General features: G+C 34.4%; 392 protein-coding genes, 8 tRNA genes, 2 rRNA genes, 1 other RNA gene, 11 pseudogenes and 1 CRISPR repeat array (2 of these 415 running past the window's edge). Of the genes and pseudogenes, 180 read left to right on the top strand and 234 right to left on the bottom strand.

What is annotated here, in order from left to right:
* From mtaB to HCW_RS05665, 11 genes are all read left to right on the top strand, one after another.
* Positions 1-130, top strand: partial view of a tRNA (N(6)-L-threonylcarbamoyladenosine(37)-C(2))-methylthiotransferase MtaB gene (gene mtaB / locus HCW_RS05615; protein ID WP_014661257.1) — the final stretch only. The gene continues 1127 nt to the left of window position 1, outside the view; the window shows 130 of its 1257 coding nt (coding positions 1128-1257); its start codon lies off the left edge, out of view; its stop codon occupies positions 128-130.
* Positions 117-1778 (top strand): AAA family ATPase, encoded by a 1662-nt coding sequence (locus tag HCW_RS05620; RefSeq protein WP_014661258.1) that lies wholly within the window; start codon positions 117-119, stop codon positions 1776-1778. Before mtaB ends, HCW_RS05620 begins: the two co-directional genes overlap by 14 nt.
* 2 nt (positions 1779-1780) lie before the next feature.
* Complete coding sequence (gene bioV, locus HCW_RS05625) at positions 1781-2311, top strand: pimelyl-ACP methyl ester esterase BioV (protein ID WP_014661259.1); 531 nt, start codon at positions 1781-1783, stop codon at positions 2309-2311.
* Between the two features lie 11 nt (positions 2312-2322).
* Positions 2323-2793 carry a DUF4149 domain-containing protein gene (locus HCW_RS05630; protein WP_043902804.1) on the top strand — a complete coding sequence of 157 codons (471 nt, stop codon included), beginning with the start codon at positions 2323-2325 and terminating at the stop codon, positions 2791-2793.
* 8 nt (positions 2794-2801) lie between these two features.
* The gene (locus HCW_RS05635) at positions 2802-3743 is read left to right on the top strand and encodes a glycosyltransferase family 25 protein (protein WP_014661261.1); all 942 of its coding nucleotides are present in this window, start codon (positions 2802-2804) and stop codon (positions 3741-3743) included.
* A 132-nt stretch (positions 3744-3875) separates the two neighbouring features.
* Positions 3876-12755, top strand: a complete 8880-nt coding sequence (locus HCW_RS05640) for a vacuolating cytotoxin domain-containing protein (RefSeq protein ID WP_043902805.1) — start codon at positions 3876-3878, stop codon at positions 12753-12755.
* Between the two features lie 46 nt (positions 12756-12801).
* Entirely contained in the window at positions 12802-14019 is a 1218-nt protein-coding gene (lysA, locus tag HCW_RS05645; RefSeq protein ID WP_014661263.1) for a diaminopimelate decarboxylase, read from the top strand.
* Complete coding sequence (locus HCW_RS05650; protein ID WP_014661264.1) at positions 14012-14293, top strand: chorismate mutase; 282 nt, start codon at positions 14012-14014, stop codon at positions 14291-14293. The genes lysA and HCW_RS05650 overlap by 8 nt, the downstream gene beginning before the upstream one ends.
* Before the next feature lie 36 nt (positions 14294-14329).
* Positions 14330-15202, top strand: coding sequence for a DUF2156 domain-containing protein (locus tag HCW_RS05655; protein ID WP_014661265.1), 873 nt, complete (start codon positions 14330-14332; stop codon positions 15200-15202).
* Positions 15203-16888: a bifunctional chorismate-binding protein/class IV aminotransferase gene (locus tag HCW_RS05660; protein WP_014661266.1), complete on the top strand. Its 1686-nt coding sequence runs from the start codon at positions 15203-15205 to the stop codon at positions 16886-16888. It begins immediately after the preceding gene.
* A 471-nt stretch (positions 16889-17359) separates the two neighbouring features.
* Complete coding sequence (locus HCW_RS05665) at positions 17360-18055, top strand: outer membrane beta-barrel protein (protein WP_014661267.1); 696 nt, start codon at positions 17360-17362, stop codon at positions 18053-18055.
* 266 nt (positions 18056-18321) lie between these two features.
* On the opposite strand, the gene xerH is transcribed toward HCW_RS05665, so the two are convergent.
* From xerH to HCW_RS05780, 23 genes are all read right to left on the bottom strand, one after another.
* Positions 18322-19389 carry a tyrosine recombinase XerH gene (gene xerH, locus HCW_RS05670; protein ID WP_014661268.1) on the bottom strand — a complete coding sequence of 356 codons (1068 nt, stop codon included), beginning with the start codon at positions 19387-19389 and terminating at the stop codon, positions 18322-18324.
* Positions 19390-19467: 78 nt separating this feature from the next.
* Positions 19468-20016: a hypothetical protein gene (locus HCW_RS05675; RefSeq protein ID WP_014661269.1), complete on the bottom strand. Its 549-nt coding sequence runs from the start codon at positions 20014-20016 to the stop codon at positions 19468-19470.
* 115 nt (positions 20017-20131) lie between these two features.
* Entirely contained in the window at positions 20132-21301 is a 1170-nt protein-coding gene (locus HCW_RS05680) for a pyridoxal phosphate-dependent aminotransferase (protein WP_014661270.1), read from the bottom strand.
* 174 nt (positions 21302-21475) lie between these two features.
* Complete coding sequence (locus HCW_RS05685; protein WP_014661271.1) at positions 21476-22333, bottom strand: outer membrane protein; 858 nt, start codon at positions 22331-22333, stop codon at positions 21476-21478.
* Positions 22334-22428: 95 nt separating this feature from the next.
* The gene (locus tag HCW_RS05690) at positions 22429-23739 is read right to left on the bottom strand and encodes a (Fe-S)-binding protein (protein WP_014661272.1); all 1311 of its coding nucleotides are present in this window, start codon (positions 23737-23739) and stop codon (positions 22429-22431) included.
* Complete coding sequence (gene hemN / locus HCW_RS05695; RefSeq protein ID WP_014661273.1) at positions 23736-25127, bottom strand: oxygen-independent coproporphyrinogen III oxidase; 1392 nt, start codon at positions 25125-25127, stop codon at positions 23736-23738. Before hemN ends, HCW_RS05690 begins: the two co-directional genes overlap by 4 nt.
* Positions 25127-25639: a DUF2603 domain-containing protein gene (locus HCW_RS05700; protein WP_014661274.1), complete on the bottom strand. Its 513-nt coding sequence runs from the start codon at positions 25637-25639 to the stop codon at positions 25127-25129. Before HCW_RS05700 ends, hemN begins: the two co-directional genes overlap by 1 nt.
* Before the next feature lie 47 nt (positions 25640-25686).
* Positions 25687-26784, bottom strand: a complete 1098-nt coding sequence (gene aroC / locus HCW_RS05705; protein WP_014661275.1) for a chorismate synthase — start codon at positions 26782-26784, stop codon at positions 25687-25689.
* On the bottom strand, positions 26781-27485 hold the full coding sequence (gene rnc, locus HCW_RS05710) for a ribonuclease III (RefSeq protein ID WP_014661276.1): 705 nt from the start codon (positions 27483-27485) through the stop codon (positions 26781-26783). The genes aroC and rnc overlap by 4 nt, the downstream gene beginning before the upstream one ends.
* 20 nt (positions 27486-27505) lie before the next feature.
* Entirely contained in the window at positions 27506-27940 is a 435-nt protein-coding gene (gene rnhA / locus HCW_RS05715) for a ribonuclease HI (protein ID WP_014661277.1), read from the bottom strand.
* On the bottom strand, positions 27937-28947 hold the full coding sequence (locus HCW_RS05720) for a tetratricopeptide repeat protein (protein WP_043902806.1): 1011 nt from the start codon (positions 28945-28947) through the stop codon (positions 27937-27939). Before HCW_RS05720 ends, rnhA begins: the two co-directional genes overlap by 4 nt.
* Positions 28948-28961: 14 nt before the next feature.
* Positions 28962-30131: a hypothetical protein gene (locus tag HCW_RS05725; protein WP_014661279.1), complete on the bottom strand. Its 1170-nt coding sequence runs from the start codon at positions 30129-30131 to the stop codon at positions 28962-28964.
* Positions 30128-31555, bottom strand: coding sequence for an Asp-tRNA(Asn)/Glu-tRNA(Gln) amidotransferase subunit GatB (gatB, locus tag HCW_RS05730; protein WP_014661280.1), 1428 nt, complete (start codon positions 31553-31555; stop codon positions 30128-30130). Before gatB ends, HCW_RS05725 begins: the two co-directional genes overlap by 4 nt.
* A gap of 9 nt (positions 31556-31564) precedes the next feature.
* Entirely contained in the window at positions 31565-32881 is a 1317-nt protein-coding gene (locus HCW_RS05735) for a M16 family metallopeptidase (RefSeq protein WP_014661281.1), read from the bottom strand.
* Entirely contained in the window at positions 32878-33975 is a 1098-nt protein-coding gene (locus HCW_RS05740) for a dehypoxanthine futalosine cyclase (protein WP_043902647.1), read from the bottom strand. Before HCW_RS05740 ends, HCW_RS05735 begins: the two co-directional genes overlap by 4 nt.
* Positions 33947-36577, bottom strand: a complete 2631-nt coding sequence (bamA, locus tag HCW_RS05745; protein WP_043902807.1) for an outer membrane protein assembly factor BamA — start codon at positions 36575-36577, stop codon at positions 33947-33949. Before bamA ends, HCW_RS05740 begins: the two co-directional genes overlap by 29 nt.
* Positions 36578-36741: 164 nt before the next feature.
* Positions 36742-37824, bottom strand: coding sequence for an aminofutalosine synthase MqnE (mqnE, locus tag HCW_RS05750; protein ID WP_014661284.1), 1083 nt, complete (start codon positions 37822-37824; stop codon positions 36742-36744).
* Positions 37825-37901: 77 nt separating this feature from the next.
* Positions 37902-38810, bottom strand: a complete 909-nt coding sequence (locus tag HCW_RS05755) for a hypothetical protein (RefSeq protein WP_014661285.1) — start codon at positions 38808-38810, stop codon at positions 37902-37904.
* Positions 38800-39411, bottom strand: coding sequence for a hypothetical protein (locus tag HCW_RS05760; RefSeq protein ID WP_014661286.1), 612 nt, complete (start codon positions 39409-39411; stop codon positions 38800-38802). The genes HCW_RS05755 and HCW_RS05760 overlap by 11 nt, the downstream gene beginning before the upstream one ends.
* A gap of 93 nt (positions 39412-39504) precedes the next feature.
* The gene (locus HCW_RS05765) at positions 39505-39936 is read right to left on the bottom strand and encodes a hypothetical protein (protein WP_014661287.1); all 432 of its coding nucleotides are present in this window, start codon (positions 39934-39936) and stop codon (positions 39505-39507) included.
* Between the two features lies 1 nt (position 39937).
* Positions 39938-43192, bottom strand: coding sequence for a carbamoyl-phosphate synthase large subunit (carB, locus tag HCW_RS05770; RefSeq protein ID WP_014661288.1), 3255 nt, complete (start codon positions 43190-43192; stop codon positions 39938-39940).
* 16 nt (positions 43193-43208) lie between these two features.
* Positions 43209-43616, bottom strand: a complete 408-nt coding sequence (locus tag HCW_RS05775) for a hypothetical protein (RefSeq protein WP_014661289.1) — start codon at positions 43614-43616, stop codon at positions 43209-43211.
* A gap of 2 nt (positions 43617-43618) precedes the next feature.
* Positions 43619-44320, bottom strand: coding sequence for a Bax inhibitor-1/YccA family protein (locus HCW_RS05780; protein ID WP_014661290.1), 702 nt, complete (start codon positions 44318-44320; stop codon positions 43619-43621).
* Positions 44321-44468: 148 nt separating this feature from the next.
* Between HCW_RS05780 and gap the strand changes: the two genes are divergently transcribed.
* A complete protein-coding gene (gap, locus tag HCW_RS05785; RefSeq protein WP_014661291.1) occupies positions 44469-45500 on the top strand; it encodes a type I glyceraldehyde-3-phosphate dehydrogenase in 1032 nt (343 codons plus the stop codon).
* A gap of 103 nt (positions 45501-45603) precedes the next feature.
* Here gap and HCW_RS05790 read toward each other — a convergent pair whose 3' ends face one another.
* From HCW_RS05790 to selD, 6 genes and pseudogenes are all read right to left on the bottom strand, one after another.
* Complete coding sequence (locus HCW_RS05790) at positions 45604-46089, bottom strand: methylated-DNA--[protein]-cysteine S-methyltransferase (RefSeq protein WP_043902650.1); 486 nt, start codon at positions 46087-46089, stop codon at positions 45604-45606.
* Between the two features lie 71 nt (positions 46090-46160).
* Complete coding sequence (gene glcD, locus HCW_RS05795; protein WP_014661293.1) at positions 46161-47540, bottom strand: glycolate oxidase subunit GlcD; 1380 nt, start codon at positions 47538-47540, stop codon at positions 46161-46163.
* An 11-nt stretch (positions 47541-47551) separates the two neighbouring features.
* Positions 47552-48547, bottom strand: a pseudogene (locus tag HCW_RS05800) (plasminogen-binding N-terminal domain-containing protein); the annotation flags it as partial.
* Position 48548: 1 nt separating this feature from the next.
* On the bottom strand, positions 48549-49187 hold the full coding sequence (locus HCW_RS05805) for a hypothetical protein (protein ID WP_014661295.1): 639 nt from the start codon (positions 49185-49187) through the stop codon (positions 48549-48551).
* Entirely contained in the window at positions 49187-50443 is a 1257-nt protein-coding gene (locus HCW_RS05810; protein ID WP_014661296.1) for a peptidoglycan DD-metalloendopeptidase family protein, read from the bottom strand. Before HCW_RS05810 ends, HCW_RS05805 begins: the two co-directional genes overlap by 1 nt.
* A gap of 113 nt (positions 50444-50556) precedes the next feature.
* Positions 50557-51525, bottom strand: a pseudogene (selD, locus tag HCW_RS05815) (selenide, water dikinase SelD); the annotation flags it as partial.
* A gap of 225 nt (positions 51526-51750) precedes the next feature.
* Between selD and HCW_RS05820 the strand changes: the two are divergent.
* From HCW_RS05820 to HCW_RS05830, 3 genes are all read left to right on the top strand, one after another.
* A complete protein-coding gene (locus tag HCW_RS05820) occupies positions 51751-53025 on the top strand; it encodes a DDE transposase (protein ID WP_052306441.1) in 1275 nt (424 codons plus the stop codon).
* 104 nt (positions 53026-53129) lie between these two features.
* Positions 53130-54497 (top strand): outer membrane family protein, encoded by a 1368-nt coding sequence (locus HCW_RS05825; protein ID WP_014661299.1) that lies wholly within the window; start codon positions 53130-53132, stop codon positions 54495-54497.
* A gap of 157 nt (positions 54498-54654) precedes the next feature.
* Entirely contained in the window at positions 54655-56019 is a 1365-nt protein-coding gene (locus tag HCW_RS05830) for an outer membrane family protein (RefSeq protein WP_043902651.1), read from the top strand.
* Positions 56020-56083: 64 nt separating this feature from the next.
* On the opposite strand, the gene HCW_RS05835 is transcribed toward HCW_RS05830, so the two are convergent.
* The 19 genes from HCW_RS05835 to HCW_RS05925 form a co-directional block, all read right to left on the bottom strand.
* Positions 56084-58153, bottom strand: a complete 2070-nt coding sequence (locus HCW_RS05835) for a heavy metal translocating P-type ATPase (protein ID WP_014661301.1) — start codon at positions 58151-58153, stop codon at positions 56084-56086.
* A 60-nt stretch (positions 58154-58213) separates the two neighbouring features.
* Complete coding sequence (locus HCW_RS05840; RefSeq protein WP_014661302.1) at positions 58214-59737, bottom strand: YifB family Mg chelatase-like AAA ATPase; 1524 nt, start codon at positions 59735-59737, stop codon at positions 58214-58216.
* Positions 59734-60255: a peptide deformylase gene (gene def / locus HCW_RS05845; RefSeq protein WP_014661303.1), complete on the bottom strand. Its 522-nt coding sequence runs from the start codon at positions 60253-60255 to the stop codon at positions 59734-59736. Before def ends, HCW_RS05840 begins: the two co-directional genes overlap by 4 nt.
* 4 nt (positions 60256-60259) lie before the next feature.
* A complete protein-coding gene (clpP, locus tag HCW_RS05850) occupies positions 60260-60850 on the bottom strand; it encodes an ATP-dependent Clp endopeptidase proteolytic subunit ClpP (RefSeq protein ID WP_014661304.1) in 591 nt (196 codons plus the stop codon).
* Between the two features lie 25 nt (positions 60851-60875).
* Positions 60876-62225 (bottom strand): trigger factor, encoded by a 1350-nt coding sequence (gene tig / locus HCW_RS05855; RefSeq protein WP_014661305.1) that lies wholly within the window; start codon positions 62223-62225, stop codon positions 60876-60878.
* Between the two features lie 86 nt (positions 62226-62311).
* Positions 62312-62644 carry a chaperone NapD gene (locus tag HCW_RS05860; protein ID WP_014661306.1) on the bottom strand — a complete coding sequence of 111 codons (333 nt, stop codon included), beginning with the start codon at positions 62642-62644 and terminating at the stop codon, positions 62312-62314.
* Positions 62644-63423, bottom strand: coding sequence for a quinol dehydrogenase ferredoxin subunit NapH (napH, locus tag HCW_RS05865; RefSeq protein WP_014661307.1), 780 nt, complete (start codon positions 63421-63423; stop codon positions 62644-62646). Before napH ends, HCW_RS05860 begins: the two co-directional genes overlap by 1 nt.
* Positions 63423-64187 carry a ferredoxin-type protein NapG gene (napG, locus tag HCW_RS05870; RefSeq protein ID WP_014661308.1) on the bottom strand — a complete coding sequence of 255 codons (765 nt, stop codon included), beginning with the start codon at positions 64185-64187 and terminating at the stop codon, positions 63423-63425. The genes napH and napG overlap by 1 nt, the downstream gene beginning before the upstream one ends.
* Positions 64188-64205: 18 nt before the next feature.
* The gene (gene napA, locus HCW_RS05875; protein WP_014661309.1) at positions 64206-67058 is read right to left on the bottom strand and encodes a periplasmic nitrate reductase subunit alpha; all 2853 of its coding nucleotides are present in this window, start codon (positions 67056-67058) and stop codon (positions 64206-64208) included.
* Between the two features lie 118 nt (positions 67059-67176).
* A complete protein-coding gene (locus HCW_RS05880; RefSeq protein ID WP_014661310.1) occupies positions 67177-68019 on the bottom strand; it encodes an outer membrane protein in 843 nt (280 codons plus the stop codon).
* Between the two features lie 7 nt (positions 68020-68026).
* Positions 68027-68809 (bottom strand): HpaA family protein, encoded by a 783-nt coding sequence (locus tag HCW_RS05885; protein ID WP_014661311.1) that lies wholly within the window; start codon positions 68807-68809, stop codon positions 68027-68029.
* A 143-nt stretch (positions 68810-68952) separates the two neighbouring features.
* Positions 68953-69420, bottom strand: a complete 468-nt coding sequence (gene moaC, locus HCW_RS05890) for a cyclic pyranopterin monophosphate synthase MoaC (RefSeq protein ID WP_014661312.1) — start codon at positions 69418-69420, stop codon at positions 68953-68955.
* Between the two features lie 11 nt (positions 69421-69431).
* Positions 69432-69965, bottom strand: coding sequence for a molybdopterin adenylyltransferase (gene mog, locus HCW_RS05895; protein ID WP_014661313.1), 534 nt, complete (start codon positions 69963-69965; stop codon positions 69432-69434).
* A gap of 15 nt (positions 69966-69980) precedes the next feature.
* Complete coding sequence (locus tag HCW_RS05900) at positions 69981-70418, bottom strand: molybdopterin synthase catalytic subunit (protein ID WP_014661314.1); 438 nt, start codon at positions 70416-70418, stop codon at positions 69981-69983.
* A gap of 1 nt (position 70419) precedes the next feature.
* Positions 70420-70641: a MoaD/ThiS family protein gene (locus HCW_RS05905; RefSeq protein WP_014661315.1), complete on the bottom strand. Its 222-nt coding sequence runs from the start codon at positions 70639-70641 to the stop codon at positions 70420-70422.
* 18 nt (positions 70642-70659) lie between these two features.
* Positions 70660-71901 carry a molybdopterin molybdotransferase MoeA gene (locus HCW_RS05910; protein WP_014661316.1) on the bottom strand — a complete coding sequence of 414 codons (1242 nt, stop codon included), beginning with the start codon at positions 71899-71901 and terminating at the stop codon, positions 70660-70662.
* Entirely contained in the window at positions 71898-72482 is a 585-nt protein-coding gene (gene ribA, locus HCW_RS05915; RefSeq protein WP_014661317.1) for a GTP cyclohydrolase II, read from the bottom strand. Before ribA ends, HCW_RS05910 begins: the two co-directional genes overlap by 4 nt.
* Positions 72483-72614: 132 nt before the next feature.
* Complete coding sequence (locus tag HCW_RS05920) at positions 72615-73394, bottom strand: DUF3943 domain-containing protein (protein WP_014661318.1); 780 nt, start codon at positions 73392-73394, stop codon at positions 72615-72617.
* A 91-nt stretch (positions 73395-73485) separates the two neighbouring features.
* The gene (locus tag HCW_RS05925) at positions 73486-74520 is read right to left on the bottom strand and encodes a bifunctional 3,4-dihydroxy-2-butanone 4-phosphate synthase/GTP cyclohydrolase II (RefSeq protein ID WP_014661319.1); all 1035 of its coding nucleotides are present in this window, start codon (positions 74518-74520) and stop codon (positions 73486-73488) included.
* Between the two features lie 147 nt (positions 74521-74667).
* Between HCW_RS05925 and modA the strand changes: the two genes are divergently transcribed.
* Genes modA through HCW_RS05940 form a run of 3 tightly spaced genes read left to right on the top strand, consistent with a single transcriptional unit; the run spans position 74668 to position 76884 of the window.
* Positions 74668-75402: a molybdate ABC transporter substrate-binding protein gene (gene modA / locus HCW_RS05930; RefSeq protein ID WP_014661320.1), complete on the top strand. Its 735-nt coding sequence runs from the start codon at positions 74668-74670 to the stop codon at positions 75400-75402.
* A 28-nt stretch (positions 75403-75430) separates the two neighbouring features.
* Entirely contained in the window at positions 75431-76105 is a 675-nt protein-coding gene (gene modB, locus HCW_RS05935) for a molybdate ABC transporter permease subunit (RefSeq protein ID WP_014661321.1), read from the top strand.
* Complete coding sequence (locus tag HCW_RS05940) at positions 76102-76884, top strand: ATP-binding cassette domain-containing protein (protein WP_014661322.1); 783 nt, start codon at positions 76102-76104, stop codon at positions 76882-76884. The genes modB and HCW_RS05940 overlap by 4 nt, the downstream gene beginning before the upstream one ends.
* Before the next feature lie 4 nt (positions 76885-76888).
* Here HCW_RS05940 and HCW_RS05945 read toward each other — a convergent pair whose 3' ends face one another.
* A complete protein-coding gene (locus HCW_RS05945; RefSeq protein WP_014661323.1) occupies positions 76889-77737 on the bottom strand; it encodes a glycosyltransferase family 25 protein in 849 nt (282 codons plus the stop codon).
* 168 nt (positions 77738-77905) lie between these two features.
* Between HCW_RS05945 and HCW_RS09470 the strand changes: the two genes are divergently transcribed.
* The 4 genes from HCW_RS09470 to HCW_RS05955 all read left to right on the top strand — a co-directional run bounded on the left by HCW_RS09470 (position 77906) and on the right by HCW_RS05955 (position 80626).
* Positions 77906-78070, top strand: coding sequence for a hypothetical protein (locus tag HCW_RS09470; protein WP_014661324.1), 165 nt, complete (start codon positions 77906-77908; stop codon positions 78068-78070).
* A 10-nt stretch (positions 78071-78080) separates the two neighbouring features.
* Positions 78081-79562, top strand: coding sequence for a disulfide bond formation protein B (locus HCW_RS05950; protein WP_014661325.1), 1482 nt, complete (start codon positions 78081-78083; stop codon positions 79560-79562).
* Between the two features lie 45 nt (positions 79563-79607).
* Positions 79608-79927, top strand: an RNA gene (gene rnpB / locus HCW_RS09185) — RNase P RNA component class A.
* A 114-nt stretch (positions 79928-80041) separates the two neighbouring features.
* Positions 80042-80626 (top strand): tumor necrosis factor alpha-inducing protein, encoded by a 585-nt coding sequence (locus HCW_RS05955; RefSeq protein ID WP_014661326.1) that lies wholly within the window; start codon positions 80042-80044, stop codon positions 80624-80626.
* A 670-nt stretch (positions 80627-81296) separates the two neighbouring features.
* Here HCW_RS05955 and HCW_RS05960 read toward each other — a convergent pair.
* The 4 genes and pseudogenes from HCW_RS05960 to HCW_RS05975 form a co-directional block, all read right to left on the bottom strand.
* Positions 81297-81517: pseudogene (locus tag HCW_RS05960) on the bottom strand (type II toxin-antitoxin system YafQ family toxin).
* Positions 81518-81559: 42 nt separating this feature from the next.
* Positions 81560-81907, bottom strand: a complete 348-nt coding sequence (locus tag HCW_RS05965) for a hypothetical protein (protein WP_014661027.1) — start codon at positions 81905-81907, stop codon at positions 81560-81562.
* A gap of 400 nt (positions 81908-82307) precedes the next feature.
* A complete protein-coding gene (locus HCW_RS05970) occupies positions 82308-83936 on the bottom strand; it encodes an outer membrane protein (protein WP_014661327.1) in 1629 nt (542 codons plus the stop codon).
* A 17-nt stretch (positions 83937-83953) separates the two neighbouring features.
* Positions 83954-85447 (bottom strand): outer membrane protein, encoded by a 1494-nt coding sequence (locus tag HCW_RS05975; RefSeq protein ID WP_014661328.1) that lies wholly within the window; start codon positions 85445-85447, stop codon positions 83954-83956.
* A gap of 484 nt (positions 85448-85931) precedes the next feature.
* Here HCW_RS05975 and HCW_RS05980 point away from each other — a divergent pair, with 484 nt between their 5' ends.
* Both HCW_RS05980 and HCW_RS05985 read left to right on the top strand, forming a co-directional pair.
* A complete protein-coding gene (locus HCW_RS05980) occupies positions 85932-87437 on the top strand; it encodes an outer membrane protein (RefSeq protein WP_014661329.1) in 1506 nt (501 codons plus the stop codon).
* A 17-nt stretch (positions 87438-87454) separates the two neighbouring features.
* Complete coding sequence (locus HCW_RS05985) at positions 87455-88915, top strand: outer membrane protein (RefSeq protein ID WP_014661330.1); 1461 nt, start codon at positions 87455-87457, stop codon at positions 88913-88915.
* A gap of 1716 nt (positions 88916-90631) precedes the next feature.
* On the opposite strand, the gene HCW_RS09115 is transcribed toward HCW_RS05985, so the two are convergent.
* The 4 genes from HCW_RS09115 to HCW_RS06015 form a co-directional block, all read right to left on the bottom strand.
* Positions 90632-91312: an NYN domain-containing protein gene (locus HCW_RS09115; protein ID WP_014661332.1), complete on the bottom strand. Its 681-nt coding sequence runs from the start codon at positions 91310-91312 to the stop codon at positions 90632-90634.
* Between the two features lie 70 nt (positions 91313-91382).
* Positions 91383-91946, bottom strand: coding sequence for an elongation factor P (efp, locus tag HCW_RS06005; protein WP_014661333.1), 564 nt, complete (start codon positions 91944-91946; stop codon positions 91383-91385).
* Positions 91947-91964: 18 nt separating this feature from the next.
* The gene (locus HCW_RS06010) at positions 91965-92888 is read right to left on the bottom strand and encodes a class II fructose-bisphosphate aldolase (RefSeq protein ID WP_014661334.1); all 924 of its coding nucleotides are present in this window, start codon (positions 92886-92888) and stop codon (positions 91965-91967) included.
* Between the two features lie 15 nt (positions 92889-92903).
* On the bottom strand, positions 92904-93788 hold the full coding sequence (locus HCW_RS06015) for a peptidylprolyl isomerase (RefSeq protein ID WP_014661335.1): 885 nt from the start codon (positions 93786-93788) through the stop codon (positions 92904-92906).
* Positions 93789-93970: 182 nt separating this feature from the next.
* Here HCW_RS06015 and HCW_RS06020 point away from each other — a divergent pair, with 182 nt between their 5' ends.
* The 3 genes from HCW_RS06020 to HCW_RS06030 are packed head-to-tail and all read left to right on the top strand — an operon-like array spanning position 93971 to position 96652.
* The gene (locus tag HCW_RS06020) at positions 93971-94696 is read left to right on the top strand and encodes an EI24 domain-containing protein (RefSeq protein ID WP_014661336.1); all 726 of its coding nucleotides are present in this window, start codon (positions 93971-93973) and stop codon (positions 94694-94696) included.
* Positions 94697-95464, top strand: a complete 768-nt coding sequence (gene fliR, locus HCW_RS06025) for a flagellar biosynthetic protein FliR (RefSeq protein WP_014661337.1) — start codon at positions 94697-94699, stop codon at positions 95462-95464.
* A gap of 12 nt (positions 95465-95476) precedes the next feature.
* On the top strand, positions 95477-96652 hold the full coding sequence (locus HCW_RS06030; protein ID WP_014661338.1) for a molybdopterin molybdotransferase MoeA: 1176 nt from the start codon (positions 95477-95479) through the stop codon (positions 96650-96652).
* Positions 96653-96793: 141 nt separating this feature from the next.
* Here the strand turns inward: HCW_RS06030 and gltX are convergent, their stop codons facing one another.
* Entirely contained in the window at positions 96794-98188 is a 1395-nt protein-coding gene (gene gltX, locus HCW_RS06035) for a glutamate--tRNA ligase (RefSeq protein ID WP_014661339.1), read from the bottom strand.
* 227 nt (positions 98189-98415) lie between these two features.
* On the opposite strand from gltX, the gene HCW_RS06040 reads away from it, so the two are divergent.
* From HCW_RS06040 to HCW_RS06050, 3 genes and pseudogenes are all read left to right on the top strand, one after another.
* Entirely contained in the window at positions 98416-99504 is a 1089-nt protein-coding gene (locus tag HCW_RS06040) for an outer membrane protein (RefSeq protein WP_014661340.1), read from the top strand.
* 8 nt (positions 99505-99512) lie between these two features.
* Positions 99513-101170 (top strand): annotated as a pseudogene (locus tag HCW_RS06045) (TaqI-like C-terminal specificity domain-containing protein).
* Positions 101136-101992, top strand: a pseudogene (locus tag HCW_RS06050) (glycosyltransferase family 9 protein). Before HCW_RS06045 ends, HCW_RS06050 begins: the two co-directional pseudogenes overlap by 35 nt.
* Before the next feature lie 161 nt (positions 101993-102153).
* Here the strand turns inward: HCW_RS06050 and HCW_RS06055 are convergent.
* A tRNA-Arg gene (locus tag HCW_RS06055) sits at positions 102154-102230 on the bottom strand.
* A gap of 82 nt (positions 102231-102312) precedes the next feature.
* Between HCW_RS06055 and HCW_RS06060 the strand changes: the two genes are divergently transcribed.
* Complete coding sequence (locus HCW_RS06060) at positions 102313-103086, top strand: NAD+ synthase (protein ID WP_014661342.1); 774 nt, start codon at positions 102313-102315, stop codon at positions 103084-103086.
* Positions 103087-103094: 8 nt separating this feature from the next.
* A complete protein-coding gene (locus HCW_RS06065; RefSeq protein WP_014661343.1) occupies positions 103095-104030 on the top strand; it encodes a tetraacyldisaccharide 4'-kinase in 936 nt (311 codons plus the stop codon).
* On the opposite strand, the gene pseH is transcribed toward HCW_RS06065, so the two are convergent.
* Genes pseH through flgH form a run of 4 tightly spaced genes read right to left on the bottom strand, consistent with a single transcriptional unit; the run spans position 103978 to position 106774 of the window.
* Entirely contained in the window at positions 103978-104505 is a 528-nt protein-coding gene (gene pseH / locus HCW_RS06070; RefSeq protein ID WP_043902656.1) for a UDP-4-amino-4,6-dideoxy-N-acetyl-beta-L-altrosamine N-acetyltransferase, read from the bottom strand. The two genes, HCW_RS06065 and pseH, sit on opposite strands and share 53 nt — an antisense overlap.
* On the bottom strand, positions 104502-105386 hold the full coding sequence (locus HCW_RS06075) for a lipid-A-disaccharide synthase (protein ID WP_014661345.1): 885 nt from the start codon (positions 105384-105386) through the stop codon (positions 104502-104504). Before HCW_RS06075 ends, pseH begins: the two co-directional genes overlap by 4 nt.
* Positions 105377-106060, bottom strand: coding sequence for a pseudaminic acid cytidylyltransferase (gene pseF, locus HCW_RS06080; protein WP_014661346.1), 684 nt, complete (start codon positions 106058-106060; stop codon positions 105377-105379). Before pseF ends, HCW_RS06075 begins: the two co-directional genes overlap by 10 nt.
* Positions 106061-106075: 15 nt before the next feature.
* Complete coding sequence (gene flgH, locus HCW_RS06085; protein ID WP_014661347.1) at positions 106076-106774, bottom strand: flagellar basal body L-ring protein FlgH; 699 nt, start codon at positions 106772-106774, stop codon at positions 106076-106078.
* A 140-nt stretch (positions 106775-106914) separates the two neighbouring features.
* On the opposite strand from flgH, the gene HCW_RS06090 reads away from it, so the two are divergent.
* Positions 106915-107595, top strand: a complete 681-nt coding sequence (locus HCW_RS06090) for an outer membrane protein (RefSeq protein WP_014661348.1) — start codon at positions 106915-106917, stop codon at positions 107593-107595.
* 19 nt (positions 107596-107614) lie between these two features.
* On the opposite strand, the gene HCW_RS06095 is transcribed toward HCW_RS06090, so the two are convergent.
* Positions 107615-108160: a phospholipase D-like domain-containing protein gene (locus HCW_RS06095; protein ID WP_014661349.1), complete on the bottom strand. Its 546-nt coding sequence runs from the start codon at positions 108158-108160 to the stop codon at positions 107615-107617.
* Between the two features lie 152 nt (positions 108161-108312).
* On the opposite strand from HCW_RS06095, the gene HCW_RS06100 reads away from it, so the two are divergent.
* From HCW_RS06100 to HCW_RS06155, 12 genes are all read left to right on the top strand, one after another.
* A complete protein-coding gene (locus tag HCW_RS06100) occupies positions 108313-110172 on the top strand; it encodes a hypothetical protein (RefSeq protein WP_014661350.1) in 1860 nt (619 codons plus the stop codon).
* A gap of 5 nt (positions 110173-110177) precedes the next feature.
* Complete coding sequence (gene gmk / locus HCW_RS06105) at positions 110178-110792, top strand: guanylate kinase (protein WP_014661351.1); 615 nt, start codon at positions 110178-110180, stop codon at positions 110790-110792.
* 81 nt (positions 110793-110873) lie between these two features.
* Positions 110874-111113: a twin-arginine translocase TatA/TatE family subunit gene (gene tatA, locus HCW_RS06110; RefSeq protein ID WP_014661352.1), complete on the top strand. Its 240-nt coding sequence runs from the start codon at positions 110874-110876 to the stop codon at positions 111111-111113.
* A 2-nt stretch (positions 111114-111115) separates the two neighbouring features.
* A complete protein-coding gene (argS, locus tag HCW_RS06115) occupies positions 111116-112735 on the top strand; it encodes an arginine--tRNA ligase (RefSeq protein ID WP_014661353.1) in 1620 nt (539 codons plus the stop codon).
* 64 nt (positions 112736-112799) lie between these two features.
* Positions 112800-113555, top strand: a complete 756-nt coding sequence (locus HCW_RS06120; RefSeq protein ID WP_014661354.1) for a HugZ family heme oxygenase — start codon at positions 112800-112802, stop codon at positions 113553-113555.
* A gap of 716 nt (positions 113556-114271) precedes the next feature.
* The gene (locus tag HCW_RS06125; protein WP_014661355.1) at positions 114272-115855 is read left to right on the top strand and encodes an outer membrane protein; all 1584 of its coding nucleotides are present in this window, start codon (positions 114272-114274) and stop codon (positions 115853-115855) included.
* Positions 115856-115872: 17 nt separating this feature from the next.
* Positions 115873-117591 (top strand): outer membrane protein, encoded by a 1719-nt coding sequence (locus HCW_RS06130; protein WP_014661356.1) that lies wholly within the window; start codon positions 115873-115875, stop codon positions 117589-117591.
* 300 nt (positions 117592-117891) lie between these two features.
* On the top strand, positions 117892-119052 hold the full coding sequence (locus HCW_RS06135) for a hydrogenase 1 small subunit (protein WP_014661357.1): 1161 nt from the start codon (positions 117892-117894) through the stop codon (positions 119050-119052).
* 11 nt (positions 119053-119063) lie between these two features.
* The gene (locus HCW_RS06140; protein WP_014661358.1) at positions 119064-120800 is read left to right on the top strand and encodes a nickel-dependent hydrogenase large subunit; all 1737 of its coding nucleotides are present in this window, start codon (positions 119064-119066) and stop codon (positions 120798-120800) included.
* Positions 120801-120822: 22 nt separating this feature from the next.
* Positions 120823-121497, top strand: a complete 675-nt coding sequence (gene cybH / locus HCW_RS06145) for a Ni/Fe-hydrogenase, b-type cytochrome subunit (RefSeq protein ID WP_014661359.1) — start codon at positions 120823-120825, stop codon at positions 121495-121497.
* Positions 121494-122027, top strand: a complete 534-nt coding sequence (locus tag HCW_RS06150; protein ID WP_014661360.1) for a HyaD/HybD family hydrogenase maturation endopeptidase — start codon at positions 121494-121496, stop codon at positions 122025-122027. Before cybH ends, HCW_RS06150 begins: the two co-directional genes overlap by 4 nt.
* Positions 122028-123566 carry a hypothetical protein gene (locus HCW_RS06155; protein ID WP_014661361.1) on the top strand — a complete coding sequence of 513 codons (1539 nt, stop codon included), beginning with the start codon at positions 122028-122030 and terminating at the stop codon, positions 123564-123566.
* Between the two features lie 324 nt (positions 123567-123890).
* On the opposite strand, the gene HCW_RS06165 is transcribed toward HCW_RS06155, so the two are convergent.
* From HCW_RS06165 to mltG, 5 genes are all read right to left on the bottom strand, one after another.
* Positions 123891-124451 carry a 2-oxoacid:acceptor oxidoreductase family protein gene (locus HCW_RS06165; protein WP_014661363.1) on the bottom strand — a complete coding sequence of 187 codons (561 nt, stop codon included), beginning with the start codon at positions 124449-124451 and terminating at the stop codon, positions 123891-123893.
* On the bottom strand, positions 124451-125272 hold the full coding sequence (locus tag HCW_RS06170) for a 2-oxoglutarate ferredoxin oxidoreductase subunit beta (RefSeq protein ID WP_014661364.1): 822 nt from the start codon (positions 125270-125272) through the stop codon (positions 124451-124453). Before HCW_RS06170 ends, HCW_RS06165 begins: the two co-directional genes overlap by 1 nt.
* A 1-nt stretch (position 125273) precedes the next feature.
* Positions 125274-126401: a 2-oxoglutarate synthase subunit alpha gene (locus tag HCW_RS06175; protein WP_014661365.1), complete on the bottom strand. Its 1128-nt coding sequence runs from the start codon at positions 126399-126401 to the stop codon at positions 125274-125276.
* Positions 126401-126742, bottom strand: coding sequence for a 4Fe-4S dicluster domain-containing protein (locus HCW_RS06180; RefSeq protein ID WP_014661366.1), 342 nt, complete (start codon positions 126740-126742; stop codon positions 126401-126403). The genes HCW_RS06175 and HCW_RS06180 overlap by 1 nt, the downstream gene beginning before the upstream one ends.
* Before the next feature lie 191 nt (positions 126743-126933).
* Complete coding sequence (gene mltG, locus HCW_RS06185; protein WP_014661367.1) at positions 126934-127923, bottom strand: endolytic transglycosylase MltG; 990 nt, start codon at positions 127921-127923, stop codon at positions 126934-126936.
* Here mltG and HCW_RS06190 point away from each other — a divergent pair.
* From HCW_RS06190 to HCW_RS06290, 20 genes are all read left to right on the top strand, one after another.
* The gene (locus HCW_RS06190) at positions 127841-130777 is read left to right on the top strand and encodes an AsmA-like C-terminal domain-containing protein (protein ID WP_014661368.1); all 2937 of its coding nucleotides are present in this window, start codon (positions 127841-127843) and stop codon (positions 130775-130777) included. The genes mltG and HCW_RS06190 overlap by 83 nt on opposite strands.
* A 2-nt stretch (positions 130778-130779) precedes the next feature.
* On the top strand, positions 130780-131007 hold the full coding sequence (locus tag HCW_RS06195; RefSeq protein ID WP_014661369.1) for a FeoA family protein: 228 nt from the start codon (positions 130780-130782) through the stop codon (positions 131005-131007).
* A gap of 13 nt (positions 131008-131020) precedes the next feature.
* A complete protein-coding gene (gene nth, locus HCW_RS06200) occupies positions 131021-131671 on the top strand; it encodes an endonuclease III (RefSeq protein WP_014661370.1) in 651 nt (216 codons plus the stop codon).
* 85 nt (positions 131672-131756) lie between these two features.
* Positions 131757-132125 (top strand): flagellar motor switch protein FliN, encoded by a 369-nt coding sequence (gene fliN, locus HCW_RS06205; protein ID WP_014661371.1) that lies wholly within the window; start codon positions 131757-131759, stop codon positions 132123-132125.
* On the top strand, positions 132122-133087 hold the full coding sequence (locus tag HCW_RS06210; RefSeq protein WP_043902664.1) for a hypothetical protein: 966 nt from the start codon (positions 132122-132124) through the stop codon (positions 133085-133087). The genes fliN and HCW_RS06210 overlap by 4 nt, the downstream gene beginning before the upstream one ends.
* Positions 133071-134033, top strand: a complete 963-nt coding sequence (locus HCW_RS06215; RefSeq protein WP_014661373.1) for an energy transducer TonB — start codon at positions 133071-133073, stop codon at positions 134031-134033. The genes HCW_RS06210 and HCW_RS06215 overlap by 17 nt, the downstream gene beginning before the upstream one ends.
* Before the next feature lie 11 nt (positions 134034-134044).
* Complete coding sequence (gene pyrC / locus HCW_RS06220) at positions 134045-135064, top strand: dihydroorotase (RefSeq protein ID WP_014661374.1); 1020 nt, start codon at positions 134045-134047, stop codon at positions 135062-135064.
* Positions 135040-136173: an exo-alpha-sialidase gene (locus tag HCW_RS06225; protein ID WP_014661375.1), complete on the top strand. Its 1134-nt coding sequence runs from the start codon at positions 135040-135042 to the stop codon at positions 136171-136173. Before pyrC ends, HCW_RS06225 begins: the two co-directional genes overlap by 25 nt.
* Positions 136174-136726: 553 nt before the next feature.
* A complete protein-coding gene (locus tag HCW_RS06235) occupies positions 136727-138775 on the top strand; it encodes an LTA synthase family protein (RefSeq protein WP_014661377.1) in 2049 nt (682 codons plus the stop codon).
* Between the two features lie 5 nt (positions 138776-138780).
* Positions 138781-139800, top strand: coding sequence for a tRNA 2-selenouridine(34) synthase MnmH (gene mnmH, locus HCW_RS06240; RefSeq protein ID WP_014661378.1), 1020 nt, complete (start codon positions 138781-138783; stop codon positions 139798-139800).
* A 73-nt stretch (positions 139801-139873) separates the two neighbouring features.
* On the top strand, positions 139874-140740 hold the full coding sequence (gene folD / locus HCW_RS06245; RefSeq protein ID WP_014661379.1) for a bifunctional methylenetetrahydrofolate dehydrogenase/methenyltetrahydrofolate cyclohydrolase FolD: 867 nt from the start codon (positions 139874-139876) through the stop codon (positions 140738-140740).
* Between the two features lie 8 nt (positions 140741-140748).
* Complete coding sequence (gene lepB, locus HCW_RS06250) at positions 140749-141639, top strand: signal peptidase I (protein WP_043902814.1); 891 nt, start codon at positions 140749-140751, stop codon at positions 141637-141639.
* Positions 141640-141647: 8 nt separating this feature from the next.
* On the top strand, positions 141648-142349 hold the full coding sequence (locus HCW_RS06255) for a site-2 protease family protein (RefSeq protein ID WP_014661381.1): 702 nt from the start codon (positions 141648-141650) through the stop codon (positions 142347-142349).
* 42 nt (positions 142350-142391) lie between these two features.
* Positions 142392-142847 (top strand): ribose 5-phosphate isomerase B, encoded by a 456-nt coding sequence (gene rpiB / locus HCW_RS06260; RefSeq protein ID WP_014661382.1) that lies wholly within the window; start codon positions 142392-142394, stop codon positions 142845-142847.
* Positions 142848-142909: 62 nt separating this feature from the next.
* Complete coding sequence (locus HCW_RS06265; RefSeq protein ID WP_014661383.1) at positions 142910-143242, top strand: membrane protein; 333 nt, start codon at positions 142910-142912, stop codon at positions 143240-143242.
* A 47-nt stretch (positions 143243-143289) separates the two neighbouring features.
* On the top strand, positions 143290-143829 hold the full coding sequence (apt, locus tag HCW_RS06270) for an adenine phosphoribosyltransferase (RefSeq protein ID WP_014661384.1): 540 nt from the start codon (positions 143290-143292) through the stop codon (positions 143827-143829).
* Between the two features lie 7 nt (positions 143830-143836).
* Complete coding sequence (locus HCW_RS06275; protein ID WP_014661385.1) at positions 143837-144415, top strand: DedA family protein; 579 nt, start codon at positions 143837-143839, stop codon at positions 144413-144415.
* Positions 144416-144459: 44 nt separating this feature from the next.
* Positions 144460-145953, top strand: coding sequence for a leucyl aminopeptidase (locus HCW_RS06280; RefSeq protein WP_014661386.1), 1494 nt, complete (start codon positions 144460-144462; stop codon positions 145951-145953).
* A 1-nt stretch (position 145954) separates the two neighbouring features.
* A complete protein-coding gene (gene ychF / locus HCW_RS06285; protein ID WP_014661387.1) occupies positions 145955-147055 on the top strand; it encodes a redox-regulated ATPase YchF in 1101 nt (366 codons plus the stop codon).
* 12 nt (positions 147056-147067) lie between these two features.
* Positions 147068-147937 (top strand): radical SAM/SPASM domain-containing protein, encoded by an 870-nt coding sequence (locus HCW_RS06290; protein WP_231283057.1) that lies wholly within the window; start codon positions 147068-147070, stop codon positions 147935-147937.
* On the opposite strand, the gene HCW_RS06295 is transcribed toward HCW_RS06290, so the two are convergent.
* Positions 147934-148980, bottom strand: a complete 1047-nt coding sequence (locus HCW_RS06295) for an AI-2E family transporter (protein ID WP_014661389.1) — start codon at positions 148978-148980, stop codon at positions 147934-147936. The genes HCW_RS06290 and HCW_RS06295 overlap by 4 nt on opposite strands.
* A gap of 95 nt (positions 148981-149075) precedes the next feature.
* Here HCW_RS06295 and dapF point away from each other — a divergent pair, with 95 nt between their 5' ends.
* Positions 149076-149888 carry a diaminopimelate epimerase gene (dapF, locus tag HCW_RS06300; RefSeq protein ID WP_043902666.1) on the top strand — a complete coding sequence of 271 codons (813 nt, stop codon included), beginning with the start codon at positions 149076-149078 and terminating at the stop codon, positions 149886-149888.
* Positions 149889-149980: 92 nt separating this feature from the next.
* Positions 149981-150631, top strand: coding sequence for a YkgB family protein (locus tag HCW_RS06305; RefSeq protein ID WP_014661391.1), 651 nt, complete (start codon positions 149981-149983; stop codon positions 150629-150631).
* 47 nt (positions 150632-150678) lie between these two features.
* Here the strand turns inward: HCW_RS06305 and HCW_RS06310 are convergent, their stop codons facing one another.
* Positions 150679-150879, bottom strand: a complete 201-nt coding sequence (locus HCW_RS06310) for a ribbon-helix-helix domain-containing protein (RefSeq protein WP_014661392.1) — start codon at positions 150877-150879, stop codon at positions 150679-150681.
* 176 nt (positions 150880-151055) lie between these two features.
* Between HCW_RS06310 and HCW_RS06315 the strand changes: the two genes are divergently transcribed.
* The 9 genes from HCW_RS06315 to HCW_RS06355 all read left to right on the top strand — a co-directional run bounded on the left by HCW_RS06315 (position 151056) and on the right by HCW_RS06355 (position 159076).
* Complete coding sequence (locus HCW_RS06315) at positions 151056-152306, top strand: hypothetical protein (RefSeq protein ID WP_014661393.1); 1251 nt, start codon at positions 151056-151058, stop codon at positions 152304-152306.
* A 146-nt stretch (positions 152307-152452) separates the two neighbouring features.
* The gene (gene rpsU, locus HCW_RS06320) at positions 152453-152665 is read left to right on the top strand and encodes a 30S ribosomal protein S21 (RefSeq protein WP_014661394.1); all 213 of its coding nucleotides are present in this window, start codon (positions 152453-152455) and stop codon (positions 152663-152665) included.
* Positions 152666-152733: 68 nt separating this feature from the next.
* Positions 152734-153477, top strand: a complete 744-nt coding sequence (fabG, locus tag HCW_RS06325; protein ID WP_014661395.1) for a 3-oxoacyl-ACP reductase FabG — start codon at positions 152734-152736, stop codon at positions 153475-153477.
* Positions 153478-153751: 274 nt separating this feature from the next.
* A complete protein-coding gene (gene acpP, locus HCW_RS06330; RefSeq protein WP_014661396.1) occupies positions 153752-153988 on the top strand; it encodes an acyl carrier protein in 237 nt (78 codons plus the stop codon).
* A gap of 97 nt (positions 153989-154085) precedes the next feature.
* Positions 154086-155324, top strand: coding sequence for a beta-ketoacyl-ACP synthase II (locus HCW_RS06335; RefSeq protein WP_014661397.1), 1239 nt, complete (start codon positions 154086-154088; stop codon positions 155322-155324).
* Positions 155325-155355: 31 nt separating this feature from the next.
* Positions 155356-156285 carry an acetyl-CoA carboxylase carboxyl transferase subunit alpha gene (accA, locus tag HCW_RS06340; RefSeq protein WP_014661398.1) on the top strand — a complete coding sequence of 310 codons (930 nt, stop codon included), beginning with the start codon at positions 155356-155358 and terminating at the stop codon, positions 156283-156285.
* A 459-nt stretch (positions 156286-156744) separates the two neighbouring features.
* Positions 156745-157899, top strand: a complete 1155-nt coding sequence (locus HCW_RS06345; protein ID WP_014661399.1) for a SulP family inorganic anion transporter — start codon at positions 156745-156747, stop codon at positions 157897-157899.
* Positions 157900-158093: 194 nt separating this feature from the next.
* Positions 158094-158528 (top strand): DUF1104 domain-containing protein, encoded by a 435-nt coding sequence (locus tag HCW_RS06350; RefSeq protein WP_014661400.1) that lies wholly within the window; start codon positions 158094-158096, stop codon positions 158526-158528.
* A gap of 47 nt (positions 158529-158575) precedes the next feature.
* Positions 158576-159076, top strand: a complete 501-nt coding sequence (locus tag HCW_RS06355) for a DUF1104 domain-containing protein (protein ID WP_014661401.1) — start codon at positions 158576-158578, stop codon at positions 159074-159076.
* 657 nt (positions 159077-159733) lie between these two features.
* On the opposite strand, the gene HCW_RS06360 is transcribed toward HCW_RS06355, so the two are convergent.
* Entirely contained in the window at positions 159734-160177 is a 444-nt protein-coding gene (locus HCW_RS06360) for a DUF1104 domain-containing protein (RefSeq protein ID WP_014661402.1), read from the bottom strand.
* Positions 160178-160440: 263 nt separating this feature from the next.
* Between HCW_RS06360 and HCW_RS06365 the strand changes: the two genes are divergently transcribed.
* A complete protein-coding gene (locus HCW_RS06365) occupies positions 160441-161475 on the top strand; it encodes a YeiH family protein (RefSeq protein WP_043902817.1) in 1035 nt (344 codons plus the stop codon).
* A 1-nt stretch (position 161476) separates the two neighbouring features.
* The gene (locus HCW_RS06370; protein ID WP_014661404.1) at positions 161477-162106 is read left to right on the top strand and encodes a LysE/ArgO family amino acid transporter; all 630 of its coding nucleotides are present in this window, start codon (positions 161477-161479) and stop codon (positions 162104-162106) included.
* Position 162107: 1 nt separating this feature from the next.
* Here the strand turns inward: HCW_RS06370 and HCW_RS06375 are convergent, their stop codons facing one another.
* From HCW_RS06375 to HCW_RS06390, 4 genes are all read right to left on the bottom strand, one after another.
* On the bottom strand, positions 162108-163037 hold the full coding sequence (locus HCW_RS06375; protein ID WP_014661405.1) for an outer membrane beta-barrel protein: 930 nt from the start codon (positions 163035-163037) through the stop codon (positions 162108-162110).
* Entirely contained in the window at positions 163007-163999 is a 993-nt protein-coding gene (locus tag HCW_RS06380; protein WP_014661406.1) for a tRNA dihydrouridine synthase, read from the bottom strand. The genes HCW_RS06375 and HCW_RS06380 overlap by 31 nt, the downstream gene beginning before the upstream one ends.
* Positions 164000-164148: 149 nt before the next feature.
* Complete coding sequence (locus HCW_RS06385) at positions 164149-164358, bottom strand: hypothetical protein (RefSeq protein WP_014661407.1); 210 nt, start codon at positions 164356-164358, stop codon at positions 164149-164151.
* A gap of 57 nt (positions 164359-164415) precedes the next feature.
* Positions 164416-165579 carry a CCA tRNA nucleotidyltransferase gene (locus HCW_RS06390; RefSeq protein ID WP_043902818.1) on the bottom strand — a complete coding sequence of 388 codons (1164 nt, stop codon included), beginning with the start codon at positions 165577-165579 and terminating at the stop codon, positions 164416-164418.
* 62 nt (positions 165580-165641) lie between these two features.
* Here HCW_RS06390 and queC point away from each other — a divergent pair, with 62 nt between their 5' ends.
* Both queC and HCW_RS06400 read left to right on the top strand, forming a co-directional pair.
* Positions 165642-166319: a 7-cyano-7-deazaguanine synthase QueC gene (queC, locus tag HCW_RS06395; RefSeq protein WP_014661409.1), complete on the top strand. Its 678-nt coding sequence runs from the start codon at positions 165642-165644 to the stop codon at positions 166317-166319.
* A gap of 76 nt (positions 166320-166395) precedes the next feature.
* Positions 166396-166830 carry a hypothetical protein gene (locus HCW_RS06400; protein ID WP_014661410.1) on the top strand — a complete coding sequence of 145 codons (435 nt, stop codon included), beginning with the start codon at positions 166396-166398 and terminating at the stop codon, positions 166828-166830.
* Between the two features lie 99 nt (positions 166831-166929).
* On the opposite strand, the gene HCW_RS06405 is transcribed toward HCW_RS06400, so the two are convergent.
* From HCW_RS06405 to accD, 3 genes are read right to left on the bottom strand one after another with little or no spacing between them, the layout of a single operon-like run.
* Positions 166930-167943, bottom strand: coding sequence for a hypothetical protein (locus HCW_RS06405; protein WP_014661411.1), 1014 nt, complete (start codon positions 167941-167943; stop codon positions 166930-166932).
* Between the two features lie 11 nt (positions 167944-167954).
* Positions 167955-168407, bottom strand: a complete 453-nt coding sequence (gene rlmH, locus HCW_RS06410; protein ID WP_014661412.1) for a 23S rRNA (pseudouridine(1915)-N(3))-methyltransferase RlmH — start codon at positions 168405-168407, stop codon at positions 167955-167957.
* 11 nt (positions 168408-168418) lie between these two features.
* Positions 168419-169288 (bottom strand): acetyl-CoA carboxylase, carboxyltransferase subunit beta, encoded by an 870-nt coding sequence (accD, locus tag HCW_RS06415; protein WP_014661413.1) that lies wholly within the window; start codon positions 169286-169288, stop codon positions 168419-168421.
* 82 nt (positions 169289-169370) lie between these two features.
* On the opposite strand from accD, the gene recO reads away from it, so the two are divergent.
* Both recO and HCW_RS06425 read left to right on the top strand, forming a co-directional pair.
* On the top strand, positions 169371-169985 hold the full coding sequence (recO, locus tag HCW_RS06420; protein WP_014661414.1) for a recombination protein RecO: 615 nt from the start codon (positions 169371-169373) through the stop codon (positions 169983-169985).
* A gap of 12 nt (positions 169986-169997) precedes the next feature.
* Positions 169998-170654: a nicotinamide-nucleotide amidohydrolase family protein gene (locus HCW_RS06425; protein WP_014661415.1), complete on the top strand. Its 657-nt coding sequence runs from the start codon at positions 169998-170000 to the stop codon at positions 170652-170654.
* Positions 170655-170933: 279 nt separating this feature from the next.
* Here HCW_RS06425 and HCW_RS06430 read toward each other — a convergent pair whose 3' ends face one another.
* Positions 170934-171146 (bottom strand): 2-hydroxymuconate tautomerase family protein, encoded by a 213-nt coding sequence (locus tag HCW_RS06430; RefSeq protein WP_014661416.1) that lies wholly within the window; start codon positions 171144-171146, stop codon positions 170934-170936.
* Between the two features lie 309 nt (positions 171147-171455).
* Between HCW_RS06430 and HCW_RS06435 the strand changes: the two genes are divergently transcribed.
* Positions 171456-173618, top strand: coding sequence for an HsdM family class I SAM-dependent methyltransferase (locus tag HCW_RS06435; RefSeq protein ID WP_014661417.1), 2163 nt, complete (start codon positions 171456-171458; stop codon positions 173616-173618).
* 3 nt (positions 173619-173621) lie between these two features.
* Positions 173622-175127, top strand: coding sequence for a hypothetical protein (locus HCW_RS06440; RefSeq protein ID WP_155802253.1), 1506 nt, complete (start codon positions 173622-173624; stop codon positions 175125-175127).
* A gap of 179 nt (positions 175128-175306) precedes the next feature.
* Here HCW_RS06440 and HCW_RS06445 read toward each other — a convergent pair whose 3' ends face one another.
* Complete coding sequence (locus HCW_RS06445) at positions 175307-176908, bottom strand: ABC-F family ATP-binding cassette domain-containing protein (RefSeq protein ID WP_014661419.1); 1602 nt, start codon at positions 176906-176908, stop codon at positions 175307-175309.
* A 164-nt stretch (positions 176909-177072) separates the two neighbouring features.
* On the opposite strand from HCW_RS06445, the gene HCW_RS06450 reads away from it, so the two are divergent.
* The 4 genes from HCW_RS06450 (at position 177073) to HCW_RS06465 (ending at position 183709) form a co-directional block, all read left to right on the top strand.
* A complete protein-coding gene (locus tag HCW_RS06450; RefSeq protein ID WP_014661420.1) occupies positions 177073-178374 on the top strand; it encodes a methyl-accepting chemotaxis protein in 1302 nt (433 codons plus the stop codon).
* A 28-nt stretch (positions 178375-178402) separates the two neighbouring features.
* On the top strand, positions 178403-179509 hold the full coding sequence (locus HCW_RS06455) for an aminotransferase class I/II-fold pyridoxal phosphate-dependent enzyme (RefSeq protein WP_014661421.1): 1107 nt from the start codon (positions 178403-178405) through the stop codon (positions 179507-179509).
* Between the two features lie 42 nt (positions 179510-179551).
* The gene (locus HCW_RS06460) at positions 179552-181543 is read left to right on the top strand and encodes a transglycosylase domain-containing protein (RefSeq protein ID WP_014661422.1); all 1992 of its coding nucleotides are present in this window, start codon (positions 179552-179554) and stop codon (positions 181541-181543) included.
* Positions 181544-182215: 672 nt separating this feature from the next.
* Positions 182216-183709, top strand: a complete 1494-nt coding sequence (locus HCW_RS06465; RefSeq protein ID WP_014661423.1) for an outer membrane family protein — start codon at positions 182216-182218, stop codon at positions 183707-183709.
* 847 nt (positions 183710-184556) lie between these two features.
* Here HCW_RS06465 and HCW_RS06470 read toward each other — a convergent pair.
* The 3 genes from HCW_RS06470 to HCW_RS06480 all read right to left on the bottom strand — a co-directional run bounded on the left by HCW_RS06470 (position 184557) and on the right by HCW_RS06480 (position 187423).
* Positions 184557-185537, bottom strand: a complete 981-nt coding sequence (locus tag HCW_RS06470; RefSeq protein WP_014661424.1) for an iron-sulfur cluster assembly scaffold protein NifU — start codon at positions 185535-185537, stop codon at positions 184557-184559.
* A 25-nt stretch (positions 185538-185562) separates the two neighbouring features.
* Positions 185563-186729, bottom strand: coding sequence for a NifS family cysteine desulfurase (locus HCW_RS06475; protein WP_014661425.1), 1167 nt, complete (start codon positions 186727-186729; stop codon positions 185563-185565).
* Between the two features lie 181 nt (positions 186730-186910).
* A complete protein-coding gene (locus HCW_RS06480) occupies positions 186911-187423 on the bottom strand; it encodes a helix-turn-helix domain-containing protein (protein ID WP_043902669.1) in 513 nt (170 codons plus the stop codon).
* Between the two features lie 179 nt (positions 187424-187602).
* Between HCW_RS06480 and HCW_RS06485 the strand changes: the two genes are divergently transcribed.
* Positions 187603-188151, top strand: coding sequence for a YbhB/YbcL family Raf kinase inhibitor-like protein (locus tag HCW_RS06485; protein ID WP_014661427.1), 549 nt, complete (start codon positions 187603-187605; stop codon positions 188149-188151).
* A 162-nt stretch (positions 188152-188313) separates the two neighbouring features.
* Here the strand turns inward: HCW_RS06485 and HCW_RS06490 are convergent.
* From HCW_RS06490 to HCW_RS10030, 8 genes and pseudogenes are all read right to left on the bottom strand, one after another.
* Positions 188314-189137: pseudogene (locus HCW_RS06490) on the bottom strand (glycosyltransferase family 25 protein).
* 512 nt (positions 189138-189649) lie between these two features.
* A complete protein-coding gene (gene trxB / locus HCW_RS06495) occupies positions 189650-190585 on the bottom strand; it encodes a thioredoxin-disulfide reductase (protein ID WP_014661428.1) in 936 nt (311 codons plus the stop codon).
* Positions 190586-190590: 5 nt separating this feature from the next.
* Entirely contained in the window at positions 190591-190911 is a 321-nt protein-coding gene (gene trxA / locus HCW_RS06500; RefSeq protein ID WP_014661429.1) for a thioredoxin, read from the bottom strand.
* An 86-nt stretch (positions 190912-190997) separates the two neighbouring features.
* On the bottom strand, positions 190998-191342 hold the full coding sequence (locus HCW_RS06505; RefSeq protein WP_014661430.1) for a YraN family protein: 345 nt from the start codon (positions 191340-191342) through the stop codon (positions 190998-191000).
* Positions 191339-192607 carry a homoserine dehydrogenase gene (locus HCW_RS06510; RefSeq protein WP_014661431.1) on the bottom strand — a complete coding sequence of 423 codons (1269 nt, stop codon included), beginning with the start codon at positions 192605-192607 and terminating at the stop codon, positions 191339-191341. Before HCW_RS06510 ends, HCW_RS06505 begins: the two co-directional genes overlap by 4 nt.
* Before the next feature lie 10 nt (positions 192608-192617).
* On the bottom strand, positions 192618-194411 hold the full coding sequence (gene uvrC / locus HCW_RS06515) for an excinuclease ABC subunit UvrC (RefSeq protein WP_014661432.1): 1794 nt from the start codon (positions 194409-194411) through the stop codon (positions 192618-192620).
* 2 nt (positions 194412-194413) lie between these two features.
* A pseudogene (locus tag HCW_RS10025) lies at positions 194414-194614 on the bottom strand (hypothetical protein); the annotation flags it as partial.
* A 59-nt stretch (positions 194615-194673) separates the two neighbouring features.
* Positions 194674-194875: pseudogene (locus HCW_RS10030) on the bottom strand (hypothetical protein); the annotation flags it as partial.
* Between HCW_RS10030 and HCW_RS06525 the strand changes: the two are divergent.
* Positions 194867-195046 carry a hypothetical protein gene (locus tag HCW_RS06525; protein WP_014661434.1) on the top strand — a complete coding sequence of 60 codons (180 nt, stop codon included), beginning with the start codon at positions 194867-194869 and terminating at the stop codon, positions 195044-195046. The pseudogene HCW_RS10030 and the gene HCW_RS06525 overlap by 9 nt on opposite strands.
* 18 nt (positions 195047-195064) lie before the next feature.
* On the opposite strand, the gene HCW_RS06530 is transcribed toward HCW_RS06525, so the two are convergent.
* Both HCW_RS06530 and HCW_RS06535 read right to left on the bottom strand, forming a co-directional pair.
* The gene (locus tag HCW_RS06530; protein WP_014661435.1) at positions 195065-195700 is read right to left on the bottom strand and encodes an ATP-binding cassette domain-containing protein; all 636 of its coding nucleotides are present in this window, start codon (positions 195698-195700) and stop codon (positions 195065-195067) included.
* A 3-nt stretch (positions 195701-195703) separates the two neighbouring features.
* Positions 195704-197263 (bottom strand): ABC transporter permease/substrate-binding protein, encoded by a 1560-nt coding sequence (locus HCW_RS06535; RefSeq protein WP_043902673.1) that lies wholly within the window; start codon positions 197261-197263, stop codon positions 195704-195706.
* 83 nt (positions 197264-197346) lie between these two features.
* On the opposite strand from HCW_RS06535, the gene HCW_RS06540 reads away from it, so the two are divergent.
* Genes HCW_RS06540 through HCW_RS06575 form a run of 7 tightly spaced genes read left to right on the top strand, consistent with a single transcriptional unit; the run spans position 197347 to position 204270 of the window.
* Entirely contained in the window at positions 197347-198777 is a 1431-nt protein-coding gene (locus tag HCW_RS06540) for a 4Fe-4S dicluster domain-containing protein (protein ID WP_043902675.1), read from the top strand.
* A gap of 5 nt (positions 198778-198782) precedes the next feature.
* A complete protein-coding gene (locus HCW_RS06545; RefSeq protein ID WP_014661438.1) occupies positions 198783-199388 on the top strand; it encodes a hypothetical protein in 606 nt (201 codons plus the stop codon).
* 11 nt (positions 199389-199399) lie between these two features.
* Positions 199400-199609 carry a hypothetical protein gene (locus HCW_RS06550; protein WP_014661439.1) on the top strand — a complete coding sequence of 70 codons (210 nt, stop codon included), beginning with the start codon at positions 199400-199402 and terminating at the stop codon, positions 199607-199609.
* A complete protein-coding gene (locus HCW_RS06560) occupies positions 199609-202437 on the top strand; it encodes a formate dehydrogenase subunit alpha (protein WP_419470986.1) in 2829 nt (942 codons plus the stop codon). The genes HCW_RS06550 and HCW_RS06560 overlap by 1 nt, the downstream gene beginning before the upstream one ends.
* A gap of 43 nt (positions 202438-202480) precedes the next feature.
* On the top strand, positions 202481-202699 hold the full coding sequence (locus HCW_RS06565) for a DUF2798 domain-containing protein (RefSeq protein WP_014661442.1): 219 nt from the start codon (positions 202481-202483) through the stop codon (positions 202697-202699).
* Positions 202700-202708: 9 nt separating this feature from the next.
* Positions 202709-203368: a formate dehydrogenase FDH3 subunit beta gene (gene fdh3B / locus HCW_RS06570; protein ID WP_014661443.1), complete on the top strand. Its 660-nt coding sequence runs from the start codon at positions 202709-202711 to the stop codon at positions 203366-203368.
* A 20-nt stretch (positions 203369-203388) separates the two neighbouring features.
* Positions 203389-204270, top strand: coding sequence for a formate dehydrogenase subunit gamma (locus tag HCW_RS06575; protein ID WP_014661444.1), 882 nt, complete (start codon positions 203389-203391; stop codon positions 204268-204270).
* A 36-nt stretch (positions 204271-204306) separates the two neighbouring features.
* On the opposite strand, the gene HCW_RS06580 is transcribed toward HCW_RS06575, so the two are convergent.
* The 16 genes from HCW_RS06580 to HCW_RS06650 all read right to left on the bottom strand — a co-directional run bounded on the left by HCW_RS06580 (position 204307) and on the right by HCW_RS06650 (position 220957).
* A complete protein-coding gene (locus HCW_RS06580) occupies positions 204307-204936 on the bottom strand; it encodes an adenylate/guanylate cyclase domain-containing protein (protein WP_014661445.1) in 630 nt (209 codons plus the stop codon).
* Between the two features lie 27 nt (positions 204937-204963).
* Complete coding sequence (locus tag HCW_RS06585) at positions 204964-205398, bottom strand: Pycsar system effector family protein (protein ID WP_014661446.1); 435 nt, start codon at positions 205396-205398, stop codon at positions 204964-204966.
* 4 nt (positions 205399-205402) lie between these two features.
* Positions 205403-205528 carry a hypothetical protein gene (locus tag HCW_RS09885; protein ID WP_269208192.1) on the bottom strand — a complete coding sequence of 42 codons (126 nt, stop codon included), beginning with the start codon at positions 205526-205528 and terminating at the stop codon, positions 205403-205405.
* Between the two features lie 48 nt (positions 205529-205576).
* Positions 205577-210403: a type ISP restriction/modification enzyme gene (locus tag HCW_RS06590; protein WP_014661447.1), complete on the bottom strand. Its 4827-nt coding sequence runs from the start codon at positions 210401-210403 to the stop codon at positions 205577-205579.
* 338 nt (positions 210404-210741) lie between these two features.
* The gene (locus HCW_RS06595; protein ID WP_014661448.1) at positions 210742-211809 is read right to left on the bottom strand and encodes a tetratricopeptide repeat protein; all 1068 of its coding nucleotides are present in this window, start codon (positions 211807-211809) and stop codon (positions 210742-210744) included.
* Positions 211810-211972: 163 nt separating this feature from the next.
* On the bottom strand, positions 211973-212308 hold the full coding sequence (locus HCW_RS06600; RefSeq protein ID WP_014661449.1) for a c-type cytochrome: 336 nt from the start codon (positions 212306-212308) through the stop codon (positions 211973-211975).
* On the bottom strand, positions 212308-213228 hold the full coding sequence (gene hemC, locus HCW_RS06605) for a hydroxymethylbilane synthase (protein WP_014661450.1): 921 nt from the start codon (positions 213226-213228) through the stop codon (positions 212308-212310). Before hemC ends, HCW_RS06600 begins: the two co-directional genes overlap by 1 nt.
* 13 nt (positions 213229-213241) lie before the next feature.
* Complete coding sequence (gene proS / locus HCW_RS06610; protein WP_014661451.1) at positions 213242-214975, bottom strand: proline--tRNA ligase; 1734 nt, start codon at positions 214973-214975, stop codon at positions 213242-213244.
* Between the two features lie 2 nt (positions 214976-214977).
* Complete coding sequence (gene hemA, locus HCW_RS06615) at positions 214978-216324, bottom strand: glutamyl-tRNA reductase (RefSeq protein ID WP_014661452.1); 1347 nt, start codon at positions 216322-216324, stop codon at positions 214978-214980.
* Complete coding sequence (locus tag HCW_RS06620) at positions 216325-217254, bottom strand: polyprenyl synthetase family protein (protein ID WP_014661453.1); 930 nt, start codon at positions 217252-217254, stop codon at positions 216325-216327.
* Positions 217255-217267: 13 nt separating this feature from the next.
* Positions 217268-217663 carry a hypothetical protein gene (locus tag HCW_RS06625; protein WP_014661454.1) on the bottom strand — a complete coding sequence of 132 codons (396 nt, stop codon included), beginning with the start codon at positions 217661-217663 and terminating at the stop codon, positions 217268-217270.
* On the bottom strand, positions 217656-217940 hold the full coding sequence (locus HCW_RS06630; RefSeq protein ID WP_014661455.1) for a DUF2018 family protein: 285 nt from the start codon (positions 217938-217940) through the stop codon (positions 217656-217658). Before HCW_RS06630 ends, HCW_RS06625 begins: the two co-directional genes overlap by 8 nt.
* A gap of 19 nt (positions 217941-217959) precedes the next feature.
* Entirely contained in the window at positions 217960-218394 is a 435-nt protein-coding gene (gene dps, locus HCW_RS06635) for a DNA starvation/stationary phase protection protein (protein WP_014661456.1), read from the bottom strand.
* A gap of 117 nt (positions 218395-218511) precedes the next feature.
* Positions 218512-219633, bottom strand: a complete 1122-nt coding sequence (locus tag HCW_RS06640; protein WP_014661457.1) for a sensor histidine kinase — start codon at positions 219631-219633, stop codon at positions 218512-218514.
* A complete protein-coding gene (locus HCW_RS06645; RefSeq protein WP_014661458.1) occupies positions 219630-219953 on the bottom strand; it encodes a hypothetical protein in 324 nt (107 codons plus the stop codon). The genes HCW_RS06640 and HCW_RS06645 overlap by 4 nt, the downstream gene beginning before the upstream one ends.
* On the bottom strand, positions 219950-220957 hold the full coding sequence (locus HCW_RS06650) for a flagellar basal body P-ring protein FlgI (RefSeq protein ID WP_155802315.1): 1008 nt from the start codon (positions 220955-220957) through the stop codon (positions 219950-219952). Before HCW_RS06650 ends, HCW_RS06645 begins: the two co-directional genes overlap by 4 nt.
* Positions 220958-221280: 323 nt before the next feature.
* Between HCW_RS06650 and HCW_RS06655 the strand changes: the two genes are divergently transcribed.
* The 3 genes from HCW_RS06655 to HCW_RS06665 are packed head-to-tail and all read left to right on the top strand — an operon-like array spanning position 221281 to position 224540.
* Positions 221281-222822: a DEAD/DEAH box helicase gene (locus tag HCW_RS06655; protein WP_014661460.1), complete on the top strand. Its 1542-nt coding sequence runs from the start codon at positions 221281-221283 to the stop codon at positions 222820-222822.
* 59 nt (positions 222823-222881) lie between these two features.
* Positions 222882-223976 carry a prohibitin family protein gene (locus tag HCW_RS06660; protein WP_014661461.1) on the top strand — a complete coding sequence of 365 codons (1095 nt, stop codon included), beginning with the start codon at positions 222882-222884 and terminating at the stop codon, positions 223974-223976.
* Positions 223977-223991: 15 nt separating this feature from the next.
* Positions 223992-224540 carry a DUF2393 family protein gene (locus HCW_RS06665; RefSeq protein ID WP_014661462.1) on the top strand — a complete coding sequence of 183 codons (549 nt, stop codon included), beginning with the start codon at positions 223992-223994 and terminating at the stop codon, positions 224538-224540.
* Positions 224541-225027: 487 nt separating this feature from the next.
* Here the strand turns inward: HCW_RS06665 and HCW_RS06670 are convergent, their stop codons facing one another.
* From HCW_RS06670 to HCW_RS06710, 9 genes are all read right to left on the bottom strand, one after another.
* Complete coding sequence (locus HCW_RS06670) at positions 225028-225867, bottom strand: sulfite exporter TauE/SafE family protein (RefSeq protein ID WP_014661463.1); 840 nt, start codon at positions 225865-225867, stop codon at positions 225028-225030.
* A 205-nt stretch (positions 225868-226072) separates the two neighbouring features.
* Complete coding sequence (locus HCW_RS06675; protein WP_014661464.1) at positions 226073-226852, bottom strand: sulfite exporter TauE/SafE family protein; 780 nt, start codon at positions 226850-226852, stop codon at positions 226073-226075.
* Between the two features lie 300 nt (positions 226853-227152).
* Positions 227153-227674, bottom strand: a complete 522-nt coding sequence (ppa, locus tag HCW_RS06680) for an inorganic diphosphatase (protein WP_014661465.1) — start codon at positions 227672-227674, stop codon at positions 227153-227155.
* A 109-nt stretch (positions 227675-227783) separates the two neighbouring features.
* Positions 227784-233300, bottom strand: a complete 5517-nt coding sequence (locus HCW_RS06685; RefSeq protein ID WP_014661466.1) for an outer membrane beta-barrel protein — start codon at positions 233298-233300, stop codon at positions 227784-227786.
* A 535-nt stretch (positions 233301-233835) separates the two neighbouring features.
* Positions 233836-235512 carry a methyl-accepting chemotaxis protein gene (locus HCW_RS09890; RefSeq protein ID WP_014661467.1) on the bottom strand — a complete coding sequence of 559 codons (1677 nt, stop codon included), beginning with the start codon at positions 235510-235512 and terminating at the stop codon, positions 233836-233838.
* A gap of 387 nt (positions 235513-235899) precedes the next feature.
* Complete coding sequence (locus HCW_RS06695; RefSeq protein ID WP_014661468.1) at positions 235900-236955, bottom strand: glycosyltransferase family 25 protein; 1056 nt, start codon at positions 236953-236955, stop codon at positions 235900-235902.
* The gene (locus tag HCW_RS06700) at positions 236955-237527 is read right to left on the bottom strand and encodes an adenylate kinase (protein WP_014661469.1); all 573 of its coding nucleotides are present in this window, start codon (positions 237525-237527) and stop codon (positions 236955-236957) included. Before HCW_RS06700 ends, HCW_RS06695 begins: the two co-directional genes overlap by 1 nt.
* A gap of 20 nt (positions 237528-237547) precedes the next feature.
* Complete coding sequence (gene aspS, locus HCW_RS06705) at positions 237548-239287, bottom strand: aspartate--tRNA ligase (RefSeq protein ID WP_014661470.1); 1740 nt, start codon at positions 239285-239287, stop codon at positions 237548-237550.
* 41 nt (positions 239288-239328) lie between these two features.
* Positions 239329-240264 carry a chemotaxis protein gene (locus HCW_RS06710; RefSeq protein WP_014661471.1) on the bottom strand — a complete coding sequence of 312 codons (936 nt, stop codon included), beginning with the start codon at positions 240262-240264 and terminating at the stop codon, positions 239329-239331.
* A gap of 213 nt (positions 240265-240477) precedes the next feature.
* On the opposite strand from HCW_RS06710, the gene HCW_RS06715 reads away from it, so the two are divergent.
* Positions 240478-242907, top strand: a complete 2430-nt coding sequence (locus HCW_RS06715; protein WP_014661472.1) for a TonB-dependent receptor domain-containing protein — start codon at positions 240478-240480, stop codon at positions 242905-242907.
* 45 nt (positions 242908-242952) lie between these two features.
* On the top strand, positions 242953-244920 hold the full coding sequence (gene ligA / locus HCW_RS06720) for an NAD-dependent DNA ligase LigA (protein WP_014661473.1): 1968 nt from the start codon (positions 242953-242955) through the stop codon (positions 244918-244920).
* Between the two features lie 758 nt (positions 244921-245678).
* Here the strand turns inward: ligA and HCW_RS06725 are convergent.
* The 8 genes from HCW_RS06725 to HCW_RS06760 form a co-directional block, all read right to left on the bottom strand.
* Positions 245679-246641 (bottom strand): LPP20 family lipoprotein, encoded by a 963-nt coding sequence (locus HCW_RS06725; protein ID WP_014661474.1) that lies wholly within the window; start codon positions 246639-246641, stop codon positions 245679-245681.
* Positions 246638-246970 carry a hypothetical protein gene (locus HCW_RS06730; RefSeq protein WP_014661475.1) on the bottom strand — a complete coding sequence of 111 codons (333 nt, stop codon included), beginning with the start codon at positions 246968-246970 and terminating at the stop codon, positions 246638-246640. Before HCW_RS06730 ends, HCW_RS06725 begins: the two co-directional genes overlap by 4 nt.
* Before the next feature lie 25 nt (positions 246971-246995).
* A complete protein-coding gene (locus HCW_RS06735; RefSeq protein WP_014661476.1) occupies positions 246996-247520 on the bottom strand; it encodes an LPP20 family lipoprotein in 525 nt (174 codons plus the stop codon).
* Between the two features lie 19 nt (positions 247521-247539).
* The gene (gene lpoB, locus HCW_RS06740; RefSeq protein ID WP_014661477.1) at positions 247540-248169 is read right to left on the bottom strand and encodes a penicillin-binding protein activator LpoB; all 630 of its coding nucleotides are present in this window, start codon (positions 248167-248169) and stop codon (positions 247540-247542) included.
* A gap of 106 nt (positions 248170-248275) precedes the next feature.
* The gene (locus HCW_RS06745) at positions 248276-248794 is read right to left on the bottom strand and encodes a membrane protein (protein WP_014661478.1); all 519 of its coding nucleotides are present in this window, start codon (positions 248792-248794) and stop codon (positions 248276-248278) included.
* Entirely contained in the window at positions 248794-249966 is a 1173-nt protein-coding gene (locus HCW_RS06750; protein ID WP_014661479.1) for a glutathionylspermidine synthase family protein, read from the bottom strand. Before HCW_RS06750 ends, HCW_RS06745 begins: the two co-directional genes overlap by 1 nt.
* Before the next feature lie 68 nt (positions 249967-250034).
* Positions 250035-250682, bottom strand: coding sequence for a UPF0323 family lipoprotein (locus tag HCW_RS06755; RefSeq protein WP_014661480.1), 648 nt, complete (start codon positions 250680-250682; stop codon positions 250035-250037).
* On the bottom strand, positions 250679-251479 hold the full coding sequence (locus HCW_RS06760; RefSeq protein ID WP_014661481.1) for a thiol:disulfide interchange protein DsbC: 801 nt from the start codon (positions 251477-251479) through the stop codon (positions 250679-250681). Before HCW_RS06760 ends, HCW_RS06755 begins: the two co-directional genes overlap by 4 nt.
* Before the next feature lie 118 nt (positions 251480-251597).
* Here HCW_RS06760 and kdsB point away from each other — a divergent pair, with 118 nt between their 5' ends.
* The 3 genes from kdsB to thiC all read left to right on the top strand — a co-directional run bounded on the left by kdsB (position 251598) and on the right by thiC (position 255302).
* On the top strand, positions 251598-252314 hold the full coding sequence (gene kdsB, locus HCW_RS06765; RefSeq protein WP_014661482.1) for a 3-deoxy-manno-octulosonate cytidylyltransferase: 717 nt from the start codon (positions 251598-251600) through the stop codon (positions 252312-252314).
* Positions 252315-252521: 207 nt separating this feature from the next.
* A complete protein-coding gene (glnA, locus tag HCW_RS06770) occupies positions 252522-253961 on the top strand; it encodes a type I glutamate--ammonia ligase (protein WP_014661483.1) in 1440 nt (479 codons plus the stop codon).
* Between the two features lie 9 nt (positions 253962-253970).
* The gene (gene thiC, locus HCW_RS06775) at positions 253971-255302 is read left to right on the top strand and encodes a phosphomethylpyrimidine synthase ThiC (protein WP_014661484.1); all 1332 of its coding nucleotides are present in this window, start codon (positions 253971-253973) and stop codon (positions 255300-255302) included.
* 479 nt (positions 255303-255781) lie between these two features.
* On the opposite strand, the gene HCW_RS06780 is transcribed toward thiC, so the two are convergent.
* From HCW_RS06780 to pyrB, 4 genes are all read right to left on the bottom strand, one after another.
* Entirely contained in the window at positions 255782-258181 is a 2400-nt protein-coding gene (locus tag HCW_RS06780) for an outer membrane protein (protein ID WP_014661485.1), read from the bottom strand.
* Entirely contained in the window at positions 258162-258374 is a 213-nt protein-coding gene (locus tag HCW_RS06785) for a hypothetical protein (RefSeq protein WP_014661120.1), read from the bottom strand. Before HCW_RS06785 ends, HCW_RS06780 begins: the two co-directional genes overlap by 20 nt.
* A gap of 148 nt (positions 258375-258522) precedes the next feature.
* The gene (locus tag HCW_RS06790) at positions 258523-259980 is read right to left on the bottom strand and encodes an outer membrane family protein (protein ID WP_014661486.1); all 1458 of its coding nucleotides are present in this window, start codon (positions 259978-259980) and stop codon (positions 258523-258525) included.
* 297 nt (positions 259981-260277) lie between these two features.
* Entirely contained in the window at positions 260278-261210 is a 933-nt protein-coding gene (gene pyrB / locus HCW_RS06795; RefSeq protein WP_014661487.1) for an aspartate carbamoyltransferase, read from the bottom strand.
* 102 nt (positions 261211-261312) lie between these two features.
* On the opposite strand from pyrB, the gene HCW_RS06800 reads away from it, so the two are divergent.
* From HCW_RS06800 to HCW_RS06860, 14 genes are all read left to right on the top strand, one after another.
* On the top strand, positions 261313-261828 hold the full coding sequence (locus tag HCW_RS06800; protein WP_196794380.1) for a hypothetical protein: 516 nt from the start codon (positions 261313-261315) through the stop codon (positions 261826-261828).
* A 3-nt stretch (positions 261829-261831) separates the two neighbouring features.
* A complete protein-coding gene (locus tag HCW_RS06805; protein WP_014661489.1) occupies positions 261832-262539 on the top strand; it encodes a TlyA family RNA methyltransferase in 708 nt (235 codons plus the stop codon).
* Complete coding sequence (locus HCW_RS06810) at positions 262505-263353, top strand: bifunctional riboflavin kinase/FAD synthetase (protein WP_014661490.1); 849 nt, start codon at positions 262505-262507, stop codon at positions 263351-263353. Before HCW_RS06805 ends, HCW_RS06810 begins: the two co-directional genes overlap by 35 nt.
* 36 nt (positions 263354-263389) lie before the next feature.
* Positions 263390-265315, top strand: a complete 1926-nt coding sequence (gene tkt, locus HCW_RS06815) for a transketolase (RefSeq protein ID WP_014661491.1) — start codon at positions 263390-263392, stop codon at positions 265313-265315.
* Positions 265312-267630, top strand: coding sequence for a PD-(D/E)XK nuclease family protein (locus HCW_RS06820; RefSeq protein WP_014661492.1), 2319 nt, complete (start codon positions 265312-265314; stop codon positions 267628-267630). The genes tkt and HCW_RS06820 overlap by 4 nt, the downstream gene beginning before the upstream one ends.
* Positions 267627-270284 carry a DNA translocase FtsK gene (locus HCW_RS06825; protein ID WP_014661493.1) on the top strand — a complete coding sequence of 886 codons (2658 nt, stop codon included), beginning with the start codon at positions 267627-267629 and terminating at the stop codon, positions 270282-270284. The genes HCW_RS06820 and HCW_RS06825 overlap by 4 nt, the downstream gene beginning before the upstream one ends.
* Positions 270285-270643: 359 nt before the next feature.
* Positions 270644-271495, top strand: coding sequence for a coiled-coil domain-containing protein (locus tag HCW_RS06830; protein ID WP_014661494.1), 852 nt, complete (start codon positions 270644-270646; stop codon positions 271493-271495).
* 9 nt (positions 271496-271504) lie between these two features.
* The gene (locus tag HCW_RS06835; protein ID WP_014661495.1) at positions 271505-272815 is read left to right on the top strand and encodes a hypothetical protein; all 1311 of its coding nucleotides are present in this window, start codon (positions 271505-271507) and stop codon (positions 272813-272815) included.
* A gap of 74 nt (positions 272816-272889) precedes the next feature.
* A complete protein-coding gene (locus tag HCW_RS06840) occupies positions 272890-275166 on the top strand; it encodes a hypothetical protein (RefSeq protein WP_155802255.1) in 2277 nt (758 codons plus the stop codon).
* 1 nt (position 275167) lies between these two features.
* Positions 275168-275326, top strand: a complete 159-nt coding sequence (locus tag HCW_RS09475; RefSeq protein WP_155802257.1) for a hypothetical protein — start codon at positions 275168-275170, stop codon at positions 275324-275326.
* Positions 275327-275339: 13 nt separating this feature from the next.
* Positions 275340-276059 (top strand): vWA domain-containing protein, encoded by a 720-nt coding sequence (locus HCW_RS06845; RefSeq protein WP_014661497.1) that lies wholly within the window; start codon positions 275340-275342, stop codon positions 276057-276059.
* A 10-nt stretch (positions 276060-276069) separates the two neighbouring features.
* Positions 276070-277137 (top strand): PP2C family serine/threonine-protein phosphatase, encoded by a 1068-nt coding sequence (locus HCW_RS06850; protein ID WP_014661498.1) that lies wholly within the window; start codon positions 276070-276072, stop codon positions 277135-277137.
* The gene (locus HCW_RS06855) at positions 277130-278443 is read left to right on the top strand and encodes a protein kinase (RefSeq protein ID WP_014661499.1); all 1314 of its coding nucleotides are present in this window, start codon (positions 277130-277132) and stop codon (positions 278441-278443) included. Before HCW_RS06850 ends, HCW_RS06855 begins: the two co-directional genes overlap by 8 nt.
* 30 nt (positions 278444-278473) lie before the next feature.
* Entirely contained in the window at positions 278474-279700 is a 1227-nt protein-coding gene (locus tag HCW_RS06860) for a phospholipase D-like domain-containing protein (RefSeq protein ID WP_014661500.1), read from the top strand.
* A 379-nt stretch (positions 279701-280079) separates the two neighbouring features.
* Here HCW_RS06860 and HCW_RS09770 read toward each other — a convergent pair whose 3' ends face one another.
* Positions 280080-283178, bottom strand: coding sequence for an AAA family ATPase (locus tag HCW_RS09770; protein WP_014661501.1), 3099 nt, complete (start codon positions 283176-283178; stop codon positions 280080-280082).
* A 14-nt stretch (positions 283179-283192) separates the two neighbouring features.
* On the bottom strand, positions 283193-284158 hold the full coding sequence (moaA, locus tag HCW_RS06870; RefSeq protein ID WP_014661502.1) for a GTP 3',8-cyclase MoaA: 966 nt from the start codon (positions 284156-284158) through the stop codon (positions 283193-283195).
* 96 nt (positions 284159-284254) lie between these two features.
* On the opposite strand from moaA, the gene mobA reads away from it, so the two are divergent.
* On the top strand, positions 284255-284860 hold the full coding sequence (gene mobA / locus HCW_RS06875; protein ID WP_014661503.1) for a molybdenum cofactor guanylyltransferase MobA: 606 nt from the start codon (positions 284255-284257) through the stop codon (positions 284858-284860).
* The gene (gene flhB / locus HCW_RS06880; protein WP_014661504.1) at positions 284853-285929 is read left to right on the top strand and encodes a flagellar biosynthesis protein FlhB; all 1077 of its coding nucleotides are present in this window, start codon (positions 284853-284855) and stop codon (positions 285927-285929) included. The genes mobA and flhB overlap by 8 nt, the downstream gene beginning before the upstream one ends.
* A 78-nt stretch (positions 285930-286007) precedes the next feature.
* On the opposite strand, the gene acnB is transcribed toward flhB, so the two are convergent.
* Entirely contained in the window at positions 286008-288569 is a 2562-nt protein-coding gene (gene acnB / locus HCW_RS06885) for a bifunctional aconitate hydratase 2/2-methylisocitrate dehydratase (RefSeq protein ID WP_014661505.1), read from the bottom strand.
* A gap of 133 nt (positions 288570-288702) precedes the next feature.
* Here acnB and HCW_RS06890 point away from each other — a divergent pair, with 133 nt between their 5' ends.
* Positions 288703-289392 carry an MqnA/MqnD/SBP family protein gene (locus HCW_RS06890; protein ID WP_014661506.1) on the top strand — a complete coding sequence of 230 codons (690 nt, stop codon included), beginning with the start codon at positions 288703-288705 and terminating at the stop codon, positions 289390-289392.
* Positions 289393-289437: 45 nt separating this feature from the next.
* On the opposite strand, the gene HCW_RS06895 is transcribed toward HCW_RS06890, so the two are convergent.
* The 10 genes from HCW_RS06895 to HCW_RS06940 form a co-directional block, all read right to left on the bottom strand.
* Complete coding sequence (locus HCW_RS06895; RefSeq protein ID WP_231283026.1) at positions 289438-291606, bottom strand: outer membrane protein; 2169 nt, start codon at positions 291604-291606, stop codon at positions 289438-289440.
* A 304-nt stretch (positions 291607-291910) separates the two neighbouring features.
* Entirely contained in the window at positions 291911-292117 is a 207-nt protein-coding gene (locus HCW_RS06900) for a hypothetical protein (RefSeq protein WP_014661508.1), read from the bottom strand.
* Between the two features lie 108 nt (positions 292118-292225).
* Positions 292226-292960: a hypothetical protein gene (locus HCW_RS06905; RefSeq protein WP_014661509.1), complete on the bottom strand. Its 735-nt coding sequence runs from the start codon at positions 292958-292960 to the stop codon at positions 292226-292228.
* A gap of 5 nt (positions 292961-292965) precedes the next feature.
* On the bottom strand, positions 292966-294345 hold the full coding sequence (locus HCW_RS06910; RefSeq protein ID WP_014661510.1) for an N-acetylmuramoyl-L-alanine amidase: 1380 nt from the start codon (positions 294343-294345) through the stop codon (positions 292966-292968).
* A gap of 6 nt (positions 294346-294351) precedes the next feature.
* Positions 294352-295443: a nitronate monooxygenase gene (locus HCW_RS06915; RefSeq protein WP_014661511.1), complete on the bottom strand. Its 1092-nt coding sequence runs from the start codon at positions 295441-295443 to the stop codon at positions 294352-294354.
* 6 nt (positions 295444-295449) lie between these two features.
* Positions 295450-296664 (bottom strand): tyrosine--tRNA ligase, encoded by a 1215-nt coding sequence (gene tyrS / locus HCW_RS06920; protein WP_014661512.1) that lies wholly within the window; start codon positions 296662-296664, stop codon positions 295450-295452.
* Positions 296665-296704: 40 nt separating this feature from the next.
* The gene (locus HCW_RS06925) at positions 296705-299023 is read right to left on the bottom strand and encodes a RelA/SpoT family protein (protein ID WP_014661513.1); all 2319 of its coding nucleotides are present in this window, start codon (positions 299021-299023) and stop codon (positions 296705-296707) included.
* On the bottom strand, positions 299010-299234 hold the full coding sequence (locus HCW_RS06930) for a DNA-directed RNA polymerase subunit omega (protein WP_014661514.1): 225 nt from the start codon (positions 299232-299234) through the stop codon (positions 299010-299012). The genes HCW_RS06925 and HCW_RS06930 overlap by 14 nt, the downstream gene beginning before the upstream one ends.
* A gap of 47 nt (positions 299235-299281) precedes the next feature.
* On the bottom strand, positions 299282-300007 hold the full coding sequence (gene pyrH, locus HCW_RS06935) for a UMP kinase (RefSeq protein WP_014661515.1): 726 nt from the start codon (positions 300005-300007) through the stop codon (positions 299282-299284).
* A gap of 64 nt (positions 300008-300071) precedes the next feature.
* A complete protein-coding gene (locus HCW_RS06940; RefSeq protein ID WP_014661516.1) occupies positions 300072-301379 on the bottom strand; it encodes an adenosylmethionine--8-amino-7-oxononanoate transaminase in 1308 nt (435 codons plus the stop codon).
* Positions 301380-301523: 144 nt separating this feature from the next.
* Between HCW_RS06940 and HCW_RS06945 the strand changes: the two genes are divergently transcribed.
* The 3 genes from HCW_RS06945 (at position 301524) to ftsZ (ending at position 306101) form a co-directional block, all read left to right on the top strand.
* Positions 301524-302987: a peptidylprolyl isomerase gene (locus tag HCW_RS06945; protein WP_014661517.1), complete on the top strand. Its 1464-nt coding sequence runs from the start codon at positions 301524-301526 to the stop codon at positions 302985-302987.
* A gap of 30 nt (positions 302988-303017) precedes the next feature.
* Positions 303018-304487 (top strand): cell division protein FtsA, encoded by a 1470-nt coding sequence (ftsA, locus tag HCW_RS06950; RefSeq protein WP_014661518.1) that lies wholly within the window; start codon positions 303018-303020, stop codon positions 304485-304487.
* 456 nt (positions 304488-304943) lie between these two features.
* Positions 304944-306101, top strand: a complete 1158-nt coding sequence (ftsZ, locus tag HCW_RS06955) for a cell division protein FtsZ (RefSeq protein WP_014661519.1) — start codon at positions 304944-304946, stop codon at positions 306099-306101.
* A 1220-nt stretch (positions 306102-307321) separates the two neighbouring features.
* Here ftsZ and HCW_RS06960 read toward each other — a convergent pair.
* The 6 genes and pseudogenes from HCW_RS06960 to HCW_RS06985 all read right to left on the bottom strand — a co-directional run bounded on the left by HCW_RS06960 (position 307322) and on the right by HCW_RS06985 (position 315140).
* On the bottom strand, positions 307322-307792 hold the full coding sequence (locus HCW_RS06960) for a hypothetical protein (RefSeq protein ID WP_014661520.1): 471 nt from the start codon (positions 307790-307792) through the stop codon (positions 307322-307324).
* A 50-nt stretch (positions 307793-307842) separates the two neighbouring features.
* Positions 307843-308094: pseudogene (locus HCW_RS06965) on the bottom strand (SMI1/KNR4 family protein); the annotation flags it as partial.
* Between the two features lie 139 nt (positions 308095-308233).
* Positions 308234-309007, bottom strand: a complete 774-nt coding sequence (locus tag HCW_RS06970) for a tetratricopeptide repeat protein (RefSeq protein WP_014661522.1) — start codon at positions 309005-309007, stop codon at positions 308234-308236.
* A gap of 255 nt (positions 309008-309262) precedes the next feature.
* Entirely contained in the window at positions 309263-310960 is a 1698-nt protein-coding gene (gene ggt / locus HCW_RS06975; protein WP_014661523.1) for a gamma-glutamyltransferase, read from the bottom strand.
* A gap of 210 nt (positions 310961-311170) precedes the next feature.
* Positions 311171-312025, bottom strand: a complete 855-nt coding sequence (locus HCW_RS06980; protein WP_014661524.1) for an AAA domain-containing protein — start codon at positions 312023-312025, stop codon at positions 311171-311173.
* 28 nt (positions 312026-312053) lie between these two features.
* Entirely contained in the window at positions 312054-315140 is a 3087-nt protein-coding gene (locus HCW_RS06985) for an AAA domain-containing protein (protein ID WP_014661525.1), read from the bottom strand.
* 176 nt (positions 315141-315316) lie between these two features.
* On the opposite strand from HCW_RS06985, the gene HCW_RS06990 reads away from it, so the two are divergent.
* From HCW_RS06990 to HCW_RS07015, 6 genes are all read left to right on the top strand, one after another.
* Positions 315317-315562: a ribbon-helix-helix domain-containing protein gene (locus HCW_RS06990; protein WP_014661526.1), complete on the top strand. Its 246-nt coding sequence runs from the start codon at positions 315317-315319 to the stop codon at positions 315560-315562.
* A 127-nt stretch (positions 315563-315689) separates the two neighbouring features.
* Positions 315690-317036 carry a DNA repair protein RadA gene (radA, locus tag HCW_RS06995; RefSeq protein ID WP_014661527.1) on the top strand — a complete coding sequence of 449 codons (1347 nt, stop codon included), beginning with the start codon at positions 315690-315692 and terminating at the stop codon, positions 317034-317036.
* Between the two features lie 70 nt (positions 317037-317106).
* On the top strand, positions 317107-317964 hold the full coding sequence (locus tag HCW_RS07000) for a UDP-glucose dehydrogenase (protein ID WP_014661528.1): 858 nt from the start codon (positions 317107-317109) through the stop codon (positions 317962-317964).
* A gap of 2 nt (positions 317965-317966) precedes the next feature.
* A complete protein-coding gene (locus tag HCW_RS09125; protein ID WP_014661529.1) occupies positions 317967-319190 on the top strand; it encodes an LOG family protein in 1224 nt (407 codons plus the stop codon).
* The gene (locus HCW_RS07010) at positions 319187-322315 is read left to right on the top strand and encodes a hypothetical protein (RefSeq protein WP_014661530.1); all 3129 of its coding nucleotides are present in this window, start codon (positions 319187-319189) and stop codon (positions 322313-322315) included. Before HCW_RS09125 ends, HCW_RS07010 begins: the two co-directional genes overlap by 4 nt.
* Positions 322316-322329: 14 nt before the next feature.
* Positions 322330-323184, top strand: a complete 855-nt coding sequence (locus HCW_RS07015; protein WP_014661531.1) for a glycosyltransferase — start codon at positions 322330-322332, stop codon at positions 323182-323184.
* Here HCW_RS07015 and HCW_RS07020 read toward each other — a convergent pair.
* The 4 genes from HCW_RS07020 to HCW_RS07035 form a co-directional block, all read right to left on the bottom strand.
* Entirely contained in the window at positions 323174-323962 is a 789-nt protein-coding gene (locus HCW_RS07020; RefSeq protein ID WP_014661532.1) for a glycosyltransferase family 25 protein, read from the bottom strand. The two genes, HCW_RS07015 and HCW_RS07020, sit on opposite strands and share 11 nt — an antisense overlap.
* A 326-nt stretch (positions 323963-324288) precedes the next feature.
* On the bottom strand, positions 324289-325635 hold the full coding sequence (gene gdhA, locus HCW_RS07025) for an NADP-specific glutamate dehydrogenase (protein WP_014661533.1): 1347 nt from the start codon (positions 325633-325635) through the stop codon (positions 324289-324291).
* A gap of 107 nt (positions 325636-325742) precedes the next feature.
* On the bottom strand, positions 325743-326567 hold the full coding sequence (gene prmC / locus HCW_RS07030) for a peptide chain release factor N(5)-glutamine methyltransferase (RefSeq protein ID WP_014661534.1): 825 nt from the start codon (positions 326565-326567) through the stop codon (positions 325743-325745).
* Positions 326564-327787 (bottom strand): M48 family metallopeptidase, encoded by a 1224-nt coding sequence (locus tag HCW_RS07035; RefSeq protein WP_043902829.1) that lies wholly within the window; start codon positions 327785-327787, stop codon positions 326564-326566. The genes prmC and HCW_RS07035 overlap by 4 nt, the downstream gene beginning before the upstream one ends.
* A 238-nt stretch (positions 327788-328025) precedes the next feature.
* On the opposite strand from HCW_RS07035, the gene HCW_RS07040 reads away from it, so the two are divergent.
* Positions 328026-328550: a hypothetical protein gene (locus HCW_RS07040; RefSeq protein WP_014661536.1), complete on the top strand. Its 525-nt coding sequence runs from the start codon at positions 328026-328028 to the stop codon at positions 328548-328550.
* A 12-nt stretch (positions 328551-328562) separates the two neighbouring features.
* On the opposite strand, the gene HCW_RS07045 is transcribed toward HCW_RS07040, so the two are convergent.
* The 7 genes from HCW_RS07045 to HCW_RS07075 all read right to left on the bottom strand — a co-directional run bounded on the left by HCW_RS07045 (position 328563) and on the right by HCW_RS07075 (position 336063).
* Positions 328563-328886: a hypothetical protein gene (locus HCW_RS07045; RefSeq protein ID WP_014661537.1), complete on the bottom strand. Its 324-nt coding sequence runs from the start codon at positions 328884-328886 to the stop codon at positions 328563-328565.
* A 9-nt stretch (positions 328887-328895) separates the two neighbouring features.
* On the bottom strand, positions 328896-330155 hold the full coding sequence (locus HCW_RS07050; RefSeq protein ID WP_014661538.1) for an outer membrane protein: 1260 nt from the start codon (positions 330153-330155) through the stop codon (positions 328896-328898).
* 222 nt (positions 330156-330377) lie between these two features.
* Positions 330378-331250 carry a lysozyme inhibitor LprI family protein gene (locus HCW_RS07055; RefSeq protein ID WP_231283027.1) on the bottom strand — a complete coding sequence of 291 codons (873 nt, stop codon included), beginning with the start codon at positions 331248-331250 and terminating at the stop codon, positions 330378-330380.
* Positions 331251-331488: 238 nt separating this feature from the next.
* On the bottom strand, positions 331489-332421 hold the full coding sequence (locus tag HCW_RS07060) for an outer membrane protein (RefSeq protein WP_014661540.1): 933 nt from the start codon (positions 332419-332421) through the stop codon (positions 331489-331491).
* 68 nt (positions 332422-332489) lie between these two features.
* Positions 332490-333590, bottom strand: coding sequence for a 1-deoxy-D-xylulose-5-phosphate reductoisomerase (gene dxr, locus HCW_RS07065; RefSeq protein ID WP_014661541.1), 1101 nt, complete (start codon positions 333588-333590; stop codon positions 332490-332492).
* A gap of 7 nt (positions 333591-333597) precedes the next feature.
* A complete protein-coding gene (locus HCW_RS07070; protein ID WP_014661542.1) occupies positions 333598-334398 on the bottom strand; it encodes a phosphatidate cytidylyltransferase in 801 nt (266 codons plus the stop codon).
* 24 nt (positions 334399-334422) lie between these two features.
* Complete coding sequence (locus HCW_RS07075; protein ID WP_014661543.1) at positions 334423-336063, bottom strand: SLC13 family permease; 1641 nt, start codon at positions 336061-336063, stop codon at positions 334423-334425.
* A gap of 119 nt (positions 336064-336182) precedes the next feature.
* On the opposite strand from HCW_RS07075, the gene mnmG reads away from it, so the two are divergent.
* Both mnmG and dapE read left to right on the top strand, forming a co-directional pair.
* Positions 336183-338048 carry a tRNA uridine-5-carboxymethylaminomethyl(34) synthesis enzyme MnmG gene (mnmG, locus tag HCW_RS07080; RefSeq protein WP_014661544.1) on the top strand — a complete coding sequence of 622 codons (1866 nt, stop codon included), beginning with the start codon at positions 336183-336185 and terminating at the stop codon, positions 338046-338048.
* Between the two features lie 9 nt (positions 338049-338057).
* Positions 338058-339176, top strand: coding sequence for a succinyl-diaminopimelate desuccinylase (gene dapE / locus HCW_RS07085; protein WP_014661545.1), 1119 nt, complete (start codon positions 338058-338060; stop codon positions 339174-339176).
* Positions 339177-339188: 12 nt separating this feature from the next.
* Here dapE and HCW_RS07090 read toward each other — a convergent pair whose 3' ends face one another.
* Together HCW_RS07090 and HCW_RS07095 are read right to left on the bottom strand one after the other, a co-directional pair.
* Positions 339189-340313: an outer membrane beta-barrel protein gene (locus tag HCW_RS07090; protein ID WP_014661546.1), complete on the bottom strand. Its 1125-nt coding sequence runs from the start codon at positions 340311-340313 to the stop codon at positions 339189-339191.
* Between the two features lie 241 nt (positions 340314-340554).
* Positions 340555-341529, bottom strand: a complete 975-nt coding sequence (locus tag HCW_RS07095; protein WP_014661547.1) for an outer membrane protein — start codon at positions 341527-341529, stop codon at positions 340555-340557.
* Positions 341530-341737: 208 nt separating this feature from the next.
* On the opposite strand from HCW_RS07095, the gene HCW_RS07100 reads away from it, so the two are divergent.
* The 9 genes from HCW_RS07100 to HCW_RS07140 all read left to right on the top strand — a co-directional run bounded on the left by HCW_RS07100 (position 341738) and on the right by HCW_RS07140 (position 350901).
* Complete coding sequence (locus HCW_RS07100) at positions 341738-342613, top strand: outer membrane protein (RefSeq protein WP_014661548.1); 876 nt, start codon at positions 341738-341740, stop codon at positions 342611-342613.
* Positions 342614-342717: 104 nt separating this feature from the next.
* The gene (gene csx20, locus HCW_RS07105) at positions 342718-343104 is read left to right on the top strand and encodes a CRISPR-associated protein Csx20 (protein ID WP_014661549.1); all 387 of its coding nucleotides are present in this window, start codon (positions 342718-342720) and stop codon (positions 343102-343104) included.
* On the top strand, positions 343101-343925 hold the full coding sequence (gene cas6, locus HCW_RS07110; RefSeq protein ID WP_014661550.1) for a CRISPR system precrRNA processing endoribonuclease RAMP protein Cas6: 825 nt from the start codon (positions 343101-343103) through the stop codon (positions 343923-343925). The genes csx20 and cas6 overlap by 4 nt, the downstream gene beginning before the upstream one ends.
* A complete protein-coding gene (cas10, locus tag HCW_RS07115; RefSeq protein ID WP_014661551.1) occupies positions 343922-345574 on the top strand; it encodes a type III-A CRISPR-associated protein Cas10/Csm1 in 1653 nt (550 codons plus the stop codon). The genes cas6 and cas10 overlap by 4 nt, the downstream gene beginning before the upstream one ends.
* A complete protein-coding gene (gene csm2 / locus HCW_RS07120; RefSeq protein ID WP_014661552.1) occupies positions 345567-346223 on the top strand; it encodes a type III-A CRISPR-associated protein Csm2 in 657 nt (218 codons plus the stop codon). The genes cas10 and csm2 overlap by 8 nt, the downstream gene beginning before the upstream one ends.
* A 25-nt stretch (positions 346224-346248) precedes the next feature.
* Complete coding sequence (gene csm3 / locus HCW_RS07125; protein ID WP_014661553.1) at positions 346249-347289, top strand: type III-A CRISPR-associated RAMP protein Csm3; 1041 nt, start codon at positions 346249-346251, stop codon at positions 347287-347289.
* A gap of 1 nt (position 347290) precedes the next feature.
* The gene (csm4, locus tag HCW_RS07130; RefSeq protein WP_014661554.1) at positions 347291-348196 is read left to right on the top strand and encodes a type III-A CRISPR-associated RAMP protein Csm4; all 906 of its coding nucleotides are present in this window, start codon (positions 347291-347293) and stop codon (positions 348194-348196) included.
* 2 nt (positions 348197-348198) lie between these two features.
* Positions 348199-349386, top strand: a complete 1188-nt coding sequence (csm5, locus tag HCW_RS07135; RefSeq protein ID WP_014661555.1) for a type III-A CRISPR-associated RAMP protein Csm5 — start codon at positions 348199-348201, stop codon at positions 349384-349386.
* A gap of 12 nt (positions 349387-349398) precedes the next feature.
* Entirely contained in the window at positions 349399-350901 is a 1503-nt protein-coding gene (locus HCW_RS07140) for a TM1812 family CRISPR-associated protein (RefSeq protein WP_014661556.1), read from the top strand.
* 187 nt (positions 350902-351088) lie between these two features.
* Here the strand turns inward: HCW_RS07140 and HCW_RS07145 are convergent, their stop codons facing one another.
* The 15 genes from HCW_RS07145 to HCW_RS07215 all read right to left on the bottom strand — a co-directional run bounded on the left by HCW_RS07145 (position 351089) and on the right by HCW_RS07215 (position 365512).
* The gene (locus tag HCW_RS07145; protein WP_014661557.1) at positions 351089-351301 is read right to left on the bottom strand and encodes a hypothetical protein; all 213 of its coding nucleotides are present in this window, start codon (positions 351299-351301) and stop codon (positions 351089-351091) included.
* A 328-nt stretch (positions 351302-351629) separates the two neighbouring features.
* Positions 351630-352079 (bottom strand): hypothetical protein, encoded by a 450-nt coding sequence (locus HCW_RS07150; RefSeq protein ID WP_014661558.1) that lies wholly within the window; start codon positions 352077-352079, stop codon positions 351630-351632.
* A gap of 9 nt (positions 352080-352088) precedes the next feature.
* Positions 352089-352523 carry a hypothetical protein gene (locus tag HCW_RS07155; protein WP_014661559.1) on the bottom strand — a complete coding sequence of 145 codons (435 nt, stop codon included), beginning with the start codon at positions 352521-352523 and terminating at the stop codon, positions 352089-352091.
* 353 nt (positions 352524-352876) lie between these two features.
* Positions 352877-353152 carry a hypothetical protein gene (locus HCW_RS07160; RefSeq protein ID WP_014661560.1) on the bottom strand — a complete coding sequence of 92 codons (276 nt, stop codon included), beginning with the start codon at positions 353150-353152 and terminating at the stop codon, positions 352877-352879.
* Positions 353153-353167: 15 nt separating this feature from the next.
* On the bottom strand, positions 353168-353536 hold the full coding sequence (locus HCW_RS07165; RefSeq protein WP_014661561.1) for a hypothetical protein: 369 nt from the start codon (positions 353534-353536) through the stop codon (positions 353168-353170).
* 236 nt (positions 353537-353772) lie between these two features.
* Entirely contained in the window at positions 353773-354069 is a 297-nt protein-coding gene (locus tag HCW_RS07170) for a hypothetical protein (protein ID WP_014661562.1), read from the bottom strand.
* Between the two features lie 308 nt (positions 354070-354377).
* Positions 354378-356984: a CRISPR direct-repeat array (repeat unit 37 nt; unit sequence GTTTCAATCCCCTTGAACGGGTCAATCTGTAATAAAT).
* A 443-nt stretch (positions 356985-357427) separates the two neighbouring features.
* A complete protein-coding gene (cas2, locus tag HCW_RS07175; RefSeq protein WP_014661564.1) occupies positions 357428-357703 on the bottom strand; it encodes a CRISPR-associated endonuclease Cas2 in 276 nt (91 codons plus the stop codon).
* On the bottom strand, positions 357704-358660 hold the full coding sequence (gene cas1, locus HCW_RS07180) for a CRISPR-associated endonuclease Cas1 (RefSeq protein ID WP_014661565.1): 957 nt from the start codon (positions 358658-358660) through the stop codon (positions 357704-357706).
* Between the two features lie 88 nt (positions 358661-358748).
* Positions 358749-359336 carry a thiamine phosphate synthase gene (locus HCW_RS09130; RefSeq protein WP_014661566.1) on the bottom strand — a complete coding sequence of 196 codons (588 nt, stop codon included), beginning with the start codon at positions 359334-359336 and terminating at the stop codon, positions 358749-358751.
* Positions 359337-359346: 10 nt separating this feature from the next.
* Positions 359347-360027, bottom strand: a complete 681-nt coding sequence (locus HCW_RS07190; protein ID WP_014661567.1) for a F0F1 ATP synthase subunit A — start codon at positions 360025-360027, stop codon at positions 359347-359349.
* Positions 360028-360155: 128 nt separating this feature from the next.
* On the bottom strand, positions 360156-361601 hold the full coding sequence (gene guaB / locus HCW_RS07195) for an IMP dehydrogenase (RefSeq protein WP_014661568.1): 1446 nt from the start codon (positions 361599-361601) through the stop codon (positions 360156-360158).
* A 13-nt stretch (positions 361602-361614) separates the two neighbouring features.
* Entirely contained in the window at positions 361615-362976 is a 1362-nt protein-coding gene (gene gatA / locus HCW_RS07200; protein ID WP_014661569.1) for an Asp-tRNA(Asn)/Glu-tRNA(Gln) amidotransferase subunit GatA, read from the bottom strand.
* Between the two features lie 71 nt (positions 362977-363047).
* Positions 363048-363641, bottom strand: coding sequence for a dephospho-CoA kinase (coaE, locus tag HCW_RS07205; protein WP_014661570.1), 594 nt, complete (start codon positions 363639-363641; stop codon positions 363048-363050).
* Between the two features lie 18 nt (positions 363642-363659).
* A complete protein-coding gene (locus tag HCW_RS07210) occupies positions 363660-364448 on the bottom strand; it encodes a spermidine synthase (protein ID WP_014661571.1) in 789 nt (262 codons plus the stop codon).
* A gap of 218 nt (positions 364449-364666) precedes the next feature.
* The gene (locus HCW_RS07215; protein ID WP_014661572.1) at positions 364667-365512 is read right to left on the bottom strand and encodes a hypothetical protein; all 846 of its coding nucleotides are present in this window, start codon (positions 365510-365512) and stop codon (positions 364667-364669) included.
* Between the two features lie 75 nt (positions 365513-365587).
* Between HCW_RS07215 and der the strand changes: the two genes are divergently transcribed.
* The 10 genes from der to HCW_RS07265 all read left to right on the top strand — a co-directional run bounded on the left by der (position 365588) and on the right by HCW_RS07265 (position 377031).
* A complete protein-coding gene (gene der / locus HCW_RS07220; RefSeq protein ID WP_014661573.1) occupies positions 365588-367009 on the top strand; it encodes a ribosome biogenesis GTPase Der in 1422 nt (473 codons plus the stop codon).
* Between the two features lie 167 nt (positions 367010-367176).
* The gene (locus tag HCW_RS07225; protein ID WP_014661574.1) at positions 367177-367458 is read left to right on the top strand and encodes an HU family DNA-binding protein; all 282 of its coding nucleotides are present in this window, start codon (positions 367177-367179) and stop codon (positions 367456-367458) included.
* A gap of 49 nt (positions 367459-367507) precedes the next feature.
* Positions 367508-367584 (top strand) — tRNA-Arg (locus HCW_RS07230).
* A 490-nt stretch (positions 367585-368074) separates the two neighbouring features.
* A complete protein-coding gene (locus HCW_RS07235) occupies positions 368075-368677 on the top strand; it encodes an LPP20 family lipoprotein (protein WP_014661575.1) in 603 nt (200 codons plus the stop codon).
* Positions 368678-368695: 18 nt separating this feature from the next.
* A complete protein-coding gene (locus HCW_RS07240) occupies positions 368696-369307 on the top strand; it encodes a hypothetical protein (protein WP_014661576.1) in 612 nt (203 codons plus the stop codon).
* On the top strand, positions 369304-371082 hold the full coding sequence (locus tag HCW_RS07245; RefSeq protein ID WP_014661577.1) for an OmpP1/FadL family transporter: 1779 nt from the start codon (positions 369304-369306) through the stop codon (positions 371080-371082). The genes HCW_RS07240 and HCW_RS07245 overlap by 4 nt, the downstream gene beginning before the upstream one ends.
* A 12-nt stretch (positions 371083-371094) precedes the next feature.
* Complete coding sequence (gene pseB / locus HCW_RS07250; protein WP_014661578.1) at positions 371095-372078, top strand: UDP-N-acetylglucosamine 4,6-dehydratase (inverting); 984 nt, start codon at positions 371095-371097, stop codon at positions 372076-372078.
* The gene (gene coaBC / locus HCW_RS07255; protein WP_014661579.1) at positions 372075-373352 is read left to right on the top strand and encodes a bifunctional phosphopantothenoylcysteine decarboxylase/phosphopantothenate--cysteine ligase CoaBC; all 1278 of its coding nucleotides are present in this window, start codon (positions 372075-372077) and stop codon (positions 373350-373352) included. The genes pseB and coaBC overlap by 4 nt, the downstream gene beginning before the upstream one ends.
* A complete protein-coding gene (locus HCW_RS07260) occupies positions 373352-374089 on the top strand; it encodes a hypothetical protein (RefSeq protein ID WP_014661580.1) in 738 nt (245 codons plus the stop codon). The genes coaBC and HCW_RS07260 overlap by 1 nt, the downstream gene beginning before the upstream one ends.
* Positions 374090-374622: 533 nt before the next feature.
* Positions 374623-377031: a hypothetical protein gene (locus HCW_RS07265; RefSeq protein ID WP_014661581.1), complete on the top strand. Its 2409-nt coding sequence runs from the start codon at positions 374623-374625 to the stop codon at positions 377029-377031.
* Positions 377032-377048: 17 nt separating this feature from the next.
* Here HCW_RS07265 and HCW_RS07270 read toward each other — a convergent pair whose 3' ends face one another.
* The 13 genes from HCW_RS07270 to HCW_RS10035 all read right to left on the bottom strand — a co-directional run bounded on the left by HCW_RS07270 (position 377049) and on the right by HCW_RS10035 (position 388963).
* Positions 377049-377984, bottom strand: a complete 936-nt coding sequence (locus HCW_RS07270; RefSeq protein ID WP_014661582.1) for an alpha-2,3-sialyltransferase — start codon at positions 377982-377984, stop codon at positions 377049-377051.
* Positions 377981-378925 (bottom strand): alpha-2,3-sialyltransferase, encoded by a 945-nt coding sequence (locus tag HCW_RS07275; protein WP_014661583.1) that lies wholly within the window; start codon positions 378923-378925, stop codon positions 377981-377983. The genes HCW_RS07270 and HCW_RS07275 overlap by 4 nt, the downstream gene beginning before the upstream one ends.
* Positions 378918-379571 (bottom strand): cytidylyltransferase domain-containing protein, encoded by a 654-nt coding sequence (locus tag HCW_RS07280; RefSeq protein WP_014661584.1) that lies wholly within the window; start codon positions 379569-379571, stop codon positions 378918-378920. The genes HCW_RS07275 and HCW_RS07280 overlap by 8 nt, the downstream gene beginning before the upstream one ends.
* Complete coding sequence (gene neuC, locus HCW_RS07285; RefSeq protein ID WP_014661585.1) at positions 379568-380734, bottom strand: UDP-N-acetylglucosamine 2-epimerase; 1167 nt, start codon at positions 380732-380734, stop codon at positions 379568-379570. The genes HCW_RS07280 and neuC overlap by 4 nt, the downstream gene beginning before the upstream one ends.
* A gap of 64 nt (positions 380735-380798) precedes the next feature.
* On the bottom strand, positions 380799-381836 hold the full coding sequence (gene neuB, locus HCW_RS07290) for an N-acetylneuraminate synthase (RefSeq protein WP_014661586.1): 1038 nt from the start codon (positions 381834-381836) through the stop codon (positions 380799-380801).
* Positions 381837-381844: 8 nt separating this feature from the next.
* Positions 381845-382567, bottom strand: a complete 723-nt coding sequence (locus HCW_RS07295) for a YebC/PmpR family DNA-binding transcriptional regulator (protein WP_014661587.1) — start codon at positions 382565-382567, stop codon at positions 381845-381847.
* Positions 382551-383537, bottom strand: a complete 987-nt coding sequence (gene hemB, locus HCW_RS07300; protein ID WP_043902835.1) for a porphobilinogen synthase — start codon at positions 383535-383537, stop codon at positions 382551-382553. Before hemB ends, HCW_RS07295 begins: the two co-directional genes overlap by 17 nt.
* A 20-nt stretch (positions 383538-383557) precedes the next feature.
* Positions 383558-384523 carry a TIGR01212 family radical SAM protein gene (locus tag HCW_RS07305; RefSeq protein WP_014661589.1) on the bottom strand — a complete coding sequence of 322 codons (966 nt, stop codon included), beginning with the start codon at positions 384521-384523 and terminating at the stop codon, positions 383558-383560.
* Entirely contained in the window at positions 384520-385914 is a 1395-nt protein-coding gene (gene purF, locus HCW_RS07310) for an amidophosphoribosyltransferase (RefSeq protein WP_014661590.1), read from the bottom strand. Before purF ends, HCW_RS07305 begins: the two co-directional genes overlap by 4 nt.
* A 16-nt stretch (positions 385915-385930) precedes the next feature.
* Positions 385931-387217 (bottom strand): acid-sensing histidine kinase ArsS, encoded by a 1287-nt coding sequence (gene arsS / locus HCW_RS07315; RefSeq protein ID WP_014661591.1) that lies wholly within the window; start codon positions 387215-387217, stop codon positions 385931-385933.
* Positions 387218-387256: 39 nt separating this feature from the next.
* Entirely contained in the window at positions 387257-387934 is a 678-nt protein-coding gene (locus tag HCW_RS07320) for a response regulator transcription factor (protein ID WP_014661592.1), read from the bottom strand.
* A gap of 136 nt (positions 387935-388070) precedes the next feature.
* The gene (locus HCW_RS07325; RefSeq protein ID WP_014661593.1) at positions 388071-388643 is read right to left on the bottom strand and encodes a CiaD-like domain-containing protein; all 573 of its coding nucleotides are present in this window, start codon (positions 388641-388643) and stop codon (positions 388071-388073) included.
* Positions 388634-388963: a tetratricopeptide repeat protein gene (locus HCW_RS10035; protein WP_014661594.1), complete on the bottom strand. Its 330-nt coding sequence runs from the start codon at positions 388961-388963 to the stop codon at positions 388634-388636. Before HCW_RS10035 ends, HCW_RS07325 begins: the two co-directional genes overlap by 10 nt.
* 271 nt (positions 388964-389234) lie before the next feature.
* Here HCW_RS10035 and HCW_RS07335 point away from each other — a divergent pair, with 271 nt between their 5' ends.
* The 7 genes from HCW_RS07335 (at position 389235) to HCW_RS07365 (ending at position 396294) form a co-directional block, all read left to right on the top strand.
* Positions 389235-389801, top strand: coding sequence for an outer membrane protein (locus HCW_RS07335; RefSeq protein WP_014661595.1), 567 nt, complete (start codon positions 389235-389237; stop codon positions 389799-389801).
* 372 nt (positions 389802-390173) lie between these two features.
* Positions 390174-391427, top strand: coding sequence for a cation:proton antiporter (locus HCW_RS07340; RefSeq protein ID WP_014661596.1), 1254 nt, complete (start codon positions 390174-390176; stop codon positions 391425-391427).
* Positions 391428-391521: 94 nt separating this feature from the next.
* Positions 391522-393246: a M3 family oligoendopeptidase gene (locus HCW_RS07345; RefSeq protein ID WP_014661597.1), complete on the top strand. Its 1725-nt coding sequence runs from the start codon at positions 391522-391524 to the stop codon at positions 393244-393246.
* Positions 393243-393704 carry a hypothetical protein gene (locus HCW_RS07350; RefSeq protein ID WP_014661598.1) on the top strand — a complete coding sequence of 154 codons (462 nt, stop codon included), beginning with the start codon at positions 393243-393245 and terminating at the stop codon, positions 393702-393704. Before HCW_RS07345 ends, HCW_RS07350 begins: the two co-directional genes overlap by 4 nt.
* A 23-nt stretch (positions 393705-393727) precedes the next feature.
* Entirely contained in the window at positions 393728-395221 is a 1494-nt protein-coding gene (locus HCW_RS07355; RefSeq protein ID WP_014661599.1) for a DUF5644 domain-containing protein, read from the top strand.
* Positions 395218-395532 carry a hypothetical protein gene (locus tag HCW_RS07360; RefSeq protein WP_014661600.1) on the top strand — a complete coding sequence of 105 codons (315 nt, stop codon included), beginning with the start codon at positions 395218-395220 and terminating at the stop codon, positions 395530-395532. The genes HCW_RS07355 and HCW_RS07360 overlap by 4 nt, the downstream gene beginning before the upstream one ends.
* 9 nt (positions 395533-395541) lie before the next feature.
* Entirely contained in the window at positions 395542-396294 is a 753-nt protein-coding gene (locus HCW_RS07365) for a TerB family tellurite resistance protein (protein WP_014661601.1), read from the top strand.
* 6 nt (positions 396295-396300) lie between these two features.
* Here the strand turns inward: HCW_RS07365 and HCW_RS07370 are convergent, their stop codons facing one another.
* From HCW_RS07370 to HCW_RS07390, 5 genes are all read right to left on the bottom strand, one after another.
* Positions 396301-397440 carry a YbfB/YjiJ family MFS transporter gene (locus tag HCW_RS07370; protein WP_014661602.1) on the bottom strand — a complete coding sequence of 380 codons (1140 nt, stop codon included), beginning with the start codon at positions 397438-397440 and terminating at the stop codon, positions 396301-396303.
* 397 nt (positions 397441-397837) lie between these two features.
* Positions 397838-397978: a hypothetical protein gene (locus tag HCW_RS07375; protein ID WP_196794364.1), complete on the bottom strand. Its 141-nt coding sequence runs from the start codon at positions 397976-397978 to the stop codon at positions 397838-397840.
* A gap of 92 nt (positions 397979-398070) precedes the next feature.
* A complete protein-coding gene (locus HCW_RS07380; RefSeq protein WP_014661603.1) occupies positions 398071-398295 on the bottom strand; it encodes a hypothetical protein in 225 nt (74 codons plus the stop codon).
* A 326-nt stretch (positions 398296-398621) separates the two neighbouring features.
* A tRNA-Met gene (locus HCW_RS07385) sits at positions 398622-398698 on the bottom strand.
* A gap of 23 nt (positions 398699-398721) precedes the next feature.
* A tRNA-Gln gene (locus tag HCW_RS07390) sits at positions 398722-398796 on the bottom strand.
* 82 nt (positions 398797-398878) lie between these two features.
* On the opposite strand from HCW_RS07390, the gene HCW_RS07395 reads away from it, so the two are divergent.
* Complete coding sequence (locus HCW_RS07395; RefSeq protein WP_014661604.1) at positions 398879-399409, top strand: hypothetical protein; 531 nt, start codon at positions 398879-398881, stop codon at positions 399407-399409.
* A gap of 132 nt (positions 399410-399541) precedes the next feature.
* The gene (locus HCW_RS07400) at positions 399542-400708 is read left to right on the top strand and encodes a glycosyltransferase (protein ID WP_014661605.1); all 1167 of its coding nucleotides are present in this window, start codon (positions 399542-399544) and stop codon (positions 400706-400708) included.
* Positions 400709-400722: 14 nt separating this feature from the next.
* On the opposite strand, the gene hypD is transcribed toward HCW_RS07400, so the two are convergent.
* The 6 genes from hypD to pta form a co-directional block, all read right to left on the bottom strand.
* Positions 400723-401835, bottom strand: a complete 1113-nt coding sequence (hypD, locus tag HCW_RS07405; protein ID WP_014661606.1) for a hydrogenase formation protein HypD — start codon at positions 401833-401835, stop codon at positions 400723-400725.
* Complete coding sequence (locus HCW_RS07410) at positions 401825-402061, bottom strand: HypC/HybG/HupF family hydrogenase formation chaperone (RefSeq protein ID WP_014661607.1); 237 nt, start codon at positions 402059-402061, stop codon at positions 401825-401827. Before HCW_RS07410 ends, hypD begins: the two co-directional genes overlap by 11 nt.
* Positions 402061-402789 carry a hydrogenase nickel incorporation protein HypB gene (gene hypB, locus HCW_RS07415; protein WP_014661608.1) on the bottom strand — a complete coding sequence of 243 codons (729 nt, stop codon included), beginning with the start codon at positions 402787-402789 and terminating at the stop codon, positions 402061-402063. Before hypB ends, HCW_RS07410 begins: the two co-directional genes overlap by 1 nt.
* A 91-nt stretch (positions 402790-402880) precedes the next feature.
* Positions 402881-403231, bottom strand: coding sequence for a hypothetical protein (locus HCW_RS07420; RefSeq protein ID WP_014661609.1), 351 nt, complete (start codon positions 403229-403231; stop codon positions 402881-402883).
* Between the two features lie 99 nt (positions 403232-403330).
* Positions 403331-404536 carry an acetate kinase gene (locus HCW_RS07425; protein ID WP_014661610.1) on the bottom strand — a complete coding sequence of 402 codons (1206 nt, stop codon included), beginning with the start codon at positions 404534-404536 and terminating at the stop codon, positions 403331-403333.
* Between the two features lie 24 nt (positions 404537-404560).
* Entirely contained in the window at positions 404561-406120 is a 1560-nt protein-coding gene (pta, locus tag HCW_RS07430) for a phosphate acetyltransferase (RefSeq protein ID WP_014661611.1), read from the bottom strand.
* Positions 406121-406395: 275 nt separating this feature from the next.
* Here pta and HCW_RS07435 point away from each other — a divergent pair, with 275 nt between their 5' ends.
* The 5 genes and pseudogenes from HCW_RS07435 to HCW_RS07455 all read left to right on the top strand — a co-directional run bounded on the left by HCW_RS07435 (position 406396) and on the right by HCW_RS07455 (position 414214).
* Positions 406396-408135, top strand: coding sequence for a flagellar hook-length control protein FliK (locus HCW_RS07435; RefSeq protein ID WP_014661612.1), 1740 nt, complete (start codon positions 406396-406398; stop codon positions 408133-408135).
* A gap of 52 nt (positions 408136-408187) precedes the next feature.
* Positions 408188-409000, top strand: a pseudogene (gene flgD, locus HCW_RS07440) (flagellar hook assembly protein FlgD); the annotation flags it as partial.
* A 33-nt stretch (positions 409001-409033) separates the two neighbouring features.
* Entirely contained in the window at positions 409034-410854 is a 1821-nt protein-coding gene (locus HCW_RS07445) for a flagellar hook protein FlgE (protein WP_014661614.1), read from the top strand.
* Between the two features lie 180 nt (positions 410855-411034).
* Positions 411035-412186 carry an Eco57I restriction-modification methylase domain-containing protein gene (locus HCW_RS07450; protein ID WP_014661615.1) on the top strand — a complete coding sequence of 384 codons (1152 nt, stop codon included), beginning with the start codon at positions 411035-411037 and terminating at the stop codon, positions 412184-412186.
* Between the two features lie 3 nt (positions 412187-412189).
* Positions 412190-414214, top strand: coding sequence for an ATP-dependent helicase (locus HCW_RS07455; protein ID WP_014661616.1), 2025 nt, complete (start codon positions 412190-412192; stop codon positions 414212-414214).
* Here the strand turns inward: HCW_RS07455 and HCW_RS07460 are convergent.
* The 6 genes from HCW_RS07460 to HCW_RS07485 all read right to left on the bottom strand — a co-directional run bounded on the left by HCW_RS07460 (position 414211) and on the right by HCW_RS07485 (position 417492).
* Positions 414211-415215, bottom strand: coding sequence for a hypothetical protein (locus tag HCW_RS07460; protein ID WP_014661617.1), 1005 nt, complete (start codon positions 415213-415215; stop codon positions 414211-414213). The genes HCW_RS07455 and HCW_RS07460 overlap by 4 nt on opposite strands.
* A 158-nt stretch (positions 415216-415373) precedes the next feature.
* On the bottom strand, positions 415374-416867 hold the full coding sequence (locus tag HCW_RS07465; RefSeq protein ID WP_014661618.1) for a Na+/H+ antiporter NhaC family protein: 1494 nt from the start codon (positions 416865-416867) through the stop codon (positions 415374-415376).
* Between the two features lie 153 nt (positions 416868-417020).
* A tRNA-Ser gene (locus HCW_RS07470) sits at positions 417021-417108 on the bottom strand.
* A gap of 46 nt (positions 417109-417154) precedes the next feature.
* Positions 417155-417229 (bottom strand) — tRNA-Cys (locus HCW_RS07475).
* Positions 417230-417281: 52 nt separating this feature from the next.
* Positions 417282-417368: transfer RNA gene (locus tag HCW_RS07480), tRNA-Leu, on the bottom strand.
* Positions 417369-417417: 49 nt separating this feature from the next.
* Positions 417418-417492, bottom strand: a tRNA-Gly gene (locus HCW_RS07485).
* Positions 417493-417826: 334 nt separating this feature from the next.
* On the opposite strand from HCW_RS07485, the gene HCW_RS07490 reads away from it, so the two are divergent.
* From HCW_RS07490 to alr, 4 genes are read left to right on the top strand one after another with little or no spacing between them, the layout of a single operon-like run.
* Positions 417827-418204 (top strand): RidA family protein, encoded by a 378-nt coding sequence (locus HCW_RS07490; protein ID WP_014661619.1) that lies wholly within the window; start codon positions 417827-417829, stop codon positions 418202-418204.
* Between the two features lie 35 nt (positions 418205-418239).
* Positions 418240-419472: an NAD(P)/FAD-dependent oxidoreductase gene (locus HCW_RS07495; RefSeq protein WP_014661620.1), complete on the top strand. Its 1233-nt coding sequence runs from the start codon at positions 418240-418242 to the stop codon at positions 419470-419472.
* A gap of 48 nt (positions 419473-419520) precedes the next feature.
* Positions 419521-420876: an alanine/glycine:cation symporter family protein gene (locus tag HCW_RS07500; RefSeq protein WP_014661621.1), complete on the top strand. Its 1356-nt coding sequence runs from the start codon at positions 419521-419523 to the stop codon at positions 420874-420876.
* A 7-nt stretch (positions 420877-420883) separates the two neighbouring features.
* On the top strand, positions 420884-422077 hold the full coding sequence (alr, locus tag HCW_RS07505; RefSeq protein WP_014661622.1) for an alanine racemase: 1194 nt from the start codon (positions 420884-420886) through the stop codon (positions 422075-422077).
* A gap of 14 nt (positions 422078-422091) precedes the next feature.
* Here alr and HCW_RS09480 read toward each other — a convergent pair whose 3' ends face one another.
* On the bottom strand, positions 422092-422241 hold the full coding sequence (locus HCW_RS09480) for a hypothetical protein (protein WP_155802259.1): 150 nt from the start codon (positions 422239-422241) through the stop codon (positions 422092-422094).
* 21 nt (positions 422242-422262) lie between these two features.
* A complete protein-coding gene (locus HCW_RS07510) occupies positions 422263-422442 on the bottom strand; it encodes a hypothetical protein (protein ID WP_043902686.1) in 180 nt (59 codons plus the stop codon).
* Between the two features lie 1117 nt (positions 422443-423559).
* On the opposite strand from HCW_RS07510, the pseudogene HCW_RS07515 reads away from it, so the two are divergent.
* Positions 423560-424524: pseudogene (locus tag HCW_RS07515) on the top strand (IS1595 family transposase).
* Between the two features lie 89 nt (positions 424525-424613).
* Positions 424614-427778: an Eco57I restriction-modification methylase domain-containing protein gene (locus HCW_RS07520; protein WP_014661624.1), complete on the top strand. Its 3165-nt coding sequence runs from the start codon at positions 424614-424616 to the stop codon at positions 427776-427778.
* Between the two features lie 47 nt (positions 427779-427825).
* Here HCW_RS07520 and rrf read toward each other — a convergent pair.
* The 11 genes from rrf to metG all read right to left on the bottom strand — a co-directional run bounded on the left by rrf (position 427826) and on the right by metG (position 443748).
* Positions 427826-427943: ribosomal RNA gene (rrf, locus tag HCW_RS07525) — 5S ribosomal RNA — on the bottom strand.
* A 184-nt stretch (positions 427944-428127) separates the two neighbouring features.
* Positions 428128-431014, bottom strand: a 23S ribosomal RNA gene (locus HCW_RS07530).
* A gap of 875 nt (positions 431015-431889) precedes the next feature.
* Positions 431890-433365, bottom strand: a complete 1476-nt coding sequence (locus tag HCW_RS07535; protein ID WP_014661625.1) for a PD-(D/E)XK nuclease family protein — start codon at positions 433363-433365, stop codon at positions 431890-431892.
* 42 nt (positions 433366-433407) lie between these two features.
* Positions 433408-435126, bottom strand: a complete 1719-nt coding sequence (locus tag HCW_RS07540; protein ID WP_014661626.1) for a hypothetical protein — start codon at positions 435124-435126, stop codon at positions 433408-433410.
* Between the two features lie 63 nt (positions 435127-435189).
* On the bottom strand, positions 435190-435822 hold the full coding sequence (locus HCW_RS07545; RefSeq protein ID WP_014661627.1) for a hypothetical protein: 633 nt from the start codon (positions 435820-435822) through the stop codon (positions 435190-435192).
* A 637-nt stretch (positions 435823-436459) separates the two neighbouring features.
* On the bottom strand, positions 436460-438307 hold the full coding sequence (gene speA / locus HCW_RS07550; RefSeq protein ID WP_014661628.1) for an arginine decarboxylase: 1848 nt from the start codon (positions 438305-438307) through the stop codon (positions 436460-436462).
* A 25-nt stretch (positions 438308-438332) separates the two neighbouring features.
* Entirely contained in the window at positions 438333-439508 is a 1176-nt protein-coding gene (locus HCW_RS07555; protein ID WP_014661629.1) for a glycosyltransferase, read from the bottom strand.
* Positions 439509-439513: 5 nt separating this feature from the next.
* On the bottom strand, positions 439514-439948 hold the full coding sequence (locus tag HCW_RS07560) for a PaaI family thioesterase (RefSeq protein WP_014661630.1): 435 nt from the start codon (positions 439946-439948) through the stop codon (positions 439514-439516).
* Between the two features lie 92 nt (positions 439949-440040).
* Positions 440041-440817: a tRNA 5-methoxyuridine(34)/uridine 5-oxyacetic acid(34) synthase CmoB gene (gene cmoB / locus HCW_RS07565; RefSeq protein WP_014661631.1), complete on the bottom strand. Its 777-nt coding sequence runs from the start codon at positions 440815-440817 to the stop codon at positions 440041-440043.
* Between the two features lie 3 nt (positions 440818-440820).
* Positions 440821-441822 (bottom strand): hypothetical protein, encoded by a 1002-nt coding sequence (locus HCW_RS07570; RefSeq protein ID WP_014661632.1) that lies wholly within the window; start codon positions 441820-441822, stop codon positions 440821-440823.
* Complete coding sequence (gene metG, locus HCW_RS07575) at positions 441823-443748, bottom strand: methionine--tRNA ligase (RefSeq protein ID WP_014661633.1); 1926 nt, start codon at positions 443746-443748, stop codon at positions 441823-441825.
* Between the two features lie 203 nt (positions 443749-443951).
* Between metG and cfaS the strand changes: the two genes are divergently transcribed.
* A complete protein-coding gene (gene cfaS / locus HCW_RS07580) occupies positions 443952-445121 on the top strand; it encodes a cyclopropane fatty acid synthase (protein WP_014661634.1) in 1170 nt (389 codons plus the stop codon).
* On the opposite strand, the gene HCW_RS07585 is transcribed toward cfaS, so the two are convergent.
* The 4 genes from HCW_RS07585 to HCW_RS07600 all read right to left on the bottom strand — a co-directional run bounded on the left by HCW_RS07585 (position 445115) and on the right by HCW_RS07600 (position 450296).
* Entirely contained in the window at positions 445115-446998 is a 1884-nt protein-coding gene (locus HCW_RS07585) for a mechanosensitive ion channel family protein (RefSeq protein ID WP_043902688.1), read from the bottom strand. The two genes, cfaS and HCW_RS07585, sit on opposite strands and share 7 nt — an antisense overlap.
* Positions 446999-447181: 183 nt before the next feature.
* The gene (locus HCW_RS07590) at positions 447182-448330 is read right to left on the bottom strand and encodes a cation:proton antiporter (protein WP_014661636.1); all 1149 of its coding nucleotides are present in this window, start codon (positions 448328-448330) and stop codon (positions 447182-447184) included.
* Positions 448330-448917 carry a phosphoribosylglycinamide formyltransferase gene (gene purN / locus HCW_RS07595; protein ID WP_014661637.1) on the bottom strand — a complete coding sequence of 196 codons (588 nt, stop codon included), beginning with the start codon at positions 448915-448917 and terminating at the stop codon, positions 448330-448332. Before purN ends, HCW_RS07590 begins: the two co-directional genes overlap by 1 nt.
* Positions 448914-450296, bottom strand: coding sequence for an MATE family efflux transporter (locus tag HCW_RS07600; protein WP_014661638.1), 1383 nt, complete (start codon positions 450294-450296; stop codon positions 448914-448916). The genes purN and HCW_RS07600 overlap by 4 nt, the downstream gene beginning before the upstream one ends.
* 356 nt (positions 450297-450652) lie before the next feature.
* Between HCW_RS07600 and HCW_RS07605 the strand changes: the two genes are divergently transcribed.
* Positions 450653-451414 (top strand): carbonic anhydrase family protein, encoded by a 762-nt coding sequence (locus HCW_RS07605; RefSeq protein ID WP_014661639.1) that lies wholly within the window; start codon positions 450653-450655, stop codon positions 451412-451414.
* Positions 451415-452144: 730 nt separating this feature from the next.
* Here the strand turns inward: HCW_RS07605 and HCW_RS10040 are convergent.
* The 6 genes from HCW_RS10040 to hisS are packed head-to-tail and all read right to left on the bottom strand — an operon-like array spanning position 452145 to position 456507.
* Entirely contained in the window at positions 452145-452288 is a 144-nt protein-coding gene (locus tag HCW_RS10040; protein WP_196794365.1) for a restriction endonuclease subunit S, read from the bottom strand.
* Positions 452233-452568: a restriction endonuclease S subunit gene (locus HCW_RS09600; RefSeq protein ID WP_014661641.1), complete on the bottom strand. Its 336-nt coding sequence runs from the start codon at positions 452566-452568 to the stop codon at positions 452233-452235. Before HCW_RS09600 ends, HCW_RS10040 begins: the two co-directional genes overlap by 56 nt.
* Positions 452540-452854, bottom strand: a complete 315-nt coding sequence (locus HCW_RS07620; RefSeq protein WP_014661642.1) for a hypothetical protein — start codon at positions 452852-452854, stop codon at positions 452540-452542. The genes HCW_RS09600 and HCW_RS07620 overlap by 29 nt, the downstream gene beginning before the upstream one ends.
* 37 nt (positions 452855-452891) lie before the next feature.
* On the bottom strand, positions 452892-454133 hold the full coding sequence (locus HCW_RS07625; protein WP_014661643.1) for a rhodanese-like domain-containing protein: 1242 nt from the start codon (positions 454131-454133) through the stop codon (positions 452892-452894).
* 9 nt (positions 454134-454142) lie between these two features.
* The gene (gene asd, locus HCW_RS07630) at positions 454143-455183 is read right to left on the bottom strand and encodes an aspartate-semialdehyde dehydrogenase (RefSeq protein ID WP_014661644.1); all 1041 of its coding nucleotides are present in this window, start codon (positions 455181-455183) and stop codon (positions 454143-454145) included.
* Positions 455170-456507, bottom strand: coding sequence for a histidine--tRNA ligase (gene hisS / locus HCW_RS07635; RefSeq protein ID WP_014661645.1), 1338 nt, complete (start codon positions 456505-456507; stop codon positions 455170-455172). Before hisS ends, asd begins: the two co-directional genes overlap by 14 nt.
* A 91-nt stretch (positions 456508-456598) precedes the next feature.
* On the opposite strand from hisS, the gene waaF reads away from it, so the two are divergent.
* Positions 456599-457639, top strand: coding sequence for a lipopolysaccharide heptosyltransferase II (gene waaF / locus HCW_RS07640; protein WP_014661646.1), 1041 nt, complete (start codon positions 456599-456601; stop codon positions 457637-457639).
* 8 nt (positions 457640-457647) lie between these two features.
* On the top strand, positions 457648-458232 hold the full coding sequence (locus HCW_RS07645) for a flavin reductase family protein (protein WP_014661647.1): 585 nt from the start codon (positions 457648-457650) through the stop codon (positions 458230-458232).
* Between the two features lie 147 nt (positions 458233-458379).
* Here the strand turns inward: HCW_RS07645 and HCW_RS09605 are convergent, their stop codons facing one another.
* The gene (locus HCW_RS09605) at positions 458380-458553 is read right to left on the bottom strand and encodes a hypothetical protein (protein ID WP_014661648.1); all 174 of its coding nucleotides are present in this window, start codon (positions 458551-458553) and stop codon (positions 458380-458382) included.
* Positions 458554-458914: 361 nt separating this feature from the next.
* Here HCW_RS09605 and HCW_RS07655 point away from each other — a divergent pair, with 361 nt between their 5' ends.
* A complete protein-coding gene (locus HCW_RS07655) occupies positions 458915-459454 on the top strand; it encodes a hypothetical protein (RefSeq protein WP_014661649.1) in 540 nt (179 codons plus the stop codon).
* A gap of 162 nt (positions 459455-459616) precedes the next feature.
* Positions 459617-460159, top strand: a complete 543-nt coding sequence (locus HCW_RS07660; RefSeq protein ID WP_014661650.1) for a hypothetical protein — start codon at positions 459617-459619, stop codon at positions 460157-460159.
* 66 nt (positions 460160-460225) lie between these two features.
* On the opposite strand, the gene HCW_RS07665 is transcribed toward HCW_RS07660, so the two are convergent.
* Together HCW_RS07665 and HCW_RS07670 are read right to left on the bottom strand one after the other, a co-directional pair.
* Positions 460226-460519, bottom strand: coding sequence for a hypothetical protein (locus HCW_RS07665; RefSeq protein WP_014661651.1), 294 nt, complete (start codon positions 460517-460519; stop codon positions 460226-460228).
* Positions 460520-460741: 222 nt separating this feature from the next.
* The gene (locus HCW_RS07670; protein WP_014661652.1) at positions 460742-461011 is read right to left on the bottom strand and encodes an SEL1-like repeat protein; all 270 of its coding nucleotides are present in this window, start codon (positions 461009-461011) and stop codon (positions 460742-460744) included.
* Between the two features lie 180 nt (positions 461012-461191).
* Between HCW_RS07670 and msrB the strand changes: the two genes are divergently transcribed.
* A protein-coding gene (gene msrB / locus HCW_RS07675) for a peptide-methionine (R)-S-oxide reductase MsrB (protein WP_014661653.1) crosses the window boundary here: on the top strand, positions 461192-461373 show its 5' portion. 898 nt of this gene lie beyond the right edge of the window; 182 of the gene's 1080 nt are visible here — the first part of the coding sequence; the start codon lies at positions 461192-461194; its stop codon lies off the right edge, out of view.

Raw genomic sequence — 461373 nt, forward strand, 5'->3', positions numbered from 1 at the left:
TGGCGAATTTAAAGCCTTAGACCAATTTTTTAACCCCCTTAAAATCAAGAGCGATAAGCCTTTAAAAGCGAGTTTTTTAGAAATTACAGATTATGTTGTAGGCGAGAGAGAGAACTATGCTAAATTCTAAAATTTTAGATTATCTTATTGCTCCCTTTAAACGCATAAAAAACCGCTCACTTATCTCAGCGCTATGCTTTTTAATCTTAACCTTTGTTTTACTAGCATGGCTTGTTTTTAGCGATTCTTCTAGGCTTTTAGGCAGTAAGGACTTTTTCTATGTAATTCAGTCTAACCCTAAGCAAACTTTATTAGAAGATGAGCGCTATTTTTATGCAAAGGGTAATCAAGGTTTTTACAAGACCAATAAGGAGGCGCTTTTAAGAGCTTATAAAATTCCAGAAAACATGCCTATAGAAAAGCAAGAGAGTTTGAGTAAGGTTGCTAAAATCACGCTTGCCTTACTCTTTTTTATTGCAAGCATGTTATTTGGGATTTTTTGGAGATTAAGACAGCAACCAAGTCTCAAATCAAATTTTGAAAGCTTTTCTAAAAATGAAACACAGAGTGCTTTTAAGCGTTATGATACTTTGGGTATTAGTTTTGAAGATATTGCAGGGGTTAATGAGGCTAAAGAAGAATTATTGGAAATAGTAGATTACCTCAAAGAGCCTAAGAAGTATCAAGATTTAGGGATTTTCTTGCCTAAAGGCGTGTTGTTAGTAGGTCCTCCAGGTGTTGGAAAAACTATGATTGCTAAAGCTTTGGCAAGTGAGGCTAAAGTGCCGTTTTTTTATGAAAGCGGGAGTGCGTTTTCTCAAATTTATGTAGGGGCTGGAGCTAAAAAGGTGCATGAACTTTTTATGCATGCTAAAACTTGTGCGCCTTGTATTATCTTTATTGATGAAATTGATGCACTAGGTAAGGCTAGAGGGGGGCATAGAAACGATGAGAGAGAGGCAACGCTTAATCAGCTATTAACCGAAATGGACGGATTTTTGAAAAATGCTGAAGTGATTGTAGTGGGTGCGACTAATAATATGGAAGTGATGGATGAGGCATTATTAAGAAGTGGGCGTTTTGATAGGCGTATTTTTATTGGACTGCCTGATAATTTGGAGCGTCAAAGCATTTTAGAAAAGCTCTTAAAAGACAAAAAGCATGCGCTTGATTACGCTCAAGTGGCTAAAACTTGCATAGGATTTAGTGGGGCAATGTTGGCATCACTAATCAATGAAAGCGCTTTGAGTGCCTTAAGAAATAAGCGTTCTTTAATTACTTATGAAGATATTATGAGCGTGAAAGATAAAATCGCTTATGGGAAGAAAAAACCTCAAAGCCTAAATGAAAAAGAAAAAGAATTAGTCGCATTATATCAAAGCGCTAAAGCATTAAGTGCGTATTGGCTAGATATTGAATTTGATAAAGCACCTTTAATAGGGGAATTTATAGCGTTTAATGAGATGAAGATTAATAGTGAAAGTGAGATTAAAAACTATATTAAAGTCTATTTGAGTGGGACAATTATTTTAGAATTGCTCTATAAAGAGCGCTTTTCTTTGTCTAAAGAAGATTTAAAAAAAGCACAGAATTTAAGTGAGCGATTAATGAGTGAGCTTGCTCTAACACTACCCAAAAATTGGTTTCAAACACTCTATGAAGAACAACTGGAGTTTTTAAAACCAGCTATAGCCACTTGCAAGCATTTATCAGCAATTTTATTAGAAAAAGAGCATTTGGAATATGAAGTTATCAATGCCTTACTCCATGAGTCATAAAAATGCGTTATTTCAGTGGTTTTGGTTTTAAAGATGAAAGCGTTTTGTTTGAAGAATGGCTTTTAAAGGGGGCTTATGATGTGGCAGGCTTTTCTATGGGCGCTCAATTAGCGTTTGAATACGCTTTTAATGAAGTGTTAGAAAAAAGGCGCATTAATTCGTTATTGCTTTTTTCGCCTTGCATGCTTAATCATAAAAGTGAGTCATTTAAGCGCTTGCAATTAAGCGCTTTCAAAAAAAATCAAAAGGCTTATATGGATAATTTCTACCAAATTGCAGGCTTTAATGAAAAGCTAGAAAAGACTTGTCCTAATATAAAACAAGAAAGCAGTTTAAAAGAATTGGAATTTTTATTGCATTATGCGTTTGATAACGATAAAATTAAATTTCTGTTAAACAAGGGCGTTCGCATTGAGGTATTTGTAGGTTTAGCTGATAAAATTACTGACACACAAGCTATTTTAGATTTGTTTGTTCCCTTAGTTATGGTGTGGCAGTTTAAGGGATACAATCATTTGTTGCAAGAATTTTAAGGAGTAAAATGTTGAAAAAAATCTGTTTAGGGGCGTATTTATTGATTTTGGGCATGCTATGTGGCGCTTTATTGATTTTAGGGGCAGTAGTAGCACCGGTAGTTTTTAAGGCACAAGCGATTTTACCTGAACTTTCAATCAGTTCTTTTGAGGCAGGAAAGATTATGGCGCATGTTTTTGCTCGTTTCAATAGGATTTTAGAATTTGTAGGCATTATGGTTTTAGGGTATGAAATCGTGTCTTTTATATGGGGGAAGAGATTTTGGGTGCATTTAGTGCTTGGACTCATTATTGGTGGCTTGTCATTGTTGTTTGTATTTTATTACACTCCCTATATTTTACATGCTCAAGAGTTGGGCGAAGTAGCTATAAAAAGCGCTGATTTTGTCTCTATGCACTCTCAGAGTGAATGGCTTTTTAAGGAATTGTTCGTTTTAATTTGCGTTTTGTTTTTTGTGCGTTTGTGGAGCTATAAGAATTAGGGTTTTTAATGGAAGTTAGGATTATTTCGCTTAAAAGTAGCCCTAGATATGAAAAAATGCAAGAATTATGCAAAAATCCCCCACATAATTTAGCTAAAGATTTTCAATTTAGTATTTTTGATGCCATTAGTCCTAGCTCGCCTTGTTTTGAAGGCTTAAAATCAAAGCATTATCATAAAAACTATCTTAAAGAAAGCGATTGGGTCTATTGCAAAAGGGGGGCTGAGCTAGAACCCAATGAATTGGGTTGTTATATGAGCCATTTTTTATTGTGGCAAGAATGCGTGAATAAAAATACTCCTATCATTATTTGTGAAGATGACATTATTTTTGAAGAATCTTTTAAGCAAGCAATAAGAGAGTGCGTTCAAAGCCCCTTTGATTTAGTGCGTTTGCATGCAGAGTATTGGGGCTATAGGGGAGGGACTTTTCAAAAAGTCTTACCAAGAATTGAAAATGAACCCCTTTATATGACCTCTAAAGAAAGCTTGAGTATAGTTGATTCTATCAAGCGTTTTTTGAGAAAAGATTGTTTCAACCTCTATCAAATCTTAAGGCGTTGCTACTACCCTTTAAGCATGTTTGAAAAAGAAATTTTTTTGAGCGAACATTTTTATATGAGTAGTTTATATTTTAATTCTAGTGCTTGTTATTATTTAACTCCAAAGGGCGCAAAAACTTTAATAGAAAAAGCCGTTATTTTTTGCGAACCATTAGATATATTTTTATCCAATACTTTTAAACATAAATTACCAAATGTGGTTTATGTGCCTTTATGTGTAAGATTTAATGAAATGAGTTTAGTAACTACAATTGTTTTATCTAAAAAAATTAAAAAAGTCTTTTCTTATGCACCCAAGCGTTTGATAATGCCAATTATCAATCTTATGCATCGTTTGCAAGCTTATCGCCAATCTAAAAAGGCTTTTGAGAAATATAGAAAGAAATAAAAGCTTTAAGACAATAATACGCCCTAGATTGAGTAACAAACAATGGATTTTTTGTTACAATACGCTTATTTATTATAAAAATAATTTAAGGGTGAGATAACCTTGAGGGCAAAAAAAGCAAGTCTTAAAAGAATGTTGCATCAGCAACGAATCAAGCAGTCAAATTTTAAATCAGTTAAGACTGCCGTGCTTAAAAAGCCTTCTTTATGGCTTATGCCCTTATTGTTGAGTGGGTTTGTCAAGGGATTATACGCAAACGGGCAAGATATTTTGGGGTTGCAATGGGGTTCAAGAACTCAAGAGGTATGTGTTCATCACCCATGGTATGCGTTGTGGAGTTGTGATAAGTGGGAAAAAAAGGTTACTAATCTTAAAGGAAATCAACTTATCACACAAACTTGGGCTGGGGGTAATGCGGATAATTACTACCACACTCAAAATAATGAAAATATTGTAGCAAATTTAAAGAACGATAATGGAACTTATTATTTAAGTGGTCTGTATAATTATACAGGGGGCAATGATAATGGGGGGAATTTAACGATTGAGTTAGGGAATAACGCCACTTTTAATTTGGGACAAAGTAGTGGGAATAGCTTTACTTCTTGGTATCCCAATGGGCATACTATTATTACCTTTGATGCTGGAACTATCAATGTGAATAACAGCATAGAAGTAGGTAATCGTGTAGGCACGGGGGCTGGCACTCATACAGGCACTGCAACCTTAAATCTAAATGCTAATAAGGTCAATATTAATTCTAATATCAGTGCATATAAGACCTCACAAGTGAATGTAGGCAATACTAACAGCACCATTACAATCGGTTCAATTTCTTTAAATGGCAATGTGTGTAGCTCTTCGGTGAATTGGGGTGTGGGAGCGAATTGCTCTAGCACAGGACCCACTTACACATTCAAAGGGACTAGCACTTCTACAAACACGACCTTTAATAATGAGAGCGGTAGTTTTAACTTTGAAAATAACGCTCATTTTAGTGGGGTGAAATTTAATGGGGGAAAATTTACTTTTAGTAAAGAGTTCACGGCTACAAACAACACTGCTTTTAATAGCGGTAGTTTCACCTTTCAAGGCACAAGTTCTTTTAATAACGCTACTTTTGGCAATCTCACATATACTTTCAACAATCAAGCCACATTTCAAAACAGCACCTTTAATGGGGGAACTTACAACTTTAGCAATAGTGAAAATCAAAATCTAATTTTTAGCAATAGCGCATTTAGCAACCATAGCCCAATGACTATTCAAGGGAATGCCACTTTTAAAGAGAGCTTTAATAACCAAAACAATGATTTAAAAGTCCAAAGCGCTACCTTTGAAAACGCTACTTTCAACAATGGCGGTAAGCTCACTATAGAAAATAATGCAACCTTCAATAACACTTCGTTTAACACTTCTATTAATACTCAAAATACAGATATTAAAGGCAGTGTAACTCTTAGTGGTAGTAATAAATTAGAAAATAGTGCGACGCTTGATTTTGGAAACGCACAAGTTACCCTCAATCAAGGGACAAGCTTTAATATTACCAATTTAGGGAGTGGAAAAACTACGATTTTAAGCTCTAGTAAGGACATTAATTATAATAGTCTTTTAAGCCATCTTCTTAATAGTTATACTAACACTTTAAAAGAGAGTGCCTCTTCTCAAAATACCAAAACTTCTACCCAAGAAAGCTATGCTAAAGGTTTATGGGATATTATCACTTATGATAACACCCAAGGACATGTTACAAAAGTTACTAAAGATAACACAGATAGTGCCAATAATGGCTTAGGAACTTATCAAGTCGCCTATAAAGTTGGGGATAAGATTTATGGACTAGAAGAAACTTTTGGTAAAAATTCTATTACCATTCAAGCTATAGCAAGTGGCGATTACACACCACCTCCTAGCAATCCTTTAAGTAGCTCCAACTCTTTTGATTTGGCTAATTCAGCTCATATTAACGCTGATATGCCTTGGTATAATCATCAATACTATCTTCCAAAATCCAAAGATTTTACAGAAAGTGGGACTTACTACTTACCTAGCATTCAAATTTGGGGGAGCTATAATAATACTTTCAAACAAACTTTTAGTGCGAGTAATAGTAATTTAGTTATTGGGTATAACGCAATTTGGAGCAATCATAATGTTAGCTCTAATGATGTAGTGTCCTTTGGAGACACTTCCGGGAGCGCTCTTAGTGGGCATTGTGGGACTTGGCCCTATTACCAATGCGCTGGCACAACTAATGGCACTTATAGTGCGCACAATGTCTATATTACAGCGAATTTACGCTCTGGAAATCGTGTAGGCACGGGCGGAGCAGCTAATCTTACTTTTAATGGAATTGATAATATCAAAATTGATAACGCTAAGATTACGCAAAATAATGCCGGTATTTATTCAAGTTCTATGACTTTCTCTACACAAAGTATGAATAGTCAAAATGATTTAAATGGCTTAAATGAGCAAGGCAAGCTTTCAGTTTATGGCACGACTTTCACTAATGAGGCTAAAGATGGGACATTCACTTTTAATGCGGGGCAAGCCACATTTGAAAACACCAATTTTAATGGAGGCACTTATAATTTTCAAGGCAATAGCCTAGACTTTGAAAATAACAACCAATTCAATCGTGGCACATTTAATATTAGCGCTCATAACACGACCTTTAATAACGCTAATTTCAATAATGACACTTCGTTTGATTTTAATAACTCTAGTGCAACCACTTCGTTTAAAGGAGACTTCACTAACACTAACAAAAACATTCAAATTGCCGGAAATGCCGTTTTTGGAAATCCTATAACTAATAATAACTCTAAGATTGAAATACAAGATAACACACAAGCTACCTTTAATAATACCGGCTCTATCAATATTCAAGGGGATGCAACTTTTAATCATGTTACTTTTGATAGTCCTACTAATATTGATGTAAAAAATAATGTTGCTTTAGGCAATATCACTTTAAAGAATTTGGATAATCCTTTAACATTTGGCGAAGGCACGATTACTTTTAGTGGGGATACAAAGATTAATATTAATCAAGCGATTTCTAATGGCAACCCTATTGTGATTGTTAGTTCATCTAAAGCGATTAATTATGACACCAAAGATTGGGCTAAAGATTTATGGAAAATCATTAATTATCAAGGGGCAAGTAGTGAAAAGATAGTTTCTAACTCTAGCTTAAATAATGGCTTAGGGGTTTATGATGTTACCTATACTATCGGTGATGAAACCTACAAAATGCAAGAAACTTTTTCACAAAATAGTATTTCTATCAAGCGCTTGGGCGTGCCTATGCAATTTAGCAGTGTTAATATGGAAGACCCCTCTAATTTATATTATAAAAATATTTTAGGCTTTCAAACCTACATTCCTAAAAGTTATGATAATAATTTAGCAAGCAATCAAAACAATGTTATTTATTACTATCAAGATACCATTGATTTTTACGCCTCTAGTGCGGAATCGTTTTCTCAAAAATTCACAGGGCAAAATACTGCCATTGTTTTTGGGGCTAAAGATATATGGACTAATGCAAGCGATGCGCCTCAATCTAACACGATTATTTCTTTTGGGGATAATAAGGGAGCGGGGAGTAATGATGCGAGTGGGCATTGCTGGAATTTACAATGTTTAGGTTTTATCACAGCGCATTATGAGGCTCAAAAAATCTACATTACAGGCACTATTGAAAGTGGGAATCGTGTCTCTAGTGGTGGGGGAGCAAATCTTAATTTTAATGGTTTGCAAGGGATTGTTTTAACGAATGCGACCTTGAATAACCGCTCTGCTGGGACAAATGTTTTGGGTGTTTCGCAGATGAATTTTTCTAGTAATGCTAATATCCAAGCTCAAAATTCGCATTTTATAGATAATACTGCGCAAAATAATGGTAAGCCTAATTTTAGTTTCAATGCGCTTAATATGGATTTTTCTAATAGCTCCTTTAGGGGCTATGTGGGAGAGACGCAATCCATTTTTAAATTTCAAGCTAAGAATGCAATAAACTTTTCTAATAGCACTAATCTAAGTCAAGGCCTATATCAAATTCAAGCTACTAATCAAGTGGTATTTAATAATTCCAATTTGAGTTTGAGTGTTAATGCGAATAAGGGGGTAAGCACGATTGAGGCTAATCAAATTATTTTTAATCAAAATGCCTCTATCAATGCAAACAATAATGCTAGGCTTAATATTCATGGAAATTTAAGCATGGGCGACACTAGCTCATTAAATCTCAATCAAAAGAGTGTTGTTGAAATCAGCGATAGTGCAACGCTTAATGATAAGGTAAGCTTAATTTTGGATAATGGCTCTCAAATTAACTTTAATGGGGCAACCAATTTTGATTCAGACAATATCAATGTTGATTTAAACAATGATTCTTCTATCGTGTTTAAGGGGGCGACTTCTTTAGGGGGGCAATTTAATTTTAGCAACAACTCTTCTTTAAATTTTCAAAATTCTAGCACGATAGCCAATAACACGGCGTTTAATTTTTATAATAATGCGTTTTCTAACTCTCAAAGCCCTATTACCTTTCATCAAGCCCTTAATGTTAAGGCACGATTGAGCTTAGGAGGCAATCTCTTAAACTCTAATAATCATAGTGTGCTTAATTTAAATGGTAATCATTTCACTTTCAGTCAACAAGGAAGTTTGAATATTGCAAACATTGATTTATTAAGCAATCTTAGCGACAATGAAAATCGTGTTTATAATATTATTCAAGCTAATATGAGCGATAATAATAATTGGTATAAGCATATTAATTTCTTTGGCATGGACATTACGCATGGGGTTTATGACCCAAAAACACAGAGCTATAGCTTTATAGACCCGCTTAATAGCTCGTTGCGTATTACAGAGAGTTTAAAAGATAATCAATTAAGTATCACACTCTCTCAAATTCTAGGTGTAAAAAACACGCTCTATAACATTGCTCCAGAGATTTTTAACTACCATAAAGTCTATCAACAAGAAAATGGCACTTATTCTTATAGTGATAACGCACAAGGCACATTCTATTTAACGAGTAATATTAAGGGCTATTACCACCCTAATTCCACCTACCAAGCTAGTGGTAATGGTAATACCGCTACCAATAATGATACAAATTCTAAAAACTCTCAAAGCGCTGTTGTCCCCCAAATCTATAACGCTCAAGGTAATCCCATTAATGCGTTGCATATTTTTAATAAGGGCTATGACTTCAACAACCTTAAAAGTTTAGGGCAAATGGCATTTAGGCTATACCCTGAAATTAAAAAGATTTTAGGAGGCAATCTTTCGCTTTCAAGTTTGAGTCATTTGCAAGCTAACAAGCTCAATGAGCTTGAAAAACTTATTACTCCAGATGATTGGAAAAGTATTAGTAATTTTTTGAATAACGCTAGTAATTCTGTGGTGCAAAATTTTGATAATGGCTCTTTAGTGATTGGGGCAACCAAAATAGGGCAAACCAACACCAATAGTGCGATTTATTTTGGGGGGCAAGGCTATGAAAAACCTTGTGAAAACACTGATGTGGTGTGTCAACAATTTAGAAATACTTATTTAGGACAGCTTTTAGAATCTAGTTCGGCAGACTTAGGTTATATAAATACCACTTTTAATGCGAAAGAAATTTATCTTACCGGCACCTTAGGGAGTGGGAATGCGTGGGGGACTGGGGGAAGTGCGAGCGTAACCTTTAATAGTGCGACTTCATTAATTCTCAATAAGGCTAATATTGTAAGCTCTCAAACTGATGGTATTTTTAGCATGTTAGGTCAAGAAGGCATTAATAAAGTCTTTAATCAAGCCGGGCTTTCTCAAGTCTTAGGTGAAGTGGCTATGCAATCTATCAAAAAGGCTGGGGGCTTGGGGAGTTTGGTTGCTGATATGCTAGGGAATGATAGCGTTATTGGCAAAACCTTGACTGCTGAACAAAAAAATGAAACTTTTGACCAACTCTTAGGCAAACAGAATTTTGATAATTTAATGAATAGTAGCGGATTAAATCAAGTGATTAAGGATTTAATCAAACAAAAACTAGGCTTTTTTACAGGCTTAGTAGGGGGATTAGCTGGAATTGGGGGTATAGATTTACAAAATCCTGAAAAAATGATAGGCAATATGTCTATCAATGAATTACTAGGCAAACAAGATTTGCTTAATAAAATTACCGGCTATATTTCAGCTAATGATATAGGGCAAGTGATGAATGTCATGCTTAAAGATATTGTTAATCCTAGTAGCGCTCTAAAAAGTGATGTTGAAACTTTAGGTAAAGAAATGATAGGGAAGTTTTTGGGGCAAAACACTCTGCAATCCATAGAAGATTTATTACAAAATCAGCAAATTAAAGAAGTGCTAGATAAAATTCTTGATGCTAAGGGCTTAGGTTCAATTTATGAAAAAGGTTTGGGGAGCTTAATACCAAGTTTAGGCGATAAGGGACTTCTTGCACCCTATGGATTAAGTCAAGTATGGCAACAAGGCAATTTTGATTTTAACGCTAAGGGCAATGTTTTTGTGCAAAATTCTAGTTTTTCTAATGCTAATGGAGGAACGCTAGGCTTTAATGCGGGGGGCTTATTGATTTTTGCCGGAGATAATAGCATTAATTTTAGTAAGCATACCGGCACGCTTAATTTGTTATCCAATCAAGTTTCTAATATTGATATTACTACGCTTAATGCGAGTAATGGGCTTAATATAAATGCTACCAATAATAATGTATCTGTATCTCAAGGAAATATTTATGTGAATGCAAGCTGTGTGAGTGAAACTCCAACAAATACTACTACTTCAAACACAACTAATTCTACAAATATTTGTAAGCCTATTAATATGGCTAATTCTAGCAAAAATACTAAAAATACTTCTTCAAATAATAACGCACAAATTGTTTTAAATAATAATGATGAGAGCTTGAGCGTTACGGCAAATAATTTTAATTTTTCAGGCAATATTTATGCGAATGGGGTTGTTAATCTCTCAAGCGTTAAGGGCTTTTCTAATATTAAGAATTTATACCTTTATGACAAGGCGCAGTTTCAAGGTAATAATCTCATTATCTCTAAAAATGCCTCTTTAGAGCAAAATGCCTCTTTTAACACTAATAATCTTATTGTTCAAGGCATCTTCAATAATGGCACTCTACATGGCAATGTAAAAGTGAATAAAAATTTAGATATTATGCAAAATGGCTCTCTAAGCACTGGTGTTTATGGCATGCAAGTTGGGGGGAATTTCAATAATTTTGGGACAATAAACTTTGATTTAATAGGCTCTCAAACGCCCACAACACCCCTTATTCAAGTAGGGGGTGTGGTCAATCTCAATACTGCAGATAAACCTTTTATCAATATTACTAATAGTGTAGCTAATAATGCGACCTACACCTTATTAAAAAGCAGTCGTTACATTAACTATAATATCAACCCAAATAGCTTGCAATCTTATTTGAAACTCTATACTTTAATTGATATTAACGGACATCATATTAAAGATGATAATGGCGTGCTAACCTATTTAGGACAGAAAGTAAAATTGCAAGATAAAGGGCTATTATTAAGCGTAAGCGTTGATTCCACTACTCAAAACACTTCTAACACCACTGATAAAAATGATAGCTCAAGCCAAGCACTTACAAAAGAAAGCGCTCTAAAAGCGCCTACAAAGGATAATATTTTAAGCCTTTCTATTTTGTATAATCAAATTAAAATGTCTTATGGCAATAAAGTTATGGCGTTTAACGCTCCCACTTTGCAAGAATATATTACAAGCATTCAAGGTAAGAATGCTTTGGATAAAATCTATGCTATAGGCGGAAATAGAGTGATTAATTGGTTTTCAAAACTCATGATAGATTCTCAAGAAAACCCGCTTTTTGCACCGATTTATTTAGAACAACACAACTTAAGCGAATTGTTAAATGTGGCTGAGGATATTAAAAATACCATGAGCTTAATTTCTAACCCTAATTTTAGAAATAGTGCCTCAAGGCTTTTGGAAGTTGCAAGTTATACCCAACAAACTAGCCGTTTAACCAAACTTTCTAATTTTAGAGCTGAGGCTGAACCAAGTTTTCATGAGCGTTTGCTAGAGCTTAAAAACAAGCGCTTTAGTGATTCTAACCCTAATGCGCTAGATTTTATTCTTAAATATACAGAGCGAGATAAATATAAAAACAATGTTTGGGTGCAAGGAGTAGGGGGAGCAAGCTTTGTAGCTGGAGGCACTGGCACACTTTATGGCTTGAATGTAGGCTATGATAGATTTATTAAAAATGTGATTCTTGGGGGTTATGTAGCTTATGGGTATAGCGGGTTTAATGGGCGCATTCTTAATTCTGGCTCTAATAATGTGAATGCAGGATTTTACACTAGAGCATTTGTCAAGAAAAGCGAAATTACTTTTAGTGCGAGTGAGACTTGGGGAGGTAATAAAACCTCTATTACTTCTAATAATTCATTGCTTTCTGTAGTCAATCAGCGCTATAACTACAACACTTGGACAACCAATCTTAATGGCAATTATGGCTATGACTTTATTTTTAGGCATAAGAGCGTGGTGTTAAAGCCTCAAGTGGGTTTAAGTTATTATTATATGGGATTAAGTGGTATGAAAGGCAAGATGAATAATCCCTCTTATCAGCAATTTGCTACTAATGCCAACCCCTCTAATAAATCTATTTTAATGGTTGATGTGGGGGTTGAAAGCCGTCAGTATTTTGGTAAAAATTCCTATTATTTTGTAACTGCAAGACTTGGAAAAGATATTTTTGTAAGTTCTTCTGGCGATAAAATGGTGCGCTTTATGGGCGAAGATACCTTATTGTATCGCAAAGGAGGAGCGTATAATACCTTTGCAAGCATTACCACAGGGGGCGAAATGCGCTTATGGCATGCTATTTATGTGAATGCGGGTATTGGAGCTAGATTTGGTTTGCAATATCAAGATATTAATTTAACCGGAAATGTGGGTATGAGAGTAGTGTTTTAGCTTTTTTGCTATAATTCTAGCCAAATCTCTTAATTTTAGGTCATACATGCCAAACTATGAAAAGTTATTAAAAACTTATGAAACCCCTTTTTATCTCTATGATTTTAACCAAATCAAACAAGCTTTTTTAAACTACAAAGAGGCTTTTAGAGGGCGTAAATCTTTGATTTGCTACGCTTTAAAGGCTAATTCTAATTTAAGCATTCTTTCTTTATTGGCGAGTTTAGAAAGTGGGGCAGATTGTGTTTCAATAGGCGAGATAAAAAGGGCTTTAGAGGCTGGTATTAAGCCCTATAGAATCGTGTTTAGTGGGGTAGGCAAAAGCGAGTTTGAAATAGAACAAGCCTTAAAACTCAATATTTTATTTTTAAATGTTGAGAGTTTTATGGAATTAAAAACGATTGAAAAAATCGCTCAAACTCTAGGGATTAAGGCTAGAATTTCTATAAGAATTAATCCCAATATTGACGCTAAAACGCACCCCTATATTTCTACCGGTTTGAAAGAAAATAAGTTTGGCGTAGAAGAAAAAGAGGCCTTAGAAATGTTTGTCTTTGCCAAAAAAAGCGCCTTTTTAGAGCCTATTAGCGTGCATTTTCATATTGGTTCGCAACTCTTAGATTTAGAGCCTATTTTAGAGGCGAGCGCTAAGGTTGTAAAAATCGCTAAATCTTTAATAGCCCTTGGGATAGATTTACGCTTTTTTGATGTGGGGGGTGGCATTGGCGTGAGTTATGAAAATGAAGAAACGATTAAACTCTATGATTACGCACAAGGGATTTTAGATTCACTTAAAGGCCTAGATTTAACCATAATCTGTGAGCCAGGCCGTTCTATCGTGGCTGAGAGTGGGGAATTAGTTACGCAAGTTTTGTATGAGAAAGTGGCTCAAAACAAGCGTTTTGTAGTTGTTGATGCTGGGATGAATGATTTTTTACGCCCAAGTCTTTATGGCGCTAAACATGAAATTGAGGTTATTTCTAGTGCGAATAAAGGGGGCGAAACTTCGCTTTGTGATGTGGTAGGGCCTGTGTGTGAATCTAGCGATACTTTTTTAAAAAATATCCATTTACCACCATTAGAACAAGGCGATATTTTAGCTTTAAAAAAAGTAGGGGCATATGGCTCTAGCATGGCTAGTAATTATAATTCACGCCCCAAACTCTTAGAATTAGCCCTAGAAAATGAGAATGTAAGAGTGATTAGAAAAAAAGAGAGTTTAGAAGACTTGTGGCGTTTAGAAAAGGAATGTTTAAATGGTTGAAAATAGCAATTTAAGTATTTTAAGAGCTAGAATTGATGAGATTGATAACAAAATTATAGAATTGTTAGAAACACGCTTAGAAATGTCTGTAAAAATCGCACACAATAAGGATAAAAATTCTATTTATTGCCCTAAAAGAGAAGAAGAAATTATCAATCGTTTGAATCATAAGCTTTTAAAATACCTAGATAAAGCAACGCTTATAAAGATTTATCAAGAAATTTTTAGCAGGTCTAAAGACTTGCAAGAAGATGCTTTAAAGAATAAAAAATAATTTAATAGCTATTAAATATAAGGAAAATAGATAATAATGTTTGAAAAAATCACTTTAGAGCATAAAGATTTGTTTTCAAGGTTTTTAAACGCTCAAAGGATTGTTGTATCTGATGTGAGTTTTGTGAATTGCTTTTTATGGCAACATGCACGACTCATTAAAGTGGCTGTGATTAAGGATTGTTTAGTGATTCAAACCACTTATAAAAATCAAAAGCCCTTTTATTTCTATCCTATCGGTAAGAATGTTAATGAATGCGTTAAAGAGCTTTTGACATTAGAAAAAAATTTGGAATTTCACTCTCTTAGTTTAGAGCAAATGGAAAGTTTAAAAGAAAATTTTGTAGGGGTTTTTGAATTTGTTTATAATAGGGATAGGAGTGATTATGTTTACTCTATTGAAGAATTAATCGCTCTAAAAGGGAAAAAATACCATAAGAAAAAAAACCACTTAAACCAGTTTTTAAAAAATTATCCTGATTTTGTTTATGAAAAAATTTCTTCTAAAAATAACAAAGAAGTTTTAGAAATCTCTCAAGAGTGGTTTTTAAAAAGTGCAACTAATGACTTAGGGCTAATCCATGAAAATAAGGGGATTAAAAGTGTCTTAGAAAATTATGAAAGCTTGGATTTAAAGGGGGGGCTTGTTAGGGTTGATAAAGAGATGGTAGCGTTTAGCTTTGGAGAAATTTTGAATGAAAATAGTGCACTCATTCATATTGAAAAAGCTCGTTTGGATATTGTGGGAGCGTATCAAATTATTAACCAGCAATTACTATTAAACGAATTTAGCCATTTAACTTATGCTAATAGAGAAGAAGACTTAGGATTAGAAGGCTTGAGAAGGGCTAAAATGAGTTATAACCCTGTCTTTTTTATAGATAAATACGAGGCCATTGCTAAAAATTAAATGATTTTTGGGGATTTTAAATATCAAAAATGCGTTAAGAAACTTGTTGCCACTAATTCTAACGAGCTTAAAAATGCCCTAGATTTTATCTCTCAAAATAGGGGAAAGGGGTATTTTGTAGGGTATCTTACTTATGAAACACGCCTTGCTTTTTTAGATGAAACTTTTAAAAGCCAAACCCCTTTTTTATATTTTGAACAATTTTTAGAAAGAAAAAAATACGCTTTAAAGCCTTTAAAAGAACACACTTTTTACCCTAATATTCATAGCCCTTTAAATAAAGAGAGCTATTTTAGGCAATTTAAAAGCATTAAAGAGCATTTAAAAAAGGGCGATACCTATCAAGTCAATCTCACTATGGATTTAATTTTAAACACTCAAGCCAAGCTAGAAAAAATTTTTGAAGAAGTGTTACATAACCAAAACACGCCCTTTAAGGCTTTTATAGAAAATGAGTTTAGTAGCATTTTAAGCTTTTCGCCGGAATTATTTTTTGAATTAGAATTTTTAGATAATGCGATTAAAATCATCACAAAACCTATGAAAGGCACGATAGCTCGCTCGCCTGACCCCTTAATAGATGAGAAAAACAAATTGTTTTTACAAAATGATAGTAAGAATAGAAGTGAAAATGTGATGATTGTGGATTTGTTGCGTAATGATTTGAGTCAAATTGCTCTAAAAAATAGCCTAAAAGTCAATCAATTATTTGAAATCATAGCCTTATCTAGTGTGTATCAAATGGTGAGTGAAATTGAAGCCAAATTATCTTTAGAGACAAGCTTATTTGAGATTTTTAAGGCGTTGTTTCCTTGTGGCTCTATTACAGGGTGTCCTAAGATAAAAACCATGCAAATCATTGAAAACTTAGAAAGGCGTGATAGGGGGGTGTATTGCGGAGCCATAGGACTTATTGAAGAAAAAAGAGCTCTTTTTAGCGTGCCCATTCGCACGATTGAAAAGAAAAAAGGCGAAAATTTTTTGCATTTAGGGGTAGGGAGTGGGGTTACTTATGAAAGTAAGAACGAAGATGAGTATGAAGAGAGTTTTTTGAAATCCTTTTTTGTCATGCCTAAAATTGAATTTGAGCTTATAGAGACGATGCGAGTGATAAAGGTAGCTCAAAAATTAGAGATTAGAAATAAAAACGCCCATAAAGAACGCCTTATGAGTAGTGCTAAATATTTTAATTTCAAATATGATGAAAATCTTTTAGACTTTGAGCTAGAAAAAGAAGGGGTTTTAAGAATTTTATTGCAAAAAAATGGCACACTCATTAAAGAATATAAAGCCTTAGAACCTTTAAAAAGCCTAGAAGTGCGTTTAAGTAAGACCCCCATAAATAAACACAATGATTTTTTATACCATAAGACGACTTACGCCCCTTTTTATCAAAAGACTAGAGAACTCATTAAAAAAGGCGTTATTTTTGATGAAATCTTTTATAACCAAGATTTTGAACTTACTGAAGGGGCTAGAAGTAATCTTATTTTAGAAATCAATAATGAGCTACTAACCCCTTATTTTAGTGCGGGTGCGTTAAAGGGAACAAGTGTTGTGGAGCTGTTAAAAAAGGGTCTTGTTAAATATGCCCCTTTGAATTTGCAAGATTTGCAAAGAGCAACAAAAATCTATTGTGTGAATGCGTTGCATGGCTTGGTAGAAGTAAAATGGATTATGTCGTGATTTTATATAGGTCTTGTTATTCATAAGAAACTAATTCTTATAAAATGTTTTATTAAAACGAGAAATATAACCTACAAATCTAATCTATAAGACTGATTGGGTTTTATCAAAAAGGATTTTTTAGAATTACTATAGATTGTTATTATTCTTGTAGTTTTAATATTTTCTAATTGATTTTCAAAAAAAAAAAAAAAAGAAAATAAAGCGATGATAAAAAGCATAATGCGCTTTAGGTTATAAAATATATCTTAATTTTTAGACTAATATTAACCATTATTAAACAAAAATAAATTCTATTATCCAAAATAATTGGTTGAAAATCATAGATTACACTATTAAAACAAGCTTAATTCTTAGTAATACAAAGCATAATTGATTCTAAAGAAATCGCTCTCATTAAAATTTGTTAACCCTAGAAAATTACCATTCGCACAACAAGTCATCTTGTTAAAAAACATAAAAGGATTGAAAATGAAAAAAATCGTTGTAAGTGGAATTTTAGCCTCTTTGTTAGCTACAGCTCTTATGGCAGAGGATACTAATTCTGATGAGAAATATGATAAAGCGTTGAATAATAGTGTTTATGGCATTGTGGGTTTCCAATATGGTCAAATGAGTCATGCCATATGGAATAGACATTCTCAAGGTGATCCGGGTTATGGTCAAACTAATATTGGTAATGGCTATGGTGTGAATGTGAGCTTAGGTTGGCAAGGGTATTTTGGCAAGACTAAGAGATGGGGCTTTAGGATTGCGGGCGTGTATGAATACATGTATTCTAATCCTGCTTTTGGTGGTGGTCAAATGAATATTGATACCTATGGTGCGTATTCAGATATTTTGCTTAAATTTGCTAAATTTGGCAAGCACTATGTTTCTGCCTACTTAGGAACAGCGCTTTTGGGTCAGTCCTTTGGTGTAAAAGGTGCTTCTTATATGGACGCATCAATGAATCATGATAACAATAAGATTCATCAAACTTATTTCCAAATCCCTATTCGTGTGGGTGTTATTGTAAGTTTAGCCAAACATTTAGATGCGCAATTTGGCTTTGAGATTCCTTTGGCTCGTGGCACTGCCTATAATTTTAATAATGCCAATGGTGATATGAAAGTAACCTATACTCAAATGTGGAATGTAAATTATAGTTTGATTTTTAGATTCTAAGTTTGCATTTTGACTCAACACTTCCTTTTTTTAGGGGGGGGTGTTTGAGTGGTTATAAGTAGGGGGGGCAAATAACGCCTATAATCTAACAAGTTTTTACTATCTCTTGTTTTTTAGTGCTTGAAATTTTAGGGAGTTTCAAACAAGCTTTTTTTAAGAAGTTTTTATTTTTCAAAAAATTGTAATGGTTTAAAAACTCATTAAAGCACTCATTGATTTAATCCTATAAAGTTTATAAAAAGATTTTGTAACAATAGGGGGTAAGGCTAACTCTCTTCCCAAATACTCGCCGCCTCTTCTAAACGCTCTTTATCAAAATGCGTATAAATCCTACTCGTATTCAAGCTTGCATGCCCTAGAGCTTCTTGAACTAAAATCAAATCATGGCGTTTTTGATAGAGTAAGGTTGCAAAAGAATGGCGTAACATATGAGCCCCATTTTTCTCTCTTCTAAGTCCTGCAAAACTTATAATGCGTTCTACTTGTTTATACAAATAAGCTTGCGTTAAGGCTGTGCCTTTTTGGTTACAAAACAACAAGTCATCTTTTATAGGGTATAACTCTCTTTCTATGAGCCATTCTTTTAAAAGGCTTTCAATGTGAAAAGCTTTTAGCATGACCGCTCTGTATTTATCGCCTTTACCCTTAATAGAAATGGTATAACAACCATTTTCTAAAGCAAAATCTTTGATTTTTAGTTGCAAAGCCTCACTAGAACGCATGCCTGTAAAGACAATGATTTTAATGAGTAGGCGATTTCTAGCTCTCACTTTTGCTGACATCTCTATTTTGTCAATACTCTCTATAAATTTGTCTAATTCTTCGTTATTTAAATGAGTAGGGAGCTTATTGCCTGAGCTTTGATTTATGCCGCTGATATTTTTAAGCGTGATATTGTAGATGTAAGATTGCTCGTTTTTATCTTGATTTTGCTTGTCTATGTAGCTAAAAAGTCCTAATAGGGCAATCCTATAATTCTTTTTAGTGGCTAAACTTAAACCCCCTGTATAAATACTTAAAAATTCAGCTAACATCACTTCATCAATGCTCTTAAGCGATTTTAAAGAAAGTTTTGCAATATATTCATAGAATTTGAATAGGGGTCTAGCATAGGTATTGATACCTAATAATCCCGCATTGCGAGCTTTTTTACAAATTTTTTCTAAGCATTCTACACTACACACTTGGTTAAATGCATTCAAACATTCAAAAACCTTATTTTGGTCTTTAACTTGAGAATTAGACAAGCTTGTGCATTTGTAACGCAAAAAGCGACTAATCCACAGCAATAGATTTTCTAAAGGGTCTTTTAGTTCTTCTAGGGGGTGTTTCATTTTGCTCCTTTTTGTCTTTTAAAAAGATAGATTTTCATATAGTTAGCAAGAATGCTATGAGCCATTTTTTAGAATTTATTATGCTTTTTTTATTAGATTTTGTTTTAGATATTTTAGTATTTTATTTCTTATTTTTTCTACACTAAATTCTAAAGAAAGATAATGTAAATTCAAAGCATTTCTAAGTTCGCATTTTTTAGCAAAAGTGTGTCTGTTGAGACTTAAATAGTGGCAGTTGTTTAAATGTGTGCTTAAATCCATATTGGTATAAATGAAATGTAGGGAGTTCTTTTTTTCTAGTATATGTTTTAAGATACAAAAGCGTTCATTTTCGCCATAGTTACTGCATTTGTTGTGTGGGCTAGGTAAATTATTGGCTATATCAGTATAAAAATGTATAGAATATTCTTGTATCCATTTTCCCAATGAGAGCATAAGCTCTAATGCAAGATTGATAGTTTTTATTTCAGCATAATGAGCATTTTTATTGCATTTGTATTTGTCGACATAATAAGGAAATTCCTTATTGTTGAAAATCGCAACAAACGCACCCGTCGCACTCTGTGGATTAGTATGGCTTAAAAAACTTCCATCGCTAATAATTTTAATTTGCTTTAGTTCTGTCATTATTGTATTAGTGATTTATTTAGTTATGAAAACTGCACTTTTCAAACTTTTATACAAGATATACAAAACACCACACAACAAGGAAAGCCCCCTTTGTTTGTTGTGTTTTATCTTCTTATAGATTTTTTACAAAGCGAGCGAGTCGCTCAATACCTTGTTTGATTTGTTCTTCTGAACATGCAAAGGATAAGCGCACATAGCCTTCTAAACCAAAGGCTTTTCCAGGCACTAGAGCCACGCCCTCTTTTTCTAGTAACTCATGGCAAAATTGCATAGAGTCCCCCTTACAAAGATTGCCAATATTGATAAAGAGATAAAACGCACCATCAGGTTTTAAAACTTGTAATCCCTCAATGGCATTGATTTGAGCATGAGCTAAATCACAACGCTTTTGAAAAGCTATGCGCATCATTTCAATTTCTTTATCTACCATACCATTAAGAGCTACAATAGAGGCTTTTTGCGTGATAGAGTTGATATTAGAAGTGCATTGACTTTGCAAATTATTCATCAATTTAATCAACTTTTTATCCTTGCTCGCCACATAGCCAATGCGCCAGCCTGTCATGGCCACAGACTTGCTTAAGCCATTAATGGTAATGGTGCGCTTTTTCATATCTTCATTGATTGAGGCACAAGAAACAAAAGAGCCATTATAAACAAGCTTTTCATAAATCTCATCGCTAAGCACCCATACCTTTGTGTCCTTCAAAACTTCGCTCAAAGCCTCTAACTCGGCCTTGCTATAGAGCATGCCGGTAGGATTTGATGGGGTGGTTAGAATAAGCATTTTGGTTTTAGGGCTTAGGGCATCTTGAAGTTGTTTAGGAGTGATTTTAAAATGGTTTTTTTCATCAGTTTGGATAAATTTGCTCACTCCCCCACTATATTTTACAAGCTCAGGGTAAGTTACCCAAAAAGGCACAGGGATAATCACTTCATCGCCCTCTTCTACTAAGGCTTGAATGGCATTAAACAAGCTTTGTTTAGCCCCATTACTCACTAAAATTTCGTTTGGCTCATAATCTAGGTTATTTTCTCGTTTCAATTTATCGGTAATAGCTTTTAATAATTCTGTTATTCCAGCTACAGGAGTGTATTTAGTAAAGCCCTCATTTAAAGCCTTAATCGCCTCATCTTTAATGGCTTGTGGGGTATCAAAATCTGGCTCACCGGCTGAAAAACTTAAAATATCTTTTCCTTGTGCTTTTAGCTCTTTTGCAAGGGTGCTAATAGCGATAGTGGCTGATTCAGAAAGTGATTGTATTTTAGAAGAGTAAGTCATTAATAATCCTTTGGCATTTCTAGGTATCATAGCATATTCAAAAGAATTTTATCCCTATAAAGAGCTAAAAATTTTTTAAAAAAGCAAAATGATTAGAAACTAAACGCCAAAATCTTTTATGAAACTTATAGAATGAAAGTAAGAAGAGTCTCTTAAAATTAGAGACTCTTAAAATTAGAAATTATAGCGATAACCTACATAAATGCTGTATTGACGGCGGTATTTGACATTCAAACCACCTTCGTTAAAATAATAAACATTAATGGTAGGAATTTTCACACCAAAATCAAAACCTTGATGTTTGCCGATATGGGTGCGCATACCCAAGTTGAATAAAAATTGGAAAATCGCAGGGTCAATACTCGCTGATTGGTGTTTATAGCGAGTATCTTTCGCCTCTACCAAGCTCCCCAAAGTATTCCCCCAAGAGTTACCCGCAATCTGCGCACCAAAGAAAAAGCCAAAGCTTGCATTTTCTCTATTGATAACATTATAGAGGGTATCAATACCCACACCATAAGTGAACATATCAGAGATATTGTTAAAGCGTGTGCTATTGCTAGGAACATTGCCGTCTTTGGGGTTATTGATACCACATGGCGTGCCGGCTTGAACGGATTGTGGGTCGCACACATTATTATCCCAACCTGTTAAAGCACCACCACCAAAGTTAGAATGACCATAGTCCATAAAGCCATAATAACGCATACCAAACCAACGCTTAGCACCATAGAACTGCTTATAACCCACAGTAAGCCCAATACCTTGCATAACGGCTAAATAATCGGTCTTGCCTACAGGAAATTGCCTAATATTGTAGTGATTTCCTCTCTCTGGGTTTCTCACGCTCTCTGAGGCTTGACCCACTTGATAGCTAATCCCTACATACCATGCATCTTTTTCGCCTTTTACTTTTTTCTTATGATCTTCTGGCTTATCAAGGTGTTTTTCTATATTACTTTCTGCTGCCACTAGGTTATTTAATAATGCCACTGACAGACAAAGCGCTCCAAACACTACAAACTTTTTCATACAACATTTTCCTTCTAAAAGTCTATTTCGTGTAATAATAGCATAATAATCTATAAAAAACCTAAATTCTCTAAAAAAACCGCTTTAAAAACCTATTAAATCTCTTTTAAGGCTTTAGCGATTAATTCTAGGGGGTGTAAAAATTGTGGGCTTTTATTTTTATCTAAAGTTTTTAGGGCATTATTAAGTTGCATATGGCATGCCCCACATTCTGCACTCACAATTTTTGCTTGAGTGTCTGTAATATCTTTAGCCCTAAGAAGTCCTGCTTTTGAAGAAAATTCTGCTTTGTCTGTTTGCATCGTAATCCCCCCAAAGCCACAGCATTTTTCATTGTCTTGCATTTCTTTGATTTCATAATGAGTGCTTAATAGATTTCTCACTTCTTGATAGGCTTTTAGGGTTTTTCTTGCATGGCATGGGTCATGGTAGGTAATAGTCTCTTGCTCTTCCCCTTGTTTTTTTTGGGGGATTTTTTCTAAAAGATTTTTTAATTGCGTGCATTTATCTAAAAACACGCTTGCAAGATAAATTTTAGGCGTGATTTTTTCTAAACGCTTTAAAAACTCCTTTTCATTTTTTTCGCCTAAAAAGACTTTATAATAATCCTTTATTAACATGCTTGCGCATGTAGCCTCAGGCACAATAATCGCATTAGCTTCTTCTAAATAGCTTTCAAACAATTCAATGTTTTTCTTAGCTAAAAAAAGCGTGGTATCTTTATCGCCGGTAAAATACGCTGGTGCAGAGCAACATTCTTGTTTAGGAATAATGGCTTGAATATTGAGTTTTTCTAAAATATATAGCAAACTCTCCCCTACTTGTTGGTAATGGTAATTACTCAAACAACCAATAAAAATCGCCACTTTTTGAATAGGATTTTCTAAAGGCTTAATATTATTTGCATGCATTTGTAAGAAACTTTTTTTATTTAAGGGGGGAAGAGAAGTTTTTTTAAAGCGTTTGAATAAGCCTTTAAAGATTATTCTAGGTTCTAAGCTATCCTCCCCTATTTGCTTAAACACACAAGGGGCTAAAAAATGCATTGTAGAAAACACTTTATCCATTTTTTGCCTGTTTTTTAAGAGTGAAAAATAGGATTTTTTATACCAAGCAATGCCATATTTTTGAGCGATTTTTTCTCTAGCTTTTTCTATTAAAGTGTCTATAGGTAGATGAAAGGGGCAAGTTTCCACACAAGTGGTGCATAAAAAACAAGTTTCTAAAATATGTTTTAAATTAGTGTCTAATTTGAGCTTATTTTGAGCGTTTAATCGCATTAAATCCAAAAATCCCCTAGGCGAAGTGCTCTCATCTTTATGAATGCGATAAATGGTGCAAGTTGGCACACACTTAGCGCATTTAACGCAAGTCTCCCCTACTTTTTCAAAAATATTCTCGCTCATAGGGTTTTGCTGAATTGTTTTTCGCCCCCACGCAAATAGGCATCAAACTCCATGGCAATATTTCTTACAAGCATACTACCGGTTCTTGTCATCTCAAACCCTTTAGAATTAAAACAGAGTAAGCCCACTTCTTCATAAGGCTTTAATTTTTCTAATTCTTTTTTAAAATGCGTTTTAAAATCAATATGAAATTTCTCTTCAATCTTAGAATAATCTAATTTTAAATTACTCATCATTTGCATAATCACTTCTTTTCTTAACACATCTTCTTTGGTGAGTGCCACGCCCCTTTCTACCGGTAAGTGCCCTAAATCAAGGGCTTTTTCATAATCTTGCATGTCTTTATAGTTTTGCGTGTAATAATCGCCCCCTTCACCAATGCTCGTAAGACCAATGCCAATGGTCTGAGTGAATTTCTTAGTGGTATAGCCTTGAAAATTACGGCGTAACTCTGATTTTTGCAAAGATTTATACAATTCGTTATCGCTTTTTGCAAAGTGGTCCATGCCTATCATTTTGTAATTCGCCTTTTCTAAAAACCTAATTAAAGCTTCCAAAATCTCTAGCTTAGTTTTAGGGCTTGGCAATAAGGTTTCATCAATTTTACGCATAGTCTTTTTAACCCAAGGCACATGAGCGTAGTTAAACACCGCTAATCTATCGGGGTTTAACTCTAAAACTAATTCTAAAGTTTTTAAAAAGCTCTCTTTAGTTTGATTGGGTAATCCATAAATCAAATCAAAATTGATAGACTTAATGCCATAGTCTCTAGCGAGTTTCACAGCGTTTTTAACCATCTCAAATGGTTGGATACGATGGATTGCTTTTTGGACTTCAAATTCAAAATCTTGCACCCCAAAGCTTAGGCGATTAAACCCTTTTTGAGATAAAGTTTGCATATGTTCTTTAGTAAAATGCCTAGGGTCAATCTCACAGCTCATTTCAATATCTTTGCTAAAGTTGGGGAAAACTTCTTGAATGCTTTGTGTAATCTCATCTAGCTGAGTGGGTGAGAAAAAGGTCGGCGTGCCACCGCCATAATGAAATTGTGCGACTTCCCTATTCGTATTCATAGCATTTTTTAAAAGGCTTAATTCTTTTTTAAGATAGCTAATATAACGAGTTTTCTTATCTTCTAAGCTTGTATAAATGACTGAACATGCACAAAAATAACATGCACTCCTACAAAAGGGTAAATGTGTATAAAGCGATAGTGGCATGGGATTTTTGAGATTGTCATGGCAAAAAAACGCCGTTTTTAAACTCTCTTCGTTAAAACCTTCTTTAAACTCCACAGCGGTAGGATAGCTTGTATATCTGGGACCTGGCTTTGAGTATTTAGAAAATTTTTCAAAATCAATGTTTTGTGTTGTTTCTATTGCTTGCATTAAAAACTTTCCTCATCGCTATCCATAAAGGCATCTTCAGTGAAATTGGGGCGTTGTTTGAACATGTTATCAAAGTTAAAAAATAAATTAGGATGCTCTTTTTTAATCTGCTTGACAAAATTCAAAGTATTGATATTAGGCAAATTCCCATCTTTTTGGCGTAAATTTTCTAATAAATGTAACGAAACTTCACGCACATCTTCAAAATCAATCGGCCCTTGAGTGATAATATCTCTTTCTAATTCTGCTCTAAGCCTTGCCTCAAATGCCTTTCTAGCATTATCTGCCATAACACTAATCACATTATCTGGCACTACCACATAGCTTTTGCCCTCTTCATCAGTAAGAAACCAAGCCTCATTATTTTTGAAAGCTCCATTTTGTAATTCTAAAACAACTTCATCAGAGCCAATTCTTTTAAGTAAAGCTCTATTTTTTTGTGATTTTAGACTGCCTATGATACGCTGTGCCTTAAGCTTGGACATCGCTCTTTTTTTAGATAGTTTTTCCAACTTAATCTCCTTTTCTAAAATCCTTGTAAGATTGTAGCAAAATTCATTTAATTCCCTTTATAAATCGCTTGCAAATGCTCTATTTTTGAGCCTAAATTTAATAACGCCATATCCGCTAATACCAAAGCAAGCAAGCTCTCACACACCACACTACCCCTAATAGCAATACAAGGGTCATGCCTACCTTCTAAAAGGCATTCGCATTCATTATTGTGAATATCTATAGTCTTTTGGGGTTTAAAAATGCTTGGTGTGGGTTTAAAATACACTTTGATAATAATTTCTTCGCCATTACTCATTCCTCCTAAAATCCCCCCACTATGATTACTCAAAAAACCCTTTTTATTAATTAAATCATTATATTCTGAACCTTTTAATTGAGAGCTTTCTATACCTTTGCCAATTTCAACCGCCTTAACCCCATTAAGCCCCATCATCACTCTAGCGATTTCAGCGTCTAATTTAGCGTATAGTCCTTCGCCAAGACCTATAGGAAGTTTGTAATCTTTTTTCAAACTTCTAGCCCTAATTAAAGCCACTCCCCCTATGCTATCGTGATTTTTTTTAGCGTTTTGAATGATTTCTTTTTGAGCTATCTCTTGATTTTTATCTAGGGCAAAAATTTCACTTTTTAAGGCGTAGTTAAAATCATAATCTTTTGCTTTAATGCCCCCTATTTCAATAATCCCATTTTCACAAACAATGCCAATTTCTTTTAAAAGCATTTTAGCAAACGCCCCACCAGCCACTCTTATAGCACTCTCTCTAGCTGAACTTCTTCCCCCACCCCTAAAATCCCTTATGCCATATTTGTGAAAATAAGTAAAATCTGCATGGCTAGGTCTAAAAAGGTTTTTAATGTTCTCATAATCCTTGCTTCTAGGTCTTTTATTATGGATTAAAAACCCTATAGGTGTGCCGGTGCTAAAATTTTCAAAAACCCCGCTTACTATCTCTACTTTATCATCTTCTTTTCGTGGTGTAGTGAAAATATTACGCCCCCCTTGACGGCGTTTCATTTCATTTTCTAATAACTCATAATCAATCTTAATCCCACTAGGCATGCCATCTAATACTCCCCCTATCATATCCCCATGCGATTCTCCAAAGGTAGTGAGCCTTAAATAATGCCCTAAGGTATTCACTCTTGTTCCTTGAGTTGATTAAAGGCAATAAGGGCGCATTGTTGTTGGGCATCTTTTTTGCTCTTGCCTTTGGCTTTAGCATAGATAGTATCATTGATAAGTAGTGCTATTTCAAATTCTTTGTGGTGGTCTGGCCCATTCTCTGAAATCAATTCATATTTAGGAATAATTCCAAATTTTGCTTGCGTAAGCTCTTGTAAGGCAGTCTTATAGTCTGCAAATAGATATTCTAAATCTAGGCGCTTATACGCACGATTAAGTAGTTTTTCTGTGATTTTGCGCACTTTATCTAATCCTGCCTCTAAATACACTCCAGCCATTAGAGCCTCAAAAGCGCTTGATAAAATGGAGGGCTTTTCTCTACCTTTAGAACTTTCTTCAGAAAAAGACACTCTCAAGTAATCTTGCAAGGAAATCACTTTAGCCAATGTGGTAAAACCTTGTTCGCTCACTATAGAGGCTCTTAGTTTAGAGAGCTTTCCTTCATTGTATTGATAGAATTTATGATATAGCAATTCGCCTATAATCAAATCTAGCACCGCATCACCTAAAAATTCTAAGCGTTCATTATTTAAAGCTTGACGATAAGATTTGTGTGTTAAGGCTTGTTCTAATAGGCGCTTATCTTTAAAAAAATACCCTAAGTCCTTTTCTAGTTTTTGGTAAGGATAAGTTTGATGTTTAGGGTGTTTTTCTTTCATAATTACTTCCTTATACAATTTTACTTTTTAAATTTCTGTGCCTCTAATTTAGCCAAACTATCACAGCGTTCATTTTCAGCATGTCCATTATGCCCTTTAACCCAAATCGCAATGATAGAGTGTGTTTTTGACACTTCTAAAAATTCTTTCCATAAATCTACATTTTTTACTTTAGCAAAATTTCTCTTTTTCCAACTATCCAGCCAAGCATTAATCGCTTGGCATACATACTGCGAATCGCTATAAAGAGTGATTTTGCAAGGGGACTTTAAAACCTTTAAAGCCTCGTTTAATGCTCTTAATTCCATGCGATTATTTGTAGTTAGGCTCTCGCCCCCACTCACAATTCTTTCTTTATCTTTATAGCGTAAAATCGCTGCATAACCTCCCGGACCGGGATTTCCTAAAGAAGAGCCATCGCAAAAAATTTCAATGTCTTTTAAATTGCTTTTCATGCATATGCCTCTTTATAAGTTTCTTTAGAAATTTTACACACAACTTCCATAAAAGCTAATTTATAGCATGTGGGACAACGATAGTTTTCAAAAGGAAAAATTTGTTTGCAAGCCTTACAGCGGTATTCAAAAGTGAGCTTGGCTTGTGTGGGTGCTGTTTTTAAAGAGCGCATAATTTCTAGCTCAAAATTTTGACAATGACAATTATCCTCTAATAGTCCTTTAGCTCGTGCAATGTCTTTTAAAAGGGGGTGTTTTTCTACAATAAGGGGGGGGTAATAAGAAATATCCCACAATACATCTAATAATGGCTCTAGGTATTGCATTTTGTCAATTTCTTGCCAAAATAAGTCAATATTATGGGTTTTTAGGTAATTGAGAGCAATTTTTTTAAGCCCCTCTTGTGTGGCTAAATGCAGGATTTTGGTATCATTTTCTTGATGTTCTATTAGATACATCATATAAAGATAGTTTTTTGTGGTCTCAATCTCTGGGACTTGCAATTCCTCTAGGCATTCCAAAGTTTCTAAGGCTTTTTGGTATTGTTTTTCTAGCTCATACACATGCATAAGTTTTAAAAGTGCCTCAGCGTTTCTAGGTGCAAAGCGCAAAATCTCTTTGAGAGCATTTTGGGATTTTTGCAAATAACCCACGCTAAAATAATTTTTAGCTAATAGGTCTAATACGGCGATTTTTTCTTCAGTGTTTAGGGGGCGCTCTAATAAGCCTTTTAAAATCCTTACACTAATTTCTACATCAGCGCTTTTAAAATACGCTCTAGCTAAAAACATTAAGCTAGAAAATTTTGCATGTCTTAAAAGCTCTTCTAGCCCTTGATTATCCATAGGGGCGTTTTGGGTTTTAATGAATTTTTCTAAAAAATGGCGGTTTTTCCTTTGGGTATAGTAAGCCCTCATTTGCTCTAATAAAATGACTAAAGCAATAACAAAGGTTAAAAGAGCGATAGAAAAAAGCGAATCTTTGTAGAGAAAAGCAAAGTGTTCCACAATAAACAAACTCGCTATTCTCTAATAATGACAATTTTGGCTTTAACACGCAATTTTTCAAAATGCTCTTCTAAAATTTTATCCTTAGATTCTTCTACTAATTTTTGCGCAATAAATTGCTTGGCTTGGCTAAAACTCACTTCATTTTTACCTAACTTTTCTTTGATATAAAAGGTAATGAATTGCCCTCCACCACCATTCATAATGGGTGTAAAAGAACCTTTTGGGTGCGTGATGAAAACTTGAGCGATTTGGGGGTTTAGGGTTTTCATATCTATTTTTTCATCAGTTTTGCTAACACCCGGAATTTGCAAATTTGGGTCTGCCATAGCCTTTTCTAAATCTTCTTGATGTTCGGAAGTGTAGCGAATTGTCTCTACTTCGCTAGGAACACTAAATTGTTCTCTGTGCTTGTTATAATATTCACGCATTTTGGTTTCAGAGCTAGTATCTACATTGGTAAGCAAGATATTGCGTAATAAATCTTGCATTTCTAAATGCTCTTTCATTTGCTCTCTATAATTAGCGTATTGCCCCTCACTCATAAGCATTTGCTTAAAGCGCTCCAAATCCATGCCTTGCTGTCTGGCTATCATATCCATTTCTTGGTCTAATCTGTCATCATCTACATGGATTTTTAAGCGCTCAATCTCTTGGTTTTTAATGCGTTCTGCAATGAGATGGTCTCGTGCTTGTTGTTTAGAGACTTTAGAGCGCTCTTGTTCTTCTTGGATTTGATAGAGAGTGATAGGTGAGCCATTGACTAAGAGTGAAATCCCCCCTACTACCTTATCTTCAGGTGTTTTAGGTTTTGTGTTATTAGAATTACCAAAAATAGAATTAAATTGAGAATTAGAGTTTTCTTGCTTGTCTTCTTTAAAATTATTTGCTTTGTCTTTACCACTAGATTCTTTAGATTCTTTTGTATTGTTACTAGCGCCTTTCTTAGTATCCTTTTTAGCATTAGAAGAAGTGCTATCTTTAGTATTGGCATCCTTTTTAGCGCCAATTTCAACATGATGGACTTCAACTCTTGCTTTATTTTTCATCTCTTGGCGGATTTTTTTATCCAAGTTGCGCTCTGGTTTTCTACCCTCAATCGCCTCAACTTCATGACTAGGTGTTGCATAAATAATCTCAAAAAACACCAAGAACCAAGAAAAATAAGAAAGGATTTTTATCATGTGTTTAATTTCTCTTTCAAAATGGCATTCACAACACTAGGATTAGCCCCTTTGAGATTTTTCATCGCTTGTCCTACAAAAAATCCAAAGAGCTTGTCCTTGCCACTTTTGTATTCCATAACTTTATCAGCATTGAGTTGCAAAACTTCTTCTACCACCTTTAAAATAGCGCTTTCATCGCCCACTTGTGCCAAGCCTAAATCAGCGATTAAAGTATCTACATCACCACCCTTAAGTTCCATAAGCTTATCTAGCAATTCTTTAGCGCTTTTTCCAGAAATCTTGCCCTCATCAATGCGTTTAGCTAAAGTGCCTAGCATTAAAGAAGTAATCCCACAATTTTCTAAAGTAGTCTCAGCCTTCAAGCGCCCTAATAATTCCACACATAACCATGTTACGCTTGTTTTGACTTTAGCTCCAAGTTTTAGCATATCTTCAAAATACTCTGCTAATAGAGGTTCGCTTGTAAGCAAGTTTGCGTCATCTTCTTTAATAGCAAAATCTTTTACATAGCGAGCTTTTTTAGCGCTTGGTAATTCATTGATTTTTTGCCCCTCTTTTAAAAGGGTCTCATCAATAAACACAGGATATAAATCAGGGTCAGGGAAGTAGCGATAATCAGCAGATTCTTCCTTATCACGCATAGAAATTGTAATGCCCTTTGTGGTGTCAAAAAGGCGTGTTTCTTGAACTACTTCTTCATTATAACGCCCATTTTCCCACGCCTCGCTTTGGCGCTCTACTTCATATTCAATCGCTTTTTGAATAAATCTAAAACTATTAAGGTTTTTAATCTCTACTCTAGTATAAAGCTTTTCATCGCCCTTGGGTCTAATAGACACATTCGCATCGCATCTAAAATTCCCCTCTTGCATGTTCGCATCAGAAATACCAATAAAACGCACAATTGCATGGAGCTTTTTAAGATAGGCAACTGCCTCTGTAGCACTAGACATATCAGGCTTACTCACAATTTCTAATAGTGGGGTGCAAGCACGATTCAAATCCACTAAAGAATAATTCCCCTCATGGATATTTTTACCCGCATCTTCTTCCATATGCGCTCTTTCAATACGCACTATTTTATTGCCATGCTCTGTTTCAATCTCTAATTTTCCTTCACTTACGATAGGGATTTCAAATTGTGAGATTTGATAAGCTTTAGGCAAATCGGGGTAAAAATAGTTTTTTCGTGCAAAAACAGAATTTTGATTAATCTTAGCCTCAATGGCTGTGCCTAATTGGATAGCCTTTTTCACCACTTCTTTATTTAATACCGGTAAAGCTCCGGGTAAGCCTAAACATACCGGACAAGTATTATTATTAGGAGACTCCCCAAAGCTTGTAGAGCAAGCACAAAAAATCTTAGTATTAGTGTTTAATTGCACATGGACTTCTAATCCAATCACGGTTTCAAATTGCATTAATTATCCTTAATGATTAGCATGTGAAGATTTTTGAGAATTTTTATTGCTAATAATGGCAAAGCTCAAATCATTCACCTCAGTATGAGACTTAATAAACTGATTGATTTCATCTAAATTTAAGGCTCTAATTTGCTCTAACATCGTTTTATCAAAATCTAAAGGTAGCCCCAAATAGAAATTGTGGAATTTTGTGCGTAAGCGACTTGATAAAGTCTCATTATGCAAAGGCTCAGAGCCTAATAAAAACTTCTTAGCATCATCTAGTTCTTGCTTAGTCATACCTTTTTCTATAAATTCTTTAACAAGTTTTTTAACAAGTGCTATGCTTTTAGCTTGTGTGCTTAACTTCGTTTGCAAGTAGCCCCCAGCAAAATGCGCTGTTTTAGAAAGATTAGCACGCATATACACACTATAAGCCAAGCCCTCTTTAACTCTAATTTCTTCCATAAGCCTTGAGCCAAAGCCCCCCCCAAGCACAAACATCATCACTTTAGCCTTAGCTAAATCTTGTTTAAAATCTTTCACTTTAAAAGGTGCGCCAAAATACACATAGGCTTGCTGAGTATCTTTGTAAAGGATTTTTTCTTGCTTTTTGTCGCTTGTTTGAAAATAAGGCTCATCATAAGCCTTGCCTTTGGGTAAGAAATTAAGCGCATTGTCTAGGTGCTTAAGGGTTTGCTCTATGTTTAAATCCCCTCCTAACACAATAACAAGCTTATCTAATTCAAAGACCTTAGCAAATTGTGCTTTTAAATCATCTAGCTTAATGCTTTGAAGGCTTTTTTTTGTGCCTAAAGTAGGGTTAGCTAAGGGGGTGTTAAAAAAAAGCTCTTGTTTTAGGGCAATCTTAGCCATGTAATCAAAATCGCTTTCTTTTTGTAAAAGGGCGGCTAACATTCTAGTTTGCACCTTTTCTAAAGCATTTTGGGTGAAATTAGGCGATTTCAAAAGCTCGTTCAAACGCTTGATAGCCTCTTGTTCATATTCTTTCAAAAATTCTAAAGTGATTTGCAAATCTTGCTCACTAGAATCTATGCTTAAATTAATGGCCTTTTGCTCTAAAAGTTGAGCGAACTTCACTGAGCCAAGCTCTTTAGTCCCCTCATTAAGCACTTGAGAAAATAACTTAGCTAAACCTAGCTTTTCTTTATCTCCTAGGCTACCGCCCCCCCTAAATACCAAATGCACAAATCCCATAGGTAATAAATGGTTTTCTTCATAAATCACAGGGACTTTAGTGTGATTAATTTCTTTATGTGTCAAAGCGCTTGCTTGCAATCCCATGACAGCTCCTAACAATAAAATAATAAAAAGTTTTTTCATGCGTGTGCCTTTTCTTTAATAGGGTAGCGCTTTAAGATTTCATAGGCCGTATTGCGCTTAGCTGGAATGCTCCCTATATCTCTAATGAGATTGACCATTTCTAGTTCGTCCATGCAAAAGCTTGTTCCAGCAGCTTTAACGACATTTTCTTCCATCATCACACTGCCTAAATCATTGGCTCCAAACAATAAGGCTAATTGACCCACCATAGAACCTTGCGTAACCCAAGAACTTTGAATATTTATAATATTGTCTAAAAAGATTCTACTACAAGCTAACAAACGCAAATAGCGATTAGAACTAGCCTTTCTTAAACTAGGGATTTCTGCTTTTAAAGGGGTGTTATTGGGCTGAAAACTCCATAAAATAAACGCCCTAAACCCCCCTGTTTCATCTTGAAGATTACGCACCCTTGTTAAATGCTCCGCTACATCTTCATCATTATCCACGCTTCCAAACATCATTGTAGCCGTGCTTTTAATCCCGCAAAGATGCGCTGTTTTATGCACTTCAATCCACCTATCACTACTAAGCTTTTTAGGAGCAATCACATCACGCACCCTATCGCTTAGTATTTCTGCTCCTGCTCCGGGAATTGAGCTTAAGCCCGCATTTTTTAATCTTTCTAAAACTTCTTTTAAAGACAATTTAGAGATTTTAGAAATATAATCAATTTCAATCGCACTAAAACCATGAATGGTAATGCTAGGGAATTTTTGTGAAATATGGCTGACTAAATTTTCATAATAATCAATCTTTAGCTGTGGATGCACCCCCCCTTGAAAGAGAATTTGCGTGCCTCCAATAGCGATTAATTCTTCAATCTTTTTATCAATTTCTTCATAGCTTAATACATAAGCATCTTTTTCTTTCAAAGTGCGTTTGAACGCACAAAACTTACAATCTACAAAACAAATATTCGTGTAATTGATATTTCTATCCACAATAAAGGTGGTTAAGTTTTCAGGGTGTAAGCGCTCTTTGATTTTTAGCGCTCTTTGACCTAGCTCTTTTAAGGGAGCGTTTTGCATTAAATCCAACAAATCTTCTCTACTCACTCGCATGTTAAAACCTCGTTCCCATAGAAAATTCAAAGCGTTGGGTGTAATCTTCCATGCCCGGATTAAAGCAAAGACCTTTACAAGGCTTACCATCGCTTTTTGTGCCACCAAATTGGTTAAAGAATGCAATAGGGAAAATCAACACCAAAGGTCCCATAGGCGAAATCCATTCAATCTGTAAGCCTGTAGAGGCTCTCCAAGTCGCATGCTCATATCCAGCCCCTACAACACCATAATCTGTAAAGTTTGCTGTAGTTCTAGGAGCGTTTTGCCAAAAACCAAATCTTTGGAGTTGCCCACTAGCATTATAGAGTTCATTATATCTCTTATCGGTTTTAAAAGTTAGGAAACCAAAGTCAAAAAACCATGCCAAACGCATTTTGGCTGCTTTTAAAACGCCATAGCTTAATTCTGTGGAGGCGGTGAAAATTCCATCACCACCAAGCCATAAGCCATAAGGGTCTTTAGGAGTAACTGAGCCATTCCTAAAGCCTCTAACCGTGGTTACACCCCCCATGTAGAATGTGGAGTTCATAGGCAAGTAATCTTGTGTGTTGTATCTAAAGATATAGCCCCCTTGGGTTTTAAAGCGAGCAATCAAGTCTATGAGCAAGTATTTTTGCAAATGATGATACGCAGAGAATTTGCCATAAACTTTGGTGTTACGCACATTCCCCCCTAGCCCATTCCAAGAATTAATGCCACCAGCACTTGGTAAGCCTGCCATAGTTACATAGGAATTGAAAATCACACCATTTTTAGGGAAATAGTAATCATCGGTATTATCATAGCCCAAATCAAAAGTGAAAGAGCTTGTAATAGGCGTATGGTAATCTCTATCCCAAATTCCTGTTATGGGTTGAGTATGTTCTTTATTATATCCTTTGGGGCATTCTCCATCTTTTCCAACACCAGTATTAATAATGCCAGCAAAGCTACAATATGGTCGTGAGGGGACAATAACCTCACTTTTAGAAGAATAATATCTGTTATACAAAGGGCTACTAAAGCCAATAAGCTTGGTAACATTCAAGTTATACCCTAAGCTTACATGGGTTCTATTACCTAGCATTCGCCCTATAGTTACACCAAAACCCCCGCCTTGTTGGACATACTGATAGCTTACTCTATAGTTTGCATATACATTAATAGTAGAGCTATACCAACTATCAAAGATTCTTGGATTTCTTAAGCTTACATTTGCTGAAAGCATGCGCCCCGCACCCTTTGGCATGCCCGGATAGCGATACCCCCCACCGGTAGCGATATTCGCATACAAGCTTACAGACTGACCGGTTCCAAAGAGATTTCTTTCACTCACTGAGCCATTAAGCATAAGACCTCCATAAGAGCCATAGCCTAGACCAAATTGTAGTTGTCCGGTGCGCCCCTCTTCCACACTCACTAATAAATCCATAAGTGAGCTATTGACCCTTTTTTCCTCAATCTTAACTTTAGAGAAAAACCCTAAACGCCTTAAAGAATTTTCTGAATTTCTAAGCTTGCTTAGACTATATTTGTCCTTAGGGCCTAGTAAAAGCTCTCTTCTGATAATTCTATCGCTTGTGCGTTGATTGCCTGAAATAATCACATCGTTGATATAAACCATATCGCCCACTTGGATGCGATAAATGACTTTTACCAAACCATTTTTTTCATCTTTATCTAAATCGGGCTTAACGACTGCAAACGCATAACCCTTATCCGCTATTTCGGTTTTTAAAATTTGCGCATCTGCTCTTAAGTGCTCAATGTTAAACACATCTTTTCGCTTAATTTTAAGCACTTTTTCAAGTTTAGCTAGTGGCACAACAGGATTATCAATCTCTATGAGAATATCTGAAACTCTGTATTGAATCCCTTCTTTTACCTTGTAATGTAATTGAGCGTTACGAGTTGCAAAATCAGTTTTTAAGAAAGGCGAAGAAATGTTAGCGTCCAAAAAGCCCCTACGCATATAGACATCTTGAATACGCATAGAATCATACTCTAGCTGGTCAAGGCGTAATTTTCCGTCATTTAAGCCCCATAGCCAACCTAGTGGGTCTCGTTGCTTGTTTGCGCTTAGAGATTCAATCACACGATGTTTTAATTTAGCACTACCCTCATAAATAGATTGTTTAATATGAATACTCCCTCCTTTATTCACATCAAATACCACTAAAAACGCTCCCTCACTGACCTTTTCTTTTCTAGCCTCTACCACACTCCCATAGTAGCCTTGAGATTCTAAGGCGGCTTTTAGGGTTGCTTTAGCATGCTCTAATTTTTGGTCATCAAAGGTATCGCCCTTTTTAATTCCCATTTGTGATTTAATCGTTTCTTTTTCTTTTTCGCTCCCATAGCCCTTGATTTCTACACCAGCAATTCTTGGCTTTTCATCAAAATGAAACTCTAGCATGCCATTCTCAAAAGTGGCATAAACATCTTTAAAATACCCTTGATTAAACAAAGCTAGGACGGCGGTATCTATCTTTTTGGAATCTAAAATATCGCCTACACGAATCTTTACAATTTCATTGGCGAGCATATCAGACATATAGGAGAGTCCCACATAAGAGATAGATTTGACTCTTTCTTCTTTAGGGATTGGAGCGCTTGAACTATCGCCCTGCAATAAAGAATTAGCGCTGATTGGGCTTGGTTGAGACTCTATTGCTTTAGCACTAACACTTCCATACACAAAGATAAGAGATGTCAGAATGATTTTTTTAATTGTGATTTCCTTAAATAGGTTTGACTTAAATTGTTACTCTTATGCTATTATAGCCGACCTAGTCTTAAACAATCTAAAAAATTCTAAAATTTCTGTATAAAATTATACAGACTATCCCTTTCTACCGCAATAAACCCCGCATCCTTGATTTGATGGATTAAATCTTCTTTTTCTAAACCATGCCTACTTTTAGCTCCAGCGGCACTTTGGATACTCTCTATTTCTATCGTGCCATCTAAATCATTAGCGCCAAATTCTTGAGCCACTAAAGCTAAGTTTAAGCCCAAGGTCGCCCAATAAGCCTTAATGTGGGGGATATTATTTAAAAGAATGCGAGATATGGCTATTGTTTTTAAGATTTCTATCGCACTAGGAGATTTTTCTACTTTCAAATAGTTGTTTTCTCTTTGATAAAGTAAGGGGATAAACGCATTAAAACCCCCTTCTTTATTCTCTACTTTTACTTTGGGGCTTTGAATGTTTTTTAATCTTAGCATATGGTCTATGCGATGAACTTTATCTTCAATATGCCCAAAAAGCATGGTTGCATTACTCATTTTGCCTAGTTTGTGCCAATAGGCATGGATTTCTAACCACCTAGTAGAGCTGACTTTTCCATTACAAATTTTTCGCCTAACTTCTTCATCAAAAATTTCAGCTCCCCCTCCAGGCATTGAATCCACCCCAGCCTTTAGCATATCTTCTAAAACTAATTCAAAAGGCTTATTAAATTTAGTGCTTAAAAAATTCACTTCAGCCGCTGTCATTGCCTTTAAATGTAAATGTGGCATTTCTTGTTTAATGGTTTCAAAAACCTTTAAATACCATTCATAAGAGTAGTTAGGGTTATGAGCGCTTACAATATGAACTTCTTTAATCCCCTTAGCATAGGAACTTTTAACCTTTTCTACAATTTCTTCTAAGCTCATTTCATAGGGGTTAGGGTTCTTTCTATGAGCTGAAAACGCACAGAATTTGCAAGCGTCTGCACAAATATTGCTAGGATTTAAATGCCTATTAACATTAAAATACACGATTTTTTGATGCAAATTTTGTCGCAAATTATCAGCCACTTCGCCTAGTGTGTATAAATCATAGTCATAAAGCTTAACCAATTCTTTAGGGTCAGTTACTTGATTGTCTAATACTTTTTCTAAAAAGTTCATTGTTAATATTGCCCTTTCATTTCAAAACAAGCATTGTAGCATAATTAAGAATGCTGTTAATGTATTTATTATATTACTTAAATAGCAACGCTAGAATTAGTCGCACGCTTTTTCTTAGTAATATAGGTCATATAATAATCTTCATTGAGTATTTTTAATAGCTCCGTAATATCTTTATTTTCTTTTAAGGGTTTAAATTGTTCATTTGCATACAGGGGGCTTTTAAAATTCCTAGCATAATTTTTAAAATCATCATAAAAATCACAAAAAATATCTAATTTGCTCTTATTGCTGTTCTTTTCATCTTTTTTCAGCAAAAGATTGATTTTTTTAAGATTTAATGGCTTAATATCTTTATAATCCATAGTTATTTCAAAACCTAAGGTTTTAATTTCCTTAGTGAATGTATTTAGCTCGTCCTCTGTGGCTTCTTTGTAATACTCTATAAAATCCTTATCTAATGCTGTTAGAATTTCAAATTTTTTAAAATAAATCGCATTTTCCCTTAAATCAATAATTGCATCAACAGAATTTCCTAGCTCAATACCATTTTCATACAGATTACATTGATATTGTACTTTGTCCCCATTGAAATCAAGCCATGCAAACCAACGCTTTTCAATTTTATACTTGGGGGTTATTTTTTGAATGTTTAATATAGACTTATTATAAACAAAGGCTAAAAAACTTAAATCCTTAAAATTAGGTTTAGCATTATCGCATTGTTTTAAACACTCTTTAATGCGTTTAAAAAAAGATAAACTGCTATCTTTCAAATCACTATCTTTAATCACAAGCCATTCATGGCTTTCTTTAGGAAAAAAGTCTTCATTCCCTTTAAACTCAATTGCTGTAATAGTATTCAAATCAATTTCTGTAAAGAACGCATTTTCTTTTAAATTTTCTGAATCTTTAATGCCTATTTTGTAAGCGACTTTGATTTTATCCTTTTGTTTCACAAATGCTCTTAAACCATTATCTAACATGATGATTTTCCTTTTTTTCTTTGATTTCTAAAATAAACCAAGTGTGTTTGTCTAATCCCACACGAAAAATTACAAATTCTTTATTTTCTTCATCAAATTCTTTATTTTCTTCATCAAATTCTTTATTTTCTTCATCATATAGCCCTTTTAACTCTTTGTATATAATGTCATATATGTTTTTATGCATAATAAAAATATAATTTGTTCTTAAACTCTCAACTCTATACACACGATAAGAAAGGCAATACCATATGGGGTTAAGATAACTCACATTATGCAACATAAATAAGAGAAAAAGAAAGAGAGTGATACCAAGAAACACCCAACCATTATAACTTTCATAAGATTTCATGCTAAAAGCAACCACACAAATAGCAAAAAATGCCGGTATTTGTTCGCTATGGATAGGATAAATCTTTTGTATTACATTGCGTATTGCAATAGGGTTTTGTTCATGTTCAGGGTCTTTAGTGGCTTTTTTAATCCAAAATAGCAACAATAAAAAACTCACTAAAACAGCTACAATAAGCACGATAACAGCGTAATAATAAGGAAATCCATTGCTATTATTAATACTTTCTGTATTATTTAATACATACACCAAAACAACCCATATAAAAGTTGAAAAGTTAAGCCATAGCCTAGGAAACATGATTAACTTTCTAATAAAAAATAATGTTTTATCATTAAGCTTTTATCTCACTCTCACTTTTTTATGCTTATAGATTTTAAATATCTTAGAACTAGTGCTTTCAAATAAGCCCCTTTCATCGCTTATGACTACATCAGCAAGTTTGAAAGCAATCTTTTTATCATAAGCGCATTGAGTGAGATTAGCCGAAGTGCTATAGAGCGTTTTAAAACGCTTTAAAAAATCCCTATGCCTACCACTAACCACACGAACAGCCTTAAAATTAGGGTAAATAAAAGTCGTTTTTGCACTTCTTCTAATAAAATTTTTAAACTTATTAGGCACACGCACCAAGCTTTTTAAGGTGCTAAAATCATAGCTTTCTATTAAAACGCTTTTATCTTTAGGGCGTTTTTTTAGAACATTAAGCCTTATACTATCTTTAGAAAGCAATCCGATAGTTGTATCGCTTTGGGCTAAATACACTAATGCCATATTACCCTAAATAATCTTGTAAGGCTAGTAATTTATCTTCTTTAGAACCTTTTTCTAACGCTAAGAGTAAGACTTCTACAGCGCTTAAAGTCGTGAAATAACTCACATGATTTTTAAGCACAGAAGTGCGGATAAGTTTGGCGTCGCCTTGAGATTTATTATCGCTCGTATTAATCGCCATACTGATTTCTCCATTCATCATTAAGTCTATAATATTAGGGCGGCCTTCTGAGATTTTAAGCACTTTTAAAGACTTTACTCCGGCTTTTTCTAAGGCTTTATGCGTGCCTTCTGTAGCGCATAATTCAAAGCCTAATTCAACTAAGCGTTTCAATAAATCGCATGCTTTTTCTTTGTCTTTATCTTTTATGGAAACAAAAATCAGCCCCTTGTTTTTAATAGGGTTAAAACAAGCCATTTGAGCCTTAAAAAATGCCTGCCCTAAAGAACTCGCAATTCCCATAACTTCGCCCGTGCTTTTCATCTCAGGCCCTAGAATTAAATCTGCTCCATAGAGTTTGTTAAAAGGAAAAACCGCCTCTTTTAAAGCCACAAAATTTGGCATTTTAGGTTTATAAACTCCCTTAGAATACTCCACAATACCCTTTTTATCATAAAATTTAAGAGCCTCTTGTAAGTCTTCTAACACCATAACCCTAGTAGCCACTTTAGCTAAAGGAATGCCTAAAGCCTTGCTCAAAAATGGCACCGTCCTACTTGCCCTAGGATTAACTTCAATCAAATAAAGCGAATCATTATAAACAGCAAACTGAATATTTAATAGCCCCACTACACCTAAATGAAGGGCGATTTTTGCAGTGGTTTGTTCAATCTCATCTAAAATCTTAGAACTTAGGGTTGAAGGAATGAAGCACGCCGAATCGCCTGAATGAATGCCTGCTTCTTCAATATGCTGTAAAATGCCCGCAATATAGACATCTTTTTTATCACAAATGGCATCTACATCTAACTCAATCGCCTTTTCTAGAAACTTATCAATTAAAAGCGGATTTTTAGGGCTAATCTCTAAAGAATGCGTAACATTTTCTAAATAATGGCGTAACTCTTCAATGTTTTCTAAAGTTCGCATATATTGCCCCCCTAGCACATAGCTAGGACGCACAATGATAGGAAAACCAATCAAATTAGCAATACTATAAGCTTCATCAATACTCTTTGCCATGCCATTTTCAGGCTGTTTGATATTAAGCTCTTTTAAAAAGAGTGAAAATTTTTCTCTATCTTCTGCAATATCAATCACTTTAAAAGGCGTGCCAATAATAGGGGCTTGCATTTTAGCTAAATCTTTAGCGAGTTTTAGGGGCGTTTGTCCCCCAAAATGCACGATAATACCTTCTACATGCTCTCTTTCTATAATCGCTTTCACGCACTCAAAGTGAATGGGTTCAAAATAAAGTGTATCGCTTGTATCATAATCAGTGCTTACGGTTTCTGGATTACAATTAAGCATAACACTTTGAATGTTTAAATCTTTTAAAGCAAAGCTTGCATGCACGCAACAATAATCAAACTCAATGCCTTGACCAATGCGATTAGGTCCAGAACCTATGATGAGAATTTTCTTTTCTCTATTTTTTTGAATGGGGGCTTGTTTTAAAACATTAGGGGTATAGGTAGAATATAAATAAGGCGTGAGCGATAAAAACTCCGCTGCACAAGTATCCACTTCTTCAAAATTAGGCGTAATTTGTAAAGTCTTTCTAGCTAATTCCACTTCAAACGCACTTATTTCTAAATTTTCATTCTCTCTAATTTTGGTTGCAATTCTAGCGTCGCTAAAACCTAAGTTTTTAAGCTCTCTTAATTTTAAAGCGTTAGTTAAAACGCTAGAATTAATGCTTTCTTCTACTTCTACTAGCTTTTGAATTTGGTGTAAAAACCACTTATCAATCTGACACAATTCAAAAACTTCATCAACAGAAACTTTCAATCTAAACGCATCAGCGATATAAAGTAATCGCTTGAAATTTGGTCGGCGGATTTCTTTTTTAATGCTCTCTAAATCTTTGCTTAAAGATTCAAACCCTAGCCAATTATTTTCTAAAGAGCATAACGCCTTTTGTAAGGCTTCTAAAAAATTCCCCCCTATTCCCATCACTTCGCCAATGCTTTTCATAGAAGTTCCTAGAGTGCTTGAAACGCCGGCAAATTTTTCAAACGCAAAGCGGGGGATTTTAACCACAATGTAATCCAAACTAGGCTCAAAACTCGCTGGAGTGTTGGTAATATCATTTTTGATTTCATCTAAGCTAAAGCCCACTGCAAGCATGGTTGCGACTTTTGCGATAGGAAAACCGGTCGCTTTTGATGCTAAGGCAGAGCTTCGGCTTACTCGTGGGTTCATTTCAATCACAACCATTCTTAAAGTTTCTGGATGGATAGCAAATTGCACATTGCTTCCGCCGGTATCTACGCCAATCTCTCTTAAAATCGCAAAGCTTGCATCTCGCATGCGTTGGTATTCTTTATCAGTTAGAGTGAGACTAGGAGCAATCGTTATGCTATCGCCGGTATGCACGCCCATGGGGTCAATATTTTCAATACAGCACACAATAATACAATTATCCTTGCTGTCTCGTATGACTTCCATTTCATATTCTTTCCACCCTAGCAAGGACTCTTCAATCAAAATTTCACTAATGGGCGATGCTTCTAAGGCACTCTTAGCTAATTCTTGAAACTCTTCAATATTATAAGCTACCCCACTCCCTCCGCCAGCTAGAGTGAAACTCGCTCTAATAATGGCTGGAAAGCCAATTTCTTTAATCGCTTCTAAGGCTTCTAATTCTGTGTAGGCATAACGCCCCCTAGGTAAGTCCATGCCAATTTTTAGCATAGCCTCTTTAAAAGCCTGTCTGTCTTCGCCTTTCTTAATCGCATCAATCTTAGCCCCTAAAAGCTCTATGCCTTCTAACATGCCCCTTTTGTGCATTTCTAAGACCACATTTAAAGCGGTTTGTCCACCCATTGTGGGTAAAATGGCATCAATTTTTTCATTCTTAATGATTTCTGCAATGTTTTCTGGGGTAATAGGCTGAATGTAAGTTCTATGCGAAAATTCAGGGTCAGTCATCACGGTGGCGGGATTAGAATTGATTAAGATAACTCTATAACCCAAGGATTTTAAGGTCTTACAACTTTGAGTCCCTGAGTAGTCAAACTCACAAGCTTGTCCAATAACTATAGGACCTGAACCTATAAGTAGAATATTAGAAATATCGGTGCGTTTAGGCATAATCAATCCTTAGAATTTATTTATTTTCAATAAGAGCGAGAAAAACTTCCTTTTCTAAAATATAGAGCTCATAGCGTATTTGTTTAAAAGTTTCACTATTGCCATAAGATTTAATTTCTTCAAGTTTCAAACATTCTTCTAAAACTCTAGCACTCTCTTGGGCTCTCTTAAAATTAGATACTAGCATGCTTTGGATATTTTCTCTCTCAAGCTCTATGGTCATGGTGGTTTTTAGGGGGTCATTATTAACATCTCGTGCCTCTAAGCACAAAGAATAATTGTTTAATAAAGCTTGGTGGCGCAAAATTTTTAAGCGCTTGGAAAGATTCTCGTTATTTAAGATGTAACGAGCTAAATCTTCTATAACACGAACCCCCTCCTTAAGGCGATTGATATTAGCGTCTAATAAGCGAGCTAATTTCAAGGCTATCTATCTCTATCTGAACCAAAAATACCAATAATTTGTAAGATAGAGATAAAAACATTTAAAAAATCTAAATACAAGCTTACAGCCGCATCAATAGGGCTATCATACATACCCCTAACAATGTTTTGAGTGTCATAAGCAATATAAAGGCTAAATAAAATTGCACTCGCTCCAGCAATAACAACTTGAAACATAGAATTACCCAAGAACAAGTTAATGAGCGAACATACCACAACTACAATAAGCGCAATAAAGAGCATTTTGCCCATGTTGGCTAAGTCGTTTTTGGTTTTTAAGGCATAGACACTCATTAGGGCAAATACGATTGTAGTCATGCCTAGTGCTTGCCAAATTGCCCCTAGACCTGCTTTTGCAATGACCATACCTAGTAGTGGCACTAGAGTAACCCCAGAAAGTGAAGTGAAAGCAAAAAGCATGAATAAATTTAATCCGGGCTTAGATTTAGAAAACATCAAGCCAAAGAATGCCACAATTTCAGCGATAAAAAACGCCCATTTATACTGCACTACTGCTTGAAAATTCATTAACCCTAGCAACGCTCCAATAGTCGCTAGTAACAAACTACCAGCAAAAAACTTATAAGTAGTTTTAACAAAATTTACTAATTCGCTTTCATGTGTTGCGCCTAATAAACTCTCTTCATACATATTATGAGAGTTTGCTCTATCATATAACGCCATAATAAGCTCCTCATTTTTCAATTTAAAAATCAGTTTGGACTAATCCCTATTAAAAAGGTCAAATATAATAACACAAAATGTAGTAAAATACCAATAAAACGCCCTCAAATTAAGAAAAAATTTGATGAGATTAGGATATTAATTACACATGAAAATATTTATCAACGGATTTGGTCGCATTGGAAGATGTGTATTGCGTGCTATTATAGAGCGCTATTATAATTTTCATAATACGCCTTTAATAGCCCCTCAAATTGAAATTGCGGGTATCAATGACCCTGCTAATTGGGAAATCCTCTCTTATCTCTTAGAACATGACAGCACCCATCAATTATTTTTTCAAGAGGTGAGCCATAGCAACAATAAGCTTAAAATAGGCTCTTTGGAAATTCCTACCTACAATTCTATAGAAAACTTAGACTTAAAGGATGTAGATGTTTTAATAGAATGTTCAGGGAAATTTTTAGAGCCAAAGCTTTTAGAGCATTATTTAGAGCTTGGAGCTAAAAAAGTTGTGCTTTCAGCACCCTTTATCAATGAATATGATGAAAATAAATACCCTACTCTAGTCTATGGCATAAACCATACTATTTATAAAAATCAATCTATTTTTTCTAATGCCTCATGCACCACTAATGCTATTGCGCCTATTTGTGGGCTTATTGATGAGGTATTTGGCATTCAAGAAGGCATGCTAACCACCATTCATAGCTATACAAGCGACCAGCATTTAATGGATAGTGCGCACAAAAAAGATAAACGCCGCTCTCGTGCCGCTGCAAATAATATTATCCCAACTACCACAAAAGCTGCTCTAGCCCTACATAAGGTTTTACCCAATCTTAAGAACAAAATGCATGGACATAGCGTGAGAGTTCCAACAATTGATGTTTCCATGATAGATTTGAGTTTGCAACTTCAAAAAGTAGCCTCCAAAGAGCAGATTAATACTCTTTTTATTGAGGCATCTAAAGGTCATTTAAAAAATATCTTAGATATAGATTTGAAAGAAAGAGTGAGTTCTGATTTTATCTCCAACCCCCATAGCGTAGTTGTTGCCCTAGATTTAACCTTTACACTAAAAAATATGGTAAAAATTATGGCTTGGTATGATAATGAGTGGGGTTATTCTAACCGCCTAATTGACATCGCTTTTTTTGCATACCAATACCAACAATAAATTTTGTGAGAGATTAGATTGAAAAGAATGATGTTATTTTTTAGTTGTTTGCGTTAAAAATCTTTATTTTTGCAATAGTTAGGATTTAATCTTTTTGGTTTGGTTATTGCATTTTAAGATTCTTTTTTTCAAAATCTAATAGCCATTTTTTAATTTCTACTCCTCCACCATATCCGCCTAAACTACCATTTTTACGCACCACTCTATGACAAGGCACAATCAACGAAATAGGGTTATTATGATTAGCATTACCAATAGCCCTGCAAGATTTAGGATTATCAATGAGCTTTGCGATTTCATCATAACTTCTTGTCTCACCATATGGAATCGTTAATAACGCATTCCAAACTTGCTTTTGAAAAGAAGTTCCTACAAAATCTAAAGGCAAATTGAATTCAAAAAGTTGTCCTAAAAAATAACGCTCCAAAGCTTGAATGCTTAGTTTTAGTGGGGTATTAATGGTAGTGTTGTGAGAGAAATTTGTTATATCAAAATCTAATCTCAATAAGTGGCTATCATTAGCACACAAATGCAAATACGCTAAAGGAAAGCTCTTTGGGGTTTTGAAGTAATAGTGAGATAGCATAATATTCCCTTTATTTTTTAAACTAAGGTTTTATTAAAAGTATAAAAAAATTCCTTTTAAAATTGAATATTCTCTCACAACCCCATTTTAAAAGGATTTAAAATATTGTTTGGGTCAAGGGCTTTTTTAATCGTTCTAAAAAATTGCATTTCTTGCTCATTAAAAGCTAGGGGCATAAATTTAGCCTTAGACAATCCTATACCATGCTCCCCACTTAAAGTCCCTTCCAAACTGACAGCTACTTGAAAAATTTCTTCCATAGCTTGATGGCCTTTTTCTAAATCTCTCTCAGGATTTTCTACCATAACATTCACATGCACATTGCCATCGCCTGTATGACCAAAGCAAGGGATTTTAAAGCCATATTTTTCACTAATCTTTGCAACTTCTTTTAATAAACTTGGTAAGCTAGCCCTTGGAACGGTTACATCTTCATTCAACTTCTTTTTGCCATAAATACTAATACTTTGAGATGCATTACGCCTCGCAAACCACAAATCTTGCTCTTCTTGTTCATTTTGAGCGGTTTTAAAATTTATACAACCATTGGCTTTAAAATGCTTTTCTATTTCATTGAGTTGCCATAGAATTTGCTCTTTAACCACACCATCAACTTGAGTAATGAGTATCGCCCCTGCGTCTTTGGGTAAACCTTTAGAAAACCTTTCTTCAACAGCCCTGATACTCAAATTATCCAAAAATTCCATAGCTACAGGTGTAACACCACTACTCATAGTCTTATAGACCGCATTCATAGCATCATCAATATGATTAAAAACTCCCATTGCACTTTGTTTTAAGGGCGGTTTAGCTAAAAGTTTTAAAGTAATTTCACTAATCACGCCTAAACACCCCTCACTTGCAATCATCAAGCCTGTTGTGTTAAAGCCTGCAACATCTTTAATCGTTTTTTTACCCGCTCGAATAATATCACCATTAGCTAACACCACTCTTAAGGCCATGACATAATCCTTTGTAATGCCATATTTTGCTGCACGCATGCCACCGGCATTTTCTGCGACATTCCCCCCTAAGGTGCTTTGATTTTCGCTCGCTGGGTCTGGGGGGTAAAACAAATTTAATTTTTCCACTTCGTTTTGAAAATGCTTGTTAATCACACCGGGTTCTACTCGTGCGATTAAATTTTTAGTGTCAATCTCCAAGATTTTATCCAAATGCTTTTCTACACTTAAAATGAGTCCCCCACTCACGCTTAATGCCCCACCTGTAAAACCACTCCCAGCCCCTCTTGGCACAACAATAATTCTATGCTCGTTACAATATTTTAAAATGTGGCTAATTTCTTGCTCATTTTTAGGAAAAATCACGCCATCTGGTAAATAACGCTCTTTGGTAGCGTCATAAGCATAAGCGTTTAAATGGGCATCATCAGTAAAAAAATCCTCTTCCCCCACTAAATTTTTAAAATATTTAAGATGTTGTTTGGCTAACATTATTGTTGCCTTTTACTTGCCTCTAGGGCTTTTCTTCTTTCTTCAAGCTCTCTTTCATCTTGCTCTTCTTGTTCTTTTTCTCTCTCTTCAAGCTCTTTGGCTCTTTTTTCAGCTTTAGCTTTGCGCTTTTCTTCTCTTAAAAGATGTTTATCTTCTTTCTTTTGGAGTGTTTGTTCTTTTGAAGTGGCTTTTTCTTGTATTTTTAAAGCCCCTTGATTATCTTCACGCTTTTTTTCTTGGCTATCAATTTTTATTTCTTTGTATCCCATTCTTGTTTCTTTGCGTTTTTCCTTTTTTAAGAGCATGTCATAATAGACAAAATAATGCTTGGCTTGACTTCCAGAAAAGAGCTTTCCTAAAGTCCCTACATCAACCCCCTCAACCCTAGAAAAGAAAGGCACAGCAGTTTTGCCAACCCTAGAAGTGTCAAAAGGTCTTTTTTCTAAAAATTCAAAACTTTGGCAATCTAAAATATTAAGCGTATTGGTAGTTACAATGTATAAAACTCCTACACTATAAGCATTGCAAGCCTTTTTCAAAGAGGCAGCTTTTGGGTCAAACCCATTAAGATGAATAACTAATAAATCAGGGCTAATAAAATTAGTATCAGGATTTTCTGCTTTGATTTGTTCATAAATCTCATCATTAGGAGCGATTAAAAACGCTTGGTTATTAAATTGTCTAAAATAAATCAAATCACCCTTTTTGGCAACCATTCTTGGGGTAGGCAAGTGGCGTTGTTTCATAGAATCAAAAGTCTTAAAGCGTGCTGTAGCTACGCCATTTTCAACAGCAACTACTAATACTTCAGAAGTAACAATCTCATAATCAGATAGCTTGGTTACTACAAAACCAAACTCCCCCACTTGCAAATCATACGCAGGAAAACGCACGATTTTTTTAGGCACATCTACAAAATCAATACTAACCTTTAACGGCTCTTGCCAAGAGGCTGAAAATAAATAACTAAAACTTAAAAAAAATAATCCAAATAAACGACTTATCATTTTAAAAATCCTTTGACTTGCAAGTCATATCAAATTGTTTTAAATGCCATAAAATTGCATAGCTTAATCCGGTAGTCTTAGGGTATTGAAAATCCATAATAAAATCAAGGGCTTTGACTCTTTTAAGGTGCAATATTTCAATACGCTCCATATCAATCCCCCCTCCATTAGAGACTTTCAAATCTTGCGAAACCTTGGCATAATAGATTTTTTGCAAGCTCCCACTCACGCCTGTAGCACTATAGAAATTACCTATATTTTCTAAATTTTTAGGCTCAATTTTATAACCGCATTCTTCTAGCACTTCTTCGCAAGCGATTTCTTCTAAACTCTTATTGGGTTTATCTACGAGTCCTGCACACAATTCATAAGTGTAACCATCTAGTTCTTGCTGATGATTAAGATTGCGTGCATAAATAGCTGGGCGAAATTGACGCACGATTATATAACAATCAGTTTGCAACTCATAAAGCAAAATAGCCACACTATCTAAAGAGTTAATAATATCCCAAGTCTTTTTTATGCCTTCTTCATTATAGTGCATGCGTTTTTGTTGGATATACAAAGAATCTAAACAAGGCTCTAAATGCACGCCACTAATAGCTGAAACTTGAGAGAGAGAGTCTTTAAAATATGACATTAAAATCCCTCCAAGAGATAATAAGACTGCTTATCAAATGAATGGTCTTTAAACACTTTTTCTAAGGTTTGTTTAGAGAGTTTAGTTTTTTCTAAAAAAGCCTCTTTTTGTTTGCCATGCAATTTGCTCTTAGTGGTGCGAATATGCCCTAAAGGATTGATAGGTAAAGAATTTTTATACACTCCAAAATGCAGATGAGGTCCTGTGCTCATACCAGTGCTTCCAACCCTACCTATGACTTGCCCCTTTCTTACATATGAGCCCTTTTTTAACCCCTTAGCAAAAGCACTCATATGAGCATAGACTAATCGCAACTCACCCATATAATTGATTTCAATCATTTTTCCATAACCCCCTCTATCGCCTATGAAACCTATGCGCCCCTCAGAAGCTGAGTGCACTAAAGTGCTTTTTTTAGCCGCATAATCCACGCCATAATGGGGTCGTTTAACTTTTAAAATAGGGTGAAACCTACCATAAGAAAATGATGATGAAATGCGAGTGTATTTCACAGGAGTTTCTAGTAAAAATCCAGCTACTTCCTCTGCCTTTGAATCATAGTAACGACCATTTGAATGAGAAAAAACATAATAATTATGATAGCGAGTGCCAACCATTGCCATTTTGATAGCTGGCTGTCCAAATGCTTGACCTACACGATAATCTCTTGTATAGACAATTGCAATTTTGTCATTCCTTGCTAGGCGCTTAAATGGCACGCTTTTTTTATACACATTGATGAGTTGATGAGCTAAAAGGGGGTCATTAGTCGCTTTGACAATATCTTGGTAAGGAGAATTTTGCAACGAAAGAATCAAAGTTTTTTCCTTACGAGTATAGACAATAGGAATAAAATCTAAAAAATACTGCTCCCCTTTTTTATATAAATGGATTTGCAAATCTTGGCTAATAGGAATGAGCGCTTGAATAAGCGTGTTGTTTTCATCTCTCAAGGTATAGTAAGTAACATTGCTTTGAATATCAGCACTCAATTCCTTATCTTGAGAGCTCAGATTATAATATAGCTTTTGGGGTATTTTATTGCGCTCCAAAAAACCTAAAAGCGTGAGTTTATTCCCCCATAAAAGTTGCTCACCCACCAAACTTGGAAAAGAATTTGAAAGACTTGATTGGGATTGATTGATAATATCTTCTGTAGAGGTAGCATTTAATATTACATTTAAAGATAACGCAACCCATAATAATTTCACTCTAAAATACTTGAGTGTCAGTAATTTCTTCAAAAAAGCTTTCATTGCTCTAATTTAATACCTTAAATTTAATTCTTTACTCTAGGAGGTTTATTTTAGAAAGTATAGCATAAAGCACCCTAAGAACCTAAGTTTAAGTGTGCTTATACTCTATTATTTTATAAAAGCTTTAGAGGGATATCTTGTTTTTTAACACATTGTGCGATAATGCTTGCTTGAATGTCATTATCTACAAGTTGTTTGAGCAATTCTTTAGCATCTTTTTCATTTAAGGCAATGAGTAAGCCTCCTGAAGTTTGAGCGTCATAAAAAATCAAATCATTCCCCTTAAAATGAGATTTAACAAAAGGGCTTAAAAATTCCTTATTTTTCCTACTTCCCATAGGAACTACTTCTTGCTCTAAAAATTCTATAGCCCTATCAAATACAAGCACTTCCTTAGCCATCACTTCAATAGAGATGTGGCTATTTAGCATTTCTTTTAAATGCCCTAAAAGCCCAAACCCTGTTACATCGGTGCAAGCTCTCACTTCAAATTTTTGAGCAATTTCCTTAGCTCTTAAATTCAAACTCGCCATAGATTGCACCACTTCTAAAGAGCTAGAATACTCCATTAAGCCCCTTTTTAATGCGGTGGTAAGTATCCCACTTCCTATAGGTTTAGTTAAAATAATGCTATCGCCTACTACAGCACCATTATTGCGCCAAAAAATCCCATCTTCTATAATGCCTGTTACACTCAGTCCGTATTTTTGCTCTTTATCCACTATGCTATGCCCCCCTACTAAAGCACACTTAGCCTCATCTAGCTTAGCTTGAGCCCCTTCTAAAATGGCTTGAATATCTATGGCTTCTAAATGCTCTTTATCCCACATAAGCAAGCTCATAGCCGTTATTGCTTTAGCTCTTTTAGCAAAAACATCACTCAGTGCATTCGCACCCGCAATTTGTCCATACATAAAAGCATCATCTACAACAGGTGTGATAAAATCCACGCTTTGCACTAAAAGCGTATTATCTCTTAAGCGATAAATCCCACAATCATCGCTTTCTTTAAAGCCCACCAATAAATTTTTGTCATCAGTTTGTTTGAGATTAGCCATTAAATGTGCTAGGTCTTCCAGACCTACTTTGGCCGCTCAACCCGCACAGCTAACAAAATGCGTCAATTTCTTAGAACTCAAAGTTTTTCCTATAAGTTTTTAAATATTATAACTAAAAATAAAATTGTTATTCTAAAATAGGGTAAAATCACAGCTTTTAAAAGTAATGGTGCATGGAAATTAAAGGCAATTTAGCCTATAATTTCTACTGCCTATAGATTAGGAATTTAATTTCAATTAGAGAGAAAAATGCCATTGATGTTTAAAACCTTATTTTCAAAACACTTTTTTAGTGCTTGCTTAGCATTCTTAGTAGCAACACCTTTGAGTGCAAAAAGCTATTTATTCTCCCCCTTGCCCCCAGCACACCAACAAGTTTTTAGAGCACACCCTTGCTCTTTAGAATGCTTAAGAACTCTTATGCGACAAAATAAGGTTTTTTCTTTTGTGTCTAAGTATGATTATCGCACCCAAGATAAAGCCCTAAAGGCTTATTACCTTGAAATTATCAATAAGCTCAATCCCCCCTATGTCATATCTAATGCCTCACACAAAGATAAATGGGAGCTTAAAGCTGATATTGCTGTGCTTTTACCAAAGGCTGTTGTGGGGCGTTATGCGATTTCAGTCCTTAATAGCATTCTAGCATACCTAAATACCAAAGAAGGGGATTTTAGAGTGCAAGTCTTTGATAGCGACCAAGAAGACCCAGACCAATTATTTAGAGCTTATCAAGAAATTGAAAAAGCAAAATATCCTTTTGTGATTGCCCTACTTACTAAAAATGGGGTGGAGAATTTACTTAAAAAAACTAGCATTAGTATCCCTACTTATGTGCCAAGTGTGCATAAAACACAATTAGAAATAACACAAGCCAACCAAGCACTTCCAGAGCGCTTATATTTTGGAGGGATTGACTATAAAGAGCAATTAAAAATGTTACTCCCTTATATCAATCTTAATGCCCCCATTATTGAATATGATGATGATGGAATTATGGGAGAGCATTTAAGGCAGGTAGTAGAGAGTCTAAAAATTCATGTAAAATATCAAGAAAATATTTCTTATAGGCGTGCGACAAGCTTTTCTAAGGGCTTTAAAAAAGATGAAGATTTTTTTAAAGATTCTATGTTAATTTTAAATACCCCTACCATAAAAAGCGGACTCATTCTCTCTCAAATTGGACTTTTAGATGATAAGCCATCAAGAGTATTTTCTACGCAAATCAATTTTAACCCTTCTTTGTTGCTCCTAGTCCAACCTAAAGACAGAAGAAATCTACTCATAGTTAACGCTTTGCAAGAAAGCAATGACAAATTAGTAGAATACGCTTCATTATTAGAGAGTGATTTAGTCTATGATTGGGTTAATTACTCTAGTGCAATTGGTGTGGAAATGTTTTTAGGTATCTTAGACCCAAAACTTGAGAAATACTTCCATGAAATTTTAGAAGATAATCAAGTGCAGTATGTTAATCAAATCTATCAGGCTTTAGGGCATTCTTTTGAACCTATGAAAAAATAAAAACATATTGGGTCTTTTAGAGTTTCTAAGAAGTTGCCCTTAAGATGTTTTTAGAAAACTTGTAATACAATACGCCCTAGCTTGATTGGCTTAGAGGGATTTTTATGTTGCGTTTTCAAAAAGCGTGTTTGATTGCCTATTTGCATTCTTATGCCTTGTTGCAAGCCTTTGATTATAAATTTATTGGTATAGCTGAATCTTACTCAAAAATAGGCTTTAATCATACACCCATTAATTCTAAAAAGGGCATATTCCCTACAGAAACCTATTCAACCATTACCACTAAACTTCAAGTAGATGCTAATTTACTCCCTAAAAGAATAGAAAATCATAGCTTAAAAGTTGGCATTGGGGGTATGATAGGCGCTTTTGCTTATGATTCTACCAAAACTCTTATAGACCAAGCTACAGGGCAAATTTATGGTTCAGAGCTTTATTTTTATTTGGGGCGCTGGTGGGGCTTTTTAGGTAATGCTCCTTGGAAACATTCAAGGGTTTTATCTAATTTACATGCTCGTGATTATGTGCTATATAACGCTTATTTATCCTATGACTATAAGGATAAATTCCATTTGAAAATGGGGCGTTATCTATCTAAAATGCACTTAATGAGTGGCTATACACAAGGCTTTGAATTAGAATATAAGATTTCACCTATAATGAGCCTAAAGTGGTTTAGCTCCTTTGGTAGAGCCTTAGCTTTTGGGGCATATATTCGTGATTTTTATGCCCCTATTACATATGATAATCATAATAAAGTAGCTTTTTATGGCATTCATTCTTTAAATTTCAAAATCTCTACTAAATATTTCAGCATGACTCCTTTTTTATATTTTTCGCCAAAAGTCTATAATACACCGGGTTTAGAGGCTCACATAGATAGTAATCCAAAATTTAAGGGACTAGGTTTTAGGTCGCTTACTCAAGTAGTAATATTTTTCCCTATTTATGCCTCCTACTTAGCTAATACTTATTGGCGTAACGCTAAATTGGGGCATTTTGGGACTTCTTTATCCTTGCACCAACGCTTTGATTATAATGAATATAATTTTGGCTTTGGGTATTATGAAAACTTTGGCAATGCTAATGCAAAAATTGGCTGGTATGGTAGCTCTACGCCGATTTTATTTAGGGATAGTAGCATTTATGATGGTTTTATTGATAATTTAGTCTCACCTAATGCAATCACAGGTTATGTCTTTGGCGGTGGGGCGCATAAGAAATTTTTATGGGGAATTATGGGTAAATATATTTATGCTCCAAGGGCTGATGAATGGACAACAGATTTTCATGTTGGATATAAATGGAGTCGTTTTGTTAGTATTGATGTTTTACTTCAGTATCACACTCTTAACATGCATAAAGGCTATAAAACTAATCCTAGTGATTGGTATCAGCCCTATAATAAAAATTTCAAAGCCACTTCCCAAGATAGAAGTGCGATGTATATATCTATGAAATTTATTTTTTAGTCTTATTCTTCCTTTATTAACATTAAAATCATTAAGACTTTGTTTATAAACTTAACATTACCATTTTAATGCCTTTTTAATAAAGTTTGCACTAATATACAAAAAGTTTTTAACCAAAAGAAAATAAAAGGTTTTTCTCGTGTTAGTCTCTCAGAGAATGTTGGCATTAATCGCTCCATTTTGTTGCATGCAAGCGTATTTGCAAGCCTTTGATTATAAGTTTAGTGGTATAGCTGAATCTTTTTCTAAAGTAGGCTTTAATCATTCTAAGCTTAATTCCAAAGAAGGGATTTTTCCTACTGAAACTTTTGTAACAACCACTATCAAACTTCAAGCTGACGCTAATTTACTCCCCAAAAAAATAGAAAACCATAGTATAAAGATAGGCATTGGAGGAATTTTAGGTGGAGTGGCTTATGATTCTACAAAAACTCTTATAGACCAATCTAATGGCAAGGTTTATGGCTCTGAAATCTATGTTTATATGGGGCGTTGGTATGGTTACTTAGGCAATGCTCCTTGGAAACATTCAAGAATTGAGGCAAACGCACATGCACGCAATTATGTGCTTTATAATGCTTATTTATTTTATACCTACAAAGATAAATTTACAATGAAGTTGGGGCGCTATCTCTCAAAAGCGATGTTTATGAGCGGATACACTCAAGGTTTTGAATTTAATTATAAAATCAATTCTAAAGTTGCCTTAAACTGGTTTAGTTCGTTTGGAAGAGCGTTAGCAGTGGGTGAATGGATACGAGATTGGTATGCACCTATTGTTACAGAGTATGGTGATAAGGTCAGCAATACTGGTATTCATGCTGCACAAATTAATTTTTATAGTAAATATGTCAAAGTAACGCCTTTTATTTATTTTTCACCTAAAACCTATGAGGCACCGGGTATTAACTTTCATTTTGATAGCAATCCTAAATTTAAGGGTTTGGGACTACGCTCTCAAACTACCATTAATGTGATTTTTCCTCTCTGTGCATCCAATTTAAGCGATATATATTGGCGCAACGCTAAGATTGGTAAATGGTCCTCTTCGTTGCTTATTCACCAACGCTTTGACTACAACGAATATAATTTTGGCTTTGGGTATTATCAAAACTTTGGCAATGCTAATGCAAAAATTGGCTGGTATGGTAGCCCTATTCCTATTGGTTTTAGAAATAATAGTGTTTATGGCGGTGTTTTAAACAACATGATTTCTCCTAATGCTATTACAGGCTACCTATTTGGGGGTGGTGTGCATAAGAAATTCTTGTGGGGTATCTTAAGCAAATATACTTACTCCCCACGAGCGAGCGAATGGGGAGTAAACCTTAATTTGGGCTATAACTGGAGCGCTACTTTTACTACCGATATTAAGCTTACCTATCATGTTGTTGATACTCATGAGGGCTATAGAGTAGGCTATGATGGCAATCCTAGCCTATGTAACCATAATGGCTATAGTTGTAAAGCTAATATACAAGATAGAAGCCATTTAATGACTTCTATGAAGTTTTTCTTTTAATTTATCTTTGAGTAGCCAAGAGCTAAAAAAGGCTTTTGTAGCTTAAACAATGAGGCTTAAACTTTTAAGCTCTCAAAGCACGCATAGAGTTTGCTAAAGCTAGTAAGGCTACACCCACATCACCAAAAACTGCCTCCCATAAAGTTGCAAATCCCATAAGTCCTAATACAATAAACACTGCTTTAACCCCTAAGGCAAACAAGATATTTTGCCAAATAATGCTCTTAGTTTTTTTAGCAATAGCCAAAACTTTAATTAAAGAAGATAAAGAATCGTTGGTAATGATAATATCAGCGCTTTGTTTGCTTAATTCTGAGCCATGCCCCATACTAATGCCTACATCAGCGCTTGCTAAAGTCGGAGCATCATTAATGCCATCGCCTACAAAAATAGCTGGGGTTTTATAGCGCTCTTTAAATTCCTTAAACGCCATAGTTTTTTCTTCTGGTAATAAACTAGCATGGTATTCGCAATGAAGTGTTTGAGCAATTTTTTGAGTTGCGCTTTTTCTATCTCCGCTAAGAATACAAAAATGCTCTATGCCATGCATTTTTAGAGTTTCTAAAGTTTCTAAAGCATCTTCTTTAATCTCATCACTAATAACAATATGTCCAACACACACTCCATTAAAAGAAACATAAACTACCGTTCCTCTATCTATAGGGCAATAATCATGGCAAATATTAAATTTTTCTAACATCTTTTCATTCCCAGCAATAATCAAATCTGCATGGCATCTTGCCTTAACCCCAAGACCACTGATTTCTTCATAATCTTCTATGCAATGCTTGTGCGTATTATTATCCTTTAAAAGCTCTTGACAAGCTTTATTGATAGATACTGCAATAGGGTGTGTGGATAAGAGTTGCGAACAGCTTGCATAACGCAAAACATCTTCCTTGCTATAGCCCTCTTTAGGAGAAATCTCTACCACTTTAAACACCCCTTTAGTCAAGGTGCCGGTTTTATCAAAGGCAATGCTTTTAGCTTGAGTTAGCACTTCTAATACATGTACACCTTTCATCAAAATCCCCTTTCTGCTTGCTGCTCCCACACCTCCAAAATAGCCTAATGGCACAGAAATGACAAACGCACAAGGGCAACTCACCATTAAAGCAACAAGCCCTCTATAAATCCATTCATCAAAACTCCCCATATTTAATAATGGCGGAATAGTTGCAATTAAAAATGCAATAAAAAGCACACTTGGAGTGTAATAGCGTGAAAACTTAGTGATAAATTTTTCTGTCTCACTTCTTTCATTAGCGGCACTTTGAACCAAATCTACCATTTTAGCAATAGAAGAATCTTGATAGGTTTTTTTCACTTCTACTTCAATGACTGCCTTTAGATTCAAGCTACCCCCAAGCACCTCTGAAGTTTCTTTAACATTAATAGGCATAGATTCCCCCGTTAAAGCTCGTTGATCTAATAAGGTCTCGCCCTTAAGAATTGTGCCATCTACAGGAATTTTTTCACCCACTTTAACCACCACTACATCACCAACTTTTAACTCCTCTGGTGCTATAACGATTAATTCTTCACCTCTTTTTAAACAAGCTGAATGGGGTGCAACATCTAAAAGAGCCTTGATAGATTTCTTAGAGCGTGCAATAGCAAGCTTTTGTAAAAATTCGCCCGCTGAATAAAACACCATAATAGAAACACTCTCTTCATAAGCTCCTACACAAAAGGCTGCTATAGTAGCAATAAGCATTAAAGCGTTTTCATCAAAAAAATGCGCCTTTTTAAAACTATAAAACGCCCCTAAAAACACATCTTTACCCGCATATAAATACACTAAGCCAAGCAAGACATACATGCTTTTTTCTATTAAGCCCTGTGGCTCAAAATGCAAGACTAATAATGCCCCTAAAAATACAATAATCGTTGAAATAAGCGGCACAAAACTTAATGGCTTTTCCTTCGTTTCTTCTACGAATGAAAGACTTAAATGCGGTTCTCTTTTTTTAATAAAGCTTTTGACTTGCTCAAAGTCATCAGTTTCTAGCAATAATTTATTGGTGCTAAAAATAATTTGAGCCTTTTTGACATAATCTAGCTTATTTAAAGCATTCTCTAACTTAGCCGCACAATCAGGGCAATCTAAATTATGAATATAATACTCTTGCATTACTTTTCCTTACACTTTTATGAGTTTTTAAGGAAGTATTGTAGGATATATTTTCTATTTTTAAGAAATTTTTCTAAAACTTAATGCTTTAAGCATGTGTGTTTTATTAATGTTTTCACAATCATTCAAATCTGCTATTGTTCTAGCAACCTTTTTAATCTTATTGATAGAACGCATAGACAAACCAAAACGCTCAATGGCTTGCTCTAACAGACTTTGACTCTCGCTATTTAAAGGGCAAAATTGTGTAATTTCTGCTTCGTTTAACTTCCCATTAAAGGTGGTTTGCTGGCGCTGTTTTTGATGTTTGAATGCTTGCATAACTTTTTGGTGCATAATCTTAGAAGTCCAAATATTTTGATTTGGATTTTCTTTTGTGGAAGTTTCTTCCATTTGCACAAACAAATCTATCCTGTCTAAAAATGGCTCAGATAAGCGGTTTTTATATTGTGTGATTTCTCTATCTTGGCAACGACATGCCTTAAATTGACTTAACAAATTCCCGCATAAACAAGGGTTTAAAGCTCCAACAAATAAAAATGAAGTGTCGTATTCAATCTTGCTATGCACCCTTGAAATCACTAATTTATTATTTTCTAAAGGCTCTCTTAAAGCCTCTAAAATATCTTTTTTAAAATGAGGCAGTTCATCAAAAAATAGTATGCCATTGTGCGCTAATGCGATTTCACCGGGTTTTGGCTCTTTTAAAGAGCTTGAGCCTAAAATGCTAGATTTAGATGCGCTTTGATGAGGGTTTCTAAAACTTCTTAAAGGGCTATAGGCGCTATCTTGTTGGCTTAGAATGCGTAATTTAATAGATTCTAACATTTCATTGAGACTTAGTGGTGGCAAGATATAACGCATGCGACTAGCTATCATACTTTTTCCACAGCCCGGACTTCCCTCTAAAAGCAAGTTATGAAATCCAGCACTCGCTATTAAAGCGGCCTCTTTGGCAATCATTTGCCCTTTTACTTCCTTAAAATCCAATTCATAATCATTGGAAAAATAATAGTTTTTATCATCAATTTCTAAAGATTGGAACGGCAAATCCTTAACATAAGAATCTGCTTTAGCCTCTGGGTTTTGCACAATTTCAAGCGCCTCTTTAAAATGCTCTACAAAAAAGCATTGCAAATTAGGGATTAGAGAAACTAATTCTTGACTTGCTTTAGGAAGAATTACTTGAGCATTAGGGTATTTAATGGCAATATCTAAAAGCATGGGAAAAATATTTTGATTATATTTTATCTTGCCATCTAAGCCTAACTCTCCAAACGCAAACCATTTTTTAAAACTTAACTCTTGTTTTTGCAAGGCTACTAAAAGTGCAATGGGTAAGTCAAAATGACTCCCAGATTTTGGTAAATCAGAGGGGGAAAGATTGATAGTAATTTTTAAAGGCGGAAAGGTAAAATGATTGTTCTGTAAAGCGGATTGGACTCTTTGCTTTGCCTCTTGAATAGAATTATTTGCTAAACCCGAAATCACAAATGCCGGTAAAGCACGACTAAATGTTGCCTCTACAGCCACGACTTCTGTCAAACCTCGTTGCATGGTTGAACAAAATATCGTATTAATCATGACTTATTTTTGTGTTTTTGCTTTTTCTTTAATTCTTTTTCAAACTTATTGCGTTTGACAATAGAAAGCTTATCAACAAATAGCACACCATTTAAATGGTCCATTTCATGCTGAATGGCTATTGCCAATAAATCCTTTGCCTCTAAAACTTTTAATTCACCATAGCGATTTTGGTATTCTATGGTAATTTTTTCAAAACGCTCCACTTCTTCATAAAAATCAGGCACTGACAAGCAACCCTCATTCCATTTTACAATTCCCTTAGTATCTATGAGTTTTGGGTTAATAATTTCTAAACAATCTTCTTTGTATTGCTTATCGTCATCTCTAGGAATATTGATAAGTAGCATTCTTAAAGCCAAATTCACTTGAATGCCAGCTAATCCTATCCCCTTGCCCGCAATCATTGTTTCATACATATTGTCTAAATGTTGATGAAGTTCTTTATCAAAAGAGACCACTTCCTTAGAAATGGTTCTTAAGATTTTAGAAGGATAATGCACAATTTCTAATAACATGCATTTATTTCTTTAGCTTTTTTTGCAATACTTGGTCAATGAGACCATATTCTTTCGCCTCTAAGGGACTCATATAAAAATCTCTTTCGGTATCTTTTTGGATTTTCTCTAAGTTTTGGTTGGTATTTTCTGCCAAAATAGAGTTGAGCAATCCTTTAAGTCTTAAAATTTCTTTAGTGGTGATTTCAATATCAGTAGCTTGTCCTTGTGCACCACCTAAAGGTTGATGAATCATAATGCGTGCATGAGGCAAAGAAAAACGCTTGCCTTTAGCCCCAGAACTAAGTAAAAATGCTCCCATTGAAGAGGCTTGCCCCATAGAGATAGTGCAAACATCAGGGCGAATAAAATTCATGGTGTCATAAATACTAAACCCACTTGTAATAACACCACCCGGTGAATTGATATACAAACTAATATCTTTTTCGGGATCTTCAGCCTCCAAAAACAAAAGTTGTGCCACAATAGAAGAGGCTACTTCATCATTAATTTCGCCACTCAAAACAACAATGCGGTCTTTTAAAAGGCGTGAATAAATGTCATAACTACGCTCTCCACGCCCTGTTTTCTCTATTACAAAAGGAACATAACTCATATAATCCTTACCTACCTTTTAAAGTTTATTTAGTATTCTTTGAAGTTGGTTTTAGACTTTGAATCATCTCTTGTTCTTCTTTAGATAATTGTTGGTCTAGGAAATGGGTAAGCACCCTATCTTCAATCATTGCCATTTTTACCGCTGGTAACATATTGTTTTGGCGGTATTGCCCAATTAGAGCTTGAGGATTTTGACCTGTCATCATAGCCTCGTAATATAAGGTTTGAAATACCTCATTATCATGCACAAAAATCTCTTCTTGTTTGGCTAGAGCATCTACAATGAAAGTAACTTTCACACTCTTTGTGGCATCTTTTCTAAAAGATTCACGCTTTTCTTTGGCTTTTTCTTGGTCTTCTTGAAGAGCTTTCACTTCCTCTTCTTCCATAGAATAAAGCGCATTTCTAAATAATAAATCCATTTCTTGCTCTACAATCGTTTTAGGCAAATCAAATGAAATTTTCTCATCTAGGCTTTCAATAAACTTCTCTTTTAATTCCTCATTATAGAGCTTGGCTTTGTTTTCTACAAAAAGTTGTCCTTTCACTCTGTCTTGTAAAGTAGCAAGAGTGGCATTTTCTTCTTGGGCAAGCACATTTTTAGCAAACTCATCATTAATTTCAGGAATATCACGCACTTGAATTTTATGCAACTTCACTTTAAAGCGAGCCTCTTTGCCAGCTAAATGATTAGCATGATAATCGGTTGGGAAATTTAAAGGAAACTCTTTTTCTTCGCCCACTTTCATATTCAAAACGGCTTTTTCAAATTCTTCAAGCATTTGCTTGCTACCTAGAGTGAAACTAAAATTCTCAGCTTTACCACCTTCAAAAGGCTCATTATCAATAAAGCCCTCAAAATCAATCGTTACCACATCATCATGTTGAGCCTCTTTGTTTTCTTTAGCATCTATAAGTTTAGCATAGTCTTTGGCAAGTTTTTTCAAACGCTCTTGCACCATTTCTTCAGCTACAGCCTCTACTTTAAAACTAGGCGCACAATCTTTAATCTTATCCAAAACAATTGTAGGCTTTAGTCCTACGCTCATTTCTACTTCAAAACAATCATCTTTTTTTTCAAACTTAGTAATATGGGGGCTACCAATCAAGTCTTTAGACTCAACGCCTAATTCTTTAAGAGCATCTTTTAAGATTTCTTGCACCATTTCTTCTTGAGCATCTTGCTCAATATTAGCTTGATAACGAGATTTAATGAGACTAAGAGGGACTTTACCTCTTCTAAAACCATCTATCTTAGCGTTTTTGGCAACTTTTTGAGCGAACTTCTCATAGCGCTTTTGCATATCTTGCGTAGAGGGTTTAGCGCTCACTTGAGCGTTTGCGGTATCAAGTTTTTTGACTTCAAGGTTCATGCGTTTCCTTAATCATTAAAAAATAAAATGTTATAAGTTAGTTATTATAGCCGAATTTATTTTAATCAGAGTTTAGAAAAATTGTTTTAATAGCGCCTATAGATGTCCCCATAATAACAAAAATCTTGCGCCTCTTGTGTTTTTTCAATACGCTCTAACGCCTTAGAATCTGAAGCTTTATCAAAATCTTTATCCAAGTTTTGATAGCTAAAAGCCATATAGATTTGTTTCACCTCCTCTAATGCCTCTAAAGTCTTATAAACCTTTAATTCTGTTTCTAAATCTTCACATTCAATAACAATAACTAATTTATTGGATTCCTCTAATTCAATACTACAATGCTGTATTAAGGCGATTTTTTCTTTCAAGCTTGTTAAATTTTTAGTCTCATATTCCACAATCACACTACTAATATTCATCATTTTCCCTTTTTTAACAAATCTATTAAATTAAAATTCAAAGCATCATCATCGCACACTTCAATACAGCGAGCGCATTCTATGCACTCTGTATTTTTGACCCATTCACTTCTTTTGCCTATCATTGTTAGCACTTGACTTTCAGGGCATACCATTAAACAGCGATCACACCTTGTGCATTTGTGGGCTTGGTGTGAAATTCTTAATAAAGAAAAGCGTGAAATAAGAGCATAAAACGCCCCTAAAGGGCAAAGCTTAGAGCAAATCAAGCGCTCAGCTAAAAACAAATCTATGCAAAAAATCACAAACGCCACCATAATCCATGAAAATGAACCAAAAATAATTCCCCTATGCACCACCCCAATATAAGAAATCCCCTCAAATGCAGGAAATCCTAAAATAAAGGATAAAATCAAGCATAAAACTAGTGCGTAATAACGGGTATTTCTATGGATATTTAAGGCTTGCGAATGTTTAAAAATCGTTTTTTCTCGCACATAATGAGCTAAATCAGTAATTATGTTAATAGGGCAAACCCAAGCACAAAATGCCCTACCCGCAATAAGAGCGTAAAAACCTAGCATAACTACAGCGCCTAGAAGAGCCTTAATGCCTATACTAAAACCTGCCAAATATAATTGTAAAATGGCAAATGGGTCGCTTAGTGGAACTTTAGAAAAAATAACTGAAGAGCTTAAATTCCCTTTAAATCCTATCCCTAGAACAAATAAGACTAAAATACCTATTTGCACCACACGCCTAGCTATTAAATAACGCATTATAACCCCTCATTGAGATAATCTATAGCTTTTTGCTCATTTTTTGGCAAGATTGCACCTTGAGCCTTTTTAACACGCTCTTGGTCTTTAATATCCCAACCTTTCACATAATGATTGCCTACTTCACCCAATACAAACTCTCTAGGCAACACCCTAATAGCAGGCTCTTTGGTAATACAAGCTCTCTCACAAAGCCCACACCCCACGCATTTATCATTTTTAACCACAGGCAATAAGAGTGCGTGCCTATTAGTGCGCTCATTATGCTTTTTTTCTAAAACAAGTGCCTCATCTATTAAGGGGCAAGCCCTATAACACACATCACATTGTATCCCCCAAAACGCCACGCATGATAGAGAATCTACAATAGCAATTCCCATTTGAACTGAGCGAATACCTTTATTTGGCTCTAAATGGCTTTTTAAAAGTGCATCCGTAGGGCATGCTCTTATGCATGGCAAATCAGAGCATAGATAACAAGGGATATTCCTTGCCTCAAAATAAGGTGTGCCATTGTTGGCTAGGTCTAATAGGCTTGCTAATTTTAAAGTATCATAAGGGCAAGCTTTCACACATAGTCCACAACGAACACAAGCGCTTAAAAAACGCTTTTCATCTTCAGCGCCTGGCGGGCGTAAAAAATACCCTTCTTTACTCTTTAAAAAAAATGCCCCCACAAAGCTCACGCTCGCACAAAGGCTCGCACCCTTTAAAAAGGTGCTTAAAAATTCACGCCTAGAAGAATTTTTTGGCTCTTTTTGCATGTTCTATTCTTTAGTTTTTTAAACATTATGAGCCTTAGTGATTTTAACGGCGCATTTTTTATAATCCGTTTGTTTTGAGATAGGGCATGTTGCATCTAAACAAACCTTATTGATGAAAACTTTCTCATCAAACCAAGGCACATACACTAACCCCATGGGCGGTTTATTACGCCCTCTTAAATCCACCCTAGCCTTAACCTTACCACGGCGTGATTCAATCCAAACTAACTCGCCATTTTCTACACCCAAATTTTTAGCATCTTCTTCATGCATATAGCACCTAGCCTCTGGCACTGCACGATATAATTCTGGCACTCTCATAGTCATCGTTCCACTATGCCAATGCTCTAGCACACGCCCGGTGGCTAACCAAAAAGGATATTCTTTATTAGGGCGTTCAGGGGCTTTCATAAAAGGTCTAAAGAAAATTTTAGCTTTATTATCCAATTTGACTTTAGTTCCCTCTTTAGGGGCTTTTAAATCGCCTTGTGGGATTTCTTTCATAGCCTTTCCATAAAAGGCAAAATCACCATTAGGATTAGCTTTTTTTGCATAAGGGTCAAATTTAGTGTTAAAGCGCCATAAAGTTTCCTTGCCATTCACTACAGGCCATCTCAAGCCCCTAACTTTATGATAATCATCAAAATACGCCAAGTCATGCCCATGTCCAAAGCCAAATTTACGATACTCTTCCCATAAATATTTTTGAATAAAAAAGCCATAGCCCTTAAAGACTTTATCATCGCTCCCTACTACATTACGACTATCGCCAAACACTTCGCTATTTTTAGCTCCCTTTCCCACTACATCATTAGCTAAAAATTTCTTAGCCTCTTGGTTAGCAAACAAGACTTCATATAGAGTGGTGTTTTCATGGTAGCCCATTTTCTTAGCCTCTTCTAAAACATTGGGTAGAGTGAGCTTATCATCAATTTTATGCTCTTTCCAAACTTCTTTGAGCTTAAAGCGCTTAGAAAACTCCATAATTTGCCAAGTATCACTCATAGCACTTCCTATGGGTAAAACTTGTTGTTTCCAATGTTGGGTGCGTCTTTCTGCATTTCCATAAGCCCCCCATTTTTCATAAATCATAGCTGTAGGTAAAATCAAATCCGCCACCTTAGCGCTAATGCCCGGATAACAATCACTTACCACAATAAAATTATCCATTTCTCTTGCGGCTTTTATCCAATGGTTTGCATTAGCGCTATTTTGCCATGGGTTATTGACCGCTACCCAAATAAATTTAACCTTACCATCTTCTAAGGCTCTCATCATAGAGACAAAATGGTGTCCTGGTTTAGGATTTATGGTATTACTTGGAAGTTTCCAAATTTTTTCAGCAATTTCTCTGTGTTTAGGATTAGTTACAACCATATCTGCTGGTAAGCGAGCATTAAAAGTGCCTACTTCTCTAGCTGTCCCACAAGCACTAGGCTGACCGGTTAAAGAAAACGCTCCATTTCCGGGTTTAGCTTGCTTGCCTAGTAAAAAATGCACCATGTAAGCTTGCTCATTTACCCAAGTTCCCCTAGTATGCTGATTAAAGCCCATAGTCCAAAAGCTCACCACTTTTCTATTTTTTTCAATATAGAGTTTGGCAAGATTTTTTAATTTTTCTTTAAAGCTCTCTAAAGGCTCATTTTTATCTCCCTTAGCCACTTTTGCAACATATTCTAAGGTATAAGGCTCTAAAGCCTTTTTAAACTCTTCAAAAGAAATTTCCCAATGTTTTCCAGCCTCTTTTGAATGTTTCATTTCAAACTTATCACCCTTTTTAACCCCTAAATGCTTTAGAGCGATAGCCTCTTCTTCGTCTAAAATGATTTCATTTTGCTTTCTCATCGTCTCTTTTTCTTTGTTGCTATATTTTGGGTGGTTAGGATTATCTCGCATGCCATAGCCAATATCAGCATAGCCGGTTGCAAAAATAATGTGTTTTTTCAAAAATTCTTTATCCATAACTTCGGGGTGGTTATAGACAATTTCTCTAGCGATGTAATTCCAAATCGCTAAATCCGTGCTAGGCTTAAAGATAATTTCTATATCTGCAATTCCGGAAGTGCGGTTAGAAAAAGTGGTAAGATTGACTACCTTAACTCTATCTGGATTACTCAATCTTCTATCGCTTGCCCTAGACCATAAAATAGGGTGCATTTCTGCCATGTTTGCCCCCCAAGTGATGATAGTATCAGTTAATTCAATATCATCATAGCATCCTGCTGGCTCATCAATTCCAAAGGTTTGCATAAACCCCCCTGCCGCACTTGCCATGCAATGTCTCGCATTTGGGTCAATATTGTTACTACGCCACCCAGCCTTTAATAACTTAACTGCTGCATAACCTTCCAAAATAGTGTATTGCCCAGAGCCAAAAATACCTACGCCACTTGGTCCCATTTCGTTATAGGTTTTTTTGAATTGCTTTTCCATTTCATCAAAAGCCCTTTTCCATGATACAGGTTTGAATTTGCCTTTTTTATCAAACTCGCCCTTTTCATTCACCCTTAATAATGGTTCAGTCAGTCTGTCCTCGCCATACATAATTTTAGCGTTAAAATAACCCTTAATACAATTCAAACCTTTATTTACAGGAGCGATAGGATCACCTTTCACAGCTACAATCTTATCGTTTTTAGTGGCTATCATAATGCCACAGCCTGTGCCACAAAATCTGCAAGGGGCTTTATCCCATTTCCAATTCTCTTGATTATTATCCATCTTAGCCTCTAAGCTACTAGGCAAGAGCATTCCAGCACTACTTGCCGCACTAGCAATAGCAACAGATTTAATAAAATCCCTACGAGAAAATAAAGAATGATTTAAAGAGTTATTGTTGTTAGGAAAGTCTTTTTCTAGTTTTTGTCCCATGTTTTTACTCCTAGCTTTTAAGGTTAATAAGACAATCTTTGGTTGATAACCTAATTATTATAACCTAAGAAAATTAAAACTTTTCTAATGATTAGAAATTTTACAAAAACAAAAGACTTTAAAAATCGTAAGTTGAAGTGAGATAGATTGAAAGATTACGCCTAAAAGTAAGTTCATAAGTAGGACTTTTAAAGTAATGATTATTCAATATGGGAATGCGTGTGCCAAATTCTATCGCCCAATTTTTATGCCTAGAAAAGCGGTAGCGATACCCCATATTAAACATCAATTGAAACATATTGGGTTTATAGGTGGTATGCGGAGTTTTTGCCCATTCTTTAAAAATCTTAGTTTCATAAAACCAGCTTTCGCCTACTAAGTTTATCCCTAAAAACAATGTCCCAAACGCACGCCTATATAAGACATCTAATCCCATCCCATAAATAAGGGCGTTAATAAAAGTTTCTTTTTTTTGTAGTTTGTTTTGATAAGCCTTAGGAATGCTTGTGCTTTTTATAAAATAAGCATTATTAGCAAGTTCACCTTTAGGGATAAACCCATACGCATAGTCTAAAAACGCATAATAGCGCAACCCATAGCGCCCTTTTTTATCAAAAAAATGCTTATAGCCAAGAATTAAGCTAATTTCAGCAAAAGGAATACTTTGAGATTCTAAGGGGGCTTTTTTAAAGCGCTGAGTGCTTTGTAGCCATGACATCTGCACCACGCTTGTGCCATAATAACGAGAGCTTTTATCTAAATTAAAAGGCTTTTTAATGGGGGGTTTAGATTTGGTAAAGCAAGGGGGTTTTAAAGGGTTTCGTAAGCATTTCTTCTTTAAAAATTTGCGATGCCCCAATTCTTCTTTTTTAGGAATAGAGTAAGTAAAATCCTCTGCATCTAAAATACATAAAGAGCTTAAAAAAACTCCTAAATAACCCCCTCCAAACGCTTTATTCAAGCAATTTCTATCTATTTTTCTTATTTTTTAACTCTTGGGCATCCTTTTTATAAGCCTCTAAATTGCTTTGAGTGAGCTTTTTATCAATCCTATCCATAATGTCTTTAAAAATCTTATTCAAGGCATTCTTAATCGCATCATTAGAATTATCTAAGCCCTTAACCATAGTGCTAACTAGCCCTCCACTATGACTAGAATGAGTGGTGCGCAAAAACTTCTCTTGAATATCTAATTCGCTCAAATCAATCATAAAGGAATCCAATGCCTCTCCACTCATAGGCTCAATTAACATCACCTTAATAAAGCCTGCTGAAACTAAAACTCCCTCCATTTTGTCCAATCCGGTAGAAAACAATAATCCCGGCTCTGACTTTTTTTGCGTAGTTCTTTTGGGGTCAGGGCGTAAAACTATTTCTCCATTCATAGAGATTGCCAAATACCCCTCTTTCTTTTGCGCAAAAGATAAATCACTTTTTTCACTGCTTTCAACATTAACAACCCTATAACCTTGATTCTTTAAAATATCTTCAGTTTTAAGCACAACTTGGTTTTTGAATTTATTTTCATACTCTTTAGCAATATTATCGCTATACTGAAGTGAGGGTCTTAAAAGTAAAATACTTTTATCTAATGCTTGAGCGCTATGTGTGGTTGGCTGATAAACTAATTTTAATGCCACATTATCTGTTTCTATAATCTTAGGACTACAACCAACCAAGAGAGCTAATACACTCGTCCCTAAAACACATTGTCCAAACAAACCTCTAATAGAACCTTTAATATCCTGCATGTCTATCCTTAAATTCAAAATCTTTTGTATTCTTTGACAACCAAATTGTCATTTATATAAACCATTCTAAAACTTTATTTTATCTTAATATTTCTAAGCTTTAAAGAGAAAATGATAATTTAAACCATATTTCTTGCTAAAACTCAATGATAAATCCCACTCTTTCCCCCACTCTTATACTCTAGCATAATTTCACTTATAACCATGCTTTTATCTATCGCTTTTACCATATCATAAATAGTTAAAAGCCCAGTGCTTACACTCATTAAGGCCTCCATTTCTACACCCGTTTTGGCTTGAGTTTTCACTCTTGCATAGAGTTTGAAACTACAAGTTTCTTTCTCTTCTAAGATATCAATATCTACCCCACTAAGCATTAGAGAATGACACATAGGAATGAGCTCACTTGTCTTTTTAGCCCCCATAATACTTGCAATAATAGCGGTTTGTAATACAGGACCCTTTTTGACAGAATGATTGACAATCGCCTCATAAGCCTCTTTACTCATGCTAATTCTTCCGCTTGCTAAAGCAATGCGTTCAGTAATTTCCTTATCTCCTACATCTACCATTTTAGGCTGATTTTCTTCATTCAAATGAGTGAGTTCCATATTTTTACCTTTTAAGATTGTTTGGGACGAAAGGCTTGAATATTTTTTTCATTCACTTCCATATAACGCCCTAAAATCAAATCCACACAATAAGGAATAGCTGGGAAAACCGCCTCTAAGCACTCTCTAATGCTTTTTGGCTTACCGGGTAAATTCACTATTAAGCTTTTATTTCTAATGCCAGCACTTTGGCGTGATAAAATCGCTGTAGGCACATATTTTAAACTTGCTGTGCGCATAAGCTCTCCAAATCCGGGGAGCATTTTTTGACACACTTTTTCTGTAGCCTCTGGGGTTACATCTCTTAAGGCAGGACCTGTGCCACCGGTTGTAACAACCAAATCGCATTGATATTCATCACACATTTTAATGAGTGCTTTTTCAATCAAATCTTGCTCATCAGCTAAGACTTCATAATGAAATTCTAAGGGATTGAGCAAATATTCGCTCAACACTTCTTGTATTGCTTTACCGCTAATATCTTCATAAATCCCTTTTGATGCCCTATCGCTCGCACTTAAAACGCCTATATGAATAATTTGCATACTAACTCCTTTTTTTTAAGCTAAAAGCCCACTTCCTTTTAAGGGAAAACTTCTTTCTTTGGCATAAATGCGTTCATTATTGATTAAATCGTATTTCCAAATGGGGGCGTTATGCTTAAAATCTTCAATAAAATTTTCGTATAATTCTAAGGCATTTTTTCTATTTTTCCCCATTAAAACGCATAAAAACGAGCTTTGCCCTACTAAAACATCGCCATTGCTATGTGCCATTTTTAGCATTACGCCTAAATTTTTGGCTTTAATTTGCCAATTTTCAAACCACGCTTTTAAAAGCGCCTCGTAAATATCAAAGCTCAAGCCTTGAATGTTATTCTCCTCTCTTACAATACCAACAAACACGCAAAATGCTCCAAAGTTTTTTAAATTTGCCTCTTGTTGGTATTGATTCAAAAGCTTAGAAGTATCTAATGCTCCTTGAAAAATTTCTAGCATTCTAGCCCCCACAAACCGGCGGTAACAAGCTAATGACATCGCCATCTTTTAAGGGCGTGTCTAAATCATCTATCAATTTATCATTAAGCGCTATAGCACACACGCTTAGCCACTCTTTCACGCTCTCTTTTTCTTGTAAAATCGCTCTTAATTCCTTTAAATTGCTCGCTTGGACTAAAAAATTTTCTTCTTTTATAGGCCCAAAAAATCGCACTTCTATCATAACTCTAACCTTAAACTTTTAGACTAAATCTGCTAGACGCATTACTTTAACAACACTTCCTTTTTGAAAATGCAATACTTCTTCATCTAATAAAATGACGCCATGTTCTTTAGGATTTCTATAAACTACAGGCTCTAAACTTGCATGCCATGCGCCTTCTTTAAGTTTTAAAGAGCAGAAACGAAATTCTAAACGAGTGTCTTTACGCATAATTTCATCTTCTAAAATGGCTTGCATTATGGGTAAATCTTCTTGATTGCCCCTATTAAGCAAGTGATTGAAAAGGATTTTTCCAAATAAATAAAAAGTCATTAAAGAGGCATCAGGGTTTCCGGGCAAAGCCAAAATAGGCTTAGTGATATTGTAGTGCTTATATAGAGCAAAGGCTATGGGCTTTCCGGGTTTAATGCGTGCTTTTTTAAACTGCATTTCACACATTTCTTCTAAAGCCACTTGCACAAAATCATAATCCCCCATGCTCATACCTCCTGTAGTAATAAGCATGTCATTTTCTAGCAATGCCTCTTGCATACTTTTTTTGATAGCGCTTAAATCATCGCCCATAAGCTCATATAACACACCAATACCCCCCATGCTCTCTACAAGAGCTTTTAAAAGATGATTATTTGAACTTCTTATAGCATTTGGATTTTGTGTTTCAGCCCCTACTTCAACAAGCTCATTTCCGGTGCTTAAAATTGCCACTCGTGGTTTTTTCATCACTTCAACAAACACTTGATTAAGGCTTGCTAAAAGCCCTATGCCATAGGCTGAAATTTCTTGCCCTTTAGCAAATAATTTATCGTTTTGAAAATAATTTTGCCCCATTTTACGCACAAAATCATTGGGCTTTGGCAAGTTTATGCCCTCTTTTAAAAAAAGCTTGTTATCTCTTATTTCAGCATGCTCTACAATTAAAAGCGAATCGCTATTTTTTGGCATTCTTGCCCCAGTAAAAGTCTTAATGGCACAGCCCTTTTTTAGCGCCAATTCTGTAGAGTTTTCTACCGGATTATCACTAGGAAATAATTCTAAGCCCTCTGTGATTAAAATCTGAGTGTCTTTGCTAGAAAACGCATAAGCGTCCATGCTTGAAACATCATATTTAGGGTTATCAAATGGCGCTACAATATCTGTAGCTAAGGTTCTATTAAGGGCTTGAGAAAAAACAACTTTTTCTTTCCCTAAGGGCGTAATATGCGCTTGCCTAACAATCCTTAAAGCCTCTTCAAAACCAATTAAAGTGGGGTAAGTTTTCATAATAAATGCCCCATTTTTAGCTTTTTAACTTCTAAATATTTTTTGTTGTGTTCGTTAGCACATATAATCAAACTTTCTCTTTCAATCTCAGCGTATTTTTCTAGGGCTATGATTTTTTTAGGGTTATTGGTTAATAAGCGCATTTTTTTAATGTGATAGTATTCTAAAATCTCCCCTACAATGCTATAATCCCTCTCATCATCTCTAAACCCCATCATCTCGTTAGCTTGAATTGTATCATAGCCCTTATCTTGCAAGGCGTAGGCATTAACCTTATTGAAAAGCCCTATACCACGACCCTCTTGACGCAGATAAATCACTAGCCCCCCCTCTTTAGAACTAATAATCCTTTCCATTGCCATTTGCAATTCCCCCCCACAATCGCATTTTTGCGAACCTAAAGCATCGCCGGTTAAGCATTCTGAATGTAATCGCACCAAAGGAATATCTGAAAACTCAGGTGTAAAAATTACTAAATGGTCTTTAGTGCCATTAGAATCTTTTTCCCTAAAAGATTGCATGTAAAATTCCCCAAATTGCGTGGGTAATTTAGCCTTGTTAGAAACTTCTAAATGTTGCAAAAGAAATGCTCCTCTAAATGTAATAGAATTAAGCTCTTTTTCAAATACTCCAACTATAGCGTTAAAAAGTAATTTTTCAAACTATTCTTATCTTTTTATTTTTATTTTTTCAAAAAACCCAATCTCAAAATATCAAAATTTATAAGTTATATTCAAACCACTTGGCGAAAGACTTGAATGCCATTCATTTTTATTATAAATCCCTAAAGCCTCTCCTAAGCCTAAATCCCTAATAATAAAACCTATAGGGTCCATTAAAGCAATCACTAAACGCCCCAAAAATAATGAGCCAAACAACTTCCCACCATTATTTTGAATACGGCGTGTGAGCTGATAAAACCCCTCTCCAAGCAATGAACCCAATAATGGTGTAATGATTAAATCCTGCCAACTAGGAATTTCTACAAATGCCTCTAAGCCATACTCCCAAAATGCCGTTGACATCACAAAAGAAAACAATGCCGAAGCCATCCAACTAAAGCCTGCCATGCGGGGTTGCATATAATACATAGCGCCAAAATAAGGGTGTAAAACTTCATTAAAAATAAAACTATCATTATCTAATCTAGGCCCCATACGCACATCTTCAAACCAACTTTTCACGCCAAAATGTTGCTTATCCCAATTAGTTACACTCTCTGGCATAAGGTATAACCCAACAATACCTATAACCAACGAGATTCCTAAAATTCCAGCGCTTGTGCCTAGATACTTCCAACGACTACTAGGGGTATAATAAAGCGTGTTACTCTTCTTAAACCTTTCTTTAAAATGTTGCCAAGCAAGATTTTTGGAATGGTGCTTGAGTGATTCTTCAAGTTTTGTGCTTTTTGCCTCTACATTAAGGCTTAAAAGCAAAAAAATAATATAAATTATCCATAATCTTTGCAACATTTTAAGCAAATCTGACATACACCTTAATTGACTGATATTATTCTCTTGTTTAGATGAGTTAAAAAGAATGTATTATATCCAAACTAGAGACTTTTAAAACTCCTAAAACTTAAAAATTAATCGTTTCTACAAGCTTAAGCCCAAAACCACTTAAAGCTTTATATTCCTTATCTTCAGAAGAACTAAGCAATCTAAAACTCTCTATCTTAAGGCTTTTTAGGATTAAAGCCCCAATACCAAAATCTTTAATCACACTGCTTTCTTTAGTTTGTGCATGCATAAAAATCAAATACCCCCCCTCTAATTTTAACCTCTCTAAAACCCTAAGAAAGGATTCGTAAGCATTTGAACTTAAAAACTCATAATCTTCTTTGATAAGATGAAAGCGCACTAAAGGCGCTAAATCATTAGGCTTTGAGCCTTCAAATTTAAACGCATAATGACTCTTTTTTTGATGGTCTAAAAAGGCATAATACTTAGTTTTATGATTTAAAAATTCCTTTTCTTTACTTTCAAGTATTTGAAGTAAGTTTTCATTTTGCAAGCGATAACTAATCAAATCAGAGACATAAAGGGTTTTTAGATTATGCTTAGAGGCAAAATCGCCTAAGAACTTATCGCCCCTTCTAGCCATAGAGCCATCTTCTTTCATAATTTCACAAATCACACTTACAGGTTTTAACCCACTAAGTTTACACAAATCCACGCTTGCCTCTGTATGACCTGTGCGTGCTAAGACCCCACCATCTTTAGCAATCAAAGGAAAGATATGCCCCGGGCGCACAAAATCGCTAGGCTTTGTGGTGTCTTTACATAATAAATCAATCGTTAAATGCCTTTCAAAAGCAGAAATCCCCGTTTTTGCAACTTTAGCATCAATAGAAACCGTGAAAGCGGTCTCATGATTAGAATCATTCACGCTAACCATAGGGGGTAATTCAAATTTTTGTGCGATTTCTTTGGTTAAAGACACACAGATTAGCCCCCTTGCATGCGTAGCCATAAAATTAATTTTTTCTGGAGTAGAGAAAATCCCAGCTAGAACTAAATCGCCCTCATTTTCCCTATCTTCATCGTCCATTACAATTATCATTTCGCCATTTTTAAAGGCCTCTAAAGCCTCTTGAACTCGTTTTAAAAACATATAACTCCTAAAAATTCAAAACTTTGATTATAAAAACAAGAAATATAGCATGTTTTAATAAGGCTTATGGTTTTAGGCTAAAATTCGCTTTTTTAAAGTAAAATCAACTAGAACTAAAAAATCAGATTTTAAACAAGGATTTTTCTTATGCTAAAAAAAATTATAGCCCTTATATTATTTTGTTTTATAAACACACTCTTAGCACAAGATTTAAAAATCGCCGCCGCCGCTAATCTTACGCATGCTTTAAAAGCCCTTATTAAAGAGTTTCAAAAAGAACACCCAAGCACAAATATCAGCACTAGCTTTGGCTCTTCAGGAAAGCTTTACACTCAAATTGCTCAAAACGCCCCTTTTGATTTATTTATCTCAGCAGATGTTGCTAGACCTAAAAAGCTTTATGATGAAAAATTAACTCCCTTTAAAGCCGAAGTTTATGCTAAAGGGGTATTAGTGTTATGGAGCAAGAATCTTAAAATTAATTCTTTAGAGATTCTTAAAGACCCTAAGATTAAGCATATTGCTATGGCTAATCCTAATTTAGCCCCCTATGGAAAAGCGAGCCTAGAAGTCTTAGAGCATTTAAAACTCACAACAAGCCTTCAATCTAAAATCATTTATGGCACTTCTGTTTCACAAGCGCATCAATTTGTTCTCACTAATAACACTCAAATAGGCTTTGGAGCGCTATCTTTAATAGATAAAAAGGATAAAAATCTCTCTTATTTCATTATTGATAAAGCCCTTTATACCCCTATTGAACAAGCCCTAATCATTACCAAGCATGGGGTTAATAACCCTTTAGCCAAAGTTTTTAAAGACTTCTTATTTAGCCCTAAGGCTCAAGCTATCTTTAAAGAATACGGCTACATTGTAGATTAAAACAAACAAAGAAAGGGTTTTATAAAGAGTGGATAATGAATTTTTAATTACCATGCGTTTGAGCTTTTCTTTAGCTTTGATTACCACTCTTATTTTACTTCCTATAGGCATTTTCTTAGGCTATTTTTTAAGTCTTAAACGCAATCTTTTAACTAGTTTAGTAGAAACGCTTGTGTATATGCCTTTAGTCTTGCCCCCAAGCGTTTTGGGATTTTATCTTCTTTTAGCCTTCTCGCCCAACTCGTTCTTAGGGGCGTTTTTACAAGATACTTTGAATTTAAAACTAGCTTTTAGCTTTCAAGGGCTTGTTATAGGAAGCGTGATTTTTTCCTTACCCTTTATGGTAAGCCCTATTAAAAGTGCGTTAATTTCCTTACCCCCTTCTTTAAAAGAAGCGAGTTATAGCTTGGGTAAAGGGGAGTGTTACACCCTTTTTTTTGTCCTACTTCCTAATATCAAGCCTAGTCTATTGATTGCTATTATTACAACTTTCACGCACACCATAGGGGAATTTGGCGTAGTAATGATGCTTGGGGGTGATATACTAGGTGAGACAAGAGTGGCTAGCATTGCGATTTTTAATGAAGCAGAAGCTCTTAATTATGCTAAAGCCCATCAATACGCCTTAACGCTTACGCTTATAAGTTTTAGCTTGTTATTTATCACTCTATTTTTGAATAAAAAACAAAGCTCGTTTTTATGATAAAAGCACGATTTAAAAAACCCCTTTTAGGGGCTAGGGGTAAATTTGTTTTAGATATAGACCTAGAAATTGAAGAAAAAGAGATTGTAGCTTTATGTGGGGAATCAGGGGCAGGTAAAAGCACGATTTTAAGGGTGTTAGCCGGGCTTGAAAGGGTAGATGAAGGCTATATTGAAGTCAATCATTCCATATGGTTAGACACTCAAAAAAAGATTTTTTTAAAACCACAGAATAGAAAAATCGGCTTTGTGTTTCAAGATTACGCCCTATTCCCACATTTAAATGTCTATCAAAACATCGCCTTTGCTAATCCTAAAGACAAAAACAAAATCAATGAAGTATTGCACTTAATGCGTTTAGAAAATCTAAGCAAACAAAAAATTTCCCAACTCTCTGGCGGACAAGCCCAACGAGTCGCTTTAGCAAGAGCTTTAATAGGTGCGAAAAATTTACTACTTTTAGATGAGCCTTTGAATGCCCTAGACAATGCCCTAAAAACCGAAATAGAACTTGGATTGCTTGAATTTATTAAGCGTGAAAATTTAAGCGTGATTTTAGTAAGTCATAATTTGAGCGAAATAACTAAGCTTGCACAAACCTTTCTCTTTTTAAACAAGGGGATTCTCAATGCCAATCAAAAAAGTTTACCCTTTTCAAATCGTTTGCTTGCCAAACCTCTCTTTGAAGATGAAAATTGTTACCATTATAAGATTCTTTCTCAAACGATTACCTTACCAAAAGATTGTTTAAATCCAACCTTTAAACTTGAATTCAAATAGACGATTAATTTCTAAAGATAATACTAACAATCTTATTAAACACCTTTATCACAGCTTTATGTAAGAATTTTCCTATTCTAATTTCCACAGACAATTTTTTAGGGATTATTTTTTGTTGCACATTAGAATATTCGCTCAATGTTTCATCTTCACTAATGGCAAAAGGCTCTAACACATAGTTTTTTACCCCATGCAAGTAATACCTATCCATAATATTATCCACAGGCATGACCCATTTTTTAGCGCTATATTTCAATAGCTTTTGAGCCATTTTGGGGCTAATCACATAGCCTTGAGTGCCAATGCCATCTTTAAAATGTAAGATTTTAGATATTCCTTTTATAGAAGTAGCACGCTTTAAAACCGGCTCAAATTCTAAATGCATTAAGCGAATATAACCTAATTTATTTATATGTTTTTGACAAAAATCTAATTTTTCTTTAAAGCACCCCCCCCCTATTTTCACATCATCTTCTAACACACAAATAGGCTCATTAAGCTCCACACATTTTTGCCATAACAAATAATGGCTCGCATAGCACCCAAGCTCGCCTAAATTCATTCTCTTCCCACAATGCATTAATGCATAAAAAAAATCTTTTAACACATTTTTAGAATAAGCTCTATCTTTTAAATACAGCTCTAGCACATTATCAAGGACAAAAGAGGGGTGCGTATGCTCTAAGATTAAAGGATTTAATTTATTTTGCAGAGTTTTAGAATAAATGGCTTGAAAAACTTCATAAGAAATTTTTTGAGTTTCTAAGCTTGTTTTTAAAGGCTCAATGTTAGTTTCTTGCAAATGAAAATCTATACAAGTTTGTTCGCTTAGATGGATAATAAAAACACGCATATTAAACCTTAAGTAAATTAAATGGAGTATTAGCTATGCATTGTAACACATTTTATCAAGCCATTATCTTAAAGATAATTTTATAATTTTAAACGATTTTAGGTATGATTGCGTCTCACTTAAGCGCCTTTTTAAAAGGTTAGTGATAAATATCAATCAAGGAATTATATGGAATTTTTAGGACTACTTTTAACGCTTATTGCGATTTTTTGGGCTTATAAGAACCCTAAAAGAGAAAATTTTGCCTTTGGGATTTTAATTGTTGTATGGCTTGTAGAATTAACTATCTTTATCGCTCATAGCTCTAGTGTATTACCCAACATTAATTTATAAGGAAATAATAATGCAAGAAAATCATTCAAATAAATTTTACACCCTTTTTTCTTTAGCCATTTTAGGGATTTTGATTTTTCCTGTGGGTTTAGCGAATTTCTATTTTGGCTATGTTTTAAAAGATTCGCCCTGTATTTTTTGCTGGGCACAACGCATGAACATGATTTTTATAGGGGCTGTAGCGCTTTTAGTGGTGCGTTTTGGGTTTAAGCCTAAATACATCGCCTTGCTACTACTCATTGCTAGCAGTGGGCTATATGAGAGTTTTTATCATACCGGTAGTCATGCTTTAGAAGATGTGGGGCAAGGCTTTGCGTTAGCGATTTTTGGCTTACACACACAATTTTGGGCGTTTTTTGTCTTTTTTAGCGTAGTAGTGCTTTTGAGTCTCATGCTCTTTTTTGCCCCTAGCATTCAAAATTTTAAAGAACGCTCCTTAAATACGCTCAATAAAAGCGCTTTTTGGGTTTTCTTTGTAGTCGTAGGCTCTAATGTAATTCAAGCGTTTTTTTCTACAGGACCTTTTCCTTATATAGGGCAAAGTGACCCGGTGCGTTTTTCTTGGAATTTAAAAGAGGCTGTTTGGTCTATGGAGAATTGGGGCGATTTGAAATTCCCACGAAGTGTTTTAGGCAGAAGAGATGTGGGCAAGCCTACTAAGTTAAGTGCCTTACCTAAAGACAATGATTATCAACATTCGCCTTTAGAAATCACCAAAACTTTAGAGACTGAAAAAAAAGAAGTGCTTTCTTTGAAGCTTAATGGAGCGATTACTGATTTAAATTTTAACGAAGAAAATGCAATCCTTATTACAGAAAACCAAGGTCTCTATCTTGTGAGTAACGATTTGAAAACCATTCATAGCCATATGGTTTTGGATAGTTATTATAGTGCTACGGTGGGTTCGTTTGTGGGAGCGGATTTTAACGAAGATGAAAATATTGTGATTATGGGCAATAATAAAACGAGCGTAGAAATCACGCCTAATAAAAACGCTAACGCCCTTAAAAATTACCCTTATTTTTTAGAGGGGGCTAACTCTTTTGATGAAGTGGAACGCAATCGCTTAAAAACTTCTAGGGCAAAAAATTATTATATTGGCAGTGCGAGGCGTGGGGATAAGGATACTTATTTAGTTACCATACCTAACAAGCGTTATAATGATTTAGTTATTATCTCTATGCTTAATAGCGATAAACAGGTGCATGCGGAGTTTGTCCCTGAACTTGGCGATATAAAACTAAAAGAAAAGAGAAAATTAGGCGAGTTGCATATAAGTGCGTTAGCTTTAAAAGATAATAAGCTTTATGCTATCAGTAAGGAATTTAACACTCTTTTAATCATAGACCCAAAAACAGAAGAAATCATTGAAGTTTATGGCTTACCAAAAGAGATTAAAAACATTACTTCAGCAAGCTTTAGAGATAACACTCTTGTTGTAACAAGCTATGAAGAGAATCAAAACATGCTCTATGAATTATCAAATTTTTAAGGCATTAAACTCTTTTAAAGCCATTTTAATCTAAGATAATAAAGCTAGGTATAGAAGATGGTCGCTATTTTTTAATAGAGGAAAGTCCGGGCTACATTAGACAGGATTCCATTTAACTAATGGCTAGCGTAAGCTAAGGGAAAGTGCCACAGAAAGCAAACCGCCTTTTTAAGGTAAGGGTGAAAGGGTGGGGTAAGAGCCCACCAAAGCTAAAGCAATTTAGCTTGTATGGTAAACCCAATTCGTAGCAAGAAGTGCATGGTAAGTCTAAGATTAGTGCGTGCTTCGCTTGAGAAATATTGCAAAATATCTCCTAGATAAATGACCATCCATTGACAGAACCCGGCTTACTCTATGCCTAGTGTGTGAATACCCACCCACCCCAATCCTAAAAATCCCCATTTCACACTTCTAGCTACTCAAATACTTAAACATTATGTTACACTAGATAAATATTTTCAAATTAAAAGGTGGCAATAATGAGAAACTATCTTAAAAATAAGTCATATGTCAAACAAGCGCTTTTATGTGGGGTTGGATTATTAGTATTGCAAGCTTGCACATGCCCTAACACTTCGCAAAAAAATTCATTTTTAGAAAATGTGCCTTATTGGATGCTACAAAATCGTAGCCAGTATGTTACACAAGGGGTGGATAGCTCGCATATTGTAGATGGCAAAAAAACCGAAGAAATAGAAAAGATTGCCACCAAGCGTGCTACTATTAGAGTGGCTCAAAACATCGTGCATAAGCTCAAGCAGTCCTATATTTCTAAAGATAACAAGATTAAGCAAAAGCTTACCAATGAGCTTTTTGACAAAATGATACAGCCCATATATGATAGCTTAACCAATGTCAATCGCTTAGGAATTTATATTAACCCTAATAATGAAGAGGTTTTTGCGCTTGTTAGAGCCCAATCATTTGATAAGGATATTTTAACCCAAGGGTTACATAAATTACCCTTAGAAGACCAAAGTATTAAAATCCTTATTTCTAAGATTGATAACATTTTCAAAGAGTCTGTCAATTATGGCGATATTAAAATCCCTGTAGGCATGTAAAACACTCTTAAAAAATAAGTTAGAGTAATAACCCCAGTCATTTTGGGTTATTACGATTTTAGGATTTTTAGATTATTGCAAATTTTTCACTTTAGATGATTGCAAATTTATATTTTCTTAGATTACGAATTTAGGATTTTTAGATTGTTACAAAAATTTGGAATTTTTTGAGTTGTTAAAAATTTAGATTTCTTAAATGACAAGTTTAGATTTCTTATAAGCCTATCAAGCGAGTATAACCCCCCCCTACCTTAAAAGATTTTTAACCCCACAAGCACAATTCCAAAAATATTAAACAATCAAACTTGGTTAAAAAACAAAGGATTGATAACGCTCGCTTAAAAAATGCTACAAAAAACTTATTTTTAGTTCATGCTCTCACACTTCTTAGCGTGTCCCATTAAAGTAGATAATTGAGAATGATATTTAAAACTTTTTTAAAATTTTGAAATATTGATTTCTTGGCGTATTCTATTAAAATAGATATTTTAGAGTGATAGTTAAACTTTCTAAATTTTGAAACATTGATTTTTAGTATTTATTTTAAGGGATAGTTATTCTTAGATAAGTTTTTTTCTCAATTCTAGTAAACTCTAGTTTCAGCTAAATATTCAAGCGTTAGCTCATCAGTCTTAATTTTTAGGCTTTTTAAGGCTTGTTTTTAAGCTTTTTAAGATAATTCACTATGGCTACCAAGCCTTACTAAAATAAGCTCATCATCTTTCACTAGATAGACAAGTAAAATGTCAGTTTTTATATGACACTCTCTAAAAGGTTTCCATGCCCCTTTTAATTCGTGGTCTTTAAATTGTGGTTTTTTAGTGGTTCTTTCTTTCTTAAAGTAGTAATAACTTCATTCAAAACGCTATCATCAAAACCATTTTTAATCAACTTTTTTAAATCCTTTTTATAAAAGCTGTGGTGCTTAATTTTTTAGTATTCACTTCCTTTTTTTACTTCATCGCTAAATTGGGAGTAATTTTCAATGATTTCTACATTTTTACCCATTAAAATATCTCTCATAGCTTGCTGTGTTTTAAGGTTTGGGTTTTCATGCCCCTTGCAACAATCGGTAGCCTTTTTTTGATTAAGAGTAAGGTTGATTTCTTGTAAAAGTTTGGTGAGTTCATCTAGTTTGTCATTCAAGCTAGGGTCTTTTGTTCTAATTCTATGGAGACCATTTTTTTTAAAATCCATAAGGTTATTTTGTATCTTTTGGAGTTCTTGCTCTGTCTTATCAATCAAATGAGAAAGTCGCTTAGGTAATCTTGTATTTGGCATGGTTAAACCCTTTCTTTATTCTTTAAAGATAAATTTTATACTAAGGTTTTATGATGGCAAAATTTAAATTACTTTATTGGCAGAAAAACCAACAATAGAGATTTAATAGTAAAAATATAAAAGAGCTTGACTTTAGTCAAGCGATAACTTTATAAGCCTTGCGGGTGTTTGGGGGTTGTTAAGGGGGATAAGGACACAATGAAGAGTGTCCTAAGTCCCCCTTAAATAAGCGCTTTTAGCGCTTATAAAATTGATATAGTCTTAACAAGCAAGGCGTAAGCCTTTTAAAAAACAAGTTTTTGCAATCAAAAGAGATTTAACGATACACAGAGTAATTATAGTCTCCCCCAAAGAAAAAAGAATTTTTTTGGGGTTTTTAGAAAGCAATAGCTAGAGTTAATTAGAACGCATACCCATAAACCCAATATACAGAATAAGGGCGATAGTATTTCACTTCTGTGCCACCACTACTATAATAGGTGTTATAGATAGTAGGGATTTGAACCCCAATTTCAATAGAGTGTTGGTTATGCTTTTTCATATCTTTTTTTAAAATACCAAAATTCATACGCATGCCCACATCAAAGAGGAATTGAAACTTAGTCGCAGTAACCTTTTTAGTATCTACTTGGACACTCTTAGCTAAAGAGGTGATATAACTATCTCCAGCTAATTGAATCCCTGTAAAGAATCCCGCATCAATACTTCTAGAACCAAATGAACGAGAGAACACATTATAGAGTGCGTCTGTTCCTACACCATAAGTGAGTAGATTAACTGTGTTATAGTTGGCACCATTACCTACACCTGCTCCATTATAAGAAAAGAATCCATAGTATCTTAGACCAAAGGCTTTTTTCTTACCAAAGAATTGTTTGTAACCAATCTTAGTGTAAAATCCGCTCATCGCATTAGTTTGCTTGCTATTGCCAGCAGCAAATTGCCCTAGCCATGGGTGGGCTTTGAGGTTATCGTTGGCTTGAACGACAGCATTAAGGGTGTTTTGAGTGTTGGTAATGAGCGCTTTCATTTGCCCTAAAGAGCCGTCATTAAACCTACCTGTTCCTACTGCTTGGGCATTAGTGGGGTTAAACCCTATTTTACCATTAGTAATTGACGCAATTTCTAGGTTTTTTAACGCTTGACTAGAAGTAGAGATAATGCCATCTACAAGACCTGTAAATTCTGCTGTGCTAAGCGTTCCGCTTGCATTAGCAGCGTTGAAGTTGTTTAATTGCAAGGTGGCATTAGTAATATTATCAATTGCTAATACGGCATTAGAATAGGCTTTGTCTAAAACTCCTCCTAGTGTCAAATTACCAGTGCCATAATAACCAAGCTCTTTTAAGGCTTGCAGATTAGGTTCTTGTAAGGCGGCATATTTATCTGGGTATTCCTTTAGCCATTCTGCCATGTAGGCAAAGTAGGATTTAACAATACCAGAGACATTAAGCTCTTGAACTAGACCATTACCCCCACAGCTATTAGGCCCCATAGTAGTCCAACCAAAGCAGTATTGGTTACGAAAGGCTTGGTTGTATTCTTGGTCTGTTTGGCTTCCTATACCTTCTAATGCTTGGGAAATTTTTTTATACGCATTAAATAGATGTGAGCCACTTGGGCTAGTTAAAATGATAGTTGGAGATATTAAATTGCCCCTATCTAAAGCAACCATTAGGGCATTGCCTAAATTCCCTACGACATTTAATCCTTGTTGAGGATAAATGTCATCACCATTACCAACCCCAAATGAATTTTCGTATTTTTGAACATCAACAGAGCTATTGATAGTGAGGGTGCTATTCAACTCCTTAGCCACTTGCATAGCTTGGTATTTATTAGGATTCTTCACACTCTGCACCACTTGACCTAATTCATAACCAAAGGTCATAAAGCCTCCATCTTCTTCAGCACTTAAGGGGCTTAGAGATAAAGAAAGCACTAGGCTTAAAGGGGCTAAAAATTTGATATTGTTTTTAAAATGTTTCACAGAATTTTCCTTGTTAAACTTTGTTGTTGTTATTTTCATCTTTCTTTTCCCCTTTCTTAGAATGAATACCCATAAGACCAATACACGCTATAAGGACGGAAGTATCTCACTGTAGTTCCAGCAGACTTATAATAGGTGTTATAGATAGTAGGCACTTGCACACCAATTTCTACAGTGTGTTGTCTATGGCGCTTAGTCTTTTGACCTAATTTACCAAAGTTCATACGAAAGCCTAAATCAAAGAGGAATTGAAAATGTGTGCTTTGAATATCTTTCTTATTGACATATTGGCTATTTTTCAAAGAAGAGTTAAAGGTCTCTCCTGCTAATTGAATCCCACCAAAGACACCAAAATTCACTGACTTGTTTTGATAAGAGCGTTCAAAGATGTTATAAAGCACATCAGTGCCTACCCCATAAGTGTATAGACCTACAGAATTAGAAGTCTCTCTAAAGCCTACACTAGCTCCATTATAAGAGAAGAATCCATAGTATCTTAGACCAATATTACGCTTTTTACCAAAGAATTGTTTGTATCCCCATTTGGTATAAAAACCATTCATAATATTAGTTTGTCGGCTATTACCCGCTCTAAATTGGGGGAGATAGGGGGTGGATTCTACTTTTCTGATTAAGCCTTGAAGTGTGCTTAAAGTATTGAGTGCGTTAGGGAGCATGGTGGTTTGTAAAGAAGCACTTCTAGCTTGAATAACTGAAGTTACGCCCGCTATTTGACTAGCAGCTGAACTACCTGAAACTAATTTTTGAGCATTATCAGATAAAGTCTCTAGGGTTTTTTCGCTTGCGCTTATAACTTGATTAGCATTTTGAGCAATTTGTTGGTTGGTAAGCTCTTGGGTATTATTGGCAGTATTGTAATCACCTAATGCTAGAATAGCACCCATTAGAGTGTTTGCTGCATTATAGAGGTCTTGATTCTGCGCTTTAAGGAAATCAACATATTGAGTATAGAAGACTGAGCTAGGATTTTTTGGGTCATTATTTGGAGCACCTTGATAGCTACTACTTTGTGTGCTAAGAACATTATTCATAGCTTGTAGGAAATATTCTACACTACTAAGATAGCTGAGTTCTTGGAACACATGCTCATAAGAGGTGTTGTATTGATTATTTCCGGTGCTTGTCTGATTGATTTGATAAGGAATGGTTCCAGGAGTAGTGCCACTACCCAAAATATTATTGATAAATTTAGGGTCAGATGTATTATTGAGACCGCCAACATTAGACAAAATTTGTTTGGCTGGATACGCCCCTAAGAGTGAATACAAATACTGCGTAAAGGTATTACTAAGCACACCAACGATATTTGCCCCTTGATTGGCACTAACATTATTAGTATAGGCAGCATTCATCTCATTGGTCAAGGTATCTGCTTGACTTTTCCCCGGGTTTTTAACATCTTGCATGACTTGCCCTAATTCATAACCAACGGTGAAAAAGCCTCCATCATCTTCTGCATGGCTGATAGTTAAGCAAGTGATTGCCACTAAGCTTAAGCGACCTACAAACGATTTGGTTCGTTTAATCATGTGTTCTCCTTAATAAATCGTCTAATTAAAAACTATAGTGCAATCTACATTATTTTCATTACCTCATTTAACAATGATTTACATTATTTAACTTGCATGTAAATGTAAATGTAAATGTAAATGTAAATGTAAATGTAAATGTAAATGTAAATGTAAATGTAAATGTAAATGTAAATGTAAATGTAAATGTAAATGGACTAACGCCTTGCATTTTACCCTTACTGATATTAAACCAAACTTAAATAAGTGGTATTAAAGATAATATTTTGTATAGGTATTCAAGAAACCATATTTAAGAAATGAGTGAAAAAATTTTAAAGTGATTTTAAACCCACTCTTACACTTTTATTAACTAAAATAATAAGTATTAATATAAACATAATTAAAAATACTCTATAATTGTAATTTGTTTAATCAAACACATACGCTCGTATGTTATGTTTTTGTATTTTTGTTATATAAATCTTATGTTAAAAGAAGTGGCATGCTATTTAAGAGCAAAGCGCTATTTTTAAGTCTTGTTTGCTGTATTGGCTTATATGCAGAAGATAATGGGGGCTTTTTCACACTTGGGTATGAGCTAGGGCAAGTCATGCAAGATGTCAAGAATCCGGGCAAGGCTCAGGCTGATAATCTTGCTAGAGAGCTGAATAATAATGTAACGAATAATGTCTATATGAATCAAGCAAGCTTAAGTGTGGGAGGTAATATCGTGGGAGCTTTGAGCAATGCCTTTACGAAATATTTGTATGCGTTTTTAGGGGCTTATAATGCGAATGAGCTAGGACTTTCTGCTCCTATTGATACCACTTCTCAAACACAACAGAGCTTGCTAGATGAGAGTGCGAAACTTATCATTAATACTATGGTTGGCTCTGGCTATTGCACGAACTTGACTTCAACAAATAGAATTAATTGCATAAATAGTGGCTATACTTGGCAACCAAGCCTATCAGCACGCCTTGAAAGCAATCTCTCTAATGGCTATGAAGGCACTTCGTATCCTAATTTGTCTCATCAGCTCTCTTATTTGACTTCGGCTAATGTCTTTTTTGAAACCATAGATGATTATTTAAAGGGTAAAACGAGCTATACGAAGTATTTAAACTTCATTCAAAATCAACAAAAGATTTTGCAAGAAGTCGCACCACAAATCCAAGAAGATGCGAAAAAGCTAGCGGAGTTTAACTCCCAAGCTAATGGCAATAACTTAAGCGCACAAAGATTTAGCTCTCTAGTTCAAGGTATCATTGATACTTCTAAGAATATTGTAACTGAGCTTGATAAAGGTCATCTTATGACTAACGCTGAGTTAAACACAACTATACAAACAAGCTTGCAAATGGCACAAAGGGCTAATGGGCTTGATAACTACCTAGCTAATGCCAAAAACACTTTGCAAAAAATCATCAATCTAAATTCAGAAGTTAAAAGCACCCCCTATCTCCCAGAGTTTCGTGCTGGCAATAGCAGACAAACTAACATTATGAATGGCTTTTATACCAAATGGGGATACAAACAATTCTTTGGTAAAAAGCGTAATATTGGTCTAAGATACTATGGATTCTTCTCTTATAATGGAGCTAATATTGGCTTTAAATCTACTTATAATACCGTAGGTCTATACACTTATGGGGTAGGCACTGATGTGCTTTATAACATCTTTGAAAGGCTTTATCAAAATAAGATTGTTAATATGGGGGTGTTTGGTGGGATTCAATTAGCTGGCGAGACCTTTAACTCTTCATTAAGGCATGACCCCAATTTAGTCGCTAAGGTGCATAACACGCATTTTCAATTCCTCTTTGACTTAGGCTTTCGTATGAACTTTGGAAAAATGGGGTTAAAGACTAAGCGCCATAGACAACACACTGTAGAAATTGGTGTGCAAGTGCCTACTATCTATAACACCTATTATAAGTCTGCTGGAACTACAGTGAGATACTTCCGTCCTTATAGCGTGTATTGGTCTTATGGGTATTCATTCTAAGAAAGGGGAAAAGAAAGATGAAAATAACAACAACAAAGTTTAACAAGGAAAATTCTGTGAAACATTTTAAAAACAATATCAAATTTTTAGCCCCTTTAAGCCTAGTGCTTTCTTTATCTCTAAGCCCCTTAAGTGCTGAAGAAGATGGAGGCTTTATGACCTTTGGTTATGAATTAGGTCAAGTAGTGCAGAGTGTGAAGAATCCTAATAAATACAAGGAAATAGAACTTGCCAATGAGATTAATGCCACAAAAACTATCAATATCAATAATGAGCATATGGGTGCTAATATCGTGGGGAATTTGGGCAATTTGCTTATGGTGCAATTACAAAATCTTGGCAATCTCTATCCGCAACCAAAAAGTGATATAAAACAAGACTTTGCAAACACTAATGGCTACCAACTCTATGAAGCGATGTATCAAAACGCCCAACAAGCTATCAAAAAGCTTGCTGATATTACTCAATTTGGGAATACCACCCAATCATTGCTCTTTCAACAACGCTATAGTCTCAATAATCTATACTCTTACTTTGACTATATGAATATAAATGTTATCATTAATAATATGCCTAGTGGAGATTTAAAGCTTGCTGATAGCAATCAAGCTTTTTATGCGACATACCAATCTAATCTTACCAAAATAGCTACTCGTAATTTTATTGACGCCTTGATTGCTATGCAAACCTTTAACGCTAGTAATGCGGGCAACGACTTGAGTGCTAAGGCTTTTACTAATCTTGTTCAAGATATGATTGAGCAATCCAAAACAACTCTTAATGACCTCAATAAAGCCAATATTGGCATAGTAACAGGCTATCAAAAAGGATGGGGCAAACAACCTATAAGCACTGAAAAATACTTTGATAATACTCAAGCCACTTTGACTAAGCTTATTCAAGCGAATAATCAGCTTAAAGCCAACCCTTGGTTAGCGCAATTTGTTGCTGGTAACAGCAAGCAGACTAACTCAATGAGCGGATTTTACACTAAAATCGGTTACAAGCAATTCTTTGGTAAGAAAAAAGCCTTTGGCTTGAGATATTATGGCTTTTTCTCTTATAATGGAGCAGGTGTTGGTAATGGCTCTACGCACAATCAAGTGAATTTACTCACTTATGGCGTGGGAACAGACGCACTCTATAATGTGTTCTCTCGTTCTTTTGGTTCTAGGAGTATTGATGCAGGATTCTTTACGGGGATTCAGCTTGCTGGAGATAGCTATATCACAAGCCTAGCTAACAACCCTCAATTAATCAAGCAACCCACCACGACAAAATTCCAATTTCTCTTTGATGTGGGCATGCGCATGAATTTTGGTATCTTAAAAAAACATCAAAAAAAGCATGAACAACACTCTATTGAAATTGGGGTTCAAATCCCTACTATTTATAACACTTATTATAAGGCCGGTAGCACAGAAGTGAAATACTATCGCCCCTACTCGGTGTATTGGGTCTATGGGTATGCGTTCTAATTAAGCCCACTCCCCTGTGTTTGGGTCTGTGCATTTTAACCACTCGGTAATTTTTGGGGGGCTATATTGGTGGTGTTCTAATAATCCTAATTATTCTTTGGGAGCTACAATTACTTTGCGTATTGTATTATAAATATAGCCTTTTAACAATCCCCAAATTTTTTTTGGGGTTATAGTATTAACAATCCCAACAATTCTTAAATGTATATTTTAACAAGTCCAACAATTCTATTTTTTGGTATTTTAATTACTCTTGTGTGTTTTGGTTCTACGCATTTTAACCGCCCAATAGCTTAGATACACATTTACAATCCCAAAATTCTTTTTTTGGGACATAGCATTCCAACAATCCCAACAGTCCTAATCATTCTTGAGAGGATATTTCTTGGGTTTATAGACATGACATTCTAATAACACCAACAATTCTTTGCTGTAGTGGTGGTTCTAATTACTTCTATAATTCTTTTTTTGTATTATATGTTTTTGGTCTATGTTTTCTTAAAAATTAAAACCTTTTCTTGACCTCCTATACACCTTAAACCATTTAAGGCGCATGGGCTTATTACAAAATCCCTAAAAGCAATCTTGATTGATTCTAGTTTTTGATTGCAAAAACTCATTTTCTTAAAAAGACATTTTTAATGCTTGCGCCTTATGCGCTGTTTTTAAAGGTTTATTGAACTAAAAACTCTCGCCTTACTATTTGTTTGTTAAAAATGTGTTTAGCGCTTTTTAAACTAGGCGCTATTAGAGATTTTAAAGATAATAAAAGCACTAGATGTGTTTTTGAGATTTTAAAAACTTAAGAAATGCCCCCACTCAAGCACTTATAAAGCTATCGCTTAACACTTTTAATATTAAGCTCTTTTGTATTTTTATCATTAGCACCCAACAAGAATAGGGCTTTCCTTTATTCTTTGAGTGTATAAGGGTTATAATCTTTTCCTTAGGCATGAGCAAATAATACTTCATAGCTTTTTTAATGGCATAGGATTTTATTCTCAAATCTTAACAAGCCATTTTCTCACTTCTCTATAATCCTTATTGTATATTATGTATGTGAGATTTATGGGCTTTTATTTTTGAGATTTAGCGAGCAAGTTTTAATAACTTCATCAGTTGGATTTATATGGGTGCATGGCATTTGCGATTATTATTTTCCCTAATTTTTTAAAACCCTAGGGCTAACCCTAGTTTAAAAACACATTGCTTATTGTTCCAAATATCTTATACTTGTTTGTAGTCTCTTATCAAAGATATTATTTGGTATTATTTTATATTTTTGTAAATTTTATTTTTAAAAATAATGTTTTAAAATCTAAATTTTATTATTATTTTTAATAAGATACTTCTTTTAGCAGAGAGTCAACAAGCTAAATCCCTTTGTTTGGCACTAAGGGGGTTAATAACATTTTTATAAAAAGGGGCATGATTTTTAATCCTTATAAAAAAACCAAAGAAGTTTAACTCAGTTTTTATTGCCTTAAGGAGTTTTAAAAAACCCTTAAGTTTTTTAATGCAAAAGTTCAATTTTAAGCTAAAAGGCTGAAGTGTTATCATTAGTTTTTATCATCTTAAAATCCATATATACAATAATCTTTGATAGCATTTAGAGTATAAAAATATTGATGATATATTTTTAAACATTGATTTTAAAGGTTCACTTATGCTCTAATGATAAAAAACCCTAAAATAAAAAGCTTGCTTAATACAAGCTTAATTACCGCCAAATTTAATGCGTAATTGGCTAAGCTTATCATCATAGCTAGTTATGAAAAATCGTTTATTGCTTTGCGTATAGCTAAGTTCATTATGCAAACTTGTCTCAGCGATTAACACATTAGAAGTTTTTTCTGTCCTATCAAAAGTGATAAGCTCTACTTGCTTGTTTAAGGCTTTCACTTCTTTAATTGCCTCTAAAAAATCGCAATCTCCGGCAATAAGAATCGCCACATCATACAAATCCTTATAAGCATTCAATACCAAATCAAGCGCTATTTTCACATCAACACCTTTTTGAATATAAGTCCAAGGCTTATTTCTAATGCTTGATGAAGATTGTTGCTCATTCCAAGTGGATTTTGTTTTTAAGGGAACTTTCTGTAATTGTGAAAGGCGCAAATCTATACAAGAGATTTCTTCTTGAAGTTTTTTAAAATATCGTTGCTGACTATGATAGGTTAATGGATTTTCTCTCTCATCTAACTCACATGAATAATAAAAAACCTTTTTCAACAAGCGATTTGCTAGGATATATTCTATGAGATTTCCCCATAAAATATTGTTTATGAGTATTCTATGCTCTCTAGGTTTATTTCTTAGAGTTCTCAAACTTTGGATAACATATTCAGCATCTATAAATACAAAAACTCTTTTTTCTAGCTCACCCTTTTGCATTATTTCATAAATATATAATTAGAGACTAACCTTAATTTATTGGCAAGTCTCTTAATTTTTAACAAAAACCTTATTTAACCTTTTCTAGGTATTCTTCGGTCTCAGTATTAACCTTAATGGTTTCACCCTCTAGCACATGAAAGGGCACTTGCACCACAGCACCGGTTTCTAAAGTGGCTGGTTTTTTACTCGCACTTGAAGTATCACCTTTAAAGTTTGGGGCAGTTTCTACAATTTTTAACGCTACAACTTGAGGCACATCTACAGAAATTGCTTTATCATTGTGTAATAAAACTTGCACTTGCATGCCCTCTAGCATCCATTTTGACGCATCGGCAACTTGAGAGTCATTTAAGGCAATTTGCTCATAACTCTCTACATCCATAAACTGATACGCATCACCATCATGATAGAGATATTGCATAGTCTTTTCCATTAAATTTGGCTCTTCGCATTTATCTCCAGCATGGAAAGTCTTTTCAATCACTTTGCCATCTAGGAATGATTTAATTTTTGCTCGCACAAAAGCAGCGCCTTTACCGGGCTTGACATGTTGGTATTCCACAATTCTATAGGGAACACCGCCCAATTCAATTTTCAAGCCTTTTTTAAGCTCGCTCATACCAATTGCCATTATTATTTCCTTGTAATATTAAATTTTATTAGAACTACCTAAGAGTCTCATGCGCTCTTTAACTACATTTTTGAGCGCTAATTGAGCGGGCGCAAAGAATTTTCTCAAATCAAACTGACTCTTATCTTCATTAGCAATTCTGCGCACTTCTGCCATAAAGGCAATTCTTAAATCTGTATCGGTATTAACCTTATTGATACCACCTTTTACAGACTCTTGCAAAAACTCAAAAGGCACGCCTTTAGAGCCTTTCAAATCGCCTCCGGCATCTAAATAGGCTTTCCTTACATTATCAGGAATCGCACTTGCTCCATGCAAAACTAAGGGGATATTTGTCAAGCGCTTAACTTCTTCTAGGCGCTCAAAATCCAATTTTGGCTCACCCTTAAACTTAAAGGCTCCATGGCTTGTGCCAATAGCTGGGGCTAGATAATCCACTTTAGATTTTTTAACAAACTCTTCAGCCTCTTTGGGATTAACCAATACGGCGTCCTTTTCATCTACAGAGATATTATCTTCAATACCCATTAAACGACCCAATTCCGCCTCTACACTCACGCCGGCATTGTGTGCCATTGTTACCACTTGAGAGGTTAATTCTAAGTTTTCCTCAAAAGCATAATGAGAGGCATCAATCATTACAGAAGTAAAACCTGCTTTTACAGCGTTTTGACAGCTCTCAAAAGTCGTGCCATGGTCTAAATGTAAGGCTACTGGGATATGAGGATAGCGAGCACTCATTGTTTTGACCATGCCAACTACCATATCAATCCCTAAGTATTTAATCGCTCCCTCACTTGCTTGCACAAATATAGGGGAATTTTCTTCAAACCCTGCCTCAAAAATAGCGTTTAGCATTTCAAAATTAACGAAGTTAAACGCCCCTACTCCATAACCCTCTTTATGGGCTTTTAATAAAATCTCATTGCCATTAACTAGCATAAGAAATCCTTATTATTACTTATTGATAACGATTTTAGCTTGCTTTTTAAGCTCCTCAATCTTCTTATTCATAAGCTCTTGGAATCTTCTTTCTTGGAGCATTCCTTGAATGGTAGGTTTAGCTTGCTCATAAGTGTAAGTAACAGGCTTATCTTTAGAAATCAAATAAATAATATGATAACCAAACTCTGTTTTTACAGGAGTTTTAGTATAAGTGCCGGGCATTAGAGCAAAAGCCGCTTTAGAAAAATCAGGAGTCATTTGGTTTTTTTGGAATTTTCCTAAATCACCACCATTTTGAGCGTTTTTGCTATTAGGGTCAATCGTATCACGATTAGCTAATTCAATAAACTTTTCTTGCACTTTGGTTTTAGGCTGTTTGTTAAGCTCAGAAATAATTCTTTTAGCCTCATCTTCACTCTTTACTAAAATATGTCTTGCATGCGCTTCTTGCTTGACAAACATTTGGTCTTTATTAGCGTTATAAAAATCTTGCATTTCTTTTTCAGGAATTTGGATTTTCTTTACTGCTTCAGCTTGACGCTTTGCCCAAAACTCTACTAAAGCTTGTTTTTTTACCGCATCAATCATTGCTTTAAATTCTGGCGTGTTATCTAATTTTTCTTTTTTAGCCTCTTTTTCTACTAAAAGTGTGCGAATGGCTTGGTCAATCAAAGCCGCTTTTTGGTCATCTTTAAGCTTGTCAAAATCAAAATTAGGGTTGCGTTGCTTAATCATGTCAAAATCACTTTTAGTGATTGGTGCGCCATCTACGGTTGCTAATACTCCAGCTGTAGGAGCGCTCTTTTTAGCTGTTGTTGCTGTGTTAGCAGGCTTGGCTACTAATAAGGTTGTGCTTAATGCACTCACTAATGCTAAACTTAAGATACTCTTTTTCATCGTGTATACCCCACTTAATCAAAAATTTGGAATTAAACTTTGCATTATAGCAAGTTTAAGCTGATTTTTATACTATTTTTCTTTAATATATAAAATTCATTAAAAATCAAGTTTTTAAGCTATTTTATGCTTAAATTCAATGTCTAATTTGCAAGAAATTCATGCTATTTCTAGGGGTTGTTATGGTTTCATTTTTATCGCTTTTGTCTAAAGGTTGGAAGGACTTTTTTAGTTTTAGAATGCTTGTTATTAACCTTGCTCCTGTAATGCTTGGGGTGCTATTTTGGAGTATGGCTTTTTACTATTTTAGCGATAATATCCTTTCATATTGCGAGCGCTTTTTGCCTCATTCTTGGAGTGCATTGGCGCATAGTGAAGGCTTTTTAGCAAGCTTATGGGCGTTTGTGTTTAAAGGCTTAGTTTATATGCTAATAATTTGGTTTGTTATCCTTTTGACCCTAATAGGCAATGTGTTTATGTCTATCTTTTATACCCCTTTGGTAATCTCTTATTTGCATAAAAAATATTATTTCCAAGTAGAGCGAGAAGAGTTTGGGAGCGTTACTTTTTCTATCAAATACTTTTTAAAATCTTTAATAATCATGTTAGTGATTATGGCGTTGCTAACCCCCCTATACTTTATCCCTATCATAGGGGTATTTCTCTCTTTAATCCCCCATTTTTTATTTTTTAAAAATACGATGAGTTTAGATGTGGGGAGTGCTATTTTCAAAGATTATGAAAAATATCAAACCTTGCTTAAACAATACAAAATGTCTCATTATCGCTTTTGTGCGTGTTGTTATCTATTTTCTTTAATCCCTTTTTTTAACTTTTTTGCGACTTTATTGCAAACGATTTTATTAGCGCATTATTTTTTCACTCTCAAAGAGAATAAAGATAATTAAATGCTAGATTTTTTACAAGAGTTAAACAGCACGCATGTGGGGGATTTTTTCTTATTGTTTTTGCGTGTTACGGGGGTATTGTCCTTTTTTCCCTTTTTTGAAAATAATTTAGTGCCTATTTCAGTGCGTGGGGCATTAAGCTTGTATGTTAGCGCTATTTTTTACCCTATAATCACGCACTATGATTTTACCTATACACCAGAAAGCTTTATTATCGCTTGCTTGTCAGAGTTATTTTTAGGGATTTGCGCCTCTATTTTTTTACAAATCGTGTTTGCAAGCCTAGTGTTTGCCACTGATAGCATTAGCTTTTCTATGGGGCTAACTATGGCAAGCGCTTATGACCCCATTTCTGGCTCACAAAAGCCCATTGTTGGGCAAGCTCTCTTATTATTAGCGATTTTAATCTTATTGGATTTATCCTTTCATCATCAAATTATTTTATTTGTAGAGCATAGTTTAAAAGCTGTGCCTTTAGGGCATTTTATTTTTGAGCCCTCATTAGCTAAATCTATTGTAAAGGCATTCGCACATTTATTTGTGATAGGCTTTTCTATGGCATTCCCTATTTTGTGCTTGGTGCTACTAAGTGATGTTATCTTTGGCATGATTATGAAAACACACCCCCAATTCAACCTGCTTGCTATTGGTTTTCCAATAAAAATTGCCATTGCTTTTGTGGGGATTATTTTAATCATTTCTGCTATTATGGAGCGTTTTAAAAATGAAGTGAGTTTGACTTTTAGCGCTATTAGCAAACTATTTTAAAAGGAAGTAAAAATGATTAGTTTTAAAAAGGCTCAAGAGATTAATGCAAATATTGCTACTAAAACTTTAGAAACAGAGATAGTCTCATTATTTGAAAGTGTGGGGCGTGTTATAGCTAGTGATATTATTTGTTCTAGCCCCCTACCCAAGTTTGACCAAAGCGCTATGGATGGCTATGGGTTTAAAATGCAAGATTTAGGCAAAAAAACTAAAGTAGTTAAAAATATTTTTGCCGGAGAAAATACCCATGCGTTAGAAATCAAAGAAAATGAATGCGTGAAAATTATGACAGGGGCTATGGTGCCAGAAGGGATAGATACCATTATTCCCATAGAGCTTATGCTAGAGAGTGATGAGAATTTTGCCCTAGCGCCTAAAGATTTTAAAAATAACGCTAATATTCGCAAACAAGGCAAAAACGCAAAGCTAAATAGCATTCTTATTGCAAAAGGCACACGACTAAATTATGGGCATATTGCTTTAATCGCCTCTCAAGGTCTTAAAGAAATTGAGGTGTATAGAAAGCTTAAAATTGCTATATTTAGTAGTGGTGATGAGCTTGTGGCTTTAGGAAAGAATGCTTTAGAATATCAAATTTATGATGTCAATTCCGTAGCTATAAAATCTATGCTTAAAGACTATTCTACGCAGTTTTTAGGGGTATTAAAAGATGATAAAGATTTACAGCTAGAGCAACTTGAATTAGAAGGCTATGATGTAATCATTTCAAGTGCGGGAGTAAGTGTTGGCGATAAGGACTTTTTTAAAAATACTTTGAGAGCTAAAAACGCAACATTCTATTATGAAAAAGTCAATTTAAAACCCGGAAAACCCATAACTCTAGCCAAACTTAAAGAAAGTTTAGTGATAGGTTTGCCCGGAAACCCCCTAAGCGCTCTTTTAGTTTTACGCACGCTTATTTTACCTCTTTTAGAACGCCTTTCATTAAATAAAGACTTCGCATTAAAAACTTTCAAAACTAAAATCAATGCCCCCTTAAAGCTCAAAGGCAAACGCACGCATTTAATTTTAGGCAATCATTCAAACAATGAATTTATCCCCTATAACAATAACCGCTATGAAGCTGGGGCTATCCAAGCTTTAGCACAAGTTAATGCTATCGCCTTAGTTGATGAGGGGATAGAATTAGTTGAAAATGAAATTGAAATTTTAAATTTTGAAAAATAAAAAATAGCAACACCTTAACATAATAAAGGTTCTGTTTTAATATTGATGTTTAATGCAATTAATCTAAGCTATGAAAAAATAGTTTATCAATGTCATATAACAGAGCCAAACCAAAATTAAGCACATTAAGTGCTTAATAGTTTAAAATTGCTTTAAAAACCTTTCTATTCTTTTTAAACTTTCTGTTTTACCTAAGATAAAAAGCGTTTCTTTTAACCCTATTCCGCCCCCTTTTGCTAATAAGGCTAATCTTAAGGGTTGCATAAAATGGCCTGCTTTAATCTGTTCTTTTTCAATGATATTGTGCATGGCATTTTCTAAAGTGCTCTCATCATCAAAATTAGCATTGTCTAACTCTAACTTAAATTTTTCCAATAATGGCACAACTATTGTCTTATCAAGCTTTTTAAAAATCTTTTCTTCATATTCTTTGGGAGCGTTTAAAACCTCATCAATTTTAAGGGCTAGTTCTTGTAAGGTTTGAGACCTTTCTTTAAGAGCGTCAAACAAACAATCTAATTGCATAGGATTTAAATGAGAAAGGCTACTGAAACTAAAATCTTTTAATAATTCTAGTAACTCTTTGGTGCTTTTATTTTTTAGATAATGGGCATTAAGCCATAACAATTTTTGTGTGTTAAACGCACTAGGTGAAGAGTTTAAATCTTTAGGGTCAAATAATTTTAATAATTCTTGCATGCTAAAAATTTCTTGGTCTTTGCAACTCCAGCCTAAACGCACTAAAAAGTTTAATAACGCCTCTTTTAAATACCCCATTTTAGGATAATCCATAACACTTGTTGCGCCATCTCGCTTGCTTAATTTATGCCCTTTTTCATTTAAAATCATAGGCACATGGAAAAAATTAGGAATTTTAAAATTCAAGGCCTCATAAAGCACAATTTGTTTAGGGGTATTAGAAAGGTGGTCATCACCTCTAATAACATCTGTTATCCCCATTAAAGCATCATCAATAGTAACGACAAAATTATAGGTAGGTGTGCCATCGCTTCGTGCAATGATAAAATCATCTAACTCGCTTGTATTCACACTCACTAAGCCCTTAACGCCGTCATTAAAGCTAATCGTTTTATTTTCTGGCACTTTAATTCTTACTACAGGCTCTATGTCTTTAGGGGGTGTGCCTTTAAAATCACGATAGCGATTATCATAACGAGGGGTTTCTTTTCTAGCTTTTTGCTCTTCTCTTAAAGTATCTAGCTCTTCCTTACTCATATAGCAATAATAGGCTTTATCTTCATCTAAGAGCTTTTGGATATATTCTTTATAGAGCTCAAAACGCTTAGATTGATAAAGTATTTCTCCGTCATGTTCTAAGCCTACCCATTCAAACGCCTTTAAAATAGCCTCTGTAGCCTCTATAGAATTACGGCTCAAATCCGTATCTTCAATGCGTAAATAAAACTTCCCTTGATTAGCTCGTGCAAAAAGATAATTAAATAAAGCTGTTCTTAACCCCCCTATATGCAAATGCCCTGTAGGAGAGGGTGCAAAGCGTGTAACAATACCACTCATCATTTTAACCTTAAAATATAAAATAGAAATGCTTGTATTGTATTCAAAAAGTCTTAAAAAATGGTTGCAAGAAAGCTTGGGAAAGAAAAATCTTTTTACATGACTTCAACAAAATATTGCCTATATTATAAGGATTATGTAGTAACCCAACTAGAAAAACGCCCATTTTTTTGATTTTTGTTGTAAAGTTAGTGTTTGATTTTAAAATAAGTTTTAAGGCTAATTATATGCGTGTTAAAAAAGTGATTTTATATTTGTCTCTAATTGGTGCTTGCTTTGGGGAGGAAAATGGAGCGTATGCAAGCGTAGGCTTTCAATATTCTCTTATGCATGCAGTGCAAAAAAATGATCCTTTTTCAAACCAACAACGCATTGCAACCATTATAAACGCTCAAAATAATATCGCTCAGCTTAAAAAGATTGAAAATCAAGTCAAGCAAATGCCAAAGACCTTTCAATATATCAATAGTCAGTTAAAAAAACCAACAACCCCACAAGAACAACAAGAGAGTTTAGAATATATTCAGTCTTTAGCCAAAAATATTGAAAAAGTTTTAGTCATAAGCCATAGCTCAAACCCTGCTTTAATCACAGAACTTCAAGCTATCTCACAAGCTAAAAACCTCCAAGAATTAGAACCATATTTATCACATTTGCCTAAACTAGAACAGCAATTCACACAAGCCCAAAATGCTATCCTCTCTAATCTATCTAATCAAATTGCTGAAATCTCTAATTCTATTAATGCTATGCCAACAAGTCCTTCAAGTGCAACTATCTCTAATATGTTTGGGGTAAGCTTGAACGTAGGCTATAAACACTTTTTTGGTAAAACTAAGCGTCATGGATTTCGCTACTATCTCTTTTATGACTATGGCTATTCTAACCCTAGTTTCATAGGTAATGGCATAACAAGTTTAGGAAAAATGAATAATAATGTCTATGGGCTTGGTATAGATTATCTTTTCAATTTCATAGACAATAACAAGACACATTTTACAACCGGTTTTTATTTTGGTTTTGCAATTTCTGGGAGCTCTTGGGTAGGAAAAGGTGCGAGCGCATGGATTAGTCAAATGGATTTTATTAATAATTATTTGCCTAATTATAGCGCTAATATGCACACAAGCTATTTTCAAATCCCTTTAGAATGGGGTATTCGCACCAATATAGACAGACACAATGGCTTTGAAATAGGCATTAAAATCCCCTTAGCGATTAATTCTTATTTTGAATCGCATGGCAAGGGGCTTAATTCAGCGCTTTTTTTCAAGCGCTCTGTTGTGTTTAATGTCAATTATGTCTATAATTTCTAACATATAAGATGTTTTCAAACGCTACTTCTATTGAAACCATCGCTCACTCGCTCAATATCTCTCATAGTAGCGTGCATAATTGGATAAAAACTAATCTCTTAGAGACCATAGAAATTGATAATAAAATTTATGTCAAAACAAGCTCTTTTTTGGATTTTTGTCATAATCATTTAGGAAAAAATAAGCTTAACAAATACGCTAACAAATCCTTAAAAGATACACACAATCATAAAGAACTCACTTTAAAATATCTCAAAAAATTAGAAAATGGCTCTCTTTTAGAAAATTTAGGTTCTTATTATGAAGAAGAACTTTCTAATGCAACCAGAAATTTGGAAGGCATTTACTACACCCCAAATACAATAGTGGAGCAACTTTTTACACTTCCTGAAGGTTTTGATGTGTCTAAGGCGACATTTTGCGACCCGTGCTGTGGGAGTGGGAATTTTATTATGCATGCCTTAAAACTAGGTTTCAAGGTTGAAAATATCTATGGCTATGATACAGATGCCTTTGCTATCGCCTTGACTAAACAACGCATTAAAGAGCGTTATCATTTAGATTGCCCTAATATTTTGCAAAAAGATTTTTTACATTTAGAACATACCCCACAATTTGATTGTATTTTCACTAATCCACCATGGGGTAAGAAATACCCTAAAAACCAAAAAGAAATTTTTAAACGGCGTTTTAATCTCTCTCAAAGCCTAGATAGTGCGTCGTTATTTTTTATGGCGGGTTTAAATTGCTTGAAAGAAAATGCACATTTAGGACTATTATTGCCAGAAAGTTGTTTGAATATTGATGTGTTTAGTGAAATGCGAGAAATCGCTCTCACTTTTCAAATCAAAAAATTAATTGATTTTAACAAACCTTTTAAAACCCTAATGACTAGGGCTGTGGGTTTAGTGCTTAAAAAAGCCCATAATAATGCCCCTAATAATGATGAAAAAATCTCTTGCTTTTATCAAAATAATGAATTTGAACGCTCGCCTTATTCTTTTTTCAATAACCCTAAAAAGATTTTTAATATCCATTGCTCTAGCAAAGAAAATGAAGTTTTAGACCACCTTTTTTCCATTCCCCATATAACTTTAAAAGATAACGCTCATTTTGCTTTGGGGATTGTTACAGGTAACAATAAAGAAAAATTATATTCTAAGCAAGAAAAAAATACCATTGCTATTTTTAGTGGTTCAGATATTTTAAAGGATAGCTTAAAACCCCCTAGTAAATTTATTAATACTGATTTATCTAAATGCCAGCAAGTCGCTCCCTTAAGTCTTTACAAGGCTAGAGAAAAAATCGTGTATAAATTCATTTCTTCAAAACTTGTCTTTTTTTGTGATACCAAGCAACGCCTTTTTTTAAATAGTGCAAACATGTTTGTTTTAAAAGAAAATTTTCCTATTCAATCTTACGCATTAAAAGAATTATTAAACAGCGATTTAATGCAATTTATTTTTGAAAAACTTTTTAGAACGCATAAGATTTTAAGAAAAGATTTAGAATGCTTACCCCTATTTACGCAGTTTATTAACGATACGTTTGATGAAAAAACTTATTTAAAATGCTTAGGAATCAAAAAATTAGATTCTAAACATTTTGCAATCAAACAATAAGGAAAAATCATGCATTTTGCTTGTCTTCTAGCCCTAGGGGATAATCTCATTACGCTTAGTCTTTTAAAAGAAATAGCCAATAAACAACAAAAACCTATTAAAATTTTAGGCACGCATTTAACCTTAAAAATTGCCAAGCTTTTGGAATGCGAAAAACATTTTGAAATCACGCCTATTTTTGAAAATGTGCCAGCTTTTTATGACATCAAAAAACAAGGTGTGTTTTTAGCTATGCGAGATTTTTATTCATTATTAAAAGCAATTAAAAAACACCACATCAAGCATTTGATTTTAGAAAAACAAGATTTTAGAAGCTCCCTTTTAACTAAGATTGGTAGCATTCAAATTTCTACCCCCCCCCCCAAGAAATTAAGAATATTTATCAAAACCGCCAAGAGTTATTTTCACAAATTTATAACCATGTTTTTGACAGCACTCAATATTCCATTAGCTTAGAAAACCCCAAAAAGATTTTGATTAACCCCTTTACTAGAGAAAATTATAGAAATATTTCTTTAGGGCATTTGCAAATTGTTTTAAAACTTTTAAAGCCCTTTTCTATCACGCTTTTAGATTTTGAAGAACGCTATCTTTTTTTAAAAGATGAAGTAACTCATTACTACACCAAAACAAGTTTAGAAGAAGTTAAAAATCTTATTTTAGAAAGTGATTTGTATATTGGGGGGGATTCGTTTTTAATCCATTTAGCTTACTACTTAAAGAAAAATTATTTTATCTTTTTCTATAGGGATAATGATGATTTTATGCCACCTAATTGCAAAAATGAATGTTTTTTAAAAGCGCATAAAAGCCATTTTATAGAAAAAGATTTAGTTAAAAAATTCCAGCATCTGGGGTTGCTATGAGCTTATATTGCATTATTTTTAGCTTTATTTAATTTATCTCAGTTTTTTAGAAAACTAAATAAGGTCTTAATTAAGATAAAAATTGAGAAACACAGCACGCTTTATTTGCTTTAAAAACCTTAAATTTTAATAAAAAACTTAAATAAGATGAGTGAGTTAAATGGTGTGCTCGGAGGGATTCAAACCCCCGACCTACAGGACCGCAACCTGTTGCTCTATTCAGCTGAGCTACGAGCACTCAATTAAAGTAGAGAGAAATTATAGCAAAAAAAAATAACTTTTAACTTAAATTATGATTATTTTCTATTATAATTCAAAGCATGCAAAAGTATTACCAAGATTTAATTGAGTATTTATGCGATTTTTTAGCCACAGAAGTAGGCTCTCGTGGTTTTAAAAAAATCGTTTATGGGTTAAGCGGAGGCTTAGATAGCGCTGTAGTAGGCGTGCTATGCCAAAAAGTTTTTAAGCATAATGCTCATGCACTCTTAATGCCCTCTTTAGTTTCTATGCCTAGTAGCAAGCAAGATGCCTTAGAATTATGCGAGCTTTTTAACATTATTTATACAGAATATTCTATCGCCCCTTATGATGAGACTTTTTCTAATACTTTTAAAAATGCCAACTCTACAAGAAAAGGGAATTTCTGCTCTCGTTTGCGCATGGCTTTTTTATACGATTATTCTTTAGAGCATAATGCCTTAGTGATTGGCACAAGCAATAAATCTGAAAGAATGCTTGGCTATGGCACTTTGCATGGGGATTTTGCATGTGCGATTAATCCTATTGGCGAACTTTTTAAAACAGAGATTCAGGCTTTAGCTAAAACACTCAATATCCCAAAACATATTATTTCTAAACCTCCAAGTGCGGATTTATTTGTAGGACAAAGCGATGAATTAGACTTAGGTTATCCTTATAGTGTGATTGACCCTTTATTAAAAGAAATTGAAAATTCTAAAAAACCTATCAATTCTAATGAACTCATAGCCTTAGGATATGATAAAACTCTTGTAGAAAGTATAGTTAAACGCATCCAAAAAAATGCCTTTAAATTAGAATTACCCACTATCGCACCTAGGTTTAAACCCTAAAAAATAGTATGAAAAAGCATTCTTTTTTAGAGCGTTATTTTTATACGCCAAATTTAGCACAAAAAGCTCTTATTTTTGCACTTTTGCCCTTTTCATTTATCTATCAAACTATCGCTACTTTGAAGCGTAAATTTTCTAAAAAACACCATTTTAATGTCCCCATTGTTAGCATAGGTAATATTATTGCTGGAGGGAGTGGGAAAACGCCCTTTATTTTAGAAGTAGCCAAGCAATATTCTAATGTGATGATTGTCTCTAGAGGTTATAAGCGCCATTCTAAAGGCTTAATTGTTGTAAGCTATCAAGGAAAATTTTTAGTCCCAGAGTATATTGCTGGAGATGAGGCTTATCTTATTGCATTAAGTTTAAAAAATGCAAGCGTGATTGTGAGTGAAAAACGAGACTTAGGGATTAAAAAGGCTATAGATATGGGGGCTAGTTGTGTGTTCTTAGATGATGGCTTTAGATTTAATTTCAATCAATTCAATGTGCTTTTAAAGCCAAAAAATCCCCCCTACTATCCTTTTTGCTTTCCTAGTGGGCTTTATAGAGAAAGTTTTTCTAGCTATAAAGAGGCGCATTTAATTGTAACAGAGGGCAAGGACTATTTAAGAAAAACCAATATCACAAACCCTACTAAACGCATGCTTTTAGTAACAGCGATTGCTAATCCTAGCAGACTAGATGAATTTTTACCCTCTAATATTGTAGGAAAATTGTATTTTAAAGACCATGCGAATTTCAATCTCAAGCTTTTAGAAAAGGAATTTCATAAACATAACGCCACTTCATTATTAGTTACCACTAAAGACTTGGTTAAGCTCAATGATTGTGTTTTGCCCTTAAGTATTTTAAATTTAAAATTAGAAATTTGTCCTTATATCTTAGAGTCTATTGAGAATTATATACGCTCTTATTCTTATAATACAACAACACATCTATAAAAGCCCCATTTCTAAAAATATACTCTTTCAAGCACCCCTCTAGCTGGTAAAAATGACGCTCATAAAAAGCAATGGCTTTTTGATTACTTTGCATAACTTCTAAATGCAAAGTAAAAAGCCCTAATTCTTCAAAAGCTATAAACTCTAAAGCTTTTAAGATTTCACTCCCTTTGTTTTTTAAAAAAGGGTTTTTATATATCCCTAAATATCCATGTTTATGCGTAAGGTTTAAGCGAGTAAGAGAGCCTACGCCCAAATAAATGTCATCTTGCTTGAATAAAAAATAGCGTTGGTTAGAAGACTTTTTAAGCTGTTCAATAAAATCAAGATGTGTTTTTAAAGAAATGCAAGAACTATACATCCATAGAGAAGTTTGCTCGTGATTGCGAAATTCCAAAACAAGCAATTTTTCTATATCACTCATTTGAGTGAAATTGATTATTTGGATATTTTGATAATACATATTTTTATTCAACGCTCTAAAAACTCCTTTAATGCTCGCTCTAAATGCTCTCCAAAATTTAGAGTTTTAAAAATATCAACTTGTCTTTTACGCTCTTTTAAAGGGATTAAATTTTCAAAATCTCTTTCTAAGGTCTCTAAACTTGTTATTTTAAAAGCCCCTAATTTTTCAAACTCTAGGCTTTGGGCTAGTTGGTTAGTGGCTATGGGTAAAATTAAGCTAGGCGTTTGGCTAAGCACAAGCTCATAAAGTGTCATGCCTCCCGCACTAATAGCCACATCACAAGATTTCATTAAATGGCTAAATTCTAAAAGGCTTAAATGGTTGTAGTAATGGATATTTTTAACTTCTTTTATAATATCTTGGCTAATTACATGCAAAATAACATTTTTATTTTCTAAAATTTCTACAATATCTTTGAGTATATCTTGCTTGCTCCCTCCTAAAGTAATCAATACATGCTCAACTTGTGAAACAATAGAGCGTTTATAACAAAAATCAAAAGATATAGGTAAAAACTCTGCCCCCAAATAATAAAAATAATCTTGGCTTAAATTTTTATAATAATTCTTTGCACCTAAAGTGCCATTGATAATGCTTGTATGTTTAGGATAAAAGCCCTCTTTATGCTCGCTATCTTCTATAACCATTAAAGCCTTAGCCTTTTTTCTAAAAGTATAAAAATCTTTTGAAACTAATTGATAACTATCTGTAATAATAAAATCTGTAGAGCCAATATTGTTTAAAAAAGAAAGGCAATCTTTTTGTTGTTTGTATGTATGAATACTTGATTTTATGCCTATTTTTTTTAAATACACCAATAGCTTTTCACAACGCCTCAAATGTCCTAAACCACTTTCTTTGAAAGCATCACAAAAGATTTTTACTTGCATGCTTTTAATAATCGTTCGTATTTAAGTTTAGCTAGTTCTAAATCTTCTAAAGTATCAATATCTTGGACTTCTAAGGGCGATAACACTAAAACACCAGATTGCTTATCAAAAATAGGGTATTGCTTTTTAAAAGCATAGGCTCGCCCCATATAAAATAATCCAGCATCATAATAGAGCTTAGGCAAATCTTGAGAGCGAGTGTTAAGATATTTTTTAAAAGGCATTTTCAATTCTAAGCTAAAAGAGCGAAAAGGCGAAGTGCTAAAGGGTGTACAAGCAAACACATAGTTCTTGCTATTATCTTGCATAAGCATTTCAAAAGCTTGCTTTAAATGATTAACTTGCAATAAGATAGAAGTGCCATACAAGCAACATACAATATCATCATCTTTTAAATTCAATTCTTGTGTGTGATAGGCTAAAACTTCTAAAGTTGTAGCAGTGTCATTAGCTAAAGATTTAGGGCGTAATTTTAAAAAGCTCGCTCCATAACTTTGAGCTATTAAAGCAAACTCTAAACTATCTGTGGAAATATACACATTTTCAAATAAGGCGCTTTGAAGAGCTATCTCAATAGGATAAGCTAACATAGGCTTATTAAAAAATGTATAAATATTTTTTTGCTTAATGCGCTTACTACCACTTCTAGCTAGAACAAATGCTACAACTCGCATTCAATCCCCCTAATTTTAATAAGGCATTTGAGTTTCCATTGCATCTGCAGCAAATTTCTTTTTATTGGAATTACTTAAATTCCCTAAATTAGTGTATTCAATTTTAGCATCAGCAAGGAATTTAGATTGGATAGTGTTGTTGCGTTCAATATCATAAGGTCTAATCACCCCACTCACTTTTAAAATCTGCTTTTCTCCATCTACAAGCACTTCTTTATTCCCATAAATGAAATAATTTCCATTTTCTAACACCTTAATAATGCGTGCACTCAATACCACATTCAAATCTTCGCTCTTTTTTTGCGAACCTCCCCCTTTAAAATTGGTATTGTTGCTAGATTTAGTGAAGTTGTAATTATTCTTATCATCTAAAAATTCAGCCTCTTTTTTCTTTCTCTCATTTTGTCCGTTATAAGTCAATCTTGGAGGCGTGGAATTACCTCCAGAGGCACTTTTATAATCTTTAGAGCTAGAATAAGATGCGCTTGATTTTTCTGAAATAATCACCGTGATTAAATCATTGGGTTTCATAGCCCTTCTATCAGCAAATAAGGGGCGCTCACCTTGTCCAAACAAACTCCCTAATTTATTAAGTTCAGGGATAAATTCTTTTGCTGGAGTCTCTTCTACATAATCAGGAGGGTTAAAATTAATCCCCGGCTCATTAGCCATTAATAAAACGCTAAATCCTAAACCTAGCAATACCTTATTCATCATCACACCCTAATTTAAAGCAAAATTAGCTTTTAGTATACTCTAATTATTAGCTATAAGCGTCTTGTTTTTTAGTTAAGTTATTGTAGAATTAACTAAATAAAATAAAATGCTTGATTGTTATTTAGGGAGATAAACGATTGAAAACACCACGCCTAATCAAAACGCTTGCAAGTATAGGCTTGCTATTAAGCACTCTATATGCAGATGAAATAACACCTTCGCCCTCTTGGACAAAGAACATGTATATGGGAGTGAATTACCAAACCGGCTCTATTAATCTTATGACCAACATTAATGGCACAAAGAAACTTACTAATATGGGCTCAAATGGTATTGGACTAATTATAGGTTATAATCATTTTTTTAATGCTGACCGTATTTTAGGCTTGCGCTATTTTGCTTTCTTAGATTGGGAGGGCTATGGCATGAAATATCCTAAAGGGTATTATGGTGGAAACAACATGATTACTTATGGTGTGGGCCTTGATGCAGTGTGGAACTTCTTCCAAGGGAGCTTTTATCAAGATGATATTAGTGTAGAGATTGGGGCTTTTGGGGGCATTGCTATTGCAGGTAATAGTTGGTATATTGGCAATAAGGGGCAAGAACTCTTAGGTATTACCAATCAAGGAGTAAGTGATACAAGTTTTCAATTTCTCTTTAATTTTGGTGTGAAAGCCTTATTTGTAGATGAGCATGAATTTGAAATCGGTTTTAAATTCCCCACTATCAACAATAAATACTATATTAGTGATGAGATTAAGGTTCAAATGCGTAGGGTTTTTGCCTTTTATGTAGGCTATAACTACCACTTTTAACTTTTAAAATTAAGGGGTTTTAAAACCCCACGCATTTTTCTAGCATTTTTCTAAAATAACTTCTAGCTTTTAATGCCACATTAGAATCATCAGTTTTTAACAACACTTCATAATTGTTTTCAAAGGCATTTTTGCTCCAATTAGCCGAACCTAAAAACACCACTTTATCATCTATGATAGCCATTTTTTGATGCATAATTCCATAGTAGTTATTACCTCTTTGAGCCATACGCCCCCTTAATAAACATGCTTTGATATTAGGATACTTTGCTAAATAGCCACTTGTAGAATTCCTACTATTATGATTGCTTTCATAATCATAAATGATTTGCACTTTTACCCCCCTACTTGCCACGCTTTTAATCACCTTGGCAATATCTTTATGCGTAAAGCTATAAATAGAAATCTTAATATTATTTTTAGCGCCATTGATACCAGAAATAAGTGCGTTTAATGCCTCTCTTTGCTCATAAGGTAAAAAGAACACGCTATTTTTAGCGTTTGCAAACCCTAAACAGCCTAAAACCATACTGATTGCTACAGCTTTTTTCAATCTATTTTTCATCAAAAACCTCCTTGATTAACTTGCATAAATGCTTGTAATGATTGAAATATTAAACAAACAAAATAGATTTTTGATTATAATAAAAGATTTAAAACAAGCATAATCATAAACTTGATGCGATGTTTCTTAAATTAAAAGGAGTCTAAATAATCATGAAAATTCTTTTATTCAACCAAAATACCATGATTAAAAAGCTGTTTGAAAGCGTTTCTAAGAAATTGGAGCTACCTATAGAGTATATAGAAAATAGTGCTGAAGTGTTAGCCCTCCTTAAAGAAAGTCATGAATGGCTCTTTTTTGCCGATGATGAATCTTTAGAAAAGCTAGACCAAGTTGATTGGACAGACTTAAGAGAAACTATCTCTCAAAATGTTTTAAGTGTGTGTATGCACAAACGCAATAATGAAAACCAACAAGCCTTTTTAGAAGGGTTTGATATTGGGGTTAAAAAGCCTTTTTTGCCTACTGAGATTCTAAAGTTAATCCAAAAAAAGCTCTCTTCTAACCCAGATGAACAAGCCAAAAATTCCAATTCCTCTCAAGAATTAGATGATGAGGTATTTGAAGAAATTCCCAAAGATTTAGACACTAATTGGGACGAATTAAAAGATTTAGGCAATTTAAAACCTATTGAACAAGAAGAAGAGAGCAAAGAAGAACAACTACTCCCTACTCCAAATGCAGATGAAACATTAGAGCAATTAGAACAAGTTGAAACGCAAGCAGAAGAGACCCAAGAACAAAGTGCTGAAATGCAAGCAGAAGAAGAAATGCAAGAAGTGGCTAAAGAACCTAAAGAAGAGCCACAAACAGAAGAAACAGAAAAAGAACCGCAAGAAGAGGTTGCCGAGCCACAACAAACAGAAGAAGTAGCTACAGAAGACACGCCAACAAAAGAGCCTACAATAGAGGAAGAACTACAAACAGAAGAAACAGCAGAACAAACCCAAGAAGAAAGCGTTGATGAGTCGGTTTCTTTGGGTGAAAAAGCCCCCACTTTAGAAGAACTAGCTGAAATGAAACAACTTGTGCAAGAGATTCAAGAATCACCACCTACAGAAGAGCCAAAAGAACAAAGTGCTGAAATGCAAGCAGAAGAAATGCAAGAAGTGGCAGAAGAAACCCAAGAAATAGCGAAAGACCCACAAGAAGTGGTGGAGGAAACAAAAGAGCTACAAATAGAAGAAACAGAAAAAGAGCCTACAATAGAGGAAGAACCACAAGAAGAAATTGCCAAGCCACAACAAACAGATGAAGTAGAAGAAGAACCACAAACAGAAGAAGTGGCTACAGAAGACACGCCGATAGAAGAGCCACAAGAAGTAGCAGATGAAGTGGTAGATGAAACCCAAGAAATAGAAGAAGACCCACAAACAGATGAAGTAGAAGAAGAACCACAAACAGAAGAAGTGGCTACAGAAGACACGCCGATAGAAGAGCCACAAGAAGTAGCAGATGAAACCCAAGAAATAGAAGAAGACCCACAAACAGAAGAGTTGACTGAAGAAATTCAAGAAGAAAATATTGAACCACAACAAACAGAAGAGGTAGCAGAAGAAAAAGTGGTAAAAGAAGAGCTACAAGAAGTAGCAGAAGAAACAGAAAAAGAGTCTGCGCTAGAAGAAACAAAAGAGCTACAAGAAGAGATTATCAAGCCACAACAAGCAGATGAAGTAGAAGAAGAAACACCGGCTACAGAAGAAAATACCACTCAAAACTACGAGCATATTGAAGATATTCCTGAACCTCTTATGGCTAAAGCTTTGGGCGAAGAATTAAAGGCTAATGAGGCAGAATCAATAGAAAGTTTAGAGCCACAACAAGATTCAAATGAAATCCCAAATACAGAAGAAATGCCCCTAGAAACCCCCAATATTGATTCTTCAGAGGCACTTGAATTACACATCAAGCAAAACTTGCAAGACTTATTTAAAAATTTAAATAATGAGTCTTTAGAAAGCCTTTTAAAAGGCAAGACATTAAGTATTAAAATTGCTTTAGAGGATAAATAATCTGCATGAATAATCACACCAATTTGCTGATTCTCTCAGGGCCTAGTGGCTCTGGGAAAAGCACCCTTACAAAACATTTACAAGAAAATATCCCACACATGTATTTTTCTATCTCCACCACAACACGCCAAAAGCGAGAGGGCGAAATAGAAAATTTACACTATTATTTTGTAAGCGAAGAAGAGTTTAAGCTTGGCATAGAGCAAGGACAATTTTTAGAATGGGCAATTGTGCATAATAATTACTATGGCACTTCTAAAGCCCCCGTAGAACAAGCTCTTAAAGAGGGTAAAATCGTTATTTTTGATATTGATGTGCAAGGGCATAGAGATATTAAAAAGCACTACCCTAACGCTTGTTCAGTCTTTATCAATACCAAAGACCAAGAGACCTTAAAACAACGCTTAATTTCAAGAGGCACAGACTCAAAAGAGATTATTCAAAAACGCTTAGTGCATGCTTATAATGAAATGCAATGCCTTAAAAGTTTTGATTATCTTATCATCAATGAAAATTTAGAAAAGTCCAAAGAGGCGATTTTAAGCATTGCAAAAACCTTAGCATACCGCCAAAAAGCGTTTAATTTTGAAAAGGTATGCCAAGAATGGAAAGCACATTAAAAATTAAAGCTTATTAGTTACCCTTAAAAAGGCTATAATAAGACTTTAAATTAAAAGAATATATCAAAGGAGATTTTTAATATGGGCGGATTTACAAGTATATGGCATTGGGTCATCGTCTTATTAGTGATTATTTTGTTATTTGGAGCTAAGAAAATTCCTGAACTTGCTAAAGGCTTAGGCAGTGGGATTAAGAATTTCAAAAAGGCTGTAAAAGATGATGAGGAAGATTTAAATTCTTCTAATGCTACTCAAAAGAGCCTTGATGAAAAAGCAAGCGCTACTCAAAACATCAATGCTACTCAAAAGCAAGAAAGTTAAGCATGCATACTCTTATTAAGAGCGTTTTAGAAGAAATTTTAGAAACAGAAGTTGTTATTGAATACCCCAAAAATAGAGAGCATGGGCATTATGCAACCCCGGTGGCTTTTAGTCTAGCAAAAGCTTTAAGAAAGCCCCCTTTAGCCATTGCTGAAGAATTAGCTAAACAAATTAGTGAGCATAAAAAATGCGAGGGCTTTTTTGATAGCGTTATTGCTTGCAAGGGATACATTAATTTCACGCTTTCTATAGATTTTATTGCAAATTTTGCTAACAAAGCTTTAGAATTAAAAGAAAATTTTGGCTCTAAGATAAACAACCCTAGAGCGCAAAAAATCTTTTTAGAATATGTAAGCGCTAATCCTACAGGACCTTTGCATATTGGGCATGCAAGAGGGGCAGTATTTGGCGATAGTCTAGCAAGAATCGCACGCTTTTTAGGGCATGAAGTCCTAACTGAATATTATGTGAATGATATGGGCGCACAAATTCGCTTATTAGGGGTGTCTGTATGGCTTGCTTATCAAGAGCATATTTTAAAACGCCAAGTAACTTACCCTGAAGTTTTTTACAAAGGCGAATACATTATAGAGGTTGCTAAAAGCGCTCAAAACGATTTAGAGCCAAGCCTTTTTGAGCAAGAGGAAGAGACTATTATTGAAGTTTTAAGCGATTATGCTAAAGATTTAATGCTTTTAGAGATTAAGAGCAATTTAGATGATTTAGGCATTAGCTTTGATTCCTTTGTGAGTGAAAAAGAAACCTTTAAGGATAAAGACGAAGTTTTTGAACGCCTTATAAAAGCTAACGCTCTCTATGAGCAAGATTCTAAAACTTGGCTTAAATCTTCTCAATATGGCGATGAAAGCGATAGAGTATTAATTAAAGAAGATAAGAGTTACACCTATCTAGCTGGCGATATTGTCTATCATGATAAGAAATTCAAGCAAGATTACACTAAATACATCAATATTTGGGGGGCTGACCACCATGGCTATATAGCAAGAGTGAAAGCTAGTCTTTCCTTTCTAGGCTATGAGGCTAACAAACTAGAAGTATTGCTCGCTCAAATGGTTCGCTTATTGCAAAATGGCGAACCTTATAAAATGAGTAAAAGAGCGGGTAACTTTATCCTAGTTAAAGATGTCATAGAAGATATTGGCAAAGACACTCTACGATTTATCTTTTTATCCAAGCGACTAGACACGCATTTAGAATTTGATGTTAATACTCTCAAAGCTCAAGATAGCTCAAACCCTGTCTATTATATCCATTATGCCAACACTCGCATTCACACCATGCTAGAAAAATCTCATTTTTCTAAAGAAGAGATTTTAAAAACCCCCTTAAACAATCTTAATACAGAAGAAAAATACCTACTTTTTAGCGCATTAAGCTTTTCTAAAATTGTGGAATCTTGTTTTGAAGAATACGGCTTGCAAAAAATGTGCGAATACTTAAAGACTCTAGCCCAAGAGTTTCATAGTTTTTATAATGCGTATAAAATTTTAGATACCCCTAAAGAAAAAGAACTTTTAAAAATTTGTCTTGTTGTAAGCTTAAGTTTAACCAACGCTTTCAAACTTTTAGGCATTGAGGCTAAGACTAAATTCTCAAATTAAGCTTTAATTAACTCTTTTATTATAATATTCCCCTTATTATTAATAATCAAGGAGAATATTCACTATGCTAACACGCATTATAGAGCATATGAACGCCCACCATGTGGAGGATATGAAAGGTTTATTAAAAAAGTTTGGTCAAGTAGAGCATGCCAACAATGTTAAGTTTTCAAGTGTGGATTCCCAAGGCATTGTTATTAGCTACAATGATGATAAAAATTTGCGCATTGAATTTACTAAAGAAATCAAAGACCCTAGAGAATACAAAGACGCTATTATTGAGCTTTGCCAAAGCGTGCCAAAAACCTATGATTTTGAGGCTATAGAGCAAGAAATCAAAGATTTTAAAAACAGCTTTGATTCTATTTGTTTAGCTACACTCCACCCAAATGGTCATGTAGTATGCTCTTATGCAAGCTTGATGAGCGATGGCGAGCAATATTATATCTATGTGAGTGAGGTTGCAGAGCATTTTGAAAGCTTAAAGCATAATCCTAATAATGTAGAAGTGATGTTTTTAGAAGATGAGAGCAAAGCCAAATCAGCCATTTTAAGAAAGCGTTTGCGCTACAAAACTAAAGTGCGCTTTATTGAAAGAGGGGCAGAATTTGATAAAGCCTTTGACGCTTTTATCGCTAAGACCGGAGGAGCTGGCGGGATTAAAACTATTCGCACCATGCAAGATTTCCATCTCATAGCATTAGATTTTGAAACAGGGCGCTATGTTAAAGGCTTTGGTCAAGCGTATGATATTGTAAATGGTAAAATTAGTTATGCAGGTGAAAAGGGCAACCCACACACTTTCGCTCATAAAAAGTAGTTTTTTAAAAGGCTCTTTTTTGGGTGTTATATAACATAAAAAATGCCAAAGGCATTTTTTAAATTAAATTATAAACATGCTTAAGCAAGTCTAGCTAAAATTTTTATTTAGCTCTATTGTGTATGGATAGCTAAAAATAAAAACGCTTTTAAGCGTTTTTATTTTAAATGGTAAAAAGCGCTTGATATAAATCATTTAACAGCATTTTAACTTGAATGCTTGCAGAAAAATAAAATTAATGTTTATCAAATACTTTTAAAATCAATTTTTAATTAAAAACAGAGTTTTTTATTTTTTAAAAAAGCTTGCTTTTTACTCTTTATTTTGATGATAAATTTTTTAAGAGAGATTTTTTAAAAAACGCCCTTATTACTTACAAAACTTGCGAAAAATTATCGCTTGAATAAAAATCAGTAACCCCCCCTTTATTCCCTATCTACACAACCCTAAAACAAATAAGGAATTTACAAGCATTTAAGTTTGGTTTAATATCAGTAAGGGTAAAATGCAAGGCGTTAGTCCATTTACATTTACATTTACATTTACATTTACATTTACATTTACATTTACATTTACATTTACATTTACATTTACATTTACATTTACATTTACATTTACATGCAAGTTAAATAATGTAAATCATTGTTAAATGAGGTAATGAAAATAATGTAGATTGCACTATAGTTTTTAATTAGACGATTTATTAAGGAGAACACATGATTAAACGAACCAAATCGTTTGTAGGTCGCTTAAGCTTAGTGGCAATCACTTGCTTAACTATCAGCCATGCAGAAGATGATGGAGGCTTTTTCACCGTTGGTTATGAATTAGGGCAAGTCATGCAAGATGTTAAAAACCCGGGGAAAAGTCAAGCAGACTATTTAACCGCACAAATGAATGCCAACTACACCAATAACTTCAGCTCTAATCAAGGCGCTAATATTGTAGGCTCATTGGGCAATACTTTCACCCAATATTTGTATTCACTCTTAGGGGCGTATTCTTTTCAAGGTATCACAGCTCAAGTAGGAGGAATGGGTTCTAGTGATGCTGATTATCAATTTGTCAATAGCATGTTAAATACAAACCAAAAAAACTCTGTCGTATCCATTCTTACTAACTTAGCCTCTGGTAAAGATACATTTAACACCACTTATGAGCATATGTTCCAAGAATTAAGTTACTTAAATAGTATCAACACTTTCTTAAGTGCTATGAATAACATTCTTAGCACTCCACACACTACATGGAATGGCGCTCCATATAGCGAAAAAGATAGCAAAGGAGTATCTCAAGGTAGCACAACTGCCCCTCAATCTGTTTATAACACCAATTATGTAAACTTCCTAAAAGAGCAAACCAAACTTCTTGGTAACGCCACACAAGGTATTATGGACGCTATTGAGGCATTAGGAAACTATAATACCACCAACAACACTGAGACGCTTACTAACGCTCAAGTGGTCTCTTTAGCTAATCAAGTCGTTAGCACAGCCCAAAATGCTTTAGATACCTTACAAAGTAATGCCAACGCCCTAAAACAAGCAAGCGAACCCACTAATGGAAGCCCTACTGCCATTCAAACAGCTCTTCAACAAGTAGGATGCCAAGGGAATTCAACCGCTTGTGGAGGTGTTACTTCAACGATTAAAAACAATAGCGCCTCCTTACAAGGCACTCTACTTCCCAATGCGCAATATACTATGGATAAGCTCATTGGTCTCATTCAAAAAGTAGAATCCACCCCCTATCTCCCAGAGTTTCGTGCTGGCAATAGCAGACAAACTAACATTATGAATGGCTTTTATACCAAATGGGGATACAAACAATTCTTTGGTAAAAAGCGTAATATTGGTCTAAGATACTATGGATTCTTCTCTTATAATGGAGCTAATATTGGCTTTAAATCTACTTATAATACCGTAGGTCTATACACTTATGGGGTAGGCACTGATGTGCTTTATAACATCTTTGAACGCTCTTATCAAAACAAGTCAGTGAATTTTGGTGTCTTTGGTGGGATTCAATTAGCAGGAGAGACCTTTAACTCTTCTTTGAAAAATAGCCAATATGTCAATAAGAAAGATATTCAAAGCACACATTTTCAATTCCTCTTTGATTTAGGCTTTCGTATGAACTTTGGTAAATTAGGTCAAAAGACTAAGCGCCATAGACAACACACTGTAGAAATTGGTGTGCAAGTGCCTACTATCTATAACACCTATTATAAGTCTGCTGGAACTACAGTGAGATACTTCCGTCCTTATAGCGTGTATTGGTCTTATGGGTATTCATTCTAAGAAAGGGGAAAAGAAAGATGAAAATAACAACAACAAAGTTTAACAAGGAAAATTCTGTGAAACATTTTAAAAACAATATCAAATTTTTAGCCCCTTTAAGCCTAGTGCTTTCTTTATCTCTAAGCCCCTTAAGTGCTGAAGAAGATGGAGGCTTTATGACCTTTGGTTATGAATTAGGTCAAGTGGTGCAGAGTGTGAAGAATCCTAATAAATACCAAGCTATGCAAGTGGCTAAGGAGTTGAATAGCGCTGTTACCGTGCATTTAGATGGTGGATACACACAAGTTGACCTTAAGGGCAATGGCGACTATCAAACCATTCCTCAACAAGGCTTAAATATTGTTGGACTTTTAGGTAACACCCTAATGACTACTTTAATCAAAGTCGCTGTTTTATCACCTGCTACGCTATTGCCAAACCCTAATGGTTCGCCTCTTTTTAACGCATATCAAGGGATTTCTAAAGCTTTAGGAGGGATTAATTACCCCTCTAGACATGGTGGTCCTAATCCTTCACAACAAGAAATGGAGCATAATTTTGGTAATTTTGTATGCTCAGGGATTACCACAATGGGTCCAAGCCCACTTTGTAAAAAGGATGGCAAAGAAGTGGGCGGTTTGGTTGAGCAACTTACACAAGCTGGCATTGTTCAATCTTACTTCCAATACATGGTATATTGGATGCAAAAAAATCCAGATGCGTATCAAAAAGCTGGCATTACTATGGGTTCTGGTGAGGGGTATAATCATCAAAATAATACAACCGTTGTAGAGGCACTTTCAAAAGAATTTGGTGGCATTTATAATGGAAAAGATGGTCAAGTTACTATGCAAAGCATGGTTGAGGGCGCTTATGTTGGGGCGATTGATGCTATTGAGGGCATCACTAAGGCTGCCTTGCAATTAAATAACTTCAATGCTGCTAATGCAAGCGGAACGCTAAGCACACAAGAATTTACAAGTCTTGTAGATGGCATTATCTCTACTTCTAGTCAAGCGTTAAAAAACCTAGAAATTGCGTCAATTACTAATGGTAAAATAGGGTTTAACCCCACTAATGCCCAAGCAGTAGGAACAGGTAGGTTTAATGACGGCTCTTTAGGGCAAATGAAAGCGCTCATTACCAACACTCAAAACACCCTTAATGCTGTCGTTCAAGCCAACGATAACCTCAAAGCCCACCCATGGCTAGGGCAATTTGCTGCTGGCAATAGCAAGCAAACTAATGCGATGAGCGGATTTTACACTAAGATTGGTTACAAACAATTCTTTGGTAAGAAAAAAGCCTTTGGTCTAAGATACTATGGATTCTTTTCTTATAATGGAGCAGGTGTAGGTAATGGTGCCAACTATAACACAGTTAATCTACTCACTTATGGTGTAGGAACAGACGCACTCTATAATGTGTTCTCTCGTTCATTTGGTTCTAGAAGTATTGATGCGGGATTCTTTACAGGGATTCAACTAGCTGGAGATAGCTATATCACCTCTTTAGCTAAGAGTGTTCAAGTAGATACTAAAAAGGTTACTGCGACTAAGTTTCAATTCCTCTTTGATGTGGGCATGCGTATGAACTTTGGTATCTTAAAAAAAGATATGAAAAAGCATAACCAACACTCTATTGAAATTGGGGTTCAAATCCCTACTATCTATAACACCTATTATAGTAGTGGTGGCACAGAAGTGAAATACTATCGCCCTTATTCTGTATATTGGGTTTATGGGTATGCGTTTTAAAATCTTAAACGCTTTTATTTACGCCTTTTAAGCTATCTTTTCTATCTAAAGCCCAGCTTTAGATAGAGTCTTACTTCTCTTATTTGGTTAAATATGCTAGTATTTTTAATATTTTATCAAACCTTACTATTCTAATCATATATACCTAGAATATTCATCATTAATTAGTGTTAAAAAATGTTTTTTCATAATATTATCCAAATAAAGACTTTTCTTATTTTTGTTAATTTTTGCTAATTGTATTTATGTTAAAATGTAGCATGGTTTTTTAGAGTAGTAGAAATTTTTTAAGGATAGTCTATGGTTATAGAGAATGAGAAACAACACTATCAAGCAATTGAAGAGCGCCTTAATTTAATTAGCTCATTTAACGCCCATAATGAGTATAAAGACTTGCAACAAGAATTTAAAAACGCCGGTATTTCTAGGCGTGATTTATTAAAATGGGCTGGCACTATGACTGCCACTTTGGCCTTGCCGGCTAGTTTTGCTCCCTTGACTTTAAAAGCTGTAGAAGTAGCTAACAGACTACCTGTGATTTGGCTACATATGGCAGAATGCACCGGCTGTAGCGAGAGCTTATTAAGAAGTGCTGACCCAACCATTGATAGTATTATCTTTGATTACATCAGTTTAGAATACCATGAGACTATTATGGTAGCAAGCGGTTTTCAAGCTGAAAAAAGCTTGCATGAGGCTATAGAAAAGCACAAAGATAATTATATTTTAATGGTAGAAGGGGGTATCCCACAAGGCAGTGAATACTTCCTCACTCAAGGCGCACAAGCTACTACAGGAGCACAGGAGTGCAGAAAAACAGCTAAGCATGCTGCCGCTATTTTTGCCATAGGCACATGCTCAAGCTTTGGAGGTGTGCAAGCGGCCTATCCTAATCCCTCTAACGCACAACCTTTACACAAAATTATTGATAAGCCCGTTATTAATGTGCCGGGTTGCCCGCCTAGTGAAAAAAATATCGTGGGTAATGTGCTTTATTACTTGATGTTTGGGACTCTTCCTAAGCTTGATGCCTATAATCGCCCCGCTTGGGCTTATGGCAATAGAATCCATGATTTATGCGAGAGAAGAGGGCATTTTGATGCGGGCGAGTTTGTAGAGCATTTTGGCGATGAAAATGCAGAAAAAGGCTTTTGCTTGTATAAGGTAGGCTGTAAAGGACCTTATACTTTCAATAATTGCTCCAAACTGCGCTTTAACTCGCACACTTCTTGGCCTATAGGGGCAGGGCATGGTTGCATAGGGTGTTCTGAGCCAAATTTTTGGGATACAATGAGTCCTTTTGAAGAGCCTTTGGCTAATCGCTCTATAAAGAGTGCTTTTAATGGCTTGGGGGCCGATAAAGTTGCTGATGAAGTTGGCACGACTTTACTTAGTGCAACCGCTATTGGCATTACTGCGCATGCACTTCTATCTAAAGTAATCAAAAATAAAGAGCAATAAAGGAAACCAACATGTCAAAAAGAATTATAGTAGACCCTATCACTAGGATTGAGGGGCATTTAAGAATTGAAGTCATAGTAGATGACAATAATGTCATTACGGATGCGTTTTCTTCTTCTACGCTTTTTAGAGGGCTAGAAACTATCATTAAAGGCAGAGACCCACGAGATGCGGGCTTTATTGCTCAAAGGATTTGTGGGGTATGCACTTATTCGCATTATAAAGCCGGCATTACTGCAGTAGAAGACGCTCTAGGCATAACACCCCCATTAAACGCACAATTAGTGCGCTCTTTAATGAATATAGGTCTTATCTTACATGACCATGTGGTGCATTTCTATACTTTGCATGGGCTTGATTGGTGCGATATACTAAGTGCTTTAAAAGCTGACCCCTCAAAAGCCTCAAAACTTTCTTTTAAATACACCCCTTATCCTATCAATACCGGTGAGGGCGAATTAAAGGCGGTTCAAAAACGCTTGAGTGATTTTGCTAAAAGTGGCTCTTTGGGGCCTTTTAATAATGGCTATTATGGGCATAAAACCTATCATTTAAGCCCTGAGCAAAACTTAATTGTGTTAAGCCACTATCTTAAACTTTTAGAAATCCAAAGAGAGGCGGCTAAGATGACCGCTATTTTTGGGGCTAAACAGCCCCACCCACAAAGCCTAACGGTTGGGGGTGTAACAAGTGTTATGGATATACTAGACCCTACAAGATTAGCTGAATGGAAGAGCAAGTTTGAAAAAGTAGCGCATTTTATCAATCATGCCTATTATGCTGATTTGATTATGGCAGGCGAAATGTTTGCTAAAGAGCCATCTGTTTTAAAGGGCTGTGGCTTGAGAGATTTTATCGCTTATGAAGAAGTGCTACTTGGAAGAGATAAATACCTTTTGAGTAGCGGAATTGTGCGTGATGGCGATATTTCTAAATTACACCCTATTGATGAAAATTTAATTAAAGAAGAAGTTACGCATTCTTGGTATCAATATGAAAACACTAAAGAGGCACAGCTCCACCCCTATGACGGACAAACTAATCCGCATTATACCGGCTTTAAAGACGGCGAGAGTATTGGCATTCATGGTAAGGAAATCCCCACTAAAGTGCTTAATACCAAAGATAAATATTCTTGGATAAAATCCCCTAGATATGATAGTAAGCCTATGGAAGTAGGCCCTTTAAGTGCGGTGGTGGTAGGACTAGCAGCAAAAAATCCTTATATTAGCGAAGTGGCAACCAAATTTTTAAAAGACAGCAAACTGCCTTTAGAGGCACTATTCTCTACGCTTGGCAGAACGGCGGCAAGGTGTATTGAGGCTAAAACGATTGCTGATAATGGTCTTTTAGCTTTTAAAGCTTTAATAGAAAATCTAAAGAGCGATAAAAGCACTTGTGCGCCCTATAAAATTGATAAAGATAAAGAATATAAAGGGCGTTATATTGGTCAAGTGCCACGAGGCATGCTGAGCCATTGGGTGCGTATTAAAAATGGTGTAGTAGAAAATTATCAAGCCGTAGTGCCCTCTACTTGGAATGCAGGGCCAAGGGATTCTAAAGGGCAAAGAGGAGCTTATGAAATGAGCTTGATTGGCACTAAAATTGATGATTTGACTCAACCTTTAGAAATCATTAGAACGATACATTCATTTGATCCTTGCATTGCATGTTCGGTGCATGTAATGGATTTTAAGGGGCAGTCTTTAGGCGAGTTTAAAGTAGAGCCTAATTTTGCTAGAATCTAAAATGCTTTAAAAGGAGCAAGCTATGACAAACCAAGAAGTGCTTTTACATAAAGAATTTTCGGGCTTTGTGCGCTTTTTTCATTGGGTTAGAGCCATAAGCATTTTTATTTTGATTGCTACGGGGTTTTATATTGCTTACCCTTTTTTGCAACCTAAATCTAGTTTTTATAAAGAGATGTATTTTTTACAAGCTTATATCCGCTCTTTTCATATTATGTTTGGATTTTTGCTCATTAGTGCGTTATGTTTTAGGATTTATCTTTTCTTTTTTGATAAAGGGAGCTTGTTGGAGCGTGCGAGCTTGGCGCAAGTTTTTAGCTTAAAAACATGGCTTAATCAAATTAAAGCGTATTTTTTTCTTAGCAATTCCCCCGCTCATCATGGAGCATACAATCCGGTGCAGTTTGTAGCGTATCTATTCTTAATAGCATTGATGATTTTAGTTAGCTTAAGTGGCGTAGTGCTGTATTCTCATGTATATCATTCAGGCTTAGGGGTTATTCTAGGCGATATATTTGGGTGGTTTGAAGTGCTTTGTGGGGGGTTAGCTAATGTGCGTTTTATCCACCACTTAGCGACTTGGGGATTTATCTTGTTTGTTCCGGTGCATGTTTATATGGTGTTTTTCCATTCTATTAGATATAAAGGCTCTGGGGTTGATGCAATGGTTAATGGCTACACTTATACCAAAGAATGAGCAAAATCCTAATTCTAGGCATTGGCAATATCCTTTTTGGCGATGAGGGTATTGGGGTGCACTTAGCCCACTATCTCAAAAGAAATTTTTCTTTTTCGCCTTCTATAGATATTGTAGATGGGGGGACTATGGCTCAACAACTCATTCCTTTAATCACTTCGTATGAAAAGGTTTTGATTTTAGATTGTGTGAGTGCAAAAGATGTTGAGATAGGCTCAGTCTATGCTTTTGATTTTAATCACGCTCCTAGAGAAATCACATGGGCTGGGAGTGCACATGAAGTAGAAATGCTACACACTCTAAGGCTTACGGAGTTTTTAGGGGATTTGCCTAAGACTTTTATTGTGGGGCTTGTGCCTTTTGTGATAGGAAGTGAAACGACTTTCAAGCTTTCAAAAGAAATTTTAAACGCTTTAAACACAGCCTTAAAAGCCATAGAAACACAATTAAAAACATGGGGAGTAACAATGCAACGCATTGATAATATTGCCTTAGAGAATATTGCTGAACTTTCTTACAAGGGCTTTTGAATGGGTTTTGTCTTTCTTTTTAAATGTGTTGATGAAGCAACGAACTTAGTTTTTATGCCCCTTTTAGAGCAAATGGCATTGAATTTACAAGCGAGTTTTTATAGCACCTATAAAGATAAAATAACTTCTTTTTATCTTCAAGCAAGTGCTGAGACTACCTTAGAATTTGCTCAAAAACTGAGTGAAGTCTTGCCCTTTTCTTTAGATTTTAGCTTTTTGTCTTTAAATGAAAATACAGAAACTTTAGATGAAAATCTTTTTAAAAATACTAGCCTTTCAAAGCCCTTATTTATGAACGCTAAAGAGCATAAAGATTTTTTAGATAGGAACTCATCTTTTTATGCTTCTACTCTAGACTTGGTTAAAAACATCACTTTTAATCAAAATGCCATTCATAGTCCTAAAGAGCTTGTAGAAAGTTTGACACAATTAAAAGAAGAGCTTAAAACACAAAATATTATCCCTATTCACACTTCTAGGGGAGAGCTATGCCTTTCTTTAAAAAAGCCCTCTCAAAAGGTAATTTTTAATTCTCTTTCTAGCGTTTTAACCTGCACCAAATTACTTTTAGAAGACGCTAAATATTTAGCAAGCTTAGAAAAACCTTGTATCAAAGCCTCCTTAAAAAGCGTGTTTAAAGATACTTTTAAAAATAATGAAGTGATGATTCAACTACCCTATGACCCTATATTAAATTTATTGTGTCAAATTTTACAAGATGAAAATATAGATTTTGTCTTTGTGCATGAACACTATTTTAAAGAAGTGCTTTTAGATTACAAAACGCTTTTTAACACCCCTAATCGCTTAATCACTCCCACTAAAAACTTTGTGCTAGAAAATAACCTAACAACCACCCATTTTAAAAACGAAATAGAGTTTTTAAGCACGACTTCACATTCTATTGTCCTATATCTTAGTTTCAAACACCCTACAAGATTATTATTAAATGCTAATAACTCTTTAAAAACGCTTTTAAATATTAATTTTGATTTAAATGGAATTTTTAATCTTCTCAAACAAGATGAAAAAGCGTCTAAAATGCTACAAAACTACGCCATTAAATTCCCTAATCTTTATGAGCGTTTAATAGAGCTTTCTAATCATCAGCTAGTGGGTGTGAATTTATTAGAGTTTTTTCAAATTTTAGGGTTTGTTTTAGGCTATAGCGATAGTTTTAAAACGCACAGCATTGTATCTTTGGCTAAAGAATTTTTACGCCCTAAAGGCCCTAGGATTGATTATAAAATTATTAATGATAACTCTTTTAAAATGGCTTTAAACTTTTCAAAGATTATTCATAGTGCGATGAGTTTTAGGTTAGCTGGCGTGGATAATGAAACTTTGAGTTTTGGTATTTTAGATTCTTTAGCGGAGTTTTTAGGAAACTTCATTTGGGATAACGCACAGAATTTTAGTATAGAAGAAGTAACTATTGCTGGAGATTTCTTTGGCGAAAAAGTGTTTTTGGATTTGTTTGTGCAATACTTTCCTAAAACCCTTAGTCTCAAAAATCCTCCTTTCTTAGATTTTGAATGATTTAGCATTGAGTTTGCCATTTTATATAAAGCTTAATTTACCATTAAGTATTAAAAAACAAGCTTATTTTTTAATGGGCTAATTTCTTAGTATTAAAGTTTGCAATCTATAACCCACCCCCATAAAAGCTCTATGAAAGCCATTAAGATTTTATTAAAATGTTTTACCAAAATACCATTAAATAAGCAAAAAATTAAGGATATTAGAATTATATTATATGTAATTAAAAGCTATGTATTTTTAAGCAAGAATGATATAAAAAACTCATTAAAAGAGAGCTAGAGCAAAGATTGCTCTAGCTAAAAACAAGAAAAATAAAATCCCTTAGCCTCTTGCTTTTAATGCCTCTAAAGCATGTTTTTTACCAATTTCAAAGGCTTTTTTATTGGTTTCGGCGACTTTTGCGGGAACTTTTTTAAGCATGGTATCTAACACAATATTTTCTTCCACACACTTTGTAAGCTCCACGGTAATGGCTAACGCCACTACAGATTGTGTGATAATATTACCCACTTCATCTTTGGCGATACTAATAATGGGGATTTTATAAATTTGATATTTTTCCTCATCTTCTTTAGTAGGCGTTACCAAATTAGGGTCAATAACAACAATGCCCCCCTCTTTAATATCGCTTTTAAACTGATTATAACTCACTTGTGCGACTGAAAGCATGAAATCAATCTCGCCCTCTTTAGCATAAGGAAAAATGATTTCATCTTTATCTAGCAAAATATCTACCTTAGTAGGCCCTCCACGCACTTGGGAAGTGTAAGTAGAAGTCTTAGTTCCATAGCCACCACTTACGATTTTAGCCTCTGCTAAGATTTCTCCAGCTAATAATACGCCTTGCCCCCCAACGCCTGTAAATCTTAATTGTGCTTCCATTATTTCTTTCCTTGTGCTTTTTCAATAATCTCTTGATACGCCTCACAATATTCTTTCCTGTTAGCGTCATGTTTTAAGACACCAGTAGGGAATTTACCCTCTCTTTCTTCAGGGCTCATTTCTTCAAATTTGCGCTTGCTAACTAATCGGCTTTCAATCCACTTTAGCATATCAGCGGCCTCGCCCATTTTATTCTTACGCCCTAAGTTAATATGGCAATTGCTATGAATATCAAAGAAACTAAAGCCCTTGTGCGAAAAGCCCTCTTTTAAAGTTTTTTCCAATCTTTGAGGGTCTAACACACTCTCTCTAGCTACAAAACTAGCTCCCGCAGCTGTGGTTAAAGCGCATGGGTCAAACTGATTATCAATATTTCCCCATTGAGCCGTAACCGTCCACATGCCATTTGGAGTGGTGGGCGAAGTTTGAGAATTAGTCAAACCATAAATGAAATTATCCACTAAGATAAAATTCAAATCAATGTTTCTTCTGCATGCATGCATGGTGTGATTACCCCCAATCGCAAAGCCATCGCCATCACCAGAAACCACAATCACATGCTTATTAGGGTTTGCTAATTTAATCCCTGTCGCATACGCTACAGCTCTACCATGTGTAGTATGAACAGTGTTGCAATTTACATACGAACTCATGCGGCCACTACAACCAATCCCACTCACCAAGCACACATCATCCATTTTCCAACCTAGTGCGTCAATAGTGCGGATAATGGATTTTAAAATCACGCCATCACCACAGCCCCAGCACCACAAAGTGGGCATTTTATCCACACGCAAGTATTCATCATAATTAAACGCCATTTTAAAGCTCCTTCAACTTTGCGATGATTTGTTTAGGCGAAATAGTGCGCCCATTTGCCTGACCAAAGAAATGCACTTTTCTTTGCATAACTCTTTCAATTTCTTCTAAATATTGCCCTTTATTCAATTCAATCACAAGGATTTTTTCGTATTTGTCCCCTATTTCTTTCAAGCGTTTGTTAGGGCTTGGCCATAAGGTCTTGGGTCTAAAGAAACCAACCTTTTGATTACTCTCTTTTTTATAATCTTTTAAAGCCTCTTTAACCGCTAAAGAAACAGAACCATAGGCAATAATGACAATTTCAGCACCCTCTAAGTCCATTTCTTCATTTTCATTGATAACATCTTGCTTGGATTCAATTTTATTAAACAATCTATCCATTAAATCCCCACCTATCTTAGCATCTTCAGTAGGAAAGCCAATAGGTCCATGGTGTAAGCCTGAAACATGGTAGCGATAGCCCTTAAAGAAAGGATTTAAAACGGCTGGCTCATCTTGATTTACTCCATAAGGCTTATAGTCTTTTTTATCGCCCATAAATTCCTTACGATTAATAGTCATTTTTTGCACTTCTTCTAAAGTAGGGATTTGCACCTTACCATACATATGCCCAACGGTTTCATCCATAAGCAAGAATACTGGAGTCATAAGCATTTCAGCTAGATTAAACGCACGAATTGTCTCTGTATAAGCCTCTTGTAAACTAGCAGGAGCGAGTGCAACTGATTTAAAATCCCCATGGATTGGGTGCTTTAAGAAATTCACATCACCTTGTGCCACTCGTGTTGGCATTCCAGTTGATGGGCCTGAACGCATAACATCAACAATCACTAATGGGATTTCTGCCATAAAGCCATAGCCAATTTGCTCCACCTTTAATGAAATGCCCGGACCAGAACTTGCAGTCATAGACTTAGTTCCGCTCATACTTGCCCCTAAAGACACGCTAATCCCACTAATCTCATCTTCCATTTGGATAAAATGTCCGCCATTTTTAGGCAACGCAACACTCATCGCATGCATAATATCCGAACTAGGCGTAATAGGATAACCCCCAAAAAATCTACACCCCACTTCAATAGCAGCCTTGGCTACCAACTCATTTCCATCAGATATGATTTCACGCATTACTTACCTCTCCCTTCTAAAATAGTCTCTTCTAAAAGCATGTAGTGATTTTCTTTAACTCTATCACGGCGTACCTCTGCCTCTTTTGAAACCTTAGCAAATTTGAAATCTTTCCTATCTGCCACATAAATCGCAAAATCAGGGCAGTGCAACTCGCATTGCGTGCAACCTATACAGCTCTCTGGATAAGCAACTTTTGCTACTTTTCCAAGGACTCTTTCTTTTTCAATACCCATACCAAGAACCCCAGCAGGACATACTGAAACACAAATATCGCAACCCTTACAGCGGTCTTCATTCACCCAAACAGGAACCCCATCAGGCGCACTCATTTTAGCCATTCAATCTCCTTCATGCTAAAAACCCTAAATTTAAAAAGGTTCTAACAATCAAAATTTTGCTTAAGATTGTAGCAAGGCTTGTTAAATAAATTCTAAAATTAGCCAACAATAAGAACAGAAAATTAAAATGAGAAAATACTTAACACTTTTTTACCATTTCTATACAAGAAAAGATATTTTTAATCTTAATTTTAAAAATGATTATTAGAAATCTTAATATTATTCAAATGCTCCTTATAGGTCGCACTGAAAGCATGTTTTTTATTTTTCATTTTAACAAAGTATAAAAAATTGGTTTCTTTGGGAAAAATAACCGCTTTGATAGCCTCTATACTCACACTTCCTACAGGATTTTTAGGCAAGCCTTTGAATTTATAAGTGTTATATGAAGTGTTATCTTCTCTCACACGCTCTTTGGTAATTTTGGTATGCGAAAATTCTTGATAATTCAAAGACCCATCCATTTGCAAGGGCATGTTCTTTTTTAAACGATTAAAAATCACACTTGCAACAACAGGCATTTCTTCAATATTGGCCGCCTCTTTTTGCACAATGGAGGCTATGATAATTTTTTCAAACCATTCTTCTTTGTGATAATATCCAAGCCATTCTTTGCTTAAAGTCTCATGCCTCTTCATAGATTGTTTGACTAGAGTTTGCATAATCCTATTAGCATCTTGACCTAAGAGCAAACTATAGGTATCTGGGAAAATAACGCCATCAGCTAGAACTTGCCCATTTAATCGTGGCGCAACGCTTTCATAGGCTAAATTTAAAAGCTCTACTTCTATATTATAAGTTGCACTCAAAGCTTGAGTAAAAAAATAGCGTGTCTCGCCCGGAATTAAGGTAATGCTTTTGCTTGCCATTTTTCCTTCTACTAAATGCGCTAAAAAGTCTCCCTTTCTTAAAACACTAGCCCCCATATCAATGTAGCCCTTTTTAGGCAAGCCAAAAAGTTTCAATAAAATTTTATCTAATTGATTAATATCTATACCATCATCTTGTAAAGATTTAAGCACTTTATTTAAAGAACCAGATGGCACAACAATGATTTTCTTAGAAGAAATTGGTATACTTAGATAAAAAAGAATGGAAATGAAAGCAAGAAAACACGCATCTAAGAAAGTATTTAATGTTGTTATTCTTTTTGTTGTAGTGCTTACTCTCTTATGTGCCATACACAAAACCCTTTCTAATGGTCTTCATATACAAAATTTAAAAATTGGAAAACTTAATATATCTGAATTATACCTAAAGCTTGACAATAAACTTTCTTTAAATATTGATAGTATTGACCTTTCTTCACTCCTAAAGAAACGACCTAATAGCAATAAACATTTAGATGTTAGCGATTTAATCAAGGGTATTCGCTATGGTATTTGGGCGGTCTCATATTTTGAAAAGTTTAAAATTAAAGAAATCGTGCTTGATGCCCAAAATAAAGCTCGTGTTTTTTTTGACGGGCATAAATATGAGCTAGAATTTCCCGGAATTAAAGGCGAATTTTCTTTAGAAGATAATAAGAATATCAAACTTAAGATTATCAACTTGCTTTTTAAGGATATGAAAGTTCAAGTAGATGGCAACGCCCATTATTCTCCCAAAGCTAAAAAAATGGCGTTTAATTTTATGATTAAGCCTTTAGATGAGCCAAGTGCTACGCTTTATTTACAAGGGTTAACTGATTTAAAAACCATAGAATTAAAAGCTAACACCTCTAAGATGAAAAGCATTGCTTTTTTAAAACCCCTTTTTCAAAAACAATCCCAAAAAAAACTAAAAACATGGATTTTTGATAAAATCCAATTTGCGGGCTTAAAAATTGATAGCGCTTTGATTAGGGCTAATTTAGCCAAGGGCAAATTACTCCCCTCGCTCTTAGAAAATTCTCGCATTAAAGCCACTCTTACTGATACTTCTGTGGTCTTTAACGACGGACTATCGCCTATTAAAATTAATAAAACCGAACTTTTACTTCAAAATAAGCAACTCCTTATAGAGCCCCAAAAAATCACTTACGAAACTATGGATTTATCCGGCTCTAGTGCTGTTCTATCCAACATGCTAGAGGCATCAAGATTGGAGATTTTTTTAAGAAATACGCCCAATTATTATGGTGATACCATTAAAGATTTGTTGAGTGCGTATAAGATTGCTCTGCCTTTAGATAAGATTAGCACCCCATCAAGCGCAAATTTAAAGCTTACTTTGCAATTTTTGAAAAATACAGCCCCCTTATTTAGCATTCAAGGCAATATAGAATTACAAGAGGGGGGGTTTATGCTCTATCATGTCCCTCTTTATACTCAAAGCGCTAATATTGATTTAGATATTACACCAGAATATCAATATATCTATATAGATACTATCCATACTCGCTACGAAAACATGTTGGATTTAGATACAAAAATCGCTTTAGATATTCACAAAAAAAAGCTTGCCTTAGACTCTAAAGTGCATAAAATCCAACTCAATACCAACAATAATATTAATATGCGCTCTTATAGCTTGAGTAATGCCGAAGATGAAATTTTGCCTAGCTTTGCTTTAGATTTAAAAAGCTTGCATACCATTATCCAAGCGGGCGAACACTCTGAAGTTTTTAGAAGAAAAATCATAGACACCATTAAGGCTCAAAGCGAGGATAAATTCAGCAAAAATGTCTTTTATGCCACACAAGATTCTCTTAAAAGCCTCTCTTTTAATTTTGATTTCTCTAATCCAAACCACATACAATGGAGTGTTCCTGAGCTTTTATTAGAAGGCGAACTAAAAAATAGCGTTTATTTTTTTAGAATTAAGGATTTGAAAAAAATTAAGCCTTACTCCCCCATTATGAACTATTTCACTTTAGAAGATGGCTCTTTAGAAGTTTCTACAAGCAATTTTTTAAATATAGACTTTTTGGCTAAAGATTTAAAGGTTAATTTACCCGCCTATTATGCAGACGGAACACATATTAATACCCTTTCTTTGCTTGGCTCTATCAATAAAGATGAAATCCATGTCTATACCCCTGATAAAAATGTTTCTGTAGTTATTAAGGGTGATAACAAAAATATTGCCATTAATAATATTGATTTTAATATTGACGAATTTTTAGATAGCAAAATGCCAGCCATTGTTAAAATGCTTTCAAAAGAGCGTAGAGAAAAACCCACTCAAAAAGAAATTCATGATGAAGATATCTTTATTGCCGCTAAACAACGCTATGAAAAAGCACGCAAAATCATTCCTATTGCCACACACATTCAAGCTAAAGATGTAGTTTTAGTGTATAAAAAAATGCCTATCCCCTTAGAAAACCTTGATATTGTCGCTCAAGACAATAGAGTGAAAGTAGATGGCAACTATAAAAATGGCATGATTTTTGCAGATTTAGTGCATGGAGCTTTATATCTTAAGGCGCATAATTTCAGTGGGGATTTTATTAACTCGGTTTTGCAAAAAGATTTTGTTGATGGCGGATTATACACGCTCATTGGGGCTTTCAAAGACCAAGTTTTTAATGGCGAACTAAAAGTCCAAAACACTAGCTTGAAAAACTTTGCCCTTATGCAAAACATGGTTAATCTCATCAATACTATTCCCTCACTTATCGTTTTTAAAAACCCTCATTGGGGTGCTAATGGCTATGATATTAAAAAGGGTTCTATTGTTTTTGGGGTTACTAAACAATACTTAGGATTAGAACAAATTAATATCATTGGAAAAACACTAGATATTGCAGGCAATGGTATTATAGAATTAGATAGAAATAAGCTAGATTTAAGCCTAGAAATCTCCACCATCAAAGCCTTGAGTAATGTCATTAGCAATATTCCTATTGTAGGCTATCTCATTTTAGGTAAAAATGGAAAGATTTCTACCAATGTAAGCGTGAAAGGCACACTAGATAACCCCACCACTAAAATTACTCTAGCTAAAGATATTGCGCAAGCCCCCTTAAAAATCTTACGCCGAATCTTTACACCTATTGATGTGATTGTGGGCGAAATCAAAAAGAATATTAGAGAAAAAGAAAGGAAATAATAATGACACTTAATGAAGCTCAAAAAAACCAAAAATATGAAATTACAGAAATTACTCATTGTGATGAGGCACTTAAAAAGCGTTTTCTATCCTTTGGCATTTTTAAAGGAGTAAAATGCACTCTTCTACACCATTCTATGCAAAAAGCTACCCTTTCTATTGCTATCAATTACACTCAAATTGCCCTAAGAGTGCATGAGGCTCAATGCTTGATAGTCAAACCCCTATAATGAGATAAAATCTATGAGTTTAAAAAAAACCAAACGCTATCAAAAAGCCCTAAAAATCAAAGCACTACTGCTAGAACATTATCCCAATCTTACCACAGAGCTAGTTCATAAAAACCCCTATGAACTACTCGTAGCTACAATCTTAAGCGCACAATGCACTGATGCTAGAGTAAATCTTGTAACCCCAAAACTCTTTGAGATTTATCCCACCATATATGATTTAGCTCAAGCACACTTAGAAGGGTTAAAAGAATTGCTTAAATCTATCTCTTATTACAACACTAAGAGTCAAAACCTTATTAAAATGGCTCAAAAAGTGGTGAAAGATTTTAATGGCAATATTCCCTCTACCCAAAATGAACTTATTACTCTAAATGGTGTAGGGCAAAAAACCGCCAATGTAGTGCTATCAGTATGTTTTAATGCCAATTGTATGGCGGTAGATACTCATGTATTTCGCACAACTCATCGTTTAGGCTTGAGCCAAGCCAATACACCCACAAAAACAGAAAATGATTTAAGCACACTTTTTGAAACCGAACTAGGCAAACTTCATCATGCCCTTATTTTATTTGGACGCTATACTTGCAAAGCTAAAAATCCGCTATGTGAAAAATGTTTTTTACAAGAATTTTGTATCTCTAAAGAAAGTTTTAAGGCTTAATAACTTTATTTATTGCAAGAATTATAGTATTATTAAGCTTTAGAGTCAGAGCAAAACTTAATTTTCTTGAAAGAAGTAAATTTCCATGCCAGAAACACCAGAGTCTAATAAGTTAGAAAACATCAATAAAGAGAAAGCACACAAAGAAAAAGAACTTGAACTTTCAACTTATTTAGAAGAACTTATTGATGACTACAAGGGGTTATTGGATATGGAAGTGGTATTTAGTGCGGAGTTGGGTTCTACACAAATCCCTTTATTGCAAATTTTGCGCTTTGAAAAAGGCTCAGTGATTGATTTGCAAAAACCAGCAGGAGAGAGTGTAGATACCTTTGTAAATGGGCGTGTTATAGGCAAGGGCGAAGTCATGGTATTTGAGCGTAATTTAGCAATTCGTTTAAACGAAATTCTTGATTCTAATGCCATTGTGTATTATCTAGCTAAAAATTCATGAGATTTTTATCTTTGTTGTTGAGTGCAATATTGATGTTATTAGCTAATGACACAGAGCCATTATCATTGAAAGATAACACCCCTATTAAGCTTGTTGATTGGCGAAATACCCTTATAGATATTTTGCCTAATCCAACTACACAAACGCCCACACCCACTCTTCTCTTAAAAGCTGTGCAAACCACACTTATCTTTGAAAAACCCTTAGATACAACTCCAAAAATTATGGAGGCTGAGGGGCAAAAAGTCATTGTATTAAAAGGTGTTGGTATGGATTCTAAAAAAACAATGGATTTTTCTCTTGCCTCTTTGAAATCTTTAGAGGCTTTTTCTTATCAAAACGATTTGTATCTTTTATCACAAAAAACAACAACTCCCCTAGATTTAGAAATCCAAGCATCAAGGAGTAAGGATTCTAAACAAGTGCGCTTTTTGTTTATTCCTAAAGGATTTAGCCTTATTTCTCAAACACCTCAAAAAAAACCTCAAATAGAGCTTAAAGAACCCATAGCACCAAAGGAGTCTATCCCTACACTTTCTGCGGTTTCTACAACACCCAAAGCACACCAAGTATTAGAAACACCTAAAGTGCATGTAGAAAGCCCTCTAAGTTCGCTTGGTTTGAAAGCCCCCTTAGATTTAAGCCATGCCTATAAGGCATTAGGAGTTATTCTCGCCCTACTAGGTGTTTTATATTTTGTTAAGAAAAAGTTTACCCCTAAAGAATCCTCTCTAGCTAAAAATTCTAAACTAGAGATAAATACCCTAAAACAAATTGATGCACGCCATAAAATTATTTCTATAGATATAGAATGGGAGCGTTATTTAGTGTTGCTTAGTGATAAACACAGTTTGCTTTTGGGAAAAACTAATATTAAACCCTCTAAAGAAGCTCTTATTAAAGAAGCTGAACTTAATGTTAAGAATTCAAAATTAGGAAATTTATATGCTAGATACTTCTAAAACACAGACTGAATTAGAACATGATTTTGATTCTAATAAAAATAATTCTCTTGATAATGCCTCTAATCAACCTAAATTAGGGCGTAATTTTGACCCCGTTGACTATTCTAATAGGAATTTTTTCCTCTCTTTTATTTTATCTGTGTTGCTCCATGCACTGATTTATTTCTTGTTCCAATATGTCTCACAAGCTCAAAGCAAACCAAAATTAGTAAAAGTTGACCCTAGCAATTTGCTTGTGTTAAAAAGAGGGCATTCACAAGACCCTACCAAGAACCAACCCGGTGCACCTAAGCCAACTCTATCTGGTCCAAAGCAACCCCCTACACCACCAACCCCACCCACACCTCCTACACCACCTAAGCCTCAACCAAAGCCTAAGCCTAAGCCCAAACCAAAGCCTAAGCCTAAGCCCACTCACCACAAAGCGCTTAAAAAAGTGGAAAAAGTAGAAGAGAAAAAAATTGAAAAAGTAGAAAAAAAGGTTGAGAAAAAACCTGTTGAGAAGAAGTTTGACCCCAACAAACTCTCTTTCTTGCCTACAGAAACTACACCTCCACAACAAGCAAGAAATGACAATAACAAAGGGTTAGACCAACAAACTAGAAAAGATATTGATGATTTATATGGGGAAGAATTTGGTGATTTAGGCACTGCTGAAAAAGACTTCATCAAAAGCAATTTGCGTGAAATTGGGCGTATCACACAAAAATATTTAGAATACCCCTCAGCTGCAGCTTATTTAGGACAAGATGGATTAAATGCAGTAGAATTTTACTTGCATCCTAATGGTGATATTAGCGGTCTTAAAATCATTATTGGCTCTGAATATAAAATGCTAGATGATAATACCCTTAAGACCATTCAAATTGCTTATAAAGATTATCCACGCCCTAAAACGACTACTCTAATTCGTATTAAAGTGCGTTATTTTATGTATCGCTAGGGAGGTATATCTTGCGCTTGACTTTACATGACCCAATAGACGCACACTTACATGTGCGTGAGGGGGAAATTCTAAAATCGGTTCTTCCCTACTCTTCTATACCTTTTAGTTCAGCAGTGATTATGCCTAATCTCAGTAAGCCTCTAATTAATACGCAAATCACGCTTGATTATAAAAAAGAGATTTTAAAAAATTCTTCCAATTTCAAGCCCTTAATGAGCCTATATTTTAATGATGATTTGACCTTAGAAGAATTACAACTAGCCAAAAAACAAGGTATTAAACTTTTAAAACTCTATCCTAAAGGCATGACTACAAACGCTCAAAATGGCACTTCTAATTTATTGAGTGAAAAAACCTTAGAGATTTTAGAAAACGCTCAAAAATTAGGCTTTATTCTATGTATCCATGCAGAACAAGAAGGCTTTTGCTTGGATAAAGAATTTTTGTGCCATAAGGCTATAGAGATTTTTGCAACAACTTTTCCACAGCTTAAAATTATTTTAGAACATTTAAGTGATAGGCGCAGTATTTCTTTGCTTGAAAAATACAATAATCTCTATGCCACTCTAACTTTGCACCACATTAGCATGACCTTAGATGATTTATTATCTCAAGCACTCAACCCGCATTGTTTTTGTAAGCCTTTAATTAAAACCAAAGAAGACCAAGACGCTTTATTATCCCTTGCCTTAAAAGCTCATAAAAAAGTTTCTTTTGGCTCAGATAGTGCTCCGCATTTTGTTTCTAAAAAACATAGCGATAACATTCCAGCTGGAATTTTCTCAGCCCCTATTTTACTACCTGCATTATGCGAGCTTTTTGAAAAACATAACGCTTTAGAAAAATTGCAAGCCTTTGTAAGTGATAACGCTAAAGCTATCTATAATTTAGAAAATTTACCTAAAAAGCAAGTCATTCTTTCTAAAAAATCTTTTGAAGTGCCAACACACACCAATTGCCATAAAGAACAAATTGCTATCTTAAGAGGGGGCGAAACGCTTTCTTGGAACATTCAAGAAATCTTTTAACACTTAAAAATCTGGCGTTTTTATTAGCGCTTTTAAGTGTTCTAACTTTTATTATCAATAAACACCAACACCCTAACTATACCTTTAATCCTAATAAACCCCTACTTACTCATAATAAGCCCTTTTTTTCAAAACTTGATATACCAAAGCCTAAAAATGCGCCTATGGTGCATGCAAGCTCTCTTATTAGCTTGCCTAATAAAACACTCTTAGTAGCATATTTTAGTGGGACTAGAGAGGGGGCTAAAGATGTGCAAATCAACGCTAATATCTATAACCCTAACACTAAAAAATGGAGCGAGGCTTTTATTCTTTTGACTAGAGAAACTCTTTCAAAAAGCGCTCATGAATACATTAAGAAACTAGGAAATCCCCTACTTTTTTGGCATCAAAATAAAATCTTGCTCTTTGTAGTGGGAGTTAGCATGGGTGGATGGGCAACTTCAAAAATCTATCAGCTTGAAAGCCCTTCTATTCACAAGCCCTTTAAATTAGTTAGAAGCCTTCATTTAAGCCCTTTTTTAAATTTAAGTCATTTGGTGCGCACCAAACCTTTAAATACTGATGATGGCGGTTTTATCTTACCCTTATACCATGAATTAGCTAGTCAATATCCCTTATTGCTCAAATTTGATTTTCAAGCTAATCCCACAGAGCTTTTTCGCCCAAACCTACTTCATGCCCAACTTCAGCCCTCAATCACGCCTTATAAAAAGTGTGCCATTATGGCTTTTAGGAATCATCATTTTTCAAATGCTTTAATGCTACAAACTTGTCTATCCCCCACCAAATGGCAATCTCTTTTGCCAACCAATCTCAAAAATTTAGATGATTCCTTAAATTTACTCAATCTCAATAACACGCTTTATTTGATTCATAATCCCGATAACCTTTCTTTGCGCCGTCAAAAATTGCTTATCTCGCAATTAAAAAATGATAACACCTTTCATACTTTAAGCGTTTTAGACAAAGCAGATGAAGTAAGCTACCCAAGCTCACTGATTGATAATAATTTTATTGATATTACTTATACTTATAACCGCCAAACAATTCGCCACATTCGTTTTAACTTAGCCTATCTCAATTCCCTTTTAAGTTTACAACCATGATTTTTGCGTTTTCTTTTTCATTGCTATGGCTTGCTGGCTTGCTTTTTATATTTAAAAACAAATCTTTTATAGTTAAAATCATTTGTTCTCTTTTAATTCTTTTAATAACTAATATCCCTATTATTTATCATTTATCACTTAATCAATGGATATTAAGCTTTACATCTTCTTTAAGTATATTAAGCATTCTTTTAGCCCTTTCCTACATAGCTTTTTCTTTGAATCTTTTAAAAACCCCTCCCCTAAAAGACTTTTATTCTAATCTTATAATGATTATTTTTAGCCTTTTGCTATTGGTTGATATTTTAGGTTTCTTGCCTTTTTCCATTTATCATCACTTCTACATGTCAATAGTATTTGCAGGGATTTTTTGTATTTGTTTATTTTTAAATAATGCTTTTCTAGGATTTTTAAGCTTACTCTCTCTTGCTAGTGCCTTATTGCCCTATCTTAATTATTTTCAAATCTTAGATACTTTATTTGATTTACCCTTATTTATTTTTACAAGCTTTAATGCTTTATATAATTTTAGAAAAAGGCTATAATAGCGCTTATGAAAACTTTACTACAGCCACTATCCAAACTCTTTTTAAAAGGTTTTTATTTTACCTTTTTTATGAGTTTGTTATTTGTTCTTAATCGCATTGTTTTTATCCTCTATACAGGTTATTATAAGCAAGCCATAGAAAATGCCACTTTAAGTGATATTATCAAAGTAGTGCTAGATGGGGGCAAATACGATAATCGTGTGGTAGCAGCTATGGCAATTATCTTTATGATAGTAGGACTTTTTGGACTATTAAACGCTAAACTTCAAAACAAAATGCTTAACTTTTTTGCTTGTTTTTGTGTTGCTGTTATTTTATTCTTTAACATTGCTAATGTTGTTTATTATGGCATTTATGGCAATGTCTTTGATGAAAATTTGCTAGAAGTATTGTTTGAAGATAAACTCACGCTTTTAAGCATGGGATTAAGCGGCGAGTATCCTATTATCTCTAGTTTTATTATTTTTATAATACTTTCAATTCTCATTTCACTAACCTATCTTAGACTTCAAAAAACCCTTTTTGTCAAACCGATTTCTTGGTATTCTTCTTTAAGCTGTAATCAAACCAAACCTCTTAAAACCTTTATTCTATTCATTCTTTTTTCACTCACGCAGATGTTATACATTAACGCACAATTTAGTTTTGTGGGAGCGAGCTTAGATTTTCACTTAGAGCCTGTTAGAGACCCATTCTTACGCAAAATTACACCCGGAGCCTTTCGCAGTTTTTATCTAGTGGTGCGTAATTATAGGCGTAGTCATAATCTTAAATTAAGTAATTTTACTAAAACCCCCTTAATAGAAGTGGTGCAAAAATATTTTAATATCCAAAAAGCCCCTCCCTATAATCTCTATGATTTGCTTGCTCAAACAAGCCACAACACATCTAATCAAAAAATTGAACATGTTTTTTATATTATTTCAGAATCTCTAAGCTCATGGCATTTTGATAAGAAATTTGATAGTCTAGGTTTAACAAGTGCCTTACAAAATTTAGCTAAAAGTGAGCATGGGTTTTTGCTCCCTACTTTTATTGAGAGCGCCCCTAGAACCGTTAAAAGCCTGGATGCGCAAATTACGGGCTTACCCTATATTAATGATAATAATCTAGTAAACTCTGGGGTTGCTATACCTAGCTTCCCTATGGCTATTGGCAATCAAATGAAAGCTTTAGGCTTTAAAAACAATTTTTATTATGCGGGTAGTGGGATTTGGAATAAGCTAGATAGTTTTACCAAAAAACAAGGTTTTGATGCGCTCTATTTTAACACGCATCTTTTAGAATATGCTAAAAATAAGCCCTATCCAAAACCTATAGAAAGTAATTGGGGTGTGCATGATAATATACTATTTGATTATATTATAGACAATACAAACTCTAATGAAAAAACCTTTAGCATGATAATGACCTTAAGCAACCATGTAACAAGAAATGTGAATCTTAAAGCCTTTAATGTGCCAACAGAAAAAATAGAAAATTTTGTAAAACAAACCCCTAAAACTGATAACTTGCCTGATGCTAATTTCTTAGGGCATATCTATTGGTATGATAAGGTGGTGGTAGATTTCATTAAAAAAGCTAGTCAAAAATTCCCTAACTCGCTTTTTATTATCACAGGAGACCATTTTGATAGAAGTTATGAATATGCTAAAAACGACCTTTATATGACTAAATCAGTGCCACTTATTCTCTATGCCCCTACTCTAAAACCTAAAATGATTAGTGAAGTGGGTTCGCATTTAGATATTGCCCCAACCATTATGGAATTAGTCGCCCCTAAAGATTTTAAGTTTGTGAGTTTTGGAAAGCCCTTGTTTTCTAATAACATTACAACTCCACCAAACCACCCTAATTACGCCCTAGGCTTTGAAGCCATTGCAACAAATCGTTACTTTTACAACCCAACTTTTGGCTTTCGCTATCTAAATAATTCTAAAGCATTAGAAGAGGATAAAATAACAGCCCCCAAACTCTATCAACAGCTAGAGTATCTAACAGCTCTTAGCTGGTATTTACTCTATGAGCAACCACTTATCCCTAAAAAGCCATAATAATTATGCAAACCACACAGAATTTAGAAAATTTTGATGTTTTTTTAGACGCAAGAACCCCAAAGGAATTTGAAGAATCTCATATCCCTAATGCTCTAAATTTTGCTGTTTTTAATGATGAAGAGCATGCGCTTATTGGCACAATTTACAAACAAGAATCCCCCTTAAAAGCAAAAATTTTAGGCTCAAGCCTAGCATGCCAAAATATCGCACACTATTTACAAAATAGTCTCAATGACAAAAACACTCCCCTAAAGCACAAAAACAAAATTTTAGTTTATTGTGCTAGAGGGGGTAAGCGAAGTTCTGCTCTTGGCATTATTCTAAAAGAGATTGGCTTTCAAGTCCAAAAGCTTGAAGGGGGCTATAAAACCTACCGCAACTTAGTTTTAAATGAGCTAAAAAAGCCATTCAACAAGCCATTAATTGTATTAGATGGCTTAACAGGTTGTGGCAAAACAGAGCTTATTGAATATTTTTCTTCTTTTAGCATTGATTTAGAAAATCTAGCCAAACACTATGGCTCTAGCTTTGGTAACCCCACAAACGCTAAACGCCCCACTCAAAAGATGTTTGAAAATCTCTTGTATAATGAAATCAAATTAAAAAAAGATGAGCCTCTTTTAATGATAGAAAAAGAGCCAAAAGCCCTTGGAGGTCTAGTTATCCCTAGTCCCCTTTTTAATGCGTATCAAAATTCCCCTTATACCATTTTTGTTAACGCTCCCTTAGAATCACGCATTAAGCGCTTGGTTAGCATGTACTCTCAGTTAAGAGATGATGTTTTTAATAAAGCGCTAAACACCATTAAACCCTATACCACTAGGGCTATTTTTCAAGATTTAAAAAACCTTTGGGAGCATAGAGATTTAGAAAAAATTGCTGAAATCCTAACGACAAAATATTATGATTTAGTTTATAAAAAATCTCCTAGTTCCTATAGCATTTCATTTAATACCTTAGAGCAAAGTGCTGAAGAAATCCTAGCCATTAGGGCTGAAATCTTGCATAATGCTTGCAAGTAAATTTTGGCTAATAGAATAATTTTTGCTAAAATAAGGCGATTTTAATTTTAATTGTATTTAAAGGATAGCCAATATGGCAGACAAGGGCTGTGTTTTGCTAGATGGACAAGCATTAGCTTGCTCTATAGAAGAAAACCTAAAACATGAAATCCATAGTATTGTTTCAAATTCTAATAAACGCCCTAAATTAGCCGTTATTTTAGTGGGCAAAGACCCAGCAAGCGTTACTTATGTCAATATGAAAGTCAAAGCATGTCAAAGAGTTGGCATAGATTTTGATTTGCAAAATTTAAAAGATACTATCACTCAAGAAGAGCTTTTAAATCTTATTGCAAACTTTAATGCTAATAAAGATATTTCAGGGATTTTGGTTCAATTACCCTTACCCAAACATATTGATTCTAAAAAAATTTTAGAGGCTATTGACCCCAAAAAAGATGTTGATGGCTTTCACCCTCTTAATGTGGGCAAGGTTTGTGTGCAAAAAGAGGCTTTTTTGAGCGCAACACCTATGGGAGTTATGCGCCTTTTAGAGCATTATCATATTGATGTTAAAGGCAAAGATGTCGCTATTATTGGTGCGAGCAATATTATAGGCAAACCCTTAAGCATGCTCATGCTTAATGCTGGAGCAACTATTAGCGTGTGTCATATCTTAACCAAAGATATTTCTTTTTATACTAAAAATGCTGATATTGTATGTGTGGGCGTAGGTAAGCCTAATCTCATCACAGCAGACATGCTCAAAAGTGGAGTGATAGTTATAGATATAGGCATCAATCGCTTAGATAATGGAAAAATTGTAGGCGATGTGGATTTTGAAAATGTCAAGCAAAAGGCAAGCTTTATCACACCTGTTCCTAAAGGTGTAGGTCCTATGACCATTATTTCTCTTTTAGAAAATACTCTTTTAGCTTTTCAAAAACAACAAAAGGATTAATGACTATTATGAAGTTTTTACGCTCTTTTTATCAATTTTGCTCTAGTTGGGTTGGCACGATTGTTATTGTATTATTAGTGGTATTCTTTATTGCACAAGCCTTTATTATCCCCTCTCGCTCTATGGTTGGCACTCTTTATGAGGGTGATATGCTTTTTGTTAAAAAATTTGCTTATGGAATCCCCATTCCAAAAATCCCATGGATTGAGCTCCCCATAATGCCTGATTTTAAGAATAATGGGCATTTAATTGAGGGCAAACACCCTAAGCGTGGCGAAATTGTTGTCTTTATCCCCCCTCATGAAAAAAAGTCTTATTATGTTAAAAGAAATTTTGCTATTGGGGGCGATGAAGTGCTTTTCACACAAGAGGGACTTTACTTACACCCTTTTGAAAGTGATAATGATACAAATTATATCGCCAAGCATTTTCCTAATGCTAAGACTAAAGAGTTTATGGGAAAAACCTTTGTATTAAACCCCTATGCCATTAAACATTTAGGCATTCATTACCAAAAGAACAATGAAACCTTTGAAGTTATGGCACAGCTTGCCAATCAAGGTGGAGGTGCTAATTTAAGCATGCAACTTATACAGATAGAGGGCGAAAGCGTTTTCTATAAAAAAATCAATCCTAACGAATTTTTTATGATAGGTGATAATAGGGACAATTCTAGCGATTCACGCTTTTGGGGAAGTATCCCTTATAAGAATGTTGTCGGCTCACCATGGCTGATTTATTTTAGCCTTAATCTAAAAAATAGCTTAGAAGTTGATGCCGAAAACAATCCTAAAAAGCGCTACTTGGTGCGTTGGGAGCGTATGTTTAAAACAATAGATGACATAGAAAAAGCTCTTAAAGAAAAACAACAAAAACCATCAACAACACCACTTCATTAAGATTTTTTATGCCATTAGGGGACTTTTCAATAGAAAGCATTATTTTAACTATAGTTAAAATCCTTGCTTTACTTCTTGCAATTATTGGACATGAAATCATGCATGGCTATAGCGCCTTATTATTTGGCGATACTACTGCCAAAAATGCCAAACGCCTAAGTTTAAACCCTATTAGGCACTTGGATATGATGGGTTCAGTGCTCTTGCCTGCTATTTTATTGATTTTTCAAGCACCTTTTTTATTTGGTTGGGCAAAGCCTGTTCCTATAGATATACGCTACATCATTGCAAGAAAGGGTGCTCTAGCTTGCGTAATCGTGAGTTTAGCTGGTGTGGCATACAATTTTCTTTTGGCTATTATCTTTGCCATAATAGCTCATTTTGTTTTTCAAAGTTTTGGTATTACTGATTTAAGGCTTGAAAATTTAGAGCTTTGGCAATTGATTCTAACAACTTTTTTGATTCAGTCAATACTATATAATATTGTCTTAGGAATTTTTAATAGTATCCCTATCCCACCCTTAGATGGCTCAAAAGCGCTTGGTTTTCTAGCTCTACATTTTAAAATTCCAAGCTTATTAGAATGGTTTTCTAAAATGGAGCGCTACTCTATGTTAATTGTTTTCTTATTTTTATTTATCCCACCTTTATCAGAATTTTTTATCCATGCACCCACACGATTTTTATTCTCTTTATTATTATCTTTATAAAAGGTTTAATAATACACTCTAATTTTATCAACAAGGATTTTTATGAATACCCTAGCTACCCCTCTAAATATCAATGAAATTTTTATTGGAAGCGACCATGCAGGTTATCAGCTTGCAAATTTTATTAAGCAATTCCTAGAAAAGAGAGGTTTTAAAGTGCATGCTTTTTTAGCTAAAGAGCGGGCTGATTATCCTGATTATGCCAAAATAGTTTGTGAAAAAACTCTCTATAATGAGCATAATTTTGGTATCTTAGTGTGTGCTACAGGAATAGGCATGAGCATGACAGCCAATCGTTTTAAAGGCATTAGAGCAGCCCTTTGCACTGATATGTATATGGCTAAAATGACTCGCTTACATAATAATGCTAATGTGTTGTGTTTGGGCGAAAGAATTAGTGGTTTAGGCGTTATAGAAAGCATTTTAGAAACTTTCTTTTCTACTGAATTTGAAGGCGGACGCCACTTAGGACGCATTCAAAAAATAGACCAAAATTAAAAAGAATAAAAGAATTGTGCTAAAATCTCTCAATAATATCTTCTAAGGAATAGCAATTAAAGATGTTTTCTGAATGGCTTTTATTTACTATTGCAATTGTTTTAGTCATTTATATGGGAGTGCGCACTTTCTTTTTCAAAACCGTTGCTAAGCGCCAAGAACGCACCACTGCCTCTATGAAACTCACTTTACAAGAAGCAGAAATTTTAATCCAAAAACACCAATTACAACTTCAAAGAGCATTAGGCAACATTGATATTCTTACTCAAGAAATGAGCTCCTTAAAAACAGAGTTAAAAACACTCAAACAGCGTAACACTCAATATAAGAGTGAATCAGATAAATACAAAAACCGCATTAAGGAGCTAGAGCAAAAAATAGAAGCCCTTCTTTAAAAAACGCTATAATGCAATAAAAAAGATATTAGAGGATAGGATTTACCATGAATGAAGCATTTAAAAAAGAACTTTTACAACACATTAGAGAGATAAAAGATTATCCTAAAAAAGGCATCTTATTTAAAGATATAACCACTCTTATCAACCACCATAAGTTATTTAAAGAGCTTATTGATAAGCTTAAAAAACGCTATGAAAACATGCCTATTGATTTTGTAGTAGGCATTGAGGCAAGAGGCTTTATTCTAGGCTCTGCTCTAGCCTATGCGCTTGGTGTAGGATTTGTCCCTATTAGAAAAAAGGGTAAATTGCCTAGCAAAATCATTTCTCAAACCTATGCTCTTGAATATGGCACAGATAGCATGGAAATTCATACAGACGCTTTTAGGGGTATTAAAGGGGCTAGAGTGTTACTTATAGATGATTTGATTGCAACAGGAGGCACCGCCCTAGCAAGCCTTAAGCTTATCAAATCTTTGCAAGCCATATGTGCTGAGGCTTGTTTTTTAATAGGGCTTAAAGAATTATCTGGTATTAAACTCATAGATGAGCAAGTCAAAACTTTTTGCGTGTTAGAGTGTTAGGGAAAACATGGAAGAATATATTATTAGCTTATGGAATCAGCATGCATCTACTTGGGGCTATCTCATCTTATTTGGTTGGAGTATTTTAGAGGGTGAAATTGGACTTATTCTAGCTGGCATTGCAAGCTATACAGGGCATATGCACTTAGGATTGGCTATTCTAGTTGCAGGGCTTGGAGGTTTTGTGGGAGACCAAATCTATTTTTATATTGGACGCACCAATAAAACCTATATCCAAAAAAAGCTAGAAAAACAACGGCGCAAATTAGCCTTGGCGCATTTATTATTGCAAAAATATGGGTGGTTTATCATCTTTATCCAACGCTACATGTATGGCATGCGCACAATTATTCCTATTAGTATAGGGCTAACACGCTATAGTGCTTTAAGATTTGCTATCATCAACTTAATCAGTGCCATGATATGGGCATCAATTACCATTGTTCTAGCTTGGCATTTAGGAGAGGCATTATTACAATCTTTAGGTTGGCTAAAAGAGCACCCTTATATGCTATTATTGCTCTTAGCGTCTTTTTTGGGCTTAGTAGCATGGTATTTTCAATACTACAGCAAAAAAGACAAGTAAAATGTTTTATAATATTTGTTTAAAATTTAAAGAAAGGTTATTCAATGTTACACATTAAATTAGAATCCACAACATTTGAGCAAGCACACGCCGATGTGAGCTTAGTTTTTATTTTCAATAAAGACCTTGAGCATGCTTGGGTAAAAAATAAGGAAGTCTTAAAAGCTTTTGATTATGAGGGTGAAGGCACATTCTTAGACCAACAAAATAAAATTTTATATGTAGGCGTTAAAGAGAATGATACCCATTTGTTACGAGAGGCTAGTTTTCAAGCCATTAGAGCCCTTAAAAAACTCCCTTTTAAAAACGCAAAAGTAGGTGTTTATAATTGTCATAAACCCTATACTGAAGACAAGGCTCTTCTAGAAAATCTCAAAGCACTTTTCTTGGGTTTAAAACTAGGTATGTATGAATATGATACCTATAAATCTAAGAAAAAAGAAGTGGCACTCAAAGAAGTTGTTGTTGCCCTAGATTTGCATACTCCTTGTGAAAAAGCATGTTCTAAAACCTTGCACGAAGTTGCTAAGAGTGCTTTAGACTATGCTAATATCTTAACTGAGAGCATGAATTTAGCTAAGGATTTAATCAATACACCCCCTATGATTGCTACTCCCATTTATATGGCTGAAGTGGCAGAAAAAGTTGCTAAAGAAAACCATTTAGAATTTCATGCTCACGATGAGAAATTTTTAGAAGAAAAGAAAATGAATGCTTTTCTAGCCGTTAATAAAGCATCTCTTTCTAGCAACCCACCACGCTTAATTCATTTAGCCTATAAGCCTAAAAATGCTACAAAAAAAATCGTGCTTGTTGGCAAGGGTCTAACCTATGATTGCGGTGGTTTGAGTTTAAAGCCAGCTGATTATATGGTTACTATGAAGGCTGATAAGAGTGGCGGTTGTGCGGTTATTGGTATTTTAAACGCTCTAGCTAAGCTTAAAGTAGATGCAGAAGTGCATGGCATTATTGGTGCTACGGAAAATATGATTGGCAAAGATGCCTATAAACCCGATGATATTCTAGTTTCTAAAGAGGGTAAAAGCATTGAAGTGCGTAATACCGATGCTGAAGGGCGCTTAGTTTTAGCTGATTGTTTGAGCTATGCACAAGATTTAAACCCTGATGTGTTGGTAGATTTTGCTACTCTAACAGGAGCTTGTGTGGTAGGGCTTGGCGAATTTACTTCTGCAGTTATGGGACATGATGAGGCATTAAAAAGTGCGTTTGAAACAGCCGGATTAGAATCAGGCGAACTCTTAGCCAAACTCCCCTTTAATCGCCATTTAGCTAAGCTTATTGAGAGTAAGATTGCTGATGTGTGCAATATTTCTACTTCACGCTATGGTGGTGCATTAACGGCTGGATTATTCTTAAGCGAATTTGTGCGTGAGGAATACAAGGATAAATGGTTACACATTGATATTGCAGGGCCTGCTTATGTAGAAAAAGAATGGGATATTAATAGCTTTGGGGCTAGTGGAGCTGGCATTAGAGCATGTGTAGCGTTCGTGCAAGATTTGTTAAAAAAGGCATAGAATGGGGCTTTCTGTAGGAATTGTAGGCTTACCTAATGTAGGTAAGTCTAGCGCTTTTAACGCACTCACAAAAACGCAAAACGCTCAGAGTGCGAACTATCCTTTTTGCACTATTGAGCCTAATAAAGCGATAGTCAATGTTCCTGACCCTCGCTTAGATGAGCTTGCTAAAATTATTAATCCTGAGCGTATTTTATATTCAGTTGTAGAATTTGTGGATATTGCAGGACTCATTAAGGGAGCTAGTAAAGGTGAGGGCTTAGGCAATCAATTTTTAGCTAACATTAAAGAATGCGAAGTGATTTTACATGTGGTGCGTTGCTTTGAAGATGGCAATATTACCCATGTCAATGATAAGATTGACCCTCTAAATGATATAGAAACCATTGAATTAGAGCTGATTTTAGCAGATATTGCCACTTTGGATAAAAGGATTGAGCGCTTACAAAAATCTCTTAAAAGCTCCAAAGACGCTAAGAATATTTTAGAATGTGCGCTTGCTTTAAAAACACATTTAGAAGAATTAAAGCCTGCCAAAAGCTTTGCCAAGAAAGATAGTGAAATCTTTTTGGATTTAGATAAAGAGTTACGCTTTTTATCCAATAAAAAAATGATTTATGTTGCCAATGTCAATGAAGAAAATCTAAGCACTCTAAATGAACATGCCCTTAAGGTAGAATCTCATGCGAAAGCTCAAAATTGCGAGTTTGTTGCCCTTTGTGCCAAATTAGAAGAAGAAATGGTCTCAATGGACGAAATGGAAGTTAAAGAATTTTTGCAAAGTTTAGGCGTTAATGAAAGCGGATTAGAAAAAACTATTCGTTTAAGCTTTAAAGAGCTAGGCTTAATTAGCTATTTTACAGCTGGTGTTAAAGAAGTGCGCTCTTGGACGATTAAAAAGGGTTCTAGCGCACCAAGTGCTGCTGGAGTGATTCATAAAGATTTTGAAAAAGGCTTTATTAGAGCCGAAACTATCGCTTATGAAGATTTTATCACCTATAAGGGTGAATTAGGTGCTAAAGAAAAGGGTGCGTTACGCATTGAAGGTAAGGATTATATCGTGCAAGATGGCGATGTATTACATTTTCGCTTTAATGTCTAAAAGGAATTTTCAATTCGTTTTAAAAAAGTCTATATAGAATTAAGCGATATTTGTGCCTTAAAGTGCAGTTTTTGTCCTAACCCCAAAAACCAACGAGGGATAATGAGCTTGGAGCTATTTCAAAACGCTTGCAAGCAAGTTTCTCCCCTAACCAATAAAATCACTTTACATGTTTTAGGAGACCCTTGCAAGCTAAAAGATTTAAAGCTTTATTTAGACATTGCTAAAAACTTCAATCTCAAAGTAGATTTGGTTACAAGTGGTGTGTATTTAAATGATTTTTCCTTGCTCTTGCACGAAATAATTTGGCAAATCTCAATTTCTTTAGATGCAGGGCTAGATTCACAAAACAAGCTCAATAAAGAGTGCTATATTAAGCGTATTTTAGAATTTTGTCATTATAAATTTGAAAAGAATAGTGAAGTTTTTTTGAATTTACGCATTCAAAGCGCTACTTTAAAAGAACACTTTAGTTTTATTGAGCCCTTTTTAAAGGCTTTTAATCCTATGTCTTTTGAATATTTGCAAACACATAAAAGAGTGCGCTTGTTTAAAAAAAGTTTTTTAAATATCCAACAAACTTTTGAATGGCCAAATCTTCAAACCACTCCCATAGCTAGTAGCCAACAACAATCTAATGCCCCTTATTGCTATGGCTTAATAGAACAAATCGCTATTTTAGCCAATGGAATTGTAGTGCCATGTTGCATGGACACTAATGCGAGTATTAATCTTGGCAACATTCATATAACCCCTCTACAAGCAATTTTAGAGAGTAAAAAAGCCCTAGCCATTAAAACACATTTTCTAAAAAATCAAGCCATTGAGCCACTATGTAAGCATTGCACTTATGCTAAGATACGCCAACAACAGCATTCTTAGCACTCGCATAACTCCCTATTTTTAGAAAAATAGCTTTCATACAATCGCAACAAAGCGATAAAAAATGCTGTAATTGTAGGCCCTACAGCAATACCCCAAAAGCCAAATTGCGAAATACCAGCAATCATAGAGAAAAAAATTAGCATTTCATTAATTTTAAGCGTGGTCTTAAACAACCTTTGTTTGATAAAAACAATTAAAATAGGTTTAATCACACTATCAATTAACCCCCCAATAAGAACTATAGAATACAACGCAATAAAAATAGCGCCATTAGTATGCCCATGATAGAGTTCAAACACCACCACCGGCACCCAAATTAACGCCCCCCCTACAACAGGCACTAAAGATGCCAAGCCATATAAAATTCCTAAAAATAATCCATCATGCCCAAACCAAACAATCATAGCGCCAAAAGCAAGCCCCTCTAAAAATACCGTAATCATAGAAGTTAAAAGCACAATACGCAAAATTCCAGCCACTTCTTGAAAAATCCCTTCACTTTGTTTAGATTCAAAAGGCAATACCCCCAAGAAATAATGATAAAAACGCTCGCTATAGTAAAAAAAGAAAAATAGTAACCCTAACACAAATGCTGTATCGCTAATAAGTTTTAAGCTGTATTTTCCAATATAGCTACTTACCTTTAGCAAAGAGCCTGTAATAGAAGAGGCGCTAATATTTTCTAAAAGTTTTCTAACCCCCTCACTAAGCGTGGGAAAATTTGATAGCTTTTCTGGCACTGCCACTTTAAACCAACTCACCAAATCTGAAAGATTATTAAAATTGATTTCAAAAATAAAGTTTGAACTTCTATAAGCAATAAAATATAATGGGACAACTAACACGCTTGCTAAAGTCAGCACACAAATAAGCGAGCTTAAAGCATTGGAAAAACGGCGATTCAAAAATACCTTAACTTGAAAAAGCCCCACGCACAAAAGCCCAGCAATCAAGGCATCCATCAAAAAATCTTGATACAGATATACCATCCAATAAAATCCGGTTCCAAAAAGAATCCAGAAAAAATACTGCGCTTTCAAAATTCACCCCTATATCTTAAACTTAAATTAGTAAAATGTTAGCTAAAAACCTTTGTTTTTAGATAATAATTTAATCAAAAGAGGTCTTATTGCACATGGTGTTTTATAAATATTCAGGTAGCGGAAATGATTTTTTAATCACGCACGCTTTTAAAGAACAAGATTTTTCACTCTTGGCTAAGCAAATATGCCATAGACATGAAGGGTTTGGTGCTGATGGATTAGTGGTGTTATTACCCCATACTCATTACCCTTATGCATGGGATTTTTATAATTCTGATGGTTCTAGGGCTAGTATGTGTGGGAATGCGAGTCGTTGCGTAGGATTACATGCTTATAAGTATCAATTAGCACCAAAAAACCATACCTTTTTAGCTGGAAAAAGAGAAATTTCTATCAGTATAGAAGAGCCAAACATTGTAGAAAGCAATTTAGGGCATTTTCAAATCTTAGAGAATATATCCCAACTACAAATAGCTAAACAAGCCACTTTGAAAAGTTTCTTAAAAGAAATCGCTACTTGGCATTTAATTGATACAGGTGTGCCTCATTTAGTGGGATTTGTCAAAGAAAAAACTTATTTAGATTCTTTAGATTTAAATGATTTAAAAGCCTTACGCCATTTATTTAATGCTAATGTAAATATTGCTTATATAAAAGATGAAAAAACTATTTTTCTACACACTTATGAACGAGGGGTTGAAAATATTACTTTAGCTTGTGGGACAGGCATGGGGGCTGTTTTTGTTATAGCGCATTTGAATTATCACCTAAATTCTAGTGCCACCTTAATCCCAACAAGTCAAGAACGCTTAAATTTATCCTTAAAAGATAAGCAGATTTTTTACAAAGGAAAGGTGTGTTATATTGGCATGAGTGTTACAGAGCCCAACCTCTTGTTGCCATAATGAAAAAACTTGTTTTCAATTTGGTATTAGACATGCTATCATTTAATCGCTATCTTTAGCGATTAAAAATATTTTTAAAGGATTTTTGATACATGCAAATACTCAAAACATTTTTAGAGGCGCTTGTAAAGCTTCAAAATTTAGGTGGCTATTTAATGCACATAGCTATTTTTATTATTTTTGTTTGGATTGGTGGGCTTAAATTTGTCGCCTATGAGGCTGAAGGAATCGCACCTTTTGTGGCTAACTCCCCTTTCTTTTCTTTTATGTATAAATTTGACAAACCCGAATACAAAGAACATAAAATGTCTGAAAGCCAATCTATGAAAGAAGAATTACAAGATGATTCCAAAATTATTGAAAATAAAGAATGGCATAAAGAAAATCGCACTTATTTGGTTTCTGAAATACTTGGCATTACAATTATCACTTTAGGCGTTTTAGTATTTTTAGGACTTTGGATGCCTTTAGCTGGAGTAATTGGGGGACTGCTAGTTGCTGGAATGACTATCACGACCTTATCTTTTTTATTCACTACGCCTGAAGTCTTTGTTAATCAACATTTCCCATGGTTATCTGGAGCTGGAAGATTGGTTGTCAAAGATTTAGCATTGTTTGCTGGAGGATTGATTGTAGCGGGATTTGATGCCAAACGCTACTTAGAGGGTAAGGGATTTTGCTTAATGAATCGTTCGTCTTTAGGAATTAAGGATAAAAATTGTTCTAGTAGATGTTGTTCTTAAATAATAAAACTCGCAAGACAATAAAAGCTTGCGAGTTTTGAGCTAAATTAGCTCTTCTTATAAATAATAGTCTTTAAAATATGGCGCTTAACAAATGAGTTAACGCTCTCTGCCTCTTCAGTAGCTAATTCTTTTAAAATATTATGCTCTTCCCTAGATAAATAGAAAGTAACCGAAAAGTTTCTTTTTAACTCATCTATAGAAACACGCTTACGACCCGGTCTCATGTTTTTATTTGTAGAATCCATATTATCTCCTTGTTTAAGTTATATAGTAACAATTATTCTAACATAAATTAAACACAATTTTTCACCAAAACTAAAACAACTTATTTTTTAATTTATATTCAAAGCATAACTATGGTAAAATATTCCCATTCACCCCACATTTAATCTTTTAATCTCAAAAATAACGGTGGTAATCCATGCTAAAAACAGCTTTGTTTAAAAAAATATCTTTATTGTCCTTGCTTGTAGCAAATGTCTATGCGTTTGATTGGAGTATTTTTAAATATAATTTAGGGTTCAATATGTTTATTATGGACCATGAGGGCATGACACCTTATTGGGTCAATACTAATACCACTCTAAAAAGTCGCCTCACGCCTGAATTTGGCATACAATTCAACACCAAATATGGCGAGCAAAGCCTCATTGTAGGAGCGTATTTTTTTCAAAACTTCCATAATTACAGCACCAATTTCCCTTCTTCTTGGGGGCCAACAATGTATTATAAAGCTAGGGGCAAGCACTTTAGCTTTTATGCAGGGATTTTTCCTAGAAAAAATCAATTAGGAAGTTATGGTTTAAACATCTTCTCCCCCTACTATTGGTTTATAGACCCAAATGCTAGAGGGTTTTTATTGCAATATCAAGACCACTATTCCCCCTTAAAGTCTTATTATGGGCATGCGGAATTTATGCTAGATTGGTTTGGGGGTAATTGCTATACAAATTGTAAATTTGGAAGAAACCCTTATGGCAACGCTATGGATAGATTTCAAATGAATGGTTCTGTAGATTATCATTTCTTCAAAGGCTATCTTGGACTTGGAGGGAATTTTGTATTGTTTCATAACGAAGATAAATACCTTTTAAATGGGGCTGATGGCTCTACTTTCAACACCCAAAAAGCCATTAATAGTAGCGCTATATATCTTTTAGATAGATTTTATTATAATGCTTATGTAGAGAGCAATTTGCTTGAGCTTGCACCCTTTATGGATAAACTCAACGCTCGTTTTGGCATGGTCTCTGAGGCCTCTAGATTACGCAATAAAGAAAAAAATGTGCCATTCACTAATAGTGTGGGCGGACAAGTAGATGTAGAAATGCAATTTAAGGGTTTTGGAGTGCATAATCTATTCTATTTTGCTCAAACACCAGAAATGCCCTACTATAACCAATACAAAGATATTGATTTATATTGCACACCATCTTATTGCCCTACCCCAATTTATCGTGGTGTGCCATTCTTTCAAGCTAACATGTATAATCGTTTTGATTTATACTATAATTGGAAAAATAGCTTTGCCTCAGTTAAAGTCAATTTTGTGCTTAATTCTATGCATGAGGGCTTTAGAAGCAATACGCCTTGGACACAATCTTATCAAGTCTATATGACTGTGGCTTTAGACCCCTATAACCTTATTAATATCATTGCTAGAAAAAAATGAGTTTTTCAGTATGTTTTCCAACAAAATAAATATTAAAAATTATTGTTTTATTGACAATATCCCCCTTAGTCTTATATAATGCCACTTCGTTTGTGGCGATTGTAGAATACACAATAACTTAAGCCATAGAAAAGAGGTGATATTAAGTGCCCGGAATTAAAGTAAGAGATGCTGATGCTTTTGATGAGGCTTACAGAAGATTCAAAAAGCAAACTGACCGCAACTTGGTTGTAACTGAGTGTCGTGCAAGAAGATTCTTTGAATCTAAAACTGAAAAGCGCAAAAAGCAAAAAATCAGTGCTAAGAAAAAAATCTTAAAGCGCCTTTATATGTTAAGACGCTATGAGTCAAGACTATAAGTTTGACAAGCCTAATGCTCCTTGTTTAATCAAGGGCTAGGGATTAAATTTTGAAGGATTATTGAGTAATGCAATTCACAGGAAAAAATGTTCTCATTACCGGAGCCTCCAAAGGCATTGGAGCAGAGATTGCTAGGACACTCGCCTCTATGGGGCTAAAAGTATGGATAAACTATCGCAGTAATGCTGAAGTAGCAGACGCTTTAAAAGCTGAGATTGAATCTCAAGGGTATCAAGCAGCTGTTATTAAGTTTGACGCAACTTCTGAAACTGATTTTGCTGAAGCGATACACACTATTATTGAAAGCGATGGAGCTTTATCTTACTTAGTCAATAATGCGGGTATTGTAAGAGACAAATTAGCTATCAAAATGAAGACAGAAGATTTTCATCATGTGATTGAAAATAACTTGACTTCAGCCTTTATTGGTTGTAGAGAGGCCTTAAAAGCTATGAGCAAGAGCCGTTTTGGAAGTGTGGTCAATATCGCTTCTATTATTGGCGAAAGAGGCAACATGGGACAAACCAACTACTCTGCAAGTAAGGGCGGTATGATTGCTATGAGTAAATCTTTTGCCTATGAAGGGGCTTTGAGAAATATTCGTTTCAATTGTGTAACACCGGGCTTTATAGAAACCGATATGAATGCCAATTTAAAAGATGACCTTAAAGCGGATTATGTTAAAAATATTCCCCTCAATAGACTAGGGTCTGCTAAAGAAGTGGCAGGAGCAGTAGCGTTTCTTTTAAGTGATTTATCTAGTTATATTACCGGAGAGACACTTAAGGTTAATGGTGGGCTTTATATGTAGTCCTTTGGGACAGCTTTTTAATGATATTGTTTGGTAAGTAACAAAAACCATGCTATCATTATGTTGTTTATTATTATTCTGAAATACAAAGAGGTTTCGTCAAATGGGGATTATTTACTTAATACTTTTTCTCATCGTGATTTATTTGTTATACAGGATTTTAGATGTTTTAGAGCATAAATAATAGCCCTAAAACATCTAATCGTATAGTTTTTTGCTTAGGCAAATATAAGTTTTTATTTAAGATAATATTTTTTAATTGAGGAGTTTTAAAATGGCTTTATTTGAAGATATTCAAGCAGTAATTACTGAGCAATTGAATGTAGATGCAGCGCAAGTTACTGAAGAGGCAGAGTTTGTTAAGGATTTAGGTGCAGATTCTTTAGATGTTGTAGAATTGATTATGGCTCTAGAAGAAAAATTTGGCATTGAAATTCCTGATGAGCAAGCAGAAAAAATCGTTAATGTTGGCGATGTTGTGAAGTATATTGAGAGCAATAAACTAGCATAACATACTTTAGTTGCGCTTGGAGATTTTAAATCTCCAAGCCTTGTTTATTAAAAATCTAGTTTTTTTATAATTTAAGTTTTGAAGTGAGGAGCTATTTGTGCGTCGGATTGTAGTAACTGGAATGGGAATGATCAATTCGCTAGGATTAAACAAGGAAGATTCGTTTTCAGCCATTATCAAGGGAGAATGCGGTATTAAAACTATAGAAAGCTTTGATGCGAGTGCATTTCCCGTGTGTATTGCTGGAGAAATCACTAACTTTGACCCTACAGAGGTGATGAATCCTAGAGATGTGAAGAAAGCAGGGCGTTTCATACAATTAGCCTTGAAAGCTACAAGAGAAGCTATGAAAGATAGTGGTATTTTAGACGCTCAAAATAAATGCCCCGAAGAATTAGCTAATCGCATGGGCGTAAGCTCTGGCTCTGGTATTGGTGGGTTAGGCAATATTGAGGCTAACTCTATCTATTGTTTTGAAAAGGGTCCTAGAAAGGTTAATCCTTTCTTCATTACTTCTGCGTTAGTGAATATGATTGGTGGTTTTACTTCTATTGAATTTGGCATTAAAGGACCCAATCTTTCTAGTGTAACTGCTTGTGCAGCCGGAACTCATGCCATTATTGAGGCTGTAAAAACCATTCTACTTGGTGGGGCTGACAGAATGCTTGTAGTAGGCGCAGAATCTACTATCTGTCCTGTTGGTATTGGTGGATTTGCTAGTATTAGAGCTCTTTCTACACGAAATGAAGAGCCTACTAGAGCCTCAAGACCTTTTGATAAAGAGCGTAACGGATTTGTTATGGGTGAGGGTGCTGGAGCATTAGTGCTTGAAGAATATGAGAGCGCTAAAAAACGAGGCGCTAAAATTTATGCCGAGTTTGCCGGATATGGTGAAAGTGGCGATGCTAATCATATCACTGCGCCAGCACCAGAGGGCGAAGGCGCTTTCAGAGCTATGAAAATGGCATTAGAAATGGCTCAAGTAGAAGTAGGCTATGTGAATGCGCATGGAACTAGCACTTATTATAACGACCTATACGAAACTATTGCTCTACGCAATGTCTTTGGTGGCAAAGATAAAGTTCCGCCGGTTAGCTCCACAAAAGGACAAATTGGACATTGCTTAGGTGCAGCGGGTGCTTTAGAGGCTGTTATTGCTATTATGGCAATGAATAAAGGGATTTTACCCCCTACAATCAATCAAGAGACTCCAGACCCAGAGTGCGACCTAGATTATATTCCAAATGTGGCTAGAGAAAAGCAAGTATCAGCAGTTATGAGTAACTCATTTGGTTTTGGTGGCACCAACGGTGTTGTGATTTTCAAAAAAGCCTAACACCAAACGCTTATAGATTAGGATTTTATAAATGGCAGTTTATTTAGACTTTGAAAATCATATCAAAGAAATTCAAAACGAGATTGAACTAGCGCTCATTAGGGGCGATGAGGATGCTAAGGAAATCTTGGAGGCACGACTAGATAAAGAAGTTAAAGCCATTTACTCTAATCTTAGCGATTTTCAAAAACTCCAACTCGCAAGACACCCCGATAGACCCTATGCCATGGATTATATTGACCTAATCTTAAAAGATAAATATGAAATCTTTGGCGATAGGCATTATGCTGATGATAAGGCTATTGTTTGCTTTATTGGTAAAATTGATAATATTCCAGCCGTAGTTATTGGCGAAGAAAAAGGGCGAGGCACTAAAAACAAGCTTTCAAGAAATTTTGGCATGCCAAACCCTGAGGGCTATCGTAAAGCTTTGAAAATGGCAAAATTTGCTGAAAAGTTTAACCTACCTATTCTTATGCTTGTAGACACTGCGGGTGCATATCCCGGACTTGGCGCAGAAGAAAGAGGACAGAGCGAGGCTATTGCAAAAAACTTACAAGAATTTTCTAATTTAAAAGTCCCTACGATTTCTGTAATTATTGGCGAGGGTGGCAGTGGTGGTGCACTAGCCATTGCAGTGGCTGACAGACTAGCCATGATGCAATATTCAATTTTTAGCGTGATTTCTCCTGAGGGTTGTGCGGCAATTTTATGGAATGACCCTAGTAAAACCGAAGTGGCTATCAAAGCAATGAAAATTACCCCCACTGATTTAAAAGAGGCAGGGCTAATTGATGATGTGATTTTAGAGCCTAGCAAGGGAGCTCATAGAGATAAACTTCTAGCTGCCAACACCATTAAAGAATATTTCTTAGATAGCTTACACTCCATTCAGCAAGACCCTCATTTTCTTGAAAAGCGCTATCAAAAACTCATGTCTTTTGGCTCATTTGTAGAATAGAGTCAATAAATCTTACAATCAAAATTAGCCTTTCAATTACTCAAAAACCAAATAAGCTACTTGCTAAACCTAGCGCATCAAGGAGCTTTTAAATCTCTATTCTCCCCTAATTTTACTTGCTTTTTATTTTTTCAACAATGAAATGTTTTTTACAAAAACACAAAGCTATATCACATGAAAGCCTATATCAAAAAATATTTTCTCAATAATCTATCTTATATTAATTAAAAAGTAATTTTTAACTATTTTTTAAATGGCTAGTTATTTTTCACATCTCGTTATGGCATTATTTTACAAACACCAAAACTAAGCCTCACAAAATAAATTTTTTCAATAACATTCCCCTATTACTTTAAAAAATCAATCTATAAAATAAAATTCTCTAAATAATTAAGACTGAGTTAAGGAAAATCCGCTTAAATTATCCTTTGGATTAATATTTGTCTTAGAAAGGGTGTGATGATAAAAAAAATAAAAGACGAATGGCTTTCAAACATTCATAAGGATTTGCTTTCTAGCTTTGTAGTGGGGCTTTCTATGATACCAGAGACTGCCGGATTTGCTATTATGGTTGGGTTAAGCCCTAGCATTGCCTTTTTTACAACCTTTTATATGGCGCTTATTTTGTCTCTATTTGGCGCTAGAAAGGCTATGATTAGTGCAGCAGCTGGCTCAGTAGCTTTAGTTTTAGTTGGAGTTTGCAAAGACTATGGGATAGAATATGTTGGTATTGCGACCATTATGGCAGGAATTATCCAAATCCTTTTTGGGATTTTTAAAATAGGAAAATTATTAAAATATATTCCCCAATCTGTAATGTTTGGCTTTGTGAACGCACTAGCTATCTTACTATTAAAAGAGCAATTCAAATTTTTTGAAAACCAATCTTATCCCATGTATATGCTAGTTCTTATAGGCATTCTTATCATTTATTTATTCCCACTAATCACTAAAAAAGTCCCCTCAAATCTAATTTGTATTATTGCAGTTAGTGCAATAGCTATTATTTTTGATATTCAAGTCCCAACTTTAGGCACTATAGAACAAGGCAAAATGGAATTTGAATTTATGGCATTACCTCATTTAGATATGCCTATTTTTCTAGGCTTGCTACCTTATGCCCTATCTTTAGCCCTTGTTGGGACTATAGAGAGCTTGCTTACGGCTAAGACTTTAGACAACATCATTGGAGATTCTAGCGACAAAAACAAAGAATCTCAAGCGCAAGGTCTAGGCAATATCACCTCAGGAATCTTAGGAGGCATGACAGGCTGTGCTTTAGTAGGTCAATCTATCATTAATGCCAAATCAGGTGCTACCACAAGGCTTTCTACATTCTTTGCAGGATTTTCTCTCATTATCCTAGTGCTTGTCTTTAACGAATATGTAACCAAAATCCCCATAGCAGCAGTTGTTGCTGTAATGATTATGATTTCTATAACAACCTTTAATCTCAAGTCTATTACCGAGATTACAAAAATTAGAATCCAAGATACGATTAACATGCTTATTGTGGTAGCTGTTGTATTAGCTACAGATAATCTAGCAATAGGTGTAGGCGTTGGGGTAGTAACCAATTCATTGCTAAACAAAATGACCTTTAAGAAATATTAGCTTTGATTACAATATTAAGGGGGAGGATAAAAATTCTAATCTATGAAAAATTTTTCCATTTTTGTCCAAACTATTTAAAAATAATCTTACTGCTTTTAAAAACAAAATATCAAATTTACAGACTTTTGCTAGTATTTGACTCTAAGCATTATGATTTTTCAATATGGTGCTTAAGATTTTTACTAAGAGAAAAAATGAAAGACATTAAAAAAACCCTTATTTTTATTTTTATGGTTGCACTAGGTTTTCAAGCTATTCAAGCTAGAGATTTTTCTAAGCTTAATGATAAAGAGCTTTTAAAACTAGCTGGAAGTCTTCCTTCTAGTGAGGCGATTGATTATCGTATGGAAGTGTCTAAACGCCTTAAAGCCTTGAATACTGAAGATGCTAAGAAGTTTCGTGCGAGTTTCAGTAGAATGGCTAAAAAAAATCTTTCAAAGATGAGTGAAGAAGATTTTAAAAAAATGCGTGAAGAAGTGCGTAAAGAATTAGAAAAGAAGACTAAAGGCTTAAGTGCTGAAGAAATCAAGTCTAAGGGGCTTGATGTGAGTGTGTGTAGCGGTGATGTGAGAAAAGTTTGGTGCAAGGCTAAAAAGATTGAAGATGAGGGGCATTGTGCGCCTAAGTGAGTTTATTAACTCTAGTAAAAATTTAATTTTAACAAAAAGGAATAAAAATGGTAAAAAAATGTGTTTTAGCGTTCTCTTTAGCAACGCTTATGTTGGCTCCTTTGGGTGCTATGGATTTTAGCAAAAAGAGTGATTTGGAACTAGCTAAAATGGCTGGTGTTGTAGCTCCAAAGGATATTGTGGATTATAAAAAAGAGCTTAGAAAGCGCTTGAAAGATATGAGCCAAGAAAAGCGTGCGAAGTTTCATAAACAATTGCACGAATACGCCATCAAGAACACTGATGATATGAGCGTAGAAGAGTTTGAAACGCATAGAAAGGCAGTGCAAGAGGAGCTTAGTAAGCATAATATGAAAGACTTAGATAAGGAGCTTGGGTTAAAGTCATGTGATTGTGGCAAGAAAAAAGATAAGAAAAAGAACGAACTTGGTGCGAAGTCTTGTGATTGTAATAAAAAACATGCTCATGAGCATAGCAAAGGCAAAGAACATAAAGAACACGAAAAGCACCAACAGCATGAAAAGGAAGAAAAAGCGGATAAAAAATAAGCTTTTTAAGCCAACTCTTTGTTGGCTCTTATTCTAATCTAATCCACTTTTGTGTTTATCTTTTAGTATTGGTTTTTAGGAATTAAGGCAATATTTTTGTGATAGATTTTTGTTTGATATGGTTATAGTTTTTTGAAAAAATTTGGCGTTTATTACCTAAAAAATACTAGCAAAAATGATGTCTTATTAGTTAGGGTGTTTTCGTAATCTCATTTATAATTTATAAAATCCTTTTAAAGTAATTATTGTCTTTTGTTTTTATTGGTTTTTAATAGGTTGTTAGGGCTTAGTAGATTCAATCAAGTTTTTATGTGCGTGAATGTTTAAGGTTTTACTTAAAAAAAGAACCCCACATACACACCAATAAACCAATTTTTGGGGGGCTGAATTTTTTAAATTAATGCGTTTGCCAACAACTGCAAAAATCAAAAAAAATGAGCTAAAAAAGTTTGTTTGGTCTTCTTATGCTTATATTCATGTTTTTGATGTTTTTCAAACAATCATAACCTTTATAACAATCACTTGATTTTAAGCCCAACTTTTTTATATTTAGCAACATCAACAAACAAGAAATTATAAAGAATATCTAAAGTGTTTTATTCATGGTATATCCTTTTTAAGAAAGCGTGTCATCTCATTTTGTCTTAGCACAAAAAACTAACACCCTTTAGTAGGCGCACAATGCCCCTCATCTTCAATCTTTTTAGCCTTGCACCAAACTTTTCTCACATCACCGCTACACACACTCACATCAAGCCCCTTAGACTTGATTTCTTCAGCACTTAAGCCTTTAGTCTTCTTTTCTAATTCTTTACGCACTTCTTCACGCATTTTTTTAAAATCTTCTTCACTCATCTTTGAAAGATTTTTTTTAGCCATTCTACTGAAACTCGCACGAAACTTCTTAGCATCTTCAGTATTCAAGGCTTTAAGGCGTTTAGACACTTCCATACGATAATCAATCGCCTCACTAGAAGGAAGACTTCCAGCTAGTTTTAAAAGCTCTTTATCATTAAGCTTAGAAAAATCTCTAGCTTGAATAGCTTGAAAACCTAGTGCAACCATAAAAATAAAAATAAGGGTTTTTTTAATGTCTTTCATTTTAATTTAATCCCCTTTTAAAAACAACTAATAGCTATCTTGAAATTTCAAAATAACCTTTAGGTGTTTTATAATAGCGTAAAAACTAAATTTTAGGGTTATGTTAACATAATATTGAAAACAAAATCAAAACCAATAAAAAATATTTTTCCTTTAATAAAAACTAAAAAACTAATCTTGATTATTAGTAATATTATGCTATTTTCGCTATAACTTTTGGTTTTTAGGCAAAATACTTGATTTTATGGAGTTTGGAGTGGCTTATGGGTTCAACTAATTATAAAAGTTATTTCTTAGGGCTTGGTGTTGTTGGAATTATTGTAGCACTCGCCCTTTATATCGCACAATTTGCGTTTTTTAAAAATAATCATATTTCTGCACTTTTAGTGGGGGTGTTGCTTGGACTTTTGGGGTCTTTTATCTATCCTAAATATTCTCATCATCTAAATAGTGGGGTGCAATTAAGTGCGAAAAAACTCTTGCGTTTAGGTGTAGTTCTCTATGGCTTTAAGGTAAGCATAACAGAAATTTTAAGCTATGGTTTTTCACCCCTACTAATTGCCCTAATTGTCGTTATTGTTATATTCTTTATAGGGGTGCTTTTAGGCAATAAGCTAGGACTTGATAAAGAAACCTCTATGCTTGTTTCTATAGGGAGTGCAGTTTGTGGGGCAGCAGCCGTGCTTGCCTTAGAAGGGGTGCTAAAATCCAAGCCTTTTAAAAGCGTTATAGCGGTTGGAACGGTTATTGTCTTTGGACTACTTTCTATGTTTCTATACCCTTTTGTCTATAATTTAGGCATTATCCCTTTAAACCCTATGCAAGAAGGCGTATATATCGGTGCGACCTTACATGAAGTAGCCAATGTTGTTGGGGCTAGTAGCTCTATTAACCTAGAAGCTGAAAAAGTAGCCATTACCATTAAAATGGTGCGTGTGATTTTACTTATCCCCCTATTACTTGGAGTTTCTTTTTACTTTTCAAAAAATAATAGCACTACAGAAAAAACCAAACTACAAATCCCATGGTTTGCATTCGCCTTTTTAGGTATGGTAGTGGTGCATTCTTATTTGCCCTTGCTTACAAAAGATGTCTTAAACCCTCAAACCTTAGAAAATAGTTTTGCTCTTTTGCGCCAAATTTCAGAAATTTTTCTTATTTTTGCAATGAGTGCCTTAGGACTTCAAGTAGATGTGAAAAACTTTGCCTCTAGTGGAGGTAAGGCTTTTTTACTAGCCTTGATTCTTTTAATCTTGTTGATTGGTGGGGGACTCTTTTTGGTTAAATGGTTAGTGTAAAATGCTAGTTTTTTTAAAGGGTTTTAGTTTAGCCCTTTCTTTGAATGCCGCCATAGGAGCACAAACTCTTTTTATTATAGAGCAAGGTATCGCTAAAAATCATGTGTTTTTAATCTGTTTGATATGCTTTGTTTGTGATATTTTTTTGATGAGTGCTGGAGTTTTTGGCGTGGGCTCGTTTTTAGCCAAGAACCCCTATGTAGCCCTAATTTTAAGCTTATGTGGAGCGCTCTTTACGGGCTATTATGCCCTTATGGCACTTCTAGGACTTTTAAAAACCTTTCAAGCTAAAAAGACTCAAACTTTTAGAACCCTATCATTAAGGAAAACTTTATTATTCACTTTAGCGGTTAGCTTGCTTAACCCTCAAATCTACTTAGAAATGGTATTTCTTATTGGTGCGAGTGCACTCCCATTTGATAATACCAACAAACTTATCTTTTTAATTGGCGCACTCTGTTCTTCCTTAGTATGGCTTGTTTTACTTGGGAATTTATCCTTTCGCTATGGCTCCATTTTACTCAATAATAAAAAGGCGTTTATAGGCATGAATGTTTTAATCCTAATAGTTATGGGGGCTATTTGCGCTACTTTAATGAGAGATTTTTTAATCGCCCTAGAAAGGCTATAATCTAAAACAAATACGCATAGCTCACAAAGATTTCTTGATTTCTAAAGGTTTTAAAATGTTGGCGCATGGTTTGTTGTTGCCACACATTACTAGAACCAAAATTTTTCCAACTTTGTGCATTCAAACTATAATAAGGGATTTTTAACCCTACATTCAAGCGATTATGTCTCCCCACATACAAAGAACCCCCAAAATTCACAAAAAACCCTCCACCAGCTGAAAAAAACTTATCGTTTTGCTGTGTATTTTGATTTTCCCATTTAGGACTCCATAATATTGCGTATTCTACTCCACCCCCAGCAAAAATACCCATTTTTAAAAACAACATTTTTTTAAGCTTTAAAGATTGTTTTAAAATCACATCAATAGGAATATTCACAAACACATTGAGATTAAGCCCAAACGCCATGAAATGCCCATTATTAAAAAGGAAGTTTTGGGGGCTTTTGGTCTCTTGCAAAATTAAAGCGCCTTGTTGCCCCGTATTAGGGTCATACGCCCTTAAATCACTAGGGTTATAATTTTTGTTAGCAAGTTTAGTGTTGCCCCCCACTTTTTTCCCTAATTGAGCGTTAGCATATTGTATATCCCCCCACACTCTTAATCCTAAAATGTGATATTTGTCTATGGATATTTCATCGCCAACTTGAAAACTATAGGATAGGTCTTGATTCCCCTTATAATGAGCCTGTAATTTTTCGCCATAACAAGCATCATTAGGACAAGTAGGATTATTTTTGTAGGCTTGCTGCCACATTGTAGTGCGTGTGCCAGCCCCTGTGCCTAATTTAAAGCCTAAATAAATATGATTTTTAGTTTTAAAAAAAGGCATTTTTTCTAGGGTATTATCGGTGTTTGCCAAAAGAACCCCTGCAAAACTAGCTAAAAAAATAACCGCTTTCAAACGCTTTTTTGATTCAATTCTACCCATAATGGCACTTCACTTTGCAACATCTCTTGACTAAAAAATTCTTCTATGCTCTCTCGCATGCTTTTTATCTCTGTAAGGGTATTGACACAATTACGAAAAGCACTCGCCCCCATTTCACCCTTAGCATAAGCATGCAAATTCTTCCTAAACATCACCACCCCCCTTTCTCCATAAAACTCCACCATTTTATCAAAATGCTCCAAAACCAAGTCTTTTTTCACTACGGCTGGTAACTCGGTGGTATTATTTCTAATTTGCCAAAATATCCAAGGGGCTCTTAAAGCTGCTCGCCCTATCATCAGCCCATTAGCATTAGTCTTTTTTAACACTTCAAAAGCTTTTTTAACGCTGTCAATTTCGCCATTTGCCATAACAGGCACTTTTAAAATTTCTTTCATTAAAGCAATGCTTTCATAATCAATCTTATCTTTTTGATACCTATCACTTCGTGTTCTTCCATGCACGACTACATAATCAATCGGAGCATCATTTAAAGCCTGAGCGATTTCTGTAGGGATTTTTTTATCAAAGCCTAAACGCACTTTCACGCTTGTGATTTTTTTAGTCGTGTTTTCTCTAATAATTTTTAAGAGTTTTACAAGATGATTCAAATCTTTTAATAACCCGCTACCATTACCATGATTAGCCACTTTAGGTGCTGGACAACCGCAATTAAAATCAATCCCACTTACATGTCCTAAGGCATTGATTTTTTCAACCGCTTCTTTAACAACACTTTCTTTAGAGCCTGAAATTTGTGCCATAAAGTTGTCTTCTAGGCTAGATTTTTCTAACATCTTAGAAGTCTTATCAAACGCATACACGAGCGAATGCGAACTAACCATTTCACTTGTCGTAACATCTACGCCAAATTTTTTCACCACACTTCTAAAAGGCAAGTCTGTATAACCAGCCAAGGGGGCTAAAAAAAGCCATTTTTTAGGATTATTCTTAAAGTCCATAAATTCTCGTATTAAAGTTTTTTGTTATATTGACACAATCAAGGTTAAAAGTGCTTTAAAAAAATTATAGCCATTTAAAAGCATTGCCTAAAAAGAAAGATAAGTTTTGGGCTTTAGCCCACTTCAAAACAACAATTCAAAGCGATAAGTTATTTTGAAGAAACTTTTTTATCAAAAATGAGAAGTGCCACTTCCACCATTCTCCATTCATACATATAATTAACAAACTTTATATCTCTAAGATGATAGCCACGCTGTTCTGCAATTCCTATCGTTGTATTAATTTTACTCTCAATACTGCTCCCTTCCATAAACTCTGTACGACACTCTATACGCTCAATATAAGTTTCATTATTCATTATTAATCTCCTATTTTTTATCAAATCAAGCTTGATTATAACACAACAGCATTTAAATCAATATCTACTTTTAACCCACTCAATAAGAAATTCCAAAGAATTACTTTTAGGGCTAATTATCACTAGGTCTAAGCATTTTTCTAAAATTTCGCCTATTTTTTTATTTTGATAGCCTAAACTTTTGAGTGTATCGCCCTTAAGAACTAGGTGTTCTTTTTTAAAAGGCTCGTTTAAATTTAACACTTCATTAAACAAGTATTTGATTTTTAAGGCATGTTTGTAGTTTTCTAAAAAATAAAATTCTAAGGCTAGATTAAAAGACTCTAAATCATAGTCTTTTAATAAAAATTTTAACTCTGTTTTATTATGGATATTTAAAAAGGCTTTGTGGCATTCTTTAGCTTTAGCAAATAAAGTGCAAGTTTTCTTAGGGTAGCGTAAATTTTCTAAACTCTGTTGGTGCTTAAAAAACCCTAGCAACCTTAACTCTAAATTTAAATTAGCTCCTTTTAAAAACTCTAAATTTTCTATTTTCTCTTCAATCACTAATTCAAAAATCTCTTTAAACTCTTTTATAACTTCATAGGCATTTTTCCCCATAAGAAGTTTGTTTAATTCGCTTTGCAAGCGTTCTTTTGAAAGGTGTTTTAACAAATCCTTACACTCAAAAATGGCTATTTGAGTGTTTTTCTCTATTTTAAATCCTAAGCTCGCACTAAATCTTAACGCCCTTAAAATCCTTAAAGCGTCTTCATAAAAACGCTTTTTAGCTTCACCCACACACTTAATCTCTTGATTTTTAATTGCAATTTGTCCCTTAAAAGGGTCAATAAACCCTTTTGTAGGGCTATAAGCTATGGCATTCATACTAAAATCACGCCGTTTTAAATCTTCTATCAAGCTATTGCTAAAAGCTAATTTTTTAGGCTTTCTGTGCTTGATATGCCCCTTTTCAATTCTAAAAGTCGTGATTTCATAGCCTTTATTGTTTTTAAAGGCTGTAAGTGTGCCGTGTTTGATACCGGTTTCTAGCACTTTAAAATGGTGTTTCAATAAGATTTCTTTACTTTCACTAGGCTTGGCATTTGTAGTTAGGTCATAATCTTTAGGCATAATTCCCATTAAATTATCACGCACACACCCCCCTACCAAATAAAGCTCGTAAGGGGATTTTTCATAAAGATTAAACAGCTCTTTTATTTCCTTGTCTAACTCAAACACGCTTATCACTCTTCAATTTTCTTTGTGTTATTATATCTCTTTAGTTTTTTTAAGGAATTTTTATGAAACAAGAAATTTGCGTTTTAAGCTTTAGTGGCGGACAAGATAGCACTACTCTAGCTGTATGGGCAACAAAGCACTTCAAAAAAGTCTATTTAGTAGGATTTGATTATGCACAAAAACACTCTATAGAATTAGAATGTGCTACAAAAATCGCTTCTCTTTTACAACTTCCCTATGAAATCATCAAATTAGATTTTTTAGAAAGTATCACACACTCCGCCCTTTTTAAAAGCTCTAAGGATTTAATAAAAAATTCACACACCCAGCATAAAGACTTACCCAGCTCTTTTGTGCCTAATCGTAATGCGATTTTTATCACACTTTTACATTCTTACGCTCAAAAACTAGGGGCTAGTAACATTGCCTTAGGGGTTTCACAAGCGGATTTTAGTGGCTACCCTGATTGTAAAGAAGATTTTATTAAAAGTATAGAAAATTCACTTAATCTAGGCTCAAATACCCATATCACTATTCATACCCCCCTAATGTTTTTGACTAAAGCACAAGAATTTCAAATGGCTAAAGATTTAGGAATCTTAGATTTAATCATTAAAGAAACGCACACTTGCTATCATGGCGAGCGAAAGACTTTGCATGCTTATGGTTATGGTTGCAATGAATGCCCCGCATGCAAATTAAGAAAAAAAGGCTATGAAGAGTTTCAATCAAACTTATAATTAAAGATTAATTAAAATTAAATCAAGCCAAAATGTGCTACATTTATTTAAATTTTTAATACCATTAGGAAATGTTATGTTGCACACAAATGATAACCATAAAAAAGTGTTTTTTAATCGCACAAACTCTAAAGATTTAAGATTGCAAGAATGGCTAGTTAAAGGAGGACTTACGCTAAGCACTTGGTGTTTAGCATATGCCCTAAGTGCTTGTGGGGCGAATGTGCCTGTAGAAGAAGTGGTAATCAAAGACCCCAAAGAGACTAAAGCCCAAGAAGTCGCTAGAGAAGAAAAAGCCATAGCCCAAGAAAATGCCACTATTGATGCACACACCACTCCTACCATTAATCATTTTAATAATTATGGCTCTTTAAATGGCTTTTACAATTCCCAAGACAATCTTAATTCCCCCATGCAAAATGGAATGTATGGGGGCTATTACATGCCCTATGGCATGATGCCTTATGGCTATGGCATGATGCCCGGATATTTCCCCTATTCTTTCTATTGATACTTAATGCCCCCATACTTCTTTGGCGAAGTTTGGGCAACTATTTTTGTTTAATAGATTAATAAAGTTCTATCAAAAAGAATAAGCTTATAAGGCTTTTTATAAAAATGCCTCAAGTTTATAAGCTTTATGGTGATTTTTTAAGTCCATGTAAGCATTTAATAGAGCGTATTCTTCAAAAGGTAAAGTAGCTAAACGCTCTTTGGCTAGGTCATTCATCTCTAGTTCTAACAACACAAATAAAAACGCCTTTTGGGCTTGTTCATCTTCATCGCTTAAAAATTCAAAAAATTTGAACCACTTATCAGGAATCAAAAAGCTCTGTGCCATTTGAGCAAGACGCAAGTAATCGTTTTTATCATAATGCACTTCAAGACATAATTGTGATATTTTTGAAACATCTAACGCAAGATTTTTTTCAAAAAAAGCCTTTAAAAAATGGCGCACACATTCCTTATCCAAAAATCCTTGCATTAAATTTAAAGCTTTTAAAATTTCTTTTTCACTCCCCTTTTGAGTGATTTCTATAAAAGCATAACGGCGTAAATCTAAGGGAATTTGCTCGTTTTTAAGGGTCTCTAGTGCGTTTTTGAGGTCATGCTGAATAAGAGCAACTAGGCGTTTAGGAAAATACGCATGCTCATAAGAAAGGGTGTGTTTGGCATGTTCTTTAGGCTCTTTTAACTCGCCATTTTCAATATTTTGATAATGCGAAAAAAGGTTATCCACCTTTTCACATCCGCTTGTAGGCGTATTTAAATCCGCCTTTAAATCATAACGAGCTAGAATTTGAGAAAGATTTTCCATATACTTATTAGCAAACTTGGTTTTTAAAAAAGTTTTTTGAGTGTCTTGTGCCATAATTTGGTTAAGCAATTTTTCAAAATCTTGTTTTTCACGCCAAGAGCGGATTTTATTACTTGCATTATGCTTGAATAAAAACACCCATGACAAAAATGCAAATGCCCCTAAAACCCCCATAAGCCATATAGCAATAGGCAAATTAATGCTCTTAGTCCCCATATTAAAGGTAAAAGAATGCGAATCTATGCTATAGACAAACACTCCAAAACCTACGATAAATAAAAACGCAAATACAATATAATAGCGCATTACAACGCCTCCTATTTATGATATGGGTGCTGATAAATGATACTTAAAGCCCGATAGATTTGTTCACATAACACAACTTTAGCCACTTCATGGCTAAAAGTCATCTCACTCAAGCTCCAAGTCTCGCAACGCCTTAAAAAATTCTCTTCAAACCCGTATGCTCCAGCAATAAAAAAATTAATATTAAGTGTATCTTGCAAAATTTTGCTAAACACATGGCTACTACCCCTTTTACCTCTAGGGTGTAAGGCAATATTTTTTGCTTTAGGGTTAAGATATGGCTCAAAAACTAAAGAATAAGAATTTTGAGCTAACTCTTTAGAAACCTTTTGTGCGTTTAGCACTGATTTGGGAAGTAAATCTATCAATTCTAATTCGCAAGAAAATTGCTTACATTGTTTTTTATAAGTTTCAAGCAACTCTATAGATGAACCTTTGGTAATAGAATACACCACGCAACGCATTAAAAAATCCCCTAAAAACCCTTTATATTCGCATGTGTAGTCATTGCAATCAAATCGCTTATGGTTTTACGCAAATCTTTTCTATGCACAATCATATCAATTAAGCCATGCTCTAATAAAAACTCAGCCGTTTGAAAGCCCTCTGGTAAATCTGCTCCAATGGTTTGCTTAATCACTCTAGCTCCAGCAAAGCCAATCATTGCTCCAGGTTCTGCAATAATCAAATCCCCTAAAAATGCAAAAGACGCACTAACTCCCCCAAAAGTAGGGTCGCTCAATAACGAAATAAAAGGCAATTTAGCCTCACTAAGTCTATTTAGAGCCGCACTTGTTTTTGCCATTTGCATTAAAGAATAAGTGGATTCTTGCATTCTAGCACCCCCACTTGCTGAAACAATTAAGAGTGCTTCTCTTTTAGCAACCGCCCTATTGATAGCTCGCACGATTTTTTCCCCCTCAACTGAGCCTAAACTCCCCCCCATAAAGCTAAAATCAAACACCACAATTTGCAAAGGCATGCGATTGATTGTAGCCTCACCACTAATAACTGAGCTAGGACGACCCGTCTTAGTCTCATACTTTTTAACTCGTTGCTTATAACTCTCTTTATCTACGAAATTAAGAGGGTCATTAGGACGCAATTCCTTATCAAACTCTTCAAAGCTCCCTGCATCGCACAAAAACTCCAAACGCTCCATAGCATTCATACGAAAATGATAATGGCATTTCAAGCACACATGATTTTTAGAAAACACTTCCTTATAATACATCAAAGCATAACACTTAGGGCATTTAATCCAATGCGTTGGTTGCTCATTTTTACTTGGTGCTTTTCGCAATTTATCTATTTTAAAATTCTTAAAGAAGTCTGCAAAGCCCATTCTCTTCCTTATTTTGCAGTTTTTATCAAATTGTATCTAAGTTTTGCTTATAATTAGGGTAAAAATAGCTTTAAGAGTGGATATGCAAGGATTTCTTTTAGAAACAAGAAGTATAAAAGATGAAGATTTAATCGTTTCTGTTATCACAGAGAGCGAATTAAAAACCCTATATCGTTTCTATGGCAAACGCCATAGTATTCTAAATGTTGGGCGCAAAATTGATTTTGAAGAAGAAAATGATGATAAATTTTTGCCTAAATTAAGAAATGTCTTACATTTAGGCTACTTATGGGAAAGAGAAATGGAGCGCTTGTATTATTGGCAACGCTTTTGTGTGCTACTTAAAAAGCACTTAGAAGGCGTGCATAACCTAGATAGAATCTATTTTGATACTTTAGATAAAGGCGCTATTAAGCTTTCTAAACAGCATCCCTTAAGAGTTATGTTAGAAATGCATGCGATTCTTTTAGATTTTGAGGGGCGTGCACAAATAGAGGGGACATGTTTTTTATGCGAAGAGCAACTTAAAGAAGATGTAGCTTTAGCGCAAGGATTTGTTCTAGCACACCCACATTGTCTTAAGTCTAAAAGTTTTAAACTAGAAAAAATAGAACGCTTATTTCGCACTCAAAGTAGCATTCATTTAGAAATACATGAGTTAGAAGAATTATGGCGCACACTTAATCTAGGGTTTTAAAAAGGATAAAAAATGAAATTTAAATTTTTAAATATGGATAATGAAAGCGGTTTTATTTTGATTCAAAATGAATTAAAAAAACTTAATATTCAAGCTGAAGTGAGCAAAAATTTTATTGAACTTAAGGGTGAAAATATTCCTATAGCTAAAAACTACCTTCAAACGCTTTTTGGCGATAATATTTTAGAATTAGATTCTCAAAATAAAGGCGTAAGCTGTTTATTAGAACGATTAAAAAATTTAGATTCAAAAGTAGCTGTCGCAGAGAGTTGCACAGGTGGGCTACTATCTTATGCTTTTAGCTCAGTTAGTGGGGCATCAGCGGTGTTTATGGGGGGTATTGTATGCTATGATGAAGAAGTTAAGCAAAATTTATTAAAGGTTAATGCCACTACCCTAAAGGCCTTTAGTGTTTATAGTGAAGAATGCGTTAAGGAAATGCTTATAGGCGTATTTTTAAATTTTAAAGTTCATTACGCCCTAGCTATTAGTGGGGTAGCTGGCCCTAATGGAGGCAATAGTGCTAATCCGGTTGGCACGGTGTATATTGGGGCTCAAAAAATTAATACTCCCCCACTCATTGAGCGTTGCTTTTTTCAAGGCAATAGAGAAGAAATCCAAAAAGAAAGCGTAGAGCATGCCTTAAACATGCTTGCTAGGATTTTATGATTATTAAATAGAATTTCTTAACATGATTAACAATAAGATATAAAATTACTCAAATTTTATTAAAAACTCTTTTTGTTTTTGATTGGCTAATATCTTAGAAAATCAAGATAGTTTATCAACACAATATCTAAAAATGTTTTATGATAATAAAAACTGAAATCTATTTAGGGGTATTCTTATTAAAACTATAAGGGGATACTTTTTAGCTACTTTAGACTTAAGCTTATCTTTAGTCTAAAGTAAAATTTTTGATAATCGGTATCTACAAAAAGAATATTTTTAAGACTTTGCTTTCTGTCTTAAATTATGAATGCTCTCACCCCCAAGCCCATAATTATTCGCATCAACTTCATCTATAAGCACAACAATAGAGGCTCTGTTTTTATTCAACACTTTCACCATTAAATCCGTTGCCCCTTCAATAAGTTGCTTTTTTTGCTCTGTTGTAGGCTGTCCATCTTCTGGCACAAGTTTGATATTGATAAATGGCATAAAATCTCCTTGTATTTAAAATATTTAAACTATAGCAACTTTATTTTAACCCCCCTAAAAATCAAAAGAAAATTTCTAATAACCCAAAAAAATTTGTTACCTTTACATCATTTGAGATTTTGTAATAGAAGTTTCTAATTTTTTTGGATTTTAATATTTATCTTGTTAAAATGAGTTGTTTTACTTTTAATTAAAAAGTCATTTTCGTATAGAATGATAAAAGCAAATCCCAAACAAAAAGTAAAAAATGTATGCATTAATTTTTTATAAAATATTAATGGTTCTTTTAAAATTTATAAAAGGTCTTCAATGAGTAGTCTATCCACTCTATTAGCAGAGTTTGATAAAAAATTTTCTAACCTAACCATCATTGACAAAGAATGGTATCAAAACAATATTGGCGTTAAATCTTTCTGCAAAAAAGCAAGCAAAAAGGATAGTAAGGGTAAATTCAGCGAAGAATATGTTCGAGCAAGGTTTATATACGCACTAGTTTATAGTGGTATGTATCAAAAAGAATACATCTGCGTAGAATTTGGATTTCCAAAGGGCAATGGTGGAAAAAGTTTAAATCCTGATATTATTGTTTTTAAAAATAAAAATTGGGAAAAAGACTACGAAGATGCCAAGGCTAATAAAAATTTTTCAAAAATTCGTCAAAATGTTTTGGTTATTTTTGAGGCAAAGAAGAATGGCAAGTCGGTAGCTGATGCTATAGAGAATCAATTACGTTGCGCAATGGAACTCAATACTTCTAAGGATAGAATTTTTGGCGTTTATTTTGATGACCAACCAGACATTCTTATTTTTAAAAAAATTGGCAATTCAGAAATACGTCGTTTTAACGAAAGTAGCGAATTGCAACAAGATGGTATTTATGGTTGGAATTTAGACAAGCGTGATTTGCTTATTGATTTGCCTAGCCAAAAAGATTTTATTGAAAACAATAAGAGTATTTCTGATTTAAGCAAATTAAAACTTGATAGTTTAGATGCCATTGACGAAGTCAATTTTACAGAACTTATGAACAGACTAAAACGAGCTAATGATAGCATTCAGCCAACAAGCCCAGAGCGAGATTTGATTGTTGAATTTTTAACACTAAAAGTTTTTGATGAAAAACGCTCAAAACGAGATAATCGCTATTTAGACTTCTATATCAAAGATGATGAAAAGCGTCAAGAAGGTCTAGCAGAAAAATCATTTAGAGAGCGTATCAATAATCTTTATACTTCAGCACAAAAAGAATATCCAAAAGTTTTAGATCCACAAAAACGCATTTTTTCTTATGATAGCCAATTGCGCCCCAACAAAGGAGGCAATGATGAACGCTTTTTAATAGCTTTGGTTGAAATATTTCAAAAACGAGCTATTTTAAAAGCTAAAAACGAGAGCTTTAATCAAATTATTTTTAATAATTTTGGTAGCGAAAAACAAAAAGCTGATAAGGGACAATTTTTTACTCCAATCCCCGTAGTAAAAAATATTATTAAAATGCTAAATCCTATTAGAGGTGAAGAATTGTGCGACCCCTGTTGTGGTATTTGTGATTTTCCCGCTATGGCCTTTAGGCATTCTCACAGAAAAGAGGCAGATTTCCCACCCAATGCCTCAAATTTCTATGGTTTTGATTTAGAAAGCGGTAATCTCAAGTTGGCTGAACTTAATCTTGTGTTAAATGGTGATGGTGGGGCAATCTTAGAGCAAATGGACTCACTCGCACAAAAACTACTTATTAATGACAAAGTTATGAAAAAAGGCGATTTTACAACTAGCAACTATGACATGAAAACTTGGGAAAACTTGCATGACAAAGACAAAGATATAAAAAGGTTTAAGATAATTGCCACTAACCCACCTTTTGGAAAAGGGCGAGATTTGAAAACGGGGGCAAATGGAACATGGGATTTACCGAAAGAAACAATCAAGCTTTATGAAACATTTCATAATAAACTTGACCTTGATGCTAGTGGAAATCAATGCTATCCAAATTCTATGGATATGGGAGCTTTATTTCTTGAAAATGCGTATAAATGTTTGGAATATGGCGGAAGAATGGCAATCGTTCTATCCAATTCTATTGCAAGCATAAAAGAATGGCAGAATGTTCGCAAGTGGTTTATTGAGCGCATGAGAATTGTAGGGATTTTTGATTTGCCAAGCAATACTTTTGGTGAAACAGGCGTAGCCACTACAGTAATTATTGCCTATAAGCCTAAACTAGATGAGCAATTTTTGCTTACACAAGACTACCAAGTTTTTATCAAAGAAATAGTCAATATTGGATATGAAGTCAAAACCAAGCAGAGAGCCGTGCATTTTGAACCTCAATATATTATTGATGAAGAAACTTTTGAAAAAACAAGCATACTGCATGAGGACTTTTCTAGTTTGCAAAAAGAGTGGAAAAGCTTTTTGCAATACCAAGAAGAAGAGATTAAACAAGCATTTCATTTGGATATGATGGAGTAGTTTGTGAGAAGTTATATAAAATCCACAAAAACAATAAGAAATTTTTCCATTAAAGATTTTTGTATGCACTCTTTTTCCGCAAGAGATTATCGGATACTATCAATTAAAAATAATAATATTGTTGAGCTTGTTGACTTGTTAGAAAGAAAAGTAAAAGTTGGAAAAGAAATAGGGTCTGAGTCTTATATGAAAAAATCATTGCATAGATTTTTAAAAACAGCAAACCTATCAAATAATTTTTTGCTTGATGAAAGCTCTATTGAATTTTGCAAACCTGAAAATAAAGTTTTTCCAAAAAAAAATGAAATTCTTATTGCAAAAGATGGTGGTGGTGGTGGATTAGGCGAGGTAGCTCTATACCCTTATTGTAACAAGGATAATAGAGATAGTCTATCTGCCGGAATAATTGCTATTAAGGTTAAAACTGAAAAACATTACTATGTTCTAGGTTTTTTAAAATCTCAACATTTTAAAGATTATATTGATTTAAATACAGCTCAAGGTTCTACTATAAGACATTCAAAGTTAATTGCCTTGCAATATAAAATCCCATTTCCAACTATCAACAACAATCAAAAACCACAAGATGTTGAGACCTTGGTTTCTTTGATTGTCCAAAACATTATTGACAAAGAACAACAAATTAAAAACAAAAATACCCTTATAGATGACTTGATAGAAGAAGAATTACAAACTAATCAACAACAAAATTCTTTTTCTTATTCTTATCCTACCATTAATGAAATCAAAGAAGAAACTCGCCTTGATACAGGATTATATGAAAAAGAATTTAAAAAAATGGATTTTTTAATTAGGAATTATGAAAATGGATTTTTTAAATTATTGTCAAAATATGAAGCAAATAGAGGAAATAATTTGGCAATAAGCATAATTGGAGAGAGTATTTACTCAGAGACCCAAAAGGATAACTTCTATAGATTGTTTACTAATGTTGAATTGAGTAATGATAGAACTATCTCAAATTATCGTTGGCTAGGTAATAAAAATAAATTAAAACTTATCCCTCCTAAAACTATCTTTCTAAGTGCAGATGGAACAGTTGGAAGATGCATTTATCTCAATGATATGGGATATACAATTACAAATTATCATCCTTGGAATATCAATAGAATAAGAAAAACAGAAAGTGAATTTGAGGATGTTTTCGTTGCTATGTTTTTAGGATTCTTATATAAAAAGAATTTCTATGAAAAAATTAAAGATAAGGCAAATGGTGGAGGCATAAAATTAAACCATTTAGAAAGATATATAAAAATCCCAAACTTCCCAAAATATAAACAGCAAGAAATTGCCAAAGAATACTACAACCCTCTAGGTAAAAATAACATTCTGACCTTGCAAAATTATCTTGAAAAAGAAAAAGAGCGCAATAAAAATATAGGAATTTTCCAACTTAATATGGAAGTTTTTGAATTAAAAGAGAGGTTATCGGACTTAATCCACAAAATTATTACAGAAGAAAAAATAGAGATTGTCCTAGACTATTAGTGTAATGCTATTTTAATAGCCACGGGCAAACCCTTTCTATCTTACTTCATAAGTAAACTTTCCAAATTCTTATTATAAAGCTTTTCTCAAGCTTTATAATAGATATAATTAAGGACTAATAGGCTCTTTGATAATCTCTAAAACGCTTTGAATAATTTCAATATCTAGCTTTTTCATCTTTATTTTTTACTCGCTAGATACTCTTCATAACTCCCTTTAAAATCAATAATTTTAGCTCCCTTGCTACTTGGCACTAATTCAATAATCCTATTCGCATACGCATCAATGAGTTCTCTGTCATGGCTGACACAAATTACTGCCCCATCAAATTTAAAGAGTGCTTCACCTAAGGCAATAATAGCTTCTAAATCTAAGTGATTGGTTGGCTCATCTAAGATTAAAAAATTCCCCCCTTCTAGCATAAGCTTAGACAACACCATTCTGTGCTTTTCTCCCCCACTTAACGCATTCACGCATTTTTCTTGTTCTTCGCCATTAAAGAGCATTCTTCCTAATGCGTTTCTCACTTCGGAACTTTCAATCTTTTTGTTGAAATTAAAGAGCCATTGATACAAGGTTTCTTCTCCGCTAATTTCTTCGCTCACATTTTGTGGGAAGTAGCCTTTTTGAACGGTTGCCCCCCATTTCACTACGCCATTATCGGGCTTTAATTCTTCTACTAGAATTTTACAAAGCGTAGATTTACCCACGCCATTTGGCCCTATCAAAGCGATTTTATCCTTAGGCATGATTTTTAAACTCACTTTATCTAAAATGATTTGCCCATCATAACTTTTAGAAATGTTTTCACATTCTAAGGCCTCATTACCAATGGTGCGTTTAGGCTTAAAAATAATACTAGGGTCTCTTCTACAAGATACTGCCAAGCTTTGAATATCTAATTTATCTAATTGTTTTTGGCGGCTTGTGGCTTGCTTAGCCTTGCTCGCATTAGCACTAAAACGAGCGATAAATTTTTCTAATTCTTCTTTTTCTTTGAGTTTTTTATTGCGTTCAGCCTCTTGCTGTTTAGCAATTAGAGTAGATGCGATATACCAATCATCATAATTCCCGCTAAACTCACGCACCGTGTGGAAATCCAAGTCTAAAATATGCGTGCATACCGCATTCAAAAAATGCCTGTCATGGCTAATAACCACCATAGTGCCATCATGGCGTTTGAGATTGTCTTCTAACCAATCAATGGCGTTTAAATCTAGGTTGTTAGTAGGCTCATCTAAGAGCAAAATATCTGGTTTAGGAAAGAGCACTTGGGCTAAGAGTATCTTAAATTTATCGCTACTTGGCAAGGTTCTCATCAAATCATTGTGCTTAGAGCTAGGAATGCCTAAATCTTCTAGGATTTTTTCAATCACCACTTCGCATTCATACATAGGGTCTTCTTCTACACAAATGGTCTCTAACTCCCCTAGTCTCATATTCACTTTATCATCGCTCAAATCCCCCTCTGTATATAAGCGCTCTTTTTCTTTAATAGCCTCATACAAACGCTTATTACCAATCATTACCGCATCTTTAAGGCTTAATTCTTCAAAAGCGTATTGGTCTTGCCCTAAAACCCCCATTTTCATGCCACTTGTAATGATTACTTCCCCACTACTACTTTCAATGCTCTTGCTTAAAATTTTTAAAAAAGTGGATTTTCCTGCCCCATTAGCCCCAATAAGTCCGTAGCGTTTGTTTCTGTCTAGTTTGATATTCACATTTTCAAACAATTTTTTAGTCGCATAGCGTTGCGTTAAATTTATGGTTTGTAACATTTTGCCATTTCCTTGTCGTTTTTATTATATTTTTTACAAAAAGGTTATTGTAGCACAGCTTGTATTTTTTGATATAATCACACTAAAATTGAGTGAAGTCCTTTAGAGCTTAAAGGGCATAACAAAATGATATTTTGTTTCAAATTTAAAACAAGGGAATTATTATGTTTGGGAATAAGCAACTCCAAGTTAAAATCAACGAAAAAAATGCTGAAATTGCCAATTTAAGAAAAGAGCTCAATCTCTGCCAAAGTCTCTTAGATATGTGCTTGCATGAGGGATTTATTGGTATCAAAAACAATAAAATAGTGTTTAAAAGTGGGCATTTAGCAGACTTAAGAGATTTAGATAACCAAATTTCTCACTTCAAAGCTAATGCTGAAGATATTCAACTTGAAAATACCACCTATTCCTCAAAAAGCCAAAATATTGATGGGGTGCAGTATTTTTCTCTTGCCAAAAAGAGTGATTGCGTAGGGCAATACCACCAAAATGATTTATTTAAGACTTTTTTTGCAAGTCTTAAAGAGGGCTTGGAGGGTGCGCAATCAAGCTTACAAAATATCCACCAAGAAACTAGCGAACTTGTAAGTGCGAGTGAAACTAGCGAAAAGCATTCTAATGAAGGGTTAGAGGCTGTTGGTCAAGCTAGTCAAAACCTTGAATCACTTTATGAAAAAATGCAAAATGCCACTTCGTTAGCCGACTCGCTTAATCAGCGCAGTAATGAAATCACTCAAGTTATTTCTCTTATTGATGATATTGCAGAACAAACCAACCTCTTAGCCTTAAATGCTGCCATTGAGGCTGCAAGAGCGGGCGAGCATGGTAGAGGCTTTGCGGTGGTGGCTGATGAAGTAAGAAAATTAGCTGAAAAAACCCAAAAAGCTACTAAAGAAATTGCTGTAGTGGTTAAAAGCATGCAACAAGAGGCTAGTGATATTCAAACCAATACCCATGATGTTAATTCTATTGTAGGTTCTATCAAAAATGATGTGGAAGTCATTCAAGACAAGGTTCAAAGCAATCAAATTACAGCAAAAGCAGCTAAATATACTATTTACAATATCAACAATCGTGTATTCTGCGGACTAGCTAAAATTGACCATGTGGTATTCAAAAACAATCTCTATGGCATGGTCTTTGGCTTAAATTCCTTTAATATTACAAGTCATAAAGGCTGTCGTTTAGGTAAATGGTATTATGAGGGTGCTGGTAAAGAGACTTTCTCTAACACTTCAGGTTATAGGGCGCTTGAAAGCTATCATGCTAATGTGCATACTGAGGCTAACGAATTAGTAAAAGCTGTTCAAGAAGAACACACCACAGACTTGAAATACTTAGAAGACAAAGTGCATGTGATAGAAGAAAATGCCAAGCATGTAAAAGACAACATTGACAAAATGTTTGTTGAAAAGCAAGATGAATTGCATAAAATCATTGAAGAAATTCAAAAAGGCAACTAAAATTGGTTAAAAAAGGGCGCTAAGACTTATGTTTTCTAAAGAGTTGCGTGCCTTGCATCGTTTCAAGCGCTATCGCAAAAGAGAGTTATTTGACTTTTCTTTAAAAGATTATGCCTCTAATGACTACTTGGGTTTAAGCACTCAAAAAGGCTTGCTTGAAGATGTTTTTAAGCAACTTCAAACCTTTGATACTCACTCCCCAAAAGCCTCCATGCTTGTGAATGGTTACCACCCCTTGCATGCTAGTTTGGAAGAAAAACTAGCCAATCTCTTTAACTTTGAAAGTGCTCTTTTAGTAGGGAGTGGTTTTTTAGGCAATTTAGCCTTAATAGATACTCTCATAGTTAAAAATGCCCTATTATTTATGGACGAGCATTACCATGCAAGCGGAGTTTTTAGCACCAAAAACAAACTTAAGCAAAGCACTTTTTTTCAACATAATAATGCTAAAGATTTAGAAAATAAACTCGCTAATGCCTCTAAAGATAAGCTAAAATTTGTCGCTATTGAAGGCGTGTATTCTATGGATGCAAGTATTGCTCCTTTAAGCATTTATGAAATCGTAAAAAAAACTCCCAACACTTTCTTAATAATAGATGAGGCTCATAGCTTTGGTGCGATTGGCAAAAGTCTATTAGGATTTTTAGAACACCACAACATTACAGAGCGAAAAAATATTATCAAACTTAGCACTTTTTCTAAAGCGCTTGCAAGCTATGGAGCTTGTATCTTAGCCTCAAAAGAGGTGATAGAATTTCTAATCAATCGGGCTAAAAGCGTGATTTACACTACCGCATTAAGCTTGCTAGATACCGCTTTAAGTTTAGCGCATTTAGAATACTTCCTAACACACCAACAAGAGTTAAAAACCGCCCTTAAAGAGCACCAACAAGTCATTTTTGACACTTTAGGCATCACTATGCTTGCTGGGTTTTTCACTCTACCCTTTAAGAATAATGATGATTTATTAAAAGCCCATGCCCATTTAAAAGAAAAAGGGTTTTTAGCAGGAGCGATTCGCCCCCCTACGACTTCTAAACCCCTTTTGCGTATCTCTTTGTCTCTCAAAAATAGCTTAGAAGATACTTTAAGGCTAGGCACTATTCTTCAAAACTTACCCCATTATCAACATTAATAAGGAGTCTTTTAAAATGATTTTTTGGTTAAAGAATCTCTCATGTTAAAAAAAATTTTTTATACCTTTATGGCAATCATTTTCATTGCTCTTGGTGCATCTATTATTCTTATTATGCAAGTTTGGGTTAGCACTGATAAAGATATTGCTAAAATTAAGGACTACCACCCTAGTATTGCCTCACAGATTTTAGATAGAAAAGGGCGTTTAGTTGCTAATGTTTATGATAAAGAGTTTCGTTTCTATGCCCATTTTAATGAAATCCCTGCTAGATTAGTTGAAAGCTTGCTGGCTGTAGAAGACACGCTCTTTTTTGAGCATGGAGGGATTAATTTGGATGCGATTATGCGTGCTGTAATTAAGAATGCCAAAAGCGGGCGCTATACTGAGGGAGGTAGCACTCTAACCCAACAATTAGTTAAAAACATGGTGCTTACACGAGAAAAGACCCTTACTAGAAAACTCAAAGAGGCGATTATATCCTTGCGTATTGAAAAGGTTTTAAGCAAGGAAGAAATTTTGGAGCGCTATTTGAATCAAACTTTCTTTGGGCATGGATATTATGGGGTAAAAACGGCAAGCTTAGGGTATTTTAAAAAGCCACTTGATAAACTCAGCCTTAAAGAAATTGCTATGCTAGTATCCCTACCTCGTGCCCCAAGCTTTTATGACCCCACAAAAAATTTAGATTTTTCACTCGCACGAGCTAATGACATTATAAGACGCTTGTATTCTTTAGGCTGGATTTCTTCTACAGAATTAAAACATGCATTAGGCGAAGTGCCTATTGTATATAATGAAAGCACTACACAAAATAGCGCCCCTTATGTCGTAGATGAAGTGCTTAAGCAACTAGACCATTTAGATGGTCTAAGAACCAAAGGTTATACCATTAAGCTTACTTTAGATTTAGATTACCAACGCTTAGCTTTAGAATCTTTGCGCTTTGGACATCAAAGAATGCTAGAAAAAATTGCCCAAGAGCGCTCTAAGGACAAAAAAAAAGATAATGACCCCCAAGAAGAATTAGAAGACAATCTCAACGCTAGTATGGTTGTTACTGACACTCAAAGTGGTAAAATCCTTGCTCTAGTAGGCGGAATTGATTACAAAAAAAGCGCTTTTAATCGTGCCACTCAAGCCAAGCGACAATTTGGAAGTGCTATCAAGCCTTTCATTTATCAAATCGCTTTTGATAATGGCTATTCTACCACTTCTAAAATTCCTGATGTAGCTAGAAACTTTGAGAACGCTAATCGCACCACCGATAGCACCCAAAACCATGCATGGCATCCTAGCAATTATTCACGCAATTTCTTAGGGCTTGTAACTTTACAAGAGGCTTTAAGCCACTCTTTAAATCTAGCAACCATAAATTTAAGCGACCAACTTGGCTTTGAAAAAGTCTATAATTCTTTAAGTGATATGGGTTTTAAAAATCTTCCAAAAGATTTGTCTATTGTATTAGGAAGTTTTGTCATTTCGCCCCTTGATGCCGCACAACAATATTCGCTTTTTTCTAATTATGGTTTAATGCTTAAGCCCATGCTTATTGAAAGCATTACAAATTCTAGTGGCGAAACTAAAACTTTCACACCCCTTGAAATCAAGCGCACGACTTCTAAAGAACAAGCCTTTTTGACCCTTTCAGCACTAATCAACACGGTGGAAAATGGCACCGGCAAACAAGCTCGTTTGCATAATATTGAAGTGGCAGGAAAAACAGGAACTTCCAACAATAATATAGATGCTTGGTTTATTGGCTTTACCCCAACTATACAAAGCGTGATTTGGTTTGGCAGAGATAATAACACACCTATTGGTAAAAAGGCTACAGGTGGGGTAGTGAGCACACCGGTATATGCGCATTTTATGCGTAATATCCTAGCTATTGAGCCATCATTAAAAAGGAAGTTTGATGTCCCTTTGAATGTGCGTAAAGAAATTATAGACAAAATCCCCTACTACTCTACTTCCCCTATTATCTCCACACCAAAAGAAGAAAATAACACCGATGAGCGCCTGCTCTTCTAAAGGTGTGCTTAAATCAACTCCATAGCACCTTTAAAGAGTATTTTTAAAAGCTATCTTTAAAAATTATCTATAAATCTTGCCTATCATTGAATATTTTTAAACCCTAAAAGTATTCTTTATTAAAAACACTACTATCAATACAAATATCTAAACTTAAATTACAAAATATTTTTAACATCTTATAAGTCTATTAATTGATATTGAAAAATTTCTTTTTGGGTATTTTTGTAATGCCTTATTTTTATCAATTCATTTATCATATATTTAATAATAACCATATTTTTATAGAAAAACATTACTTAACGAGACACCAAAAAACATAAAGTCGCATTAATTTTTATTACAAAATCCCTCAATATTCTTTAAAAAAGTATGACAATTCTTAAAAATTCTTTAATAAAAAACTAATATTGCTTAAAATTATCTCAGTTTTACCACTATTACAAGCCTAATTATAAGAAAAAGCTAAAAATCAACAAAATATTATGCTAATATAAACAAAACTTGGTTATTTTATCAACCTTGAAAATTACACTTCTTGTATAAAGGAACAAAAATGAAAAGACTAGCTAGAAACCATCACAACAAAAGATGTTTAAGAAAATCATCAATTCTTATTTGCACTGGCTTGCTCTACAAATTGAAAATTTTTAACTTTAGTGAAGGGTAATAATGAAAAATAATGTTACATCTGTTAAAAATATAGCAACACTAATTATATTATTCTCTCAAATGGAAGCTTTTGATTTAGGCAAGATTGCCAAAGTCAAAGCTGGTGCTGAATCCTTTTCTAAAATCGGTTTCAATAACAAACCTATCAATACCAACAAGGGGCTTTACCCTACTGAAACTTTTATGACTATCATGGCTTACATGCAATTAGATTTTAACGAGTTATTGCCTAAAAACGCTACAGCCAATGGGCACCATTTAGAAGGGAGCTTAGGGGGTTGGGGTGGAGCCATTATCTATGATAGCACTAAAGACTTTATCAACGAAGTAACCGGCAAGCCCTATGGAGCTATGGGGTGGAACTATGTGGGTATGTGGGCAGGACTTGTAGGGCAAAAATCTTGGAACTGCGGTTTAGCCACAGGGAATTTAACGCAAGGTGCATATAATAATATGACACAAGCTCAGATGACCCAAATGTCTGATAAAGAGGCCTTACAAGCCTCTAGTTGTGCGCAAACTATGGCTAATCACACTAGAAACTATGTGATTTATAACGCTTACTTGCATTATAAATATAAAGATATTTTTGAATTTAGGGGCGGAAGATACGAATCTCCTGCAGATTATATGTCTGGCTATACACAAGGATTTGATATGACCCTAAATTTAGGACGCTTTAAGTTTTGGTGGTTTAGCTCTTTTGGGCGTGGCTTTGCTTACAACGAATGGCTCTATAATTTCTATTCGCCCAAAACCTACACCTTAGCTAATGGTAAAGTTATCAATCCCGGGGTGCATGCCTTTTATGCTACTTGGAGTTATAAGGGTTTTATGATTCAACCCTTTTTCTATTTTTCCCCTGCTAATGAATATAGCCCAAACTTTACCATTACTTATGATAGCAACCCCCACTTTCATGGCTTGGGGTTTCGCTCACAAACTGACATTACCTTGCTAAATCCTATCTATCCTAAGCGCTATTGGGACACTTATCAATTCGGCATGTTAGCAGGAACGCATGGTAATAGCTTGATGATTAAGCAAAAGTTTGAGTGGAATGAATACAACTTTGGCGCAGGTATTTATAAGGCTTGGGGGAATGCCAACTGGATGATAGGCTATCATGGTAACCGCTTAGGCTTTGACTTTTGGACTAATAGCGTGTATGCAAATACCATTAACTCACTTTCTTACATGATGGATGCAGATGCTTTTACCGTATTTGCCTTTGGTGGTGGCGTGCATAGAAGACTTGTTTGGGGGTTGCTAGGGCGTTTAACCTATGGGCCAAGAGCCAATGAGCAAAGTTTAGCGCTCAACTTGGGGTATAAATTCTCCAAAAACTTCTCTGCTGATATTAAATTTGAATATTATAATGTATTAATGCATCAAGGGTATAAAATGGGTTGGAATGGGCCAAAGCTAGATAGCCAACCCGCCACAGACCAAGATAGAAGTCATATCTTTACTGAATTAGTATGGAAACTCTAAGATAACTCTATTTGCGTAAAATTTTTACGCAAATAGGTGGTTTAATTTTTTTATACAGCCTTAAAACTAAAAATAAAATTTAAGCTCTGTATGGAGCAAACATTATCTTATAAAAAGTCTTGCTATATATAACAAACATATGGCATAAAGTTTTTACAATCAAACAAAAACCTTTGGAAAAAATAACCTTTTTAGCTATTAGCACCCAATTAAAAATAATTTACAATCTTAATACTTAAAAACAAAAATATTAAAAACAACTTTCAGCCAAGATTATCAAAAAACAAGCAATAATTCTTGCTTAAAAAATCCCAACAACCTTAGCTACAATTATGCTATCTAGCATTACAATTAAAAATAGTTATATAAAATTTTTATTTTATTTTATTTCTAATATTTAGAATTTATACACTTTTAATATATAATAAAAATATAAAAATCAATACTATTACTAAGAATTATTTACAGAAATTTAAGATAAGAAAAGTCTCACAAGGTTCTATTCCGCTTAAATATTGATACTTAAAAATATTCTTAATAAATAAGGTTTAATTTATTATTCTTGTAACTCCCTTTTTATCATTCTTTTTTAAAGAAGTTTATCTTTAAACTTCACTCTCATAGCTTAGATTTTTTGATTTAGCTCTAAATTTCATCTAGTCTTTTTAAAATTCTAAGAAACACCTAGCCCAAGCACTTACAAAGCTATCGCTTAACGCTTTTAGTATTAAGCCATTTTATGCTTTATTGTCAATGCTCAATTAAGAACAAAGCCTTTCAAAAATAAAGAGCTATAAGCACTCTTTGAATCAAAAGAATCCTTATAGCAATAAAGAATAAAGGGACTTTAGATTGGCAACACTCTAATGTTTCTATCTAATAGCTCTTGCAAAGCGTTTTCAATAGCAAATAAAGTTCCTGTAGTAGCACTCATGCACCCATCGCATGCGCCTATGTAGCGGATATACACATCAATGTAGTCATCGCTTTCTTTAATGTCTAAAATCTCCATATCTCCCCCATCCATCATTAGCATGGGGCGGATATTTTCATCAATGACTTTATCCACTGCCTTAATCTTTTGCACCATAGTCATTTCTCTAAAAGCCAATTCTCCATTTTGAGATTTATTAGCTGTAGCCTTAAGTTTTTCAGCCTCCATTTCTTCACGCACTTCTTTGAGAATATCTACCAAGTAATAATCTCTAGCCTCATGCCCACCGGGTCTAATACAGCTCCCACAAAAGCCACCAGCTTTTGTGTAGTTGGTAATTTCTTCAATCGTTTTTAAGTCATTGAGCTTGATTACTTCTCTTAGAGTGCTTAAGCTTACTCTAGCACACTCACACACAATGATTTCTTCTTCAAAATCCTCGGCATTTTTGCCCAAGTATAAACCCGCAGCTTGCTTAATCACATCATAAGCCATAACTGAGCAGTGCATTTTTTGCCCCGGAACTGCTGGGGTATCTGGGTTATCTCTTAAGCCTTTTTCTACATCTAAATTAGTGATTTTTACTGCCTCTTGGACTTTCTTACCCAAACATAATTCAACCATCATATCAGAGCTTGCAATCGCTGTCCCACAACCAAAGCTCTTAAACTTCGCATCAATAATCGTGTCTGTATTTTCATCTACAAGCCAATACAATCTCACTGCGTCTCCACAAGCCTCTGCACCATAATCTGCCACAATAAGCTTTGCGTTTTTTTCCTTAGCTTGCTCCTCTGTTAAAACTCCTAAATGCGTAGGGTTATCCATACGCCTTTGCACTTCTTTAGAATACGCATCCCATAATGCCCCACCAACTAAATCGTGTTTTGCCATTATTTTAAATTTCCTTTATTTATTTTTAATAAGAACTTGAAATATTTCTTAATCTTGTTGTTGCTTTAGAAAAGACTTCAATGGTTTTATCAATTTCAGCCTCAGTTGTAAAACGACTCAATGATAATCTAATTGCCGTATGAGCTAATTCTTTACTAGCCCCAATGGCTACCATTACCGGATTTGCCTCTAAATCCTCGCTCGCACACGCACTTCCGGTTGAGGCAGCGATATTGGCACGATTTAAATCCCACAGCATAGCCTCTCCTTCAATCCCTCTTACGCTAACTAAAGTTGTATTAGGCACACGATGAATCCTATCGCCCACAACCATAACATCAGGAATTTGTAAAAGAGCGTCTTCTAATTTATCACGCAATTTTCCTACCACTTCTCTTTCATAGTCCAAATGCTCTATGGCTAGTTTCATAGCCTCCCCCATGCCCACAATATAAGGCACATTCAAAGTCCCACTGCGTCTGCCTCGCATATGTTCTCCGCCATGAAAAAGAGGGGTTAATTCTACCCCACTTCTAATATATAGCCCTCCAATACCTTTTGGCCCATGGAATTTGTGAGCGCTAAAAGAGAGAAAATCCACATTAGCTTTCACTACATCTACCGGAATTTTGCCAATGGCTTGCACAGCGTCAGTATGAAATAACACGCCTTTTTCTTTACAAATAGCCCCAATTTCTTCAATAGGAAAAATAAGACCCGTTTCATTATTAGCCCACATCACGCTCACTAAAGCAGTTTTAGGTGTTATTGCCTCTTTGACCCGCTCTGCAGAAACTCTCCCATGCTCATTGATAGGCAAGTAAGTAACTTCTACTCCCAAACTTTCTAAAAAACTACAAGTCGCCCTAACAGCCGGATGCTCTGCAACGGTTGTAATAATATGATTCTTGCCTTTTTTTAAGCATTCATCAAAATACACGCCCTTTAAAACCCAATTATTACTTTCTGTCGCACAAGAAGTGATAACTACATCATCTACATCTCTAGCATTAATGCCTGCATAAAGCTTGTCTAAAGCCTCAGCTATCACGGGGTGAGTTTCAGTGCCAAATTTATGCAAAGAGCTAGGATTTCCATAATGCTCTGTTAAAAATGGCTCCATAATTTCTTTGACTTTGGGGTCAATTTTGGTCGTAGCGTTGTTATCTAAATATATTCGTTGTTGTAACACTGCGGTATTTTCTCCTTAAATTTTTTAAGCGATTGTTCCCATTTAGGTTTAATACTTGATAAATACAAAAAACTTTCTTAATTTCAACTTAAAAATACAACAACCTTTATTAAAAATACGCTGATTTTAAAAAATACCCCCATAGCAAGCCCTATACTAGAAAGTAAGGCAAGAAATAATGCTAAGAATTAAGGGGTCTTCCTCGCCTATCTTTTAGGGCATCTATCCCACCTTTTTGATAACGCTTTTCCCATACATAGAGTTTTTGCAACTGCCTAGAAACTTCTTTTTTAGTCGGTTTAATCCCCTTAACATTATAAAGAACGGTAACAATAAGGGGCTTAGGAATATTATATTGTTGGATAAACTCCAAGCAATCTTTTTTGGAGTTTGGGTCTTGCTTATTCCTAGTAATATCCACATGCCCTAAATGCTCTAAAATAAAAAGACGCTTTTCTTCATCTTCTTTGGATAACTCTGGCGCTAACTCTATCTCTTCACTAACGCCTCTTAAAAACCTATGACTAGCCCCCAAAGAGGTCTCACTAGGTTTGATTAAACTAGTAAATAATGCCTCTTGTGGTGCAAGCCACATACGAGTGCTTAAAGTATTTTCTAGCAATACAAACACTTTCCTTTGCTGTTCCAATAGCGCATCTATTTTGGCGCATAAATTATCTATTCTCTTTTCCATTCGCAAATAATAGCAAGAAACAAGAAACCAATAATTAATTAAATGTCAAAAAATTATAGTCATTTCTTTATAATTCTTATTTTGTATTGCTATATTTATTTGTTTCATACCCCTATTTCTTGGACTTTGTATGCTAAAATACCCTTAAAATTCGTTATTAAACCAAGGAGACAAAATTTATGCAATTTTTTAGCGTATGTATAGAAACTGACCCTAAAGGCTATTTAGATGCCAAGTTTGGTGGGAATGCCCCTAAAGAATTTTTAAATGAAAATGGCTTACCCACTTATTCGCCTAAAATTTCATGGCAAAAGATAGAAAATGCTAAAAGCTATGCTTTAGAGCTTATAGACCATGATGCCCAACAAGTGTGTGGCATGACTTTTATTCATTGGGTTGTAGGCAATATTTCTAACAATGTTTTAGAAGAAAACGCTTCAATAATGAATAAAGAAATCATTCAAGGGGTCAATTCGCTCACTCAAGGCTTTGTGCGTTCAACTCTTAATGAAAGTGAAAAACAACATTCTAATGCAAATAATAGTGTCTATATTGGTCCTATGCCCCCTAATGGCGATCATCATTACCTTATCCAAGTGTATGCTCTAGACATTCCTAAACTTGAATTACAACCCTTTTTTTTCTTAGGCGATTTGCATGACAAAATGCGTGGTCATATTATTGCTATGGGAAGAACAGAATTTTTATATAAACAATGTATTAGATAAATATGCAGAGCTTATAGCTCTGTGGTATCAAATAAAATCAAAATAGCTCATATTAAAAATTTTTAAATGCGAATGTTTTAATTGTCTTTTATGGCAAAATTGGTTTTATTAGTCAAAGATGCTTTTTATGTTTATCAAATCACTTCATTCAGCTAAAAGCAATCATAAAAAACGCCATAATTTTAAGCCCTTATAATGCCAATGTCTCATTAGCGCAATTTTAGGACTATAGGGCTCTTCTATGCGCTCTATAGTAGAAATCTGCTCATTATCAGCAATAGCAAACGATTTCAACACTAAATTTCTTACTCCATGAATAAAAGTAGCGTCCATTAAAGTATCCACAGGAGTAATCCATTTTTGACTATGCCCTAAAAAGATTTGAGCTACTTTGGGTGTGATAACATACCCTTGAGTGCCTACCCCATAACTATAGGCATTAATAATTCCTATGTGTTTTTGTATTTCTTGATTTTCATTGATTAGGGGCTCACTTCTTATATTTGGGTCATACAATAAATGCATTAAGCGCACATATCCCAATTCTTGAATATACTTTTCTAAAAAATCTAAGCTCTCGTTAAAATTTTCTTTTAAAAAAATATCATCTTCTAAAATACAAATAGGCTCGTTGAGTTCTATACATTTTTTCCATAGCATATAATGGCTTGCATAACACCCAAGCTCGCCTAAATCCATAAACTTTGCATGGTATTTTAAGGCATAATAAAATTTAGAAATCTCACTCACTAAATCTGTCTTAATCCCTATACTTCTCACATTTTGCGTAATGAAATAAGGGTGCAAGTGCTCTTTAACTAATGAATGTAACCCCCCCCCCCCGAATTTTTAGAATAAATAGCATCAAAAATTTCTACAGAATGATTACTCGTTTTAAGGGCATTGATGATAGCATTAGTATCCCTAAAAGCTAAATGAAACTCATCGCATACTTTCTTACTCAAAGAAATGATAAAAATACGCATCCTTAGAATCCTTATAATAGCAATTTTATAAAATTCTATAATCTTATTTAAACAATGACTCCAAACACAGATAATATAGCAAAATTCCATGAACTGATGTTTCTAAAATAAGCAACAAATAGAGCCAAAAACAATATATTTGAAATGCTTAAAATTCTTAAAATTCTATTTAAATTGGAGTATTAGTTAGCAATAATAATTGCCTATACAATCAAAATTATTTAAAAACTAAAAAATTCTTTAAAGGAGTTATGTCTATTATTCATCTCTTCTAAAATATCTTGCAAAAAAAGTTTCATTGCATTGTTAAAAAAATAAAACAAAAACATCATAAAGCTATTTGATTAGATAAGATTTATTTATGATTTTTTAGCTATTAACCCAATAAACTACTGCCAATAATTCAGCTATTATCAACACTACTCTCTAGACTTATCTAATAAAAACTAATTTCAAAAAAATAGAAACAAAAACCCTAAGAAGAAGATTCTTAGGATTGAAATGAAGAAATCTTAATGATTTTCCAAATAAGAAATAACACCCAATGCTGCAGTCGCACCATCACTTGCCGCACAAACCACTTGCTTAGGCGCAAAAATACGAATATCCCCTGCTGCAAATAAACCTTGAACATCTGTTTTCATGGATAAATCTACAATTACAGAGCCATATTCATCACACTTACATAGCATTGAGCCATCAACTTGTTTTAATACAGCGTTATTCACATCATAACCCACAAAAACAAAGATACCCGGCACAACCAATTCCCTTGTTTCGTTAGTAGCGGTATTTTTAATACTTAAAGAAGATACGCCAGCACTATCGCCCTTGATTTCTTCTACCACATAAGGGGTTAGAAATTCAATTTTATCATTCTTTTTGGCATGCTCTAAAGTGATAGGCGCACATCTAAAGCCATCTCTTCTGTGAATGAGATAAACTTTTTTGCAGATATTAGCCAAGTAAATCGCCTCTTCTACAGCAGTATCTCCACCGCCAAGCACGGCTACTTCTTTATTCTTGTAAAAAAAGCCATCGCATGTGGCACAAGTGCTTACGCCTTTACCCCAAAATTCTGACTCTCCTTTAATGCCGGTGCGCTTAGGGCTACCACCAGTAGCAATAATCACACTCTTAGCCTCAAAAGTCTTACCATCTTCTGCATGAATAACAAAATGAGAATCTTTTTTAGAAACTCTTTGAATGGCTGTCATTTCATGCTTTAAGCCAAAGCGAAAGCATTGCTCTTGCCATGGTTGCATAAAATCTAGTCCGCTCAAAACTTCCTTAACACCCGGATAGTTCTCAATCTCGCTACTGCCTGTGATTTGCCCACCGGGCATGCCCTTTTCAAACAGCACGACATTTTTAACCCCACCTCTAGTCGCATAAAGTCCCGCACTCAATCCTGCAGGACCACCTCCAATAATAGCGCAATCTAACATAACGCTTAACCTAAAAGTTTATCTAGTTGCTCTTTTAGGGCAACCTTAGTTTGTGCGCCAATAAGTTGATGAACCACCTCACCATTTTTCATAAATAAAATAGTAGGGATACTTCTAATGCCAAACTTAGCTGAAAGCTCTTCTTCTTCATCGGTATTGACTTTGCAAATTTTAGCTTTATTTTCATACTCACTAGCTAATTCATCAATCACAGGGGATAACATCTTACAAGGTCCACACCATGGAGCCCAAAAATCTACCAACGCAACACCCTCTTTAATAGTGCTTTCAAAATTTTCTTGAGTTAATTCAATATAATGACTCATAATTACTCCTAAATTACTTTAATTTGATTAACGAACTAATCATAGCTTAAAAATACTAATGTAATAAGATTTATTTTTAAATAAGTCTAAAAAGTGATATTTTCTACCAACTCAAAATTACCATTTTTCACAATAAGAGCGTCAATACAAAAATCACTATTGGGGTCTTTTTGAGACAAATAATAACGAATAGTTTTGATTATTTTTTTCATTTTTTTAGGTGTAATCGCATAAATAGGCTCAAAGTTTTTCCCACTTTTAACCTCAACAAAATGTAAAACCCCTCTTTTAAAAGCAATAATATCAATCTCACCAAATCTTGAGAAGAAATTTCTCTCTATGATTTCAAATCCTAGTGTTTTTAAAAAATCACAAGCCTCTTCTTCAGCTTTTAAGCCTTTTTCTCTATGTTTGTTATTTAAAAATCTCATTCTGTTATTAAGCGAATCATTTTAGGGGTATCTAGCACGCTAGATAGATTTTCAAGCTCTTTGAGAGCGTTTAAAATTGTCTTTTCATTAGTTAAATGCGTAGAGAGCAAGATTTTTGCCCTATTAGCTTGTGAGATTTCCTTTTGCAAGACATTGTTAAGCGAAATATCATTTTGTGCTAAAATTGCACTAATTTGAGATAAAACGCCTTTTTCATCATTGACTAACAAACGCACATAATAAGCACTCTCTATGCTTTCTTGTGGTTTTAATGGTAGGCTTTGGGGGCATTCAAATCCTAGCATCAAAGAGCTTTTTTCTCTTGCAATTTCTATAATATCACTAATAACCGCACTCGCTGTTGCCTCTCCCCCAGCTCCAGCTCCATAATACAAAGTCTCGCCCACTTTATCACCCACAATACTTATGGCATTCATTACGCCATCTACTTTAGAGAGCATGCGCTCATTTTTTATCATGCTTGGATGCACTCTTAATTCAATACAATCTTTATGTTTTTTGGCAACACCTAATAGCTTAATGTTATAGCCAAACTCTTTAGCAAAATCTATGTCATCTTGCTCTATTTTTTCAATACCCTCAATTAAAATTTCTTCTAATCTAGCATCAATACCATAGGCTAAAGAGGCTAAAATCAATAGTTTATGGGCCGCATCAATACCCTTAATATCAAATTCAGGATTCATTTCAGCATAGCCTAAATCTTGAGCGTCTTTTAAGGCGTCTTTGAAACTTCTATTGTGGTTAAACATTTGTGTGAGAATGTAGTTGCTTGTACCATTTAAAATCCCTTTTAAAGAAAGAATGTGATTAGCACTCAAACCATCTTTTAAAGCCTTGATTACAGGAATACCCCCACACACGCTTGCTTCAAACCCTATAGGGGTGTTTTGAGCAATTTGTTCTAATTCATAGCGGTGATACGCAAGCATGGCTTTATTGGCTGTAACAAAGGCTTTTTGTTTAACTAAAGTTTTTTTAGCTAATTCATAAGGCACTTCAACCCCACCCATAAGCTCTATTACAATATCTATCTCTGTATCTTCTACTAAACTTTCCAAATCATTACTGATTTCAAAAGGGTAGCCTTGATATTTTTCTACATCACGCACAATAGCTTTTTTAATAACAATTTCTACCCCAGCCCTATCTCTAATAATTTCTTTATTATCTTCTAAAATTTTAACAACCGCACTCCCTACGCACCCTAATCCAACTATTCCTACACACAATCTTTTTTTCATCTCATTTTCCTTATATTCGTTTTCTTAAAACAGCGTTTTTTTCTTGCTCGCTTGCTTTTTCAATCGCCTCAAAACTTCCAAAATAATCTAGTAATTTTTTCACACTTGCTTTTCCTATGCCTTTTTCTTCTAAAAGAGCGATTTTTTTAACGCTTGCTTGTTTTTGGGCTCTATGAAAGCTTATGGCATATCTATGGCTTTCATCACGCAATTTTTGCACCCATTGCAAACGCTTATCGCTTGGTAATAAGGCTAGAGTTTGTGAGCTTGTATGAATCATATCTTTAGCCCCCCCTTTAGAGCGATAGGCCTTAAAATCTCTTTTTTCCTTAGAAATAGCTATCACTTCTACAGAACTCCCACTGCTTGCAATCACTTCTAAAGCAATCTTTAGTTGCGCTTTACCGCCATCTATTACCCATAAATCTGGTGGGGGATTTTTATCAAAACTCAAAGCCCTTCTAGTGAGTAATTCAGTCATTTGAGCGTATTCATTCTCGCCCTCTAAATGATAGCGTCTGTAAGAATCTTTTTGAAATTCCTTATTTTCATACACAATCATTCCCCCCACACAATGCTTATTAGCATGATGACTTGTATCAAAAACTTCCACCCTATAAGGCAATAAGCGTAATGAAAATAATTCTTGAATATTTAACAAAAGCTCTTCTTCGTCTAAAAATTCCAAAGCCTTAGCATTAAAAATTTCTTTAGCGTTTGTCATAGCAATTTGAATTAAAGCAAATTTATCGCCCCTTTTAGGCACCACTAAAGAAACTTTTTTATGATACCTATTATTTAAAAAAGTCTCTAATTCTAATAAGGTTTCATCATTACAGCTTTGGGCTAAAAGAATTTGCTCTGGCACAAAGGGCAAATGAGCTTGATAATGATTTAAAATCGCTTGCTTGATAACTTCTTCAATATCAAAATCATTTTGAGAGTGCAATCTTTCAAAGGCTGAAGAAATGATTTTCCCCTCTCGCATAAACATCTTCACTAATACCGCATTATGCCCTTCACTATAAAACGCAAAAATATCTAAATCATAAAGCTTAGCCAAATCCATGCGCAAATTGGGAGCAATTTTTTTAATCCTAGTAATTCTATCTCTATAAATAAGCGCCTCTTCAAAACGCAAATGATTAGATAAACGCTCCATTTTTAATGCTAGTTCTTTAACCAACAAATCTTTATTTTCAATCATCTCTAAGGCTCTTTGAGCGATTTTCAAATATTCCTCTTTAGTGATTTTATTTTCGCATGGGGCTTTGCAACGCTCTATTTGATAAAATAAGCATGCTTTTTTGTCTTTAATACAATTTTTCTTTTGAACCAAAGGAAGCAATTCATACAAGCTATCTAAAATATCCTTTGCTCCGCTAGTAAAAGGGCCAAAAACCTTTATGTTAGATTGTTTTAGGACTTTTCGTGTGATTAAAGGGATAGGAAAATCAACTGAAAAATCCATATAAATATAAGGGTAAGTTTTATCATCTCTTAAAAGGATATTGTATTTAGGTTTAAGTTGCTTAATCAAAGAATTTTCTAAAATTAAAGCGTCTTGTTCATGCTCTACTAAAATGGTTTGCAAACTTCTAATTTGATGTGCCATAATTTGAATACGAGGGCTATTACGCTTATTTACAAACACTTCATCATCTTGAATAGAAAAATAACTTCTCACACGCTTTTTTAAATTCTTAGCCTTGCCAATATAAAGTAGTTGGTTGTCTTTGTCAAAATATTGATACACCCCACTACATTCAGGCAAGTTCTTTAAACTAGCAAGCAAACTAGACATTATTAATTCTCAAAGAGTCTGCGCTGATACCCAATCAGCGAGCGAGCCTTTTCAAACAAGGCATGTAAAGTCTCATCTTGAATAGAATTATGAAAATTACCTAAAGCACTAGGGCAATAAAATTGGTTCAAATTTTTAATGGGAGCATTAAAATCGGCTTTTTCTAATGAGTCTTTAGGCACATAACCTATAATCTCTAAATCTGTTCTTAATTCCAACATTTGAACATTTTCTTTTAAAAATCTCCCCACTCTCTTAGAATGTTCTTTATTAAACTCCTTGCATGCCCAAATGCTTTCAAAAGCAAACAACAATTTATCATCTTTAATAGCAACAACTTTGAGATTTTCTTGTAAACTTAAGGGTAACAAAACCTTAAGGCGCTTGAGTTTGGAAAATTCCTCAAGCTTTTTAAGGCGACAAGACTTTTTTTTAACCAATAAGGAGAAAATATTTTGTTCCATAAACTTATCTTAGCATGCTTTTATGCGCTCGTAGTAACAACCTTTTATGGCTGTGGGTATAAAGCGCCACCATTTTATAAAAAACCAACTCCAAAAACACAAAGCAATACCAACTCTTCTATGCAAACCCCAACCGATAACACCACACCAGAATTTTTAAAAGAGCCTTAAAATTTAAGGCTCAACTTATCAATCAAACCTTAATATCTCTGTAGAAAGCTTTTTAGCTTCGCTCTCATCATGCGTTACCATAATAAAGGTAGCTTGAGAGTGCGTGTGCATGTCTTTAATTAAATCTTGCAAATTCTTACGATTAGAACTATCCAAGGCACTAAAAGGCTCATCTAGTAAAATAAGCTCTGGCTTATGGATAATCCCCCTAACAATGCCCACCCTTTGAGCTTGACCCCCGCTTAATTCATTAGGAAACTTGTCTAAAATACTCTCATCTAAGCCCACTTTTAACGCTAAATTTACAGCTTCTTTTTGAGCCACCTGTTTGTCTATGCCCTGTAAATTCAAGCAAAAAGTCATGTTTTGCAACACATTTAAATGGGGAAACAAGGAATTACCTTGAGCGATATAGCCGATTTTTTGTCTTAAATGAGTATTCTTTAAATCAAGAGTCTCATTAAAGACTTTAACACTCCCTAAACTTGGTTTCAATAGCCCCAAAATCAAAGCTAAAAGCGTGCTTTTACCACTCCCACTCTCCCCTAAAACGCATAAAAAATCCCTTTCTTTAATGCTTAGATTAAACTCTTTAAAGATAACACGATTTTGATAGCTAAAAGACACATTTTCTATTTTAACCACTTCTTCCATCTGTTATAACCCAATACTTTCTAAAAAACTCTCAGCCACAGCCTTGGGGCTTTTTTTCAACACTTCTACTTGGTAATTTAAATCTTGCATTCTCTCATCAGTAATCTTTGAATTTAATTTTTCTAAAATTTCTAAAACCTTAGGATACTTTTTGACAACTTCTTTTCTTATAACAATGCCAGCTTTATAGTTAGGAAAGAATCCCTTGTCATCTGTAAGCACTTTTAAATGCAATTCTTTGATTTGAGCGTCCGTAGTAAACACATCTAGGGCGTTGATTTTTTGAGACACAAAGCTTTTATAACGCAAATTAATATCCATTTCATGCAAGCTCTTAAACTTAAAGCCATAGGCTTTCATTAAGCCCTTAAACGCATCATCTCTTTCAAAAAAGTCAAATTCCGCCCCAAAGTCAAAATGCTCGCTATAAAGGGCTAAATCGCTAAAAGTTTGAATAGAGTATTTTTGAGCATTTTCCTTAGAAATGGCTAAGGAATAAGTGTTATTAAAGCCCAAAAGCCCCACCCATAAAAGATTAAATTCTTTCTCATAACGCCTTTTAATTTCTTTAAAATCTACTTTTTCTTTCAACGGATTTTTGAGTGTATTCACCCATGCGGTGCCGGTATATTCCACATACATATCAAAATCGCCCTTAAGCAATGCCGGATGAATATTGATAGTCCCCCCACCAATGCCAAAGGCTCGCTTAATAGGCAAATGAGCGTGCTTTTCTAACAAAGTGCTTAAAATCTCCCCCAAAATATATTGCTCGCTACTGAGTTTGGTTGCTACGACTAAAGGCTTTTGCTCTGTCGTGTTCTTAGGCACTAGCCATAACACACTCGCTATGAGCAAGAATACAAATAACGCCAAATTAGTATAGACCTTTATCTTTTGTTTTTTAGTAGCGTTTTGAGAACACAAGCGTTGCAAAGCGTTTTCGTGCTGAAATACACTCACAAACTTATCCGCTAACACACTAAATAACGCAATGATGAAACTACCCACAACTAAGAGCATGGTATTTTGAGTGTTTAGCCCCCTAAAAATCGCTTGTCCCAATCCCCCAGCCCCAATCAATGCTCCAATTCCAGCCATAGCCACTAGCATTACCACCGCAATTCTTAAGCCCACTAAAATTTGTGGGATAGCCAATAAAAAACGCACTCTAAAAAACAACTCTTTTTGATTGCACCCTAGCCCAATAGAAGCCTTAATCACTTCTTCTCTCACATCTTTTAAGGCGTTATAGGTGCTATGAACAATCGGTAATAAGCCATATAAGACCAATACCACAAGAGCGTTTTTTAACCCCACACCAATTAAAGGAATGAATAATGCAAACAACGCAAGCGAAGGAATGGTATAGAGAAAATTCACTATAGGGAGCAAGAATATTCTAGCCTTTGAGCTATAGAACACAAAAACCCCAATCAAAACCCCAAAAACCAGCACCATTAGGCTAGAAAGCGAGACAATCACAAAATGCTGTGCGATTAAATCTATAAAGTAAAACAACCGCTCATAAAATTCTTGTATAAAATGTTTTAAAGCACTCATACCTATCATTATAACCAAACTCATTAAAATTGGATTTGTTATTGGTTTATTTTTTATTTTACCAATCACCATATAATAAGAAAATGACTGAGTTTATTTATATAAAAGACCCTAAAAATCCTAATGTAATCTTGCATGACCATATTCAAGTTACAACAACGCCTAATATAGAGTGCATAGTGTGTAATGTAGAAAATCCTAAAGCTAAAGTGATTGCCAAAGAAGTGAATTTTTTTGTTCAAAATTCTGCACAAGGCGTTTTAGAATTAGCTCAAAGTTTAAGTCTCTTATACGAAGTGAATGCTTTAAAATTTGATTTTGACAACACTAAAATTAGCTTTATAGAAAAGCAAGAGCAAGAGTTGCAAGAAGTAAGTGAGCATTTTAGCTATAACGCAAGCATTTGCCAGTATCACCAACGACAAGTTGAATGCTGTGCTAAATGCACTGAAGTATGCCCTAGTCTAGCTATCACTAAAATGGATAAAGAAATCGCTCTTAAAAATAATCTAACATGCGAAGATAACCGCCATTTAATCATCAATCATAGTGCATGCATAGATTGTGCTAAATGCGTGAGCGTGTGTCCTAGTGGGGCGTTAGTGGATAATAAGATGAATTTAGAAGGCTTTGAAGAAATCTCTAAATTATACAAAGGCACTATTCCCCTACTCTTAGATAGAGATTTAGAAAATTTAAAAGTCAATCTTAAAAAAGAAGTTTTGCCCCTATGCTTAAATCTTAATGTATTGGAACAAACCTATTTGCTCACGCTTTTACAAGAAAGTGGCTCTCAAATCGTGCTTTTTGCTCCAAAACTCAATGACTTAAGCATAGGCACATTAGAGAGCATTCAGCTTTTAAATGAAATTTATCAAACTATCTATAAAATAGACGCTATTTTAGTAGCAAGCAATTTAGAAAACTTACAAGCTCATTTAAATAACGCTCAACTTCTTTTGCAAACTCATTTCACGCCCCCTAAGATTATACAACATACTAAAAGAGATAGCCTTTCTGAAAGACTTAGTTTTATGGTAGGTCAAACACATTATAAAGAAAAAACAAGTTGTGGGGAGTTTATCCGCTACGGACATATTGAAATCAAAGATAATTGCACCTTGTGTTTGTCATGTGTAGGGGCGTGTAATACGAATGCCTTAAGTATTGATGGTAATAACTACACTTTAAGTTTTCAAGCAAGTTTATGCACCACTTGTGGGTATTGCGAGAATATTTGTCCTGAAAAAGATTGCTTGAAATTATTTAGAGATGGTATCAGTTTAGAGCCTAATTATTTTAAACCTATAGTTCTAGCTAAAGATGAAATTTTTAAATGCAAGATGTGTTCTAAGCCTATTGGCACCCAAAAAAGTGTGCTAAAAATCGCTAACATGATGACCCCCATTTTTAAAGATGATAAGAGAAAAATCGCTTCACTTTATGCATGCGCTGATTGTAAAATCAAAATTATGCTAGAAGATTTTTTAGATATTAATTCCATTCTAAAGTAGTAATAATGCAAGTAGATGAAAATGTATTTAAAGCCAGAGCGTTGTATTATAGGCTTTGGCATTATTTAGTGAGTTTCATAGAAGAAGAAAAAGATTTTTTAATCTTGCAAGAATTAGTTAATCACTTATCATCATTTGCTTTTGATGAAACTTCACAAAACGCATGGCAAAACTTAAAAACGACTTTAAATTTTGAAAGTTTTAAAAACGAGCAAAATTTAGTGCTATTCTCCCCTACCTATAATCTTGTGCCATTAAGCGCGTCCTTTTATATAGATAAGCAAGAAAACGCCCTTTCACGCTTAAAGGCGATTGAAATTTTAAAGCTCTCAGAGCTAGAAATCACTAGCCCCTTAATCAAACAAAAAATCAGTGAAGATGATTTGAGTTTTTTAACGCTTTTAATGAACGCTTTATTGTTTGAATGTATCAACAAGGATAAAAAGGCTTATGTTTTGCATGAGAGATTGTTTAAAGAATTGTTTCATTTGTTCTGTGATGACTTTTTACACAGATTGCAAACGCACCCAAAGAGCGTTTGTTATCTTAATTTTGCTAGTATTTTGAGAGCCTTTATAAAACATGAAAGATTATTTTTTAATCTTCATTGAAAGGATAGAGTATGCAAAGACGAAGCGCACTCAAAAAAGCAATCCTTGCTTTAGGTGGCATTGCTTTGGCAAGTGAGAGCTTAAAGGCGGTTATGCCAGAAAAGAAATTCACTAACACTACAAGTGATAGTGATGGCGTGGTTATAGGCAAGAGCAACAAAAAAGAAATTCTTTATCGCAAAACCCAAGCGTGGGAAGATTTCTATAAAGTTGCTTGGTAATGAAAGGAAGTAGTATGGAACAAAGACCAATGAGTAGACGCTCCTTTTTAAAAATGGGAGCTATTGGAGCAGGTGCGAGTGTAAGCCTTGCTTTTGGGGAAAATCAAGTCAAAAAGACTGATAAGATACTAGACCCAAATGCTGGGGTTAAGAGAGTCAAAACCATTTGTAGCATTTGCTCTGCAGGCTGTGGGATTATTGCTGAGGTTAAAGATGGGGTTTGGATACGCCAAGATGTCGCACAAGATCATCCTATTAGTGCAGGAAGTCATTGCTGTAAAGGGGTAGATCAAATAGATTTAGTTAAATCTAAAATGCGTCTTAAATACCCTTTGAAAAAAGAAAATGGCGAATACAAACGCATTAGCTATGAGCAAGCTATTAATGAAATTAGCGAAAAAATGCTTAAAATGAGACAAGAGCATGGCCCAGATAGCATGATGTTTTTAGGAAGTGCCAAATTTAATTCTCAACAAGCCTATTACTTTAGGAAATTTGCGGCCTTTTATGGGACTAATAATATTGACCATGTAGCAAGGATTTGACACAGCACAACAGTCGCCGGTGTGGCGAATACTTGGGGGTATGGTGCGATGACAAATCACTTTGGAGATATTGTAGGGCATTCTAAAGCAATCTTGATGATAGGCTTAAATTCTGCGGTAAGTAATCCTATAGGCTTTAAGCATATTTTACAAGCTAAGGATAGGAATAACGCCAAGCTTATTGTGATTGACCCGGTTTTTACCAAATCTGCGGCTAAGGCAGACATTTATGTGCGTATTCGCTCTGGCACAGATATTGCCTTTATTTATGGCATGTTGCATTTAATCTTTAAGCATGGCTGGGAAGATAAAGAAGTCATTAGAACTCGTGCCTATGGCATAGATGCAATTAAAAAAGAGGCTATGTGCTATAATCCAGAAGTCGTAGAAGATATTACGGGTGTTAAAAAAGAATTGCTCTATCAAGTAACCGAGCTATTTGCTAGAACTAAACCCGCCACGCTTTTATGGGCATTAGGCATTACCCAACATAGCGTAGGTAGCTCTAACACACGCATTTTATCTATTTTGCAACTTGTCCTAGGCAACATGGGCAAAAAAGGTGGGGGTTGTAATATTGTTAGAGGGCATGATAATGTGCAAGGCTCCACGGATATGTGCTGTTTGGCTGATAGTTTGCCCGCTTATTATGGCTTAAGTGAGGCTAGTTGGAAATACTTTGCAAAATGTTGGGGTGTGAGTTATGAATTTTTGCAAAAACGCTTTTTTTCGCCTGAGTGGATGCATAAAAAAGGTTTTTCACTCTCTATGTTTTATCAAGGAATTTTACAAGAGGAAAAAACCTACTCCACTAGCCCTATTAAAGGCTTATGGGTGCAGGGTAATGGCATCTCTAGCCTAGCGCATAACACCGAAATTGCACGAGCGATTGACAAATTAGATTTAATGGTGATTGCTGAACCCTTTTTAAATGAGGCAGCCATTCTAAGTGATAAAAAGGACAATATTTATATTTTACCTATAGCTACTCAGTTTGAAAATGAGGGCATTGTCGTAGCAACTAATCGTTCTGCTCAATGGCGCTCTCAAGTAGTCAAACCCTTATATGAAAGTAAACTTGACCATGAACTCATGTTTTTAATGGCAAAAAAGTTTGGGTTCTATGAAGAATATACTAAAGCTTTGATGTGTGATTTTGATAGTAATGGCGAATTAGTTAAAACTAGAGATTCCTTTGATTTTGCTATAGATGCTTGCAAAGAAATGGCAAGAACGCTTAAAGTGATTGGTTTAGGGGGTTGGACGCCAGAGAGATTAAAAGCCCAACAAGAAAATTGGCACATGTTTGATTACTTGACTTTAGAGGGCAAAGGGTCTATGAAAGGGCAATTCTATGGCTTGCCATGGCCAGCATGGACATCTAAACACCCCGGAACCCCTATTTTATATGATGTGAGTGTGCCAACTAAAGAAGGGGGCATGGGCTTTAGAAACCGCTTTGGACTTGAGCATAATGGGCATGATTTATTAGCAGATAAAAGCGTGAGTATCAAAGGCTCTCATATTAAGGGGGGCTATCCAGAGCTTACTAAGGCCAATATTGAAAAAGTGCTAGGCATTAAGCTAAGCGAGCATGAGAAAAAAATCATGGGGGAAAATTGGAAAGTGGATACGAGCGGGCTGATTCAAAAATATGCTGATGAAAAAGGTGTGTGTGTCTATGGAAATGCTAGAGCTAGAGCGATTGTGTGGCAATTTGATGATAAAATCCCTAAGCATAGAGAACCCTTGCACTCTCCACGCCCTGATTTAGCCAAGAAATACCCCACTTTTAAAGACCAAAAAAATAATTTTAGGGTAGATGTGCGTTATATTAGCGAACAGACCAAGCAAGAGTGGGTAAAAGATTTTCCTATTATTGTTGCTAGTATGCGTTTGGTTAATTTAAGTGGGGCTGGCATGCTAGAGAGAACAAGCAAGTATCTCTCACATATTACACCTGAAATGTTTTGTCATATCCACCCTGATTTAGCCTTAAATCATAGTATTAAAGATGGGGATATGATGTGGATACACTCCCCCCAAGGCACTAAAATTAAAGTTAAAGCCATTCATAGCTATTCAGTAACCGCTGATAGGATTTGTATGCCCTATAGCTTTGCTGGGATTTTACAAGGGGTGGATTTATCTCATCGCTATCCTAAAGGCACGAAGCCTTACACCATTGGTGAAAGCTCAAATACTATTACTAACTATGGCTTTGACCCAGTTACGCAAATTCCGGAATTTAATGCCGGATTATGCAGAATTGAAAAGGCTTAATTTTGGTATTAAAGAATATGTTAGCATTCAAAAGGATTGAAAAATGATACCCACTAAATATAAAGGACTGACTTTTTCCTTTTTGATGTCGTTTTTGATGTGCTTTGTAATGAGTGGGGTTATTACTTTTTTAAATCTTGGCGTTAATGATTTTTTAAGCCATTGGGCTAAAAGCTTTGCAAGTGCCTTTATTGTGGCATTCCCTACAGTTCTTATTGTATTACCTATGGTGCGTAAAATCGTAGATAAAATCGTTAAATAAGGAAGAATTATGGCAAATCTTGTGTATAAAGACGCTCCAAAAACTGAGATAAACTCAAATCGCATGAAATTTTATTGCGATGATAATCGTTGCATTAGTTGCTATGCATGCAGTGTGGCTTGTAGCCATTCTAATGCATTAGAGGTGGGCTTAAATCGCCGTAAAGTCGTTACGCTTTATGAAGGCATTGAGGGCAAGGAAAAATCTATTTCTATTGCATGCCAGCATTGCACAGACGCCCCTTGCGCTCAAGTATGTCCGGTGGATTGCTTTTATATAAGAGTTGATGGCATTGTGTTGCATAATAAAGAAACCTGTATAGGTTGTGGGTATTGCCTATATGCATGCCCTTTTGGTGCGCCGCAATTCCCACGAGATGGAGCGTTTAGTATTAGAGGGGTTATGGATAAATGCACCATGTGTGCGGGAGGCCCAGCAGAAACCAACTCTGAAAAAGAAATGAAACTTTATGGAGTTAATCGCATTGCTAATGGGCAAGTGCCTATGTGTGCAGCCACTTGTGCGACTAACGCTCTTTTGGTTGGTGATGCAAATAGCGTGGCAGAAGTCTATAGAAAAAGAGTGATGACTAAATATGCCAACGCACAAGATTTTAAAACTAAGCTCAAGCACCAACTTGAAGACGCAACTTCATCTACTCGCCCCTAAACCACCAAAAAAGGATTAGCATGAAAAAGATTAAAGCCGCTCTTTTGTTTTTAGGGGGGTTATGCCCCTTTTTAAGTGCTACGCCCCTAGATTCAGAAAGGGTTCTAGGGATTTTAAACTATGGACAAACTCAAACACAACAATTAGGCACAATATGGACTCTTTTGCAAGGGCAATATTTTACATGGCTATATGTAGCGGTATTTTTTGGCGTGATTTTAGGCTTTGTGGCTCATTATTTAGCTATTGGAGCAAAAACCTTTAATCATAACGAAACAAAAATCACTTTTTTTAATCTTTTTAATCGCATTATCCATTGGATTAGCGCTATAGGCTTTATTTTATTAGTGCCAACTGGACTGATTATGATTTGGGGCGATTTTTTTGGCGGTGGGGCGTTTGTTAGGGTGTGTAGAATTTTACACTCTATTGGGTGCGTGATTTTTACCATAGCAGTGTTGCCTATGTTTTTAATGTGGGTTAAGGACATGTTTTTTAAAGTAGCGGATTTACAATGGCTACTCATTATGGGAGGCTATCTCTCTAAAGAAAAGAGAGAGGTGCCGGCTTATAAATTTAATGCCGGACAGAAAATGTGGTTTTGGGTAGCGACCTTAGGGGGCTTAGTAATGATTGCTAGTGGGGCGATTTTGTATTTTAATAACCTTAACTTAAGCTTTCTAGCCTCTAGTTTAGGTATTTATCAAATTTCACTTTTAAGATTAGTGGCACTCATTCATAATTTCTTAGGTTTAGTCATTATAGGGCTATTCATCACGCATTTATACATGTCTCTTTTTGCCATTAAAGGCTCTTTGCATTCTATGATAAATGGCAAAAAAGAAATAGAAGAAGTTAAGATTTTGCATAGTTTGTATTATAAGGAAAAGATTAAGGGGTAGTGAGTGTAATACAACTCTTTTTAAGGTTGTGATACCTTAAATAGATTTGTTTTCCCAATGAATGCCACCATGATAAAAATTGCTTGTTTTTTTAAAAAAACTCTTTTCATATTTACTCAGATTTTCATAAAACCTACTTGAAATTCTCATGTTCCTAAGATTCCCACTCTTCTCGTTACAAAGTTTTGAGGCTATGCTTACAGGACCAAGCCATATTTCCTTATTATCACCACGAACCCCTACTTTTTTAGTATAAATTGTCCCTATGTCAATACCAATGCGAACTTTTATCTCATGCTTATAGTTAAAAAAATGATTGATTGTTACAGCACAATCAAAAGCATCTTTTAAACTATTCTTGCTATCAAAAAGGGCAAATCCCCCATCGCCTTGAAAATCCGTATATTTGGTTTCGTAACGATGAAAAATCCTAATTAAAGTATCCCCATACCAAGCAAAAAATTCCTTTTCTTTTTGAGTAGGATTGATGGCAAATCTAGTGGAATTTTCTAAATCCACAAACACACAAGCCACATTATCAGCCTCTATCCATTCATCTGTTTCTAATCTTATCTTGCTGAGCGGAATTGACTCACAAAACAACATTTTCGGCTTATTACAATATTCTTCAAAACTTTGTAATGTTTCTATAAATTCTAATCCCATTTTTAAACTAACTCCAATAATATAGTCTTAAAATAATGCAAGAATTGTAAAAGACATCACAACAAAAATCAAGAAAAATATAAAACTATATTCAAAATTATTGTGTTTGCAATTGGTAATATTAGATAACACTTGAATTTGATTGGCTAAATCTTTAAGTTGCTTGTCATTGGTTGTTTTGGTGCAATGAGCCTTTTTTTTAATAAGTTCCACTATCTTATCACCACTAATCGTTGCAAGATATTTATAAAAATAAATATTCTCTGAAACTTGATTTTTTACAACAACTTCACGATTATCAGTCTTTGGAAACAATGCCAAAAGAATAAAAACAACCGAAAAAAATAAAAATATCAATGGAATAAAAATCAATATATATTGACAAGTATTTATAATTTTTTCAGAATTTCCCATTAAAAAACGCGCTAATAATCCAAGAACAACCAAGTTGATACTCAACAAAATATTAACTTTTGTTTCTATAAAACTTTAACTGCTCAAAAATATGCTTGTGTATATCCAACATAGAATCATAAGCTACCTTATTATCCTTATCACTTAAATCTTTATCATCTAAACTTTCTTCACCCATTTATTGCCTTATGATTATTTTTAAACCAAATATATCATAAAAAAGTTTTTACTCATAACTCAAACCGCTAATTTTTTCTATTAACTCCACACTTTTAATGCTTAAGGCTATCACTCTTAAAAAAGTTTCAAAAATGTATTTGCCCCCTTTAAAATCATTAGGATTGTCTGTAATAAAATCGCCCTCTTTATTTTTGGCTTTTTTAGAGATTTTAATACTCATATTTTTCATGTAACTTTCTACAACACTATTGCCACAGAGCTTGTATTCAAAAGCCACACTAGGAATATCAGTGATAGTGATATGATTGTTATAAATAACGCACTCTTTAGTGGTTTTATCTATAAATTTCATCTTTTCTACTTCATAAGTTTTAGGGTCATTAACATCGCCTATAATTTCAAAGCTCTCATGCTTTAAAGGGCTTGTTTCGTAGTTTAGGTGCAAGTTGGCTAATTCTTTCCCTAATTCACTAATAATTTTAAAATCTTTGCTTAAGGGGATTTTGGGGTCTTCTTTTTGCAAATAGATTTTATAGGTCTCTTTAAAACCTTTGTGGTGTAAAATGCCATAAGTGTAGTAAAAAATGTCTTCATAGCTGATTGTATTATCATTGTAATGCTCTCTAAACTTATTGAGATAGTCTTTACTAATAGCGTATTCTTGTGTGCCGTTTTCATAAGTATAAAGGGGGTAGGCGGTCATACCACCTGAAATTCCAGATAAATTCATATCTATTATATTATTTAACATAAGAACACTAAATTTAAGTTGAGAGATACAAATAATCTTATTTTCACTTTCTTGTGTAGGAAAAATATTAGAAAATTCTCGTGGTCTATCTATCCATTCTTTTTTAAAATATAAGTAAGTTTTAACAAAAGGGCGGTAAGTTGCCACTCGCACATGTTTATTGTCGTAATTTTCTAATATTTCTTGCCTTACAAAACGCTTTTTTAAATCATCACCCCAACGAACAATACCATTTATAGTAATTTCACTATCTAAAAACTTGTAGTAATCCGCTTTTTTAATGTTGCTAGGGATTTTAGATTTAAAGTTTTCGTAATCAAATCTCGCTAAATCGTTACGATAAGTTTCTAGGCTTGTTTCTATAGTGTTTTGCAAGGTTTTTTGTGAAAAGTTATAAGCCCATTCATCTCGGCTCGTTGCTACTCCCAAAGAATTAAGGGTAAAAAGAGCGTTGGTTGTGTCAGCTGACTTTTTTAAGCACATAAGTGAAGAGTATACCCCCCCCCCCCCCGAATTTCGTTGGTTGAGCCAGTCGTATTGTGCGTTAGGCACAATTTCTGTAAATTCAAGGTTAAAAAGGCTTTTATTTTCTGTTAAAAAGCGTAATTTGTCCTTTTTCTTCAAATTATCGCCGATGTCATAATAATAGAGTTTGTGGGTATTTAGGCTAGGGTTTTTCATGCCTAAAAATAAGCACACTCCGGCTTTAATATCAAAGACATTTTCGCCCTCATTTTGCTTTAAATTTTGCTGTTGGCTTTGTAAATCCCCCCTTAAATCTAGGATATAAAGCTCGTTAAAATCTTCTAAAAGGCGTTTTCTAAAGCCTACCCCTGCCTTACTATCTAAGAAACTGCTATTGACCACAAAACTCACAATGCCCTTATCGCCTATTTTTTGCGTTGCCATAAAAATCGCTTGAATATAGGTGTCTCGTGTGGTATGCCCCTCGTTTTTATTGAACCCACCGGTATAAGCTTTTTTAATCGCTTTTTCTAAATTAGGGTGCTTTAAATTAGCGTTATTTTCATTAACATCGCCTTGTTTAGAACTATAAGGCGGGTTAGAACAAACTATGGTGATATAGTTTTGTGCGACTTTGTCTTTAAGCTTTTTGTTTTCGCTTAGTGGGGTTGGCTCATCTTTAAAATCGGGTAATAAGGTTTTTTGATTTTTCAAATACGCCTCTTCTTCTAAATAATCCAAACTATCGCATAAAATCACATTTTTAAATAAGGGGGCATTTTTATCGTATTCTTGTAAGGTTTGAGTGATTTTTAAAATCGCTGTGTGATAGCTTAAGAGCATGATTTCTTGAGCGTAAAAATCGTTTGCTTTTTCAAAAACGATTTCTTTTTTAAAAAAGGCGTTTTCTTGGCTTAAAAGCCTGCTGATAAACGCTCCAGTGCCTGTGAATGGGTCTAAAATCTTCACTTCTTTGTTTTCAAAACTCAAATTAAAATGCTTTGAGAGTAAAAAGTTTGTGGAATGCAATAAAAAGTCTATGATTTCTAAGGGCGTGAGATTGATGCCATGCTTTTGCTTTTCTTTCTTATAAACGCCATCTATAAAAGCCTCATGCAAAGCATTGAGTAATTTAAGCTTGTTGCTATCACTTTTAGCACTTTTTGCTTGGCGTTCTACTTCTCTATAGTAGTCTTTTAAATCTTTTGTTTCGCCCTCATTAAGACCCTCTTTTTTAAGTTTAGCAATTTGTTCTTCTAAGGCCTTAGAAATAGGCTCATCAAAATGACCTAAAATGCTTTTATAAATGGGGTTTAGGATTAAATGGCTTGCGAGCATATCAAGACTCTCTTTTTTATCAATGTTATGATGAATGTTTTTTCTTAATACTTTTAAAAAGTCTGTGATAATAATGCCATTAGTTTTTCTATCAATATCTCTTAAGCGTTCTTTAATAGGTTCAATTTTAGTGGCTGCCTTTTTGCCAAAGTTTTCCCAATAGAGACTATCGCCGATTTTTTCAGCAATAACTGAATGGAGCTTTTGGGCTAGTCTAAAGCCCTCTTCAAAATTGATTTTTGGTGGCTTAGTTTTAGTTTTTTCGCCACTGCTTGAGCGCTCACTCATTGGTGGGGCGATATAAATGTTATCAGCGATGAACCTGTCATCTATACTTCTTAAGGCTCCTAAAACTTCCCATACCACTCTAAAGCTCGTGCTTTTAACATATTCGTTCAAACTTCTGTTATACTCATTAGAGTAAGCGACCGGTAAAATGATGTAACCATGCGTTTTATTAGGGTTATTCTTATCTAGTCTAATAGCCCTACCAATACTTTGAGCGATGTCAATCTTACTCTCTTTGCTATCAAAAAAGATGACACTATCAAGGCTAGGCACATCTACGCCCTCAGATAGACACCTAGCGTTGCTTAAAATTTTGCAAGTGGTGTTACTATCTGCTTTGTGCGATAACCATTCTAATTTGTGTGCTCTTAAAGTGGCGTTCATCTCGCCATCAATATGGTCTATTTCTAAATCAAAGGGGGCTAAATTAGGGGCATAAAGTTGCTTGTAATATTCTATGAGCTTGCAAGCGTGATTGGTAATCTTTTTGCTGGTGCTTTTAAAAGTGCTAAAGCTTATGGCTTGTTTGCTAGTAGTAGTATCGCCTAAATCAACTAAAGTTGAATTTTGATTGTTAGTAGTGTCTAGAACTTGGATATTGAACCGACTAAGTGCTTTATACATGCCTAGAATTTTAGCCACAAACTCATAATCTATCTCATCTTCAGCTTGGACTTTTTTGTGCGCCTCTTCTTTTAAGTGGTGTTTTTTATTATAAATATTCACTATATCAGCGATTTCTTTGGTGTCTGTCATTAAAACAAGCACTTTATAATCGCACAATCTTTTTTCAGCAATGGCTTGTCCAAACCCATAATAAAAAATCTCTTTGCCAAAGATTTCTTCATTGTCCATGCTTAAAAATTCTATTTCTTGGGGGTCTTTATTCTTTTTGATTTTTGGCACTTTAGGAGTGGCTGTCATATAAAGGCGTTTGTTAGCTTTTAAGAAATCATTATCATGGCATTTGGCAAACACATTATCTTTAGCTTGTTTTTTATCCACGCTTGGCACACTTTTATGCGCCTCATCACATATCATTAATTCAAATGTTAAGCTAGGCTCTAAATTTTGGGCTTTAGAGATGACTTCAATAGATTGATAAGTGCTAAAGACAATCAAACGCTCATTAGGTTTTTTATGTTTAAAAGCTTTGATTAAATCTTGTGGGTTTGTGCTAGCTTTATTTAAAATGTAGCCATCAAGCATTTCATCAGCATCTTTTTTATCCTTGCTTACTTTACCCACATCTTCATCACTACAAATAAGCGCATAGGAACAAGAAGTGTTTTTAGCCCTATTGGCTCTAAACTCTCTAAAAGTTTGCCCTACTAGCATAATACTTGGGGCTAGAAAAAGAATGTTGGAATTATTTGGGGTTAATTGCTCTATGATTTGCAAGCTTGTATAAGTCTTGCCTGTCCCGCATGCCATAATAAGCTTGCCCCTTGTCTCATTATGAATATAATAATGCTCTTTAACTTTGTTAATTGCCTCTATTTGATAAGGGTGCAAGGTTTTTGAATTTTCTTTAATGGCATGGTTTTTGACTAAATATTGATAATCAATATCTAATTTTTTGATTTGGTCTCTATCAATCACTTCTATAGGAATATGATTCATCTTTTGAATATTATTGAGCTGTTGTTGCACGGGTTCTGTAATACCATTTGTGGCGATTAATATCCCCTCTTTAAAACGGATTTTTTTATTGCTAGGGCTTTCAAAACCACTTTGTAAAAGCGTGAAAAAATTAGTAATATTGCTCTCTAATTTAATAGGGTTTTTGTGGTATTTGCACTGCACGCCTATATATTCGTTATTTTTGGTTGTAATGACTATATCTATGCCACAATCTTTGCCATTCTTTTCTTTAAAATTATCCCATAAATCAATGCTTACAAAATCTCTACTATCTTTGCTAGATAATTTAGTCAAAAAATATTTAGATAAAATCTCAAATAAAGTGCCTTTGATGACATTATCGGTTTGTGGTTTTAAAAATTGCTCTTCAAATTCTAAGAAAGTCATTAGCTATTTCCCTTAATCTATGATAATAGTAAATTATACCATTCAAAATCTTTCTAGCAAATAATTGCCTTTATATCAAAATTATCTTATTTCATGTATAAATTTTAATAAAAAATTATTTACCATAAAAAATTAAAATAATTCATATAGAAAGTCTTAAACTTTTAACAAGATATAAAGTTATAGAAATGGATACATTTTTTAAAAAATTTAATAGACATCATTCCAAATAAAAAGATTTTTGAGGCTTTTTGAAAATTGCTTAAAAAAAATTAATAAAAATCCTACCAAAAATACCAACCCCAAAAAGGGCAGAAAAAAGTTTTATCTAAAAGGTTTTAAAAACCTTTAAGTCTTGAGGCATTATCACATGCTTGTTTCATACCAAGCCTGCAACCTTTATCATAGATTCTTATAGCGTTATCGTTGTCCTTATTGTTATAATAGATTCCAGCTAGAGCAAAGCACCCTCTATCATCGCCCATATCACAACCCCTCTCGTAATTGTCCAAAGCTTTTCTCATATCCTTGCCTACCGCATCACCTTGAGCATACATATAACCTACCCTAGAACAACTGACTCCACTTCCCATTTCGCAAGCTTTTTGAAAATATTCTAAAGCAGTATGGTAGTTTTTCTTAATATATTCGCCTTGCATATACATAACCCCCAAGCTTGCACAACCCTCACGACTATTCAATTCGCAAGCCCTTTTTAAATATTCATGCGCTTGCTCTAAATCTTGGAATACCCCCTCGCCGTATTTAAACATAATGCCTATTGAATGGCAAGCATCGCCACTTTTCAAATCGCATGCTTTTCTATAGAAAATCACTGATTGCAAATAACTCTTTTTAACTTTTAGCCCCTCTTCATAAATAGTGCCTAAGATATAGCACCCTTCGCCCACTCCCATAATACAGCTTTTTCTATAAAAGACAATCGCCTCGTTGTAATTCCCAAGCACTCTTCTATCATAGATAATCCCTATATTAAAGCATGCTCTAGGGTCTTTTAAGGTGCAAGCCTTACGATAAAAATTGATAGCTTTTTGATAATCTTGCTTGACTCCAAGCCCCTCATCATAGAGTCCGCCTAAACCAGAGCAACCCTCCTTGCTATTCATCTCACATGCTTTTTCATAAAAATTGAATGCTTTTTTATAATCTGGTCTAGTGCCTTGACCATTTTCATAGATAACCCCCAAGTGCGCACAAGCATCACTTACGCCATCATTACAAGCTTTTTTAAAATTAGTCGTAGCTTTCCAATAATCGCCATTCTCATAGGCTTTATTGCCTTTTTCTAAATTGCTATTTTCAACAGCCATGGCAAAATGCACCCAAAGGCTACTTAACAGCAATGCTTTAGCTACTGCCTTTAAAACTCTAAGATTCCATTTCATTTTTAACCTTTTTTGATAAAACCTATTTAGCCCTAATTCTAATCCCTTATCTTAGAAAATAAAGCAATCTAACTTGGTATTCTAACATATAAATTTAAATATTAACCGCAACATCTAGGGCAATATTTTAAAATAAAAAACATTAAGAATATTATTTTATTATCTAATGGGTTTTAGAAGTGATGTAAAGATAAATCGCTTGCACTTCTTCTAAATTGAGATTGTATTTAGGCATCATACCCTTACCCAAACTCAAAGCGTCTTTAAAAGTTTTAAAATCCAAGTCATTGATTTTAGGGGCATAGAGGGCTTTCTCGCTATCTTTTTCATAATAAGAAGTGATTTTTTGCCCCTCCCCCTTAATGCCATGACATTTTACACAAGTAATACCCCTAGGGTTTTTATAAAGGGCTAATCCGTATTCAAAATCTGAGATAAAGTCGTTCTCTTTAGCATTTAAGCTTAACAGAGTTATTGCTAACATGATAACAAAACGCATTAAAATAATTGAGCCTTGTCTAAAATCTCTCTAGCCCCACTAGCTATAAACTCTTCTAAAAGCTCTTCAACCAATAAAAACGCTCTAACTTTTTTCCCTTGTTTTTCTTTAGAAATGACTTGCTCTCCATTAGGTAAGCCCAAAATCGCTTGGATTTTGACTTCATCATTAATGATGCTTGCATGCACACCTATAGGAATTTGACACCCCCCATCAAGGGCTTTGACAAACTCTCTTTCTAAATTACAGCAAAACGCACTTTCTTCATCATTGAGTTTTTGAAGGGTTGAAAAATGCTTGTGGCTTTTTAGCATTTCTACCCCTAACGCCCCCTGTCCCATGCTAGGAATCATTTCATCAACGCTAAAAGCTTTGCGATATTTTGCTCCTTTAATTTCTAAGCGTTGCAACCCTGCCTCAGCTAAAATGATAGCATCAAACGCACCTAGTTCAAGCTTTTTTAAACGGGTTTGGACATTCCCCCTTAAGCTCTCTGTGTCTAAATCTTTGCGTTTAAATTTGAGTTGCATGGAGCGTCTTAAAGAAGTGGTGCCAACTTTTGCCCCCTTAGGCAAGCTCATTAAATCAGAGTATTTAATACTTAAAAAAGTGTCTCTCACATCAGCTCTTTTAGTGATACACGCCAAGTCTAATTCGTTTTCAAACACTACCGGCACATCTTTTAAAGAATGCACGGCTAAATCAATTTCCCCACTTAATAGCAATTCTTCTAATTCCTTAGTAAATAACCCCTTACCCCCAATCTTATTCAAAGGCGTGTCTAAAATCTTATCACCCTTAGTTTTGATTATTTTAATCTCGCTTTCTATAGAGCATTCTGTTTTTAGGCGTTGTTTAATGTAATTCGCTTGCCATAAAGCAAGTTCGCTCCCCCTAGAGCCAATCAATAATTTTTCCATTTTATTAACCCCCCTACTCACTCTCTAGCATTTCTAAAATTCTAACTTCTAATTCAGTGTCTTTAAGCATTTGTTTTTCTAAATTAGAGCGTTTGATACACTCAAATTCTTTACTCTCTAAAGTTTGCTTCCCAATAATAAGAGCGAATCGCTCCCCAATAAGCTCAAAATCTCTCATTTTTGCCCCAAAACGCACATCTCTATCGTCTAATAAAACATCAACACCTTTTTTAAGCAATCTTTCATATACTTCAAAAGCGAGCTGTTGTTGAGACTCATCTTTCACATTAGAAACCACGATAACCACATCAAAGGGGGCGGTATTTTTTGTCCATACACAACCTAAATTATCGCTCTTTTGCTCTAAAATCGCACTAAGCAACCTACTAATGCCTATCCCATAACAACCCATTTCAAAAAATTGCTCTTTGCCATTTTTATCCAAGAAACTTGCTTTCAAGCTTTTAGCATAGCCTTGCCCAAGTTTGAAAATATGCCCCACTTCCAAACTCTTATGATACTTCAATGCCCCCTTACAACAAGGGCAATTATCACTCTCTTTGACTTGGATAATATCTCTATAAACAAGGTTTTCAAACTCTTCTAAATTCACACCCACTACATGAAAATCTTTTTCATTAGCCCCAGCAATTAAGCAATCACAATCTTTTAAATCTTCATCAAAAACAATATAAGAAACATGCTTTTTCAAACCATAAGGCCCTACAAAGCCAGCTACTAGCCCAGCTTTTTCTAAATCATCCTTACTCGCATCGACTAATTCTAAAGCATTTGCTCCTAAAGCATTCAAAGCGTTTAGGGCTTTTGTCTCTTCTAAATTGTCATCGCCCCTAGTAAAAAAACACGCTAAAGTTTCTTTGTCTTTATGAATGACCTTTTTAACAACCGCTTTTAACACAAAATAAGGCTCTATTTTAAAGAACTCTGCAACACTTTGAATGCTTGTAACATTAGGGGTAGGAAACTTAGCGAAATTTGCTTTTGGCACATTCAAAGGCTCTAATCTTTTGGAGCGTTTAGCGATTTCAATATTAGCTGCATAATCGCAATTTTGACACACCACAATCGTGTCTTCCCCACATTCTGTAAGAACAACAAATTCCCTACTTTTATTCCCCCCAATCGCCCCACTATCAGCTTCTACAATGCGAAAATCTAACCCCAAATCACTTAAAATTTCTTTATAAGCACTTTCTGTGTTTAAAAACTCTTTATCCAAGCTCTCAATATTTTCATGAAAGCTATAGCCGTCTTTCATAATAAATTCTCTCGCTCTCACAAGCCCAAAGCGTGGGCGGATTTCATCACGAAATTTAGTGTGGATTTGATAGAGATGGATAGGTAATTGCTTGTAGCTTTTTAAATAAGTGCCAGCAATTTGGGTGATATTCTCTTCTAAAGTAGGGCTTAAAACAAAATCATTGTCTTTTCTGTCTTTAAAAATTAGTAGTTCTTTACCATATTTATCCAAACGCCCTGATTTTTCCCATAAACTCGCCGGAACCACAAAACTCATCAATAATTCTTGCGCCCCATGCTCTTGCATGCGCTTATGCGTGATTTTTTCTATTTTATTGATAACCTTTTTAGCTAAAGGCAAAAGATTATAAACACCACTTCCAATTTGATGGATATACCCTGCTTGGGCTAAGTGCTTATGGCTTTTTAACACAGCGTCTTTAGGGGGTTCTTTGAGGGTTGGAGCAAATAATTTTGAAAATAACATTCTTATTCCTTATAGTAATCGCATTTGTAAAGATTTAAATTTTTGGCACTTTCTGCTTTATCTAAGTTAAACAAGCTTTTAATCGTGCCTACAAGCACATCAGATTCTTCTTTGTGAGCGTTCTTTTTTAAAGTGATTGTAGGATTATGCAAAAAAGTATTGAAAGCATTATGCAAAATCTTTTCAATATTATTCTCATATTCTTTAGGCACATAGCGTTTTTTAATGGCTTTTTGCAATTCCTTTTGAGCTGAAATTCTAGCTAACTCTCTTAATTCTTTGATTAAAGGTTCTACTTCAAGACTTTGAATCCATTGATAAAATTCCATAGTAGAAAGCCCTATGATTTCATAAGCCTTGTAGCTACTCTCACGCCTATTTTCTACATTTTCTCTAACCATTGGTTCTAAATCATCTACGCTATACAAAAAGATATTATCCAATATAGGTTTTTCAATATCTCTTGGCACAGCCAAATCAAACCAAAAACGCCTAAAAGGCGTTTCTTCTAGCATTGAATTTTGCACCACATAAGTAGGCGAAGAAGTCGCCGAAAATAGAAGGGCATATTCGTTGATACAAGTTTTTAAATGTTCTATTGTTTTAAATTCTACTTTACTAGGCTCTTCTAGCTCTTCTAAAAAATGCTTGAATTTATCAATATTGCGCCCTAAAACTAAAATTTCAAACTTCTTGGCTAAAAGGTGCTTAATAACTAACTTAGAAGTCTCTCCAAGCCCTATAACAAGAGCTTTTTTAGGTATGATTTGCTCTTTTTCAAAAATAGTGTTTGCCTCTTTTACAGCGATTGAAGAAACAGAAATACTTTGCTTAGAAATACAAGTTGCATTCCTTACTTTAGCCGCACATTTAAAGGCAAAATGCAATAATCGTGTGAGATTCTTAGCACAAAACCCCTCTTCAAAGGCGAATTTATAGGCATTTTTCATTTGCCCTGTAATTTGGGTTTCTCCAACAACCATACTATCCAAACTACTACACACACAAAATACATGATGAACGGCACTTTCATTCACATGAAATAAAGCGCACTTATCCAAACTAGCAACACTTAAACCCTTAAGACTTGATAATATTTTTAAAAGAGCTATTTTTAACTCATTAGTGCTTTGGTGATTAAAAGCGCTTGCATAAATTTCAAAGCGATTGCAAGTAGATAACACCATGCATTCTTTAATACTTGGACAAGTGTCTTTAATGCTTTGTAAAAAATCTTTTAAGGCTTTTGGCGAGCTAAAGGCTAATTTTTCACGCATTTCTATACTCATGTTTTTATGCGTAAAAGCTAGAACAAGATAACAAAAAGAATGCGTTACTGAATCTAGCATTTAAAAAACCCTTTGAGTAACATTGTGTGCCAATTCTTCTAAAATCGCATTATTCTCGCCTTCAATAGCTTTTAGGGCTTTTTTAGAATAAGTTTTAGCCACTTCAAGAGTTTGTTCTACAATCTTATATTGTGCAAACTTTTTTTTAGTCCATTCTATGACTTCTTGTTTATCGCTTTTAAAATACGAAATCAAAAGTTTGCGTTCATTTTCTGCTAATTTATCATATAAAAGCAAGTAAGGTAGCGTGGTTTTCCCCTCTTTAAAATCATTAAAATTGGGCTTACCTAAGGTTTGAGCGTCTTGGGTTACATCTAACAAATCATCTATAATTTGAAATGCCATGCCAAAATTTAGCCCAAAGCTCGCATAAACCTCTCTATTCTTACCAAGTAGAATAGCCACACTCTCTAGGCTTGCTTGCATAAAAGAGGCGGTTTTATCCTCTAAAATACGCCAATATTTTTCTTTTTCTGTATTAAAACTCTCACTTATAACCACATCTTCAATTTCGCCTCTTGAGAGTCTCAAAACCGCATTTGAAAGGATTTGCGCAATAACTTCGCCCATTTTAGATAATTCAAAAAAGGCTTTAGAATAAAACACATCGCCAAGCATAATGGCGTTTTTATTGCCAAAAAGAGCGTTAATGCTAGGGAGCTTTCGGCGTGTTGTTGCCTCATCAATCACATCATCATGCAATAAAGAGGCGGTTTGTATCATCTCTACAATAGCGCATAAATTAAGCGTTTTTTCCCATTTTTCAGCACTTATCTTTTCATCTAATAAAGCCAACATGAGCTTTGAGCGCAACATTTTCCCAAAACCAATTTTAGAAAATAGTTCTTCAATGGGCGGACTTTTTAAATCTTTAACCCAACAAGCAACTTTTTCTTGGACTACATTTAACGCCCTTTCTTTATCTAGCATATATAATTTTTCCTTATTGAGCAGTTTCAAGGGAAAGATTTTTAGACGCTAAAAGCCTTAAAGTAGCTTTATTGTCTTTAAAGTCTTTAAATACGACTGACAAATGGCTATTATGCGCAAAGCTCTCTTGAGAGACTGCAATATTATAAGTATTTCTTGAATAATCCGCATATAAAATAAATTGATGAGGAAAATTATTAAAACGCATGGTTACTACTAAACCCTTATTTTCATATAAAGTCCAATATAATGCTAACTTTTTTGAGGGTGCTTGAGCAGAGGTATCTTGGATAGCCCCAATAAAAACTTCATCTTTTTTCAATTCCAAAGTTTGATCTATCCCATAGTCAAGCGCAAATGCCCTTAGGGCAAAAACAAGCACAAAAATACAGCCAATAATTTTATTCATTCTCGCTAAGAATGTTTGCCATAGACTGGATAGCAATATCATTTTGCTTGGTTTCTACTTTTTGTTGAATGCCCTCATTACTTGTCAAAGTATTAGCAAAAAATCTAAATTTCTCTTCTAAATTCTCTTCTTCTATAAAAGTCTCTAAAAGAGCTAAAAGCTCTAAAAGCCTCTCTAGCTCTTTTTTAGAAAGTTTTTTACTAGCGTTAAAAAGAATATCATTCCATTTGTCTAAAGGACTTCCTTCAAAAATTTCAAGGTTAGAATAATCTTTCATCGCTTTATTACCCACTCTTTTAGCCTAAATGCGCCTTAAGCATCCAAATAGACTTTTCTAATTTAGCCAATTTTTCATCAGCATAAGCAATAGTTACTTTATCATTCTCTTTTTCAGCTACTTCTGAAAGTTTTTTAAACTCTTTTAATAAATGCTCGTAGTCTTTTAAAATATCTTCAAAAATTTCTTTAGAATGAAAACTTGTTTTAGTCTCTTCTTTCACATGCGCTAATTTAAGAGCTTCAGTTAGAGTAACTACAGGGTGATGCCCTAGTTGCACAATTCTTTCAGCTACATCATCAAACATTTCGGCAAATTCCTCATAAATCTCTTCAGTAGCCTTATGCACATGGAAAAAATCATGCCCTTTAACATTCCAATGAAAGTTATGCACTTTCATAAATAATACAATAGAGTCTGCTTGTAAGTGTTTCAAAATTTCAATTGTTTTCATTTGGTAATCCTTTTATAATCTATTAAATCTCTTATACATGTCGCATAAAAGACCTTAAGCATTATCCTACAAAAAAAGAGTTAATAGAATGTTTTTTATTGTTATAAACTCTCAAAATTAAAAAGAATTGGCAATTTTAATCTCAAAAGTTTTACTAGCACTCTCTAAAAGCGTGATACTTCCCTCATGGGCTTTAACCACTTGCAAAGAAAGGGCTAATCCCAATCCATTCCCTTTAAGCTTAGTTGTTTCAAAAGGCTCAAACAAGGCGTTTTTATTCTCTACTTCCTTGCCATCATCAGTGATTCTAAACACTATAAAATCATTTTGAATAGATGCTGTGATTTTAACTTCCCCTTGTTCGCTCTCTTCTAAAGCCTCAATCGCATCAATAGCGTTGTATAGGAAATTTTGTAACACAATCCCCATTAAATCCGTGTCAAAAACCCCCTCTTCTTCGCTAAAGTCCAAGATAAAATCAATTTCTTTAGAATAGGTATAGCAACTTAAAGCCTCTTTTAAATCATTTTCAAGCACTTTTAAACTTTGCTTGGTGCGATTAGCTTGAATACCTTTAGAAAAAAGTAAGGTTGCTTTAATAATCCTTTCTACACGCCATAAAGCTTTTTGTAATTCTAAAACAATGGGCTTAGTTTTTTCATTAGCATGTTTTAATAACACTGAGGCTAAAAGCGAGATAGAACCTACAGGGTTTCTAATTTCATGGGCTAAATGAGCAGAGATTTTTCCCATAGATGCGAGACGCTCTTGGCGTTTTTGCATAGTAATATCAGTAGCAGTAATAATTTGCTTGCTTTGAATGCTATTTTGCTGGAACAAATAGCTTTTAGTCTCATGCTCTACTTCAGTATTAAACCCCTCTAATTTAGCTTTATTAAAAATTTCATCGTTTTGACTTGCCAAAGAGTTTTTATAAAAAAAGCTCCCATTTTCATTCACTACCCAAATAGCTTGGGGCAAAATCTCTATGACCCACTCATAAAGAGCTTTGTAATCTTTAAACTCTTTTTCTACTTTATAGCTTTGCAAGATAAATTCATTTAAAAGCGCTAGTAACTCTTGCATATCCTTTTTACCCGAAAAGCTTTCTAGCAAGTTTTCTTCATTATCCTTGCTTTTAAAGCTCTCCAAAAAGATAGCATTATCCTCTAATTTATTAGGCAATAAGCTTTTTAATGAAGGTTTTAAATGGCGCTTAAAGCGCTTAGGTTTTTTCATGATTTTTGTTTTTCTTGCTCTTTTAAGAAATTAAATAACATTTCACTATAACCAAAATTACCACTCAATTCTTTAGCTAATGAATCCTTATACATGGAAGTGTAAATGTCTGCACCCGGTGCTTTAGGATATAAAGGATTATCCATTTTCATAGCTGTATCAAGCATAAATTTTAATAATAATGCCTCAAAAGAATCCGTTTGCTCTTTCAATAACTTGTCATCTTTAGCGCCATTTTTTGCTAAAGCATTTAATTTTTCTTGACTGGCTAATTTTCCTATTGCATATTGTTCTAACATCGCTTTGTTATTATTTATCACATAACCTCCATTTCCACACTGATTGCACCACTTTTTTTCATAGCCTCTAAGATTGAAATGATTCCCTTAGAACTCACGCCAATTTTTTGCAATGCCTTAACCACGCTTGCAATCGTAATTTTCCCCCCATTAGAACTAAGGGTGTTTTTCTTGGTATCTAAGGACATATTATTATCTAAATCTTGTGTATTTTTAGAATCTTCTAGGGGGTCTTTGGTGATTTTAAGCGTAATATCATTGCTTGTAACTACTATAGGATGCACCACAACATCTACCCCAGAAACAATAGTTCCAGACTTTTCATCTACAATAATCTTATTATTAGAGCTATAAGAAATAGGTGTTTCTTGCACCAAGGCTAAAAACTCCACCATAGAAAAACGCTCAGGGCGCACAAGTTTAATGGTTTTTGGGTCTAATGCTTTGGCTACACCCTTACCAAACACTTGATTTAAGGTATTTTGCACTTGAATAGCATTTTTAAAATTAGGGCTTTTTAAACTCAATGTCATAGCATTTTTATGGTATAAGTCATAAGAAACTTCTCTTTCAATAGTAGCTCCATTGATAATGGTTGCCGAAAGCAAATTATTAGAATTTCCTAAAGTAATAGCCCCTTGGGCGAGAGCATAAATATTTCCATCTACTGCATTTAAAGGGGTCATCACTAAAGTCCCCCCTTGAATAGACTTCGCATCTCCAATAGAAGAAATCTTAATATCAATCTTATCACCTTGTCTTGCAAAGGGAGGTAAAGATGCTGTAATCATCACCGCAGCGACATTCTTAGACTTAATATCATCAGCAGAAATTTTGACATTCACGCTTTCTAGCATGTTTGAAACCGATTGCATGGTGAATTTTGAGCCTGACTTATCCCCTGTGCCATTTAAGCCAATCACAAGCCCATAGCCAATAAGCTGGTTATCTCTAATCCCAACAATACTAGCTATATCGCCAATTTTTTCGGCTAATAGCCCTTGTAATGCCAATAGCCCTATCATTAAAATTTTATTGCAACGCTTCAAAAAAAGCACCCTATAACACCTTAAATATCTCTAATTTTTGATAGTGATTTTAACACAACTTGACTTAAAGCTAAGAATAATCATTTAATCCCTAAGCTAGAGAGCCTTTAGCATAATAACTCTGTAATTTTATGTTATACTTTCAAGCATTAGAACTAGATGAAAATTTGATATTTTCTAAATATTCAACAAATAGATAATATCCATTAAATATTTAAGTCTTAAAAACGCATTCTTACCAAAATGCCATAACCTAGTTTTATTAAGATTAACAACATATACGAGGTAATAAACCCCCCATGACACATAACACTAATACAACTAAGCACACTCAAGACTATTCCAAAGAAACTGAGTTGTTTGATGAGCTCCCCACCGAATTAGATGATGACAACGACAATAACAAAAAACCAAGTTTTAATGATTTAGGCTTAAAAGCCCAAGTATTAAAATCAATTCAAGAGGCAGGTTTTACTTCTCCAAGTCCCATTCAAGAAAAGGCCATTCCAGCTGTCTTGCAAGGTAGAGATGTAGTTGCACAAGCCCAAACCGGCACGGGAAAAACCGCTGCTTTTGCTCTCCCCATCATCAATAACCTTAAAAACAATCACACCATAGAGGCCTTAATCATCACACCTACTAGAGAACTAGCTATGCAAATTAGTGATGAGATTTTTAAATTAGGCAAGCACACTCGCACCAAAACCGTGTGCGTCTATGGCGGTCAAAGCATTAAAAGACAATGCGAATTTATTGAAAAAAACCCTCAAGTGATGATTGCAACCCCCGGAAGATTATTAGACCATTTAAAAAATGAGCGCATTTCACGCTTTGTGCCAAGAGTGGTTGTCTTAGATGAAAGCGATGAAATGCTAGATATGGGCTTTTTAGATGATATTGAAGAAATTTTTGACTATCTTCCCAGCGAGGCTCAAATTTTGCTCTTTTCAGCTACTATGCCAGAGCCGATTAAAAAACTCGCTGATAAGATTTTAGAAAATCCTATTAAAATCCATATTGCCCCCTCAAATATCACTAACACAGATATTTCGCAACGCTTTTATGTGATTAATGAGCATGAGAGATCTGAGGCTATCATGCGCCTTTTAGACACGCAATCTCTAGCTAAAAGCATTATTTTCACACGCACCAAAAAAGAGGCTAATGAACTCAATCAAATCCTTAATGCCAAAAATTATAAATGCACCGCTTTACATGGGGATATGGAGCAAAGAGAACGCCGAGCCTCTATTATGGCATTCAAAAAGAATGAAGTAGATGTTTTAGTGGCCACTGATGTAGCAAGTCGTGGGTTAGATATTAGTGATGTAAGCCATGTGTTTAACTACCATTTGCCCCTTAATACTGAAAGCTATATCCATCGCATTGGAAGAACCGGAAGAGCAGGGAAAAAGGGGGTTGCTATCACTCTAGTAACCCCCCTAGAGTATAAAGAGCTTTTACGCATGCAAAAAGATATTGGCTCAAAAATTGAGCTTTTTGAAATCCCCTCAATGGACGAAAACCAGATTGTCAAAACCTTGCAAAACGCTAAAGTTTCTGAAGGAATTGTAAGCCTTTATGAGCAACTTAAAGAAGAGTTTGAACCCTCTCAACTCATTTTAAAGCTTTTAAGCTTACAATTTGAAACTAACAAAATTGGGCTTAACCAACAAGAACTCCATGCCATTCAAAATCCTAAAGAATCAAGAGAGAGAAAAGAAAATAAACAGCATAATAAGCACCGCTCTAAAGGGCATAGCCCAAAAAGAGGCTATTCTAAGGATAAGCACCATAAAAAGTCTAATCGTAACCACTCTAAAAACCATAGGCGCCCCTAGCCTATGGAATTTAGCAAGTTGCAATTAGCATTAAAATATTTTAAAATTAAGGAACATTCATGCCAATTGATTTGAACGAACATTTAAAAAAGAAAAGCTCTCAAAAACCCTCTAATCATTCTAATTCCACGCCTCCTAATGAGCCAAGAGAGCGCTTTAGCCCCCCTAATAATTTTTTTAGCTCTAAAAAATTTTCAGCTCTAATTATCATTTCTATACTAGGAATTTTAGCCTATATTGCCAAACCCTTTGAAGTCATTAGCTCAGGAGAAATTGGCATTAAAATCACGGCTGGAAAATATGAATCTACCCCCTTACAGCCGGGAATCCATTTTTTTGTGCCAATCATTCAAGACATTTTAATTGTAGATACTAGAATCAGAAACATTAATTTTTCACGCACAGAAGACATGGGCGTAGCCGGTAAAAATCAAGGCATTTTTAGAAACGACGCCATTAATGTTATGGATAGTAGGGGCTTGACCGTTTCTATTGAGCTTACCGTGCAATATCGCCTAAACCCCCAAACCACCCCCCAAACTATCGCTACTTATGGCTTATCTTGGGAGCAAAAAATCATCAATCCCGTGGTGCGTGATGTGGTGCGTTCTGTCGTAGGGCGCTATCCGGCTGAAGATTTACCCATTAAACGCAATGAAATTGCTGCTCTTATCAATAGCGGTATTAACAAAGAAGTCTCCAAACTTCCTAACACCCCTGTAGAGTTAAGCTCCATTCAATTAAGAGAAATTGTCTTACCCGCTAAGATTAAAGAGCAAATTGAAAAGGTGCAAATCGCACGCCAAGAATCTGAGCGTGTGAAATACGAAGTGGAACGCTCCAAACAAGAGGCTCAAAAACAAGCTGCTTTAGCTAAGGGTGAGGCAGATGCTAACAGAATTAAAGCTCAAGGTGTAGCGGATGCGATTGTGATTGAGGCTAAGGCAAAATCTCAAGCCAATTTAAGTATTTCACAAAGTTTGAGTGATAAGCTTTTAAAATTACGCCAAATTGAAGTGCAAGGCAAATTTAATGAGGCTTTAAAAACTAATAATAACGCTCAAATCATGCTAACTCCGGGTGGAGCAGTGCCTAATATTTGGATTGACACTAAGAGCAAGGTTAAATCTAGTATCGCTAATACTAAAGAATAATAAGATTATTGCCCAATGCTAAATAATGCCCATATCCAAGCCGTGCAAGCGTTCTTGGAGACTTTCAAAGACTTTTTGAGTAACACTACTTTAGTGAGTGCTCTAATCTTTGGGGTATTGGCATTATTTTGCGCCCTTTTATTGCTTGTAACTTTACTTTCAAGAAATCGTGTTATATCCATTGTGAGTGTGCTATTATTTTTTGGTGCGTTTTTAAGCATGCCCTTTATGCTTAAGCAAATCCTAACTAAATATCTCTATCCTATAGAAACACAATTAGTGCAGGCTAACCCCCTTTCTTACACAAACGCCTTTTCCTTGCAAGTAGAAGTTAAAAATACCGGCAAATTTATTTTGCAAAAATGTTTTTTACGCTTAGAAATCCTTAAAACACCGCATAATTTTGTTGAAGAATACGCTTTTAAATGGTTTGTTAAAAAGACTTATGAAAAAACTTTTGAAGGAAAAATCTTTCCTAAAGAGTCCAAATCATTCTCACTTTTTATTGATGATTACCCCTATGCAAAAACAAGCCCCTATCAAGTCTCATTATCGTGTTTATAATTTATTCTACAATCTCAAAATAACTTTAAGCAAAATTTAAAATTTAACAAACAAAAACACTATAAGATATAATAAAATGATTACTACACATCAATATTTTATTGATAATAAGTAAAAATAACAAACATTTGATTTCATGCACAGGCTCTTTATATCTGTTTTATGTTAAGGGTCTTTAAGCTAATTTTAGTCTGTTTGTATGGTTTTATAAGCGTTATAGAACTTGCTAAAATCCCAAAAAAATCTTTCTAAAAAACAAGCTTAAAGAATATTTTATGCGCTATAAAAACATAGAAAATAAACACCAAAATGATTTGTTTAAACAACAATCAAAACATGGCTCTATTAAAAGCGTTTTACATCAATAGCTTATTTAAGTAGAGCCTTTTAATTTTTTGTAACTCTGTAGAATCAAAAATAAAAATATTCAAAGAATAAGATAAAGAATGCCAAAAACCCAAAGGATTTTAGCTCTCTTTCTCTTACTTTAGCCTACGATAAGCTTATGCAAAGTAGCGATGATACTTAGCGCATAAATTAATAGCAATAATACTTTATGCACCTTTTCATTAGCCAACATAATGAGCCTAATCCCAATCCCCACACCTAAAAACGCTCCAATACCCGTAATAACTCCCGCTTGAATAGTTATGTTATTCAACACCCCTCCATTATAGAGCGAAACAACTCCAGATAATGAGGCAAACACCACAAAGAACAAGCCCAAAGGCACAATTTTCTTAGAATCGTATTTTAAAAAATAGCCTAGAAATGGCACCATTAAAATCCCTCCACCCATACCTAATGGAATAGAAAAAATCCCCGTAACAAACCCAGCAAGCATTAAAATCCCATGCGTTTTATCAATATGTAAAATAGGCAAGGTGCTTTTAGGTGCTTTTATCATGCTTTCTTTAGAGTGCATAGCAAAATGCGCCTCTTCAAAATGCTTAGGCTCTTTTTTGTCGCTAGAAAAGGCGTATTTAACAAAGGTATAGCATACCACCACCACAAACACCCCCATTAAAATCCTATCATCAATCACTTTTAATACAAAGCTCCCCAAAATCGCACCCATTAACCCTCCAAGCGCTGCAAAAGAGCCCTCTTTCAAATCCAATAAGCCCTTTTTATAATTGATAATAGAGCCAACAACTGATGAAAAGAGCATTTGCATTAAAGAAATTCCTACCGCATGGCTGTAGCTAAAGTGCGCAAAAATAGCGCTAGGCACGACAATTTCGCCCCCACCAATACCAAAAAATCCCGCTGTAATTCCCGTAAACAAACCCACGAGAGCTAAAATAAAAGCCGTTGTTTCTTCCATAACACTTCCTAAGATGTTAATTTTTTTATTAAAGTATTATTATACGAATAATTAGCCAAATTTATGCTAAATTTTAACAAGAGCTTGCATTATAGCAAACTTCCCATAAACAAATCCTTTTTAAAATATTCATTTAATTTTTAATTATCTAGTTATTTTTAAGCCTAGTATATAAAAGAGTTTTGACCCCCCAATAAAATCCCCTTTAATTTGAAAAAATCTTCAATAAAGTCGCCATAAAAGACAAGCTATAAACCCCTAAAAGCAAGATTTTATGAGTTTGCTTGCTTAACATTCCCACAAGCTTAATCCCCACACTTACCCCAATAAGCGAACCAATGCCCACCATAATACCCACTAAAAAAACTTCATGATTTATCACTTGATGATGAGCTAAAGATAAAGTCCCAGAAACAGAAGAAAATAATACAAAAAATAGCCCCAAAGCCACGCATTTTTTAGAATCATACCCTAAAAAGCGATGCATCAATGGCACCATAAGCATACCCCCTCCAATTCCTAGAGTAATCGCAAAAACTCCAGTAATAGCGCCAATAAGCACTAATTTCAGGTGTTGGTTTTTATGATTATTGATTTTAAAGGTTGTTTGAGCTTGCAATGAAGAATTTTCTTTTTTAAAGGCAAATTGCACGATAGAATACAGCACCAAAAACGCAAAAATAATCATTAAGATTTTAGAAGATACCATATTCAAAATCAATCCGCTAAAGCTCGCCCCTATTAACCCCCCTACTCCTACATATAAGCCCAAAGAAAAGTCTAAAGCCTTTTTTTTGAAATTCAAATACGAGCCAAAGAGAGAGGAAAACACCATTTGCAAGATAGAAACCCCAATCGCCTCTTCAAAGGTATGCCCCATTGTTAGCATAATCGGCACTACGACCATTCCCCCTCCAATACCAAAAACCCCTGATAACACCCCAGTAATAAGCCCAATAACAACATACAGCAAGTAAATATCCATAAAAAACCCCTTAAAATAAAAGACCTCTTATAACTATACTCTAAGTTTAATAGCTTTCAATGAAAATGTTTTGATTTTAAAAATAACTGATTGAATAATTTAAACAAGCTATAAAAGCTATAAAATTACTTTTTTAAACTAATTAGACAAACTAAGGGTTTAAATAATCAAGTAATTTAGGGGGGTCTGTAATAAAAGCCAATATTTGCTTATTTTGTTTTTAAAATATATTATAAAAAGTAAAATATAAAGGGTTTTTATAAACCCCTCTATCTCCCCCTCCTTTTAAAAAAACTAGGATTATTTTTGATAGGCTTTGATAGCGCTCTCTAAAACTTTAATCGCACTTTCTTTATTCTCAAAGCCTTTGACCTTAACCCATTTGTTAGGCTCTAAGTCCTTGTAGGTCTCAAAAAAATGCTTGATTTTATCCAAAATGTGTTTAGAAACTCCATCAATATCTTTAATATTCGCATAAGTAGGGTCAATCTTATCTATAGGTAGAGCAAGCAATTTTTCGTCCATTCCGCTTTCATCTTCCATGTTCAACACCCCAATCAAGCGAGTCTTGACTACACTTCCAGCTTGAAAAGCCACATCGCTTAATACAAGCACATCTACCGGGTCGCCATCTGCTCCTAAAGTGTTAGGCACAAAGCCATAGTTTGCTGGATAGTTTTGCGCCCCATAAAGCACTCTATCTACCATTAAAACCCCACTATCTTTGTCTAGCTCATACTTGATATTAGAATGCTTGGATATTTCAATCACTACATGCAAGCTGTTAGCATCATGACTTACTTCTAATTTGTCTAAATTCATTTTAATCTCCTCAAAAATATGCCTTTTTAAATGGCATTAAATCAAGCTTGGATTTTATCATAAAATGCCCCTTTAGGCTCACAACTCAAATAATAATCATACCCATTAATTAAAAATTCACCACATAGTTAAAATACAAATTAACATTATCTCTATAGATAATAGTCTCTTTATAATCTTTTAGATTACTTGTAAAATAATCATTAGTAATTAAAGGAATCTTAAACCCTAATTCAATCCCACTATGCTTAGAGAAATTACTTCTAAAGCCTATAACTAGAGGAAGTTGAAAGACACTAGTATTTATATGTGCTTTTCCCCCTAAAGCTTTAATATCTTTTGCATAATCATTTAATAGAGCATAGTTTGAATTATCCCAAGTAGAACCTAGCAATTCTATTCCTAATAGAATACCTGTAGTATAGAGACTATTCTTACTCTCATAGAAGTTATATAAGAAATCAAAACCTGCTCCATAAGTATGGTGATTAGTTTTTATTAGATTATTGTTGTTATTGTTGTTATTGCTATTGTTAGAATACATATAAGAGTAAGTAGCATAACCTCTAATACCAAAATGCTTTTTCTTACCAAAGAAGTATTTATAACCTATTTGGATATCTAGTCCATAAGCTGAGCTATTAGTTCTTTGGGTTTGAGTAGTAGGCTGTGTATAGGTAATAGAGCTTGTGGCTACTTGGGAGATATTAGTTTGTGCTTGATGAACTACTTTACTAGCGTTTTGAATAACACTAAGAGTATTAGCTAATAGCTTTAAGTTCTCTTTATTGTCATTGCCATTAGACACACTACTATCTATAGAATTTTGTATTTGTGTAGCTAATGTGTTTAAAACCTCATTAGCATTAGACATTTGGTTGTTTAAAGAAGTAAGGCTTACTTTAGAGTTGTTGTTTAATGTATCACTAACTTGTTTAATAAGACTAAAGGCATTATTCAAGTCTTTAGTAATCTCCTTGTAAGCTTTTGTATTCTCATATGAATTAAGCATAGGGTTTTGATTTGTTTCTAATGCTGTTTTTAACTCACTAAGGTTATTTTGTAATTGCAAGAGAGAAGTGGTGGTTTGATTTATTTTAAAGGAATTTGGAGCTAGAGTGATAGGTGTTCCATTGATAGCTATTTTAGTTGGGGTTGTTGGGTTAGGGTTAGAGCCACTATTGGGAATTGTGGTTGAGTGAGTGGTTTTAGGTTGTGGGGATTGGTTGTTATGTGGGGTTGGAATGCTTGGTGTTGAGTGAGTGGCTTGTTGGTGAGGGTTATTTGCTATATGCGGATTATTGTTATTTGTTTCCTTGTTGGAGCTATCGCTATGATGAGCTATAACCTTATTATGCTTATTATGATTTTCTTGATTACCATTACCACTTATTACATGTGGATTATTAGTGTTTTGATTTTGCTTTGCTTGTGCTATCTTTACATCATTTTGTAGTGTGGTTTGTTCATTAGCAAATGCTTGTTCGGCATTAGCTAGAGAGCTTTCATCGCCTGCAATCTTATTGTGGTATGTATCAAAGTTGCTTGTACCTATTGCTTGTTGCTCGTTACTTAAGTCTTGTTGTAAGGCTTGTTGAGCTTTAGTAATGTTTTGAGAGTCTGTGTTAAGTTGTTTTAAATCTTTGGCAACACTAGAGCTATTTTGGGCAATACTCTCATCGTTAGCTTGTGCTGTAGTGTTAGCTTGTGTATCAGTGTTTGCTGTGTTTAAGTCTTGTTGAGCGCTAGAATTATCTTTGTTGTAAGTTTGAGTGTTGGCTTGTTTAAGGGCTTGTTCTTTTTCTTTAGCCTTTTGTTCCTCTTGTGCTATCTTTACATCATTTTGTAGTGTGGTTTGTTCATTAGTAAATGCTTGTTCAGCATTGGCTAGATTTTGTTCATCGCTTGCAATATTATTGTGGTATGTATCAAAGTTGCTTGTACCTATTGCTTGTTGCTCGTTACTTAAGTCTTGTTGTAGGGTGTTTTGAGCACTAGCTACTGCTTTAGCGTCTTTGGCTAGTTGTGTTAAATCATTACCTACTGTTGTAGGGTTAGAGGTAGCAAGAGTTTTATCACTAGCTTGTGCTGTAGTGTTGGCTTGTGTATCAGTGTTTGCTGTATTTAAGTCTTTTTGAGCGCTAGAGTAGTCTTGGTTATAAGTTTCAGTGTTGGCTTGCTTGGGGCTAAGTTTAGTGATTTTTTCAACACTAACACTAATGGAGTTATTAGTAAAAGTTTCTTGCAAGGTAATGTCTTTACCATTAACATTATCATAAGTTACATCATAGGTTTCATCAATAGAATTAGCTTGAGCTAGTGTAGCGTTGTTATTAAGAGTGTTAGAGACAATCTTATCTAAACTGCCTTTAATGCCATCAATTTCTATAAGCTTGTATAAATCACTTAGGTTGCCATAATTAATAGTCCCGCTTGTATCAATAATGCTATAAATGTTATTTATATCCAAAGAATAGTTTAGATTTAAAGCACTATTGCTAGCAAAGTCAATATTATCGCCATTAGAGTTATGCCCTCCATAATTATCAAAAGGTGAATTGCTAGAATTTAGAGTATCAATGCCTTGAAAGGTTATAGTGCCATTATTAAAACTAAAGTTTCCACTACCACTCAAGGTGGCACTATCGAATATAACATTGCCACTAAAAGTTGAACTACCACCATTAAATGTAACCCCATTAGTAAAAGTATTATTACCATTGAAAGTTAGGGTGTTTTTGCAAGGAATAGTGTTACCACTAGAGTTGTAGCAATTATTACCGCTACTAGCATTATTAAAAGTAACATTATTAAAAGTGTTTTGACTCTTTGAAGTGCCAAAGGTAATGCTGTTGTTGTGATAACCATTCTGTTTGCCATTATTAAAGGTAACATTATCAAATTGGTTATTAGCACCCTTGAAAGTTAGAGTGGAGCCATTATAAGTATTGATGGCATTTTGTATAACATTATTAAATGTTACATTGCCATTAAAAGTAGAACTACCACCATTAAAAGTAACGCCATTAGTGAAAGTGTTAGTGCCATTGAAAGTAGAACTACCACCATTAAAAGTAACGCCATTAGTGAAAGTGTTAGTGCCATTGAAAGTTAGGGTGGTGCAAGGAATATAGTTGCCATTATCGTCTTGGCAATTATTTCCACCAGCATTATTAAAAGTAACATCATTGAAAGTATTATGACTATTACCATTTGAAGTACCAAAGGTGATACTGTTGTTATAACCATTTTGCTGACCATTATTAAAGGCAACATTATTAAATTGGTTGTTATTGCCACTGAAAGTTAGAGTAGAGCCACCATAATTATTGATAGTGTTTTTGGCAGAGCCATTGAAAGTGATTGAACTATTAAAAATTGAACTACTATCATTAAATGTAACGCCATTAGTAAAAGTGTTAGCACCATTAAAAGTTAGAGTATTATTACTATAAAAATTATTAAATGTAACACCATTAGTGAAAGTGTTATTACCATTGAAAGTTAGGGTGTTGTTGCAAGCAATACTAACACCACTAGAATTTTGGCAACTATAAGCATTACTATTAAAAGTAACATCATTGAAGGTATTTTGACTATTTGAAATACCAAAGGTAATGCTGTTATTAGAGCTACCATTTTGCTGACCATTATTAAAGGTAGTATTCTTAAATTGGTTAGCTCCCCTAAAAATTATGGTAGAACCATTAGAATTATCAATGGTAATTCCATTAAGAGTAACATTGGTGTCAAAAATACCTCTACCGCCATTAAAGGTTGCACTACCATTACTAAAACTAACCCCATCAGTAAAAGTGTTAGTACCATTGAAAGTTAGGGTATTGTTGCAAGTAATAGTGCCTCCATCAAAGTCTTGACAATTATTACTATTAGCATTGTTAAAAATAACATCATTAAAAGTATTTTGACCCTTTGAAGCGCCAAAGGTAATACTGTTATTAGAGCTACCATTTTGTTTTCCATTGTAAAAAGTAGTGTTCTTAAATTGGTTGTTGGCTCCATTGAAAGTTAGAGCAGAGCCACCATAGTTATTGATAGTGTTTTGTTTAGAACCATTAAAAGTGATTGAATTATTAAAAGTAGAACGACCACCATTAAAAGTAACTCCATTAGTGAAAGTGTTAGTGCCATTGAAAGTTAGGGTGGTGCAAGGAATATAGTTGCCATTATCGTCATAGCACGTATCACCACTACTAGCATTATTAAAAATAACATCATTAAAAGTGTTATTATCATTGAAAGTTAGGGTTGTGCCTAGGGTTGTGCAAGGAATATTGCCACTATCGTCTTGGCAATTATTACCACTACTAGCATTATTAAAAATAACATCATTAAAAGTGTTATTACCATTGAAAGTTAGGGTGGCGCAAGGAATATAGTTGCCATTATCGTCTTGGCAATTATTACCACTACTAGCATTATTAAAAATAACATCATTAAAAGTATTTTGACTATTTGAAATACCAAAGGTAATGCTGTTACCAGAATAACCATAATAACCATTTTGCTGACTATTATTAAAAGTAGTATTGTTAAATTGATTGTTGGCACCTTTGAAAGTTAGATTAGAGCGACCATAGTTATTGATAGTGTTTTTGGCAGAGCCATTAAAGATTGCATTGCCATTGAAAGTAGAACTACCACCATTAAATGTAACGCCATTAGTGAAAGTGTTGGTTCCATTAAATGTATTGATACCGCTATTAAATGTAACTCCATTAGTGAAAGTGTTATTACCATTGAAAGTTAGAGTTCTATAATAATTATTATTATTAAAAGTAACATCATTAAAAGCATTTTGACTATTTGAAGTGCCAAAGGTAATTCTGTTGCTGTCATAATTTGTTTGTTTGCCATTGTTAAAAATAGAATTATTAAATTGATTGTTAGCACCATTGAAAGTTAGGCTAGAACCACCATAGTTATTGATAGTATTTTTTGCAGAGCCATTGAAAGTGATTGAGTTATTAAAAGTTGAACTACCGCCATTAAATATGACACCATTAGCGAAAGTGTTGGTGCCATTAAACACATTGCTACCACCATTAAATGCAACTCCATTAGTGAAAATATTAGTTCCATTGAAAGTTAGGGTGTCGTTACAAGCAATAGCGTTACCATAAGAAATTTGGCAATTATTGCCATTAGCATTGTTAAAAGTAACATCATTAAAAGTATTTTTACTATTTGAAACGCCAAAGGTAATGCTGTTGTTGTAGCTACCATTTTGCTGACCATTATTAAAGGTAGTATTCTTAAATTGGTTATTAATCCCATTAAAAACTAGTGTAGAACTATGATTGCCATTGTAGTTATCAATAGTCCCATTATACAAATTAACCGAGTTGCTAAAAGTTTTACCAGCATAATTAACGCTTTGTCCTTTAAGATTATCAAGGGGAACGCTAGTAGCAAACTGATTGTTACTATCAAACATTAAAAAAGATTTTGGTTTAAGCAAGATAGATTTTGTATTTTTACTTGCTTTATCACAAAAGATTGTGGAGCAATCTTTTGCCAACACTTCCTTTCCACCTAAAAACACGCTTAAGACTAATGAGGCTTTTAAGAATTTCTTATTAAATATCATTGCTTGAACTTTCATTTTTATAATATTCCTTTTTCTTTTATTTAGAAATTTAATCAATGGCTTTTATTTAAAAAAAGCCTCTAGTTATATATGACTACTAAGCCTAAAAAACAAAATTGATAAAAACTATTTTTTATTTATGTGTATGTGTGTGGATAATATTTTGTGCGTTTAGCACAAAAAGAAGTTATATAAGTCTATGTAGGTAATTGGAATAAATAGAGTGTTAGTTTCTTCTTAAGAGAGAGAGAGAGAGACGGAATTTTTGAGATTAATAATCATTTCTTGTTTTACCTTGCATTCATTTTGTTGCACACTATTGCCTTTTTTTGATTTTATAAAAGCTATTGTAACCAAAAAAACACTAATGCTAAAAAAGAAAATTAAAAAATAAAGCTCTATTTGTAAATCATGTTGATTGAAAAAAATTTTATATTCTAAAAACTTGAAAGATAAAAAAAATAGAGTTGGTGTAATTTTTTATAAAAAGAATCAATTCAATTTATAAGCCCCAATAAGAAAGCCTAAGCTCGCTTATTAAAGCCTTATTTTAGGATTTAAATTGATTGATAGTGGCATCTAATTCATTAGTAGCATTACCAAGATTAGTAGCAACTTCTGTCATTGTAGCAGTCTCTTCTGAAGTTTTAATGTTGATTTTTTCAATATCTACAATTTCTCTTGCAATTTCAGAGAGGTTATGCCCGGTTTCTACAAACGCATCAATAGTGATATTAGCATCTTGAACCACTACGCCTAAGTCTCTTCCCATTTGGTCAAATTGCTCTTGAACCCCTAAGCTTACTTCGCTTAATTCCTCCATTTTTTGCGAATTAAGATTCATTTGTGAGCTTACATCACTAATTTCTTGCACAATTAAGCCTATAGTAGAGTTAATTTCACTTAAGGATTTTTGTGTTCTTTGAGCTAGGTTTCTCACTTCATCAGCCACTACTGCAAAGCCTCTTCCATGCTCACCTGCTCTTGCAGCCTCAATAGCGGCATTTAAGGCTAATAAATTGGTTTGGTCAGCAATATCATTGATAATATGCAAGACTGATTTCACATCATCAGCATTCTTGCTTAATTGCTCTACTTTATTGGCTAACTCTTCTTCAGTATGAGCCGCATCGCTAATTTGTTGGAATAAATCCGTAATAGAGGCATTAGTCCCATGAATAATGTTTTGAGTATTAGTGAGATTCTTTTGGCTATCTTTGGCTTTTTGCACCGAAGTATCCATGCGCTCATTAATGGCTTGAGTCTTTTCTTTAATCGCACTTATCATGACATTTCTTTCATTCATGCCTTCTGCTGTCGCACTAATATTGGTGCTTAGAACTTTTGCCATTTCCTTATTAGAATCACTATTTTTCTTAATCACATTCACAAAGGATTGGATATTTTCTACAAAAGCATTGATTTGGATATTTGCTTTTCCAATCTCATCATTAGGATTAATGATTTCAATGCGCTTGGTTAAGTCCTTATCTCCTTGACTAAATTCAGAAATATTTAGAGACATTTTAGATAGGCGTTTAATTATTGTATAAAACACCACAAAAGCTGATAAAACAACTGCAATAATTACAATCCCTACAATCAACAAGGATACGCTTTCAGCGCTTTTCATAATATCTTTTTTTGCCATAAGCTCTAAAGCACCGGTTTGCTTTTCAATATCAGAAAAATAAGCCGTAACAACAATAATCATATCGCTTATGGGGTCATATTTACTATAAGCAATTTTAGGCTCTGGCACGCCACCCTCAGATTTAGGCATTTTATAGTAGGTATAGCCCCCACCTTTATTAGCCTCTTCTACATAGCCACGCACATAATAGACATTATCTTGGCTTTTTGCTTGCAAACCACTTTTACCCACAGTATCTGGGTTAACTGGGTCAAAAAGCACCACACCCTTTTTATCCACAGCTACCATATAAACCATGCCTTTGGCATTGTTGATTTGCTTATAATAATTAAGCGTAAGCTCTAAGGCCTTTTTCTTATCATAACTCGTATAATAGTTATTAATCGCATGCTCAATGAGCCATTCAGTATAGGCGAGACTATTTTTCCTATTTTTGACATTTTGACTATCTACAAGCTCAATAAAATCTCTTGACAAATTATGTTGCTTGTAATTAGTAATGAAAATAACAAATGTTCCTAATAATGTCAAAGCTAAGAACACAATCCCAATAATCTTAATTCCTAAGCGCACGCTTCCTTCCTTTTATCAATTTTAGGATTTTTATCATACTAAAATCCTAAAATATAAGTTTTACAACAATTTTTTTAAAAAAATGTATCTCTATTCTAGCATAAAAAAACTATTTTAATACAACAACAATGATTATTATTTGTATTTGTATTTGTATTTGTATTTGTATTTGTATTTGTATTTGTATTTGTATTTGTATTTGTATTTGTATTTGTATTTGTATTTGTATTTTACAATATATAATTATATAAAAAGTAAAAATAACAATTTTTATACAAAAATTACAAAATATTCTTAAACTACGCCTTAATTAAAAAGCGTAGTTTTGATTTGAAAAGGTATGAAAAGATTTAGGAGGTTAATTGATATAAAAAAAGTCAAAAGTCTCTAAAAATCTTTGCAAGATTTCAAATAAGCATATTTTTCATAAAATTTTTTAAAAGCCTTTTGGCGCTTTCTTGCATTAAGCGCATAATAAAAAAGATTTTTAAAATACGACTTTTTAGGTGCTTTAGGCAAAGCATAAGACTTTAAAAGCTCAGGTTTTTGATTTGCAATAGTGCTATTTAAAGAATGCTCATTTAATGATAAGGCACAAGGAATATAAGTTATACTAGCTATATCTGTGTAAGCAGGATTATCCATAAACATATCTACTGGCTCTATCATTTTAAAATTCCTAGTGGCATCTACAAAAGCTTTTGCTCCCTTAGGTGTAAGATAATAACCTGCAGTTTTTCCAACATATACACTTGTGAGATAAAAACGCTCTAAAAAGAAAGTCTCTTTTTCATGCTTTTTATAATGGCTTCTTTGTAAGTTTTTAATTATTCTTGAAAAACGATAAACAATTGAATATAAAGATAAATGAAATATTCTATTAAAAATTTTATATATTATAAAGTATAAAACCCTATGCACCATATGAGCCAAGAAACTTCCTTGAATAGGTTGTGATTCTTCATTGGGTGGGGGGGGGGGGGTAATCCCATTATCATAAATAGGCAAAGCATTTAAATATGTATGATGATAGCCCCAATAATCCCCACAAAATCTCACAAATTCAAAAGGACTCTTCAAGCAATCTTTTAAAGCTTGAATAAAATTAGGTTCTAGCGCTACATCATCTTCCAAAATAATGATAGGTTCGTTCAATTCTAGGCATTTTTTCCATAAAAAATAATGGCTTAGAAAACACCCCAATTCTTGAGGCAATAATCCTCCATCGCAACAATCAGAATGGAACCAATCAGACTTTAATAAACTTTTAGGCTCATAAAACTCTCTAACTAATTCTTCAAAATCCTTATGTTTAGGACTAATGGCATCAAAGATATGAAAAGCACAATGTCCCTCAAAATCAATATTGGCTTGAGAAACTAATTCCTCAGTATCCAAACGCCTTTTGCTATCTTTTAAGGAAATAATATAAACCTGTGTCATTAGCTATGCTTTAAAATATACTCTTGCATTTCACTCACAATTTCTTCAATACTTCTTTCGCCATTGATAGTTTTATGCAAATTCTTAGCCTTGTAGAAGTTTTGAATACTAGCTAATGGGTCTAAAAACACTCGCATACGATTATTAAACACCACTTCGTTATCATCAGCCCCTCTTGAGCGCCCTAAAACTCTCTCTTTAGCAACACTTTCGCTTACCTCTACTTCAATCACGCTTTTTAAAATAACCTCATCTTGAGCGTTTAATTCCTTATCTAAAGCGTTCATTTGCTCCACACTTCTAGGATAACCATCAATTAAAATCATCTCTTTATCAGAACTTTTAATCGCTGAAAGAATCGTTTCTACTACGATATTTAAAGGCACTAATTCACCTTTAGAAGTAAAACTCTCAATGAGTAAGCCTCTCTCTGTTTTTTTAGCGCTCTCAGCTCTCAATAAATCCCCCGTGGAAAAATGAGCGATTTTTTCGCTATTATTTTTAGCAATCATCTCTGCATCAGTGGTTTTACCGCTACCGGGGGCTCCAATAATTAAAAATAGTTGTTTCAAATGTTGTCCTTTTTTAAAATTTATTTAGGGTTTCTTAAGCGAATGTGTAATTCTCTTAGTTGCTCTTCACTTACAGAACTTGGCGCATCAGTCAATAGACATGAGGCTTTTTGCGTTTTAGGGAATGCTATCACATCTCTAATGCTACTAGATTTAGTCATAAGCATAATCAATCTATCAAAGCCTATCGCAAAACCCCCATGTGGGGGTGCACCAAATTTTAATGCCTCTAGTAAAAAGCCAAATTTATTTTGTGCCTCAACCTCACTAATATTAAGTTTCTCAAAGACTTTCTTTTGAATCTCTTCTTTATGAATCCTAATACTTCCCCCACCAAGCTCCACACCATTAAGCACCACATCATAAGCGATAGAATTGATTTCTTCTAAATCTTGGCACTCTAAATTTTTAGGCATAGTAAAGGGATGGTGTAAAGCATGATAGCCATTATCAATCTTTTCAAACATAGGAAAATCCACTACCCATAAGAAATTTAAGGCATCTTTATCAATGAGATTAAGCATTTCAGCCACTTTCAAGCGCAAACGCCCCATGTAATCTAATACGATTTTCTTATCCCCTGCTCCAAAAAAGACAATATCCCCAACTTGTGCGTTAGTTCTCTCTAAAATAGTCTTAAGCCCAAGTTCACTTAAAAATTTAGCTAAAGGCCCCTTAATCTCATTGTCTTTAATTTGCAAATACGCTAACCCTTGCGCTCCGAATTTACGCACAAATTCTTCTAATTCTTTCAAAGTGCTACGACTAAATTTCTCATCAGCCCCCTTGACATTCAAAGCTTTAATGCGTTTATTTTTAGAATCTTGTGCGATATTAGAAAAAATAGGGCTTGAGCTATCCATAAAACAATCCCCTACTTCTACTAAGGGCAACTCAAAACGCAAATCCGGTTTATCGCTCCCATAATTTTCCATAGCCTCGCTATAAGGCATGCGTTTAAAAGGCGTAGAGATAGCATGCCCTGCTACTTTAAAAATCTCTTGTAATAAATCTTCTACCACGCCCATCACATCATTTTCATCACAAAAACTCATTTCGGCATCAATTTGCGTAAATTCTGGCTGTCTATCAGCTCTCAAATCTTCATCTCTAAAGCAACGAGCGATTTGAAAATACCTATCCATTCCCCCTACCATTAAAAGTTGCTTGAATAATTGCGGGCTTTGTGGGAGAGCAAAAAATGCGCCATCATGCACTCTGCTAGGCACTAAATAATCTCTTGCGCCCTCTGGAGTAGTCTTAGATAAAATAGGTGTTTCAATTTCTAAAAAGCCTTTTTTAGCCAAAACATTACGAGTAGCTAGAGCTACATCACTGCGTAATTTAAAGACTTCATAAGACTCTTTGGAGCGTAAATCTAAGTAGCGATATTTCAAGCGTAAGTCTTCATTCACGCTTTTATCGCCAATTTCAATAGGTGGGGTAGCGCTCTTATTTTCAATCACTAAATCTTCTAAAACGACTTCAATTTTCCCACTCCTTAATTTAGGGTTTTCTAACCCCTCCCCTCTTAAACGCACCTTTCCTTTGGCTACTAGCACAAATTCATTGCGCACTTCCAAAGCTTTCTCATAAGCTAAAGAGCTAGGGTCGCACACTAATTGCACCAAACCACTTTTATCTCTTAAATCAATAAAAATTACGCCCCCATGGTCTCTATAAGTATTGCACCACCCAGCAACCTTGACACTTTTTTCAACATCTTTTTCGCAAATTTCTGCACATAAATGACTTCGCATTTATTTATAACTCCTTGTTTTATTTAATATTCATTTAAATATTATGAAAGCGCTCTTTTGAGCATTTCATGGATTTCAAGAACATTGGATTTTACCACAAAACCATCAGCCTCCAAAGATTGAGCTAATTGGCGATTAGCATCGCTACTCATGGAGGAATTAACAATTACAGGAAGTTGCTCTGTTTTTTCGTTTTTCTTAATGGTCTTTAAGACTTCAAAGCCAGAAATTACAGGCATTTCTAAATCCGTAATCACTACCCCTACTTTTTTATAATTCTCATTTTCATAGAGATAATCTAATAATTCTTGTCCGTTTGCAAAAGCTAGATAGCTTAAATTTAATGCTTGCACAATTTTTTCTAAAGCCTTAAGAGCTGTTAGGGAATCTTCAGCAATTAAAATCATCTTTTGACTTTTTATGGCCTCCATACAACGCAAGGTTAATTCATCTAAATCTTTCATGGTGGGGAAAACATCACAAATCATTTTTTCTACATCTAAGATTTGTATCACTCTCTCACTATCAAAGCGTGTGATAGCGCTCACTTTGCTTTCAACATTAATGCCTTGTTTATCCCCTGTGCTAATTTCTTGCCAACTCTTATGCACAATGCTTTTAATCTCTAATACTTTTAATGCAATCAAATGGTTAGAAAAATAACACACTATTACAAGATTTTTATTATCAACAATGCCATGCTCTTTAAGAGAGCTTTCTGAAGAGTTGATATCATAATGAAGCCATCTTCTTACATCAATTAAAGGGATAGATTCTCCCCTAACCGTAAGAAAACCAAGCATCATACCATCAGTGCCTCCAATGGTCTCTGTAATGTCCTCATCATAATGAATAATTTCTCTTACCTTAAAAATATTCATACCATAGAGTTGGGCATCTTCACCCTTATCTAACTTGAAACACAAAAACTGAGCCTCATTATTTAAATGCAATGAAGTTGTTTTTTGGACATCCATTCAATTCCCTTAGTCATCACAAATATTTGACTGCAATTCTACAATGTAATACCTTATATTTTGCATATAAATATGAAAACTTTATATCAAATTATTTTATTAACTATTCATTATCTTAATAAATCAATAGACGATTAGTTTAATCCAAAATTAATATTTTATTGATTACGATAATAAATTATTTTTTAATTTTATTTTTTTTGGAGATTGATTATGCAATATATACCAACACGATTAAATAAAACCACAAACTTATCATTATCCTTTCTTTTGGCTTTCTTTGGAACTTTTGATTTAGCAGAGGCTAAAGAAGATAGCGAAAATAGCAAGAATAAAAAATCACACACTTTAGGTAAGGTTACCACACAAGCCCAAAGAATCTTTAACTACAACAATCAAACTCATGTATCCATTAAAGAATTAGAACGAAGACAAGCTAATCAAATTAGTGATATGTTTAGAAGAAACCCTAATATCAATGTAGGTGGCGGAAGCTTAATGGCGCAAAAAATCTATGTGCGTGGCATTGAAGATAGGCTTGCTAGAGTTACTGTAGATGGTGCAGCTCAAATGGGGGCAAGCTATGGGCATCAAGGTAATACTATAATTGACCCGGGCATGCTAAAAGAAGTGATTGTTACTAAAGGAGCTGCCCAAGCAAGTGCAGGCCCCATGGCTTTAATTGGTGCGATTAAAATGGAAACTAAAAGTGCGAGAGATTTTATTCCTAAGGGTAAAAATTACGCCATTAGTGGGGCAACAAGCTTTTATACCAACTTTGGAGATAGAGAAAACATAACAGGTGCTTATCAAAATGAGCATTTTGATATATTACTATATTATACTCATCAAAATATATTCTATTATAGAGATGGCAATAATGCTATGAAAAATCTTTTTAATCCCACAGAAAACGATAAAGTCTCAGGCTCTCCAAGCGAACAAAATAATGTCCTAGTCAAAGCGAATGCTTACTTGAGTGAAAGAGATACGCTCACTTTAAGTTACAACCTAACAAGAGATAACGCTAAAAGACCTTTGAGGGCGAATTTTACAGGAACTTTCTTGCCTTATAGTTGCGATGATTTTAACGATTATAATAAAAGAGGCGAGGTAGGTAAGTGTTTGTTTGAAAATGATGCGAGGTTATTTAAAACTGATAGTGTTAATATGGTCAATAACATTAGTCTAGCTTATGAAAGAGAGGGAGGGACAAACTTTAATGACCCTAAATTAAAAATTGATGCGTATGGAAGTGTTAGAAATGTCAAAATCAACCCTCTTTTTTCGCCAAATGATATTGCTAAAACCATTAGCTACACAGCACCAAATGCACAAAATGATGATTCAAATCTATGTGTTGCACAAGGGGGTATTTATAATGCTACAACTCAAACCTGCTCTATTAGTTTTAGAAACCTTGGAGGAGGTTCTGTAGTAGCTAAAAAAGACTTAAACATTATTAATGCGGGTGCGAATGTTAATGTCGCTCATACTCTCAATCATAATAGTGAAAATCTTTTTGAATATGGCTTGAATTACCAAAATTTAACCACTTTTGACAAGGCTATTCCTAAAAGCGAATTGGTTAAACCCGGAGATAGCCCTAATGCTTGTAAGCAAGTAACAGGGCCTAATGACCCTAATTTGACCAATGGACATTGTCAAAGAAATGGCGAAACAGCTAATGTTATAGGTGTGTATGCTCAAGCTAACTACACTTTTCACCCTATGGTAACTTGGGGTGCTGGAACACGCTATGATGTCTATACTTTCGTAGATAAAGATTGGCAATTGCATGTAACTCAAGGTTTTAGCCCTAGCACAGCTTTGATTATCTCGCCTTTAAAAAATTTAAATTTTAGACTTTCTTATGCGTATGTTACTAGAGGTCCTTTGCCTGTTGGCTTAGTATGGATGCGTCAAGACAATTTACGCTATGATAAGCATCTAAAACCAGAAATTGGTCAAAACTTTGAATTTAACATTGAATACAACAGCGAATATTTTGATTTTAGAGCTGCAGGCTTTACGCAATTGATTTCAAACTACATTAATAAATTCACTTCTACTCTCTATGTTACCAACATTAAAGATATTATTTATATTCCCGGATATGAAGTCTCTGGCACAGGTAAGTATAAGGGCTTTTCTCTAGGACTAAGTGTGGGGCGTTCTTGGCCTAGCTTAAAAGGGCATATGATAGCAGATGCTTATGAATTAGCTGCAACTACCGGCAATACTTTTATTCTCACAGCTAGTTATAATATCTCTCGCATAGGACTAAGTTTCACTTGGCTTTCAAGATTTGTTACTACCTTAGATTATTGTGCGTATAATATGTATCGTAATGGCCCCACAGATATTGACAGACAGCCTAGTAATTGCGCTAAAAAACCCGGCATTTTCCATGTGCATAAACCCGGCTATGGAATTAGCAGTTTCTTTGTAACCTATAAACCCACACAAAAGAAATATCAAGGCTTGAGTGTCAATTTAGTGTTTAATAACATTTTCAATAAACAATACATCAACCAAGCAAGCCCCGTGATGAGTCCTGATGAGCCTAATCAAGACAAATATGCAAGAGGTATGGCAGAACCCGGATTTAATGCACGCTTTGAAGTAGCCTATAAGTTTTAAACCACTATAATAACGCCCTATTTTAGTTATAAGGGCGTTATTAACATGATAAAAAATCAAGAAGAATATTTAGAAAGAATTGCATATTTAAATGAATTATCTCACCATTACTATGTGCTAGATGAGCCCTTAGTAAGCGATGCTACTTATGATGAACTCTATAAAGAATTAAAAGATTATGAAGAAAAAAATCCTAGCCAAGTTCAGGCTAATTCCCCTACTCAAAAAGTTGGAGCTACTACATTAAATCAGTTTAATAAAAACCCCCATTTGGTGCGGATGTGGAGCTTAGATGATGTGTTTAATAATAGCGAATTACAAACTTGGCTTAATCGCATTTTAAAAATCTATCCTAACACTAAGTTTGTGTGTTCGCCTAAACTTGATGGGGTTTCGCTCAATCTTTTATACAATAAGGGCAAATTAGTGAGTGCGACTACTAGGGGCAATGGCTTAGAAGGGGAGTTAGTTACAATGAATGCAAAAAATATCGCTAACATTCCCCACACTATTTCTTATGATGAAGAAATAGAAATTAGGGGCGAAGTGATTATCTTTAAAGATGATTTTGAAACTTTAAATAAAGAACGCTTAGAGTCTAATGAACCCCTATTTGCTAACCCTAGAAACGCTGCTGCGGGGAGTTTGAGACAGCTTGATAGTAGTATCACAAAAAAGCGTAAATTGCAATTTATTCCCTGGGGTGTGGGCAAGCATTCTTTAAATTTTCTAAGCTTTAAGGAATGTTTGGATTTTATTGTCTCTTTGGGTTTTAGTGCGATTGAATATCTAAGTTTAAATAAAAACCACGAAGAGATAGAGCAAAGCTATCACACGCTTATTAAAGAAAGAGATAAGTTTAAAGCCCTTTTAGATGGCATGGTAATAGTCGTTGATGCATTAAGCACACAAAATGAGCTAGGCTATACCCAAAAATCCCCTAAATTTGCCTGTGCTTATAAATTTCCAGCCTTAGAAAAACACACGAGGATTTTAGAAGTGATTAACCAAGTGGGGCGTAGTGGGGCTGTAACTCCTGTAGCTCTTTTAGAGCCTGTAGAAATTGCTGGGGCACTGATTACTAAAGCGACTTTACACAATTATTCTGAAATTGAAAAAAAGAATATTATGCTTAATGATATGGTTGTAGTTATTAGAAGTGGTGATGTGATTCCTAAAATCATTAAACCTTTAGAACATTATAGAGATGGCTCACAACACCCCATTATTCGTCCTACACATTGCCCTATATGTTCGCATGAGCTTTTATGTGAAGAGATTTTTACTTATTGTCAAAACATCAATTGTTCCGCAAGACTTAAAGAAAGCTTGATTCATTTTGCTTCTAAGGACGCCCTAAATATTCAAGGCTTAGGCGATAAAGTCATAGAGCAACTTTTTGAAGAAAAGCTTATTCTTAATGCCCTAGACTTATATACTTTAAAATTAGACGATTTAATGCAACTAGACAAATTCAAAATCAAAAAGGCTCAAAACCTATTAGATGCTATCAATAAGAGTAAGAACCCCCCTTTGTGGCGACTCATTAATGCTTTAGGGATTGAGCATATCGGTAAGGGAGCGAGTAAAACTCTAGCAAAATATGGTTTGAATGTATTAGAAAAAAGCGAAGAAGAGTTTTTAAAGATAGAAGGTTTTGGGGTTGAAATGGCACATTCTTTGGCGAATTTTTATGTGAGCAATAAAGAATTTATTAAAGCTTTATTTGACTTATTGAAACCTATTGCTGAAGAAAAACAAGAGATTTTAAACCACTCTATTTTTAACCATAAAACCATTGTTCTAACTGGAACGCTTTCTAAACCAAGGCAAGAATACGCTCAAATGCTAGAAAACTTAGGGGCAAAAATTGCTTCAAGCGTGAGCGCTAAAACGGATTTTCTCATCGCTGGAGAAAACGCTGGCTCAAAACTTACTCTAGCACAAAAACATGGCGTTACTATTTTGAATGAAGAAGAATTATTGGAAAAACTCAACGAGCAAGCAAGCTAAAAGACTATAAAGACCTTAGCCTTATTTACAGACATTGTTCCTTTTTAATGGTGGTAATCAAGGGGTTTTAAGAATATTTGATATTTTTATATACCCTGTGATTTTAGCTTTTCTGCTACACTAACCCATATCAAACAATTACTTTATTCTAATTAAATATTGATACCCAAAAAAATATTCTTAATAAAATGGTTTAATTTCTTTTTCTTATAGTTCTTTTATTAGTCCTTTATCTTTAAGAAAGCTTAAAATCTTATCCTGTAGTTGAGATTTCTCTTGATTGCAAAAATTCATTTTCTTAAGGGGGATTTTTTAAGGGCTTATGCCTTGCTTTTTGCTGATTAAATTTATCCTTATCTTCTTATAGTTTTTAAAAATAACAAAAAGCATTAGAGATGCTTTTGAGATTTTAAAAACTTAAAAATACCTAGTTTAAGCGCTTACAAGATTATTGTTTAACAATTTTAGTATTAGGCTCTTTTTGTTCGCTTTATCATCAATGCTTAGTTAAAAACAAAAACAATTATCCCAATCATCAACACAAAAAATACACCACCAACAAAAATTTTTATCTTTTAGTATTTTTCAAATGCTCCATATCATGCTGTAGCTATTTAAAATGAATTAAGAGTCATTTTCCTATAGAAAGATATTTTTGACATGCCTTAAGTTGTTTTCAAAGTTGTCCCTATGGATAAGGGGGTGCTAAAAGCTCGTTCTTTCAACTACTTTGACGCCCCTTGATTAGAAAATTAAGCTTAAAATTCTATGGCATTATCCTTAGAATCAATATCGCTATTGCCTTGCCCATCTGAATTCCTATAATCTCTTAGAGACTTAAACACTTCAGCTTTTATCGCCTCTATCGCATCGCCCCTATTGTCTTGCTCTACTTGCAAATTCTTAGTCAAAATGACTTTATCTTGACAATCTTTCACTACAAGATTGACTCCAATATAATCGCCTCCATTTTGAGTATAAATAGTTGTTTGCAAACTATAGAGATGAGGCTCGTTGCTTTCTTGCATTAAACGCATATAAGAGCTATAGATAGCCTCCTTGATTTCCTCATCAACTCCATTAGAAAAGCTCAAACGCACCTTAGGCTTAGGCGTATTGTCCAAATACACTTTTTGATAGCGCTCTAAGGGACTAACTGCTTTATCAAAAGCGCTTAAAATGCTTTGCATAGGCTCTAGCTTTTCAAAAATCTTTTGCATCTTAGACGCCTCTTTTAGAAAAACGCCTTGACAAGACTTGGGCAAAAGAGGGGCTAATTGCGCCCTTAGAGCTAAATAACGCCTTTCTAAATCATTTAAAAATTTTTGCTTATTAAGCTTAAGAATAGTGTAATACAAGCCATTTTTACTCATTCCTTGTCGCACAACTTCTGCATTAAAAAGCGCTAAAGAATCCGTATTTAGTTCAATATTTTGTGCATTCTTAGTAGTAATATGATTATTTTCAAGCTTGGTTGAAAGCGTAGTTTTAGACTTCACATGCACCAAGATAGAACTTGCCAAATCATTTAGCGCCTTTTGTTTAGAGCTTTCTCTATCTCTACCCTCCCCATTGCCATAGAAATAAGCGTTGTCTTGCTTATAGTGCATATACCATTTAGGTGCTTTATCATATTCTTTGGCTTGCATAGCACTTAAAAGAATAGCCCCCAATAAACAAGTAGCACAAGTTCTACTCAACATCAACATAGCTGTTTTCAAGGCTCTTCTCCTTTGACATTTTTTATAAAACTCTTTTTAATCTCAAGTAGCACATAAACCTCTTTGGAACCAATATAGCGTGCTTTGATATTTTTAGCGCTCATTTCTATTGTTGCGGAAGTATCGCTATGCAAGAATGAGAGAATTTTCTCTGTTGCTTGAGTTTTAGCTAAATCTAGCGCATATTCTGTATTACTAGATGTTATAAGACCTTTTCCACAAGCTAAAACACTCTCTTTTTGGACTACAACAATGCACTTTTGAGCCCATTTAGGTAGGCTCTTGGCGCATAGAACTCCCAACAATAATAAAAAGACTAAAAACCGCATAGCTACCCATTAAGTGCTTGCTAGACTATTTTTTCTTTTTATTCATGCCAAGCTCATCACGAACTTTTTGCATAATCTCTCTATCTAAACCAACTAGCACAAATACTCTATCCTTACCCACATATCTTGCTAACATTTTGGTTGCAACTAATTCTTTATCAACTGCTTGCTCAATATGTCTAGTGGTAGTTTGCGATAAATGAGATTCATTAGCGCTAATGTCTTCTTTGAGCTCTTTTTTGAGCTGAGATTTTAAATTTTCAGCTAAATCAGCTTTAGCCTTAGTTTTAGCCGTATCAGTTGCAAACTCTACATTGCCATCAATAATTTTTTCTTCAGCCCTACCTAAGAACACACCTGAATATTCTTTGCCTTGGCTTTTAGCAATCTTATTCAAATCGCCATAAACCCAATCAGGCGCTCCCTTAATGGCTTGTCTGTATTCTTGATTACTCTTGCTTACACCAGACTTAGGAGTAATAGAGCAACCCGCAATTGCTAAAATCGCTGTAGCACTCAAACCTAAAACCAACTTCAAATTCATTTTCATAAAAACTCCTTAATTAAAATTAAAATGAAACATTTCTGTTGCTTGTAATTTTGGCAATATCATAGGTATCACTCCATACTTGCAAGCCACTTTTTAAATCCACCAATTCCAGCGAAAAAACAAATACAACCTTTTGTTTAGTGGCTGAGACACGAGCATTCCTTTGGGTAACCTTACCCATTAAGGATAATTCGGGCGCTTTCAAATGCCCCTTAGAAATTGTGGTATCTTGGTCAAAATCCGCATTATTTCTTAAAGCTCGTGATTTTTCAATCATACTATCAGTCATGCCCCCTGTCCCCGAAACAGAACGAGTAACATAAAAGCGGTTATTAGAACCCTTTTTTAAATCTTGTAAGACTAAATTCGTGAGTTGTTGCACATCAAAATGCTCTGTAGTATCATTAATCACATCAGATACCGCAACAATCCTTTTTCCCTTAGCCATAAGCGCTTTTACGCTCTCATCTGCCAACATGGAATTAACAGCTCTTTTAGCTGAATCTTGAACATCTTCAAAATCCAATCCACCTGTTACATAGCGCTTGGTCTTTTTATCATTTTGACTCACATAAGTTGCAGTCTCTGAGCAACCCACCCAAACTAAGGCACTTGCCAACATTAAAGCCTTGATTTTAAACCTTATCAAACCTATCTTCCTTAAAAATTAACTGAATGGTTACTTCAAAACTATTCTAGTATAAAATAGACATTTTATAGTAACATTTCAAGCAAATTGCTCCCAAATTGCTCTCTCACAATGAAAAAAAGAGTGCCAATGCCATTATGACACTCCCTAAAAAAACGCTTAAAAGCATTTTTTTGGCATTCTTGGTAGCTATCATTAAAAAAGCACTTAGATAAAACAAAAGCAAAAACACACAAAAAATTCCCAAAAGCACCTTAAAAATAATGCCAACTTTAGCTTTGTGGAGCATAACAAGTGCGCCTATAAAACCTCTTTTTATCGTTTTAATAGTAATCTTGCTATCCTTATTTTCCAAACTAACTTCATGCAAGGGCGTGCCTATAATAAGCATTCCTCTATACTCTCTAGGTTCTATTTTTTTAGGTAAAGTTAAATGATTTTCTTTTAAGAAGTTAAGTAAAAATTCTAGGCGTTCGCTCTTAGCTATAGACTTTTCTACAATCCATTCTTGAATACTAGCGTTAGTGTTTTGACGCACTCCAAAGAGCATCAAAAAGCCACTTAGAGCAAAGAGCAACACCAAAGGGAAGAAAAAGGTTGTTGCATAAATATGAAACAATCGCATTACTGAATGATATGACTCACAAATTTAGAAAAATTATCTAAGATTAAGCCCCCTTTTCTAAAACCTAACGCACAAGGCTCATAAGCAAAAAACACATTAGGTTGGTAATACACACCATTATGCGCATTCAATTCATAAAACTCTTGATAGATTGGCTTATGATTAGAATAAATGCCCTCTGTCTTAAACACTGATTGCATAGAAGTATCAAAAATTTCACTATTAGCCCCTTCTCTACCAAAGGCTACCTTTTTAATCTGCTTTTTATTTTTTAAAGGTTCATAGCTTGTTTCTAGTAATAATGGGTGGTTAGGGTATTTATCCCATAAAAGCTTTAAAAAACGCTTAGATTGAAAGAGGATTGTGTAGGCTGGATTTAAAAAAATGGTGTTTTTGTTTTCCATCATGCTTTGCATTAAAAGGGCTAGTTCAGGCTCATCAATGGCAATATTCTCCCAAGGCAAAAGCTTGAATAAAAATTCATAGTTCACACCATTTTTGAATACGCCCTCTTTGGCATTAAATTCCACTTCATCAATATAGGAAAACTCTGTTTCAAACCCCACACTTTGTGCAATGTCTTGCAAAAAGCGCACAGTGCGTTCTTCTTCGGCGTTATCCTTAATGCTTGAAAAAAGGATTTTCCACCCCTCATACATTTCATCAAAACTACTTGTATCTTCGCCTAAAGTAATCATGCGCTTAAAATTTTCACCAATAGCCTCATAGAGATTATTAAATTGTGCGTTCTCATCATAGCCATTAGCTTTGAGTAACGCCCATTGCACTACAGCACTTTCATAAAGCATGGTTGGAGTATCAGCATTAAATTCTAATAATTTAATTGGCTTTCCATCTAATCCCCCCGCTAAATCAAAACGCCCATAAATATGCCAATGCACCTCTTCTTCAAAACTTTGTTTAATCATAGGAATCAGCGCATTAGGAATATCTAGTTCAAAAAAACGCTCATTAGCGATAACATCTTCAGCAGTCTCTACGAACATATCATAAAGCTCATTACAAGCATCATAGTAGACATCAGCCTCTTTTTGGGAAATAGCCACCATTTCATCAGCAATATAAGGCGAATTATCATTATCGGTATGCCATTCTAAACCGATTTCTTCTAAAGTCTCATTATCTAAAGGATTTAAAGGAATTACTTGCATAAACCATCCTTGAATTTAAGTTAAAATTTAAAAAACCTTTTTAAACCAAATCCAACACTACCAAGGGCTTACCCCCCAAAACCACCCCTTGAGTTTGAAGTTGAGCTAAAAGAATTTGATGGCTTACTAGAGCCAAAAAATCCGCTTTTACCCCTACTTGTCGTAGCACTAGGTGCGCTTGTAGAAGTCCCTTTATTGAAAGAATTTTGCGAGCGCTGATAAGCTTGGGGGGATTTATAGTTGCGTTGTGTATTTTGCTGATAATTAGGGTTATTAAATAGCTTATTGCCAATATAACTTCCTAAAATCGCTCCTGCAGCACTACCTAAAATCGCACTCCCTAATCCAAAACCACTGCTCTCGCTCCCATTATTAGGCTGAGTGAGCTTGCTTGTGCCATTATCAATTTTAGCCTCTTCTTCTTTGATGAGTTTTTGAATTTCTTCATCGCTTAAAACCCTTTCATTGCCTTGTAAGTCTCGCACCACAATATGTGTTTTTGCGCTTGGGTATTCTTCGGCAACTTTATAGGTTTTATCTGGTTGCTCTTCTAAAATAACAAAAGCACCTTTTTTAACACTCTCTGTAAGGTTTTTAGTTTGTTGTTGGCTTTCATCATTAGCATTGCCTTTACACCCTACAATACTTACCATAACTAGCGCACTTAAACCCCCAACAATCGCATAGTCAGAGATTTTTCTATAAGGCTTTTTCATTTTTTAGCCTTATATTCATATAAGAAAGGCACATATTTAATCACGCCAGAATCAAAAATCTTCTTAGTGATTGTTTCTACTTTAGTGCGCATACCTGCTGGCTCTTTTTGTGCGTTAATATCATATTGAGTGGAATATACTTTCTCAATGATAGAAATTTTATCTTCTATATTTGCCCCTCTAGCTCTTGCTTGTGTCATTTCCTCTTGAATGATAGCAGCCTTTTTAGCCGAATTAGCTCCAAGCCAACCCACAATAACCATTCTTATAGTATTTTCTTTTAAATGCTCTCTTAGCTTAGTGAGCTCTTTTTGACAATGCGGACACATAGGGTCTGATACAATATAAAGAATTTTATCTCTATTCTTCACATCACTTGATGGAAACTCTATCACATAATCGCTAGGAATCTCTTCAAAAATGGCATTTAATTTACCACTATTTTGTTGCGCTACATTAAAAGATTGGATTTTTTGATTTAGCTCATTAACCATTTGCACATCAGAATCTTTACTGCTAAAAAATAAATTGCTAAGCCCTACAACCAAATTACCATCTTTACTAACTAAAAGGGGAATATGATATTTCGTATCAGGGTCTTCTACAACAGCAATTTTAAATTCGCTTGTAGATTTTAATGTTTTTAGCTCTAAAACATTGATTTTTTTACCCGTTTGTTTCTCAACAACTTTCTTTAAATTGCTTTGCATTAGCTTTTCTTGGGGGTTACTTTTTGTTGGGGTTGCATTCGCTCCTATTGCAAGTAATGCGCTTAACATAACAGCTCTTAATATCATTTAAACAAACTCCTCAATAATAAAAATCTTGAATCATCATTTTCCTAAAAATCTTAGAAATGACAAGTTAAAAATGTGAGTATAATACCACAAAAAAGCCCATTTTAAAGGTTTAAAGATGATTATAATTCCCGCTCGCTTAAAATCTAGTCGTTTTGAAAATAAAGTATTAGCTGATATTTATGGGCTACCTATGATAGTCCGCTCAGCTAAAAATGCCTTATTGGTAGATGACTGCATAGTGGCTTGTGATGATGAAAGTATTTTAGAAATTTGCCAACAACACCACATTAAAGCTGTGCTTACTTCAAAACACCATAATAGTGGGACAGAACGCTGTTTAGAGGCGGCTCAAATTCTAGGGCTTAACAATAATGAAATTATTTTAAATTTACAAGGCGATGAGCCTTTTTTAGAGACTTCTATCATACAAACCTTACTTGAGATTACTAAAAAAGCTCCATTTATGGCAACTTGTGCCAAAGTAATTAATGAAGAAGAGGCCAAAAGCCCTAATTTAGTCAAAGTGGTGCTAGATAGCAATAATTATGCTTTATATTTTTCACGCTCTATTATCCCTTATTTGCGCAATGATTCTAAACGCCAAACCCCTCTTTTAGGGCATATTGGTGTTTATGGTTTTTTTAAAGAAAGCCTAGAAGAATTATGTTCTTTCAAACCTTGTGCGTTAGAAAATATAGAAAAATTGGAGCAATTAAGGGCTTTATATTATCAAAAAAGTATTGCAGTTAGCATAGTTGAAAGCCAAAGCATAGGAATTGACACTAAAGAAGATTTAAAAAAAGCTCTTAATTTCTTTAAAAATAAATCTTAGATAGCTTATGGGGCTATGCCAATTTTAAGCGCTTTTACTCCCACTTGAGATTGTCAAATCAATTTAAATCAAAATTAGTTTGACAACTCATAGATATTTGCCTTGAATAATAGAGGTTATTTTTCAACTCTATGTTATCTGTGTTATAATCGCTACTATTTTAGAAAACTTGTTCTACATGAACAATTTGATTAAAAGGCACTTATAATGAAAATTTGTAATGATGAAAGCAGTATTAAAAAATTTTGGGATTTTTGCAAAGATAACGAAGTAGAATTTGTAGATTTTAGATTCACTGACATTAAAGGCACATGGAATCATATGACTTATTCTTTCAATGCCTTAAATGACGACATGCTTAAAGAAGGGATTCCTTTTGATGCAAGCTCTTTTAAGGCTTGGCAAAGTATAGAGCAATCAGACATGCTCTTGATTCCAGATTTGGTGCGTTATTTTATTGACCCTTTTAGCGCTGATGTAAGTGCGGTTGTTTTTTGTGATATCTATGATGTGTATAAAAATCAGCCTTATGAAAAATGCCCTAGAAGTATCGCTAAAAAAGCCTTACAGCACTTAAAGGATTCTAATTTAGGCGATGTGGCATATTTTGGCGCAGAAAATGAATTTTTTATCTTTGATTCTATTAAGATTAAAGATGCCTCAAACTGCCAATATTATGAAGTAGATAGCGAAGAGGGCGAATGGAACAGAGATAAAAGCTTTGAGGGTGGTGTGAATTATGGTCATAGACCAGGTAAGCAAGGGGGTTATCTACCTGTGCCACCAATGGATTCTATGATGGATATTCGCACTGAAATTGTTAAGGTTTTAAATCAAGTTGGCTTAGAAACCTTTGTAGTCCATCATGAAGTAGCTCAAGGACAAGGCGAAGTGGGCGTAAAATTTGGGGATTTAGTAGAGGCGGCTGATAATGTGCAAAAACTCAAATATGTAGTTAAAATGGTCGCTCATTTAAATGGCAAAACTGCAACTTTTATGCCAAAACCCCTTTATGGTGATAGCGGAAGTGGCATGCATACCCATGTAAGCATTTGGAAAAATAACGAAAACCTTTTTAGCGGTGATACCTACAAAGGTTTAAGCGAATTTGCTTTGCACTTTTTAGGTGGAGTTTTATACCATGCTAGAGGTTTAGCTGCTTTTACCAATGCCTCAACCAACTCTTATAAACGCTTAATTCCGGGATTTGAAGCCCCCTCTATCTTAACTTATTCCGCACAAAATAGAAGCGCAAGCGTGCGTATTCCCTATGGAATTTCAAATAAGAGCGCACGATTAGAATTTAGATTCCCAGATAGCTCTTCAAACCCCTACTTAGCCTTTTCAGCCATTCTTATGGCGGGCATTGATGGGTTTTTGAAAAAGCAAAATCCGGGCGAACCTATGGATATCAATCTTTTCAAGCTAACCTTAGATGAAATTAGAGAAAAAGGCATCAAGCAAATGCCCCACACTCTAAGAAGTGCGTTAGAAGAAATGCTTGCAGACAAAGATTATTTAAAAGAGGGACAAATCTTTAGCGAAGAATTTATCCAAGCTTATCAGTCCCTTAAATTTCATACTGAAGTATTTCCTTGGGAAAGCAAGCCTCACCCCTTTGAATTTATCACAACCTATTCTTGTTAAGGAGTTATAATGCGAACAGAATATTTAAAAAACAGAAAAAACCCACAAACTCAGCTCTACTATGCTAAAAATGGGATTATTACCGAAGAAATGGCTTATATTGCCAATATTGAAAGCATAGAGGCAGAAGTTGTTAGAAAAGAAATTGCTAAAGGGCGCTTGATTGTCCCAGCTAATATCAATCATACCAACTTAAACCCTATGGGTATAGGCATAGCCTTACGCACCAAAATCAATGCTAATATTGGAAGTTCAGCCATTATTCATAGCATTGATGAAGAAGTAGAAAAGCTAAATATATCCATTAAATATGGTGCTGATACGGTTATGGATTTATCCACAGGTGGAGATTTAGACGAAATCAGAAAGGCTATCATTGCTCATTCTAGTGTGCCTATTGGAACCGTGCCTATGTATCAAATCTTACATGATGTCAATAACGATGTGATGAAACTTGATATTCCCACCATGCTAAAAACTTTAGAAAAGCAAGCCAAACAAGGGGTAAGCTACTTTACTATCCATTGTGGGTTTTTACTAGAGCATATGCCCTATGTAAGTAAGCGAAAAATGGGAATTGTGAGTCGTGGAGGGAGCTTAATGGCATCTTGGATGATGCACTATCATAAAGAAAATCCTTTCTACACTGCTTTTGATGATATTTTGGCTATTTGCAAGGAATATGATGTCAGTTTGAGCTTGGGTGATTCTTTGCGTCCGGGTTGTCTAGCCGATGCAAGCGATACAGCGCAATTTGCAGAATTAAAAGTCTTAGGAGAACTTGCTAAAAGAGCTTATGAAAAAGATGTGCAAGTGATGATTGAAGGCCCCGGTCATGTGCCTTTAAATCAAATTGAAAGAAATGTAAGATTACAAAGAGAATATTGTAATGATGCGCCTTTTTATGTTTTAGGGCCATTGGTTACTGATATTGCAGCTGGATATGACCATATCGCTAGTGCTATTGGCGCATGCTTAGCGGCTTATAAAGGAGTGGCTATGCTATGCTATGTAACCCCTAAAGAGCACTTGGGCTTACCTAATGCCAAAGATGTAAGAGAGGGCATTATTGCGTATAAAATCGCTGCTCATGCTGCTGATATTGCTAGAGGAAGAGTGGGTGCGAGAGTGAGAGATGACTTGATGAGTGATGCAAGATATGCGTTTGAATGGAACAAGCAATTTGAACTAGCCTTAGACCCAGAAAGAGCTAAAGAATATCACGATGAAGCATTACCAGAAGAAGTCTTTAAGGGAGCAGAATTTTGCTCTATGTGTGGTCCTAAGTTCTGTAGCTACAAAGTAAGCCAAGATATTTTCAAAAACTATCAAGCAGGATAAATAACCATAAAACCATGTGCTAAAGCACATGGTTTTATCATAGTCTAATGCAAAAACTTGTATCAATCTTTTTATCTTACCCTCTCACAGCTTTTTATAATCAATATCTTAAAAAAACAAAAAGTTTAATAACCCTTAAGCTCTCTTATCAATAATTTATTTTTATTAAAACTCCCCCTAGAAAAACACTTAACACACCTTGACATTCATATGAGCGCATTAAGTTTGTGTATTGACAAAAGCTAAGCAAAAAATGATTAGAGTTTGGGCATTATTTTAAAAAATGTTGTATTTTAAGACAAAACAAAAGAATTAAGATTTTGTGTTTGTATAGATATATAGGGTTTGCTTAGGGGGTTTATTAAATACCCCAAACATAAGAGTTTTTAAAATATTGGTTTATGTGTTCTTATTTTTCAAAAATCTAAAAAGCCATAAAGCTTTTTAAACTATTAGCCTTATTGCTTGTTCCCTTAATCCTAAAACCCCCACACATACCCAACATAATAAACATACTCTCTTTTATAATTCACTTTATAATTAGCTACATCAATATATCTTTGACTAAGCATAGGAATCTTTACTCCTAATTCAATACCATGATGACTAAGAATATTAGTTCTTAATCCAAAATCAAACAAACATTGAAAATGAGTCGCTCTAATTTTATCTTTCATACTACTAGAATAATTTCTAGTAGCTAACCATGAATTACCAGCAATTTGAAAACCACCAAAGATTCCATAACTAGCTAGTTTATTTTCAAAGATATTCACTAGAATATCTAAACCTACACCATAAGTAAGCATGTTCATATTAACTTGATTAGTGTTTCTTTGACTTAAGACTCCATAGTTATAATCTAAGAAAGCATAATATCTTAATCCAAATTGTCCGTATTTCTTTTTACTTTCTCTATTGCCTTTAATATAATGATTAAACATTTGTTTATAGCCACCCTTGATTCCAAAGCCTAGCATATAACCTTGTTGTTTGCTTTCTATAACTTTATCATTGTTAGTGAATGTAGTCGTAGGTGAGCTTAAGTAGTTCATGTTATTAAACATACTCGCTAAAGTGCTCAGACTTGCTAAGGCTATGGGTTTAGAAACTTGTAGAGTATTGTAGGTAGCTTGGTGTTGTTGAGAGAGAGTATTAGTAGAGTTGGTGGGTAGAGCCATAAAAGTAAAATGCAAGGTTTGTTGGTCAGCTTTGGGTAGAGATGTGTTGATATTGTTAAGGATTTGCTTGATTTGGTTTTTATTAAGGTAACTTCCACCTTGTTGGTAATGTGGGTTATTTTTCCATTGCTCGTTATAGAAATTACCAAAGCTTTGAATTGCCACACCTATTTCTTTAGGATTATGAGAGTTAAGGGCGTTAGCTATGTTGCCCATATTGTTCCACCAATCTGAAACAGCATGATAGAGTTGTTGTGGGGTTTTTATTTTAGGCGTATATTGGTATTCACTGCAGTTGCCACTGCAACCATCAGCAGGCACAAATGAACCACTAATAACAACGCTTGAATTTTCCTTAACACCATTTTTTGTTTGACCACTAAGAACAGTAATATGCACTGTAGTTGGGCTATTCATAACAATACCCCACATCCATGCACTTAGTTGCATGTTAAAATTAGAGCTTTGGGCATCATAAATAGGAATATCTGTAAGCATTTTATCAATAATATTAAGGGCTTGTTGCTTATCATTTGAATTGGCTAAAGCACTAATCTTATTTTTTAATGTTGTCATGGCTGAAGTAAAAGCACTTGCACTACCTATAGCGTCGGCAGTCTCCATAGTTTTTTGAAATTCATTGCTGGCTTTATTAAGGAGTTGCTTATAGGTTGGAATAAGTTTGGGGTCTATCTTTTCTATTAAATTTTGCAAAGTAGGAGGTGATACAAGTTTGCCACAATCATTAGACTTAAAAGCACAACCATTATAAACTTCATTACTAAAGAAATTGACATATTGTTTTCTAAAGTGTTGGAACGCATAGCTTAGTGCGTAAGCGTAATTCACATCTTTTTGATTTTTAGCTATGCCTTGTAGCATTTGAAAGAGCATAAGAGAGTTGATACCAAAGTTAGGGGTCAAATAGGCATGTGGAGTTATTTTTGCACCTTCATTTTCGCTCCACCCTATAAGCCCATTTTGTAAAATCTCTTTATCTGTAATGGTGTCATTCCTACCGATAGTGTTTGCATTCAAATCATCAATGATTGTTTTTAAACTTTCAGTTATGCTTGAGCTATTGAATGCTTGATTAGAGTTTAAAGCACTTAAAATACTTTGAACCTTTGTTTTTATGGTATTTAGAGTTATGTTATGCTGAAATCCTTGTTGATAATATTGACCATTCATCATGCCATTTAACTCTTCTAAATAACCCTCCAAATACCCCTTAATAGATGAAAGTCTTAAACTATCAAGGCTTTTAAGCACTTCTGTAGTAGAGGTAGGGCTAGAATGAGTGGCGTAGTTATTTGTTATAAGTGTTGGTTGTTCTTTAGAATGTGTTTGAATAAGATTAGTAGTTGGATTATTTTTTATAAGTTGCAATAATTCATTGGTTTGAATCATCACTAAACCTAAGCTCATAATGCCCACACCATTTTGAGTGATTCCTGCATTTAATTGCAAGCTTTTAGCTAGATTTTCTATTTGAGGGTTTTTAAACAAGCTAGGGTCTTGTTGTAAAGCTTGTAAAACATTGATAGCTTGTTTTTGAATGTTTAGTTGAGCGAGTTGTGTTTTTTGCTCTGCTGTAGCACTACTACCTAAAGTGTTTATTTGGTTTTGTAAATTTGTGATTTGACTAGAGACACCATTAGAAAGCGTGTCTAATTGATTAGAGTTTAGTAAAGGCACCTTTAGGGGAGAATATATACCCCCCCCCCAAAGAATCGTTGGGGTTGTAGTTAGGATTAGTCATAGAAGAGTTTTCTTTCATTTGTGCCATTTGATAGTTAGCTCCAAGAAAGAAAGAGCTTTCTTCAGCCATTAAAGAACTAGCTAGACTTAAACTTAAGGCACTAAAAAGTTTTATGGTGTGATGAGACATAAGAATTTCCTTTTTTAAAATGATTTTACGAATGAAAATAAGCTTGAATTGTAGCAGAAAATGGAGATAAGGGGAGAAAAAATTGAAAATTTTAAAAAATTAGGAAGAGGGTTAAACTCCAAATAGGTTTATACCCTTCCAAATAAACTTAAAATTTGGCGCTTAAAGTAGTCATTAAATGGCTTCTATCTGAATAAAGGGCTTTAGAGCCGGGTGTTGGCATATAGCTACCCACCATATAACCTGAATGAGTCATCACTCCAAAATATTCTAATTTTAAATTTGCGGATAAATTCTTAGTGATTTTATAACCCACATTCACTGCTACGCTCGCCTCATTAGCAATCGTGCTACTTGTCCAGCGCCATAATGTGCCCCATAAAAACTTCTTATGCACGCCTCCGCCAAAGACCCACCCTGAAATCGCATCTTCTGTAACCACATGGCTCATAGACTGACCAATATCATAAACGCTATTAGCCCAAAAATCTATGCCTAAAGGATTTCCTGTAGTTCCAATGTAGGCATTAGCGTTCTTCCAAACCTTATAAAATGCCCCACCAAAATTAAACTCGTTATAATCAAATCGCTGTCTAATAAGCAAACTTTGCCCAGCTGTTCCCGCTCTAGCCGCATAGCGATAATTGCCACGCACTAAAGGCGCATGCACAGGAAGTAAAATTATCGCTTTAGTTTCAGACCTAAAGCCCACGCCATCAAAATTAGGGTTTGTATCATAGCCTAAGATAACACCCGGGCTATAGTAAGTCCCCGGAGAAAATTGGAAAAAAGGATTAATGCTAATACCTTTTCTTTCATAAGTGTAGCTTAAAAGATGAATACCATAATTCACGGTTCTTCGCACACTACCATCGGCATATTTTAATTGAACGGTTCTTGGAGAATAGAAATCATAGAGATATTGCCCATAAGCAAATGCCCTTCCCCATGAGCTAAACCACCACATTTTGTGTGTTCCTTCACTCTTATCTTTGAATTTAGTGCTAATCTCAAAGCCTTGTGTATAGCCACTCATATAAGGCGCACTAGATTCATAACGACCGCCTTTAATCTTTAAAATATCTTTATAGCGATATTCCAAATACGCATTATTAAAGACATAGTTACGGCGAATTTTATTCATTTTGGCATTCCCACATGCCTCTGAATCAATCACTTTACCATCACTTCCTAAAGCACATTGATGGATACTGCCCCCATCTAATTGAGCTGATTTACCCCCTAGATAACCATTCCAATAACCAATATAGTTGTAAATGACAGAGCCACCTTGATTAAACTTCGTGCTATCATAAGCCACCCCACCAATTGTGCCCCCTACTTTAGCCTCTAAAGAATGCCCTGAATTTTTAAGATGATTAGAGAGCATGTCTAAAAAAATATTTCCTTGACCTACAGTTGTTACAAAAGTTTCTGTAGGATAAATTCCTTTCTCTACATTAATTTTATTATTATTAAAACCCACTTTAGAAAAAGACTCAGCCTGAATACTAATCTTATAATCATACGCTCCTAAACTTGAAAGCAAGCCTAAAGAGCACAACCCATAAAAAACTTTATTCCTCAAAAGCGCACTATTTTTCATGTTTAAATTCCTTATCATTATCAAGTAGCACCTATTCTTTAAGAAAGGCAACAAAAACACAATTCCCATTAACAACAGCTTTTAAATGACTAATTTTTAAATTAAAGAACAATAGCTAAGTTATCCGTTGATTTACTTTCCAAGAAACTTAACTACACTAAAGATTATAATTGAAAATTTTTAAATTTGCATTAAAAATGAGATAAACAAAGAGAGATTAAAAAGAATTTATGATAATTTTTCACACATTAGCTTAAGAAAGCTTAAGTTTTTCAAACCTAATTTCTTAAGGCAATTTTATTTTGAAGATGCGAGTAAAAATTCCAATACCGCCATGCGTATTGCTACGCCATTTTTAACTTGCTCTAAGACCTTACAGCGCTCATCTTCTAGCATGGCACTTTCTATGTCAATATCCCTATGCACTGGGCCTGGGTGCAAGATTATCACTTCTTTATTCTTGGCATATTTTTCTAGCCTTTCTTTAGTAATACAATAAGTGTTGCCATAATCTTGTAAGCTTGCAAAAATGGGTGTATTATGGCGCTCAGTCTGGGTTCTTAGACTCATAATAATATCTGCAAATTCAAGCGCCTCTTCAATCTTATGCGTAGTTCTTAAAGAAGTTGTAGGGAGCATAGAGCTTGGAGCACACAACATCATCTCAAGCCCAAATCTTTGAAGTAACTTAATGTTACTATTTGCTACTCTTGAATTTTTTACATCACCTATAAAAGCGATTTTCTTTCCTTTCAAATTTTCTAATTTATTACCAAAATGCTTATAAATGGTGAGTAAATCTAATAATGCTTGAGTAGGATGAGCGCTCACACCACTTCCGGCATTTATAAGTGGACATTGAGAAAACTCTACTAATTTAAAAGGTGCACTTGAAAAAGCATGGCGCATAATCATCGCACTTGGTTGCATAGCATGAATATTTTTAAAAGTATCTATTAAGGTCTCCCCCTTTGAAGTAGAGCTAGTTTGCATGTTTAGTTTGACAAATTTTGCCCCTAATCTTAAGCTTGCAATCTCAAAGCTAGACACTGTTCTAGTGGAATTTTCAAAAAACAAAGCCACGATAATTTTATCTTGCATTTTTTCTTTTGTCTCTAAAGACACCGCATTAAAATCATCGCTATATCTGCTTGCTTTTTCTAATAAGAACTTAATTTCATCAACGCTTAAATCGCTTGTTTGGAGCAAATGACGGCATTTTTTTGGCATAAAACCCCCTTTTGGCTATAATAATGACTTATTTTAGCTAAATTTAGTGGTGTTTTTAAGGGCTATAAGCCTTAAAAATTGCTCTTCATCTTAACAAGGGATTTGATTTTGCAAAACTTCTTGAAAACTTGCTTTTTTTTGCTCTTTTTTTGTGGGTGTGTGAGTAATTTTAGCGAAGACACTTACACGCTAGATTTTGTGCAAGAAAAAAAGATTCAAGCAAGCAGAAAAGGCGAAATTACTCAAGACAATGTCCCTATCATCACTGCTATTGCTACGCATTTAAATGATGTGGATAATGGCACTTATCACTACCATGAGTATTTTTTAGTGGAAATTTTCACGCAAAATCAAGAATGGCTTAATAATGATTATATCTCTTATAAGCTTTTTGGCAGAAAGCCTATTGGTGTTGAACCTTTATGGGAGCGTGAAGTCAATAAGGAAGAATTTGATGGCATTTTAGAGACTACAAACAAATGGAGCAGAGCCTTTTTGCTTGCCTTTCCTAAATTAGATTATTTAGCAGTCAAAGAGGCTAAATTAGAACTAGATGCTTATAATCTAGGCACGATTATTTTTAATTTTGCCTATCAAGTTCCTTTGCCACAATTCTAAAAAATGCGATTAGATTACACCTTATTTAACAAAAAATTAGTGAGTAGCAGAGAAAAGGCTAAGGCTTTAATTTTAAAAAAACAAGTTTTAGTCAATAAGGTAGTAATCTCTAAACCATCTTTTATCATTAAAGATAGCGATGAAGTTGAGTTAATCGCTAAAAATCTGTTTGTCAGTAGAGCTGGGGAAAAATTAGGGGCTTTTTTAGAAACCCATAACATAGATTTTAAGAATAAGATTATTTTAGATGTAGGAGCGAGTAAGGGGGGCTTTAGCGAAGTCTCTCTTTTAAAAGGAGCTCAAAAAGTGCTGTGCGTTGATGTGGGGAAAATGCAATTAGATGAGAGTTTGAAAAATAACAAGCGCATAGAGTGTTATGAAGAATGCGATATTAGAGCCTTTAAAACACTAGAAAAAATTGATTTATTGCTTTGTGATGTGAGCTTTATTTCATTATATTGTATTTTAGAAGCGATTTTAGCTTTAAGCGGTGAGTTTTTGGTGCTTTTCAAACCACAATTTGAAGTGGGTAGAGAGATTAAACGCAATAAAAAGGGGGTTGTTATGGATACAAAAGCCATTTTTAACGCCTTAGAAAACTTTAAAAACTATTTAAAAACACAGAATATGCAAGTCTTAAATATTCAAGAAAGCTTAGTGAAAGGTAAAAACGGGAATGTTGAATTTTTTATCCATTTCAAGCGAACCTAAGATTAAAAGCCTAGCTATCGGTAAATTTGATGGCTTGCATTTAGGGCATAAGGCTCTTTTTAGAGAATTAAAAGAACCAAAAGCGCTTTTAATCATAGAAAAAGAAAATTACACTAGACCATATTTAACCCCCCTAAACTATCGCTCTAAACTCATTGATATGCCCTTATTTTTTGTGTTTTTGGAAAAAATTTCGCATTTGAGTGCTTTAGAATTTTTAGAGCTTTTAAAAAACAAGTTTCCACATTTAGAACGCCTAGTGGTAGGCTATGATTTTAGGTTTGGATACAAACGAGAAAATGATGCCTTATTTTTAAAAGAGCATTTCAAAGAGACTATTATTGTGCCTGAAGTGAAGATTGAAAATGTTAGCGTGCATTCTAAAATGATAAAACTAGCCTTAAATAATGGGGACTTGCTTTTAGCTAACAAACTCTTAGGTAGGCATTATGAAGTGCTTGGAGAAGTCATTAAGGGACAAGGCTTAGGGCATAAAGAATTAGTGCCTACTTTAAATTTGAAAACAAAAGATTTTATTCTTCCTAGCTTTGGAGTGTATGCAAGCTTAGCTAAGATTGAGAATCAAATTGATAAAAGCGTGAGTTTTTTGGGCAATCGCTTGAGCACGGATAAAAACTTCGCCATAGAATGCCATGTGCTTGATAGGACAATAGAAAACCCACCTAAAGAACTCACTCTGCAATTTGTAGAAAAGATAAGAGATAACATGCCCTTTAATTCCTTAAAAGAGCTTAAAAACCAAATTCAAAAAGACATTTTAATTGCCAAAGAGATTTTAGGTAATTTGTGTTAAAATGAACCCTAAAAAACTTTAAAAATGGAAAAATTTATGCAATTTAGTAACGCTGATTTAGAACAATTAAAAAACATGGCTACCACACTACGCTTTTTGTGTGCAGACATGGTGGATAAGGCTAATAGTGGGCATCCTGGCGTGTGCTTGGGGTTAGCTGATATAATGGTAGTTTTAGGCTTGCATTTAAATCTTAATCCTACTAACCCTAAATGGCTTAATAGAGATAGATTAGTTTTTAGTGGGGGGCATGCAAGTGCGTTAGCTTATAGCCTACTGCATTTATGGGGTTTTAATTTAAGCCTAGAAGATTTAAAGAATTTTAGGCAATTAGATTCTATTACTCCGGGACACCCCGAATTACACCACACAGAAGGCATTGAAATCACTACAGGTCCTTTAGGGCAAGGCTTTGCTAATGCTGTGGGCTTTAGCATGGCTAGTAAATACGCTCAAAACCTTTTGAATAAAGAAGTCATTTCTCATAAGATTTATTGTTTGTGCGGGGATGGGGATTTGCAAGAAGGCATTAGCTATGAGAGTGCGTCTCTAGCGGGACATCATAACCTTAATAATCTTATTGTAATTTATGATAGCAACCAAATTAGTATTGAAGGCTCTACTCAAATCAGCTTTAGCGAAGATGTCAAAAAGCGTTTTTTAGCCCAAAATTGGGAAGTGCTAGAATGCGATGGGCATAACTATCAAGCCATTAATGACGCCTTGAAAGAGGCTAAAAAAGCCACTAAACCCACTCTTTTAATCGCCCACACAATTATTGGCAAGGGGGCTATTGGCTTAGAAGGAAGTGAAAAAACGCATGGTTCACCCTTAAATAAAGAAGTTTTAAAACAATCCAAAGAAAACGCTCATTTCAATCCTAATGAAAGTTTTGTCATTGATTCAAAAGTTAGAATGCATTTTGAAGATGTAAAGGTTAGGGGCATTAGCTTAGAAGCTTTATGGGAAAAATCCTTAAGCCCTAGCCTAAAAGAAAAAATTCATGCTTTAAAGAATTTTGATTTTAATACTATCAACTACCCCACTTTTAAAGAAGGCGAGAGCCTAGCCACTAGAGTGAGTAATGGAATGATTTTAAACGCTATTGCTAAAGAATATGAAGGCTTTTTAGGGGGGAGTGCGGATTTAGCCCCTTCTAATAACACGCATTTAAAACATTCTAGTGATTTTCCATTAGGACAAAACTTGCATTTTGGAATTAGAGAGCATGCCATGGGGGCTATTACTAATGCTCTAGCTACTTATGGCTTATTTGTGCCATTTTGTGCGACCTTTTTTGTATTTAGCGATTATTTAATGCCAAGCATGCGTTTAAGCGCTTTGATGAAGTTAAAAGCCCTTTTTATTTTTACGCATGATAGTATCGGTGTGGGTGAAGATGGAGCTACACACCAGCCTATAGAGCAACTAAGCCATTTACGCTCTTTAGTTAATTTCTATGCTTTTAGACCAAGCGATGCTTTTGAAAATACCGCTTGCATGCAGGTGGCATTAAGCCTAAATGCCCCTAGTGGCTTTATTTTATCTCGCCAAAACTTGCCTGTGCTTAATGAAGTGTCTAAGGAGCAAGTTTTAAAAGGGGCGTATGTTAAACGCCACGCTAAAAACCCTGTAATCACGCTTGTTGCAAGTGGGAGCGAAGTATCTCTCGCTCTAGAGAGTGCTAAAAAATTAGAACAAGTTAATATCCAAGCTCAAGTAGTGAGTGTGCCATGCTTTGACTTACTCATAGAACAAGATGAAAGCTATTTTAAAGAGCTTTTTAAGGGTAAAGTCTTAGTCGTTGAGGCAAGTCGTGGTTTAGAATGGTATCGTTTTGCTGATAAAGTCATTAGCATGGATTGTTTTGGAAGTTCAGGTAAGGGCGATAAGCTCTTTGAAAAATTTGGCTTTAATATTGAAAATATTATTACTCAAACTAAAGAATTACTCAACGCATGAATTTAGAAAAACTTTTTTCACAAAAAGCCCCCCTATTTGTTTTTAGCTCTACAAGGCGTTTAAAAAACTTCTATTTAGAGCAAGGCGAAGGGTTTTTGCCAAATGCCATGAGTATGGGGGGCTTTTTTGAACAAGCTTTTTATGTGCCTAATAAAAAGAAAATTCCTCAAAGCGTGCGTCAAATTTTAATGATAGACACCATTAAAGAAATTGCTAGAGAAAAAAGTGCTATGCTTGAAGGGCTTTTGCTTTTTGAAAACAGCTTTTTGGGATACTTAGAAAGCACTTCTTTTTTATTTGATTTGTTTGATGAATTAAGCTCAGCTTGCATTAAACTTAATGAAATTTCTCTTAAAGACACTTACTTAGACTACGAACAGCATTTAGAAGTCTTAGAAATGATTTATCAACGCTATGTCAAAAAGCTAGAAAAACTAGGGCTTTATGACAAGATTATGCAAGAAAAACCAAAGCTTTTAGAAGAATTTTTCACCCATTTTTCATCTATTGAATGGCATTTAGACGGCTTTATGAGCGTTTTTGAAAGACAATGTTTGCTAGAAGTCGCCCACTTAGTGCCTATTACTCTACACATCACTTGCGATAAATACAATCAAAAATTTTTAGAATTTTTAAATTTGAAATTAGAAGTAGATTGTGATTATTCTATAGATTTTAAAAGTCAAAAAATCCTTTCTGCAACTCCTAATACCAAAAAAATAGAACCACGCCTTTATGCAAACTCTAGCCCCTTAAAACAAAGTGCCTTGATTTTACAAACCATAGAAGAGTATTTGCAAAAAAATAACGACCCTAATAAAATGGCGATTATCACTCCAGATGCTGATTTTTTGCCTTTTTTAAAACTCTTAGACAAGCATAATAATTTGAATTTTGCTATGGGCTTGGGGGCTAAAAATTGCCCTTATTACACAGAGCTTAAGAATGAATTAGAAAAATTAGAAGAGAATGATTTTAATAATAACTTGACCCCCTTAGTTCATTTAGAAAATCTCACGCTTTCACTTTTAGAAAAGCAAAGCTCCAAAGAACGCACCCTTTTAAAAGAAACACATTCTAAAATCATGCACCACTATCATTTATTACAAGATACGCTTAAAAACTATAGTTTTAAGGATTTATTGCGTTTGTATTTGCAAGAGTTTGAAGAGAATTATCGCCTAGATGATTCTAGTGGAGGTAAGGTGCGTGTTATGGATACCCTAGAAACAAGGGGCATGCATTTTGAAAAAATCGTTATTGCTAATTTTAATGAAGCTAATGTGCCTAATCTTAAAGATTGCGACTTGTTTTTAAACTCTAATTTGAGAAAATTACTTGGCTTGCCCACTTTATTAGATAAGAAAAACTTACAAAAACACTACTATTACCAGCTCTTTAAAAACTCTAAAGAAATTGTGCTTTCTTATATAGAGAGCGAAACTTCAAAAGTCTCTAGCATGCTTTTGGAATTAGAACTAGACTTAGAGCCTATAAGAGACGCTTACACGCTTTTTGCAAAAAGCACTCTTAAAGCCTATCAAGAAGAAGAAATCATTGACACTATTTCTAAAGATTTTTGTTTTAGTGCTAGTTCACTAAACACTTTTTTAACTTGTAAGCGTCAATTCTATTATTACTATATCAAGCAATTTAGAGAAAGCCCCAAAGAAGAAACTAATAGTGCTGTGGGTAGTTTGCTCCATGAATTGTTAAAAATGGCGTATGAAAACAACAAAAACCCCCATTTATTAGAAGAAAGGCTTACTCAGCTCTTGGAAAAAAAAGAAAATATCACCCAAAAAGAGCGTTTAGACACTCTTGTAGCCATTAAAAAAATCCAAGCCTTTTATGCTAACGAGCAACAACGCTTTAACCAACAAATCAATATCCTTGAGCTTGAAAAAGGCTTTGAAACAACCATTAATGGCATTACTTTCAAAGGACGCATAGATAGAATTGATGAAGATAATCATCATAGCACCCTTTTACTAGACTATAAATTCAAATCCAAAGTAGAACCAAGCGTAATTAAAACTTCTATAGATGAAATGCTTGAAACTTGCACGGATTATCAAATGGCTATTTATGCGTTTGCTCTTAAAAATCTAGGTTATAAAGAGCCTATAAAAGCGTTCTTTTATGATTTAAGAAGGGGTGAGTTAGTGGAAGAAGAGGAGCTTATCTTAAGGGCTAAAATGAATTATTTAGAGCATACTCTTATCCCCCTACTCAAGCAAGAAATTGATTTTTCTAAGACTTTAGAAACTAAAGCTTGTGATTTTTGCTCTTTTAAAGATATGTGTAATAGATGAAATCTAAAAAACTTTACTTAGCTTTAATTTTGGGGGCGATTTTAGTGTTTCTAACCCTGTCTTCATGGCTAGGCAATAGCGGATTAGTGGGGCGTTTTGGGGTGTGGTTTGCTACGCTTAATAAAGAATATTTTGGGTATTTAGCGCTTTTTAATTTGCCTTATTTAATCTATTTTTTAGTCTTTTTATACAAAAGCGCCCCCCCTATTTCTACCATAGAAAAAACACTTGAAAAAACTTTGGGGCATTTATTAGGGGTTTTATCCCTATTGCTCTTACAATCTAACCTTTTTGATAAAGGCGAAATTGGTAATAGCGTGTGCTTGTTCTTACGCCCTTTTATAGGGAATTTTGGCATTGATATACTCATTTTTTTAATGGCATTAATTTCTTATCTCATTTTGTTTAAATTGCCTTCAAAGAGTATTTTTACCCCCTATATTCTAAAATTACAATCCTTTTTAAAACAAGTTTATGAGCAATGTTTGCAAGCTTTTATCCCTAAAAGAGATTCACATTTGCCTCATAGTTTAGATGAATTAGAATTACCCCCTATTGAAAAAACAAAACCACAAATCACAAAAGAAGATTTGCAAGAATCAAACGAGCCTAAAGAACCCTTAAATAACGACCCCCTTATTGCTATTCCTACTCCCTATAATAGCACCCTAAACAACCTAGAATCCCCCAAAGGCTCAGTTCAAATCTCTTCTAATGTGCCTACTGATTTTGTGATTTATCCTAATAGAAATAAGCTCATTGATAAAGATTACAACCAAGCAGAAAGTCAAGCCAAGCAAGTTACCCCGCCACAAGTTAGCCCAAAGGCTCAAATTAGCCCAACAACGCACACCCAAAAAGAGATTACAACAGAAGTTAAAAAAGAAAAAGCGCCTATTAAAAAAGAAGAAACAAGCCCTAAAGAAGACATGACATTACTTGAAACTTCTTTTGAAAAAGAAAATCATCAAAAAACACATGATAATGAAAATATAAACGACACCATTACAAACACCTTAGAAGAAAGCCCTAAAACCCCTAAAGAAAAAGAACTCTTAGAACAACCCAATTTAATGCAAACCCAAAAAGAAGAAAGCAAAATACAAGATGAGAGAAACCAAGAAAACCCAAACATCATAAATAAGCAAGAGCCAACCACAGAAAGCACCAACACCCCTAAAAAACATGTTTTAATCAAAGAGTTAAGCGAAAATAGAGAAATGCTAGATGCCCTAGACTATAATGAAAAGATAGAAAAACCCAAAGATTACGAACTTCCCTCTATAACCTTACTAAATACAATCCCCACACAATCTATCTCACTAGATGAAAACGAAATTGACCAAAAAATCCAAGATTTATTAAGCAAACTCCGCACCTTTAAAATTGATGGCGATATTGTGCGCACCTATTCAGGCCCTATTGTTACAACCTTTGAGTTTCGCCCAGCCCCTAATGTGAAAGTGAGCCGTATTTCTGGCTTAAGCGATGATTTAGCCATGACTTTATGTGCGGAATCTATTCGTATCCAAGCCCCTATTAAGGGCAAAGATGTAGTCGGCATTGAGATTCCTAATTCTCAAAGCCAAATCATTTATCTAAGAGAGATTTTAGAGAGCGAATTGTTTCAAAAATCTAGCTCGCCCTTAACTCTAGCTCTAGGCAAGGACATTGTGGGTAACCCTTTCATCACGGATTTAAAAAAGCTCCCCCACCTACTTATTGCTGGCACTACAGGAAGTGGTAAAAGCGTGGGGGTGAATGCGATGATTTTATCCTTGCTCTATAAAAACCCCCCTGAGCAATTAAAGCTTGTGATGATAGACCCCAAAATGGTAGAATTTAGCATTTATGCAGATATTCCGCATTTACTCACCCCTATTATTACTGACCCCAAAAAAGCTATAGGAGCCTTGCAAAGCGTAGCTAAAGAAATGGAAAGAAGATACTCTTTAATGAGTGAATACAAGGTTAAAACCATAGATTCTTATAACGAACAAGCCAAAAATAATGGCGTTGAGCCATTCCCCTATTTGGTTGTGGTGATTGATGAATTAGCGGATTTAATGATGACAGGGGGCAAAGAGGCAGAATTTCCTATCGCACGAATTGCGCAAATGGGGCGAGCGAGTGGCCTGCATTTAATTGTAGCGACCCAACGCCCAAGCGTAGATGTCGTAACCGGTTTGATTAAAACCAACTTACCCTCAAGAGTGAGCTTTAGAGTAGGCACTAAAATTGATTCTAAAGTGATTTTAGATACTGATGGGGCTCAGAGTTTGTTAGGAAGAGGTGATATGCTCTTTACCCCACCTGGGAGTGTAGGGCTTGTAAGATTGCATGCGCCTTTTGCTAGTGAAGAAGAGATTAAAAACATTGTAGACTTCATTAAAGCCCAAAGAGAAGTAGAATACGATAAAAATTTCTTATTAGAAGAATCTCGCATGCCTTTAAGTGCCTCTAGCAATCAAAATGGGGATATTATGGAGAGAGCTAAAGCCGTGATTTTAGAAGAAAAAAACACTTCCACAAGCTTTTTGCAACGAAAGCTAAAAATCGGCTACAACCAAGCTGCCACCATTACTGATGAATTAGAGGCCCAAGGCTTTTTATCCCCAAGGAACGCTAAAGGGAATAGAGAGATTTTAGGCTGACTTTTGACTTTTTAATCGTTTGCTTACTTTTTTATATCATAATGGAGTGTTCGTATTTTATGGTTGTTTGTCCCATATTGATAAAATTGGTAGCTCTAGGGAAAATAAAATACAAAAATAGAAACCAAGAATCATTGCATTAAAACTCCATATTAAATAAATATTATAGAATAAATAAAAATAATAACCATAAAAACATTTTTTGTTACTCTTTGTTTAGAAAAATATATTACTATCACTTTCTTAAGCAGAAATTCAAGGGTAAAATATTTAATGATTGTTATAAACAAAAGCATTTTTCCACTAATCACCCCCCCCCCCAAGAGAAAACTAGACACACGCCATTTATTGGGTGATTTATGGCTTTAAAGTCTATCACTCAAAGTTTAAACAAACAAGAGCTAAAAACACTCTTAGAATTTGTAGAAGAAAATGCAAGCTTTTTTGCTCATATCTTGCATGAATTGGATAAGAACTTCACTCAAAATAGCGCTCTTTTAAAATTTGAGCTTGATGCTAAAGGGGATTTGAAGGTCTCTAATGCCAATAGCGTTATCAAAAAATATGAAGATTCGTATAAAAAATTAGAACAAGAGTTTGAAGATTTCAAATCAAAAGGCAAAGAGCTTAACAAAGAATATAAAAAACTTAAACAACAACTCCAATCTCAAGAAAATATTAAAAAGAATTTAGAAAAAGAGCTTGAAAACATAAAGGCTAAAAACAAAAGCCTAAATTCAAGACATAAAAGAGAGCAAGCCCATTTAAAAAAACAAAACACACAAGATTTATCAAGCCAACTACAGCTTGAAAAACATAACTATGAAAAATTACAAGAAGAATACTCTCAATTAGAACAAGATTATAAAGAGCTAAAAGAAATCAAATTTATGCTTGAAAAAACCCACCATAATCAAAAAGAACAAGGAATAAAAGTGCATGAAAAATACGAAGTAAAAATAGAGGCATTGGAAAGAAAAATTGACTTTTTAAAAACAATGAACGCTAATTTGGAGTCTAAAAATCAAGCGTTACAACAAGAACTTAACGCCTTGAAAAAGTCTCTTGATAACCAAATATGCCAAACATCTCTAGCAAATGAAATAAGCACTCAAAATAATGAGTCAAGTTTCATCGCTAAGAGCATAGATATTGCAGAAAAACCAACTACAGAGTTACAACCCAAAAGAAAGCCTAAATGGCGCAGATAAGGAGAAAAAATGAAAGTTAATGAACATGTAGCAAAATGCTATGGAATGAATGCAGAGCAAAAAGAAGAAAAAAATGGAGAAAGAGAAATGAAAAACAATCTGCCAGATAATGCAAACCTCAAGAAAAAAGAGAGTGAAACAAATAATAATAATGCCCTAGCCTCTCAAGAAACAGCCCCAAACCAACACGCACCAACAATGCCAAAAATAGAGATAGAAATAGGAAAGAGTATTGAAAAATATTTGCCTAGTCTTATATCTAATCTTGAAGAAAAAATCAAAAGCTACCTACACCATGAACTAAGCGAGATTGAAGCAAGAGTTAACACAAAGTTGGAAAATCAAAATAACAAGATTAATGATTTCTTTAACAATGTTCAGCAAGAAGGTTTTTTAGACAAATTTCTAGCACCTTTTTCTAAAAAAGACCCAAAAAGACTAGAGCAAAAATATGATGAGCTAAAGCACGAGTATAAAAAGCTAGAAAAAGAACATGATAAATGTAAAACAATGGGGAATAAGCTTAACAAAGAATATAATCAGTTTAAAAAAGATTATGAAAGTTTGGAAAAAGAAATCAACAAGCTTGAGAGCCAAACCAAAGACCTTGCACGAGAGCTAAAAGATAAAGAGAACAAACTACACCAAGAGAAAATTCGCGCAACAAGTTTAGAAAATGACAAAGAGCATTTAAAAAAGACTCTCAATCAACAAGAAAATGAGATTAAAAGGCTTGATAGTGATTTGAACTATACAAAGAGTGAATTAAAAGCTACGCAAAACGATTTGCAGACTACTAAAGACAATTTAAAAGACACGCAACAAGAGTTGCAAGACACTACAGAGACACTAAAAAACACAACAAGCTTACTCAAAAATACCGAGCAAAATTTATTCGCCTTAGAACAACAGCACGAAAACTTAAGAAAAGAATTTTTTGTCAATTTGTATGAGGGCTACAAACAACTAGATAGTGATTTTAAAAAATGCTTTTTAACTATCAAGGACAATAACGCTATCAATTTCTTTAAAACGCTCTATGCCCCTAATGTTTTAGGGAATTTTTATGAACAAATCAAAGCCAGAGCCAAAAAGAACGAAGACATCACACCCTTAAAAGCTTATTTTGAAAAACTTTTTGAAGTCTTCACACAAGATTTTAATCTTGAAAGACTTATTACACAACAAGGAGATAGATATGAATCTAGCAAGCATGTTAGCATAGGAGCAAGCGGAATGAGTGGCAATCCTATAAAAGAAGTGCTTTTATTAGGGTTTAAAGATAGCACAAAAACTTATCAAAGCCTTGTAAAGATTTAAAAAGGCTTTTTGTGAAAGCTTTTTGTGAGCGTTTAATAGCTTATGTCATTAATTTTATTAAAAGGAAAGTAAGAATGCAAGAATATGAAGATATTATCAAAGCTGAAGAGCTTGTTTTAGAACTATTAGAAGATGAAGACGAACCGCTTTATCAAGAGCTCAAAACATTAGCTAATAATTCAGAAAATGAGAGCTCTAAGACTCGTAAAGATTGGAACAAAAAAGATACAGAAGAAATTCATAATATTGAAGCCAATGAATCTTTTATGGATTTATTTTTAGAGATTGATACAAGGGCGATTAGAACCCCTAAATACCCCAAATCCACTTTAGAAGATTTTAATGTGGGGCATTGGGATTTATACCCTTATAAAGGCAGTGATAACGCTGAAAAAAGAGTGAAGTTTCTTTTAGACAACTCTAATAAGATTATTTATGCTAGAAATGCTTGTAAAGATGTGCAGAAAAATGCCTATGTTGCTATTGACTTTGGCACTAAAAGCACGGTGGTGGGCATTTGGCAAAATGGCGAAAAACGCCTTCTAAAATTAGGGAGCGATATCCAAACCAACCCTAAAGATTATGAAAACCCCACGATTTTAGAATTTTGCGATATTGATAGCTTTCTAAACGCCTATTACAATAAAGAGCATAGACCCTACACAAACTATGAAGATTTAATCATCGCTCATGATGCTTATCATAACTTCAAAGAATCTAGTAGCGATGAGCCTAATGAATTTTATCGTTTCTTTTCTAAGCTCAAACAATGGGCAGGGAGCAATCAAAGCATTAGTATTGTAGATAAGATATTGCGTGAAAGCGAAGAGCGCTATGAGATTAAAAGCATTTTTGATGAAGACAGCTATATTAACCCCATTGAATTATACGCTTATTATATAGGGCGCTTTATCAACCAAATGAATACGGGCGTGTATATCAACTATCTTTTGAGCTATCCGGTCAAATACGAAAAGAAAAATAGAGAAAAGATTTTAGAAAGCTTTGAAAAAGGACTTAAAAAGTCTTTGCCCCATGGCGTGCTAGACAAACACCAATTAAGCGTAGAATTTGTGGCTACTGAGCCTGCGGCTTATGCGATTTCTGCGTTAGACAAATACGGCTTTTATAGTGAAAAATACGCAGAAAGCAAAACCTTTTATGGCGTGTTTGACTTTGGCGGTGGCACGACAGACTTTGACTTTGGCGTGTGGCTAGAGAGCGATAAAAAAGGCAAGGAATTTAAACTCGTGCATTTTGCTCAAGGGGGCAATGAAAAACTAGGGGGCGAAAACCTTTTAGAACTCTTAGCTTATAATATTTTTATCGCTCATATTGATATAATGCAACAAAATAATATTTGTATTTGCATGCCTAATTTTGATGTGAAGACTCCCGGTGGCTTAGAAAATAGCATTTTACGAAACGCCCCTACTATGCAAGCTAGAAAAAACTTAGCTTTGATTGCAGAATGCTTAAGACCTTTAGTAGAAGAGTATTTTAACATAGACAATATTAAAAAATTAGAGCAAGGCTTAGACATAGGCTTAGACCCAGCTAGTTTTAGCGTAACCTTAGAAAATAACGAGGGGCAATCTTTAAGTATCCCGCTAGATAGAATTGACTTTAACAAGTGCTATAAAACCTTGCAAAAACGAATCCATCAAGGCGTTATGGGCTTTTTTGAGGCTTTTAGAAAAGCAAGTGATTATATGCAAGGCTTAGATAAATTGCATATCTTTTTAGGGGGCAATGCGAGTAGGTCGCCTATTGTTGTGAGAGAATTTTTAGCCATTATTAAAGAAAAAGAGCAAGAGAGCAAAGAAAAGCTAGATTTCACGCTCTATCCACCCTTAGGCACTAAAGAGGCTATCAGTGTGCAAAAAAAGCTTGGGGTTTATGAGCATGAAGGGCATTTCACTAGAGTGGTTACTTGCAAAAGTGGTGTAGCCTTTGGATTATTAGAATGCAGAAAATCTAGCAAGATTGAGATTATCTCTGAGATTAAAGAAGATGATGAGGCAGGGTTTAAATTCTATATTGGCACTGATAGAATGAAAAAATTCTCTAAAATTATTGATAAAGGCGTGTTTGAGAGCAAGTATATAGACTTCTTGGATTATATGAGCGATAACAACATTGACATTTATTATACAAGCGATGATTTTGGGGCGTCTAACCAACTAGCCATTAAAGATGAGAGGGTTAAAAACATCACTTATACAGCACAAGATTTTGAAGAAGACTATCAAGTGAAAATTAAAATCATCAATGCTAATAGTATTGTGGTGGGTATCTTTGATAGCAGTGATAAATTAGTTGAAGAAAGCGAAGTGCTAGAGCTAAATTAAGATGCAAGAGCTAGATATTTTGCTCAAAGAGCTAAAGAGCAAGGAATTTATAGAGCTTTTAGAAAGCTTGGAGGGGGTTAAAAAAGAAAGTTTTAAAGAATCTGTGCATAGAATGCTAAAGAGTGAAAAAAGCCCTATGCAACAATATTTAAACCAATAATAAGGAGAATAAAATGAGCGATAGCGTTTTTGATGATTATTTTGGAGATAATGAAGAAAAGAAACAAGAAGTCTTTAGCGAGGGCGATGAAGAGGCACTAAATCCTAATACAAGAGTGCCGGTGTGCTTGTGTTTGGATATTAGTAGTTCTATGAGTGGAGCTCCTATTGATGAGTTAAACAAAGGGGTGCAAGAATTTTATAAAGCAATCAATGATGATGATGACGCTAAAGATAGTGCGGAAGTGTGCATTGTAACTTTTAATAGCAGCACTCAAGTTTTAGAGCCTTTTAGCTCTATTAAAGGCAATTTCACGCCCCCTACCCTTTATGCAAGTGGTATGACTGCTATGGGAGCTGGCGTAGAATTAGCCTTAAATGAGTTAGAAAAAAGAAAGGCTTACTACAAATCTAATGGCATAGATTATTATCAGCCCTTTATGGTGCTAATGACTGATGGCGAACCTACGGATTACATCAACCAAGCTACGCAAAAAACTTGTGATTTAGAGGCTCAAAAAAAGCTTACTATCTTACCTATTGGCATAGGTGGGGCTAATATGCAAATTCTAGGACAATTTAGCCAATTAAGACAACCTATGAAATTGCATGGGCTTGACTTTAAAGCCTTTTTCCAATGGCTCTCAAAAAGTGTGAGTGTTGTGTCTAGTTCTACGGCTGGAAATGCTGTAAATTTACCTAATCCTAGTGGTTGGGGAAGTGTCGTGCCATAAAGGATTAAAAATGAAATGCGATAATTTTAGCGTTGCTATTCAAGGCAAGGGGCATATCAAAACTAACACCCCTTGTCAAGATAAAGTCTATTTTTTAACTAAAAATAATGTGAGTGCAATAGCTTTAAGTGATGGGGCAGGAAGTGCTAAATTATCGCATTTTGGAGCTAAGTGCGTTACACAAAATATTTGTGCGTATTTATGCGAACATTTTAATGAGCTTTATGGTAATGAAAATGGTCTCAAAATCAAGCAAGATTTATTAGATTTTTTATTAGAGAAATTAAGTTTTTTACAAGAAGAACTAAATTGTGAAAAAAAAGATTTATCCTGCACCTTGCTTTTTGTGGCTATTTGTGATAACAAATATATCATAGGACATATTGGCGATGGCGTGATTAGCTATGTTAATAAAAATAAAGAATTTAAGGCTATTTCTTGCGAAGAAAAGGAAAGCGAGGCAAATTTAACGATATTTGTAACTTCAAAATACGCCCTAAATGACATGCGTTTGTTTAAGGGGGAGTTAAATAATATCTTAGGTTTTGTGCTATTTAGTGATGGGTCTCAAGTAAGTTTGTATAATAGGCATAAAAATATTTTTGCGAAGTCTTTAGACAATATTTTTAAGTTTTATAAAACATACGGCTCTTATAAAAAGGGCAGAAAAAAATTAAGAGAGCTTTTAGAAAATTATTGTCTCAACACTTTAAGGAAAAACACCACTGATGATTGCTCACTTAATTTTTTGTTTGTTAGGCAAGTCCAAGAAAATACAATAGAACTATCTTTAAAGAAACGCTTAGAGATTTTTAAAAAGTGTAAAAAATTAGAACCCACTTTAAAACGCATGCATAAGGCTATCAAAAATAATAGCCCCTTTTATTATCAAAAGCTTTTAAAAGAAATCAATGAAACTAACGCTACTCATTTGTCTAAACAACAAATGTTAGAAATAAACAAGCCAAATAAAAGACTAGAGCTAATCTCAAAACGCATGCAAAAAGTTGCTAAAAGTAATTGCCCACATTGTGCTTTAAAATTTTTAAAAGAAATGGCTAACAATTCTAATGAATAGCTATTTCACAACAAAAAATCAAAAAATAGAGCTTTCTAAAAAACTTAATAAAGGTGGTGAGGGAGAAGTTTATGAAATAATCAATAGTGCGAGTAGCTTAGGCTTTTCTTTTAATGCGCATCAAATTCATCAAAACACGCCTTTAGAGTTAAAAAATTTTAAGACTAAGATTAAAGAGAAAGCCTTGCAACAATCCATTACGCACTATGCGAATAAATCCAAGAATTTTAACAAAGAAAATTTAGATTTTTTTAGCGCTAAACTTTTAAAAGCCCCTACGCAGAAAACTTTTAGTTCGCCTAAAATAAAAGCTTTAGAGCAAATTTTACATAAAATTGGGTCATCTCAAACTAGCACACAAACTATTGAGCTAGTGGCTAAAATCTTTACCTTTAATGATGACAATAAAACTCCACAAGAAAAAGAACAAAAATTACAAGAATTAGAACAAAAACTAAATTTTATGCTCCAAAACCCTATAAACGACACAGCGATTTACTACCCCCTAAAATTGCTTTATGACGGGCAAAGAAGATTTAAGGGCTACTTAATGCTAAAAGCAAATGGCATGATGTTTAAAGATGTGTTTGCAGGGAATAAAATCAAAACAGCTTTTCCTAATATCACCAAAAGAGATTTAATTATTATCGCTCTTAATTGGCTTAAAAAAATAGAGATTTTACATGCTAAAAACATCTTAGTGGGCGATATTAACCCTAAAAATATCATGATGAATGAAAACTACGAAGTCTTTTTGATAGACACTGACAGCTATCAAATGGGCTCGTTTTTATGTAAAGTTGGTTTTGGGGCTTTTGTTTCTAAAGAACTTTTAGAGAGTGGAGCGAAGAGTAAGAATGGTAAGGAGCATTATACAAAAACTAGAGATTTAAGCGATGAATATTATGCCATAGCTGTGATGATATTTTATATTTTAATGCTAGGTTTTAGCCCCTATTCACATAAAAATGAAGATAAAGAAAGAGAAAATAAGCCCGAAGAAAACACTTTAAAAGGTTATTTCCCTTATTCAGTGCAAAAGATAAATGGTGGTTATGGCGATAAAATCCCTGCTATAAAAGGCAAAAAATTTTTAGAACATTGCTGGTCGCATTTGCACGATGACATTAAGCTTGCTTTTTATGAAAGCTTTAACCCACAAGGGCGTTATTATGCCCCAAACAATAGATTAAGCCCCAAAGCTTGGATAAATCTTTTAGAAATCTATCAAAGAGATTTGAACAACTTAATCCAAAAAGATAGCTTAGCTAATAGCGTCATTCCTTCTAGATTAAGGAATTATTAGGCTTAAATTCTAAAAGAAAGGTTTTAAAAAATGCAAAGTATCAATATAAAAGAAAATAGAATCTCTGGATACAAAATCTTGCATAATTGGCACACAAACAAAACTTTTATCGCTAGAAAAATGGGCGTGCATTATGTCATCAAACATGTGCCTTATTCTTTAAACCATGATGTCCTAATGGGTAAGATTAGAAGTTTGCAACAAATCACACATCAAAATTTGAATAATATTGTGGATTATTTCCCCTTAGAAGAAGAAATTATTCTAGGCACTGCAACCCTATCCAAAGGGCTTTTTATCGTTCATAAATACCAAGATACAGAATTGTTTCACAATTATTTTGAAAAGCATATTGATAATGGGGTTTTAAACAGAAATGTTAGTGTAATCTTCTTAAAATCTTTAATCAAACTTTGTGAAGTCTTAAAATATATCCATAAACATAACCATGCGCATGGCAATATTAAGGCAGAAAATGTGTGTTTTAACAAACAAAATCAAGAAATATTTTTGCTAGACTTTGGATTAACCCATTTAAAAGATGATAAAACCCTAGATTTTAAACAAGATTTTTATCAAATGGCTTTAATGGTCTTAAAACTTTTTAGCTCTTCATTAGACATTAAAAAAGCTCGTTTATTTAAATTTGAAAATCTTTTGCAAGACATCTTATCAAAAATGATAGCTAGAGACTATCAAAATACTGATGCAATCATAGATGATTTAAAAAATTTGTCTAAGAAATTAAATCAAACTCTAAGCTCTGCTAAAAAGCCAAAGAGTTGTAAAGAATTAGAAAATCTTAAAACGGGTTATGTTACCAATAAAGATGAGAACTTGCTTTTCTTGGATTATTTGTTTAATTATGCCAAACAAGAAATCATCATCGCCTCTCCATGGATTAATACAAGTGTGATTAAAAGACGAGAAAAACAAATCAAAAATGCTTTAAATAGAGGGGTGCATATCACTATTCATTATGGCATGAAAAATCAAGTGAAAGAGGATATTAAAGATGAGGCGAAACAAATTTTAGACAAACTTCAAAAACAATATAGCACCTTACAAATTTATAAAAATGAAATCGGCGACCACTCTAAAGTCATCATTTGTGATAAAAAATGGATGGTTGTAGGCAGTTATAATTGGCTCTCTTTCTTAGGTAAGGACAAGAGAGGAGAAACTGGCACTTTCAATAAAGAAAAAGACCAAATTTTAAAAATGATTGATGAATTAAACATGAAAAAACACCAATAATCACTCTATTAGCTATAATTGGTTGTCAAATTGCAATCCGTATTGATAGGCATTTGAAAGCCCTTTTGCCAATTATCTTTAAAATAAATCTCTGTCTTGCCTTTCTTATATCTACAGGTATTGATGAGTGTTTTTGAAGGCTCTTTTTTTAATAGATTAGATTATCTCTAAAAATTTTCATCAAAAAGCAAGCCCTACACACGCTAAAACGCTTGTTTATAGGCATTATCCTTATATAAACATAGCTTGAATTATGAGAGAATATAAATAATGTTTTAATTTTTCAAGTTAAGCAAAGAGCCATAGATTTTCTTGCTCTCTTTTTTTAATTCTTTATTCTTTTAAGCCATTCTTTCTAATTTTTAATCAAGTTTGTAGCTCAAATTATCCATTCAAATAGTTTTAAAAAATTGCTTTCTGTTTGCTTGCTCACCACATCTTGCCCACCATATAAGAGCTTGGTTTTGAATGCCATGGCTAATTCCATACGCTTATTTTTGGCGTATTTTTCTTTGTCGCTTGTGCTAAATAAATCTTCAATTTGTTTGAAATTTTCATTGCATTGTGAGAGTTGTAAAATTTTGATAGGACTACCTAAATCTTTATTCTTTTCTTTAAATTTTTCACTATTTACTTTTTGCGGGTCAACACCACTTTTCCTATCATCATCTATCAAAACAACAGGATTTCTATCTAATTTTTGAAGTGCCTTAATAGTTGTTTCCATATCTTGTGCGTTATCTTTAAGCCCAGAAATTGGCAAGAAAGTAAAATTAATGGGGTCTTTTTTAAACTTATCAATATGTTTATTAAAATATAATTTAAAGGCAGTGAGATAGCAATAATCTGTAATCCCCTCTACAAAGACAATTTGATGTTCCATAGGGTTATGAAAAACATGTTGACCTACCCCCAAAGAGCGTTTGATTTTATCTAGAGCATCAGAGTCTTTGCTCACATCATTTAGGGGATAGTTAAAGTCATTGTGAATCACTGAGCCTTGTTTTGTTTTTTCTACAATTCTTATTTCATCTAAATGGTCAGTATCCACCAAAAAGGGGTCATGAGTAGCTAGAACAAAGGTAACCCCATGCCTATAGGCATAATCTTTTAAAAATTCCCTAAATTGTTTTCTAGCTGGCACGCTTAAATTAGTGGCTGGTTCATCTATAACATAGATGTTATTTTTGCTAAAAATGGGTGGTATCCCAGCGCTATAGAGAAAACCAAATACAAAGTTAAACGCCCACTTGAAACCCATGCTCTGTTGCTCTAAAATAGCAGGTTTTTTCTCTTTTGATTTTCTGCGGTCATAGATTTTAAACTCAAACTCATATCTTAAATCTTGTTGATACTGAACGCCAATTTCAAAACGATAACCACTACCTAGTGCTTTTTCATCTTGACTGATGGCGCAAAGTTTATTGAAATCTTGAGTAGCTAAAGAATCAATTCTTGATTGTATATCATGCTGCAATATTTCTCTAAAAGTCCCCTCAAAAGAACCAATACTCCTATCTTTTGAATATAAATCAAGCTTTATATTATCATTATGAAAACTACTCTTAATACTACATTCAATCCTATTACAAATATCGGTAAAAAGGCACGGATTATCTGTTAATAAAATGGTATCAAAATTAGATAAGCTTTTAAAAATTCCATGTAATTTAATGCGCTTTTTAGGAACACCTAAGCAGTATGCCATTTTTCCTAACTCACTTTCTCGTTTATCTCTTTTTTCTCTGCCACTTTCCTTTAGCTTGCTGATAAATTCTTTATACCTAATAAAATAAATAAAATATTCTTGACAATCAACTTCTTTTTTCCATGACTTCAAAAGTTTGGCATAATAGTCTTTACCAAGACATATCTCCATAAATAACGAACTCTCAAAAAACCAACTTGGTTTATCTAATTCTTTAATAGAAATTTTTGGTTCATTTAAGTCAAGCTGGGCTCCAAGATTTTCGCTAACAATTTGAATATCTTTATACTCTCTTATGCTTGGAAAAGAATCATCTATTTTAGATGTAAAAATGCCGTTATTTGGAACCCTTCTTAATTGTCTACTAAACATATCACAAAGTTTTATAAATTCTTTACGGCTTTTTGCTTGTAGTAGTTTTTCTTTTGTCTTTCGCCACCCTTTTTGCATATAGTTAATGCTTTCTGTAATGCTTTCTGCACTTCCCTTAAGAGAAAAACTTGGATTGCGCATCGAATGTAGCACATAATATGTTTGCACCACATTGTTGCCAGATGACCCAAATATTCTCTTTTCTATTTCTTCTCCAAATTTATTGATTTCTTGTTTTAGTTCTTCTTGAGATAGATTTTTTAAAGAATGAGAATCATAAATTTTTTTATATATGTTCATGTTATCTAATATATAACATATATTTTTATATCCTTGTTTTATAGACACAAAATCTTCATCTGCTAAAACCATTTCTTCTTTGAGTTGCGTATAGTTTGGCTTAAGAACATGTTCATGTAAAAATCTTATGAGCCATATGGGCAACTCATTTTTTTGGATATAGTAGTTAGCATCTAAATTTATTAACCCTTTTTCAGCATGTCCAACAAAATCTTTTTCTTCTCTCTTTTCTTTTTCTCTTAATAAACTTTGCTGAATACTGCTTGACCTTTTCTTACCAACAATCTCTTCAAGCTCCTTGAGTTTCTCTCTTAATTTGTTTATATTCTTCTCAAAGTCAGCAAGAATCTTATGTATTTTTTTATCATTATTTCCTTTACTTTTTTTATATTTTTCATGTTCTTCAATAAAATAGATACACAAAGATTTATCTTGTTCCTCTAGCTTATTTTTAATTGTTTGACAATTTTCTTTGTCTAATTCACTAAGAAGCAAATCTTGAATGTCTTCTTTGATTGTAGGTATTTTTTGCTCTATTTCTTGATGATAGGAGCTTAATTTCTCAATAATCTCTTTTATGACATCAACTACCTTTTCATAATTCCTATTCAATACACAACAAATATTATATTTATTTTTATAGAAAACATCAGAAATTTCTTTAAGTTTTTCATGCACATCATAACCATTAGGAAGTTGTTTTTGGGGTAATAATTCAAAAATATCAATAAAAAGTTTATCATAAGTAGTATCAATCTGAAATTCCCAATCATTTGAAGTTTTAGCCAAGACTATTTGTCGCCCAATGGCATTATTCACCAACCTTAATATACCTCTTTTCGGACATTCACACTCATTAGTCCCTATCTCTTTATAATCCCTATAATCATTGCTTATCTTCTTGCTATCAAATAGTTTCAAAGCTTCCAAAACCCTGCTCTTGCCTACATTATTTTCTCCCACCAAAATCACTAGTCCGCCTTGCTTATCGCCACTAAAATGTGCGTTTAAGAGTAGTTTGGTAGGCGAGTTTTCGCCTAAAGGTTCAAAATTGCAAAGTTGTAAAAACCGCGTTTTTAATTCCAAGTTATGCTCCATATTTTCAACGCCCCTTATCCCCCCGTATAATAAAACGCCCTTGTAGAAGTTTCGCTATTTTCATCACTCCACATGTTTTTTTCGGGTTTATTGATTACGGATTGTTTTAAAAGCTTTTTCATGCCCACTATATCCTTACTCATAATCGCATCTCTAACATCTACAGCATCTTGGTAATATAGGCATGGACAAATCTTGCCATCAGAAGCCAAGCGGATACGATTACAAGATTTGCAAAAATCATCGCCATGCGGAGCGATAATGCCAAATTGATAGCCATTTTCTAGCGTGTAGATTTTAGAAGGTCCTTTAGGGTTTTTTTCCATACCAACAATTTTGTATTTTTGACTAATCAAATCTAAAATTTCTTGCTCTTTCAAGCCTTTAACAAAGCTTTTAGCATGCGAATTTTCCATAAATTCAATATAGCGGATTTGTATATTTCTATTCTTTGCATACTCTAAAAGCTCTAAAATCTCATCATCATTAACGCCTTTCATAGCCACAGCATTAAGCTTGAGTTTTAAACCCACTTTCAAGGACTCTTCAATGCCTTCTAACACATTTTTAAGAGCGTCTTTTTTAGAGATTTTAATAATCCTATCGCTTTTTAAAGAATCTAGCGAAACATTCACTCGTGATAATCCGGCATTTTTCAAGTCCTTAGCCATTTTTTTGAGTAAAAAGCCATTAGTCGTTAAAACTAATGCCACTTCCTTGTTGTAGGCATGCAATTGAGCGATAAATTCATCTAAGCCCTTGCGTAATAGTGGCTCTCCACCAGTAATTCTAATCTTTCTAATGCCTTCATCAATCGCAATTTTAAGAAATTCTAAAACATTATCTAAGGGCAATAATTCTTCATCATCAAAAAAATCTAATGGCGTAGTAGGCATACAATACTGACACCTAAAATTACATTGTTTGGTTACAGACACTCTAATATAGTCAATAACCCTATCAAAACTATCTATTAACATTCACTCCCTTTATCCCCCTATCAATTCTCATATTTAAGCTTTTAGTGTAACATAATAAACAACAACTTAATCAAGCTTTAAAAATGGATAAACTATTTGAAACTACCTTTTATCAATGATATTCCTTGTGTCCTACTTGCTGGGGGTAAAAGCTCTCGTTTTATTGTGAATAACGCCCAAACAAACAAAGCTCTTATGCCCTTTAAGTCTTATTCTAGCCTTTTAGAATACCAATACACACGCCTTTTAACGCATTTTAAAGAAGTATTTATTAGTGTTAAAAAGCCTTTCAAACTAAACGCCCCCTATCTTTTAGAAACAGAGAATGAAATTTTTTCACCCCTTTTTGGCATTCATAACGCTTTTTTAACATTGCAAACCCCCTATATTTTTTTTATCACCATAGACACGCCTTTAGTATCCTTTGATAGTATTAACGTTCTTTGTGAAATCCAAAACTTTAGCGTAGTGTATGCTAAAAGCCCCATTAAAGAGCATTATTTAATTTCCTTGTGGCATAAAAATGTTCTTGATACTCTTAATAACGCTATTAAAAATAAAAATTATCGCCTTAGCACTCTTATAAAAAGTATGCCAACAAAGAGTATAGATTTTGATAGCGAAGAAGAATTTCTAAATCTCAACACCCTAAAAGACTATGAATTAGCCTTAAAAATTTTAAAAGAGAAAAAACATGGCTGAAGAAGAAAAAACCGAACTCCCTAGTGCGAAAAAAATCCAAAAAGCTAGAGAAGAAGGCAATGTGCCTAAGAGCATGGAAGTGGTGGGGTTTTTAGGACTATTAGCGGGGTTATTAAGTATTTTTATATTCTTTATGTGGTGGGTAGATGGCTTTAGCGAAATATATCGCCAAATTTTAAAGGATTTTTCTTTAGATTTTAGCAAAGAAGATGCTTACAAGCTTTTTTATCAGCTTGCCAAAGACGCTTTTTTATTGCTCTTACCCCTTTTAGTCATTTTAGTTGTTGTGGCGTTTTTAGCTAATACTTTGCAATTTGGTTTGCTCTTTGCTCCCAAAACCATACAGCCCAAATTTTCTAAAATCAATCCTATTAATGGCGTTAAAAACCTTTTTTCTTTAAAAAAGCTCATTGATGGAAGTTTGATTACTCTAAAAGTTTTTTTAGCTTTTTTTCTAGGATTTTTTATTTTTTCTTTATTTTTAGGGGAATTAAACCATACAGCCCTTTTAAATTTAAACAGCCAATTATTATGGTTTAGGAATAAGGCGTTATTACTCATTGCTTCGCTTTTATTTTTATTTTTTGTCATGGCTTTTATAGATTTAATCATCAAACGCCGTCAATACACTAACTCTTTAAAAATGACTAAACAAGAAGTCAAAGACGAATACAAACAGCAAGAAGGAAACCCTGAAATCAAAGCCAAAATCCGCCAAATGATGATGAAAAATGCCACCAATAAAATGATGAAAGAAATTCCTAAGGCTAATGTTGTTGTAACTAACCCCACCCACTATGCCATTGCTCTAAAATTTGATGAAGAACACCCCGTGCCCGTAGTTGTGGCTAAGGGAACTGACCATTTAGCTATCAGGATTAAGGGTATTGCTAGAGAGCATGGCATAGAAATTATAGAAAATAAAAAACTCGCTAGAGAGCTTTTTAGAGATGTGAAATTAAACGCTACGATACCAGAAGAATTATTTGAGGCTGTAGCAATTGTGTTTGCTCAAGTAGCCAAACTAGAAGAAGAGCGCAAAAAACAAAGGATTATCAAATCCTTTTAAAAGCGCAAATATTTTTCTTATAAATTTTCTTACTAAAAAAGAGAGCAAGCTCGCCTTTTTAGCCCCCTCCTATCCAAACTAGAGCTTAAAATTCTCCATTAGGTTAAAGTTCATATAGCGATAAACTTTATCTTTCTGATTCTCTAGTTTTTCATTCACTAAATTAGCGTATTCTTCCTTAGTAGGGATTTTTCCTAGTAATGCACACACAGCCCCAAGCTCTGCACTACCTAAATACACTCTAGCCCCCTTACCCATACGATTATCAAAATTTCGTGTAGAAGTAGAAAAGACTACCGCATTATCTCTCACTCTTGCTTGATTACCCATACATAAACTACAGCCAGGAACCTCAGTCCTAGCTCCTGCAGCTCCAAAAATCGCATAATAACCCTCATTAATAAGCTCTTTTTCATCCATTTTAGTCGGTGGCACTACCCAAAGGCGTGCTTGACTAGCCGGAGCGTTTTTAACAATTTCGCCAAAGGCTCTAAAATGCCCAATATTAGTCATACAAGAGCCAATAAACACTTCATCAATTTTGTGCGGTCTTTTACCGGTTGTATCAGCTAAAATCTCACTCAAAGTGGCTACATCATCAGGGTCATTAGGACAAGCTAAAATAGGCTCTGTAATTTCAGCCATATCAATTTCAATGATAGCAGCATATTTTGCATCACTATCTGGCTCTAATAACACCGGATTAGTTATCCAAGCTTGCATAGCGTCCTTACGCTTTCTTAAAGTCTCTTTATCTTCATAATCACTTGCAATCATTTCTTCAATAAGTTTAATATTAGATTGTAAGTATTCAATCATAGGCTCTTTATTCAGGCGCACCACACAAGCTGCAGCACTTCTTTCTGCGCTCGCATCGCTTAATTCAAAGGCTTGCTCCATTTTAATGTCAGGCAAACCTTCAATCTCTAAGATACGCCCATTAAAGATATTGATTTTACCCTTTTTCTCAACCGTGAGTAACCCTTGTTTAATCGCATAGTAAGGAATCGCATTAACCAAGTCTCTTAAGGTAATTTCAGGTCTTCTCTCGCCCTTAAAACGCACTAATACTGATTCTGGCATGTTTAATGGCATCGTGCCTGTAACAGCTGCAAAAGCGACTAGACCACTCCCTGCAGGAAAACTAATGCCTAAAGGAAAACGAGTGTGGCTATCTCCCCCTGTGCCTAAAGTATCGGGTAATCCCATGCGATTTAGCCATGTATGAATCACGCCATCGCCCGGATGTAATGCCACACCACCCCTTTCAGTGATAAAGCTAGGTAAAGTCGCATGCAAACTCACATCGCTAGGTTTTGGATAAGCGGCGGTATGGCAAAAACTCTGCAACACAAAAGGAGCGTCAAACTTCAAACTCGCTAATTCTTTAATCTCATCTCTTGTCATTGCCCCTGTAGTGTCTTGACTGCCCACAGTAGTAACCTTTGGCTCACAATAGGTGCCGGGCAATACCCCCTCTAGCCCACAAGCACGACCGACAATTTTTTGTGCCAAGGTGTAGCCTTTAGCATTACTTTTTGGAGTAGCTGGTTTTTTAAACACTTCTGATTCATCTAATCCCAAGAATTTGCGCGCTTTATTGGTCAAACCCCTACCGATAATTAAAGGAATGCGCCCTCCTGCTCTCACTTCATCTAACAAAGTTTCAGGCTCTAATTTAAAGGTGCTAATTACCTTATCATCAAGCGTGATTTCACCCTTATAAGGATAGATTTTAATAATGTCGCCTTCTTTCATTTCTTTGACATCAGCAATAATGGGTAACGCCCCACTATCTTCACAAGTTGCAAAGAAAATCGGAGCGATTACACCCCCAATCACTAACCCTCCACTCTTTTTATTAGGCACAAAAGGAATATCTTTTCCAAAATGCCACATAATAGAATTAGTCGCACTTTTCCTAGAGCTTCCTGTGCCAACCACATCGCCAACATACGCCACAGGAACGCCCTTAGCCTTAATAGCCTCTAAGCGTTCTTCATAATCTTTAATCCTATTTTTTAACATCGCTTTTGCATGCAAAGGAATATCACTTCTAGTAAAGGCATCACTAGCAGGGCTTAAATCATCAGTATTGGTTTCACCATCAATTTTAAACACGCACGCCTCAATACATTCACTTAATGGCTCTTTATTCAAAAACCACTCCGCATTCGCCCAAGACTCTAACACTTCTTTAGCTAGAGCATTAGTCTTACTCAAATCAGTAATTTTATCAAACGCTCCATAAACTAAAAGGGTAGATTTTAAAGCTTTAGCACTTTCTTTAGCGATGTTTTCATCTTGACTTTCTAAGCCTACAATTAAAGGCTCTACATTATAACCCCCAAGCATTGTGCCTAAAAGAGTAATTGCCTCTAAAGCACTAATATATGCACACTCTAGCTCTTTCTTGGATAGTTTTGCTAAAAACTCCGCCTTAACTTTCGCTCCCTCATCTACACCGGGACTTACCCTATGAACCAACAAATCTTTAGCAAAAAGCGCCTCTTCTTCGTTATTGGACATTAGAATCTGAACCACACTCTCTACTTGTTTAGCATTCAAGGGTAATGCAGGAATCCCCTCTTGCTCTCTTTGCAAAGCTGCCTGTTTATATTCTTCTAAAAAGTCTTTCATTATCTCTCCTAATTTTAGATAACACCACTATAATTGATGTGCCATAAACCAACCCATGATAACAAAACTATTTTTACTTTTAGTTAAGTTATAAGAAACTTTAGCTACCATGTGATACAAAAAAGGATTTTAAGTGCGTTTTGGTAAGATTGATTATTTGAATATGCTCCCTTTTGATGTGTTTATCAAAGCCTATCCTACCCCTTGTTGTTTCAAACAATTTTTACGGCTTAAAAAAACTTACCCCTCAAAACTCAATACAAGCTTGTTGTTTAGGCGTATTGATGCAGGCTTTATTTCTTCTATTGCTGGCTTTAAATTCGCCCTTAATTCTTATTCTCTAGGCATAGTCGCTCACAAGGAAGTTTTAAGCGTGCTACTCTTAGCTAAAGAAAATGCCTTTGATAAAGAGTCCGCATCTTCAAACGCCTTAGCTAAAGTGCTAGGATTACAAGGCGAAGTGCTTATTGGCGATAAAGCGTTACAATTTTATTATCAAAACAAACACCAAGATAATGCTTTCATAGATTTAGCGTCTAAGTGGTATGAAAAAAAACGCTTGCCTTTTGTTTTTGGGCGTTTGTGTTATCATAAAGATAAAGCTTTTTATGAGCGATTGTCTTTAGCCTTTAAACACAAAAAAGTTAAAATCCCCTACTATCTTCTTAATGAAGCGAGTTTAAAAACTAAGCTAAAACGACAAGAAATTCTAAACTACTTGCAAAAAATTTACTACTCTTTAGGCAAAAAAGAGCGACTGAGTTTGAAAGCATTCTATCGTGAGTTATTGTTTAAACACATTCAAAAACCCAAGCGTTTTTAAATGCTCTAAAGAATTACAAAACATCTATATTTTTAATCAACCCCCCTAAAACCCCCACACATACCCAACATAATAAACGAACTCTCTTTTATAATTCACTTTATAATTAGCTGTATCAATATATCTTTGAGAAAGCATAGGAATCTTTACTCCTAATTCAATACCATGATGACTAAGAATATTAGTTCTTAATCCAAAATCAAACAAACATTGAAAATGAGTCGCTCTAATTTTATCTTTCATATTACTAGAATACTTTCTAGTAGCCAACCATGAATTACCTGCTACTTGAAATCCTCCAAAGATTCCATAACTAGCTAGTTTGTTTTCAAAGACATTCACTAGAATATCTAAACCTACTCCATAAGTAAGCATATTCATATTTTCTTTGTTAGTGTTTCTTTGATTTAAGACTCCATAGTTATAATCTAAGAAAGCATAATATCTTAATCCTAATTGTCCGTATTTCTTTTTACTTTCTCTATTACCTTTAATATAGTAGTTAAACATTTGTTTATAGCCACCCTTTATTCCAAAGCCTAGCATATAACCTTGTTGAGTGCTTTCTATATCTTTGTCATTGTTAGTAAGCTTAGTTGTAGGTGAGCTTAAGTAGTTCATGTTGTTAAACATACTCGCTAAGGTGCTTAGACTTGCTAAGGCTATGGGTTTAGAAGATTGTAAAGTGTTATAGGTAGCTTGGTGTTGTTGGGAGTTGGTGGGTAAAGCTAAGAAGTTTAAAATAATTGTATTTTGACTAACCTTATTTGAATTAAGAGAATTATTAATATCATTTAAGATATTTTGAAGTTGGGCTTTTGTAGGGTAAGCATCTGAATTGGCTGTATTTTGCTGATAGTGTGGGTATTTGCTATACATCTCATTATAAAATTGACTAAAGCTTTGAATGGCTGTGCCTATTTGTTGGTTATTGTGCGAAGTTAAAGCGTTAGCTACATTACCTACATTATCCCACCAAGACATAATAGTATTATAAAGGTCTTGAGTGCTCATCTCTGTAAGCTTAGGACAACCATTATGGTTTTGACCACAATAGCCTTGATTTCCTTGTATAATAAGCTTTTCATTTTGTATGGTAAGACTTACTGGTAAAACACTATCACTGCCACTACCAATAACGCTACTAATCCAATTGCCAAACTGCACACTAGGGTTTTTTACTTGCTCATCATAGAGATAAACATCTGCTAAAGATTGTCTAATAATGTCAAGTGCTTTAGTTTTATTTTGCATATTTGCTTGTGAAACCTTTAAATCCTGCACTTCATTTTCAAGCTGAGTTAATAGAGAATAGAGATTAGCCCCACTTACTAATAACCCTCCATTATCCGTATTACCTAAAAAATACTTGGGTTGCCCCATTTTATTATAAGTATCTATAAGACTTTTTGGGACATTCATTTGTTCTAATAAAACTTCTAATTGTGCCTTACCACCTGTATAATAACAATTGCCATTATCTGTTTGACAATTCGTATAAAGCTTTGAACTCATATAAGCAAGGATTGAATTTTCAAAATCTGTTGCATTGTAAAGAGCGTAAGCATAATTCACATCTTTTTTGTTTTCGGCTATGCCTTGTAACATTTGAAAAAACATCAAATTTTGAATGCCAAGCTCAGGGGATAAATACGCATGGTTTTGTTGTTTGCTTGATGAGTTATTGCCATTAATAGGGTGCAAAATACCATTTTTTGCAATATCTTTTTCAATTTCTTGCTCTGTTTTATTTTTCATATCTTGTGCTGTTAAATATGTTTTTGTTGTTGGGTCGTATAGTTTGAAGTTTGGATTACCAATTGTATTTTCTTGCACAAGTGTAACAATAGCATTCAAATCAGTTGTGATTGTTGAAACATTGAGTGTAGAATGAGATGATTTGAGATTAGCTAGGATATTTTCAATTTTTGATTCAATTGTTTGCATAATAACGCTATTTTTCATAAGGGGGCTATAAGCACCACCATCACTACCGGGTAAAATATAGCCTTTAATCATTGTAGCTTTAAGATTTTGCAAATAGTTATTCAAGTATCTTTCAAAAGATTGCTTTCTCAAACTCTCAAGATTTTTTATAACTTCGCTATTAGCATTATTCTCTAAAGCGTAATGACTAGCTATGAGCGTGTTACTAAATTGATTAGGACTAATAAGTTGCAATAAGGCATTAGATTGAGTCATTACAGCACCCATATTGATAGCACCTGCACCTTTTGAAGTTAGACCCGCATTTAATTGTAAGCTTTTGGCTAATTTATCTATTTCTGGTTTTTTAAGTAAGCTAGGGTCATTTTGTAAAGTTTGTAGAGTATTGATAGCTCTTTCTTGAACTTCTAAGTTATTGAGTCTAATTTGCTCTAGTTTTAAATTATTGAGTTGGGCTTGTTGTTCGCTTGTGGGTGTTTTACTACCTATTTGACTTTCTAAATCTTGAATTTGTTTATTAATATCCTTGTCATTTAAACTAGCAATTTGACTAGAAACATTATTGTAGAGACTATCTAATTGTTGGGTAGTGAGTAACCCCCCCCCCGAAAATATCAGAATTATTGTAATAAGGGTTAGTCATAGAAGAGTTTTCTTTCATTTGTGCCATTTGATAGTTAGCTCCAAGAAAGAAAGAGCTTTCTTCAGCTATTAGAGAATTAACTAGAGAGAAACTTAAACTTAAAGCACTAAAAAGTTTTATGGTGTGATGAGACATAAGAATTTCCTTTTTTAATGATTTTACGAATGAAAATAAGCTTGAATTATAGCAGAAAAAATGATTAAAATACAAAAATAAAAATATAAAGTCCTAAAAAATCCTTATTTAACGCATTCCAAAGCGTTTCAAGCTAATATGCACATACTCTAAAAGCCATCCTAATAACCCCAAAAGATAAAAGCTAAAGCGCACACTATAGTATTCTCTAGTTTGCATAAGTGTTGTAGAACAAAGCAATATCACACACAATCCACCTATTAAAACAAGTGTATTAGCGTATTCATATAATCCAAAAAGGCGCTTATAGCGCATAAAAACCAAAATAAATAAAATAAGCGCCACAACAAACAATAAAAAATCAACATAATCAGTTATGTCTAAAAATCTAAAACTTTGCAATGATGAGCCAAATAACCAAATGGCGCAAATATTAATAGATGGCAAGAAAGATTGCTTGGTAGTAGCCCCTAAAAAACGCCACAACAAAGTCCCCAAAAGCACAAAATAGAACCCATAGAGCGCTACTAAAGAATTTTGAATGGGGAAATTTGAAGCATAAATGGTCAATATCAATATCCCTATGCAAGCGCATTTTTGGCGTGATAGCGTAAAGGGCTTAGCAATAAGAATTAAGAGATAAATCAATGAAACCCCCACTAAGCCCAAATAATCTAATCCAATAATAAAATCATAAACATGATTTTCAAACAAGAAAAATAACTGCGAAAAATTATCGCTAAAATGCGAGAGCAATAAAGTTTCCGCATTAAACAAGAAGAGCAAAAAAAACAAAGAAGAAAAAACAATTTTATGCTTGTAAATTTTTTTATAAGAATTCATGTTACCTAGTCGTTCTTGCTAAAAAAGCTATCAACCCCATTGGCGATACCTCTAGCTAAGATTTTTTGATATGATTTGCTTTGAATGCGTTTAGATTCTAAAACATGAGAATTATAACCAATTTCTATTAAAACTGAGGGCATTAACGCTCCAGCTAATACCCAAAAAGGACCTTCTCTAACCCCTCCATCTACTACATCGGGATAATCCTTTCTAATTTCTTTAAGCATGCCATATTGCACATCAATAGCTAATTTGTTAGACACAATCAAGCGTTGCGTATTTAATGAATTTAAAAATAAGCTTTTAGAAAACAAATCCATTGAATTAACATCATCTTGATTTTCTTGCTCAGCTACTTTTCTAGCCCTCTCACTTCTAGCGGTTGAAAGAAAATAAGTCTCAATGCCATGCGCTTTAGAGGTGGAATGCTTAGGGATAGAATTAGCATGCACTGAGATGAAAAGATTTGCCCCTTTTTTATTGGCAAATTCTGTGCGCCCTACTAAATCAATATAAACATCTTTATCCCTTGTTAACAAAATGCTATAGCCACGCTTTTTAAGCTCTTTACTCAAAAACTTCACCACTTCCAAAACAATGTCTTTTTCACAAACTAAATTAGCGCTCATTGCCCCACAATCTTTTCCTCCATGCCCTGCATCTAAGACAATCTTTTTAGTTTTTTTAGAGTGTTTAGCATTTAATAATGTGTGGGTTTCTTTTCCTATAAATTCTTGTTGTTGGTTATTATTATCATTTTGAACTTCTTTTTTAGCTACTTCTTTTTTAGCTACTTCTTTTTTAGCTACTTCTTTTTTAGCTACTTCTTTTTTAGCTACTTCTTTTTTAGCTACTTCTTTTTTAGCTACTTCTTTTTTAGCTACTTCTTTTTTAGCTACTTCTTTTTTAGCTACTTCTTTTTTAGCTACTACATGGGACTTTTGAGTGCCTTTTGTATAATTAGTCTTATTTAAAGATTTTTTAGAATTAGCTTGAATAATTGGTTGTCTAGCAGTTTTTTGAGATATTTGCTTAGGGATAATAGAAACATATAGTTTATTGCCGACTATTTTTGTTTGATAAGTTGTCTTAGCGTTATAATCTAGCACCACACGCACAAATTTTGGAGTGTTTTGTGCAATAGTAATTGTGCTATGATTAAAAAATTGATAGCGTTTTTTAGGAATTACTAAGATAGCCTCAACCTCCAAATAACTTCTAAATCCCTTAAGTCCAACCTCTTTAAAACGCTTAATCTCTTGATTAAAATCAATCCTTACACTGCTTGTTCCAAAAGGAATAATTTCTTGGATTTTAAGGGCTGAGGCACACACTATTTGCAAATAAATAGCACATAACAAAACCCCTAAACGCACAAGCAAAATAAATCAGCCTTCCGTAAGCTCTTTAATCAATTCATGCACGCTAATAATTTTATCTACTCTATAACCATTAGCCCCGGTAAAATATAGCCCTTCTTCTCTATTGCCCAAGTAACTACGCCCCAAACCATCAGCAATACAATAGCCTACCTTTTTGGCCTCTTCTCCTCTATTACAAGGGCTTACGCAATTACTCACGCATGCGATTTTGGGAGCATTGCCTTCTTCAATGCGCTTTAAAACTCCGGTATTTATGGCTCTTGCTGGATAGCCTACAGGAGATTTAATCAATAAGATATTTTCCTGTGTGAGTGTGGGTAGAATATCCGCATACACTTTAGCATCGCATTCATAAGTGCCTAAAAAGCGTGTTGCCATTTGCACCCCACTTGCCCCAAGACTTAACATCTTATCTATATCTTTTCTATCCCAAATTCCCCCTGCTGCAATAATGGGAATATTCCCCCATTCTTTAGCTGCCTCTACAATGCTAGGCACTAAATTTTCTAATTGGAACTCTTCTTTAAAACAATCTTCATATTTAAAGCCTTGATGTCCCCCACTTAAAGGTCCTTCTACAATCAACGCATCAGGCACTCTTTTGTATCTATCACTCCATCTTTTACAAATAATCCTTAATGCTTTAGCTGAAGAAATAATAGGCACTAAAGCCACATCACTAAAATCCTTAGCAAATTCAGGCATATTAGTAGGCAAACCAGCCCCCGTAACAATAATATTAGCACCTGCCTCGCATGCATCTCTTAGAACACGACCATAATCATTAATGGCATGCAAAATATTAGCACCAAGGGGGCTATTCCCACAAATTTTTCTAGCATTAGCAAAAATCTCATTTAAAGCTTGTTTGGAGTAAAAATTCAATGCCTCAAAAGGCTTTTTAGCAATAATTTTTTCTACAAAACGCATGTTTTTATAGTAGCCCGTTCCTACTGCTGAAATTATCCCTAAAGCCCCTTCTTTGGCAACATTTCCAGCTAGTTCATCCCAGCTAATTCCCACACCCATTCCTCCTTGGAAAATAGGGAATTTTATGGTGTGTTTGCCGATTTTTAGTGGTTTGAGTGTGGATGCCATCGCTCTTTATCCTTTAGAAATAATTAATTTTATAAATTTTCGCTTACCTAATTGCATAATGTAAGTGCCTTGCGTGAAATGATAATGCTCATCTTTAATGACTTCTTGGTTGATTCTTACACCCCCTCCTTGCATATCACGCCTTGCTTGTGAAGTAGAAGGGCAAAAACCAACATTTTTTAATGCCTCTAAAATACCAATCCCCTCGCTAAACTCTTTTTGTTTTATATCTTCTGGCAAAAGATTAGCGCTAAAAACTTTAGCAAATTGCTCTTTAGCCATATTAGCAACCTGCTTATCATAATAGCGAGTTACAATCTCTAAAGCTAAATTTTCCTTAGCTATCTTAGGGTGCAAAGAGGCATTTTTTACTTTTTCTTGTAAGTCTTCAATCTCGCTTAAAGAATGAGCGCTTAATAGAGTGTAATATTTCCACATTAAATCGTCGCTAATGCTCATAATCTTACCAAACATGGCATTGGGTTCTTCGGTAATTCCCACATAATTACCCAAGCTCTTACTCATTTTTTGCACCCCATCAAGCCCTTCTAATAAGGGCATAGTAATTACAGATTGCTCTTTATTTAAGCCATAAGCTCGTTGCAAAAACCGCCCTACAAGCAAATTAAACTTTTGGTCATTTCCTCCAAGTTCAATATCTGCTTGCATAGCTACAGAATCATAACCTTGCAATAAGGGATAGAGAAATTCCACCATACTAATGGGGCGCTTTTCTTTATAGCGCTTTTCAAAGTCATCTCTTTCTAACATTCTAGCAACCGAAAATTTAGCGCTCAATTCTACCATACCTTTTGTGCCTAGCGCATTAAGCCATGTGGAATTAAAGCATACTTCAGTATGCTCTTTGTCTAAAATCTTATAAATTTGCTCTTCATAGGTTCTAGCGTTTTCTAAAACCTGCTCTTGGCTTAGGGGTTTTCTAGTCTCACTTTTACCGGTCGGATCGCCTATTGTTGCGGTAAAATCCCCAATCAAAAACTTTACTTTAGCCCCATATTGTTGCAATAACGCAAGCTTTTGAATTAATACCGTATGACCTAAGTGTAAGTCTGGGGCTGTAGGGTCAAACCCCGCTTTCACAATAAAGCGCTCTTTTTTTTCATAGTAAGTTCTCACGAGCTTTTCTATATATTCTAGCCCAATGATTTCATTAGTGCCTCTAGCAATTTCTCTTAAGGCTATACTAATTTTTTGCTCCATTCTTATATCCCTCATTTCATTTTAGCTTTATTATCATAGCTTATAATTCATAAGCATCGCCTAAACTAGAAAATTCTACGATTCTATCTTGATATTTTCTACTTAATAAAGTTCTCATAGCATCTGCTCTATCTGTTGTTATCTCAAAGCACACCTCACAATGTGGGGAGTAGCTATCTTTATAACCCGAATAAGAAACCCCTACAACATTACATTCATTTTTTGCTAAAAAGGCTAACAGATGGGCTAAAACACCCTTTTTTTCTCCCAAATAAAACATCATTTTATAAATTGTCTTATCTCGTTTATGCCATTCTATATAAATCATGGGCTGTCCTGCATCAATATCTACAATAGCCTCTTTGCAAAATTTGTGATGCACAACAGCCTTTGGCTCTTTAGAGTCCATAACAATAGCAATGATTTCATCACCATATTTAGGATGACAACAATCATTCAATAGCACTTGCTTAACATCTAGCGCATTGCTTGTATAGATAGTAAAATTTTCTAACTCATTACACTGCCATTGGCGATTATTAGGTGTTAAAAAACTCAGAATACTTGTCTTAAAACCCAAGTATCTAAGCCCTCTAGCCCATAAACTCGCCTCTTTATATTCCAAAATAGCACTTTCTTTCAAAAGCATGACTTTTTCTTCTATTTCTTCGCTTAGCTTAGATAAAAGTTCAAAATTTTTCATAGCCTCTAAGGGCGTGGTCTCTACCCCACAACTTAAAAGCTTTTCTTCAAATAGTTTATAATCCTTTAAGCCTAAATCTTCAAATAAAGGATGTCCAAAAAAAGTGGTTAAAATATTCATCATGCTCTTAACATCAATTTCTCTTAAGCGATTTTTTCTTTGGATTCTTAAATGATTTTTAGCCTTAGAAGTTTTGAGTTGGTCTATCCAAACAAAACGAGGGGTTATTTTATCGCCATTAATAATTTTAACCACATCACCACTTCTCAATTCCTGATTTAACAAGGCTTTTTTATTATTGATATAAGCGTTCGTGGCTCTATCGCCCAAATCACTATGCACCATGTAAGCAAAATCTAAAGCAATCGCTCCCACCGGCAAAGTATAAGTGTCTCCATTAGGCGAAAAAACGACAATATCTTCACGATATAAATCATTCTTAGCAAGCTCATAAAATTCTTTGGGATTAGTCTTAAAGTCGCTGTCATGGTATTTAAAATTCTGTAGCCAACGCATGCATTCTGTATCTACGCCACCAGACTTGTATTTCCAATGAGCCGAATTACCATATTCTGCCCCTACATGCATATCAAAAGTGCGAATCTGCACTTCATAAATGGAGGATTCATCAAAAATAGTCGTATGGATTGTCTTATAGCCATTTTCCTTAGGTAAAGCAATATAATCTTTGAAACGAGAGACTATGGGTTTAAAATTCAAATGAATAATTCCTAGCACCTTGTAGCAATCAATAGGATTTTTTAATAAAATCCTAATGGCTAATAAGTCTAAAATTTCATCAATATTGACCGCCCCTTTTCGTTGCATTTTAAGATAAATAGAATAAGGGCGCTTGACTCTTGCTACTAGCTTAAAATCAGAATTAACAAATCCACTATCCAAAAGCATTTTTTCTAGCTTGCTTGCAAAATCATTGAGTTTTAGCATTAGAGATTGTTTGTTTTTGTGCAAGTAGTCTTTAATATTTTTATATTCTTCAGGATAAATATAGTAAAAACTCTTGTCCTCTAACTCATTTTTGATTGATGACATTCCTAGTCGGCTTGCTATGGGGGCATACACCGCTAAAGTCTCTTTAGAAATACGCACTTGCTTATCATTTGGCAAGGCATCTAAAGTGAGCATGTTATGCAATCTATCACTAATTTTAACAATCAAAGCCCTTGGGTCTTCTATGGCACTAATGAGAATTTTTCTAAAAGTGAGTGCAGAGACCACTATTCTAGGATTTTGCTTATCTACAACCAACTCTTCTTTTCTAATCTCAGTAATTTTAGTGAGCGCATCTACTAAGTTGGCAATGTCATGCCCAAACTCTTGTCTAACATATTCAATACTGCAATCAGTATCTTCTACCACATCATGTAAGAGCGCTGAACATATCATAGCCTCATCGCCACCACAAAAGGCTACAATGCTTGCCACACAAATAGAATGAACAATATAAGGCTCGCCACTCTTTCTTTGTTGACCCTTATGACATTTCATAGCCAAAGCTAGAGCGCTCTCAACCTTTGGTGTAAAATCAGTTAGGGTTCTTAGAATTTCAATCCCACTCTTAGGGGTTTTTACCTTTTTTATAACATCAAGAATGCGTAAAAAGCCGATATCAACGGACTTATCAATTTCGTTCATCTATCCTATCTATATCAATTTTGCCTTCAGCAATCTCACGAATTGCAATATCTACCAATTTATGGCGCTTAGGGTCCATATTTACCAAAGTTTTTGCCCCAGCATTTAATTGCTTCACACGAGCAAATACCAAATTATCTAATACATAGCGGTCGTTTCCAATATTTTTCAATGCTTGAGCTACCAAGCTTTCAGTTCTTTCTTTTTTCAATATCTCAGTCCTTTATTTTGTGATGGGGTTTAGTCTCAACAAAGGCGTTATTTTACCATAGAAAATACGCCTTGTTGGTGCTTAATCACTTGCAATAAATTATCTTTTTTAAACATGTTGCACACAACGATAGGAAGTTTATTGTCTTTAGCTAAAGAAATCGCTGTATCGTCCATAACTTCAATATTGCCAAGTAAGGCATCATTGTAGCTCAAAGTATCTAATTTTTTGGCATCTTCAAATTTATTAGGGTCTTTATCATAGATGCCATCTACTTTGGTGGCTTTAATAATTAAATCAGCCCCAATTTCAATTGCTCTTAAAGTAGCGGCAGTATCAGTGGTGAAGAAAGGATTCCCTGTGCCAGCTCCAAAAATCACAATCCTACCCTTTTCTAAATGCCTGATAGCCTTTCTATAGATGTAGCTTTCACAAATCTCTTTAATCTCAATCGCACTTTGCACTCTTGTATCTAAGCCAATATGCTCTAAGGCTTCTTGCATAGCCACCGCATTAATCACGGTAGCGAGCATTCCCATATAATCCCCACTGGTGCGTCTAATAATCCCCCCTTGAGCCGCACTAACCCCCCTAATAATATTGCCCCCGCCTATCACAATACCCACTTCAATATCATTTTCAACTAATGATTTAATTTCTTTGGCAATATAATCTAAAATATGAATATCAATTCCAAAATTATTATCCCCAGCTAAGGCTTCGCCAGAAAATTTCACTAATACACGCTTATTTGTTGATGTTTTTACTTTCATGCTATCCCTTTAATTTCAATCATTTTATCCCTTATTGTAACCTAAACTTGCTTAAAAACACTTGCTAGGTTTTCAATTCATTAATAATTTCTACTAAACTACTAATTGCTTTTTCAATTTCTCTGTGCGTGATGATGTAAGGGGGCATAAGATAAATCGTATTATTCAAGGGGCGTAATAACAAGCCTTTGGTTAATGCTTTTTTAAAAATGCTCAAACTCAAACGCTCTGTAGTTTGAAGGGATACTTCAAAGGCAAAAACCATACCCAAATGCCTTAAATTATACACCACTTGTTGCTTTATCAAATCCTTTAATGCCTCTTCTAGAGTGCTGAAAATAAATGCGCTTAAAGCTTGGTTTTTTTCAATAATATTTTCTTTTTCAAAAATATCTAGTGTAGCATTTGCACACGCACACGCTAGGGCATTTCCTGTATAACTATGCGAATGCAAAAACGCTTTATTTTCTTCATAGGGAGCATAAAATTTATTATAAATTTCATCATGAGTTAGTAGCACACTTAAAGGCAAATACCCCCCACTAATCCCCTTAGACAAACATAAAAAATCAGGTTTAATTTTACATTGCTCATAAGCAAACATGGTCCCTGTGCGTCCAAATCCTGTGGCGATTTCATCAAAAATAATATGAATCTTTTTTTCCTTACACAATAAAACGGCTTGCTCCAAATACTTTGTGCTATAAATATGCATATTTCCTGCACATTGTAAAAGTGGCTCTACAATAAAAGCACAAATTTCTTTAGCATGCCCATCTAATAAATGCTTTAAAGCATTCAAGCAATCTTGTATCTCGTTGTCATTTTTAGGCACGGGTGTGATGAGATTATTGAGCAATAAAGGGGTGTAAGTATCTTTATAAAGTTTCACATCACCCACGCTCAATGCTCCCAAAGTCTCGCCATGATAGGAATTAGAGAGCGATAAAAAAAGCTTTTTTTGATGCGTTTTATTCTCTAAAAAATGAGCGTGGTAGCTCATTTTTAAAGCGATTTCAATACAAGATGAGCCATTATCTGCATAAAAACATTTATCCAATTGCGTGAGTTTGCATAATCTTTGAGAAAGTGTAATGATAGGCTTGTGGCTAAAAGATGCAAGCAAAACATGCTCTAAGCTATCAATTTGATTTTTAAGTTGCTCGCTAATATAAGCGTTATTGTGTCCAAAGAGATTCACCCACCATGAGCTGATTAAATCCATATAGGCGTTATTGTTAAAATCATAGAGATAAATTCCTTTAGCCTTTTTAATAGGGATAATAGGAAAATTTTGATGCTCTTGCATTTGTGAACAAGGATGCCAAATATGTTTTAAATCTAAAGTGGCTAGATTTTCTTGAAAATTCATGTTAAAAACTCTTTGTAATAAGGATAATTTTAATAACCTTTGGTTAAAATAAGGCTATTTGATTTTACACAAGGTTTATTAAGCCTAACATTAAATACCGAAATTAAAAAATTAATCTTTGATTTTAAAGGAATTAGGGTTCTTATGATTGAATGGATGCAAAAGCATAAAAAATATTTAGTAATTACTATATGGATAAGCACGATTGCTTTCATCTCAGCAGGTATGATAGGTTGGGGGCAGTATAGTTTTTCTTTTCATGGCAGTAGTGTGGCTAAAGTAGGCGATATTGAAATTTCACAAATTGAGTTAGCCCAAGAATACCGCCGTCTTAAAGATGCTTATGCAGAGTCTATCCCTAATTTTAAAGAGCTAACAGAAGAGCAGATTAAGGCTATGCACTTAGAAAATAGCGCATTGAATATGCTTATCAATCAAGCGTTATTAAGGAATTTTGCCCTAGATTTAGGGCTTAGTGTTAGTAAAAGAGAAATTGCTGAAGAAATCAAAAAAACAAGTGTTTTTCAAAAAGATGGTGTCTTTGATGAAAAGCTTTATAAAGAAGTTTTGCAAGCAAATAATTATCGCCCTAAACTCTTTGAAGAAAGTGTAAAAAAATCCCTAATCTTGCAAAAAATTGGCGCCCTATTCCCTAAAACCACTACTCCCTTAGAGCAATCTAGCTTATCACTTTGGGCAAAACTACAAGATAAAGTAGAAATTCTTATCTTGCACCCCAAAGATGTCAAAATCTCTCTTAGTGAAGATGAGATGAAACAATATTACGAAAAACACAAAAAGGATTTTAAAAAACCCACTAGCTTTGAAGTGCGCTCTTTATATATAGATTCTAGCCTAGAAAACCCTAGTTTAAAAGAACTAGAAGAGTATTACAATAAAAATAAGGCATCTTATTTGGACAAAGAGGGAAAACTAGAAGGTTTTAAAAAGATTCAAGAACAAGTTAAGCATGATTTGAGCCTACAAATTGCTAACGAAAAAGCCTTAAAGAGCTACATTGCCCTAAAAAAAGGGCATCAAGAAAATTACACCACACAAAAATTTGAGGAAAATAACTCCCCTTTTACAACAGAGACCACTCACAAGCTAGACAAACTCAAGCCTCTTGAAATTTTAAAACCTGAACCCTTTAAAGATGGCTTTGTGGTTGTGCAACTTATCTCCAAAACCAAAGATGAGCTACAGAATTTTGACGAAGCTAAAAAGACTTTGATTGCTCGCTTAAGCCAAGAAAAAACTCTAAACGCATTGCAAGCTTTAGCCAAAGAAAAATTAAAAACCTTTAAAGGTAAAGATATTGGTTATATTAGTTCAGGTTTTAAGGGCACTATTCTTGAGCTTAATACAGAGGAAAGCTCCAAATTTGTTGAATCCCTACTAAATCGCCAAGAAAAAAGTGGTTTTATAAACATTAATAACAAAGTTGTTTTGTATAAAATCACTCAGCAAAATTTTAATCACGCTCTTAGTGCTGAAGAAAATCAGTTTTTGGAGCGCTTTATTGGCAACATGAAAACCAATTCATTTGATAATGCCTTAATAGAAGCGCTTAAAAAGCGTTATAAAATTGTCAAATACATTCAATAAATTATGAAAAATCTATACAAGGAAGTCTAAATGGAACATAAAGAAATCATTTTAGGGGTTGATATTGGTTCTAGAAAGGTTTGTGCTATAGTTGCAGAGCTTAGAGATGGGACTTTACGCATTATTGGCACTGCTCATCAAGACTCTAAGGGTATTAAACGAGGGCGCATTAATAGCCTTTCGCATGCCTCTAGTGTTATCAAAGAGGTTATTGATAATGCTAAAAAAATGGCTGGGTTAAGCACTTATGATGCTCCCAATCATTCTTCCTTATCTTTTGAAGAATCCCCTTATAGCTCTATTAGAAAAACTAAAGCTATTGTCTCATTTTCTGGGGCTTATGCAGAAAACACTAATAGTGCTGGAGCAGCAAGCACCAAAGATAATGTTGTTACCATAGATGACATTAATCGTGCTATTAAGAATGCTTGTGCTAAGGCTAGTTTGGATACTAATAAGCGTATTTTGCACGCTCTCCCCTATCGCTTTACCTTGGATAGACAAGATGTCAATGACCCCTTAGGCATGAGTGGGACTCGCCTAGAAGTCTTTGTGCATATTGTTTATACAGACAACAACAATGTTGAAAACTTAGAAAAAATTATGATTCAACCGGATGTGGAAGTTGAAAATATGGTGCTTAATTCCTATGCTGCCTCTATTGCCACACTATCTAATGATGAAAAAGAATTTGGTGTAGCTTGTATTGATATGGGCGGAGAGACTTGTAATCTTATGATATATAGTGGCGATTCTATGCGTTATAATCAGTATATTCCTGTTGGCTCACACCACTTAACCACTGATTTATCCCATATGCTTAACACTCCTTTTCCTCACGCTGAAGAGTTAAAAATCAAGTATGGCGATTTATCTGAAAGTGAAGAAGAATCTACCCAAGGAATCCAAATCCCTACAACCGGCTCAGATGGCAAAGAAAGTCATGTAGTGCCTCTTAATGAAGTGCAACGCATTATGAAAGAAAGAGCCTTAGAAACTTTTAGAATCATTCATATGGCGATTCAAGATAGCGGACTACAAGAGCATTTGGGCGGAGGCGTTGTCTTAACAGGTGGAATGACTATGATGAAAGGCATTAAAGAATTGGCTAAAGCTTATTTTGACGGCTTTCCTAAAACTTGTCCTGTGCGCTTAGCTACTCCCTCAGAACAATATAACATTATGGGTATGTTTGAAGATTTAAAAGACCCTCGTTTTTCAGTGGCTGTTGGTTTGATTTTATATAAAGCAGGGGGGCATACCAACTATGAGCAAGACTCAAAGGGTATTATTCGCTACCATGAAAACAGCGATTGCATTAAAAAACCTAACACAAATCCATTCCCAACCCCTCAAGAAGAGCCATCATTCATAGGAAGAGATTTAAGCGATTTGCAAGCGCCTATAACACCCAAAGACAACAAACCATTTCTCGCAAATCCCACTCAAAAAAAGGGGCTTTTTAAGACTTTTCTTGATAAATTCTCTACCATGTTTTAACCAAAATAAAATCCCTTTAATCCTAAGGGGTTTTTATGTATTACAAAATTTTAATTGATTAAATGTCTCTTGATTTTCTAAAAAATAAATCATCTTTTAATTAAAACGATTTTTGTAATTTTTAAACAATATTTTGCAATAACAAGAGATTAATCGCTAACCTAAGTAATTATTTTTAAAAAGACAATTAACAATGACATTCCAATTACAAAATGGAGTATCTTAAAGAAGCAGATGAAATCTCGGTAAAATTTTAGCATAGATATATTAGAAAATAAATTAAATAATTTTTATAGTTATAATATACATTATTTGATTTAAATGATAAACAAAAATAACAAGGTCAAAAGACCTAATTTTCAATATCAAAATACCATGAAAGATGTTATAATATTCACAACACTCAATTGCCAATAGCAAATAAAACTTTTGGCAAATTATTTAAAGGGAATGGCTATGATTCATGAGGTAGGAGTCGAAGAAAAAAATATCGGTCAAGCAGAAATTCAAGAAATAAACGACTCTCATCATAAAGGGGCTAAAATTGTCGTGTTTGGTGTAGGGGGTGGTGGCTCTAACATGATTAAACATCTCATTGAAACTAACATGCACCAAAGCGTTATCCCCATTGCAACCAACACTGATGAGCAACACCTTAAAAACAACCCTGCATCTATTAAAATCCGCTTAGGTAAAGAAACAACAGGTGGTTTGGGCGCAGGCACAAATTCTGAAGTGGGTAAAGCTGCTGCTGAAGAGAGTGCTGAGGAGATTAGAGAATTGGTTAAGGGGGCTAATTTAGTCATTGTTTCTACTGGACTTGGTGGAGGCACAGGAACAGGAGCTGCTCCTGTAATTGCTAGAATTGCCAAAGAGGCTGAGGCGCTTACTGTTGCTGTAGTTACTAAACCTTTTAAGCATGAGGGAAGTAAAAGAAAAAAGAGAGCCGAAGAGGGATTAGAGGAATTAAAGAAAGTCAGTGATTCTATTGTAGTCATTCCTAATGAAAATCTACGCTCTACAATGAAAAGAACTGCCGGTTTTAATGAGTGCCTTAGAGAAGTAGATGAAGTGCTAGTAAGGGCTGTTAGCGGGATTTCTGGTGTCATTACTCAAGAGGGCAATATCAATGTAGATTTTGCTGACTTAAAAACCATTTTTGGTTTTAAAGGATTTGCCCTTATGGGAATTGGCGAGGCTACAGGAGAAAATTCTGCTGCTACTGCAGTAGAGAATGCTATCCAGTCCCCCCTACTTGATGATGTGTCTATTGATGGAGCTATGGGTGTTATTGCTTGTTTTGAGCACCATGAAAATTATCCTGCATCTATGCTTTGGGAGGCTATTGATATTATTTCTGAGCGTGTTCATCCTGATGCAGAAACTAAGTTTGGCGACCTTACTAGAAATGATATTCCCGTGGATCAAGTGCGTGTAACTATTATTGCTACAGGTTCTGAAAATTCTAAAGATGAAGTGGATATAGGGGAGATTGCTACCGCTTCTCAAACCATTTTAAAACAATTAAGAAAAGTGGGTAATGGAGAATATATCCACATTCCTACTGAAGAAGAGTTGGAGAAACCTACTTGCATAAGAATCCAGCAAGATTGATTTAAGAAGGTTTTCTTCTTTTTTAGCTCAATTTTACCCCATCAAGATTGCCATTCTTTTACGAAATAGCACCAAGTAACTTTCTATAAAATTTAAGAACTAGATTGTTTTTATTCCATTAAATGTCAACCATTAAATGTCAATAAGCTTTATTTGATTATTTTAGAGAGAGTTATTTCTTCAAATAAGCAAGATTAAGTTAACAATCTTATCTCTTAATTATATTAGAGACATTTTTCACAATCAATGCCATACGCCAATCAAACACCAACCAACGCTACCAAAAGAATATGCTTAAAATTTCTACTCTAAAAACTATCAAATTTTTTATGCGAAAAATATCACTCCTTATAGTAAAAAGTCTATTCTTGTTAGATATTGACATTTTTTAATCATATAAAAAATCTATTTTTATAGGCTAAAAAGACTATCTTCCACAATAACTAAAGACTTAGTTCTAATTAAATATCCATATTCAATAATATTCTTAATAAAAAGATTTAATTTATTTTCCTTATGGTTCTTTTATTGACCTTTTATTTTTAAAAAAGATTAAAAGTTGAGATTTCTTTTGATTACAAAACTCATTTTCTTAAGGGGGATTTTTTAATAGCTTATGCCTTGCTTTTTTCTGAATAAAAGTGTGTTTAGCATTTTTAAAAGTTAAGTGTTAGCCTATTTATTTTTATCCTTATCTTCTTATAGTTCTTAAGGATAGCAAAAAGCATTAGATATGCTTTTGAGATTTTAAAAACTTAAAAATACCTACCTCAAATGCTACAAGGTTTATTGTTTAACACCTTAGAATATTAGGTTATTTTTGTTGGTTTTATCATCAGCGCTTAATCAAAACAAAGTCTAACCCTTCATATTTTTTAATATATTTTTTATTTAAGATTTATATCAACAAATCATTTATTGTATATTTTTAAAAAATTAAATATTATTATTGCTATACAATAAAACTAAAAAAACAATTATAAAACATTTAATATTTTTACACAATCTATATAAATAAGCATAAACACCAATAATACAGCCAAGCAATCTGCTTTTACAAAAATCAAAGATTGAGCGAGTAATCAAACACTTTTTCTAAAGCTTTCATTAAAGACATCATATCAAAAAATTAAGAATAAACTATCAAAGGTAATAAAAAATATCCTAAAATCTATTCAATAGCTATAATAAACCTTTTGCTTATTTTAATAGGGTTAAAATCACTCTATAATGGGGTTTCTTGCTATCCATTTATCTAAATTCTCTCTTTCTAAATCATTCAATTTGGGGCGCATAATCTCTAATAATTCATACACACTCTTCTTATCTTCTATGCCAGGAAACCATTCATCTAGCATAACTCTACCTAGTGAGCCCGTCTTTAATACTGCCATATAGAGATAATCCACACAAGCTCTTGGGTGGTCTGCAATATAAGTGGGGGAGTTTTTAGGGTAATAACCCATTTTATTTAATCTCTCTGTGCCATCTATAATGCCTAGATTGCCTAGTAGTTTATTGGTGTTATGAGCTTGCTTTTCACCATAGATATAAACCCCCATATCATCAAACGCATTATCTCTTAAAACATAGCTACTATGCCAATCTCCTGTGCCTTGTGGGGAGTGGATATTTAAAGCCACAATAGAGCTAACATAGACTTCTTTAGAAGTGGGTGGAATATAGAGCATGCTAAACTCCCTAATCAAATTTAATTAGGTTCTAGTTTAGCAAAATTTACTTACTTCTTACTATGCTTAGCGATAAAGTCCGCACACACTTTAATATTACTTTGATAGTCTTTAGGGAGCTTGATATTGTGCTTTTTAGCCAAGCTCTCAGCAAAGCTAATTTGCTTAGGTGTAGCAGGTCTAGTCTCATCATTGTTGGAGCTACTAGCCTTTTTGTTATTTTTCTTAAAGAACTCATGCTCTTTAATATATCTATCCAAAAATGCCTTAACTACTTTATTGTCTTCTTTGTAGTTCTTCAATTTTGGGGTATTTAGCAACGAAAGGCTTTAAAGATTGCTTGCCTATATTTTGCCTAACTAGAAATTTTTAAAATCAAAAAGGATACTTTTTGGGGGGGTAAAGTTTAGGTAAAAGAAAGGAATATCGCATACCCCAAGCTTAATTACTTGAGATATTCATTTTTTTCATGCAATCCTTATCGTTACTCAATTCACATGCACGCTTTTTGTATTCTTCAGCTTTTTTGCCATCTTTTGGAACACCCAATCCATATTGATAGGACTTAGCTAAACCCTCATACGCTTGAGATGAACCCATATCAGCTGCCATTCTATAATACATGATAGCCTTGTCTTGGTCTTCTTCTATGCCAAGTTGTTCATTACCATAATAATAAATATCGCCCAAGAGAATATAAGCCTCAGCACTTCCTTTTGAAATAGCTCTTCCAAAGTATTCTGTCGCTCTAGCATAATCACTCTTAACGCCCATGCCATCCATATACATGATACCTAAATTGATATATGCGTTAGTGTAGCCTTTTTCTGCGGCCGTTCTAAAAAGCTCCACAGCTTTTTGCTCATCTTTAGGCACACCCCTACCCTCTTTATACATCACACCCAAATTATTATACCCTCTAGGCACATCATTCTCTACTGCCTTTTTGAAGTATTCTACTGCTTTTGCATCGCTCTTTACTACACCTCTACCATTTTTATACATAATGCCTAAAAGGACATAGGCAAGCGGTTCATTATGTTCAATAGCCTCTTCATAGTAGCGGACTGCTTGGATATACTCTCGGTTATCATAAGCCTCTTCCCCTCTATAAACAAAAGTTCCTTTTTCTGCAAGGTGCTTTGCGCTAAGAGTGCCAAACAACAACGCCCCAACCAAGCAACTTTTTAATACTACCTTGCATACATTTCTCATTTACTCTCCTTAATCGTATGACCATTGGTTATCTTTGAAAAATCTTAAAGTTTAAAGATATAACCTAAACATTCTCCATGTAATTCAATATCGTCTTGTTACAAGAATTTTATAATAATTTCATTAACAATTCAGTTTAATTTGCCAAAAACACAAGAAATTTTTTAAAAATATCCGAATTATACTAAATAATTACTAACCTCAATCAAATAATGAGGTTAGCATCTTGTTTAAGACTAAGAATTATTAATTTTCTTAAAATTCTTTTCTTGGGTCAGTAGCCCCATAAAATACACGACCTTTTGGCTTGATAAGAATCGCATTCACATCGCCCATAACAGGCTTTGTAACAATTTGATAGCCCATTTTTGTAAGATTATCTTTTACATCAGAGGGCATGCCATATTTTTCAATCCTTAACTCATCAGGGAGCCATTGCATATGAAATCTTGGTGCAGAAACTGCTTCAGAAATATTCATATTATAGTCAATCACATTAGAAATCACTTGCAATACCGTAGTAATAATTCTAGCTCCTCCTGGACTTCCTACCACCATAAAGACCTTATTGTTTTTCAAAACAATAGTAGGCGACATAGAGCTTAAGGGGCGTTTATTAGCCTCAATCGCATTAGCATCGCCCCCTACTAAGCCATAGAGATTAGGATTGCCGGGCTTGATAGAAAAATCGTCCATTTCGTTATTCAACAAAAATCCTGCCCCATCAATAGCTGCTGCACTCCCATAAGATGCGTTAATGGTATAAGTAACACTCACTGCATTACCCCATTTATCCACCACTGAATAATGTGTGGTGTTATTGCCCTCATGTAGTTGATTAAAACCGGGCTTAATCTTAGCGCTAGGAGTTACGGTATCTGGCTGAATGCTCTCAAAAATCTTCTTTGCATAAGCTTTGCTAGTAAGTTTTTCTACAGGCACTTGCACAAAATCAGGGTCGCCCATATAAACTGACCTATCTGCGTAAGCTTGGCGCATAGCCTCTGCTGCAATATGGATATTTTTAGAAGAGCCAAAGCCTTGAGTAGATAAATCCGCATTTTCCATAACATTTAAAATTTCAATTAAATGCGTTCCTCCAGAGCTTGGGGGCGACATAGAAATAATCTTATACCCCCTATAAGTCCCTACTACAGGTTTGCGCCATTTAACTTTATAATTAGCTAAATCTTCTTTGGTGATAATGCCACCATTTTTTTTCATATCCTTTTCAATGAGCTCTGCTGTATGCCCACGATAAAAGCCCTTAGCACCTTGCAACTTGATTTGAGTTAGAGTTTTTGCTAAATCTCTTTGAATAAATAAATCACCCTCTTGATAATCATGATGACCTTTTTTGAAAAAATATTTCTTGCTTGAAGCATATTTATTAAAGCGTTCATGAGCTTCTTTTAAAGTCTCTGCTTGTCTTTGAGAGATGGTATAACCATGCTCAGCAAGTTTAATAGCTGGGTCAATGAGCCTAGATAATTTTTTGGTGCCATATTTTTTTAACATAGCCTCCATTCCTGCCACAGTTCCGGGAACTCCAGCAGCTAAATAACCATCTTCGCTAAGTTTAGGAATTACATTGCCTTGCTTATCTAAAAACATATCTCTTGTAGCTTTTAGAGGTGCTTTTTCTCTAAAATCTAAAGTAATATTCTCTCCATTTGCCAAATGAATGACCGCAAAGCCTCCACCACCAATATTGCCTGCTGCAGGATGCACTACCGCTAGAGCAAAACCTACAGCCACGGCTGCATCAATAGCATTACCCCCCTCTTCTAATACTTTCTGTCCTACTTGACTTGCCAAGGGATGACTAGAAAGCGCTAAACCTACTTTAGTATTTTTAATGGGAGGATAGCTTGCTGAACTTAGAGGATTTAACAAACCAAGAGAGAGTGCTATTGCACCCAAGCTAATCGTCTTTAAAAAACTCCGTCTCATTTAAATTTCTCCTTTTTAAAATTTAGAAATTATCAAAAACCAACAATTTCATTTTTATGAAAACTATGGCTTGTTTTGATTTGCCAATAAATTATTGTAGCATAAGCCATAGGTAAAGCACTATTAACACCAAACCTTTTGTAAGTAATTATTCTAATCACTAAACCCTAAACTACCCATAAATTCACAATTATCCCCTTTCAATATCTTTTAGAAATATATAATTTTATCCACATCTAAATTTAATTTTACACTTTCATCTTTTAATTTCTCTTCTGAAAAAACTAAAATTTTTTGACAATTAGCGGATTTTTTAACAGAGGCAAAACGCTCCAATTCTTCTTTCTTATACGATAAATTTGTAGTAGCGTTCCAATCCTTACATTGAATCAATAACACCTCTTCATCTTTTTGGCATATTAAGTCTATGGCACTTTGAGAGTTTTTTGGAATATCTTTAAAATGGTCAGAAAAATTGCAAACCATCTCAAATAAATCTGAAAAATTTTCTTTTACAAAATCATATTTTTCGTTCTCTTTGCCTTTATAACTATCTTCATTGATAAAAATTTCATAACCCCTTTCTTGATAGTATTTAGCCACTTGGCATTCATATTTCCATCCCTGATATTTCCATTCCTTATGATAATTTGAAGTTTTTATCCTTTTTTTGGCATGATTTGCTTCATCTAGAATATGCTCAGTTGGCACACCCATATATGTCTCATCTATATGCTCTATATGCTTAGTTAGCGTAAACATATGTGTCTCATCTACATGCAAAGTTTCCTTATTCCCAAATAAAACAAACACTTCTTTAGCTCTTGTGATAGCGACATTTATCATGCTTGCATCAGTAGAATTAAAAAAGAAATTTTTAGCATCAATATCATTAGTGTTATAAACAGATGAAAATAAAATAATCTTTTTTTCAGACCCTTGAAATTTATGCACAGTGCCTATTTCTAAATCCGAGTATTCTTTAAATCTCTCTTTTATGGCTATTTCTTGGTTAACAAAAGGCGTGATAATCCCTATATTTTGATAGTATTCATCTTCATTCAAACCAAGCTTTTTTATATACTCCCCTCTCTTATTTTCTATAAAAATTAATCATTTCTTCAATTTCGCCCTCATTGACATTATGACTATCTTTTTGGTGGTTGTGTTCAATAAATTCTAAAGGGCAGACATTAGAAATAGATTCTTGTTTGCAATTAATCATTTCATTGTGATAAACAAGCTCATTGGCAACATCCATAATCCATTTATTACATCTAAAATGCTCTTTAAGCCAAATATCCCCTTGCATTTCGTGGTGTTCATAAGGAAAAATGTGCTTGCTACAGCGATTGGCAATCGCAGTTGCATTATTAAACGCTCTGTCATTAGCGCATGAAAAATGCTCTATTATCCTAGAGTCTCCAACAATAGAATTAACCAAAGCATCTTCGCTCTTTTCTCTATAGAGCAAAACCGGTTTGAGCTGCAAAGAATCCCCAAATAATACAGCCTTTTTTGCGCTTTGTAAAATAGCCATTTTAGAGGCATCAATAGTTCCAGCCTCATCAATCAACAAGAGCTTAAATTTGTCTTCTTCAAAAGGATAAACAGCGTTATAAAAACTCGCATTAGTGCAACACACCATAGGGAAAATAGCAATTATTTGTCTAAAGTCTATGTTTTGTTTTTTACTTACATTCACATTAAAGTATCTCTTATCATTTTGAACATTTTCACTAACGATATAATCTGGATTTTTCAAGCAAGAAAGAATAAAACCCTTATACTCATTTTCTTTTAAATGAAAATTATGAAATTTATTAAAATTTTTACACTGCGTTTCAATAACGCAACAACCATGACATTGAGGACATTCTAAAGCTTTTTGATTATCTGAAAGCTTCAATTGGACTTGACATTTTGGACATAAAGGCATTATGGAAGTATCCAAGTGATAAATCAAAAACAAAGCCTCCAATAAATGCAAGGCATAATAAAAGTTATCGTTTCGCTCTTTAATATCTAAGTTTTTATTACGCTCTTCAAAAAAATCCAAAGACTGATTAAAAACTTCATTTGAAATTTCAATAAAATTAAACCATTCTTCTTTGCCTAATATGTCCTCTAAAATTTTCAATTTTGAATAATTTTTAAAGTTAGCCTCTAGTTGCTTACATTTCTCTTTTTTAATATCAATTGTCCCTTGAAGTTTGCTAACTTTTAAGTTATATTGCTCTATCTTTTCTTGTTGAATGTTTTTAATCCTTAGAGCAATCGCACCTCTTTTAAAAATCTTATAAATTATTTTTTCAAAAAAGGAGGCTTGTATAATAACCTTTTGAATTTCTTCGCCACTTATTTTTATATCAAAAAACTTTTCTAATTTCTTAATCTCTTGTATATCCTTACTTATTTTTTGATTGGTTTTTATTATCTCACAGATATTTTCTCTGTCTTTTTTAGAAGTCAATATTTTTAAAGCTTGTTTTATTTCCCCTAAAGATTGTCTTTCTTGAGCTTTATTGATAATTTTTTCTTCTAAAAAATGTAATCTTTCTAATAAATCCCCTAGCTCAAAAGAGCTTTCAATCTTTTTTTGATTATCCTTAATAAGACCATAAAAAAGTTTAGCACTCTCTTTTAAAAGCTCTAATTCATCTTTATTTTCATCATAGAAAAAATCATTATTAGTTAAAGCCTCTTGCATGCTAGGCTCTTTAATCAATAAACGCATGCATTCTAAATAATAAGCCAAACCTTGCTCAATAATATTTCTATGAATACCATTAATTTCTTGTTTGGACAGATTAAAGATTGAATATTTTTCATTATCATAATTATTTTGACTTTTAATTGAGGGGATAAAAATATTTTTAGAAAAATCTATTTTATCTCTAATGGCTATTTTTTGACCTAAAAACCTCCTATATAACAAAGAATTATTTTCGCCATTTTCTGAAAAAACTTTTAACATGCTCTCTGAAATATTTTTTAAAGCTTGGTTATTTGTAGAGGCACACACAATTGGTGGTGCAAAAACAACAGAATTTTCTTTTTGATATTTTTCGTAAGTTTGCAAACTCTCATGCACTACATAATCAGCAAATATTGTTTGTAAAAGCGCGCTTTTACCTGTCCCTGGTGCCCCATTAACAGAAACAATATTATTACCTTTCAAATAAGCACTCAAAGCATTGCGCTGGGACTTTTTCAAACTAAAATGCTTACTAAAACTTCCTAAATGACTTTGATAAGATTCTAAAATAACTTTAGTGGTCATTTTTTTCGTAGGCAGTATTTGCTCTAAAGAGAAAAAGGAGCTTAAAAGCTCATTATGATTATGTTCTTCTTCTAATAAATGTCTATCATAAATTTTCATAAGTCCGCTAGTATAAAGTGGAGGGATAGCAATAAGATAGGCTTGAAATTCATTGTCAAGTAAGTAATGTGAGACATCTTTTATATTTGTTCTTAAAAGTATTTCAAGCTTTTCTTTAAGAGTATTAAAATCAAATTCCAATAAATGCTTAGCTATTTCATCTACCTCATCTAGCATACAACTCTTAAAAGTATAAGTCTCTAAAATTTTAGGGTTACACAAAATAACGCCTTGTTTAATAGGATTTTTATTATTGATAACATTTTCTATACAATCAAAAATTTCTTTTATACAACTCCCTTCAAATACAACTACAAATGTTGGGATAAAATCCTTTTTTTTACAAGGGATAGAAGAAATGAGATTAAATGCAATCGCATATCTAAAGTAAGGTTTAAAGCTACCCAATTCATCTTCTTTAGAATTTAAATCCCATTTTTTAATCTGCATTTTTTGTTCTATGTCTAGCATAATCTTTTTAAATGGTAAAAAATTATCCAAATTATCCAAAGAAACAAAAGGTTTTAAAGAAATATTTTTCTCTTGTGATTGATACTGACAAATAATTTTTTCAATATCATTAGGTGTAGTCCATTTGGTCTCAATGGACTCTTTCTTAGAAGAACTATTGCAAATTTCTTGACAATATTTTTGCTTTTCTTTTTCTAAAGCATCTAAGATTGGTAAAGCTAAAAAAGTTTCTTCATCTTCTTTAGAGTATTTAAGATTTAAAACAAAATCTACCCCTAAATAAAACCTATAGTAAGCAAACAACTTTTTTCTCAAATTTATATCCATAAAACCACTCCAAAGAACTAAAATATACTAATTAAAAGCCCCTATCTTAAGGATTTTACAACATTTTAACTACTATTTCTAATATTGTTTAATATTTTTTGATAATCTAACACCAAACAAACCATTATTAGTTTTTTGGCCTTTAATAAGAAATTTGATTTTGAAAGGATTATGATATGAAAATGCCTTACTATGAAGACAATTTGTCTCAAGAACAAGAAACAAAAACCAAGAGTAAGCTAGGGCGCAAACCTAAAAGCGATGCGAGCAAAAAAACTCGTGCTGTGAGCTTGTATTTCTCTGATGAGCAATATGTCAAATTAGAGAAAATTGCTAATGATGAGGAGGAAAGCGTAGGCTCTTATATCAAGCGCTACATTTTAAAAGCCTTGCGAAAAATAGAACAAGACGCTCGCTCTTAGTCTTTTAATAAGCCAAGTTCTTGCTTGGCTTATGCCCTTATTTTAAAATCTTAATTTATTCTAAAATCCAAGCAAAAACTTTAATTGTATAATTCTTATAAAGATTAAAAGCACTTAAGGAATTATTATGGCTAAAAAAACTTCTTTATTTGAGTGCCAGCATTGTGGTTTTACTAGCCCTAAATGGCTAGGCAAATGCATTCAGTGCAACTCATGGGAGAGCTTTGTAGAATTAAACCAAACTCAAAAGGAAGTTTTAAAGACTATTCAATCTCCGCTTTCAAAAACACAAAAAAGCATTTCTATTGTTGAAATTGAGCATGAAGAAGTCATTAAATTTCCATCCACTCAAAGCGAACTAGATATTGTTCTAGGTGGGGGGATTGCTAAGGGGGGATTGTATTTAGTTGGGGGAAGCCCAGGGGTGGGGAAATCCACTTTGCTTTTAAAAGTTGCTTCTGGGTTGGCTAGAAATAAGCAAAAGGTTTTGTATGTGAGTGGCGAAGAGAGCTTGAGTCAAATTAAAATGCGAGCCACTAGGCTAGATTGCATAGAAAAAGAGTTGTTTTTGCTCAATGAAATCAATTGGCCTGTAATTAAGGCTAATATTGAAAGCGAAAATTACTTTGCTTGCGTGATTGATTCTATCCAAACGCTCTATTCGCCAGAGATTTCTTCAGCACCCGGTTCTATTTCGCAAGTGAGAGAAATCACTTTTGAACTTATGCGTTTAGCCAAGACTAGAGACATTGCTATTTTTATTATCGGTCATATTACTAAAGAAGGCTCAATTGCTGGCCCTAGGGTGCTAGAGCATATGGTAGATAGCGTGTTATACTTTGAAGGTGATCCTAGTAGAGAATTACGGATTTTAAGGAGCTTTAAAAACCGCTTTGGTCCTACAAGTGAAATCGGACTCTTTGAGATGAAAGAGCAAGGCTTAGTGAGTGCCAAAGAAACTTCAAGCTTGTTTTTTTCTAAAGAAGAACCCATGGAAGGGAGTGCAATTACCATTACCTTGGAAGGCTCAAGAGCATTAATCTTAGAAATCCAAGCGTTAGTGAGTGAATGTGCGTTTGGAATGCCAAAAAGACTAGCTAATGGATTTGATACTAATAGGCTTAACATGCTCATAGCTCTGTTAGAAAAAAAGCTAGAAATCCCACTCAATCGCCATGATGTGTTTATTAATGTGAGTGGGGGCATTAAGATTAGTGAACCAGCTTGTGATTTAGCCGTAATTGCAAGCATTCTCTCAAGCTTTAGAAACAGAAAAATTGACAATAAAACCGCCTTTTTAGGTGAGGTTAGTTTAAATGGTAGGATTTTAGAAGCCCCTAATTTGAATGCAAGGTTAAAAGAAATGGAGAATTATGGTTTTTTAAAAGCCATTTTGCCTAAAAAACCCAGTCAAAAAACTTCTATCAAATGCTATGAGGCAAATGTGGTAGGCAAGATTATTGAATGGATGTAGTTTCTTGACTTTGCGTTTTTTTTTTTTTTTGATAATATAGTTCCTTTGTAATTAGATTAAAAGGAATTGAATGCTAGAAATTATCATTGTAGGTTTTGGTGTGGTAGGAAAAAACATGACCAAGTTTTTTACCCACAAATCTTTAGAAGAGCTAGAAAAGCTTAAAACATTAACACAAAAAGCAAAGACTTCATTAGTTTTAGACACTTTAAGCCCTAAGGTTAAACTTAAGATTTATGACCCTAAACTAGGCTTTAAACTAGAAAATAGCCCTAATAACTCTCTAAAATATGCTTTTATTTGTGTCCCTACCGACAATGACTCTAAGCAAGAATGTAATTTAAAAAATGTCAAAGAAGTATTAAGCACTTTAAAAGCTGACATTTATATCATTAAATCCACTATTCCCCCTAATACCACAGATGCATTCATTAAAGAGACTAATAAAAAGATTATTTTTAGCCCTGAATATTTTGGTAGCACTCTCAATAATCAAAACTTTAATAATCATTTTGTAATTTTAGGGGGCAAGACACATTTAACACACAAAGTTGCTAATCTCTATCAATTTTTTGTGCCATCAAATTTCATCATCCGCACCACCACTGCTCTAAACGCTGAAATTACAAAATACATGGAAAACAGCTTTATAGCCACTAAAGTAACCTTTATGAATGAGTTTTATCGCATCGCCAAAACTTTGGAAGCTGATTTTTTTGAAATAAGAGAATTGTTTTTGTTAGATGAGAGAATGAGTCGCTTTTTTAGTTTTGTGTTTGAAGAAAGCCCTTTTTATGACAGCCATTGTTTAAACAAGGACATTCCAGCCCTAATCACACATTTAGAAAAGAATCACAACTATAAAGCTTTAGTTTTACAAAAAATAATGCAGATAAATGAAATCTACAAACAAGAATTAAAGGCTTAATGATGAAAACTATTGCGGTAATAGGCGATGCTTCTTTAAGTCCTAATGACATTAAAAATACCATAGCTTTAGAATTAGGCGAATTATTAATAGATAATGGCTATAGGGTGGCTAATGGGGGTTTGGGGGGCGTGATGGAATCAGTCAGTAAGGGGGCTAGAAATTCCAAACATTATACCAAAGGTTGCGTTATAGGGGTGTTGCCTAACTACGATACAGGTATGCAAAATCCTTATATAGATGTGAGTATCCCTACAGGGTTAGGGCTAAGTCAAGCTAATGTCCTCATTTCTTTAGCCCAAGCGGTCATTATTGTGGGTGGGAAAGCTGGCACTTTAGCAGAAATCGCTTTTGCATGGCAAATGCAAAAACTTATGATTGCTTTAGATGTAGAAGGCATCGCTCAAAATTTTTTAGACAAACCCTTAGATTCACGCCGTAAAGACAAAATCTATAAGGCCCATAGCGTTAAGCATGCTTTAGAGTTGTTGAATGCTAAAATCAAAGAGTATGACCCCTATGTTTTTAAGGGGATTGAGAAAGCTAGAATGGACACACAAAAAGTGCAACATTTTTTATCACAACATTGCAAACTTAAAGATTTAACTTTTTTAGCTGAGAGACCTGAAGGCTTTGTTTTTAGAGATAACCAAAATGTTTATAAATGGTTAGATTTTTATAAGCACTCTAAATGGCAAGATGAGTTTATAACAAAGAATGCCTTGTGCTACCAACTCTGTGCCTTACAAGAAAGTTTAGCAAACTTAAAACAAGAGCATTTGCCTAACTTTAATATCCAAAAATTCAAAGATGGGATTTTATTGAGTTATCCTTTTGTAGAAAGCGAGAGTTTTGAAAAATTTACTTCTAAGACCCCATTAAAATTACAAGCTTTTATTGATTTAATGCTCTTTTTCAAAAAACTACAATGGGTATTGAGCGATTTAAAACCGAGCAATTTACGCCTTAGTCATCAAAAAGTTTTAATGGTGTGCGATATAGGTCATAGCATTTTTCCTTATTCCAAAGTTTTGTTTATGGGTATGCTTAGGCGTGCTTTTGTGTGCTTTGTTTTGCAAGATAAAACTTTACAACAAGACATCAAGCCTTATCTGAGCCTAGCAAACAATAGTGATGACTTTTCTTTGATAATTAAAGATTTTAATTTAGATAGCACAAAAATCAAGCAAGATTTTAAGATTTTTTGTGAAAGTGTGTCTTTATGAAAGAACTTTCATTGATTGTTGTTATCTCTACAAGTCTTTCGCGTTTAGAATCTTTGCTCAAGGCTCTAAAATCTGTCTATAGCCAAGATTTAGAACCTACAAGAATTTATATTATTAGCGATTATAGTATTGAAAAAGAGCATGCACTTTTAGTTGAAAAAGTGCAAAGCTTGAGAGAAAGTTTGGGTCTAAAAGAAAGTTTTAAAACCTTTATCCACCCAAATGCTAGGACCAAACACCACTCTAACACCGGAAGCAATAACACTGCCATTTTTAAAATTCTTGCTCAAATGCTTTTTAAACAAAATTTAGAGATTTTAAAAAACACTTTTATCGCCTTTTTAGATGATGATGATACTTGGGAAAAGAGCTATTTAAAGACCATTAAAGAAAACATTCTCACAAACCCTATGCAAATCATCGCTACGGCGTGCGCTTTCAAACGCATTGAAGAAAAGCAACTAATGATAATGACGCCCAAAGCAAAAGATTTGAGTTTGGAGCGAGCATTTATCAAAAACATTAACATGCAAACAAGCAATCTTTGCGTGAATCTAGAAGTGTTACTCAACATCGGGTGCTTTGATGAGAGTCTAAAAAGTGGGGCAGACAGAGATTTGTGCATGCGTTTGATTAACTATGCAAGTTTATATCATAAAGAAGTCAAATGCATTGATACATGCCTAGTCAATCATTACGCCTTAAAACACGAGCGAGTGAGTAACAACAAACAAGCCAAACAAGAAGGCTTAGAGGTGTTTTATAGAAAGTATTTTGATTTGTTTTCTCCTGATGCACAAGAAAAATCCTTGCAAAGGGCTAAAAAACTTTTTGATTACACCCATGATAAACCCCAATTATTACACACTCCTTTTTTAGAACTGAAGGAATTTAAACCCACCCCTAAAAAATTAGAGCTTGTGATAGGCACTATCAGTAGGAGTAAAAAGAATTTAACAGCCCTTTTGCAATCGTTTGAAAATTTACTCAAGCTTTATAAAGATGATTTAAAAGAGTATCATTTTTATATTTTAGACAATGCTAAAAAAGGCTTTTTAGATGAGGTGTTTGCAAACTTTAAACATTTAAACTTAGTGCGTTTAAGATATGTAGAGCATGGTTATATTGCACAAAATCGCACTTTTTTGCAACAGCATTTATATCAAAAATTTAAAGATAGCCCTAATAAAATTTTTTGGCTCATAGATGATGACCACCTTTTTTGCGTCCAATCTAAAAAAGGCGATTTTACCCCAAACTATTTTTACCATATCGCTAAAAGTAAGTCTCTAGGCTATGACGCTTTATTTTGCCTCAATTCTCATATCCCCCCTTTGCCTTTTTCTAGCGCTCTTAGGGTGCAATTACTGGACTTTTATTATCATTTGCTCCATTTAAAAGCTCATAAATTCACCCCTAAATCAAACAGCCCTATGCAAGATTTTTACTACGATTATTCAAACAGCCATTTTGAACACTTAGAATACCCTTATTTTATTGATGTGGATTTAAAAACCTTGTTGGAACAAACCCTTTTGTTAAAAGAGGGTGTTAGTGTGTTTAGACACATCACATTTGAGCCTAAAGATTTGGGGCAAATCACACAAAAGTATTCTGTTTACAGAGGGGGCAACACGCTTGTTTTTAACGCTCAATTACTCAATACGCCTAATTATGTTTTGGATAGCACACGATATAATCGCAGGAGTGATTTTAACTGGGCAATCATCAATGCTAATTTGTTCCGTTATCAATTGGGTGAAATGATTTTACCCTTAAAACATGACAGGACACTAGACACTACCCCTTTCAAGCAAGATGGAGAAAAATTTTACAGCGACTTGCAATCTTTAGTGTTTTATCGCTTTTTTAATGATTTAACCAAAAATTTAAACGCTAACGATGAAATTTTAAACGCCTTGTTAGACAAAACAAACGCTTTTATAAAAGATTTGATGAGTAGAGTGTATGCAAATTTATTAAGAGTGTTGCACTTGATAGATTTAATCCTTGATGTATTGAATCCTTTTAAAGAGATTGATAAAAATCTCATCTCAGACAATATAGAGATGTTACTCAATTTTAAAATGCATGTGCAAAATCAAAAAGAAAATTTCAAAACCTTAAATCCCTACACCCTAGATTTTGCTAAAAAAGTGCGTAAGGATTTAAGGCATAAGCTTAATCAAAGTTATTCTAAGGAAAACATTCATGACCTTACAATTATTAACTTAGCTGAAAAATATAGCCCTAAAACCATTTTGGATTATGGAGCTGGAAAATGTAACATCATCAATACTTTATCTCAAAACACTAACGCTAGCGCTTATGATATCGATAAAGAAACTCTTAAAAAACATGCCAAAAAAGAGATTTGCTTAGTTGATGATATTTTTTCGCACCATCAATCATATGATTTAATTTTATGCAACTTGGTTTTGTGTTTTGTAGATAATGCAATAAATGAATATATTATGTCTCAAATCAATCAAAAGTTGATAGATGATGGTATAGCCATCATCAGTGTTTGCTCCCCTTTTTATGATGAAATCGCACACACTAGTTCCAGACATCAAGGCAGAAATCCTAAAAAACCTTATACTGATACTTTTTTGTATGAAAAATACACTGTTTATAATAACTACCGAACGGACTACCACAGACCTTTTAGCTACTATGAAAAATTATTCATTTCTAATGGGTTCAAAATCTTAAAAGTAGTAGAAAGTGTAGGGATAAACACTGAAACTTATCAAAATATCGCAGAGCATAATATTTTCGTTTTGCAAAAAACTTTGCCCACTAAGCCTTTAATTTTAACCCCCATTCCTTTATGTGCTTTAAGAGTCCCTAGAGATACAAAAAATCTTATTGTTTGTGGTTTGCCAAAAAACGCTCAAATAACAGATTTATGGTATTTTTTTAAGCGATTAAATACAGATGATAAAATTATAATTTATACCGATTGTTTTAACTCTAAAATTTTAGAATATCTAAACATGTATAATAACTATGTAGAAAAACATAAAAATACAATCATTGCGCTCATAAAAACAGAGCAAGGACAGCAAACCTTAGAAAATTTTTTGACTAAAAATACCGATGCAAAGCTCCATTTTATATAAAAATACCCAAAAATATGACTATTCCTATTATTTTTGCTTTTGATGATAATTATGCGATAGCCGCTAGCGTTGCCTTTTATTCTTTGTTGAAAAACGCTCAGTGCGGCGTTTATTACAAGCTTTATGCTTTACACAAAAATCTTTCTTCAATCCATCAAGCAAAACTGCAAGCCACGATAAAACCTTTTAAAGCATATTCTTCTTTAGAATTTATTGATGTGTCTTCTTATAACCCGTGGGGAGAAAACTACATTTTCCACGCTCATTCAAAGGCTCAAAAAAGATTTGGAGATATGTATCTTTATAAATATTTGAGTGCAAGTATTTTTTTAAATTATGACAAGATTATTTTTAGTGATGTAGATGTTGTGTTTTGTAAGGATATTACAGAAAGTTTTATCAATTTTAATGAAAATAAAGTGTTTGCTGGAGTCATAAGACTAGATAGGCACAAAAAAGTGTGTTTGAAAGAACACTATCTAATTATTAATTTAGCCTTAATACGCAAACTTTTTTTAGAAGAAAAATTTTTAAAGATGATTAAAAAATATTGCAACACTACCATGTATTATGAGTCTAAAATTAGTGCATTAGTCTTTGATAAAATAGAATATCTCCCCTTAAAATATGAGATTTTATCTTCTCAATACAAAAATTTATCTTTAAATCAATGCTATGAGGGATTGCACCCACACTATTATAAATCCATTAAAGAGAGCTTAGAGCAATGTGTTATTTTACATTTTTATGGCGAAAATAAAGAGTTTGGCATAAATTATAAGCCTTGGATAAACAAAAATGCCCCAAAAGCGGGTATTTGGTTTGAGATTTTAAAAAACACCGCTTATAAAGACGACCTTAAGTTTTGAATGTATCATAAAATAATTTATAAAATTTTTTATACAGCTTGTGTAAAAAATAAATCATTTTTGGCAATGTTTTAATGTCTTTGATTCTAGTAATGGTGCTAACTTCCTCTTTGTCTTGAATTAAAAAGGGTTCATACACGATATTAGGCACTTGGTGGTAAAAATACGCATCCATCAAAAAATCCACCGGCACAACAAAAATCTTACTCGCTTTAATAAATCTTGACGCCGCTTTTGGGGTGATGAAATAGCCTTGCGCTCCTAAACCATAAGTGTCTTGCAGAAGTTGCTTGAAATAGGGTTTTAAGCTTTTAGTCTTGGCTTGTGATTTTAATTTGGCGTTTTTTAAATGCATAAGCCTTACATAGTCAAATCCACTCGTTTGTATCGCTTTCAACCCTTCATAAAAATTAGAATGCAAACTCACATCATCTTCTAAAACAACTATAGGTTTTTGCAACTCTATACATTTTTGCCACAATAAATAATGCGAGTAATAACAAGCTATTTCACTATGACTTAATTCTTTGCCATGCCATTTAATACTTAATAGATAGTCCAAACAATTAGCTTGTTTTGTGGATTGCATTTGTAAGAAAAAATCTCTTGTATGCTCTTTTAAAAACATATCATTTTTAAAATCTAAGCCTTTAGCATCTATAGCATCAAAAATATGCCAAGAGTATTTATTGTTAGCATTTTCTTGTTTGACTAAGTTTGTAGCATAAGAATATCTTTTTACAAAGCATTTAAGTGAAATAATAAAAATATTTAACATCGTATTCTATCGTGTGTATATTAAGTTTTAATAACCCCCTCCACACCAAAACAGCTTGTTAGCTAAAAGCTACCAAGCTTAACGCTTTACTTACCTTTAGGAGCGTTATTCCCACGACCACCACCACTAGGATTACCGGTAGTTGAAGGAAATCCTGCACCATTAGGGTTAGAACTAGGTTGACCTTTTCCCATGTTATCTCCTTTTATTAAAAATACCTAGCTCTTAAGTCTTAAACCCAAAAGCTAGAATCCCATGAAATCAAAAAAAAAAAAAAAACAAACAGCAAACCATTCTAAGTTTAACCCCTCCAATAAAACAGCTCCTTAAACCCCTTGGGCTATCATAGCTTGTGCGACCTTTCTAAAGCCGGCAATATTAGCCCCTAGAACAAAATTCGTAGGGTCTTTAAACTCCTTAGCGGTTTCTGAGACATTTTTATAAATCTCTTTCATAATATGGCGCAACTTCGCATCAACGACTTCAAAAGTCCAAGGATGCATACTCGCATTTTGCGACATTTCTAAGCCACTCACACTCACGCCCCCCGCATTTGCTGCCTTACCTAGTCCATAAGAAATCTTAGCCTGCAAAAACAACTCTATTGCCTCATTAGTTGAGGGCATATTCGCTCCCTCAGCCACACATTTGCACCCATTAGCTAAAAGCATTTTGGCATCAATAGCACTCAATTCATTTTGTGTAGCACTAGGAAAAGCCGCAAAACAAGGCACATGCCATACGGCATTACCCCCTTTAGGATAATTTTCTACAGGCGTGTATTTAGCGCTTGTTTTTTCTGAAGCATATTCTTTAATTCTTCCACGACGCACTTCTTTAATCTCTTTTAAAAGTGCCAAATCAATGCCATCTTTATCATAAATCATGCCATTAGAATCACTTGCAGTAACGGGCTTTGCTCCCATTTGAAGTAATTTTTCAATCGTATAAATGGCTACATTACCACTCCCAGAAATAGTGCAAATCTTGCCCTCTAAAGAGCTGTTTCTCTCTTGCAACATTTCTTCAGCAAAATACACGCACCCATAGCCTGTAGCCTCTTTTCTAGCTAAACTCCCCCCATAAGTTAGCCCTTTACCGGTCAATACTCCCTCAAAGCGATTAACCAACTTCTTATATTGCCCAAACAAATAGCCAATTTCTCTTTCACCAACTCCTGTATCTCCCGCTGGGACATCAGTGGTCGCTCCAATATGGCGGTATAATTCATTCATAAAGGCTTGACAAAAGCGCATAATCTCATGTTCGCTCTTATTTTTAGGGTCAAAATCACTCCCCCCCTTAGCACCCCCCATAGCTAAAGTAGTGAGTGAATTTTTTAATACTTGCTCAAAACCTAAAAATTTAATCACGCTTTCATTCACACTTGGGTGAAATCTCAAGCCCCCCTTATAAGGGCCAATAGCGGAATTAAACTCAATCCTACACCCACGATTAACTTGGATTTGGTTATTATCATCTAGCCAAGAAACTCTAAAAAAGATTTCTCTCTCAGGCTCAACCAAACGCTCTAAAATCGCATGTTTTTCAAAACTTTTATCGCTATCTAAAAGAGGTTTTAAAGAACTCAATGCCTCATGCACAGCTTGATGAAACTCTTTTTGATGAGGGTATTTATTAGTCAAATGATTAAGAATTTTTTCTGCATACATAGTAATGCGCTCCTTTCTCAATAAGATTTTGAATAAATTTATTGTAATACAAAAACACCAACTAATAACCCCAAATGCTTAAATCAATAACTCTTAAAATCTTATTTTTAAGAATCTAAAATCCCTATAAACCCCCTATCAAAACCACTCCAATCTTTATAAAACTCCGCCTTATAACCACAAGCTTTTAGGCATTCTTGCATGCTCATTTGCTGATTATAGCCCATTTCACAAATTAAAAACCTAATGTGTAAATCAGAGGCTTGAATAATGATTTCTTTTAAAATCTCATCACCCTTAATACCTCCAAAAAGAGCGTTATGCGGTTCTTTTAAAACACTCTTATCCAAAGGATAGCCCCTAGCAATATAAGGGGGATTAGAAATAAGTAATTCAGGAATTCTAGGCATATTATCCCATAAATTTGTCTCTACTAACTTAATACGCTCTGATAAATGATAAGAATCAATATTTTTTTGCGCTACCTCTAAAGCACCTTTTGAAATATCGCTTGCCAAAAGAGAAATACTAGGATTTTCCAAAGCCAAGCTAATTGAAATGCACCCACTACCTATGCCTATTTCGCCTATATCTTGCAAATGATATTGATTGATGAGATGAAGAGCTTTTTCTACCAAAATCTCTGTTTCTGGGCGTGGGATTAACACATTTTTATTGACATAAAAATCACGCCCATAAAAACTGCAACGCTTTAATAAATACTCTAAAGGCTCATAAGCCCTACGCTTTCTTACTAGGGCAAAAAAACGCTCTTTTTCTTTTTCGTCTAAAAGCATTTGAGAGTTAGCATGCAAAAACACACGCTCTTTATTTAGCACAAAACTCAAAATCTTTTCAGATTCTAATGCCCCCCTAAAACCCTCTTTAGCTAATTCCTCTCTAGCATGACCTAATGCCTTAGAAATAGTCATTCAATCTCGTAATCTAAGGCTTTCAAACGCTCTACTAAAGGCGGGTGCGTATAATGTAAGAAGATATAAAAAGGGTGTGAATATGGGAAAGCCTTATTTTCATTAACAATACACACCAAAGCCTCTGCTAAGGTTTCTTTAGAGCTTAAGCTCGCCCCAAATCTATCCGCAGCATATTCATTCTTACGGCTAAAAAATCCAATAATAGGCATCGCATAAAAGGAAAATACCGGTAAAAGCAATAATAAAATTGCAATCAAGCTTGCTGGTGTTTCTGAGACATTAAACCCCTCAAACACTGCTGATGGCAAATTAGAGATTAAAGCAAAAATGATTGCTAATAACGCTCCCATAAGAGCTAAACTCTTTAATAAATCCTTATGTTTAAAATGCCCTAATTCATGCCCTAAAATAGCCAAAAGTCCTTTAGTTTCAACCTTAGACAACAAAGTATCAAATAATACCACTCGCTTATTTTTTCCCAAGCCTCCAAAATACGCATTCAAGCGCCCATCTCGCTTGCTTGCATCCATAACAAATATCCCCTCACTTCTAAAACCTGCTTGATTCATCATGCTTTTAATTTTGCCTTCTAGCTCTTTATTTTCTAAAGGCGTGAATTGATTAAAAATTTGTGAAATTTTAGGATAAAAAAGATTCATTAAAACCATAAACGCAAAAACAATAAAGAATCCGCCAATCTCCCAATGCTCCACATATTGCATGACCATAATGAGTAGATAAATCACTACTAAGCCCATAACTAGAGTGATAATGAGACTCTTTAAAAAATCTTTAAAAAAAAGTTGCGGTGTGGTTTTTGAAAAACCAAATTGTTTATCCAAGCACATCGTAGTATAGTAGCTTAAGGGCAATGAAAGCACACTTTGACAGCTCAAAAATAGTAATGCAAATACCAAATAACCCATAATTTCTGGCAACTCTAAATAATGAATGCAATTTTCTAGCATACTAAGCCCAAAAAATACCCACCACGCAAAAACCAAACCATCTAATACTTGCGTAAACACTGATAATTGTAATTTTTTAATCGCATAATTTCCCGCTTCTTCATAATCATTTTGGGATAACAAAATTGGCTTTTGATGAAGTTTTTGACGCACAAAGTTGAGCTGAAGCCCATCGCCTACTATATGAGGGATAGTATAAAACAGCCAATAAGCCACACAAACTACCATATCCATCCATAAATCCTCCAACATTATTCTAGTGCTCCTTAAATCATTGCATTCAAGTATTAAAATGCCAAAAGAATTTGAGTTAATAGCTTGCAAACTAAACCCAAAATATAAAAAGTTCCTTGAATTTTTCTCATAAGATTATAACAACTTTTAACACTTTTTTAATCATTTAAGACAAAAGACATTCTTTTTGTAATACTTAAAACGCATAATAACCTTTTTTAGATATGATAAAAATTTCTATAAAGGTTATCAAATGCCATCTCAAAAATATTCTTTAAAACGCTTTTTAAGCGTCTATATTGTTTCTACTTTGTTGTTAGCATTGGTGTTATTAGGCTTGTTTGCCTCTTATGAAAAAACCATTCTTTTAGAAAACACCAAAATCCGTATGCAATATACTGCCAATCGCATTGCTCAAGAAATCATAGAATTAGATGCTAATCACACCCCAAATGCCTTGCAAAATTTAGAAGAGACTTTTAAAGACACGCCCTTTGTTTTGATAGACACACAAAACCATATCAAATTTTCTAATGTAGGAGCGTTTGTGATGACTTCTTCTTCTAAAGACCCTATTCAAGCGCCACAATTTATTACTAAAAAACATGGCCTTTATTTTATAGACAGCATGCCAAAGGGACGCTTAGGTATTTCAAGCGTGATGATTGTAGAAAATGAGCCAAATCTTAATGCGCTTTATAAAATGATTGGCTTGATTTTCTTTAGCACATGCTTATTTGTGGCTCTTATAGCTCGTTGGTTGTATAAAATGAGATAAGTTTTATAAAAATTATCTAATAATATTACCTTTAACAATAATACAATATTGCATGGCAAAGGGGTTATACTTTTGCTCTTTTAAAACAGACACATTAGCCAACCCCTTGCCACCACCACCATTATTAATCGCATTTATAACAGCTCTGCTTAAAATATTTTCTTCATTATCTTGGTTCATAGTTTGATAATAACACGCCTTACCCTCAGCAAACTGAAAGACTTGCTTATTCTCATCGTTAACTAACATGATTTGACCTAGATTTCCCCACGAAACCGTTCCGCAACCTACAAATAAGACGCTCAAAAGACCTATTGTTGCTAATTTTTTAAACATTCTAACTCCTTAAAAACTGAAAATATAATTAAAATAAAGGGCAAAATTTCTTTGAAAAGTTACACTATAGGGTAATTTCGCATTCAAGCTACCCATACCATAGAGCAAACTAAGAATTTTATGCTTATTGGTATTAGCTTGCATATAAGTATCACTGATAGTGGGGATTTTGACACCAAATTCAAAATGATTGTGCCTACCCCCTAAACGCACCCCTAAATTCACTAAAAATTGGAAAGTGCCATAGGTGAGATTGCCACCGACATATTGCTTTAAATAGCTTTGATAGACATTTGTATCACTTACGCTGTAGTTTGCCCCACCAAAAGCCACGCCTAGTCTAAAACCGGCAAAAAATTTATCGCCATTATACGCATTGATAAGCCAATCTAAATAAGTGCCATAAGTGATAATTTTAATATCCCCATTTTTTTGATAAATCTGTTCGCTAGAATTAGTAGCACTGATTGTATTATTATAAAAATAGCTCCCTCGCTGATAAGTAGAGGCTGTTAAATCGCCAAAAAGCCCCCACCTAAAACCACTCCATTTGGTGTGCTTATGCTTGCCTACCCATTTATAGCCTAACACAATCCCCACACCATTAGATATACTAGAGCTACTAGAAGAATGCTGTTCTTGATTAAGACTAATGGTTGAATCTAAATCTAAAAACCCTTGTTTTTGAACCTGAATAGCATAATTTGTTGTAGTGAGTGTCTTACCCACATTGCCTAATTGATACCCTAGCCCTAAATAAAAAGCGCTTTTATCAGCATAGCGCTTAGTGTCTTGGTTATCATTATTACTGAATCTAAAAGACCTTATCTTTTTACTTTGCGAATTACTAGAGTTAGCTTGAGGATTCCAATTAATATGCAAATTTTCGTGTTTAATAGCTCGCTCGGTTCTTTCAATTTTTTTGCGTCTCTCTTGTTCTAAAAAGCTCTCTTGTTTTTCTGGGGTTGTTTGTGAGCTTGTAGTAGCAGGCGTTTTATCTTGTTGTTGAGCCTTTTTCAACTCTTCTTCATAAACTTCTTTTTTTAATTCTTCTTGCATAATTTCATCATGCAAGGCTTTTTCTTTAGCCTTTTCTTGGGCTTTCTTTTGAGCGATTTCTTGTTTTACTTCTTTAGTAAGGCGTTCTTTCATTTCTTCATAAGTTTCTGCATGAAGTATATGAACACTTGATAGTATCAGTGAAACTAAAAAAGGGAAATAGGATAACTTTAATTTATTGGGGGGGGGGGTAATTGAATGACAACGCATTTCTTGTTCCTTAGTGTGATTTTACAAAAAGAGATTATTTTAATATTTAAAAGCTTTGATTTTGATAAAAAAATATTTTTTTAGATGAAAAAATTTTTAATATCAAACAAAATTTTAAAGATAAAAGAAAAATTAGAAAAAGCGTTTAGTAATCTTTATAACCATAGAGTTATAGAAAAATTTCAAACAATAAAAATCGTTTAAAAGATATTAACCCCCTATTTAATGCGATTCCACAACAATGGGCGCATTTTCAAACTTTTTGGCAATATAGTTGACATGCTCTAATGCCTCTTCTTTGCTTTTATAAGGGCCAATGAGATAGTGCGTCAAAACATCTCTTTTTTCAAGTTTATAAGAAAAAGTTTTTAGTGTTTGCAAAAACGCTTTATTAGGCGTATTCATAAATGCCCCTACTTGCAAATAATATTTGCTCGCACTATCTAAACTAGCCTGTTTCATCTGATTGTTTGGGGGTGGCGTTTGGGGCAATAGTGCTTGAGTAGGCTTAGGTGAAGCTGATTTTTGAGATGATATTTTTATCTCTTGTTGCTCTTGTTTGCTCTCTTTTTTATTGGATTGTAACTCTAGCTTTTTCTCATCATGCTTATTCTTTGAAGAAGATTTTTTTGAAATTTTTTCATTCTTTGAATTTTGCTGTGATTTTTCCTCTTGGAGCATTGCTTTTTTGGTTCTCTTGCTCTCTTGATAAAAATCATTGAGGGTTTGAATGCGCTGTTGGGCATAATTCTCATAGCAAGTGTGATAGATAGGGCTTTCCTTATAGGTAATATTTGGACTCACAAGCATGTTAAGTGCCATGCACTCTTGATTAGTAAATTTTACCCACTCTTTTTGGCTTTGCTCTAACATTCTTTTGATTTCTTGAGGCCTATATTTATCAAAGTCATGCATGCTTGCCAATTCATCTATAAGGTTCTTATGGGTTTCATCAAGTAGCAATTCAATGCGATTGTCTTCTTTATTGTCTTGGTGGGCACATTTAGGAAGTAGTTGGTTTTTGGGTTTGTTGCAATCTAGGGCAGACACATTTAAAGCCAATAACACAACCAATAATACAGCTCTTTTTATCAAAATTTTCTCTTTTTTAAAACCAAAACACACTTATCATCATAGCCATAGCACAAACCCTATCATTATACCTTTATTTCTCTTGCAACTTTCATTAGTCAAAAATCTATTATAATAAAAAATACTAAATATTTATACTTGATTACTTAGCTCTTATGAAGATTAGCTATAAAAAGCATTTGATATAAATTAGCCATTCAAAAAGCTCTCCAAATAAGAGAGCTTAAAAAAACAAGAATTTTTAGAAACTATAGATATAGTTGAAGTAAATGGAATAATTACGCCTAAAGACTTCTCTATAAGGCAAACTTACGATATTGCCACCCTTAAGCAGAGCTGTTGTTTTTAAGATGTCTTTCTCATCATTATGGGGGTTATTCATAGCCATGTAATTATTGAGATAGTAAGTAGGGATTTTAATCCCAAAGCCAAATTGGTTGTGTTTGCCCCCTAAACGCACCCCTAAATTCACTAAAAATTGGAAAGCATTGTCATTAATCTTGCCTCCAAAAGCACTCTTTAAATAATTCTTATAAGTCTTTTTGTCGCTTAAATCATAATTCACTCCAGCAAAAGCAACCCCTACACTAAATCCGGCAAAAAATTTATCGCCATTATACGCATTGAGTAATAAATCCATGTAAGTGCCATAAGTAGAAATCACTATAGATTCTGTTTTTTGATAAGCAAAAGGGTTGGCAGTAAAAGTATTATAGCCATTATAAGAAAGGTTTCCCCTACCATAAACAGACGCACTCATATCATAGAATAACCCCCATCTAAAGCCAAACCACTTGGTCTCTTTATGCTTACCCACCCATTTATAACCAAGCATTAACCCAAAGCCATTAGAAACATACGAGCGTTTATAAGTAGGACTTAGTGCAGAATTTAATAGTGTGTAGGACTTATCCTTAATAGCAACTTGTGCTGAAGTAAGATTGATGTTAGTATTATTATGCTGGATACTCCCTAATTGATAACCTAGCCCCATATAGAACGCACTCTTATCAGCATAGCGCTTTGTGGGCGATTCTACTTTATTGCCCGCAAAAATAAAATCGCCTTTTGTAAAAGCATCTTTAAAGCTATCCGCACTCAAAGTATTGCAAGACAAAGCCAAAGCAAGTAAAAATTTTCTCTTGACAGAATGTTTATTCTTAGTTTTTAACATTTTATGTCAGTCCTTTTTAAATCAAAGTCAAATGGCTGACATTATAATTAAAATTTAGCCATTTGCATTTAAAACCACTCGCTAGAACGCTTTCTTACCTCAGCATCTAATCTTAGCACTTCTTCTAAGCTAGAGAGTTTGAGAGACTTTTTAGCATACAATTCTAGGGTTTGAGAGATGATTTTAATAAGACCTCCAAATGCAATTTCTTTATTCAAAAATTTTTCTATCGCTTTTTCATTGCTCGCATTAAGCACCACACCAAGCTTTGGGTTTTCTAGCAACAAATCCTTATAACGCCATAAAGCATAACGCTCTGTATGGATAGGCTCAAATTTAATGGCGTTTAAAGTGCTTAAATCCAAAGGCTTGATAGAAGCGTTCAAACAGGCTAGTTTGGGGTTGATTGCATAGCTAATAGGCAGTTTCATATCCGCACTTGCCAAATGCGAAATCACAGAATTATCTTCACATTCCACCAAGGCATGCACGATAGAACTTCTCTCAATTAGCGCATCAATTTTTAAAGAAGCCCCAAAAAGCCAATAGGTTTCTAAGATTTCAAAAAGCTTATTGACCATGCTTGCTGAATCAATCGTAATTTTTGCCCCCATGCTCCAATTAGGGTGTTTAAGAGCGTTCTCTACATTTTGGGTGGGAATGAGTTCTAATGGAGTGTCTCTAAAAGCCCCCCCACTAGCGGTAATGATTAAGGATTTGGGCTTTAAAACCTTGTTTTGCAACAACGCCCACAAGCCAAAATGCTCGCTATCAATGGGCGTGATTTTACTAACATCTAGTAAATGCCCCGCACTCACTAAGCTTTCTTTATTCGCTAGGGCTAGTCTTTTATGAGTTTGTAAGCTTTTAAAACTTGCTTTTAATCCTGCCACACCTACAATAGCATTAATTACCAAGCTAGAAGAACATTCTTCTATCATCTCATCAATGCCATCTAGCCCTACAAACACTTTAGCCTTCAAAGGCTCTAAGTGGCTTAAATCTTTAGCGTCTAAAATCGCTACTTTCTTAGGCTTGAAAATCCTAATTTGTTCATTTAAAAGAGCGATATTTCTCCCACAGCTTAACGCCTCTATTTTTATATCAAATTGCGTTGCGATTTTTAGGGCGTTTTTTCCAATAGAGCCAGTGCTACCAAGAATAATCATATTCTTTTTAGGCCTCTAATAACACTGAAATTTCTTTCCATACTTCCAAGAAATACAACAATACATGCAAACTGAGTGCGCCAAACAACATTGCATCAACCCTATCTAATACCCCTCCATGTCCGGGTAGAATCTTACCGCTATCTTTAACATTGGCTTGCCTTTTCAAATAGCTCTCATATAAATCCCCAACTACTGCACAAAGGGAGATTAAAAAGCTAAAGAAAAGCGCTGTGAAAAAACCCCCGCTTAATTTCCCCATGCCAACAAATGCCCCTATTATGCTAGCTAGAGCCACACCAATAAACGCCCCCTCTAAAGTCTTGTTAGGTGAAGTGGGCGTAAAAGGGGTTTTTCCAAAGAGTTTGCCTCCAAAATACGCCCCTACATCACTAATAATTACCACTACGAGCAACCAAACAATCGCTAATGTGCCAAAGTCTTTATAGATTCCTAAAAGTGCAAAAAAGCCAACCCCCGGATATAAAAAGGGTAAAATAGCATTTGTATTAGGAGCTTTCTTGTATGCCATAATTCCAGCTACTATCATCGCACTTATTAGGGCGCATTCAATAGGTCTTCCATTAAAATACCCCATAATCCAAGACAAAATAACCAGTAAATAAAGAGAAAAACTAGACTGGACTTTAAACAATTTTAAAGCCTCTGAAAATCCCACTAAATAGGCTATTCCCAAGATTGCCCAAAACAGCAATAAGCTATCTGCATACAATATTAGTGTTGCTACAACAACTAAAATAATTCCCGTAACATAACGAGCCTTTTCTTTAAATAACTTTTCTTTCACTCTTAATTTTTCCTACTTTTAACTTTAATTCACAAATACAAGCGAAACAAGCGCATAGGTAAATGCACTAATTAAAATAACCCCTATTACATTAAGCCATAGTCCCGCTTTAATCATGTCTGTTATTTTAACATACCCCGAGCCATAAGCAATTGCATTAGGCGGAGTGGCTACAGGGAGCATGAACGCACAAGTCGCACTTAAGGCTACAGGAATAGTAAATAATAAACTTGATTGACCTTCATAGCCCATACCCATTGCAACCCCTCCAATTACGGGTAAAAAGGCAGCAGCTGTAGCGGTATTAGAAGTGATTTCAGTTAAGAAAATCACCATAGTTGCCACAGCTACAATAATGAGTAAAATTGGCAAGTTTGCAAAGCTAGAAACTTGATGACCAATCCACAAACTCAAGCCGGTTTTAGAAAATTGAGCGCTTAAGGCAAGTCCCCCACCAAATAAGAGCAACACATCCCAAGGAAGTTTTTTAGTCGTATCCCAATCAATAAGTCTTTCGCCCTTATTATTTGCTGGCAAAATAAACAAAAGAACAGAAACCCCCATAGCAATCACAGAATCAATCTTATCTATTTTAATACCATAACTTTTTAAAAGAGTGCCTAAAAAAATCCACCCTAAAGACGCTAAAATAAAAATAATACCTACTGAAATTTCAGCTTGACTCAAACGCCCTAGTTTATGCAATTCTTGCCTAACAACTTCCTTGCCACCCGGAATTTCTTTAATTTTCAAAGGGAAAATCACATAAGTGAGTAAAAGCCATGAAATAATAAGCATAATAAAGGCTAAAGGCGTGCCAAAAAGCATCCATTTTCCAAAATCTATCTCAACATTAAAGGCTGTTTTCATATAGCCGGCTAGTAAAGCATTAGGTGGAGTGCCAATAAGAGTGCCTAAAGAGCCAATAGAGGCTGAATAGGCAATGCCAAGCATTAAACAAATGCTGAAATTCGTGCGATAAATCATTGTCTTTTCTTGCACTTTTTGAGCAATATCCTTACCCTTATGCACTACATGACTAAGCATTCCCCCATGCGCTTTAGTGATTTCTTCTTTATGCAATTTGTTAGTTTTTTTTTCATTTTCTGTGCCTACTAGCTTTGCTACTAAATGCAGCACGCTCATGCCAACTGGGAGCATCATCACAGCTGTTGCAGTATTGCTCACCCACATGGATAGAAAGCCTGTAGCTATCATAAAACCCAAAATCAATCTTCTAGGGCTTGTGCCAACAAGTAAGATTATGCCTAAAGCTATACGAGTGTGTAAATTCCATTTTTGCATGCTTAGCGCTAAAATAAACCCCCCCATAAACAAAAAGATAATCGGCGATGCATAAGACGCACTAACACTAGCAAATTTATCCACGCCAAAAACACTAAATAATACTAAGGGTAAAAGAGCCGTTGCGGGTAAGTCAATAGCTTCAGTCATCCACCACACACCCATTAAAATAGATACTGATGCCACAATAGGCATGGCTGTATAATTTAAGGAACTCAGTTTGGGGATTTGCTCTATTGCATAGGGCATTTGTGCGTGTAGAGCGTAATAGACAATGAGTGCTAAAAGCACCCCACCTATTAAACCAACAACACGCACTATTTTTGTGCTTTTATCATCTGTATACGAGTTATCTTCCATTTTGTTTACCCTTTAAAATTACTGCCCTACATGCTACAATAAAACTTTCTCAAATTCGCTTACTCGCTTCTCTTAGTGGTTGAGCGTCTGGAAGAAATAATATCAAAATAGGAAAAAAAGTGATAAAAGAAAGTGATATTTTAGTGGTTGGTGGGGGGCATGCAGGCATTGAAGCAAGCCTAATTGCAGCAAAAATGGGAGCTAAAACGCATTTAATCACCATGCTTATAGATAGTATAGGTCTAGCGAGTTGTAATCCAGCCATTGGGGGCTTGGGTAAAGGGCATTTAACTAAAGAAGTAGATGTTTTAGGGGGGGCTATGGGGATAATTACCGATAATAGTGGCTTACAATATCGTGTGTTAAACGCCTCTAAAGGCCCAGCGGTTAGGGGAACTAGAGCTCAAATTGATATGGATACTTACCGCATTTTTGCAAGAAATCTAGTCTTAAACACTAAAAATTTGAGCGTGTCTCAAGAAATGACTGAGAGCTTAATCATTGAGAACGATGAAGTCATAGGCGTAACAACCAATATCGGTAATACCTACAAGGCTAAAAAAGTGATTATCACTACAGGCACTTTTTTAAAAGGGGTGGTGCATATTGGCGAACATAAAAATGAAAACGGACGCTTTGGAGAAAACGCTTCTAATTCACTCGCTTTAAATTTAAGAGAGCTTGGCTTTAAAGTAGATAGATTAAAAACAGGGACTTGCCCTAGAGTGGCTGGAAATAGCATCAATTTTGAAGGCTTAGAAGAGCATTTTGGAGATGAGACTCCCCCCCATTTTAGCTACAAAACCACAGATTTTAACCCCACCCAACTCTCTTGCTTTATCACTTACACTAATCCCACTACCCATAAGCTTATTAGAGACAATTTTCACAGAGCCCCCCTATTTACCGGTCAAATTGAAGGCGTAGGCCCAAGGTATTGCCCAAGCATTGAAGATAAAGTCAATCGCTTTAGCGAAAAAGAACGCCACCAGCTGTTTTTAGAACCCCAAACTATCCATAAAAGCGAATACTATGTGAATGGCTTAAGCACTTCTTTACCCCTAGATGTGCAAGAAAAAGTCATTCATTCTATCAAAGGTTTAGAAAATGCCCTTATCACTCGCTATGGCTATGCGATAGAATATGATTTCATCCAACCTACAGAATTAACCCACACTTTAGAAACCAAAAAAATTAAGGGGCTCTATCTAGCCGGACAAATCAATGGGACTACCGGCTATGAAGAAGCCGCTGCTCAAGGGCTTATGGCAGGAATTAACGCCGTATTAGCTCTCAAACATCAAGCCCCTTTTGTTTTAAAGCGTAACGAAGCATATATTGGTGTGCTAATTGATGATTTAGTTACTAAAGGCACAAATGAGCCTTATAGAATGTTTACAAGTAGAGCAGAATATCGCTTGCTTTTAAGAGAAGATAACACGCTCTTTAGACTAGGCGAATACGCCTATAACTTAGGGCTTATGCAAAAAGATTTCTATAATGAATTGATTAAGGATAAGAAAGAGATACAAGAGAATCTAAAACGCCTTAAAGAATGCGTTTTCACCCCTAATAAAGAAATTTTAAAACGCTTAAATGAACTAGATGAAAATCCTATCAATGACAAAATTAATGGCATTAGCCTATTAGGGCGTGATAGTTTTAGTTTGGAAAAAATGCGTGCGTTTTTTGATTTCTTAGCCCCCTTAAATGAGCGGGTTTTAGAGCAAATTAAAATTGAATGCAAATATAATATTTATATTGAAAAGCAACACGAAAACATCGCTAAAATGGATAGCATGCTCAAAGTCTCTATTCCTAAAGATTTTGTGTTTAAAGGCATTCCTGGGCTTAGTTTAGAAGCTATAGAAAAGTTAGAAAAATTTCGCCCTAAAAGTCTTTTTGAGGCTTCAGAAATTAGTGGGATTACTCCGGCCAATTTAGATGTCTTGCATTTATACATTTATTTGAGAAAAAACTCTTAAAGGATTTGAATGAACGCTTTAGAAATCACTCAAAAGCTCATCAGCTACCCTAGTATCACACCTAAAGAATGTGGCATTTTTGAATACATCAAATCTCTTTTTCCCACTTTTAAAGTCCTAGAGTGTGAAAGAGATGGCGTGAAAAATCTTTTTTTATACCAAGTTTTTAACCCTAAAGCTGGAATTAAACCCTTACATTTTTGCTTTGCGGGTCATATTGATGTCGTGCCAGCTGGAAATAATTGGCAAAGTGAGCCTTTCACACCCACGATTAAAGAAGATTTTTTATACGGGCGTGGAGCACAAGATATGAAAGGGGGCGTGGGGGCGTTTCTAGGTGCGAGTTTGAAATTTAACCCTAAAACCCCTTTTATGCTCTCCATTTTACTCACTAGCGATGAAGAAGGGCCAGGGATTTTTGGCACCAAACTTATGCTAGAGCAACTAAAAGAAAAAGATTTGTTGCCTGATATGGTCATTGTGGCTGAACCCACTTGCGAGAAAATCTTAGGCGATAGTATTAAAATTGGCAGAAGGGGTTCAATAAACGGCAAGCTGATTTTAAAGGGCATTCAAGGGCATGCAGCCTATCCTGAAAAATGCAAAAATCCTATTGATTCTCTTGCTTCTGTCTTACCTTTAATTTCGGGCGTAAATTTAGATAATGGCGATGAGAATTTTGCCCCTTCAAAACTTGTCATCACTAACTTGCATGCTGGACTTGGAGCTAATAATGTAACTCCAGCAAGTGTAGAGATTTTATTTAATGTGCGCCATTCTTTAAAAACCACCAAAGAGAGCTTAAAGGAGTATTTAGAAAAGGTTTTAAAAGATTTGTCTTATTTTTTAGAATTAGAACAAAGCTCTCTGGCTTTTATCACTTCTTCTCATTCAAAGCTTATAAATGTGTTAAAAGAAAATATTTTAAAAATATGCAACATTACTCCAAGCCTAAACACTAAGGGTGGCACGAGCGATGCACGATTTTTTAGTGCTTATGGCATAGAAGTGGTGGAATTTGGTGTCATCAATGATAGAATCCATGCCATTGATGAGAGAGTGAGCTTAAAAGAATTAGAATTTTTAGAAAAGGTGTTTTTGGGGGTTTTAGAGAGTTTAAGCCAATAAGGCTTAAGCTATTTATTTAAAACTATAGACATAGTTGAAACCAAACAAATAATTTTGTGGAATCTTAAGTTTGGTATATCCGCCTTGTTCTATATCAAACTTATTAGTAACCGTAGGTAATTTAGCCACAAACTCAAAAGCATGGCGACTAAATCCCATGCGTAATCCTAAATTAACAAAGAATTGGAAGAAATTCCCCATAACACCACCACCTTGAGATGTAAAAAAGTAAGTAGAACCAGCTAAAGCCCCTCCAAGCATAAGTCCAGCAAAAAATCTGTCCCCATTATACGCATTGATAAGCCAATCTGAATACACGCCATAATTACTAAAACCAACATTCATGTCTTGTAAGGCTTGGTTAACCTTATCGCTTGTGCTAATGGAACAAGGATTAAAAGGGTCAATACAATTAAGATTAGGCGTCGCAAATATATTTGGCATATAAATAGACCCACTAGCAAAGACCCCCACTCTAGCCCCGCTCCATTTAGTCTCTTCTCTATCGCCTACCCATTTATATCCTAGAACAATATCACCCCCATTTGTAGTAGCAGAGCCATATTCATAGCCTATACCAAGATAAAATGAATCTTTATCTGCATAATCATATCTATCTTCATATCTGTATCTGACAGCACTATACGAAAGCGGTTTTTCTGTTTGTGGTTTTGCTGTTTTTTGTGGCGTTAGTTCGCTAGGTTTTGGTGCTATTTGCTGTTGTTTTGGTTGTGTGTCCTTATTAAGCTCCTCTTTTTTTAGAGCTACATTTTCATGAGTTACCTCTTGATGACTAAAGATTTTTTCATATTGCGAATGACTAGAACTTGGTTTAGCTTGAGTATCAGTGATAGCAGGCGTTTTATCTTGTTGTTGAGCCTTTTTCAACTCTTCTTCATAAACTTCTTTTTTTAATTCTTCTTGCATAATTTCATCATGCAAGGCTTTTTCTTTAGCCTTTTCTTGGGCTTTCTTTTGAGCGATTTCTTGTTTTACTTCTTTAGTAAGGCGTTCTTTCATTTCTTCATAAGTTTCTGCATGAAGTATATGAACACTTGATAGTATCAGTGAAACTAAAAAAGGGAAATAGGATAACTTTAATTTATTGGGGGGGGGGGTAATTGAATGACAACGCATTTCTTGTTCCTTAGTGTGATTTTACAAAAAGAGATTATTTTAATATTTAAAAGCTTTGATTTTGATAAAAGAATATTTTTAGATGAAATAAGATTATAAATACTTAAATAATCATTAGGGATTAAGAAGGGATTATTTAAGAAAGGGTTGGTAAAAGAATTTGAGCTTATTTAAGCGGTTTAACTAAGCTCATTTTAGGATAAAAAGCTATTTAAAATTACAAAGAAGTTTTTAAGATACCTTAAAAACTATAAATATAATTGAAATATAGAGCAAAATCACGCTTAAAGGCTATGTTATAAGGAATATTGGAATAGCCACTATAAAATAAATTTTGTATTTTCTTATTATTGCGCACATTGTTGGTATTAGCTTGCATATAAGTATTACTAATAGTGGGAATCTTGATACCAAACTCAAAATGATTGTGTTTGCCTCCTAAACGCACTCCTAAATTCACTAAAAATTGAAAAGAACTTGTTGTGGTGTTGCCTCCAAAATATTCATTAAGATATGCTTGATATATTTTACTATCTTTTAAGCTATAGCTTGCACCAGCAAATGCTATGCCAAGTCTAAAACCAGCAAAAAATTTCTCACCATTATAAGCATTGATGAGCCAATCAAGATATGCCCCATAAGTGGAAATCATTATAGGGTTAGTTTTTTGCATGGTTAGATTAGAGAAGTAATTCCCTCTTTTGTAAGTAGAGGCACTAAAATCATAAAATATTCCAAACCTTACTCCAGCCCATTTTGTATGTTTATGTTTACCAATGATTTTATACCCCAAAGTTAGTCCAAAGCCATTAGAAATAGCCGTGCTAGATTTTGGCTCTCCTTTTTGATAATTCAGAAAAACAGAACCAATAGCAGGACTTGGATTAACTAGGGGGGGAAATAAGGGGATAGAAGGCGTTTGATTTACTCGACTTACATCTTGAGAAAGAGTGGCATAACCAAACCCTAACATTGAAAATTGTTGCATAAGGGCCAAATTGATTTGGCTCTTACTCACTGCACCCAACTGATAGCCACCCCCAATATAAAAGGCACTTTTATCAGCGTATGTTGAAGTCTCTTTTATGTTTGACTTTGATAAGTTAGGCTCTATAGCAAGTCCTAGCGATGAGCCTAAAGCCAATAAGAAACCATGCTTTAAAAAAGCGAATGTTCGCAAAAAAAGGCTCAAATTTTTAGTAATTTTCATAATCATTATAATGATACCCTTAATTTAAATATTAAGCATTCTAACTTATACTATCTTTGTTTTACATTAAATAATTATTATCACACCATAGCGCTAAATCCCCAAAAAACTTATCTTTAACAAGAGGTAGCACTCATTTTTAACTTTAATCATCATCTTAAAATATTAATCACATGTGATATAATGCGCCACTAATATTTAGTAAAGGAAGTTTATGAAACCTATGCCTTTTAATACAAAATATTTACTCCAATCTACTGCAAGCACTCTAGCAATTATCTTTAGTTTAAATACCTTACAAGCACAAGATTCTTTAAATTCCTCCAACTTACCAACCACCCCACAAACCCAATCTCTTAACACAGAGTCTAACATAAATAATAATGCTCCTAATCCTAGCACCCCTACTAATGAAATTCCTAGTCAAGCAAACACTCCTAGTAGCACCCAAGCTCTTGCTACCCCTCCTATGTCCCCCACTAAAGCACACCAACTAGCTGATAAAAGCGCATGGTATGCGGGAATTGGATTCCAATTAGGGGGAGTGAGTGGCACAAAAGATAACTTGCCTGTAGCGACCAAACAAGGCGCACCCTATAATGTGCATGTTTCTACAGGTTGGGGTATTCAAATAGGTTACAAAGCAAGAGAAAGCAAGTTAAATGCTTTTAGGTATGGCATTTTTTATGATTTTACAAGCTCGCTCTATAATACTTATGCCAAAAACAGCTTTCTTTTCTTAAGCACTTATGGCATTTATGGGGATTGGATTCCTAATGTAGTTAATAATGAGCGTTTTTTCTTTGGCTTTAGAATGGGTGTGGCTATCGCTGGGTCAAGCTATGGCATGCAAATGAAACACTTTGATGTGCCTAAGCATGTGTGTTATGGCTCTAGTGGGAGTATGTTAGCGCAATGCACTTATACGACTTTTCAATTTCTAGTTAATCTTGGGGTGCGTATGGGTGGTAAACACAATCAATTTGAATTAGGAGTTAAAATCCCTACTGTAACCCAATATGGCGATGTTGCACAAGATTTTAGAAGAAGAATATTTGCCGTATATTGGGACTATATCTATAGCTTTTAATAATTTTTAACTAAAAAAACCTAATTCTTTAGGTTTTGCTTAATACCTATTTTTTTAACTATAATAAGAACTTCTTTTTTAATAAGATTTTAAAGGGGTAGGATTTGAAAGCATTCTTACTTTTTTCCCACAAACTTAGCCAAGAGCAACAACAAGATTTAAAACTTCACTACAGCGTAAGTGAGTTTGTGTCTTTACCTAAAGAGTTGCAAATTTTATGGTCTCAAGTGCCTAGTCAATTAGAAAGCTTAAAAGACTATTTAAATCCCATTAAAGAATTTATAGAAAATAACGCTGCAAAAAATGATATCGCTTTAATTAGTGGGGATTTTGGAGCGACATTTCATATGGTAAATTTTTGTCAAAACTTGGGCTTACTTTGTGTGTATGCCACCACAAAAAGAGATAGTTTTGAGAGCATGAATGAAAAAGGCGAGCTAGTTAAAACTTCAACTTTTAAGCATGTAAGATTTAGGGAGTATGAAAAATGAACTACATCAAAATCACTATAAAAATCAAGGATAAGCCACCCTTTTTTATGGGTAGTCAAATTAGGGGTGCCTTTGGCGTAGCGCTTAAAAAAATCGTGTGTTTGAATCCGCCTAACAAGCATGGCGTGTGCATTCTTAAAGAAAATTGCTTGTATTGTGCGTTTTTTGAAATCAAAAACACCATTTCAACTTATCGCTTGGATTTTAAACTAGGTGCTAGAGAATATGACTTCAATATGTATTTATTTAATCGTGCCACTAAAGAACTTCCTTATGCACTAAGTGCGTTATTAGAAATGCTTAAAAACATCGGCTTAGGTAAAGAGAAAAAGACTTATGAAGATTTTAGTATGCTCATTAATGATGAGAATTGCTTGAATGGCGAAGAAATCAGTTTGCCAAAAAATAGCCAACAAATCTTTAGCATTAAAGAGCGTTTTGAAAACATCATCTTGGAATTTGTTACGCCCTTAAGAATTAAAAAGGATAATCGCTTTCTAAGAGATGCCAAAAATTTGGAGCTAAAAGACTTAATCAATTCCATTTATCAACGACAGATGAAACTTCTAAACAGAGATTTTAAGAAATTTCCTTATGAAATTAAAGGTGAAATCATTGAGAGAAATTTAAAATACTTAGAACTGACTCGCTCAAGCAACAGACAAAAAACAACCATGCAATTTGGGGGGTTGGTAGGAAAAATGAAAATTAAAGGCTTGAATAAAGAAAGTTTTGAAGTGCTAAAATTAGGTGAGCTTATAGGCGTGGGCAAGAGTTGCGTGTTTGGATTAGGAAAAATTGAAGTTAAGGGGTTAGAATGAGTGAGAAAATACAAAGTATCAATAAAGAGTATATAGAATTTTTTAACAAGAAATTCTATAGATATGTTAAAGAAGATTATAACTTGGAAGAGATTTTAAATCGCTATAAAAATAAAGATTTACTTTTTATTGGAGGGGATTTTTATGGAAAACAAAATTTTATATTTGATAATGTAGTTAATAAACACGCCTTTAAAATGCTACGAGCACGCTCAGCCTTCATACAACTTTTTACACAATATGTTGCCAATTATATCTGTCATTGTTTGCAAATAGATAAAGAATGCATTATCTTTTTACAAGCGGGTAAATTTACAATCATATCTGATAGACTAGAAGTAGATATTAAAAAAATTCAAGAAGAAATCAATAAGTATTTTTTAAAAAACTTTTTTGGATTAAGTGGTATGTTACTTTTTACCTATAAGAGAGAGAATTTTAAAAATATAATGGGTGATTATTTTAGTATCATTAAGGAATTAGAGGATGAAAAAGAAAGAAAAAAGCTACAAAAGTTTAATTTTTTAGAAAAGAAGAATGAAACAGATTTTATTCTGTCTTTAGAAAGTATTCCAAATGAAAAAATCTGTAAGATTTGCAACATGCGAAAAATTCAAGAACAAGAGGATAGTAAACGCAATAAAAATAGTGATAAAGAAACATATTGTAAAATTTGTAATATATTTATTGAATTAGGACGACAATTAGCGAATATTGCAAACAAAAACTCCTTTGTTTGTTCTAGGGAGTTAGGATTAAATTTTAGTGATTTTCCTTGCAATTTGTTATTAGATACAAAAATCAAATCTTATGTCGCTATAAAACAAGGCAAAAACCAACAAAATCAAGTTTGCACTTTTGAAGAGTTAGCCAAAAGTAGTTGTCAAGGTAAAGACAAGGGGCTAAAGTCTCTAGGTGTCCTAAAGGCAGATGTGGATGGCATGGGAGAATTTATTAAAAATAAAATAAGCAATTTTAAAGAGTATGATGTTTTTTCAAAAAGTATCAATAACTTCTTTTCTTCTTATGTGCCTAAAGTTCTTATGGAAAAAAATTTAAAAAATACTTATGTGATTTTTGGTGGCGGCGATGACTTATTCTTGCTTGGAACATGGGATGAAGTCTTAAATTTAGCTAGGAAAATCTATAAGTTTTTTAGAATTTTTACAAAGTTTACAAAGAAAGAATTAAACATTTCTTTTGGCGTTGCTGTTGCCAAACCAAATGTTCCTATGAGCTACTTAGCTAACATTACAGAAATGTTATTAAATAATGCAAAGGACAAAAAAATTGGAAATAAGGAATCTATTAGTGTGTTTGGAGAAACAGCCAAGTTAGATAAATACATTGAGATTAATAAGGAGCTGAAAAAAATCATTGACATAAATGATGAAAATCTCAATACAAATTTTTACTATAATATATTAGAATTTTGCAATATGAGACAAAGACTAGAAAAAGATTTTAGCCCAAAAGATGCCTTATGGAAATCTAAGCTCAATTATAGTTTTCGTAAATATAACACTCAGAAAGAATTAGAAGATGAAAAACTAGATAAATTAATAAAATATATTGATGATTTTTATAAGGCTAAGGTAGTTAAAATGGTATTTAGTGAACTAATTTATTTAAGGAGAAAAGATGCCTAACAAAAACCAAAATAACAATCGCCACCACCATAACAACAACAATAACAACAAAGGGCATAATCAAGATAAAAGCCCTAAACAAGAACTTGATAAAGAAAAGTTTAGCAAGAGTGAACATTTTAAATTTGACCTTACAGCAGAAAAGCTTAAACCAACCATATTTAGCGATATAGCCAAAAATTGGTCTTTGATGATTGCTAATTATGATAAGGGAGTTAAAAGCTCTCAGTTAAGGCTTTTTTATAATGAAGCGCTAAAGCTAGAACAAGAAATTATCAAAAACGAAGATAATTTTGAAAAAGTATTACCCTTTATCAATGCCCTTAAATTTAAAGTATTTTATGCAAAAAGAAGAGGGCTTGTGAATGAAGCATTAGTGATTTTTATTGAACAGTCTTTATCACAAATAAATCACAACCAAAACGAAGGTAGCCAAAACAAAGATGAGAATACATGCAAGGATAACAAAGAAGTTTTTAAGAATTTTCTATATCTTTTTGAGGCTATCATAGGGTTTTATGATGATAGTAATGAGGCAAAAAATGAAACAGAAAATTTAAAAGAATCATGCTTAAAAGCATTTAAAGAAGCTTCAAATACAAAAGACCCATCACAAAATTACCAAGATAAAAACCTTTTAATGGAATAAATTTTAAAAACAGTAAAGGAAAGCGATGACACAAAAAACAATAAAAACCACCATAAAACTTCTCTCAGGCTTACATATAGGTGGTAGTGATGATACGATGAAAATTGGCGGAATAGATAATTCTGTGATTAAACGAGAAATTTTAAGCGATGATGATGGGAATATTGTCTATACAGGTGGTAAGAAAATTACTGAGCCTTATATCCCAGGGAGTAGCTTAAAAGGAAAAATGCGTAGTTTATTAGAATATGCGTTTGGATTGATTAAGGAGCAATCAGAAATTTTCAAGGGTGAGGATAAAAAAGATATTGGTAAGCCCATAGACAGCAAATTTGTTGCAAAATGCAGAGATAGAGTTAGAGATAGAGATGATGAAAACTTGCAAAAATTGCAAAAAAAGGCTCAACTCATTATTGCCCTATTTGGCGAAAGTGCGGATAATAAAAATGATGGTAGTAGTAGTAGTAATAAAGTAGATGATAATGCTACCAAAAATAAGACTACAAAAATAACAAGAGCGATTTTTAGAGATAGTTTTTTAACAAACACAATGAGAAAGCTTTATATAGAAGATAAAATCAAACTCACTGAACCTAAGGCAGAAAATACGATTGACAGAATTGATTCTAGCGCTAATCCTAGATTTATGGAAAGAGTGCCTAGTGGTTTAGAGTTTGATTGTGAAATTGTTTTGAGAGATTTTGGATTTGATGATGATTTTCTTCAATTGCTTTTCAAAAATACTCTTCATCTAGGGCTTTTATTATTACAAAATGATTATCTTGGAGGCGGAGGCAGTCGTGGGAGTGGGAGAGTGGAATTTTTCTGTGAAGAAAAATTGAAAAAGATAATCCATAACGCTAGCGATGCTATTAAAAAATTAGAAGATCAGAAAAACAAAAATGGAACAATAAACGACGCTGAGCATAAAGATTCAGACAACCAAAAAACAGAGCTTACCACCTTGCAACAAGCCATACAGAAACAGCAAATTCTCATTGGTTGTCAGCTGGAATTATTAAATAGCGATTTAAGTTTAAAGAAGAATTGTAAGGTTGAGCATTAACATGTTAGAACTATTTGCTTATGAAATCACGCCCTTAAGCAGTTTTGCCACATCTCCTAAGGGAGACACGCTTTTTGGACAAATCCTTAGTTATTTGTATTTGGAAGATAAGCATTTTTTTAAATCATATTTTGGAGATTATTGTGGCGAGAATAAGAAACCCCCCAAACTCATTGTCTCAGATATGATGCCCTTAGGTTATGTCTATAAGCCATCCTTACCTTTTTACTGTTTTGATGAAAACGACAAAAAAGAATTCAAGAAAAAAGAATTTATTTTATTAAAACATTTGCAAAGAGGAGAGTTAGATGGAATCAAAGAAATTAAATATAAAACAGAACCTGTCATTAAAAACCAAATCAACAGACTAACTTTCAGCACACAAGAAAGGTTTGACCCTTATTCTAGCATAGAAATAACTTACACCACAAAGCTATGGCTTTTTGTGTTAGTGGAAGTAAGCATAAAAGAAAAAATTGAAAAAATCCTAGAAAAAATAGGCGAATATGGTTTTGGAAAAGGTAGTAGCACAGGTAAGGGCAGATTCAAACTTGGCATGTGTTGCCCAATACCCATAAATAAAAAAAGAAATACTGAAGACAAACAACTCTTTTATATGAGCCTTTCACCCACGATTTTAATAGATGACAACATTCAAAACGCTTGGTATGAGCCTTTCACACGATTTGGAAAATTTGGGCTTGAAAACGCACACGATAATTTTATGAAAAAACCAGTTCTAATGGCAGATAGCGGAGCAGTTATTCAAACAAAAGAGCCTTTAAAAGAGCTTTATTATTTTGGAACTTGCCTTGATAATGGCTATGAGAATAAGCATTCATTTTTGCAAGGCTACTCTATCGCTGTGCCTTTTATATTAGAAAATGAAGCATGTTTAAAAGGATAAAAATGCCCAACAAAGCTCATAAAACAATCTATAAATACAAAGTGAGTGTGCTAAGCCCCATTCATATTGGCAGCGGAAATTCATTTGAATTAAACTATAACATGTTCTATAAAAATAATTCCCTTTATCTTTGTGATGAATTTAAACTTATGGATTATTTTCTAACCAAAAACCCTAAACTAGAATATTTTGAAAAAGAAAAAATGCTTTTGAAGTTCACAGAGTTTATTAAAAATAGCAAAGAAATACCTTTTATTAGAAAAATAGAAAATAATTTTATTTTAAGAAATAAGCCCTTATTGGAACACATTTCTTCACAAGTTATTAAAGATAATCAAATATTATCTTTGCCATACATTCCTGGAAGTAGTATCAAAGGAGGTCTAAGAACAGCCATTTTAAATGGCATTGTTCCTGGAAAAGAAAACAATAAAATCATTTTCAATCAAACACGCAATAGTGATTGCCAAAAAATCTTTAACGCATTAGATAATAAAAAATTTTTTAAAAATAATTCTTTAAATAAAGATAGGTTTAAGCCTAATGATGAAGATTTTATTAATGTTTTTAAAGACTTATATATCTCTGATAGTCAAAGCTTAAAAACTAAAGTCTATCAATCTATCAATATGAAAAAGCTAAAAGACCACCAAGATAAAAGAAAAAATGGAAATATAGAAAGATGTAAAAATTTTCTTGAGTGTATCATACCAGAGCAAACTTTTGAAATTACTATCACAGATAAAAACTCAAACAAAATTTTTGAAAACTTGGACAATATCTGCACTGATTTTTACAAAAAATGGTTTGAGGAAGAAGATTACTATTTTTTAGACAAAGATAACAAAAAAGAAAAAGACAGCAAAGAAGAAAAAGATGAGAATAAAAAAAACGAATATTATAATTTTCTAAATAAAGAGCAATGGAGCATAATCAAAGAAAAAGTGGAAAAAACAAAAAATGGCTTTTTGCTTAATGTAGGTAGATTTTCAGGGGCAGAAAGAAAAACGCTAAATGATTATAGGCGAATTCAAAATTCTAAGGCATTCAACAAAGATAACAAAAAAGACACAAGCACCACAAGTGCTAGAACTTATGTTTTAAGTTCTCCAAAAGAAGTAACTAACGAAAAATTTTATACAAATAAACTTTTGCCTTTTGGATGGCTCTTATTTGAAAAAATCAATTAGAAAGGATTAGCAATGAACGATAACAACAATATCTCAAAAGGTAGAAAAGCAATTATAACTATTCTAAGGCCAAAAATAGATAGACCAATTACTTATAAGATCAAAACAGAAAGTGGAAAATACAGCGAATATGAAGAATTGTATAATATGTTCGGGTACTTTTTAGAAACCAAAGAGACATTTTATAAAGATTATGACCTTATTCCGTTATATACAAAACAAGCTCTAACCACATGTAAAAGACAAATAGGTGAAAAAGAAATTCAATACAACGATGATGAAACACAAAGACTCATCATAACAAGCGAAAGCCATAATTTCATTAAAGAGGGCTATTACATAGAAGACGAAGAAGACGAGAAAGGCTTTGCCAAAATATTTTCTTTTATCAATAAAATATTGTCTTCAAATAAGTATAATCAAGTCATCGTTGATGTAACACATGGCTTTAGGCATTTACCTATGCTAATACTCGTAGATTTAATTATACAAAATTTTCAAAATACTTCTAAAGTTGAAAAAATTCTATACGCAAAGACTATAGGAGATGAAAAAGAGAACAAATACGAAATCATTGATTTAAAAGACTACTTAGATATTGCAAATATCATGTTTGTTGTGAGTTCCTTTAAGCATAATTTTACAACAAGTAATATAGAAGTTTCTTCTAAATATAGTGGTTTCATAAACTCTCTATGCGAAGTCTCTAACGACCTTTTATCCTTAAATATCAACCACTTGACAAAACAAGATGGACAAGGCAGTGCAAATAAATTGCTAAAAGACATACAAAAATTACAAGAAGAATTAGAAAAAGAAACACAAAATAAAGAACATTTTTTAATCAATCCATTAAAAGACCTCGCTGAGTTTGTAAAAGGACTGATTAACTTTGAAGGAAAAAAATACTATCAAACATATCTTGAATTAAGCGAAATATTTTATGAAAGAGACTATCTTATTAATAGCATCGCTCTTTTGTGTGAGAGTGCAAGATATTTTATTAAAACACAATTAAAAAGAGAATGCTCAGAAGATTTAACAAATAAGATTGAAAGTATAGAAGATAACTTAGATACATACGAAACACTTAGATTTTTTAGTGGGTTAAGTAGGATTGCAAAAAATAGAGATGGTAACTACATAGAAGACCCAAGAGACCCCAATTCATCGCAATATTTGTCAAAATTTGCATGGTCTGAGGAAAGAGTAATAATACGAGGAAAAGAAAGACGAATCGAAGCTAATGAAAAAGTTAAAAATAGGGTAATCAAAAACACTTTTCAAAATAGAGATAGCCAAAACTCTGATGATTATAATGTGCTACGAGAAAAATGTATGGCTATCAATGGCACTCTATCTAAAGTATCTATGCTATCAGATGAAATTGATGACTTAAGAAATAAGCTAGTCCATATTAATCCAAACAATGATTTTGATGAGATTAAAAAACAAATCAATGAAAAAATAGAGAGATATAAAGAAATAATTAATGAAGACACCCCAACAAATTAATCAAACAATATCATTAAGCATTTAAGAAATTATTGCAACGGATTAAAAGCCCCAAAAAGACTTTGTTTCTTAGGGCTAGTAATTTTTAGCCTAGTAAAAACACTTGAATACAACAAAGTATATTTTTATTCCTTATAAAGCATTTAATTATAAAATGCTTTATTTAAAAGAACCCCCACCATACAAATTACCCCCTAAAACGAGTAATCCCATGGGTTATGCCTTTAGCAACACCACTAGCAACTGCTACCCCACCAGTAGCTCCTGCCAACACAAACCCTACATAAACACAGCCTACTGCCACTACAGCTCCAGCAACAAATATAGCCGTATTGCCTACAAAGCTCATGCTAATTTTTCCATTGTCATAGTCCAAACTTGCACCATCTTTTTGTTGCATATTTAACTCCTTAAAATTACAACTTTATAGCAAACTCGCTACACACAACTAAAAGTCTAAAAGCTCATTCAATAATCAACTCTTAGTTACAAAAAAGAAATTCTAGAGCCCCCTCAAGCTCAACAAGTAGGTGGTGTCGGATTTTACCCTCCAACAAGAAAAGGGCGGAACTTAATTCCTAATAAGGAGCATATTTTATCAAAATATCTTCATCTTGTCAAGATTTCACTTATTTTTAAGACCTTTAATTACAAAACCAACAATACTTACTACTCCCACAAATAACACAGCAACAAGGATTAATTCTGCAAACAATACCAATATCACATTAACTCCTTTGATGAGACCTTAAAGTTCTTAGTTTTGCATGCAATTTATCACGAGCAAGAAAAATCTCATCTCTCCTAGCAAATAATATTTTACGCTCTTCCCCAAGCTTATGAATTTTTTGAAAGATTTTAGAGCGTTGTGCTTTATCCCTAGTTTTATCTAATTCCTTAAACAACATGTTCCTTTCATTTTTATAAATAAAAAGAGTATTGTTGTATTCGTCTAACCATTTTTTAATTTTATCAAGCTCTACCTTGATTAATTGCTCCATTCTTTGCTTTTTATATTGTTTATTTTTCACAATAGCATTTTTAACTTTTTTGCTTGTCTTTTTCTTTGCATTTTGAGTTTTAGTTCTTTCTTTTTCTATATTGCTTTTTTCATGTTCTAAGATTAAAGCTGCAATACCCGCTATAATAACCCCTCCAATAGCAATTAATCTCCACATGTTAAACCCCTACTTAGAAAGCAATTTCTTGGCATCGCTTAATGCAACAGGTGCGCTTTTAGAGGCTTTTAGCAACTCATCTAGAGCTTTAGACTCAACATTAGAAAGAGCCATACACTGAAGATTAAAAACCATTTCCATGATTTTAGAACGCTCTTCTATTGAAGAACTCTTCTTAAGTTGCCCCTTCCAAAAAGCTAGATTGCTAAGATGTTCTTGCTTTCTATCCTTGCTATGCTTTTCAAAGGCATGGCATTGCTTACTAAATCTCTTTGTATCCTCCTTAAGAGATGCAAGCATGATTTTAGCTTGCTTATCAACCTTGTGGCGCTCTAGTTTGATATTTTTACTTTCAGTGCGATACTTCAAGTATTGCCCTACAAACCCTACGCCACTCTCAATAACCATAGGTGCTACCGCTGAAACTACTTTTGCATAACTCATGTTAAACTCCTTTTAAAAAATAACACTCTTCTTTTTTGACTATTAGCGATAACCCAAGAAGTCATAAAGACCCAATGGTCTCTAAACTCCAAATGAAGAACAAGGGCATAACGCCAAAACCAACAACAAAAAAAACAAAACGGATTTAACAGATAAAAAGAATAAGCCCCATCTGTCAAGGGGATTGTAGCTATTCTAGGTTAGCTAGGACATCGGATTTGCAAGGGGAATAATAGTAGGAAATTTTTCATTTGTCAAGTATTTTTGAAAAAAATTTTTTGACTTTGATTTAAAATTCCTAGTATTATCCAAAACAAAAATCAACAAAAAGCCTAGTCAAGCTAGGCTGATTTCTAAAATTCTTTATTTAAAAACATTACCCACAAAGCATAGGTATTCCCCTTATTTTTACCCATTTCTAAGACCATTTTTGCCATTTTCAAGCAAGTTCTAGTATCATGCGCTTTCAAACAAGTTTGATAGCCTTTCCAAAACAAGTAGTTTTCACCGCCCAAATCTGAATTTGTCCATTTTTGAATATTCACATCTTTTTGAGAAAGCTCATTCTTTGTGCTAGGACTAGCCAACAAACCACCAACTAATACCAAAAGAACAAAAATTTTTTGCATAAAAACCCCTTAAACCTACCAATGATATTCGGTCGTAATATAGCCATTTTCATTAAACAATCCTATAAAAGCCTTATCAATCGTGGAAAAATTGTTGATTAAATAAGTGTCTGCGCTAACCATAAGACTGATAGTTAATTTCTCAGAATGATAAAGATTATAACTTAGGCTACTAGAATCATCAATATCAATATTTAGCTGAACATGCCTACTAATTTGAGTTACAATAGCATTTAGCTTGCTCTTAGCCTTAAATAGCCCCACGATTTCCAAAGTAATCGTATTAGTTTTATAATCAAAAGTAAGACCCTTACCATTTAAACGATTAGATAGTATCAACATAACCACCCACATCAAAAACCAATACTTATAGCACTCTCCCACTTTTCATGATATTCTCCTTATTAAGTGTTAAAAACACTTTTTATCACAATAATCAAAGGTTAAACCTTTTCAAATCGCATGCTAATAGCTTTTTAATATTGCTAGCGATTTTCTTAGGCGCTATCCTAGCATTATAAATTTAAAAAATACCCAACATATTTGATTAAAACTCTAATTCTCTTATAAATAAGCAATCCACAATAACTATAACCAATAGAGAACTTAATCCCTACTAGCTACCAACTATAACTTACCATAACTGAGCAATTAGTATTAAATAACCCTCTAATTCCAGCTAAACTATCGTAATTCAACAATAAATAATTTTGAGCATTAGCAGAAAAGTCAAAATTAACTTTCCCCTTGCTATAGATATTGAAATCCAAAGTGCTCTCATATTCATCAATATTTAATGCCAACCTACTAAGTAACTTATTAGCGATTTTATCATAAAGACCATCTTCATGAAAATCTTTTATAATCTCTAAAACAATAGTATTAGTATTCACATTAACACTGAAACCATCGGCCATTAAACTATTTCCAAATAAGTTCAATAATAGAACTACTAACCAAATCTTCCCGAAATTCCCATAGGATCTCCTTAACAATAAAAGATAAAATTAGTAAATAGAAGTCATACAACTCCTACTATATTACAATATTCTATAATCATTTTTATCTAGTTGATTTAACAACTAAACCAACTATAAGTAAGGCTTTATTTAACATTATGCATAGTTGATTATACCAATGAATAAAACCTAGCCTCATCAACACAAAAAAATCTTTAGCCGTGATTAAAATGTAATTTTCCTTAAAAATTGCTTAAATATTTCATGTTTAAATCCCCTTGAACGGGTCAATCTGTAATAAATTCATCTTAGGGGTTCGCTAGTAAGAAGTCTAAATAATTAATTTCAATCCCCTTGAACGGGTCAATCTGTAATAAATTCAGTATGAATATCCTTATGATGATAAATAATCTACTCTGTTTCAATCCCCTTGAACGGGTCAATCTGTAATAAATTTCAAATAGAATAGGCTCTTCTGGCTCATACTTAATGCCTTGATGTTTCAATCCCCTTGAACGGGTCAATCTGTAATAAATTTAAAATATCAAATGCAATCTTCTCCAGAAAGCGATTATATTAAGGTTTCAATCCCCTTGAACGGGTCAATCTGTAATAAATAAATATTCTAAACAGCCTCAAAGAACAACCCATCAAGTTAATGTTTCAATCCCCTTGAACGGGTCAATCTGTAATAAATATTACTATAATTCTCAAGAGAAAGAGAATGAGGAAATCGCGTTTCAATCCCCTTGAACGGGTCAATCTGTAATAAATCTAAAAAAGTCGCCACACAATGCGAATAATCCCTGCATGTTTCAATCCCCTTGAACGGGTCAATCTGTAATAAATTTCTATAGAGGAAATTGCTAATAATATTTTGAGTTATTCTGTTTCAATCCCCTTGAACGGGTCAATCTGTAATAAATGGTAGCTGGATTAGAATTGATTAAGATAACTCTATAACCCAGTTTCAATCCCCTTGAACGGGTCAATCTGTAATAAATGAGTTCAATGAGAAGTTATCAGAATTTGATTTCTCATTAGGTTTCAATCCCCTTGAACGGGTCAATCTGTAATAAATTTTAAAAGCATCAAGCACTTAAATCCACCAAAAAATAGTTTCAATCCCCTTGAACGGGTCAATCTGTAATAAATTAAAGAAAGAAGAGCTGCTTTAGCTAATATCCAAAATTGCGTTTCAATCCCCTTGAACGGGTCAATCTGTAATAAATCCTTCTTTATCTTTACCAATAATAACGTGAGCTTGGCAAGTTTCAATCCCCTTGAACGGGTCAATCTGTAATAAATCCTTCTTTATCTTTACCAATAATAACGTGAGCTTGGCAAGTTTCAATCCCCTTGAACGGGTCAATCTGTAATAAATGATAGTTCAATGAAGATTTACGTTAGTAGAGCTGAAATTAAGTTTCAATCCCCTTGAACGGGTCAATCTGTAATAAATTCCTCATATTTACATTCACATTGACCTTCATAAAAGCACAGTTTCAATCCCCTTGAACGGGTCAATCTGTAATAAATTTGCTTTAATGGCTGATCATAATTATCCTATGGAGAAGGGGTTTCAATCCCCTTGAACGGGTCAATCTGTAATAAATTACTATAAGAGATAGGTTCTTATAGAGATTTGACTTAAATTGCGTTTCAATCCCCTTGAACGGGTCAATCTGTAATAAATAGAGCTTATAAGTTCTTCACTAAAGATAAAGGTAAAGAGGTTTCAATCCCCTTGAACGGGTCAATCTGTAATAAATAAATTACTTAAGAGAGGTTTTGCCTATTAGAAAAATAAATTATGTTTCAATCCCCTTGAACGGGTCAATCTGTAATAAATATCTCATACTTATCATGCAGAGAGCTAATAGGGAAATAGTGTTTCAATCCCCTTGAACGGGTCAATCTGTAATAAATGCAATATAATAACATGCTGAAAAGATTAAGTGTCTTAAAAGTTTCAATCCCCTTGAACGGGTCAATCTGTAATAAATTCTTACCCACTAAAATCATGCCCGCACTCACATAAGTGCCGTTTCAATCCCCTTGAACGGGTCAATCTGTAATAAATAATGGGTTACCTTGATGGTTAAAATTATAAGTAGGTGTTCGTTTCAATCCCCTTGAACGGGTCAATCTGTAATAAATGACCAACCACTAAACTTTGCAAAATGCAGTAATCAACAAAAAGCGTTTCAATCCCCTTGAACGGGTCAATCTGTAATAAATGACCAACCACTAAACTTTGCAAAATGCAGTAATCAACAAAAAGCGTTTCAATCCCCTTGAACGGGTCAATCTGTAATAAATTTATATTAAATTCAATGTTGGAAAATACAAAGATGAAGAGTAGTTTCAATCCCCTTGAACGGGTCAATCTGTAATAAATTGGAGTTTATATTAAAAACGTAGAGAAAAGTAATTATCTTCGTTTCAATCCCCTTGAACGGGTCAATCTGTAATAAATTTGCTAAAAAGCCTTCACTATGCGCCAATGCACTCCAAGGTTTCAATCCCCTTGAACGGGTCAATCTGTAATAAATTTATTATGAGTAATGTTTTTGTTAGAACGGATTATAAAACGTTTCAATCCCCTTGAACGGGTCAATCTGTAATAAATTCACAAATTTTATTTTGTAGCTCTTGGCATTGAGACATTGTTGTGTTTCAATCCCCTTGAACGGGTCAATCTGTAATAAATTCTAAAGGCGTGAATTGATTAAAAATTTGTGAAATTTTAGGATAAGTTTCAATCCCCTTGAACGGGTCAATCTGTAATAAATTTCGCTTAAAAGCATTTGATAAATGCGTATTGCATAATAGCGTTTCAATCCCCTTGAACGGGTCAATCTGTAATAAATAGCCTTTATCACAGAGTTTAAAGACTTTTGATTCTATTCAAAAATCCCTTAAATCCTCCTAAAATACGAGCTTTTTAGAAAAAGTTCGCAAATCCCCCTATTTAAGATAAAAGTTTTGCCAATTAATCAACAACAAACTTTCAAAGACCCCCTAAAATACGAAAGTTTTAAGCCTCTTAATGCGAAGCTTAAAGGCATAAAAAGCTTATTTTGCAATGATTTGAGAAATTTAAGCCTATTTTAAAGTTCATAAACCCCTAAAGAGCGCCTTTTAAAACTTAATCAAAACTAAAAGTTCGCAAAAGCCTATCATTCTAAATCATAAAATATAATACTTTAGGTTAAAATGCTCTTATTTTACACCACAAGCTTGCAAACAAAGCTTAAAAAGTTCGCAAAAACCCTTTGTCATTTTGCAAATCATTTTGGCAATCATTAAGTGTTTAAATGAAATCATCATAGGGTTTAAAAATACCTCGTTTTTCGCCAATCTCAAAGCTTTTATCCTCACAATTAGAACACAAACGATAAAATCTCACATTGCCATTTTTAGAACGAATCATTTTTTTAATTTTAAAAACTAATTGCTTGAATTTTGTTTCTGTAAGCTCGCATTCAAAAACAGATAGATTCACCCTTGTGCCATGCTTTTCTAGTTCTTCAGCAAGAAGTTTGCGCTTTTTATTATGAATAATGTCATAAGTGATTAAAAATTTCATTTAATACTTTCCTATAAATGGCTTATAGCTTTTAGAATCTTCTTGAATGAATTTAGCTAAAGCATTGCATTCTAGCTCAATGATTTTTTCACAAGTTAAAGGTTGCTTTTTATAAGTGCTAAGAGATTGGAATTTTTGGCGCATGTTTTGTGAAATACGCTTTCTTGATTCAAGGCTTAAACGCTTGTTGTCATCTAGTCTTAAAGACTCTTTTTTATTTATCATTGAGACAATCACCCTATCTACCATAAAAGTTCTAAACTCCTCAATCACATCAAAGACCAAAGTGGGTTTTAAAGAATTAATGGCGTGCAAAAAAGAAATATGCAAGCTCAAGCCCGCTTGCAACAAATAGACTTGCACTTTAGAATACAAAATCGCATACGCATAATTGAACGCTGAGTTATAAGCATCATTAGCCCCCTTTTTGACACGCTTAAAAGGGAGTTTAATCACTTGGCTAATGCCCTGCCAATAATTTGCGCTTATTATCCCCTCAATACCAAAAAGCTCGCTCACTTCCTTAGCCTTTGAAACTTTAGGGGTTAAAGATTGCATTTTAAATATTATCTCATCTAGGTTTTTATGATATTTATTCAAATATTTTAAGAAATTTAATTGGTTGAGGCTCTTAGAACGAATGAATTGCTTGGCTAAGTAGAGATGTTTTGAAGTGTGTAATAAAAGCGATTGTTTGTGAATGATTTGTGTGTTGCTTGCTTGATAGGTAAATATGGTAGCAAGGGGCTTTAAATCTTCAATGAAAATAATGGGGATTTTTCTCTTAGCACATGCATAAATAACTAAACTAGATAGATTTGTGCTAGGATTTTCTATGATGATTTGCTCAAGCTTGTTTAAGGGGGTTTGTTGGATTATTTTACCTTGCTTTTTGGCTATTAATTTATCTTTAGAAAGGCTTAAATTCACCCCAAAAGTTGCAATACACAAGCTCATTAAGGCTCCTCAATATAAAATTTGAGTATTTTACAACGCCATGTTTGATAGATTTAAAATTTTTAAGTCAAAGTCTTTTTCCAAAACACTATTGTAAAAAGTAGCGTATTGCTGAAAAACCTCCAATGCCTTGCCCTCTTAAGCAATCTATTTGTCCTTGAGTGATAATCCCCCCTAGAGCAAAAAGGCGTGATTTTTCCATATCATTAAAATGTTTAAACACTTCTAAACCTAGAGGCTTTCCTTTATTTGGGGTTAAAAAAATGGGGCTTAGAGTTACATAATCAATCTTATTTTTAAGCATATATCTAGCGCATTCAATGCTATGTGCGCTATAAAAACAACGTTTATTATGAGCTTTAAGCGTATTTAAAAGTCTTTTTAATGGCTCAAAATTAGGATAAAACCTATCCTTAAAATGCACGCCCTCAAACGAATAATCTAGTGCAATTTTTACACTTAAAAACGCCTCTTCACAATTGATATAACTCTCTACTTCATAAGTTTTGCAAATTTCTACAAATGGCTTAAGGTAATTTTGAATAAGGTTACAATCATTACGCAAACATGCTTTATTGATAACATGTGTGCTAAAAATTTTTTCTAAGGTTTTGATAAAAATTTTTGTTGGATTAGAAGAATAAAGCAAGGGAGGGACAATAAAATACCCTTGCATTCAATGCCCTTTAATGCTCCTCATCTACTAAAACGGCTCCTGCTAAATACACATAAGTAAGAATCATAAAAACAAAAGCTTGCAAGATTCCCATAAAAAAGAGAACCATAAAAGGCGCTACAGGAACAACCCAAGGCACAAGCAAAAGCATAATAAGCAAGAACATATCATCGCCTTTAATATTTCCAAACAAACGAAATGATAAAGACACAATCCTAGAAAAATGTGAAATAATCTCAATAGGGAACATAAAGGGGGCAAGCCATTTTACAGGTCCCATAAAATGTGCGAAATATTTCAAAACTCCATGCTGTCTAATGCCCTCAAAATGGTAGTAGAAAAACACGATAAGCGCTAAAACAAGCGTAAAACTCCAACTAGCCGTAGGAGCCTCAAAACCCGGAATAATACCTAGTATGTTGCAGAAAAATACATATAGTGCAATCGTGCCAGCTAGGGGGAAGTATTTGCGAGCCAATTTCTCGCCTATTATGTCCTTAGCTACGCCTAAAATAGCGCTGATAATAGTCTCATACACATTCTGCAAACCTATAGGCACCATTTGCATTTTATGGGTTGCCAAAACAGAAATAAAGAGTGTAATCAACGCACACACTATTACATAAAATCCGGTAATAAAATCATGATTTGAGCTAAAAAGATTAGCAAAAGTAAATAATCTGTGTTCCATAAATTCTCTTATGCCTTGTCAAAATAAAATTCCCTAATTGTAGCAACTAAGTGTTAAAAAACCCATTAAATTAAGCTTTTTAACGAGTTTTTATAACTTTTGTCTAGTTTATTATCTATCTTAAAATTTCACCCATAGTAATTAGGGGCTTCTTTAGTAATATCCACATCATGCACATGGCTTTCTTTTAAGCCAGCAGTGGTGATTTCTACAAATTCAGCATTCTCATAAAGCTCTTGGATATTTTTCGCACCCTGATAACCCATAGATGAACGCACACCCCCTACTAATTGAAAAATCATATCAGAGACTTTACCACGATAAGGCACACGCCCCTCAATGCCCTCTGGCACTAATTTTTCACTCGCTACACCTTCTTGAAAATACCTATCACTGCTCCCCTTAGTCATAGCTCCAATACTTCCCATACCCCTATAGCTTTTATATTGTCTGCCTTGATAAATCATAAAATCACCCGGAGATTCTTCTGTGCCAGCTAATAGTGAGCCTATCATCACACTTGATGCGCCTAAAGCTAGAGCCTTAGCCACATCACCTGAATATCTAATCCCTCCATCTGCAATAATGGGAATATCAAATTTAGACGCCACTTCTACGCAATTATCAATCGCACTCACTTGTGGCATTCCAACCCCTGCTACAATTCTAGTGGTGCAAATACTTCCTGGCCCAATACCCACTTTCACTGCATCTGCCCCTGCACTGATTAAATCATTTGTGGCCTCTTTGGTTACCACATTACCCACAATCACATCTACAACTAAGCTCTTTTTAATCTCTTCTAAAGTGTGTAAAATATTCATTGAATGTCCATGTGCACTATCTAAAACAAGCACATCAACTCCAGCTTTAACCAACATTTCAGCTCTATCTAATTGCCCCGCACCAATAGCAGCCCCCACTCTTAATCTTCCAAAATCATCTTTATTAGCATCGGGGTATTCAATGCGTTTATGAATGTCTTTAATCGTGATTAAGCCTTTTAAAACATTATTTTTATCCACGATAGGCAATTTTTCAATCTTGTGTTGGTGCATTAAAATTCTTGCCTCTTCTAAACTAATGCCTACATGAGCGGTAACTAAAGGCATTTTTGTCATCACATCGCCTACTTTTTTACTCAAATCGTTTTCAAAGCGCACATCTCTATTGGTTAAAATTCCAATTAGCAAACCATTTTCATCTACCACAGGCACACCTGAAATTTTATAGTTATCTGTAATCGCCTTAGCATCAGCCAAAGTTCTATTAGCTTGAATGAATATAGGGTCATTAATGACTCCACTCTCACTTTTTTTAACCTTAGCAATTTCTTTTACTTGCGTGTCAATATCCATGTTCTTATGCACAATACCAATGCCTCCAAGCCTTGCCATAGCAATGGCAGTTTTATGCTCAGTAACCGTATCCATAGCCGCACTAATAAAAGGGATATTCAAACTAATATTTTTGGTTAAGCGAGATTTTAGACTCACATCTTTAGGCAATACACTAGATTTTCTGGGCACCATTAACACATCTTCAAAAGTCAAAGCTTTTTGTAAAATTCTCATTTTTTATCCTTGTTTAGTCAAATTTTAAACTTAATTCTTGCTCTAGGGCATAGGAAACATCTAAGAGACTTTGCTCATCAAAAGCCTTAGCAACAAACTGCATACCAATAGGTAATCCCATAGAATCCTTAGCTATTGGTAATGAAAGAGCGGGCAAGCCACTTAGATTTGCTCCAATAGTGTAAATATCGCTTAAATACATGTCTAATGGGCTTGCATGGTGGTTAAATAATGGCGCTGTTGTAGGAGCAACAGGCGTAAAAATCAAATCCACATCTTCAAAAATCTTATTGTATTGCTCTTTTATCATAGAGCGCACTTGTTGGGCTTTCACATAATAAGCGTCATAATAACCACTGCTTAATACAAAATTCCCTAGCATGATACGGCGCTTTACCTCATCTCCAAAGCCCTCACTTCGGCTTTTAATGTAAAGCTCTTTCAAATCTTTAACATTTTCAGCCCTTTTTCCATAACGCACCCCATCAAACCTAGCTAAGTTTGAACAAGCCTCAGCCGTGCTAATGATGTAATAAATAGAGATTTGATAATGCGAATCTAGCATGTCTTTTTCTACAATTTCATGCCCCATTTCTTTTAAAACTTTAAGGGTGTTTTCATAGGCAAGTTGCACTTCTTTACTAGCGTCTTTAATATGGTCTTTTAACACAGCGATTTTAAAGCGCTTGTCTTTATCTAAATTTTTAAAAGTTTGAGTAGGTTTTAGATTTGCGCTTGTAGAATCCTTATTGTCATGCCCACTAATAGCATCAAGCAAAATAGAGGCATCTTCTACATTTTGCGTGATAGGCCCAATTTGGTCAAAGCTAGAGCAATACGCTATAAGTCCATAACGGCTCACTCTCCCATAAGTAGGTTTCAACCCCACACACCCACAATAGCTTGCTGGCTGTCTAATAGACCCCCCTGTATCACTTCCTAAGGCTGCAATGGCTAAGCCCCCTGCAACTGCTGCCGCACTTCCTCCGCTACTACCTCCGGGAACTCTATTTTTATCTCGTGGGTTTTTAGTAATCCCATAGCAACTTGATTCAGTGGTGCTTCCCATAGCAAATTCGTCCATATTAGAAAGACCAAATCCTGCCATATTATTAGCATGCAGATTTTCAATCACACTAGCATCATAAGGAGCTACATAGCCTTCTAAAATCTTGCTTGAGCAAGTGATTTCCCACCCTTTAACATTAATATTATCTTTAATAAGGATAGGAACACCACTACTACTAGCACCATTAATGCTTGGGGCTTTAATATAGGCATTCAAATCAGAGGCTTTTACTTTAGTATCAATCTCAGATTTTAGGGTTTCTAATTCTTGCTTGGATAAAGAAAGAGCTTGTTTTAGGGTAATCATTTATTATGACCTTAAAGAAAAATTTAACGCATAGTCTAACATGCTTAAAATCAAAGCGAGCTTATAAGAATTCAAAGCGTTTCTAAAAAGCGCTCTAAATAATATTGCAATTCTTTTAAAGTAGCACTATTATCTATAACATAATCACTCAAAGAACGCTTTTTTTCAATATCCATTTGACATTCAAGGCGTTGTAGTATTTCTACTTCTTTGAGTTTATCTCGCTCTAAAACACGCTTGATTTGCAAAGCTCTAGGCGCATAGACCAATAACACGCTTTTTATTGGATAGCTACTTTTGCCCCCCACTTCAAAAAATAAGGGAATATCTAAAAAATAGGGCTTATTAAGCGCATCTAATAAAAGCGCCTCTTTTAACATCATCTCACGAATTAAGGGGTGTAAGAATTTCTCTAGCCATTCTAGTTTTGTCTTATCATTAAAAACAATAGCCCCAAGTTTTTTTCTATTAAGCGTATTGTTTTCTAGGATTTCTTCGCCAAAATACTTAGCGATTTCTAGTTGGTTTTCCCCTAAAAGCTTATGAGCGATTTTATCCGCATCCAACACTTTATAGCCATGCAATTCTAATAACCTAGCAGTTGTGCTTTTGCCTGTGCCTATACCCCCGGTTAGAGCAATAGCATTTTTTAGAGCAAATTCCATAAATATTCTCTAAAAATATTAATTTTTAGAAATCCCTCTAAAAGTCTCTTCTAAATTCTTAGGTAGTGCAAAAGAGGCTCTATGAATATCTTCATTATAATACTTAACACCCTCTAGCATATCTACCTTTTGCAACCACAAATCCGCTAAAGGATGCACGCTAGAAGAGGCATAAATATAACCTTTATTGCTTAAGATTCTCAAAGGCGCTACAAAAGGCATAGCAATAGAGAAAAACTCGCCTGCATTTCTTAAGGCTTGCTCCATGCCCTCATGCCCTAATAAGGGGTGTTTAGCTACAGCGATTAACACGCCATCTTTTTCAAGCATTCTTGATAGAGCATCTAATTGGTGCTTGTTTGGCTCTTCTAAGCAAAAAATCACATCATATTTTTTAATCTCTAAATCTAAAAGTTTTTTAGCATGTGTGAAACGCTCATTATTTTTTACCGCATGAAAGTGTGGGAAAAAGCTAATAAAACTATCTAAAATTTTTTCATCTTCTTGAACAAAATCTATATTAGTGCCGTGTTTAAAGAGTTGGTGTGCTAATTCTAAATCAAACCCTCCAACAATAAGAGTGTTTTTAACTTCTTGCTTGGTGCAACCACCAATATGAGCAAGCAACTCGCTTTCAATATGCAAAAAGTTCTTAAATAACAACTGATGATTAAGCATAGCAATTTCGCCAAAATCTTTAGATTTAAAAATTTCTAAAATATTATGCTCACTTCTTACATCAAGCAGTTTGGCTTCTATTGTATATTCCTTACGCAAATATGGCGTAATTTCTTGAGTTATCCACATATAGGGTTTCCTTCCTTAAAAACAAAATTCCATAAAATCAACAACCCTTAAATAATTTAGGCATAAGTTAGCATAAAAAATGCTAAAATACCATTGTTTTAACACTAAAGCCACTATTTATGGGTGATTTTTCAGTTGAAGTCTAGCATATTAAGCGAAATTATACAAATTTAATTACAATTACAAGCACTAAAACCTAATTAACACTAAAACCTAGATTATTTGTAACATTCCAAAAACAATTCTGCGTAAGTTTTAAATCCTACTCTTTGTCTAAAGTCTAAATCAATGCTAATTTCTTTATGCTGATTATCAAATTTATCAGAGGCTTTCTTTTTGAAAACAAATTGGCATTTTTGCAAGTTTGAAAAGCTAAGCGCTTTCTTGGTTTTAATCATATAAAAATTAGTGCTTGTTTTTTCTAGTCTAAATTCATTGTATTGAGCTTTTGAATTAAGATTATTTTTATTCTTTGTATGGATATAAGAGGCAATCTTACCCTTAAAATGTGTGATTTGAGTAGCGGTATTATCAAAAGCAAAGGTTTGGATTTGGCGCTCTCTATAGCCCCTATTCCCCTCTTTTAAAAATCTTTTTAAAGCTTTAGATTTAACTTCTATTAAAAACTGATTATGAGCGTTTTTTAACAACCGCACTTCTTTAAGATTTAAGGGATAAAAGCTTTGTTGGGAATATTCAATCTTTGTGGCATTTTTATGAGTTTTAGGAAAATTAGTTACTTCTTCGCTAGGCTTTTTTTGCGTTTCATTCAATAATGGGTATGACACCAATGAAACATTAGAGTTTTCTTCATTAAAAGAGCTAGAATTGTATCCATAATTCAAATTGACATAATGAGCCATTTTATAAGGCATTGCTCCCCTTAAATAAAGAGTTTCGCTAAAAACTTCATAATCAGACCCCACATAATCAGGGCGCTTAGAGCCGTCATACTCATGCGCATGCATGCGTTTTTGCATATTCAAAAACCCCTCTTGCGAACAAGACAAAAAGCACCCCATAAAAACCACTATCACGCTCAAATTTTTTAATCCCAAAAACACAAGAACCCTTACTTTTAAGCTTTAATAACTATAATATTGTAATCTAATTTTTGTTAAAGTGAAACTACAATACCTATGAAAAAACACAATAAAACCTTAAAAACTATCGCTATTTTAGGCCAGCCAAATGTTGGTAAAAGCTCTTTGTTTAACCGCTTGGCAAAAGAAAGAATCGCTATCACTTCTGATTTTGCTGGCACAACAAGAGATATTAATAAGCGTAAAATCCTCCTTAATGAAAAAGAAGTAGAGATACTAGATACAGGTGGGATTCATAAAGACGCTATTTTGTCTAAAGAAATTAAAGCGATTAATTTAAAAGCCGCTCAAATGAGTGATTTAATTTTGTATGTCGTAGATGGCAAAACTATTCCTGAAGATAGCGATATTAAACTTTTTAGAGAGATTTTTAAAATCAATCCTAATTGCTTTTTAGTTATCAATAAAATTGATAATGACAAAGAAAAGGAAAAAGCCTATGCGTTCGCCTCTTTTGGCGTATCAAGTCATAGAAGTTTTAATATCTCTGTTTCGCACAATAGGGGCATTAACGCACTCATTAATGCTATATTGCTTGAATTAAATCTCTTAGTAAACTTAGAAGAAGATGATGATTTAGACATTTTAGAAAGCTTAGAAGTCCCTACTATCAATGAAAATCTTGAAAATGAAGAATTGGAAGATGAAAATGAAGAAGAAATCATTCAAGTAGGCATCATTGGGCGGGTGAATGTGGGCAAAAGCTCATTATTAAACGCTCTCACACAAAAAGAAAGAAGCATTGTTTCTAATCTAGCTGGCACCACCATTGACCCTATAGATGAAACCATTCTAGTGAATAATCAAAAAATTTGTTTTGTAGACACTGCAGGCATTAGGCATAGAGGCAAGATTGAAGGCATTGAGAAATACGCCCTAGAGCGCACCAAAAAAGCTTTAGAAAAATCTCACATCGTACTATTAGTTTTAGATGTGAGCGCGCCTTTTGTAGAATTAGATGAAAAGATTAGCTCTTTAGCCGATAAACATTCTTTAGGCATAATTCTCATTCTAAATAAATGGGATATCCGCTATGCACCCTATGAAGAAATCATAGCCACTTTAAAAAGAAAATTCCGCTTTTTAGAATACGCCCCCATTATTACTACAAGTTGCCTAGAATCACGCCATATTAATGAAATCAAAACTAAAATTTTAGAAGTGTATGAGCAATTTTCTAAACGCATTCCTACAAGTTTATTAAACCAAACTATCTTAAAGGCTACGCAAAGACACCCTTTACCAAGCGATCATGGAAAGCTTGTTAAAATCTATTATGCCACGCAATTTGCCACCAAACCCCCACAATTTTCTATTGTGATGAACCGCCCTAAGTCTTTACATTTTAGCTATAAGCGTTATTTAATTAATACCTTAAGAAAGGAATTTAATTTTCTAGGCACACCCCTAATTATCAATGCTAAAGACAAAAAAGGCGCTAATAAAGAGCAAAATTGATAAAAAAATTAAATTAACTCTATAGAATGGGTACTTCAAGCTTGATTTATGCTTGAAATTTTGGCTATAATTGCCCCTTGTAAGTCAAAGCTTAAGAGCGCTTGTTTTTAAAAATTTAATTTCAAGTTAGCATTAGTTTTTGATATTTTTTAAAAGGGGTTTTTATAATGAATAAAGCGGAATTTATTGATTTGGTTAAGGAATCAGGTGAATTTAGCAGTAAGAAAGACGCAGAAAATGCTATCAATGCTTTCACTCTAGCAGTAGAGACAGCTCTAAGCAAAGGTGAGAGCGTAGAATTAATTGGTTTTGGTAAGTTTGAGAGCGTTGAGCAAAAAGGTAAAGAGGGTAAGGTTCCCGGGACTGATAAAACTTACAAAACAGAAGATAAGCGTGTGCCTAAGTTCAAACCCGGCAAGATTCTTAAGCAAAAGGTTGAGGGCAAGTAAAACAGCTCCTAGCTTTTCTAAAAAGCTAGAGCTTTTTGCGCAATAAGTTGTCTTTGTAGCTCAGCTGGATAGAGCGTACGATTCCTAATCGTAAGGTCGTGGGTTCGAATCCCGCCAAGGACACCACTACAAAACACTCTTCCACCGGTATGTTTTAAATTTAAAAACTCCATTCAATCTGCTTTAATCAAGTATTATAAAATAAGAATTGGTATTTAACAATTTCTATTTAAAATTTATTTCAAGTTTAAAAGCTCCATTCAATCCATTTTAATTAAATAGATGATTAAATAAACATGCGCCATTCATTAAGGGCGAGTTTAGCATTTAGCTTGAATGAAATTAATATTACCAATTATTCAATAGCATTCATCTATAAATAATATTTTATCTATACGCACTCATTATATTTTAAAAATATACACAATCACCCCCTACCTTAGCCTCCCCTTATCCAAGTTTTTCTAATCAATATAAATCAATCATAAAAACAACCAATAAATTAGTTTAATGAGTTTTATAACAAGCTTAAAACACTCCTTATAAAATCACAAAACACAAATCCTTACAGAAAAATGATATAATACCCCCATTGAACTCACACAAGGAAAAATTCATGCGTCTAAATCCTACCTTAATTGGTATTAATTCGTTACTTGTAGCAACTCTTTTGATGAGTGGTTGTAGTTTGTTTAAAAAGCGTAGTTCTAACGCTCAATTAATCCCCCCCTCAGCTACAGGCTTGCAAGCCCCCATTTATCCTCCTACCAATTTCACTCCAAGAAGAGTCCAGCCATTACCTAGCCCTCGCTTTGAAAATAATAATCAGCCAATAGTGAGAAATAACCCCACTAACGCCATTCCTAATACCCCTATGCTAACACCCAATAACACCATAGAATTAAGCGCCGTAGGTATGGGTGTGGCTCCAGAATCTACTATTTCGCCCTCTCAAGCTCTAGCTCTAGCTAAAAGAGCGGCCATTGTAGATGGCTATCGCCAATTAGGCGAAAAAATGTATGGTATTAGAGTGAACGCTCAAGACACCGTCAAAGATATGATTTTACAAAATTCTGTGATTAAGACTAAAGTGAACGCTCTCATTCGCAACGCTGAAATCACTGAGACCATCTATAAAGACGGCTTATGCCAAGTGAGCATGGAGCTTAAACTAGATGGCAGAATTTGGTATCGCATTTTGAGTGGAGCAAGAGGTTAAATCTATTTTTATTAAGCTATGCGACTTCTAAAAACTTGCTTATTAGTCTTGGCGCTTTTGATAACTTCTTGTGCCAAGCACCCTTTCTCTAAGCAAACCCCAAAAACTAGGGAGCAAATCAAAGCAGATGAAGAGCGCAAAAAAAGGCAAGAGACTTTAGAGGCTTTACGCCAATTCAAGCTTATTTATATCAACACACCGGTTTTTCGCTTTTATGATTATGGCACAATCAAAAAGGATAAAAGCCACAATATTGAAGTAACCCTCTATAAATTCAGTCAAAAAGTAGGCGATATTTTTATGACTAAACACGACATCTGTTTTTCAGGCAGATGTTCGGCTAAGTGGTTAGCCGCAAGGGATTTGTTTGGCAAAGTGAGTTATGCCAATTTATTTGATGAAATCGTTTTAGGAAGAGATATTTTTAAGGGCTTAGGCAAACGCTACTTAACCCCTGATGATGTGATTCAGCGCTTTCAAAAAAGCGGCGACATCATTCTTTATGAGCGTAAAAAAGGGCTGATTTCTTTTCAAAATTTAACTAAGCGTATTGCCATTAGGATTGAGCAATACGAACCATCACTGCAAGATATAGAAGACAATGAAAATGTTGATAAAGAACTCCCATGAAAAAAATAAAAAACCATTCTTTTAAAACTTTAACCCAAAAATCTTTTTCCCCTCCTTTAAAACTAGGCTCTTTTCTACTATCCTTATTGCCCACCCTCTCCTATGCTAATGGTTTTAAAGTTCAAGAACAAAGTCTTAATGGCACCGCTCTAGGCTCTGCATATGTTGCCGGAGCTAGGGGTGCTGATGCCGTGTTTTACAATCCGGCTAACATGGGCTTTGCCAATGATTTAGGCGAAAATAAAAGCGAATTTGAAATCACCACCACCGTGATTAATATCCCAGCTTTTACCTTTAAGGTCCCTACCACTAATCAAGGTTTGTATTCGGTTACGAGTTTGCAAGTGGATAAAAGTCAGCAAGATGTTATGAAAATTATTGGCATCATTGGATTAGGCAATATTTTACACGCACTTGGCAACGCCGGTGGCTTACCAGAAGCCATAAATCGCATTCAAGGACTGATGAATTTAACCAACCAAAAAGTCGTAACGCTTTCTTCTGCACCGGACACTCAAATTGTGAATGGCTGGACAGGCACGACTAATTTTGTATTACCCAAATTCTTTTATAAGACTCGCACGCATAATGGCTTTACTTTTGGAGGGAGTTTCACTGCTCCTAGTGGCTTAGGCATGAAATGGAATGGTAAGGGCGGAGAGTTTTTGCAAAATGTCTTCATTATGATGGTAGAGCTTGCCCCTAGCATGAGCTATACGATAAACAACCGCTTTTCCGTAGGCATTGGCTTAAGAGGGCTTTATGCAACCGGAAAGTTTGATAACACCGTTTATGTGCCTTTAGAGGGCGATTCTATTCTTACAGCACAGCAAATCCTAAACTTACCCAATGATGTTTTTGCCAATCAAGTGCCAAAAAACATGATGTCATTACTAGGCAATATTGGCTATCAACCCGCCCTTGAATGCCAAAAAGCCGGTGGAGATATTAACACCCAAAGCTGTCAAAACTTCTACAATGGTTTGAAACAAATCATGGGCTATAGCGGATTGCAAAAAGCTGTAGCAAGCCTTTATGGCACGACCAAAGTCGTGCAACAATCTAATGGCAATGGCATGTCAGGGGGATACAGACTAGCTGGAAGTTTGCGGGTGTTTGAAAATGGCATGTTTTCTGCGGTATATAATTCTTCAGTTACTTTTAATATGAAAGGCGATTTAGTCGCTATCACACAGCTTGGCCCCTCTTTAGGAAATGTTCTTACTAAAGGGAGCTTAAACATCAATGTTTCACTCCCCCAAACTCTCAGTCTAGCTTATGCGCATGAGTTTTTTAAAAAGCGCTTGAGAATTGAGGGCGTGTTTGAGCGCACCTTTTGGAGTCAAGGGAATAAATTCTTAGTAACCCCTGATTTTGCTAACGCCACTTACAAGGGCTTGAGCGGAACGGTTGCCTCGCTCAATTCCGAAACGCTTAAAAAAATGGTCGGCTTAGCGAATTTTAAAAGCGTAATGAATATGGGGAATGGCTGGAGAGACACTAATACCTTTAGATTAGGCGTAACTTACATGGGGAGGAGCTTACGCTTAATGGGAGCACTTGATTATGACCAAGCCCCAAGCCCTCAAGACGCTATTGGTATTCCAGATTCCAATGGTTATACCATAGCTTTTGGGGCTAAATACCATTTTAGGGGCTTTGATTTAGGTTGGGGGGGAAGTTTTACTTTTAAGAGCAATCGCTCTAGCTTGTATCAATCCCCAACGATTGGACAATTAAGAATTTTTAGTGCCTCTTTGGGGTATCGTTGGTAAAGGAAAAGTTGTATGCTAGATAACAAAACTATATTAATCACAGGTGGCACAGGAAGTTTTGGCAAGTGCTTTGTGCGTAAGGTTTTAGACACTTCAAAAGCTAAAAAAATCATTGTCTATAGCCGAGATGAGTTAAAGCAAAGCGAAATGGCAATGGAATTTAATGATAATAGAATGCGCTTTTTTATCGGCGATGTGAGAGATTTAGAACGCTTAGAATGTGCTTTAGAAGGCGTGGATATTTGTATCCATGCTGCAGCTCTTAAACATGTGCCTATTGCAGAATATAATCCCTTAGAGTGTATCAAAACTAACATCATAGGCGCAAGCAATGTCATTAATGCATGCCTAAAAAATGAAGTCTCTCAAGTCATTGCTCTAAGCACCGATAAAGCAGCTAATCCTATTAATCTCTATGGGGCTACTAAATTATGTAGCGATAAGCTCTTTGTGAGTGCGAATAATTTTAAAGGCACTTCAAAAACACAATTTAGCGTGGTGCGTTATGGTAATGTGGTGGGGAGTCGGGGAAGTGTGGTGCCGTTTTTTAAAAAATTAGTTCAAAATAAGGCGAGTGAAATTCCTATTACAGATATTCGCATGACAAGATTTTGGATAACCTTAGATGAGGGGGTTAATTTTGTGCTAAAAAACTTAGAGCGCATGCATGGGGGCGAAATTTTTGTGCCAAAAATTCCTAGCATGAAAATGACTGATTTAGCCAAAGCCCTAGCTCCTAATATTCCTATCAAAATCATAGGCATTCGCCCAGGCGAAAAACTCCATGAAGTAATGATTCCTAAAGATGAAAGCCATTTAGCCCTAGAATTTGAAAGCTTTTTTATCATTCAGCCAACTATAAGCTTTCAAACACCTAAAAATTACGCCCTTACCAAGCTTAATGAGAAAGGGCAAAAAGTCGCCACTGACTTTGAATATAGTAGTAACCACAATAACACATGGCTAGAGCCTAAGGATTTATTAAAATTACTATGAATTTTTTAGATGATTTATTTTACCCCTTAAGATTATTAGAAAACAAACGCATTTTATTGTTAGTGAGTGGCTCAATCGCTGTATATAAATCCCTAGAATTAGTGCGATTATTGTTTAAAAGTGGGGCAAATATTCAAGTAGCAATGAGCGAAGATGCCAAAAAGTTTGTAACCCCCTTAAGCTTTGAAGCCCTAAGTCATAACAAAGTCTTGCATGCACAGAATGAAAAATGGTATTACAACCACAACAATACCTTACATCATAATCATATCGCTTGTGCTACAAACTCTGATTTACTCATCTTTGCTCCCTTAAGCGCTAATAGTTTGGCAAAAATTGCTTATGGAATAGCTGATAATGTAGTAAGCGCGACTTTTTTAGCTTGTAACAGCCCTAAAATCCTAGCCCCTAGCATGAACACTAACATGTTATTAGCTAAAGCAACCCAAAGCAACTTAAAACGCTTAGAAGAGTTTGGTTATATTATTTTAGAAACACAAAACGCCCTTTTAGCCTGTGATACTAAAGGCAATGGAGCGATGGCTGAAGTTTTAGAAATCCTTTTTAAAGCCACCCAAACACTCTTAAAAGACACTTATTTTGAAAATAGAGAAGTTATAGTAATAGGCGGAGCGAGTATAGAAAAGATTGATAGCGTTCGCACTATCAGTAACCTTTCTAGTGGCATTCAAGCAAGCACTCTTGCTTTGGCTTTGTATTTTAAGGGGGCAAAAGTAACTTTCATTTCATCTTGCTTTCCTACTCCTTTGCCTAAAGAAATCACAAGCATTCAAGTTAGCGATACCAAATCCTATGAAAACGCTTTGAATAATACTACCACAAACCTACGCCCCCATTCTCAAAAGCCCCTACTTTTTAATCTCGCTGCCATTAGTGATTATGTGCCAAAAACAACCTTTAATCATAAGCTTAAAAAAAGCGAGCTAGGTGAGTGCTTGAATATTGAATGCATTCAAAATAAAGATTTGCTCGCATCTATAGACGCTAAGAAATTTGTCAAAATCGGTTTTAAAGCCGAAGATAAAGAAGATAAGGCCATAGAAAACGCTAAAAATCTTTTAAACTCATCTCAAAATCATGGTAAAGACTGCTCAATGGTCGCTTTAAATCTCATTAAAGATAATCGCCCCTTTGGTTCATTAGAAAACGAATTAATGCTCTTTACGCACCATAAAACCCAAAACATTTCTTCCACAAACAAATTAGAAGCCAGCTTTAAAATCCTTGACTTTATCAAAGACAACGCCCTTTAATGCTAGAAGCCCTAAACGCCCTTAATCAGCTTAACACTCTTAGTTCTAAAAATACCACGCACAATTTCAACGCCACTTTACCCATACTCTTAAAAGTGCTAGAAAAACAAGATAAAAATCTTTTTCTCTTGCAAGTGGGTAATAGAATCATACCCACTCAAAGCGAGCAAGAATTACAAATCAATCAGCCTTATTTTGCAACTATGCAAAGAAATCAGCTTGGCGATATCGTGCTTAAAAACCTAGTCATAGCCCCCAAAATTTTAGAAGAACTAGATGACTTACCAGCCCTTGAGATTAAGCATTTAAAAGAAATATTGACTAAAGATTCAAGCACGCCTTTAAAAGAATACAAAGAGCTTTTGAGCGAAAAATTAATCCATGCTAAGAACTCTCAAGAATTTTTGAACCTAGCTAACATGCTTTTAAGCTTGCAATCACAAGTCTTAAGTTTTGTCATTCAAAACGAACATAAAAAAGCCTTTTTGCAAATGAAAGCTAAAAAACAGAGTGTTGATTTTTACGCCCTTTACCCCAACTTAGGCGAAATAAATGGCAATATTTATCTCAAAGAAAAAGAAAAGCAACTTTTTTTAAAAACCACACACCAAAGAACCAAAGAAGTTTTAGAAGAACAAATCCATTCGCTTTTTGGCTTTGCTAGGGTTGAAATTGTGTGCGAAAAAGTGAGTATGCTCTTTAAATTTGAAGAGAGACTATTAGACACGCTGGGCTAGAAAAATCAGCCTAAAACCTTAAAATTGTTTCTTAAAAATACACTTACCCCCTTAGAAAAACATTTGATAATTAATGCTGATTGTTTTAAGTTATTTTTAGAACTTTATTAGATAACATACGCAAAGGTAAAGATGCGCCTAGTATTTCTTAATATATTTCTTAATATATTTCTTAATATATTTCTTAATATATTTCTTAATTAGGTCTGTTACTTATAGATAAAAGGACAAATCTAAAATGAGAAACTCTTTTAACAGCTTTTTAAAAGTAATGTCTGCAATCCCTATACCCCTATCTATACCCAAAAAAATTCGTTTTTTTTTTTTTCTTAAATAGTATTTTTTATCTTGTTTGTTTAGGAAACTTATTAGCTCACCCAAAAGACGGCTTTTTTGTAGAGGGAGGCTTACAAACAGGAACTTTACAGACTGAGACCTACGAGCAATCCTACATTACTTTAGACAACAAGCCCAATAAAGAACCTAATAGCCAAATTATCCAATCTAGCATTTTAAACAAAAACGCCCATTCAGTGTGGTGCAATCCTAGCGACCCCTCGTGCTATTTTAAAACCAATAATAGTTTAAACACTTGTGCCATTGGCGATAAAGCATGTAATAATGCTTGCAATGGTGCGAAAAATTGCATGGACAATAATTCACTTGTCTCTCAAAGTGTCTTAGATAGTATCAAGGTCAATACCGATGCGCTTGTTAGTGCGAGCTTAGATAAGGGGGATTTAAAAATCAGTAATTTCTTGCCCTATAATTTAAGTAATGTAACTTTAATGGCTCACATCAATGGCAAGGAAATCCCCCTAGCTCTCTTAGAAAATATCTCAGCGTATGAAGACTACACTCTAAATGCCAATACGATTACCAAGCTTAAAGAACTCCTAAAAACTGATTCTAATATCACCTTTAGCTTTCAAGCCTCTAATTTTTCCAATACTCAAACCACTAGAGTGCTAGAGCAAATGAACTCTATGAAAGAAAATCTATGGCTTAAATTTAGCGATAACCCCTATGGAAGTGCGAATAATTGGATTAAAATGAGCGTGCAAGATGTGGAAAACTACATCAATATCTATGAAAACCTAAGCGCTCTTTTAAACTCTCAAAGCTTTAAAAACGCTGTTTTAAACGCTCCCTTTCAATTTTCTAACGACCAATCCCCTTTTCAACAGGCTTTGACCGAAGTAGTGGATATTAATGGCACAATGTATAGGATAGGCGCTATGACTAAAGCCTTTGAAGAAGAAAACCACCTAGACCCACAAAAAGATAAAATCATAGGGGCAATCTACACTATGGGAAAAGACCCCCAAATTAAAGGCTATATCACACAAAACACTGCTTATAATCAAGGGCAATACTTCATTCATTTTGCAAGTAAAGGGCAAAACTATAAAGAAGTGCAAGGCAAAATCTATTTTGAACCCGAATATAATGGCGATGTGCCTTATGCCATGATAAATGGCAAAAAAGAATATGGCGCATGCATTAGCACTTCCAACAATAGCTCGCAATATGTGCCTACAAGCGAATGCTTAAATAGCAATCAAATCAGAGACCCCTACACAACAAAAAATGGTGCTACCATTCAATGGGTTTCTTACAATGTTATCTCTAAGCAAAAGATTTATGATACTTATACCAAAAGCTATGGCGTTACTCTAGGGCTTTTAAGTAAAGGGGCATGGGGTGATGAGGGGGCAACCTTTCCTAATAAACAAATTATGGGGTTGCAACAAGGCTTGATTTCCCCCACTAATAACCAAGCCCTACTCAACTATCAAAAATTCTATGGCTATAATGACAACTATAACACCCCTAGCCGTGTTGAATATCTCCCCCCAAAAATCTGTGGTGCAAAGTGCTACCAAACCGTTCAAGATAATGGCATGAGTGCTCGTAGCTCTATCAATGTATTGTTCCATGAATTTGGGCATCTTATCGGTTATAATTGGGGTAATAATCCAAATGAACTTAAATTTAAATATGAAGTTAAAACAAACAATAAAATAGAAATCAAATACAAATACAATGGCAATTTATATATAGGGCATTGTGGGGATTTGACCTTTCCGGGCGGAGAACTAAGCGGAGATTATGGACACGATGGTTTTCATTGTAACCTAATAGGTCCAGTAGGCTCTGGGGACTACCCCCTAACCTATCCCCTCTACATTCCTAATAAAGCTGGGCCAAACACCAACAACCCTGTCATCTTTGCTGGAATGACCGGGCTTATGTTAAGCGTGTATATGAATTTAGAAAAAAACAACCAACTCACCATTAATTACAACACCATTGGCAAAAACACTCAAAGAGCCAAAGAAGAAGTGTTAGTGAGTAAAATGCGCTACAGCCTCGCACAAAAAGCCACCATAAGGCATATTCTAAGTGCTTTTTCCAAAAGGACTACCAATGCGATGATAGGATTTGATATTTTAGGGGGGTATCAAAAATATTATAATGATTATGTAGGGATTTCTTACTATGGGTTTTTAAATTACAACTATTCCAAACAACGCAATTTCTTAAATCAAGTCAATCAAATTGGCTTTGGTATCGGCTCAAACTTATTGCTAGATTTTTTCACAACTTATAAAAACACTATCATAAGAAATCAAAAAGATAAAACAAACCTCATTAAACAAAAGCTTTTTCAAAGCTCATTAGGGAGCTTTCTAGGCTTAAGAGCCGTATATAATGGCTATGCTTTTGCTAATTCCTACACCAACTATGGTAATTTAAATTTTATAGGTGGGTTTAGTTATAGAATCAAGCATTCTAAATATTCTATTGGTATTTCTATCCCCCTTATTCAAGACACTATCAAAAAGGCTCAACATAATCCATTAAGCTCTAACTATGCAAGCTTAAATCTTGGAGCAAGCCATTTCAATGTGTTTTTTAACTATGGGTGGGTATTTTAAAATATAAATAAGACTTATTAATCTTTTTTAGTCTTTAAAAATGCCCTTAGGGTTTCCAAAATTAAAGATAAAAAGCCTTTTAAAAAATAGTAGCTATCTTTAAGCAACAAGAAAATGAAGTTGCTCTCATTAATACCCTTTTTTCTCAAAGCCCCTATAAAAGTGCTTTTTAAAGTGCTTTTTGGCGCTACTTGCTCTTCTTGGTTAGGAATATTTTTAAAATAATCTGTTGTTTGAGTTTTTTCTTTCCCTAAATCTAGGCGTTCTTTGACCTCATTAGAAACACCCTTTTGTGAAGATAAGGGCAAAATTTGTGCTAATGCGCTATTAGGCACTAAAGCATAGATTTTTGCGTAGTTCTTAGCTAATTCAATGGCTTGAAAATCCAAACTTTTAGAATGCTGGCAATCTGCATGAACGGGAAATAAAGCGCTTTTCTCCTCATAAAAATGCCCTAAACTATTTTCATAAAAATCAATCCCACACAAATAGATTTCTTTATAGCCTAGAGCAATCGCTACAATTAACATCATAATTCCACTTGTAAAATGCTGATTATAAAAATTGCGGTATTTTGAATGCAAGGCAAAAAATGGCTCTAAATCCTTTAAATACGAATAAGTAGAACGAATCCCAACATAATTTCTATCTAGGTATTCTTGCGTCAATTGCTGATGATTATTAAAATAGTCATACAATCCCACATGTGTGCAATAAATTTGCTCCAAATGATACTCGGAGTTTTTAACTATGGATTGAGCTACTTTCATTTGCAAATCAAACACACAAGCGTTAAAAAACACCCCCTTAACTTCTTTTCCCAAATAATACTTGTCTTCAAAATAGAATTGATTACATCTAAAAACATCAAAGTCTTTAGGAAAAAGCGAATAGTCTAAATCTTTGATGCTAGGGCCATTGCCGGCAATAATAAGGGGCTTTCTTAAATTCATGCAAATTTCCCTTTAAATATTACTCTTGGGATAGTTATTACCCCCCCCCCCCGAAAAATCATCTGCAAAAACTTATCCTTTAATCTTTGTAAATAATTTTTAAAAGACTTATTTTGAGAAAATCTTTCATCAATATTCTTAGATTCCAATAGTTTTTCTTCTAGTGGCGAAGAAACAATCAAATCACTTGTATATCCTATGGGTTTATCTAGCAACTCAAAAACATGGTTAGCTTGTAAATTCAAAGGTAAAAGATGATTTAAAGGGCTATTTGGAACTAATGCGTAAAGTTTAGCATACTTTTGACAAAGATAAATGGTAAGCATATCGTAATAAATATTATGACAGTCCGCCATATGGTTTATAAAATGTTGGCTTTGATTATCATCATAAAAATGCCCCCAAGAATTTGCTCCAAAATCAACTCCTACTAAGTAAATCTCTTTATATCCTAAAACAATTGCACTCAAAAGCATTAAGACTCCCGCACTTAATTCTTTAGAATAAGTTTTTAAGTGGTATTTAACATGATTTAATATTTCTTCATGTTCTCCAAATAAGCTAAAAGTATCACGAACAAAAGGATAATTTGCCCTTAAATACTCATCAACAGACAAAATAGTTTGATAGTCCCCATTAAAATCATGTTGCTCTTTGCTTACAGAGCAAAAAAATTGCTCAATATAGTATTCATTATTATCAATTAGATGTTTTGCTGTATTCATTTGGTTATGAAATACACAAGGATTAAAAAACACCCCCTTAACTTCTTTTCCCAAATAATATTTGTCTTCAAAATAGAATTGATTACACCTAAATACATCAAAGTCTTTAGGGAATAAGGAATAATCTAAATCTTTAATACTAGGGCCATTGCCAGCGATGATTAGGGGTTTCTTTTGATTTTTTTCATCAACTTGAGAAAATATTTTTTCACTCATTAAAATCCTTTAAATTATCTATATCTAGAGCATGCGAAATAGCTATTTCATAACCTATCAAGCTGTCATTCAAACTCGTTTTTTCATCTAACTCACTTGTTTGAGAAAGATAAATCGCCCCATTGACTTGATAAAAATGTGGAATATCTTGACGCCTAATGGTGCTATTAGCCCTTAGCAACGAAGAGAGTTGGTCATCTTTAAGAGTGCGTAACAAAAAGGGGTTAATCTCTACTTTATGCACGCTTGCTAGACTTTGAAAATGATTTTTAGCATAGCATTCCCACGCACCTAGAATATCCTTAGTATCTCTTAAGGGCGAAGTAGGTTGTAAAATCATCACATGATTAAAATGCATGTTTATTTTAGAATAATTTTCTAAAGTCTCTAACAAGCCTAAAATCGTAGGGGCGGTGTCGCTTGAATTTTCTTGACTTCTTAAAAACGGCACACTAGCCCCATATTTTAAGGCAATTTCTTTATAGACTTCGTTATCCGTGCTTACCATAACCTCATCAAAAAGCTTTGAATTTAACGCACTCAGTATCGTATGTGCCATTAAGGGCAAACCTCTAAATGCCTTAATATTCTTATCTTTCACGCCCTTAGAACCACTTCTAGCAGGAATATAGGCTAAAACTTTCACTCACTCACCTTTCTTACTATAAAGCTTTTTTGCGTAGGCGTGTCAAACAACTCTAAATTCAAACTCGCCAAAAACTGCTTAACGCTATTACCTTCGCCAAAATGAGAGTTCTTTTTTAAAGTATTTTTTAATGTTAGAGCCTTGTCTATGGCACATAAAATTTCATCTCTTTTTTCTCTAGCGTTGATGATATGACTAGCTTGACCTCTATTATTTTGTCTTGTGCCAAGATTGACACAAGGCACACCATAAACCCCAGCCTCTCGTATCCCGCAACTTGAATTACCGATAATAAACTCTGCGTTTTTTAAAAGCGTTAAAAAATATTCAAAACGCATACTAGGAAAACTAACAAAACGCTCTTTATTATCACTTAAAGTCTCTAAAGCTTTTAAGATAATGTTTGAACCTAAATCATTATTAGGGTAAATCACCACAAAATTTTTCTTACTCGCTTTGATAGCCTCTAAGACTTCAAAAATGTGTTTAGGCAAACTAGGCACTTCGCTCACTACAGGGTGATAAATCAAAATCGCATAGTTATTTTTAAAACGCTTTATTTGATAATAATATTCTAAAACTTCTTCTAAGCTAGGTAAATTCCCTAACATCACATCAATATCGCTAGAGCCGATATTAAAAATACGCTCTTTTTTCTCCCCTAGCTGAATAAGATTTAATTTAGCGTCTTCATTGCAAACATAATGAATATGCGCGAGTTTTGACACACTATGGCGGATACTTTCATCTATGGTGCCCGAAACTTCACCCCCCTCAATATGCGCGCATAAAATATTATTGAAACTTGCCACAATCGCACATGCCAAGCTCTCTGTCCTATCTCCATGCACCACGATTAAACTAGGCTTTTCTTGGGCTATAAATGATGAAAATTGCGTGATAGTAGTAGCTAAGGCTAAATCCATAGCAATTTCATCTTCATAGGGCTTACTTAAAAAAACATGCTCAAAACCATCTTTTAAAATTTCTACATAGGTGTTGCCGTATTTTTCTAGTAAGTGCATACCGCACACAAAAATCCGATAAGTGATTTGATGATTTAAAGGGTGTTTGGAGTTTTTTAAATCTTTTATCGCTTTAATTAAAGGCTTGAGCTTACCATAATCTGCTCGGCTATTAGTTACAAAGACAATCTTTTTCATATGATTGCCTTGTTGTTTAGCTTTACAAGTCCCCCCCCCCAAAGAGTGCTATTAAAAACCATTTTTATGACCTACTTTCTAGCATATCATCACAGATATGCTCATCTATGTTGATGTCAATTTTAGCCACTCTACCTAAAGTTTTTTCATAATCTTTAGCTAAAATCCCTTTAACACCTGGGCGTTTTACCCATGCGTTACTTTGAGTGATTTTCTCACCCTTTTTAATGTCTTTTATAGCAACCATAGTCGCAAAGGCAAAATCCCTTGTAACTTGCTCTTCATCAATTTTAGTTTTAGCACCACCACGCATTAAAAAAATCTCTTTAGCGCTTGTTACTAAATCTTTGGCCTCATTTTTGTCCATAGAGCAAATAATATCAGGGCCTTCTCTATCTTTGGTGTCTGTAAAGTGCCGTTCTACTATACTAGCCCCTAGTGCTATAGCACATTTACAAGCATTATTATTCAAGGTATGGTCGCTCAAACCTACCGGCACATCAAAAGCATTTTTTAAATCTAGCATAGCATTTAATCGCACGAGTTCAAAGGGTGTGGGGTAAAGGTTAGTGGTGTGCAAAAGCGCTAAAGGCACTTTGTCTATAATAGGGCTTACACACTCTTTTACACTTTCTAAATCATGCATTCCAGTAGATATAATCATAGGTTTGTTAAAACTAGCAATATGTTTTAAAAGTGGGATATTATTCATTTCGCCTGAGCCAATTTTATAGCCCACTACGCCCAAATCTTCTAAAAAATTCGCTGCCGCTCTGCTAAAAGGCGTGGAAAGAAAGATAAGTCCTTGCTTTTCAACATATTCTTTTAACTCCCTTTCATCACTTTTACTTAAAGCACATTTTTTCATAATCTCATAAATGCTAGATTTACTATTGCCTGGAATTACCTTTAAAGCGCTTAAGCTCATTTCATCTTCAATGATGTGTGTTTGGTGTTTTATGACTTCAATGCCAGCATTTTTAGCTGCATCTACCATAAGTTTGGCAATTTCTAAGCTACCATTATGATTAATCCCAATTTCTGCCACCACTAAGGGTAGCTCATTAGTGCCAATTCTTCTACTGCCTAGCTTAAAATCCATAAAATCCCCTATTCAATATTGGTATAGAGTGCCACCACATCATCATCATCTTCAATTTTATCTAGCAATTTCTCGGTAAGCTCCATTTGCTCATCGCTCAATTCAATAGGGCTTGTAGCGATGCGTTGTAAGCTTGCCTTTAGAATAGGTAGATTCAAGCTTTCAAACCCTTCATTTAAGTGTTTAAAACTATTGTAATCCCCCCTAACAATAATCTTATCTTCTATTTCTTCTAATTCTTCTAAACCATAATCAATTAAAGCAAGTTCTAAATATTCAAGGCTTAAATTGAGCTTTTCTACTTCGCTCTTTAAACATTCAAACACGCTTTTTCTGTTAAACATAAACTCCAAAGAGCCATTAGGCACGATACTTGCTCCTTGAGTTTTGTTAAAATAACTTTTGAGATTAGCAATGGTTCTAGTAGGATTATCTGTCATGCACTCCATAACAATTAGCACGCCAAAATTCGCCTTGCCTTCATAAGTGATTTCAGATAAATTTCCCTCTTTACTCGTGGCTCTTTTAATGGCTGCATCAATATTATCTTTAGGCATGTTTTGTGCCTTAGCATTCAAAATGGCTGTGCGAAGCTTTGCGTTAGTAGTTGGGTCGCTCCCACCTTCTTTTGCTGCTAGAGTAATGGCTTTAGCAAGCTTAGGAAAGACCTTGCTCATCTTATCCCAGCGTTTTTCTTTAGCGGCTCGTCTGTATTCAAATGCTCTTCCCATTTAATTCCTTTCTTAATAAAATTGCCACTTCTTTGGCATGATAGCTGATAATAATATCTGCACCCGCTCTTTTAAAGCAAGTCATCGTTTCTAATAGGGTGTTTTCATAATGGATTAAGTTGTGCTTTTGAGCAAGTTTTAACATCGCATATTCCCCACTCACATTATACACCGCTAAGGGTAGTAAAGTATGATTTCTAATCTCTCTAACAATATCTAAATACGCTAAAGCGGGCTTTACCATTAAAATATCCGCCCCTTGCTTTTCATCTTCTAAGCTTTCTAAAAGGGCTTCTTTTCTGTTGGCATAATCCATTTGATAGCTCTTTCTATCCCCAAAACTTGGAGCGGAGTTGGCCACATCTCTAAAAGGCCCATAATAGCTACTAGCAAACTTAGTAGAATAGCTCATAATAGGCATATGCGAAAAACCTGCACCATCTAGGGCTTTTCTTAAACTTAGCACATTCCCATCCATCATGTTGCTTGGAGCAAGCAAATCTATTCCACTTTCTGCTAAGATTAGTCCTTGAGCGTTTAAAATCTCTAGTGTTTTATCATTAGCTACACAGCCATTTTCTAAAATCCCACAATGCCCATGCTCAGTGTATTCGCAAAAGCACAAATCCGCCACAATAGTTAGATTAGGAAATCGTTTTTTAATTTCTCTAGTTGCTTTGGCTACAATATGATTTTCATTTAAGGCATGGCTACCTAGTGTGTCTTTTTCTTTAGGTATGCCAAAAAGCAAGATTGTATTTATGCCTAAACTTTGTAATTCTTCGCACTCTTTTAAAACATGCTCAATACTCATTTGATACACTCCAGGCATGGAGCTAATCTCATTTTTAATGTTATTGCCTTCTATGACAAACAAGGGGGCGATAAAATCTTGTGTTCTTAAATATGTTTCAGCCACTAAAGAGCGTAAATTAGCACTAGCTCGTAATCGTCTCAGTCTTTTAAACATCATCTCTCTTTTGAAATTTTTTAATATTGTATCTTTACTTCTCTTAAACAATCCCTTAAATAGCGCATTTGCACATTTTTATCCAAGCACCATTTAGGCGCAATCAAGGTTTCATCACAAATTCCTGCACTTACTCGTTGCACCACCACTTCATGTGGAATGATTTTAAGCGACTTGGCAATAAGCTTGGCATAAGTCTCTAAACTAATGGGTGTATAATGTCCCCTTTTATGCATTATTTCTAAAGCAGTGTCTTTAACCACATATAAAGGGTGTATTTTAATCCCATCAATCCCCCATTCTAAAACGCTTTTTAAAGAATGTAACATCATTTCTTCATTCTCTTTAGGGAGTCCATAGATTAAGTGCGCACAAACTTTAATGCCCCTTTTTCTAACTTCTTCAAACAATTCTTTAATACCCCCACTCAAATGCCCCCTATTAGTGCGTTTTAGGGTTTCATCAAAGACTGATTGCACGCCAAATTCAAGCCAAATTTCTTTATTTTTAGCCAGTTGCTCTAAATAATCTAAAAGCTCTTTTTGAATGCAATCAGTGCGTGTGCCAATGCTCAAACCCACAACTCCCTCAAAAGATAAAGCTTTTTCATAAAGAGCTTTTAAGGTATTTAAAGGTGCATAAGTGTTGGTATAAGATTGAAAATAAATTAAAAATTTTCTTACCTTGTATTTTTCTTGGTATTTATTAGCGTAATCATAAAATTGCTCTTCAATTTGTGCGAGTTGCTTGGATAACAAGGGGTTTTCTTGTATTTTAAAATTCATGCTTAAAGGAGCGTTTTTCAAATCATTATAACGCACTAGATTGGGCGAAAAACTCTCATTTTTGCAATAAATACACCCCCCCTTAGCCACACTCCCATCAATATTAGGGCAAGTAAAGCCTATTAAAGAAATAGGGACTTTACGCACCCTTTCTTTATAGATAGACTTAAAATAGCGTCCTATAGTTAAAACTTTTCTCAATTTAATCCTTTCAAATATTTCCCATCAAAACATGATTTGCAAAAAGGTGCTTGAATGCTCTCTTCTAGCCCCTCTAAAGATAAAAATCCTAAGCTATCTGCTTGAATATATTCACGCATTTCTTCAATAGAATGATTAAACCCAATTAAATCTTTGGCATTAGGCGTATCTATCCCATAAAAACAAGGCGCAATCACAGGAGGCGAACTCACAAGAAAATGCACTTTTTTAGCCCCAGCATTCTTTAAAATTTTAACAATTTGTTTGCTTGTAGTGCCTCTTACTAGCGAATCATCAATGACAATAATTTCCTTATCTTTAATCACAGCACCAATAAGATTAAGTTTTAATTTTACCTTTAATTCCCTATCCTCTTCTTTTGGCTCAATAAAGGTGCGCCCTATGTAGTGATTACGCACTAAAGCAAATTCTAAATCAATACCACTCTCTTTAGCATAACCTAAAGCACAAGGCACACCACTATCTGGAATAGGCACTACTATATCTGCTTTAATTTTATGTTCTTTGGCAAGTTGCTTACCCAATTTTTGGCGCACTATATAGGCATTTTGAGAAAAGACCTTACTATCTGGTCTAGCAAAATATATCCACTCAAACACGCAAGGGCGAGGTTTAGATTCAAAAATTTGCCTAGAAGTTAAACGCACTTCTTGGTTTTTTAACTCAAAAGTAAGCATTTCGCCCGGTCTAATCTCTCGCTCATACTTAGCCTTAGTCAAATCAAAAGCACATGATTCACTCGCAACCATATACGCCTTTGAGCCATCTTGATTTTCTAGGCTTGCTAAACTTAGGGGGCGTAATCCATAAGCATCTCTAATGGCAATAAGCTTATCTTTAAAAAGTATGACTAGCGCATAAGCCCCCTTAACTTGATTTAAGGCATCAATCACACGCTCTTCTATACTAGATTTTTGACTTTGAGCAATAAGGGGCATTAAAACTTCAGTATCCATATGACTTTGAAAAACCACGCCCTCACTAATAAGTTGTCGTCTCAAAATTTCAGCATTAGTCAAATTCCCATTATGTGCGAGCGCAAAATCCTCTTTAGTGTGCGCAAATAAAGGTTGGGCATCCTTACTAGACTCCTTGCCTGCAGTAGAATAGCGATTATGCCCAATACTTGCAAAACCCTCTAATTTTTCCAAATTGACAAAAACTTCTGTAACTAAACCGCTATCTTTAATTGTAAACAGGCGTTTATGATTACTCACGCTAATCCCACTTGCCTCTTGACCACGATGTTGCATAGAAAATAGCGCATAATAGCTTAAAAGTGCTGAATGAGGCGCATTAAACACGCCTACAACCGCACACTTCTCTTTCCAAGAATAAATCAAAGGCTCTTTAGACTTAATCAATTCCAAAATAAACCTAGTTTACCTACGCTTTGATTGGGGGGGGGGGGGTAACTTCTTCTTTGCTATCTAAAGTGCAAAAACTATTTAGAGCACAATCATGAATAGTAAAACAATTACGCCCCTTAGCATAATGATAGCTCAAACTTAGCCCCATAGCATCTAAGGCATTTTTAATAATATACATGCCAAGCCCAAAACCATGCGCCTCGCTAGGATTATCGGATTTAAAATAAGGTTGCAAATACTTGTTAAAATCTTCTTTCAAAGGCTCACCATTATTAGATACCACTAAATCACACCCAATAAAATCCACATAAACTTGTCCATCGCTACCATATTTAATCGCATTATCTATCATGTTTTTTAATACAATAGCAAAAAGGTCAAAATCTGCCTCAATAATATAATGAGAAAGGTCTAAATGAATGGGGCTTGTCTTATTTTCATCAATTAAAAGCATTTTCTCAATTTTATCCATTAAATCACTGATTAAAAACTTTTCTTTATTGCTTTTATAATTTTTAGAAGAAAGTTGCTCAATACGAGCAAACTGCTCAATTAGCATATCAAGGTGCTGAAAAATAGTCAAAAAACGCTTTTTTGGCACACCTTCTTCTAACATGGCTACAAGAATTTGCCCCTTAGCAATAGGCGTGCGTAATTCATGCATAATGGAGCGTAAAAATAAAATGCGTGATTCTTTTATAGCATTAATTTTTTGAATACAATTATCAAACTCATTAGCCAAATCACCCACCTCATCATTTTGATTACTATTGCAACGCACACTCGCATCACCTTGTGCAAAACGGCGCACTAAAGCACGCAATTCTCTTATAGGCAACAAACTTTGTAATACAAATAAAAAAAGTAATAAGATTAATAATAGTCCAGCAGAAACCGCAAAAAAATAGTTCTTGTATGACACTTCAATAAAATCTTTATAAAGCACAAATTTTTCATTCTTCTTTAAAAGAATGAAGATTTTATCGCTAAACTTAATCACTTCAGCATGACCATTTTCATCATGATGGATAATTTGATTGCGCCTTTTAGACAAAATATATTCTAAGTTTTCTTTTGTGGTCTCTCTAAAGCCAAGCTTATAAAGATAACTTTCCACCGTAGCATAATCATGGTGGCTTGAGAGAATTTGATTGATAGTTGTAACAAACTGATAATGACGCATTTCATTTTGATAGTCTTCATGACTCATTTGAGAGCGCAAGAAATAATAGGCAAACGCTCCAAAACTAAAGAGCGTCATAAAAAATAAAAGCACAACCTTTGCAAAAATTGAAAGACGCAAAACCCTTCTATGCTCCTTAAATAGAATAAAAAACTAGAATCAATATTCTAATTTATAGCCAATCCCTCTAATAGATATAATATGCTCAGGGTGTTTTGGGTCTTTTTCAATCTTAGAGCGTAAGCGACCAATAATCACATCAATGCTTTTATTAGAGCTCTCAGGATTGATACTCTCACTCTCAATCGCAATAGACTCACGGCTAAATACATAACCCTTTTTACTAATCAATAATGAAAGGATTTCATATTCTGCACGAGTTAAATCTAATTTTTTATCCCGCATATATACTTCTCGGCTGTCTTTATCTACCCTAAAAATACATAAATCATCATGATGAGCGATTTCTTCTCGTTTATTAAAGCGTCTAAGCAACGAATGAATGCGTGCTAATAGCTCCTTAGGGTCATAAGGCTTAGGAAGATAGTCATCAGCACCATAATCAAGAGCCTTAACCTTGTCTTCAACATCACTTCTTGCTGAAGAAATGATAATAGGAATGCTCTTTTGTTTAGAAATGCGCTTACAAACTTCAAGCCCATCTAAATTAGGTAAAGTCAAATCCAATAAAAGCAAGTCGTAATGTTGTGTATTAACCGCACTAATACCGGTATATGGTTCATCATAATTAGTTACTCTAATCCCATGCTGAGATAAGTATTCGCTCAAAATTTCGGCTAACTCAATATCATCTTCTATCATTAAAACTTCTATCATAACTAAACAAGGCTCCTTAATTCTATTCCACTACATCTTAGCACTACTATAGCTAATAGGCTTAAAATAGGCATTCTAAATGCCATAATAGCGTTCCTAAAGGCGAGATTCTAACATCTTTTACTAAACATAAACCTTAATCTTTATGCTCCAAAAGCTTTAAACGCCTTTCTAGCATACTAAGCTGATATTCCAAAAAACGCACCACTAAGTCCAAACGCTCTAAGGCTTGCTCATTTTTTAAAGCACGCATTCCTTCAAATAAAACTAAAGTGCGCTCTTGTAATTGTGTTAAAAAAACTTGCTCGCTAGAGAGATTGTGTGTGTTTGTTTCTAAAGTCTTAAAAGGCGCTTTTAACTCCGCTAAACTAGATTCTTGACTAGGCTCTTTAAGGCTTAAATGCGAAATGTCATTTTCTTGTTTTTCATATAAAAGGTGGGTTTCTTTAAGCGTGCTTTCTATCATCTCTTGCAAATTAGGGGTAGATGATGGCTGTTTTAATAAGGGTTTTGAGCTTGGTTGTGTGGACTCTTCTAAGGTTGTTTGGGAGCTTTCTTTTGACTCTATCACATTATCTAAGTCCTGCAAAAAACGAGGTGTTTTAAAAAACGATGGCTCAGCCTTAGTTACATCAAAATCTTCGTTGAGCGATTTTGCCACTTTTTCAATTTCATTGAGAGTTTCTGAAATAATGTTTTTTAGTTCCATTTTACAAGCCATTCTTCTAAATCTTTTAAGTCTTTGCCACTCTTAAAATTAAGGATAAAGCGTTCCAAATTTATTGAAGAATCATTAGGAGCTTTTATATCTTGCTTCTCTTCATCTTCTTTGATACTACATTCAACAATATTTTCTTCATTGTCATCTTTTTTTTCAAAAGCTATTTTTTCTTTCAAGCGCTCAAGATTTTCTAAAGCTTGCGTATGGTTAGGATTTTTCTTTAAAATGCCCTCATACACTTTTAATGCCTCATTATAAAAACCTTGCTCTTCATAAATATTTGCCAATGTAATGGTCTCTAAACCCAAAATCTTTCTCTATATTTTTAATTTTAAGATGATACAAATTACCAAATCGCTACAAACAAGCTTTATCACCCCCAAGCTATATTGAATACCCTAAAAGGAGCAACTTTAAACTTAATATTCCACTTGCTTATTTCACCACATAAGGATACCCTATCTTAGTTGAAGTTAGTATTAATCCCCTACTAAGCCCTAAATTTCTGTGTAATGATTTAAACTTTTATAAAAATGACCGATTTGTGCTGTGAATGTGATTTTAACAACAAGGATAAATATGATTAAAAAAATTGCTTGTATCTTAAGTCTTACAGCAAGTTTGGCAATAGCAGGCGAGAAAAGTGGTTTCTTCATGGGTGCTGGTTATCAGCAAGGTCGTTCTGGTCCTTATAACCATAAGTATTCTGATTGGAGACATGGCACAGACCTTTATGGTTTGAATGCTAAGCTTGGTTATACCGGTTTTGCTAATAAATGGTTTGGTGCTAGAATTTATGGCTTTTTAGATTGGTTTAACACGAATGCCGATAGCAATGGCAAAAAAACTAATCTATTAACTTATGGTGGTGGTGGTGATTTAATGTTAAACATTATCCCACTTGATAAATGGGCGCTAGGCGTATTTGGTGGTATCCAATTAGCGGGTAATACTTGGATGTTTACTAATAATGTCAATCACACACAATTCCAATTTTTATGGAATGTAGGTGGAAGAATGCGTATTGGAGAGCATAGTGCGTTTGAAGCAGGTGTTAAATTCCCTATGATTAACCAACAAAGCAATACGCAAAAGGGACTTATTCGCTACTACTCTTGGTATGTAGATTATGTCTATACTTTCTAATTGATGCCTTTAATCCCCCAAGTTTCAGCTCTTTAAAACAAGTTTATAAGCTTGAAATGAGGGGTTTTTCCATTTTAAGCCATTTGTATTGCAAAAGAGTTAATTAAATAAAGAAAATTCACCTTAGTTTAGCTATAATGCGTTGCTAGGTTATGTTGAGTTTTTGTTTGAAAAAGTAGCGCTAGTTTAGCTTGCTTTAATCAAACTTTCTTGGTTAAACGACCTAAAAATGGCAGTGTTTTATTCAATAAGCTTTCAAGCACGATTGAAGTATTTGTATTATTGATTTCTTAAAGAATAAAATCTAAAAATCCAACCAATTCTTTAAGCTCAGTTAAACCAGACTTAAAGAATTGAAAGCAAGGTTCTTTCATGGAAAATAGCACGCTTTATATGATTATTGTTGGTTTGTGGCTCTCTGTAGCCTTTGGTCTGTTTTTAAAAAAAATGGATATGCCTGTTATTATTGGCTACATTTGCACAGGGACTATCCTATCTGCCTTTTTTAAAATTGATGACTTTGATTTCCTTTCTGATATTGGCGAGTTTGGCATTGTCTTTTTAATGTTTATGATAGGCATTGAGTTTAATTTTGACAAGCTCAAATCCATTCGGCAAGAAGTGCTTGTTTTTGGACTTTTGCAAGTAGTTTTAAGCACGATTTTAATTTGTCTTTTAGGGTATTATCTTTTAGGGCTTTCCTTTGTCTTTGCGCTTGTTTTAGGCATGGGCTTTTCACTTTCTTCTACGGCCATTGTTTTAAAATTCTTTGAAGATTCTAAACAGCTCAACACCCCTATGGGAAAAAGCGCTGTGGGGATTCTCATTTTTCAAGATATTGCAGCCATTCCTATGCTCCTTATTTTAACCATTCTTGGTAGCCACAATTCACATATAAGCTCCCTTTTAATTAAGACTGCTATTTCAGCAAGCGTAATTTTATTTACTTTGCTTTTTTTGGGTAAAAGGGGGGGTAATTGGATTTTAGGGCTTGCTAGAGATAGCCATTTACCAGAAATTTTTATAGGAACTATTTTAGTGATTGTCTTTAGTGCTGCAGGACTAAGCCATCTTTTTGGATTCTCTATGTCTTTGGGGGCATTTATTGTGGGTATGGCAATTTCTAAATCACGCTATAAAATCAATGTGCAAGAAGAATTTTCACAACTTAAAAATCTCTTTTTAGCGATTTTTTTTATTACTATAGGCATGCAAATCAACATTAAATTTTTCATAGAAAAGTTTTTTCTTGTCATCATTCTTTTAGCTTTGGTAATGAGCTTTAAAACCACTATCATATATTGGATTTTACGCTTTTTTAGAGACTCAAAAACAGCCATAAAAACTGCCCTTTCCTTATCGCAAATTGGGGAATTTTCCTTTGTTATTTTCTTGCATTCTGGAACACACCAACTCTTTAACCTACAAGAAAATAAAGGACTTATGGGATTTTTACATGAAAGAAATATCTTGCATACCACACAGAGTGAAATCCATCAATTTTTAATCTTAATGGTTGTGTTTTCTATGCTTGTAACCCCTTTTATTTTGAAATATTTAGAGCCTTTGAGCCATTTTGCCTTACATGGACGCTTTTTTGATAAAGATAAGGATAAGACCAAATAGACATGCATAAATTCTTAAATATTAACTTGTGTTATGCGTGTTATGTTACAATGACAGCTCAAAATTATTTAAATAAACGATTAAAAGGGATACTATGAAAGAAAGCCAATGGGATTTAAGTGCCTTATTTGAGAATAAAGACAAGGCAGAAGATTTTTTAAAAAACCTAAAAACAGAGGTGCTAGAGTTTGAAAAAAACTATCAAGGCAATCTTAAAAGCCTCAATGCCAATGATTTTAATACAAGTCTCATACAATACGAGGAACTTTTAGAAAAGATTTCTCGTGTAATGACTTATGCTTATTTATTGTTTGCAAGCAATACTCAAGAGACCAAATTTTATTCCAAGTGTGAAATGGCTTGCACCGACATTCAGCAACATATCTTATTTTTTGAAAATGAATTTATTAATTTGGATTCTAAAAAACAAGAAACTTATATGAAAAAATCCAAACAATACGCCTTTTTCTTACAAAAACTCATAGAGAGGAAACGCCACACTCTCAACTTAGATGAAGAAAAAGTCGCTTTAGCACTCTCGCCTGTAGGCGTAGATGCGTTTAGTCGTCTTTTTGACCAACATTTATCATCGTTAAAGATTCCTTTTGAGGGTAAAACCCTAAGCGAAGAAGAAATTTTAGCCCTTTTATATAGCCCTGAGCGCAAAAAACGCAAAAAATCCCAAAAAGCTTTTAGTGCCAAATTAGCCAAATCACGCCCCTTGCTTACTTATATCCTTAATATGGTGCGCAAAAACTTGCATATTGAAACCAAATTAAGAAATTATGAAAGAAAAGAAACTTTTCGCCACCTAAACAATCAAATCTCTCAAGAAAGCGTAGATAGCATGCTAGAAATTACTAATGCAAATTTTTCATTAGTCCATCGCTACTACCATAAAAAAGCCAAGCTTTTAGGGCATAAACTCAAAGATTATGACCGCTATGCACCCTTAGATACAAATAGCGCACAAATCCCCTATTCTCAAGCCTTACAAGAAACTCTTGATACTTTTAAGGAATTTTCGCCTAGTTTTTATAAGATTGCCTCTAAAGCTATTGAGCAAGGCTGGGTAGATTCACACCCAAGAGCATTCAAACAAGGGGGGGCATTTAGTCATAGCGCTGTGCCTAGCGCACACCCTTATGTGCTATTAAATTATACCGGCAATCGCCGTGATGCTTTCACTATTGCGCATGAATTTGGGCATATGGTGCATCAAGAATTATCTAAAAAACAAGGGGTTTTAAACACAGATACCCCCTTAACGACTGCAGAAACTGCCTCTGTTTTTGCAGAAATGCTTTTATTTGAGCATTTAAAAAAGAATCTTAAAGAAGAAGAGTTGGTCTTTGTGATTGCAAGCAAACTAGAGGATATTTTTTCTACCCTATTTAGACAAGTGGTAATGACTAATTTTGAGCGCAGAATCCATGATATTGAAGAGGAAATGGACGCCAAAGATTTTGATAAAATTTGGTATGAAGAAAATGAGCGCATGTTTAAAGATAGTGTCAAATTGACTAAAAATTATCGCTCTTGGTGGAGCTATATCCCCCATTTTATCCATACCCCATTTTATTGCTATGCTTATAGCTACGGACAGCTTTTAACCTTAGCTTTGTATGGTCTTTATAAACGCAGTGATTCTAAAAAGTTTATTAAAACTTATACAGAATTTTTAAGCCTAGGAGGCTCAAAAAGTCCTAGAGAGCTAGTTTTGATGTTTGGCTTTGATATTGATAGCAAAGAGTTTTGGGAAATTGGTATGCAAGAAGTAAGAAATCTTTTAGAAGAATTTGAAGGGCTAGTGGCATGAAAAAAGAATTTGAGCTTTTAAACAATCGTAATTGCATAGAACATCTGCAATTTCTATCCAAGCACCATTTAAATTTCAATCTTTTATGCGAGAAGGACAAAATCCACTTCTCCCCCAAACTACCCGAAGAGATTTATAAGAAATTTGGCAATTTTGTGCTGTTTGTTCTAGCAGGATACACCTTAGAAAGCTTAATGATTCATAAAGAAAGCGTGCAATTTGAAGCAGGCTTTGGACATGATAATATTGGAAGTATTGTTCAAGTCAATATTAAAGGCATTATACAAATTATCGTTAAAGATAGAGTTAGCACAGACAATGTCCCTCTCTTTAGCCGTTTTGATGCTAATCGCTTATTTATAGACCAAGAAGAGCAAGAATTGCTTAATTCCAAGGAGGCTCTTTTTTCAAATTCTAAAAATCGTGCGATTTTAGAAAATTTGCACAACCCCCTATAATCATAATTTAAAGGACAACGCCTATGAGCATTTTAAAATTGCATTTAAAAGTTTTTCGTTTTGAGGTAAAAAAGGATTATAACCCCGCTTATGTGTCCTATTTCTTGGAGTATCAAGAAGAACAACGCCTTTTAGATATTCTCAAACAACTTCAAGGTGTGGGCTTTAGCGAACCTATTGGTCTTAAAATCAATCAAATTGCTGTTTTTGAAAACGCTCAACTGAGTGATTTAGTAGCATTTTTTGGTAAAGAGTGGGTGCTAGAGCCCCTTTCTAAACGCTATGCCTTGAAAGACTTAATCATTGATGAAAAAGCTGTTTTAAAATCATATGAACCCTTTTTTAATCAAATGACCTTTTTAAGTGCTGGCGAAAAAGAAGAGTTAGAAAAATATTTGCGTATCAATTTTATTAACCCCCAAGAAAACCCCAAATACCTAGGCGATGGCTTTTTCTTGTATATCAAATGGCTCCTTAAGCGCTATCCTAGCCAACAAAACAAACTCCTAGAAGTGATTGCTAATCCTGAAGATGGCGTGATGAATTTTTTAAGTATTGCACCCTATCTTTACCCCAAAGATGACAATATTGACCATGAAATTTATGAATTACAAGAAATCCTTACTAATTCCAAAATCAACCCTTGGCAAGATTTTTCTAAAAATCTTTTAAGCCTTTATCAATTCAACCCTAAGCCAAACATTACTCAACATGCTCCAAAGACTTGCGCCCTTTTTAATGCCTATGCCAAGCATTTAGACACTAGCGCCCTTTTAAAAAGCTCTAAGCTCTATTTGGAAAAAATGGGGCAAAAAGTGATTGAATTACCCTTTTGCTATGATGGCTCTTATTATGGAAAGATTGTCAATACACGCCAATTTCTCCTAGCTTGTGCGTATAATCTTGCCCTTGCAAAAGCTAGTAATGTAGCGTTAGTTTTTTGCGAAGAAGATGCGTATTTAAACATCTTACATGCCAAAGAAATCCTAGATAACAATGATGAATTGATAAAATCTATCAACGAAGAGTTGAAAAAATATGAGCTTATCTATAAAAAAGATACTGAAGTAGTCTATCTTAACGAATGGATTGATGAATTTTTAGCTTGGGAGCTAAAAGCCTCTTTTAAAGAATTTTCAAGCGCAGTGTTCTCACGCTTGCCCTATCAAGGCAAATTGCTTAATAAAATCCATCTTAAAACCCATGCATTCTTAGAGTCTAATCAAAATTATGCCCCTCTTTTAGACATCAACAAAACTAGTGCGCTAACTCAATGCGCCAATTTACGCTATATTGGGATTGATTTAGGAGCGGATTTTTTAATCACGCATTCCTTAGAGCTTTTTAATACTTTTGAGACTTTGGGTCTTAAGGCCTCAAAAGCGTATAAGAGAGACTATGACAACACACCAAGTTTATTTTTAGCTCAAGTAGCACTCATAGCTATGGGCGAAAAGAATCAAGAGATTCTAGGGCTTAACTCTCATTATAATAAAATAGCGTTCCTTCAAGCGTGAAGAGTCTTTTAAAAATAGTTCTAGCCTCTATTATTGGAGGCACTTGGTATACGCTCAATGGAGTGGGTTCTGAGGTGGTTTCAGTAGGGATTTTTGTTTTAATTCTTTTTGTCTTTTTTATCCGCCCTATTAGTTTCCAAACCCCAGAAAGAAGAGAAGAGTATATCCAACGCTTAAAAACTAACTATGAAAGAAAAATGGCTCTACAAAACAAGCAAAAAGAAGAGCAACTGCGCCTTACTCAAGCTAAAAAAGAGCGTGAAAATAAAAAACGAAAAGAATTAAAAGAACAAATAAAAAAATACCAATAAAGGACTTTTATGGAACTTATCCTACTTATCATTGCTGCGATTGCACTCTTATATTTTTATAATACCCTCAAGGAATATCTAAAAAACCCCTTAAAGCCCGCTCCAAAGCAAAATAATTCACTAGAATATGACTTGAGTAATGACCCCTATGTATCACAAGCTGACCCTTTTGAAAAGTTTAAGCAAAGTCAAGCAGGAGTTTTTTTAAGACTTTTAAATCATTTAGAGCCTCAAAAAAATATGTTAGACAGCTCTTTAAGAACGCTTTTTATAGATGAAGTTAAACAGCCCTTAAGCGCAGAAGAACAAACCCTAGCTACACAATTACTCAACAAAGAGACTGAAAGCCTTGAATCACTATGTCAAGAAATCTCTAATCATGCACATGGAGAATATCCAAAAAAAGTGCGCTTAGTAGAGTTTTTACTCCTATTAGCATATGCTGATGGTAATTTAGATTCTAAAGAAAAAGACATGCTTATTGATGTGGCAGCGTTTTTAAAAATAGATAATCAAGATTTCAACCAACTTTATGATAATTTTGAGCGTTTCAATCAAATTGAAATCCCTATGACCTTAGAAGAGGCAAAGACCCTATTTGAACTGCAAGAAGAAAGCTCTTTAGAAAACTTAGAACAAAAGGCTCTAAATCTTGTTAGCCCCTACTATCATAAAGCAACCAATTACAAGCATTACACTGAAGAAGATTTTATCTCTTTAAGAAAAATCGCTCTTGCGAGTATCCTTGTCAATCAAGAATAATCCTAGCTAAATCTTGCGTGCCTTATAAATAGGCAACAGCAAGATGACACTCACCAATAAGCAAATCCCACAGAGATTAAAAAGCCAAAAATAGCCAATTTTTTCTAAACTAAGCGCAAAAATATATGAAAATAGTGCTTGAAAAATAGCAAAATTCATGGTTAAAAAGCTACAAGCCCTAGCAAAATATCTAGCCCCCACAATCTCTAAGACCATCATATTTCCCAAATTAACATTTGCAATAGTGGTAGCCCCCATAATAAAAACTGAAAGATTTAACCAAATCATTTCATGGGTAAAAGCACCTAAAAAACAAGAAAAGGCTTTTAAAATAATCATCAAAATATTTGCGCTTGTTGCCCCAATTTTATAACCTATTATCCCACTTACTAGAGAGCCTACAAAAGCACCAAAGCCAAAAAACGCCCAGGAAACTCCTGCTACATGCGAATTAATATGCAAGTCTCGCACCAAGTAATCCACCCAAAAAAGCGTATGGGGCAAAAACCCAATCGCATTAAGCCCATAAGAAAGGATAAGTAACCATAAATGAAAAGGCACTTTAAAAGGCATTTTTTCTTTGCTTGTTTGTGATAAGGAGTAATTTTTTAAAGCTATTAAACTCACTAAAAAAGCTATAAATCCTACTCCTCCTAACATAAGCCATGCCCATTGCAAATCAATAAGAGCTAATGGAGGCAGAACAAATCCGCTAAAAATAGCCCCTGCTCCAATCCCACTAAAAATAAACCCCCCTATTACAGAACGATAATTTTCTTTCACATAAGGCAAGCATAAAGGTGCGAGTAAAATCATCAATGACGCACTAGAAACCCCTCCTAAAAAACGCCATATCCAAAGCCACATAAAGGGCAAATTCTTCCACTCACATGCTAAAAAACTCAATGCAATAACCAAAAAGCTTATTTTAGCAATCCCCTCTAAAGAAAAGAATCTACTCAATATATTAATAAGCACCCCTCCAAAAACATAGCCCACTAATACAGCAATGCCTAGCTGAAAACTTTGTGCTTGGCTTAAATGCCCCTCTAATATCAAAAAAGGAATCATTACTACATAGCCAAATCTTGCCAAGCCATTTGCCATAAAAGAGCCTAAAAAACAAGAAAAAATACGCGCTTTCATATTGTTACCATATCTTAATAATTTAGTTTTATAGTGTATCCAAAAGAATAAAATTCTTAAAAAATCAAGTCCTTTTCATTCAAATCTTATCTGCAAAATACATTTTTAAATACTAAATCACAGCACTAATTTGATAACAACTCAAAATAAAATATAAAAGATTGTATAAAACTTAATTTTACCTACTAAAAAGCCCTTTTTAGCAACAAGACCTTAACATGCAACATATTTAGACAAATTTTTGATTAAAGGCGCTAGGATAAATAATTGTTAAGGACATAGAAAAATCTTTTAAAAAGCCATAAGGCAAAATAAAAGACTAGCAATGCCCTTTAATAGCTAAACATATCTATCATAAGCCCCAAGAGATATTAAGCCATATCTCAAAAACACTCTTTTATTGTTGGTTTTCTTTTTGAATTGCTCTTAAGGCTTTTTGGATTTTTTTATCAGTATGATAACCATTTGTTGCAACAATCGCCCATACCATCGCAGGTATCCAACCAATGAGCGTCATTTGTAAGAGCAAACAAATCAAATCACACCGCTAATGTATCTTTTAATCGTAAAAAATACAAACCAAGGAACAAAAAAAGCAATAAAATAACGCATAAGTTTTTCCTAATATTTTTACTTGCTAACAGATTTTGACACTAGATTACCTTCTACAACTGTGCAACCCACTGTGGCTATACCCCACAAATAATCTGTTGTTTCGTTATAAACGGTTGTATTGATGAGAATATCGCCCTTTAAATCCTTTTTTTCTTTGGCGTTAGAAATCGCTTTATTAGTAGCTAATGCGACTCTATTTTTTAATATTCCACCAAGAGGAATACCCAACACACTAAACACACAAGATTTTCCCACTGTATTAGTATGCAAATCTCTATGGGTTTGTTCGCCTAATTTTGCATACCCACCATAACTAACACTACAACCACTAATAATAAGAGAACCTAAAACTAAGCTACTAAGAGAGAGAGAGAGAGAGAGAAAGGGTTTTGACCTTCATAAAAATCCTTTAAAAATGAAATTTAAGATTCAAATTATACCAAATTATGGATAATTTTAGTTTTTATAACATAATAAGCGTAAGAAAGCTTGTATAAAAATTAAGTTTTAATATTAAAGCATTAAAAACAATAGCACACTTAAAAAAGCTTGTTAAAGAAAGGAATTGGTTGCGGGAGATGGATTTGAACCACCGACCTTTGGGTTATGAGCCCAACGAGCTACCGGACTGCTCTATCCCGCGATATGATACTTTGAAGTATAGAATGGCTGGGGTGCAAGGATTCGAACCTCGGAATGCCAGGACCAAAACCTGGTGCCTTACCGCTTGGCGACACCCCAAACTGAATTAAGACTGACATTATATACAAACTTTATACTAGAAGTCAAGTAAAATTATAAAATTCTTGTTATAATTCTTGTTATGCAAAAGGAACAAAAGGAATTTGACCCATTAATTTATCAGCGCTATCTCAAAAAACAACAAGAGTTCAAGCTTTTTCAAAGTATTGGCGAAAAATCAGCTCTCAAAAATTTGAAAACCAAGCTCAAGCAACGCCAAATCATTCATAACTATATCACACAATCCTTAGAGGACTTAAGCAAGGGTTTTAGATATGCTAGAATCGAACAACAAACCCTAAAAATCTTTTTTACCCATACAAGCTATTTAAAAGCCTTTAAAATACAGGAAAACTACTATACCAACAACTTGAGAGCTCATTTTTTAGAAACCAAAAAAATGCTTGAAAGCTTGAATTATTCTTTGCTTTTCACACGCATTCTTGCAAGTGTTAGAGAAAAAACCTATCAAAAACCCCATAACGCTCCTAAGACTATAATCCCCCCTATTACCATTAACATTGATTTTAATACGCAAAATTTAAGCGATTTTACTAAAGAGCAATTTCTAAAACTCAAACAAACTTTAGAAAAACATCAAAAACGCTCATAATATACACAATTATTGCTACTCTAATTTGACCTAAAAAAACCCATTAATTCTTTCTTTTAGAATTTTTTACTATAATTCTTTTTTGAAATAGTCCATTTCTAGGATAAATCATAAATATGAAAGATACACACAATGATTTCCACAGTTATTACCCCCCCCCCAGAAAAAACTCAACAAAGTGAGTTAAATGAGTATTCTCATATTCCTATAGCTTTTGCTTTTGACAAAAATTATTGCATTCCTTTTGCAGCATGCCTTCAATCCTTTTTAGAATGTATTGCTAGGGCAAACAAACAAGTCTTTTACTCCTTGCATGCTCTAGTAGTGGGTTTAGATGAAGATGATATTCAAAAGCTCCACCAAATTGCAGAGCCCTTTAAAGAAATGGCTACTTTAGAAATAAAAAATATTGAGCCTTTTTTGGACACTATCAAAAACCCATTTGATGAAAGTTTTACCAAACGATTTTCAAAAATGGTTTTAATTAAATACTTTTTAGCAGATTTGTTTCCTAAATATTCCAAAATAGTTTGGAGTGATGTAGATATCATTTTTTGTGAAGAATTTAGCAAAGATTTTTTAAAAATAACAGAAGATGACAAAAATTATTTGTATGGTGTCTTTGATGGCAAACAACATGTATTAGAGGGATTTTTATTCTGCAACTTAGCTTTACAAAGAAAAAATCATTTTACACAAAAAATCCAAGAAATTTTGCATGCTCAAGAAGTTACCGAAGAACCGCACTTGACTGACTGGTGTTGGCCATATATAGGGCAACTTGGCATAGAGTATTGTGTTTTTCCCTCATACTATATCTTAAATCAAGAGAATGAACTTTTTCTTTATGAAAGACTTTATGATAACTATTCAAAACATGTCCAACAAGCCTTAAAAAACCCCATTATTATCCACTACGATGGTTGGATACATGCAATAAAACCTTGGGATAATCCCTTAAGCATGAAAGCTAATCTATGGCTAAACACTTTAGCTAAGACTCCTTTCTTTACAGATTACACAGAATTATTGCAAAAAAATACAAATTTTTATGGCAAAATTATTAGCAAAGACTATTACTTTCCTTATTACGCAAGCTATACAGATACCATTTTAAAACCTCTCTACCTATTTTTTCAAAACTATTCTGCTTATTTGAAAGAACGGGTTTTTTGTGAAGAATTTTATATGAGAGTAATTAAAATCCCTTTAAGCAAAACTCTTAAAAGACTTAAAATTCATAGGGCTTTAAAAAAGATATTACTAGCACTAAAAATTATCAAATCAAATGCAAACTAATAAAACCATTAATATTAAGAACGCTTATAACGATAATACGCCGAGCATGCCCCTTCAGAGCTCACCATACAACTTCCGATAGGATTTTGTGGGGTGCAGACTTTAGCAAATAAAGAACAATCTAAAGGCTTAGCAATACCTTTTAAAATCTCTCCGCACTTACAAGCCTTATTTTCTTTGGGGGTCTTGTGGCTTAGATATTGGCTAAATATTATTTCAGCGTCGTAAGAAGCGTATTTTTCTTTGAGTTTTAAGGCAGAATGCTTAATTTTTCCTAAGCCACGCCATTCAAACTCTTCTCTTACTTCCATGCACTCATTGACTAAACTTTGTGCCTTTAAATTCCCTTCAAAAGTAACCACTCGCTTGTATTGTGTCTCTAATTGGGCTTCTTTGTTTAGAGCTTGTTTGACTAGCATAAGCACGCTTTCTAGCACATCAACGGGTTCAAAGCCACTCACCACAATCGGTAGTTTAAAACGCTCCACTAAGGGCTGATAAATCTTAGAACCACTAATCACGCTCACATGACTTGGAGCTAAAAGAGCGTTAATTTGACACTCTCTATCTTCTAAAATCGCACTCACGCTTGGGGGCACTAAAACATGGTTAATGTGGAAAAAAAGGTTGTTAAGCTTTTCTTTTTTGGCGTTGAGCAAGACGCTAGCACTCATAGGCGTTGTGGTTTCAAAACCGATAGCAAAATAAATGACTTTTTTATCGGGGTTTTCTCTAGCGATTTCTAAGGCTTGCATGGGTGAATACAAAAAGCGGGTGTCTAGGCCTTCTTCTCTTGCTTTAAGCAAGCTTTTATAACTTCCAGGAACTTTCATCATATCCCCCAAAGTGAGTAAAATACTATCTTTGATACAAGCAAGCTCATAGGCCTCATCAATGCGTGCTTTTGGCATCACGCATACCGGACAACCCGGCCCATGCACAAACTCCAAATTCTTAGGCATTAAATCAGTAAGCCCGTATTTCATCAGCGTATGCGTATGCCCTCCACATACTTCCATAATGACTAATTTTTTAGGGAGTTTTAAAGCTAGTTTTTTTATCTCACTAACAAGAGCTAGGATAGTTTGCTTGTCTCTAAAGGGTGTGATAAAATGACTAACACTCATTATTATCCATTTTGGCTATCATTTCTTGGTATAACTCAATAGATTCTAAGGCCTCTTTTTCATCAATCTTGCTCATCACATAGCCAATATGTAATAGCACATAATCGCCCACATTCACAGGCTCACCCATTAAATCAAGGCTCGCCTCTCTTTGGACGCCCAAAGTCTCTAAAGTAGCCACATTATCACAAATGGCTACCACCTTAGAAGGAATGGCTAAACACATTAAAATGAATGCGTGGATTGATAATTTTCACGCTTTTTTTCTAAAAGGAAATTTTTAAAATTTTCTAAACTTTTAGGGTCTTTGGAACTCATCAGAAAAATAGGCACATTAGGCTTTAATTTTTGCATATCTTCTTCTACTTGAGACACTCTGAAATTAAACACCTCAATCATATCCGCCTTGCTAATGATGACTGCATCCGCACACATAAACATCGTAGGGTATTTTAACACTTTATCATCACCCTCTGGCACTGAGAGTAAGACAATATTCATAGCCGCCCCTAAATTATAGCTTGATGGGCAAACCAAATTCCCCACATTTTCAATGATTAAAAAGTCGCTTTTTTCTAACGCTCCCTCATTTTTTAGTAAATCAAACGCCCCTTCAATCATTGCAGCTTCTAAATGGCACGCTTCACCGGTAGTGATTTGATGAGCGCTCACGCCTTTTTTACGCAATCTGTCCGCATCTCTATTAGTCTGCAAATCGCCCTCTACCACACAAAACTTAAAGTCTTTGAAATCTGCTAAGTTTTCTAGCATGGTGGTTTTACCACTACCAGGTGAACTCATAAAATTTAAAACATAAAGCCCCTCTTTTAAATAACGCTCTTTCATTTCAGCGGCTTTGATGTCATTCTTGCTTAAAATCTTTTCAACAATTTGAACATCTTTCTTGCTCAAATTAGGGTTATTTTGCAAAGATTCTTTTCGTTGTTCGCTCATAATTTTGTTTCCTTTTTCAAATAATTAAATTATTCTAACGCATTAAAGCCATTATTTGTTAAACACAATTTTTAAATAATTAAAAAATTGATTAAGATTTGCTAAGATGCACCTCTTTAACCCTAGCTACACTATCATTCTTGCTTAAACTAAGCCTTATGATACTATTTTCAATCCCACCAAGACTATGAGGCACTTTAGAGTCAAGACTAATGAGACAACCCTCTGTCATTTCATGCTTATGATTTTCTACTTCAAACCAAATCTTTCCTTTTAGGACTTGCACGCTAATCGCCCCGGGAGCTTGATGTTTATCCATAACAACACCTTTTGGCATACAAATGCGGATTTCTTTATTGTGAGAGTTTTCACTCAAGACATCAATCTGAAGTTTTTCAAAATTCTTTTCTTGAGTATCTTCTAAAAAATCAATAACTTTCATTGAAAATCCTTAAAAATAGAATATCCCCCTTAAGCTAAAAACTTAAAGGTTACTATTCTTTATCTAAGAAAATTCATTTTCTGGTTAATGAAAAATCTTTTATTTTTGTTTTTCCATAACTTCTTTGGTCTGAATAGCAATTTCTAGCTCTTCATCTGTAGGCACACGCAAGATTTTAACTTGACTATTTGATGCGCTTAAATCTACAAGTCCTGAACCGGGCTTATTATTGATATTTTTATCCATCTTAATACCATAAGGCTCTAAGCCCTCACAAACCTTTTCACGCAAGTCTGAATAGTTTTCACCCATGCCTCCTGTAAAGATAATCGCATCAACTCTCCCAAGCACTGCCATATAAGAACCAACATATTTTTTAATCCTATAAGCACACATATCAAGCGCAAGCTTTGCTTGTTTATCACCCTCTTCAATGCGAGTTTCAACATTTCTTGCGTCATTGTCCCCACAAATTCCCTTCAAACCGCTCTCATAATTAAGCATTTTTATCACCTCTTTTAAGCTCTTGTTGGTGCATTGAGCCACATATTCAACAACTGTTGGGTCAATATCCCCACATCTTGTTCCCATAATCAAGCCCTCTAATGGAGTAAGCCCCATAGAGGTATCCACGCTCTTACCTCCCTTAATTGCAGTTGCGCTAGAGCCATTACCTAAGTGTAAAGTGATAGCGTTGAACTTATCATAAGCAATCTTTAAATGCTTAGCTGCCTCTTTAGCCACATAGTGGTGTGATGTCCCATGTGCACCATAACGACGGATTTTATATTTCTCATATAATTCATAAGGTAACGCATACATGTAAGCAAAGCTAGGCATAGTGCTATGAAATGCGGTGTCAAAAACAGCCACTTGCGGAATATGTGGGTGAGCGATTTGAATAAATTTCATGCCCTCTAAATGCACTGGATTATGCAAAGGTGCTAAAATAGAAAGTTCATCAATATCATGCATAACTTGCTTATTGATAAGCACTGGCGCACAGAATTTATCTCCGCCTTGAACCACACGATGCCCAATGGCATCAATCTTATCAAAATTACTCACAACACCCAGCTTGATTAAACTCTCTTGCACCATATAAAGCCCACTAGCATGGTCTTCAATAACATGTTGTTCTTTTACATCTTGCTCGTTGTTAGGCAAATGAGTTTTAATGCGCACTTGACCAATCTTTTCACCAATTCTCTCTATCAACCCACTTGCTATAGGTTGTTTCTCTTTCATATCAAACAATTTAAACTTAATTGATGAACTACCTAAATTCAATACTAAAATTTGCATTTTTTCTCCTTAAGAAATTAATTTTTATTTGCTTTGTGCTTGAATCGCACTAATTAACACGGTGTTAATCACATCTTCTACTAAACACCCTCGGCTTAAATCATTAATAGGCTTATTCAAACCTTGTAGAACCGGACCTATAGCAATGGCTTTGGCACTTCTTTGAACCGCCTTATAACCAATATTTCCCGCATTCAAATCAGGGAAGATAAAAACATTAGCTTGTCCAGCCACTTCACTATGTGGCATTTTTTGCTTAGCCACACTCATATCAATGGAGGCGTCAAATTGCAAAGGCCCATCAATATGAAAGTCTTTAGCATGCTCTTTAGCCAACTCTAAAGCCTCTTTAACTTTATCTACCATTTCGCCCTTACCAGAACTACCTGTAGAATAAGAAAGCATAGCAACCTTAGGCTCAATGCCAAATTGCTTAGCAGTCTCTGCTGAAGTAATAGCAATTTGAGCCAACTCTTTAGCATTAGGATTAGGATTGATTGCACAATCTCCAAATACCAACACTTGAGTATCTAAACACATAAAAAATACGCTTGAAACAAGGCTTGCATTAGGCTTAGTTTTGATAATTTGAAGAGCTGGTCTAATGGTATCAGCGGTGGTGTGAATCGCTCCAGAAACCATGGCATCTGCATAGCCTAAATGCACAAGCATAGTTGCAAAATAAGTTCTATTTTGCACTAGCTCTTTAGCCTCATCTAAACTCATGCCCTTTGATTTTCTTAATTCATAAAGGCTATTGGCAAATTCATCTCTATAGCTAGAAGTGCTAGGGTCTATGATTTCTACTTTTCCTAAATCTAAACCTAAACTTTTAGCTTGTTCATAAATTCTTTGCGCATTTCCTAAAAGAATCAATTCCACAACGCCTTGATTGATAAGATAATGCGTTGCTTTTAAAATGCGCCCATCTTCACTCTCTGGCAAAACAACCTTTTTAATTTGTGCTTTAGCTCTCATCTCTAAGCTATTTTGAAAGAATAAGGGCGTTACAACAGAACTTTTTACAGATTGTAAAAATTCTAAAGAAAGCCCTTGATGATTATCTTTAGAAATATTTGCTATTTTAAATGGCAATGTCTCTTTAAATTCTTCATCGCTAATAACAAGCCCCGTTTCAAAAACTGCACCCTTGTTTAAAGCACTATAGCGCATAGCCTCAAGCCTTTCAAGTGCTAATTGATTGCAACCCTCTGATTGCACCACGCCTAAAATAGGCGCATTCAAATGCTTAGAAAGGGTAATGTTTAAATCAATAAGAGCATTTAAAAAGAACTTTGGAACATACCCCAGACATAAGATAAAATCATAAGTTTTGGTAAGCTCTAAATAGCGCTTTAAAACAATCTTATGCAGACGCAATTCATCATTCTTGCTTATAAGCTCTAAAGCCTCTTGCTTATTGATAGCGCTTAACAGATTTAAATCCCCTAAACGCTCACACCCTCCATCTATGGGTGAAAATAAAGCAATTTTTTTATAATGTGGTTCTAAAACTTTCACAAGCGCCTTGCAAGCGATGTTTAGCCCATCTAAACTCTCTGGATAAATCCATAAACTTTGCATTAAAACTCCTTATACAAGTCATTAGTTATTGCCAAATCTTTAGCGCAACTAAAAACTTTTTATTTTAGCAGATTTTAATTAAATTAAGCTTTTTAGGCACTCCTATACACAACACAATCAACTATTATTTAATTTTTTATAGCAATATATTCTAAAAATATTCACTGATTTATTCTAGTTTATGGAATTGTTTTTGCTTAAGTCTAGTTTTGACTATGAAAAGTGTTGTAAAAATACTAAGTTAAAAGTAATGAAGTTGTTTTAAGGAAAATCTAATGCCAAGTAATATCAATCATACTAAGAGTCATCAAGTCCCCACCAAAGCCATAGCAACACCCACAAAAGACCCAAAAGATCTTGTTAGCTCAAAAACTTCCTCTGATAATTTTAAGAATCTCTTAAATCAAAAAATCTCTAAAAACACTCACAAAGATGCCTTAAACAATCCTAGCTCTTTACACAAAACTCCCTTAAGCGCACCACTAGAAACAACCAAATCAACTTCTATAAAAACAGAACCAACAAAAAATGCCCCTAAAAGTCCTTTAACAAAATCTACCAACACCTCTAATTTAAAACAAACAACCCCACAAGCACCTCTAGCAGATGAAGTAAAAACCTCATCAAAAACTCCATTAGAAGAGCCTAAAAAATCAAATATTCCAACCCTAAAAGACCTTTTAAGCCCTAATCAAGCACTCTCAAATGAGCCTCAAAACAAGCAAGCTAACACTAAACATAATGAAGAACAGCCAAACAAATCTTCTCAATCTATAAATATTCCTACCACCTTACCCTTACATCAAAAACCTACCAATAATATTCCCCTTAGCACTCAAAAAGCTAAAGAAACCCCTACTAACCCCCTTAATACCTTATCAAATACACATAACTTAAACACCCCTACTAGCACTTTTAAAACCCTCAAAGATGTTGACACACTCGCTAAAGAACATCAAATAAAAGCGAGCAATTTACACTTAAGCACCAAACAAGAATCCCCTAAAGAACCTCAAACTCTAAGCACCGCCCAAAAACTTGCTCCACATATTCCAAATTCTACACCCAAGCTTTCCCCTAGCAATCCTAACCAAGTCCAAAATAAAGAGGCAAGTCTCTCTAGTGCTTTGCAAGCTATTAATTCTAAAACTACTACCAATACACCAAATCCTAAAATCCCAAGTAGCACAAAAACGCCTTTAGAAACAAATGATAATCCCCCTTCATTAAAACCTAAGAATACCCCTACTTTAAATGAAAGCTTACAAACTAGCATAGTTAAAAAAGCCAAAATGCCAAAAAATGCCAAAAAGAGCAAAAAGAAATCAATGACTTTATCTCAAAAAGAAACCAAAGTTTCTAAAAAAAGCACTTCTAATTTAGCCCTATTAAATACCCCAAAAACTCCTCTTTTAACCCCAATGCCACCCTTATTAAATAGTTCTAACGCTAATAAAACTATGAATATGCCTTTAAAAGATGTTTTTAAAGAAGAAGAAAAAACTTCCACTATTGAAAGCAAAGAAAAACCACAAGAAACCAATAACACCATTCAAAACACTCAGCCAACCCCTATAAGTGAAAATAAAAGCGTTGCCCCTAAAGAAACTATTAGATATTTTGCCCAACAACTAAAGCAAGAAATCCAAGAATACAAACCCCCTATGACTAAAATCTCTATGGATTTATTCCCTAAAGAATTAGGCAGGCTTGAAGTGAGCATTCAAAAGGTAGGTAAAAATCTTAAAGTGAGTGTCATCTCTCATAGCAATAACCTACAAACTTTCCTAGACAACCAACAAGAGCTTAAAAATAGTTTGAGTGCTTTAGGTTTTGAAGGAATAGATTTAAGCTTTTCACAAAACCATTCAGAGCAACAACAACCAAACCAACAAGAGCAAGACCCCACTTTTTTAAACCAACAAAAAAATGCGTCTAAGACCTATCAAGAAAATCATGTTGAAGAAAAAGATACTATTGCTCCTATAAGCATGCAAATAAGTCTTTACGCATGATTTTAAGGAAGTTTGCTTTATAATAAAACTAGAATTAATATAAGGGAAAAACATGGCCATTGATTTAGCAGAAGTTACCGGAGCCAAAGCCGCACAAGAAAAGAAAAAAGACCAACCTAAAATCGCTAATGGGCTAGACAAAGATGCTTTTATGAAATTATTCCTAGAGCAACTTAAAAATCAAGACCCAACCGCTCCTATGGAAACGGATAAAATCATCACCCAAACCGCACAACTCACGCAAGTTGAAATGCAAGAAGAAAATAAAAAGACCATGCAAGAAGTCGCAAGTGCCATGAAATCTAGCAAAGAAACCAACGAGTCTTTAAAAGACTTTCAAAGCTCTCTAAAAGACACTATGGAAAATCTCAATAAAGGCATGGACGATAACCTAAAGGCTAATAACTCTTTAAGAGAAGTAACCGCATTAAATTCTGTTAGCATGATAGGAAAGATTGCAGAAACTGATGTGAGTGGAGCGAATTTTGATGGAAACAATAAGGTTGCCTTTTCACTTTTCTTTGATGAAACGATTGATACCTCTAAAGGCACGCCTACTATTCAAATTTTAAATGAAAGCAATGAATTAGTCAAAACCCTTTCTTTAAAAGATTATAACGGCAAAAAAGGTTATGTAGATTTTGAATGGGATGGCACCAATGAAGAGGGACAAAAAATGCCTAAAGGCAGTTATAAAATCAAGGCTGAATATAACCTAGACTCTCAAAGCAAGCAATATTTGGAAACTCGCATTGGTAGAGGTGCGGTGCAAAGCGTTCTTTTTAACCAAGGTAAGCCTATGCTAAGAATGGGCGAAATGATTCTACCTATAGATAGCGCCATAGAGTTTTATGAACCAGAAAAACACACTTCTGCAAAAAGCTAAAAAGGCTAGAAAATGAATGATACACTTTTAAACGCATACAGCGGAATTAAAACCCATCAATTTGGAATTGATAGCCTATCTAACAATATCGCTAACATTAACACCTTGGGCTATCGCTCCAATGAGCCTGAATTTAAGAGTTTGTTTTCTTCGCATTTAGATGCTTTGAATGCCAAATCAGTTATGGCAAACGACAAGAATTATGGCGTTACGGGTTCAGGTAATGCCCTTTCTAATAAAGATGGCGAATACATGCCAAGTGAAGGAGAGTTTCACATGGCATATCAAGGTAAAGGCTGGTTTGTGATAGGCTCTAATAAAAATGGCGAAATGACTATCAATAAAGACGGCTATACCAAAAAACAAGATAATTTTCTCACTCGTGCCGGAAACTTCGCTAGAGATGCTGATGGTTATTTGGTAACCCCTGAGGGCTACTATGTTTATGGCGTGGATTTACACAAAATAAAAGATGGCACTCTTAATGTTACCTCCAGAGATGATGATATTGAAAAATTACATGGTAAAACGCTCTCGCCTTTAAATATTCCTCAAGATTTAACCTACCAACCCGTTCTTAGCACTAAAGTGGATATTAGCGTGAATCTAAACCCCAAAGACCATGTTAAAGGTGCTGAGGAATTTTTCCTAGATAAAGAAGGTAAGGTTATAGAAAAACGCTTTTTAAATCAAGATGTTAATGCCCTAGCCAATAATGATGATGAACCTCTTGATGCTATCACGCATCGCAAATTAGATATTAGCATTAAAAAAGATGATGGCACAACAGAAAACTTCAGCTTTTTATATGGTGATGCAGAGGGGGTAGAAAATCAATTTAAGACCTTAGGCGATTTAAAAAAACTTCTCAAAGAAAAAACCGGACTTGATTTAAACCTCATCAAAAGTGATACTGACTTGAAAAAATCTCCCCTTTTATTAGAAATCGCCAACCCCAGTGATAAACCCGTAATGTTTAGCATTCATGGAGGGATTGCAGATAAATTAGGCTTGAGTGCTAATGAAATGGAATTAAAAAAGGGTATTGCAAGAGATTCTGTAGCCATTAGAATCCCATACTACAGCACTTCGGTAGATATTTATGATAAAGCAGGTGATAAATATTTGCTCCAAAGCGAATATTTTATGACTAATTCTAATGACCCCGCATCAAGCCCTAAAAGCAAGCTTAAAAATCAAACTTGGGAAGTCAATAGTTATATTGTAGATAGCAGAGAAAAAGACCCCATTGATAGCCAAACCACTTGGGAGACTATCTCATTTGATTCAGAAACCAACAAAATGCAAGCCAAACCTATCACTTTGGATTTTAAGGGCAATAAACTTACCTATTCTTTAGATAAAAGCGAAAGCCATGCTTCTAGCGATTTATCCTATCAAGACTCTAAGCTTTTAGAAGTGAGTCAAGATGGCAAGCCTAAGGGGATTTTTAAAGATATGCGCATAGAGGAAAATGGTGTAATTTCTTTAGCCTTTAGCAATGGCGCAGTAGAACCCGTAGCTCGTGTGGGGATTTTAGCTTTTACTAATGACCAAGGGTTAAGAAAAGTGGGTGGGAATGTCTATGAAATGGAAGAAGGCACTGTAAATGGGCAAAACAGACCCCTAAGCGGTAATCCTATTTTAGGATGGGATGAAGATGGCAAGCTCAAATTTGGAAAAATCAGACATAAATATTTAGAAACAAGCAATGTGAATGCCGGAAATGCCCTAACAAATTTAATCTTAATGCAAAGGGGTTATTCTATGAATGCCAAAGCTTTTAGCACCGGCGATGATTTGATTAAGGAAGCTATTAGTTTGAAAAAATAATAAGCATGTTAAAATATCCTTTTAATAAGGATATTTTAATGATACCAATACAACTTAGTAAAATTGTAGAATTTTTAAAAACAAAACCATTCCAAGAAAGATATCAATATTGATTAACAATAGTTCTTCTGCCAAACTACTAAAAACTAAAAAGATGAATAATCTATTCAAAGTAATTTTTTGAAAAGCTTTTTGAATAATTTAGACATTAAAACCTTAGGGCAAATTTTCACTCCCAAAAACATTGTGGATTTTATGCTTAGCCTGAGACAAAATCAAGGGAGTGTCTTAGAGCCAAGCGTGGGTAATGGGAGTTTTTTTAAGTGCCTAAAAAATGCCATAGGCATTGAAATAGATTCTAAAGTTTGTCCTAAAAACGCCCTATGCATGGACTTTTTTGACTATTCTTTAGACAATCAATTTGACACCATTATTGGTAATCCGCCCTATGTCAAGCACAAGGATATTTTAAAAAGCACCAAAGAAAAACTAGACTACACTCTTTTTGATGAACGCAGTAATTTATACTTGTTTTTTATAGAAAAAACCATTAAGCATTTAAAACCTAAAGGCGAACTGATTTTCATCACTCCAAGAGATTTTTTGAAATCCACCTCTAGCGTAAAATTAAACGAATTTATCTACGAAGAAGGCACGATAACGCATTTTTTTGAACTAGGTGATAAAAAGATTTTTCACAACGCTGTGCCTAATTGCGTGATTTTTCGTTTTTGTAAGAATGATTTCAGTAGAATCACAAACAATCATTTGCAATTTGTATGCGAAAAAGGTATTTTGTATTTTCTAAATCAATCCTATACACAAAAATTAAGCGAGATTTTTAAAATCAAAGTGGGTGCGGTGAGTGGGTGCGATAAAATTTTTAAAAACAAAGAACATGGTAATGTGGAGTTTGTTACTTCTATCACCAAAAAAACAAACACCTTAGAAAAAATGGTTTTTATGGATAAACCTAATGCGTATTTATTGCAACATAAAGAAAGCTTGATGAAGAGAAAAATTAGAAAATTCAATGAAAATAATTGGTTTGAATGGGGCAGAAAACACCATATCTCTAAAGAAAAACGCCTTTATGTAAACACCAAAACACGCCAAAAAAATCCCTTTTTTATCCACAAATGCCCTAATTATGACGGCTCCATTCTCGCCCTATTCCCCCATAATCAAAGCTTGGATTTACAAACACTCTGTGATAAACTCAATGCAATCAATTGGCAGGAATTAGGCTTTGTGTGTGATGGGCGCTTTTTGTTTTCGCAACGCTCTTTAGAAAACGCTCTTTTGCCTAAAGATTTTTTAAAAATAGGATAAATAGTGCTAGAAACTTTGAATCTAAACCCCGAACAAAATAAGGCCGCTACGGCAACAATGGGGCATAATTTAATCATTGCAAGCGCTGGCACAGGTAAGACTTCTACGATTGTGGGGCGGATTTTACACTTATTAAATCATGGCATAAAGCCTGAAGAAATCTTGCTCTTAACTTTCACCAATAAAGCGAGTAACGAGATGATTGAAAGGGTGGCCAAATATTCTAAATTAAGCTCTAAAATTGAAGCGGGCACTTTTCATGCAGTCGCTTATCGCTATTTAAAAGAGCATTACCCTAGTTTAAGTCTCAAACAACCACGAGAATTAAGAAAACTCTTAGAAAGCATTGTGGATACCAAAAATTTTATTGATGATGAGCAAAAGCCCTACACCACGCAACATTTATACGCGCTCTACTCCCTTTATACTAACGCTTTAAAAGAAGAAGATTTTAGCGCATGGCTAACTCAGAAAAACCCCGAACACGCCAAGCACAGCACTTTTTATGAAAACATTTTAGAAGAGTTTGAAAACACCAAAAAAAAGCATAATTATATAGACTATAACGACTTGTTGCTTTTATTCAAAAAGGCTATGTTAGAAAAGGGTAGTCCTTATAAAGAAGTGCTTTGTGATGAATTTCAGGACACAAACCCCTTGCAAGAATCTATTTTAGATGCCATAAATGCCCCAAGTCTCTTTTGTGTGGGCGATTATGACCAAAGCATTTATGCTTTTAATGGAGCTGATATTTCTATTATTTCTAATTTCACTCAAAAATACCAAAACGCCCAAGTTTTTACCCTAACCAAAAACTACCGCTCCTCTAAAGAAATCCTAGACTTAGCTAATAAAGTGATACAACATAACGAACGCATTTATCCTAAGAATTTAGAAGTGGTCAAATCAGGGAGTTTTAGTAAGCCCACGCTTTTAAACTATAACGACAATATCACGCAATGCCAAGATATAGCCAAACGCATTGTAGTGAGAAAAAATTTTAAAGAAGTGGCAGTGATTTTTAGGAATAATGCAAGTGCAGACCAAGTAGAAGCAGCCCTAAGAGCCCAAGGCGTGCCAAGCAAGAGAAAGGGTAGCACAAGCTTTTTTGAATCCAAAGAAATCGCGTTAGTTTTAGATATTTGCACGCTTATTTTTAACCCTAAAGATATTATGGCAGCCATTCATATTCTAAGTTATGTGAGCGATGTGGGGGCTAATATCGCTAAGGATATTTATGAAGCCTTAATACTACTAGGTAATGGGGATTTAAAACTAGGGTTAACTAGCCCTAATAAAGAAGCCAAAATCTATTCCAAGAAGAAAGAAATCACTTCTATGGGGCTTTTTGAAGAAATTTTTGCCCTAGAAAATAGCTCAAGGTTTAATGGCGTTATTTCTAAGACATTTCACTCACACCCTGTTTTTATGCACCCTAAAATCTCTATGAATGGGGCTAAAATGCTGAGCGATTTTTTCACTCTCTATGCTAATATCTCTCATCAATCCCCAACTTCTCTAATCCATAATATTACCACTAGCGAGTTTTTTAAGGTGTGTAAAACACGCCTTTTAAAAGAACGCTCCAAAAATAAGGACGGCTCTAGCAACGAGTTTAAGCACCTTCAAGCTCAAAAACGCTTCAATGAAAAAATTGAACTATTAGGCTCTTTAGCTAAAAATTACCACGATTTAGGGCGTTTTTTAAATGGCATGTTGCTTGGCTCTAATGAAGCCTCGCAAGGAAATGGTGTGAATTTATTGAGCGTGCATGCGTCTAAGGGCTTAGAATTTAAAGATGTCTATATTATAGATTTAATGGAAGGGCGTTTTCCTAACCATAAGCTGATGAATACCGGGGGCGGAGTGGAAGAAGAAAGAAGGCTTTTTTATGTCGCTGTTACAAGGGCTAAGGAAAATCTATGGCTCTCTTATGCTAAAAGCGAATTAAGAGACAACGCTAAAAACAAAGAATACGAGCCGTCTATGTTCTTGTATGAAGCAGGGCTTTTAAGAAAAGAAAGTTAAATAAATAGCTTGGGCTGAGAAAAATTTTGAAAGGCTGAAAACACATGGAATAACACAATCAATGCTGTAATAATATAAGCCAAATAACGGGGCAACTTTTCAAGCATGAAAAAGGCTGCAAAATAAAATACCTTATTAATATTTCTTTCAAAACTAGATAATGATAAATTCTTATCCTCATTTTTTATCATATTCAAACAAGCATGCCAAGTCTTACCTTCTTTTATAATAATTTGAGACAAATCAGATGTTAACCATGACTGAATCATACAAGGAGATGCCGCAATCAATAAGAAGATTAAAGGTAATAAAACGCCAAACGATGAAGAAATATTTAAGCAACTTAACAAGAATTGTTCGCCAAAAAACCCAAAAAATAAAACAGGACAAACAAGCAAAATCGTACTAAGCACGGATACAAGCCTTTGATATTTTTTGAATCTTATAATTTTTCCAATGGTTATTTTCTTGACTTTATTTTTATATTGATTATAAAACAAAATAAAACATGCAAGTCCCTCTAAGTTTTCTCGCTCTTGGAGTAAGCCATCTGGAACTTGAAATCTATTCTTTTTCTGTTGGATAATAATTTCATTATATGACACCTTTAAAGCTTCAAGAAATTGCACACTCATCTTATCTACAAGTTTCCTCATTGGTAAAAGAGAGTTTTCAAAACTATATCTTTGAAACACCTCATCAGCACTAGACCTAAACGATATTGTTATTTTCTTCTTTTGGTAGGAAATCTCATGCGTGCTAAAATTATAGCAACTCTCATTATTAATCGTATTAATAGTGTTATTACCACCATTTATGGTTAGATTATGGCTATTTATATGGCTGTTATTTGCAATAATGCTATCTCCATTCACACTAATATCATGGGCAACTATGCTTGCTTTACTAGATTGATTTTGTTCCTTTTCATTTTTGGCGAATTTGACAAAAAAATCTTTCAAACTATTCATAAAATCAAGAATATTTTTCAGCATTTCCATAAAAACTCCTAATTTTCTTAAAAAAATAAATTATAAAATATTTTAATATAATTTTTTAGTTTTTTAATAAATTATTTATAAAAATAACATAATTAAAAATATTAAAAATACTTACCAAGTAAATTTATTTCTTGCTAAGCATTGGTAATTCTACATATTTAAACTTCCCTATAAACCACCTTAAAAACATAAAACACCCCCACCAGCAAAACTAAGCCCACTATAAGGGCGAGCACATTAGAATGCGTAAAACTTGCAACCATTAAACTTACCATGCTACAAAGCATCGTAATAGTCGCATAAGGAAGTTGCGTGATGAAATGGCTTTGCACTGAGCATCCTGCCCCTGTAGCTGATAAAATGGTGGTATCAGAAATAGGGCTAGTATGGTCTCCATAAACCGCTCCAGAAAGAATGGCTGAAACAATCAAAATAATATCGCTTTCATTTGCCATACTCGCTCCAATAGGTAGCATGATAGCAAACGCCCCCCAGCTTGTGCCGGTAGAAAATGCGATAAACCCAGAGATTAAAAAAAAGATTAAAGGCATATACACACTGCCCCCACTACTTAAAAATTCTTTGCTAACTTGAGCCAGATACAACCCCGTTTGCATATCATCTCTAATTACAGGTCCAATAGCCCAAGCAAGCGTTAAGACTAAAATCGCTGAACTCATGCTCTTAAATCCAGCGATGATAATGCTTAAAAAACTCCCTTTTTCTAAAAACCTGTAAGCCAAAAGGTAAGTGATAACAAGCGAAAACAACCCCCCATAAAAAAGCGAAAAACTCGCATCAGTGTTTTTCAAAACATATCCGGTGTAAAAAATCAGCGATGAAATGGACACAATCAATAACAAAATAGAAATAGGCAATAAACTTAAGGGGGCTAGTTTTGAAACATTTTCTTCTTGCTCACTATAGAAATCCTTAACCCCTACATTTTGATACTTTTTCATACTAGGAAGATTGATTTGCCATAAAATCGTAAGAAATACTGCAAAAAGCGCAAAAATCGCATAATAATTACTACTCAAGCTTTGAATTAGCACTGAAAAACTATCTTCTAACAAAGGGGATTTGTCATTATCCATAATCCCCATAATATAAGCTCCCCAGCTTGAAATTGGCACAAGTAGGCATACCGGCGCTGAAGTGGAATCTATGATATAGGCTAGTCGCTCTCGTGTAGAATTATGAGCGTCATTGAGAGATTTTGAGATTTGTCCTACGGTTAAGGCGTTAAAATAATCATCAATAAAGATAATAATACCTGCAAAAAAGGCGATAAATTCGGGAGTTTTAGCGTTTTTAGCATATTTTTTAGCTTTTTTAACAAAGTTTTGCACGCTACCACTTTTAAAAATCAATTGACTTAAAATGCCTAAAAGGATTAAAAAGCCAAAAACATAGAGATTAGAAAGATTAAATTCTAAACGCTTATGATTAGAAGCATCGCTTTTATAGGTGTAAAAAACTGAAGTAATTTTTTGATAAACATACTCAAGAATACTAAAGAAGTCTAAAGAATATAATAAAAACGCACTTGCTAAAATCCCCACAAACAAGGAGAGAGCCACACGCTTAGTCAGCACCACCATCACAATCACACTGACTGGAACAATAAGACTCAAAGCTGATAATCCCACAGGACAAAATCCTTTAAAAAATGGTCAAATTTCAATTAAAAGAGACAATAAATATTTAAGCCATGCCTACCACAACATGAGCGTAAACATTCTCGTTGCAAAATGAGGGAATGAACTTGTAAAAACAAATCGCTTAAAGGATTTTCATTCAAGTGGCCGGGAGAGAGGGATTCGAACCCCCGGAGGTATTACCCTCAACGGTTTTCAAGACCGCCGCTTTCAACCACTCAGCCATCTCCCGCTTTCTCAATAAATTACGCCTTTGCAAAAACCTCAAATATCTCATTTGGAGGCGACACCCGGATTTGAACCGGGGAATCAAGGTTTTGCAGACCCATGCCTTACCACTTGGCTATGTCGCCCTATCTTTAAATGAAATTACAAACAACATTAAAAAAATTTAAAATATCATCGTGGTGCCCAAAGCCGGACTTGAACCGGCACGGTATTGCTACCGAGGGATTTTAAGTCCCTTGTGTCTACCAATTCCACCACCTGGGCAAATCTAATAGAAACTGCTTGCATAAGAGTAATATTAAACATCAAAGTATGGAGCGGGAAACGGGGATCGAACCCGCGGCCCCGACCTTGGCAAGGTCGTGCTCTACCACTGAGCTATTCCCGCACCTAAATTTCAAAAAACAACAAGCGCTATTATAACTAAAGCAAAATTAAAAATCAAGACTTTATGAAAATTTATTTGTTTTATTTGGTTAATAGTCTTAATTTTGGCCTAAAAAGCTCAAAAAATTTCATTGCAAGCTCCTTTGGTTACAGCAATAGTAGGACTATTTTTTATCATCATTCAAAATCTAGCCCAAGTATGGGTAAAAATTTTACAACTTAAAACAAACAAATTCTTTTAAAAGCGAAATCATTCATATTGTTTTCCTTTTTTTATTTTGTTTAAACGATAATAACCACTAGAATTAACATTTTAAACTAAGGAGTTTTTCATTATGAAACAAGTCATTCATTCAGAATTAGCCCCAAAAGCTATAGGTCCTTATTCTCAAGCCATTAGCACTAATAATCTCGTGTTTGTCTCTGGGCAATTAGGCATTGATGTAGCCACAAGCGAGTTTAAGGGCGCAGATATTCACGCTCAAACCACGCAAGCTATGGAAAATATCAAAGCGATTTTAAAAGAAGCTAACTTAGGCATGGAAAGTGTAGTAAAAACCACTATCTTATTAAAGAGCCTAGATGATTTTGCAATTGTTAATGAAATCTATGGGAGCTATTTTAAAGAGCCCTATCCAGCTAGAGCGACCTTTCAAGTGGCTAAACTCCCTAAAGACGCTCTAGTGGAAATTGAAGCCATTGCCGTTAAATAAATTATCACCTTATTGAGATAGAGGGATTTATAAATATGAAAAAAGATATCATCATTATAGGCGGTGGGATTGTAGGGCTTTCTTGTGCGTATTCTATGCATAAATTAGGCCATAAGGTCTGTGTGATTGAAAAAGGCGATGGCACTAATTGCACTTCTTTTGGAAATGCAGGACTTATTTCCCCCTTTAAGGAGGCTCCGCTTGCAAGTCCGGGTGTGGTGCTAGATACCCTAAAGCTCATGCTTAAAAACCAAGCTCCACTAAAATTCCACTTTGGACTTAATCCCAAGCTATTTAAATGGATTTATAAATTCATACAAAGTGCTAATGCTAAATCTAAACATCGCACCATGGCATTATTTGAACGCTATGGGTGGCTTAGTATAGAGATGTATCACCAAATGCTAGAAGATGGCATGGACTTTTGGTATAAAGAAGATGGGCTTTTGATGATTTATACTTTGCAAGAAAATTTTGAAAAGAAACTCAAAACTTGTGATGATAGCGGTGCTTATAAAATTCTCAATCCTAAAGAAACTCAAGAATACATGCCTATTGCTAAAGACAATATCTGTGGTAGTGTGCTTTTAACAGAAAATGCCCATGTTGATCCGGGTGAAGTTATGCTTTCTTTACAAAAATATCTTAAAGAGGTTGGCGTGGAGTTTCGCTACAATGAAGAGGTTATAGATTTTGAATTTAAAAGCAATCTTGTAGATAGCATTATTACCAATAAAGGGCGACTTCAAGCTGAAAAAATTATTTTGGCTACTGGAGCTAACCCTACCACAATCAAAAAAACCAAGAATGATTTCTTAATGATGGGCGCAAAGGGCTATAGTATTACTTTCAAAATGCCTGAAGAACTAAAACCAAAAACCTCTTCTTTATTTGCAGATATTTTTATGGCAATGACCCCTAGAAGAGACACGGTAAGAATCACCTCAAAACTAGAGCTCAATACCAGTAACCCTCTTGTTGATAAAGAACAAATAGAAAACATGAAAAGAAATCTAGCCACTTTTACCCATGCCTTTGAGATGAAAGACCCTATAGAGTGGTGTGGCTTTAGACCTTTAACGCCTAATGATATTCCCTACTTAGGCTTTGATAAACAATTTAAGAATTTAATCCATGCTACAGGACTTGGTTGGCTTGGCATCACTTTTGGACCTGCTATTGGAAAACTTATTGCTGATTTGAGTAAAGATGGGGCTAATGAGAAAAATACTGATATAATGCTATTTTCTGCATTTTTTAGGGACTAATATTTCTAAGAAATCTATTGTTTTCAATTCTTTCAAGGGGTTTTTTATATGCAAACCATTGATTTAATCGTGCGCTCGTTGTCTAATCTCATATGGGGGATTCCTATGCAAATCCTTCTAGTTGGAACGGGCTTATTTTTGACTTTTTATCTCAAAGGCTTGCAATTTAGCAAACTCTTTTATGCAATTAAAATTCTCTTTGGCAAAGAATCCCAATCTAAAGGCGATATTTCGCAGTTTTCAGCTCTTATGCTCTCTTTGGGAGCAACGGTAGGCATTGGGAGTATTGTGGGCGTTGCCACAGCAATTAGTGTTGCAGGGCCTGGGGCTGTATTTTGGATGTGGGCTACAGGATTAGTTGGCATGGCAACCAAATATGCTGAATCTATCCTAGCTGTAAAATACCGAGAGGAAGGTTCCCTAGGTTATAAGGGTGGGCCTATGTATTACATTAAGAATGGTCTTAAAATGCCAAAACTTGCTATGGCATTTGCAATTTTTACCATTATTGCAAGCATTGGCACGGGAAATATGACTCAATCTAATGCGGTCTCTTCAATTTTAAGCGAGCAAATTTCCCTACCTACTTGGGTTTCTGGGCTATTGCTCACGCTTTTAACTGCTATTATTGTAGTGGGCGGGATTAAATCTATTGGAAAGTTTACTTCTTATTTTGCTCCTGTTATGGTGCTTTTATATGTTGTTGCTGTTGGCTATATTATCTCAACCAATTTTGACCTTGCCCTACATGCAATACAACTTATCTTTGAACAAGCCTTTAATCCAAAGCCTGTTGTAGGTGGAGCCACAGGAGCTCTGATTGCAACAATGATAAAAACCGGTATTGCTAGAGGTCTATATTCTAATGAGGCAGGTTTGGGAAGTTCAGCCATTATTGCTGCAAGCGCTCAAACGCACCACCCTGTGCGTCAAGCTCTAGTATCAATGCTACAAACTTTTATTGTAACACTTATTGTTTGCACCGCTACTGCTACAATTATCTTAATGGCACCTGAATGGCATACCTTATTGCCTAATGGCGAAAGATTGAGTGCTAATCTTTTAACCTTAAAAAGCACCGAATATTTCTTGGGCTCTGTAGGGGCATTCATTATTTTTGCAACCATGATATTTTTTGCCTATTCTACTATTATTGGTTGGGCATACTATGGCGAAAAGTGCACAGAATATGCCTTTGGAGCGAGCAAAATCAAATATTATCGCTTATTGTTTCTTGTTTGTATTATGGTGGGCGCACTTGCTAAAATTGATTTTGTATGGAATTTAGCTGATTTGGCTAATGGACTTATGGCTATTCCTAACCTTATTGCTCTTATTTTATTGCATAAGGTTGTCTATTCTGAAACACGCTGGTATTTCAGCAAGCAAAACCTCAATCAGTGATATTTTAATGTTACAAAGAGCAAGTTTTGTGGAAGTTAATGTCTCCGCCTTAAGGCATAATTTCAATCTTGCCAAGACCTCTATCCCTAAGAATACTCATATTATGGCAATAGTAAAAGCCAATGCTTATGGAGCTGGAGCAATTAAAACAGCTCAAGTTTTTTTAGAAGAAGGGGCGCATTATTTAGGCGTGGCTACTTTAGATGAAGCTTTAGAATTACGCTCGCATTTTTCTGAAACCCCTATTTTAATTCTAGGCTATAGCCCTAATTCTAACGCTTCTATTCTGGTTGAAAACGATTTAAGTGCAACCATTTTTGACTACTCTCAAGCAGAGCTTTTTTCCCAAATAGCACTTAAGGCCAACAAGCGCCTAAAAGTGCATCTTAAAATTGATACCGGAATGCATCGCTTAGGCTTAGAACCCAATTTTAGGAGTATAGAAGTAATAGAAAAAATATGCACCCTAAAAGGCTTAGAAGTTGAGGGGATTTTTACGCATTTAAGTAATGCTGACTCCAACATTAAAATCCATGCCAAAAAACAAATGCAAGCCTTTAACGCCTTTTTGGAGCAACTTTTAGATAAAAAGATGGAGTTTAAATACTATCATGCCTATAATTCAGCGGGCATTCTTTCTTTATGCAATGAAACCAAAAACAACTTTTTAAACCTCTATCGCCCCGGTATTATGCTCTATGGCTTTTATCCCTCTAATGAAGTGCAAAAGGTTTGTCAATCTCAAGGAATTTTTTTGCAAAATGTTATAAGCCTAAAGGCTAAAATCGTGCAGATTAAAAGGGTTAAAAAAGGCGAATTTATAGGCTATGGCGAGAACTTTTATACTCAAGAAGAAACTTTAATAGGTATTCTAGCGCTAGGTTATGCAGATGGCTTAGTGCGCAATTTGGGAAATCGCATTCAAGTGGTTGTAAATAACCAGTTAGCCCCCCTTGTTGGTAAGATATGCATGGACCAATGTTTCATCAATCTTAATGGCATTCAAGCCAAAGAGGGCGATGAAGTTATTTTATTTGGAGATAAAAGTACTAAGGCTAGTGATGCACACGACATAGCCATGCTTTTAGAGACGATTTCTTATGAAATCATTAGCACTTTATCCAAACGCTTGGAGCGTGTGTATATAGAACAGACCAAAAATACCACTCAAAATAGTTGCAATAAAAAAATCTTTTTATAAATAAACTATTTGCTTTAAAATCTGCTTATTCTCATTCTAACCAAAAACTCCATAACTTCTTTTTGATGTGCAGATAAGAATTTTTTAGATTGATTATAAGCAAAATGCGAACTCACATAAAACAAATAGCACCCAATAGTAATTTCTACAATTCTCTTTATCATTGACAATACTCCACTACAGCCTTACTGATTTAACATTCTTTTAGCTCTTTCATTAGCTTCTTGAACTTTTTCTTGAAAGTATTCTTCTAAAAAGAATGATTGGAGATTACTTACAACATATAGACCAATGGGTATTGCTAAAAAAATAGGCAACCTAAAAATCAAAAAACCAACCAACAAGAATGCTAAAAACACTTCCATAAATACCTAATCTAAAATACTTCCTTATTATCTTATATTCCTTACTATAATAAATTCCTCATTATATTAGAATTAGAATTAGTCAGCAAAACCACTACAAAAAAATTAAAAGTTTTCTCTAGTGTATGCAGATATATACAAATATAGTAACTAACAAACTTTTTCAAGCAAGTATAATAGCTACATGTTTTCTAAAACAATATTCAAGCTTCTTCTTTTTTAATATTGGCTGTTATTACTATGATATAACCCATGCCTTGAAGATATATTTGAAAAAAGTATCCAAAGTTGAATTAGAGTCTAAAATGCCAAAAAAATATAGTCTTTAATTTTTTGATATCTATCAAGAAGTGTTTAGGAAGATTTAAATTTATTAGCTCATAATTCTCTTAATCAATTTTCTTTAATGATGGCTCAAGTTTGTAAAAAACTACTAAATTAAATGGCTAAATTGAAGTGAGAGCAAAAATTATTTTCTTGGCTAAAAGAGTAAGGAGCGAAAGGGGGGAGTAGAGTAACTCTCTAAAATACTTGTGTTTGGAATGCTAAAAGAAATGATAAGGTATATACCCAAATTGTAAGTAATTGTTCTGCTGAATAGAGCTATTGTCTATTTTAAGGAAGTTTTGCAACTTAAATAGCCCAACAATTTATAGTAATTGTTAGAAAGGTTATGATGGTTTAGTTGATTTAGAGCTAAAGCACATTATGGGGTAAAATACTTACATAATGAGTTTGTAAAAGAAAAAAGTCATATCAATGAGATAGAGGAATGTTTCTAAGATATGCCAAACAAAGCCTTACGCAATTTTAAAGGAATAAAAAGAAAGAGTTTTTATTACATTTTAAAAGAGTGTGAGTTTAAATACACCAACCAAAAAGACAACATCATTCAATACACAATAAGATAAACATTATAAAAAATATTATAAAAAACTAAAAAATATCAAAAAAATATTAAGGATAAAAACTAACTACTCAATAAAAACCCAAAACTTCACAACCAATAAGTTTAAAAAGGATATAAAATTAAGACTCTGTTAAAATAAAGTATTGATTTTTACTCGTTATTTTGCTATACTATCCTTAATGAAACACCTTGAATAAGAACTTTAAAATGCCTAGCCATACAAATGAATTAGAGATTATCAAACAACTCTTTAATAGTCTAACAGAAACTGATAAAAAAGCTTTTTTAAAAAATATTAAAGACAAAGAAAAGTCCCCTATTAAAACACCTATTCAAAAAGAAATTAAAGAATGTCCACATTGCAAATCTACTTCATTTGTAAAAAATGGCAAAAAAGATAATAGACAGAGATTTTTATGCAAAAATTGCTCTAAGACCTTTACACTAACAAATAATACCATTCTTTTTAGCACTAAAACAGATATTAAAGTATGGAAAAAATTCATTCATTGTATGATAGAAAAATATTCTCTTAGAAAAACAGCTGAAATTTGTAAGATTAGCTTACCTACTGCTTTTGCTTGGCGACATAAAATACTAGATACCTTACAGAACATGCAAAATGAAGTCAAACTTGATGGCATAGTAGAAACTGATGAGACTTACTTCCCACTATCTTTTAAAGGACACCACAAAAATTTTAAGTTACCACGCTTATCTAAACATAGAGGAACACAAGCTACTAAGCGTGGATTACCTAAAGAGCAAGTTTGTGTTACAAGTGGAGTGAATTTAAATGGCAAATCTATTGCTAAGGTTTCTAATTTAGGCAAAACCTAAAATCAAAGATTTAGAAAAAGTCTTAAATAAGAAAATAGAAAAAGAGAGTATTTTTGTAACTGATAGTTTTAGAGCTTATTTAAAATTGCAAATGATATGGAATTAAGCCATATTAGAATACCTAAGAAAAAGCATAAACTAGGCTCTTTTAATATCCAAACTATCAATAGTTATCATAGCCATTTAAAAAGATATGATTAAGCATAGATTCAAAGGTGTAGCGACTAAATACTTGGATAACTATCTTGTTTATGCAAACTATTGTGAATTTTGCTAAAGAGAGCTATAAAGAAGTGATATTGTTTGAGTATACTATAAAAAATAGAGCGTAAAACAATCTATCAATATCTTATAGAATCTTATAGAATCTTATAGACTTGCTATATCTTAATTCGTGGCTTAAACAAAGGAAAGGACAGACTTGAGAACTACATTTTATGATTTTTCACAATTAAGCAAAGAGCAATCAAAAATCTATGATGATTTTTTACTCAAACTAAGCTCCAATTCTTCGCCCTTAAACCAGCAAGGAAGCGAAGAAGACTTAGCCTATATTTTTGAAAATGAGTTGAATGCCCTTTTAAGAGAGTTGGATTTTATTAGCTCAAGCTACGAGAATTTTAGACATGAAAATAAAAATGCACATGGTCGCACCGATTTTCAATATGGCAATACTATTATTGAATATAAGAAATATAATCGCTTAAAAAATGAAAAAGAAATTAGTATTGCCTTAGAACAAGTTCAAAATTACCTAAAAGACAAACGGTTTAATGGCTTTAAAATGTTTGGCTTTCTTTTTGATGGGGCTAGTATCTATACTTATATTAAAGAAAGCAACAATGAGATTACTTATAAAGAAGAATATAGTGGGGTTGTCAATGCTAAAAATTTAGATTTTCTCATTAAAAGTCTTTTTAATAGTGGCTTAATTAGCATTAGCCCTACAAATTTTAAAAAAGATTTTGGGATAATTGACGCTTTTAATAACAAGCTTTTAGACAACGATGAAGTAAGAGATTTAGCTAAGATTTTTTTAAATACTTTACAAGATGAAAATAAGCTCAACGCTAGAACTTTGCTTTTATTTAAAGAGTGGGAAAAGTTATTTAGATTAGCAGAAAGTGATAATGGAAAGCACCAAGATATAAAGGATAGGCGAGAAATTTTTTCTTTAATCTTTGATACTCTAATCACTCAAAGTAATGAGTATAAAGCCTTTTTTGCCTTGCATTCTACGCTAAGCATTATCATTAAACTTCTTTTAGTGCGTTTTATCAATGACAAAGTTGCTCTAACGTATCATTATATTGATTTGGATAATCTCTACAAAACAAGCAGTCTATTAGAAGTTAAAAACTTTTTTGAAAATATGGAGTTAGGGGGAATTTTTAAAAAAATCGGCATTATCAATTTAACCGATAATGATTTTTTTGCATGGTATATCAAAGAAGAATTTAACACCCCTTTAAAAAACGCCTTACAAAAATTACTCTTTAAAGTTTGTGCTTATGAGAATATAGAATTATTAGAAAATCAAGCTATGCTAGATTTATTTAAAGAGCTTTATCTTAACTTCATTCCTAAAGTAGTTAGGCATAGTTTTGGGGAGTATTATACGCCTTATTATTTAGCTGAACGCACTCTAATGTGCGCTATTGAAGATAGAGATAATTTAAGAGATAAAAGCTTTATTGACCCCAATTGTTGGAGTGGGACTTTCTTATGTGCTTTTATCAATTATAAACATAAAATTTTAGAACAAAAAATAGATTTTAAGGCTATGACACAAGGCATTGTAGGGGTTGATATTAACCCTATAGCAGTTTTAATGGCTAGAGCTAACATGCTGATTTATGACTTAAAGCATTGCATATTTGACTTAAACACCAAGTATGAAATCCCTATTTATTTAGCTGATAGCCTGTATATTCCTAAGACCATAATGATTGATAATGTAGAATGCTTAGACTATAAGCTTTACACAGTAGGCTTACAGCAAGCTTTTGATACAAATTTTATAGAAATTACCTTACCTAAAGAACTTGTTTTAAAGCCTAATTTTTTAGAAATTATTAATGAAGTAGAAAAAGCGATTATTAAATTAGACAAGCAAAAGGCTTTAGAGATTTTAGAAGTAAAGAATGCCGATATTAAAAATAGTATTGCCTTGAAAGAAAGAGTTTTACAAAGCATTGATAATTTAATAGAATTTGAAAAAAAGCAACTTAACTCTATATGGCTTAAGATTTTTTCTAATTATTTTAAAGTCGCTATATATGACAAATTTGATTTTATCGTAGGTAATCCTGCATGGGTTCAATGGAGCGTGCTACCTGAAACCTATAGAGAAAATGTTAAAGAAAATATAAGCACTTGTGGGCTTTTCTCTAGCGATAAAAATGTGGGGGGAAATAATCTTAATATCTGTGCTTTAATTGCTAATAAAAGCATAGAAAGATGGCTTAAAGATGATGGAGCCTTTTGTTTTTTAATGCCTAAGTCTATTTTATTTAACAAATCTTTTGAGGGCTTTAGAAATTTAAAAATCAACACTAATGAACAAATTTACCTTAATGAGATTATAGATTTTAGCAAAGGGGGTAAGATATTTGAGGGCGTAGGGCTAGATTTTTGTGCGTTTAAAATCACTAAAAAGCCTTTAAAAGATAAAGATATAGTCCCACTATTAGAATATGTTCGTTTGCCTAATCAAAGTTTTAATGCTAATTCAGAATGGGATAAAGTCAAAAAAAGTTTTAAATGCAATGAAAATTACGCTGTAGCGTTAAAAACAGAACTCAACAATAATTTCTTAGTTACTAAGAATTTAGATAGAGCTAAAGACTTAAAAGACAAGTTAGGCGTGTGTGAATATGCTTTTAGAAAGGGCGTGAATGTCAATTATCTTATGGGTTTAAAATTTATAGAGATTTCTAAAGATAACCCAAATTGTGGGGTGTTTTACCCTTATGCTAAAGTCAATAATCGTTTAAAGGTAGATAGAACCAAACAAATCACTTTAGAACTAGACTTTATCAAACCCTTTATTACAGCCCCCATGCTTAAAGCTACAGGATTAGAATGGGTTAATTCTTATGCTATTTTTCCTTATCTTAATGGGGCTAAAAAACCATTAGAAAAAGAAAAACTTAAGGCTCTAGCCCCTTTTGTCTATAAATATTTAGATGACATAGATGATTTTCTTAATAAGGGGAGTAACTTTAATTCAAGGGTGCAAAATTTTAAAGAAAATTATGGGGTTTTACACATAGGCTCTTATGTGTATGCTAATCATTTTGTATGTATTAGAGACAATACCAAACTTGCTCCAAATTATATTAGCACAATAAAAACGCATTGGGACACAGAAATAACGCCCTTATTTGATAACCATATCAGTTACATTAGCGAACGCCCTATAAAACAAGAAACAAGAAACAAGAAACAAGAAACAAGAAACAAGAAACAAGAAACAAGAAACAAGAAACAAGAATATTGTCCTATACTAGAACTTGAAGCTCTTTATATATTAGAAAAACTTTTAGATAAAGATAACCAAGAAATTATCCTAAATAGCCAATAAAAACTAAGAAAGAAAAAAACAAGTAAGATTTAAAAAACATTTCCCTATCCCTGCACCGACTTACATTCCCACTCTTGAAAAGAGCAGTATTATCAGCGATGAAGAGCTTGACTTCCAGGTTCGGAATGGTTAACTGGGTAGTTCCTCTTCTCTAAAGGCACAAGGAAAAGGGAGTTAAAGATAAAATCTGATTTATCCTTAACTCCCTTTTCTAATCCTAGGGAGTTATGTTTTTAACAAAAGAAGATTGTTAATAGCCCATAAGTTTTAGTAAAACTCAATCTCCCTTACACTCAGTAAGGCAGTGGTAACTTATTCATGTTTATTGTCGTTATTTTATAAAAAAGCAAAAAACAAGCCAAACGCTCTATTAGTAGTAGTCAGCTAAACATATTACTATGCTTACACATCTACCCTATCAAGCACATAGTCTTTGTGCGAGCTTCAGGGAAAGTTAATCTTGGAGTTGGCTTCCTGCTTAGATGCTTTCAGCAGTTATCACATCCGTGTGTAGCTACCCAGCGATGCTCTTGGCAGAACAACTGGTGCACCAGTGACACGTCCATCCCGGTCCTCTCGTACTAGGGACAGCTCTCCTCAACTTTCCTACGCCCACGGCAGATAGGGACCGAACTGTCTCACGACGTTCTGAACCCAGCTCGCGTACCGCTTTAAATGGCGAACAGCCATACCCTTGGGACCTGCTCCAGCCCCAGGATGCGATGAGCCGACATCGAGGTGCCAAACCTCCCCGTCGATGTGAGCTCTTGGGGGAGATCAGCCTGTTATCCCCGGGGTACCTTTTATCCTTTGAGCGATGGCCCTTCCACACAGAACCACCGGATCACTATGACCGACTTTCGTCTCTGCTTGACTTGTATGTCTCACAGTCAGGCTGGCTTGTGCCATTACACTCAACTTGCGATTTCCAACCGCAATGAGCCAACCTTTGCAAGCCTCCGTTACTTTTTAGGAGGCGACCGCCCCAGTCAAACTACCCACCAAGCATTGTCCTGCCTGTGGATAACACAGGCCAGTTAGCTAACAGAAACATCAAGGGTGGTATCTCAAGAATGGCTCCATAAGAGCCAAAGCCCTTACTTCAAAGCCTCCCACCTATCCTGCGCATGATATTCCCATTAGCAGTGCTAAGCTGTAGTAAAGGTCCACGGGGTCTTTCCGTCTTGCCGCGGGTAGGAGGAATTTTCACCTCCACTACAATTTCACTGAATCTCTGGTTGAGACAGCTCCCATCTCGTTACGCCATTCATGCAGGTCGGTATTTAACCGACAAGGAATTTCGCTACCTTAGGACCGTTATAGTTACGGCCGCCGTTTACTCGGGCTTCAATTCAACGCTTCATCTTGCGACTGACGCATCCTCTTAACCTTCGAGCACCGGGCAGGCGTCACACCTTATACTTCCTCTTACGAGTTGGCAAAGTGCTGTGTTTTTGGTAAACAGTCGGGAGGGACTCTTTGCTGAGACCACATTGCTGTGGCACACCTTATCGCGAACTTACGGTGCTAGTTTGCAGAGTTCCTTAACCAGAGTTCTTTCACGCGCCTTAGAATACTCATCTCATCTACCTGTGTCGGTTTGCGGTACGGACGACTATGGATATGCTTAGAGGCTTTTCTTGGCACGACGGTATCAGCGATTCTCTCTTTGTTCTAAAAGAACTCAAAGAGCCTGTCAGGTTTCGAATACAGAGGTGGATTTGCCTTCCCTCCAATCTACGCCCTTCGACTAGCACTTCCATCAGCTAGCTCGCTTAACCCTATGCGTCCCCCCATCACGCTCCATAGTCGGTATGGGAATATTAACCCATTTGCCATCGCCTACCCCTTTCGGACTCGGCTTAGGACCCGACTAACCCTACGATGACGACCATCGCGTAGGAAACCTTAGATTTACGGCGGATACAATTCTCATATATCTTATCGTTACTCATTCCTGCATGCTCACTTCTATACGCTCCAGCACTCCTTACCGGTATACCTTCAACGCTGTATAGAACGCTCTTCTACCACTGTGCATCAGCACAATCTACAAATTCGGTGTCTATCTTAGCCCCGTTATATTTTCAGCGCATGACCACTAGACCAGTGAGCTGTTACGCTTTCTTTAAAGGATGGCTGCTTCTAAGCCAACCTCCTGGTTGTTTGAGTAGCCACACATCTTTTTCCACTCAGAATAGAACTTAGGGACCTTATTTGGTAGTCTGGGTTGTTCCCCTTTTGACGATTGATTTTATCACCCACCGCCTGACTCCCAAGATACGATAAAAGGTATTCGAAGTTTGATAGGGTTTGGTACCGCGGCGAGCAGCCCTAGCCCAATCAGTGCTCTACCCCCTTTTATTATCACTTGAGGCTATACCTAAATATATTTCGAAGAGAACCAGCTATCACTAAGTTTGTTTGGCCTTTCACCCCTATCCACAGCTCATCCCAACCCGTTTCAATGGGTACGAGTTCAGTCCTCCACGCGCTATTACACGCGTTTCAACTTGGCCATGGATAGATCACTTAGCTTCGGGTCTGCAGCATCTGACTAAATCGCCCTATTCAGACTCGCTTTCGCTACGGCTTCGCATACGCTTAACCTTGCCAGATACCACAACTCGCAGGATCATTATGCAAAAGGCAGTCCATCACCCTGATAAATCATAGGGCTCTGAATGATTGTAAGCAGATGGTTTCAGGTTCTATTTCACTCCGCTCACTGCGGTTCTTTTCACCTTTCCCTCACGGTACTTGTTCGCTATCGCTCAAAGAGTAGTATTTAGGGTTGGAGAGTGGTCTCCCCGGCTTCAACCAAGATTTCACGTGTCTCGGCCTACTCTGGATACTGCTACCTAAGAACACCTTGTCGCATACAAGGCTATCACTTTCTATGGCTTACCTTTCCAGGTAACTCTGCTAAAGTGTTCTATTGGATGACGCAGTCCTCAACCCCGAATGCAAGCACTCGGTTTGCCCTTTTCCCCTTTCGCTCGCCACTACTTAGGGAATCTCGTTGATTTCTTTTCCTCTAGTTACTGAGATGTTTCACTTCACTAGGTTCGCTCTCTATATTAGAGTAACTAATATCTCTATTAGTTGGGTTGCCCCATTCGGACATCTACGCATCAATGCTCCTTGACAGCTCCGCATAGCTTATCGCAGTCTAGTACGTCCTTCATCGCCTCTCTTTGGCAAGGCATCCGCCATCTGCTCTTAAAAGCTTGTTTTAAATTCTAAAATATCCTTTAAAACCCGCCTTTTTATATAATGAATAACGACAATTGCATGAATATTCTTCAACGCTACCACTGCCTTACTGAATATAAGACAGAGTAATTGTAGTTTTACTTTACTTTTACATAGGCTATTAACAATATTAAATCAAATAACTTCGTTTTAGTGATAACTTGCTAGGTTTGTTAAACAATCGTTTGCTTAACTTGTTAGCTTGTCGTCAAAAACGAAATGTAATTATAGACACGCAATGCTTAAAGTTTGCTTAAACATAAAAAAGATTTGGGAAAAGATTGAAAATAAAATTCAATAGAAGGGTTATTAGGCTGTTGTGAGAGCCTTAAATGGGTGGTTAGGGGGGATATTGGGAGGGAAGGGAAAGAGAAAAAGGGGTTTTTAAGAGAGAGCTTGAAAGAAGTTGCATTAGATTAGAGATTAGATTAGAGATTAGATTAGAGATTAGATTAGAGATTAGATTAGAGATTAGATTAGAGATTAGATTAGAGATTAGATTAGAGATTAGATTAGAGATTAGATTAGAGATTAGATTAGAGATTAGATTAGAGATTAGATTAGAGATTAGATTAGAGATTAGATTAGAGATTAGATTAGAGATTAGATTAGAGATTAGATTAGAGATTAGATTAGAGATTAGATTAGAGATTAGATTAGAGATTAGATTAGAGATTAGATTAGAGATTAGATTAGAGATTAGGGGGGTAATTTATGGGGTTGTGGAGTTCTATTTGGTGGTAGGGGTATTTGTTGGCAAGAAGTAAAGTAGGATAGATTTTAAATCTACCCTTATGATAGCTAACACCCCTATTTGTAGTAATGCTAACAATTCCTGCCTAAAAAATCCATGCTTTTATTTTTCTGTGTATTTTTTAATGTTAGCGTTTAGTGTCTCCACCAATTCTTTATGCTCGTTGAAGTAGTCTAAAATAAATGTGCAAAAATTTTGTGCCGTTGCTTCTTTATTCAAAATGCTTGCTATAAAATCCCCATCTAGACTATTCTCAGCAAATTGAGTTTCTACAAACTTCCCTTCTTTAAAATCAATATGGCAAGTATTTGCATAGTAGCTTCTTAAGGTGCTACTCATAATTTTATCTGCCTTATAAGGTTTTTTAAGTTTCGTTTCAAAATACTCTATATCAACAGGCTCTAGTTTTTTATGCTTTCTAAGCCCTATGAATGCTTGATGCATAAAATCCTTTAAAAATCCAAAATCAAATGTATAACATTGCTTTCTTATTCCATATTTAACACTACTAAAACCTTTGGGAGCTATTCTTAGTAAAAATTCCGATGAACCATTTCTATTCTCAACACGCTTTTGCATTCTATTTTCATCGCTCATGTTACGATTAACATTAACTTCCCATTCTTTATCCCAGCTCTCTCTTTCAATTTTCTCTTTTAAAAGCTCTTCAACTTCTTTGAAAAAATCCATAGCTGTTTCAACTCTAAAACTATCAAAATTCCTATGCACTTCTTTAGCTGCTTCAACGCCAAAATTATCAACATTCTCAGCCACTTCCTTGGCTATTTCATAATTGACTTCCATTATTTGGTGTAATTCACTATTCATGTTTTGCTCCTTATGATAAAGTTTGTCTAATAATTTCTCGTAATGCTTGAAAATCACGCTAAAGTCATTCAAATCGCCCACTTCTTTGGCTTTTGATTTGAGTATATCCACTTCTTTCAAGCACTCTTTAACCCATTTTTTTATCTCTCTTTCATAGCAAAGGTTTTTAAAAAATATGCCTTGCTCTACATTTTCTAATTTAAGAATGTCTTCATTATTGCCCTTATAAAATAGCTTTGCATTACTCTCATCTATTTTAAAATCGCCTAAGCTGTTTTGACTAGGCAAGCGTTCTTCTTTAGTCAAATACAAGACACAAATATCTTGTGCGTCTTCAATCTTATAGTCCTCAATTACGCCTAAAATATAATCAGAAATTTGATTTTCATCATCGCCTGCGTATATCTTATCTTCTAAAATAATATGCTTAAACCCATCGCTTAAAAATAAATCTATTCGCCTATGGTTATTTGTAGTAACTTCTTTTTTGACAATCTTAGTATCCGCACCATTAAAACCAAAACTCTCTAAATGACACACCTTTAAAAACGCCTTTAAAAACAAGTCTTTTTGATAGTGTCCCCCCATAGGGTCTAAGAATGAATGTAAGATTTTAGAATGTTTCACTTCATCGCTCTCACTCATAAATACGCTAAACACATTGTAATCGTGTAAGCCCCTGGTTCTTTTTATCTCAAGCTCTTTTAAGGCGAGTTCTATTTCATTAAAAAATGTTTGATAATCGCTCATTTTCTACTCCTTAAATGATTGTTGTTTAACTAGATTATGAATCTATCCTAAAACAAACTCTTCTATATTCTCATTTAAAACTTCTATTATCTCTTGGTGTTTTTTAAAGTAGTCATAGATAAAAGCGCTGTAATTGTCAGCGTTCAAGCTCTTATCTCTCAAACTCTCTAAAAAGTCTTTTTCTAAATTTAGGGCGTCTTCTACATTGTGAATATCCAAATAACGAGAATAATCAGTCTTAAAACCTTGCTCTTTAGTAAGATATGCTATTTTTGCATTATTTAAAGACCCTACGCTACTTATACCAAAACTTGCTGGGCGATAACACACACCATAAAAACCCTCAATCTTTAAAAGACTAAAATCAAGCTTGGCTTTTTTGTCGCTCTTAAAATTAAGATTTAATCTTAAAGGATTTCTACCCTCTTTTATTTCTAGCTCCCAATTAAACTCATCTTTAAATTTCTCTTTTAAAAGCTCATAAGTTTTAAACAAGAAGTCTTTGCTTAAAACAAAATAATCTTTGCAAAGCTTGTTTATCTGTGTGAGCCATTCTTTATGCTCTAAGCAATATTGATAAATATAGTTAGCTAATCTAGGAATATGTTTAGTCTCTATTATCTCTATAGTTTCTTGCATTTCTAAGCTAAGTTCTTTCTTTAAATCTCTTGTGTCATCATCAAAAAAATCCGTGTTGCCCATGCTTTTATCATATTTCAAATTCCTTTGACAAATCTCTTGGACTTGCTTGTTTTTAGTATCGCTAGTGAGACAACATCTAATAGTGCCATTTTTTCCATCATACTCTATAGTATCAGCTATTTTTTGGATAACTTTCTTATCTATAGTGCCAATAAAAAAGCTATCATCACTTTTTCCATACACATCATTTTCTTCATACGCATAAAAATTCGTCCCCTTAAACTTCTCTTCTAATGCCACTTTTAAAAGCTTTGTTATTTCATGTTCATTATGTTTTTCTTGCTCATGTTTTTGTGTGCATTCTTTATGCCGGTTCAAAATGTGTAGCATTTTCTTAGCAAACTCTTCTATGCTTATCTTTTTTGTTTCAATTAAATTAAGTAAATCATCTTCTAGTTCAATCTCATCATTTAAACGACAATGGCAACAACGCTCTTTAATAGAATTTTCAGATACTTCTATGCTACGACGATGACCAAGCTCATCATTAAATCTAATTCTAATCGTATGCTCTCCATAATGAGAGTATTCTACTTGATAATTTGAGGGGATTTTTTCTTTAACAAGGCTTATTACGGATTTAAGAAACTCTTCTATGGCTTGCTTTTCTTCGTCATATTTTTCTTTTTTCTCTAATAAGGCTGGTTTGTTTTCTTCAAAAACTTTTAAGACAAATTCGCCCAACTCATCTACACCTAATTCCCCCCGTATAATGCCATAAGTTATCCCCACTTTAAGATTAAAATATTCCTTAATATCATATTTTATTCTTGTATTCTCATAATCTTCACAAACACTTAATCTTGCAAAAGACCCAATCTCTCTTAAGGCGACAACAATTTCAAGACCTTGAGTTATGATAGCAAGGCTATCATTATCTCCTTGATATGATGCATCAAGGTCTTTTTCTTCAAACCCATTTTTTAAAAAATACCCTTTTAATTGCCTTAGAAATTCGCCTATAATTTGAGATGTAAGGTTATTAAACTCTTCTTCTAAATGCCAAAAATAATCCCCTTTTCTCTCTTTGATTATGGCTCTTATTTTTTCTTTTTTCATTGTTTAATCCTTTTTCATTAATGTTATTAAAAAGCGTTACAAAAATGTAACGCCCAAAAATTTTTAAGCGTTTTTAAATTTTTCGCTGTATGTATCTAGCAAAGATTTGATTTTATCTTTAAAAAGAGCTATATAAGCATCGCTTAGTCCTCTAGCGTTAGGGTGCGGGAGAGCTATGACTTCGCATTTGTCAAAACTTTGGAAACCTACTCTAAGCTTTGTGCCTTTAAAGTGCTTGTTAGTGATATAGTCCGGTTCATTTTTAGCCTTGCCTAAAATGTTTTCTACATGGGGTTTCATGCTTTGCTCATTTAAAATCTCTAACATTTTAACTCCAGTAAACATTAAAAGCTCCGGTTCTAAACTTTCTAATAGTTGTAAAAAACGCTTTTGATTGTGCTCGCTATACAATAATTTATAATCAAATTTTTCCCCATGCCCTTCGCACCATTCTATTTCTATAATACTTTTTTCAAAATTGCCCATTTTTGATTCTTCTGTCGCTAAAGGGTATTCCCATAAACCAAACCATTTAATAAGGTCTTTTTGAAAATCATGAGTCAATTCTGAAAAATACTTGTTTTTATCGCCCGGATCGTTTTTAGCATGGCTGTCATCACCCCCTCTTTGATACCCTACAACTACTAACCCACGCTTTTTGTTAAGCTCACTTAATTTTGAACTGACATCAATCATAATACTACCTTTCTAATCAATATAAATAATTTTCTTATTGTGTCAAAAGACACAAAACCTCTTAGCTAAAATCCCTTATTTAATATTTCCTACTTCATTTTAGATTACCCCCTTTTATTAGTTTAAACCAAGTGTCATAGCCATTCAATAAAATTCTGTTTGCAAGGCTTTTGCTATGTTGTTTGAGAGAAAAATAAAAAGTTGTAAGGAATAAAAAGATAAGCTTTTTAAGAGAGAGAGAACAAATTTTTAAGAATGGCTTTCATTTTTATTCCTTTCGTTTATGGCATAAATTTGTGTAAATTTCTGCCATTTTACACTATAAAAGTCAATCACGAACCAAGACATTTTTAGGTTCAAAAATTTTTGAAAACACGATTTGAAAATTCCGTGATTTACTTTTATGGGATACAATTTCAAGTTTTTTTAAAAACTATGGTTTTAAAGATTTTTTGCATTTTAGTTTCAAAGGTTTTTAAAAAACTATGGTTTGAGAAGACTCAAAAACTGCTTTAAAAATCCCCTCCCCCTTGTTAGCGATAAACTAATTAAATCATTTCAAGCCCATGCCAACAATCTAGCTTACTAGCCTTGAAACGCCTAAAAACACCTTTCTATTAAAATGAATTTAAAAATATTAAGAAATCGTGCGCAAATACCCATTTTCACTCAGCATGACATACAAGCGACCCATAATTTCTTTCTTCTCTTCCATATCTAGGGCATTATTATCTTCAATTTTTTGCTTTAAAATGCGTTCAATCTCTTTGGTATCATAATCCAAATCATCTAACACATCTAAAATTGTTTGGGCTTCACAAATATCTTCTACTTCATAATCGCCCTTTTCATCAAAGATTACGCTAAACTCCGTGGGGTGTGTAAACAAATTGTGTTTCATACCTAAAACTTCTTGATACGCCCCTACTAAAAAGAATGCTAAAAAGTATTCTTCCTCATCTACATCTATATCATGCAAAAACAAGGGCTTAGTGGAATCAAAAGCAATTTCGCCATCGCTATCACAAGTAATATCCCACAAGCTCGCACTTCTAGTGGGCTTTTCATCTAATTTATTTAATGGCATGACAGGAAAATTCTGTTTCAAACCCCAATAATCTGGCAAGCTTTGAAAAAACGAGCAATTCAATAAATAACGCTCTTGGACTTGCTCTTGAATGCGTAAAATATCGTTATGGTCTTTAAAACAAAGTAATTGCACCGCTTTTTTAACAATCAAATGAGCTAGAACTTCGGTATTACTTCTATCAATCAAATCAATATAACCCAAATCAAAAAGTGTGAATAATGACTCGGTATGGTCAAAACTATCATGCAAATACTCAATAGCATTTTTTTCATTGATATTAGCAAGCAAATCTAGCATTTCATCAATTAAGGGGGGGTTGTTATTCTCTTTGATTTTCAAGGATTTTTCGTTGTATTCATGCGAAAACAATTCTAAAACCGGAGCCACCAACACCGCATGATTGGCTGAAATATAACGCCCTGATTCAATGAAAATATCAGGCTCTATTTCTTGTTTGTTCTTAACAATTTCTTTGAGTAAGAACACCACATCAGCACTAAATTCTTCTAAAGTATAGTTCTTATCTTGATGGTGCTTATGTTGAGTGTATTCTACGGCTAACCCACCTCCAATATTCACGCTTTTTAAGTTCTTAGCCCCCATTTTACGCAACTCTGCATACAAGTTACCCGCCTCTCTTAAGGCCTTTTTTAAAGGTGATATATCACTGATTTGAGAGCCTATGTGAAAATGTATCATATGAAAATGCTCCAATAAATCATTTTCTTCTAACAAACGCATGGCCTCTAAAACTTCTGTGCTACTCAAACCAAATTTAGAATTAATCCCCCCACTTTTAGCCCAAATTCCGGTGCCGGTGCTATGCAAACGGATACGAATGCCAATTTTAGGGCAAGCTAAAAAATCATTTTGCTTCGCCACAGCGATAATGGTTTTTAATTCATTCAAACCCTCAATCGTTAGAGTAATCTCATGTTTCATGCTTTTAGCGATAAATCCAAGTTCAATCATTTCTTTATCTTTAAAGCCATTCACAGTAATGGGAGTTGTGGGATTTGTATAGCTCATAGCAATGATTAATTCTGATTTACTTCCAGCCTCTAAACCATAATCCAAACCTTTAGCCCCCTCAACCAAAGGCAAAACAAAAGAAGGCATTTGATTAACCTTGAGTGGGAAAACCGCCTTAAAAGCCCCACCATATTGATACTCTTTAATCGCCAAAGAAAACGCATCAAACAAACTTTTAATTTGTTTTTGCACCAAATGGGGGAATCGCATGAGTAATGGCCCTCTATAGCCCTTCTCACGCACGCTCTGAACAATTTCTAAAAGCGCAGGGTTCTTGCCATGACAAACCTTAACCAACCCTTTTTCTATCTTAAATTCATTATTGCTCCAAAATTTAATCCCATAATCATGAACTTCACGCATTATCTTATTCTCTTACTCCCAAAAGTCATCTCGCATAACTAGCAAATAGTTGCGGATTGTTATTAAAATCCAAAATCGCCTCTTGATAAACTCGCTCTATTTTATCCACTGAGCTTTCTAGCGTGTAATTTAAAGCGCTTTTTGCATATTCTTTTTGCATGCGCTCTCTTTCAAGCGGATTTTCTAGCCACCAATCAATTTTAGCGCTCAAATCTTTAGCATTATTAGCCTCAAATAAGGAGCGCTCATCTAAGGCAAATTGCTTGGTCGCACTCAAAGAGCTATTAGCGATAATAGGGACAATTCCCACACTAATGGCCTCTAAACATGCAATCGCCTCACCCTCCACATTCGCTGCATGCACATAAAGAGTGCAAGTTTTTAAAATCTCTAATAATTCTTTTGAATCAACAAATCCAAATTCCACTTCTACGCCCAATTTTTTAGCTAGATGTTGTAACTTTTTTTCATTAGGCCCTTTGCCTTTCAATAGCAATACAATGTCTTTTTTATGCTTGCTTAAAGAAATCGCCTCTATTAAAACGCTTTGATTTTTTTCATTAGAATAACGCCCAACCATAACAATTTTAAAAGGTGTTGTCTCAAAAAGGCTATGAATTTGCTCCCTATCGCCCTTAAACATAGGGTCAAACCCATTGGAAATAGCATACTTTTTCCCCCCATAACCATGCTTTTCTATTTCTTCTTGAATTAACTTAGAAGGGCAATGAATATGATGGATATAACGATAGTGCGCACATTTAAACCAAGCAAAAAGCGCCCTATTAAACCACCCAAAGCGTTGCATTTTCATATTGTAGCTAATATGTTCAGGTTGCAAGTGAAACGATCCAATATAGGGAATCTTCATTTTTCGTGCGATTTTTACAGCTACTTTTTCTAACAAAAAAGGCAAGTAAGTATGAATAATATCCGCATCCTTGAAAGCTCTTTTTAACACTTCTTTGTCCGGCTTAGCAAAAAGAATGTGTTGGCGATGAGAAAATTCAGTAGAAATAGGAATGTAACGCTCTTTCACGCTATAATACCCCTCTTCCTCGCTCCCTAAATTTTCAATATTTGGAGCAACCACTCTCATAATATGCCCCCTTTTTTTTAAAGCCTCAAAAAAACGAAATGCCGTCATAGAAGTGCCATTACTAATATTTTTAAAACTATCAACCACTAAAACAATAACCATTGATTTTACTCTTCTTTAAAATTAAATTTAAAAGGTTTTTTATCAAAAACGACGATTTCTATTGTTCCCTCTAAAACCTGAATATCCAATACAAATGCCTCTACTCTTATTTCAACTTTCTTTCCGCCATCTTGAATAACTTGCGCCTTAATCAAAGCATCTTGATGTAATTCAAGGGGGGCATAAAAATTAATCTTATTAGAAACCACAACGCTATGCTTTTTGTTTAACGCACATAATGCGACATAATTGCAAGCTCCAAGCAAGAAACCCACATGGATAAAATTATCTTCATACGCCATGCCCTCATTGCCCTTGAAACGCACTTCGGCTTTATCTTTTTCTAATACAACTAACTCGCCGGTTATAGTGGGATTCAAATTCTTGCAAGTTTCCAAAGAATCATAATCAATGGGGTTAAAAATCGTTGGTTCTGCCACTTGCTCTCCTTAGTTAATATTAGTTAATTTTTCACAAACGATATTCTATCACTTTACTACCTTGATTAAATAGCGCTTTAATCATTTTCCCCCTACTTCTTACGCATTTTAAAATATCCTCTTAAAGGGGCGGGGTAGCCCTCTAATGTCTTAGAGCTATCCTTTTTGTCCAAAAAATCTTCTAAACTTTGCCCCAAAATAAAGTCTGTTTTATGCTGTTCTTTAGGCGTGGTCTTTAAAACGCTAATAGTTTCAAAATCCTTAAACCCTACCCTTTCGCACCACCCTTTTAACGCACTGATACTTGGAATAAAATAAGTGTTTTTCATTTTGGCATAAGTTTTTTTAGGACAAAGGGCTATATCTAAAGGTGAATCAAAAATTAGAGTATCTAAAATCAGTTCTCCTTGAGATTTCAAAGAAAGAAATAGAGATTTAAGAGTATCTAGCGGGCTTTTTCTATGGTATAGCACCCCTAGACAAAATACCACATCAAAAATATTAGAATACTTTTCTTCTAAATCTTCAACCCCCAAAGGCTCATAAATGATTTTATTTTCTTTATCAAAAAAAGGGGCTAAAAATTCAAATTGCTTTTTGACTAAGATTCCCGGGTCAAACCCCACCAAACTTTTAGGCTTGTAATCTAACATCTTAAACAAATAATAGCCATTATTACAGCCCACATCAGCCACAACCTTGTCTTTCAAATTCGTAGCATTTTTGATTAAATCCCATTTAATGGAACTATCCCATTCGCTATCAATTTTTACACCAGAAATTTCAAAAGGGCCTTTACGCCATGGTCTTAATGCCATAATTTCTTCTAAAAGAGCTTTTTGATTCAAACTATCATAACAAACGAGCATTATTTACCATAGTGTGGGGGTTTTTTTAAGAAGTGGAGGGTTTAGAAAGGATTCTAAGGTTTGGGAATTTACCCCATAAACAAAAGCAAAGTTAAACGATAAATTTCTTAATTGCTCTTTGAGATTGTTTTGAGTGGTGTAAAAATAATTATTGGCATTTTCAAAAAAAATCTCACTACTTTTATGATAAAACACAACAACCTTTCCCCATAATAAAGTTTTAAGCGCCTCTTTTAATATAGCCTTAAAATACTCTTGAGAGCTTTCGGCTACAATGACTCTAGCCGTAGTGCCATAAGGAGCTAATTCTAAATTTGTCCCTACATAAAAGGGCTTACAATAATCTATTATGGGGTCTTTCTTGCATAAATGATTCAAATCAAATTCAATCTCTAATCGTTCGCATAGGTCTATGACTTTCATTAAAGGTTCTAAAAATATGCATGGAATTTTTAATTCATAATGTTGTTGCTTGTAATTTATAGGGCTATAAAAAAGCGATTGGTTTAAAAGGCTAATTTCCTTTCTTAATATACCTATCTTTTCTTGCCTATAAAATAAGTCTAGCCATGCACTCTCACAAAAAAGCGCTACTTTACACCCCTCTAATGCAAATAAATCTTCAATCCCCTTTCTTAGACACCAAGCCGTTTTACTTACGATAATTTTTTGTGCGATTTCTAATTCTATAGGGCTTAATAGCACTCCAATTAGGCGCTCATGTAAAAGCCAGAATTTAAACAAATATTCTAAAGAGCGTTCTACATCTTTTACTTTAATCCAAGCCACATCTCTATCGCTTAGCTCACATTCGCCCGTGTATAAAATCCCATAAGCCCCTAATTCTAAAGCCTTAGGAATGAGTGAATTATCTTTAGCAACAAATAAAGAGCCTTTTTGCACTTTATCCAAAGATAAAACAATAGAGTTAAAATAACTAATAGATGGCGTGTTTAATAATTCGCCAAAAGTAAGCTCTACTACCTCATTCACCCCTAATCGCATTTAACTAATCAAACTTCCTGCTGTTTTTTCACTCATGGGGCTAATTAAAGCTAATCCGTTACTATCTCGCACAGCTAGTATCATGCCTTCACTTATTTCGCCCATAAGTTTTGCTGGTTTTAGATTCGCCACAACACACACCATTTGACCTATCAAATTTGTTGGCTCATAATCTAGGGCGATTCCTGAAATAATCTGTCTCAAACGATTTTCGCCTAAATCTACTTTTAAGCGTAATAATTTATTGGATTTTTCAATTTTTTGAGCCTCTTTAACTAGCCCTACTTTAATCTCTACTTTTTTAAAATCATCAATACTGATATAACTCTCTGTTGCTTGCTTTTCTTGAATTTTTTCTGGCTCTTTTTCTTCAACTCTCTCTATTTTAGAAAATAAAGGCTCAGTGTCTTTGAGGATAATATCTTGCAACTCTTTAGACTTAAAAAAGCGTTCGTAATTTTTGGGCGAAATTTCTACATTAAAGGCACTAGCTAACTTAGTAGCGCTCTTTGGCATAAACGCATAAAGTAAAAAGCTAGATTCTAAAAGCACATTAGCAATCAAGCTGAGCAAGGCTTCTAATTTTCCTAATTCATGATTTTTATATAAAACCCATGGTTCTTCTCTAGCAATAAGTTTGTTTAAAAAATCATAAACTCTAAATAGTTCTTCTAAAGCTTTATGCAATTGCATTTTTGGCACGAAAAGATTAGCGTTATCTAAAATTTGATGCGCATTCTCCAATTCTTTAGAATAATAAGTGGTGATTTTTTCAGCTTTCAAGGAATGATTAAAGTGGTATTTTTTAGCCATGCCCAGCAAACGATTTAATAAATTACCCAAATCGTTATTTAAATTCGCATTAATTCTTTCTGTTAGCGCCTTTATAGAAAAATCCCCATCTTGTCCAAAAGGCACTTCACGCAATAAAAAATAGCGTAATTCTTCTACCCCATATTCTGTAGCGAGTTTTTGAGCGTCTAAGACATTTCCCAAGCTCTTACTCATTTTCACGCCTTCTATTGTCCACCACCCATGCACACAGAGCTCTTTAAAAAGTGGCAAACCTAAGCTCATTAAAAAGGCTGGCCAATAAATCGCATGAAAACGCAAAATATCCTTACCTACAATATGTCTTGCATGCTCAAAATGCACCATTTTGTCTTCTAAGGCATTCAAATAGCCTAACGCACTCACATAGTTTAATAAAGCGTCTAACCAAACATACACCACATGCTTTTTATCATTATTGTTTTTTGCATTTAAATTTTTAGGTATAGGAATGCCCCACTCAAAACTTGTGCGTGTGATAGACAAGTCTAGTAGGCCTTGTTCAATAAAGGCTATCACTTCATTTTTACGATAGGTAGGCAAAATCACTTCAGGGTTTTTAGCATAAAAATCCAATAAAGGTTTTTGATACGCACTCAACCTAAAAAAATAGCTCTCTTCTTCTAAAAGCGTGGTCTCTCTTAAACAATCTAGACATAAAACCTTATCATCTTTACTATCTGTTTTGGACGCTGTGCAATAACTCTCACAGCTCACACAATAATGCCCCGTATAAGTGCCTTTATAAATATCCCCTTTTTTAAGCATGATTTCAAAGGCATTTTGCACGCAAACTTGATGCTCGCTATCTGTGGTGCGGATAAAATAATCATAATCTAAATTAAAAAAATCCCATTGATTTTTAAAAATCGCACTAATGCTATCGGCATAAGCTTTAGGGCTTTGATTTCTTAATTTCGCACTTTGCTCAATTTTTTGCCCATGCTCATCAGTGCCGGTTAAAAAAAAGGCGTTCTCGCCCTTTAAGGTATAGTATTTTTTAAGGGTATCTGCAATGAAAGTCGTATAAGCATGACCGATATGGGGAACATCATTCACATAATAAATAGGGGTAGTAATTAGAGTTTTTTGCATCATTTAGTGTAGCTTTGCCTTGTTCTTTGAAATCAAACTTCTTATAATTTGCTTAATTTTAACATGCTTTTGAAAATAAATTACATGCAATTAATTATCATAGGTTAAATTTACGCTTATCAGTAGAGTGTTTTTCACATAAAAATTCATTATAATTAAGACACTGATTGATAAAACAAGAATTAAAATTAAGGAATATACAAATGATTTCAAAATTTTTGCTCAAAAATATGTTTAAACAATGGAAAAATGGCGATTATCAAGTGATATTTTGGGACAATAGTGTTTATAGAAATGGCGAGCATTCTCCTAAATTCACCCTTAAAATCAATCGCCCCTTAAAATTTAGCGATATTAAAAAGGACATGTCTTTAACCATTGCTGAAGCTTATATGGACGGCGTGATTGATATTGAAGGTTCAATGGATGAAGTGATGTATTCATTATATTTGCAAACCAAGTATGAGCATTTGCATAAACATGATAACGCTAGACCTATCCAAAAGCCTATCAAAGAAAGCTCCAATATTTCTAAGCATTATGATTTAGGGAATGATTTTTATTCTATTTGGCTAGATGAGACTTTGAGCTATTCATGCGCTTATTTTAAAAAGGACGATGACACCCTTTATACAGCCCAACTCCAAAAGCTAGACCACACTCTAAAAAAGCTCCATTTAAAAGAAGGCGAAAAACTCCTTGATATAGGCTGTGGCTGGGGCTATCTCTCTATCAAAGCCGCCAAAGAATATGGGGCTGAAGTTATGGGAATTACTATCTCTAATGAGCAATACAAACAAGCTAACAAACGGGTTCAAGAGCTAGGTTTAGAAGATAAAGTAACGATAAAATTGATGAATTACCAAGATTTAGATGGCAGAATGTATCGCTTTGATAAAGTGGTGAGTGTGGGCATGTTTGAGCATGTAGGCAAGGATAACTTACCCTTTTATTTCAAAAAGGTTAAAGAAGTTTTAAAAACCGGTGGCATGTTTTTACTCCACTCTATTTTATGCTGTTTTGAAGGCAAGACTAACGCATGGGTGGATAAATACATCTTTCCGGGTGGGTATTTACCTTCGTTAAGAGAAGTGATGAGCATAATGAGTGAGTGCGATTTTCATTTGCTTATGGCTGAAAGTTTGCGGATCCATTACGCTAAGACCTTAGATATTTGGCAAGAAAATTTTATGCAACATTTAGACAAGGTCAAAAAGCTCGGTTATGATGAACGCTTTATTCGCATGTGGGACTTGTATTTAAGAACTTGTGCATCAGCGTTTAGGGTAGGAAGCGTGGATTTATTCCAACTGCTATTAACTAACAGCGTGGATAACACCTTGCCTTTAACCAAAGAATACATCTATCAATAAGCCTTAGACCCTTTTTTTAGGGTAATCTCTGGCAAACTCTCCACATACAAACTCTGCGAAGGAAAAGCAAAGCTTAGGCGGTGCTTTTCTACAATTTCCATGATTTTTAACATCACATCTTCTTTGACTTCTAGCCACTCCCCCCAAACAACCGTTTTAGAAAAGCAATACACCAAAATATTGATAGAACTAGGTGCAAATTCATCTAAAAAGACAAATAAATTGCTCTTATACCCTAAAAAGTCATTAATTGAAACAATATCTTTTTTAAACATGTAGCGATAATCACTCACATTCTGCAAAGCACTATCCTTAGCATTAGCAATTTTTGGGTGCTCTTCTAGCATCCCTCTAATATCTTTCACACAAAGCTCTAAAGCGCTTTGACTAGAATTATAGGCTAAGCCTATTTGCATTTTAATGCGTCTTCCCACCTTACGCCTACTCCAATTTCTAATGGATTTTCCGGCTAACTCAGAATTTGGCACAAATAAAAGAGCGTTATCAAAAGCTCTAATAGTAGTGCGTCTTAATCCCATTTCTACCACGGTGCCTTCCACTTCGCCACACACAATCCAATCCCCCTGAGAAAACGAATTGTCTAAGAGTAAGATTACAGAGGCAAAGAAATTTGCCAAAACATCTTTAACCGCTAAAGCGACCGCTAAGCCACCAATTCCTAAAGACGCAATAATGGCTGAAATATTAAACCCTAGTTGTTTTAAAATCGCTAAAAGCGCAACAATAAAAATCAAAAAATACACAATTTTTAAAATCAAGTTGATAACTTCTTTTCTAAAATTATGCGTGCTTTTTGTAGCGATATTCGTTACTAATGCTGTCCCATAGCCTTTAAAGAGCGCCATTACTAACCATGCTAAGAGCATGATATACACCACGCCCACCCACATAGAAATCTTATGCGGTGATGTATTAGGGTAATAAAAAATATCTAATGAGACATCGCAACTAAAAATCAATAAAAAAATAGAAACCGGCGAAATAATATTGTTTTGCACATTTAAATGCATTTCTTTATTTTGGCGCATAAGCTCAAAAATAAAATCTAGCATTCTGGCTAAAAGAATGGTAATCAAACGCCTTAGCCCTAACAACAACACCAAAATCGTTAATGAAAGCACGATTTTACTCACCTGCAAGCTATGGCTTGTAAAAGGCAAGAGACTACTGATTTTATTCAGCACAAAATCCATATTCACTTCCATAATCAAGTTTTTAGGAAGCACTTCTTTGGGATGATTTTTAATATAACGCAAGACTTCTGTATAGGTAGCTAGTCTTAATTGATACTTGCTAAAAAGCTCTTCTAATTCATGCGTTTTAATGCTGTCTAAATTCTTAGGCAAGGCATAGAGCTTGAATTGTCCCAAGCGTAAGATAAAAGCATTACTGATACTCTCTACATCTTTTTCTTCACTAAAAACATCAATATTACTTCTAATTTTTTCTATAAATTGATATAAAATTTCATCAATCAATAACGAATCTAGGGCTAATCTATCTTTAATGAAAGTGTAAAAATCATCGCCCTTAATGCTTTGGGCTAAACGCTTTTTGATTTTTTCTTGCTCCTTTAAATTAAGCCTAATATCAATGCCAATCTTATCTCTTTCATTCAATACTTTAGAAGTCAAGCTTTTAATCAAATCATTCTTTTGGTCGTTGTATAGAGAGATTTCAGCACTCTTTTCTGGATCTTTTTTGTAAGTTTCAATCACTTGATTAAGTTGGTTGATTTGATTAAAAATCAAAAACAAATCAATCGTATCTACCTCATGGTCTTTTTCTTGTTTTTCAAGTGCCACTAAGGGATTTGCCAATAGCAATAAAACCAATAACCACCATAACAACCGCATTAAAACTCCTTAGAATACTTCTAAAAATTATACACCAAACAAAGCTTGTAATACACTTGCAACGCCATATTATTATCAAACCTCATCATAGAATATTGCATACTGATTTGACCTAAAACTAGAGAAATTTAACTAGCCATTTTTGCTTCCACATTCCTTAAACCACAATGTGAGTTTTTTAACTTATTTCTTATTAAGCATTTTAATAATGATAGTAAATAATATCCCCTCAAGGATAGCTGAGATTAATAACGCATAATAAGTATTTTGTGAAATAGCTTGCGCTCTTAAACCCACTGCAGCTGTGGTTACTAGAAAGGTTAGAGGCATAGACGCTCCTAGTGCGAATGAAAGCGTGTAAGTAGTATTTGCAAAATAATTCTTCCATACTAGCATAGAGGTAATTAAGTGCGAACCTATCATTACTAATACAATTAAAATTCCTTGAAGAATCAAATAAGGCTTTGAAAATACAAGCCCTAAGTCTAAGGTTGAACCCACATGAATAAAAAACAAAGGCACAAAAAAACCAAAACCTATATCATTAAGCTTATGAAACAACTCAGACTTATGGGCAAAAAAAGTAGAAACAATAAGTCCTGCTAAAAATGCTCCCAAAACCATTTCAATTTTAAGCCATACCACAATAGCCACCAATGAGAAAAACAGCATTAAAGAAAAACGCATATCTTGGTTAAACTGATTGTTTTTAGGCATAACAAAAAGCCTTAAATTAGGAAACCACCAAAAAAGTGTTTTACACACTTGAAAGGCAATGACAATAAGCAATAAAAATGCTAAAAGAATCCCCAAGTCTTTATATAAATCCATACCCAAGTCATGTGAATAAGCTCCATCTACAACCACCAAACAAATAATGCTTAGTAATTCCCCTATAACACCAACTTTTAACACCAAATCAAGCCATGCTACTTCTTTATCATAGTCTTTTACTAGAGTCATAATCATACCCAAACTAATAATGGGGAAAATCACAATAAAAATAGGCTCTAATTTAAAGCTCCAAGTGATTAAAAATGAAAGCGTATAGACAATTAAAAAATACGATAAAATGCGCTTTAAGAGTGATGTTCCAAGCTTTTTGAATAAATAAATTTCTACTTCTAACCCACACAAAAACATCAAAAATAAAAATCCAATTTCTGACATCATCTCAAAGCCCTTAGTATGCTTAACTAAACCTATATATGAGCCAATAGCCCCAAATATAATTTCTACAACGCTTATAGGCAAGCGCAACATACTCGCCACATAGGGCGCTATCACAATTAAAAGGGTAATAATGGCAAAAACTAAAAATTCTGCATTCATCAATGTAATCCTAAAACCTTTAACACTGCTTGAGTATAAACTCTATGCTCTATAGCATGCACTTTTGTTTTAAAGCTCTCTAAAGTTTGAAAAGCGCTTTTTTCAAAGCTCTCTTGCAAGATAATTTTTCCACTATCTAGCTCTTTACTCACATAATGCACACTCACACCTGCATAGCATTCAGCCCCCTTAAAACTACGCTCTAAAGCATGCAATCCTTTATAGAGAGGCAAAAGCGAGGGGTGAATATTCAAACAAGTTTTTGCTTGCAAAAAATATTCACTTAATATGCGCATAAACCCAGCTAGAATAACCAAATCACAAGCATAAGGCTCTAGGAGTTTTAAAAGCGCCTTTTCGTAATCTAAGCGTGAGGCAAAATAATTATGCTCTAATACTTGATAAGGCAATCCTAAAGCCTTGCAACGCTTTAAACCATATGCCTTAGCATTATTACTTATACACATGCTAATTTGCACCTTGATACGATTATTATAGGCGTCTTTGAAATATTGGTTGTGTAGGTTATTGGCTAAAGCCTCTAAATTGCTCCCATTATTGCTAAACAACACTACAAGGGATTTCATTTTTTAGCGCCATTGATGAGGCTTTGTTCCCTATAAGTGGTAAAAACCCCTTTTTTGATTTCATAATAAGTTACGCCCATTGCGCTTAAAAATGCTAAAAATTGTGCGATAGGATAAGTTGCCCAAATCCCCTTGATACCATAAAAATGGCTCATTAATGGCAATAAAACAACAATAAATATAAGCGTATGTGAAAGCGTGATAATAAACGAACTTCTAGTGCATTGGATTGATTGGAAAAATACCGCACACAAAATACTCATACCCAAAAAGATATAGCCTAAATAATAGACATTCATCGCTTGTTTGGTCTCTTGGATAAAGTCTAAATCTTGCTCATTGGCTTGTAAATACATTTTGATTAAAAATTCATCTAAGAAATAATAAATCCCATAAAGCACAACCCCCACCAAAAACGCTACTTTCAATCCAAAAAGAAAGACTCCTTTCACACGCTCTAAATTCCTTGCCCCATAGCTAAAACTTGCAATAGGTTGAATGCCTTGTGAGATAGAAAAAAGGGTTGTCCAAAAAATAATCGCATTATACATAATAATGCCATACATGCTTAAAAACCGCTCGCCCGCAGTATGCATAATAGTAGCATTAAAGATTAAAATCATTAGCGCAAAGCTTAATTCTGCAGTGCTTTGAGGCACGCCACTTTTAGCTGAAGAAATAACAGCTGGAAAAGAAAAACGCTTAATAAAACTTAATTGCCCTTTTTTAAACAAGAAATGTTGCATTAAGACTAAAAAGCCCACTCCATGCCCTATAATGGTAGCATAAGCGCTACCTTGAACCCCCACTTCTAAGACAAAGATAAATAAGTAGTTAAAAAATACATTAGTAAGCGAGCCTATAAGCATAGCTACCATAGCTAAAATAGGGCGCTTATCATTTACAACAAACACATCAGCTAAAGGGTGCAACACCATAAAAACAGCCCCCATTAGAATGATTTCAATATAGCGTGAAGACATTGCCAACAAAGCATCATTACTCCCAAAAAGTCGTGCGATAGTCTCACTAAAGGGGAGTAATGCCATGCTTAAAATAAAGGTGCTAAGCGCAACAAAATAAAACACACTACTAAAAACAAGCTTAGCTCTATGTGTTTTACCCCTACCTAAAAAATACCCCACAATGCTTGCTGCTCCAAAACCAAAGAGCAATTCATACGCTACCAAAGAGGGAAAAATTGGCCATGCAATATTAACCGCAGCAATCGCCTCTTTGCCTAATTTCTTACCCACAAACATGCCATCTATCATAGAATAAGTAGATAGAGAAATCATAGAAAAAGCTAAGGGAATGAAATAATAAAAAAACAATTTTCTAATAGAATCTTTGTGTAAGTCAATTTTTGCTTTAAGCATTGAATAAGCGCCTATCCTTTTAAAAACTTTTTCCATAAGTTGTGTTATTGTAACGAATTTAGACCTATTTTAAATCTAACAACACCATTCTTTGAAAGATTTTTGAAAAATATTTTTAAAATATCTTTATTATTTTTTTAATTAAATAATATGTTTAACTACTAAAAACATTTTAAAAACTTCAAAAGATTAAAAAGAAAAGTTATTATGGTGATTTTTATATTACTATCTTACACATTTTAAATTAAAACCATTTAACTTGTATCAAATAAGAATTTTAATTATCATTCATATTCTTTCAAATGCTAGAATACTAGCGTATTTAAAATTTAAAACTAAGAGGATAAATGATGAAAATGAATCAAAAATTTTGTTCAGTAGTTGCCTTGACTCTTCTAAGTGTTTCTGCGCTCTTTGGCGATGCCAAATGGGATTATAAAAAAGATGGCGCTAGAGGTGCTGAAAACTGGGATAAATTGCATAAAAATTTTGAAGTTTGCGGAAATGGAAAAAGCCAATCTCCTATCAATATTGAGCATTATTATCAAACTGAAGATAAGGGTAATTTGAAGTTCCACTATGGTGTTTCTAAGCCCTCCAAAGTAGCTTATACTAACCACACTTTAAAAATAGGCTTTAACTCACATACAAACAATATAAAATATCGTAATCACACTTATATATTAGACAATGTGCATTTTCATACACCTATGGAATTTCTTATCAATGGCAAAACGCAACCCTTAAGTGCGCATTTTGTGCATAAAGATGAGCAAGGGCGCTTGTTAGTAGTAGCGATTGGTTTTCAAGTGGGGCATGAAAACGCTTTCTTAAAACCAATCTTAGAAGTAGCTAAAACTAAAAACATCAAAAAAGCCAAACCAATTGCCCTTTATGCGTTCTTAGAAAAGCAAATTAGCTACTTTCATTTCAATGGTTCTTTGACTGCACCCCCTTGCACTGAAGGTGTAGCATGGTTTGTTATAGAGCATCCTTTAGAGCTTTCTAGCTCACAGCTTGCTGAGATTAAAAAACACATGAAAGATTCACCCAACCAACGCCCTACTCAACCTGACTATAACACCGTGATTATTAGAAGTTCTACCCAAACTCGCTAAAAACACCCAACAATCATTGCATCTTGCATTTGTGGTAGTCGCTCTTAAATGAGCGCTACTTAAATACTATCACACCTTAATAAAAGAGTTTCAAGCAAGCCTATTTAAAATTTTTATTAAGGGCATGTTTTAATTGTCCTTATGCTTTAGACTAGCAAAAATATTTCTTGCTTTATTTTTGAAAATTTTAGTTTTCTTTTTAGTTGCATTTAGTTTAATAAGATTAATTTTTAAAAAAAATTTTAGTTATAATTTCAGTCTAGGGAAGTTAAAAGCCTAAAGAAGGTCCGAAACTTCTCTAGGCGGTATTTTCCCTAAATTTAATTTAAGGAGATACCAAATGAAATATATTGTAATTGTAACATTATTATGTATGATTTTAGTAACTTTTTGTTATTAAAATCATGGGGGGTGTAAAAACCCCTCTACATTACAATGTTTTCATTTTTCAAAAACTTCAATTTTTAGGCGATTTTTCTAAATTTTATCCATTTAAAATATTTTTATTTCTTAAGGGGGACTTTTTAAAGGCTTTGTTTTATTCGCTTGTTTTAAAAGTGCGTTTAGCACTTTTAAAAGCGCTCATTAACTCAACATTAGCGTCCTTATCCCCCTATGGTTTAAAAAGACATCTAGTCTTTTTAAACTCCAAGAAACACCATCTCAAGCGCTCACAGAGTTATCACTTAACGCTTTAAAGCGTTAAGCTCTTTTCCTATTTGAAATGCCCCTATAACATTTTTTCTAAAAAGTGCTTTTTTAAATCTTTTAGCTTGTTTAATTTTTTAGTGTGCTTGTCTATAAGGCTGTCTAAGGTTTTAAAAAAGTTGCCTATTTTTTGTTGCTCTTTTAAGGGGGGGTAATAAAATATCAAAATTTTGAAAATCTGTAATGTAGTGTCTTTTATGACTAAAAGGTTTAAAATTCAAACCTTTTAAGATATATAGCAACACAATAATATTATCGTTATATCTAGGCGTTAAAATCTTCATAGCTGAACTTTGTATTTTAAAATCAAAATTAACCAAATGACAACTTGTTGTAAAATCATCAAAAATAATCACTTCGTTATTTGGTGTAACCTTTTTAATTCCTTTTGTATCATTAACATATCCTAAGATAAAGCTATCTCCAGCTGTTAAAATGAAAAACACCCTCAACACCACTAACAACCATTCCTGTATTGCCCGTTCTTGTCATAAGCACATCATCTTTATGACAAACAACACTATCGCTATAACTTTCTATATACTCAACTTCTTTCGCATTTTTTAAGGCTTGTATTGTGATATAAAATTTTGAGTTCTTGCTAGGTCTCTTAAGTCTTTTTGATATAGGAATTTGAAGTCCTTGATTAACTTTTGATACCTCTCTAAAGCTCTTAATCTCCCACTCCCCACTAAAGCCTTTAAAACGATAACATATTTTTGTAGTTGCCATTATTTGCCCTTATTAAATACAATAAGCACTCTTTTTGTTAATAATCATTCCCCACGCTAGGCTGAATAATATCTAAGGCATGCTCTCTAGCAACTAACCCCCTACTTTGATACTCATGCCAGCCCCCATCGCATAAAAACGCATTTTCCCACCCATTCCATAAAGCATAAAACCAAGCTATAGCTCCTCTCCAACCGGTGCTACAATAAAAGACCACTTTATCATGCCTATTAAAACCTTGCTTTTCCCAAAGCTTATAGATTTCATAAGGATTTCTTAAGGTGTTATCAGGGTTATAAAAATCACAAGTATTACTATAATGATTACCCGAAAAGCCCCATAAAGCCCCGGGAATTTCGCCCTTTCTCTCTATATAGTCATAATCATTCACATACGCTTGATATTCTCCCCATGAGCGAATGCTAACTAATTTATAGCCCTCTTGCTGTTTTTCTAAAGTCTCTTGCAAGGATAAACAATAGCTCAAATCAGCGCATAATAAAGAATGCGCTTTTTTAGGCTTAACATGGTATTTAGAAGTAGGTAAGCCTAATTTTTTCCAAGCTTTCAATCCCCCATCTAAAAAGCGCACTTCCTTAATCCCTACGCATTTAAGCGCCCAAAAAGCCCGCATACTAGCAATAATACTTTGCGAATATAGCACCACAAAGCTTTCTTTTGTAATACCCAAATTAGATAAATTCTCTTGCAAAATACTAGGCTCTTTGAGATTGTATAAAGGCGCACTTTCCAATAAGTCCGTATCTAAAAAATGCGCCCCTTGAATACATTCTGTGCTTTGGGCTAAACTAGAATGCCCCACTTCAAAAACAAGCACTTCTTGATGTTGATAACTTTCCATAGCGACTTCTTGAGATTGCATGATTTTATACACAAAAGAGGGCGACACACTCCAATGATAATTATGCAATTTTTCCAAAGGATTGCTTAGGTCATTTTGATAATCTATAAAATTTTCAAAAGCTAGAAGTTGCTTATTAGAAAAAAAGGGTTTTAAAGCTTGAATCTCTTCTTTTTCCCCATAGAGCAATACCTTGCTACTTTCATCAATACCTTTAGAGACTAAGAAACGCTTAGCATTTTCTTGAATATCTTCTAAGAAAGAATAGCGCACATGCAAGGCATTTGGCACATGTCCCCCCCTTAATGCACCCTTTTTTTTAAAACCATGAAAAAATGAATTTTCTTGAACATCAATGACTATTATGTCTTGTTCGCAAATAGCATTTTTAAAGCTATTTAAACTTAAAAAATCCAAAAACTCCCTTTAAGAACGCTCAATATAGCGCCAAGCAATTTTTAATGCGTTGGTTGCAGCCCCCACTCTTAATTGGTCTGCTACACAAAAACAATGCAAGGTCTGTTTGTCAAACAAATCCTCTCTTATGCGCCCCACAAAAGTGCTATCACTCCCACTTGCTGTTAAAGCCATTGGATAGAATTGATTACTTGGGTCATCTTGCACAATAACATTGGGGGCTTTTTCTAAGACTTCTCTAGCCTCTTTAGCGCTCACTTCTTTAGAAAAACGAATGCTTAAGCTCTCGCTATGACTTCTTAAGATAGGCACTCGCACACAAGTTGCGCTAATAGCAAAACTAGCTTGCATAATTTTATGGGTCTCATGCACCATTTTTAATTCTTCTTTGGTGAAACCATTCTCATTAAAAACATCAATATGAGGAATAGCATTAAAAGCGATAGGATAAGCAAACGCTCCTTTAGAAAGCTCTTTGTCTAAGTGTGCTTTAGGATTTTGTTCTAAAAGCTCCAAAGCGACCTTTAGCTCACTTTTCAAACTCTCTATGCCTTTATTCCCTGCCCCACTTACTGCTTGATAAGTGCTTACATTCACGCTTTCAATCCCAAAAGCAAGGTGCAAGGGGTTTAAAATATGCACCATTTGAATGGTAGAGCAATTAGGGTTAGCGATAATATTAGAAGGAGCGTTAAAAATTTCATCTGCATTAACCTCTGGCACTACTAATGGCACATCTAAATGCAGTCTAAAAAAGCTTGTGTTATCAATAACTAGAGCTGTCTTAGCTGCACTTTTAGCAAATATCTCACTAATGCTCCCCCCAGCACTAAAAAAGGCAATATCTATCTGCGCTTGAGCAAAAATATCATGCGTGGTTTCTAAAACTTCATAATCCTTGCCAAAAGCCTTAATAAAAGTTCCCGCACTATTTAAGCTTGCTAAAGGGACAAAAGTCTTAATAGGAAAAGCGCTTTCTTCAAGCACTCTAATAAGCTCTCTTCCAACAGCTCCTGTAGCTCCAACAATCGCAATATTATAAGTCTTCATCAGTTTTTCCAATAATTTCAAGGGCTTTTACAACGCTCAAACAATTAAGTTGCATGCCAGAATCCATATTTTTTAAACTTAAGGTCTCGCTTTTAAATTCTTCTTCTCCAATAATTCCTACAAATTCATGCCCCTTATGATTGGCATACGAAAAAGGCTTTTTAAGTTTTACAGCCTCTGGATAAAGCTCGGTAAAAACTTCGCTTTGGCGTAAAAGCTCTGCTAAAGCATTAGCATAGGCAAAATACTTTTCTTCCATACATACCAATAAAACTTTAGCATTCGTAGAGCGCTCATCTAAGAGTTGCATTTCCTCTAATGCCACTAAAAGCCTATCAATCCCAATAGACGCACCCACACCTTGCAAATTTTCTTTAGAGAAATTTTTAGTTAAATTATCATAACGCCCTCCAGAGCACACACTCCCTAAAGACTTCATGTTATCAAGCGTAGTTTCATAAACAATGCCTGTATAATACCCTAAGCCCCTAGCAATAGAAAAATCAATTTTATAGAGGTTAGATGAAACTTTTAAATCCCCTAAAAGTTGATAAAGCCTCTCTAAATCTTCAATACCCTCTTTAGTATTGGTATTATAGGCTTTCAAAGGGGCAATACTTGCAAAAAACTCTTGGCTTGTTTGGTTATTTTGCTTGATTTTAAGAATATCTAATAAGCCCTCAATGACTTCTAATTCAAGCTGACATTCTTTGTGTAACTCTTGCTTAACACTCTCAATGCCAATTTTTTCCAATTTATCCACAATGCGTAAGACATTCGTAACTTCTTGCATGCTTTTAATGCCAAAATGTTCGCACACACCATTTAAAATTTTACGATGATTGATTGAAACGCAAAATTCCTCTAAATCTAATGCTCTTAAAGAGGCAATAATCACTTGGATAATTTCAGCATCACACACCAAGCTTTCAGAACCTATGAAGTCAAAATCACATTGTGTAAATTCTCTATAGCGCCCTTTTTGAGCCCTTTCCCCCCTAAAAACATTGCCAATAGCATAGCGCTTAAAAGGCATGCCAAGGGTTTTGTGGTGCAAAGAAACAAAGCGAGCTAAAGGAACGGTTTGGTCAAATCTCAATGCCACATCTCTGCCCCCATGGTCTTTAAAACGATAAATTTCTTTTTGAATATCACTGCTTGCATCAGGCAATAACACTTCAGCATATTCTAAATGAGGGGTTTCAATAGGCACAAACCCAAAACTTTGAAAAACCAAAGAAACCTTAGAAAGCAAGTGGGCTTTTTGCATAGCATCTTTAGGCAAGCGGTCTTTAAAACCACTCAGCACTTTAGGGGTAATCATATTTTTCCTTACTATCACGCTTTTAAAGCGTGCTTGTTATATCTATTATGCTAAAATTTTAGCTTAAAAATTTTAAAAAAGGGCAAGTTTTATGGGTTTTGTTGCTAATAAGCGCATTTTATTACGATTGCCTAATTGGCTAGGTGATGCCATAATGGCTAGTCCGCTTTTTTATACCCTAAAAGCTCTTTATCCTAACGCACGCTTTATTTTAGTTGGCACAAAAATGGCTTGCGAACTTTTTGAAAAAGACAAACAAGTTGATAGTGTTTTTATAGATGAGAGCAAAAAAGCCCCCCTAAGACTTCTAGCTACCTATAAACTTGCTAAACAAATTGGAAAATGCGATTTAGCGATTACTTTAACCAATAATTTATATTCAGCCTTTCTTTTATATAGCACTAAAAGCCCTATTCGCATAGGTTTTGCTAAAAATTTACGCTCTTTTTTACTCACCCATGCTATAAAAAAAGCGCCTAAAGATTATCATCAAGTGGAGCGCTATTGTTTTTTACTAAGCCAATATTTAAAGCAAGATTTAGATAGAAAAGCGCTTTTACCCTTAAATTTACCTATTGACTTACCCACAAAAAGCCCCAATCTAACTAAAAAAATTGGCTTTAGCCCAAGTGCGAGCTATGGGAGCGCTAAAAGGTGGCCTAGAGCTTATTACGCTCAAGTAGCAAGCGCTCTATTAGAATATGAGCATGAAGTTTATTTTTTTGGCGCACAAGCAGATTTTTCCATTGCTGAAGAGATTTTAAGCCTTACAAAAAGTCAATTAAAAACCCCACATCTCATCAATAACGCTCATAATCTCTGTGGCAAGACAAGCATTGAAGAATTAGTTAAGCAAATCGCCTCTTTAGACTTATTCATCACTAATGATAGTGGCCCTATGCATGTAAGTGCGAGCGTAAAAACACCTTTAATCGCTCTTTTTGGCCCAACTGATGCTAATGAAACTAGCCCATGGAGGGCTAAAAATGCTATTTTGTTAAATCATAGTTTGCCTTGCGCGCCTTGCAAACAACGCATTTGCCCTCTAAATGGCGAAGCCAATCATTTATGCATGCGCTCCATTAAACCTGAAGAAGTTCTAACACATGCTTTTAAAATACTCTCCAAATAAGGATAAATATGCTAATAGATTTTAATCAAGCATCTTTTTTACAAAAACATAAGATTTTAAGCCATAGCATTACCCCTAGACCCATTGCTTGGGTTTCTACACTCTCTAAAAATAATATCAATAATCTTGCACCCTTTAGCTTTTTTGCGCCTATTTGTAGCGAACCAGCTCTATTAAGCTTATATCTTACGCCAAAAAGCGATGGGAGCATGAAAGACACGCTTAAAAATATCCTAGATACCAAAAAAGCAACCATTTGTTTATGCGATGAGCGCCATTTAAGTGCTTTGCAATCTAGCTCTAGCGAACTAGAATATGATGAAAGTGAAAGCGAAAAGTTTCATATTGAAATGCAATCTATTTTAAAAGACTATCCCCCTATTGTTAAGGGAGTAAGCGTGGCATTTTTTTGTGAATTTTATAGTTTTTTAGATATTCATCAAGATTCTAAACCCTTTTTTTTAGAAGTCAAGCATAGCTATATTGATAAAACCTTGTATGAAGAAGATTTGAATTTTACTTTTAGGGGTGTTGGAAGAGTGGGGAAATCCTATCAAGTCTCAGGAATTTTAAAAAGCACTAAAAATTTATAGCTAATAACATTAAAAATTCCAATAAAAAAACTAAAAATAAAAAGGTTTAGAAAGTAATTTTATTAATTAATAGAATAAAAACTTTAGAAAAAATAAAAAGCTAGAAACGCCCCCATTAAACTAACAGAGCGTCCCTTATAGAAAAACTTAAGCTTCTAAATTCTTAGGTTTCTTAGCGTCTTTCTTATGCTCATCGTGAGCTACTAATTCTGTGCTTAATTTAGGCTTTTTAGCACCTTTCTCATCTTTATGAGCATCTGCATAAGCAAAGCTTGTAGCCAAGATAGCCATTAAAACACCTGATAACACTTGTTTTTTCATTTTGAAAAACTCCTCTGTCATAAAATTGAAGTAACTGCATTTTGCATTACAAAAGTAAACAAACAAACATGTTAATACAAAAACTTTATTTTTATGACTATCTTAAAGTAACAGCAGAATGCTTAAGAAAGCTTACTGATTTAATGACATTTTTTAAGCAAATAAACATGAAAAATTAAGGTCATTTAAGTATAATTACAACTCGCATTCTAGATTTATAGTCTTAAGATTTATAGTCTTAAGATTTATAGTCTTAAGATTTATAGTCTTAAGATTTATAGTCTTAAGATTTATAGTCTTACATCTTAATGCAATTAAATCATGCCCATAGTCTACATTAAGGGCAATCAAGGATAGCTATATGACTTTTAAGCACTCTTTAAGATTTTTACTCGCTGGCTTATGTGTCTCAAGTTTTGTAACCACTTCAAGTTTTGCAAGAACTTTTCTTGATGGTGATTTGAATATTCAAACATACGATTATGAGCAGTCTCTCTTAAAACAAGGCGACCCTCATGGCACCCATGAAGTAAAGGTGCGTGATTACAATGGCAAGGAACATACAGAGCAAATCAAAGCTGAAATACGCATTTCTCCAAAGCCCAATGTGTTAAAAGAAGTAAAATTTGCTGAAATTTATGGCGTGCAGGTGAATAATGGTTTTTGCCATGTGTTTAAACTCTATAAAACAGCTGAGGCTACCGGCATTGAAACAAGCGAATTTCCTAGCCAAGACCGCAAAGAAAAGGGCAAAAGTGTTACTCTAATTGGCAAAGGCTTTCAACCACAGCTTGTTTTAGAAACTGATTGCAAGCAAGATGAGCTTGAAAAAGTGTCTATTTTTGGCGAATTTGATGGCACAGGCTTTTTAACTCTATACAAGTTTAAAAAATCTCAATAAAATCTAAGTGCTTTTAACCCCCTAAAAGCACTCTTTGTTTTGGCTTTTTTAATCAAACTTGATTTTGGGGTTTATCCCCCTTATTCACTAACTTAAAAAAATAATCTCACAATCAGTCAAATGCGTTATAATCCTTATCATAAAAAAATAAGGAGTAATACCATGTTTAAACATTCTTTAAAAAATTTAAAACATCTTTTAGGGTCTCTAGCAATATTTTTATGCGCCTACAATATAGCTATAGCGCAAAATTTAATGCCAAAAGACTTTATCTTTGAAAAACTTGATAGCTCAAAATCTATGAATAAGACCTTTCAAGCCCATGCTAACACCTATATCACAGAGTTAAAAATCACTTCCAAATACCCTAGCCTACACCCTATTGAAATCTATAGCGTGCAAATCAATGAGGGTAAATGCGAAGGGTATCAACCTATAATTGAAAAAAATAAAGAAAAATTTGAAAAAATCTATAATCAAAATCCCGGAATTACTTTAGAAAGGCTTGTTGCGGGGCAAAAAGCACGCACAGAAGACAAAAGCAAGGTTATTGCTACCTTAAAAAACAGAATGCTTTCTAAAGATGAGTGGATTCAAGCCTTTTTTAGAGTTGCCTCGCCTTGTGCGATTAAAGATATTCAAAAAGTTGTTATATGGGGACTTTTTGAAAACGAGCCTTTTAAAGTGGAATATCATTTCAAATAATATTCCAACTCATAAAAGATATTAGCTCCCAATCGCCTAGAATATGGGCGCTTGGTCAAAAAGAGTTCAATTAGGGATAATGGTTCTCTTCTCAAAGGCTTTATGGATATAAGACTCAGCTTGCTTAGAGTCTTTTTCTACGCACTCCCCCTTTTTATATAGCTGACCAAAGCTATACAAAGCTATAGGATTACTTGCAAGCATTTTTAGATTTTTAATCGTGTTAGGACAATCGCCTTTAGCATAAGCCACTTTAGCCTTATAGATATAAATTGAAGTGCAACCACTTGCCATAAAACCTATGCTCAAAGCTACAGCCCCCAATTTAAGAAAGCGCTTAACTCTCTCTTGTCTAGTCATTATAAACTCCTTTTACAATAAAAAATAATCTTTTATTATATCAAAAAATTTATCACTTTAAATTGATTAAAATTAAGCATTCAAAAATTTCTCAAATATTTTATAACTCTAAAAATTTAAAATCATGCGTTTTAAAAACAAAACTCTCTTAAGAATGTATCCATCAAGCTACAAGACAATCAAAGCTCAATCGCTTATAATAAGCGATTGGTTAAAAGGAAGTTAATTGGGGATAATCGCTCTCTTTTTAATAAATTTTACCATAGGTATGCCATCAAAGGCTTTTTCAATGTAAGACTCAGCCTCTTGCGGGTCTTTCTCCACACACTCGCCTTTTTTATACAACTGACCTAAACTATAGAGCGCTATTGGGTTGCTTGTAAGCATTCTTAAATTTCTAATCGTGTTAGGACAATCACCTTTAGCATATGCTACTTTGGCTTTATGAATATAAATTGAAGTGCAACCACTTGCCATAAGGCTTGCACCCAAAGCTACAGCCCCTATTTTAAGAAAGCGTTTTACTCTCTCTCTCGTTTAATCATTATAAACTCCTTTTACAATAAAAAATAATCTTTTATTATATCAAAAAATTTATCACTTTAAAATAGGCAACGCAAAGCTCCTCAAATTATTCTATAATGCTAGAAATTTAACCAATAAGGATACTTTATGAAACTATGGCATTATTTAAAAATCTTTTATTTTTCATTAATAATTAGCAATATCTTGCAAGCTAACGAGAGTATGGGAATTAAACATCAAAGGGCAGATGAAAGGGTTATTTATCTAGCTGGGGGGTGCTTTTGGGGACTAGAAGCGTATATGGAAAGGATTTATGGTGTCATAGATGC

It is taken from the genome of Helicobacter cetorum MIT 00-7128 (assembly GCF_000259255.1).
Lineage (GTDB): Bacteria > Campylobacterota > Campylobacteria > Campylobacterales > Helicobacteraceae > Helicobacter > Helicobacter cetorum_B.

What these genes read in the sequence shown, in the direction of transcription:
- HCW_RS09475 (WP_155802257.1), top strand. Translation starts at nt 275,168, where the DNA reads ATGCAAGAGCTAGATATTTTGCTCAAAGAGCTAAAGAGCAAGGAATTT.
- HCW_RS07555 (WP_014661629.1), bottom strand. Translation starts at nt 439,508, where the DNA reads ATGGTTATTGTTTTAGTGGTTGATAGTTTTAAAAATATTAGTAATGGC.
- HCW_RS06630 (WP_014661455.1), bottom strand. Translation starts at nt 217,940, where the DNA reads ATGAAAGATTATTCTAACCTTGAAATTTTTGAAGGAAGTCCTTTAGAC.
- kdsB (WP_014661482.1), top strand. Translation starts at nt 251,598, where the DNA reads ATGATTATAATTCCCGCTCGCTTAAAATCTAGTCGTTTTGAAAATAAA.
- HCW_RS06465 (WP_014661423.1), top strand. Translation starts at nt 182,216, where the DNA reads ATGAAAAATAATGTTACATCTGTTAAAAATATAGCAACACTAATTATA.
- HCW_RS07620 (WP_014661642.1), bottom strand. Translation starts at nt 452,854, where the DNA reads ATGGCAACTACAAAAATATGTTATCGTTTTAAAGGCTTTAGTGGGGAG.
- moaC (WP_014661312.1), bottom strand. Translation starts at nt 69,420, where the DNA reads ATGGAACTCACTCATTTGAATGAAGAAAATCAGCCTAAAATGGTAGAT.
- acpP (WP_014661396.1), top strand. Translation starts at nt 153,752, where the DNA reads ATGGCTTTATTTGAAGATATTCAAGCAGTAATTACTGAGCAATTGAAT.
- HCW_RS07275 (WP_014661583.1), bottom strand. Translation starts at nt 378,925, where the DNA reads ATGAGTGAAAAAATATTTTCTCAAGTTGATGAAAAAAATCAAAAGAAA.
- dapE (WP_014661545.1), top strand. Translation starts at nt 338,058, where the DNA reads ATGAACGCTTTAGAAATCACTCAAAAGCTCATCAGCTACCCTAGTATC.
- HCW_RS09770 (WP_014661501.1), bottom strand. Translation starts at nt 283,178, where the DNA reads ATGGAGCATAACTTGGAATTAAAAACGCGGTTTTTACAACTTTGCAAT.
- HCW_RS07010 (WP_014661530.1), top strand. Translation starts at nt 319,187, where the DNA reads ATGAAAGAACTTTCATTGATTGTTGTTATCTCTACAAGTCTTTCGCGT.
- HCW_RS07345 (WP_014661597.1), top strand. Translation starts at nt 391,522, where the DNA reads ATGAAAGAAAGCCAATGGGATTTAAGTGCCTTATTTGAGAATAAAGAC.
- HCW_RS05860 (WP_014661306.1), bottom strand. Translation starts at nt 62,644, where the DNA reads ATGAATATTAGTAGTGTGATTGTGGAATATGAGACTAAAAATTTAACA.
- trxB (WP_014661428.1), bottom strand. Translation starts at nt 190,585, where the DNA reads ATGTTAGATTGCGCTATTATTGGAGGTGGTCCTGCAGGATTGAGTGCG.
- HCW_RS07095 (WP_014661547.1), bottom strand. Translation starts at nt 341,529, where the DNA reads ATGATTATGAAAATTACTAAAAATTTGAGCCTTTTTTTGCGAACATTC.
- cas6 (WP_014661550.1), top strand. Translation starts at nt 343,101, where the DNA reads ATGAACTACATCAAAATCACTATAAAAATCAAGGATAAGCCACCCTTT.
- HCW_RS05885 (WP_014661311.1), bottom strand. Translation starts at nt 68,809, where the DNA reads ATGCAGGATATTAAAGGTTCTATTAGAGGTTTGTTTGGACAATGTGTT.
- glnA (WP_014661483.1), top strand. Translation starts at nt 252,522, where the DNA reads ATGAAAATTTGTAATGATGAAAGCAGTATTAAAAAATTTTGGGATTTT.
- efp (WP_014661333.1), bottom strand. Translation starts at nt 91,946, where the DNA reads ATGGCAATTGGTATGAGCGAGCTTAAAAAAGGCTTGAAAATTGAATTG.
- HCW_RS07365 (WP_014661601.1), top strand. Translation starts at nt 395,542, where the DNA reads ATGGAACTTATCCTACTTATCATTGCTGCGATTGCACTCTTATATTTT.
- gltX (WP_014661339.1), bottom strand. Translation starts at nt 98,188, where the DNA reads ATGAGTGGTATTGTTACACGCTTTGCACCCTCTCCTACAGGGCATTTG.
- csm4 (WP_014661554.1), top strand. Translation starts at nt 347,291, where the DNA reads ATGTTAGAACTATTTGCTTATGAAATCACGCCCTTAAGCAGTTTTGCC.
- HCW_RS06120 (WP_014661354.1), top strand. Translation starts at nt 112,800, where the DNA reads ATGCTAACACGCATTATAGAGCATATGAACGCCCACCATGTGGAGGAT.
- HCW_RS07245 (WP_014661577.1), top strand. Translation starts at nt 369,304, where the DNA reads ATGAAAAAAATAAAAAACCATTCTTTTAAAACTTTAACCCAAAAATCT.
- der (WP_014661573.1), top strand. Translation starts at nt 365,588, where the DNA reads ATGAAAAAACACAATAAAACCTTAAAAACTATCGCTATTTTAGGCCAG.
- HCW_RS06670 (WP_014661463.1), bottom strand. Translation starts at nt 225,867, where the DNA reads ATGGAAGAAACAACGGCTTTTATTTTAGCTCTCGTGGGTTTGTTTACG.
- HCW_RS06435 (WP_014661417.1), top strand. Translation starts at nt 171,456, where the DNA reads ATGAGTAGTCTATCCACTCTATTAGCAGAGTTTGATAAAAAATTTTCT.
- HCW_RS06545 (WP_014661438.1), top strand. Translation starts at nt 198,783, where the DNA reads ATGCAAGTAGATGAAAATGTATTTAAAGCCAGAGCGTTGTATTATAGG.
- HCW_RS05910 (WP_014661316.1), bottom strand. Translation starts at nt 71,901, where the DNA reads ATGAAAACTTACCCCACTTTAATTGGTTTTGAAGAGGCTTTAAGGATT.
- HCW_RS06760 (WP_014661481.1), bottom strand. Translation starts at nt 251,479, where the DNA reads ATGATATTAAGAGCTGTTATGTTAAGCGCATTACTTGCAATAGGAGCG.
- HCW_RS07040 (WP_014661536.1), top strand. Translation starts at nt 328,026, where the DNA reads ATGCCATCTCAAAAATATTCTTTAAAACGCTTTTTAAGCGTCTATATT.
- HCW_RS06695 (WP_014661468.1), bottom strand. Translation starts at nt 236,955, where the DNA reads ATGACACAGGTTTATATTATTTCCTTAAAAGATAGCAAAAGGCGTTTG.
- HCW_RS06195 (WP_014661369.1), top strand. Translation starts at nt 130,780, where the DNA reads ATGACACTTAATGAAGCTCAAAAAAACCAAAAATATGAAATTACAGAA.
- waaF (WP_014661646.1), top strand. Translation starts at nt 456,599, where the DNA reads ATGGGTTTTGTTGCTAATAAGCGCATTTTATTACGATTGCCTAATTGG.
- HCW_RS06625 (WP_014661454.1), bottom strand. Translation starts at nt 217,663, where the DNA reads ATGAATAAAATTATTGGCTGTATTTTTGTGCTTGTTTTTGCCCTAAGG.
- HCW_RS07395 (WP_014661604.1), top strand. Translation starts at nt 398,879, where the DNA reads ATGCAAAAGGAACAAAAGGAATTTGACCCATTAATTTATCAGCGCTAT.
- HCW_RS06015 (WP_014661335.1), bottom strand. Translation starts at nt 93,788, where the DNA reads ATGAAAAAGAGTATCTTAAGTTTAGCATTAGTGAGTGCATTAAGCACA.
- tyrS (WP_014661512.1), bottom strand. Translation starts at nt 296,664, where the DNA reads ATGGAGCAAAAAATTAGTATAGCCTTAAGAGAAATTGCTAGAGGCACT.
- HCW_RS07495 (WP_014661620.1), top strand. Translation starts at nt 418,240, where the DNA reads ATGAAAAAAGATATCATCATTATAGGCGGTGGGATTGTAGGGCTTTCT.
- HCW_RS07585 (WP_043902688.1), bottom strand. Translation starts at nt 446,998, where the DNA reads ATGCGGTTGTTATGGTGGTTATTGGTTTTATTGCTATTGGCAAATCCC.
- mqnE (WP_014661284.1), bottom strand. Translation starts at nt 37,824, where the DNA reads ATGAACTTTTTAGAAAAAGTATTAGACAATCAAGTAACTGACCCTAAA.
- rpiB (WP_014661382.1), top strand. Translation starts at nt 142,392, where the DNA reads ATGAATACCCTAGCTACCCCTCTAAATATCAATGAAATTTTTATTGGA.
- HCW_RS05945 (WP_014661323.1), bottom strand. Translation starts at nt 77,737, where the DNA reads ATGCGTGTTTTTATTATCCATCTAAGCGAACAAACTTGTATAGATTTT.
- HCW_RS06405 (WP_014661411.1), bottom strand. Translation starts at nt 167,943, where the DNA reads ATGCGCTATTATATTGTATTTGCGTTTTTATTTATCGTAGGTTTTGGA.
- accD (WP_014661413.1), bottom strand. Translation starts at nt 169,288, where the DNA reads ATGGGCTTTGCAGACTTCTTTAAGAATTTTAAAATAGATAAATTGCGA.
- HCW_RS06915 (WP_014661511.1), bottom strand. Translation starts at nt 295,443, where the DNA reads ATGGCATCCACACTCAAACCACTAAAAATCGGCAAACACACCATAAAA.
- HCW_RS06550 (WP_014661439.1), top strand. Translation starts at nt 199,400, where the DNA reads ATGCAAAGACGAAGCGCACTCAAAAAAGCAATCCTTGCTTTAGGTGGC.
- HCW_RS09125 (WP_014661529.1), top strand. Translation starts at nt 317,967, where the DNA reads ATGAAAACTATTGCGGTAATAGGCGATGCTTCTTTAAGTCCTAATGAC.
- HCW_RS09885 (WP_269208192.1), bottom strand. Translation starts at nt 205,528, where the DNA reads ATGGGTGAAGAAAGTTTAGATGATAAAGATTTAAGTGATAAGGATAAT.
- HCW_RS06355 (WP_014661401.1), top strand. Translation starts at nt 158,576, where the DNA reads ATGGTAAAAAAATGTGTTTTAGCGTTCTCTTTAGCAACGCTTATGTTG.
- HCW_RS06075 (WP_014661345.1), bottom strand. Translation starts at nt 105,386, where the DNA reads ATGCAAGTAAAAATCTTTTGTGATGCTTTCAAAGAAAGTGGTTTAGGA.
- rnc (WP_014661276.1), bottom strand. Translation starts at nt 27,485, where the DNA reads ATGAAAGAAAAACACCCTAAACATCAAACTTATCCTTACCAAAAACTA.
- HCW_RS07050 (WP_014661538.1), bottom strand. Translation starts at nt 330,155, where the DNA reads ATGCGTTGTCATTCAATTACCCCCCCCCCCAATAAATTAAAGTTATCC.
- HCW_RS06595 (WP_014661448.1), bottom strand. Translation starts at nt 211,809, where the DNA reads ATGAAATGGAATCTTAGAGTTTTAAAGGCAGTAGCTAAAGCATTGCTG.
- pyrB (WP_014661487.1), bottom strand. Translation starts at nt 261,210, where the DNA reads ATGCCAAAAAAATGCCGTCATTTGCTCCAAACAAGCGATTTAAGCGTT.
- HCW_RS07665 (WP_014661651.1), bottom strand. Translation starts at nt 460,519, where the DNA reads ATGACTAGACAAGAGAGAGTTAAGCGCTTTCTTAAATTGGGGGCTGTA.
- HCW_RS06850 (WP_014661498.1), top strand. Translation starts at nt 276,070, where the DNA reads ATGAAATGCGATAATTTTAGCGTTGCTATTCAAGGCAAGGGGCATATC.
- flgH (WP_014661347.1), bottom strand. Translation starts at nt 106,774, where the DNA reads ATGAATAAGGTATTGCTAGGTTTAGGATTTAGCGTTTTATTAATGGCT.
- HCW_RS06305 (WP_014661391.1), top strand. Translation starts at nt 149,981, where the DNA reads ATGCAAATACTCAAAACATTTTTAGAGGCGCTTGTAAAGCTTCAAAAT.
- HCW_RS05665 (WP_014661267.1), top strand. Translation starts at nt 17,360, where the DNA reads ATGAAAAAAATCGTTGTAAGTGGAATTTTAGCCTCTTTGTTAGCTACA.
- HCW_RS06860 (WP_014661500.1), top strand. Translation starts at nt 278,474, where the DNA reads ATGCAAAGTATCAATATAAAAGAAAATAGAATCTCTGGATACAAAATC.
- HCW_RS06755 (WP_014661480.1), bottom strand. Translation starts at nt 250,682, where the DNA reads ATGAAAAAGCCTTATAGAAAAATCTCTGACTATGCGATTGTTGGGGGT.
- HCW_RS05955 (WP_014661326.1), top strand. Translation starts at nt 80,042, where the DNA reads ATGAGAAACTATCTTAAAAATAAGTCATATGTCAAACAAGCGCTTTTA.
- HCW_RS06485 (WP_014661427.1), top strand. Translation starts at nt 187,603, where the DNA reads ATGCAATTTTTTAGCGTATGTATAGAAACTGACCCTAAAGGCTATTTA.
- HCW_RS05835 (WP_014661301.1), bottom strand. Translation starts at nt 58,153, where the DNA reads ATGCAAGAGTATTATATTCATAATTTAGATTGCCCTGATTGTGCGGCT.
- pseF (WP_014661346.1), bottom strand. Translation starts at nt 106,060, where the DNA reads ATGCGAGTTGTAGCATTTGTTCTAGCTAGAAGTGGTAGTAAGCGCATT.
- csm2 (WP_014661552.1), top strand. Translation starts at nt 345,567, where the DNA reads ATGCCTAACAAAAACCAAAATAACAATCGCCACCACCATAACAACAAC.
- cmoB (WP_014661631.1), bottom strand. Translation starts at nt 440,817, where the DNA reads ATGCTCGTTTGTTATGATAGTTTGAATCAAAAAGCTCTTTTAGAAGAA.
- HCW_RS07355 (WP_014661599.1), top strand. Translation starts at nt 393,728, where the DNA reads ATGAGCATTTTAAAATTGCATTTAAAAGTTTTTCGTTTTGAGGTAAAA.
- pyrH (WP_014661515.1), bottom strand. Translation starts at nt 300,007, where the DNA reads ATGAAAGTAAAAACATCAACAAATAAGCGTGTATTAGTGAAATTTTCT.
- HCW_RS06360 (WP_014661402.1), bottom strand. Translation starts at nt 160,177, where the DNA reads ATGAAAGACATTAAAAAAACCCTTATTTTTATTTTTATGGTTGCACTA.
- def (WP_014661303.1), bottom strand. Translation starts at nt 60,255, where the DNA reads ATGTTATTAGAAATTGTGCATTATCCTTCTAAAATCTTAAGAACCATT.
- HCW_RS07435 (WP_014661612.1), top strand. Translation starts at nt 406,396, where the DNA reads ATGCCAAGTAATATCAATCATACTAAGAGTCATCAAGTCCCCACCAAA.
- HCW_RS05970 (WP_014661327.1), bottom strand. Translation starts at nt 83,936, where the DNA reads ATGAAAATAACAACAACAAAGTTTAACAAGGAAAATTCTGTGAAACAT.
- HCW_RS06180 (WP_014661366.1), bottom strand. Translation starts at nt 126,742, where the DNA reads ATGGCTAAAATGAGTGCGCCTGATGGGGTTCCTGTTTGGGTGAATGAA.
- lysA (WP_014661263.1), top strand. Translation starts at nt 12,802, where the DNA reads ATGCCAAACTATGAAAAGTTATTAAAAACTTATGAAACCCCTTTTTAT.
- HCW_RS06215 (WP_014661373.1), top strand. Translation starts at nt 133,071, where the DNA reads ATGCTAGATACTTCTAAAACACAGACTGAATTAGAACATGATTTTGAT.
- gap (WP_014661291.1), top strand. Translation starts at nt 44,469, where the DNA reads ATGAAAATATTTATCAACGGATTTGGTCGCATTGGAAGATGTGTATTG.
- HCW_RS07600 (WP_014661638.1), bottom strand. Translation starts at nt 450,296, where the DNA reads ATGCTTAAAGCAAAAATTGACTTACACAAAGATTCTATTAGAAAATTG.
- purN (WP_014661637.1), bottom strand. Translation starts at nt 448,917, where the DNA reads ATGAAATCCCTTGTAGTGTTGTTTAGCAATAATGGGAGCAATTTAGAG.
- HCW_RS06620 (WP_014661453.1), bottom strand. Translation starts at nt 217,254, where the DNA reads ATGCTAGATAAAGAAAGGGCGTTAAATGTAGTCCAAGAAAAAGTTGCT.
- HCW_RS06375 (WP_014661405.1), bottom strand. Translation starts at nt 163,037, where the DNA reads ATGGGTAGAATTGAATCAAAAAAGCGTTTGAAAGCGGTTATTTTTTTA.
- HCW_RS06370 (WP_014661404.1), top strand. Translation starts at nt 161,477, where the DNA reads ATGCTAGTTTTTTTAAAGGGTTTTAGTTTAGCCCTTTCTTTGAATGCC.
- HCW_RS06505 (WP_014661430.1), bottom strand. Translation starts at nt 191,342, where the DNA reads ATGAGATTTTTAAATAACAAACATAGAGAAAAAGGCTTAAAAGCTGAA.
- HCW_RS09605 (WP_014661648.1), bottom strand. Translation starts at nt 458,553, where the DNA reads ATGAAAAAACAAGTGTTATCAGGTGTTTTAATGGCTATCTTGGCTACA.
- HCW_RS07325 (WP_014661593.1), bottom strand. Translation starts at nt 388,643, where the DNA reads ATGGAACTAAAAAACATTATTTCAGAAACTCTCAATGAAATTGAAAAA.
- asd (WP_014661644.1), bottom strand. Translation starts at nt 455,183, where the DNA reads ATGAAGACTTATAATATTGCGATTGTTGGAGCTACAGGAGCTGTTGGA.
- HCW_RS07540 (WP_014661626.1), bottom strand. Translation starts at nt 435,126, where the DNA reads ATGAAAAAAGAAAAAATAAGAGCCATAATCAAAGAGAGAAAAGGGGAT.
- HCW_RS07075 (WP_014661543.1), bottom strand. Translation starts at nt 336,063, where the DNA reads ATGGAAGATAACTCGTATACAGATGATAAAAGCACAAAAATAGTGCGT.
- tatA (WP_014661352.1), top strand. Translation starts at nt 110,874, where the DNA reads ATGGGCGGATTTACAAGTATATGGCATTGGGTCATCGTCTTATTAGTG.
- dps (WP_014661456.1), bottom strand. Translation starts at nt 218,394, where the DNA reads ATGAAAACAATTGAAATTTTGAAACACTTACAAGCAGACTCTATTGTA.
- HCW_RS07460 (WP_014661617.1), bottom strand. Translation starts at nt 415,215, where the DNA reads ATGGAAATGCTGAAAAATATTCTTGATTTTATGAATAGTTTGAAAGAT.
- HCW_RS06580 (WP_014661445.1), bottom strand. Translation starts at nt 204,936, where the DNA reads ATGGGATTAGAATTTATAGAAACATTACAAAGTTTTGAAGAATATTGT.
- mog (WP_014661313.1), bottom strand. Translation starts at nt 69,965, where the DNA reads ATGCAAATTATTCATATAGGCGTTTTAAGTGCGAGCGATAGGGCATCA.
- HCW_RS07160 (WP_014661560.1), bottom strand. Translation starts at nt 353,152, where the DNA reads ATGCAAAAAATTTTTGTTCTTTTGGTATTAGTTGGTGGTTTGTTGGCT.
- csm3 (WP_014661553.1), top strand. Translation starts at nt 346,249, where the DNA reads ATGACACAAAAAACAATAAAAACCACCATAAAACTTCTCTCAGGCTTA.
- HCW_RS06675 (WP_014661464.1), bottom strand. Translation starts at nt 226,852, where the DNA reads ATGGATATTTACTTGCTGTATGTTGTTATTGGGCTTATTACTGGGGTG.
- neuC (WP_014661585.1), bottom strand. Translation starts at nt 380,734, where the DNA reads ATGAAAAAGATTGTCTTTGTAACTAATAGCCGAGCAGATTATGGTAAG.
- xerH (WP_014661268.1), bottom strand. Translation starts at nt 19,389, where the DNA reads ATGAAACACCCCCTAGAAGAACTAAAAGACCCTTTAGAAAATCTATTG.
- ligA (WP_014661473.1), top strand. Translation starts at nt 242,953, where the DNA reads ATGATAAAAAATCAAGAAGAATATTTAGAAAGAATTGCATATTTAAAT.
- alr (WP_014661622.1), top strand. Translation starts at nt 420,884, where the DNA reads ATGTTACAAAGAGCAAGTTTTGTGGAAGTTAATGTCTCCGCCTTAAGG.
- flhB (WP_014661504.1), top strand. Translation starts at nt 284,853, where the DNA reads ATGGCTGAAGAAGAAAAAACCGAACTCCCTAGTGCGAAAAAAATCCAA.
- uvrC (WP_014661432.1), bottom strand. Translation starts at nt 194,411, where the DNA reads ATGTCTAGTTTGCTTGCTAGTTTAAAGAACTTGCCTGAATGTAGTGGG.
- fliN (WP_014661371.1), top strand. Translation starts at nt 131,757, where the DNA reads ATGCCAGAAACACCAGAGTCTAATAAGTTAGAAAACATCAATAAAGAG.
- cas1 (WP_014661565.1), bottom strand. Translation starts at nt 358,660, where the DNA reads ATGAGCTTGTGTATTGCAACTTTTGGGGTGAATTTAAGCCTTTCTAAA.
- HCW_RS05980 (WP_014661329.1), top strand. Translation starts at nt 85,932, where the DNA reads ATGCTATTTAAGAGCAAAGCGCTATTTTTAAGTCTTGTTTGCTGTATT.
- HCW_RS07545 (WP_014661627.1), bottom strand. Translation starts at nt 435,822, where the DNA reads ATGATTGATGTCAGTTCAAAATTAAGTGAGCTTAACAAAAAGCGTGGG.
- HCW_RS05725 (WP_014661279.1), bottom strand. Translation starts at nt 30,131, where the DNA reads ATGATAAAAATCCTTTCTTATTTTTCTTGGTTCTTGGTGTTTTTTGAG.
- HCW_RS06280 (WP_014661386.1), top strand. Translation starts at nt 144,460, where the DNA reads ATGTTACACATTAAATTAGAATCCACAACATTTGAGCAAGCACACGCC.
- HCW_RS07535 (WP_014661625.1), bottom strand. Translation starts at nt 433,365, where the DNA reads ATGAGCGATTATCAAACATTTTTTAATGAAATAGAACTCGCCTTAAAA.
- hypD (WP_014661606.1), bottom strand. Translation starts at nt 401,835, where the DNA reads ATGAGTGTTAGTCATTTTATCACACCCTTTAGAGACAAGCAAACTATC.
- proS (WP_014661451.1), bottom strand. Translation starts at nt 214,975, where the DNA reads ATGTTATTTTCAAAATTATTTGCTCCAACCCTCAAAGAACCCCCTAAA.
- HCW_RS05635 (WP_014661261.1), top strand. Translation starts at nt 2,802, where the DNA reads ATGGAAGTTAGGATTATTTCGCTTAAAAGTAGCCCTAGATATGAAAAA.
- HCW_RS06565 (WP_014661442.1), top strand. Translation starts at nt 202,481, where the DNA reads ATGATACCCACTAAATATAAAGGACTGACTTTTTCCTTTTTGATGTCG.
- HCW_RS07510 (WP_043902686.1), bottom strand. Translation starts at nt 422,442, where the DNA reads ATGGAAGTGTTTTTAGCATTCTTGTTGGTTGGTTTTTTGATTTTTAGG.
- HCW_RS07445 (WP_014661614.1), top strand. Translation starts at nt 409,034, where the DNA reads ATGAATGATACACTTTTAAACGCATACAGCGGAATTAAAACCCATCAA.
- HCW_RS06400 (WP_014661410.1), top strand. Translation starts at nt 166,396, where the DNA reads ATGTTGCACACAAATGATAACCATAAAAAAGTGTTTTTTAATCGCACA.
- tkt (WP_014661491.1), top strand. Translation starts at nt 263,390, where the DNA reads ATGCAATTTAGTAACGCTGATTTAGAACAATTAAAAAACATGGCTACC.
- HCW_RS06150 (WP_014661360.1), top strand. Translation starts at nt 121,494, where the DNA reads ATGAGCAAAATCCTAATTCTAGGCATTGGCAATATCCTTTTTGGCGAT.
- HCW_RS07090 (WP_014661546.1), bottom strand. Translation starts at nt 340,313, where the DNA reads ATGCGTTGTCATTCAATTACCCCCCCCCCCAATAAATTAAAGTTATCC.
- HCW_RS06830 (WP_014661494.1), top strand. Translation starts at nt 270,644, where the DNA reads ATGGCTTTAAAGTCTATCACTCAAAGTTTAAACAAACAAGAGCTAAAA.
- HCW_RS09115 (WP_014661332.1), bottom strand. Translation starts at nt 91,312, where the DNA reads ATGCAAAAGGGTGAGCTAGAAAAAAGAGTTTTTGTATTTATAGATGCT.
- HCW_RS05655 (WP_014661265.1), top strand. Translation starts at nt 14,330, where the DNA reads ATGTTTGAAAAAATCACTTTAGAGCATAAAGATTTGTTTTCAAGGTTT.
- HCW_RS06745 (WP_014661478.1), bottom strand. Translation starts at nt 248,794, where the DNA reads ATGCGATTGTTTCATATTTATGCAACAACCTTTTTCTTCCCTTTGGTG.
- HCW_RS06480 (WP_043902669.1), bottom strand. Translation starts at nt 187,423, where the DNA reads ATGGAAAAGAGAATAGATAATTTATGCGCCAAAATAGATGCGCTATTG.
- moaA (WP_014661502.1), bottom strand. Translation starts at nt 284,158, where the DNA reads ATGTTAATAGATAGTTTTGATAGGGTTATTGACTATATTAGAGTGTCT.
- HCW_RS06165 (WP_014661363.1), bottom strand. Translation starts at nt 124,451, where the DNA reads ATGGAAGCACAATTAAGATTTACAGGCGTTGGGGGGCAAGGCGTATTA.
- ppa (WP_014661465.1), bottom strand. Translation starts at nt 227,674, where the DNA reads ATGAATTTAGACAAATTAGAAGTAAGTCATGATGCTAACAGCTTGCAT.
- hypB (WP_014661608.1), bottom strand. Translation starts at nt 402,789, where the DNA reads ATGAGCGAACAACGAAAAGAATCTTTGCAAAATAACCCTAATTTGAGC.
- HCW_RS06715 (WP_014661472.1), top strand. Translation starts at nt 240,478, where the DNA reads ATGCAATATATACCAACACGATTAAATAAAACCACAAACTTATCATTA.
- argS (WP_014661353.1), top strand. Translation starts at nt 111,116, where the DNA reads ATGCATACTCTTATTAAGAGCGTTTTAGAAGAAATTTTAGAAACAGAA.
- HCW_RS05905 (WP_014661315.1), bottom strand. Translation starts at nt 70,641, where the DNA reads ATGATAGAAGTGCGATTTTTTGGGCCTATAAAAGAAGAAAATTTTTTA.
- HCW_RS07370 (WP_014661602.1), bottom strand. Translation starts at nt 397,440, where the DNA reads ATGAAAGCGCGTATTTTTTCTTGTTTTTTAGGCTCTTTTATGGCAAAT.
- cfaS (WP_014661634.1), top strand. Translation starts at nt 443,952, where the DNA reads ATGATTTCAAAATTTTTGCTCAAAAATATGTTTAAACAATGGAAAAAT.
- HCW_RS06530 (WP_014661435.1), bottom strand. Translation starts at nt 195,700, where the DNA reads ATGGAAGAAGTGGTTAAAATAGAAAATGTGTCTTTTAGCTATCAAAAT.
- speA (WP_014661628.1), bottom strand. Translation starts at nt 438,307, where the DNA reads ATGCGTGAAGTTCATGATTATGGGATTAAATTTTGGAGCAATAATGAA.
- HCW_RS07490 (WP_014661619.1), top strand. Translation starts at nt 417,827, where the DNA reads ATGAAACAAGTCATTCATTCAGAATTAGCCCCAAAAGCTATAGGTCCT.
- HCW_RS09130 (WP_014661566.1), bottom strand. Translation starts at nt 359,336, where the DNA reads ATGCAAGGGTATTTTATTGTCCCTCCCTTGCTTTATTCTTCTAATCCA.
- HCW_RS06060 (WP_014661342.1), top strand. Translation starts at nt 102,313, where the DNA reads ATGCAAAAGTATTACCAAGATTTAATTGAGTATTTATGCGATTTTTTA.
- HCW_RS06650 (WP_155802315.1), bottom strand. Translation starts at nt 220,957, where the DNA reads ATGATAGGGCTATTGGCATTACAAGGGCTATTAGCCGAAAAAATTGGC.
- HCW_RS07020 (WP_014661532.1), bottom strand. Translation starts at nt 323,962, where the DNA reads ATGTTAAATATTTTTATTATTTCACTTAAATGCTTTGTAAAAAGATAT.
- HCW_RS06600 (WP_014661449.1), bottom strand. Translation starts at nt 212,308, where the DNA reads ATGCGTTTTGTTATCATGTTAGCAATAACTCTGTTAAGCTTAAATGCT.
- HCW_RS06510 (WP_014661431.1), bottom strand. Translation starts at nt 192,607, where the DNA reads ATGAAAAAAAGATTGTGTGTAGGAATAGTTGGATTAGGGTGCGTAGGG.
- fabG (WP_014661395.1), top strand. Translation starts at nt 152,734, where the DNA reads ATGCAATTCACAGGAAAAAATGTTCTCATTACCGGAGCCTCCAAAGGC.
- acnB (WP_014661505.1), bottom strand. Translation starts at nt 288,569, where the DNA reads ATGAAAGACTTTTTAGAAGAATATAAACAGGCAGCTTTGCAAAGAGAG.
- HCW_RS05950 (WP_014661325.1), top strand. Translation starts at nt 78,081, where the DNA reads ATGCAAGAAAATCATTCAAATAAATTTTACACCCTTTTTTCTTTAGCC.
- glcD (WP_014661293.1), bottom strand. Translation starts at nt 47,540, where the DNA reads ATGTTAGCCAAACAACATCTTAAATATTTTAAAAATTTAGTGGGGGAA.
- HCW_RS05685 (WP_014661271.1), bottom strand. Translation starts at nt 22,333, where the DNA reads ATGAAAAAGTTTGTAGTGTTTGGAGCGCTTTGTCTGTCAGTGGCATTA.
- HCW_RS06460 (WP_014661422.1), top strand. Translation starts at nt 179,552, where the DNA reads ATGTTAAAAAAAATTTTTTATACCTTTATGGCAATCATTTTCATTGCT.
- HCW_RS07410 (WP_014661607.1), bottom strand. Translation starts at nt 402,061, where the DNA reads ATGTGTTTAGCCATTCCTTCTAAGGTGGTAGCCATTTGTGATAATGTG.
- HCW_RS07655 (WP_014661649.1), top strand. Translation starts at nt 458,915, where the DNA reads ATGACTTTTAAGCACTCTTTAAGATTTTTACTCGCTGGCTTATGTGTC.
- HCW_RS07155 (WP_014661559.1), bottom strand. Translation starts at nt 352,523, where the DNA reads ATGAGTTATGCAAAAGTAGTTTCAGCGGTAGCACCTATGGTTATTGAG.
- radA (WP_014661527.1), top strand. Translation starts at nt 315,690, where the DNA reads ATGGCTAAAAAAACTTCTTTATTTGAGTGCCAGCATTGTGGTTTTACT.
- HCW_RS07140 (WP_014661556.1), top strand. Translation starts at nt 349,399, where the DNA reads ATGAACGATAACAACAATATCTCAAAAGGTAGAAAAGCAATTATAACT.
- pseB (WP_014661578.1), top strand. Translation starts at nt 371,095, where the DNA reads ATGCTAGATAACAAAACTATATTAATCACAGGTGGCACAGGAAGTTTT.
- HCW_RS07225 (WP_014661574.1), top strand. Translation starts at nt 367,177, where the DNA reads ATGAATAAAGCGGAATTTATTGATTTGGTTAAGGAATCAGGTGAATTT.
- HCW_RS05660 (WP_014661266.1), top strand. Translation starts at nt 15,203, where the DNA reads ATGATTTTTGGGGATTTTAAATATCAAAAATGCGTTAAGAAACTTGTT.
- HCW_RS06820 (WP_014661492.1), top strand. Translation starts at nt 265,312, where the DNA reads ATGAATTTAGAAAAACTTTTTTCACAAAAAGCCCCCCTATTTGTTTTT.
- fliR (WP_014661337.1), top strand. Translation starts at nt 94,697, where the DNA reads ATGCTAGATTTTTTACAAGAGTTAAACAGCACGCATGTGGGGGATTTT.
- HCW_RS07015 (WP_014661531.1), top strand. Translation starts at nt 322,330, where the DNA reads ATGACTATTCCTATTATTTTTGCTTTTGATGATAATTATGCGATAGCC.
- HCW_RS05755 (WP_014661285.1), bottom strand. Translation starts at nt 38,810, where the DNA reads ATGTTAGATAATGGTTTAAGAGCATTTGTGAAACAAAAGGATAAAATC.
- HCW_RS05690 (WP_014661272.1), bottom strand. Translation starts at nt 23,739, where the DNA reads ATGAGCGAGAATATTTTTGAAAAAGTAGGGGAGACTTGCGTTAAATGC.
- accA (WP_014661398.1), top strand. Translation starts at nt 155,356, where the DNA reads ATGGCAGTTTATTTAGACTTTGAAAATCATATCAAAGAAATTCAAAAC.
- HCW_RS06130 (WP_014661356.1), top strand. Translation starts at nt 115,873, where the DNA reads ATGAAAATAACAACAACAAAGTTTAACAAGGAAAATTCTGTGAAACAT.
- HCW_RS07605 (WP_014661639.1), top strand. Translation starts at nt 450,653, where the DNA reads ATGAATCAAAAATTTTGTTCAGTAGTTGCCTTGACTCTTCTAAGTGTT.
- HCW_RS06135 (WP_014661357.1), top strand. Translation starts at nt 117,892, where the DNA reads ATGGTTATAGAGAATGAGAAACAACACTATCAAGCAATTGAAGAGCGC.
- gmk (WP_014661351.1), top strand. Translation starts at nt 110,178, where the DNA reads ATGAATAATCACACCAATTTGCTGATTCTCTCAGGGCCTAGTGGCTCT.
- HCW_RS06020 (WP_014661336.1), top strand. Translation starts at nt 93,971, where the DNA reads ATGGTTTCATTTTTATCGCTTTTGTCTAAAGGTTGGAAGGACTTTTTT.
- cybH (WP_014661359.1), top strand. Translation starts at nt 120,823, where the DNA reads ATGACAAACCAAGAAGTGCTTTTACATAAAGAATTTTCGGGCTTTGTG.
- HCW_RS06540 (WP_043902675.1), top strand. Translation starts at nt 197,347, where the DNA reads ATGACTGAGTTTATTTATATAAAAGACCCTAAAAATCCTAATGTAATC.
- HCW_RS06030 (WP_014661338.1), top strand. Translation starts at nt 95,477, where the DNA reads ATGATTAGTTTTAAAAAGGCTCAAGAGATTAATGCAAATATTGCTACT.
- HCW_RS06190 (WP_014661368.1), top strand. Translation starts at nt 127,841, where the DNA reads ATGAAAGCAAGAAAACACGCATCTAAGAAAGTATTTAATGTTGTTATT.
- HCW_RS06125 (WP_014661355.1), top strand. Translation starts at nt 114,272, where the DNA reads ATGATTAAACGAACCAAATCGTTTGTAGGTCGCTTAAGCTTAGTGGCA.
- HCW_RS06640 (WP_014661457.1), bottom strand. Translation starts at nt 219,633, where the DNA reads ATGAAAAAACCTAAGCGCTTTAAGCGCCATTTAAAACCTTCATTAAAA.
- HCW_RS07400 (WP_014661605.1), top strand. Translation starts at nt 399,542, where the DNA reads ATGATTTCCACAGTTATTACCCCCCCCCCAGAAAAAACTCAACAAAGT.
- HCW_RS06735 (WP_014661476.1), bottom strand. Translation starts at nt 247,520, where the DNA reads ATGAAAATGAATTTGAAGTTGGTTTTAGGTTTGAGTGCTACAGCGATT.
- HCW_RS06140 (WP_014661358.1), top strand. Translation starts at nt 119,064, where the DNA reads ATGTCAAAAAGAATTATAGTAGACCCTATCACTAGGATTGAGGGGCAT.
- HCW_RS06040 (WP_014661340.1), top strand. Translation starts at nt 98,416, where the DNA reads ATGCGTGTTAAAAAAGTGATTTTATATTTGTCTCTAATTGGTGCTTGC.
- HCW_RS07260 (WP_014661580.1), top strand. Translation starts at nt 373,352, where the DNA reads ATGCTAGAAGCCCTAAACGCCCTTAATCAGCTTAACACTCTTAGTTCT.
- HCW_RS05825 (WP_014661299.1), top strand. Translation starts at nt 53,130, where the DNA reads ATGTTGCGTTTTCAAAAAGCGTGTTTGATTGCCTATTTGCATTCTTAT.
- HCW_RS09470 (WP_014661324.1), top strand. Translation starts at nt 77,906, where the DNA reads ATGGAATTTTTAGGACTACTTTTAACGCTTATTGCGATTTTTTGGGCT.
- dapF (WP_043902666.1), top strand. Translation starts at nt 149,076, where the DNA reads ATGGTGTTTTATAAATATTCAGGTAGCGGAAATGATTTTTTAATCACG.
- prmC (WP_014661534.1), bottom strand. Translation starts at nt 326,567, where the DNA reads ATGACTATTTCTAAGGCATTAGGTCATGCTAGAGAGGAATTAGCTAAA.
- HCW_RS05680 (WP_014661270.1), bottom strand. Translation starts at nt 21,301, where the DNA reads ATGACTTACTCTTCTAAAATACAATCACTTTCTGAATCAGCCACTATC.
- HCW_RS06940 (WP_014661516.1), bottom strand. Translation starts at nt 301,379, where the DNA reads ATGAATTTTCAAGAAAATCTAGCCACTTTAGATTTAAAACATATTTGG.
- HCW_RS07190 (WP_014661567.1), bottom strand. Translation starts at nt 360,027, where the DNA reads ATGGAACACAGATTATTTACTTTTGCTAATCTTTTTAGCTCAAATCAT.
- hemB (WP_043902835.1), bottom strand. Translation starts at nt 383,537, where the DNA reads ATGTTTAAAAGACTGAGACGATTACGAGCTAGTGCTAATTTACGCTCT.
- ychF (WP_014661387.1), top strand. Translation starts at nt 145,955, where the DNA reads ATGGGGCTTTCTGTAGGAATTGTAGGCTTACCTAATGTAGGTAAGTCT.
- HCW_RS06170 (WP_014661364.1), bottom strand. Translation starts at nt 125,272, where the DNA reads ATGGCGTTTAATTATGATGAATACTTGCGTGTGGATAAAATGCCCACT.
- HCW_RS05620 (WP_014661258.1), top strand. Translation starts at nt 117, where the DNA reads ATGCTAAATTCTAAAATTTTAGATTATCTTATTGCTCCCTTTAAACGC.
- neuB (WP_014661586.1), bottom strand. Translation starts at nt 381,836, where the DNA reads ATGGATTTTAAGCTAGGCAGTAGAAGAATTGGCACTAATGAGCTACCC.
- HCW_RS06900 (WP_014661508.1), bottom strand. Translation starts at nt 292,117, where the DNA reads ATGTCTCATCACACCATAAAACTTTTTAGTGCTTTAAGTTTAAGTTTC.
- HCW_RS06235 (WP_014661377.1), top strand. Translation starts at nt 136,727, where the DNA reads ATGAAAACTTTACTACAGCCACTATCCAAACTCTTTTTAAAAGGTTTT.
- HCW_RS05925 (WP_014661319.1), bottom strand. Translation starts at nt 74,520, where the DNA reads ATGTTTTTAAAACGAGTTCAAGAGGCTTTAGAGGCCTTTAAAAATGGC.
- HCW_RS06805 (WP_014661489.1), top strand. Translation starts at nt 261,832, where the DNA reads ATGCGATTAGATTACACCTTATTTAACAAAAAATTAGTGAGTAGCAGA.
- HCW_RS06425 (WP_014661415.1), top strand. Translation starts at nt 169,998, where the DNA reads ATGAAATTTAAATTTTTAAATATGGATAATGAAAGCGGTTTTATTTTG.
- HCW_RS05840 (WP_014661302.1), bottom strand. Translation starts at nt 59,737, where the DNA reads ATGATTAATACGATATTTTGTTCAACCATGCAACGAGGTTTGACAGAA.
- hemC (WP_014661450.1), bottom strand. Translation starts at nt 213,228, where the DNA reads ATGGAAAAATTATTGATTGGCTCTAGGGGGAGCGAACTTGCTTTATGG.
- HCW_RS06990 (WP_014661526.1), top strand. Translation starts at nt 315,317, where the DNA reads ATGAAAATGCCTTACTATGAAGACAATTTGTCTCAAGAACAAGAAACA.
- HCW_RS06845 (WP_014661497.1), top strand. Translation starts at nt 275,340, where the DNA reads ATGAGCGATAGCGTTTTTGATGATTATTTTGGAGATAATGAAGAAAAG.
- clpP (WP_014661304.1), bottom strand. Translation starts at nt 60,850, where the DNA reads ATGAGTTATGTTCCTTTTGTAATAGAGAAAACAGGGCGTGGAGAGCGT.
- HCW_RS06275 (WP_014661385.1), top strand. Translation starts at nt 143,837, where the DNA reads ATGGAAGAATATATTATTAGCTTATGGAATCAGCATGCATCTACTTGG.
- HCW_RS05810 (WP_014661296.1), bottom strand. Translation starts at nt 50,443, where the DNA reads ATGAAAGCTTTTTTGAAGAAATTACTGACACTCAAGTATTTTAGAGTG.
- modA (WP_014661320.1), top strand. Translation starts at nt 74,668, where the DNA reads ATGCTAAAAAAAATTATAGCCCTTATATTATTTTGTTTTATAAACACA.
- HCW_RS06790 (WP_014661486.1), bottom strand. Translation starts at nt 259,980, where the DNA reads ATGAAAAATAGTGCGCTTTTGAGGAATAAAGTTTTTTATGGGTTGTGC.
- HCW_RS06095 (WP_014661349.1), bottom strand. Translation starts at nt 108,160, where the DNA reads ATGAAAAATAGATTGAAAAAAGCTGTAGCAATCAGTATGGTTTTAGGC.
- HCW_RS07320 (WP_014661592.1), bottom strand. Translation starts at nt 387,934, where the DNA reads ATGATAGAAGTTTTAATGATAGAAGATGATATTGAGTTAGCCGAAATT.
- HCW_RS07420 (WP_014661609.1), bottom strand. Translation starts at nt 403,231, where the DNA reads ATGAAAGTTATTGATTTTTTAGAAGATACTCAAGAAAAGAATTTTGAA.
- HCW_RS05820 (WP_052306441.1), top strand. Translation starts at nt 51,751, where the DNA reads ATGCCATTGATGTTTAAAACCTTATTTTCAAAACACTTTTTTAGTGCT.
- HCW_RS06065 (WP_014661343.1), top strand. Translation starts at nt 103,095, where the DNA reads ATGAAAAAGCATTCTTTTTTAGAGCGTTATTTTTATACGCCAAATTTA.
- cas10 (WP_014661551.1), top strand. Translation starts at nt 343,922, where the DNA reads ATGAGTGAGAAAATACAAAGTATCAATAAAGAGTATATAGAATTTTTT.
- ftsZ (WP_014661519.1), top strand. Translation starts at nt 304,944, where the DNA reads ATGATTCATGAGGTAGGAGTCGAAGAAAAAAATATCGGTCAAGCAGAA.
- HCW_RS05675 (WP_014661269.1), bottom strand. Translation starts at nt 20,016, where the DNA reads ATGACAGAACTAAAGCAAATTAAAATTATTAGCGATGGAAGTTTTTTA.
- guaB (WP_014661568.1), bottom strand. Translation starts at nt 361,601, where the DNA reads ATGAGAATTTTACAAAAAGCTTTGACTTTTGAAGATGTGTTAATGGTG.
- HCW_RS06535 (WP_043902673.1), bottom strand. Translation starts at nt 197,263, where the DNA reads ATGAGTGCTTTAAAACATTTTATACAAGAATTTTATGAGCGGTTGTTT.
- carB (WP_014661288.1), bottom strand. Translation starts at nt 43,192, where the DNA reads ATGCCTAAACGCACCGATATTTCTAATATTCTACTTATAGGTTCAGGT.
- HCW_RS06835 (WP_014661495.1), top strand. Translation starts at nt 271,505, where the DNA reads ATGAAAGTTAATGAACATGTAGCAAAATGCTATGGAATGAATGCAGAG.
- HCW_RS07170 (WP_014661562.1), bottom strand. Translation starts at nt 354,069, where the DNA reads ATGGCCGATGGTTTCAGTGTTAATGTGAATACTAATACTATTGTTTTA.
- HCW_RS06315 (WP_014661393.1), top strand. Translation starts at nt 151,056, where the DNA reads ATGCTAAAAACAGCTTTGTTTAAAAAAATATCTTTATTGTCCTTGCTT.
- coaBC (WP_014661579.1), top strand. Translation starts at nt 372,075, where the DNA reads ATGAATTTTTTAGATGATTTATTTTACCCCTTAAGATTATTAGAAAAC.
- HCW_RS06840 (WP_155802255.1), top strand. Translation starts at nt 272,890, where the DNA reads ATGCAAGAATATGAAGATATTATCAAAGCTGAAGAGCTTGTTTTAGAA.
- hemN (WP_014661273.1), bottom strand. Translation starts at nt 25,127, where the DNA reads ATGCAAGCAATAGAAACAACACAAAACATTGATTTTGAAAAATTTTCT.
- HCW_RS05900 (WP_014661314.1), bottom strand. Translation starts at nt 70,418, where the DNA reads ATGCTAGAAATTTTTCAAGGAGCATTAGATACTTCTAAGCTTTTGAAT.
- aspS (WP_014661470.1), bottom strand. Translation starts at nt 239,287, where the DNA reads ATGCGAAGTCATTTATGTGCAGAAATTTGCGAAAAAGATGTTGAAAAA.
- coaE (WP_014661570.1), bottom strand. Translation starts at nt 363,641, where the DNA reads ATGGAATTTGCTCTAAAAAATGCTATTGCTCTAACCGGGGGTATAGGC.
- HCW_RS07100 (WP_014661548.1), top strand. Translation starts at nt 341,738, where the DNA reads ATGAAACCTATGCCTTTTAATACAAAATATTTACTCCAATCTACTGCA.
- queC (WP_014661409.1), top strand. Translation starts at nt 165,642, where the DNA reads ATGAAACAAGAAATTTGCGTTTTAAGCTTTAGTGGCGGACAAGATAGC.
- HCW_RS05940 (WP_014661322.1), top strand. Translation starts at nt 76,102, where the DNA reads ATGATAAAAGCACGATTTAAAAAACCCCTTTTAGGGGCTAGGGGTAAA.
- HCW_RS06470 (WP_014661424.1), bottom strand. Translation starts at nt 185,537, where the DNA reads ATGGCAAAACACGATTTAGTTGGTGGGGCATTATGGGATGCGTATTCT.
- HCW_RS06855 (WP_014661499.1), top strand. Translation starts at nt 277,130, where the DNA reads ATGAATAGCTATTTCACAACAAAAAATCAAAAAATAGAGCTTTCTAAA.
- HCW_RS06655 (WP_014661460.1), top strand. Translation starts at nt 221,281, where the DNA reads ATGACACATAACACTAATACAACTAAGCACACTCAAGACTATTCCAAA.
- HCW_RS06350 (WP_014661400.1), top strand. Translation starts at nt 158,094, where the DNA reads ATGAAAGACATTAAAAAAACCCTTATTTTTATTTTTATGGTTGCACTA.
- HCW_RS06310 (WP_014661392.1), bottom strand. Translation starts at nt 150,879, where the DNA reads ATGGATTCTACAAATAAAAACATGAGACCGGGTCGTAAGCGTGTTTCT.
- HCW_RS07570 (WP_014661632.1), bottom strand. Translation starts at nt 441,822, where the DNA reads ATGCGATTAGGGGTGAATGAGGTAGTAGAGCTTACTTTTGGCGAATTA.
- HCW_RS06385 (WP_014661407.1), bottom strand. Translation starts at nt 164,358, where the DNA reads ATGAATAATGAAACTTATATTGAGCGTATAGAGTGTCGTACAGAGTTT.
- HCW_RS05640 (WP_043902805.1), top strand. Translation starts at nt 3,876, where the DNA reads ATGTTGCATCAGCAACGAATCAAGCAGTCAAATTTTAAATCAGTTAAG.
- HCW_RS07060 (WP_014661540.1), bottom strand. Translation starts at nt 332,421, where the DNA reads ATGTTAAAAACTAAGAATAAACATTCTGTCAAGAGAAAATTTTTACTT.
- HCW_RS06255 (WP_014661381.1), top strand. Translation starts at nt 141,648, where the DNA reads ATGCCATTAGGGGACTTTTCAATAGAAAGCATTATTTTAACTATAGTT.
- HCW_RS06945 (WP_014661517.1), top strand. Translation starts at nt 301,524, where the DNA reads ATGATTGAATGGATGCAAAAGCATAAAAAATATTTAGTAATTACTATA.
- HCW_RS06210 (WP_043902664.1), top strand. Translation starts at nt 132,122, where the DNA reads ATGAGATTTTTATCTTTGTTGTTGAGTGCAATATTGATGTTATTAGCT.
- trxA (WP_014661429.1), bottom strand. Translation starts at nt 190,911, where the DNA reads ATGAGTCATTATATTGAATTAACTCAAGAAAATTTTGAAAGCACTATT.
- HCW_RS06750 (WP_014661479.1), bottom strand. Translation starts at nt 249,966, where the DNA reads ATGCAAGTAATTCCTTTAAATCCTTTAGATAATGAGACTTTAGAAGAA.
- HCW_RS05975 (WP_014661328.1), bottom strand. Translation starts at nt 85,447, where the DNA reads ATGATTAAACGAACCAAATCGTTTGTAGGTCGCTTAAGCTTAGTGGCA.
- bioV (WP_014661259.1), top strand. Translation starts at nt 1,781, where the DNA reads ATGCGTTATTTCAGTGGTTTTGGTTTTAAAGATGAAAGCGTTTTGTTT.
- HCW_RS07500 (WP_014661621.1), top strand. Translation starts at nt 419,521, where the DNA reads ATGCAAACCATTGATTTAATCGTGCGCTCGTTGTCTAATCTCATATGG.
- apt (WP_014661384.1), top strand. Translation starts at nt 143,290, where the DNA reads ATGAATGAAGCATTTAAAAAAGAACTTTTACAACACATTAGAGAGATA.
- HCW_RS06960 (WP_014661520.1), bottom strand. Translation starts at nt 307,792, where the DNA reads ATGCTCTATATTCCACCCACTTCTAAAGAAGTCTATGTTAGCTCTATT.
- ggt (WP_014661523.1), bottom strand. Translation starts at nt 310,960, where the DNA reads ATGAGACGGAGTTTTTTAAAGACGATTAGCTTGGGTGCAATAGCACTC.
- HCW_RS06175 (WP_014661365.1), bottom strand. Translation starts at nt 126,401, where the DNA reads ATGCGTGAAATCATATCTGATGGAAATGAGTTGGTAGCCAAGGCTGCT.
- HCW_RS09480 (WP_155802259.1), bottom strand. Translation starts at nt 422,241, where the DNA reads ATGATAAAGAGAATTGTAGAAATTACTATTGGGTGCTATTTGTTTTAT.
- HCW_RS06810 (WP_014661490.1), top strand. Translation starts at nt 262,505, where the DNA reads ATGTTGAATTTTTTATCCATTTCAAGCGAACCTAAGATTAAAAGCCTA.
- lepB (WP_043902814.1), top strand. Translation starts at nt 140,749, where the DNA reads ATGAAGTTTTTACGCTCTTTTTATCAATTTTGCTCTAGTTGGGTTGGC.
- HCW_RS05985 (WP_014661330.1), top strand. Translation starts at nt 87,455, where the DNA reads ATGAAAATAACAACAACAAAGTTTAACAAGGAAAATTCTGTGAAACAT.
- thiC (WP_014661484.1), top strand. Translation starts at nt 253,971, where the DNA reads ATGCGAACAGAATATTTAAAAAACAGAAAAAACCCACAAACTCAGCTC.
- HCW_RS06010 (WP_014661334.1), bottom strand. Translation starts at nt 92,888, where the DNA reads ATGCTAGTTAATGGCAATGAGATTTTATTAAAAGCCCATAAAGAGGGT.
- HCW_RS06895 (WP_231283026.1), bottom strand. Translation starts at nt 291,606, where the DNA reads ATGGGTGCTGTAATGACTCAATCTAATGCCTTATTGCAACTTATTAGT.
- fdh3B (WP_014661443.1), top strand. Translation starts at nt 202,709, where the DNA reads ATGGCAAATCTTGTGTATAAAGACGCTCCAAAAACTGAGATAAACTCA.
- gatB (WP_014661280.1), bottom strand. Translation starts at nt 31,555, where the DNA reads ATGCAATTTGAAACCGTGATTGGATTAGAAGTCCATGTGCAATTAAAC.
- HCW_RS06575 (WP_014661444.1), top strand. Translation starts at nt 203,389, where the DNA reads ATGAAAAAGATTAAAGCCGCTCTTTTGTTTTTAGGGGGGTTATGCCCC.
- HCW_RS07150 (WP_014661558.1), bottom strand. Translation starts at nt 352,079, where the DNA reads ATGTGGAGATTAATTGCTATTGGAGGGGTTATTATAGCGGGTATTGCA.
- rnhA (WP_014661277.1), bottom strand. Translation starts at nt 27,940, where the DNA reads ATGAAAAGCAATTTAAAAGACATTGAAATTTTTTGCGATGGCTCTTCT.
- nth (WP_014661370.1), top strand. Translation starts at nt 131,021, where the DNA reads ATGAGTTTAAAAAAAACCAAACGCTATCAAAAAGCCCTAAAAATCAAA.
- cas2 (WP_014661564.1), bottom strand. Translation starts at nt 357,703, where the DNA reads ATGAAATTTTTAATCACTTATGACATTATTCATAATAAAAAGCGCAAA.
- HCW_RS07350 (WP_014661598.1), top strand. Translation starts at nt 393,243, where the DNA reads ATGAAAAAAGAATTTGAGCTTTTAAACAATCGTAATTGCATAGAACAT.
- napG (WP_014661308.1), bottom strand. Translation starts at nt 64,187, where the DNA reads ATGCAAAAAGAGCCAAAAAATTCTTCTAGGCGTGAATTTTTAAGCACC.
- HCW_RS07270 (WP_014661582.1), bottom strand. Translation starts at nt 377,984, where the DNA reads ATGAATTTAAGAAAGCCCCTTATTATTGCCGGCAATGGCCCTAGCATC.
- gatA (WP_014661569.1), bottom strand. Translation starts at nt 362,976, where the DNA reads ATGATTACCCTAAAACAAGCTCTTTCTTTATCCAAGCAAGAATTAGAA.
- HCW_RS06665 (WP_014661462.1), top strand. Translation starts at nt 223,992, where the DNA reads ATGCTAAATAATGCCCATATCCAAGCCGTGCAAGCGTTCTTGGAGACT.
- HCW_RS06925 (WP_014661513.1), bottom strand. Translation starts at nt 299,023, where the DNA reads ATGAACGAAATTGATAAGTCCGTTGATATCGGCTTTTTACGCATTCTT.
- tig (WP_014661305.1), bottom strand. Translation starts at nt 62,225, where the DNA reads ATGAACCTTGAAGTCAAAAAACTTGATACCGCAAACGCTCAAGTGAGC.
- mltG (WP_014661367.1), bottom strand. Translation starts at nt 127,923, where the DNA reads ATGGCACATAAGAGAGTAAGCACTACAACAAAAAGAATAACAACATTA.
- HCW_RS07000 (WP_014661528.1), top strand. Translation starts at nt 317,107, where the DNA reads ATGCTAGAAATTATCATTGTAGGTTTTGGTGTGGTAGGAAAAAACATG.
- pta (WP_014661611.1), bottom strand. Translation starts at nt 406,120, where the DNA reads ATGCAAAGTTTATGGATTTATCCAGAGAGTTTAGATGGGCTAAACATC.
- HCW_RS06450 (WP_014661420.1), top strand. Translation starts at nt 177,073, where the DNA reads ATGTTTGGGAATAAGCAACTCCAAGTTAAAATCAACGAAAAAAATGCT.
- recO (WP_014661414.1), top strand. Translation starts at nt 169,371, where the DNA reads ATGCAAGGATTTCTTTTAGAAACAAGAAGTATAAAAGATGAAGATTTA.
- HCW_RS06430 (WP_014661416.1), bottom strand. Translation starts at nt 171,146, where the DNA reads ATGCCATTTATCAATATCAAACTTGTGCCAGAAGATGGACAGCCTACA.
- HCW_RS06365 (WP_043902817.1), top strand. Translation starts at nt 160,441, where the DNA reads ATGGGTTCAACTAATTATAAAAGTTATTTCTTAGGGCTTGGTGTTGTT.
- HCW_RS06785 (WP_014661120.1), bottom strand. Translation starts at nt 258,374, where the DNA reads ATGTCTCATCACACCATAAAACTTTTTAGTGCCTTAAGTTTAAGTCTA.
- HCW_RS05765 (WP_014661287.1), bottom strand. Translation starts at nt 39,936, where the DNA reads ATGGCATTAGTGTATTTAGCCCAAAGCGATACAACTATCGGATTGCTT.
- HCW_RS06155 (WP_014661361.1), top strand. Translation starts at nt 122,028, where the DNA reads ATGGGTTTTGTCTTTCTTTTTAAATGTGTTGATGAAGCAACGAACTTA.
- HCW_RS07210 (WP_014661571.1), bottom strand. Translation starts at nt 364,448, where the DNA reads ATGTGGATAACTCAAGAAATTACGCCATATTTGCGTAAGGAATATACA.
- HCW_RS06265 (WP_014661383.1), top strand. Translation starts at nt 142,910, where the DNA reads ATGTTTTCTGAATGGCTTTTATTTACTATTGCAATTGTTTTAGTCATT.
- HCW_RS06685 (WP_014661466.1), bottom strand. Translation starts at nt 233,300, where the DNA reads ATGAAAGTTCAAGCAATGATATTTAATAAGAAATTCTTAAAAGCCTCA.
- HCW_RS07340 (WP_014661596.1), top strand. Translation starts at nt 390,174, where the DNA reads ATGGAAAATAGCACGCTTTATATGATTATTGTTGGTTTGTGGCTCTCT.
- HCW_RS05650 (WP_014661264.1), top strand. Translation starts at nt 14,012, where the DNA reads ATGGTTGAAAATAGCAATTTAAGTATTTTAAGAGCTAGAATTGATGAG.
- napH (WP_014661307.1), bottom strand. Translation starts at nt 63,423, where the DNA reads ATGCGTTATTTAATAGCTAGGCGTGTGGTGCAAATAGGTATTTTAGTC.
- HCW_RS07425 (WP_014661610.1), bottom strand. Translation starts at nt 404,536, where the DNA reads ATGCAAATTTTAGTATTGAATTTAGGTAGTTCATCAATTAAGTTTAAA.
- hisS (WP_014661645.1), bottom strand. Translation starts at nt 456,507, where the DNA reads ATGATTACCCCTAAAGTGCTGAGTGGTTTTAAAGACCGCTTGCCTAAA.
- HCW_RS05735 (WP_014661281.1), bottom strand. Translation starts at nt 32,881, where the DNA reads ATGAAAAAACTTTTTATTATTTTATTGTTAGGAGCTGTCATGGGATTG.
- napA (WP_014661309.1), bottom strand. Translation starts at nt 67,058, where the DNA reads ATGGGACAAAAACTAGAAAAAGACTTTCCTAACAACAATAACTCTTTA.
- HCW_RS05920 (WP_014661318.1), bottom strand. Translation starts at nt 73,394, where the DNA reads ATGTCAGATTTGCTTAAAATGTTGCAAAGATTATGGATAATTTATATT.
- HCW_RS07145 (WP_014661557.1), bottom strand. Translation starts at nt 351,301, where the DNA reads ATGCAACAAAAAGATGGTGCAAGTTTGGACTATGACAATGGAAAAATT.
- HCW_RS07240 (WP_014661576.1), top strand. Translation starts at nt 368,696, where the DNA reads ATGCGACTTCTAAAAACTTGCTTATTAGTCTTGGCGCTTTTGATAACT.
- HCW_RS07590 (WP_014661636.1), bottom strand. Translation starts at nt 448,330, where the DNA reads ATGAATGCAGAATTTTTAGTTTTTGCCATTATTACCCTTTTAATTGTG.
- HCW_RS06590 (WP_014661447.1), bottom strand. Translation starts at nt 210,403, where the DNA reads ATGACTTTCTTAGAATTTGAAGAGCAATTTTTAAAACCACAAACCGAT.
- HCW_RS06455 (WP_014661421.1), top strand. Translation starts at nt 178,403, where the DNA reads ATGTTTTCTAAAGAGTTGCGTGCCTTGCATCGTTTCAAGCGCTATCGC.
- HCW_RS05780 (WP_014661290.1), bottom strand. Translation starts at nt 44,320, where the DNA reads ATGGCGTTATATGATAGAGCAAACTCTCATAATATGTATGAAGAGAGT.
- HCW_RS06970 (WP_014661522.1), bottom strand. Translation starts at nt 309,007, where the DNA reads ATGAGAAATGTATGCAAGGTAGTATTAAAAAGTTGCTTGGTTGGGGCG.
- HCW_RS05805 (WP_014661295.1), bottom strand. Translation starts at nt 49,187, where the DNA reads ATGTCATATTTTAAAGACTCTCTCTCTCAAGTTTCAGCTATTAGTGGC.
- HCW_RS07335 (WP_014661595.1), top strand. Translation starts at nt 389,235, where the DNA reads ATGATTAAAAAAATTGCTTGTATCTTAAGTCTTACAGCAAGTTTGGCA.
- HCW_RS06985 (WP_014661525.1), bottom strand. Translation starts at nt 315,140, where the DNA reads ATGGATATAAATTTGAGAAAAAAGTTGTTTGCTTACTATAGGTTTTAT.
- HCW_RS06345 (WP_014661399.1), top strand. Translation starts at nt 156,745, where the DNA reads ATGATAAAAAAAATAAAAGACGAATGGCTTTCAAACATTCATAAGGAT.
- HCW_RS06825 (WP_014661493.1), top strand. Translation starts at nt 267,627, where the DNA reads ATGAAATCTAAAAAACTTTACTTAGCTTTAATTTTGGGGGCGATTTTA.
- HCW_RS07045 (WP_014661537.1), bottom strand. Translation starts at nt 328,886, where the DNA reads ATGTTTAAAAAATTAGCAACAATAGGTCTTTTGAGCGTCTTATTTGTA.
- folD (WP_014661379.1), top strand. Translation starts at nt 139,874, where the DNA reads ATGGCAGACAAGGGCTGTGTTTTGCTAGATGGACAAGCATTAGCTTGC.
- HCW_RS07235 (WP_014661575.1), top strand. Translation starts at nt 368,075, where the DNA reads ATGCGTCTAAATCCTACCTTAATTGGTATTAATTCGTTACTTGTAGCA.
- csm5 (WP_014661555.1), top strand. Translation starts at nt 348,199, where the DNA reads ATGCCCAACAAAGCTCATAAAACAATCTATAAATACAAAGTGAGTGTG.
- HCW_RS06905 (WP_014661509.1), bottom strand. Translation starts at nt 292,960, where the DNA reads ATGAATTCTTATAAAAAAATTTACAAGCATAAAATTGTTTTTTCTTCT.
- HCW_RS07295 (WP_014661587.1), bottom strand. Translation starts at nt 382,567, where the DNA reads ATGGGAAGAGCATTTGAATACAGACGAGCCGCTAAAGAAAAACGCTGG.
- HCW_RS06710 (WP_014661471.1), bottom strand. Translation starts at nt 240,264, where the DNA reads ATGGATGTCCAAAAAACAACTTCATTGCATTTAAATAATGAGGCTCAG.
- rlmH (WP_014661412.1), bottom strand. Translation starts at nt 168,407, where the DNA reads ATGCGTTGCGTGGTGTATTCTATTACCAAAGGTTCATCTATAGAGTTG.
- dxr (WP_014661541.1), bottom strand. Translation starts at nt 333,590, where the DNA reads ATGATTATTCTTGGTAGCACTGGCTCTATTGGAAAAAACGCCCTAAAA.
- metG (WP_014661633.1), bottom strand. Translation starts at nt 443,748, where the DNA reads ATGCAAAAAACTCTAATTACTACCCCTATTTATTATGTGAATGATGTT.
- HCW_RS05965 (WP_014661027.1), bottom strand. Translation starts at nt 81,907, where the DNA reads ATGCCAAATACAAGATTACCTAAGCGACTTTCTCATTTGATTGATAAG.
- HCW_RS06730 (WP_014661475.1), bottom strand. Translation starts at nt 246,970, where the DNA reads ATGCGGTTTTTAGTCTTTTTATTATTGTTGGGAGTTCTATGCGCCAAG.
- hemA (WP_014661452.1), bottom strand. Translation starts at nt 216,324, where the DNA reads ATGCTAGATTCAGTAACGCATTCTTTTTGTTATCTTGTTCTAGCTTTT.
- HCW_RS06660 (WP_014661461.1), top strand. Translation starts at nt 222,882, where the DNA reads ATGCCAATTGATTTGAACGAACATTTAAAAAAGAAAAGCTCTCAAAAA.
- HCW_RS06445 (WP_014661419.1), bottom strand. Translation starts at nt 176,908, where the DNA reads ATGTTACAAACCATAAATTTAACGCAACGCTATGCGACTAAAAAATTG.
- HCW_RS06380 (WP_014661406.1), bottom strand. Translation starts at nt 163,999, where the DNA reads ATGGACTTTAAGAATAATCCTAAAAAATGGCTTTTTTTAGCCCCCTTG.
- HCW_RS07660 (WP_014661650.1), top strand. Translation starts at nt 459,617, where the DNA reads ATGTTTAAACATTCTTTAAAAAATTTAAAACATCTTTTAGGGTCTCTA.
- mnmH (WP_014661378.1), top strand. Translation starts at nt 138,781, where the DNA reads ATGCAAACCACACAGAATTTAGAAAATTTTGATGTTTTTTTAGACGCA.
- HCW_RS05830 (WP_043902651.1), top strand. Translation starts at nt 54,655, where the DNA reads ATGTTGGCATTAATCGCTCCATTTTGTTGCATGCAAGCGTATTTGCAA.
- ftsA (WP_014661518.1), top strand. Translation starts at nt 303,018, where the DNA reads ATGGAACATAAAGAAATCATTTTAGGGGTTGATATTGGTTCTAGAAAG.
- HCW_RS07645 (WP_014661647.1), top strand. Translation starts at nt 457,648, where the DNA reads ATGCTAATAGATTTTAATCAAGCATCTTTTTTACAAAAACATAAGATT.
- HCW_RS06100 (WP_014661350.1), top strand. Translation starts at nt 108,313, where the DNA reads ATGAAAATTCTTTTATTCAACCAAAATACCATGATTAAAAAGCTGTTT.
- gdhA (WP_014661533.1), bottom strand. Translation starts at nt 325,635, where the DNA reads ATGTATGCAGAAAAAATTCTTAATCATTTGACTAATAAATACCCTCAT.